At 66.2% G+C, this 379,718-nt stretch carries 355 protein-coding genes, 2 tRNA genes and 5 pseudogenes; 168 read left to right on the top strand and 194 right to left on the bottom strand.

Features of this window, described 5'->3' with window-relative positions:
- Positions 1-113: 113 nt before the first annotated feature.
- From treS to AWC12_RS14195, 5 genes are all read left to right on the top strand, one after another.
- Positions 114-2,348: a maltose alpha-D-glucosyltransferase gene (gene treS / locus AWC12_RS14175; protein WP_412098579.1), complete on the top strand. Its 2,235-nt coding sequence runs from the start codon at positions 114-116 to the stop codon at positions 2,346-2,348.
- 88 nt (positions 2,349-2,436) lie between these two features.
- Positions 2,437-3,690, top strand: a complete 1,254-nt coding sequence (locus AWC12_RS14180) for a L,D-transpeptidase (RefSeq protein WP_085175074.1) — start codon at positions 2,437-2,439, stop codon at positions 3,688-3,690.
- A gap of 13 nt (positions 3,691-3,703) precedes the next feature.
- Positions 3,704-4,081, top strand: coding sequence for a BlaI/MecI/CopY family transcriptional regulator (locus tag AWC12_RS14185; protein ID WP_024446718.1), 378 nt, complete (start codon positions 3,704-3,706; stop codon positions 4,079-4,081).
- Positions 4,078-4,995, top strand: a complete 918-nt coding sequence (locus AWC12_RS14190) for a M56 family metallopeptidase (RefSeq protein WP_085175075.1) — start codon at positions 4,078-4,080, stop codon at positions 4,993-4,995. Before AWC12_RS14185 ends, AWC12_RS14190 begins: the two co-directional genes overlap by 4 nt.
- A gap of 403 nt (positions 4,996-5,398) precedes the next feature.
- Positions 5,399-7,456: a glycoside hydrolase family 183 protein gene (locus tag AWC12_RS14195; protein WP_085175078.1), complete on the top strand. Its 2,058-nt coding sequence runs from the start codon at positions 5,399-5,401 to the stop codon at positions 7,454-7,456.
- Here AWC12_RS14195 and AWC12_RS14200 read toward each other — a convergent pair.
- On the bottom strand, positions 7,453-8,334 hold the full coding sequence (locus tag AWC12_RS14200; protein WP_085175080.1) for a DKNYY domain-containing protein: 882 nt from the start codon (positions 8,332-8,334) through the stop codon (positions 7,453-7,455). The genes AWC12_RS14195 and AWC12_RS14200 overlap by 4 nt on opposite strands.
- Positions 8,335-8,350: 16 nt before the next feature.
- Positions 8,351-9,016, bottom strand: coding sequence for a M15 family metallopeptidase (locus tag AWC12_RS14205; protein WP_085175082.1), 666 nt, complete (start codon positions 9,014-9,016; stop codon positions 8,351-8,353).
- A 62-nt stretch (positions 9,017-9,078) separates the two neighbouring features.
- Between AWC12_RS14205 and AWC12_RS14210 the strand changes: the two genes are divergently transcribed.
- From AWC12_RS14210 to AWC12_RS14235, 6 genes are all read left to right on the top strand, one after another.
- Positions 9,079-10,200 (top strand): XdhC family protein, encoded by a 1,122-nt coding sequence (locus AWC12_RS14210; RefSeq protein ID WP_085175084.1) that lies wholly within the window; start codon positions 9,079-9,081, stop codon positions 10,198-10,200.
- 86 nt (positions 10,201-10,286) lie between these two features.
- Positions 10,287-12,638 carry a xanthine dehydrogenase family protein molybdopterin-binding subunit gene (locus AWC12_RS14215; RefSeq protein ID WP_085175086.1) on the top strand — a complete coding sequence of 784 codons (2,352 nt, stop codon included), beginning with the start codon at positions 10,287-10,289 and terminating at the stop codon, positions 12,636-12,638.
- A gap of 2 nt (positions 12,639-12,640) precedes the next feature.
- A complete protein-coding gene (locus AWC12_RS14220; RefSeq protein ID WP_085175088.1) occupies positions 12,641-13,330 on the top strand; it encodes an SRPBCC family protein in 690 nt (229 codons plus the stop codon).
- The gene (locus tag AWC12_RS14225; RefSeq protein ID WP_085175090.1) at positions 13,327-14,220 is read left to right on the top strand and encodes an FAD binding domain-containing protein; all 894 of its coding nucleotides are present in this window, start codon (positions 13,327-13,329) and stop codon (positions 14,218-14,220) included. The genes AWC12_RS14220 and AWC12_RS14225 overlap by 4 nt, the downstream gene beginning before the upstream one ends.
- Positions 14,213-14,686 (top strand): (2Fe-2S)-binding protein, encoded by a 474-nt coding sequence (locus AWC12_RS14230; protein ID WP_085175092.1) that lies wholly within the window; start codon positions 14,213-14,215, stop codon positions 14,684-14,686. Before AWC12_RS14225 ends, AWC12_RS14230 begins: the two co-directional genes overlap by 8 nt.
- 98 nt (positions 14,687-14,784) lie before the next feature.
- Positions 14,785-15,675: an NAD(P)-dependent oxidoreductase gene (locus AWC12_RS14235; protein ID WP_085175425.1), complete on the top strand. Its 891-nt coding sequence runs from the start codon at positions 14,785-14,787 to the stop codon at positions 15,673-15,675.
- A 66-nt stretch (positions 15,676-15,741) separates the two neighbouring features.
- Here the strand turns inward: AWC12_RS14235 and AWC12_RS14240 are convergent, their stop codons facing one another.
- Together AWC12_RS14240 and AWC12_RS14245 are read right to left on the bottom strand one after the other, a co-directional pair.
- On the bottom strand, positions 15,742-16,584 hold the full coding sequence (locus tag AWC12_RS14240) for an SDR family oxidoreductase (RefSeq protein WP_085175094.1): 843 nt from the start codon (positions 16,582-16,584) through the stop codon (positions 15,742-15,744).
- Between the two features lie 48 nt (positions 16,585-16,632).
- Entirely contained in the window at positions 16,633-17,529 is an 897-nt protein-coding gene (locus AWC12_RS14245) for an enoyl-CoA hydratase (RefSeq protein ID WP_420087719.1), read from the bottom strand.
- Between the two features lie 91 nt (positions 17,530-17,620).
- On the opposite strand from AWC12_RS14245, the gene AWC12_RS31100 reads away from it, so the two are divergent.
- Entirely contained in the window at positions 17,621-17,788 is a 168-nt protein-coding gene (locus AWC12_RS31100; RefSeq protein ID WP_162834984.1) for a hypothetical protein, read from the top strand.
- Positions 17,788-19,302, top strand: a complete 1,515-nt coding sequence (locus AWC12_RS14250; RefSeq protein WP_085175097.1) for an alpha,alpha-trehalose-phosphate synthase (UDP-forming) — start codon at positions 17,788-17,790, stop codon at positions 19,300-19,302. Before AWC12_RS31100 ends, AWC12_RS14250 begins: the two co-directional genes overlap by 1 nt.
- On the opposite strand, the gene AWC12_RS14255 is transcribed toward AWC12_RS14250, so the two are convergent.
- From AWC12_RS14255 to AWC12_RS14310, 12 genes are all read right to left on the bottom strand, one after another.
- Positions 19,289-19,783, bottom strand: a complete 495-nt coding sequence (locus tag AWC12_RS14255; protein ID WP_024446732.1) for a nuclear transport factor 2 family protein — start codon at positions 19,781-19,783, stop codon at positions 19,289-19,291. The two genes, AWC12_RS14250 and AWC12_RS14255, sit on opposite strands and share 14 nt — an antisense overlap.
- Positions 19,783-20,481, bottom strand: coding sequence for an Rv1363c family protein (locus tag AWC12_RS14260; protein WP_085175099.1), 699 nt, complete (start codon positions 20,479-20,481; stop codon positions 19,783-19,785). Before AWC12_RS14260 ends, AWC12_RS14255 begins: the two co-directional genes overlap by 1 nt.
- 17 nt (positions 20,482-20,498) lie before the next feature.
- On the bottom strand, positions 20,499-22,214 hold the full coding sequence (locus AWC12_RS14265) for an MCE family protein (RefSeq protein WP_085175101.1): 1,716 nt from the start codon (positions 22,212-22,214) through the stop codon (positions 20,499-20,501).
- Entirely contained in the window at positions 22,214-23,389 is a 1,176-nt protein-coding gene (locus AWC12_RS14270) for an MCE family protein (protein WP_085175103.1), read from the bottom strand. Before AWC12_RS14270 ends, AWC12_RS14265 begins: the two co-directional genes overlap by 1 nt.
- The gene (locus AWC12_RS14275; RefSeq protein ID WP_085175105.1) at positions 23,386-24,786 is read right to left on the bottom strand and encodes an MCE family protein; all 1,401 of its coding nucleotides are present in this window, start codon (positions 24,784-24,786) and stop codon (positions 23,386-23,388) included. Before AWC12_RS14275 ends, AWC12_RS14270 begins: the two co-directional genes overlap by 4 nt.
- A complete protein-coding gene (locus AWC12_RS14280; RefSeq protein ID WP_085175107.1) occupies positions 24,783-25,841 on the bottom strand; it encodes an MCE family protein in 1,059 nt (352 codons plus the stop codon). Before AWC12_RS14280 ends, AWC12_RS14275 begins: the two co-directional genes overlap by 4 nt.
- Entirely contained in the window at positions 25,834-26,862 is a 1,029-nt protein-coding gene (locus AWC12_RS14285) for an MCE family protein (RefSeq protein ID WP_085175109.1), read from the bottom strand. The genes AWC12_RS14280 and AWC12_RS14285 overlap by 8 nt, the downstream gene beginning before the upstream one ends.
- Positions 26,863-26,893: 31 nt before the next feature.
- Positions 26,894-28,096 carry an MCE family protein gene (locus AWC12_RS14290; protein WP_085175111.1) on the bottom strand — a complete coding sequence of 401 codons (1,203 nt, stop codon included), beginning with the start codon at positions 28,094-28,096 and terminating at the stop codon, positions 26,894-26,896.
- 12 nt (positions 28,097-28,108) lie between these two features.
- On the bottom strand, positions 28,109-28,951 hold the full coding sequence (locus AWC12_RS14295; protein WP_085175113.1) for an MlaE family ABC transporter permease: 843 nt from the start codon (positions 28,949-28,951) through the stop codon (positions 28,109-28,111).
- Positions 28,948-29,712 carry an MlaE family ABC transporter permease gene (locus tag AWC12_RS14300; RefSeq protein WP_085175427.1) on the bottom strand — a complete coding sequence of 255 codons (765 nt, stop codon included), beginning with the start codon at positions 29,710-29,712 and terminating at the stop codon, positions 28,948-28,950. The genes AWC12_RS14295 and AWC12_RS14300 overlap by 4 nt, the downstream gene beginning before the upstream one ends.
- Positions 29,713-29,976: 264 nt before the next feature.
- On the bottom strand, positions 29,977-30,885 hold the full coding sequence (locus AWC12_RS14305) for a 3-oxoacyl-ACP reductase (protein ID WP_165762810.1): 909 nt from the start codon (positions 30,883-30,885) through the stop codon (positions 29,977-29,979).
- 13 nt (positions 30,886-30,898) lie between these two features.
- Complete coding sequence (locus tag AWC12_RS14310) at positions 30,899-31,090, bottom strand: ferredoxin (protein WP_024446742.1); 192 nt, start codon at positions 31,088-31,090, stop codon at positions 30,899-30,901.
- 161 nt (positions 31,091-31,251) lie between these two features.
- Between AWC12_RS14310 and AWC12_RS14315 the strand changes: the two genes are divergently transcribed.
- The 7 genes from AWC12_RS14315 to lpqN all read left to right on the top strand — a co-directional run bounded on the left by AWC12_RS14315 (position 31,252) and on the right by lpqN (position 40,281).
- The gene (locus AWC12_RS14315; RefSeq protein ID WP_024446743.1) at positions 31,252-32,433 is read left to right on the top strand and encodes an acyl-CoA dehydrogenase family protein; all 1,182 of its coding nucleotides are present in this window, start codon (positions 31,252-31,254) and stop codon (positions 32,431-32,433) included.
- A gap of 17 nt (positions 32,434-32,450) precedes the next feature.
- Complete coding sequence (locus tag AWC12_RS14320; protein WP_085175117.1) at positions 32,451-33,548, top strand: acyl-CoA dehydrogenase family protein; 1,098 nt, start codon at positions 32,451-32,453, stop codon at positions 33,546-33,548.
- Between the two features lie 8 nt (positions 33,549-33,556).
- Positions 33,557-35,068: a long-chain-fatty-acid--CoA ligase FadD17 gene (gene fadD17, locus AWC12_RS14325; protein WP_085175119.1), complete on the top strand. Its 1,512-nt coding sequence runs from the start codon at positions 33,557-33,559 to the stop codon at positions 35,066-35,068.
- 29 nt (positions 35,069-35,097) lie between these two features.
- On the top strand, positions 35,098-36,732 hold the full coding sequence (gene casI, locus AWC12_RS14330) for a steroid-22-oyl-CoA synthetase (protein WP_207576442.1): 1,635 nt from the start codon (positions 35,098-35,100) through the stop codon (positions 36,730-36,732).
- On the top strand, positions 36,725-38,308 hold the full coding sequence (locus AWC12_RS14335; protein ID WP_085175428.1) for an FAD-binding protein: 1,584 nt from the start codon (positions 36,725-36,727) through the stop codon (positions 38,306-38,308). Before casI ends, AWC12_RS14335 begins: the two co-directional genes overlap by 8 nt.
- Positions 38,305-39,453 (top strand): 3-ketosteroid-9-alpha-monooxygenase, oxygenase component, encoded by a 1,149-nt coding sequence (locus AWC12_RS14340; protein ID WP_085175123.1) that lies wholly within the window; start codon positions 38,305-38,307, stop codon positions 39,451-39,453. Before AWC12_RS14335 ends, AWC12_RS14340 begins: the two co-directional genes overlap by 4 nt.
- A gap of 84 nt (positions 39,454-39,537) precedes the next feature.
- Positions 39,538-40,281, top strand: coding sequence for an envelope biogenesis lipoprotein LpqN (gene lpqN, locus AWC12_RS14345; RefSeq protein WP_085175125.1), 744 nt, complete (start codon positions 39,538-39,540; stop codon positions 40,279-40,281).
- 14 nt (positions 40,282-40,295) lie between these two features.
- On the opposite strand, the gene AWC12_RS14350 is transcribed toward lpqN, so the two are convergent.
- Genes AWC12_RS14350 through AWC12_RS14360 form a run of 3 tightly spaced genes read right to left on the bottom strand, consistent with a single transcriptional unit; the run spans position 40,296 to position 44,646 of the window.
- Positions 40,296-41,852 (bottom strand): acetolactate synthase large subunit, encoded by a 1,557-nt coding sequence (locus AWC12_RS14350; RefSeq protein ID WP_024446750.1) that lies wholly within the window; start codon positions 41,850-41,852, stop codon positions 40,296-40,298.
- Between the two features lie 20 nt (positions 41,853-41,872).
- Positions 41,873-42,994: an NAD(P)H-dependent flavin oxidoreductase gene (locus AWC12_RS14355; protein WP_024446751.1), complete on the bottom strand. Its 1,122-nt coding sequence runs from the start codon at positions 42,992-42,994 to the stop codon at positions 41,873-41,875.
- 2 nt (positions 42,995-42,996) lie between these two features.
- Positions 42,997-44,646, bottom strand: a complete 1,650-nt coding sequence (locus tag AWC12_RS14360; protein WP_024446752.1) for a medium/long-chain-fatty-acid--CoA/3-oxocholest-4-en-26-oate--CoA ligase — start codon at positions 44,644-44,646, stop codon at positions 42,997-42,999.
- A 68-nt stretch (positions 44,647-44,714) separates the two neighbouring features.
- Between AWC12_RS14360 and AWC12_RS14365 the strand changes: the two genes are divergently transcribed.
- A complete protein-coding gene (locus AWC12_RS14365; protein ID WP_085175430.1) occupies positions 44,715-45,515 on the top strand; it encodes a crotonase/enoyl-CoA hydratase family protein in 801 nt (266 codons plus the stop codon).
- Positions 45,516-45,592: 77 nt separating this feature from the next.
- Here the strand turns inward: AWC12_RS14365 and AWC12_RS14370 are convergent, their stop codons facing one another.
- A complete protein-coding gene (locus AWC12_RS14370) occupies positions 45,593-46,141 on the bottom strand; it encodes an FMN-dependent NADH-azoreductase (protein ID WP_234814009.1) in 549 nt (182 codons plus the stop codon).
- Between the two features lie 131 nt (positions 46,142-46,272).
- On the opposite strand from AWC12_RS14370, the gene AWC12_RS14375 reads away from it, so the two are divergent.
- Positions 46,273-46,755, top strand: coding sequence for a MarR family winged helix-turn-helix transcriptional regulator (locus tag AWC12_RS14375; protein WP_024446755.1), 483 nt, complete (start codon positions 46,273-46,275; stop codon positions 46,753-46,755).
- A gap of 87 nt (positions 46,756-46,842) precedes the next feature.
- Here AWC12_RS14375 and AWC12_RS14380 read toward each other — a convergent pair whose 3' ends face one another.
- The 3 genes from AWC12_RS14380 to AWC12_RS14390 form a co-directional block, all read right to left on the bottom strand.
- Positions 46,843-48,066 carry a cytochrome P450 gene (locus AWC12_RS14380; RefSeq protein ID WP_024446756.1) on the bottom strand — a complete coding sequence of 408 codons (1,224 nt, stop codon included), beginning with the start codon at positions 48,064-48,066 and terminating at the stop codon, positions 46,843-46,845.
- A complete protein-coding gene (locus tag AWC12_RS14385) occupies positions 48,063-48,752 on the bottom strand; it encodes an acetoacetate decarboxylase family protein (RefSeq protein WP_051226702.1) in 690 nt (229 codons plus the stop codon). Before AWC12_RS14385 ends, AWC12_RS14380 begins: the two co-directional genes overlap by 4 nt.
- A gap of 113 nt (positions 48,753-48,865) precedes the next feature.
- The gene (locus tag AWC12_RS14390; protein ID WP_085175128.1) at positions 48,866-49,897 is read right to left on the bottom strand and encodes an LLM class F420-dependent oxidoreductase; all 1,032 of its coding nucleotides are present in this window, start codon (positions 49,895-49,897) and stop codon (positions 48,866-48,868) included.
- Positions 49,898-49,967: 70 nt separating this feature from the next.
- On the opposite strand from AWC12_RS14390, the gene AWC12_RS14395 reads away from it, so the two are divergent.
- The 3 genes from AWC12_RS14395 to AWC12_RS14405 are packed head-to-tail and all read left to right on the top strand — an operon-like array spanning position 49,968 to position 53,255.
- Positions 49,968-50,960, top strand: a complete 993-nt coding sequence (locus tag AWC12_RS14395) for a Zn-ribbon domain-containing OB-fold protein (protein WP_207576437.1) — start codon at positions 49,968-49,970, stop codon at positions 50,958-50,960.
- Between the two features lie 49 nt (positions 50,961-51,009).
- Positions 51,010-52,065 carry a thiolase family protein gene (locus tag AWC12_RS14400; protein ID WP_085175130.1) on the top strand — a complete coding sequence of 352 codons (1,056 nt, stop codon included), beginning with the start codon at positions 51,010-51,012 and terminating at the stop codon, positions 52,063-52,065.
- Between the two features lie 2 nt (positions 52,066-52,067).
- On the top strand, positions 52,068-53,255 hold the full coding sequence (locus AWC12_RS14405) for a thiolase family protein (protein WP_024446761.1): 1,188 nt from the start codon (positions 52,068-52,070) through the stop codon (positions 53,253-53,255).
- 72 nt (positions 53,256-53,327) lie between these two features.
- Here AWC12_RS14405 and AWC12_RS14410 read toward each other — a convergent pair whose 3' ends face one another.
- Together AWC12_RS14410 and AWC12_RS14415 are read right to left on the bottom strand one after the other, a co-directional pair.
- Positions 53,328-53,927 (bottom strand): TetR/AcrR family transcriptional regulator, encoded by a 600-nt coding sequence (locus tag AWC12_RS14410; protein ID WP_024446762.1) that lies wholly within the window; start codon positions 53,925-53,927, stop codon positions 53,328-53,330.
- A 4-nt stretch (positions 53,928-53,931) separates the two neighbouring features.
- Positions 53,932-55,155 carry an MFS transporter gene (locus tag AWC12_RS14415; RefSeq protein WP_024446763.1) on the bottom strand — a complete coding sequence of 408 codons (1,224 nt, stop codon included), beginning with the start codon at positions 55,153-55,155 and terminating at the stop codon, positions 53,932-53,934.
- Between the two features lie 179 nt (positions 55,156-55,334).
- Between AWC12_RS14415 and AWC12_RS14420 the strand changes: the two genes are divergently transcribed.
- Both AWC12_RS14420 and AWC12_RS14425 read left to right on the top strand, forming a co-directional pair.
- On the top strand, positions 55,335-56,516 hold the full coding sequence (locus tag AWC12_RS14420; RefSeq protein ID WP_085175132.1) for a 3-ketosteroid-9-alpha-monooxygenase, oxygenase component: 1,182 nt from the start codon (positions 55,335-55,337) through the stop codon (positions 56,514-56,516).
- A 92-nt stretch (positions 56,517-56,608) separates the two neighbouring features.
- On the top strand, positions 56,609-57,067 hold the full coding sequence (locus tag AWC12_RS14425; protein ID WP_024446765.1) for a hypothetical protein: 459 nt from the start codon (positions 56,609-56,611) through the stop codon (positions 57,065-57,067).
- Positions 57,068-57,108: 41 nt separating this feature from the next.
- Here AWC12_RS14425 and AWC12_RS14430 read toward each other — a convergent pair whose 3' ends face one another.
- Genes AWC12_RS14430 through AWC12_RS14440 form a run of 3 tightly spaced genes read right to left on the bottom strand, consistent with a single transcriptional unit; the run spans position 57,109 to position 60,174 of the window.
- On the bottom strand, positions 57,109-58,254 hold the full coding sequence (locus tag AWC12_RS14430) for a sulfotransferase family protein (RefSeq protein ID WP_024446766.1): 1,146 nt from the start codon (positions 58,252-58,254) through the stop codon (positions 57,109-57,111).
- Positions 58,254-59,045: an SDR family oxidoreductase gene (locus AWC12_RS14435; protein WP_024446767.1), complete on the bottom strand. Its 792-nt coding sequence runs from the start codon at positions 59,043-59,045 to the stop codon at positions 58,254-58,256. Before AWC12_RS14435 ends, AWC12_RS14430 begins: the two co-directional genes overlap by 1 nt.
- 1 nt (position 59,046) lies before the next feature.
- Positions 59,047-60,174, bottom strand: a complete 1,128-nt coding sequence (locus AWC12_RS14440) for a hypothetical protein (protein ID WP_085175134.1) — start codon at positions 60,172-60,174, stop codon at positions 59,047-59,049.
- 89 nt (positions 60,175-60,263) lie between these two features.
- On the opposite strand from AWC12_RS14440, the gene AWC12_RS14445 reads away from it, so the two are divergent.
- On the top strand, positions 60,264-61,166 hold the full coding sequence (locus tag AWC12_RS14445; RefSeq protein WP_024446769.1) for an IclR family transcriptional regulator: 903 nt from the start codon (positions 60,264-60,266) through the stop codon (positions 61,164-61,166).
- Positions 61,167-61,176: 10 nt separating this feature from the next.
- On the opposite strand, the gene AWC12_RS14450 is transcribed toward AWC12_RS14445, so the two are convergent.
- The 5 genes from AWC12_RS14450 to AWC12_RS14470 form a co-directional block, all read right to left on the bottom strand.
- Positions 61,177-63,267, bottom strand: a complete 2,091-nt coding sequence (locus AWC12_RS14450) for a RecQ family ATP-dependent DNA helicase (RefSeq protein WP_085175434.1) — start codon at positions 63,265-63,267, stop codon at positions 61,177-61,179.
- Positions 63,268-63,303: 36 nt separating this feature from the next.
- Positions 63,304-63,975, bottom strand: a complete 672-nt coding sequence (gene trhA / locus AWC12_RS14455) for a PAQR family membrane homeostasis protein TrhA (protein WP_110808640.1) — start codon at positions 63,973-63,975, stop codon at positions 63,304-63,306.
- A gap of 135 nt (positions 63,976-64,110) precedes the next feature.
- Positions 64,111-65,166, bottom strand: a complete 1,056-nt coding sequence (gene dmpG / locus AWC12_RS14460; RefSeq protein ID WP_085175138.1) for a 4-hydroxy-2-oxovalerate aldolase — start codon at positions 65,164-65,166, stop codon at positions 64,111-64,113.
- On the bottom strand, positions 65,163-66,113 hold the full coding sequence (locus AWC12_RS14465) for an acetaldehyde dehydrogenase (acetylating) (protein ID WP_024446773.1): 951 nt from the start codon (positions 66,111-66,113) through the stop codon (positions 65,163-65,165). Before AWC12_RS14465 ends, dmpG begins: the two co-directional genes overlap by 4 nt.
- A gap of 10 nt (positions 66,114-66,123) precedes the next feature.
- Positions 66,124-66,909 (bottom strand): 2-keto-4-pentenoate hydratase, encoded by a 786-nt coding sequence (locus AWC12_RS14470; RefSeq protein ID WP_024446774.1) that lies wholly within the window; start codon positions 66,907-66,909, stop codon positions 66,124-66,126.
- Positions 66,910-66,980: 71 nt separating this feature from the next.
- Here AWC12_RS14470 and kstD point away from each other — a divergent pair, with 71 nt between their 5' ends.
- Both kstD and AWC12_RS14480 read left to right on the top strand, forming a co-directional pair.
- Entirely contained in the window at positions 66,981-68,663 is a 1,683-nt protein-coding gene (kstD, locus tag AWC12_RS14475; protein WP_024446775.1) for a 3-oxosteroid 1-dehydrogenase, read from the top strand.
- Between the two features lie 2 nt (positions 68,664-68,665).
- Positions 68,666-69,526: an enoyl-CoA hydratase ChsH3 gene (locus AWC12_RS14480; protein ID WP_024446776.1), complete on the top strand. Its 861-nt coding sequence runs from the start codon at positions 68,666-68,668 to the stop codon at positions 69,524-69,526.
- Positions 69,527-69,532: 6 nt separating this feature from the next.
- Here the strand turns inward: AWC12_RS14480 and AWC12_RS14485 are convergent, their stop codons facing one another.
- Together AWC12_RS14485 and AWC12_RS14490 are read right to left on the bottom strand one after the other, a co-directional pair.
- A complete protein-coding gene (locus AWC12_RS14485; protein ID WP_024446777.1) occupies positions 69,533-70,018 on the bottom strand; it encodes a hypothetical protein in 486 nt (161 codons plus the stop codon).
- 121 nt (positions 70,019-70,139) lie between these two features.
- The gene (locus AWC12_RS14490) at positions 70,140-71,531 is read right to left on the bottom strand and encodes a hypothetical protein (protein WP_024446778.1); all 1,392 of its coding nucleotides are present in this window, start codon (positions 71,529-71,531) and stop codon (positions 70,140-70,142) included.
- Positions 71,532-72,265: 734 nt separating this feature from the next.
- Between AWC12_RS14490 and AWC12_RS14495 the strand changes: the two genes are divergently transcribed.
- The gene (locus tag AWC12_RS14495) at positions 72,266-73,177 is read left to right on the top strand and encodes an MPT63 family protein (RefSeq protein WP_024446779.1); all 912 of its coding nucleotides are present in this window, start codon (positions 72,266-72,268) and stop codon (positions 73,175-73,177) included.
- Positions 73,178-73,231: 54 nt separating this feature from the next.
- Here the strand turns inward: AWC12_RS14495 and AWC12_RS14500 are convergent, their stop codons facing one another.
- From AWC12_RS14500 to AWC12_RS14530, 7 genes are all read right to left on the bottom strand, one after another.
- Positions 73,232-73,939: a hypothetical protein gene (locus AWC12_RS14500; protein WP_024446780.1), complete on the bottom strand. Its 708-nt coding sequence runs from the start codon at positions 73,937-73,939 to the stop codon at positions 73,232-73,234.
- Positions 73,940-74,012: 73 nt separating this feature from the next.
- A complete protein-coding gene (locus tag AWC12_RS14505) occupies positions 74,013-75,179 on the bottom strand; it encodes a 17-hydroxy-3-oxo-4-pregnene-20-carboxyl-CoA lyase (protein ID WP_024446781.1) in 1,167 nt (388 codons plus the stop codon).
- Entirely contained in the window at positions 75,176-75,589 is a 414-nt protein-coding gene (locus tag AWC12_RS14510; RefSeq protein WP_036465096.1) for a MaoC family dehydratase, read from the bottom strand. The genes AWC12_RS14505 and AWC12_RS14510 overlap by 4 nt, the downstream gene beginning before the upstream one ends.
- Positions 75,586-76,539, bottom strand: coding sequence for a bifunctional MaoC family dehydratase N-terminal/OB-fold nucleic acid binding domain-containing protein (locus AWC12_RS14515; protein ID WP_085175140.1), 954 nt, complete (start codon positions 76,537-76,539; stop codon positions 75,586-75,588). Before AWC12_RS14515 ends, AWC12_RS14510 begins: the two co-directional genes overlap by 4 nt.
- Positions 76,536-77,699, bottom strand: coding sequence for an acyl-CoA dehydrogenase FadE29 (gene fadE29 / locus AWC12_RS14520; protein ID WP_024446784.1), 1,164 nt, complete (start codon positions 77,697-77,699; stop codon positions 76,536-76,538). Before fadE29 ends, AWC12_RS14515 begins: the two co-directional genes overlap by 4 nt.
- Before the next feature lie 29 nt (positions 77,700-77,728).
- Positions 77,729-78,730: an acyl-CoA dehydrogenase family protein gene (locus AWC12_RS14525; protein ID WP_024446785.1), complete on the bottom strand. Its 1,002-nt coding sequence runs from the start codon at positions 78,728-78,730 to the stop codon at positions 77,729-77,731.
- Positions 78,731-78,756: 26 nt separating this feature from the next.
- The gene (locus AWC12_RS14530; RefSeq protein ID WP_024446786.1) at positions 78,757-80,019 is read right to left on the bottom strand and encodes a cytochrome P450; all 1,263 of its coding nucleotides are present in this window, start codon (positions 80,017-80,019) and stop codon (positions 78,757-78,759) included.
- Positions 80,020-80,140: 121 nt separating this feature from the next.
- Here AWC12_RS14530 and AWC12_RS14535 point away from each other — a divergent pair, with 121 nt between their 5' ends.
- The 4 genes from AWC12_RS14535 (at position 80,141) to AWC12_RS14550 (ending at position 83,042) form a co-directional block, all read left to right on the top strand.
- On the top strand, positions 80,141-81,304 hold the full coding sequence (locus AWC12_RS14535) for a steroid 3-ketoacyl-CoA thiolase (RefSeq protein WP_024446787.1): 1,164 nt from the start codon (positions 80,141-80,143) through the stop codon (positions 81,302-81,304).
- Positions 81,304-81,690, top strand: a complete 387-nt coding sequence (locus tag AWC12_RS14540) for a DUF8021 domain-containing protein (protein WP_024446788.1) — start codon at positions 81,304-81,306, stop codon at positions 81,688-81,690. The genes AWC12_RS14535 and AWC12_RS14540 overlap by 1 nt, the downstream gene beginning before the upstream one ends.
- 8 nt (positions 81,691-81,698) lie before the next feature.
- Positions 81,699-82,208 carry a nitroreductase family deazaflavin-dependent oxidoreductase gene (locus AWC12_RS14545; protein ID WP_024446789.1) on the top strand — a complete coding sequence of 170 codons (510 nt, stop codon included), beginning with the start codon at positions 81,699-81,701 and terminating at the stop codon, positions 82,206-82,208.
- Between the two features lie 138 nt (positions 82,209-82,346).
- Positions 82,347-83,042 (top strand): GAF domain-containing protein, encoded by a 696-nt coding sequence (locus tag AWC12_RS14550; RefSeq protein ID WP_024446790.1) that lies wholly within the window; start codon positions 82,347-82,349, stop codon positions 83,040-83,042.
- Positions 83,043-83,051: 9 nt separating this feature from the next.
- Here the strand turns inward: AWC12_RS14550 and AWC12_RS14555 are convergent, their stop codons facing one another.
- Both AWC12_RS14555 and AWC12_RS14560 read right to left on the bottom strand, forming a co-directional pair.
- Positions 83,052-83,957 carry an SDR family oxidoreductase gene (locus AWC12_RS14555; RefSeq protein WP_085175141.1) on the bottom strand — a complete coding sequence of 302 codons (906 nt, stop codon included), beginning with the start codon at positions 83,955-83,957 and terminating at the stop codon, positions 83,052-83,054.
- 12 nt (positions 83,958-83,969) lie between these two features.
- On the bottom strand, positions 83,970-84,758 hold the full coding sequence (locus AWC12_RS14560) for an SDR family oxidoreductase (RefSeq protein WP_085175143.1): 789 nt from the start codon (positions 84,756-84,758) through the stop codon (positions 83,970-83,972).
- Between the two features lie 52 nt (positions 84,759-84,810).
- Here AWC12_RS14560 and echA20 point away from each other — a divergent pair, with 52 nt between their 5' ends.
- The 7 genes from echA20 to AWC12_RS14595 are packed head-to-tail and all read left to right on the top strand — an operon-like array spanning position 84,811 to position 90,889.
- The gene (gene echA20, locus AWC12_RS14565; protein ID WP_024446793.1) at positions 84,811-85,566 is read left to right on the top strand and encodes a (7aS)-7a-methyl-1,5-dioxo-2,3,5,6,7,7a-hexahydro-1H-indene-carboxyl-CoA hydrolase; all 756 of its coding nucleotides are present in this window, start codon (positions 84,811-84,813) and stop codon (positions 85,564-85,566) included.
- Between the two features lie 34 nt (positions 85,567-85,600).
- Complete coding sequence (ipdA, locus tag AWC12_RS14570; protein ID WP_085175145.1) at positions 85,601-86,476, top strand: cholesterol ring-cleaving hydrolase subunit IpdA; 876 nt, start codon at positions 85,601-85,603, stop codon at positions 86,474-86,476.
- The gene (ipdB, locus tag AWC12_RS14575; RefSeq protein WP_085175146.1) at positions 86,473-87,222 is read left to right on the top strand and encodes a cholesterol ring-cleaving hydrolase subunit IpdB; all 750 of its coding nucleotides are present in this window, start codon (positions 86,473-86,475) and stop codon (positions 87,220-87,222) included. The genes ipdA and ipdB overlap by 4 nt, the downstream gene beginning before the upstream one ends.
- Positions 87,219-88,292, top strand: a complete 1,074-nt coding sequence (gene ipdC / locus AWC12_RS14580; RefSeq protein ID WP_085175148.1) for a (3aS,4S,5R,7aS)-5-hydroxy-7a-methyl-1-oxo-octahydro-1H-indene-4-carboxyl-CoA dehydrogenase — start codon at positions 87,219-87,221, stop codon at positions 88,290-88,292. Before ipdB ends, ipdC begins: the two co-directional genes overlap by 4 nt.
- 43 nt (positions 88,293-88,335) lie before the next feature.
- Positions 88,336-88,986, top strand: coding sequence for a SatD family protein (locus AWC12_RS14585; protein WP_051226686.1), 651 nt, complete (start codon positions 88,336-88,338; stop codon positions 88,984-88,986).
- Positions 88,983-89,723, top strand: a complete 741-nt coding sequence (locus AWC12_RS14590; protein ID WP_024446798.1) for a hypothetical protein — start codon at positions 88,983-88,985, stop codon at positions 89,721-89,723. Before AWC12_RS14585 ends, AWC12_RS14590 begins: the two co-directional genes overlap by 4 nt.
- 50 nt (positions 89,724-89,773) lie before the next feature.
- Positions 89,774-90,889, top strand: coding sequence for an NDMA-dependent alcohol dehydrogenase (locus AWC12_RS14595; protein ID WP_024446799.1), 1,116 nt, complete (start codon positions 89,774-89,776; stop codon positions 90,887-90,889).
- An 80-nt stretch (positions 90,890-90,969) separates the two neighbouring features.
- Here the strand turns inward: AWC12_RS14595 and AWC12_RS14600 are convergent.
- The 7 genes and pseudogenes from AWC12_RS14600 to AWC12_RS14630 all read right to left on the bottom strand — a co-directional run.
- Positions 90,970-91,320 (bottom strand): annotated as a pseudogene (locus tag AWC12_RS14600) (phytanoyl-CoA dioxygenase family protein); the annotation flags it as partial.
- Between the two features lie 458 nt (positions 91,321-91,778).
- Positions 91,779-92,936, bottom strand: a complete 1,158-nt coding sequence (gene fadA6 / locus AWC12_RS14605; RefSeq protein ID WP_085175150.1) for a steroid 3-ketoacyl-CoA thiolase FadA6 — start codon at positions 92,934-92,936, stop codon at positions 91,779-91,781.
- Positions 92,936-93,532 (bottom strand): TetR family transcriptional regulator KstR2, encoded by a 597-nt coding sequence (kstR2, locus tag AWC12_RS14610; protein WP_024446802.1) that lies wholly within the window; start codon positions 93,530-93,532, stop codon positions 92,936-92,938. Before kstR2 ends, fadA6 begins: the two co-directional genes overlap by 1 nt.
- A 27-nt stretch (positions 93,533-93,559) precedes the next feature.
- A complete protein-coding gene (locus AWC12_RS14615; RefSeq protein ID WP_085175152.1) occupies positions 93,560-94,660 on the bottom strand; it encodes an NAD-dependent epimerase/dehydratase family protein in 1,101 nt (366 codons plus the stop codon).
- Entirely contained in the window at positions 94,660-95,745 is a 1,086-nt protein-coding gene (locus AWC12_RS14620; protein ID WP_085175154.1) for a Gfo/Idh/MocA family protein, read from the bottom strand. Before AWC12_RS14620 ends, AWC12_RS14615 begins: the two co-directional genes overlap by 1 nt.
- A gap of 91 nt (positions 95,746-95,836) precedes the next feature.
- Positions 95,837-97,375 (bottom strand): lipopolysaccharide biosynthesis protein, encoded by a 1,539-nt coding sequence (locus tag AWC12_RS14625; protein ID WP_085175156.1) that lies wholly within the window; start codon positions 97,373-97,375, stop codon positions 95,837-95,839.
- A gap of 149 nt (positions 97,376-97,524) precedes the next feature.
- On the bottom strand, positions 97,525-98,448 hold the full coding sequence (locus AWC12_RS14630) for a glycosyltransferase family 2 protein (RefSeq protein ID WP_085175158.1): 924 nt from the start codon (positions 98,446-98,448) through the stop codon (positions 97,525-97,527).
- Between the two features lie 134 nt (positions 98,449-98,582).
- Between AWC12_RS14630 and AWC12_RS14635 the strand changes: the two genes are divergently transcribed.
- From AWC12_RS14635 to AWC12_RS14645, 3 genes are all read left to right on the top strand, one after another.
- On the top strand, positions 98,583-99,866 hold the full coding sequence (locus AWC12_RS14635) for an O-antigen ligase family protein (protein WP_085175160.1): 1,284 nt from the start codon (positions 98,583-98,585) through the stop codon (positions 99,864-99,866).
- Positions 99,863-100,912, top strand: a complete 1,050-nt coding sequence (locus tag AWC12_RS14640; protein WP_133057337.1) for a glycoside hydrolase family 6 protein — start codon at positions 99,863-99,865, stop codon at positions 100,910-100,912. The genes AWC12_RS14635 and AWC12_RS14640 overlap by 4 nt, the downstream gene beginning before the upstream one ends.
- 67 nt (positions 100,913-100,979) lie before the next feature.
- Positions 100,980-101,849, top strand: a complete 870-nt coding sequence (locus AWC12_RS14645) for a DUF6492 family protein (RefSeq protein ID WP_085175164.1) — start codon at positions 100,980-100,982, stop codon at positions 101,847-101,849.
- Positions 101,850-101,864: 15 nt separating this feature from the next.
- On the opposite strand, the gene AWC12_RS14650 is transcribed toward AWC12_RS14645, so the two are convergent.
- The 3 genes from AWC12_RS14650 to AWC12_RS14660 form a co-directional block, all read right to left on the bottom strand.
- Positions 101,865-102,713 (bottom strand): glycosyltransferase family 2 protein, encoded by an 849-nt coding sequence (locus AWC12_RS14650; RefSeq protein WP_024446810.1) that lies wholly within the window; start codon positions 102,711-102,713, stop codon positions 101,865-101,867.
- 12 nt (positions 102,714-102,725) lie between these two features.
- Positions 102,726-103,493 (bottom strand): WecB/TagA/CpsF family glycosyltransferase, encoded by a 768-nt coding sequence (locus AWC12_RS14655; RefSeq protein ID WP_024446811.1) that lies wholly within the window; start codon positions 103,491-103,493, stop codon positions 102,726-102,728.
- Positions 103,494-103,560: 67 nt separating this feature from the next.
- On the bottom strand, positions 103,561-104,916 hold the full coding sequence (locus AWC12_RS14660) for a tyrosine-protein kinase domain-containing protein (protein ID WP_081660018.1): 1,356 nt from the start codon (positions 104,914-104,916) through the stop codon (positions 103,561-103,563).
- 625 nt (positions 104,917-105,541) lie between these two features.
- On the opposite strand from AWC12_RS14660, the gene AWC12_RS14665 reads away from it, so the two are divergent.
- The 4 genes from AWC12_RS14665 (at position 105,542) to AWC12_RS14680 (ending at position 111,433) form a co-directional block, all read left to right on the top strand.
- Complete coding sequence (locus tag AWC12_RS14665) at positions 105,542-107,545, top strand: cellulose biosynthesis cyclic di-GMP-binding regulatory protein BcsB (RefSeq protein ID WP_234814010.1); 2,004 nt, start codon at positions 105,542-105,544, stop codon at positions 107,543-107,545.
- A gap of 64 nt (positions 107,546-107,609) precedes the next feature.
- Positions 107,610-108,554 carry an aldo/keto reductase gene (locus AWC12_RS14670; protein WP_085175438.1) on the top strand — a complete coding sequence of 315 codons (945 nt, stop codon included), beginning with the start codon at positions 107,610-107,612 and terminating at the stop codon, positions 108,552-108,554.
- Positions 108,538-110,241 (top strand): FAD-dependent oxidoreductase, encoded by a 1,704-nt coding sequence (locus AWC12_RS14675; RefSeq protein ID WP_024446815.1) that lies wholly within the window; start codon positions 108,538-108,540, stop codon positions 110,239-110,241. The genes AWC12_RS14670 and AWC12_RS14675 overlap by 17 nt, the downstream gene beginning before the upstream one ends.
- 220 nt (positions 110,242-110,461) lie before the next feature.
- Entirely contained in the window at positions 110,462-111,433 is a 972-nt protein-coding gene (locus AWC12_RS14680) for an NAD-dependent epimerase/dehydratase family protein (protein ID WP_024446816.1), read from the top strand.
- 11 nt (positions 111,434-111,444) lie between these two features.
- Here the strand turns inward: AWC12_RS14680 and AWC12_RS14685 are convergent, their stop codons facing one another.
- The 5 genes from AWC12_RS14685 to ipdE1 all read right to left on the bottom strand — a co-directional run bounded on the left by AWC12_RS14685 (position 111,445) and on the right by ipdE1 (position 116,759).
- Positions 111,445-112,998, bottom strand: coding sequence for a DUF4153 domain-containing protein (locus tag AWC12_RS14685; RefSeq protein WP_234814011.1), 1,554 nt, complete (start codon positions 112,996-112,998; stop codon positions 111,445-111,447).
- Positions 112,995-114,026, bottom strand: a complete 1,032-nt coding sequence (locus tag AWC12_RS14690; RefSeq protein ID WP_085175168.1) for a HAMP domain-containing sensor histidine kinase — start codon at positions 114,024-114,026, stop codon at positions 112,995-112,997. Before AWC12_RS14690 ends, AWC12_RS14685 begins: the two co-directional genes overlap by 4 nt.
- Complete coding sequence (locus AWC12_RS14695) at positions 114,023-114,712, bottom strand: response regulator transcription factor (RefSeq protein WP_085175170.1); 690 nt, start codon at positions 114,710-114,712, stop codon at positions 114,023-114,025. The genes AWC12_RS14690 and AWC12_RS14695 overlap by 4 nt, the downstream gene beginning before the upstream one ends.
- A gap of 72 nt (positions 114,713-114,784) precedes the next feature.
- The gene (gene ipdF, locus AWC12_RS14700; protein ID WP_085175172.1) at positions 114,785-115,576 is read right to left on the bottom strand and encodes a (5R,7aS)-5-hydroxy-7a-methyl-1-oxo-2,3,5,6,7,7a-hexahydro-1H-indene-carboxyl-CoA reductase; all 792 of its coding nucleotides are present in this window, start codon (positions 115,574-115,576) and stop codon (positions 114,785-114,787) included.
- A gap of 34 nt (positions 115,577-115,610) precedes the next feature.
- Positions 115,611-116,759 carry an acyl-CoA dehydrogenase IpdE1 gene (ipdE1, locus tag AWC12_RS14705; RefSeq protein ID WP_085175174.1) on the bottom strand — a complete coding sequence of 383 codons (1,149 nt, stop codon included), beginning with the start codon at positions 116,757-116,759 and terminating at the stop codon, positions 115,611-115,613.
- A 59-nt stretch (positions 116,760-116,818) separates the two neighbouring features.
- Between ipdE1 and fadD3 the strand changes: the two genes are divergently transcribed.
- From fadD3 to AWC12_RS14740, 7 genes are all read left to right on the top strand, one after another.
- Entirely contained in the window at positions 116,819-118,366 is a 1,548-nt protein-coding gene (gene fadD3 / locus AWC12_RS14710; RefSeq protein ID WP_085175176.1) for a 3-((3aS,4S,7aS)-7a-methyl-1,5-dioxo-octahydro-1H-inden-4-yl)propanoate--CoA ligase FadD3, read from the top strand.
- Complete coding sequence (locus AWC12_RS14715; protein WP_085175178.1) at positions 118,367-119,491, top strand: acyl-CoA dehydrogenase family protein; 1,125 nt, start codon at positions 118,367-118,369, stop codon at positions 119,489-119,491.
- Positions 119,492-119,497: 6 nt separating this feature from the next.
- Positions 119,498-120,454 (top strand): acyl-CoA dehydrogenase family protein, encoded by a 957-nt coding sequence (locus tag AWC12_RS14720; RefSeq protein WP_085175180.1) that lies wholly within the window; start codon positions 119,498-119,500, stop codon positions 120,452-120,454.
- Positions 120,451-121,392, top strand: coding sequence for an acyl-CoA dehydrogenase IpdE2 (ipdE2, locus tag AWC12_RS14725; protein ID WP_085175182.1), 942 nt, complete (start codon positions 120,451-120,453; stop codon positions 121,390-121,392). Before AWC12_RS14720 ends, ipdE2 begins: the two co-directional genes overlap by 4 nt.
- A 9-nt stretch (positions 121,393-121,401) precedes the next feature.
- A complete protein-coding gene (locus tag AWC12_RS14730; RefSeq protein WP_085175183.1) occupies positions 121,402-122,556 on the top strand; it encodes a pyridoxal phosphate-dependent aminotransferase in 1,155 nt (384 codons plus the stop codon).
- A gap of 13 nt (positions 122,557-122,569) precedes the next feature.
- Entirely contained in the window at positions 122,570-123,736 is a 1,167-nt protein-coding gene (locus AWC12_RS14735) for an MFS transporter (protein WP_085175185.1), read from the top strand.
- A gap of 101 nt (positions 123,737-123,837) precedes the next feature.
- Positions 123,838-125,121: an HNH endonuclease gene (locus AWC12_RS14740; RefSeq protein WP_085175186.1), complete on the top strand. Its 1,284-nt coding sequence runs from the start codon at positions 123,838-123,840 to the stop codon at positions 125,119-125,121.
- A 26-nt stretch (positions 125,122-125,147) separates the two neighbouring features.
- On the opposite strand, the gene AWC12_RS14745 is transcribed toward AWC12_RS14740, so the two are convergent.
- From AWC12_RS14745 to xylA, 4 genes are all read right to left on the bottom strand, one after another.
- The gene (locus tag AWC12_RS14745) at positions 125,148-126,407 is read right to left on the bottom strand and encodes a sugar ABC transporter permease (RefSeq protein ID WP_085175188.1); all 1,260 of its coding nucleotides are present in this window, start codon (positions 126,405-126,407) and stop codon (positions 125,148-125,150) included.
- Between the two features lie 11 nt (positions 126,408-126,418).
- A complete protein-coding gene (locus tag AWC12_RS14750) occupies positions 126,419-127,222 on the bottom strand; it encodes an ATP-binding cassette domain-containing protein (RefSeq protein WP_085175190.1) in 804 nt (267 codons plus the stop codon).
- Positions 127,223-127,228: 6 nt separating this feature from the next.
- Positions 127,229-128,302: a sugar ABC transporter substrate-binding protein gene (locus AWC12_RS14755; RefSeq protein WP_085175192.1), complete on the bottom strand. Its 1,074-nt coding sequence runs from the start codon at positions 128,300-128,302 to the stop codon at positions 127,229-127,231.
- 106 nt (positions 128,303-128,408) lie between these two features.
- Positions 128,409-129,632, bottom strand: a complete 1,224-nt coding sequence (xylA, locus tag AWC12_RS14760; protein ID WP_085175194.1) for a xylose isomerase — start codon at positions 129,630-129,632, stop codon at positions 128,409-128,411.
- Between the two features lie 131 nt (positions 129,633-129,763).
- Here xylA and AWC12_RS14765 point away from each other — a divergent pair, with 131 nt between their 5' ends.
- Complete coding sequence (locus tag AWC12_RS14765) at positions 129,764-130,963, top strand: ROK family transcriptional regulator (RefSeq protein ID WP_051226709.1); 1,200 nt, start codon at positions 129,764-129,766, stop codon at positions 130,961-130,963.
- 2 nt (positions 130,964-130,965) lie between these two features.
- Positions 130,966-132,360 carry a xylulokinase gene (gene xylB, locus AWC12_RS14770; protein ID WP_024446834.1) on the top strand — a complete coding sequence of 465 codons (1,395 nt, stop codon included), beginning with the start codon at positions 130,966-130,968 and terminating at the stop codon, positions 132,358-132,360.
- Position 132,361: 1 nt separating this feature from the next.
- On the opposite strand, the gene AWC12_RS14775 is transcribed toward xylB, so the two are convergent.
- The 3 genes from AWC12_RS14775 to AWC12_RS14785 are packed head-to-tail and all read right to left on the bottom strand — an operon-like array spanning position 132,362 to position 136,385.
- A complete protein-coding gene (locus tag AWC12_RS14775; protein ID WP_085175196.1) occupies positions 132,362-134,275 on the bottom strand; it encodes an acetoacetate--CoA ligase in 1,914 nt (637 codons plus the stop codon).
- Positions 134,260-135,006, bottom strand: a complete 747-nt coding sequence (locus AWC12_RS14780) for a 3-hydroxybutyrate dehydrogenase (protein WP_024446836.1) — start codon at positions 135,004-135,006, stop codon at positions 134,260-134,262. The genes AWC12_RS14775 and AWC12_RS14780 overlap by 16 nt, the downstream gene beginning before the upstream one ends.
- Positions 135,003-136,385, bottom strand: coding sequence for an MFS transporter (locus AWC12_RS14785; RefSeq protein WP_085175198.1), 1,383 nt, complete (start codon positions 136,383-136,385; stop codon positions 135,003-135,005). The genes AWC12_RS14780 and AWC12_RS14785 overlap by 4 nt, the downstream gene beginning before the upstream one ends.
- Positions 136,386-136,453: 68 nt before the next feature.
- Here AWC12_RS14785 and AWC12_RS14790 point away from each other — a divergent pair, with 68 nt between their 5' ends.
- Complete coding sequence (locus AWC12_RS14790) at positions 136,454-137,404, top strand: LysR family transcriptional regulator (RefSeq protein ID WP_234814032.1); 951 nt, start codon at positions 136,454-136,456, stop codon at positions 137,402-137,404.
- A gap of 9 nt (positions 137,405-137,413) precedes the next feature.
- Positions 137,414-138,178: an alpha/beta fold hydrolase gene (locus AWC12_RS14795; protein WP_085175202.1), complete on the top strand. Its 765-nt coding sequence runs from the start codon at positions 137,414-137,416 to the stop codon at positions 138,176-138,178.
- 54 nt (positions 138,179-138,232) lie between these two features.
- On the opposite strand, the gene AWC12_RS14800 is transcribed toward AWC12_RS14795, so the two are convergent.
- Entirely contained in the window at positions 138,233-138,784 is a 552-nt protein-coding gene (locus tag AWC12_RS14800; RefSeq protein WP_024446840.1) for a TetR/AcrR family transcriptional regulator, read from the bottom strand.
- 43 nt (positions 138,785-138,827) lie between these two features.
- Between AWC12_RS14800 and AWC12_RS14805 the strand changes: the two genes are divergently transcribed.
- Complete coding sequence (locus AWC12_RS14805; protein WP_085175203.1) at positions 138,828-139,298, top strand: hypothetical protein; 471 nt, start codon at positions 138,828-138,830, stop codon at positions 139,296-139,298.
- Here AWC12_RS14805 and hsaB read toward each other — a convergent pair.
- The 4 genes from hsaB to hsaA are packed head-to-tail and all read right to left on the bottom strand — an operon-like array spanning position 139,295 to position 142,854.
- On the bottom strand, positions 139,295-139,861 hold the full coding sequence (gene hsaB, locus AWC12_RS14810) for a 3-hydroxy-9,10-secoandrosta-1,3,5(10)-triene-9,17-dione monooxygenase reductase subunit (RefSeq protein ID WP_024446842.1): 567 nt from the start codon (positions 139,859-139,861) through the stop codon (positions 139,295-139,297). The genes AWC12_RS14805 and hsaB overlap by 4 nt on opposite strands.
- 2 nt (positions 139,862-139,863) lie before the next feature.
- On the bottom strand, positions 139,864-140,763 hold the full coding sequence (gene hsaC, locus AWC12_RS14815; RefSeq protein ID WP_085175205.1) for an iron-dependent extradiol dioxygenase HsaC: 900 nt from the start codon (positions 140,761-140,763) through the stop codon (positions 139,864-139,866).
- Between the two features lie 13 nt (positions 140,764-140,776).
- On the bottom strand, positions 140,777-141,670 hold the full coding sequence (gene hsaD, locus AWC12_RS14820; protein WP_024446844.1) for a 4,5:9,10-diseco-3-hydroxy-5,9,17-trioxoandrosta-1(10),2-diene-4-oate hydrolase: 894 nt from the start codon (positions 141,668-141,670) through the stop codon (positions 140,777-140,779).
- A complete protein-coding gene (hsaA, locus tag AWC12_RS14825) occupies positions 141,670-142,854 on the bottom strand; it encodes a 3-hydroxy-9,10-secoandrosta-1,3,5(10)-triene-9,17-dione monooxygenase oxygenase subunit (protein WP_024446845.1) in 1,185 nt (394 codons plus the stop codon). Before hsaA ends, hsaD begins: the two co-directional genes overlap by 1 nt.
- Before the next feature lie 161 nt (positions 142,855-143,015).
- On the opposite strand from hsaA, the gene AWC12_RS14830 reads away from it, so the two are divergent.
- On the top strand, positions 143,016-144,095 hold the full coding sequence (locus AWC12_RS14830; RefSeq protein WP_085175207.1) for a ferredoxin--NADP reductase: 1,080 nt from the start codon (positions 143,016-143,018) through the stop codon (positions 144,093-144,095).
- A 22-nt stretch (positions 144,096-144,117) separates the two neighbouring features.
- Positions 144,118-144,699 carry a hypothetical protein gene (locus AWC12_RS14835; protein ID WP_024446847.1) on the top strand — a complete coding sequence of 194 codons (582 nt, stop codon included), beginning with the start codon at positions 144,118-144,120 and terminating at the stop codon, positions 144,697-144,699.
- On the opposite strand, the gene AWC12_RS14840 is transcribed toward AWC12_RS14835, so the two are convergent.
- Entirely contained in the window at positions 144,696-146,846 is a 2,151-nt protein-coding gene (locus AWC12_RS14840) for an acyl-CoA dehydrogenase family protein (RefSeq protein WP_085175209.1), read from the bottom strand. The genes AWC12_RS14835 and AWC12_RS14840 overlap by 4 nt on opposite strands.
- Positions 146,847-147,042: 196 nt before the next feature.
- Between AWC12_RS14840 and kstR the strand changes: the two genes are divergently transcribed.
- Genes kstR through AWC12_RS14855 form a run of 3 tightly spaced genes read left to right on the top strand, consistent with a single transcriptional unit; the run spans position 147,043 to position 149,157 of the window.
- Positions 147,043-147,729, top strand: coding sequence for a cholesterol catabolism transcriptional regulator KstR (gene kstR, locus AWC12_RS14845; RefSeq protein ID WP_024446849.1), 687 nt, complete (start codon positions 147,043-147,045; stop codon positions 147,727-147,729).
- A gap of 3 nt (positions 147,730-147,732) precedes the next feature.
- The gene (gene otsB / locus AWC12_RS14850; protein WP_085175211.1) at positions 147,733-148,491 is read left to right on the top strand and encodes a trehalose-phosphatase; all 759 of its coding nucleotides are present in this window, start codon (positions 147,733-147,735) and stop codon (positions 148,489-148,491) included.
- 48 nt (positions 148,492-148,539) lie between these two features.
- Positions 148,540-149,157, top strand: a complete 618-nt coding sequence (locus AWC12_RS14855) for a class I SAM-dependent methyltransferase (protein WP_085175213.1) — start codon at positions 148,540-148,542, stop codon at positions 149,155-149,157.
- On the opposite strand, the gene AWC12_RS14860 is transcribed toward AWC12_RS14855, so the two are convergent.
- From AWC12_RS14860 to AWC12_RS14875, 4 genes are read right to left on the bottom strand one after another with little or no spacing between them, the layout of a single operon-like run.
- Positions 149,154-150,254 carry an Rv3575c family transcriptional regulator gene (locus AWC12_RS14860; RefSeq protein WP_085175215.1) on the bottom strand — a complete coding sequence of 367 codons (1,101 nt, stop codon included), beginning with the start codon at positions 150,252-150,254 and terminating at the stop codon, positions 149,154-149,156. The two genes, AWC12_RS14855 and AWC12_RS14860, sit on opposite strands and share 4 nt — an antisense overlap.
- Before the next feature lie 38 nt (positions 150,255-150,292).
- Entirely contained in the window at positions 150,293-151,165 is an 873-nt protein-coding gene (locus AWC12_RS14865; protein ID WP_085175217.1) for a metal ABC transporter permease, read from the bottom strand.
- Positions 151,162-151,974, bottom strand: a complete 813-nt coding sequence (locus AWC12_RS14870; protein ID WP_085175219.1) for a metal ABC transporter ATP-binding protein — start codon at positions 151,972-151,974, stop codon at positions 151,162-151,164. Before AWC12_RS14870 ends, AWC12_RS14865 begins: the two co-directional genes overlap by 4 nt.
- Positions 151,961-152,947 (bottom strand): metal ABC transporter solute-binding protein, Zn/Mn family, encoded by a 987-nt coding sequence (locus AWC12_RS14875; protein WP_085175221.1) that lies wholly within the window; start codon positions 152,945-152,947, stop codon positions 151,961-151,963. Before AWC12_RS14875 ends, AWC12_RS14870 begins: the two co-directional genes overlap by 14 nt.
- A gap of 139 nt (positions 152,948-153,086) precedes the next feature.
- Here AWC12_RS14875 and AWC12_RS14880 point away from each other — a divergent pair, with 139 nt between their 5' ends.
- Positions 153,087-154,199 carry a GGDEF domain-containing protein gene (locus tag AWC12_RS14880; RefSeq protein WP_085175440.1) on the top strand — a complete coding sequence of 371 codons (1,113 nt, stop codon included), beginning with the start codon at positions 153,087-153,089 and terminating at the stop codon, positions 154,197-154,199.
- Positions 154,200-154,203: 4 nt separating this feature from the next.
- Here the strand turns inward: AWC12_RS14880 and AWC12_RS14885 are convergent, their stop codons facing one another.
- The 4 genes from AWC12_RS14885 to aztB are packed head-to-tail and all read right to left on the bottom strand — an operon-like array spanning position 154,204 to position 159,209.
- On the bottom strand, positions 154,204-155,049 hold the full coding sequence (locus AWC12_RS14885) for a sulfurtransferase (RefSeq protein ID WP_085175223.1): 846 nt from the start codon (positions 155,047-155,049) through the stop codon (positions 154,204-154,206).
- Positions 155,050-155,071: 22 nt separating this feature from the next.
- Positions 155,072-156,274, bottom strand: a complete 1,203-nt coding sequence (gene aztD / locus AWC12_RS14890; RefSeq protein ID WP_085175225.1) for a zinc metallochaperone AztD — start codon at positions 156,272-156,274, stop codon at positions 155,072-155,074.
- Between the two features lie 38 nt (positions 156,275-156,312).
- Positions 156,313-157,221, bottom strand: a complete 909-nt coding sequence (aztC, locus tag AWC12_RS14895) for a zinc ABC transporter substrate-binding protein AztC (protein ID WP_085175227.1) — start codon at positions 157,219-157,221, stop codon at positions 156,313-156,315.
- On the bottom strand, positions 157,218-159,209 hold the full coding sequence (gene aztB / locus AWC12_RS14900; RefSeq protein WP_085175229.1) for a zinc ABC transporter permease AztB: 1,992 nt from the start codon (positions 159,207-159,209) through the stop codon (positions 157,218-157,220). Before aztB ends, aztC begins: the two co-directional genes overlap by 4 nt.
- Before the next feature lie 41 nt (positions 159,210-159,250).
- Here aztB and aztA point away from each other — a divergent pair, with 41 nt between their 5' ends.
- Both aztA and AWC12_RS14910 read left to right on the top strand, forming a co-directional pair.
- Entirely contained in the window at positions 159,251-159,880 is a 630-nt protein-coding gene (aztA, locus tag AWC12_RS14905; RefSeq protein ID WP_234814012.1) for a zinc ABC transporter ATP-binding protein AztA, read from the top strand.
- Between the two features lie 18 nt (positions 159,881-159,898).
- Positions 159,899-160,657, top strand: a complete 759-nt coding sequence (locus tag AWC12_RS14910; protein ID WP_085175233.1) for a LamB/YcsF family protein — start codon at positions 159,899-159,901, stop codon at positions 160,655-160,657.
- Here AWC12_RS14910 and AWC12_RS14915 read toward each other — a convergent pair.
- Complete coding sequence (locus AWC12_RS14915) at positions 160,650-160,994, bottom strand: ArsR/SmtB family transcription factor (RefSeq protein ID WP_085175235.1); 345 nt, start codon at positions 160,992-160,994, stop codon at positions 160,650-160,652. The two genes, AWC12_RS14910 and AWC12_RS14915, sit on opposite strands and share 8 nt — an antisense overlap.
- A 102-nt stretch (positions 160,995-161,096) precedes the next feature.
- Here AWC12_RS14915 and AWC12_RS14920 point away from each other — a divergent pair, with 102 nt between their 5' ends.
- A complete protein-coding gene (locus AWC12_RS14920) occupies positions 161,097-162,305 on the top strand; it encodes an MFS transporter (protein ID WP_085175237.1) in 1,209 nt (402 codons plus the stop codon).
- Here AWC12_RS14920 and AWC12_RS14925 read toward each other — a convergent pair.
- Both AWC12_RS14925 and AWC12_RS14930 read right to left on the bottom strand, forming a co-directional pair.
- Complete coding sequence (locus tag AWC12_RS14925) at positions 162,267-164,408, bottom strand: heavy metal translocating P-type ATPase (RefSeq protein WP_085175442.1); 2,142 nt, start codon at positions 164,406-164,408, stop codon at positions 162,267-162,269. The genes AWC12_RS14920 and AWC12_RS14925 overlap by 39 nt on opposite strands.
- A 44-nt stretch (positions 164,409-164,452) precedes the next feature.
- Positions 164,453-164,737 (bottom strand): DUF1490 family protein, encoded by a 285-nt coding sequence (locus AWC12_RS14930; protein WP_024446866.1) that lies wholly within the window; start codon positions 164,735-164,737, stop codon positions 164,453-164,455.
- A 65-nt stretch (positions 164,738-164,802) separates the two neighbouring features.
- On the opposite strand from AWC12_RS14930, the gene AWC12_RS14935 reads away from it, so the two are divergent.
- Together AWC12_RS14935 and AWC12_RS14940 are read left to right on the top strand one after the other, a co-directional pair.
- The gene (locus AWC12_RS14935) at positions 164,803-165,801 is read left to right on the top strand and encodes a permease (RefSeq protein WP_085175239.1); all 999 of its coding nucleotides are present in this window, start codon (positions 164,803-164,805) and stop codon (positions 165,799-165,801) included.
- Positions 165,798-166,511, top strand: coding sequence for a TIGR03943 family putative permease subunit (locus AWC12_RS14940; RefSeq protein ID WP_085175241.1), 714 nt, complete (start codon positions 165,798-165,800; stop codon positions 166,509-166,511). Before AWC12_RS14935 ends, AWC12_RS14940 begins: the two co-directional genes overlap by 4 nt.
- Here the strand turns inward: AWC12_RS14940 and AWC12_RS14945 are convergent.
- Positions 166,505-166,768 carry a type B 50S ribosomal protein L31 gene (locus AWC12_RS14945; protein ID WP_085175444.1) on the bottom strand — a complete coding sequence of 88 codons (264 nt, stop codon included), beginning with the start codon at positions 166,766-166,768 and terminating at the stop codon, positions 166,505-166,507. The two genes, AWC12_RS14940 and AWC12_RS14945, sit on opposite strands and share 7 nt — an antisense overlap.
- Positions 166,769-166,883: 115 nt before the next feature.
- Here AWC12_RS14945 and AWC12_RS14950 point away from each other — a divergent pair, with 115 nt between their 5' ends.
- Together AWC12_RS14950 and AWC12_RS14955 are read left to right on the top strand one after the other, a co-directional pair.
- Positions 166,884-167,798 carry an MBL fold metallo-hydrolase gene (locus AWC12_RS14950; RefSeq protein ID WP_085175243.1) on the top strand — a complete coding sequence of 305 codons (915 nt, stop codon included), beginning with the start codon at positions 166,884-166,886 and terminating at the stop codon, positions 167,796-167,798.
- Complete coding sequence (locus AWC12_RS14955) at positions 167,789-169,027, top strand: SLC13 family permease (protein WP_024446871.1); 1,239 nt, start codon at positions 167,789-167,791, stop codon at positions 169,025-169,027. Before AWC12_RS14950 ends, AWC12_RS14955 begins: the two co-directional genes overlap by 10 nt.
- Here AWC12_RS14955 and rlmB read toward each other — a convergent pair.
- The 4 genes from rlmB to carD form a co-directional block, all read right to left on the bottom strand.
- The gene (gene rlmB / locus AWC12_RS14960) at positions 169,024-169,965 is read right to left on the bottom strand and encodes a 23S rRNA (guanosine(2251)-2'-O)-methyltransferase RlmB (RefSeq protein WP_024446872.1); all 942 of its coding nucleotides are present in this window, start codon (positions 169,963-169,965) and stop codon (positions 169,024-169,026) included. The two genes, AWC12_RS14955 and rlmB, sit on opposite strands and share 4 nt — an antisense overlap.
- On the bottom strand, positions 169,966-171,357 hold the full coding sequence (gene cysS, locus AWC12_RS14965) for a cysteine--tRNA ligase (protein WP_024446873.1): 1,392 nt from the start codon (positions 171,355-171,357) through the stop codon (positions 169,966-169,968).
- 69 nt (positions 171,358-171,426) lie between these two features.
- The gene (ispF, locus tag AWC12_RS14970; RefSeq protein ID WP_085175245.1) at positions 171,427-171,897 is read right to left on the bottom strand and encodes a 2-C-methyl-D-erythritol 2,4-cyclodiphosphate synthase; all 471 of its coding nucleotides are present in this window, start codon (positions 171,895-171,897) and stop codon (positions 171,427-171,429) included.
- Between the two features lie 8 nt (positions 171,898-171,905).
- Positions 171,906-172,394, bottom strand: a complete 489-nt coding sequence (gene carD / locus AWC12_RS14975; RefSeq protein ID WP_003930663.1) for an RNA polymerase-binding transcription factor CarD — start codon at positions 172,392-172,394, stop codon at positions 171,906-171,908.
- 271 nt (positions 172,395-172,665) lie between these two features.
- Between carD and AWC12_RS14980 the strand changes: the two genes are divergently transcribed.
- From AWC12_RS14980 to disA, 3 genes are read left to right on the top strand one after another with little or no spacing between them, the layout of a single operon-like run.
- Positions 172,666-173,262 carry a copper chaperone PCu(A)C domain-containing protein gene (locus tag AWC12_RS14980; RefSeq protein WP_024446875.1) on the top strand — a complete coding sequence of 199 codons (597 nt, stop codon included), beginning with the start codon at positions 172,666-172,668 and terminating at the stop codon, positions 173,260-173,262.
- 55 nt (positions 173,263-173,317) lie between these two features.
- Positions 173,318-174,715: a DNA repair protein RadA gene (gene radA / locus AWC12_RS14985; protein WP_024446876.1), complete on the top strand. Its 1,398-nt coding sequence runs from the start codon at positions 173,318-173,320 to the stop codon at positions 174,713-174,715.
- Positions 174,716-174,725: 10 nt separating this feature from the next.
- Positions 174,726-175,847, top strand: a complete 1,122-nt coding sequence (gene disA / locus AWC12_RS14990) for a DNA integrity scanning diadenylate cyclase DisA (RefSeq protein ID WP_024446877.1) — start codon at positions 174,726-174,728, stop codon at positions 175,845-175,847.
- A 1-nt stretch (position 175,848) separates the two neighbouring features.
- Here the strand turns inward: disA and AWC12_RS14995 are convergent, their stop codons facing one another.
- Positions 175,849-176,616, bottom strand: a complete 768-nt coding sequence (locus tag AWC12_RS14995; RefSeq protein WP_200864997.1) for a hypothetical protein — start codon at positions 176,614-176,616, stop codon at positions 175,849-175,851.
- Between the two features lie 56 nt (positions 176,617-176,672).
- Positions 176,673-177,293: a carbonic anhydrase gene (locus AWC12_RS15000; protein WP_024446879.1), complete on the bottom strand. Its 621-nt coding sequence runs from the start codon at positions 177,291-177,293 to the stop codon at positions 176,673-176,675.
- Between AWC12_RS15000 and AWC12_RS15005 the strand changes: the two genes are divergently transcribed.
- Positions 177,292-178,191: an iron-sulfur binding domain-containing protein gene (locus tag AWC12_RS15005; RefSeq protein WP_024446880.1), complete on the top strand. Its 900-nt coding sequence runs from the start codon at positions 177,292-177,294 to the stop codon at positions 178,189-178,191. The two genes, AWC12_RS15000 and AWC12_RS15005, sit on opposite strands and share 2 nt — an antisense overlap.
- A gap of 3 nt (positions 178,192-178,194) precedes the next feature.
- Here the strand turns inward: AWC12_RS15005 and AWC12_RS15010 are convergent, their stop codons facing one another.
- Positions 178,195-179,175 (bottom strand): GlxA family transcriptional regulator, encoded by a 981-nt coding sequence (locus tag AWC12_RS15010; protein ID WP_024446881.1) that lies wholly within the window; start codon positions 179,173-179,175, stop codon positions 178,195-178,197.
- A 72-nt stretch (positions 179,176-179,247) separates the two neighbouring features.
- Between AWC12_RS15010 and AWC12_RS15015 the strand changes: the two genes are divergently transcribed.
- Positions 179,248-179,499 (top strand): hypothetical protein, encoded by a 252-nt coding sequence (locus tag AWC12_RS15015; protein ID WP_085175247.1) that lies wholly within the window; start codon positions 179,248-179,250, stop codon positions 179,497-179,499.
- Here the strand turns inward: AWC12_RS15015 and AWC12_RS15020 are convergent.
- Positions 179,473-180,249: an alpha/beta fold hydrolase gene (locus tag AWC12_RS15020; protein ID WP_085175249.1), complete on the bottom strand. Its 777-nt coding sequence runs from the start codon at positions 180,247-180,249 to the stop codon at positions 179,473-179,475. The genes AWC12_RS15015 and AWC12_RS15020 overlap by 27 nt on opposite strands.
- A 39-nt stretch (positions 180,250-180,288) precedes the next feature.
- Here AWC12_RS15020 and mhuD point away from each other — a divergent pair, with 39 nt between their 5' ends.
- Both mhuD and AWC12_RS15030 read left to right on the top strand, forming a co-directional pair.
- A complete protein-coding gene (gene mhuD / locus AWC12_RS15025) occupies positions 180,289-180,618 on the top strand; it encodes a mycobilin-forming heme oxygenase MhuD (RefSeq protein ID WP_085175251.1) in 330 nt (109 codons plus the stop codon).
- Positions 180,587-181,957 (top strand): serine hydrolase, encoded by a 1,371-nt coding sequence (locus tag AWC12_RS15030; protein WP_420087720.1) that lies wholly within the window; start codon positions 180,587-180,589, stop codon positions 181,955-181,957. The genes mhuD and AWC12_RS15030 overlap by 32 nt, the downstream gene beginning before the upstream one ends.
- Here the strand turns inward: AWC12_RS15030 and AWC12_RS15035 are convergent.
- The 4 genes from AWC12_RS15035 to AWC12_RS15050 form a co-directional block, all read right to left on the bottom strand.
- Entirely contained in the window at positions 181,947-182,504 is a 558-nt protein-coding gene (locus AWC12_RS15035; RefSeq protein ID WP_085175253.1) for a histidine phosphatase family protein, read from the bottom strand. The genes AWC12_RS15030 and AWC12_RS15035 overlap by 11 nt on opposite strands.
- Positions 182,505-182,510: 6 nt before the next feature.
- On the bottom strand, positions 182,511-183,311 hold the full coding sequence (locus AWC12_RS15040; RefSeq protein ID WP_085175254.1) for a CbtA family protein: 801 nt from the start codon (positions 183,309-183,311) through the stop codon (positions 182,511-182,513).
- 27 nt (positions 183,312-183,338) lie between these two features.
- A complete protein-coding gene (locus tag AWC12_RS15045; RefSeq protein WP_085175256.1) occupies positions 183,339-183,554 on the bottom strand; it encodes a CbtB domain-containing protein in 216 nt (71 codons plus the stop codon).
- A 161-nt stretch (positions 183,555-183,715) separates the two neighbouring features.
- Complete coding sequence (locus AWC12_RS15050; RefSeq protein WP_133057338.1) at positions 183,716-187,120, bottom strand: Ig-like domain-containing protein; 3,405 nt, start codon at positions 187,118-187,120, stop codon at positions 183,716-183,718.
- 242 nt (positions 187,121-187,362) lie between these two features.
- On the opposite strand from AWC12_RS15050, the gene AWC12_RS15055 reads away from it, so the two are divergent.
- On the top strand, positions 187,363-187,995 hold the full coding sequence (locus AWC12_RS15055; protein ID WP_085175260.1) for a TetR family transcriptional regulator: 633 nt from the start codon (positions 187,363-187,365) through the stop codon (positions 187,993-187,995).
- A gap of 19 nt (positions 187,996-188,014) precedes the next feature.
- On the opposite strand, the gene clpC1 is transcribed toward AWC12_RS15055, so the two are convergent.
- The 3 genes from clpC1 to lysS all read right to left on the bottom strand — a co-directional run bounded on the left by clpC1 (position 188,015) and on the right by lysS (position 192,829).
- Positions 188,015-190,564, bottom strand: a complete 2,550-nt coding sequence (gene clpC1, locus AWC12_RS15060; RefSeq protein WP_085175262.1) for an ATP-dependent protease ATP-binding subunit ClpC — start codon at positions 190,562-190,564, stop codon at positions 188,015-188,017.
- Positions 190,565-190,863: 299 nt separating this feature from the next.
- Complete coding sequence (lsr2, locus tag AWC12_RS15065; protein WP_024446892.1) at positions 190,864-191,205, bottom strand: histone-like nucleoid-structuring protein Lsr2; 342 nt, start codon at positions 191,203-191,205, stop codon at positions 190,864-190,866.
- Between the two features lie 106 nt (positions 191,206-191,311).
- Positions 191,312-192,829 (bottom strand): lysine--tRNA ligase, encoded by a 1,518-nt coding sequence (gene lysS, locus AWC12_RS15070; RefSeq protein ID WP_085175263.1) that lies wholly within the window; start codon positions 192,827-192,829, stop codon positions 191,312-191,314.
- A 29-nt stretch (positions 192,830-192,858) separates the two neighbouring features.
- Between lysS and AWC12_RS15075 the strand changes: the two genes are divergently transcribed.
- Positions 192,859-194,115: an alanine racemase gene (locus AWC12_RS15075; protein WP_051226714.1), complete on the top strand. Its 1,257-nt coding sequence runs from the start codon at positions 192,859-192,861 to the stop codon at positions 194,113-194,115.
- Between the two features lie 3 nt (positions 194,116-194,118).
- Here the strand turns inward: AWC12_RS15075 and AWC12_RS15080 are convergent, their stop codons facing one another.
- The 10 genes from AWC12_RS15080 to ftsH all read right to left on the bottom strand — a co-directional run bounded on the left by AWC12_RS15080 (position 194,119) and on the right by ftsH (position 203,486).
- Entirely contained in the window at positions 194,119-194,934 is an 816-nt protein-coding gene (locus AWC12_RS15080) for a type III pantothenate kinase (protein ID WP_085175265.1), read from the bottom strand.
- A gap of 4 nt (positions 194,935-194,938) precedes the next feature.
- Positions 194,939-195,883, bottom strand: a complete 945-nt coding sequence (gene panC / locus AWC12_RS15085) for a pantoate--beta-alanine ligase (protein ID WP_024446896.1) — start codon at positions 195,881-195,883, stop codon at positions 194,939-194,941.
- Positions 195,883-196,827: a Rossmann-like and DUF2520 domain-containing protein gene (locus tag AWC12_RS15090; RefSeq protein ID WP_024446897.1), complete on the bottom strand. Its 945-nt coding sequence runs from the start codon at positions 196,825-196,827 to the stop codon at positions 195,883-195,885. The genes panC and AWC12_RS15090 overlap by 1 nt, the downstream gene beginning before the upstream one ends.
- A gap of 76 nt (positions 196,828-196,903) precedes the next feature.
- The gene (locus AWC12_RS15095) at positions 196,904-198,142 is read right to left on the bottom strand and encodes a DUF6779 domain-containing protein (protein WP_024446898.1); all 1,239 of its coding nucleotides are present in this window, start codon (positions 198,140-198,142) and stop codon (positions 196,904-196,906) included.
- A gap of 77 nt (positions 198,143-198,219) precedes the next feature.
- A complete protein-coding gene (locus AWC12_RS15100; RefSeq protein ID WP_085175267.1) occupies positions 198,220-198,696 on the bottom strand; it encodes a DUF3180 domain-containing protein in 477 nt (158 codons plus the stop codon).
- Entirely contained in the window at positions 198,696-199,223 is a 528-nt protein-coding gene (folK, locus tag AWC12_RS15105) for a 2-amino-4-hydroxy-6-hydroxymethyldihydropteridine diphosphokinase (RefSeq protein ID WP_024446900.1), read from the bottom strand. Before folK ends, AWC12_RS15100 begins: the two co-directional genes overlap by 1 nt.
- Positions 199,224-199,242: 19 nt before the next feature.
- Complete coding sequence (gene folB / locus AWC12_RS15110) at positions 199,243-199,623, bottom strand: dihydroneopterin aldolase (protein WP_024446901.1); 381 nt, start codon at positions 199,621-199,623, stop codon at positions 199,243-199,245.
- A complete protein-coding gene (folP, locus tag AWC12_RS15115; protein WP_024446902.1) occupies positions 199,616-200,422 on the bottom strand; it encodes a dihydropteroate synthase in 807 nt (268 codons plus the stop codon). The genes folB and folP overlap by 8 nt, the downstream gene beginning before the upstream one ends.
- 44 nt (positions 200,423-200,466) lie before the next feature.
- Positions 200,467-201,075, bottom strand: coding sequence for a GTP cyclohydrolase I FolE (folE, locus tag AWC12_RS15120; protein WP_024446903.1), 609 nt, complete (start codon positions 201,073-201,075; stop codon positions 200,467-200,469).
- A 32-nt stretch (positions 201,076-201,107) separates the two neighbouring features.
- Complete coding sequence (gene ftsH / locus AWC12_RS15125; RefSeq protein ID WP_085175269.1) at positions 201,108-203,486, bottom strand: ATP-dependent zinc metalloprotease FtsH; 2,379 nt, start codon at positions 203,484-203,486, stop codon at positions 201,108-201,110.
- 180 nt (positions 203,487-203,666) lie between these two features.
- Here ftsH and AWC12_RS15130 point away from each other — a divergent pair, with 180 nt between their 5' ends.
- Entirely contained in the window at positions 203,667-204,617 is a 951-nt protein-coding gene (locus AWC12_RS15130; RefSeq protein ID WP_234814014.1) for an alpha/beta fold hydrolase, read from the top strand.
- Between the two features lie 25 nt (positions 204,618-204,642).
- Positions 204,643-205,383, top strand: a complete 741-nt coding sequence (locus tag AWC12_RS15135; protein ID WP_024446906.1) for an SIMPL domain-containing protein — start codon at positions 204,643-204,645, stop codon at positions 205,381-205,383.
- On the opposite strand, the gene AWC12_RS15140 is transcribed toward AWC12_RS15135, so the two are convergent.
- The 5 genes from AWC12_RS15140 to dacB are packed head-to-tail and all read right to left on the bottom strand — an operon-like array spanning position 205,380 to position 211,646.
- Positions 205,380-207,611 carry a molybdopterin-dependent oxidoreductase gene (locus AWC12_RS15140; RefSeq protein WP_085175450.1) on the bottom strand — a complete coding sequence of 744 codons (2,232 nt, stop codon included), beginning with the start codon at positions 207,609-207,611 and terminating at the stop codon, positions 205,380-205,382. The two genes, AWC12_RS15135 and AWC12_RS15140, sit on opposite strands and share 4 nt — an antisense overlap.
- 22 nt (positions 207,612-207,633) lie before the next feature.
- Positions 207,634-208,215, bottom strand: a complete 582-nt coding sequence (hpt, locus tag AWC12_RS15145; RefSeq protein WP_036465081.1) for a hypoxanthine phosphoribosyltransferase — start codon at positions 208,213-208,215, stop codon at positions 207,634-207,636.
- A 28-nt stretch (positions 208,216-208,243) separates the two neighbouring features.
- Positions 208,244-209,200, bottom strand: a complete 957-nt coding sequence (gene tilS / locus AWC12_RS15150; RefSeq protein ID WP_024446909.1) for a tRNA lysidine(34) synthetase TilS — start codon at positions 209,198-209,200, stop codon at positions 208,244-208,246.
- Entirely contained in the window at positions 209,179-210,285 is a 1,107-nt protein-coding gene (locus AWC12_RS15155) for an Rv3626c family coenzyme F420 biosynthesis-associated protein (protein WP_024446910.1), read from the bottom strand. Before AWC12_RS15155 ends, tilS begins: the two co-directional genes overlap by 22 nt.
- On the bottom strand, positions 210,276-211,646 hold the full coding sequence (gene dacB, locus AWC12_RS15160) for a D-alanyl-D-alanine carboxypeptidase/D-alanyl-D-alanine endopeptidase (protein ID WP_024446911.1): 1,371 nt from the start codon (positions 211,644-211,646) through the stop codon (positions 210,276-210,278). The genes AWC12_RS15155 and dacB overlap by 10 nt, the downstream gene beginning before the upstream one ends.
- Positions 211,647-211,768: 122 nt before the next feature.
- Between dacB and AWC12_RS15165 the strand changes: the two genes are divergently transcribed.
- Together AWC12_RS15165 and AWC12_RS15170 are read left to right on the top strand one after the other, a co-directional pair.
- A complete protein-coding gene (locus tag AWC12_RS15165) occupies positions 211,769-212,254 on the top strand; it encodes an inorganic diphosphatase (RefSeq protein ID WP_024446912.1) in 486 nt (161 codons plus the stop codon).
- 76 nt (positions 212,255-212,330) lie between these two features.
- On the top strand, positions 212,331-212,852 hold the full coding sequence (locus AWC12_RS15170; protein WP_024446913.1) for a 2-oxo-4-hydroxy-4-carboxy-5-ureidoimidazoline decarboxylase: 522 nt from the start codon (positions 212,331-212,333) through the stop codon (positions 212,850-212,852).
- Positions 212,853-212,860: 8 nt separating this feature from the next.
- On the opposite strand, the gene AWC12_RS15175 is transcribed toward AWC12_RS15170, so the two are convergent.
- Both AWC12_RS15175 and AWC12_RS15180 read right to left on the bottom strand, forming a co-directional pair.
- Positions 212,861-213,274, bottom strand: a complete 414-nt coding sequence (locus tag AWC12_RS15175; protein WP_024446914.1) for a hypothetical protein — start codon at positions 213,272-213,274, stop codon at positions 212,861-212,863.
- Between the two features lie 67 nt (positions 213,275-213,341).
- Positions 213,342-214,370: a TerC family protein gene (locus AWC12_RS15180; RefSeq protein WP_024446915.1), complete on the bottom strand. Its 1,029-nt coding sequence runs from the start codon at positions 214,368-214,370 to the stop codon at positions 213,342-213,344.
- 220 nt (positions 214,371-214,590) lie between these two features.
- Between AWC12_RS15180 and AWC12_RS15185 the strand changes: the two genes are divergently transcribed.
- The 7 genes from AWC12_RS15185 (at position 214,591) to AWC12_RS30595 (ending at position 225,176) form a co-directional block, all read left to right on the top strand.
- Positions 214,591-218,550 carry a Pls/PosA family non-ribosomal peptide synthetase gene (locus AWC12_RS15185; RefSeq protein ID WP_085175271.1) on the top strand — a complete coding sequence of 1,320 codons (3,960 nt, stop codon included), beginning with the start codon at positions 214,591-214,593 and terminating at the stop codon, positions 218,548-218,550.
- Positions 218,547-219,893: a M1 family metallopeptidase gene (locus tag AWC12_RS15190; protein ID WP_085175272.1), complete on the top strand. Its 1,347-nt coding sequence runs from the start codon at positions 218,547-218,549 to the stop codon at positions 219,891-219,893. The genes AWC12_RS15185 and AWC12_RS15190 overlap by 4 nt, the downstream gene beginning before the upstream one ends.
- On the top strand, positions 219,848-221,161 hold the full coding sequence (locus AWC12_RS15195; protein WP_234814015.1) for a polysaccharide biosynthesis protein: 1,314 nt from the start codon (positions 219,848-219,850) through the stop codon (positions 221,159-221,161). The genes AWC12_RS15190 and AWC12_RS15195 overlap by 46 nt, the downstream gene beginning before the upstream one ends.
- Before the next feature lie 9 nt (positions 221,162-221,170).
- Positions 221,171-222,142 carry a UDP-glucose 4-epimerase GalE gene (gene galE / locus AWC12_RS15200; protein WP_024446919.1) on the top strand — a complete coding sequence of 324 codons (972 nt, stop codon included), beginning with the start codon at positions 221,171-221,173 and terminating at the stop codon, positions 222,140-222,142.
- A 4-nt stretch (positions 222,143-222,146) separates the two neighbouring features.
- Positions 222,147-223,913, top strand: a complete 1,767-nt coding sequence (locus tag AWC12_RS15205) for a hypothetical protein (RefSeq protein ID WP_085175274.1) — start codon at positions 222,147-222,149, stop codon at positions 223,911-223,913.
- A 69-nt stretch (positions 223,914-223,982) separates the two neighbouring features.
- Positions 223,983-224,453 (top strand): CAP domain-containing protein, encoded by a 471-nt coding sequence (locus AWC12_RS15210; protein WP_036465082.1) that lies wholly within the window; start codon positions 223,983-223,985, stop codon positions 224,451-224,453.
- Between the two features lie 222 nt (positions 224,454-224,675).
- The gene (locus AWC12_RS30595; protein ID WP_024446922.1) at positions 224,676-225,176 is read left to right on the top strand and encodes a hypothetical protein; all 501 of its coding nucleotides are present in this window, start codon (positions 224,676-224,678) and stop codon (positions 225,174-225,176) included.
- A gap of 136 nt (positions 225,177-225,312) precedes the next feature.
- Here AWC12_RS30595 and AWC12_RS15220 read toward each other — a convergent pair whose 3' ends face one another.
- From AWC12_RS15220 to AWC12_RS15230, 3 genes are all read right to left on the bottom strand, one after another.
- Positions 225,313-226,143: a L,D-transpeptidase gene (locus tag AWC12_RS15220; protein ID WP_085175276.1), complete on the bottom strand. Its 831-nt coding sequence runs from the start codon at positions 226,141-226,143 to the stop codon at positions 225,313-225,315.
- A gap of 322 nt (positions 226,144-226,465) precedes the next feature.
- Positions 226,466-226,538 (bottom strand) — tRNA-Thr (locus AWC12_RS15225).
- Between the two features lie 97 nt (positions 226,539-226,635).
- Entirely contained in the window at positions 226,636-227,850 is a 1,215-nt protein-coding gene (locus tag AWC12_RS15230; RefSeq protein ID WP_085175278.1) for a DNA polymerase III subunit delta', read from the bottom strand.
- Between the two features lie 82 nt (positions 227,851-227,932).
- On the opposite strand from AWC12_RS15230, the gene AWC12_RS15235 reads away from it, so the two are divergent.
- Complete coding sequence (locus tag AWC12_RS15235) at positions 227,933-229,543, top strand: adenylate/guanylate cyclase domain-containing protein (RefSeq protein ID WP_024446926.1); 1,611 nt, start codon at positions 227,933-227,935, stop codon at positions 229,541-229,543.
- Here the strand turns inward: AWC12_RS15235 and topA are convergent.
- From topA to AWC12_RS15250, 3 genes are all read right to left on the bottom strand, one after another.
- A complete protein-coding gene (gene topA, locus AWC12_RS15240) occupies positions 229,540-232,359 on the bottom strand; it encodes a type I DNA topoisomerase (protein ID WP_085175280.1) in 2,820 nt (939 codons plus the stop codon). The genes AWC12_RS15235 and topA overlap by 4 nt on opposite strands.
- Positions 232,360-232,494: 135 nt before the next feature.
- Entirely contained in the window at positions 232,495-233,073 is a 579-nt protein-coding gene (locus AWC12_RS15245) for a hypothetical protein (RefSeq protein ID WP_085175281.1), read from the bottom strand.
- 131 nt (positions 233,074-233,204) lie between these two features.
- The gene (locus AWC12_RS15250; protein WP_006243848.1) at positions 233,205-233,408 is read right to left on the bottom strand and encodes a cold-shock protein; all 204 of its coding nucleotides are present in this window, start codon (positions 233,406-233,408) and stop codon (positions 233,205-233,207) included.
- A gap of 310 nt (positions 233,409-233,718) precedes the next feature.
- On the opposite strand from AWC12_RS15250, the gene AWC12_RS15255 reads away from it, so the two are divergent.
- Positions 233,719-236,070: a DNA 3'-5' helicase SftH gene (locus tag AWC12_RS15255; RefSeq protein ID WP_085175283.1), complete on the top strand. Its 2,352-nt coding sequence runs from the start codon at positions 233,719-233,721 to the stop codon at positions 236,068-236,070.
- 9 nt (positions 236,071-236,079) lie between these two features.
- Positions 236,080-237,150: a PAS domain-containing protein gene (locus AWC12_RS15260; protein ID WP_024446930.1), complete on the top strand. Its 1,071-nt coding sequence runs from the start codon at positions 236,080-236,082 to the stop codon at positions 237,148-237,150.
- A gap of 18 nt (positions 237,151-237,168) precedes the next feature.
- Here AWC12_RS15260 and AWC12_RS15265 read toward each other — a convergent pair whose 3' ends face one another.
- The 8 genes from AWC12_RS15265 to ssd all read right to left on the bottom strand — a co-directional run bounded on the left by AWC12_RS15265 (position 237,169) and on the right by ssd (position 242,939).
- Complete coding sequence (locus tag AWC12_RS15265; protein ID WP_085175285.1) at positions 237,169-238,365, bottom strand: serine/threonine-protein kinase; 1,197 nt, start codon at positions 238,363-238,365, stop codon at positions 237,169-237,171.
- A gap of 66 nt (positions 238,366-238,431) precedes the next feature.
- Positions 238,432-238,731: an Rv3654c family TadE-like protein gene (locus AWC12_RS15270; RefSeq protein WP_024446932.1), complete on the bottom strand. Its 300-nt coding sequence runs from the start codon at positions 238,729-238,731 to the stop codon at positions 238,432-238,434.
- A gap of 31 nt (positions 238,732-238,762) precedes the next feature.
- A complete protein-coding gene (locus tag AWC12_RS15275) occupies positions 238,763-239,077 on the bottom strand; it encodes a TadE family type IV pilus minor pilin (RefSeq protein WP_200865000.1) in 315 nt (104 codons plus the stop codon).
- Between the two features lie 14 nt (positions 239,078-239,091).
- A complete protein-coding gene (locus AWC12_RS15280; RefSeq protein WP_412093744.1) occupies positions 239,092-239,292 on the bottom strand; it encodes a DUF4244 domain-containing protein in 201 nt (66 codons plus the stop codon).
- Positions 239,293-239,315: 23 nt separating this feature from the next.
- The gene (locus tag AWC12_RS15285; RefSeq protein WP_024446935.1) at positions 239,316-239,888 is read right to left on the bottom strand and encodes a type II secretion system F family protein; all 573 of its coding nucleotides are present in this window, start codon (positions 239,886-239,888) and stop codon (positions 239,316-239,318) included.
- The gene (locus AWC12_RS15290; RefSeq protein WP_024446936.1) at positions 239,885-240,673 is read right to left on the bottom strand and encodes a type II secretion system F family protein; all 789 of its coding nucleotides are present in this window, start codon (positions 240,671-240,673) and stop codon (positions 239,885-239,887) included. The genes AWC12_RS15285 and AWC12_RS15290 overlap by 4 nt, the downstream gene beginning before the upstream one ends.
- Positions 240,670-241,848 carry a TadA family conjugal transfer-associated ATPase gene (locus AWC12_RS15295; protein WP_024446937.1) on the bottom strand — a complete coding sequence of 393 codons (1,179 nt, stop codon included), beginning with the start codon at positions 241,846-241,848 and terminating at the stop codon, positions 240,670-240,672. Before AWC12_RS15295 ends, AWC12_RS15290 begins: the two co-directional genes overlap by 4 nt.
- Positions 241,845-242,939, bottom strand: coding sequence for a septum site-determining protein Ssd (gene ssd, locus AWC12_RS15300; RefSeq protein WP_024446938.1), 1,095 nt, complete (start codon positions 242,937-242,939; stop codon positions 241,845-241,847). The genes AWC12_RS15295 and ssd overlap by 4 nt, the downstream gene beginning before the upstream one ends.
- A gap of 439 nt (positions 242,940-243,378) precedes the next feature.
- Here ssd and AWC12_RS15305 point away from each other — a divergent pair, with 439 nt between their 5' ends.
- Positions 243,379-244,236, top strand: coding sequence for an HAD-IB family hydrolase (locus AWC12_RS15305; protein WP_024446939.1), 858 nt, complete (start codon positions 243,379-243,381; stop codon positions 244,234-244,236).
- Positions 244,237-244,673: 437 nt separating this feature from the next.
- Here AWC12_RS15305 and AWC12_RS15315 read toward each other — a convergent pair whose 3' ends face one another.
- Positions 244,674-245,438: a Fic family protein gene (locus tag AWC12_RS15315; protein ID WP_024446940.1), complete on the bottom strand. Its 765-nt coding sequence runs from the start codon at positions 245,436-245,438 to the stop codon at positions 244,674-244,676.
- A 120-nt stretch (positions 245,439-245,558) separates the two neighbouring features.
- On the opposite strand from AWC12_RS15315, the gene acs reads away from it, so the two are divergent.
- A complete protein-coding gene (gene acs, locus AWC12_RS15320; protein WP_085175287.1) occupies positions 245,559-247,520 on the top strand; it encodes an acetate--CoA ligase in 1,962 nt (653 codons plus the stop codon).
- Positions 247,521-247,621: 101 nt separating this feature from the next.
- Positions 247,622-247,882 (top strand): LapA family protein, encoded by a 261-nt coding sequence (locus AWC12_RS15325; protein WP_024446942.1) that lies wholly within the window; start codon positions 247,622-247,624, stop codon positions 247,880-247,882.
- Position 247,883: 1 nt separating this feature from the next.
- On the opposite strand, the gene AWC12_RS15330 is transcribed toward AWC12_RS15325, so the two are convergent.
- Positions 247,884-248,597 carry a S1 family peptidase gene (locus AWC12_RS15330; protein ID WP_085175289.1) on the bottom strand — a complete coding sequence of 238 codons (714 nt, stop codon included), beginning with the start codon at positions 248,595-248,597 and terminating at the stop codon, positions 247,884-247,886.
- Between the two features lie 107 nt (positions 248,598-248,704).
- Here AWC12_RS15330 and AWC12_RS15335 point away from each other — a divergent pair, with 107 nt between their 5' ends.
- Together AWC12_RS15335 and AWC12_RS15340 are read left to right on the top strand one after the other, a co-directional pair.
- A complete protein-coding gene (locus tag AWC12_RS15335; protein WP_110808643.1) occupies positions 248,705-249,253 on the top strand; it encodes a phage holin family protein in 549 nt (182 codons plus the stop codon).
- Positions 249,253-250,221, top strand: coding sequence for an alpha/beta fold hydrolase (locus AWC12_RS15340; RefSeq protein WP_085175291.1), 969 nt, complete (start codon positions 249,253-249,255; stop codon positions 250,219-250,221). The genes AWC12_RS15335 and AWC12_RS15340 overlap by 1 nt, the downstream gene beginning before the upstream one ends.
- On the opposite strand, the gene marP is transcribed toward AWC12_RS15340, so the two are convergent.
- The 4 genes from marP to nth are packed head-to-tail and all read right to left on the bottom strand — an operon-like array spanning position 250,222 to position 253,641.
- On the bottom strand, positions 250,222-251,415 hold the full coding sequence (gene marP, locus AWC12_RS15345; RefSeq protein ID WP_024446946.1) for an acid resistance serine protease MarP: 1,194 nt from the start codon (positions 251,413-251,415) through the stop codon (positions 250,222-250,224).
- A complete protein-coding gene (locus tag AWC12_RS15350; RefSeq protein WP_024446947.1) occupies positions 251,412-252,194 on the bottom strand; it encodes an NUDIX hydrolase in 783 nt (260 codons plus the stop codon). The genes marP and AWC12_RS15350 overlap by 4 nt, the downstream gene beginning before the upstream one ends.
- Entirely contained in the window at positions 252,191-252,838 is a 648-nt protein-coding gene (locus tag AWC12_RS15355; RefSeq protein WP_085175293.1) for a TlpA disulfide reductase family protein, read from the bottom strand. Before AWC12_RS15355 ends, AWC12_RS15350 begins: the two co-directional genes overlap by 4 nt.
- Before the next feature lie 5 nt (positions 252,839-252,843).
- A complete protein-coding gene (gene nth / locus AWC12_RS15360; protein WP_036465083.1) occupies positions 252,844-253,641 on the bottom strand; it encodes an endonuclease III in 798 nt (265 codons plus the stop codon).
- A 105-nt stretch (positions 253,642-253,746) separates the two neighbouring features.
- Between nth and AWC12_RS15365 the strand changes: the two genes are divergently transcribed.
- Both AWC12_RS15365 and crp read left to right on the top strand, forming a co-directional pair.
- Positions 253,747-254,043, top strand: a complete 297-nt coding sequence (locus AWC12_RS15365) for a hypothetical protein (RefSeq protein WP_024446950.1) — start codon at positions 253,747-253,749, stop codon at positions 254,041-254,043.
- A 125-nt stretch (positions 254,044-254,168) separates the two neighbouring features.
- Entirely contained in the window at positions 254,169-254,843 is a 675-nt protein-coding gene (gene crp, locus AWC12_RS15370; protein ID WP_003931718.1) for a cAMP-activated global transcriptional regulator CRP, read from the top strand.
- Between the two features lie 16 nt (positions 254,844-254,859).
- On the opposite strand, the gene AWC12_RS15375 is transcribed toward crp, so the two are convergent.
- Genes AWC12_RS15375 through AWC12_RS30600 form a run of 3 tightly spaced genes read right to left on the bottom strand, consistent with a single transcriptional unit; the run spans position 254,860 to position 256,280 of the window.
- Entirely contained in the window at positions 254,860-255,654 is a 795-nt protein-coding gene (locus AWC12_RS15375) for an MBL fold metallo-hydrolase (protein WP_085175295.1), read from the bottom strand.
- Positions 255,655-255,663: 9 nt separating this feature from the next.
- Entirely contained in the window at positions 255,664-256,122 is a 459-nt protein-coding gene (locus AWC12_RS15380; RefSeq protein ID WP_085175297.1) for a RidA family protein, read from the bottom strand.
- On the bottom strand, positions 256,119-256,280 hold the full coding sequence (locus tag AWC12_RS30600) for a Sp36 family protein (RefSeq protein ID WP_110808660.1): 162 nt from the start codon (positions 256,278-256,280) through the stop codon (positions 256,119-256,121). Before AWC12_RS30600 ends, AWC12_RS15380 begins: the two co-directional genes overlap by 4 nt.
- Positions 256,281-256,354: 74 nt before the next feature.
- Between AWC12_RS30600 and bagA the strand changes: the two genes are divergently transcribed.
- Both bagA and bagB read left to right on the top strand, forming a co-directional pair.
- Complete coding sequence (bagA, locus tag AWC12_RS15385) at positions 256,355-257,398, top strand: ATPase BagA (RefSeq protein WP_085175299.1); 1,044 nt, start codon at positions 256,355-256,357, stop codon at positions 257,396-257,398.
- A 13-nt stretch (positions 257,399-257,411) separates the two neighbouring features.
- On the top strand, positions 257,412-258,539 hold the full coding sequence (gene bagB, locus AWC12_RS15390; protein WP_085175301.1) for an ATPase BagB: 1,128 nt from the start codon (positions 257,412-257,414) through the stop codon (positions 258,537-258,539).
- 127 nt (positions 258,540-258,666) lie between these two features.
- Here the strand turns inward: bagB and AWC12_RS15395 are convergent, their stop codons facing one another.
- Complete coding sequence (locus AWC12_RS15395) at positions 258,667-259,023, bottom strand: WhiB family transcriptional regulator (protein ID WP_085175303.1); 357 nt, start codon at positions 259,021-259,023, stop codon at positions 258,667-258,669.
- A gap of 298 nt (positions 259,024-259,321) precedes the next feature.
- Here AWC12_RS15395 and ponA2 point away from each other — a divergent pair, with 298 nt between their 5' ends.
- The 4 genes from ponA2 to AWC12_RS15420 all read left to right on the top strand — a co-directional run bounded on the left by ponA2 (position 259,322) and on the right by AWC12_RS15420 (position 264,206).
- Positions 259,322-261,784, top strand: a complete 2,463-nt coding sequence (ponA2, locus tag AWC12_RS15400) for a transglycosylase/D,D-transpeptidase PonA2 (RefSeq protein WP_024446956.1) — start codon at positions 259,322-259,324, stop codon at positions 261,782-261,784.
- A 46-nt stretch (positions 261,785-261,830) separates the two neighbouring features.
- A complete protein-coding gene (locus AWC12_RS15405; RefSeq protein WP_024446957.1) occupies positions 261,831-262,793 on the top strand; it encodes a metallophosphoesterase in 963 nt (320 codons plus the stop codon).
- Positions 262,790-263,890, top strand: a complete 1,101-nt coding sequence (gene cds1, locus AWC12_RS15410; RefSeq protein ID WP_085175305.1) for an L-cysteine desulfhydrase Cds1 — start codon at positions 262,790-262,792, stop codon at positions 263,888-263,890. Before AWC12_RS15405 ends, cds1 begins: the two co-directional genes overlap by 4 nt.
- Positions 263,891-264,132: 242 nt before the next feature.
- A tRNA-Pro gene (locus AWC12_RS15420) sits at positions 264,133-264,206 on the top strand.
- A 95-nt stretch (positions 264,207-264,301) separates the two neighbouring features.
- Here AWC12_RS15420 and AWC12_RS32080 read toward each other — a convergent pair.
- The 3 genes and pseudogenes from AWC12_RS32080 to AWC12_RS31905 all read right to left on the bottom strand — a co-directional run.
- Positions 264,302-264,430: pseudogene (locus AWC12_RS32080) on the bottom strand (site-specific integrase); the annotation flags it as partial.
- A 17-nt stretch (positions 264,431-264,447) separates the two neighbouring features.
- Positions 264,448-264,699 carry a type 1 glutamine amidotransferase family protein gene (locus AWC12_RS15430; protein ID WP_234814018.1) on the bottom strand — a complete coding sequence of 84 codons (252 nt, stop codon included), beginning with the start codon at positions 264,697-264,699 and terminating at the stop codon, positions 264,448-264,450.
- A gap of 160 nt (positions 264,700-264,859) precedes the next feature.
- Positions 264,860-264,988 (bottom strand): hypothetical protein, encoded by a 129-nt coding sequence (locus AWC12_RS31905; RefSeq protein WP_272937886.1) that lies wholly within the window; start codon positions 264,986-264,988, stop codon positions 264,860-264,862.
- A 411-nt stretch (positions 264,989-265,399) separates the two neighbouring features.
- Here AWC12_RS31905 and AWC12_RS15435 point away from each other — a divergent pair, with 411 nt between their 5' ends.
- The 5 genes from AWC12_RS15435 (at position 265,400) to AWC12_RS15460 (ending at position 269,443) form a co-directional block, all read left to right on the top strand.
- A complete protein-coding gene (locus AWC12_RS15435; protein ID WP_085175309.1) occupies positions 265,400-266,533 on the top strand; it encodes a radical SAM protein in 1,134 nt (377 codons plus the stop codon).
- Positions 266,524-266,769 carry a hypothetical protein gene (locus AWC12_RS15440; protein ID WP_133057339.1) on the top strand — a complete coding sequence of 82 codons (246 nt, stop codon included), beginning with the start codon at positions 266,524-266,526 and terminating at the stop codon, positions 266,767-266,769. Before AWC12_RS15435 ends, AWC12_RS15440 begins: the two co-directional genes overlap by 10 nt.
- A gap of 496 nt (positions 266,770-267,265) precedes the next feature.
- On the top strand, positions 267,266-267,427 hold the full coding sequence (locus AWC12_RS15450) for a hypothetical protein (protein WP_234814020.1): 162 nt from the start codon (positions 267,266-267,268) through the stop codon (positions 267,425-267,427).
- Between the two features lie 415 nt (positions 267,428-267,842).
- A complete protein-coding gene (locus AWC12_RS15455) occupies positions 267,843-268,829 on the top strand; it encodes an alpha/beta hydrolase (protein WP_234814021.1) in 987 nt (328 codons plus the stop codon).
- Positions 268,830-268,966: 137 nt separating this feature from the next.
- The gene (locus AWC12_RS15460) at positions 268,967-269,443 is read left to right on the top strand and encodes a hypothetical protein (RefSeq protein ID WP_110808645.1); all 477 of its coding nucleotides are present in this window, start codon (positions 268,967-268,969) and stop codon (positions 269,441-269,443) included.
- A 220-nt stretch (positions 269,444-269,663) separates the two neighbouring features.
- On the opposite strand, the gene AWC12_RS15465 is transcribed toward AWC12_RS15460, so the two are convergent.
- The 6 genes and pseudogenes from AWC12_RS15465 to AWC12_RS15495 all read right to left on the bottom strand — a co-directional run bounded on the left by AWC12_RS15465 (position 269,664) and on the right by AWC12_RS15495 (position 276,583).
- The gene (locus AWC12_RS15465) at positions 269,664-271,607 is read right to left on the bottom strand and encodes a hypothetical protein (protein ID WP_234814022.1); all 1,944 of its coding nucleotides are present in this window, start codon (positions 271,605-271,607) and stop codon (positions 269,664-269,666) included.
- A 398-nt stretch (positions 271,608-272,005) separates the two neighbouring features.
- A complete protein-coding gene (locus AWC12_RS15470) occupies positions 272,006-272,863 on the bottom strand; it encodes a hypothetical protein (protein ID WP_133057340.1) in 858 nt (285 codons plus the stop codon).
- A 114-nt stretch (positions 272,864-272,977) separates the two neighbouring features.
- On the bottom strand, positions 272,978-273,670 hold the full coding sequence (locus AWC12_RS15475) for a hypothetical protein (protein WP_133057341.1): 693 nt from the start codon (positions 273,668-273,670) through the stop codon (positions 272,978-272,980).
- A gap of 886 nt (positions 273,671-274,556) precedes the next feature.
- Positions 274,557-274,843 (bottom strand): annotated as a pseudogene (locus AWC12_RS15485) (acyl carrier protein).
- A 213-nt stretch (positions 274,844-275,056) separates the two neighbouring features.
- A complete protein-coding gene (locus AWC12_RS15490; RefSeq protein ID WP_085175322.1) occupies positions 275,057-276,181 on the bottom strand; it encodes a hypothetical protein in 1,125 nt (374 codons plus the stop codon).
- 9 nt (positions 276,182-276,190) lie between these two features.
- Entirely contained in the window at positions 276,191-276,583 is a 393-nt protein-coding gene (locus AWC12_RS15495) for an ASCH domain-containing protein (protein ID WP_133057342.1), read from the bottom strand.
- 44 nt (positions 276,584-276,627) lie between these two features.
- On the opposite strand from AWC12_RS15495, the gene AWC12_RS30835 reads away from it, so the two are divergent.
- The 4 genes from AWC12_RS30835 (at position 276,628) to AWC12_RS15515 (ending at position 280,781) form a co-directional block, all read left to right on the top strand.
- Positions 276,628-277,005: a hypothetical protein gene (locus AWC12_RS30835; RefSeq protein ID WP_133057343.1), complete on the top strand. Its 378-nt coding sequence runs from the start codon at positions 276,628-276,630 to the stop codon at positions 277,003-277,005.
- 929 nt (positions 277,006-277,934) lie between these two features.
- A complete protein-coding gene (locus tag AWC12_RS31360) occupies positions 277,935-278,495 on the top strand; it encodes a hypothetical protein (RefSeq protein WP_207576438.1) in 561 nt (186 codons plus the stop codon).
- A 307-nt stretch (positions 278,496-278,802) separates the two neighbouring features.
- Positions 278,803-280,041 (top strand): hypothetical protein, encoded by a 1,239-nt coding sequence (locus AWC12_RS15510; protein ID WP_085175328.1) that lies wholly within the window; start codon positions 278,803-278,805, stop codon positions 280,039-280,041.
- A gap of 98 nt (positions 280,042-280,139) precedes the next feature.
- On the top strand, positions 280,140-280,781 hold the full coding sequence (locus AWC12_RS15515) for a hypothetical protein (RefSeq protein WP_234814024.1): 642 nt from the start codon (positions 280,140-280,142) through the stop codon (positions 280,779-280,781).
- On the opposite strand, the gene AWC12_RS15520 is transcribed toward AWC12_RS15515, so the two are convergent.
- Positions 280,768-281,520 carry an ESX secretion-associated protein EspG gene (locus AWC12_RS15520; RefSeq protein WP_085175452.1) on the bottom strand — a complete coding sequence of 251 codons (753 nt, stop codon included), beginning with the start codon at positions 281,518-281,520 and terminating at the stop codon, positions 280,768-280,770. The two genes, AWC12_RS15515 and AWC12_RS15520, sit on opposite strands and share 14 nt — an antisense overlap.
- 59 nt (positions 281,521-281,579) lie before the next feature.
- On the opposite strand from AWC12_RS15520, the gene AWC12_RS15525 reads away from it, so the two are divergent.
- Positions 281,580-282,074: an SRPBCC family protein gene (locus tag AWC12_RS15525; protein ID WP_085175332.1), complete on the top strand. Its 495-nt coding sequence runs from the start codon at positions 281,580-281,582 to the stop codon at positions 282,072-282,074.
- Between the two features lie 10 nt (positions 282,075-282,084).
- Here the strand turns inward: AWC12_RS15525 and AWC12_RS15530 are convergent, their stop codons facing one another.
- Both AWC12_RS15530 and AWC12_RS15535 read right to left on the bottom strand, forming a co-directional pair.
- A complete protein-coding gene (locus tag AWC12_RS15530; RefSeq protein ID WP_110808646.1) occupies positions 282,085-283,635 on the bottom strand; it encodes an FAD-dependent oxidoreductase in 1,551 nt (516 codons plus the stop codon).
- Positions 283,628-284,401 carry a carotenoid biosynthesis protein gene (locus AWC12_RS15535; RefSeq protein ID WP_234814025.1) on the bottom strand — a complete coding sequence of 258 codons (774 nt, stop codon included), beginning with the start codon at positions 284,399-284,401 and terminating at the stop codon, positions 283,628-283,630. Before AWC12_RS15535 ends, AWC12_RS15530 begins: the two co-directional genes overlap by 8 nt.
- Positions 284,402-284,485: 84 nt before the next feature.
- Here AWC12_RS15535 and AWC12_RS15540 point away from each other — a divergent pair, with 84 nt between their 5' ends.
- The gene (locus AWC12_RS15540) at positions 284,486-285,604 is read left to right on the top strand and encodes a glycosyltransferase family 2 protein (RefSeq protein ID WP_085175334.1); all 1,119 of its coding nucleotides are present in this window, start codon (positions 284,486-284,488) and stop codon (positions 285,602-285,604) included.
- Positions 285,601-287,103: a phytoene desaturase family protein gene (locus AWC12_RS15545; protein ID WP_085175336.1), complete on the top strand. Its 1,503-nt coding sequence runs from the start codon at positions 285,601-285,603 to the stop codon at positions 287,101-287,103. The genes AWC12_RS15540 and AWC12_RS15545 overlap by 4 nt, the downstream gene beginning before the upstream one ends.
- Here AWC12_RS15545 and AWC12_RS15550 read toward each other — a convergent pair.
- Positions 287,054-287,737 (bottom strand): CDP-alcohol phosphatidyltransferase family protein, encoded by a 684-nt coding sequence (locus AWC12_RS15550; RefSeq protein WP_085175338.1) that lies wholly within the window; start codon positions 287,735-287,737, stop codon positions 287,054-287,056. The two genes, AWC12_RS15545 and AWC12_RS15550, sit on opposite strands and share 50 nt — an antisense overlap.
- A 24-nt stretch (positions 287,738-287,761) precedes the next feature.
- Between AWC12_RS15550 and AWC12_RS15555 the strand changes: the two genes are divergently transcribed.
- The 4 genes from AWC12_RS15555 to AWC12_RS15570 all read left to right on the top strand — a co-directional run bounded on the left by AWC12_RS15555 (position 287,762) and on the right by AWC12_RS15570 (position 292,182).
- On the top strand, positions 287,762-288,565 hold the full coding sequence (locus tag AWC12_RS15555; RefSeq protein WP_051226696.1) for a YhjD/YihY/BrkB family envelope integrity protein: 804 nt from the start codon (positions 287,762-287,764) through the stop codon (positions 288,563-288,565).
- Positions 288,566-288,632: 67 nt separating this feature from the next.
- Entirely contained in the window at positions 288,633-290,276 is a 1,644-nt protein-coding gene (locus AWC12_RS15560; RefSeq protein ID WP_024446970.1) for an HsdM family class I SAM-dependent methyltransferase, read from the top strand.
- Entirely contained in the window at positions 290,266-291,261 is a 996-nt protein-coding gene (locus tag AWC12_RS15565; protein WP_085175340.1) for a hypothetical protein, read from the top strand. Before AWC12_RS15560 ends, AWC12_RS15565 begins: the two co-directional genes overlap by 11 nt.
- Before the next feature lie 12 nt (positions 291,262-291,273).
- Complete coding sequence (locus AWC12_RS15570) at positions 291,274-292,182, top strand: phosphatase PAP2 family protein (protein ID WP_024446972.1); 909 nt, start codon at positions 291,274-291,276, stop codon at positions 292,180-292,182.
- Position 292,183: 1 nt separating this feature from the next.
- Here the strand turns inward: AWC12_RS15570 and AWC12_RS31910 are convergent, their stop codons facing one another.
- Entirely contained in the window at positions 292,184-292,312 is a 129-nt protein-coding gene (locus AWC12_RS31910) for a hypothetical protein (RefSeq protein ID WP_272937887.1), read from the bottom strand.
- A gap of 11 nt (positions 292,313-292,323) precedes the next feature.
- Positions 292,324-293,310, bottom strand: coding sequence for an LLM class F420-dependent oxidoreductase (locus tag AWC12_RS15575; RefSeq protein ID WP_085175342.1), 987 nt, complete (start codon positions 293,308-293,310; stop codon positions 292,324-292,326).
- A gap of 129 nt (positions 293,311-293,439) precedes the next feature.
- Here AWC12_RS15575 and AWC12_RS15580 point away from each other — a divergent pair, with 129 nt between their 5' ends.
- From AWC12_RS15580 to AWC12_RS15600, 5 genes are read left to right on the top strand one after another with little or no spacing between them, the layout of a single operon-like run.
- Positions 293,440-294,687 (top strand): hypothetical protein, encoded by a 1,248-nt coding sequence (locus AWC12_RS15580; RefSeq protein WP_085175458.1) that lies wholly within the window; start codon positions 293,440-293,442, stop codon positions 294,685-294,687.
- 1 nt (position 294,688) lies between these two features.
- A complete protein-coding gene (locus tag AWC12_RS15585) occupies positions 294,689-295,342 on the top strand; it encodes a DUF4129 domain-containing protein (RefSeq protein WP_024446975.1) in 654 nt (217 codons plus the stop codon).
- On the top strand, positions 295,339-296,490 hold the full coding sequence (locus AWC12_RS15590; protein ID WP_024446976.1) for a DUF4350 domain-containing protein: 1,152 nt from the start codon (positions 295,339-295,341) through the stop codon (positions 296,488-296,490). Before AWC12_RS15585 ends, AWC12_RS15590 begins: the two co-directional genes overlap by 4 nt.
- Positions 296,491-296,528: 38 nt before the next feature.
- On the top strand, positions 296,529-297,449 hold the full coding sequence (locus AWC12_RS15595) for an AAA family ATPase (protein WP_412093745.1): 921 nt from the start codon (positions 296,529-296,531) through the stop codon (positions 297,447-297,449).
- The gene (locus tag AWC12_RS15600) at positions 297,449-298,771 is read left to right on the top strand and encodes a DUF58 domain-containing protein (RefSeq protein ID WP_024446978.1); all 1,323 of its coding nucleotides are present in this window, start codon (positions 297,449-297,451) and stop codon (positions 298,769-298,771) included. Before AWC12_RS15595 ends, AWC12_RS15600 begins: the two co-directional genes overlap by 1 nt.
- Before the next feature lie 99 nt (positions 298,772-298,870).
- On the opposite strand, the gene AWC12_RS15605 is transcribed toward AWC12_RS15600, so the two are convergent.
- Positions 298,871-299,863: a stage II sporulation protein M gene (locus tag AWC12_RS15605; RefSeq protein WP_024446979.1), complete on the bottom strand. Its 993-nt coding sequence runs from the start codon at positions 299,861-299,863 to the stop codon at positions 298,871-298,873.
- A 28-nt stretch (positions 299,864-299,891) separates the two neighbouring features.
- Here AWC12_RS15605 and AWC12_RS15610 point away from each other — a divergent pair, with 28 nt between their 5' ends.
- A complete protein-coding gene (locus AWC12_RS15610; RefSeq protein ID WP_024446980.1) occupies positions 299,892-300,752 on the top strand; it encodes an RDD family protein in 861 nt (286 codons plus the stop codon).
- A 21-nt stretch (positions 300,753-300,773) separates the two neighbouring features.
- Here AWC12_RS15610 and AWC12_RS15615 read toward each other — a convergent pair whose 3' ends face one another.
- Entirely contained in the window at positions 300,774-302,153 is a 1,380-nt protein-coding gene (locus tag AWC12_RS15615; protein WP_024446981.1) for a carotenoid oxygenase family protein, read from the bottom strand.
- Positions 302,154-302,276: 123 nt separating this feature from the next.
- On the opposite strand from AWC12_RS15615, the gene AWC12_RS15620 reads away from it, so the two are divergent.
- The 4 genes from AWC12_RS15620 (at position 302,277) to AWC12_RS15635 (ending at position 306,293) form a co-directional block, all read left to right on the top strand.
- Positions 302,277-302,804 (top strand): PadR family transcriptional regulator, encoded by a 528-nt coding sequence (locus AWC12_RS15620; protein ID WP_024446982.1) that lies wholly within the window; start codon positions 302,277-302,279, stop codon positions 302,802-302,804.
- 95 nt (positions 302,805-302,899) lie between these two features.
- On the top strand, positions 302,900-303,610 hold the full coding sequence (locus AWC12_RS15625; protein ID WP_024446983.1) for a PadR family transcriptional regulator: 711 nt from the start codon (positions 302,900-302,902) through the stop codon (positions 303,608-303,610).
- Positions 303,611-303,706: 96 nt separating this feature from the next.
- Positions 303,707-304,588, top strand: coding sequence for an oxidoreductase (locus tag AWC12_RS15630; RefSeq protein WP_024446984.1), 882 nt, complete (start codon positions 303,707-303,709; stop codon positions 304,586-304,588).
- A gap of 103 nt (positions 304,589-304,691) precedes the next feature.
- Positions 304,692-306,293: a peptide chain release factor 3 gene (locus AWC12_RS15635; RefSeq protein ID WP_024446985.1), complete on the top strand. Its 1,602-nt coding sequence runs from the start codon at positions 304,692-304,694 to the stop codon at positions 306,291-306,293.
- A 5-nt stretch (positions 306,294-306,298) separates the two neighbouring features.
- Here the strand turns inward: AWC12_RS15635 and AWC12_RS15640 are convergent, their stop codons facing one another.
- The 4 genes from AWC12_RS15640 to glpK form a co-directional block, all read right to left on the bottom strand.
- A complete protein-coding gene (locus AWC12_RS15640) occupies positions 306,299-306,787 on the bottom strand; it encodes a DUF4411 family protein (protein WP_024446986.1) in 489 nt (162 codons plus the stop codon).
- Positions 306,787-307,944 (bottom strand): ImmA/IrrE family metallo-endopeptidase, encoded by a 1,158-nt coding sequence (locus tag AWC12_RS15645; RefSeq protein ID WP_024446987.1) that lies wholly within the window; start codon positions 307,942-307,944, stop codon positions 306,787-306,789. Before AWC12_RS15645 ends, AWC12_RS15640 begins: the two co-directional genes overlap by 1 nt.
- Positions 307,945-308,091: 147 nt before the next feature.
- Positions 308,092-308,736, bottom strand: coding sequence for a hypothetical protein (locus AWC12_RS15650; protein WP_085175344.1), 645 nt, complete (start codon positions 308,734-308,736; stop codon positions 308,092-308,094).
- Positions 308,737-309,055: 319 nt separating this feature from the next.
- A complete protein-coding gene (gene glpK, locus AWC12_RS15655) occupies positions 309,056-310,564 on the bottom strand; it encodes a glycerol kinase GlpK (RefSeq protein ID WP_024446989.1) in 1,509 nt (502 codons plus the stop codon).
- A 93-nt stretch (positions 310,565-310,657) separates the two neighbouring features.
- Here glpK and AWC12_RS15660 point away from each other — a divergent pair, with 93 nt between their 5' ends.
- The 4 genes and pseudogenes from AWC12_RS15660 to AWC12_RS15670 form a co-directional block, all read left to right on the top strand.
- Complete coding sequence (locus tag AWC12_RS15660) at positions 310,658-311,017, top strand: hypothetical protein (RefSeq protein ID WP_024446990.1); 360 nt, start codon at positions 310,658-310,660, stop codon at positions 311,015-311,017.
- Between the two features lie 40 nt (positions 311,018-311,057).
- On the top strand, positions 311,058-311,792 hold the full coding sequence (locus AWC12_RS15665; protein ID WP_024446991.1) for a class I SAM-dependent methyltransferase: 735 nt from the start codon (positions 311,058-311,060) through the stop codon (positions 311,790-311,792).
- A 584-nt stretch (positions 311,793-312,376) separates the two neighbouring features.
- Positions 312,377-313,918 carry a protein kinase domain-containing protein gene (locus AWC12_RS31640; protein WP_234814026.1) on the top strand — a complete coding sequence of 514 codons (1,542 nt, stop codon included), beginning with the start codon at positions 312,377-312,379 and terminating at the stop codon, positions 313,916-313,918.
- Positions 313,819-316,518: pseudogene (locus tag AWC12_RS15670) on the top strand (ATP-binding protein); the annotation flags it as partial. The gene AWC12_RS31640 and the pseudogene AWC12_RS15670, both read left to right, overlap by 100 nt.
- On the opposite strand, the gene AWC12_RS15675 reads toward AWC12_RS15670, so the two are convergent.
- A complete protein-coding gene (locus AWC12_RS15675; RefSeq protein ID WP_085175346.1) occupies positions 316,515-317,747 on the bottom strand; it encodes a zinc metalloprotease in 1,233 nt (410 codons plus the stop codon). The pseudogene AWC12_RS15670 and the gene AWC12_RS15675 overlap by 4 nt on opposite strands.
- 389 nt (positions 317,748-318,136) lie before the next feature.
- Positions 318,137-319,276 (bottom strand): BTAD domain-containing putative transcriptional regulator, encoded by a 1,140-nt coding sequence (locus AWC12_RS15680; protein WP_085175460.1) that lies wholly within the window; start codon positions 319,274-319,276, stop codon positions 318,137-318,139.
- Between the two features lie 1,656 nt (positions 319,277-320,932).
- Between AWC12_RS15680 and AWC12_RS15685 the strand changes: the two genes are divergently transcribed.
- Together AWC12_RS15685 and AWC12_RS15690 are read left to right on the top strand one after the other, a co-directional pair.
- Positions 320,933-322,411, top strand: a complete 1,479-nt coding sequence (locus AWC12_RS15685) for a glutamate-cysteine ligase family protein (protein WP_085175348.1) — start codon at positions 320,933-320,935, stop codon at positions 322,409-322,411.
- Between the two features lie 23 nt (positions 322,412-322,434).
- Positions 322,435-323,109: an SAM-dependent methyltransferase gene (locus tag AWC12_RS15690; protein WP_085175350.1), complete on the top strand. Its 675-nt coding sequence runs from the start codon at positions 322,435-322,437 to the stop codon at positions 323,107-323,109.
- A 4-nt stretch (positions 323,110-323,113) separates the two neighbouring features.
- On the opposite strand, the gene mftD is transcribed toward AWC12_RS15690, so the two are convergent.
- Positions 323,114-324,277, bottom strand: a complete 1,164-nt coding sequence (gene mftD / locus AWC12_RS15695; protein WP_036465117.1) for a pre-mycofactocin synthase MftD — start codon at positions 324,275-324,277, stop codon at positions 323,114-323,116.
- A gap of 151 nt (positions 324,278-324,428) precedes the next feature.
- Here mftD and mftM point away from each other — a divergent pair, with 151 nt between their 5' ends.
- Positions 324,429-325,304 (top strand): mycofactocin oligosaccharide methyltransferase MftM, encoded by an 876-nt coding sequence (gene mftM, locus AWC12_RS15700; RefSeq protein WP_110808647.1) that lies wholly within the window; start codon positions 324,429-324,431, stop codon positions 325,302-325,304.
- Positions 325,305-325,492: 188 nt separating this feature from the next.
- Here the strand turns inward: mftM and AWC12_RS15705 are convergent, their stop codons facing one another.
- From AWC12_RS15705 to mdo, 6 genes are all read right to left on the bottom strand, one after another.
- Positions 325,493-326,131, bottom strand: coding sequence for a MadR family response regulator transcription factor (locus AWC12_RS15705; RefSeq protein WP_085175354.1), 639 nt, complete (start codon positions 326,129-326,131; stop codon positions 325,493-325,495).
- Complete coding sequence (locus AWC12_RS15710) at positions 326,128-327,447, bottom strand: MadS family sensor histidine kinase (protein WP_085175462.1); 1,320 nt, start codon at positions 327,445-327,447, stop codon at positions 326,128-326,130. Before AWC12_RS15710 ends, AWC12_RS15705 begins: the two co-directional genes overlap by 4 nt.
- A gap of 17 nt (positions 327,448-327,464) precedes the next feature.
- The gene (locus AWC12_RS15715; RefSeq protein WP_234814036.1) at positions 327,465-328,652 is read right to left on the bottom strand and encodes an iron-containing alcohol dehydrogenase; all 1,188 of its coding nucleotides are present in this window, start codon (positions 328,650-328,652) and stop codon (positions 327,465-327,467) included.
- Between the two features lie 134 nt (positions 328,653-328,786).
- A complete protein-coding gene (locus AWC12_RS15720; protein WP_085175358.1) occupies positions 328,787-330,307 on the bottom strand; it encodes a VWA domain-containing protein in 1,521 nt (506 codons plus the stop codon).
- A 2-nt stretch (positions 330,308-330,309) separates the two neighbouring features.
- Positions 330,310-331,446 (bottom strand): AAA family ATPase, encoded by a 1,137-nt coding sequence (locus AWC12_RS15725; RefSeq protein WP_036465089.1) that lies wholly within the window; start codon positions 331,444-331,446, stop codon positions 330,310-330,312.
- A gap of 2 nt (positions 331,447-331,448) precedes the next feature.
- Positions 331,449-332,741 (bottom strand): NDMA-dependent methanol dehydrogenase, encoded by a 1,293-nt coding sequence (mdo, locus tag AWC12_RS15730; RefSeq protein ID WP_024447001.1) that lies wholly within the window; start codon positions 332,739-332,741, stop codon positions 331,449-331,451.
- Between the two features lie 373 nt (positions 332,742-333,114).
- On the opposite strand from mdo, the gene AWC12_RS15735 reads away from it, so the two are divergent.
- From AWC12_RS15735 to AWC12_RS15745, 3 genes are all read left to right on the top strand, one after another.
- Positions 333,115-333,687, top strand: a complete 573-nt coding sequence (locus AWC12_RS15735; protein WP_036465120.1) for a TetR/AcrR family transcriptional regulator — start codon at positions 333,115-333,117, stop codon at positions 333,685-333,687.
- 99 nt (positions 333,688-333,786) lie between these two features.
- Positions 333,787-334,980, top strand: coding sequence for a cytochrome P450 (locus AWC12_RS15740; RefSeq protein WP_200865002.1), 1,194 nt, complete (start codon positions 333,787-333,789; stop codon positions 334,978-334,980).
- A 129-nt stretch (positions 334,981-335,109) separates the two neighbouring features.
- Positions 335,110-336,357 (top strand): sensor domain-containing phosphodiesterase, encoded by a 1,248-nt coding sequence (locus AWC12_RS15745; protein WP_272937888.1) that lies wholly within the window; start codon positions 335,110-335,112, stop codon positions 336,355-336,357.
- Here the strand turns inward: AWC12_RS15745 and egtE are convergent.
- From egtE to mrf, 8 genes are all read right to left on the bottom strand, one after another.
- Positions 336,347-337,426, bottom strand: a complete 1,080-nt coding sequence (gene egtE, locus AWC12_RS15750) for an ergothioneine biosynthesis PLP-dependent enzyme EgtE (RefSeq protein ID WP_085175362.1) — start codon at positions 337,424-337,426, stop codon at positions 336,347-336,349. The two genes, AWC12_RS15745 and egtE, sit on opposite strands and share 11 nt — an antisense overlap.
- A gap of 13 nt (positions 337,427-337,439) precedes the next feature.
- Complete coding sequence (gene egtD, locus AWC12_RS15755; protein WP_024447164.1) at positions 337,440-338,402, bottom strand: L-histidine N(alpha)-methyltransferase; 963 nt, start codon at positions 338,400-338,402, stop codon at positions 337,440-337,442.
- Between the two features lie 2 nt (positions 338,403-338,404).
- Positions 338,405-339,094, bottom strand: coding sequence for an ergothioneine biosynthesis protein EgtC (egtC, locus tag AWC12_RS15760; protein ID WP_085175363.1), 690 nt, complete (start codon positions 339,092-339,094; stop codon positions 338,405-338,407).
- On the bottom strand, positions 339,087-340,376 hold the full coding sequence (gene egtB, locus AWC12_RS15765; protein ID WP_085175365.1) for an ergothioneine biosynthesis protein EgtB: 1,290 nt from the start codon (positions 340,374-340,376) through the stop codon (positions 339,087-339,089). The genes egtC and egtB overlap by 8 nt, the downstream gene beginning before the upstream one ends.
- Positions 340,373-341,647, bottom strand: a complete 1,275-nt coding sequence (gene egtA, locus AWC12_RS15770) for an ergothioneine biosynthesis glutamate--cysteine ligase EgtA (protein ID WP_085175366.1) — start codon at positions 341,645-341,647, stop codon at positions 340,373-340,375. The genes egtB and egtA overlap by 4 nt, the downstream gene beginning before the upstream one ends.
- Before the next feature lie 113 nt (positions 341,648-341,760).
- Positions 341,761-342,378, bottom strand: coding sequence for a sensor domain-containing protein (locus AWC12_RS15775; protein WP_420087722.1), 618 nt, complete (start codon positions 342,376-342,378; stop codon positions 341,761-341,763).
- A 20-nt stretch (positions 342,379-342,398) separates the two neighbouring features.
- On the bottom strand, positions 342,399-342,830 hold the full coding sequence (locus tag AWC12_RS15780; protein WP_024447169.1) for an organic hydroperoxide resistance protein: 432 nt from the start codon (positions 342,828-342,830) through the stop codon (positions 342,399-342,401).
- An 8-nt stretch (positions 342,831-342,838) separates the two neighbouring features.
- Positions 342,839-343,951 carry a ribosome hibernation factor-recruiting GTPase MRF gene (gene mrf, locus AWC12_RS15785; RefSeq protein ID WP_085175368.1) on the bottom strand — a complete coding sequence of 371 codons (1,113 nt, stop codon included), beginning with the start codon at positions 343,949-343,951 and terminating at the stop codon, positions 342,839-342,841.
- 104 nt (positions 343,952-344,055) lie between these two features.
- On the opposite strand from mrf, the gene rpmB reads away from it, so the two are divergent.
- From rpmB to rpsR, 4 genes are read left to right on the top strand one after another with little or no spacing between them, the layout of a single operon-like run.
- On the top strand, positions 344,056-344,292 hold the full coding sequence (gene rpmB / locus AWC12_RS15790) for a 50S ribosomal protein L28 (RefSeq protein ID WP_024447171.1): 237 nt from the start codon (positions 344,056-344,058) through the stop codon (positions 344,290-344,292).
- Positions 344,292-344,456: a 50S ribosomal protein L33 gene (rpmG, locus tag AWC12_RS15795; protein ID WP_024447172.1), complete on the top strand. Its 165-nt coding sequence runs from the start codon at positions 344,292-344,294 to the stop codon at positions 344,454-344,456. The genes rpmB and rpmG overlap by 1 nt, the downstream gene beginning before the upstream one ends.
- Positions 344,456-344,761 carry a 30S ribosomal protein S14 gene (gene rpsN / locus AWC12_RS15800; RefSeq protein WP_024447173.1) on the top strand — a complete coding sequence of 102 codons (306 nt, stop codon included), beginning with the start codon at positions 344,456-344,458 and terminating at the stop codon, positions 344,759-344,761. Before rpmG ends, rpsN begins: the two co-directional genes overlap by 1 nt.
- Positions 344,758-344,997, top strand: a complete 240-nt coding sequence (rpsR, locus tag AWC12_RS15805) for a 30S ribosomal protein S18 (RefSeq protein ID WP_024447174.1) — start codon at positions 344,758-344,760, stop codon at positions 344,995-344,997. The genes rpsN and rpsR overlap by 4 nt, the downstream gene beginning before the upstream one ends.
- A 79-nt stretch (positions 344,998-345,076) precedes the next feature.
- Here the strand turns inward: rpsR and AWC12_RS15810 are convergent, their stop codons facing one another.
- Together AWC12_RS15810 and AWC12_RS15815 are read right to left on the bottom strand one after the other, a co-directional pair.
- Positions 345,077-346,522 (bottom strand): catalase, encoded by a 1,446-nt coding sequence (locus AWC12_RS15810; RefSeq protein WP_024447175.1) that lies wholly within the window; start codon positions 346,520-346,522, stop codon positions 345,077-345,079.
- A 94-nt stretch (positions 346,523-346,616) separates the two neighbouring features.
- Positions 346,617-347,057: a hypothetical protein gene (locus AWC12_RS15815; protein ID WP_024447176.1), complete on the bottom strand. Its 441-nt coding sequence runs from the start codon at positions 347,055-347,057 to the stop codon at positions 346,617-346,619.
- 134 nt (positions 347,058-347,191) lie between these two features.
- Here AWC12_RS15815 and AWC12_RS15820 point away from each other — a divergent pair, with 134 nt between their 5' ends.
- Positions 347,192-348,016: an SDR family oxidoreductase gene (locus AWC12_RS15820; RefSeq protein ID WP_024447177.1), complete on the top strand. Its 825-nt coding sequence runs from the start codon at positions 347,192-347,194 to the stop codon at positions 348,014-348,016.
- 45 nt (positions 348,017-348,061) lie between these two features.
- On the opposite strand, the gene AWC12_RS15825 is transcribed toward AWC12_RS15820, so the two are convergent.
- The 3 genes from AWC12_RS15825 to AWC12_RS15835 are packed head-to-tail and all read right to left on the bottom strand — an operon-like array spanning position 348,062 to position 351,476.
- Positions 348,062-349,171 (bottom strand): DUF4185 domain-containing protein, encoded by a 1,110-nt coding sequence (locus tag AWC12_RS15825; RefSeq protein ID WP_085175370.1) that lies wholly within the window; start codon positions 349,169-349,171, stop codon positions 348,062-348,064.
- A 1-nt stretch (position 349,172) separates the two neighbouring features.
- Positions 349,173-350,207 carry an aspartate-semialdehyde dehydrogenase gene (locus AWC12_RS15830; protein WP_085175372.1) on the bottom strand — a complete coding sequence of 345 codons (1,035 nt, stop codon included), beginning with the start codon at positions 350,205-350,207 and terminating at the stop codon, positions 349,173-349,175.
- A 3-nt stretch (positions 350,208-350,210) separates the two neighbouring features.
- Positions 350,211-351,476 carry an aspartate kinase gene (locus tag AWC12_RS15835; protein WP_085175374.1) on the bottom strand — a complete coding sequence of 422 codons (1,266 nt, stop codon included), beginning with the start codon at positions 351,474-351,476 and terminating at the stop codon, positions 350,211-350,213.
- 95 nt (positions 351,477-351,571) lie between these two features.
- Here AWC12_RS15835 and AWC12_RS15840 point away from each other — a divergent pair, with 95 nt between their 5' ends.
- Together AWC12_RS15840 and AWC12_RS15845 are read left to right on the top strand one after the other, a co-directional pair.
- A complete protein-coding gene (locus tag AWC12_RS15840) occupies positions 351,572-352,174 on the top strand; it encodes a nitroreductase family protein (protein WP_085175376.1) in 603 nt (200 codons plus the stop codon).
- Between the two features lie 60 nt (positions 352,175-352,234).
- Entirely contained in the window at positions 352,235-353,095 is an 861-nt protein-coding gene (locus AWC12_RS15845; protein ID WP_085175378.1) for a type IV toxin-antitoxin system AbiEi family antitoxin, read from the top strand.
- A gap of 88 nt (positions 353,096-353,183) precedes the next feature.
- Here the strand turns inward: AWC12_RS15845 and AWC12_RS15850 are convergent, their stop codons facing one another.
- On the bottom strand, positions 353,184-354,167 hold the full coding sequence (locus AWC12_RS15850; protein WP_085175380.1) for a bile salt hydrolase: 984 nt from the start codon (positions 354,165-354,167) through the stop codon (positions 353,184-353,186).
- Between the two features lie 164 nt (positions 354,168-354,331).
- Between AWC12_RS15850 and AWC12_RS15855 the strand changes: the two genes are divergently transcribed.
- The 9 genes from AWC12_RS15855 to AWC12_RS15895 all read left to right on the top strand — a co-directional run bounded on the left by AWC12_RS15855 (position 354,332) and on the right by AWC12_RS15895 (position 364,318).
- A complete protein-coding gene (locus AWC12_RS15855) occupies positions 354,332-355,591 on the top strand; it encodes an ammonium transporter (RefSeq protein WP_085175382.1) in 1,260 nt (419 codons plus the stop codon).
- 107 nt (positions 355,592-355,698) lie between these two features.
- Positions 355,699-357,015: a type III glutamate--ammonia ligase gene (gene glnT, locus AWC12_RS15860; RefSeq protein WP_085175384.1), complete on the top strand. Its 1,317-nt coding sequence runs from the start codon at positions 355,699-355,701 to the stop codon at positions 357,013-357,015.
- 33 nt (positions 357,016-357,048) lie between these two features.
- Positions 357,049-357,957: a class II glutamine amidotransferase domain-containing protein gene (locus AWC12_RS15865; protein WP_024447186.1), complete on the top strand. Its 909-nt coding sequence runs from the start codon at positions 357,049-357,051 to the stop codon at positions 357,955-357,957.
- The gene (locus AWC12_RS15870; RefSeq protein ID WP_085175386.1) at positions 357,945-358,661 is read left to right on the top strand and encodes a protein glxC; all 717 of its coding nucleotides are present in this window, start codon (positions 357,945-357,947) and stop codon (positions 358,659-358,661) included. The genes AWC12_RS15865 and AWC12_RS15870 overlap by 13 nt, the downstream gene beginning before the upstream one ends.
- Positions 358,661-360,025 (top strand): FMN-binding glutamate synthase family protein, encoded by a 1,365-nt coding sequence (locus AWC12_RS15875; protein WP_085175387.1) that lies wholly within the window; start codon positions 358,661-358,663, stop codon positions 360,023-360,025. Before AWC12_RS15870 ends, AWC12_RS15875 begins: the two co-directional genes overlap by 1 nt.
- On the top strand, positions 360,022-361,227 hold the full coding sequence (locus tag AWC12_RS15880; protein ID WP_085175466.1) for an NAD(P)/FAD-dependent oxidoreductase: 1,206 nt from the start codon (positions 360,022-360,024) through the stop codon (positions 361,225-361,227). The genes AWC12_RS15875 and AWC12_RS15880 overlap by 4 nt, the downstream gene beginning before the upstream one ends.
- A gap of 11 nt (positions 361,228-361,238) precedes the next feature.
- Positions 361,239-361,889, top strand: coding sequence for a helix-turn-helix domain-containing protein (locus AWC12_RS15885; protein ID WP_024447190.1), 651 nt, complete (start codon positions 361,239-361,241; stop codon positions 361,887-361,889).
- Positions 361,890-362,049: 160 nt separating this feature from the next.
- Positions 362,050-363,870: a 2-isopropylmalate synthase gene (leuA, locus tag AWC12_RS15890; protein ID WP_024447191.1), complete on the top strand. Its 1,821-nt coding sequence runs from the start codon at positions 362,050-362,052 to the stop codon at positions 363,868-363,870.
- Positions 363,871-363,931: 61 nt separating this feature from the next.
- Positions 363,932-364,318: an SHOCT domain-containing protein gene (locus AWC12_RS15895; protein ID WP_085175389.1), complete on the top strand. Its 387-nt coding sequence runs from the start codon at positions 363,932-363,934 to the stop codon at positions 364,316-364,318.
- 5 nt (positions 364,319-364,323) lie between these two features.
- Here the strand turns inward: AWC12_RS15895 and AWC12_RS15900 are convergent, their stop codons facing one another.
- On the bottom strand, positions 364,324-365,325 hold the full coding sequence (locus AWC12_RS15900) for a DEDDh family exonuclease (protein WP_024447193.1): 1,002 nt from the start codon (positions 365,323-365,325) through the stop codon (positions 364,324-364,326).
- A 78-nt stretch (positions 365,326-365,403) separates the two neighbouring features.
- On the opposite strand from AWC12_RS15900, the gene AWC12_RS15905 reads away from it, so the two are divergent.
- Positions 365,404-366,660 carry a Mur ligase family protein gene (locus AWC12_RS15905; RefSeq protein WP_085175391.1) on the top strand — a complete coding sequence of 419 codons (1,257 nt, stop codon included), beginning with the start codon at positions 365,404-365,406 and terminating at the stop codon, positions 366,658-366,660.
- Positions 366,657-367,373: a type 1 glutamine amidotransferase gene (locus tag AWC12_RS15910; RefSeq protein WP_085175393.1), complete on the top strand. Its 717-nt coding sequence runs from the start codon at positions 366,657-366,659 to the stop codon at positions 367,371-367,373. The genes AWC12_RS15905 and AWC12_RS15910 overlap by 4 nt, the downstream gene beginning before the upstream one ends.
- A 132-nt stretch (positions 367,374-367,505) precedes the next feature.
- Here the strand turns inward: AWC12_RS15910 and AWC12_RS15915 are convergent, their stop codons facing one another.
- Together AWC12_RS15915 and AWC12_RS15920 are read right to left on the bottom strand one after the other, a co-directional pair.
- Positions 367,506-368,159: a response regulator transcription factor gene (locus AWC12_RS15915; protein ID WP_024447196.1), complete on the bottom strand. Its 654-nt coding sequence runs from the start codon at positions 368,157-368,159 to the stop codon at positions 367,506-367,508.
- Positions 368,144-369,367, bottom strand: coding sequence for a sensor histidine kinase (locus tag AWC12_RS15920; protein WP_085175468.1), 1,224 nt, complete (start codon positions 369,365-369,367; stop codon positions 368,144-368,146). Before AWC12_RS15920 ends, AWC12_RS15915 begins: the two co-directional genes overlap by 16 nt.
- Positions 369,368-369,500: 133 nt before the next feature.
- Between AWC12_RS15920 and AWC12_RS15925 the strand changes: the two genes are divergently transcribed.
- Complete coding sequence (locus AWC12_RS15925; protein ID WP_085175395.1) at positions 369,501-370,817, top strand: cytochrome P450; 1,317 nt, start codon at positions 369,501-369,503, stop codon at positions 370,815-370,817.
- Here AWC12_RS15925 and AWC12_RS15930 read toward each other — a convergent pair.
- The 3 genes from AWC12_RS15930 to AWC12_RS15940 form a co-directional block, all read right to left on the bottom strand.
- Positions 370,777-371,664, bottom strand: a complete 888-nt coding sequence (locus AWC12_RS15930) for a type IV toxin-antitoxin system AbiEi family antitoxin (protein WP_085175397.1) — start codon at positions 371,662-371,664, stop codon at positions 370,777-370,779. The two genes, AWC12_RS15925 and AWC12_RS15930, sit on opposite strands and share 41 nt — an antisense overlap.
- A 118-nt stretch (positions 371,665-371,782) precedes the next feature.
- A complete protein-coding gene (gene recR, locus AWC12_RS15935) occupies positions 371,783-372,394 on the bottom strand; it encodes a recombination mediator RecR (RefSeq protein ID WP_024447200.1) in 612 nt (203 codons plus the stop codon).
- Between the two features lies 1 nt (position 372,395).
- Entirely contained in the window at positions 372,396-372,728 is a 333-nt protein-coding gene (locus AWC12_RS15940) for a YbaB/EbfC family nucleoid-associated protein (protein WP_024447201.1), read from the bottom strand.
- Between the two features lie 116 nt (positions 372,729-372,844).
- Between AWC12_RS15940 and AWC12_RS15945 the strand changes: the two genes are divergently transcribed.
- On the top strand, positions 372,845-373,579 hold the full coding sequence (locus AWC12_RS15945) for an Rv3717 family N-acetylmuramoyl-L-alanine amidase (RefSeq protein ID WP_024447202.1): 735 nt from the start codon (positions 372,845-372,847) through the stop codon (positions 373,577-373,579).
- Here AWC12_RS15945 and AWC12_RS15950 read toward each other — a convergent pair.
- Positions 373,576-374,034 (bottom strand): SRPBCC family protein, encoded by a 459-nt coding sequence (locus AWC12_RS15950; protein WP_085175399.1) that lies wholly within the window; start codon positions 374,032-374,034, stop codon positions 373,576-373,578. The two genes, AWC12_RS15945 and AWC12_RS15950, sit on opposite strands and share 4 nt — an antisense overlap.
- Before the next feature lie 93 nt (positions 374,035-374,127).
- On the opposite strand from AWC12_RS15950, the gene AWC12_RS15955 reads away from it, so the two are divergent.
- Both AWC12_RS15955 and AWC12_RS15960 read left to right on the top strand, forming a co-directional pair.
- Positions 374,128-375,507, top strand: coding sequence for an FAD-binding oxidoreductase (locus tag AWC12_RS15955; RefSeq protein WP_085175401.1), 1,380 nt, complete (start codon positions 374,128-374,130; stop codon positions 375,505-375,507).
- Positions 375,504-376,826: a class I SAM-dependent methyltransferase gene (locus tag AWC12_RS15960; RefSeq protein WP_085175403.1), complete on the top strand. Its 1,323-nt coding sequence runs from the start codon at positions 375,504-375,506 to the stop codon at positions 376,824-376,826. Before AWC12_RS15955 ends, AWC12_RS15960 begins: the two co-directional genes overlap by 4 nt.
- A gap of 4 nt (positions 376,827-376,830) precedes the next feature.
- On the opposite strand, the gene AWC12_RS15965 is transcribed toward AWC12_RS15960, so the two are convergent.
- From AWC12_RS15965 to AWC12_RS15975, 3 genes and pseudogenes are all read right to left on the bottom strand, one after another.
- Positions 376,831-378,603, bottom strand: coding sequence for a peroxidase family protein (locus AWC12_RS15965; protein ID WP_085175405.1), 1,773 nt, complete (start codon positions 378,601-378,603; stop codon positions 376,831-376,833).
- Positions 378,572-378,973, bottom strand: coding sequence for a hypothetical protein (locus AWC12_RS15970; RefSeq protein ID WP_024447207.1), 402 nt, complete (start codon positions 378,971-378,973; stop codon positions 378,572-378,574). Before AWC12_RS15970 ends, AWC12_RS15965 begins: the two co-directional genes overlap by 32 nt.
- Before the next feature lie 60 nt (positions 378,974-379,033).
- Positions 379,034-379,718 (bottom strand): annotated as a pseudogene (locus AWC12_RS15975) (DNA polymerase III subunit gamma/tau); the annotation flags it as partial.

Genomic DNA, 379,718 nt, shown 5'->3' on the forward strand with positions numbered 1-379,718 from the left:
CGCTCTAGCTGCGTTTCCTGTCGTCCAGTTTCAACACCGCCCGGACGCGGCAATACTTGAAGGCAGTCGATACGAACCCCAACCTCGCGAAGGGCGGAATTTTGTCTCAAGCCGTGGAGTCGGACCCTGAAGATCAGGGCAACGAGGCTCCCGAGATCAATTTCGACGAACACCTCCACCCGGCCCGACCTCGATCGCTGCGGTTTCGGCCGCGTGTGCGTACCCCGTTCACCAGGCGCTCGCTGGCCCGCGACGGTTCACCCACCGGCGACAATCCAGCGTATGTGTCCTGGCTGATCAGCCAGTCGATGCTCGCCGATGCCAACGAGATCAGCCAACAGTTCTCCGGTCAGGGCTCGATGTGGCAAAACCCGTACGCAACACCGAGCGCCCGCGGCGCGGTCGAGACCGCCGCGGTGTGGTTTACGGCCTATCCGCTGTCGTTGATCACCCGGTCCAACGAGTCATTCCTCAAGGCCATGGCCGACGCCGACATGTGGAAGGCATTCGCCGAGATCGGCATCGAGGCCGTGCACACCGGACCGGTCAAGCGCGCCGGCGGCATCTCGGGCTGGGAGCTGACCCCGAGCGTGGACGGCCACTTCGACCGCATCAGCACCGAGATCGATCCGGCCTTCGGCACCGAGGACGATTTCCGGCAGATGTGCGGCACGGCCAACTGGTACGGCGGCACGATCATCGACGACATCGTGCCCGGCCACACCGGCAAAGGTGCCGACTTCCGGCTCGCGGAGATGAAGTACGCCGACTATCCCGGCATCTATCACATGGTCGAGATCGACCCCCGCGACTGGGAGCACCTCCCGGACGTGCCCTCCGGCGCGGACTCGGTGAACATCGACGCCGCCACCGAGGAATGGCTCGACAAGGCCGGCTACATCATCGGCAAGCTGCAGCGCGTCATCTTCTACGCCGAAGGCATCAAGGAGACCAACTGGAGCGTGACCCGCCCCGTTGTTGGGATCGACGGTGTGGAGCGGCGGTGGGTGTACCTGCACTACTTCAAGGACGGACAGCCGTCGATCAACTGGCTGGACCCGTCTTTCGCCGGGATGCGCCTGGTCATCGGCGACGCCCTTCATTCGCTGACCGACCTGGGCACCGGTGGCCTGCGCCTGGACGCCAACGGGTTCCTCGGCGCCGAGAAGACCGCGGCCGAAGACAGCACCGCATGGTCGGAGGGCCACCCGCTGTCGGAAGCCGCGAATCACCTCATCGCCAGCATGGTGAGAAAGGTTGGCGGCTTCACCTTCCAGGAGCTCAACCTCACGATCGACGACATCCGTCAGATCGGTGAAGCGGGCGCGGACCTGTCCTACGACTTCATCACCCGTCCTGCGGTCCAGCATGCACTGGCGACCGCCGACACCGAGTTCTTGCGGATGACCTTGCGGACCACGCTGGAGCTCGGCGTCGACCCGGCCTCCCTGGTGCACGCGCTGCAGAATCACGACGAGCTGACCTATGAGCTCGTGCACTGGTCCACCGGCCATCGCGACGACATCTACACCTACAAGGGCGAAGAGGTCACCGGTGAACAGCTCGGGGAGATCGTCCGCACCGAGCTACGCGAGAAGCTGTCCGGTGAAAATGCCCCGTACAACTTGGTTTTCACCACCAATGGCATCGCGTGCACTTCGGCGACGATCATCGCCGCCGTCCTCGGCATCACCGATCTGGACGACATCGTCAACGCCGAACAGATCGACCGGATCCGCCGGGCGCACCTGTTGCTGGCGATGTTCAACGCGCTCCAACCCGGCGTCTTCGCGCTCTCGGGTTGGGATGTCTGCGGGATGCTGACGCTGCCGTCGTCTGAGATCCCGGAATTGCTTCGTGGGGGGGACACTCGCTGGATCCACCGCGCTGCGCATGACCTGATGGGCGTCAACCCCGAGGCGACGCAGTCACCCGCCGGAATGCCCAGGGGTAGAAGCCTTTACGGTTCCATCCCCGATCAACTGGCTGACGACACGAGCTTCTTGCGACAGTTGCAGGCGATCTTGAAGGTCCGCTCCCACTATGGAATCGCCACCAGCCGCCAGATCGACATCCCAGAGGTGTCGCAGCGCGGCATGCTGGTCCTCGTGCACCAGCTCGACGCGGTGAACCAATACCAGCTGACAGTGCTGAACTTCGCCAACGAAGACGTCACGGGCACAGTCAGGTCCGAAAAGCTGCCGCCGGGAAGCGAAGTGTCCGACATGTTTTCGGGTAAGGCGCTGGCCACTGTAGACGACCTGCACAGCTTCAGCGTCGAGCTGTCCGCTCACCACGGACTGTCACTTCTGGTCGAAGCCCCGGTGGACGAGCCCTCGCAGGACTGACCAGCAAGCAGCGCGAGCGCGCGGCCTCGCGAGTCATCTACTATGTAGATACGTAGATCGCGCCTCGACGATTCAGCTGGGAGAAGCCGTGACGACCCCCCGCCGCAGCCGGCTGGCAATCCTCTTCGGTGTCGTGTCGGTCAGCCTGCTCGTAGCCACACAGAGTGGTTCGCCCGCCAAAGAGCAAAAGGCGGCGACCATCGCCGCGTCCGCGGAATCCGTTGCCGCGCCGCCAGAACCTGCGAGGCTGACGATTCGCACCGAAGGCGACGAGCACGGCGTCAGTCCTGTCGGTTCCGTCCGGGTGACAGCGGCCTCCGGAACACTCACCGACGTCCGTATGACCAACGAACTCGGCAGGCAGGTGAGGGGATCAATGGGTCCCGACGGGAGGGAGTGGACGCCCGCCGAACCTCTCGGCTACGGCCGCACCTACACGTTGCACGCGACCGGTGTCGGCACGGATTCGACAGTGGCGAGCGAGATTTCTCGCTTCAGCACCGTGACGCCGACCAACCAGACCCGAGTGTCGCTGTACGGGACCTCGGGCGCCGAACTCGCAGACGGGGCGACCTACGGCGTCGGCATGGTGGTCGTCGCACGCTTCGACCAGGACATCCCCGACCGGGCGGCGGCCGAGCGGCAGCTGAAGGTCACCACGACACCTCAAGTAGAGGGGTCCTGGTACTGGGTCAACGACCGCAAGGCGCACTGGCGCCCGCGCGAGTATTACCCACCGGGCACTCAGGTCACCGTCGATGCCGGCATCTACGGCGCTGATCTGGGCGACGGCCTCTACGGCCGGGAGGACAACCGGGTCAGCTTCCGCATCGGCGACTCCCGCGTGGCGATCGCCGACGATGCCACCAAGCAGGTCCGCGTCTACCTCAACGGCGAGCTGATCCGCACGATGCCGACGTCGATGGGCCGGGGCGGCACAGAAACGGTGAACGGCAAGACGATCGCGTTCTGGACCCAGCCGGGCACCTATACGGTGATGGAGAAAGAGAAGTCGGTGGTCATGGACTCGTCCACCTACGGCCTGCCGGTCGGCGCGAGCTCCGGCTATCGGCTCACCGTCGCCAACGCCGTGCGCATCAGCCCAGACGGCATCTACCTGCACGAGCTCGCATCCACGGTGTGGGCGCAGGGCAACACCAACGTTTCGGCCGGGTGTCTGAACCTGAGCCCCGAACACGCGAAGTGGTATTTCGACTTCGCGCAGCCCGGCGATGTCGTCGAGGTCCGCAACACCGGCGGAGAACCGCTGCAGCAGTGGCAGAACGGCGACTGGTCGCTCACCTGGGATCAATGGACTCAGGGCAGCGCGCTGCGCAGTTAGTTAAGGTCAGACGGTGCAGCAGCGAGGTTTCGGCGACTTGGAGGCCGTGGTCATGGACCGCCTGTGGTCCAGCGATCACGAGGTCACCGTGCGCGAACTCTTCGAAGAGCTGACCGCAGAACGCGAAATCGCTTACACGACGGTGATGTCCACCATGGACAACCTGTACCGCAAAGGCTGGCTTGAGCGCAGGCGCGTCGGGAAGGCGTACAGCTACTGGCCGACGATGACGCGCGAGGAGCGGTCGGCGAACCTGATGCGCGACGCGTTCCATTCCGGCGGCGACGCCGACCTCGTCCTCAACTTCTTCCTCGAGCAGATGGACGACGACGAATCCGATCGTCTGCGCGCAGCGTTACGCAGGGTGTCGCGACGCTCCCCCGCCTCATGATCGCCGCGATCTGCCTGCTGGCCTACGCCGCGGCACTGGCCTGGCTGGCTCCGCCCCTGCTGTCGCGCGTCACCTGCGGCGGGCGCAGCCCGAAACTTGCGGTGACCGTGTGGCTGACGGCGATCGCGGTGGCAGTCTCGGCGTGGATCGCGGGAACCATCGGCATCCTGCGGGAATTGGTCGGATCTCACTCCGTCGACCCGATGCGCTACTGCACCGAGGCGATCCTGGCCCTTCACGATCTCGGATGGGGTGGCGACATCGCGCTCGGCGCAGCAGGTTTCGCGGCCGTTGCAGCTTCGCTCGTGACCGTCAAGAGGATCGCGGCGACGCTGCAACGGTTTTGGCGCCGCAGCCAGAGCCATGCGCATGAAGCACGCCTCATCGGCGCCCCGACCGGGCGGCCCGGCGTAATTCTCGTGCACACCGACCACGCGGCCGCCTACTGCGTCGCGGGCAAGCCCGACGCGATCGTCGTCACCAGCAGCGCAGTGCAGCGGCTGACCGAACCCGAACTCGCGGCCGTCCTGGCTCACGAGCAAGCCCATCTGAACGGTCGTCATCCTCAGCTGATGATGCTGCTGCGCGCGTTGGCGACCTCGCTTCCTCGGCTTCCACTGTTCGCGTCGGCGGTGACCGAGGTGGGGCGCCTCGTGGAGATGAACGCCGACGACGTCTCCGCGCGCCGGCACGGCCGCGATGCTCTGCTTACCGGACTGGTGACGCTCGCAGGCCCGCTGCCGGACGGCGGGACGGCGCTGGCCGCCGCGGGTACCGCCGTTCTGGCGCGCGCAGAGCGGCTCGCAGCACCTGCCATGCGACGCGCACTACTGGGTGAACGGCTCGTCTTGATGACGGCGCACGCCACCCTGGTGGCGGCACCCTTGCTGATCGCGTTCGTCTGTCATCACTGAGGCCGCGCCCCTGCCGTCGCAAACTAAGCTGTCAAGGCCTCCCGCCGATCGCGAGGTGGCCCCATGTCGCAGGAGAGGCCTTCGCCGGGAGCCCGAACCCGAGGTGTGTCCCCATCGTGTGCAACGTCCAGTAGTCCGGACGCCGTTCGCCGCCGGATAACCCGACACGAGCATTGCCCAGCAGATCGGGACTGCCGGTAATGCACTGGCGAGCCCGCGTCGATGAGCGTCAATCTGTTTGCTGCACGCCGTTGCCGCGCTGGACACAGTGCCGAATCTGCATGGTCACGGTAACGAAACGAAAGCTGTCGCGATTTAACCTTTTGCTCGCTGCCCACTCCCCGATGCGTTTCAATAGACCGGGACGGGCGGGGGCCGATACGAGCTGGATTGAAGGGGTTTCATGGGTACCGCAGCGTACGTCGGCCGGATCGGCGGACTAGCCGTCGCGTTGGGCGTCGGATCAGCAGTATTTGCAGGCCACGGCGTGGCGTGGGCCGACGACACCGATTCGTCGGCGTCGTCGAGCTCATCATCAGCAACCTCGCAGAGCGATTCCACCGACGACGAGAAGCGCACCACCAAGGCGGACAGAGCTGCGGCCGCCGAGGCCGATTCCGATTCCGATGAGACCGACACCGACACCGACACCGACCACGCGGTCGAGGACGGCGACGACACCGGAGACGACACGGGCGAGGATGCCGCCGACGTCGACGCAACCGACCCGCAGGACGAGAGCGAGTCCGAGAACGGCTCCGATTCGGCGATTGAGCACGAGCCGGAGCCCGGTGCCGAGACCGAAGCGGCGCACGACCCCGATGTGCAGCCGGAAACCAAGCCGGTCGTCGCGGAGATCGACGATCCCGTGAAGGTCAAGACCACGAAGGCGACCGCCAAGGCCGACGACCCGGGCGTTCCCCCGCAGGACACCGAGAAGATCACGGTGACAACCGAAGCATCCGCGCCGTCAGCACCGAGCACGACAACGGCGTCCACGGCCCTGACGTCCGGGCAGGACGACGAGGCGACCGACACCGCGACGAAGCCGAGTCTCATCACGGCGATCGTCAACGTCGTCACCAGCATGCTCGACTGGGCGCACGAAAAGGCCGACCCGCAGCCCGGTGACGGTCCGCAACCGCCGTTCCTGTGGGCTCTGATGTCGTTCGCTCGCCGTGAGCTCGACAACCTCTTCGCAGCACGCACCACGAACGCCCCGCGCAGCGCAGCCGTCGCGCCGACGAGCCTCGCGCTGTCCGATTCAGCGACCGCCGCGGTGACCACCGCAGCCATCTCGCCCTGGATCAACTCGCAAGTCAGCCCGTCGACGAAGTTCATCGATTGGTTGACGGGCCCGTGGGCGAACATCCCGGGCCGATTCAATATCTACGGCACCGACCTCGGCATCATGTGGGACAACGGCATGGTCGACGATCCAGCGACCCCGAACATCGACGAGCGCCAGATTCTGATCGCCGTCGGTGACAGTTTCGGCCTCCCGGGCATGCAGGGCAGGCACATCTACAACACGCTGTTCCGCAGCAACGATCACGATCTCTCCGATGGGATAACCATCAGGAACGGAGAGTGGTTCAACGGCAACATGTTCGGCGGCGCACCGCTGGACGGCCCCACCCAGGCCCGCCCCATCATCAACCGGCCCTCGTGGCTGCCGGGATCGGTGACCCTCATTCCGACCGCGGGCGTCTCAGTCGTGACACCCGACGATCCGCTCGCCAAGTTCGGGGTCACCCAGTACGTCAGCTTCATGTCGGTGAGCAGGTGGGGTCAGTCCGGACGGTGGACCACCAACTACTCGGCGATCGCGTACTCCTACGACAACGGCGAGAACTTCAAGGTCGCGCCTGAAAGCGTGCGCTACAACTCGTTCCTGAGCGGCAATCGCAACTTCCAGCAGTCGGCCTTCGTCAAGGGCGACGATGGCTACGTCTACGTCTACGGCACCCCCAACGGACGTCAGGGCGCGGCCTACCTGGCCCGCGTCACCGAGGACAACATCCTCGACGTCTCGAAGTACGAGTACTACAAGAAGGCATCGAAGGGCTGGTTCGGCAGCAGCACCCCGGCCCGCTGGGTCAAGGGCAGCCCGTCCTCGGCCTCGGCCATCATCGGTAAGTCCGGCGGGTTATTCGGATTCACCAAGCCCGGCTATACCGTCAGCGAAATGTCGGTCCAGTACAACGAATACCTGAAGAAGTACGTCGTGCTGTACGGCGATCAGGCCAACCGCATCGTCATGCGCACGTCGGACACCCCTGAGGGACTGTGGTCGGATGCGACGGTGCTGATGAACCAGCAGACGGGCGGAATCTACGCCCCGATGTTGCACCCGTGGTCACCGTCGACCGAGGGGGTGGGTTCGAAGCTGTACTGGAACCTGTCGCTCTGGTCGGAGTACAACATCATGCTGATGGAGACCGACCTCTCAAAGCTCTAGTCCCCGAACGAGATCGTCGTCTCCGAGCAACCGGTCGCCATGCGTCCTGGCGGGAACGTCGCGGGGTCGGCTCCTCGGATGACGGTCTGCCGGTAGTACGCGCGGGTGCGGTCGGCGGCGCATTCGAAGTTCGCGTTGAGCACCTCGAAGGTCGCGGGGTCGGCATCCGGGATCGGCTTGCCCATCCAGTAGGCCCGCCTCTTGTCGGCGGCATACGGACCTTCGAGGGGACCGAAGGTGGCGGCCTCGGCGCCGGGGATCTGTGCGTCGAAGTAGAACACCGTCGCGTCGTCTCGGGAGTGTGCGCCCTCCAGTACCCGGAATGTTGCGGGCGAAGCGCCCGCGATCACGCGGCCGTTGACGAACACCTCTTCGCTGTCCCTGGCGAACAGATAGCGGTCCTCGTCGATGATGATCACGAAATTCGCTGCGTCACGGGATAATACGGAGCCGTCGGCCCAGTACACGTTGACGCTGTCCCGGGACAGGCCGCTGCCGAGGAACGCGAAGTTCGCAGGATCCTCACTGATCGCCTGATCGTGCTGATACACATGGCCCCGGTCCTTGGAGAATCCTTGACGATCCAACAGCTCGAACGAGCCGGCGTCGGCCCCGTCGAGCGGATGCCCGTTGATGTACACCCGTGCGCGATCGCGGGCATACGTGCGGTCGAACACCTGGAGCGTCGAGGAATCCGCGCCATCTACGCGAAAAGCGTTGCCAGGAAACGCATTCAGATAGTACACCGTGCCGTTTCGGACATGGTATCCTGCTGCGTCCACAAGCGAGCTCGGTTCGTCGTCGCTGCTGCATCCCGCCAACAGCGCAAGCATCGCTGCAAAGACCGAAGCAACGGCCGTTGCGAGGAGTCTGCGCATAGGACCATCGAAGCATCTAGTCGACAGGGACATCGAGAATCGGACGATCCACCGCCGCGCCCGGACCGTCGAAGTGCCACCACTCGCCGTCGTAGACGGTGAAACCACCGGCGGTCATGGCATTCCGAAGTCGGGCCCGGTTCGACTGCGCGACCGCGCTCACTCCGTCGGCGGCGTAAGCGAGGCTAAGTTCGGTGAAGTCGTCGAAGCCGGTGCCCATGTCCACCAGACCATCGGCACCCGCGAGCGTGACATCCACCGATCGTCCCGCGACGTGGCTACGGGCGAACTCCCCGGGGCGCGCAACCCACGCCGGGTTGGGCACCGCTTCGAACATCCGCACCTGCACCGCATGCGGCCGGTAGCAGTCCCAGAAGACGAGCCGTTCTCCGCCCGCGCGCAACAAATTCGCCGCCGTCTCCAGGCCCGGCGCCAGCGACTCGTGCACCATGCACCGGGCACCGGCCGGATACAGCGGCACCCCGACGAAGTTATCCGCCGTCGCGTACCGCAGGTCGATCACCGCGTCGGGGACGACGCTGCGCACATCCACGAATCCCGCCGCCAGGGCCGCGTCGGACACCGGCGGCACCGGCGCCGCCGCCCCGGTTGCAGACGGTCCCGCCGCGGCGACAACGGCCAGGGCGCCAATGATCAAGTAACGCAGCGCGAAAACGCTCATCCTGAGAACTGTAGAGGTCCTCGGCCCCCGGACCGTGACTTCTGCGGGCATACACTGCGGTCGTGCGCGACGTCCTGGATGAGTTGCTGCGGGTCTGGCAGGCCGGCGGCACCGCCGGGCTGTCCACCGTGGTGCGCACGATGAAATCCGCTCCCCGTCCTCCCGGCGCGGCGATGGTGGTGTCCCCGGACGGCACCGTCGCCGGTTCGGTGTCAGGCGGGTGCGTCGAGGGCGCGGTCTACGAGACGGCCAACGAGGTCGTCGCCAGCGGGACTCCCGAGCTGCAGCGCTACGGCGTCACCGATGACGACGCGTTCGCCGTAGGCCTGACCTGTGGCGGCATCATCGACATCTTCACCGAACCGGTGTCGCGCAATACCTTTCCGGAGTTGCAGAACGTCGCCGAGGACATCGCCGCGCACCGCCCGGTCGCGATCGCCACGGTCATCGAGCATCCCGACCCGAGCCGCATCGGCAAGCGGTTGATCGTCGGCAGGCAATCACGACATGGCTCGGTGGGTTCTCCGCGTGCCGACGACGCCGTGGGCGACGACGCACGCGGACTTCTGCTCGCGGGCACGTCGGCCGTGCTGACCTACGGACCCGACGGCCAGCGCCAGGAAGCCGGGATGGAGGTCTTTGTCTCAAGCCAAGCTCCGCGGCCACGCATGCTGGTGTTCGGCGCCATCGACTTCGCATCAGCACTTGCGCGGCAGGCAGCGTTCCTGGGCTACCGGGTGACCGTCTGCGATGCCCGGCCGGTCTTTGCCACCGCCGCGCGCTTTCCCGACGCCGAAGAGGTCGTCGTCGAGTGGCCGAACCGCTATCTGGCCAATCAGGTCGAGGAAGGCGCCATCGACTCGCGCACCGCGATCTGCGTGCTAACCCACGACCCGAAATTCGATGTGCCCGTCCTGGAGGTCGCCTTGCGCCTATCCGAGGTGGGCTACATCGGGGTGATGGGTTCGCGACGCACCCACGACGACCGGATGAGGCGGCTACGGGAAGCAGGCCTGACCGACGACGAGATGGCCCGGCTGGCAAGCCCGATCGGCCTGGATCTGGGGGCCAGGACGCCCGAGGAGACGGCCGTGTCCATCGCCGCGGAGATCATCGCGCGCCGCTGGGACGGAAGCGGGCGGCCTCTCACCGAGACCGTAGGGCGGATCCACCACGAGGCGTGAGGCCCGCTGGTGAGACAAAGCCTATGGAAATGTCGCTCTCGAATGCGATAACGTCACTCTTCGAAGCCTGAGGAGTGTGATCGCACGTGCCCGACACCGTGGTTGAAGCCGCCGACGCCGTCACGACCCGCTACGCCGGCCAACGCGTCCCCCGAGTGGAAGACAGCCGCTTACTCACAGGTCACGGCCGGTTCGTCGACGACATCACCCGTCCGGGAATGCTGCACGCGTGCTTCGTGCGCAGTCCGTTCGCTCGCGCCACCGTCAAGGGGATCGACGCGTCGGCAGCACTCGCCCTCCCGGGCGTGCACGCGGTGTTCACTGCCTCCGATCTCAACCCCGACGTACGCGAGGCCTGGCATGCGGTCGCCGGTAAGGACGTCCCCGACACTCCGCGCCCGCCGCTGGCCGAAGGCGAGGTCAAGTTCGTGGGCGACCCCGTCGCCCTGGTCGTCGCCGACAGTCGCTACGTTGCCGAGGACGCCGTCGACCTCGTCGAAGTCGACTACGAACCGCTTCCCGCCATCGCCGACTTCCGCCAAGCCATCGGCGGCGCGGACGTCGGCGCTCCCGTCGTGCATGAGGCCTACCCCGACAACGTCGCGGGCGGAATGGGCGGTATGCCGCCCGACGAGGAACTTTTCGCCACCGCCCCGTACGTCGTCGAGGAACGCATCTATCAGCAGATGTATGTCCCGGTGCCGATGGAGACACGCGGGATGGTCGTCGAGTGGACGCCGACGACATCGGAGCTGACGGTATGGGCGTCCACCCAGACGCCGCACGAGTTGCGGGCCTTCGCCGCACGGCTGCTCGGCATCCCGGCCCAGGGCGTCCGGGTCATCATGCGCGACACCGGTGGGGCGTTCGGTCAAAAGGTGGTGCCCATGCGGGAGGACATATGCATCCTGCTGGCGGCGCGCAAGGTTCCCGGCCCGCTCAAGTGGATCGAGGATCGCCGCGAGAACCTGATGTCGGCCGGACAATCCCGCCACGTCGACGGCAAGGTTCGGATGGCGTTCGACTCCGACGGCAAGATCCTGGCCGCCGACATCGACTTCCTCCAGGACGTCGGCTCCTACCCAACTCCGTACCCCGTGCTCACCACCGCGGCCATCGGCATGTTCTTCCCCGGCCCCTACCGCGTGCCCAAGGCCAGCTTCAACTACAAGACCGTCTTCTCCAACACCCCCGGTCTGCATGCTTATCGCGGTCCGTGGCAGTACGAAACCCTGACCAGGGAAATGCTTCTCGACTGCGCCGCCCGCAAGATCGGCATGGATCCCGTCGAGCTGCGACGCATCAACATCCTGCGGGGCGACGAGATGCCGTTCTTCAACCCGAACGGCATGCCGTACGACAACTGCGCTCCCGCAGACACTTTCGAGCAGGCAGTGAAGATCCTCGACCACGAGGGCTTCCGCAAGGAGCAGGCCGAGGCGCTGGCCGAGGGCCGCTACATCGGCCTCGGTTTCTCGGCCTACATCGAGCCCACCGGCGCGGCGACAGGCAATCTCGCCACCGAGGGCGCGACCGTCCGGATGGAGTCGACCGGCAAGATCAATGTGTACGTCAACGGCGGCTCGGCCGGGAACAGCATCGAGACCACGGTCGTGCAGCTCACCGCGGATGCGTTGGGCGCCAACATCGACGACGTGTCGACCATTCAGGGTGACACCGCGGTCACCCCGTACGGTGCGGGCACGCAGGGCAGCCGCAGCGGGCCGATGACCGCGGGTGCCGTCAACGAGGCAGGGTCGATCCTGCGCAAGCAGATCCTCACCATCGCCGCGCAGCTCCTCGGCGTCGAGGCCGACGACATCGAGCTGGCCGATTCGCGCGCCACCGTCCGCAGCGACCCGGACCGCAGCGTCAGCTTCGCCGACGTCGCCTACCGGTCCTACTACGACCCCGGGCAGCTCGCCGGTGTCAACCCGACGCTGGAGGCTACCGCCCGGTTCAACTCACAGGCGATGATCCACTGGGCCAACGCAACCCACGTCTGCACGTGCGAAGTCGACATCGAGACCGGCCACGTGACACTGACCCGATACATCGTCAGCGAGGATGTCGGCCCGATGATCAACCCGAACGTCGTGGAGGGCCAGGTCGCCGGCGGCACCGTCCAGGGCATCGGCGGCGCGATACTGGAGAAACTCTCCTACGACGAGGCGGGAAACCCGGTGGCATCGACATTCGTCGACTACCTGCTGCCGACCGCCACCGAGGTGCCGCCCATCGAGTTCGGCCACGTCGAGATCCCCGGGCCCGGCGTCGGCGGATACAAGGGCGCAGGCGAGGGCGGAGCGATCGGCTCACCGCCCGCAGTGATCAACGCGATCAACGACGCCCTGGCTCCCCTCGGCGTCACACTGACCCAATTGCCGGCCACGCCGGCGACAATCGTCGAGCTCATCGAAGCCGGAAAGGACCACTGACCGTGGAACTGAACAACGAATTCCGGGTCGCGGTGCCCACCGCGAAAGTCTGGGATGTCTTCACCGACGTCGAGCGGGTGGCGCCCTGCCTGCCGGGAGCCTCCCTGCTGTCTGTCGAGGGCGACACCTTCAACGGGGCGGTCAAGGTCAAGGTCGGCCCGATCACGGTGTCCTATAAGGGAGTTGCCACCTACAAGGAGAAGGACGCTGCTGAACAGCGGATCGTGCTGCGGGCCGAGGGCAAGGAGACCCGCGGCAACGGCACCGCGGCGGCGACCGTGACCGCACAGCTCACCGACGAAGGGGGCTCAACCCACGTCGACATCACGACCGACCTGGCGATCTCCGGCAAGGCTGCCCAGTTCGGGCGCGGGGTGCTGGCCGACGTCTCGGGCAATCTCATCGCGCAGTTCGCCCGGAGCCTGGAAGCAGAGCTGCTCGGCGGCACGCCACCGGCAACCACCCAGGCGCCGACCACCGAAACAGCCACCGCCGCAGCCCAACCGGCCGCGGATTCCGTCGACCTCGTGAAGGTCGTCGCCCTGCCGCTGGCCAAGCGGTTCGCCCCGGCGATCGCCGCGGCGGCTGCGGCGGGGGTGATCGGCTTCCTGATCGGCAGAAGGCGACGCAAAACGCCCGCTGCCATGCTCGCCGACGATCTCCAGGCCGTCCTCGCCCGGCTGTTGTCATGAAGGCCGCGCCGTTCGCCTACCACCGCCCCGAGTCCGTCGCGGACGCGGTAGCGCTGCTCCGCGAGTATGGAGACGAGGCGAAGATCCTCGCCGGCGGCCAGAGCCTGGTTCCCATGCTGGCGATGCGATTGACGCATTTCGAAAACCTGATCGACATCTCCCGAATCGAGGAGGTGCGCAACATCGAACTCCGTGACGGTGCCGTGTGGATCGGTGCGGGCACGCCTCACGCGTTCGTCGGAATGGACGACGAAGTCGCCGAATCGGTTCCGCTGCTGACGCTGTCCACCCCGCACATCGGCCACTTCCAGATCCGCACGAGGGGCACGCTCGGTGGGGCCATCGCACACGCCGACCCAGCAGCCGAATACGCCGCTGTCGCAGTCGCTCTCGACGCGGAGATCGAAGCGACGTCCGCACGCGGGACCCGCAGAATCCCCGCCGCGGACTTCTTCACAGGGCTGTGGGAGACATCCCTTGCGGCCGACGAGGTCCTCACGGCCGTCGCCTTTCCCGTGTGGTCGGGACGGTGCGGCTTCTCGGTGCACGAGTTCGCGAGCCGTCACGGTGATTTCGCGATCGCGGGAGCGACGCTGGGGGTGGAACTCGACGATGACGACACGGTGCTCCGCTGCGGGATCGGATTGCTCGGCATGGGGTCCACGCCCGTGCGCGGCACGCCGGCCGAGTCCGCGATCGTGGGCAGGCCCGTCGGTGACATCTCGGCCGAGGAGCTCGGCAAGCTGGCGGTCTCGGAACTCGAAGACGTCCCCGCCGACCTGCAGGGGTCGGCGGCCTACCGATCGAAAGTCTGCGCCACGATGGTCGCGCGGGCATGGACCGAGGCAACCACCGCGGCTGTCGAAACGAGGGAGGCAATCCATGCATGAGATCCCCGTCGAGGTCTCGGTCAACGGCCGGCGGCACTCGGCTACCGTCGAGCCGCGGCTCACGCTGGCCGACTACCTGCGGGAGAAGTGCGGCCTTACCGGCACTCATCTGGGGTGTGAGCACGGCGCATGCGGCGCCTGCACCGTGTTGCTCGACGGTCAGGCGGTGCGTTCGTGCCTGGTCTTCGCTGTCCAGGTCGACGGTCAGGAGGTCACCACCGTCGAGGGGATCGCCGACGACAACGGTGGACTCTCCCCCGTCCAGGCCGCGATGCGGGAATGCCATGGCCTCCAATGTGGTTTCTGCACACCGGGATTCGTCACCAGCATCACCGCGCTCCTGCGGGAGAATCCCACACCGACCGACGAGGAGATCCGCGAGGGCCTGTCCGGCAACTTCTGCCGATGCACCGGCTACCAGGGCATCGTGAACGCAGTGAAGCGCGCGGCCGAAATGACAAGCTGACTCTCGCCGGCGCCGAGTGTGCGCCAGTGGCGCGAAACTGGCCTCCTGGCCGCCGTCACCGCACGCTCGCCGCTCCACCATGAGGCATCGTGGACGTCATGCGAATCGGGTTCATCGGCCTCGGCAATATGGGTTCCGGCATGGCCGCCAATCTGCTTTCCGCCGGCCACGACGTCGGCGTGTTCAACCGGTCCCCCGGCAAGGCGGCCGCGCTCACCGAGCGGGGGGCCATCGCTGCGCCGACGATCGCCGCGGTCTGCGACGCCGAGGTCGTCGTGACCATGCTCGCCGACGACACTGCCGTCGAAGCGGTGACATTCGGTGCGGGGGGAATCATCGAATCCCTGGCAGCCGGCGCCGTCCACGTATCGGCCAGCACGATCAGCGTCGCGCTGGCCGAACGCCTCACCGCGGCACATGCCGACGCCGCCCAGGCATTCGTCTCCGCGCCTGTATTCGGTAGGCCGGAAGCCGCAGCCGCAGCCAAACTGTTCGTCGTCGCAGCCGGACCTGCCGATCAGATCACGTCCCTGCAACCGGTGTTCGAGGCCCTCGGTCAGCGCACGTTCGCGGTGTCCGACGAACCCAAGATCGCCAATCTGGTGAAGCTGTCAGGCAACTTCCTGATTGCGTCGGTGATCGAATCACTCGGCGAGGCAATGGCGCTGGTCGGCAAGGCCGGCATGGACAAGCAGGCCTTCCTGGAATTGCTGACGTCCACGCTGTTCGACGCGCCCGCTTACCAGGTCTACGGCGGCCTACTTGCCGACGAACAGTTCGAGCCCGCCGGTTTTGCGGCACACCTCGGATTGAAGGACGCCCGGCTCATGCTCGCGGCCGGCGAGCAGCTCGAGGTGCCCCTCCCGATCGCCAGCCTGATTCGCGATCGGTTCCTGACGCTGCTTGCCGGGGGTGGCCGCGACCTCGACTGGGCTGCGCTCGGCGCAGTCGCGACGTGGGAGGCCGGCGGTCCAAAGCCCGGCACCTAATCCGCCGAAACTGCATTCCGCGTTGAGTTTCCGCACGAATCGCCGCGCGGAATGCAGTTTCGGCAGCTATTTCGCGACGACGCCGCGCAGTCCGTCGGCGCCGAACAGCGGCTCGAGCATCTGAGACAGGTCGGGTCCGCGCCGCAGGCCGTGCCCGCCGTCGACGTTGATGACTTGACCGGTGATGAAGCTTGCTGCGTCACTGAGGAGGAACACCGCGAGGTTGGCGATGTCTTCGACCTCGCCGACGCGCGGCAGCGGAGTGCACGAGGCGTAGTCCTCGCTCAGCGCGGGGGTGTCGATGATCGGCGCCACCATGTCGGTCTTGGTCAGTCCCGGGCGGATGCCGTTGACCCGCACCCAGGACGGGCCCAACTCGTCGGCAGCGACCATCATCAGGTGATCCAACGCAGCCTTGCTCGGCCCGTACGCGCCGAACCAGCGGTGGGTGTTGCTCGACGCGATCGAGGAAATGCCGATGAACGATCCGCCGCCGCCTCGCACCATCTCGCGCGCGGAGTGCTTGAGCACATACATGGTGCCGTTGATGTTGAGGTCGACCGTGTTGCGCCATGCGGCGGAGTCGATCTGGGTCAGTGGGCCGATCGTCTCCGAGCCGCCTGCGCTGTGTACGACGCCGTCGAGCTTGCCGTGCCAAGCCGTCGCGGCCTCGACGAGGCGCATCGCCTGATCCTCGTCGGTCACGTCGGCGGGCTCGTAGATGACATCGCCCGCACCCTCACCGGCAGCGGCTTTGATCTCCTCGGCGGCGGCCGCGAGCTTGTCGGCATTGCGGCCCGCCAGCACCGCATTGCCTCCGGACGCGACGACCGCGGCGGCGACACCTTTCCCGATCCCACTGCCACCGCCGGTGATCAGATAGGTGCGATCAGCCAACGACAGCAGCATGGGTACTCCTCGATAGCCCGACTAACTAGAACAGGTTCCAGTTATACGTCACGGTTCGTCGCGGCGGGAGAGCTTTGGTGCGCCCAATGTGCGCCAATCCGGCACGTTCGGCGGCAGGCCCACGGGGTAGCGGTTCTCGTTGTGGGCGGCCCAGTGGGCGTGTCCGAGCTCGTGGATGTGGAACGCGTGCCGCAGCGCCTCGGTGAACCCCATCGCGTCACTGGCCGCGTTCACCGAATCCTTGACCAGAAGCGCCGCCATCGTCGGGCGCTCGGCGATCCTGCGCGCGAACTCCAGCGTCTTGTCCTCCAGCTCGGCGCGCGGGAAGACCTTCGACACCATGCCGAGCCGATAGGCCTCGTCGACGTCGAGTGCGTCGCCGGTGAGTAGCAGCTCCTTGGCCTTGCGGGCCCCGAACTCCCAGGGATGGGCGTAGTACTCGACACCCGGCATGCCCATCCGCACCGCGACGACGTCGCTGAATCTGGCGTCGTCGGACGCGACGATCAGGTCGCAGGCCCAGATCAGCATCAGTGCCGCCGAGATGGCGTTGCCCTGGACTTGGGCGATGGTGATCTTGCGCAGGTCGCGCCACCGGCTCGTGTTGTTGAAGAAGTAATGCCACTCCTGCAGGTACGTCCGCTCGGCCACGGCGTCCCTGGTGGCGCCGTTGAACGTGAAGGTCGGATGCTGGTTCGGTCCCGGCGCCCGCTCGGCCAGCGCCTGCTCGGACCCGAGATCGTGGCCCGCCGAGAAATTCTTGCCTCGCGCAGCCAGGATGACCACCCGCACCTCGTCGTCAGCCTCTGCCCGTCCGAACGCCTCGTCGAGCTGCACCAGCAGCGTTCGCGACTGCGCATTCTGCGCGTCCGGCCGATTCAGCCAGATCCGCGCGATGCGGCCTTCGTCGAGCGTCTCGTACGTCACCTGATCCTGGTCAGCCACACGTTGCACACTACGGCGAAAGTGTCACGCCCCCGAACAGGGGCCCTGCACCGACCTGGGAGTTGGCTACAGAGTTGGCTAAGGTTGCTCTATGCCCGCCAAACCTGACCCAGCTGAGATCGGTGACGTCGAACCGATCGCCGACGTCACCGAGCGACAGGCCCGCCGCGTCGTCGCCGCCTACGCCAACGACGCCGACGAGTGCCGCGTGTTCCTGTCGATGCTCGGCATCGGACCTGCGAAGCTCGCCGACGCGTAATGGCATCCGAGAGCGGTCCCGAGGTCCGCTCCGGGCAGTCTGCTCCGCCTTCGGCTTCGGCCGACTTCGTGGTTGTCGCCAACCGGCTACCCATCGACCGGGTGAAACTGCCCGACGGCACCACCGAGTGGAAGCGCAGCCCCGGCGGTCTCGTCACCGCTTTGGAGCCGCTGCTGCGACGCAGGCACGGCGCATGGATCGGGTGGCCCGGCGTTCCCGAGGAAGCCGACGATCCCGACGCCTCTGACGAGCCCATCGAGCAGGACGGGATGACGCTCGTACCGGTGCGCCTGTCGACCAAGGACGTCGCCGAGTACTACGAGGGCTTTTCCAACGCCACACTGTGGCCGCTCTATCACGATGTCATCGTCAAGCCGATCTACCACCGAGAGTGGTGGGATCGCTACGTCGACGTCAACCGTCGCTTCGCCGAGGCCACCGCGCAGACAGCCGCCGAGGGCGCCACCGTGTGGGTGCAGGACTATCAGCTGCAACTGGTCCCCAAGATGCTGCGGATGCTGCGGCCCGACCTGACCATCGGCTTCTTCCTGCACATCCCGTTCCCCCCGGTCGAGCTGTTCATGCAGATGCCGTGGCGCACCGAGATCACCGAAGGCCTCCTCGGCGCCGACCTGGTCGGTTTCCACCTGCCCGGTGGTGCGCAGAACTTCCTGATCCTGTCGCGCAGACTCGTCGGCGCGACCACATCCCGCGGCAACGTCGGTGTCCGGTCGCGGTTCGGCGAGGTGCAGTTCGGCTTCCGCACCGTCAAGGTTGGCGCGTTCCCGATCTCCATCGACTCCGACGAACTCGACCAGCAGGCCCGTAGCCGGGCAATTCGCCAGCGCGCCAAAGAGATCCGGGCCGAGCTTGGCAACCCGCGCAAGATCCTGCTCGGCGTCGACCGCCTCGACTACACCAAAGGCATCGACGTACGGCTGCGTGCGTTCTCCGAACTCCTCGAGGAAGGCCGCATCGACCCCAACGACACCGTTCTCGTTCAGCTGGCCACCCCGAGCCGGGAACGTGTCGAGAGCTATATCGCCATGCGCGAGGACATCGAGCGTCAGGTGGGCCACGTCAACGGCGAATTCGGCGAGGTCGGCCATCCAGTCTTGCACTACCTGCACCGGCCCATCCCGCGAGAGGACCTCGTCGCCTTCTTCGTCGCGGCCGACGTCATGCTCGTGACTCCGTTGCGCGACGGCATGAACCTGGTGGCCAAGGAGTACGTGGCCTGCCGCAGCGACCTGGGCGGCGCCCTGGTACTCAGCGAATTCACCGGGGCCGCAGCGGAATTGCGACAGGCATATCTGACAAATCCCCACCACCTCGAAGGTGTGAAGGATGCCATCGAGGCGGCACTCAACCAGTCACCGGAAGACGGCAGGCGACGGATGCGCGCGATGCGCCGCCAAGTGCTGGCCCATGACGTGGACCGTTGGGCCCGCTCATTTCTCGACGCGTTGGCCAACAAACCCCAGCAGCCTGAACCCGATCTCAGATCGGAGTGATGTAGCTGATCAGCCACTTGCCGTCGACCTTCTCATAGTCGACACGCAGGCGGCTGCCGTCATAGACGGGCTGGCCGTCCTTCTCCGTGACCGTCCGGTTCATGTACACCATCACCGAAGCCGTGGTGCGGTGCGCGTCCATCACTCCGGCACCCACCACGTTGGCCTGGCTGATCAGCTGGCGTTGTCGGGCTTGCGGGATGATGTCCTTGGTCGCGCGCTCCCGGAACTCCTGGCGGTAGGCCGGCGTGAGCAGCGGATAGACGTCGGTGAGGCTGCCCTCGACGGTCTGGTAGTCATAGCCGAACACCCGGGGGATCTGCTCGACAGCCAACGGCGGAAGCTCAGCGCGGGCCGACTGCTCTCCGCGTAGCTGGACCCCGTCCCAGTACAGCCAACCGCCGACCGCACCGCCACCGACGAACGCCACCGACAGCAGCACGATCACCGCACCCACCAGACGGGCGGCACGCTTGCTCATCAGTTGCCCCCGTCAGGGTATTTGAGGTCGTATCCGGTCATGTGGCCGTTGTCGTCCTCGTGCACGATGACCCGCAGCCGGTAGGGCTGCGACGGCTTGTTGGTGCCGTCCATGTCGGTGACCGTCACCCGCACCGACACCAGCACGGCGGCGTTGTTGGTGACGTCGTCGATCGACTCCAGGGCGGCGCCGTTGATGACGGCTTCGGAGCTCGCGTTGGTATCGCGGAAGATCGCCTTCAGGTTGTCGACGTTGTTGTCCTGGCTGAGCATGTCGCGCAACGGACCGCTGGTGCTGTCGACGAATCGATCCACGCTCTGGTCGATGTCGTTCTGGGTGTACGAGAACATGTTCACGACCAACTGCGAGGCGGTGTCCACGAACTGCTGATCGCGCGCCAGCTGCGCCCGCGCGTCGGACTGGTTGGACAGCATCCAGACGATCCCGCCTGCGAGCAGACCGCCGAGCAGCACGAGGACTAGCGCAGCGGCCAGCGCCACCGGCCCCCTATTGGCCGGCCTGCGCGGCGGCGGGGCCACCGGCGTCATCGATAGCGGTTTGGCCGGCCGGGACACCGCGACCGTCACCTCGACTGCGGATGATGCCGGGGCCGACTCGGGCATGCCTGCCGGTCCCGCTGCCCGCGACGCCCGTCGCCGCACCGGGCGGCCTGCATCGCGGGGTGCCTCTTCTGTCACTGCTGTCCTACGCCTGCCTATGCCTGCTTGGGCGACAACATCAGGTCGACCCAATTTTCTGCGGGCGCCAGTTTGTCAGTTCCCGGGGCGTACACGCCAGTTCCGCCCGCCGGGTCGACGAAGACGCCGTTCTGGTCGTAGCTCGCGCTGGCCTGGGGCACCGCTTCTGCGGGCAGCAGCGGACCCGCCGGCGCCGGCGGTGCGGCGGGTGGGGCGACCGGCGGTGCGGCAGGGGGCGCGCCCGGCGCGGGCGGCGGCGGCGCCAACGGCGGCCGGCCATACGGCGGCACCACCTGATCCGGCGGCGAGAAGTACGGCCACGGAGCCGGTATCTGGCCGGGCTCGTTCGGCGGGTACGGCAGCGGGAACGGCGCGTGCGGCGCCGGTCCCGGCCCTGGCGCCACCCCTGGTGGCAGCTGCACCGACGGCGGTCCCGGGTCGGGGTCGACCTGGGGCGGGATGTTCGGGAACTTGTTGGGCGGCAGGATGTTCCGGCCGTCGGTGATCGGCGTGCCGTACGGGACGGGCGGGCCGCGCCACGGATTGCTTCCGATGGGGACGTACCCTTTCGGATCACGGCACAGCTGGATGGTCGGCGCGCGCTTGCCGGGGAACTCCTGGCACGGATAGTTGCGCGCACCGCGCACCACGCTCGGATCGTTTTGGGCCACTTTGCAATACATGTCGGTGGGTAGTTCACGCAGCGTCGTGTCCGCGGGTGAGCGGATCTGGCTGGGCGGGATGAAGCCGACCGAGCACGGCGGCGGATCGCCGAGGTCGACCTTGAAGTCCAGTTTGCCGCCCTCGTCCGTGGGCACACCGCCGGCGACGGTATTGAGTGCGGCGAGCAGAGCCGGGAACAGCACGAGAGCGTGCTCCAGCGATTTGTTGTAGATGACGCCGATGCGTCCGAAGTTCGCGAGATTGGCGGCCAGCACCGGGAATGTCGGCCGGATGCCCGCGAAGGTGGTGTTGGCGGCTTCGGTCGCTCCCGGAACCGTCTGCAATGTCTCGCGCAGCTGCGGGTCGGCATTGACGACCTCACCGGTCAACCGTGCGAGTCCGTCTGCCAGCGAACGGATGTCGTCGCCGCTGCGGATCTGCGCTTCCAGGAACGGGCCCGCCTGGTCGATCAGCTGCGTCGTCTGGCCGTAATTCGCGTTGGCCTCGTCGATCAACAGCCGCGACGACTGGATCAGGCGTGCGAGCTCCGGGCCGGATCCGTTGAAGGCCTTGAAGCTCTCTCTGAGCAGGTCTTGCAGTCGGCTGTCCCCGACGCTGCTGACCAACGCGTCGGCCTGCTGGAGCAGGCCGTAAATGTCCTGCCCGATCGCGGTGCGATCCATGCCGATGTTGGAGCCGTCGCTCAGGGTGGCCTGGGCCGCGTCATCCGGCGGGACGAGGTCGATGTATTGCTCACCGACCGCCGAGACGCTCTTGACGGTGGCGGTCACGTTGTCCGGCACCGGCGTGCCGCTCTGGAGCCGCATGTGCGCGACGACGCCGTGGTCGCTCAGGCCCACCGACTCGACACGCCCGACCGTGACTCCGCGGTAGGTGACGTTGGCGTTCTCGTACAGCCCGCCGCCTGCCGAGAAGTCCGCGGTGATGTTGTACGAGCCGATGCCCACGGCCTCGGGGAGGCGCAGGTAGAAGATCGAGATGGGTCCGACCGTCAGCACGGTGACGACGGCGAAGATCATCAACTGGATCCTGGAGAGGCGATCGATCATCAGGGCGCCCCCTCATGCTGCGTCGCGGTGCCCGGCGGGATCTTGAACGGATCTGCCGCCTGACCGGACAGGTTCGACGTGGCACCGACGAGGAAGTCGGGGGTGTTGATGATCTCGTTCATCCGCTTCATGTTGGGATCGAATCCGAGCGACGTCGTCAGGACCGTCTCCCCCAGCCGCCGCAGCGTGAGGTCGAAGGTCACGAACACGTTCAGGTAGTCGCCGCGCACCGCCCTGCGCAGGTACTTGTAATGGAACGGAAACGTCGGCAGGAACTCCAGGCTCTTGATGAAGTAGTCGGCGTTGTCGTTGAGCGCCTTGATGATCGGGTACAGATCTTTGAGGTCGGCCGCGAAGTCGGTCTTGGTCTCCTGCAGCATCCGCGATCCCACGGTGGCGAAGCTGCGCAGCGCGGCGAAGGCGTCGACGAGGTTGGCGCGGTTACGGTTCAGCACGTCGAGCGCGGCAGGCAGCGTGTCCAGCGTGCGGCCGAGGCTGTCCTTGCTCCGGGCCAAGATCCCGGCGAACCGGTCGAGCCCCTCAGCTGCCGCGATGATGTCGTTGGTCTGGCGGTCCAGGGAACTGGTCAGCTCGGCCAGCCGCGGGATCAGCTCGCCGAACGTGCCCTCACGGCCCACCACCGCGTTGTAGGCCTCCTCGGTGATGTCCTGCACCGCACCGAGATTGCCCTTGTTGACGACGACACCCAGCGAGGACAGCACTTCCTCGGTACTCGGATACCTGGCGGTGTTCTCCTCGGGGATCTCCGAGCCCTCCACGAGGCGGCCGACGGGGTTGTCGACCGGCTCGGCGAGCTCGATGTGCTGCGAGCCCAGCAGTGACGTCTGCGCCACCCTGGCGATGGAATTGGACGGCAGGTCGACATTGCTGTCAAGGGACAGTTTCACCGCGGCGAAGAACGGGCCGTCTTCGCGCTGCACCGCTTCGATGCCCGACACGCTGCCCACGGTGACGTCGTCGACCATGACCGGCGAATTCTGCGGCAGCGTGGTGACATTGGGCAGCTGCACGGTGATCGTGTACGAACCCGCGCCGTGGCCCGCCGTTCCCGGCATGTCCAGCGAGTTGAGACCGCCGAACTGGCAACCCGCCAGCAGTACCGACAGCGAGCCGAATGCCACAGCTTTCCGCAAAACCGGTGCTTTCCGCATCATCCGCCCGCACCTCCGGGTGCCGGTGCAGGGCCCGAGACCACGCCTGGCGCAACGGTTTCCGGTCCGCCGACGTGCGAGGTGGCCCCCTGCGGCGTCGCCGCACCCGGTGTGGCTTCAGGCGCCGGGGGCACCAGCAGCGATGCCAGGTCGGCATCCGGCGGGATGACGGGCGGCGTGACGCCGGGCGCGTTCTGCCATTGCAGGTACGGCACCGGTGTCTCGGCCTTCGCCTCGGTCGCGGGAGTGTCGTAGATGACCTGCCCCTTGTACGCGGTGATGCTGTTGATCGGGTGGAACAGCAGCGGCGGGTAGTTCATCGCGATGCGCTTGAACACCGGACCCATGCGCTGCCTGCAGATCTCGGCGCGCTTGTAGTTGTCGGGTGAGGCACCGACATCGAAGGTGCCGCCGCAGATGAACTGCACGGGGTTGCCGAAGTTCGGCAGTGACAGCAGTCCGCCGACCGTGCCCTGCGCGGGGTTGTAGATGTTGTAGAAGTTCGACAGACCGTTCGGCGTGACGTGCAGAACCTGCTCGATGTCATCGCTGTGGTCGGTCAGGATCTGCGTGAAGTCCGCCAGTCTCGACACCTGGCCGATCAGCGCCTCGTTGTTCTCGTTCAATAGTCCGCGGACGTCGCCGAGCGCCTGGTTCAGCGTGCCCAGCGTGTCGTCCAGATTGTTCGTGCTGTCGGCGAGCACCTGGGACACCGACGCGACGTGGTTGGTGAACTGCACGATCTGCTCGTTGCTGTTCGACAGCGCATCGACGAGGACCTGCAGATTGCGGATCGTGCCGAACAGGTCGACATGCGAATCCCCCAGGCGCCCTGCGGTTTGCGACAGCTCACGCACGGCCTGGCGGAACGTGTCGCCGTTCCCGTCGAAGGTGTCGGCCGCCTGGTTGACGAATTGGGTGAGCGGCCCCTGCACCGAGCCCTGCTGCGGCCCGAGCTGAGCGCTCAGCTGTGTCAGTTGATCCTTGACCTCGTCCCACTCGACGGGCACCGCGGTCCGGTCGGGACCGATCTCGGCGCCGTCGGCCATCACCGCTCCCCCGGTGTAGGCGGGAGTCAGCTGAATGAACCTGGCGGCCACCAGGTTCGGTGCGATGATGAGCGCCTGCGCGTTCTCGGGCACCTTGACGCCGTCATCGATGGACATCGTGATCTTGACGTCGCCGGCGCGCGGCTCGATCGAATCGATGCTTCCGACCGGGACGCCGATGATGCGGACCTCGTCGCCGGAGTACAGGCCCACGGCAGACTCGAAGTACGCGACGAGCTTGTTGCCGGTGCGCGACGGCCACACGAGGTAGGCGCCGATGGCGAGCACGGCCACCAGCACCACGGCCACCACGGCCCGCAGTGTGCGGTTCTGCGAAATGTTGTGGCTCATGGCGACTTCGGCCTGATGATCATGCGCTCGGAGATGAACCCGCGCAGGTAGTCGGCAAGGCTGTCGGGCAGCTTGCCCGGTTGGAAGTACGAGTCGAGCAGGACCTCGGCGAGCGACGCCGGCGGCAGGCCGTACAGGTTGATGTTGAAGCCCGAACCGGAACCGACGACCTCACCGAGCGCCGTCGCGTACGGGGGCAGACGCTTCAGCGCCTCGCCGATGTGTTCGCGCCGTTCGAGCAGGTTGTCCATCACCAGGTTCAGCTTCTCCAGCGCAGGCCCGAACTCTACCTTGTTGTCCGCGACGAATCCCGAAAGCTGCTCGGACACTTCGTCGATGCCCGCAATCAGGTTGCTCAGCGCCTGACGCCGTTCGTCCAGCGCAGCGAACAGCAGATTGCCGTCGACGATCAGCTGGTTGACCTGACCGGCCCGCTGGGCGAGCAGGTCCGACACCCGCTTGGCATGACCGAGCAACTGCTCCAGGGCCTCGTCGCGCTTGTTGAGGCTGCGGGAGAGGTCGGTGACGCCCTGCAGCGCACTGCGCAGATGCGGCGTCGCGTCGCGCAGCGAATCCGTCAACGTCTGCAGGGCCTGCTCGAAACGCGGCTTGTCGAGCTCGCTCGCGTTCTGGCCCAGATCTTGCAGCGCCGTGTTCAGGGTGTACGGGGTCGTGGTGCGTCCCAGTGGGATCGACGTCTCCGATCCGGCGCCCTTCGGCGTGACGGCCAGCGACTTCTCGCCCAGCACGGTGTCGGTTTTGATCGCCACCAGGGACTGGTCGCCGACGCGCACATCCCGGTCGACGGTGAACGTCACCTTGGCGGCGTCCCCCGCGAGCGCCACACCGGTGACCTTGCCGACCTTGATACCGGACACGTTGACGTCGTTGCCGGGCGTGATACCACCCGCGTCGGTGAAGAACGCCTCGAAGTTCTCGCCCTGCGGCATGAACGGCAGGTTGGCGTAGCCGAACGACACCAGCACCAGGCACGTGACCAGCACGATGCCGAAAATTCCTGTGCGGAGCGGATTTCCCTCGTCGGGCCTAGCCATCCTCAGAACACCTCCCCTTCGACGGATCGGGCGGTCCACCGAACGGGATCAGGATGTCGCTGCCCGCCGGTCCATTGATCTTCATGCGGATGGAGCAGTAGTAGATGTTGAAGAAGGCTCCGTAGGCACCGAGCGCGTTGAGGCGCAGGTAGTTCTCGGCCAGCGGCTCGATGACCTTGTTGACGTCGTCCTTGCGCTCGTCGAGACGCTGCGCGAGTGGGCGCGCGTTCTCGATGACACCCTGCAGCGGTCTGCGCGACTCCTGCAGCATCTCGGTGAGGTCGACCTCCGCCTGAGCCAGCGGTCCGATGGCTCCCGCAATGGGGTCGCGCCCTTCGGCCAGCCCGGTCAACAGCTTCTGCAGCCGATCCACGCTGGCGTCGAATTCGGCGCCTTTCTCGTCGACGGTGCCGAGCACGGTGTTGAGGTTGGTGATCACGTCGCCGATCAGCTGGTCTCGGGCGGCCAGGTTCTGTGTGAAGGCGCTGGTGCTGGAGAGCATGCTCGACAGCGCTCCGCCCTGGCCTTGGAGCAATTCGATGACCGCACTGCTGATCTCGTTGACCTTGTTCCCGTCGAGGCCTTTGAGGACGGGCCGCAAACCGCCCAGCAGGGCGTCCAGGTCGAGCGCCGGTTCGGTGTTGGTGATCGTGCCGCCCCGCGGAAGCTTGACCAGATCACCTGGCCCCGAGGTGATCTCGAGGTACCGGTCGCCGACCAGGTTCTCGTAGCGCACGACCGCCTTGGTCGAGGTGTAGAGCTGGTACTTCTCGTTCACGGTGAAGGCGACGTCGACGGTGTTGTCGGGGTTGAGGGAGATGTCCTCGACGGTGCCGACGGGCACACCCGCGATGCGGACGTCTTGGCCGCCTTTCAGGCGGGACGCGTCGGAGAAGGTCGCGTGATACCTCTGGTCGGCACCGAATCGGAATTCACCGAAGATCACGACGAGCATGCCCGCCACCAACAGCATGACGACGGTGAAAACCGAGACGTTGACGAGGGTACGGCGGTGATTCATCAGCGCACTCTCTTCTTCGCGCGGGCGCTCATCAGAAGTCGTCCCTCTCCGCGTAGGCGCCGTTGAACAGGAACTGCAGCGTCGACGGTGCGTCGAACTGCAACTCGGTGTTCGGCTGATAGGGAACGTAGGCGTTGTCGGTCACGAGGAACGGCGTCCGATACCAGCTGCCGCCGTACTGCTTGCTCGGAACATCGGGTAGGCCACGGCAATTCGGTCCGCCGGAGGCGTTCACGATGGGCAGGCTCTCCGGATACGTGTAGGCGGGCGCGCCGGGAATGAAGCTCGACGAGACGAACAGGCCCGGACGGGTGCCGCCGATCATGGGGGCGAAGCGGTCGATCGCGTTGGCCGTGCCCTTGAGCACACAGCCGATGACCGGGGAGTACTCGCCGGCGACCTTCAACGGTGCGCGCAGCCGCTGGATGGCGGCGATGTAGTTGTCGGCGGCGGGCTCCAGTGTCGCGGTGCCGTTGTTGGCGAGGCCGGTTGCGGCCAGCAGCGTCGCGTTGAGGTTGTCCTCTTCGTCGACGATGGTCTGCGAGATCTGCGGTGCGTTCTCGAGGATCCGGACGAGATCGGGCGCGGCGTCGCCGTAGATGTTGGCGACCTCGGCGGCTTGCCGCAGGTCCTCCTGCAACGTCGGGAGCTTCGGGTTCAGCTGCGCCAGATAGGTGCTGAGGCCCGACATCAACTCGCCGACGTCGTCGCCGTTGCCCCGCAGGCCCTCGCCCAGCGCGGACAGGGTCGCGTTGAGGTTGATGGGGTCGATCTTCTGCAGCACGTCGGTCAGCGTCTGGAACAGCGTGTTGACCTCGAGCTGGACGTCCTCGGCCTTGACCTCGGTGCCGGGCTCCAGCGGCGTCGGCTTCGGATCCTCCGGGGGAAGGAACTCGACAGCTTTGGCGCCGAAGATCGTGGTGCCTGCGATCCGCACCGGTGCGTTGGACGGGATGTAGCGCAGCTCGCCGCTGCGGATGGCCAGCGTCAGCTTCGCCTGGTTGCCTGCGTACTCGATCGACTGGACCTCGCCGACCTGGATCCCGCGGTACTTGACCTTCGCCTTGTCCTCCATGACCAGACCGGCCCGTGGGGACAACACCGTCACCGTGTCGGTCGACGTGAACGCCGCGGTGTAGGACAGGTAGGTGAAGACCGCGGCGATCAGCACCAGCGCAGCGAGGATCGCCGCAGCGATTCTCACGTGGCTGCGCTTGGCGTCAACGTCGGCCATGGGTTTCCCGCCTTATCCGGAGAGGTTGAAGTTGCCGGACGCGCCGTAGACGGCGAGAGAGATGAACAGCACGATCGTCACGACCACGATCAGGGATGTGCGCACCGCCTGACCGACGGCGATGCCGACGCCGACGGGGCCGCCCGAGGCGTTGTAGCCGTAATAGGTGTGCACCAGCATCACCGCGATCGACATCACGATGGCCTGCAGAAACGACCACAGCAGGTCGCTCGGGATCAGGAACGTGTTGAAGTAGTGGTCGTACAGACCGGCGGACTGCCCGTTGATGTAGACCGTCGTGAATCGTGCGGCGAAGAACGCCGCCAGCACCGACAGCGCGTACAGCGGGACGATCGCGATCAGCCCGGCCATGAGCCGGGTGGACACGAGGTACGACACCGAGTGCACCGCCATCGATTCGACGGCGTCGATCTCCTCGGCGACACGCATCGCGCCCAGCTGCGCCGTGGCGCCGGCGCCGATGGTCGCCGCGAGTGCGATGCCCGCGATGACCGGGGCCACGATGCGGACGTTGAGGAACGCAGAGAGGAAGCCGGTGAGCGCCTCGATGCCGATGTTGCCCAGCGACGAATAGCCCTGCACGGCGATGACGCCACCGGAGGCCAGAGTCATGAACGCGGCGACGCCGACGGTGCCGCCGATCATCACCAATGCGCCGGTGCCCATGGTCATCTCGGCGATGAGCCGGATCGTCTCCTTGCGGTACCTGGTGATCGCGTTGGGGATGTAGCGGATCGATTCGCCGTAGAACAGCGCCTGTTCGCCGACTCCGTCGACGATCCGCGGCACGCCGCGGAAGAGGCGCCGGAAGCGGACTGTGGCGTCGTAGCTCATCTGACCAACACCCGGACGCCGATGGCCGTCATGATCACGTTGATCACGAACAGGCAGATGAACGCGTAGACGACGGTCTCGTTCACGGCGTTGCCGACGCCTTTGGGTCCGCCCTTGACGGTCAGTCCGCGGTAGCAGCCCACCAAACCGGCGACGACCCCGAACATCAGCGCCTTCACCTCGGCGAGCAGCAGCTCGCCGAGCCCGGTCAGCACGGTCAGTCCGTTGATGAACGCGCCGGGATTGACGCCCTGCAGGAACACCGAGAAGACGTAGCCGCCGGACAGACCGATTAGGCAGACGAGTCCGTTGAGCAGGAGCGCGACGAACGTCGACGCCAGAACGCGCGGCACGACGAGACGTTGGATGGGATCGATGCCGAGCACCCGCATCGCGTCGATCTCCTCGCGGATGGTGCGCGCGCCGAGGTCGGCGCAGATCGCGGTCGCGCCGGCGCCGGCGACGACGAGCACCGTGACGACCGGGCCCAGCTGGGTGATCGTTCCGAACGCGGTTCCCGCGCCGGAGAGGTCGGCCGCGCCGATCTCCCTCAGCAGGATGTTCAACGTGAAGGCCACCAGAACCGTGAACGGGATCGCGACGAGCAGGGTCGGCACCAGCGAGACGCGGGCGATCATCCAGGTTTGCTCCAGGAACTCCCGGAACTGGAAGGGGCGACGGAAGGTCTTGACGAAAGTCTCGAGGGACATTTCGACGAACCCGCCTACGGCCCGCGCAGGCGCCGCAAGCGTTTCGATCAACCTCGGCTCCATTCTCGGGGCGGGAAAACATGTCCGAACGTGCCTGTGGCGAATTACTTCGCCCCAGCGGTCCGCACCAGGGTCCCACCCCCGCGTTAAGCAGTGCTCTTAGTGAGCCGGATCATACTAACTAGAACGTGTTCGCAGTGTCAAAGAACGGCTGAAACGCATCAAATTCTTATATTCGCGCTGCTCAAAGCCACTGTGACATGGATCATTCTAGAACGTGTTCTACCCATATGCCGAGCCCGACAACCTAGACTGTCAGTCTGGGTCGCCCAGTCCCATGGCCGCCGAGAAACTCTTTTCGGGGTCGCGGTCAGCAAAGTAGTTCTTCAGCTCGCCCGACAGCGCTGAGGGATCCCAGACGTCGCCGTCCGCGCTGAACTGCCGCTCCGCCGTCGGAGCCGCAATCAGGGTCACCGTCGGACCATAAACGATGAAGAGCTGTCCGTTGACCCCTTCGGCAGCAGGGGAAGCTAAGAATCGGACCAGGTTCACGACATGCTCGGGTGACAGGGGGTCTATCGCGCCGTCGGCGAGCTCCGGCGCGTCGCCGAACACCCCGGCCGTCATGGCCGTGCGGGCCCGTGGCGCGATGGCGTTCGCCCGCACTCCGAAGCGACCCAGGGCCCGGGCCGCCGACAGCGTCAGCGCCGTGATGCCGGCCTTGGCCGCACCGTAGTTGGGCTGTCCGACCGGACCGGACAGCCCGGCTTCGGACGACGTGTTGATGATCCGTCCGTAGATCTGCCCGTCCCCGGCCTTGGCCTTCGCGCGCCAGTAGGTCGCGGCGTTGCGGGTCAGCAGGAAGTGGCCGCGCAGATGCACCGCGATCACGGCGTCCCACTCCTCATCGCTCATGTTGAACAGGATGCGATCGCGGGTGATGCCTGCGTTGTTGACGACGATCCCCAGTCCACCGAGCCCGTCGGCGGTCTCGACCAATTCGTCGGCCGTCGAGCGCTCGCTGATGTCGCCGGCCACGGCAACGCCCTTGGCGCCCGCCGAGGAAATCTCGTCGAGGACGTCGGACTTGTCGAGCGCCGCGGCGATGTCGTTGACCACCACGGCGGCGCCCGCCTTCGCGAGCCCGATGGCTTCGGCGCGGCCGAGCCCGGCCGCGGCTCCGGTGACGACGGCGACGTGGCCGGACAGATCTGTATCAGTCAACTTATTAATACCTCTAGTCGTGTCGGATCAGGGCGGCCCGCGGGCACTCGGCGATCGCCTGTTCGGCCACCGCTTCCTCTTCTGCGGGCACGGGATCGGCCTTGACGACGGCGTAGTCGTCGTCATCGAGGTCGAACAGGTCGGGGGCTATTCCGACACACACGGCGTTGCCTTCGCAACGGTCACGATCCACTTCCACTCGCATGAGTCTCTCCTGTCGGTCCTTGGCTGTTGGTCCGATCTTGCCGGGCGCCCAGTGTCGCAGCACCCTGGACCCCAAGACTAGAACGTGTTACAACCGGGGAGGAACCGAGGGCTGGACACAGGCACCCGGAACAAGGCTTGCAGACAAGTGAGGACGACGCGATGCGTATCGGCTACACGCCTGAACAGGAGGAGTTGCGTCGCGAACTGCGTGCGTACTTCACCAAGCTCATGACCCCCGAGAGGGCCGAAGCGCTGGCCGCCAGCGACGGCGAGATGGGGCGCGGCAACGTCTACCGCGAGACCGTCGCGCAGATGGGTAAGGACGGGTGGCTGACCCTGAACTGGCCCAGGGAGTACGGCGGCCAGGAGCGCACGCCGATGGAGAGTCTGATCTTCAACGACGAGGCCGCCATCGCCAACGTTCCGGTGCCGTTCCTGACCATCAACAGCGTCGCGCCGACGATCATGCACTTCGGCACCGAGGAGCAGAAGCAGTTCTTCCTCCCCAAGATCGCGGCGGGCGAACTGCATTTCTCGATCGGCTACTCCGAGCCCGGCGCAGGCACCGACCTGGCGGCGCTACGCACCACCGCCGTACACGACGGCGACGACTACGTGATCAACGGCCAGAAGATGTGGACCAGCCTCATCGCCTACGCCGACTACGTCTGGCTCGCGGTACGCACCAATCCTGAGGCCAAGAAGCACCGCGGCATCTCGATGCTGATCGTGCCGACAACGGCCGAGGGCTTCTCCTGGACGCCGGTGCACACCATGGCCGGCGTCGACACCAGCGCCACCTACTACCAGGACGTGCGCGTGCCGAAGACGGCACTGGTCGGCGAGGAGAACGGCGGCTGGAAGCTGGTCACCAACCAGCTCAACCACGAACGCGTCGCCCTGGTGTCGGCGCAGCCGATCTTCCTCGCGCTCAATGCTGTTCGCGAGTGGGCGCAGAACACCAAGGACGCCCACGGCAACCGTTTGATCGACTCCGAGTGGGTGCAGCTGAACCTGGCCCGGGTGCACGCCAAGGCCGAGGTGCTCAAGCTCATCAACTGGGAGCTCGCCTCTGCCGATGACGTCGCACCGTCGCCGGCCGACGCATCGGCGGCCAAGGTGTTCGGCACCGAACTGGCCACCGAGGCGTACCGGCTGTTGATGGAGGTGCTCGGCACCGCCGCCACGTTGCGGACGAACTCGCCCGGGGCGCTGTTGCGCGGCCGCATCGAACGTATGCACCGGTCGTGCCTGATCCTGACGTTCGGCGGTGGCACCAACGAGATTCAGCGCGACATCATCGGCATGGTCGCGCTCGGCCTGCCCCGAGTGAACCGATAGGAACGGGAAGTCAAGCGATGGATTTCAAGACGACCGAAGCCAGTGAAGACCTGGGCGGCCTCGTGCGCACGATCACAGAATCGGTGTGCACGCCGGAGCGCCAGCGCGAACTCGACGGCCTCGACGAGCGCTTCGACAAGACTCTGTGGCAGAAGCTCATCGACGCCGACATCCTGTCGACAACCTCTCCTGAATCGTTGGGCGGCGGCGGTTTCGGAGTGCTGGAGGAGGTCGCCGTGCTGGTGGCCCTCGGCCGCCAGCTCGCCGCGGTCCCCTACCTCGAATCGGTGGTGCTCGGTGCAGGGGCGCTGGCCAAGTTCGGCTCCGAAGCGCTGCAGCAGGAATGGGGCGCACCCGCCATCAAGGGCGACAAGATCATCGCGATCGCCCTCGACGGCGAGATGGGCGAGGGGCCCGTCCGCGCCCAGGGCAGTGGCGACAGCTTCACCTTGACCGGCGCCAGAACCCAGGTGGCCTTCGCGGTGAGCGCCGACGCATTCCTGGTTCCGGCCGAAACCGACTCCGGTCTCGCGGTGTTCCTGGTGGCGGCGAACGACGCCGGTGTGAAGGTCACCGCACTCGACACGACCGGGCACGGCAGCGTTGGCGCCATCGAACTGCAGGGAGTCAGCGTGGGCGCGGACCGCCGGGTCGGCGGTACCGAGGTCTACGACTGGCTGGTAACGCGAAATGCGCTGGCCCGCAGTGCCTATCAGCTCGGCGTGCTGGAGCGGGCGCTCGAGCTGACCGCAGCCTACGCGCGCGAGCGTGAACAGTTCGACCGCCCGATCGGAAGCTTCCAGGCGGTGTCGTCGCGACTCGCCGACGGGTACATCGACATCAAGGGCCTGCGCCTGACGTTGACCCAGGCGGCATGGCGTCTCTCCGAGGACCTGCCGGCGGACGTCGACGTTGCCAGTGCCGCGTTCTGGGCCGCCGAAGCGGGACACCGTGTCGCGCACACCACGGTGCACGTCCATGGCGGGGTCGGCATCGACACCGACCATCCGGTGCACCGGTACTTCCTGGCCGCCAAGCAGACCGAGTTCGCGCTCGGCGGGGCGACGGGGCAGCTGCTGCGTATCGGCCGCGAGCTGGCCGACACCCCAGCCTGACGAAAACGGTGGCGACCGTCTCGTCGTTGCTTTCGGCCCTCACCGAGGTCGACGACCGAGGTGTGTACTGGGTGGACCCTGACACCGACGCCACGTCGTTCGTCAGCTGGCGCAACCATATTCGCGAAGGGGCTGCGCTGGCCGCCGCCCTGAGAGCCCGTCTCGATCCGGACCGCCCGCCGCACGTCGGTGTGCTGCTGGGAAACACTCCGTTCTTCGGCACGGTTCTGGTGGCGGCGGCGCTGTCGGGAATCGTGCCGGTCGGGTTGAATCCGATCCGGCGCGGCGACGCGCTGTTGCGCGACATCGCCCACGCCGATTGCCAGCTCGTGCTGGCCGATCGGGAGAACTCGCAGGACGCGATCGCCTCGATCGACGCCGAATCACCGGACTTCCGTGCCGAACTCGCGGCACAGGCAGACGTCTCCGTCGAGTTCCGGACCGCCGATCCCGACGATCTGTTCATGCTCATCTTCACCTCCGGGACGAGCGGTGACCCGAAGGCGGTGCGGTGCACCCACGAGAAGGTGGCGTTTCCGGGAGTGATGCTCGCGGAGCGGTTCGGACTTGGTCCCTCGGACACGTGCTATCTGTCGATGCCACTGTTTCATTCGAATGCGATCATGGCCGGCTGGGCGCCCGGGGTTGCCGCCGGTGCGTCAATCGCGCTGCGCCGCAAATTTTCCGCCTCACAGTTCATTCCGGACACCCGCCGCTTCGGCGCGACGTACGCCAACTACGTCGGCAAGCCGTTGTCCTACATCCTGGCTACGCCGGAACGCCCCGATGACGCCGACAACCCGTTGCGGGTGGCCTACGGAAATGAGGGCGCGCCACGAGATCTGCGTCGATTCTCGGAACGCTTCGGGGTGCAGGTCGTCGACGGATTCGGCTCCAGTGAGGGCGGGGTGTCCATCGCCAGGACGCCAGAAACTCCGGAAGGCGCCCTCGGCCCACTGGTGGGCGGGGTGACGATTCTCGACGTCGACACCGGCGCCGAATGCCCCCCGGGTGTGATCGGCGAATTGGTCAACACCGAAGGGCCCGGGCAGTTCCGGGGCTACTACCGGGATCCCGAGGCCGAAGAGGATCGGATGCGTGGCGGCGTCTACCACAGCGGCGATCTGGCCTACCGGGACGAGTTCGGTTTCGCGTACTTCGCGGGCAGGCTCGGTGACTGGATGCGCGTGGACGGCGAGAACCTGGGCACCGCGCCGATCGAGCGCATCCTGATGCGCTTCCCCGGTGTGACGGAGGCCGTGGTGTATCCGATCCCGGATCCCGCCGTCGGCGACCAGGTGATGGCCGCGCTCGTCCTGCCACCCGACACCGCCTTCGATGCGGACGCCTTCACCCAATTCCTGAGTGCGCAAGACGATCTCGGCCCGAAGCAGTGGCCGAAGTATGTTCGTACCTCCACGGAGTTGCCCCGCACCGAGACGTTCAAGGTTCTCAAACGCCAGCTGTCGGCCGAAGCCACCGACTGCATCGACCCGGTCCACAAGATCGCCAGGCCGTGAGCGACGCGCGCCGCGACGATGTCGCCAGGATGCTGCTCGACCGCGTCTGCGATGCGCACCTGGGCTTGCGCACCCGCGAGCACGAATGGACGTGGGATGAAGTCGTCGGCGAATCGGCCGCGCGGGCCTCGCTGGCAACAGAACTGCACGACAGGCAACTGGGGCCGCTCCATATCGGCGTTCTTCTCGACAACGTCCCGGATTTCGTGTTCTGGCTCGGCGGCGCCGCGCTGGCCGCCGCGACGATCGTCGGGCTCAACCCCACCCGCGGCGCGGCGGATCTGACCGCTGACATCCGGCACGCCGACTGTCAGCTGATCGTGACGGACACCGCCGGTGCGCAACGGCTGACCGATCTCGACCATGGCGTGTCCCCAGACCGGATGCTCGTCGTGGACGACCCGGCGTATCAGAGCAGGATCGACGACCACCGCGGCAGGCCCGCAGCTGCGTCCGCAGCCGACGCGAGTTCGCTTTTCCTGCTTCTCTTCACGTCGGGAACCACGGGAACGTCGAAGGCCGTCAGGTGCAGCCAGGGCCGCCTGGCCCGGATCGCGTACGCGGCCACCGACAAGTTCGGCCACCACCGCGGAGACGTCGACTACTGCTGTATGCCGCTGTTCCACGGCAACGCGCTGATGGCGCTGTGGGCGCCTGCCCTCGCCAACGGCGCGACCATCTGTCTGACACCGAGCTTCTCGGCGTCTCGATTCCTTTCTGATGTCCGATATTTCGGCGCCACGTTCTTCACCTACGTCGGCAAGGCGCTGGCGTACCTGATGGCGACACCCGAGCGACCCGACGATTCCGACAACACGCTCACGCGCGGGTTCGGCACCGAAGCTTCGCCGGAGGACCAGGCCGAGTTCCGCCGCCGCTTCGGCGCCGAACTCTTCGAGGGGTACGGCTCAAGCGAAGGCGGCGCCGTCGCGACACCTGATCCGGCAGCGCCGCCGACTGCCCTCGGCAGACCGGCACATGACGGCGTGTCTGTCGTCGATCCCGAGACCATGCAGCCCTGCCCCACGGCGGTTCTCGACCCTCAGGGCAGAGTCCTCAACGCCGACGAGGCGATCGGCGAGATCGTCGATCGCCGGGGCGCCAGAGATTTCGAGGGTTACTACCGCAACGACTCGGCCGACGCCGAGCGGCTGCGCAATGGCTGGTACTGGTCAGGCGATCTAGGCTATATCGACGGGGCAGGTTTCCTGTACTTCGCCGGGCGCCGAGGCGACTGGATCCGCGTCGACGGCGAGAACATCTCAGCGCTGACGGTCGAGCGGGTGCTGCGCCGCCACGCGGCTGTCATCACAGCCGGCGTGTACGGCGTTCCCGATCCGCGATCGGGGGATCAGGTGATGGCGGCCGTCGAGGTCGCCGATCCCGACGCTTTCGACGTCAACGCGCTGGCTGACTTCCTCACCGACCAGGAAGACCTCGGCTCCAAGGGGTTTCCGCGACTCCTGCGTGTCTCGGCGAACCTACCTGCCACCGGGTCGAACAAGGTTCTCAAACGGGAACTTCAGGTCCAGCGCTGGCACACCGACGACGCGGTGTACCGCTGGGCGGGCCGGGGCAGGCCCGTTTACCGCCGGATGACCGACGATGACCGCGCGGCGCTGGATGCCGAGTTCGGCGCTCACGGAAGGGAACACCATGTCTGACCGGGATGAGCGCTTGCGCGAAGACCATCCACTCTGGGATGAGACCACTGATGTCCTCGTTGCGGGCTCCGGAGCAGGTGGGGTGACGGGGGCCTACACCGCGGCCCGCGAAGGACTCGATGTGATCCTGGTGGAGGCCACCGACAAGTTCGGCGGCACCACCGCGTACTCGGGCGGTGGCGGAATGTGGTTCCCGTGCAACCCCGTCCTGCAGCGGGCCGGCGCCGACGACACCATCGACGACGCGCTCGAGTATTACACCGCCGTCGTGGGAGACCGTACGCCGCGGACGCTCCAGGAAACGTACGTCCGAACCGGAGCCCGGCTGATCGAATATCTGGAATCCGACGAGCTTTTGAAGTTTTCCCTGCTGCCGTGGCCTGACTACTTCGGGAAGGCGCCCAAGGCGCGTGCCGACGGCATGCGCCATATCGCCGCCAAGCCACTGAAGGTGGCCGCCGCTCCGGAACTCCGCGAATTGGTCCGTGGCCCATTGGACGCCGACCGGCTCGGCACACCGCAGCCCGACGATTACTTCGTCGGCGGTCGTGCCCTGATCGCGCGGTTCCTCACCGCCGCGGCGCGACATCCGCACTCGTCGGCACGCCTGAACACCGTGCTGACGGAACTCGTGGTTGAAAACGGCACAGTCAGCGGCGCCGTCGTCCAATCCGACGGACAGCGCACTCGGATCCGAGCACGGCGCGGAGTTCTGCTGGCCGCTGGCGGTTTCGAGCACAACGACGAGATGCGTGCACGCTACGGCGTGCCAGGAAGTTCCCGGGACACCATGGGCCCGTGGGGAAACAGAGGGTTGGCCCATCTGGCCGGAATCGCGGCCGGCGCCGACACCGACCTGATGGACCAGGCGTGGTGGTCGCCCGGTTTGACCCACCCCGACGGCACGTCGGCCTTCGCGCTGTGGTTCACCGGCGGCATCTTCGTCGACGACCACGGCAGGCGATTCGTCAACGAATCGGCTGCCTACGATCGCATCGGCCGTGCCGTTCTGGCGGCGATGGACGAGGGCAAAGTCAGTTTGCCGTTCTGGATGATCTACGACGACAGCGACGGAGTTGTGCCTCCGGTCAAGGCGACGAACGTCTCCATGGTCGAGCCCGAGAAGTACGTCGCGGCAGGGCTCTGGCGCACGGCGGACACGCTCGAAGAGCTCGCCGTCGAGATCGGGGTGCCGGCAGACAATCTGGTGGACACGGTGGCGCGGTTCAACGAATTCGTGCGACGAGGCGTGGACGAGGATTTCGGCCGCGGTGACGAAGCCTACGACCGGGCATTCTCCGGAGGCGCCCCGCCGTTGTACGCCATCGAGAAAGGTCCGTTCCACGCCGCCGCGTTCGGGGTTTCCGACCTCGGCACCAAAGGCGGATTGCGCACCGATACCGCAGCGCGGGTGCTCGATGCCGCGGACAATGTGATTCCGGGACTGTACGCAGCAGGCAACACGATGGCCGCACCCAGCGGCACCGCCTACCCGGGCGGCGGCAACCCGATCGGCACCAGCATGGTTTTCAGCCACTTGGCCGTGCTGAGCATGAAGGAGCGCGAACAGACATGACCGACATCCGTCTCATCGACACCGGCAAGGCCATGACGCGGTTCGCCCGCGGGTGGCACTGCCTCGGGCTGGCGGAGTCGTTCCGCGACGGTCAGCCCCACGGCATCAACGCTTTCGGCACGATGCTCGTGGTGTTCGCCGACTCCCGTGGCGACATCAAGGTCCTCGACGGCTACTGCCGTCACATGGGTGGAAACCTGGCGCAGGGCACCGTCAAAGGCGACGAGGTGGCCTGCCCGTTCCACGATTGGCGGTGGGGTGGCGACGGACGATGCACACTCGTCCCGTATGCGAAACGGACGCCGCGGCTGGCTCGCACCCGCGCCTGGCAGACGACCGAGGTGAACGGGCAACTGCTCGTGTGGCACGACCCCGAGGGTTCTCCCGCTCCGACCGAGCTGATCCCGCCCACCATCGAGGGGTACGACGACGGCAAGTGGTCTCCGTGGCAGTGGAGTTCGATCCTCATCGAGGGTGCGCACTGCCGTGAGATCGTCGACAACAACGTCGACATGGCGCACTTCTTCTACATCCACCACGCGTACCCGACGTACTTCAAGAACGTCATCGAAGGGCACACAGCCAGCCAGTTCATGGAGTCCAAGCCGAGACCCGACTTCACCCCGAATCCCGAAAAGCTCTGGGAGGGAACGTATCTACGCTCGGAGGCAACCTATTTCGGCCCGGCGTACATGATCAACTGGCTGCACAACGACCTCGCGCCCGGATTCACCGTCGAAGTGGCGCTGATCAATTGCCATTACCCCGTCACCCACAACTCGTTCATGCTGCAGTGGGGTGTGGCGGTGCAGGAGATGCCGGGACTGCCTGCGGACAAGGCAGGCAAGCTGGCCGCCGCAATGAATCGCTCGTTCGGCGAGGGGTTCCTCGAAGATGTCGAGATCTGGAAGAACAAGTCCCCGATCGAGAACCCGCTCCTCACCGAGGAAGACGGCCCCGTCTACCAGCACCGGCGCTGGTACGAGCAGTTCTACGTCGACGCAGCCGACGTCAGAGCAGACATGACGGACCGCTACGAGCAGGAAGTCGACACCACGCACGCGTACGACCTCTGGCAGCAGGAGGTCGAAGAGAACATGGCGGCGCGACAGAACGAGAAGACTGCAGAAATTGGTGCGACGTGAGTACATCTACTCACTGAGCAAACCGTTGATCATGATTTACGCTTCGCTGGACATGACGAAACGTCATACGACAGGAGTTCAGCTATGAAGCTCACGGTTGTCACCCGCTCTGCCGCAATCGCCACGGCGGTCGCACTCATCGCGACCGGCTGCGGCGGTTCGGATTCGGGGTCCAGCGAGACCAGTTCCTCTGAATCCGAAACCACCACGTCGACGACGGAGACCTCGGAGACCACGTCGACGAGCGCCGCGGCACCGACGACCGGGCGGATCGCGCCTCGCCAGGAGGCGCCCGCTGGTCCGGCGCCGACGATCGCCGACTACATCAAGGACAACGGCATCCAGGAATCGGCGGTCAAGCGGGGAGATCCGGGTGCTCCGATCATCGACCTACCCATCCCTGAGGGCTGGGCGGACGCCGGAGCGGACACTCCCGAGTGGGCGTTCGGCGCGATCGTCTACACCGGGCCCGAGGCGGCCGAGTACACGCCGAGCATCGTCGCGATCGTCTCCAAGCTGGTGGGCGACGTCGACCCGCAGGCCGTGCTGGACGCGGCGCCCGGGGAGGCGACCAACCTGCCCGGCTGGACACCGATGAGCGACGGCAAAGTCACCACGCTGGGCGAGTATCCGGCGTTCCAGCTCGGTGGCACCTGGGTTCAGGACGGTGTCACCAAGATCGCCGCGCAGAAGACGGTGGTGATCCCGGGCAGCGACGGCTCCTGGTATGTATTGCAGCTCAACGCCGATGGTCTGGAGAACCAGATCGACCTTGTGGGCCCGGCCACGCTGGCCATCGACGAGGAAACGGTCATCACGCCGCAGTAACTCGGCCGACGCGGTCAGCCGGCCAGCGGCGGCACCACGGCCTCGATCAGATGCGGACCGGGCTCGGTGAAGGCGGCGGTCAGCGCCGCCGCCAGCTCCTCGGCCGTGGTGACACGACGGCCGGGCACACCCATCCCCTCGGCGATCTTGACGAAGTCGAGGGCGGGACGGCCGAGGTCCATCAATTGCAGGGCTTTCGGGCCAGGGCTCGCCGCGTTCGCCGCTTCGACGCGCTGCAACTCGATCCGCAGGATGTCGTAGACGCCGTTGCTGAAGATCACGGTCGTGACGTCGAGGTTCTCGCGCGCCTGCGTCCACAGCGCCGACACGGTGTACATCGCCGACCCGTCCGCCTGCAGGGACAGCACGGGTCGGCCGGGCGCGGCGATGGCGGCACCGATCGCGGCGGGCATCCCGTAACCGATCGCGCCGCCGGTCAGCGTCAGCACATCGTGTGCGGGGGCACCCGCCGTCGCCGCGGCGATGCCGATCCCTGCCGTGTTCGATTCGTCGACCACGATGGCGTTCTCGGGTAGCAACGCACCGACCACCGCGGCAGCCGAAAAGGACGTCAGGTCCCCCGACTGCAACGGCGGCCGAGTAGCCGGGGCCACCGCGGCGACGCTTCCGGGCGCGAGTTCGTCGGCGACGCGCTGCAGTGCGGCCGCCGCACCGCAGTGCTTGGCGAGCACGTGCACGTCGCAGTTCTCGGGCACGAGATCGCTGGCTCGTCCCGGGTAGGCAAAGAACGACACCGGGGACGCCGCGCCCGCGAGGACGAGATGCTCGGCGCCGGCGAGCTGCTCCTCGGCGGCTTCCGCGAAATAGGCAAGCCGTTCCACGGCCGGCACGCCGGCCCCGCGCTGCAGCCGCGTCGGGAAGGTTTCGCAGAGCACCTTTGCACCGGTCGCTTCGGCGATGCGAACCGCCGCGGACAAGCCGGGAATCCGCGTCGCGTCTCCCCCGATCAACAGGACCGTCGGTGAACCGGAGGTCAACGCGGTCACGGCGTCGCGCACCGCGTCATCATCGACGACGGGCAGGTGAGAGTCCTGCGGATCAGGTTCGATGAGCTCGGCGTCGCTCCATGAGACGTCGGCGGGCAGGATCAGCGTCGACACGACGCCGGTGCGGCTGGCGGTCACCGCGTCGGTGGCATCGATCGCGATTTCTGCTGTGTCCAGCGTGCGACGCACCCACCCGGACACGGTGCGGGCGAGCGCGTCGATGTCGGATTCCAGTGGGGCGTCGTATTTCTTGTGATACGTCGCGTGGTCGCCGACGACCACGACCATCGGCACATGGGCCCGCCGGGCATTGTGCAGGTTGGCCAGGCCGTTACCCAGTCCTGGGCCCAGGTGCAGCAGCACTATGGCGGGTTTGTCGGCCATGCGCGCGAAACCATCGGCCGCGCCGGTGGCCACCCCTTCGAAGAGGGTCAGCACACCTCGCATCTGCGGGACTGTGTCCAGCGCCGCGACGAAATGCATCTCCGACGTGCCGGGGTTGGCGAAGCACACGTCGACTCCGTTGCCGACGAGGGTGGTGAGAAGAGAGTGGGCGCCGTTCACATCTGCTGTTATACGCCCGCTCAGTTGTCGCGAATAGCGTCCAGACGCTTCGAAGCTTCCTCGAATCCGCTCACCAACTCGGCGATGATGTCGGCTACGGGCCGGATCTCGTTCATTCGGCCGACGATCTGACCGACCGGCATCGCGACGGTGGTGGGATCCGCTGACTCGCTCATCCGCTGATGGGCCTCGCTGACGAGGATGTTCTGCAGCGGCATCGGCAGCGGCTCGGGGGCCCCTTCGGCGTCCCACGCGTCGGTCCACCGGCTCTTGAGCAGGCGCGCCGGCTTTCCGGTGTAGATGCGCCTCCGGACTGTATCCGCCGAGGTGGCCGTCAGCATGGCTTCCTGGATCACGGAGCGGCCAGACTCCAGACGCACGCCGAGGTCGTACTCGGCCGAGGTCAGGAAGGCTGAGCCCATCCAAACTCCTTGCGCGCCAAGGGCAAGTGCCGCGGCAACCTGACGCCCCGTGCCGATACCACCTGCGGCGAGCACCGGGGCTCTACCGTCGATGGCGTCCACGATCTCCGGCCACAAGACCATGGAGCCGATCTCGCCGGTGTGCCCACCGGCCTCGTGGCCCTGTGCGACGACGATGTCCACGCCGTTCTCAACATGGCGCAGAGCATGTTTCGGCGAGCCGGCCAGCGCCGCCACCGGCACGCCCGCCTCGTGCACCTGGTCGATGACGTCCTTGGGCGGCGAACCGAGTGCGTTGGCGATCAGCTTGATCGGGTGCTTGAGCGCGACCTCGACATGGCTGCGAGCCACCGAATGCAGCCATCCCAGAACACCTTCCGAGCGTTCCTCATCCTCGGGTAGCGGCGGCACCCCGAGGTCGGCGAGCGTCTTGGCGACGAACTCGCGGTGCTCGTTCGGGATGAGCTTGTTGATGTCGACCGACGTACCTTCGGTCGGAACCTTGGCCGGCATGACGATGTCGACGCCGTAGGGCTTGCCGTCGGTGTTCGCGTCCATCCACTGCAGGACGTTCTCGAGGTCGTCGGCGTCGTTGAACCGCACGCAGCCGAGTACGCCGAGTCCACCGGCCTTGCTGACCGCTGCGGCGACCTTCTCCGACGGGGTGAAGACGAATATCGGGTACTCGATGCCGAAGCGTTCGCAGAGTTCAGTTCTCATGATTATTTGACCGCCACATGCTTCTCGTGAACGTCGTCGGCGGGACGTTCCTCGGTGGTGTCCTTGGCCCAGCGGTAATCCGGCTTGCCCGCGGGCGACCGCTTGACCTCGTCGACAAGCCACAGGCTGCGCGGCACTTTGTATCCCGCGATTTCGCGGCGCACGAACGCGTCGAGCTCGGCCAGCGTGGGACGCGTTCCCTCCCGGGCCTGCACCACGGCGGCGACGTGCTGGCCGAACCGGGGATCGGGCACACCGACGACCAGGGCGTCGAAGACATCGGGATGGCCCTTGAGCGCAGCCTCGACCTCTTCTGGGTAGATCTTCTCGCCACCGGAGTTGATGGACACCGAGCCGCGGCCCAGCATCGTCACGGTGCCGTCGGCTTCGACCTCGGCGAAGTCGCCGGGAATCGCGTACCGCACACCGTGATAGGTGCGGAACGTCTCGGCCGTCTTCTTCTCGTCCTTGAAGTAGCCGACCGGGATGTGCCCGCACTTGGCGATGATGCCGCGCTTGCCCGAACCGGGCTCGACCTCGTTGCCGTTCTCGTCGAGCACCTTCGTGTTCTTGTCGATGGTGACGCGCGGGCCGCCGGTGTGCGACTGGCCTTTCGCCACGACGCTGGTGCCGCCGAAGCCCGTCTCCGACGAGCCGATCGAGTCGGTGATGATGCGGTTGGGCAGCAGCTCGAGGAACTTCTCCTTGAGGCTGGTCGAGAACAGCGCCGCGGTGCTGGCGAGCAGGAACAGCGAGTCCAATTCATAGGTGTTGCCGGCATCCTGATGCGCGAGCAGCGCGTCCAGCAGCGGCCGCGCCATCGCGTCGCCGGTGAAGAACAGCAGGTTGACCTTGTGCTCGTGGATCGTCCGCCACACCGCGTCGGCGTCGAATTCCGGTGTGAGCACCGTGGTGTGGCCGGAGAAGATCGACATCCAGGTGCACGACTGGGTGGCGCCGTGGATCATCGGCGGAATCGGGTAGCGCACCATCGGCGGGTTGGCTGCAGCCTGCTTCGACAGATCGTATTCGTCGGCGATGGGCTCGCCCGTCGCGAAGTCGGTGCCGCCGAACAGAACTCGGTAGATGTCCTCGTGGCGCCACATGACACCCTTCGGGAAACCGGTGGTCCCGCCGGTGTAGAGCAGGTAGATGTCGTCTTCGCTGCGCGGGCCGAAGTCACGCTCCGGCGAGCCCTGCTCGAGCGCGGAGTAGAACTCGACGCCGCCGTAGCGCTGATAATCGTCGTCGGAACCGTCCTCGACGACGAGGATCGTCGTGACGTTCGGGGTCTCGGGCAGCACGTTGGCCACCCGGTCGGCGTAGCGGCGCTCGTGGATCAGCGCAACCATGTCCGAGTTGTCGAACAGGTACTTAAGCTCGCCCTCGACATACCGGAAGTTGACGTTGACCAGGATCGCGCCGGCCTTGATGATGCCGAGCATCCCGATGACGATCTCGATGCGGTTGCGGCAGTACAGGCCGACCTTGTCGTCCTTCTTGACGCCTTGGTCGATGAGGTAGTGCGCCAACCGGTTGGCCTTCTCCTCCAACTGGGCGTAGGTCAGCTGTTCGTCGCCCGAGATGAGGGCGACGCGGTCAGGCACGGCGTCGATGGCGTGCTCGGCAAGATCGGCGATGTTCAGGGCCACGGCTCTAAATTAGAACGTGTTACATTTCGTGACAAGTCGCTGTCTTCGACGAGGAAAGGCGCATGCCCGTGACTGAGCCGCACAAAGGTCCCGACGCACTGGTTGAGCAGCGCGGACACACATTGATCGTGACGCTGAACCGGCCGGAGGCGCGCAACGCTCTGTCAGGCGAGATGCTCTCGATCATGGTCGACGCCTGGAACCGGGTCGACGACGACCCGGAGATCCGGACGTGCATCTTGACCGGGGCGGGCGGCTACTTCTGCGCGGGCATGGACCTCAAAGCGGCATCGAAGAAGCCGCCGGGCGACTCGTTCAAGGACGGCAGCTACGACCCGTCGAAGATCGAGGGCCTGCTGAAAGGCCGCCGGCTGAAGAAACCGCTGATCGCTGCCGTTGAAGGCCCCGCGATCGCGGGCGGTACCGAGATCCTGCAGGGCACCGACATCCGCGTCGCCGGTGAGAGCGCGAAGTTCGGCATCTCCGAGGCGAAGTGGAGCCTCTACCCCATGGGGGGTTCCGCGGTGCGACTCCCGCGCCAGATCCCGTACACCATCGCATGCGACCTGCTGCTGACCGGACGCCACATCACCGCGGCCGAGGCCAAGGAATACGGGCTCATCGGCTACGTCGTTCCGGACGGCACCGCGCTGGAGAAGGCGCTGGAGATCGCCGAGGTGATCAACAACAACGGCCCGCTCGCCGTGCAGGCCATCCTGAAGACCATTCGTGAGGCCGAGGGCATGCACGAGGAAGAAGCCTTCAAGCCCGACACCGCCAACGGAATCCCGGTGTTCCTGAGCGAGGACGCCAAGGAGGGCCCGCGCGCCTTCAAGGAGAAGCGGCCTCCGAACTTCCAGATGAAGTGAGCCCGCTGCGCCGAAACTGCATTCCACGCGCTCGACCGGCCGGCGGGGCCGCGCGGAATGCAGTTTCGCCGGACTCGCTACGCCGCGCTCTCCCCTGCACTCCAGAGCCGATCGATCTCGGCTTGCCCGTCCGCCAGGCTCTGTGCTGCAAGCGGTCTGAGTTCGGCCATCGCCGGATTCGTCTCCGCCATGGTCAGTTCGACAACGACGAAGCGCGGCTGCAGCCCGGTCAGTGACAGCCCGTGGGTCAGCCAGGTGTGCGCGTGATCCCACCCTTCGCGCGGAGTGCCCGGCCCGTAGCCGCCACCGCGAGTCTCGATGGCGATCAGTTCCGTGCCGCCGAGAAGCCCCTTGCCAGACTCGGCGTCGATCGACAGCCCCGGCGCAACGATGTGGTCGACCCAGGCCTTGACGGTGCTCGGCGGGCCGAAGTTGTACAGCGGCAATCCGAGGACGATGACGTCGGCGGCCTTGATCTCATCGACGAGCTCGGCGCTGAGGGTCGCCGAATTCTGCGGATCCAGGTGCGGCAGAGGAACAGCGGCGAGATCGCGATAGGTGACCGTCCCATCCGGATGGGCTGCGCGCCAACGGCCCACGGCCCGAGCCGTGAGATTGCGGCTCACAGACCGATCCCCTTGCACCGACGAGTCGATGTGCAGCAAATGTGTCATTGCCTGCCTTTCCATAAGTAGTTAGTGCTATACAAACTATCTATACAGCGCAGGGCTTCGTCAAATTCCCGTAGGCTTGCGCAATGAGCACGCGTCCCCGACAGGAGTTGCTGCTCGGACCCTTGCTGGACCTGATCCTTCGGAGGCTTCGAGGGGCCGCCGAAATCGAGGTCGCCAAAGTCGGCCTGCGGACGCGTCACATCATTGCGCTGACACTGCTCCGGGATTTCGGCGAGCAGGGCCAGGCCGGTCTGGCCGACTCGCTCGGCATCGACCCGACAAACGTCGTCGCGTTACTCAACGAGCTCGAATCCATCGGTTTGGTGGAACGTCGACGCTCACCGCTTGATCGACGGCGACACACTGTGATGCTCACCGAGGCAGGCAGCGCCCGCCTCACCGAAGCAGAATGTGCGCTGGCCGCTCTCGAGCACCGCATGTTCGCGGGTTTACGGAACGAGGAGTTGACCAGCCTGCACGACCTGCTTCAACGAGCAGCAGCGGTCACGGCGGGTGGCGCCGAGTCCACGATCCCGAGCTGCGTCGCCGACGACGGAACCTGTTGATATCGAGCGTGCGTTCAGGTCGAGCGTGGTTCCTGTGCACGGAAAACGGCCGAAACCCGTACACAGGGCCCACGGTGGGACGAGCGGTCAGCCCAGCACCTTTGCCGACGGTGTGAACACCACGGGCATCGACTCCAAACCGCTGACGAAGTTGGCCGGCCGCAGCGGCAGCATGTTCTCATCTGCCAACCGCAGGTCGGGCAGACGCTGCAGGATCTTGCCGAGCATGATCTTCAGCTCCAGGCGTGCCAGCTGGTTGCCAAGGCAAAAGTGTGTGCCGAAGCCGAAAGCAACGTGGCTGTTGGGGTTACGGTCGATGCGGAAATTCTCCGGATCGCCGAACAATGCTTCGTCGAAGTTGGCGGATTCGAACATCAGCATGATCTTCTCGCCCGACTTCAGCGATGTGCCGTGAAATTCGGTGTCGGCCGTGAGCGTCCGGCACATGTTCTTCACCGGGGACGTCCAGCGCAGCATCTCTTCGATTGCGCCAGGCAGCAGTTCATCAGGATTCGCCACCAACCGCTTCCACTGATCCTGGTGCCGCAGCAGCTGTTCCGTGCCACCCGACAGGGTGTGACGGGTGGTCTCGTCCCCGCCTATCAGGATCAGCAGCGTTTCGAAAACGATCTCGTCGTCGCTCATCCTCTGACCTTCGACCTCGGCGTTGACGAGAATCGAGAACAGATCGTCGCGGGGGTTCGCGCGCCGGTCGGCGATCACCTCCATCGTGAACGCGGTGTACGCGGCGAAGGTCTCCATGAGCTTCTGGATGACTGTCTCGTCAACGGTCGACGACAACCCACACACCAGGTCGTCGGACCACTTCAGCAGCATTTCGCGTTCTTCGGGCAGCACGCCGAGCATGTCCCCGATCACGGCCATCGGCAGCGGAGCGGCGATGTCGCGGACGAAGTCGCACTCGCCGCGCTCACACACGGCGTCGATCAGTGTGTCGCAAAGCTTTTCGATCGACGGCACCTTGTCCATCACGCGCTTGCGGGTGAAGCCCGAGTTCACCAGCTTGCGCCGGAGGATGTGCGCCGGATCGTCCATGTCGATCATGTACGGCATACCCGGCTGATCCGGGCGGATACCGCCTGTGCTGGAGAACAATTCGGGGTTGCGCTCGGCGTCGAGCACCGCCTGGTAGGTCGTCGCGGCGGCCAGGCCGTTGCGATCCCGGAACACGGGCTGGTTCGCCCGCATCCACGCATACGCCTTCCGCGCCGCGGGACCGTCGGCGTAAAAGTTGCCGTCGGCCAGGTCGACATCCAGGTCGACGGTGTGGCCGGAAAGGGTCGAGGTCATCGGTTTCCCACAATCTTCGAATCGGCGAATGTCATGTCGACGTTGGCTGCTGAACTCGACACCAGCGCACGCTTGGGCAAGCCTAGGGCGGAAAGCTCTGCGGCGTAGGGATGTTCGCCCAATCGAAGTTGGACACCGCCGGGCCGATAGCGCACGCCGGAAAGCACCATCTCCCCCGCCGTCTCGCGGGTGACGCCGTCGAGATGCGAGTACGTCGAATGCACCTGTCTACGACCACTGAGCGGGGGCACGGGTAGCCCAGGAGCAAACTCCATGCTCAGGACGTGCTGGCCGCCGATGCTCACGTCGAAGCCGAACCGGCGCCCCGCTCGAACAGTGAAGTCGGCCATCACCTTCGGGTATCCCCAGATGGTCCGGCCGGCCTCAAGGGTGAACGACTGGTCGACGGGCAGGTGATGCACGAACGCGCCTGCCGACTGCAGCGCTTTGAAGCCACTTGCGTTCGATCCGGGCGGGTTGACCATCACGTTGGTGCCGTACTCGTAGTACTGACCGAGATCGGTGTCCTCGTAGCGCATCAACATCAACACCACGAGCGCCCGCCGGCCGCCCCTGCCGAACCGGCACACCTGCAGTCCGGAGTAATCGATCATCTGCTGGGCAGCGTCGGCGTCGACGACGAACATCGCGGTGTGCTGATGCGCGGTGCGCACCCGCACCGGCATCGTCAGGACGGTGCCCTGGATGGTGTGCTGGGATGGCGAAGACACAGTGCTGTCGGTCACACCGCCAATCTAGAACGTCACTAGACAGTAGGCAACAAAGTGTCTAGTCGGGGTCAGACCAGCGCGGCCAGATCGCGGATCTGCTCGGACGATCGCGCCCCGACGACCATCATCGTGACACCCGAGGCCTCCCACGCCTTGATCTGCTCCTGCACGTAGGCGAGGTCGCCGACGATCGCCGAGTCGTCGACCAGTTCGTCGGGTATTGCCTTGGCCGCCTCGTCTTTGCGATCGCTGCGGAACAATTTGGTCACGTCGTCGACGACCTCGGCGTACCCCATGCGGCGGTACACGTCGGCGTGGAAGTTCGTGTCCTCAGCACCCATTCCGCCCATGTAGAGCGCAAGGTGCGGCTTCATCAACTCCATGATCGCGGGACGGTCGTCGGTGACGACGACCTGCGCCGTCGCGCAGATCTCGAACGTCTCCCGTGTGCGGCGTGCACCCGGACGTGCGAACCCCTCGTCGAGCCACTCGTTGTACATGCCCGCGATGCGGGGCGAGTAGAAGATCGGCAGCCAGCCGTCGCAGATCTCGGCGGCCAGCGCGACGTTCTTGGGTCCCTCAGCGCCGAGCATCACGGGGATGTCGGCACGCAGCGGATGGGTGATGGGCTTCAAGTTCTTGCCCAGCCCGGTGGTTCCTTCGCCGCTCAGCGGCAGCGGATAGTGGGGCCCTTCGCTGTGCACCGGAGCTTCGCGCGCCCAGACCTGCCGCAGGATGTCGATGTACTCGCGGGTGCGAGCGAGCGGCTTCGGGAACTTCGCGCCGTACCAGCCCTCGACGACCTGAGGGCCGGACACGCCGAGGCCGAGGATATGCCGTCCGCCGGACAGGTGGTCGAGGGTCAGTGCGGCCATCGCGCACGCCGTGGGCGTGCGGGCGGACAGTTGGATGACAGACGTTCCCAACCGCATCCGCGTCGTCTCCCGGCCCCACCACGCCAGCGGGGTGTACGCATCCGAGCCCCACGCTTCGGCGGTGAACACGGTGTCGAAGCCCGCCTCTTCTGCCGTGGCGACCAGTTCTGCGTGGTTGGTCGGCGGCTGCGCGCCCCAGTATCCGAGCTGCAAACCCAACTTCATGCCACTCGTCCTTCCGGGCCACCAGGGCCGCTTCTTGAAACCATTCTTAGAACCTGTTCTACTCGATGCCGTGACCACCAGCCAAAGCAGCCCGGTGCAGATCGATACGCATGAGCCGCCGCTTTCCGCTCCGCTGAAGCTCGCATTCGACTACACCCGTTCAGTAGGACCGCTCCTCGGTAAGTTCTTCACAGCGCTCCGTGAGCGGCGAATCGTCGGAGTCCGCGGTTCCGACGGAAGGGTCCACGTACCGCCGCCGGAGTTCGACCCCGTCACCTGGGAGCGATTGACCGAGATCGTACCGGTGGCCAGCGTCGGCACCGTGATGTCGTGGACGTGGCAGCCGGAGCCGCTGGAGGGTCAGCCGTTGGCCCGGCCCTTCGCGTGGGCGCTGATCCTGCTCGACGGGGCCGACACGCCGCTGCTGCACGCGGTCGATGCAGGCGGTTCTGACGCGATCACCACCGGAACCCGTGTCCACGCACACTGGGTGGACGAACCCGTCGGCGCCATCACCGACATCGCGTACTTCGCCCTCGGCGACGACGCCGAGGATGTCCCACCGCCACCGGAAGGCCTCGATCCGGTGACCATGCTGGTTGTCCCGACCTCGATCGAAATCCAGCACACCGCTTCGCTTCCCGAGAGCACCTTCTTGCGAGCACTGCAGCAGGGCAAGCTGCTCGGCGCACGCACAGGCGAGGACGGCAAGGTGTATTTCCCGCCGAAGGAAGCCAACCCGGCCACTGGCCTAGAGCTCGACAACTACGTCGAACTGCCCGACAAGGGCACGGTGACGACGTTCGCCATCATCAACATCCCGTTCGCGGGACAGCGCATCAAGCCGCCCTACGTCGCGGCCTACGTGCTGCTCGACGGTGCCGACATCCCGTTCCTGCACCTGGTCACCGAGATCGACCCGAGCGAGGTGCGGATGGGCATGCGAGTGCAGGCGGTGTGGAAGCCCAAGGAGGAGTGGGGACTTGGCATCGACAACATCGACTACTTCAAGCCCACGGGCGAACCCGACGCCGAGTACGACACCTACAAGCACCACCTGTAAAGGGATTTGACACTCATGACCCACCAGCGAGAAGCGGAGCCGATCGCGCATGTCTGATGTTGCAGTAGTGGGCTTCGCGCACGCACCCCACGTCCGTCGCACCAACGGCACCACCAATGGCGTCGAGATGCTGATGCCGTGTTTCCACCAGCTGTATGCCGAACTCGGCCTGAAGCAGACCGATATCGGCTTCTGGTGCTCGGGGTCCTCCGATTACCTTGCGGGCCGGGCATTCTCCTTCATCTCGGCCATCGACTCCATCGGCGCCGTACCGCCGATCAACGAGTCACACGTCGAGATGGACGCCGCCTGGGCGCTGTACGAGGCCTACATCAAAATTCTGACCGGCGAGGTCGAGACGGCTCTGGTGTACGGCTTCGGCAAGTCGTCGGCGGGCACGCTGCGCCGGGTGCTGGCATTGCAGACCGATCCGTACACCGTGGCCCCGCTGTGGCCCGACTCGGTGAGCATGGCGGGTTTGCAGGCCCGCTTCGGGCTCGATTCTGGCAAGTGGACCGTCGAGCAGATGGCGCAGGTGGCGCTGGACGCGCAGGCCGCGTCCCCGCGAGTGGACCGTTTGGAATCCGGCAGCAGCGTCGCAGAGCTACTCGAGCAGCCGTACTTCGCAGAGCCGTTGCGCCGACACGACATCGCACCGATCACCGACGGTGCATCGGCGATCGTGCTGGCAGCCGGGGACCGCGCTCGCGAGCTGCGGGAACGCCCGGCGTGGATCTCGGGGATCGAACATCGCATCGAGACGCCGGTTTTGGGCGCTCGCGATCTGACCACCTCCCCGTCCACTGCAGCTTCGGCGGCGGCGGCGACCGGTGGCGACGTGTCGTCGATCGAGATCGCGGAGCTCTATGCGCCGTTCAGCCATCAGCAGCTGATCCTCAAAGAGGCGATCGGGCTCACCGACAGCACGACGATCAACCCGTCCGGTGGTGCGCTGGCCGCCAATCCGATGTTCTCGGCGGGTCTGGAGCGGATCGGCTTCGCCGCGCAGCACATCTTCGAGGGCAACGCATCTCGAGTGCTGGCCCACGCGACGAGCGGGCCTGCGCTGCAACAGAATCTGGTCGCTGTCCTGGAGGGTAAGTAGCCATGGCTCCTAAAACGGGCAAGAAGCTCGCAGCCGTTCTCGGTACCGGCCAGACCAAGTACGTGGCCAAGCGGACCGACGTCTCGATGAACGGTCTGGTCCGCGAGGCCATCGACCGCGCACTCGACGATGCCGGCGTCACGTTTGCCGATATCGACGCCGTCGTGGTCGGCAAGGCTCCGGACTTCTTCGAGGGCGTCATGATGCCCGAGTTGTTCATGGCCGACGCCACCGGTGCGTCCGGCAAGCCGCTGATCCGCGTGCACACCGCGGGCTCGGTGGGCGGTTCGACGGCGGTCGTGGCCGCCAGCCTGGTGCAGTCCGGTAAGTACCGGCGCGTGCTCACGATGGCCTGGGAGAAGCAGTCGGAGTCCAACGCCATGTGGGCGTTGAGCATTCCGGTGCCGTTCACCAAGCCGGTGGGCGCCGGAGCCGGTGGGTACTTCGCGCCCCATGTGCGCGCCTATATCCGGCGGTCGGGCGCTCCGGTTCACATCGGCGCGATGGTGGCGGTCAAGGACCGTCTCAACGCGGTGAAGAATCCGCTGGCTCATCTGCATCAGCCCGACATCACGCTGGAGAAGGTGATGTCCTCGCCGATGCTGTGGGATCCGATCCGCTACGACGAAACCTGCCCGTCCTCCGATGGGGCGGCAGCACTGGTCATCGGCGACGAAGAAGCCGCCGATGCGCGTGTCGCAGAAGGACATCCGGTCGCATGGGTGCACGCCACGGCGTTGCGCACCGAACCGTTGGCCTACGCGGGACGCGACCAGGTCAACCCTCAGGCGAGCCGCGACGCCGCTGCCGCGCTGTGGAAGGCAGCGGGGATCACGAGCCCGATCGACGAGATCGACGTGGCCGAGGTCTACGTGCCGTTCTCCTGGTATGAGCCGATGTGGCTGGAGAGCCTGGGATTTGCGCCAGAGGGCGAGGGATGGAAGCTCACCGAGGCCGGTGAGACGGCCATGACCGGACGTATTCCGTTCAACCCGTCCGGCGGGGTGCTGTCGTCGAACCCGATCGGCGCGTCGGGCATGATCCGATTCGCCGAGTCGGCGATCCAGGTGATGGGCAAGGGCGGCGATCATCAGGTCCCCGGCGCCCGCAAGGCTCTCGGCCATGCGTACGGCGGTGGCGCACAGTACTACTCGATGTGGGTGGTCGGGGCCGACAAGCCCGCGTCGTAGCCGCCACTTCGCCGAAACTGCATTCCACGCGACGTCTTCGGAGAATCGGCCGCGCGGAATGCAGTTTCGCGCCTAGGCCTGGCGCAGGCAGCCCTCCCACACCGTCAGTACCAGCCGGTCGATCGACTCGTCGTCGAGGGCCGGCATGCCGAACATCAGCCGGTAGTAGGGCGGTGACACGAGCGCGTCGACGGCGACCTCGACGTCGGTGCCAGCCGGCAGTTCGCCAGTGCCAACGGCATCGCGCACGATGGCGGCGATGGCGCCTCGGCGCGGTGTGATCCACTGCTCGAACAAGGCGTGCTCGATCGCGGGATCGGAGGCCGATGCCGCAATCACGTTGCGTAGCAAGGGTCCGACCTCGGGGTCGGCGAGCAGGCCGAACAGCGCCTTGACGTGATGGGTGATCGCGTCGACGGAGCTGCTTCCGGGTGGCCGCGTGACGGAGTTTCGCACCCTCTCGTAGAGCCCCTCGAGGACGATGGAGGCCGCCGACGGCCACCACTTGTAGATCGTCGTGCGGCTGACTTCGGCGCGTTTGGCGATGGCGTCCACTGTCGCGGCCACGGACCCGCCCTGCAGGGCCAGTTCGGCGGCAGCGGTCAGCACGGCATTGCGCACTGTTTCACTGCGAGGACGGCCGCGGCGAGGTGCATGCTGCTGGTCGTCCACTCGCTCAGCTTATTGCGGGCACCCGCCGTGAACCGGCCGCCGCGACGATCAGACTGAGGATCGCCGCGACGATGCCGAATCCGAACATCATCGGGTAGCTGACCCATTGCGACAGGAACGCCATGGCCGCGGGCACACCGAATCCGAGGTAGCAGAGGCTGTAGAACACTGCCGTCATTCCGGCCAGGTCGTCGGGTCCCGCGATGCGTTGAATCTCCTGCAGGCCCGCCAGCAGCGCCATTCCGTAACCGGCGCCGAGCACTGCCGCGGCCAACACGGCCGTCGGCACCGTCACTGCGGACGCAGCCCACACCGCGAAGGCCATGCCCGACACCACGAGTGCCAGTGCGACGACGATGCCGGCACGACCCGAGACGAGGGTGCGCCCGAAGTGCTGGACGCCGAATCCGACGCCCAGCGCGACGGCGCACAGCAGGGCGGAGAAGGCTATCGGCGCCGAGGAGACATGGTCGCTCATCAGCGCGGGAAGGACGGCGTACGCGGACGCGCCCGCACCGAAAACCCATGGGGCGACGGGCACGACGACGGCAAGGAATCGGCGATGTGACGCGCCGGGGATCGAGAGATCCCTCCACCATGGCTCTCCTGCCGAGTGACGTGCTCGCGTCTCCGGTGCCGCGACGAGCAGCGCGGCGGCACCGAGCGCCATCGCGATGTTGAGTGCATACGGCAGGACCGACGGCGCCGGCCCCCACTCCGCGAGCACGCCCGCGACGCCCGCGCCGAGTCCGAACCCAGCGGTCAGGCTCATCGCGGCGCGGCGCGCACCCGCGCCGCTGTGCTCCCACGGCGGGCTCGACAACTCCTTGATCCAGCTCCCCCCGACGGCCATCGCGAGCCCGAGCGCGAGCCCGCTGAACACGCGGCCGGCGGCGAGCACGGCGGCCGACTGGGCCCCCGTGGCGAGAATCAGGGATCCGATCGCGGCCAATACCGGGGCGGGCAGCATCAGCGGTCGGCGCCCGAAGCGATCCGACAACGGACCACCGATGAGCAGCGCGGGAACGATACCCAGGACGTAGGCGAACAGCAGGAGGTCGACCGTCACGGCGGAAAAGCCACCGTGCACGCGATACATGACCAACAGCGGTGTGAACTCATTGCCGCCCCACGCGACCGCGAACGTCGCTGCGGCGACGGCCAGCCAGCGCTTGGCACTGCCCGCGGAGACCCCGCTGGGCGCCGGTCGCGTCGTCGTCGCGGTCACCTCGCCCGCCTTTCATTAGTGGACACTGTGTTCACTATATATGCGCCGGCGAGTGGGTATGTACATCGAGGGAGTGCCAAAAGACACATTTTCTGCTGGTGAGCAGCGATCGGATTGCCCGGAGGAGCGCAAAACTGTAACGTGTTCTAGTTAGAGACCTAGAGTTTGGGAGGCCACAGGTGAGCACGGAAACCACTGGGGCAACCGCTGGCATTCGCGAGATCGACACGGGCGCCCTGCCTGACCGCTTCGCCAGGGGTTGGCACTGCCTGGGGCCGGTCAAGGACTACCTCGACGGCAAGCCGCACGGTATCGAGATCTTCGGCACGATGCTCGTCGTCTTCGCCGATTCGCAGGGTGAGCTGAAGGTCCTGGATGGCTATTGCCGCCACATGGGCGGCAATCTCGCTCAGGGTGAGATAAAGGGTGACGAAGTCGCCTGCCCGTTCCACGACTGGCGCTGGGGCGGCGACGGCAAATGCAAACTTGTCCCCTACGCCAAGCGCACCCCGCGGCTGGCCCGCACCCGCGCCTGGCACACCGACGTGCGTGGCGGTCTGCTCTTCGTCTGGCACGACCACGAGGGCAACCCGCCACAGGAGGAAGTCCGCATCCCGGAGATTCCGGAATGGTCCAGCGGGGAGTGGACCGACTGGAAGTGGAACTCGATGCTCATCGAGGGCTCCAACTGCCGCGAGATCATCGACAACGTCACCGACATGGCGCACTTCTTCTACATCCACTTCGGCTTGCCGACGTATTTCAAGAATGTCTTCGAAGGACACATCGCCAGCCAGTACCTGCACAACGTGGGCCGGCCGGATGTCAACGACATGGGCACCGCCTACGGCGATGCGTCGCTTGATTCGGAGGCCAGCTACTTCGGGCCATCGTTCATGATCAACTGGCTGCACAACAAGTACGGCGACTTCAAGGCCGAGTCGATCCTGATCAACTGCCACTACCCGGTGACCCAGGATTCGTTCGTGTTGCAGTGGGGCGTCATCGTCGAGAAGCCCAAAGGTCTCGATGACCAGACCACCGAGAAGCTGGCCAGTGCCTTCACCGACGGTGTCAGCAAGGGCTTCCTGCAGGATGTCGAAATCTGGAAGCACAAGACCCGCATCGACAATCCGTTGCTCGTGGAGGAAGACGGCGCGGTGTACCAGATGCGCCGCTGGTACCAGCAGTTCTATGTCGACATCGCCGACGTGACACCGGACATGACGGATCGCTTTGAGATGGAGGTCGACACCACGATCGCCAACGAGAAGTGGGCCGTCGAAGTTGAGGAGAATCTGCGCGAGAGGGAGAACCTCAAGGCGCGCGAAGCCGAGAAAGCGGAATCGCCGGCGACATGACTTCAGCGAGAAGCGGAGCGGATCGCGCATGACTTCAGCGAGAAGCGGAGCGGATCGCGCATGACTTCAGCGAGAAGCGGAGCGGATCGCGCATGAAAGACGCCCCGGATGTGGACCGCCTCGCCAAGTCGATGCTCCAGCTACACGGGCATGACGAAGACGAGCACGACCACGGCCGGCCGTCGGAGGGCAGGACGTCCGGATCATGGCGCAAAGCACCTGATTTCGCGTCCGATCCGAACCGGGCTGCGGCGGTGCGAGAAAGCACCGACCGCGACCGCCAGCGCTATCTCACCTCGGGTCTGGCTTCCGTCGACTGCCGCTTCTGCCACGTCACCGTGCAGGTCAAGAAACTCGGACCCGCGCACACCTCGGTGCAGTGGACTGCCGACGCCACCAGACGCTGCGCGCACTTCTCCGAAATCCGGGATGCCGGCGGCGATCCCGCACGTTCGCGGTCCTGCCCTCGCCTTGCCGACAGCATCCGGCATGCCGTCGCCGAGGGCTGCCTGGAGGAGTACTCAAGTGCTCCGTCACCCGGCGACGGCTGAGAGTGCTGGCGACGCCGACCGTGGTCCACGACGGCGCGCCGTCATAGATTCCTGAAGCGCTCCTTGACCTGCTCGTCGGTAAGGCCGTAGTCGGCCAGCGAGTAGGTATGCTTCGGCGCCCGGGGCCCTTTCTTGCTCTCCTCGTGGGTGTTGCGCACCGACTCGCGGGCTTCGTCGGTGTACTCGATGCCGAAGGCTCGGTAGATGTCCTCGACAGCGCCGACGGGGTCCTTGATCAACTTGAAATAGTCGAGATCGTAGAACTGCGCCGGATCGTGCTTGGCCCGTTCGGTGTTGAAGAGTTCCAGTCCACGCGACCATGTTTCCATCGAATCGGCGCCGATCACGTCACCGGTGAACGTGTTCGACCAACCCTCGGTGGTGTGCTGCGCGAGCGAACACATCGACGCCATGATCGTCTCGGCCGGACGGTGACACTGCACCACCAGCGCGTCTGGGTACGTCGCGAACAATGCGTCGAGCGCGAACAAATGGCTCGGATTCTTGAGGACCCAACGCTTTTCGCGATCGTTGAGTCCGATGAGCTGCAGGTTGCGACGGTGCCGCTGATACGACTTCGTCCAGTCCTGACGCGCCAGCCACTGCGCGTAGGTCGGCACATGCGCCAGCGTCTCGTAGGACACCGAGTGCAGTGACTGCCGCAGCAGCTGCCAGCATTCCTCCACCTCGTCGGCGGTCATGAAGTGCAGACCCGTGTAGTCCGGGTTCTCTTCGTGCGCCTTGGTGAACTGTGCGTCGATCTGCTGAAACACCGGGTTCTGCGACCATGTTTCGCGCGGGGGTCGAGGCTGCGGAAACTCGGCCAACCAGAGTTCGAGGCCCTGATGCCGGGGGTCCCCCGCCAACAACCGGTGCACGGCAGTGGTACCGGTGCGGGGCAGCCCCGTCACGAAGATCGGTCGTTCGATGGGCACGTCGGCGTGCTCGGGGTACTGCTTGAACGCCGCCTCCGAAACAAGCCGGGCGACAAGAGCATTACGGATGAAGAATCGATGCATCTTGCTGCCGAGTTCGGTGAGGTCGGCCTCGCGCTGGAAGGCTTCCAGCAGGACAGCCAGCGCCTCACGGTAGTTGTCGTCGTCGGAACCGAAATCATCAAGGCCGCACGCTTTGACAGCCGACGCGTGCAGGTCCTCGACGGTACCTACGTTGGTCCGTCCGCTCATCAGGCTTTGTACTCCCCGCAGTTCACATCGAGCGCCTGGCCGGTGATGCCGCTGGACAGATCGCTGGCCATGAACAGGATCGCCGATGCGACCTCGTCCTCGGTGGGCAGTCTCTTGAGATCCGATGCCGCCGCGGTGGCCTTGTAGATCTCTTCGACGGTGGTGCCGTACTTTCCGGCCTGGTGTTTGAAGTAGGACTCCAACGTGCCACCCCAGATGTATCCGGGCAGAATCGAATTCACCCTGATGCCCTGATCACCGAGTTCGGTGGCCAGTGTCTGCGACATCGCCAGCAGCGCCGACTTCGCCATCTTGTATGCGCCGTACTTGGCCTGGGAATGGCGCACGACCATCGAGTTCACGTTGACGACAGAACCTTTCGACTCAGCCAGGGCCGGAGTGAAAGCCTGCACCATGCGCAGGGCGCCGAAGACCGTCAGCTCGATCGCGTCGCGCATGTGCTCGAAGGTGGTGTTGGCGAACGGCTTCATCGACGGAACGCGAAAGGCATTGTTGATGAGGACGTCGACTTTTCCGTAGGCCTTGAGCGATTCATCGACGAGATTGTTCACCTGCGTCTCGTCGGTGATGTCAGTGCCCACCGACACGGCACGTCTGCCCAGATCGGTGATGTGTTTGGCGACGTCGTCGAGACGTTCGACGGTGCGCGCCGCGAGCACCAGGTCAGCACCGGCCTCGGCGCAACGCCGGGCGAGCGTGGTACCCAATGCGGGTCCGACCCCGCTGATGACGACGACCTTGCCGTCGAGAAGACCTTCGGAACCCGCCACGCTATCCCACCATTCTTTCGCCGATCTGCTTCTGACGCAGCGCGATCCGCGCGCGCCAGTCTTCTTCGGAGATCTTGTTCATTTCGTAGTACGGCAACGCGGCGCTGACCTTGTCGACGTCAACCAGCTCCACCGTGGGTCCGTCTGCGGCCGTCATCTCGCGAGACACCCGCTGCCAACGGAACTGCAGGAAACCCTTGCGGTGCCCCAGGGTTTCCACCCAGTTGGTCACGCCGGGGTTCTGGTCGGAGACGACGATGCGGATCTTCCCGTCCGGGTCCGCTTGAGCTTGAGTGCCGTTCAGTGACGTCTGATGGTTGATGTAATCGAGCGAGATGTACCACAGGCTACCGAGCTGGAATCCGAGATAGGGGGCGTCGCTGACTGGCAGCGTGATGACCAACGCCTGATCCTCGGTGAGATCGAATTGACCGGCCGACGAGTACTGCGTCGCAAGGCCGCCCGGGGTAAGCCTGGGCGGCACCATCTGGTTGGGCGGGCTGTCGTTGTAGAACCACTGCGGGAACTGCAGCCACGTCTTCACTCGCTGGACGAGTTGCTTACCGGCGACGGCATAGCGCTTCTCGATGAGTTCCTTGGTCAGAGGTGGCGGCGCGGTGCCCGCGGTGTCGGTGCGGCAGATCGCGAACGAGCCACGCTTGGCCGACCAGTCGTTGTAGACCTCGCGTATCACGAGTTGAGACGGCGTGGCCGGCGTGAAGCGCCACTCGAACGTGCCGTCGTCGGCGATGCCGAGTTTGCGGTCGTCGAATGCGGTCTCACTGTCGGGCACGACTTCGTCGGTGTACTCGCCGCCGAGAAGCTGAAAGCTGACGTCGGTGGTGGTGCCGCGAGTACCGGTCACGACATATTCGTAGCCCGCCTGTACGCGAGTGCCGAAGTACATGGTGTCCGGGTTGTCGAGCCCCATCTTGGTGAACGGCCCGGTACCACTGTGCAGGAACGGGTGGTCGCGGTCGTAGTCGAATGCCACGTGTGTACACGCGGCGATACAACCGGCCAGGTACTGGAGGCCCTCCAGCAGGTCTGCCTCGGTTTCGATGAACGGGGCGGTGGCGACCAGATTCTCGGCCTCGGCGATGGCGTCGGCCAGCGGCTTCGCAAACACAGCATCGAAACTAGAACGTGTTCTATCCAGAGTCAATATATCGACCGACATGTTTCATATTTGGAACAGACTGAGGCTACATTGCAGAGATGGTCTCCCCCATCCAGCCCACGCGCGCCTCGCCGCCGACCGATCGCGTGGTCCGCATCCTGGATTTTCTGGCCAGCCGGCCATCCGAGCGCTTCGGGGTGTCCGACCTCGCGCGCCGCATCGGGCTGAGCAAGCCGACCTGTCTCGGCATCGTCACGTCACTCGCCGAGGCGGGGTATCTCGTCCGCGACCCGGTTGACAAGACGTATCGACTCGGACCGTCACTGATCACGTTGGGGCACAAGGCGCAGGAGTCGTTGCGTGTCAGCCCCGCCGCACGCGAACAATTGCGTCGACTCTCAGCGCGGTTCGACGCCACCGCGGCACTGTCGGCGGTGGTCGACGACCGCATCACGCTGCTCGACCTGGTCGCGCCCGCCGGCGCCGAGCCGGGGGTGGAGGTGGGGCAGAGCTACCCGTTCGCGCCACCTGTGGGCCTCATGTTCGTGCTGTGGGACGACGAGGCAGAACGCACTTGGCTTGAGATGCAACCCACTCTGCCGTTGCGAATGGACATGGAACGGCTCAGTCGGGTGACTGCACTCTGCCGCGCCGATGGCTACCTCGTCGAACGGTTGACACCCGGTGGCCGGCGGTTGTACTCGCTGATGGCAGGCATGCCGACCACCCTGCCCGGCGAGCTGCGCGCCCTGCTGGGCGAGCTGGTATCGGATATCGGCGAACGCGTGTATCTGCGTGACGAGAGTCCGGGCCGCAAGCGCATCGACATCAGCGTGATCTCCGCTCCCGTCTTCGACCACTATCGGCGCCAGGTGATGGTCGCCTCGATGCATATCGGAAAAGCGTTGACCGACAACGAGATCACTGTGCGGGCACGCGCCGTCGTCGAGACGGCCGACGCAGTCACCGCACACCTGGGCGGCGAGAAACCCGTCTTCTAACTCGCCATCGTCACGACGTACTGGCCAGCGCGAATGGCAGCACCTGCTGGGCACCCGCGGCTCGCACCAGCCGCGCGGCCATCGTCAGCGTCCACCCGCTGTCAGCCAGGTCGTCGACGAGCAGCACGGGTCCACCGGCCGCCCCGATCACGGCGGCATCGGGCGCGGCGAACGAGCGGTCGAGCGCCGCGACCCGATATGCCGAGTTCGCAGCCGTCACCGGCCGCCGATCCGACGCGTATCGCAGCACCCCCAGGTCGGTGAGCCGACCGAGCTCCGCGAGCCTGCGGGCCAGCGAGGTGATCAACACCGGGTGGCTGACCGAGTCCACCGCCATGACAGCCGTCGGCCGCGTCTCCCAATCCCATGACGCAAGAACGTTCACCGCGGCCTTGACGACGTCGTCGGACACTTCCGCATCGTCGGCATCCAGCACGGCGCGTAGCCGAGCACCCCATCCGAGGTCGGTGAGCCGGCCGATGACGCGTCCCGGCTGCGGCCCGTCGGTGATCTTCCCGCTGAGCTCGAGGCCGAGCTTGCCCAGACCCGTCGGCCACTGTTTGCGCGGCGCGAGCGTGACGCCGGGCCTCATCAACCGGTGCCGGGATTCTTCGGCCACCGCTGCGTCGACGTCAGCGGAATACCTCGTGCCGGAGCAGTTGTCACACCTGCCGCACCGTTCGTCGTCGCCGAGTTCCGGGTCGTCGAGCTGCCTACGCAGGAACGCCATCCGGCATGCGGTGGTGGACTGATAGTCCAGCATCGCTTGTTGTTCACGCCTGCGGGCCTCGTCGAGCGTGCGATAGCGCTCCTCGTCGTACCCCCACGGTTGCCCGGTGGCGATCCAACCACCCTTGACGCGGCGGACCGCCCCGTCGACGTCGAGCACCTTCAGCACCATTTCCAGACGTGACCGATTGAGGTCGACGAGCGGCTCCAGAGCGGCTGTCGACTGCGGACGCTGCGCATCCAGGGCTTGAATAACATTGCGCACCATGGCTTCTGACGGGAACGCCACCGACGCGAAGTACCGCCAGACATCCTGATCCTCATGACCGGGGAGCAGCACCACCTCAGCGCTGGGCGTCGAGCGGCCCGCACGCCCGACCTGCTGGTAGTACGCGATGGGCGACGAGGGCGCCCCCAAGTGGACGACGAAGCCCAGATCGGGCTTGTCGAACCCCATGCCGAGAGCGGACGTCGCGATGAGTGCCTTGACCCGGTTGGCGAGCAGATCGGCCTCCAACTGCTCGCGTTCTGCCGCCTCGGTGGCGCCCGTGTAGGACGCGACCTTGTGACCCTGCTCGGCCAGCAACGCCGCCACATCGTTGGCCTGCGCCACCGTGAGGGTGTAGACGATCCCAGAACCGGGAAGCGAATCCAGATGTGCGACAAGCCATGACGCGCGTTGGGCCGGGCTGCCCGCCTTCACGACGGACAGCCGCAGCGACTCGCGGTCCAGCCCCCCACGCAGTACGAGGGTGTCCGTGTCACCACCGACACCGAGTTGCGCGGCGACGTCGGCGACCACGCGGTCGTTGGCCGTCGCGGTGGTGGCGAGCACTGGAACGTCGGCACCGAGATCGGCGATCAGGGTTCGGATCCTGCGGTAGTCGGGCCGGAAATCGTGGCCCCAGTCCGATACGCAGTGCGCTTCGTCGACGACGACCAGGCCGGCGTCGTCGGCCAATGCCGGCAGTACCTCGTCGCGGAAGTCCGGGTTGTTCAACCGTTCCGGGCTGACCAGCAGCACGTCGAGCTCACCGCGTCGGACCCGGTTGTGGATTTCGGCCCAGTCCGCCACGTTGCTCGAGTTGATCGTCGCCGCGTGTACCCCCGCGCGATCTGCTGCCGCGACCTGGTTTCGCATCAGAGCCAGCAACGGCGAGACGATGACCGTCGGCCCGTGCCCCGCGGCGCGAAGGAGCTTGGCGGAGATGAAGTACACGGCCGACTTGCCCCACCCCGTGCGCTGCACGACGAGAGCCCGGCGCCGGTGCACAACTAGCGCCTCGATGGCCGTCCACTGGTCATCGCGCAGAACGGCGTCCGGGCCCGCCAAATGTTCGAGGATCGCCTGTGCGTCAGCGCGCGTCGCCACCATGGCACCATCGTGCCCGTCGCAGACCCGATGCCCCTAGTGGACGACGAGCCAGATTGCGATGAAATGGCACACCGCGGCGGCCGCGGTGAACGCATGGAAGAACTCGTGGTGGCCGAACGTGGTGGGCCATGGGTTGGGCCATCGGGCGCCGTAGAGAATCGCTCCGACGTTATACAGCACACCTCCGGCGATCAGCAGCGCCACAACGGTGATGCCCGCCCCGTCGAGCAGGGCCCCGGCGAACCAGATCGCGGTGTATCCGAGCAGCAGGTACAGCGGCACCCCCACCCACCGGGGTGCCGACGGCCAGAACATCTTGAGCGCGACACCGGCCGCAGCCCCCGACCACACGATGGTCAGAACGTCGCCGCCGATTGCGGGTGGCAGTGCCAGCACGGCCAGCGGTGTGTAGCAGGCAGCGATGAAGACGAAAATGGCTGAGTGGTCGAGGCGCATCATCCACTTCTCAGCGGCGGCCGAATCCCAGCTGACGCGGTGATAGGTCGCGCTGACGGTGAACATCACGACGACCGCCAGGGCGTAGACCGAGGCCGCCCACCACGCATGCGGTGAACCCACCAGCCAGGCGCTCTGGATCAGCGCCGATCCTGCGAACACGGCGATGACGGCCACCACGAGATGGATCCATCCGCGGACGCGGGGGGTGGAGATCAGATCGACGGTGCCGACCGCTGGGCCGGGCACTACAGGCGGATCGCTGTCGGTCAGGGAGTCTCCGATGCTTTCAGCGAGCCGTGCGGGGCGACGGCTGCTCCCCGCAGATCGCGGCGGCGCCTCCAGACCCTAGCGCGTTCACCGCGCGCGAGCGTGGCATCGGCGCTAGGACGCGGAGGCGGCTTCCTGTTCGCGTTTGATTTCCAGGGCGATGTCGATGAGTTGGTCTTCCTGGCCGCCGATGAGCTTGCGTTGTCCGGCGCGGTGCAGCAGCTTGTGCGCGGGCACCCCGTAGCGTTCGGACTGGCGGATGGCGTGCTTGAGGAAGCTGGAGTACACCCCCGAGTAGCCCATGATCAGCGCGTTGCGGTCCAGCAGACATTCGGCCGGCATCGCGGGGGCGACGACCTCTTCGGCGGCATCGGCGATGTCGAAGAAGTCGATCCCGGTCTTGACGCCGATCTTGTCGAACACCCCGATCAGCGCCTCGACCGGCGCGTTACCCGCCCCGGCACCGAAGCGGCGACACGACCCGTCGATCTGCTTGGCACCGGCGCGCACCGCCTCAATCGAATTGGCCACCCCCAGGCCGAGGTTCTCATGACCATGGAATCCCACCTGGGCGTCGTCGCCGAGCTCGGCCACCAGGGCCGACACGCGATCGGCCACTCCTTCGAGGACCAACGCGCCCGCCGAATCGACGACATAGACGCACTGGCAGCCCGCATCGGCCATGATGCGGGCCTGGGCGGCCAGCTTCTCCGGGGAGATGGTGTGGCTCATCATCAAAAAGCCCACCGTCTCCAACCCGAGCTCGCGGGCCAGCCCGAAATGCTGAATCGACACATCGGCCTCGGTGCAATGCGTGGCGATACGGCAGATCGACCCGCCGTTGTTCTGGGCCTCTTTGATGTCTTCCTTGGTGCCCACCCCGGGCAGCATCAGGAACGCGATCTTGGACTCTTTGGCCGTCTCGGCGGCCAGCTTGATCAGCTCCTGCTCCGGGGTCTTGGAAAACCCGTAGTTGAAACTCGACCCGCCCAGCCCGTCACCATGGGTGACCTCGATAACCGGCACCCCGGCGGCATCCAACGCCGCAACGATCGCCCCGACCTCGTCCTTGGTGAACTGATGCCGCTTGTGATGGCTACCGTCGCGCAACGACGTGTCGGTCATCCGCACGTCCCACATCGGATTGAAATAGATCTGGTCGGTACTCATGAGTGGCCTCCTGAAATAGTCTGCTCTTCGCGCAAGCGCTCATCGCCAGTGGCAGCGAGCCTGTCTTTGGCGATCTCTTCGCCCACCTTGGTGGCCGCGGCGGTCATGATGTCCAGATTCCCAGCGTACGGCGGCAGGTAGTCCCCGGCACCCTCCACCTCGATGAACGTGGTGACGAGATGGTTGCCGCCGTTGACCACCGACGGCTCGTCGAACTGCGGCTCGTTGAGCAACCGGTAACCGGGCACGTAGGTCTGCACCTCGGCCACCACATCCTTGATCGACGCCGTGATCGCCGCGTGGTCAGCATCCTCGGGGATCGCGCAGAAGATGGTGTCGCGCATGATCATCGGTGGATCAGCCGGATTCAAGATGATGATCGCCTTACCCCGCGCCGCGCCGCCGATATCGCGCACACCGGCACTGGTGGTCTTGGTGAACTCGTCGATGTTGGCCCGCGTGCCCGGCCCCGCCGACGCCGAGGACACCGACGCCACGATCTCGGCATAGGGCACCCCCACCACACGGCTCACCGCGTAGACGATCGGGATCGTCGCCTGCCCACCACAGGTCACCATGTTCACATTCGGCGCATCCAGATGCTCCCGCAGATTCGCCGGCGGGATCACCCCCGGCCCCACCGCGGCCGGGGTCAGATCGATCGCCCGAATACCGGCTTCGGCATACCGCGGTGCGGCATCGCGATGCACATAGGCACTGGTGGCCTCGAACACCAGATCCGGTTTCTCCGACTGCCCCAACAACCAGTCCACACCCTCATGGCTGGTCTCCAACCCCAGCGTGCGGGCCCGCGCCAAACCTTCGCTCTCGGGGTCGATGCCGATCATCCAGCGCGGCTCGAGCCAGTCCGAACGCAACAACTTGTACAGCAGATCGGTGCTGATATTGCCCGACCCCACGATCGCGACCGATGCTTTATTAGCCATAGAGAGGCTCCTATTCGAAATCCAGTCGTACTGAACCTAACCCGGCGAAGTCGGCAACGAAATGGCTGCCCGGGGGTGCATCTATCGCACGGGTGCACGACCCCGGCAACACAATGTCACCAGCGCGCAGCCGGACGCCGAAACTCTCCACCTTGCGGGCCAGCCACGCCACCGCGGTCACCGGATTACCCAACACCGCATCGCTGCGACCCTCCGCAACGACCTCGCCGTTGTTGGTGAGCACCGCGTCGATGTTCTTGATATCAATATCTTTCGGCGACACCCGCGCCTCACCCAGCACCCAGCCCGCCGACGACGCGTTATCGGCGATCGTGTCGCACAACTTGATCTGCCAATTGGTAATACGGGTGTCGATCAGCTCGATCGCCGGCGCGAACGCCGCCGTCGCAGCCAGCACATCATCCTCGGTACACCCCGCCCCCGGCAGGTCATCAGACAGGATGAAACCGACTTCGACCTCCACTCGCGGGTACAGATAACGACCCGACGGCACCGGCCGATCCTCGAACACCTGCATCTCCTCCAACAGATGCCCGTAATCGGGTTCGTCGACGTTCATCATCTTCTGCATCGCCTCCGACGACAGGCCCACCTTGTGCCCGATCACCCGAGCCCCCTCAGCAACCCGGCGACGAATATTGATCAACTGAATCTCATAGGCATCAACCACATCGATATCAGGATGACCATCAGTCAACGGCGCGATCGGCACCCGGCTGCGCTCAGCCTCAGCCAAATCCGCGGCCAACTTCTCACGCACCTCAACGGGCAACATTTGTGAAGTCCCCTCGTTTCGTCGACCGGCACAGTTGTTAGTCGGCCGGGCAATTCTATAACGTGTTCTACATGACGCAGCAGGAGTATGACGTCGTCGTGGTGGGCAGCGGGGCTGCCGGTATGGTCGCCGCCCTCACCGCGGCCCACCAGGGCCTCTCGACAGTAGTCGTTGAGAAGGCGCCGCACTATGGCGGTTCGACGGCCCGTTCCGGTGGCGGTGTGTGGATCCCGAACAACGAGGTGCTCCAGCGCGACGGGGTCAAAGACACTCCGGAGGCGGCGCGCACGTACCTGCACGCGATCATCGGCGACGTGGTGCCCGCCGAGAAGATCGACACGTATCTGGAACGCGGCCCGGAGATGCTGTCGTTCGTGTTGAAGCACTCCCCGCTCAAGCTGTGCTGGGTGCCCAACTACTCCGACTACTACCCGGAGACGCCGGGCGGCAAGCCCTCCGGCCGTTCAGTGGAGCCGAAGCCGTTCAACGCCCGCAAACTCGGCCCCGACGAGAAGGGCCTCGAGCCGCCGTACGGCAAGGTGCCGCTGAACATGGTGGTGATGCAGCAGGACTACGTGCGTCTCAACCAACTCAAGCGCCATCCGCGAGGCCTTCTCCGCAGCGTCAAGGTCGGTGTGCGGTCAGTGTGGGCGAACGCCACCCGAAAGAACCTGGTGGGCATGGGCCGAGCGCTTATAGCGCCGCTGCGCATCGGTCTGCAGAAGGCCGGCGTTCCGGTCCTGCTGAACACCGCGCTGACTGATCTTTATGTCGAGGACGGCGCGGTGAAGGGCATCTATGTCCGCGACATGACGGGCCCGGAAAGCGCAGAGCCGCAGCTGATCCGGGCTCGCCGGGGTGTCATCCTGGGCAGCGGAGGTTTTGAGCACAACGAGCAGATGCGGGTGAAGTATCAGCGCGCCCCCATCACCACCGAATGGACCGTCGGCGCGGTGGCCAACACCGGCGATGGCATTCTGGCCGCCGAAAAGCTCGGTGCCGCATTAGATGTCATGGAGGATGCGTGGTGGGGCCCGACGGTCCCGCTGATAGACGCCCCATGGTTCGCGCTGTCTGAGCGTAACTCCCCCGGCTCGATCATCGTCAACATGGCGGGCAAGCGGTTCATGAACGAGTCCATGCCCTATGTGGAGGCATGCCATCACATGTACGGCGGCAAGTACGGCCAGGGTCCCGGCCCCGGGGAGAACATCCCGGCGTGGCTGGTGTTCGACCAGCAGTATCGCGACCGCTATATTTTCGCAGGATTGCAACCGGGCCAACGCATTCCGAAGAAGTGGATGGAGTCCGGCGTCATCGTCAAGGCAGACACTCTGGATGAGTTGGCCAAAAAGACCGGCCTCCCCGTCGACGAGTTCAAGGCGACGGTCGAGCGGTTCAACGGTTTCGCGCGCTCCGGGGTCGACGAGGATTTCAGGCGTGGTGAAAGCGCGTACGACCGCTACTACGGCGACCCCACCAACAAGCCGAACCCAAATCTCGGCGAGATTGCCACCGGTCCGTTCTATGCCGCCAAGATGGTGCCTGGCGATCTGGGAACCAAGGGCGGCATTGTCACCGACATCAAGGGCCGCGCGCTGCGCGATGACGGCTCGGTCATCGACGGGTTGTATGCGGCGGGTAATGCGAGCGCCCCGGTGATGGGTCACACCTACCCGGGACCGGGCGGAACCATCGGGCCCGCGATGACCTTCGGGTATCTGGCGGCGCTTCACCTGGCAGGGAAGGAATAGGCGTGCCCATCAATCTCGACGAGGCCATCGGCGCGGAGCTGCCTCCCGTCGAATTCTCCTGGAGCAGTAGCGATGTCCAGCTCTATCACCTGGGCCTCGGGGCCGGTGCCGACCCGATGGACAAAGCAGAGCTGCGTTACCTGACCGACGGCACGCCGCAGGTATTGCCCACTTTCGGCAATGTGGCGCAGAGCTTTCACATGACCGAGCCGCCCGCGGTGAGGTTCCCCGGCATCGACATCGAACTCAGCAAGGTGCTGCACGCGAGCGAGGCCGTCACGGTTCCCGGTCCGATCCCGGCGGCGGGCACAGGTATCGCGGTCACCCGGTTCACCGAAATCTGGGACAAGGGCAAGGCGGCGGTCATCTGGTCGGAGACCGAGGTCAAGGACCCCGAAGGCACTTTACTGTGGACCCAGAAACGGTCGATCTTCGCCCGCGGTGAGGGCGGGTTCGGCGGCGACCGTGGGCCGTCAGGGTCCTCGGCAGCACCGGATCGCGCCCCCGACCTCGAGCTGTCGGTACCCACCTCACCGCAGCAGGCATTGCTGTACCGGATGTGCGGAGACCGCAACCCCTTGCACTCGGACCCGGACTTCGCCGCGGCCGCGGGCTTCCCGCGCCCCATCCTGCACGGGCTGTGCACCTACGGCATGACCTGTAAAGCGTTGGTGGACAACCTGCTCGACGGGGACGTCAGCGGGCTGAAGTCCTACGGGGCGAGGATGGCCGGCGTCGTCTTCCCCGGCGAAACGCTGAAGGTCAGCGTGTGGAAAGAGGACGGGACGTATTCGGCGACCGTGACCGCTCCGGAGCGCGACGACGCGGTCGCGCTGGCGGGTGTGGAGTTCGTGCCCGCCTGACGCGGGCTACTTGCAGAGCTCGGTGATCTTGTTGGACGTCGCCTGCGCGTCGTTCATCCGATTGATCTGATTGGGGTCGTCGCCGGGGGCACCTGCGAGCTGACCCATGCCGATGTACTCCAGGTTGTTGGCGAAAGATCGCACAGCGTCGGACAGATCGGTCGGCACTTCGCCGTCCAACCGCGACAGCAGGAACTGTCCGCCACCCAGAGTCGCGAGCCGCGCATTGGCCGCAACCGCCTGGGTCGCCACCGGGTCGGGGCCGAGATTGGCATTGGTCTGCAGTGAGACCGCATTTCGCACGAGGGTGAACGCGGAGCAGACGCGCGTCTTCGGGTCGGTCGATTGATCAGCTGTCGCCGCCGAGGTTTCGCTGGTGGGCGACGGGGCGCTGACCAAAGCGAAGATCGCGACGCCGAGGGCCGCGAGTGCGACCACCAGGGCGGCGATGACGAGCGGGCTGGTACGGGGAGAAGCTGCGGATTCCGGCACGGGCGCGATCATACCGGCAAAGCACTCGCGAAAACTCTCTCCCGCCAAAGCTTTTGATGATTGATAACGAAAGGCGGGTTCACCGGCCTTGCCGGTGAACCCGCCTTCGTACCACTAACTCCTAGTCGGAGGCGTCCGCGTCAGAGTCGGAATCCGACGGCGATCCGTCGTTGCCGTCGTCGCCGTCCCGGCCGATGACGCCCTTGGATCCACCCGAACCACCGCTGCCGCCCGTGGCCGTTCCGGTGCCGCCGGGCTCGACAGCGCCATCGCCGCCGTCGCCGCCGTCGCCACCGTTGCCGATGATTCCGGCGTCGCCGCCGGCGCCACCGTTACCGCCCTTGCCGTTGCCGCTGCCCGCAGGGTCACCTTCCTCGTCGGGAACGCCGCCGGTGCCGTCGCCGCCCTTGCCGCCGGAGCCGCCGTTGCCGCTGCCGGAGGACTCGCCGCCGGTACCACCCTTGCCGCCGGTGGCATTGCCGTCGAGGCTCTCGGCGAGGCCGCCTTCGCCGCCCTTGCCGCCGTTGCCGTTGAACGTCTCGCCACCGGCGCCGCCGTCGCCACCCTTGGCATCGGCATCCCCGTAGCCGAGGCCGGAGCCGCCCCAGCCACCCTCAGCGCCATCGCCGACGCCGTCATTGCCACCGCCGGTGCCGCCGTTGCCGCCGGTGCCGACCTCGCCGTCTTCTTCGGCGATGCCGTCGCCGCCGTCGCCACCGACGCCGGCGTCGCCGTAGGTCGAGTCGCCGCCGTTGCCGCCGCGGCCACCGCCGGCGCTGCCGTTGACCGACTCTGCGTCACCGCCTCGGCCACCCGAGCCTGCCTGCCCGAAGTGGCTGCCGCCGCCGTTGCCACCGCGGCCACCGAACGCGTTGTTGTCGTCGTCCTCGTCCACGTCCTCGGTCTCGGGGTCGTCGGTGAAATTGCTGTCGTTGAAGTCATCGCCGCCGCGGCCGCCGTTGCCGCCGTTGCCGAACAGCGATCCCTCTCCGCCGTTGCCACCCGCTTCGGCTTCCGACACCAGCTCGCCGTCCTCGTCGTACACGGCATCGGCGCCGTCGGCTCCGGCACCACCGTTGCCGAACCAGAAGCCGGCGTTGCCACCGTCGCCGCCGTTGGCACCGTTGCCGCCGTTGCCCCAGAGCAGGCCGCCGTCGCCGCCGTTGCAGGCATCGCCCTCGCAGTCTTCGGCCGCGTCGATGCCGTTGCCGATCAGCCAGCCACCGGGGCCGATGATGGGCCGAAATGCCGGATTGGCGTTGTCCGTATCGAAGATGAGCGCCGTGCTGCGGGCTTCTTTGCGATCGCTGCCGCCGTTGAGCGACAGGAACAGCAGTTCCTCTTCGTTGGAAACGAGCTGCACCTGAATTTCGGTCGGTGCCTGCGCATCGTCGATCAGCGTCAGCGCACCGACACCTGCGAATGCCGCCCCCGCGACACCCGCCGTGATACCGGCGCCCAGATACGTGCGGATTGCCGCCGAGCGATCGCTCTTCTTGGCGTGCCTTGCCATTGTCTTGCCCCCTGGAAAGGTAGTTGCATCGGGTGAAGTCGCCCGAGCATCTACGCCAGGCAACGCGTAGACAGTCTTACCAGAGCGGAGCCCAGATTGTCGGGTTTTGCTGGCCCCTATTTCAAGGGTTCACCTACTTGCCGTGTTCTGCTCGCCGTCGAGAACGCCCAATGCGACGCGATCGGTTCCTAGGCAACTGCTCAGCTCCCGACTCTTCGCATCGTCCTTCACAATGGCCACAGGTCAACTGCGGAAACCGGTGTGGCGACACGCACAACGCACGAAACCGCATCCCGCTCCGATCGAGGAGCTCTCGCGGGTTCTCGACGGGATCCGCCGGTCGAAACAGCAGCGTTGAACGACATTTTGTTGCGTTTGCTACGGAATCAGGCGGTTTCTGCATCATCAGGGTCGCGCCGGCAACGTCCGAACCACGCTAAAAAATGGCGTTCGATGCCAAGAGCTGGCCAGACTGGCTTGGCGCGAATGGCTCAGCAACTCTGCAGAGTCTGATTCCAACCGCAGGAAACACAATCTGACCGCCGGGGCGATCGCCCCGCCGACGGCGCACGGAAACCATGCTCAGGGAAGCATCGTCTGACCTGGCATGACGAGGAAAGCGCAGGTCGACACCACCAGCAGGTCAGATACGCCCCCGACGCCGGTTAACTGACCTGTTAGGTTGCTCGGGGGGAAACCTCGCTGATCGCTGAACGAAACCAGGAGGAGAACGCGTGAAATTCAAGCCCGTATCGGCAGCTCTCACCACCGTGGCGGCAGCCGCAGTCGCCCTTGCTGGCGCATCCATCGCCTCGGCCGAGACCGAGACACAGTGGCTCGGACAGCCTGGCGAGCTCGTCAACGGCACCGTGGTCCAGCACTGGACGGTCAGTCATCTGAAGCCCAGCTCCGACGTCATCCCTTACCGTCCGATCGGCACTCTGTGGGAAGCCACCGCCAGCGACGAGGCGATCTCGGGCGACGTGACCCCGATCATCTCGAACCTCAATGCTCGCGCGAAGAACGGCGACACCTACCGCGTGCTCTTCGGCGTCGCGACGGCGCAGGGCGTCAACCCGTCGACGCTGGCGCAGGGCCAGAAGACCTCGGGCAAGATCTACTTCGACGTCACGGGCGAGGCGCCCGACAGCGTCTTCTACAGCAACGGAGAGGGCGAACAGCTGCTCTGGCTGCAGGCCCCGCCCGCACCGGCTGCCACGGGGTCCGGCGGCAGCGGGTCGTCGTACAACACCGGAACGTCGCCGTCGTCCTCGGGTTCGTCCGAGACCACCACTAGCGAGACACCGACGCCCGCACCAGCGTCGGCGACACCGACCACGATGCCCGCCACCCCGACCGCAATGCCCGCCGGTAGCGCGGGCACGCCACTGCCGGAAGGCAGCTCGGGTACACCGTTGCCGGCGGGCAGTGCCGGCACGCCACTGCCGGAAGGCAGCTCGGGCACCCCGCTCCCTGAGGGCGCCGCTGCGGCGGAAGCTTCGCCGGCTCCGGTCCCCGCAGCTGTGGCACCTGTCCCGCAGGGCAGCTCCGGAACCCCGTTGCCTCAGGACGCGCCCCCGGCGCAGCCTGCGCCGGCTGCAGGTGCTCCCACCACCACCGTCGTGGTGCCGGCACCGCCTGCCTGAGAGAAACCGACGAATCCGGGCCGCCTAGCTGCAAGCCAGGCGGCCCGGTTCATGTCAGGAGTGCGAACTCCACCACGTGTAGAGCTGAACCATGTTCGGCCCCTGCGGGCCCGACTGGACCTCGCTGACCATCAGATTGGCGTCGGTCGTCCACGCGACCGTCGGCTTGCTCTGCTGGAAACCGCACACCAGGGTGCCCGCCTCCAACTCGGGTGCGGCATTGCGGCGCCAGGGTCCGGGTGACTGGATGTTGCCGGGGCAGTTGACCACCGACGTCTCGCCGATGACGGCGTCGAAAAGTGCCTTGAGGGATTCATCGTCACCCGCGAGTGTGAAAGTCGCCGCCAACGGGCCTCCCGGATCGGCGTTCTTGTCGCAACTGACCTGCGCGAGGGCACCTTTCACCGGCACCACGGCCTCGCAGGAACCTTCGGGATAGCCGGCTGGCAGCATTCCCAACAGCCGCGTCTGCGCCTCCTGCTGCGATTCGGCCTGGGTCGTGCTTGCGGTGGCTGCCTCCGAGTCGTCCCCGGTGTCCGACGACGGCCAGAACACCCACGCAAGGATTCCGAGGACGACCACACCCACACCAGCGGCGACCGACAACATGACGGGCCTTCGATCCCTATGCACCGGGCGGGGATTCACCGCCATCGGGGCGTCGTAGCGAGGCTCCCACCGGCTGGTCTGCGGCTGACGCACCTCGCCGACATCCAGGGGCCCGGTGTCCTCGTCATCCGGATGCGGTTGGCGGGAGCTCATGTGGGCAAGGGTAGTTGGCCGGTTGCCGCGGTTGTGCGAGGCACACCTCACACAAGTGGGCGCCGCCGAAGGCTCATCCCAGGATCAAGCCGGACGTCGGCACCCCGGTGCCCGCAGTGACCAGCACATGCTCGACGTTCGACACCTGGTTGACCGACGTTCCGCGCAGCTGGCGTACACCCTCGGCGATGCCGTTCATGCCGTGGATATAGGCCTCGCCGAGCTGTCCGCCGTGCGTGTTGATCGGCAACTTACCGCCGAGTTCGATCGCCCCGCCCGCGATGAAGTCTTTCGCCTCGCCCTTGCCGCAGAACCCGAGCTCCTCGAGCTGGATCAACGTGTACGGGGTGAAGTGGTCGTAGAGGATCGCCGTCTGGATGTCGGCGGGCGACAGACCGCTCTGCTGCCACAGCTGGTTTCCGACCAAACCCATCTCGGGCAGGCCGAGTTCCTCGCGGTAATAGGAGTACATCGTGAACTGGTCGGCCCCGGCGCCCTGCGCCGCAGCCTCGATGGTCGCAGGCCTGTGCTTCAGATCTCTGGCCCGCTCAGGTGTGGTGACCACGATCGCCACACCGCCGTCGGTCTCCTGGCAGCAATCCAAAAGGCGAAGCGGTTCGGCGATCCACCGTGAATTCTGGTGATCCTCGATGGTGATCGGTTTGCCGTAGAAGTGCGCTTTCGGATTGTTCGCCGCGTGCTTGCGGTCCGCGACCGATACCGCACCGAAATCGGCACTGGTCGCGCCATATTCGTGCATGTAGCGTTTGGCGATCATCGCCACCGAGGCGGCAGGCGTGCTCAAGCCGTGGGGGTAGGACCAGCTGTATTCGACCCCGCGGGAGTCGGCGTTCACCGTGAGACCCGTCATGACCTGGCCGAAGCGAAACTCGGATCGCTCGTTGAAGGCGCGGTAGGCGACGACGACCTCGGCCACGCCGGTCGCGACCGCGAGGGCGGCCTGTTGCACCGTCGCCGCTGCCGCACCGCCGCCGTAGCCGATCTGGCTGAAGAACGTGAGGTCACCGATTCCGGTGGCACGTGCGACAGCGGTCTCGAGGTTCGAGTCCATCGTGAAGGTGACGAGCCCGTCTACATCGGCAGGCTTCAGGCCCGCGTCGTCGAGCGCGTCGAGGACGGCCTCGGCGGCCAGTCGAAGCTCGCTGCGGCCGGAGTTCTTCGAGAAGTCGGTGGCGCCGATCCCGACGATCGCCGACTTGCCGGATAGCCCGGATGTCATGCGTTGCCTCCGAAAGTGATTGTGGCCGTGGCGATGACGTGGTCACCGAGGCTGTTGCTACCCGTCACCTTGAGCGTCACTAGCCCATCCTCGATTGCCGTCACCTCACCGGAGAACGTCACGGTGTCATAGGCGTACCAGGGCACCCCCAGTCGCAACCCGATCGTCTTGATGACGGCGGTCGGGCCTGCCCAGTCGGTGATGTAGCGCTGCACCAGGCCGGTGTCGGTGAGGATGTTGACGAAGATGTCCTTGGAGCCCTTGGCCTGTGCCTTGTCCCGGTCGTGGTGGACGTCCTGGTAATCGCGGGTGGCGATCGCCGTCGACACGATGAAGGTCGGATCGCCGTAGAGCTTCAGCTCGGGCAGTTTCGTGCCCACCTCGTACGACGGTGCTGCCGTGGCGCTCATGCTCGCGGCTCCCATGCGTACAGCGTCCATGCCGGGCTGATCTCACTGTCAGGGAAGTCGATATAGGTTGCGCGCACAGGCATTCCGATCTGAACCGCGTCCGGCTCCACGCCGCGGAGTTCGCCGAGCATCCGCACGCCCTCGTCGAGCTCCACCAACGCGATGACGAACGGCAGCGTGCGGCCGGGCACCTTGGGTGCATGGTGAACGACGTAGCTGAACACCGTGCCGTCGCCGCTGGCGACGACGTAATCGGTCGGTTCGTCCTTGGCGGCCCAGACCGCGGGAACCGGCGGGTGCTGCAAGGACCCGTCCGGGCGCCTCTGGATACGCAATTCGTGAGCGTTGACGCCGTCCCAGAAGAACTTCGTGTCCCGCGACGATGCAGGCCGCATCAGCTTGTCGGGATCGAGATCCTCGGGCACCGCGGTCTTGGCTTCGCCACGCGGCATGAACTTCATGATGCGCCACTTCATCTCGGCGACCAGCTCGTCGTCGGCGGTGGTCCACGTGATGAGCTGGTTGATGAAATAGCCCTCGCCGAGCGCGGTCTGCTTGGGCCCCACCACGTCGGTGATCTCAGCGTGGATGGCGAGCTCCTCGCCCGGCTGCAGGTAGCGGTGATACGTCTGCTCGCAGTTGGTCGCCACCACGCCGACATAGCCGGCGTCGTCGAACAGCGCCATCATCTTCGACAACGGGTCGTCATCGGAGCGCCCCTCGCCCAGGCCGCCCATCGTCCACACCTGGATCATCGCCGGCGGGGCGACGATACCGGGATGACCGGCCGCCTTCGCGGCCTCGGCGTCGACGTAGATGGGGTTCCTGTCGCCGATCGCATCCACCCAGTGGTGAATCATCGGCTGGTTGACCGGATCTCGGCCGTGCCGCGGCTCGCTCTTTCCCTCAGCCTTGATCTTGTCGATACTCGCCTGCAGGTCTGCGCTCATCTGTTCACTCTCGGGACCTTGAGACCCGACGCCGCGATCTGCTCGCGCATCACTTCGTTCACGCCGCCGCCGAACGTGATGACCAGGTTGCGTTTGGTCATCTTGTCCAGCCAGTCGAGGATCTCTCCGGTCTCGGGGTCGGCGGGGTTGCCGAACCTGCCGACGATCTCCTCGGCCAGCCGGCCCACCTCTTGAATACGCTCGGTGGAAAAGACTTTCGTCGCAGCGGCGTCGGCGACAGCGATGGTCTCCCCCGATGCGGCCACCTGCCAGTTGAGCAGCTCGTTCACCCGCCAGATGGCCTTGATCTGGCCGAGCAGCCGCTTCACGTCGTCGTGCTCCATCGGCGTCACACCGTCTGAACCCGGCTTCGACGCCCAGGCGTGGACCTGGTCGTAGATGCCCGCGACACGACCGGCGGGGCCGAGCCCGACGCGCTCGTGGTTGAGCTGGGTGGTGATGAGCTTCCAGCCGCCGTTCTCCTCACCGACGAGCATGTCGGCGGGCACCCGCACGTCGTTGTAGTACGACGCATTGGTGTGATGGGCCCCGTCGGACAGGATGATCGGTGTCCACGAGTAGCCGGGATCCTTGGTGTCCACGATCAGGATCGAAATGCCCTTGTGCTTGGCGGCTTCGGGATCTGTGCGGCACGCCAGCCAGATGTAATCGGCATCATGGGCGCCGGTGGTCCACATCTTCTGACCGTTGACAACATATTCGTCGCCATGCCGGACCGCTGTCGTGCGCAGCGACGCGAGGTCGGTGCCCGCCTCCGGCTCGGAGTACCCGATCGCGAAATGGATGTCGCCGGACAGGATTCCCGGCAGAAACTTCTTCTTCTGCTCCTCGGTGCCGTACACCTGCAGGGTCGGCCCCACGGTCTGCAGCGTCACCAGTGGCAGCGGCACGTCGGCGCGGTTGGCTTCGTTGACGAAGATCTGCTGCTCCACCGGCCCGAACCCGAGGCCGCCGTACTCCTTGGGCCAGCCGACACCCAGCTTGCCGTCCGATCCCATGCGCTTGATCACCGCGCGATAGGCCTCGTTGTGCCGGTTGGACTCCATCGCCGCCGCCTCGTCGGGCGTGATCAGCGTCGAAAAGTACTGTCGCAGTTCAGCTTGCAGAGCCCGCTGCTCGGGGGTCAATTCGATGTACATGTCATCTCCCGTCGCTTCGCCCGCTCCATTTACACACCCACCAGATCTAGACGATGTGTAGGACCGCCGAGGACCCTCGTCAGGTCTTTGATCGACGAGTAGTAACGGTCCATCGGGTATGTGATGTCCATGCCCATCCCGCCGTGGAGGTGGTGGCACAGCCGCATCGCCGGGGCCGCCTGCGAGGTCAGCCAGTATCCGAGGACAGCCAGATCGTCTTCGGCGTCGAGCCCTTCCGACAACAGCCACACCACCGACGTCGACAGCAGCGAGATGGTGCGGGATGCGATGTAGACGTCGGAGAGCTGTGCAGCGACAGTCTGGAACGTCGACAGCGGCCTGCCGAACTGCTCTCGAGTGGCGACGTAATCCGCGGTCAGGCGCAGTGCCCCGGCGACGAGGCCCGACGCGAATGCACCGATCGTCGCGAGCGCGAGCTGATTGACCCGGTGCACCGTCGCATCCTTGAGGACGTCTTCGTCACCGACCGCGACATCGGCGAACGTCACGACGTACTCGTCGGATCCGTTGGCCGCCGGGGTCTTGGCGACGGTCACCCCGTCGGCCTTCGCTGACACGACCGCGACACCGGTATCGGTGGTCACCACGAGCCAATCTGCTTGCGCGGCATAGCCGACCGCGATCTTCGTACCGCTGAGCTTGCCGCCGGTCAACGAAACGGACGGTCGTTCGGGGAGCTGTGCACCGGGCTCGTTGAGCGCGAGCGTCACGATCGAGCCGTTGCCCACACCGGCGAGGAACCGATCTTGCTGCTCAGCTGTGGCGAGGTCGAGCAGTACCGCGGTGGCACCGAGGGTGACGAGCGCGGGACTGACGGTGCCATGTCTGCCGATCTCGGTCAGCGCGGTGGCGATCTCGGCGAGGCCGACGCCGTCGCCGCCGAGGCGTTCCGGCACAGCCAATGCCGCGACGCCCCCGGAAACCAAAGCTTCCCAGCTATTTTCACGATCGAGCACCGAGGTCACCACATCGGCGACGGCCTGCTGCCCCTCATCTGGACTGAAATCCACCGACTCCTCCTTGAGCCTTCGCCAGTCTAGTGCTGGACGGGGCAGCCGCTACCGGTGTAGTCGACCTGCCAGTGTTTGATGCCGTTGAGCCATCCCGACTTCAGCCGTTCGGGGTCGCCGATCGGCTTGAGATCGGGCATGTTGTCGGCGACGGCGTTGAAGATGAGGTTGATCGTCATCTTGGCCAGGTTGGCCCCGATGCAGTAGTGCGCGCCCGTGCCGCCGAATCCGACGTGCGGGTTGGGGGTGCGCATGATGTTGAAGGAGTGCGGGTCGTCGAAGACCTCTTCGTCGAAGTTCGCTGAGCGGTACGACATCACGACCCGCTCACCCTTTTTGATCTTCACGCCGCTGAGCTCGGTGTCCTCCAGCGCGGTGCGCTGGAACGCCGACACAGGAGTTGCCCAACGGACGATCTCGTCGGCAGCAGTCTCGGGGCGCTCCTTCTTGTACAGCTCCCACTGCTCCGGGTTCTGCGAGAACGCGATCATGCCGTGGGTGATCGAGTTGCGCGTGGTCTCGTTGCCCGCGACGGCGAGCATGACGACGAAGAAGCCGAACTCGTCGTCGGAGAGCTTCTCACCCTCGATGTCGGCCTCGATCAGCTTGGTGACGATGTCCTCGGTGGGGTTCTTCGCGCGCTCCTCGGCCATTTTCATCGCGTAGGTGATCAGCTCGAACGAGGACATCGCCGGGTCGACGTCGGCGTATTCGGGGTCTTCCCCCGCGGTCATCTCATTGGACCAGCGGAACAGCTTGTCGCGATCGTCCTGAGGTACACCGAGCAATTCCGCGATGGCCTGCAGTGGAAGCTCGCACGACACCTGCTCGACGAAGTCGCCGGAGCCCTCGGCCCTGGCGGTCTCGGCGATCTTCTGGGCACGCGCTCGCAGTTCGTCTTCGAGTCGTCCGACGGCGCGCGGCGTGAAACCGCGGGAAATGATCTTGCGCAGGCGGGTGTGCTGCGGGGCGTCCATGTTCAGCAGGACCGCCTTCTGCAGATCGATCGCGGAACGCTCCATCCCCTGTGGCCACACCGGGATCGCTCCGTCGGGTGAGCTGCCGAAGACGTCGTTGCGCTTGGACACCTCCTTGACATCGGCGTGCTTGGTGATCAACCAATAGCCTTTGTCGCCGAAACCTCCCGTGCCGCCCGGCACGTCGACCCAGTGGATAGGCTCGGACTTGCGCAGTTCGGCAAGTTCCTCGACGGGCAAGCGCTCGAGGTTCAAGGTCGCGTCGAGGAAATCGAAGTCGGGTGCAACGGGGCACGTGTTGGGGCCAGGCATATAAAAGCTCTCCTCAATTGCAACGTGTTCTAGTGCCAGTAAAACATGGCTTCTCCGCAGATCAAAGGTGCGGGGGCATCGCAGCTTGTCAGGCTTATGAAACGTGTTCTAGCCTGACGGAATGGGTACCCCTGTCATCGTCGAAGCCACCCGCAGCCCCATCGGCAAGCGCAACGGCTGGCTGTCCGGTCTACACGCCACCGAGCTCCTCGGAGCGACCCAGAAGGCGCTCGTCGACAAGGCCGGCATCGATGCCGGCATCATCGAGCAGGTCATCGGGGGCTGCGTCACACAGTTCGGCGAGCAGTCCAACAACATCACCCGCGTCGGCTGGCTGGTCGCCGGCCTGCCCGAGCATGTAGGCGCGACGACGATCGACTGCCAGTGCGGCAGCGGGCAGCAGGCCAACGGCCTGATCGCCGGCCTGATCGCCACCGGTGCGATCGACGTCGGCATCGCCTGCGGCGTCGAGGCGATGAGCCGCGTCGGGCTCGGCGCCAACGCCGGCCCCGACCGCAGCATCATCCGGCCGTCGTCGTGGGACATCGACCTGCCCGACCAGTTCACCGCGGCGGAACGAATCGCCAAGAGGCGCGGCATCAGCCGTGAAGACATCGACCAGTTCGGCTTCGAGTCCCAGCTCAAGGCGAAGCAGGCGTGGGCCGAGGGGCGCTTCGACCGGGAGATCAGCGGCATCGAGGCCCCGGTTCTCGACGAGAACAAACAACCCACCAGCGAACGCCACATCGTGAGCAAGGACCAGGGTCTGCGCGACACCACACTTGAGGGGTTGGCCTCTCTGAAGCCCGTCATGGAAGGCGGAATCCACACCGCGGGCACATCGTCACAGATTTCCGACGGGGCGGCCGCCGTGCTGTGGATGGATGAAGACAAGGCAAAGGCTCTGGGGCTCACGCCGCGCGCCCGTATCGTCAGCCAGGCGCTTGTCGGCGCCGAACCGTACTACCACCTCGACGGTCCGGTGCAGTCGACGGCGAAGGTGCTGGAGAAGGCCGGCATGAAGATCGGTGACATCGACATCACCGAGATCAACGAGGCGTTCGCATCGGTCGTGCTGTCCTGGGCCCGCGTGCACGAGCCCGACATGGCCACGGTCAACGTCAATGGCGGCGCGATCGCACTTGGCCACCCGGTCGGCAGCACCGGCAGCAGGCTGATCACGACCGCACTGCACGAGCTGGAGCGCACCGACAAGACGACCGCGCTGATCACGATGTGCGCCGGCGGTGCGCTCTCAACTGGCACCATCATCGAGCGGATCTAGTGGCCGTCCCGGAAGCCGAACGAATTGCGGCGGCGCAGGCCTACATCAGCGCGCTGGCCAGCCATCAGGCCGACGACGTGCCATTCGCGCCGGGGTGCACGCGCGTCGAGGTCGGCCTGAAGACCGGTTTCTCCGGAGATCACTTGCGCCGCAGCCTGAACAATGGGCTGCAATATCGCGTAATCAAGGCCGTGACGACGCCGGAGTTCACCGTCGAGGGAGACACGGTGCGAGCACGGTTCGAGCTGTCGACCAAACCGAAGCTGGCGGGCCGCAGTGTTGGCGCCCGCATCGACGAGACATTCTTGATCCCGGCCGACGACCCCTCCGGACGAGCACAGATCCACCACATCAACGCGTCCATCCGTCCGTTTCTGGCCCGTTAGGATCCCCCATGGCCGAGAGCCCGAAACCCCCGAAACCATTGAGCCCCAAGCAAGTCGAAGGCCTCAACTCCAATGCTGTCGGTACCGGCATCAAGTGGATGTCCCGGTTCAACACGTGGGTCTACAAGGCCACCGGCGGACGGCTGGGAGCGAAGTGGCGCGGCGGGTCGAACCGCTTCTCGGCGCCGCCGCCGGTGGGGATCCTGACCACAATCGGCCGCAAGTCCGGCGAGCCCCGTGACAGTCCCCTGCTGTTCCTGCGTGAGGGTGACCGCATCGTCCTGGTCGCCTCGCAGGGCGGACGTGCGACGAACCCCATGTGGTATCTCAACATTCAGGCCAATCCTGCGGTCACGTTCCAGTACAAGAGCGAGAAGCTGAACCTCCTCGCCCGGGACGCCACCGACGCCGAGCGTGACCAGTACTGGCCCAAGCTTGATGCGATCTACCCCGACTTCGCGAACTACCGGTCCTACACCGACCGCAAGATTCCCATCTTGATCTGCGACCCGGCCTAGCGAGTACACGTCGGGCGTGCCAAGCGTCATATCCGGAGCTCGTTTGCTGACGGCAGCGAATGATCAGCAGGTCCAGAGCGCACGGCATCATTCTCAACATTCGAGCGGCAATGGCCGAGCTGGATCTATCGTTAGCGAGTGATCTCGCTACCCGGCTTCAACGCCTGGCTCAACAACATGGTGGAAGAGCAGGCGGCGAAGGCTGAACAGACTCCGGATGAGTACGTCGCCCAGGCGGTCGCTACCCAACTGATGGCCGACGTCACGCGCCACAAGGAAGATCACCGAGAGTTGCTGGCGCACCTGTCCGACGCCGACATCAAGGTTGCCGAGCAGTCCGCGGGACCGCAGTCGGTGGTTGCAGATCCCGAACGGCTGCAGGCGCTGTATGCCACAGGCCTGCTCGATGCACCGCGGGAGAAGATCTACGACCACATCGCAGACATGGCCGCGAGTGCCCTGGCGGCACCCGGTGCGGCCATCTCGTTGGTAGACCTCGACCGCCAGTTCTTCGTCAGCATGCACGGCTCGCCTGCGGAGGCGCCGGAAGAACGGCAGACGTCGATCGACCGTTCGGTGTGTCAGTACGCGGTCGCGTCAGGGCAGCCGCTGGTGATTCCCGACGCCCGGGAAGATCCGGTGCTCAAGTACAACCCCGCGGTCACCGACGGCACGGTCGTGGCCTATCTCGGTATCCCGTTGATCAACAGCGGTAACCATGCCATCGGGACGCTCTGCGTGTGGGACACCAGTCCCCGTCAGTGGACTTCGGGACACGTGATGACGCTGCGCGATCTGGCGCAACTGGCGACCGACCGCATGTTCAACAGATAAGGCCGGAAATCATGCCCCGTAGACGGGCACCGGGGTCCGCGACTTGGCGAGCAGGTCGGCGACGACGGGACCGAGTTCGGCGGGGTCCCATTTGGCGCCCTTGTCGATTTCCGGCCCGTGCGCCCAACCTTCGGCCACCCGGATCTTGCCACCCTCGACCTCGAACATCGTGCCGGTGACGTCGCGGGACTCGACAGAGCCCAGCCACACCACCAGGGGTGAGATGTTCTCAGGCGCCATCGCGTCGAAATCCTTGTCCTGCGTTGCCATCATGTCGGCGAAGACGGTTTCGGTCATCCGCGTGCGGGCCGACGGCGCGATCGCATTGACACTCACGCCGTACCGTCCCATCTCGGCCGCGGCGACAAGAGTCAGCGCGGCGATGCCCGCTTTGGCGGCGCTGTAGTTGGCCTGCCCGACGCTGCCCTGCAGGCCCGCGCCGGAACTCGTGTTGATGATGCGCGCATCGACCGTCTCGCCGGCCTTGGACTTCGCCCGCCAGTACGCGGCGGCGTGCTTCATCGTGGCGAAATGGCCTTTGAGGTGCACCGCGGTGACGGCGTCGAATTCTTCTTCGCTGGTGTTGGCGAACATCCGGTCGCGCACGATCCCGGCGTTGTTGACCAATACGTCCAACGTGCCAAAGCTTTGAACGGCGGTCTGGATGAGGCCTTCGGCCTGGGCCCAGTCGGCGACGTTGGCACCGCTGGTCACGGCTTCGCCTCCGGCGGCGGTGATCTCGTCGACGACAGACTGGGCTGCGCTACCACCGCCGGCGGGCGATCCGTCGAGGCCGACGCCGATGTCGTTGACGACGACCCGTGCCCCCTCCGCGGCGAACGCCAGGGCGTGCGCCCTTCCGATTCCGCCACCGGCACCCGTCACGATGACCACGCGGCCGTCGAGCAATCCCATGTCTTTCTCTCCTTATTTGATGTCTGCGGTCGTGGTCGACAGGTAGTGCGGCGGCTCCCCGCCGCCATGCACCTCCAGTGAGGCTCCGCTGATGTAGGAGGCCGCGGGAGAGGCGAGAAATGCTGTCGCCCAACCGATGTCCTCGGGTTTGGCCAGCCTGCCGAGCGGCACGTTCTTCGATATCGCGGCGATGGAGTCGGCGTCGCCGTAGAAGAGTTCGGATTGTTCGGTCTCGACCATGCCGACGACGACGGAGTTGACTCGGACCTTCGGCGCCCACTCCACGGCCAGCGTCGAGGTCATGCTCTCCATGCCTGCCTTCGCCGCCCCATAGGCGACGGTGCCCGGGGTGGGACGCCGTCCGCTCACGCTGGTGATGTTGATGATGGACCCGCCCGTTTCCTGGGTCTGCATCATTGCGTTGGCATGTTGTGAAATCGACAGCGCGCCAAGAAGATTGAGTTCAACAATTCTGGTGCTGAATTTGGCCGAGGCGTCGGCGGCGAGCACGTAGGGCGAACCGCCTGCGTTGTTCACGACGACGTCGAGGCGTCCGTGGTCGGCGACGATTCCATCGATCAGCGCCTTGACGGCGGCGTCGTCACGGATATCGCAGGGACGGAACTCGTAGGGCGATCCCTCGACCGGCCGGCGCGCGCACGTCACCACGGTGGCGCCCTGAGCCGCAAAGACTCGGCTGATCCCGGCACCCACACCGCGCACCCCTCCGGTGACGAGGACGAGGCGCCCGGTCAGGCCCAGGGAGATGCCCGCAGCGGCACTGTCGACGGCGTCAGTCACTGTGCTAGCGTACCAAGCAAGTGCTTGCTTAGGTAGCGACCCAGGAGTTTGCATGCCAATCACCACAAAGTCCGTGGAACCGGGCATCGTCTCGGTCACGGTCGACTATCCGCCGGTCAACGCCATCCCATCGCGCGGCTGGTTCGAATTGGCCGACGCCATCACCGCGGCAGGACGCGACCAGAGCACCCACGTCGTGATCCTTCGCGCCGAAGGCCGCGGGTTCAATGCGGGCGTCGACATCAAGGAGATGCAGAAGACCGAGGGCTTCACCGCCCTCATCGACGCCAACCGCGGATGCTTCGAGGCCTTCCGCGCGGTCTACGAGTGCGCCGTGCCGGTGGTCGCCGCCGTCAACGGGTTCTGTGTCGGCGGCGGCATCGGTCTCGTCGGCAATGCCGACGTGATCGTCGCGTCCGACGACGCCAAGTTCGGGCTCCCCGAGGTCGAACGCGGCGCGCTCGGCGCTGCGACCCACCTGTCCCGCCTGGTGCCCCAACACATGATGCGCCGACTGTTCTTCACCGCGGCCACCGTCAGCGCCGAGACGCTGCACCACTTCGGTTCGGTGCACGAGGTGGTGCCGCGCGCCGATCTCGACGAATCCGCACTGCGCGTGGCCCGCGACATCGCCTCCAAGGACACCCGCGTGATCCGTGCCGCCAAGGAAGCGCTGAACTTCATCGACATCCAGCCGGTCAATGCGAGATACCGCATGGAGCAGGGTTTTACGTTCGAACTGAACCTGGCGGGCGTCTCCGACGAACATCGCGACGCATTCGCCGGGACTGACAAGGGATCGAAATGATTCGGCGGGCACGAGCGAAGCGAGCGGGGGATTGATGGGAGACAAGAGAACCACTCTCGACGAGGCGATTGCATCCGTCGAAAGCGGGATGACAATCGGGATCGGCGGGTGGGGTTCGCGCCGTAAGCCGATGGCGTTCATCCGCGCGCTGCTGCGCACCGACGTCACCGACCTGACCGTCGTGACCTACGGCGGCCCCGACCTCGGGCTGCTCTGCTCGGCAGGCAAGGTCAAGCGGGTCTACTACGGATTCGTCTCGCTGGACTCCCCGCCCTTCTACGACCCGTGGTTCGCCAAGGCCCGCACGTCGGGCTCGATCGAGTCACGCGAAATGGACGAGGGCATGTTGCGCTGCGGTCTCCAGGCCGCCGCCCAGCGGTTGCCGTTCTTGCCGATCCGTGCCGGGCTCGGCAGTGACGTCCGCGCCTTCTGGGGAGATGAGCTCAAGACCGTGCGATCCCCCTACGGAGACGAGGAACTGATCGCCATGCCCGCGCTGAACCTGGACGTGGCGCTCGTGCACATGAACCTCGGCGATCAACGCGGCAACGCGGCTTACACCGGAATCGACCCGTATTTCGACGACCTCTTCCTGATGTCCGCCGAGAAGCGCCTGCTGTCGGTCGAGAAGGTGGTCTCGACCGAAGAGCTGGTGAAATCCGTTCCACCGCAAGCACTGCTGATCAATCGCATGATGGTCGACACCGTCGTCGAGGCACCCAACGGCGCTCACTTCACCACCGCCGAGCCCGACTACCGTCGCGACGAGAAGTTCCAGCGGCACTACGCCGAGGCCGCCGGTTCGGACGAGACGTGGGCCGAGTTCGTCACGACCTACCTGTCGGGCAGCGAGGCCGACTACCAGGCAGCTGTCCGTAAGTTCAAGAACGACCTGGAGGCGTCCAAGTGATCTCCACCACCCGCGCCGAGGTGTGCGCCGTTGCTTGCGCCGAATTGTTCCGTGACGCAGGCGAAATCATGGTCAGCCCGATGACGACAATCGTTTCGATCGGCGCGAGGCTGGCACGACTGACCTTCTCCCCCGACATCGTGCTTTCCGACGGCGAGGCTCGCCTGATCGCCGACACACCAGCCATCGGGGCACCGGCCGCGATCGAGGGCTGGATGCCGTTCGGCCGCGTATTCGAAACGCTGGCATGGGGCAGGCGCCATGTGGTGATGGGAGCCAACCAGATCGACCGCTACGGCAACCAGAACCTGTCCGCGTTCGGCCCGCTTCAGCACCCGACGCGCCAGATGTTCGGGGTGCGCGGTGCTCCGGGAAACACCATCAACCACGCGACCAGCTACTGGGTGGGCAATCATTCGAAGCGGGTGTTCGGCGAGTCGGTCGACATCGTGTCCGGCATCGGTTGGGACAAGGTCGATCCGGACAATCCCGCGTATCGCTTCGTCAACGTGTACCGGGTGGTCACCAATCTCGGCGTCTTCGACTTCAACGGACCCGACCACCAGATGCGAGCGGTGTCCCTGCACCCCGGCGTGGAGGTCGAGCAGGTCGCCGAGAACACGTCGTTCGAGGTGCACGACCTCGGCGAAGCCCAGACGACCCGACTGCCCTCGGCCGAAGAGCAGCGGCTGCTGCGTGAGGTGATCGATCCGAAATCGTTGCGGGACAAGGAAGTGCGGGCGTGACTTCGCTGAAGACCCCGCTGACCGAACTGGTCGGCATCGAGCATCCCGTCGTGCAGACCGGCATGGGCTGGGTGGCGGGCGCCCGACTCGTCGCCGCGACGTCGAATGCGGGCGGCCTCGGCATCCTGGCCTCGGCGACGATGACCCTCGAGGAACTGACGACAGCGGTGGCCAAGGTGAAAGCCGCCACCGACAAGCCATTCGGCATCAACATCCGTGCCGACGCCGGCGACGCAGGGGAACGCGTCGACCTCCTGATCCGCGAAGGAGTCAAAGTCGCCTCCTTCGCTCTGGCTCCCAAACCGGACCTCATCGCCAGGCTCAAAGACGCCGGCGTGGTGGTCATTCCGTCGGTGGGCCTGGCCAAGCACGCCAAGAAGGTCGCCGGCTGGGGCGCTGACGCCGTCATCGTGCAGGGCGGCGAGGGCGGCGGCCATACGGGTCCGATCGCGACCACACTGCTGCTGCCGTCGGTGCTCGACGCCGTCGCCGACACCGGCATGCCGGTGGTCGCCGCAGGTGGTTTCTTCGACGGCCGGGGGTTGGCGGCGGCACTGTCCTACGGCGCCGCGGGTGTCGCGATGGGTACGCGCTTCCTGCTCACGAAGGACTCGACGGTGCCGGATGCGGTCAAGCAGAGATACCTGCAGGCCGCGCTGGACGGCACCGTCGTCTCGACGAAGGTCGACGGCATGCCGCACCGCGTGCTGCGCACGGGATTGGTGGAGAAGCTCGAGAGCGGATCGCCGATCCGCGGCCTGTCCGCCGCGGTGCTCAACGCACAGAAGTTCAAAAAGATGTCCGGCATGACATGGAAATCGATGGTCACCGACGGCCTGGCCATGCGCCACGGTAAGGACCTGACGTGGTCTCAGGTCGTGATGGCGGCCAACACCCCGATGCTGCTCAAGGCGGGCCTCGTCGAAGGCAACACCGAGGCCGGCGTGCTGGCGTCGGGGCAGGTGGCCGGCATCATCGACGACCTGCCGTCGTGCGCCGAACTGGTGCCATCCATCGTCGCCGAAGCCGTCGAGCAGCTGCGGAAAGCGACCCGACACATCGCAGAATGAAGGTAATAGCTTCATTATCGATTAATGAAGCTATTATCTTCATATGGCTCAGATTAAGGTCGACGCTTCATCACCTGTCGCGACATTGATCGGTGACGTTGTGGGTTCGCGCGAGTTCCCCGACCGCCGCAAGCTTCATCGCCGCGTGGCCGCGGCCCTGGCCGCCGTCGCAGACGACGCTGTCGACGCTCCCCGCCTGACGGTCGGCGACGAGTTTCAGGGCACCTATCCCACGGTTGGGCGCGCGATCGACGCCGCGCTGACCCTTCGCTTGAGCCTGGCACCCGATATCGACATCCGTTTCGGGATCGGCTGGGGCGACGTTGCCAAACTCGACGACGCGTCCGGCATTCAGGACGGTCCGGGCTGGTGGGCAGCACGAGAGGCCATCGAGTGGACGGCAGCGACCCAGCAACATTCAGGGTCATCCTTGGTGCGCACCGCATTTCGCAACAGAACTGGCGCCGGGACGCAGCCACATGCCGTCAACGCCGCGCTGATGTGTCGGGACCATTTGCTTGGATCGCTGGATGAGAGGTCGCTACGCATCCTGACGGGGCTGCGGGCGGGGCAGTCGAAGAAGGAGTTGGCCATGACGGAGGGCATCAGCGCATCGGCCGTGTCCCAGCGCGCGAACCGCACCGGTGTGGACCTCATACTTCTTGCGGCGCAGGAACTCCGGGAGGTGCCGTGAGCGTCCTCGCCGTGCTTCTGATCGCCCTCGGCATCGCCGACATCTGTTCGAAGATGACGCGACGGCGCTGGCCGACCCTGGTCGCCGGACCTGTCACCGTGGTCGCGTGCGCAGCACTCGCGGGGCTGTGGCACCTGGGCGACATCGCGCTGCTGATCTGGTCCGCAGCGGTGTCGGTGACGTGGGTGCACCTGGGCGCAAAATCCGAGCGTACCGGCGCCCACCACGGCAGAGCGCTGACCGTGTTCGGTGTCGGGCTCGCCGTGCCGCTGGTCCTTGCCGGTTGGACGTCACCGGTCGGCGGCATCGTCAGGCCGTGGCTGGGGTGGGTCGACCTGGTCCCCGGTCTCGATCCGGATCGCGCCGCGATGATTCTCGGGGTGCTTCTGCTCCAGCTCGTCACGGCCAATCAGTTGGTACGCCTGATCCTCGGTGCAGTGGGGGCGGTCCGCCCGGCCGGCCAGCCGCAGCCTTCCGACAGGCTCAAGGGCGGCAGGCTCCTGGGTCCCATGGAGCGTCTGCTGATCGTCGGGCTGGGGCTCGGCGGCCAACTCGGCGCCGCGTCGGCGGTGATCGCCGCCAAGGGAATCATTCGTTTCCCGGAGCTCAACGCGCAGCGCAAAGACGCAGACGATCCCGCGGCGTCCGGCATCGACGAGGTCACCGAGTACTTCCTGGTGGGCAGTTTCGCGAGCTGGCTGGTCGCCATGGCGGGGTTGGTCCTCTCGGCGAACTGATCCGGTCGTTACGGCCACGGCGGGTCCTCGAGATTCATAAACTCGGCCCGGTGAAGACCAACGCCGCCATTCTGTGGGAGTACGGGTCCAACTGGACCGTCGAAGAAATCGACCTTGACCCACCGGGTGACGGCGAGGTGCTGGTCTCGTGGGAGGCCACCGGCCTGTGCCACTCCGATGAGCACATCCGCACCGGTGATCTTCCCGCTCCGCTCCCCCTGATCGGCGGGCACGAGGGGGCGGGGATCGTCCGGGAGGTCGGCGCCGGCGTTGTCGGGCTCGCCCCCGGGGACCACGTCGTCGCGTCGTTCCTGCCGGCATGCGGTCGCTGCCGGTTCTGCTCGACGGGCCACCAGAACCTGTGCGATCTCGGCGCCATGATCATGGCGGGCACCCAGCTCGACGGCACCTACCGACGTCATCACGCCAACGGCCAGGACATCGGTGTGATGGCACTCGTCGGCACCTTCTCGCAGTACGGAACCGTGCCCGAGGCGTCGATCGTGAAGATCGACGACGACATCCCGTTGTCGCGCGCCTGCCTGCTGGGCTGCGGTGTCACCACCGGCTGGGGTTCGGCGGTCAACACCGCCGACGTGCAGCCCGGTGACACCGTCGTGGTGATCGGGTTCGGCGGCATCGGCAGCGGCGCAGTGCAGGGCGCGAGGCTGGCAGGAGCCGAGAAGATCGTCGTTGTCGAGCCTGTAGAACAGAAGCGGGAGAAGGCGATTCAGCTCGGAGCGACCCACTTCGTCACGTCATTGCCCGAGGCGACCGCGTTGGTGGCCGAGCTGACCCGAGGTGTGATGGCGGATTCGGCGATCCTGACTGTCGGCCTGCTGGAGGGCTCGATGCTGGAGGACGCCGCCAACATCATCCGCAAAGGTGGAGCGGTCGTGATGACGGCGCTTTCGACGATGGCCGACAGCTCGCCCACGCTCGGAATGATGATGTTCACGCTGTTCCAGAAGCGGCTACTGGGAAGCCTTTACGGCGAGGCCAACCCGCGCGCCGACATCCCCCGGCTGCTGTCGCTGTACCGTGAGGGCAAGCTCTTGCTCGACGAGACGGTCACCCACGAGTACAAGCTCGCCGAGGTCAACGAGGGCTACGAGGATATGCGCGAGGGCCGCAACATCCGCGGCGTCATCCTGCACGACCACTGAGGCCAGCGAAACTGCATTCCGTGCGCTGATTTTCGCGTAGAGCCCGCACGGAATGCAGTTTCGGGCGCGGGCGGCTCACGCTAGGCGTAGGCGGCCGCGTCGAACGAGCGAATCGTCCGCGCCGCCAGATACTCCGGGCGTGGCGCTTGAGCGCGATAGGGATCGACCAATCGGTTCTCGACCGAGTTGAACACCAGGAAGATGTTCGATCGAGGGAACGGGGTGATGTTCGATCCCGACCCGTGCATGATGTTGCAGTCGAACCACAACGCTGTTCCTGCCGGCCCGGTGACCTGATCGATACCGTAGAGCGCCGCGGCGTCGGTGAGCGTTTCGCGGCTCGGCACCCCAGCTTCCTGCCGCACGAGCGACGACGTGTAATTGTCCGGCGGCGTTTCTCCGACGCAAGGGTAGGTAACCGGTGACGAGCCCACACAGATCGCCGTCACGATCCGCGACCACGGTGGTGTCAGCAAAGTCGGCCGCCATCAGCAGGTAGGTGTAGGTGGAATTGAGGTCCAGGACCTCAGTGTCGGCCACCAGATGACGCATGGCTATGGCATCACCGCCCTCCGGAGGGCGAAGAAAGCGCTCCCACGAATTACGTTGGACCATTGAATCTTTGGATGACAAAGTCCAACCAGCACGCGTTTCAGCGTCCGTTTTTGCCATGCGGACGTTCACTTCTCAGTCACCACCGAACAGAGTCTCGAATCCAATTAGTTGCGTCGTCGGTGGGTCGAACGTATTTGGGCAAAGTATTTCGCGCAAGTAACGCCTACGGCTGAGGCACCGCCATCTTCCAGCGGCGCGGTCGCGTGAACAGGGAAGACGCCGGGCAGACAGCCCCGGCTTTCGTTACCCGATCGTTATGGTTGGGCGTCGGCGATCAGAGCCTTTCGATGATCGTGACGTTGGCGGTGCCGCCGCCCTCACACATCGTCTGCAGCCCGTAGCGGCCGCCCGTGCGCTCCAGCGTGTTCAACATGGTCGCGAAAAGCTTTGCGCCCGTTGCACCGAGGGGATGCCCGAGCGCGATCGCCCCGCCGTTGGGATTGACCTTCTCGGGGTCGGCCTTGGTCTCCTTGAGCCATGCCTGAACCACCGGCGCGAAAGCCTCGTTGATCTCGACAGTTTCGATGTCGTCGATCGAAAGCCCGGTCTTGTCGAGGGCGTAGCGCGTCGCGGGGATCGGGCCGGTCAGCATGAAGACCGGATCGGCGCCGCGCGCACTGATGTGGTGGATGCGGGCTCGCGGCTTCAAATTGTGTGTCTTGACGGCGTTTTCGGACGCAAGCAGCACCGCACTCGCCCCGTCGGAGATCTGGCTGGCCATCGCCGCGGTCAGTCGGCCGCCGTCGACGAGCGTTTTGAGACCGGCCATCTTCTCCAACGACGTGTCGCGGGGGCCCTCGTCAATCGCGAAGCCGTCCACCTCGATGATCTCGTTTTCGAAGTGTCCTGCGCGGATCGCCGCCTGCGCACGCTGGTGGCTGGTCAGCGCGAACTGCTCCATGTCCTCGCGGGAGATGTTCCACTTCTCTGCGATCAGCTCGGCGCCCCGGAACTGGGAGATCTCCTGGTCGCCGTAACGGTGCAGCCAGCTCTTGGATTCGTTTGTCGGCGAGGTGAATCCGAATTGCTCGGCCACGGTCATCGCCGAGCTGATCGGGATCTGGCTCATGTTCTGCATGCCGCCGGCGACGATGAGGTCGGCGGTGCCCGACATGATGGCTTGCGCGCCGAACGAGATGGCCTGCTGACTCGAGCCGCACTGGCGGTCGACGGTGACGCCGGGGACCTCTTCGGGGTAGCCCGCGGCAAGCCATGACAGCCGCGCGATGTTGCCGGCCTGCGGGCCGATCGCGTCGACGCAGCCGGCGATCACGTCGTCGACGGCGCCGGGGTCGACGTCGTTGCGCGCGAACAGCCCCCGCCATCCGGCGGCGCCGAGATCGACGGGGTGCACACCGGCCAACGAGCCGTTGCGCTTTCCGATGGCGGTGCGGACAGCATCGATGACGTACGCCGCTGGTGTTGTGGCCATCAGAGGACTCCTTCGTTTGTTATGCCACCGAGAACGATGGCGAGGTATTGCCGTCCGACCTCTTCGGCCGTCAGTGGGCCGCCGGGTTGGTACCAGCGCACCGACACCCAGGTGGTGTCACGGATGAATCGATAGACGAGGTCGACGTCGAGGTCGGGCCGGAACTTCCCCTCGGCGACGCCCTGCTTGAGGACCTCGATCCACATCTTGCGCTGCTCGCGATTGCGGTCTTCGAGGAATCCGAACTGCGTCAGCGGTTTGAGCCTCTTGGCCTCGTCCTGGTAGATCACGACCTGTGCGTGCCGGTGTTCGATGGCCTCGAAGGAGACCATGAACAATCCTTTGACGCGCTCGAGCGGGTCCGTCGTGCTCTCGACGGTCTCGCGGTAGCGGGTGAACACCCAGTCGAGGAAGTCCTTGAGGACTTCTTCGACCATCTGTTCCTTGGACTTGAAATGGTGATACAGGCTTCCGGAGAGAATCCCCGCCGAATCCGCGATGTCGCGAACCGTGGTGGCGCGCAGGCCGCGGTCGGCGAACATTGTCGCTGCGAGCTGCAGCAACTCGTCGCGCCGACTGGGAAGCGCCTTGTCCACTGGGTCAGGATAGCAACCAAGCGCTTGCTAGGTAAGCCGGGGGTTTTCTCTAGGCGGCTCGAAGCCCGCGTAGCGAAGCCACCGGCCACTGGCGGCCATCAACTCGGCGAACGGCTGCAATTGCACATCGGGATAGTGGTCGATGAATTTTGTCGAAGGCACTTTCTTCACCGTCCCCTGAAGCCACCAAGAAGACTTGCTGACGGCCGGTTCGGGGTCGATGCGTTGCACCTCTGAGATCGGGGGCGAGAACCGATCCCTCAACTCCTGCTTGATCCGCCCCTTGGTATCTCCGCTCATTCGGCGTTTCGCGGCGCGGGCCGGCGCGATGTTGGTGATCTTCTTCTGGAATCGCTGCAGACGGCTTTCGCTGAATGCCGAATCGTCGAGCATTCGAATAGTGGAGGGATCGACGCCGACTTCGCGCGCAATGGCGTGGTAGTACTCGGCCCAGGTGAGCGTCTCGCGGTCGGCGATGTTGTAGATGCCGGAGCGGGCTGGTGGGGACTCCGCCAACGCAGCGAGGTGCTGGATGAGGTTATCCACATGGATGAGGTTGCAAATCCCCCGGCCGCCGTTGAACAGGTAGGCGGTGCCGTCGACCAACGCCTTCGCCGGATCGACCAGCCAGCCCGACCCCGGACCCCAGACCAGACCGGGTCGCAGCATGACAACCTTCAGTGGCCCGTTCCAATGGGATCGCAACCACGCTTCGGCGGCCCTCTTCCCGTGGGCGTAGTCCATCCAATGCGGGCTGTCCGCCACGGCGTCATCGCTCACATCCGCAGCGTCCGCCCTTCCGAAGACCTCGGCGGAACTCATGTGTACGAACAGGGGAACCTCGGCCTGCTGACACGCGGTGTGAATGGATTCGACGTCGCCGACGATGCGCTCGTCGTTCCCCAGTGTCAGGTTCACGACCATTCCGCAGCCCTTCAACAGCGGAACCAGAGACGCTGGATCCCCGGCGTCACCGAGCACGGTGCACGCGCCGAACCGTGCCAATCGCCCCTGGCTTCGCCGCGATCGGACGATGGGCACGACGGGCACGTTCCCGAGAAGTGCGGCACGCTCAACGAGGCGCGCGCCAACGAAGCCTCCCGCTCCGATTACTGCGATGGGCTTCATCACGAATGGTCGGCCTTCCAGTGCTTGGCGCGCGCTGCTCTTTGTTCGTCTTCCGGCAGCCACGGACAATCCAGCGGCTCGGCGTTGTCGTAGGCCGCGTCGATGGCGGCTTGCACACTCGCGGCCTGCGAGCCTGTCACGGGCAAAGGTTCGCCGTAGACAATGCTCCTGAGCATGGCGACCACCTCGGCATCAAAACAAGGACGGAGATTGCCGGGCCGTATCCGCTTGCCACCCGTTGGCGTGAGGTCGGTGGGCCAGGATGTCTTCGTTGGCACCAACGTCCAGCCGTGTGGGGTTTTGCGGCGGTAGGAGCGGAGGTCGTTGCCATCGAGCATCAACTCACCCGAGGCGCCCCGAATCCACAGCCCGTTGTTCAGTGGATACTCCCAGCTCACTTGCATGATGCCGCGGGCACGCGGAAACTCAAGCGTCAACAGCGAATTTGTCTCGACACCGCCGACAAGGCTGTCGTCGAATGATCGGCTGACCACTGGATCGCCGAAAATCCAGGTCAAGTGGTCGAGCATGTGAACACCGATATCCAGCAGCGCGCCGCCGCCGGCTGTGTCGCGGCGGAAGGCCGCGTCCGTTGCCGCCGGCCAGCCGTAGGTGTGCCCTTCGCGATACGTGAACTCAAGGTCGTCTCCGAGGTCGCCGTTCGCGACAAGCTGCGCGACATCGGCAAAGTTCGAATAGAACCGTCTGGGATATGCCACGCCCAGCAGCCGATCGACCTTCAACGCAGCGGCGTTCATCCGGTCCGCGTCGGCGCGCGTCGTCGTCATTGGCTTCTCACACAGCACGTGGCAACCGTTTTCGAACGCAGCACATGCGTGGTCGGCGTGCAAACCGGGCGGCGAGGCGATGATGGCGAGGTCATAGGAGTTGCGTTGAAACGCCTCAGTGCAGTCCGTGTACGAACGCGACTCTTTGAACTGGCCCGCGACCCGGCGCCCGCGCGACTGGTCGGGATCGACGACTCCCAGGACCCTGATGGCTCTGGCCTTCTCCAGTCGACGCAGCGGGGGCCGGTAGTGCTCCTGGACCACCGCTCCTGCGCCGATCAAGAGGACTCTGATCATTCGACAGCCTCTCTGCGCCGAGCCCGGCCCACCGGTTCATTCTCGCGTCAAGCCTAGTACTTGCGGACATGCTAAATGGTCAATCTTGCCGTCAATCCTGTTCTGCGCGCCCCGATGTGGGGGGTGCCAGCAGGCGCATGATGCGCAAAGCCAGAGGCCTGAACCGACCGGGTGTATGGGAAACGAGCCGGCTCGGCAGCCCCGGGTCCACCAGTGGGATCACCCGTAGCAAGCGCACCACGGTTAGATACGTCAGTACGGCAGCGGGTGCGGCGATCACCAGCGATACTGCGCCACCGATGTTTAGGACGATTGCGTACGCGACCGCGCCTTGCGCCGCAGCGGCAAGCCCTATCGCCCCCAAAGCGCGAGAGGGCATAGAGAAGCCCAGTTGAATTGCTGCACAGATAATCTCGATGAGAATGACCAGTACCTGGATTATTGCTCGCGACCAGGCGGCGCCCATCAGCCCGTATTGCGGTATCAACAGAAACCCCAGCCCGATCACACCGACCAGGCCGACAGCGTTGGAAATCCAGAGGATGCTGTTCTTTCCCTTGCTCAGGATCAAGGAGAGGTTGGCTCCGCCGAGACTGTTGATCGCTATGGCTATCAACAAGATCGACGCGACAGCGGCGGCATCGGCGAAATCGCGACCGAAGATCAGCGGCACCAGCACAGGCGTAATCGCCGCCAGCCCGAGGCAGAACGGCAACATCACCATCGCGATGAACGCCGTCATCGTTCGATACAGGCTCTTCATATCGTCGTGAGCGCCCCGGCCGCTCTGCTCACTGAATCGGGGCAACAGAGCCGACAGCAGAAGCGGCGGCAATTGCGCGGCCATTTCGGCCACGGTGAGCGCCACGGCGAACAAACCGACCGTGCCGATGTCGGTGTAGTGCTCGAGAAAGACAATCTGTGTTCGGCCGAACAGGAGATTGCCGATCACGCCGATCGTCCAGCTCATCATTGCGAAACCGAAAATCTCTCGTTGCAATGACCGATCAACTTTGGGTTTGAGTCGCAACATCGGCAACAACCTGCTTGCGGGCAGCACGGTGGCCGCGATGTACCCGGCCAGTGCACCGGGGATGCCGAACAACCAGGCGCCGAGAACGGTCGTAACAACCCGCATCAGAGCGGAGACCGTCGAGATTCGGGCAAGTGTGTCGAATCGCTGCTCGCCTCTGAGATTGAAAAGATACAAATCGCCCATACGCCAGCAGATGAACCACACCAACGCGACCACGATCACGAAGACCACAGAATGTGGCGAGCCCGCCGAAAGCGCACCTGTCCCGGGTCCATTCAGATAAGCGAACAGCACCACTGCGACAACCACCGCGGCTGCCAGCGACACCCGCACGATAGCCCCTACCAGGCCGTCGACTTGATCGCTCTTGCCAGCGGCGCGCAGGTTCGGAATGAACCGCTGCTGCACGACGTCGCTGCCCATGTTCGCCACCGCCACAGAGATCGTCACGCACCACACGACGTAGGCGACGACACCGAAGTCGTCAGGCCCAAGTAGCCGCGCCGCGATCGCACTACCGACGAATCCGGAGAACGTGATGGCTGCGCCGGAAATGAAGCCGAGTAGCGTATTGCGGGCAAAGTTCGGCGCCATCAACCTTCTTCCTTCAACGAAGCGGTCACCACTTGGCGTTCTTGATTCGTCGACGTTGCCGCCGACGTCCCCTTCAATTCATCCCCGGGTCCGACAAAGATATCGCCGTGGCGGGTATGACACTTGAATGATGGGCAGATTCGTGACGACTAACTGCGGTTCTGCGACTTGCCGATTCGCGTATAGCCTTCAACTTGATAATTGAAGAGCCCGGCGAATTGTCCGCACGCGTAAAAAAGACTGAAGTACGGCCGTGCCTGGACTCCACGGCGAGTGATCAACCCGAACCCCAGTAACAGGATTCCGTATACAGCGCTGCGAACCCCCCGCGCCAAAGCAACGAACAAGTCCGAATCTCGGTGCTTACGCAACACTCGGGTCTCGTTGGCGCCCTCACGCATCGCCCGGCGACGTACCCACCCCAACGACTGCCTGTCCGCCGGCACCTCTTCCGACACCTCCGCTTCGGCGCAGAAAAGCATGGTAGCGCCCGACTTTCGGAGTCGGTGGAACAGATCGGTGTCCTCGCCCCCCGTCATCGAGAACGCCGGATCGAACCGGGGCGAACCAGCCCGAACCCAAGCATCCCGAACCAGCAAGGTGTTGTTCGTCGGTGCGTAGCGCAGATGATCACCGGTCGCCTGGGGCCGACCCTTGAAGAAACCCCCGCGTTGCACCCAGTCCGGTGCGGGCACAAGGAAGACGCTGCTGACAGGACCGACCACGACGTCGGCGTGCGTCTGCGCGGCATATGTCGTGAGGGTGGTCAGCCACGTGGCGGACACCCATTCATCGTCATCGACGAAGATGATGCCGCTGTAGCGATCGCTGAAGTGGTCGAGCGCGCGGTTGCGAGCGGCCGAGATGCCAGGCTCGGGTTCAACGACGTATATGGGGCCGAGGGCGTGGTCGACCGCGACCGAACGCGCCGATCCCTCGGCGTCATTGTCGACGACAAGGATGTCGACTTCCAGGCTCGCCGATGAGATGGCCGCTTCCAGACTGTCGAGCAAACGCCGCAGTCCGGTTGGACGCAGGTATGTAGCGATAGCGATCAGATAACGTCCAGCCACATCACAAGTGTCGCATCGGCCGCATGTGAATTGGTGTGCGTTGCGGCTTCCGGAGCTCTCCGATCGGTACCATCCACACGGACCCGTATGCCGCCATCTGGGCGGCTCGCTCGGGCGTCGCGAGTGGAGGGCGGATGCAGAGGGGCCGGCTGTTCATCTCGTGTGACGCCGCAGCCGTGCTGCTGATTGCCCTCCTATGGAGCCGGGCGGTCGGCGCACGGATCGCGTTGTCGCTGACCGCAGACAAGGTGTTCGTGCCAGTAGGCCAGGAACCGATCTGGCCGGCTGCGGCCAGCGCGATTTCGAGCCTGTCCTTTCTCTTGGCCGTAGGCCTCAGCACGCTCATCGTCGTATTCCGCATCAACGAAATCACTCGACCCGGCCTGTGGCGCCTCCTTGTGCTACTGGCGCCCTGGCTGGTGATCCTGACTCGTACCGTGTACGAGGGCTCACCGAGTCCTGAGAGCGTCCTCTATCTGGTTGTGATACTCGCTCTGGCAGCGCTGCGGCCCAGCCCTCGGGTGCTTGGCGCGCTCGGCGCACTGGTGGTGCTGACGGCGATCGCCGCGATTGCGTTCGGCTTTCTGCAGCCCGATGCTGGTCGTGTTCGTGAGGCCGACGGGACTGTGCGCGAGCGCCTGGACAAGGCTGTGTTTCCCTCGCTGGGGCTGCTACAGGGCATGTTCACCGCGGAAAATATTCTCGGCCTTTATCTTTCGATTGGTATCGCCGCGGTGATCATGCTCCCACGTTGGCGGCTGCGGATTCCCGGGCTGATCATCGTGGGATTCGCCATCTGCTGGTCATCCAGTCGCATCGCCATGGCCGCCGCGGCGGGCATGCTGATGGTGGGTGCCTTGACGTGGGCCTGCAGAAGGTATGGCTACGACCGTGCAGCATCGGTGGTGGCACGCCTGATCGTGATGGGGGCGATGGCTGTGATGTGTGTGCTGCCGTTGACGGGATGGCTGACGTCCGGCGGATGGGATGACGATGCACTGACCGGCCGTGGTGTGATCTGGAATGGCTCACTGACCGAATGGTCCTCACAAGCTCCGGTTCTCGGCCTCGGCAGGGACTGGTTCGCCCAAGTCGCAGAGACCGACACGTCGCCGTTGAGCCCGGGGGCGTTCTCTGGTCACAATCAATTCGTCCAGTGGCTTGCCACAGGCGGGGTCGTCCTCGCGGCCGTCGCAGTGACGTCGTTACTCGTTCAGGCGTTTGCGACAACGACGCCGAAAAGCCGCCACCTGTCTACCGCAGCAATGCTGATGACGGGGATTCTCGTCTGCGGTTGGCTCGAGGTCCCGTTGGGCTTCATTGACAACGCGGCGTTCTGGTCCGTCACGGTTGTCCCGCTTGCAGTGTTGTTCTTATCGCGTCCCAGCGATTCGCAGGACGAGGTACGTGCGCCGTGAGCAGGAGGGACTCTGCTTCGGCGCCGTCGCGGTGGAAACGGTTACTGCGGCGGGAACGGGCCTTCATCCTCGCGACGGCGGTGTTGATGGCAATCGTCGCCGCGCTGGTGACGATCGGCGCGGTCACACATTCGGGGGAACCGCCGGACGTCCTCGGCTCGGGGACGGTCGCCGGGAGCACACCCGTCGACACCCCGTTGTATTCCGATCCTGATCTATTGGCGGTCGAGGCGGCGCGGGTAGACCCCCGTTTGGATCCGATAGCGCAGACGCCGCAAGCGAAGTGGTTCAGCGACTGGTCCACGTCCGCGACCGTTCTGGATGATGTGGGCGATTACCTCGCCGCCGCGGACGCAGCGAAGGCTGTACCGACGATCGTCCTCTACCGGATTCCTGCGCTGGACTGCGGGTCGGCCGTGCCGCGCGAAGAGCGGGTGTACACGGGTGCGCGCACCGAGCAGGAGTACAAGGACTGGGTGGACGGCGCCGCGGCGGCACTGATGGGGCACGACAACGCGATGGTCATCCTCGAACCCGATGCGCTGCCGCACCTGGGCGAGTGCGAGCAGGGCGACCGTGCGGGCATGCTGCGGTACGCGGTCGACACGCTGTCGACGACGGGCGCTCGGGTCTATATCGATGCGGGTCATGGGAACTGGTTGAGCGCAGCGGAAGTGGCGAACCGGCTCAAGGGAGTGGATGTCGGCAAGGTGGCGGGGTTCAGCCTCAACGTTGCGAACTACAACACAACGGGGAGCGAGGTCCGGTACGCCGAGCGGGTTCGGTCGGCACTCAGCAAGCTCGGGGTGCCCGACGCGCACTACGTGATAGACATCAGCCGAAACGGTGCGGGTCCTCAACAGAACTACTGCAACGCGCCGGGTGCACGATTGGGAAAGAAGCCGCAGCTGTTCCAGGGCGCCGCGCTCGACGGTTTGCTTTGGGTGAAAAACCCGGGAGAGACCGACGGAATGTGTCAGGGCGGTCCGAAAATTGGATTTTGGGTGGAAGGCGCGCTTCGTCTGCTCGGACTGGAAGGATCCTAGGCGGAGTTGCCAGATCCGGCGTAAAACAGTTCGGCCCAAAATCTTCCGCAGCACCTATACTTTGCCGATGGCCACCCCGTCCGAGAATCTCCTTTCCTATGCGTTGGTCACGCCGAGCTTTCGCCTGGATGTGGACCGCTGCGCACTGCTGGTCGAGAGCGTCGAACGTTGGGCCGCACCTTACTTGCGGCACTATCTGGTCATCGATCGGCGCGATGTGCCGATGTTCAAACATTTCGAGTCGGACCGAACTCAGATTCTGATTGTCGAGGACATCGTCCCTCGCTGGCTGGTACGGATTCCTGGTGTTCGTCGATTCTGGTTCAGTTTTCGCACGCGGCCGGTCAAGAACTGGATCCTGCAGCAGATCGTCAAGTTGTCCATTCCCGACGTGGTCGGCGACGATGTCTTGATCTACACCGATTCGGACGTCTTCTACGTTGCGCCCTATGACCCCCGCGCGTACGAGCGTGACGGCAAGGTGCCGTTATTCGTCGAAACCGGCCAGCGCGGCTTGATTGAGAACAATGATCACTGGCACTCCGTAGCTGCGCGTCTGCTCGGGCTGACGCCGGAGGCGGACTACGACACCAACTACATCGGCAACGCGATCTGCTGGCGGCGCGACAATGTGTTGAAGATGAACCGGCTTCTGGAAAGTGTCGCCAACAAATCGTGGGAGCGTGCTGTGGCGCCCTTGAGTGGATTCTCCGAGTACATCCTCTACGGCATGTATGCCAACCGGGTGCTGGGCGAAGCTTCCGGACATTGGAACGACGACAAGATCCGAACCCTCAACCATTGGACACCTGCCCCCCTGGATATGGCTGGGTTGCAGGAGCTCAAATCTCGGCTATCGCCTGAGTACCATTCGGTCATGGTGTCGGCGAAATCACGAACTCCGGTCGCCGATATTCGGAAGGTGTTCTTGCAGTAGGCACCTCGGGCCTGTTCAGATCTTGTAGGCCTCTCTCCAGAAGCCCACCGGATTGCGGAATGCTCGTGCGAGCTTTTCCCGCTGCATGCGCGCGTGTTCCTTCTTCAATTCTGGCGCAAATGGGCCGGGACCGGCGGTGAGATAACCCCAAAGCAGCGCGAGTGAGCCGATCACGTAGGGACGGCGGGCGACATAGCGGGCGCAATGGATCAGGAAGTACACAAAGTCGTAGCCGATCCACCGACTCGTCCGACCATTGCGGTAGCGCCCCTGGATCTCTCCCGCGCTGGCACCAATTGCCCGCGTCAGCTCAAAGTGTGCGCCGGTGTCGACCCGCGTCTGGAGACCGGCTAGACGCGCCGCGATCTCGTCGATCGCATCGAAGCCGTGCGCCGACGGTATCGACTCCGTCGCCCGGTAGGCATCGATCGTGTAAAGCTTGACCGCACCTGGCACATGAAATTTCTGCTCAGCCATGCCTTTTGTGGCAATGACGCCGCCTGCGATACCTACCGGTCCGCTTGCGAGTTCCACGATCCGTTCGAGATAGTCGGGAGCCAGTCTCGCATCGGCGTCCAGCTTCATCACATGCGTGTACGGCTTCTTCTCCAAGTGCGCATCGACGCCGAACCGCCATGCCGCGAATTCCGATCCGACGATCAGTCCACCGTCGTTCACCCTCGACATCACTGTAGCCACCTTGTCGGTGTCGACTTCTGCGATGCGTCCGGCGGTGCCGTCGGTACTGCCGTCGTCGACGATGACCCAGTCGAAGTCTTTGAAGCGTTGCGCTCGAATTGTGTCGACGAGCCCCGAAACGTTGTCGATCTCGTTGAACATCGGCGTGACGATGAGCAGAGTCATATGAGTTCTCTCCTAATGTCCCGGACTGGCGTGAGACTGCCGAACAACCCTGAGAAAGGGAACTACGTCGCCGACATACCGCTTCAGCAGTCGGGCCGGATCGGTCAGGATACGGTGAAACCACTCGATTCCGAGGCGCTGCATCCACACCGGTGCGCGGCGCGCCGCCTGGCCGGCGATGAAGTCGATGGACGCGCCGACACCCATCAGCACGGCGGTCACTCCGTCAGCATCCAGCAGGCGTATGGCGACCCGTTCTTGTAAGGGAGAGCCGACACCGATCAACACGACATCCGCTTCGAACGCGGCAACTCGCTGTGCGAGAGCACGGAGGTTGTCGGCTGAACCGAGCCATCCCACAGGCGCTTGTTCCGACTCGACGAGCCAACCATTGCCGCGGAACACCGCCGATGCCGATTCAAGCGAGGCAGGCGTCGAGCCACCGACGAGGAAGACGCGATGTCCCTCGCCGGACATATGCGCGAGCGTGTGGGTGATGCCGCTCCCGGTGGCGCGGGTCGATATCCCGGCTCCCAGGCTTTTCGCCAGACGAACTACCGGCCAGCCGTCGGGGAGAATCAGGCACGCCCGCTCGTAGATCGAGGCGAACTCCGCTGAGGATTGCAATCGCGCAACATGATTCATGTTCGGCGTGACAACGAGGTGGGCTTCGCCCGATGTCAGCGGAGCGGTGCGCGTCAAGATCGCGTCGATCACCTGCGCCTCGCTCAGGGTCGAGACGTCGAAGCGTGCATATCGGGTGACAATCGGTCGAGACATTCCCAAGCGTTCCCCAGTCCGTCTCCGCTAGCAGGCGTCGGTCGTGTGCGGACGGCCGGCGATTGCTTCAATTCTCGTCATCTCGGCCCTTTTCATCGGCCGGTGCCGGCTGCTCAGGCTGGCGAACTCGTGACAGCACGACGCCCAGGGTGTGCGCTCCGGCTTGCCGCAGCGATGCGGTGACGCGGCGCAAGTCCGCGCGCCGCGTCCGCCCTGCCTCCGCGACGACAACTACGTTGGCGATGTTGCGCGTGAATCGCAAAGCCTCGCTCGGGTTTATGATCGGCGGACCGTCGACAATGACGACATCGAAACTGTCGGCCAAATTTCTTGTCATCTCGCCGAACTTCTCGCCGGCGAGCATCTCCCCCACATCGATGGTGTTCCCACCGTAAGGAATAACGGTGAACCCCGCCCAATTTCGATCAAGCACAGATTCGTCGAGTTCCGCACGGCCAGAGACCAAGTCGGTGACCCCCGGCGCCTGCTCGATGCCGACCTGAGCGGCCAGACGACGTCCTCGGGCGTCCACATCAACGAAGACCACCCTGTTCCCGGCCTCCACTAGAGCTCCCGCGACGTTGGCGGCCACCGTCGTCTTGCCCACACCGGCCCCCGGCGAGGTGAAGAGCACCAATTTGGGTGTCGCATCGATCGCATGCAGAACGTCGATGGCGATTCGGCGGAGTACTGCGCGTACGTCACGTGGCTGCTGCGCGAACTGCAGACGACCGCCGGCCTTGGCGTCGGAGAGCTTCGGGATACCACCCAGATACGCGGCACCCGATGCGGTGACGTCCCTGCGCCGCCTGACCCGGGTATCGAAAGTCTCCACGAGTACCGCGGCGAAGATGGCACAGATGAACGCCAATCCGGCTGCAACGACCAGATTCAGCTTGATGTTCGGAGACGATGGGGACTCGGGCACGTCGGCGGGCTGCAGAATCGTCACTTTGATGGGCGACTCGGCGACCGTGCTGGCACCCTCGAGACTCGCTACAGCCCAGGGCATCTCGTTGGCAATACGATTGGCGGTGGAGGCGGCCTCTCCTGCCGTCGGCGCCGACACCTCCAGGTCGATCACGGTCGTTCCCGCCGGAATCGTGACTTCGGTCTGCTCGACCAAATCGGCCACCGTCACGTCCAGACCCAGCGAGTCGATGACGGGTTGCATGACCTGATTGGTCGTCACCAATTCTGCATAAGTTTTCAATCGGCTAGTGAGATACAGGTCCGAGATTTGACGGGTCGTCATCTCCGTGTCTGGGGACAGGTTGGACGTGAACACGATCCGAACGGTGGTGGTGTAGACCGTCGGGAGTAGGAGTCCCGCGGCGGCGAGCACTGCGCCGACCACGATGAACACGGACACCAGTACAGGCCAGCGGAGCGCCAGCATTCGGCCGTAGCTACGAAGGTCCATATCCCACCAGACTTGTCGGCACCGCCAGACGCGAAGCCTGCTCGTTGGCGGTGGCCTGCTCCCTGGCCTGACAATAGCTTGGCAAATCCGCGCCTGAGGTGCGGGTTACGCGAGTGTCATGTGCGGAATTCACCGCGAATATTGATCGCATCGTGATCATGGTTCGGATGGGCGCAGCACGAAATCGAACACCCCAGCCCCCCTGGTCGAGAACATTTCAGTGGCGAACCTCGACGATCACCCCTGCGATACCTGGCGGATCAACAGTGCGTTGGGAGGTCGCCCAGAAGGTAACCGCGCATGGCGACGACGGTAGCACCTCGACTTCGCTGGCGAACGCAAAAAGCGTGTTTCGTCAATGTCTTGACGGCCTGCACCCCCATGATCGGTAACGAGTGAATTTCGAGGTTCGGACATGGCGCAAGCAAACTGTTTTGCCCCAGTTGCCCTGCTAGGGTACTAACCCGGCCTCTCTGTCGGGACTGCGCAGACTCGTTGATGTTGAACTGAGCGAATTCGATCAGTGCGATTCGACGTCCAATGCGCAGCAACTCCCGGTCGTGGGCCCGCAACAAATTGGTCGTTCGCGTTTTCAGGCGTAGAACTTCACACCGGGGGAATGGTTATGAGTCGCAGCGTCGTGGCCCGGGTGCTTGCCTCAGTGATGTTGCTCATCGCGCCGATCGCGCTTGCCGGCGCAGTCGCAGGATCTGCTTCTGCGCAACCTGACGACGGCGGCGAACCGGCAGGGCTCTCGGTACCGTGGGCCACCCTCGGCCTCCAGTCAACGGTGAATTTATACGGTGACGGCGAAAGTACTTTTTCTGTGGAGGTGCCTGCAGGGCTGACGGCGACGCGGTTGCGGGGGATGATTCACACACCCCTGAATTTCACGACCGGTTATGTCGAGATCAACGATGCCGAAGGCAACTTCGTTGCGTCCATCGAGGTGCCGCCCGTCGCGCCCGGCCTGGTTATGGCGCCGTTCGACGTCGACATAACGTCAGCAGTTGTCAGAGGCTCGTCTATGGGACTGACTTTCGCCATCCGCGCCCGCGACGACGGTGATCGGGTCTGCGACCCGCTTCCGCGACTCGAGCTCAGCAACCTGGAGACAGTATTCGTCGGAGCGCAGCTTCCCGTTACCACGGTTGCGAACTTCTTCGCTCCGGTACTGGAGAGAATCACGATCTACGTGGCAACCGATGCCACTTCCGCCGAACAACAGGCGGTGTTGACGTTGTCATCGGCGCTGGCGAGGCTATACGCCTCCAAGCCGTTGGCGATCGGAGTCGTCAGCCAGCCGCGCGGCACGGCACCGCCGCCAGCCGCCGGGCTCGATCGTGCAATTCTCGTCGAGACCGGTGATGCCGGTCTGTCGGTGGAAAACGCCGCAGCGCCAAATGCATACCTGCGCATCTCGGGCGACGACGAAGGGCTTTCAGAGCAGGTATCGCTGATCGCCAGTCAGCTGCAGCCGCTGGCACAAGCCGGCAAGGCTCGTGTCGACCAGGCAGGATCCCCTGCCGCCGCAACCCCCGACACGATGACGTTCAAGGAGCTGAATGTCGGCTCGGAAAAGACGGACGTACTCGGGACCAACGGTCTCCAGGTCGGTATCCAGCGGACATCGCTAGGGCCCCGGTTCAACAACATCAAGGTGAATCTGCTCGCCGATTACACGCCGATACCCGAACGCGACGCGGCGTCCATCGTCATTCGCGCTGAAGGCCTTGTTGTCTATCGCGCCCCACTGGATGAATCTGGACATCTGGACGCTACCTTCGAGCTGAACAGTACAGAGCTTCAACAACAGTGGATTGACCTTGAATTCGCGCTCACGTACACGCCGGAACAGGCGTGTGGGCCGTTGGTTGCGCCGATCACGTTCCAGATCGATCCACGATCGACGTTGACCATGCAACGCGGAGGCCCTCCACTCGGCGGTTTCGGCGCATTCCCTTCGGAATTCAGTCCCGACTTCTTGGTAGCGTTCGACGGAAGCGGCCCGAATCAGCTCGACTACGCCGCGCGGGCCGTGGCCTCGATGGCGCGCCTCAACAAGGCCGAAATCACGCCACAGGTCGTCGACCTCGCGACTGCCGCCGACGCCACGTCGGGAGCGCTGATCGTGGCCAACGCGGACTCGCTCAAACAGACATCGCTGAGTCCACCTGTCAGCGGTGACGGCTCGATCGTCAACTTCGCTCTGCCTTCCGAGCTGAAGGTCGATCTCGACGGCGGGCTGGGATCCATTCAGGCTTTTGCCGATCCGCAGCGCAATCGCTCCGTCGTGCTCGTGACAACAACCTCAGACTGGTCACTGGTCGCTCCCCTCTTCAGCTATATCGATGGGTCGACCGGTGACTGGTCGCAGTTGACGGGTGACGTACTCGCCGCGGGCGCAGCGGGCACCCCCACCAACGTCGCGATCAGAACCGCGGACAGCGTCTTCGAGCCGGCACTCACAGCAGCGTCGGGTCCGGCGCGGCACACCAGCTACGTGGTGGCCGGCGTGGTCGCAGCTCTTATCGTCGTGGTTTGGATCGCTTACCTGGTCATTCGTCGGCGCAGAAATCGGTCGACCGATGAGCTCGCCGGTAACCGCAGTACGACCGATTCACACTGATGTCGACGTACCTCGCCGCGACGGAGCTGAAGTGCTAGCGCAGATCACGCTGCCCGGGCCGCGTCTGAGTGTGAGCGCCGTCGGTTTCGGTTGTGGCGGTTTGATGCAGTCTCCGTCACGCAAAGAGCGGATGGCCGTTCTCGGCAGTGCGATCGACAGTGGGATGACCCATTTCGACACCGCAAGGATGTATGGGCTGGGAATGGCGGAGGCCGAGTTGGGCGCCTTCTTACGCATGCGCACCGTCGACCGCTCCTCCGTCACCATCGCGACGAAGTTCGGCATCGATGTCGGCGGCATCGTCCAAGGGCTTGCTCGTTTTCAGGCACCTGCACGGGCACTGCTTCGGAAGGTTCCCGCGTTACGGGCCGCCGTCAAGGGCCGCCAGAAGCCAACTGTCGATACTACCCGTGTCTACGACGCCGCAACGGCGTCTCGCAGCCTCGACCAAAGTTTGACCGCGCTAGGCGTCGATTACGTCGACATCCTGTTTGTGCACGGCCCCCAGCCATCCGACATCGTGGCAGCCGATGAGCTTCGCCAGTTCTTCGAAAGCGCCCACGAGAAGGGCAAAATCCGCGCCTGGGGGGTGTCCCAGGACGAGGGCCTCGACATGAATTTCGCGGAGCTCTTCGCACCCGTTGGCGTCGACCAGCTTCGCAGCGACCTGCTTCATCCACCACCGCGGTCGGCCGATATCACCTTCGGTGTCCTGGATCGACCGCACAGAATGCTCTCTGCCGCATTGAAAGCCGATTCCCGGTTGACAGCCCGTTGGCGCGATGCTCTCCAACTTGACCCTCTGGCACCCGGTGTACTGGCGAAGCTCATTCTCGGCTCAGCAGCCGGTGCAACGGAATCCCGCGCAATTTTGTATAGCACCACCAAACCGGAGCGGATCGGTGAAGCTGCGCAAGCCGTCTCGTCTCCGTATGACGCGCAGACGTTGGCACAATTCCGCGGGCTCGCTGAGGAATTTCGAAGGGAGCGGCGTGATCCGGCGGTCTGAGGAGTTCACGACAGGTACAACGATCAAGACTGACGTCGTGGTCGTCGGCGCCGGACCGATCGGCATCGCCACCGCGCTGGAGCTCGCGAAATCTGGTGTCCAGGTGGCGCTCATCGAAAGTGGTCTTGAGCGGACAGACCAAGCAGCGCAGGATCTTTCGACGTTCGATTCGCGACAGGACGATTACTTTCACACTCGCAGCGACCTGGCACTTCGGCGGGCGCTGGGAGGTGCCTCGGCCCTGTGGGGCGGACGTTGTGTCGCATATGACCGGATCGACTTCGAGGACCGGCCCCTTACCGCGCAGTCTCCTTGGCCGATCAGTTATGAAGATGTCGAGCCCTATCTTCAGCGAGCATGCGATTGGGCGCAGTGCGGCCGGGCTCTCTTCAACGCGCGGGATGTCCCGGAGATTGCGCAACAAGACATGGTTGCCGGGCTGTCCGATGGCAGCGTGCGCACCAGTGACCTCGAGCGCTGGGCCCTGCCGACGCGTTTCGGACGCGAATACCGGACCGCTTTGAAAGAGGCCCGGTCGCTGTCGTTGTGGACGGGTCTGACGTGCACAGAGATTGTGACCGACGACAGTGGCGGCGCTGTCGACCACCTCGTCATCAAGTCACTCGACGGCCGGGAAGGAAAGGTGGTCGCAACCGATTACGTCATCGCGACCGGCGGCATCGAAGCGACACGGCTGCTGCTGGCGTCGGACAGGCATCATCCTGCGGGTCTGGGCAATGCCGGCGGACATCTCGGGCGTTGGTACATGACCCACGTGGAGGGGCGGTTCGCTCGCGTTAAGTTCAATACCGACAGGGTGATTCACCAGCACGAACGCGATGATGACGGGGTCTACGTGCGTCGTCGGTTCACCCTTGATCCGCAGATACAGCGCGATCTGAACATGCCCAACGTCGCGGTTTGGTTGGTCAATCCACCGATCAGCGACCCGGCACACGGGAGTGGAATCCTGTCAGCGGTATACCTGACGTTGATTTCGCCGGTCGGCCGATTACTGCTCGCGGAGGCCATCCGTGAGACGCACACCAGGATCGACGGCCCACCGAGGATCAAGGCGCATCTCCGCAACGTCGTGCGTGATCTCCTGCCGTCGATCTGGTTCGCGGTCTCCTTTTCCTACGCCCGTCTCATCCGCAAAGGCCGTAAAGCGCCCGGCTTTTTCGTCAAGAGCCCCGAGAACCGGTACATGCTCCACTACCACGGCGAGCAACTTCCCCACTGGGAAAGTCGAATCGAACTCACCGAAGAGCGCGACGCGCTGGGGATGCGCAAGGTTCGCACCCACTTGCACTTCTCGGACGCCGATTATGACTATGCCTTCAAGGCAGTCGAGCTCATCGATACCCATTTGCGCGACAACGGCGCCGGCAACGTGGAATGGTTGACCGACGACGCCAGGTCCTCGATACGAACGTTCATGCACGGGTGGGCGGGGTTCCATCAGAGCGGGACGACGCGGATGTCCGCGCACGCAGACGGGGGCGTCGTGGATCGCGACCTTCAGGTCCACGGTGTGCGGGGCCTCTACGTCGCAAGCACCTCGGTGCTGCCCACGTCGAGTCAGGCCAATCCCACCCTCATGGGGATCGCGCTTGGGGTCCGGTTGGCTGACCACCTTTCCGGTGCTCGAAGTGCCCGCGGAGCCCGCGATTCCCAGACTGCCTGACAGCCCGGCGGGCACGCGATCCGGGCCGCGCAATGCCGCGCAGTGATACGCTCCGTTCGCATTGGGGGTCGGATTTTCGGGGGCTGTTGAGCGCGCTCGGCACGTCCGTGAAAATCAAACTCAGCCAGTAGCTTTCGACGCCAACTCGATGTGGAGGCGAGATATTCATGCCAGTGACTGACAGCCGATCTGTGGCCGTGCAGAATGGGTTGGTGTAGCGATGACCGCTGCGGATGCCGTTCTCGTCACGGGTAGTGCGGGTTTCATCGGCAGCGCGTTGGTGAAGCACCTGCGCGAGGCCGGTCGTCCCGTCGTGGGCCTAGACCGTGCCGCGGAGCCGGCCTCCGATTCGCTGCGTGTCGACCTGACATCTGTCACAGCCGATGATCTGCCCAACCCCTGCCCGCCGACGATCGTCCACCTCGCCGCTCTGTCCAAGGAGCCGGGCTTCCCGTGGCGGGACTACTTCGCCAATAACGCCGAGGCCACCCGTCGCCTCTGCCGAGCCGCCGACGAGGCGGGTGTGAACAACATCGTCTTCACCAGTTCGATGATGGCCTTCGCCTCGGGGCCTTGGCGGCGTTCCGAAACTGACTTCGGCGATGCCGATACCGCATATGGAGCCAGCAAGCTGCAGGCCGAAGAGATCCTGCGTACCTGGCACGCGGAAAAGCCCGGTCGTCGAATCCGCATCGTGCGGCCCGGCGTCGTCTTCGGGCCCGGGGATCAGGGCAACATGCGGCGCCTCATTCATGGCCTGAGCCGGAAGCGCTTCGGCTACATCGGCCGGCAGGACACGGTGAAGAGCTGCATTTACCTCAAGGACGTCCTGCGCCTGTTGACACTGCTCATCGACGACCGTGGACCGCACGACACCTATCATGCCGTCTACCCGGAGCCGACGACGATTCGTGATCATGTCGATGCAATCAACCAGGCGTGGGGCTGGGATTGGCAGCCTCCGACCGTTCCGTATCGGTTTGCCTTGGCGGCGGCCACGCCCTTCGCGGTAGTCGACCCGCCAGGTACTCGATTCGGCGTGCATCCGAGGCGCATCCAGAAGTTGCATCTCGATACGAACATCAGCGCAGCCCGGCTGGCCGATATCGGATTTGCCAGTGAGTACTCGCTGACCGAAGCTTTCGCCGACTGGCGACGGGAATGTGGTGGGGGGCTCCCCCCGGGCGCGTGAGGTAAGCCGCGTCAGCGGGTGTCCGACCAGTATTGAGAACAGTCGGTCTCCGTGTGCGGGGCCTGTAGTGACGCGCGCCAGCGGGACAGATTGAACTCGTACCAGGGGTCAGGCGCCTCCGTCCGGTAACCCGCGCACGCCCGCACGGGCTCGGGCAGCCGCGCCAGCGCCGGCTCGATGTCCGGGGACAGCCGCAGGAGGTAGGCGGTGTCCAGCAGGCCGGTCTGCTCGTACCGATCGATGTTGCGGTCGGCGATGAGCCGCTCGGGATTCGTCGCGGCAAGCCCGAGTATTGCCACCGCGCCCGCCAGCAGAATCGTCCGCGGCAGCCACCCCGCAGCCATCCGGATCCCGGCGACCGCGATGAACACGAACACCGCACCGAGCCACAACTCGATCGTGATCACCATGAGCCGCTCGGTGCTGAAGCCGTAGGCCTGCTGATACACCCACATCCGATGGATCGCCGAGACCACGACCACGACTGATGTGACGCACAGCGTGCCGACGAGGAGCCGGACCAGCCGGCGATCCTGTGCTGTGTCACGTCCCGAGACGCGGATGACGGCGGACAGGACGAGCAGGGTCAGTGCAGATACCCACAGCAGCTGCCAGAAACCCTGCCTGGCGTACTCGGCATAGGTGAGTCCCTCGGTCTCCAGGACATGCGTGTGGCCGCCGAACAGCACGGTCGCCTGCACGGCCACAAAGCCGATGAACAGCAGGTCGAGTACCGCCAGCGGTACCGCCCATTCCCAGTTCGGCACTGGCCGCATCCTCGGCGGCGCCATGGCGTCGAGCCTCGGCGGCATCCGAATCAGGTAACCGGCGAACAGCACGAAGCACACCACGATCACGAACACGACTGTGCGGGCGAAGAACTCGTCCCCTCGCCAGGCGGGAATGAGGTGGTCCACCAACTGGGCGAAAGCGGGATCTGCCGAGACGAACAGCGCTCCGAACACCAGCGTGAGGACCACGGTGACGGCTGCGACGACCGCGATCCGCGCGGCGCTCGCCCCTCCTGCCCACCGCAATCCGTCTTCTGGGAGTGCGCGGCGCGCCCACCCGGCAACCCGGGCGGGGAGGAACCACGGGACGAACGGTCCGCTCAGGACCGCGGTCCATGTCCGGCCGCCGGCGAGCGTGCCCCAGCCGACCAGCCACGCCGTCATGATGCACAGCACACCCAGCCATTCCGCGGCCAGCAGCCCGGGCACTGCGAGCAGCATTAGAGTCAGGACGATCCCGGGCCACTCACCACGACTCGGGCGGCGTTGCGCCGTCAGGTACGCGACACCGAACACCATCAGACCCACCACCACATAGCCGATGCTCAGCGTCCCGACCCGCCAGATCGCCGAGCCGACCACGCCGACGACGAGCGCACACAGGACGAGCGCACGCGGCGCGGCCGTCTGGGGTGGGTTCGGCCAGAGTCGGTGCGGCCATATCGACCATCCAACCTCGCCATAGCGCGGCAGCATCGGACCGAACGCCGGCGGCGATGGGGGCGGCAGATAGCCGCGCGGATGCGAATACGTTGCGGGCGCCGGCCGATTCACCGTGTCTCCTCTTTCGTCGCGGGCGTGGGGATCGTGACCCCGATGCGGCATCCGGACCTGGCCTCCATCACCTCGATTGTGCCGCCGTGCAATTCGACCGCCCAGCGGGCGATCGCCAATCCGAGGCCCGTGCCGCCCGCTGACGTGGCGCCGCGGGTGAATCTCTGGAACACCCGCTCACGTTCTGCTGGCGGGATGCCCGGCCCCTCGTCGCACACCTCCAATCGGAGCCCGGATGACGTTGCCTGCCTGGCGAATACTGTCACTCGGGCACCTGCCGGACTGTGCCGGATCGCGTTGTCGACGAGATTGACCACCACCTGCCGCAGTCGAGCTTGATCGCCGACGGCCACCAGGCCCGGCGGCTCGACCCGGACTGCCACCTGCACTCCCTCACTAGGGACGGTAACGTGCCAGATGGCCTCATCGAGGAAGTCACCAACACAGAAAGCGCTGTGCTGCAGCGAGATCGCACCACCTTCGAGCCTGGAGAGATCTAGTAGGTTCGTCACCAGCTCGCTGAGCCGCTCAGTCTGTGCCAGCGCCATCCGCATGGTCTTCTCGTCCGGTTCCGCGATCCCGTCGACGACGTTCTCCAGTAAGGCATGCAAAGCGGTTATCGGCGTGCGTAATTCGTGGGACACGTTGGCGATCAGACCGCGCCGGTACTCGTCGGCGGCACCGAGGTCGGTGGCCATCTGGTTGTAGGCCGTCGCGAGTTGTCCGACCTCGTCGCGGGAGGTGGCTCGCACGCGCACGCTGTAGTCGCCGCGCGCCATGGCCCGCGCGGCCGCGGTCATCTGGCGCAGCGGCGACGTCATCCCGTGCGCGAGGAAGTAGGTGAACGTCAACGACGTGGCCAGCGCGGCAAGCAGGGCATAGCGGAACTGCCAGCTCGCTCCGATCCAGAACGTGAACGAAGCCAGAAGTATGGCGGTGCCCACGAGCAGACCCATTTTCATCTTGAACGAGCCGAACGGGTCGAGCGGCCGAGGCAGCCGATCCCAGATGTCGCTGAGCCTGGTCATTTCGACGGCGAGCCGTCCGTCGGGCGGGGCAGCTCCAGTGCATACCCGACACCGTGCACAGTGCGGATGAGTGCGGAGCCCAGCTTGCGGCGCAACGCCTTCACGTGGGTGTCGACGGTACGGCTCTCCACCCCCGAACCCCACCCCCACACGTGTTCGAGAAGGGCGTCGCGGGAGACCGCGGTGCGCGGCCGTCCCGCCAGGAACACCAGCAGGTCGAATTCTGTTCTCGTCAGATGTATTTCGTCATCGCCGCGATGCACCCTTCGGGCCTGCAGGTCTACCCGATTGTCTCCGACCCACAGGGCCCCAGCAGTCGCGGCGCGTTCCACGCGGCGCAACAACACCCGGACGCGGGCGACGAGTTCGCGCATGCTGAAGGGCTTGGTGAGGTAGTCGTCGGCGCCGACGCCGAGGCCGATCAGCATGTCGGTTTCGTCGCTGCGCGCGGTCAGCATCAACACCGGGATCGGGTGCACCGCCTGAATACGACGGCACACTTCGAGACCGTCGAACCCGGGCAGCATCACGTCGAGCACCACCAGATCCGGCGGGGCGGTCGTGGCCGCCTCGACCGCCGACGGTCCGTCCACCGCAGTGTCGACCTGAAAGTCCTCGGCGCGCAGCCGGGTGACGACCGCAGCCAGGATGGTCGGCTCGTCCTCGACCACCAGGATTCGCTTCACACATCAGACTGTAGGGGCCGGATATGGGCCTTTCGGGCAGCGATTGTGAAGAAAGTGTGGAGATCTGTGCGGTCAGGCTCGCTGGCTCGAGACCGAGATGACCTCACCGGTGAGGTAGCTGGAGTAGTCGCTGGCAAGGAACGCGATGGTCGCCGCGACCTCCCACGGCTCGGCGGCTCGGCCGAAGGCCTCGCCTTCGGGGAGCCGGTCCAGCAATTCGGAACTGCTGGTCTTCTCCAGGAATTTGTGCCGCGCGATGCTCGGCGAGACCGCGTTGATCCGCACCCCGTACTCGACGGCTTCGATTGCGCTGCAGCGCGTCAGGGCCATGACGCCGGCCTTCGCGGCCGCGTAGTGGGACTGCGAGTGCTGGGCGCGCCAGCCCAGGACGCTCGCATTGTTGACGATGACGCCGCCGTGCGGGGCGTCACGGAAGTAGCGCAACGCGGCACGGGTTGCGCGCATCACCGACGTCAGTGTCACGTTGAGGACGCGGTCCCACTCGTCGTCGGTCATATCGATCACGGGCGTCTGGCCACCGAGCCCGGCGTTGTTGACCAGCACGTCCAGTCGCCCGGCTTTGCGTACCGCTTCGGTGATCAGCGCATCGACGGCTTCTGTCGACGTCACATCGCAGACCACCGCGTCGACCTTGCCCAGCCCGAGCGCGGCCAGCTCGTCGCGCGTCTCCCCGAGCCTTCGCTCGTGATAGTCGGACACCACGACGTCGGCGCCCTCGACGAGAGCACGACGTGCCGTCGTCGACCCGATACCGGTGCCCGCCGCGGCCGTCACAAGGACGACCTTGCCCTTCAGCAGGCCGTGGCCGTCAATCTCCTTGGGAGCCATAGAAAGATCCGTCATGGTTGTCTCCTCTTCGCGCAAGCGCTCATCGGTACTAGCCCTTCGCCTCTCTGGGCAGACCGAGTACACGCTCGGCGATGATGTTGCGTTGGATCTCGTTGGATCCGCCATAGATCGTGTCGGAGCGAGAGAACAGGTAGAGCCGCTGCCACTCGCTGAACTCGCCGTCTGGAAGTGTCAGGCCCGCTGCGCCTTCGACATCCATCGCGATCTCCCCGAGCTCGCGATGCCAGTTCGCCCACAACAGCTTCGACACGTTGTCTTGCCCCGGCTGTTCTACATCCATGGTCGCCAGCGCGTAGGAACGCATGGCCTTCAGGCCTGCCCAGGACCGGACGAGCCGTTCGCGGATCAGCGGGTCGTCGGCGGCACCTGTCTTCTTCGCCAGCTCGACGAGATTGGAATGCTCACGCGCGTAACGGATCTGCTGCCCGAGCGTCGAGACGCCGCGCTCGAAGGTCAGCGTCCCCATCGCGACGCGCCAGCCGTCGCCGGGCTCACCGACCACGAGATCGGCGTCGGTGCGGGCGTTGTCGAAGAACACCTCGTTGAATTCGGAGTCGCCGGTCAGCTGGATGATCGGGCGCACCTCGACACCGGGCTGATCGAGCGGCACCAACAGATACGACAGCCCGGCGTGGCGTTTGGAGCCCTTCTCGGTCCGGGCCACCACGAAGCACCACTGGGCCCAATGTGCGAGCGAGGTCCACACCTTCTGACCATTGATGAGCCAGTGGTCGCCGTCCAGCGTCGCGGTGGTCGACACGTTGGCGAGGTCACTGCCCGCGCCCGGCTCTGAATATCCCTGCGACCACAACTCGGTGACATCGAGAATCTTGGGGAGGAAGCGCTTCTTCTGTTCTTCGGTTCCGAACGCGATGAGCGTCGGCCCGAGCAGTTCCTCACCGAGGTGGTTGACCTTGTCGGGGGCGTTCGCCTTTGCGTACTCCTCGTAGAAGGCGACGCGGTGGGCTACCGACAGTCCTCGACCGCCGTGTTCCTCCGGCCACCCGAGGCAGGTCAGCCCTGCGGCCGCCAGATGCCGGTTCCATGCGAGGCGTTCTTCGAAGGCTTCATGTTCTCGGCCGGGGCCGCCCAAACCCTTCAGCGCGGCGTAGTCGCCGACCAGATTCTCGGCGAGCCAGTCGCGGACCTCAGCCCTGAACTCCTGGACCTCTATCACCCCTGTAGGGTAGCCTACCAAGCACTTGCTTGGGTACCCGGATTGTTACAGGAGCTTCGATGATGACCGCCCCGAGGACCACGCCCGCGGTTCTCGAGCGGATCGCGCGCGAGCTCCCCGAGCACCCCGCTGTGGTGACGACGGCCGGCGGCGCCGCCAATCCCGCTCTGGCACGCACGCTCACTTTCGCCGAACTGCGGGCGGAGGTCCGGCAGGCCGCCGCGGCGATGATCGACCTCGGCATCGGACCAGGCGACCGCGTCGCGATCTGGTCGCCGAACACGTGGCACTGGGTCGTCGCGTCGCTGGCCACCCACCACGCCGGCGCGGTGCTCGTCCCGCTCAACACCCGCTACACCGCCAGCGAGGCCGAAGACATCCTGTCGCGCACGTCCGCGCCACTTCTTATCGCATCCGGCGAGTTCCTCGGCGCCGACAAGGCCGCCGGCGTCGACCGCGATTCCCTACCCGCACTGCGTCATATCGTCCGTATCCCGATCGAGAAAGCAGACGGGACGTGGGACGACTTCATGGCGCGCGGGACGGATCTCGCGGCGGTCGACATCCGCACGTCAGCAGTCGACTCCGACGACGTCTCCGACATTCTGTTCACGTCTGGCACCACCGGACGCAGCAAGGGTGTGCGGTGCGCACACCGCCAGTCGCTTGACGCGTCCGCGGCGTGGGCGGCCTGTGGCGAGGTGACCAGCACCGACCGCTACCTGTGCATCAACCCGTTCTTCCACAACTTCGGCTACAAGGCCGGCATCCTGGCCTGCCTGCAGACCGGCGCGACGCTGTTTCCCGAGTTGACGTTCGATCCGGAGAAAACGATGCGTGCCGTGCAAGAGCACGGAATCACCGTCCTGCCCGGCCCGCCGACGATTTACCAGACGCTGCTCGACCACCCGAAGCGCGCCGAGTTCGACCTGAGCTCTCTGCGATTCGCCGTCACCGGTGCGGCAACCATCCCGGTGGTGCTGATCGAACGGATGCAGAGCGAACTCGACATCGACGTCGTGCTCACGGCGTACGGACTGACCGAGGCTGCCGGGTTCGGCACGATGTGCCGTGCCGACGACGACGCCGTCACCGTGGCGACGACATCGGGCCGCCCGATCGCGGATTTCGAACTGCGCATAGGTGATTCCGGAGAAGTGCTGCTGCGCGGACCGAACGTAATGCTCGGCTACCTCGACGATGACGACGCCACCGCCGCGGCAATAGATGCCGACGGCTGGCTACACACCGGCGACATCGGCGAGCTCGACGCTGCAGGAAACCTGAAAATCACCGACCGCCTCAAGGACATGTACATCTGCGGCGGGTTCAACGTGTATCCGGCCGAAATCGAGCAAGTCCTCGCGCGCCTCGACGGTGTCGCGGAGACGGCGGTGATCGGCGTGCCCGACGAAAGGCTCGGTGAGGTCGGCAAGGCCTTCGTGGTCGTCAAGCCCGGCTCCTCCCTGGACGAGAAGGCCGTGATCGCCCACACCAAAGAGCATCTGGCGAACTTCAAGATCCCGCGCTCGGTGGTATTCCTCGACGTGCTGCCCCGCAACCCTGGAGGCAAAGTGGTCAAACCACAACTGCGAGAGATGATGTAAATGGACCTGACTTTCGACGACGCGACGACTGAATTCCGTGCCGAGGTTCGCGACTTCCTGGCCTCGAACAAGGACTCCTTTCCCACCGAGTCCTACGACACCGCAGAAGGTTTCGAGCAACACCGCCGCTGGGACAAGGTGCTCTTTGACGCCGGGCTGTCGGTGATCACCTGGCCCGAGAAGTACGGCGGCCGCGATGCGACCCTTCTGCAGTGGGTGGTCTTCGAAGAGGAATACTTCCGCGCGGGGGCTCCCGGCCGGGCAAGCGCCAACGGCACCTCCATGCTGGCGCCGACCCTGTTCGCGCACGGCACACAGGAGCAGCTGGATCGCATCCTGCCGAAAATGGCCAGCGGCGAGGAGATCTGGGCGCAGGCCTGGTCGGAACCGGAATCCGGCAGCGACCTGGCGTCGCTTCGTTCCTCCGCAACCAAGACCGACGGCGGCTGGTTGCTCAACGGGCAGAAGATCTGGAGCTCACGGGCCGTCTTCGGTGAGCGCGCGTTCGGCCTGTTCCGTTCCGACCCGGAGGCACAGCGCCACAAAGGCCTGACCTACTTCATGTTCGACCTCAAAGCCGACGGCGTCACCGTCCGCTCGATCGCCCAACTCGGCGGCGACACCGGCTTCGGCGAGATCTTCCTCGACGACGTGTTCGTTCCCGACGAGGACGTCATCGGCGCCGCGAACGACGGATGGCGTGCGGCGATGAGCACCTCGAGCAACGAGCGCGGCATGTCGTTGCGCAGCCCGGCCCGCTTCCTTGCCCCGGCGGAACGCCTTGTCGCACAGTGGAAAGACAACCCTGACCCAGCTTTCACCGACCGGGTGGCCGACGCCTGGATCAAGGCACAGGCCTACCGCTTGCACACCTTCGGCACCGTGACGCGGATCTCGAACGGCGGTGAGCTGGGCGCGGAATCGTCGATCACCAAGGTGTTCTGGTCCGACCTGGATGTCGCGCTGCACCAGACAGCGCTCGACCTTCGCGGCGCGGACGGAGAGTTGGTCGATTCCGTGGCCGACGGCCTGCTCTTCGCCCTCGGCGGGCCGATCTATGCCGGCACCAACGAGATTCAGCGCAACATCATCGCCGAGCGGCTGCTGGGCCTGCCTCGAAAGTAGACGAACGTGAACTTTGAGATCGACGAACAGCAGCGGGACTTCGCTGCGAGCATCGACGCTGCGCTGGGCGCTGCCGATCTGCCCGCGGCCGTTCGCGCGTGGGCCGCCGGCGACACGGCGCCAGGACGCAAGGTATGGGCACAGCTGACGGACCTCGGGGTGACCGCTCTGCTGGTACCCGAGAAGTTCGACGGGATTGAGGCCCACCCGGTGGACCTGGTCGTGGCGCTCGAGCGCCTCGGCAAGTGGAACGTGCCCGGGCCCGTCACCGAGTCCATCGCGGTGGCGCCGGTGCTGCTCGGCGACGACGAGCGGTTGGGCGGGTTAGCGTCAGGTGAGCTGATCGCTACCGTGGCCGCGCCTCCCCTGGTCCCTCGCGCTGTCGACGCAGATGCGGCAGGGCTCATTCTGCTCGCCGAAGGTGATTCCATCAGCGACGCGACGGCGGGCCAGGAACACGAGTCCGTGGACCCCGCACGAAAACTGTTCGAGGTCAGCGCATCCGGTGAGTCCCGCACCGCCGACGTGGTACGTGCGTTGGAATTCGGTGCGCTGGCGACGGCCGCGCAGCTGATCGGCGCCGCGCAGGCGATGCTGGACGGATCGGTGGAGTACGCCAAGCAGCGCAGCCAGTTCGGCACCGTCATCGGGACCTATCAGGCCATCAAGCACAAGTTGGCCGATGTTCTGATCGCGATCGAGCTCGCACGACCGCTGGTCTACGGGGCTGCTCTGTCGCTGGCTGACGGATCACCGGATGCCGCCCGCGATGTCAGCGCAGCGAAGGTCGCCGCGGCCGACGCCGCGCTGCTGGCCGCGCGGTCGTCGTTGCAGACGCACGGTGCGATCGGCTATACGCAAGAACACGATCTGTCGCTGTTGTTGCTCCGGGTACAAGCGTTGCGACCTGCGTGGGGAGACCCGACATGGCACCGCAGGCGAGTGTTGGAGGCACTGTCGTGAGCGAAGAACGGGACCTGTTGCGCGACACGGTCGCCGCACTGGTCGAGAAGCACGCCTCTCCCGAGGCGGTGCGCGCGGCGGCCGCATCGGAGCGCGGGTACGACGAAAAGTTGTGGGCCATGCTGTGCGAGCAGGTCGGTGCCGCGGCGCTGGTTGTTCCGGAGGATCTCGGTGGCGCCGGCGGCGAGCTGGGCGACGCCGCCGCAGTTCTCGAAGAGCTCGGCAAGGCGCTGGTGCCCACACCCCTGCTCGGCACGACGCTGGCGGAGCTCGCGCTGCTGTCGGTTGACCAGCCGGACGCCGAACTGCTCGGCGGGCTCGCCGAGGGTACGTCGATCGGCACCGTGGTATTCGACGCCGGGAATGTGCTGAACGGAAACATCGCCGACGTGGTCATCGGCACAGACGGCGAAACCCTCAGTCGCTGGAACTCTTTCGACGTGAAGCCTCTGGCCGCGATGGACATCACCAGGCCGCTGGCCGCGGTGGAGGCGACCGAGACAGAGCCGTTGGGGGCGGATCCGGGCCTCGCGGACGTCGCGGCAATCCTGTTGGCAGCCGAGCAGATCGGTGCGGCGTCGAAGTGTCTCGACCTCACCGTGCAGTACACGAAGGACCGGGTGCAATTCGGTCGGCCCATCGGCAGCTTCCAGGCCCTCAAGCACCGGATGGCCGATCTGTACGTCGCCGTGCAGTCGGCCAAGTCCGTCGTGGACGAAGCAGTCGCCGATCCGTCCCCGACGTCGGCGGCGCTGGCACGGTTGGCGGCCAGCGAGGCGTTCTCGAAGATCGCCGCCGAGGCCGTGCAGATGCACGGCGGCATCGCGATCACCTGGGAGAGCGACATCCAGCTGTACTTCAAGCGAGCACACGGTAGCGCTCAGCTCCTCGGGGCTCCGCGCGAGCAGCTGCGTCGGCTCGAATCCGAGGTGTTCTAGCCTGGCGGGATGAACGTCTCGCTGCGCGCAGGAATCCCCCCGTTCTATGTGATGGACGTGTGGCTCGCCGCGGCCGAACGCCAACGCACCCACGGCGACCTGGTCAACCTGTCCGCCGGGCAGCCGAGCGCGGGCGCCCCGTCGGCGGTGCGTGACGCGGCCGTCGCAGCGCTGAATCGCAATCAGCTCGGCTACACGGTCGCGCTGGGCATCCCCGAGTTGCGTGCAGCCATCGCCGAGTCCTACCACGCGCGCCACGGGCTGTCCGTCGATGCAGACGATGTGGTTGTCACGACGGGGTCGTCGGGAGGCTTCCTGCTGGCCTTCCTGGCGTGCTTCGACGTCGGGGACCGTGTCGCGATCGCCCGCCCTGGCTACCCCTGCTACCGCAACATCCTGTCCGCGCTCGGATGCGAGGTAGTCGAGCTGCCGTGCGGTCCGGAGACGCGATTCCAGCCGACGCTGGACATGCTGACCCAGCTCGACCCTCCGGTGTCCGGCGTGATCGTCGCGAGCCCGGCCAATCCGACGGGTACCGTGATCCCGCCCGAGGAACTGGCAGCCATCGCATCGTGGTGCGAGTCGTCGGGTGTGCGGCTGATCAGCGATGAGGTCTATCACGGTCTGGTCTATCCCGGCGCGCCGGCAACCAGCAGCGCCTGGGAGACGTCACGAGAATCCCTTGTGGTCAATAGTTTTTCGAAGTACTTCGCGATGACGGGGTGGCGGCTGGGCTGGCTGCTGGTGCCGCAGGAGCTGAAGCGGGCGGTCGACTGCCTGACCGGGAACTTCACGATCTGCCCGCCCGTGCTGCCCCAGCTCGCCGCTGTGGCGGCGTTCACCCAGGAGTCCATCGCCGAGGCGGAGGCACTGCTCGACGGCTATGCCACCAACCGGTCTCTAGTACTGGACGGGCTGCGGGCGATCGGCATCGACCGGCTCGCGCCCACCGACGGTGCGTTCTACGTGTACGCCGACGTCTCTCACCTGACCACAGATTCGCTGTCGTTCTGCTCGAAGCTGTTGAACGACACAGGGGTTGCGATTGCGCCCGGGGTCGACTTCGACACGGTACGCGGTGGCGCCCACGTGCGCTTGTCGTTCGCGGGTCCGTCCTCCGACATCGACGAGGCGCTGCGCAGAATCGGAGCCTGGCTGCGTTGATGAACGGCACCGCGTGAGCGCGGCGGCTCAGCGGGCGCCGCTGCTGGCGGCGGGCTTTACGACGGCGTTCGGCGCCCACGCCGTCGCCGGGACGCTCGGCACCACGACGACAGGGACGGCGGCGTCGCTGCTGACCCTCGGCGCGCTGCTGGCGATCTACGACGGCGCCGAGGTGATTCTCAAACCCGTCTTCGGGACACTGGCCGACCGGATCGGGGCGCGCACCGTCTTGATCGCCGGGTTGGTGATCTTCGCTGTGGCGTCTGCGTCGTACGCCATCGCCGATGACCCCGCCTGGCTGTGGGCGGGCCGATTCGGGCAGGGTGTCGGGGCGGCCGCATTCTCGCCTGCCGCATCGGCTCTCGTCGCGCTGTTGACCCCGGCTTCGGCGCAGGGGAGGGCGTTTGGCACGTACGGGTCGTACAAGTCCGTCGGATATACGCTCGGCCCACTGTTGGGTGGTGTGATTGTGGCGTTAGGCGGGCTTCGGTCCCTGTTCGCGGTCATGGCAGCGTTGGCGATCGTCGTGGCGGTGTGGGCGGCGGTCTCCGTTCCGTCGGTCCGCCCGCAACCCCGCGAACGCCAGACACTGGTCGACACGATACGGCGATTCTCCGAGTCCTCCTTCGTCACACCGACGCTCGCGTTGGCCGCCACCACCGCGGCTCTGTCTGTCGGCGTCGGATTCCTTCCGGTTCTGGGTACGCAGGCCGGCCTGTCCCCCGTCGTCACCGGTGCCATCGTGTCGGTCCTTGCGCTGACGACGGCCATCGCGCAACCCGTGGCCGGCCGCGCGCTCGATGCGGACAGAATTACCGTGACGGGAGGAATCACGGTCGGAATCGTCCTCACGGCAGCGGGTTTGGCGCTCGCGTTGTTACCGGGCCTGGTCGGTTTGGTGTCCGCCGCGATCGTCATCGGCGCCGGCTGCGGGCTCATCACACCACTGGCCTTCACGATGCTGGCGAGATCGACGCCCCAGGACCGGCTGGGACAAACGATGGGCGCGGCCGAGATCGGGCGTGAATGCGGCGATGCCGCAGGCCCGCTCGCGGTCGCGTCGATAGCCGCCGTCACCAGTGTGCCGTTCGGATTCGCCGGATTGGCGGTCATCGTGGTGCTGGCTGGCGTGATGACGGCGGGCGTCAACCGAGCCCGCGGGCGTACCGAACGTGCATGACCGGGGTGCCGCCGATCGTGTCGCGAGGATCTGCACGACGAAAGTGGGTCACGGAAGAAGATTGCGCGAATTTGTCGGACCGTCGGCGTAGCATAGGCATCATGTTCGAAAGTTTGTTCGATATCGATCCCGATGCGTCGGAGGCGCACCTGCGGGATGTTGTCGAGCGCTGCGAGGAACTGAAGTCGAAAGCTGCTGCCGCTCAGGCGCGCGCGACGGCGTTGTGGGCGGCCAGACGCGCTGCCGCCGAAGCCGCCTCAGGGATACCGGCAAGGCGACGCGGCAAGGGGTTGGCTTCGGAGATCGCGCTGGCGCGTCGCGATGCCCCCGCCTGCGGCAACACCCACTTGGGCATGGCCAAGGCACTGGTCAACGAAATGCCCTGCACCATGGCGGCTTTGGAACGAGGGCAGCTGTCGGAGTACCGCGCGTTGCTGATTGTGCGGGAGTCAGCATGTCTGTCGATCGAGGATCGCCGCACATTGGATGCCGAACTCGCGGAAGAAGCCAACGGATTCGAGGGCTGGGGCAATCGGCGAGTGGCGGCCGAAGCGAAGAGAATCACCGCGCGCCTCGATGCGGCGGCTGTGGTGGAACGTAACAATAAGGCCGTCAAAGACCGTTGCGTGACCACCCGGCCAGCCCCCAACGGCATGGTCTACCTGACGTTCCTGATGCCGCTCACGCTAGGGATCGGCATGTATGCCGCCCTCAAGCGCGAAGCCGACATCTGCGGCGACGGTCGCTCTCGAGGGCAGATCATGACCGATACCGCGTATGAGCGTGTAACAGGAAGGCCTGCTGCAGAACCTGTTTCGGTGTCACTCAACCTGGTGATGGCTGACACCACGCTCGCCGGCGACGACACGGAACCGGCGTGGCTCGATGGCTACGGACCCATCCCGGCGGGATTCGCCTGCAAGCTGACCGGTGACGCCGTCACTGACGCGAATGCCAAGGCCACACTGCGGCGGTTGTACCGCCACCCGAAGTCGGGGCAGCTGGTGGCCATGGAGTCGCGGTCGCGGATCTTCCCGAAGGGACTGGCCCATTTCATCGGGATCCGGGACCGCACGTGCCGAACCCCGTACTGCGACGCCCCGATCCGTCACCACGACCATGCCACTCCCGACCGCGAAGGCGGAAAGACCAACGCGCTGAATGGGCTCGGCGCGTGCGAAGCGTGCAACTACGCCAAGGAGGCCCCGGGCTGGGAGGTTGTCACCAGCCAGCGCGATGGAGAACACAGAGCCGAGTACACGACGCCGACCGGGGCGACCTATCGGTCCATGGCACCATCGCTGCCCGGGATTCCGGTACGTCAGAAAATCAGCCTCGCCGAAGGCCGAATCAGCATCGACCTCGTCACGTTCAGAGCAGCGTGAGACGGACGAATGTCGTTGCAGCGCAGCTATGCGAGGCCGGTCGAGGAGCGTCGGCGGCGGGAGATCGCGTCGACGCTGGCCGCAAGCAGGAGCACTCCTCCGGTTACCAGGAAGTTGATGTAGGACGACTGGTTCAGCAGGCCAAGGCCATTGGCGATGGTGGCGACGACCACACCGCCGATCACCGCATCAAGGGCACGGCCCTTGCCGCCGAACAGGCTGGTGCCACCGATGACGGCAGCGCCGACCGCATACAGCAGAACGTTACCCGCGCCGGAAGACGCCGACACCTTGCCGGCATACGACGCCGCGATGATTCCGCTGAGCGCTGCGAGAGAAGAACAGACGACGAAGACCGAGATGCGGATTCGGTCCACGTTGATCCCAGCGCGTCGCGCGGCTTCGGCATTTCCGCCGACCGCGTAGATGTGCCTGCCGTACGACGTTCGTTTGAGCACCACCGTCAGCACGATCAGCAGCACCAGGATCAGCGGCAGGACATAGGGAATGCCGCTGATCTCCGCTCTGGCGTTGACGCTCCGATTGACGCTGAGGATGTAGGTCACGCCCAGCACCACCGCCGCGACGGCGGCCACTCGCACGACGACGACACCCAGCGGCGAGTTCGCCAGGTTCAGTGCCTTCTTGCGCCGGTAGTTATAGAACTCCAGAGCGGCGAAGCCCAGGACGACGACGAGTGCGAGCGCCCAACCGACCGTGACGGGCAGGTTGCTGATCGTCAGACCGCGGATGACGGGATCGTCCACACGCACCGAACCGCCCTCACCGATGAGCTTCAGCGTCACGCCTTGCAGGCCGAGGAAGAACGCCAAAGTCACGACGAACGAAGGGATTCCGAGCTTCGCCCGCAACAGGCCGATCACCAGGCCGATCACGGCACCGATCGCGGTCCCCGCGAGAATCGCCGCCCACCATGGCCAGTCGAGATTGACGACGGTCAGCGCCATGACACAGGCGGAGACACCGCCGGCGACACCCGCCGACAGGTCGATGTCACCGAGCAGCAGGACGAACACCAGTCCCATCGCCAGCACGCAGATCGAGCCGGCCTGAGTGATCAGGTTGGCCAGATTCAGCGCCGACAGGAAGCGGTCGTTGGCCAGGCCGAACACGACGAAGAGCACGATGAGGCCCAGAACCGCCGGCAGCGAACCCATGTCACCGCCGCGCACCCGCTGGAGATAGCCGCGCACCGCGTCGCCGAATGTCTGATCGATGCGAGTGTCCTCGGCGAAGTCCGCGTCGGCCAGTGTTTCGGAAGTCATCTGTCCTCTGCTCACATCGACTCCGCGGCCTGCGCGGGCGCAAGACCCAGACCTCCGGAGCGCCCTGCGGTGATCAGTTCCACCACCTGGCCGTGCGTGACGTCCGACGCCTTGACGTCGGCGGCCACCCGGCCGAGGTACAGCGCGCAGATCCGGTCTGCCACTTCGAAAACGTCGTTCATGTTGTGCGAGATCAACACCACCCCGAGCCCTTGCGCGGCAAGTCTGCGAACCAGGTCGATCACCTGCCGCGTCTGCGCGACACCGAGCGCCGCCGTCGGCTCGTCGAGCAGAACCACCTTGGAGTTCCACAGCACCGACTTCGCGATCGCCACGGTCTGCCGCTGCCCGCCGGACAGACTCGACACCGGCTGCCGCACCGATTTCACCGTCCGCACCGACAACGACGTCAGCGCGTCGCGGGCCATCGTCTCCATCCGGGCCTCGTCGAGCATTCCCCGGCTCGTGAGTTCACGCCCCAGGAACATGTTTTCGACGATGTCGAGGTTGTCGCACAGCGCCAGATCCTGATAGACCACCTCGACCCCGAGCGCCGACACGTCGTTGGGGCTGCGCACCGTCACCGGCTTGCCCTCGAACAGGTAGGTGCCGGTGTCGATGGGATGAATCCCCGCGATCGCCTTGACCAGAGTCGACTTGCCCGCGCCGTTGTCCCCGACCAAAGCCGTGACTTGGCCGGGATAGACGCTGAAGTCGACGTCGTGCAGGACGTGGACCACACCGAAACTCTTGTTGACGCCCTGCAACTCAAGAATGGGACGAACTCGAGGTTCCGGAGCGACAGATCCGGTCATCGGCGGTCAGGCTCCCGCAGCTGTGCACATCGCCGCGAACTGACCCGCGCACACCTCTTCCTTGGACTGCCCGCCATCGTCGAAGACGATGCCGATGTTGTCCTTGGTGACCGACTTCGGCGTCAACAGCACCGACGGCACATCGCGGCCGCCCGTGTCATCCCGCGAGGTGCTCGTCGTCTTGGGCTCCTCGCCATTGGCCAACGCGATCGCCACCTCGGCAAGCGCATTGGCCTCTTCGGTAGCCGACTTGTAGACGGTCATGCACTGCGTGCCCGCAAGGATGTTCTGCAGGCCTTCCACAGTGGCGTCCTGGCCGGTGACCGGTACCTGGCCTGCGCGCTTGTTCTTCTCCAGGATCGAGATCACCGAACCCGCGAGGCCGTCGTTGGCGGCGTACACCCCGTCGACCCGTCCGTCGGCAGCCGTGTAGAGCTGCTCGAAGATCGTCACGGCCTTGTCGTTGTCCCAATCGGGCACCGCCTGCTCACCGACGATGGTGATGGACGGTGTCTTGTCGACCACCGAGTGTGCACCCGCACTGAACAGCGTCGCGTTGTTGTCGGTCGGAGATCCGTTGAGGAACACCACATTTGCGGGTCTGCCGCCGAGGCAGTCGACCAGTCCCTGCCCCTGGAGTTCGCCGACGACGTTGTTGTCGAACGAGACGTACACATCCGCGGACCCACCGAGGGTAAGGCGGTCGTAGTCAATGGTCTTCACGCCTTGGGCGGCGGCCTTCTCCTGGATCGAGGCGCCGCTGTCAGAGTCGAGGTTGACGATGGCGAGCACCGTGACACCGTCGGCGATCATGCCGTCGGCGATGGTGGCCATCGTGTCGGCTGATCCTTCGGCGTTCTGGATCGTGTACTCCACGCCGGCTTGCTTGAACGCGGCCTCCAACGCGGGCCGGTCCTTGGTCTCCCATCGGACCGACGACTTCGTGTCCGGCAGGATCACACCGACCTTGCCGCCGCCTCCGCCCTCGGCAGACTGCGAATCGGTATTGGAGCCGCACGCAGTCAGCGCCATGCTGATTCCCACGACGGCGGTGACGAGCAGGGTGCTGGTTCGCTTCACAGAATTCCTCCGAACACGTCGTGACACATTTTGTTGCCTGGTTTCACATATAGCGTGAGCTGGATCACGCTGTGTCTGCTTTGACCGATTGCCGGGGCAGGACGGTTCACCGTGCGCCCAACAGATGCTCGATGGCCAACTGATTCAGAGTGACGAAGCCGCAACCCTTTCCGCCGAAGTACGCGCCGGTGTCGAAGTCCTCGTACGCCGTGCGGTCAGCGATCAGATCGGCATAGGACTCCCCGTCGTTCAGCGTGGGGGTACGCAGTTCGGCGACCTTGGCCGCGGCCATCGCCTCCTGCACGGCGGGGTCGGCCCGGAACGCGGCCGCGCGCCGGCGCAGCAACAGGTACATCCGCATGTTGGCTGCCGCCGACGCCCACACGCCGCTGACGTCCTCGGTACGGCTGGGTTTGTAGTCGAAGTGCCGCGGCCCGTCGTAGGCGGGCCCACCGTCCGGTCCGCCGTTCTCGAGTAGATCGACCAGAGCGAACGCGTTGGCCAAGTCGCCGTGGCCGAACACGAGATCCTGGTCGAACTTGATGCCTCGCTGCCCGTTGAGGTCGATGTGGAACAGCTTGCCGCTGTAGAGCGCCTGCGCGATGCCGTGCACGAAGTTCAGTCCGGCCATCTGCTCGTGGCCGGTCTCGGGATTGACGCCGACCATCTCGGGGTGGGCCAGGGTATCGATGAATGCCAGCGCGTGTCCGACGGTCGGCAGCAGGATGTCACCCCGCGGTTCGTTCGGCTTCGGTTCGATCGCAAACCTCAATCCGCTGCCCTGGTCGATCACGTACTGGCACAACAGGTCCAGCGCTTCGCGATAGCGGTCCAGCGCCGCGCGGACATCCTTGGCGGAGTCGTATTCGCTCCCTTCGCGACCGCCCCACATGACGAATGTCTGCGCGCCCAGTTCTGCAGCAAGGTCGAGGTTGCGCAGCACCTTACGTAGCGCGTAACGGCGCACCGAGCGGTCATTGCTGGTAAACCCGCCGTCTTTGAAGACAGGCTGGGTGAACAGGTTGGTCGTCACCATCGGCACGACGAGGCCGGCCGCGCTGAGCGCAGAGCTGAAGCGGTCGATCGCCTGCCTGCGCTCGGCGTCGGAGCTGCCGAACGCGAACAGATCGTCGTCGTGGAACGTCACGCCGTACGCGCCCAGTTCAGCGAGCCGCTCGACCGCATCCACCGCATCCACCGCAGGCCGCGTGGCCACCCCGAACGGATCGACGCCGGGCCAGCCGACCGTCCAGAGTCCGAACGAGAATTTGTCGGACAGACGCGGTGTCAGATCGTCCGCTGCGGTGGCAGCGGAGTCCAGGACGGTCATCGGGTACTCCCTCGGGAATCATGGCTGCCGGAAATGGGCGCCACGGGCGGAGAAATATGCTTTTGTTCTCTGTGCGAACATAAAATGTGGCCTGCGACACTGTCAAGGCCGAATCAAAGGACGGGAGGCCGGTGAAACCGACCGAAGAGCGCCCGGACGCGCGCCGAGCGCCGGGCCGCACAACGGGGGTCGGCACCAGCACCGACGACGTCCGGCGGCGCAACCTGTCCAGCGTCTTGACGCTGGTCCACCGCCATCGCGCACTCAGCCGCGCCGACCTCACCCGACACACCGGCCTGTCACGTTCCACCACAAAAGATCTCGTCGAAGAGCTCGTCGAGCGGGGTCTGGTCGAGGAATCACCGGCGCCGTCGGTGTCGCAAGTCGGGCGGCCCAGCCCCATCGTGCGTCCCAGCAACCGGGTGCTCGCCATCGCCGTTACACCCGAGGTAGACGCGGTGACCGTGGGCGTCGTCTCGCTCGGCGGCGCAGTGCTCGACGTCATCCGACAGCCGACCGATCGAATTCCCACACCCGCGGAGATGGTTACCATCGCCGCCGCCGCTATCGCCGACATCGGCCGAACCCTGAGCGACGAACAGCTGGTGACGGCCGTCGGCGTCGCGGTCCCCGGTCTTGTGCATGCACCCGAGTCCATGGTGCAGCTCGCCCCGAATCTCGACTGGCATGACGTCAAGATCGGCGAGATGCTCAGCACTGCAACGGGATTACCTGTGTACGCGGCCAACGACGCCAACGCCGGGGCGATCGCCGAGCACCTGTTCGGCAAACACCAGAACGCCGAGCACATGATCTACGTCAACGGCGGGCCCAGCGGTATCGGTGCCGGCTTCGTCGTCGCGGGCGGGCTGCTCGACGGCGTCGCGGGCTATGCGGGCGAACTCGGCCACACCTACGTCGGCGGCGTCGAACAGTGCCACTGCGGCAGCATCGGGTGCTTGGAGACCGAGGTCACCCAGGCGCCTCTGGCACGTCTGCTTGCCGACCTGGACGGCGACACGAATGCCGATCCGCCCGCGCACACTCACGCAGAGCGCGACGTCTTGAACCGGCAGGCAAAGTCTTTGGCGATCGCTCTGGGCAATGCGATCAACATGCTCAACCCCCGCCTGATCGTGCTCGGCGGATTCCTGCGCGTCTTCCCGGCCTTCGCCGCGGCGGCCCTGCACGAAGAGCTCACCCGGCGCAGCATGGGCGCACCGCGCGACCTCGTCCGCGTCGTGCCCGCCACCCTCGGCGCGGACACCTTGGTCATCGGCGCGGCCGAACTGGCCTTCGCGCCCGTACTCCTCGATCCAGGAAGGTATTAGAAATGGCACTCGTGGCGGGTATCGATTCATCGACCCAGTCGTGCAAGGTCCAGATCTGCGATGCGGACACCGGCAAGGTGGTGCGCTCGGCAAGCTCCCCGCATCCGGACGGCACGGAGGTCGACCCCCGGCATTGGTGGGACGCCCTGCAGCGCAGCGTCGAATCGGCCGGCGGACTCGACGATGTGTCCGCCGTGTCGGTGGGCGCGCAGCAGCACGGCATGGTATGCCTCGACTCCGCAGGCCACGTCGTCCGAGAGGCATTGCTGTGGAACGATACTCGATCAGGTGAGGCTGCCGAGCAGCTGGTCGGGGAACTCGGCGGTCCCGCCGAGTGGGCGCGTCGCACCGGCGTCGTTCCCGTCGCAGCGGTGACCGCCACCAAACTGCGCTGGCTCGCTGACCACGAACCGGAGCATGCGGACGCGACCGCCGCGGTCTGCCTCCCCCACGACTGGCTGACATGGCGCCTGCGGGGTTCCGCCGACATCGCCGACCTCTGCACCGACCGCAGCGACGCCAGCGGCACCGGCTACTTCGCGGCCGAAAGCAGCAGCTACCAGGACGATCTGCTCGAACTCGCATTCCGCGGTCGCAGTCCCGCACTGCCGCGCGTGCTCGGACCGAACGAATCGGCAGGCGAGACGCCGCACGGCGCCGTGCTGGGGCCCGGAGCGGGCGACAACGCAGCCGCGGCCCTCGGATTATCCGCCGGGCGCGGCGACTGTGTCGTGTCGCTGGGAACGTCGGGAGTGGTCAGCGCCGTGGGCGATGCGGCGTCGCACGATCCGGAGGGCATCGTCGCCGGTTTCGCCGATGCCACCGGACGCCAGTTGCCGTTGGTGTGCACGCTCAACGGGGCGCCCGTCCTCGCCGCGGTCGCAGCGATGCTGCAGGTGGGCTTCGACGAGTTCGACAAGCTGGCGCTGTCCGCCGCGGCGGGCGCGGACGGCCTTGTCCTGGTGCCCTACTTCGAGGGCGAGAGATCGCCCAATCTGCCGCGTGCAGCCGGCGCGCTCCACGGCGTGACCACGCGGAACCTCAACTCCGCCAACATCGCCCGCGCGGCGGTCGAGGGCCTGTTGAGCTCGATGGCCTACTGCATCGACAAGATCAATGAGCAGGGTGTCGAGGCCGATCGAATTATTCTCATCGGCGGCGGGGCGCGCTCGGAGGCCGTGAAGCGAATCGCCCCCGCGGTCTTCGGCCGAGCCGTGGATGTGCCCCCACCCGCCGAGTACGTCGCCCTCGGCGCGGCGCGACAGGCCGCCTGGGTGCTCTCCGGCGATGCATCGCCCCCGCAGTGGTCGACGGACTCGGCCGTCCGCTACGAGGCCGACGCGACCCCCCAGGTACTGGAGCAATACCACGCCGCCGCGGATCTGACGCTGCGCTGAGTCAGATGCGTCGCTGCGCGACGTACCAGTCCAGCAGCGCCGGATCGTCGACAGCGCTGCGTTCGACCACCTTGGCTGGGTCCCCGCCCTGGAAGAGCTTCTTCACGGGAACCTCCAGCTTCTTGCCGGTGCGGGTATGGGGAATTCCTGGGGCGACGATGATCTCGTCCGGAACGTGACGGGGCGACACTTCGGTGCGCACGGCATCGTCGATCTTCTCGCTCAGCGCGTCGGTGAGTTCGACGCCCTCGGCAAGCACGACGAACAGCGGCATCCAGTAGCCGCCGTCGGGCTGCTCCGCGCCTATCACCAGCGCCTCGACCACCTCGGGCAGGCTCTCAACGGCCTGATAGATGTCGGCGCTGCCCATCCGGATGCCGTGCCGATTGAGAGTCGAATCCGAACGGCCGTGCACGATGACACTGCCGTGGTCGGTGAGGGTGATCCAGTCGCCGTGGCGCCAGACGCCAGGGAACATCTCGAAATAGGCTTCTCGATAACGGCTTCCATCGTCATCGCGCCAGAAGCCAACGGGCATAGACGGCATCGGTCGGGTGATGACCAGTTCGCCCACCTCGCCGCGCACGGGGTGGCCCGATTCGTCCCATGCGTCGAGGGCCACACCCAGGAACGGGGCGGACAATTCGCCGGGCCATACCGGCACCGTACGCACTCCGCCCATGAACGCCGACACCACATCGGTGCCTCCGCTGATAGACGCGACCTGAACTCCGACATGGTCGGCCAGCCACTCCGACGTCGTCGCCGGCAGCGACGACCCGGTGATCCCGACGGTGCGCAGCGCCGAAAGGTCATGCTTCTCCGCCGGTTCCGCACCGGCCTTCATACATCCGAGAACATACCCGGGACTTGTGCCCAGAACTGTGGCGCGCACCCGGGCGGCGATTTCCCACAACGCATCCGGGCGACCCGCCGACGGGCTGCCGTCGTAGCACACGATGGTCGCTCCGACCAGCAGCCCGGCGATCTGGAAATTCCACATCATCCAGCTGGGGCTGGTGAACCAGAAGAAGGTATCGGCGCGGCCGATATCGGACTGCAACGCAACGGCTTTGAGATGTTCGACCACCACACCTCCGTGACCGTGCACAATGCCCTTGGGCAAGCCGGTGGTCCCCGACGAGAACAGGATCCACAGTGGGTGGTCGAACGGCACCGCGGCACCGCGCAACGTATCGTCGCTGCTGTCGGCGAGATCGTCGGCGGTGAATGTCGCGGCCAGCGTCGGCAGTCCGTCACGGAGCGTGGCCACGTCGTCGCGCTTGTCGCGGTACTTCCCGCCGAACACGTAACCGTCAGCTGCCACAAGTACTTTCGGTTCCAGCTGGCCGAGACGGTCCAGCGCGGCTCTGGCCGAGTAGTCCTGGCCGCACGCACTCCACACCGCGCCGAGGCTGGCCGTCGCGAGGAACGCGATGACCGCCTCGGGGTTATTCGGCAGATAGCCCGCGACGCGGTCTCCGGGCTGGACACCCGCGGCTCGCAGCTTGTCCGCGAACGCCGCCGAGCGGCCGAGCAGCTCAGCCCATGAGACCTGACGGTCGGGCGCGTCCTCACTGACGTAGAGGATCGCCGGGCGGTCGGTGCGCGCATGGCGCGCGACCTGGTCGACGTAGTTCAAGGTCGCTCCGGGAAACCAGCGGGCTCCCGGCATTTCGGCGTCTTCGAGGACGCGCCCGGGACGCTGCCCCAGCTCGAAGTAGTCCCAGAGCGCCGCCCAGAACCCTTCGATGTCGTCCACGGACCACTGCCAGAGGGCGTGGTAGTCCGGGAACTGCGTGCCGGTGCGCCGCGCGACGAAGCGGGCGAAGTCGGTGACGATAGCGCTGTCGACGTCCTGCTCGGTGGGGGTCCACTGCGGTGTGGCCGCCACTGCCGTCATCGGGCGCTCCATCCGCCGTCCATGGTGTACGACGCACCCGTGACCATGCCGGCAGCGGGCGACGCGAGCCAGGCGACCAACGAGCCCACCTCATCCGGCTCGACGAGTCGCTTCACCGCGCTCTCCTTGAGCAGGATGTCCGACACCACCTGATCTTCGCCGATGTTGTGTGTTCTGGCCTGGTCGGCGATCTGCTTGGTCACCAGCGGGGTGCGGACATAGCCGGGATTGATGCAATTGCTGGTCACCCCGTGCGGTCCTCCCTCGAGCGCGGTGACCTTCGACAGCCCCTCCATCGCGTGCTTGGCGGTAACGTAGGCGACCTTGAAGGGGGACGCGCGCAGACCGTGGATCGACGAGATGTTGATGACCCGGCCGAACTCATTGCGGTACATATGCGGAAGCGCGGCCCGAATCAACAGGAACGGCGCCTCGACCATCAACGCCAGCATGGACCGAAACTTCTCCGGCGGGAACTGGGCGATCTCACTGATGCTCTGAACGCCGGCATTGTTGACCAGGATGTCGGTTTCCAACGACAGCGATTCCAACGCCTCGACATCGAGAAGGTCCAGCGTCCAGGAAGTTCCGCCGATTTCCTGAGCCACGGTTTTCGCGCCGACGTCATCGATGTCGGCGACGGTGACCGTAGCGCCGGCGGCCGCCAGCGACCGTGCGCAGGCCGCACCGATTCCGCTGGCACCGCCGGTCACCAGTGCGGTGCGCCCGTTCAGATCGGTCATACGGCGCGCGCCTTGCTCTCGGATCGCGCGACGTCCTCGGCGTCGGCGACGTCGAGCGTCTTGAGATCCAGCCCGTTGGTCTCCCGGGCCACCACCACCGACACCAGCGTGATGGCACACGCGATCGCCAGATAGATCGCGATGGGAACCGGCGAGTCGTAGATGTCCAGCAGCTTGACCGCGATGAGCGGTGCCAGCGACCCGGCGACAATCGATGTCACCTGATAACCAAGGGACACACCCGAATACCGCATCCGGGTCGGGAACATCTCGGCCATGATGGCCGGCTGCGGCGCGTACATGAAGGCGTGGATGACCAGGCCGAGAGTGACCGCCGCGGTGATGATCACGTAGTTGTTGCTGTTCATCATCGGGAAGGCGAAGAAGCCCCACGTCGCGCCGAGGACGGCCCCGACGGTGTACACGGGTCGACGGCCGAAGCGGTCCGACAGGTGGCCGACCAGTGGCACGACCGCGAAGTGCACGATGTGCGCGACGAGCAGGTACCGCAGGATCGAGTTGGTGTCGGTGCCCACCTGCACCTTCAAATACGTGATCGTGAAGGTGACGACCAGGTAGTACATGATGTTCTCGCCGAAGCGCAGACCCATGGCGGTGAACACGCCACGCGGATAACGCTTCAGCACCTCGATGACGCTGTACGACGACGCCTTGATCCGCTCCGCTTCCTGTTGTGCCGCAACGAAGATCGGGGCGTCGGTGACCTTGGTGCGAATGTAGTAGCCGATCAGCACCACCACGGCCGAAAGCCAGAAGGCCACCCGCCAGCCCCAGGACAGGAACGCATCGTCGGAGAGGGTTCCGGTCAGGATCAGCAACACGACGGTGGCGAGCAGGTTGCCCATCGGCACGCCGGCCTGCGGCCAGCTGGCCCAGAACCCGCGCTGCCTGTCGGGGCTGTGCTCGGCGACGAGCAACACCGCGCCGCCCCACTCACCTCCGACGGCGAAGCCTTGAATGAAGCGCAGCGTCACCAGCAATCCCGGCGCCCAGTAGCCGATCTGCCCGAACGTCGGCAGACAGCCCATCAGGAAGGTGGCCACGCCGACCAGCAGCAAGCTGAACTGCAGCAGCTTCTTGCGGCCGTACTTGTCACCGAAGTGCCCGAACACCACGCCGCCGACCGGGCGCGCGACGAATCCGACCGCGTAGGTGGCGAAAGCCAGGAAGATCGCGTTGAGCTCGCTGGTGGTCTCGGAGAAGAACACCTTGTTGAACACCAGCGTGGCCGCGGTGCCGTAGAGGAAGAACTCGTACCACTCGACGACCGTGCCCGCCATGGAGGCGGCGACGACGCGTTTGAGACCTTTCGAGATCGAGCCCGGTCCGTCGGACCGAGACTCTTGTTGCGTGCTCATCGCCGCATCCCTCCTTGTGATGACCGCCACAGATGTAGTGAGTATTCATGCAGCTACCCACCGCAGCAATGGCCAAAACTGCACCGTGTATCTGCAAAAATGCAGACATGGTGTCTCCCGTGCGACGGCCCAGCGCCGATGACCTTCTGGTGCTGCTGTCGGTGGGCCGGACAGGGAAATACACCGCCGCGGCCGACGAACTCGGGCTCAACCACACGACGATCAGCCGCCGTATCGCCGCGCTCGAGGCGGCCGTGGGCGGACGCGTTCTCGCCCGCGTGGCGGGCGGCTGGGAGCTCACCGAGCTCGGCCGCGAAGCGCTGGCCGCCGCCGAGGCCGTCGAGTCCGCGGTCCGATCACTGACCAGCGATGCCGCCGGGCACCGCACGCTGGAAGGCGTCGTCCGGATCTCGGCGACCGACGGTTTCTCCGCCTATATCGCCGCGCCTGCGGCTGCGGCGGTGCAGCGCGAGCATCCCAAGGTGGCGGTGGAGATCGTCGCCGCGACGCGTCGCGCGACCCAGCAACGATCGGGCCTCGACATCGAGGTGGTCGTCGGCGAGCCGAAGGTGCATCGTGCCGAGGCGCTGCGCCTGGGTGACTATTGCCTCGGCCTCTACGCCTCGCAGAGCTACCTCGCCGAGCGCGGTTCCCCCACCGATGTCGCCGATCTGCAGCGGTTTCCGCTCGTCTACTTCATCGACTCGATGCTGCAGGTCGACGACCTGGATCTGGCCGCCAGCTTCGCCCCGGCGATGCGCGAGTCCGTGACGTCGACGAACGTCTTCGTCCACGTCGAGGCGACCAGGGCGTCGGCGGGCATCGGACTGCTGCCCTGCTTCATGGCCGACCGGCACAACGACCTTGCCCGTGTCCTGCCCGCCGAGGTATCGATCCGGCTGACGTACTGGCTCGTCACCCGCGCCGAGACCCTCCGCAGGCCCGAAGTGGCCGCCGTCGTCGGCGCGATTCGAGATCGGGTCGCCGATCAGCAGGATGTGCTGCTGGGTCGGCATTAGCGTTGTGCCATGCCATTTCTGGACACAGACAAAGGACGCGCCTACTACCGTCACTGGGCCGCAGACGATCCCACCGCCGCTGTCGTCTTCCTGCACGGCTTCGGCGAACACACCGGCGTCTATCACCGCTACGGCTTCGCGCTGAACGCGGCCGGCATCGACCTGTGGGCAGTCGACCAATTCGGGCACGGGCTCAGCCCCGGCGACCGAGGCGACTTCGGCACCATCGAGGACAGCTCAGCACTGGCCGATCAACTCACCGAGCTGGCTGCTCAGCGCGGCGTCCCGCTGATCGCCCAGGGCCATTCCTTTGGCTCGATCGTGACCCTCTTCCGGCTGCTCGACGATCCCGAGCGATACCTGGCCGGCGTCGTCTCGGGCGCGCCGCTGGCACCGATATCCGAACTGCTCGACACGGACACGTCCTTCGACCTGGACCCCGACTGGCTGTCTGCGGACCCGTTCTACATCGACGCGATGATCAACGATCCGCTGGCGTTCGTCGACGCCGACGGCACGGCTCTGGCCCGTGAACTCGACCGCGCCTGGGACCGGTTCGGCGCGGAACTGCCGTCACTGGCGGTGCCGACGCTGGCGGTGCACGGCGTCATCGATCCGATCGCCCCGATCGGCGCGGTGGCCGCCTATGCAGACCAGATCGGCCCGCTGCAGTTGGCGGCGTTCGACGGTCTGCGACACGACATCCTGAACGAGACCGAGCATCGTGCTGTGGCAGCCACAGTCACCGACTTCATCACAGGTCAGCTGGGCTGACAGCGAGTTATCCACAGCAGTTGTGCACAGTGGGGATGAATCACACCCGTGTGATTAGGAGCCGAGCAGCAGACGCGCGGCATCCTCCACGACGCGACGGCGAGTGCTGCGCGGATGGTCCGCGGCGATCAGGTGGTCTCCGATGACGAGGGAGAACGCGAGCAGAGCCCGCGCCTCGACATCGGTCTCGTTGCCGGACATCGTTGCGATCAGTTCCCGCAGATAATCCATTCTGCGGTTGTCGACCCGGCGCAGCCGCGCGGCAACGACGTCGTCGCGGCGCGCCCAATCCCGCACGGCGAGATCCAGCGGAAGCAACTCCGGCGAGAACGTCAGCATGCCGGCTTTGCGGACCTTGCTCTGCGCGTCGCCGCCCTCTGTTTCGACACGTCGTCGAACGTCGTCGATGCTGCGCCGCTCCCAGGTGTCGAGCATTGCGTCGACCAGTTCACCCCGGCTCCCGAACTGCCGGTAGAAGCCGCCCCGGGTGACTTCGAGCCGCTTCGCGAGCACTTCGACCCGAACGGCGTCGGGACCGTCCTGCGCCAACACGGCGAGCCCCGCATCGATCCACGCCTCTCTGGGCGTACGCACTGGCGGTGGCATGACATCCATCCTACGATAGATACAGTACTGTTCTGTATCTATCATGGGAGACGAGTCGATGACCGTGGACCGCATCGAACCGGACGACGCGCTTCTGGCGTGCACGACGCTCGAGGTCATCGATCACATCGATGTCCATCTCCTGCGCACCGATGCTCGGCGCAGCCCGCAGCAGTGGGCCAGGGAGATCCTCGAAAACGTCTCGGCGACGCGGGCGCTCAGTCTGCGCGCCGGATGGACACTGCTCGGCATCAAGCTCCAGTACGGTGACCGCGATGCCGTCGCCGGCTGGTCGGTAGCCCACGACGACGCCGAATACATTCGGCTGCAAAGTGATTCGTTCACCGGACTGACAGGCGAGTTGGTCACACGGGTAACCGGCGAAGGTGTCGTGTTCGCCACGTTCGTGCGCGTGGACGGCGCCGTGGCGCGATTCCTGTGGGACCGAGCGCTCGCAGCGCACCTCATGATCGTCGCGACGCTGCTCGCCGAGGCCGGGGAGCGCGCGAGCTAAAGCCAGGTGTCGTCGGTGGTCGCGGTGAGGAAGGCTTCGAGGTCGTTGCGCCAGTCGGCAGGTGTGTTCTTCTCGGGCTCGATGCCGGTGTACTGGCCCTGATAGAACAGCAGCGGTCGCGGCTTCTTCTTCGGGACGTCCGAGAGCGAGTGCACGGCACCGAACACCACGAAGTGGTCACCGCCGTCGATCACCGAATGCACCGAGCAGTCGATGTGCGCTAACGACCCGTCGATGATCGGGGAGCCGAGCTTCGAAGGGCTCCAGTCGATTCCGGCGAACTTGTCCGGCTCCCGGGATCCGAAGCGGGCCGACACGTGCTGCTGGTTCTCGTGCAGGATGTTGACGCAGAAATTGCCACTCGCCTCGATGGCCGCCCAGGACCGCGAAACCTTGGTCGGGCAGAACAGCACCAGCGGCGGCTCCAGCGACAGCGCAGCGAACGACTGGCACGCGAACCCAACAGGGGCACCGTCGTGCACGGTGGTGATCACGGTGATGCCGGTACAGAACTGCCCCAGCACATTCCGGAACGTGCGCGGGTCGATCGGAGGATTCGACACGTCTACTTGAAGCCGACGCTGAAGTCGTGCCCCCACAGCGAGACGGCCGTGCTCTCGCGGGCCACCCAGTCCTTGTCGTCGACTTCGAGCCCCTCGCAACCGAACTCGATGTCAAAGCCGCCGGGCGTCTTCATGTAGAAGGACAACATCTTGTCGTTGACGTGCCTACCGAGTGTGGCCGACATCTTCACCTTGCGGCGCAGCGCGCGGTCCAGGCACAGACCCACGTCGTCGGCTTCGCCGACCTCGACCATGAGATGCACGATGCCACTGGGGGTTTCGCCGGGCATGAACGCAAGGCTGTGATGGCGGGGATTCACGCCGAGGAAGCGCAGCCACGCCGGCGCGCCGTCGGCGGGACGGCCCACCAGTTGCGGAGGCAGCTTCATCGAGTCGCGCAGGAAGAATCCGAGAACGTCGCGGTAGAAGTGCAGCGTCTCGGCGTCGTCGCGGGTCGTCAGCACCACGTGACCGAGGCCCTGCTCTTCGGTGACGAACTTGTGGCCGTACGGGCTCACGACGCGACGGTGCTCCAGCGCGACGCCGTGGAACACTTCGAGCGTATTGCCCGACGGGTCGTCGAAGATGATCATCTCGTCGACGCGCCGGTCGGCGAGCTGAGTGGCGGTCGCCTCCTTGTAGGGCGTTCCCTCCATGTCCAGCCGAGAACGGATGTCCTGCAGCTGTGCGGCATTCGCGGTCTCCCAGCCGGATTCGAGCAGGCGGTCATGCTCACCGGGAACGATGATCAGCCGCGCGGGGAACTCGTCCATCCGCAGATACAGCGCGCCCTCTGTCGAGCCGCTTCCCTCGACCATGCCGAGAACCTTGAGCCCGTACTCGCGCCAGGCACCGACATCGGTGGCCTCGATACGCAGATATCCCAAAGACTTGATCGTCACGATCTGTCCCCCCTTACGTCTTGAGGAAATCGATGGTGAGCTTGTTGAATTCGTCGAACTTCTCCAGCTGCGCCCAGTGACCGCACTGCCCGAAGACGTGCAACTGCACCCGCGGAATCTGCTTGAGCGCCACCAGCGCACCGTCGAGCGGATTCACCCGGTCCTCGCGACCCCAGATCAGCAGTACCCGCTGGCGCAGCTTGTACACGTCGCGCCACATCATGCCGAGCTCGAAGTCCGCGCCGGCGAACGACTTTCCCATCGCCTTGGTCGCGGCCAACGACTCGGGGGTGCTGGCGATCTGGAACCGCTCCTCGACCAACTCCGGGGTGATCATGTTCTGGTCGTAGACCATGATGCGCAGGAACTTCTCGATGTTCTCCCGCGTCGGGTCAGCGGCGAACCTGCCGAGCAGCTTGACACCCTCGGTCGGGTCCGGCGCGAACAGGTTGACGCTCAACCCACCCGGCCCCATCAGGACCAGTTTGCCCGCGCGCTTGCCGTTGTCGAGCGCGAACCGGACCGCGGTGCCGCCACCGAGTGAATTGCCCACCAGGTCGGCACTTTCGATGCCGAGGTGGTCGAACAGGTTGAGCAGCGCGGTCGCGCTGTACCGGTTGTACTGCTCGTGCTCGGTATGCTTGTCCGAGTGTCCGTAACCGGGCTGATCGACGGCCAGCACGTGAAACTGCTGGGCCAGCACCGGGATGTTGCGCCCGAAATTCGACCAGCTCGACGCCCCCGGCCCACCACCGTGCAACAGCACCACGGTGCGCGCGGCAGGGTCGCCGGCCTCGTGATAGTGCAGGCGCATGGCCGGACCCTTGCCGCGGACATCGGCAAATCGCGAGGTGGACTCGAACGTGATCTCCTGCTGCTGAGCCGCTTCGGCGGCGAAGGACGTCACTAGACCATCGTGTCCTGAGGCGGGAGGCCGAACGCGTCGTTGCCGAAGATCAGGTACGCGCGCTCGGGTTCGTTGGCAGCATGCACCCGACCGGCGTGTGCGTCGCGCCAGAACCGTTGCACCGGCTGATCGAGCTGCAGCGCCGTGGCACCCGAGGCCTCGAACAAGAGGTCTATCGAGGCGATCGCGCGCGCGGTGGCGCGGACCTGGTCGCGACGAGCGGCCGCACGCAGCGAGAACGGGATCTCCTGACCGGACTGCAGCAGCCGGTATTCCTCCCCGACATTGCCGATCAGCTGGCGCCAGCCGGCGTCGATGTCGCTGGCGGCCTCGGCGATCCGGATCTTCGCGAATGGATCTTCCTTGGACTTCTCGCCGGCGAAGGCGGCGCGCACGCGCTTGCCCTGATGTTCGACGTGGGCGTCGTACGCGCCGTAGGCCATCCCCATGATCGGGGCGCTGATCGTCGTGGGATGCATGGTGCCCCAGGGCATCTTGTAGACGGGGGCGGTGTTGGTCTGGTAGCCGCCGGCGGTGCCGTCGTTCATAGCCTTGTACGACAGGAACCGGTGGCGGGGGACGAACACGTCCTTCACCACGACGGTGTTGCTGCCGGTGGCCTTGAGGCCGACGACGTTCCACACGTCGTCGATGCGGTAATCGCTGCGCGGGATCAGGAAGCTGCCGAAGTCGACCGGACGGCCGTCCTTGATCACCGGCCCGCCGAGAAACGCCCAGGTTGCGTGGTCACAGCCCGAGGACCACTGCCAGGCGCCGCTGACGAGGTAGCCGCCGTCGACCACCGTGCCCGCGCCCATCGGGGCATAGGAGGACGACACTCGCACCGTGGGATCTTCACCCCACACGTCTTCCTGGGCCTGCTGGTCGAACAGCGCCAGATGCCAGTTGTGCACGCCGATGATCGAGGACACCCAGCCCGTCGACCCGCACGCACTCGCGATGCGCCGAACGGCTTCGTAGAACAGGGTGGGATCGCACTGGAGACCACCCCATTGCTCGGGCTGCAGGAGCTTGAAGAACCCGACCTCGTCGAGTTCGTCCACCGTCTCGTCCGGAAGGCGCCGCAGTTCCTCAGCTGCCGCGGCGCGCTTGGCGATGCGCGGCAGAAGATCGTCGATACCGGCTAGAACCGACTGCGCGTCGCGCTGTTCAATGGTTGTCACTGGTGTGCCTCCCGGGGCGTGCGAGCTGACGTATCAAAGATTAGAACACGTTACGATTTGTGTCGAGTAGCGCCGCCCTGTGCATGCTGGACCTGCGCACATGCATTTCTGTAACCTGTTCTAATTATGACCGACCTGAGCGTGGAGAGAGGGCCCCTCTTGTGACGGACGTTGCCGCCGACGAGCCGCTGGGCAGCCATGTCCTCGAACTCGAGATCGCCCACGTCATCGACGAGACGACGGATTCGCGTTCGCTGGTGTTCAAGTCTCCCGCCGACGCGCCGGTTCCACCGGAGAAGCTTCGCTATTCGCCGGGTCAGTTCCTCACACTGCGCGTGCCCAGCGACCGCACCGGGTCGGTGGCCCGCTGCTACTCGCTGTGCAGTTCGCCGTTCACCGGCGATCCGCTGACCGTCACGGTGAAGCGCACCGCCGACGGTTACGCATCGAACTGGCTGTGCGACAACGCGCATGCAGGCATGCGGATGCACGTCCTGGCTCCGTCGGGCACATTCGTCCCCAAAACGCTCGACACCGATTTTCTGCTGCTCGCGGGGGGCAGCGGCATCACGCCGATGCTCGCGATCCTGAAGTCTGCGCTGTCGGAGGGCACCGGCAAGGTCACGCTGATCTACGCCAACCGCGACGAGAAGTCCGTCATCTTCGCCGAGACGCTGCGCGATCTGGCCGCCAAATATCCCGATCGGCTCACCGCGATCCACTGGCTGGAAACCGTCCAGGGTCTGCCCAATGTGCAGGCGCTGTCGGAACTGTTCGCGCCCTACAGCGGGCGCGAGGCGTTCATCTGCGGCCCCGGGCCGTTCATGGCCGCTGCCGAGGAGGCACTCAAGGTCGCCGGGACACCGGCCGAGAAAGTCCACATCGAGGTCTTCAAGTCGCTTGAGTCCGATCCGTTCGCTCGCGTGACGATCGCCGCCGACGATCCGGACGACAGCGACGAGGGTCCGGCCACCGTCGTCGTGACACTCGACGGCACCACCCACGAGGTGACCTGGCCACGCAAGGCGAAGCTGCTCGACGTGCTGCTGGACAAGGGCCTCGACGCACCGTTCTCCTGCCGCGAAGGGCACTGCGGCGCGTGCGCCGTGCTCAAGAAGTCCGGCGAGATCGAGATGGACGTCAACGACGTTCTGGAGCAGCAGGACCTCGACGAGGGACTCATCCTGGCCTGCCAGGCGCACCCGAAAACCGATTCGGTCGAAGTCACCTTCGACGAGTAGCGAGGGGATTACCTTCATCACGATGAACCGGCTTGCAGGAATGGCGGCGCTTGCCCTGGCGGCGACGGCGGCGCTCGGCAGCGCACCGACGTCAGGCGCTGCGTCCAACACGGGCGTGTCCTCGATCCCCGTCGACCCGGCCACCCAGATCCAGATGCACATCACCGCCAATTGCGTCGCGGCCGAGGCCAAGTGCTACTTCAACACCTCGGCCAACCTGCTGGGCCCCGGCGGCCCCACCGGGTTTCCCGGCGACACATGGGCCCGGCAGACGGTGACGCTGCGGAGCTCCGACCGCGACGTCTATCAGGAAGCCTGGTACAGCGCGCCGGCGGGCGTACCTCGAGAACTCAAGGGCGCCAACCACAACAACGTCCTGTCGAAGCTCTACAAGGGCCTTCGCGACGTCGAGATCTCGGTGACGACGTTCGGCGGCGGACCGATCCAGCGCTTCACGACCGACGGCGACTCCAAACCGCTGGACTGGGCGACCGGCCAGCCCGCCACCGGCGCCGACTTCATCGCGTGCTCACAGATCCAGGTGGTCTACAGCGGAGTCAACCTGACCACCCCGACCGCCTGCGCCCAGACGACGTTCGGCTAGCGAGGCAGGCCGAGCAGCCGCTCGCCGGCCATCGTCAAAAGGATCTGCTCGGTCCCGCCCGCGATGGTCAGGCAGCGCGTGTTGAGGAAGTCGTGCACCAGCTTGTCCACCACGACTCCCGCACCTTCGGACAGATCCATCCGGAACTCCGCCAGGGCCTGCCGGTAGCGGACGCCGATCAGCTTCCGGGCGCTGGCCTGAGGTCCGGGGTCCTGGCCGTCGACGGCGAGCTGGGCGATGCGCTGGTCGAGAAGCGAGCCGACCTGCGCCGTGACGATCAGCTGGCCGAGCTGATCTTGTTGCGCACCATCGAGATCCAACTCTGAGACGACGCGCAGCAGCTCCTCCATCGGATTTCCCAGCGCCGTGCCCTGGGCCATCGCGACGCGCTCGTTGGCCAGCGTGGTGCGCGCCAGCCGCCACCCGTCGTTGACCTGTCCGACCACCATCTCGTCGGGGACGAAGACGTCGTCGAAGAACACCTCGTTGAACAGTTCGTCGCCGGTGATCTCGCGCAGCGGCCGGATCACGATGCCCGGGCTCTTCATGTCGACGAGGAAGTACGTGATGCCCTTATGCTTTGGAGCGTTTTGGTCCGTCCGGGCCAGGCACACCCCCCAGTGCGCCTTCTGCGCCGCCGAGGTCCACACCTTCTGCCCGGTGAGCTTCCAGCCGGAATCATCCTCCGCACGAACGGCTTTCATCCGCAGCGCCGCCAGATCCGAGCCCGCGCCCGGCTCGCTGAACAGCTGGCACCACGTCAGCTCGCCGCGCAGCGTCGCAGGCACGAACTGCTCGACCTGCTCGGGGCTGCCGTGTTCGAGAATCGTCGGCACGGCCCACCACCCGATCACCAGATCCGGCCGCACCACACCCGCAGTCGCCAACTCCTGATCGATGAGCAACTGCTCGGCCGGACCTGCGGCGCGCCCGTACGGCTTGGGCCAGTGCGGCGCGAGCAGTCCCGTGTCGGCGAAGGCGAACTGCCGCCTGTCTTCCGGCGCGGCAGCGATCTCGGCCACCTTCGAAGCGATTTCGGGTCGTAGATCGGCGACCGAGTCCAGATCGATGTGCAGGTCCCTGCGTACCCCCTGCAGCGTCAGGTCCGCCACCCGGCGCAGCCACCGCGACCGGCCGCCGAGGAACTGCGCAATGCCGTAAGCCCGGCGCAGGTACAGGTGCGCGTCGTGTTCCCAGGTGATGCCGATTCCGCCGAGCACCTGGATGCAGTCCTTGGCGTTGGCCTTGGCGGCCTCGATGCCCACCGACGCCGCCAGCGCCGCCGCGATCGACAACTGCGCGGCATCGGTTGCCGCATCGTCTTCGCCGGCAGCGCGCGCCGCGTCCGCCGCGGCCACCGAAGCCTGCTCGGAGCGCAGCAGCATCTCGGCGCACATGTGCTTGATGGCCTGGAAGCTGCCGATCGGCTTGCCGAACTGCTCGCGGACCTTCGCGTACTCCGTCGCGGTGTTCAGCAGCCAGCGGGCCAGACCCGCGGCCTCCGCGGCCAGCAGCGTCGCCGCGAGATCGACGACGCGCTGAGCGGGCACGTCCAGTTCCTGGGCGGGCGCATCCTCGAGGACTACACGCGCGAGGGGCCGGGAGAAGTCGGTCGCCTGCAGGGGTTCGATCGTGACCCCCGGCGCGGCGCCGTCCACCAGCAGCCACGTCTGTCCGGCGGGCAGCAGCAGCACTCCGGTGGAGTCTGCGCCGAGCACGAAGGCCGCGTCTCCGGACGCCTTGCCGGCGGCGTAGGCGAGGTCGGCGTCCAGCGTCAGCCCTGCGGTGCGCTCCCCCGTTGCGAGGGCCTCGAGAAGCTCGGTCTGTGAATCCGGCAACACCAGGGTGGCCAGCGCCGTCGTTGCCACCGGTCCGGGAACCAGCGCGGCAGCCGCCTCGTCGACCATCGCCGCCAGGTCGGCCACCGTGCCGTCGGCGCCGCCGTGCTCCTCGGTCAGCGCCACGCCGAAGATCCCTAGTTCGGCCAGCCTGCCGTACGGGGCGCGCCAGGCGTCGGCGTCACCGTGTTCGACATCGCGTGCGGCTTCGACGGCCGCGGACGCAGCGGCCCAGGTCCGCACCAGTTCGCGGGCGGCGGACTGTTCATCGGTGGCGACCGCCGAGGTGTGGGAAAGGCCAGTGGACACCGGGACTCCTAGCGTTTGGGCGAGAAGACGGTGCTTCCCACTAGAACGTGTTCTAATAGTGCCAGCGTTCGAGCGTCAAGTCGAACGCCATTACAGCAGGACACGTCGGTGTCGCGTGGGCACGGAGGTGGGAAATTCGTGATGGGCATGCGTATCGTTTTCTCAGAGATCGCATCACTAAGGAGCCACTCACCGCATGTCTGGGACGTCCGAGTTGTCTGAGATATCCGCGGGTAAGTCACCGTCTGACTCCCGCCCACGTCAGGTCATGAACGTGGCGGTGCTGGCCGAGTCCGAGCTGGGTTCCGAAGCTCAGCGTGAGCGCCGTAAGCGCATCCTCGATGCCACGCTGGCGATCGCGTCGAAGGGCGGCTACGAAGCGGTCCAGATGCGGGCCGTGGCCGAACGCGCCGACGTCGCCGTGGGCACGCTGTACCGATACTTCCCGTCGAAGGTCCACCTGCTTGTGTCCGCGCTGGGGCGGGAGTTCGAGCGCATTGACGCCAAGACCGACCGCGCGGCACTGGCCGCAGGCGCGACGGCCTATCAGCGCCTCAACATCATGGTCGGCAAGCTGAACCGGGCGATGCAACGCAATCCGCTGTTGACCGAGGCGATGACGCGGGCCTTCGTTTTCGCCGACGCGTCCGCGGCCGGCGAGGTCGACCACGTGGGCAAGCTGATGGACTCGATGTTCGCCCGGGCGATGAGCGACGGCGAGCCGACCGAGGACCAGTACCACATCGCGCGCGTCATCTCGGATGTGTGGCTGTCGAATCTGCTGGCCTGGCTGACCCGGCGCGCCTCGGCGACTGACGTCGCCAAGAGGCTGGACCTGGCCGTGCGGCTGCTCATCGGAGATGGCGACCAGCCTAAGATCTAGGCCGTGAGCCTGCCGCCGGAGTTGCTGGACGCGCTCGACTCGGCGGCGACAACGCCCCGACTGCTGGTCACCTCCGATTTCGACGGCACCCTGGCGCCGATCGTCGGCAATCCCGCCGACGCCCGCCCACTGCCCGTGGCGGCAGCTGCGCTGATCGAGTTGGCCGGATTGCCCGCAACGTCGGCCGCCCTGATCTCCGGCCGCGCACTCCAGACGCTGCGCGAGCTGTCATCGATGCCCACGGCGGTCCATCTGGTCGGCAGCCACGGCGCCGAGTTCGAGGCCGGGTTCGCCCACCAGATCGACACCGTGCTGCTGCAGACCATCACCGACGCGCTGACGGCAATCGCGGCGGACAAGCCCGGCGTGGCGGTCGAGACGAAGCCGGCCAGCGTCGCGTTGCACGTGCGCAACGCATCCCCCGCCGACGGTGATGCAGCGCTGGCCGCCGCCTGGGACGCCGCGACCCACTGGGACGCGCATGTGACGACAGGCAAGGCCGTGCTCGAGTTCGCAGTCGTCACCACCGACAAGGGTGAGGCCATCGACATTCTGCGCGGCGAGAAGGACGCGACGGTCGTGGTGTTCTTCGGCGACGACGTCACCGACGAAAAGGCCTTTGCCCGGCTCGGCGAATTCGACATCGGGGTCAAGGTGGGGCCGGGCGATACGGCGGCCAGCTACCGGATCGACTCCCCCGACGATGTCGCGGCCGCGCTGCGGTATCTCGCAGACCGGCGAGCCGAACGCCCACTTGCCTGATCGGCAATAGTATTTGCAATCTCCCCGGGACCGAATCACATTGGGAACATGACTGATTCAACTTTGGGTGCCGAGTGGGATGAGCGCTATGCCTCTTGGGCCGATCAGATCCCCGACGACTCACCCAGTGCCGTGATGGTCGAGGTCGCCGAGAAGCTCACGCCCGGAACAGCTTTTGACGTCGGCTGCGGTATCGGCGCCAACGCCATTTGGCTCGCGACGCACGGCTGGACCACTACCGCGCTGGACGTCTCCCAGGTCGCACTGGACCGGGCCGCCGCTCGCGCCGCATCATCCGGTGCGAGAGTCCGGTGGGTGTGCAGCCGTCTGGAGGACTTCGAAGTGCCGCCGAACGGCTTCGATCTTGTCACAGCGCACTATCCCGCGCTTCTGCACTCGCCGGACCATGACGCTGAGCGCGCACTGCTCGCGGCCGTCGCTCCCGGCGGCACACTGCTGGTCGTGTACCACGCCGATGTCGACGTCGAGAAGGCGAAGTCTTACGGCTTCGACCCTGCCGACTACCTCAGTCACGACGACGTTGTCGGCGCCCTCGGGGACGAGTGGGATGTCGCCGTCGAAGGTCGGCGTCCCCGCGACGTGCCCGCCGGCCTCGACGGTCAGCACACCCACGACGACGTCATCGTGGCGCGCAGGAACCGCTAGGCCGGCGGACCCGAGGTCCGGCCGCGGACCACTTCGGTGTCAAGGATCTCGATGACGGGCAGACCGGTCCGAGGTGGGCTGTGCAGGATTTCCCCCGCGCGACGCCCCTTCTCGACGCTCGGCTGGATCACCGTGGTCAGTCCGCGCTGACGCGCCTCGGGCACACCGTCGAATCCCGTCACGGTGATCTGCCCGGGCACGTAGATGCCTTTCGCGCGTAGATGGTCCATGGCCGACAGAGCGAGCACGTCGGCCGTGCACATCAGCGCTGTGATCCGCGGATTGGCCTCCAGTGCGACGTCGGCGCCTGCACCGCCCGACGCCGGCAGGTGCTCATAGCTCTCGACGACGGTGAGCGATTCCGGATCCATACCCGCGGCGGTCATCGCATCGTAGACACCGCGGATCCGTTCGCTCTGAACGTGGAAGTGCGGCGTCCGGACGCGATCAGGGTCGGCCAGCGCGGGACCGGGACCACCGTGCGGCCAGTCGCGCCCCAACCGCATGGTGAGCAACCCGATCTCGCGGTGACCGAGCTCGATGACGTGCTCGGCGAGGCGGCGCATCGCGGCCCGGTCGTCGATGCCGACGCGGGATGCACCGGGAACACCCTTGGGCTGATCGACCACCACCACGGGGAGGTGACGTTGCAGTACGGCCGGGAGATAGGGGTCGTCGTCGGAGGCGGAGTACACGACGAAACCGTCCACGCCAGCGGCCAGCACGGCCGCCGATCCGTCGGCGACGCTGCGGTTGGGCCCTACGGCGACCAGCAGCAGACCCTGCCCGACCATTTCACACGACTCGGCAAGCCCCGCAACGAAATCGAGGGCGGCGGGGTCACTGAACGAGTAGTTCAGCGGCTCGGTGATCACCAGGCCGACCGCCCCGGCTTTGCGGGTGCGCAGCGACCGTGCGACGGGATCCGGCCCGGGGTACCCGAGTTGCTTGGCAGTGGACAGCACCCGTTCGCGCAACTCCGCCGACAGCTGGTCGGGGCGGTTGTACGCATTGCTGACAGTGGTGCGTGAAACCTTGAGCTCAGCGGCGAGCGAGGCCAGGGTCGCACGCCGCCTCGGCGTCGGACTCCTGGACATGCTCTCTGAGGTTAGTGGATGGCGTCTGCCCAGACGCGTTATGCACCTACGCGCGCCGCAAACCGCGTGCTCGGCCGCGGTGCCCGACAACCCGCCCACACCAGCAGCCACACCGCACACGCGATCGTGACGATGACGAAGCTCGGCGGCATGTTGAACATCGCCGACAAGACCAGACCCGCCCACACCGACACCAGGCCGATCACCGCCGACACGGCCATGGCCAGGATCGGCCGCGCCGTCAACATCAGCGCCGTGGCCGCCGGGGTCACGACGAGTGCGAACAGCAGCAGCGTGCCCACCGCTTGGACCGCCATCGTCACCGTCAGGCCGAGCAGGACCATGAACGCGATCGACAACGCCCGCACCGGAACACCCTTGGCCTCGGCCACCTTGACGTTCACCGAGGTGAAGAGCAAGGGGCGGAAGATAAAAGCGACACCGGCGGCCGTCAGCAGCAGCAGCGCGAAGAAGGACAGCAGCTGCTGGGAGCTGATGGCCAGCAGATTGCCGAACAGCACGTTGGTCAGCGTCGACGAATTGCGGGTGGCCAGCGAATTGAAGAGCAACCCGAGGCCGGTCGCGAATGCGAGCACGGTGCCCGTGGCGACCTCGCGATCCGACGTCCGCTTCCCCAACGCACCGATCACCAGCGCCCCGCCGATGCAAAAGGCGCCGAGCCCCGCCGCGGCGGGCAGTCCGATCAGCACGGCACCCGTCGCCCCCGGAAGACCGATGTGAGCCAGTGCGTGGGCCGCGAATGCCGAGTGCCGCACCACGATGAAGTACCCCATCAGGCCGGCGGCCAGCGCCACGATCGTGCCGCCCATCCAGGCGTTGCGCATGAAGGAAGAGCCGAGAATGTGCAGCCAGTTGTCCTGATAGCCGAGTGCGACGACCGTCTCGGTCACCCTCCGCTCCGCATATAGAGCTCACCCTGCAGCGTGTGGGCGACCTGGATCTTGGTCCCGTACATATGGGTGAGCAGACTCGAGTCGACCACCTGGTCGAGCGCGGCGTGGTGGGCGTGTCCGTCCAGGAGATAGATCGCGCTGTCGAGCACGGCGAGCATCGGGTTGAGGTCGTGCAGGACGACGAGGATGGTCACCCCCAGCTCCCGCTTGAGGCGGGCAAGTACCGCGACGATCTCGTGTTGGCTGCGCAGGTCCAGCGACGCGAGCGGTTCGTCGAGGATCAGCATGCGGGGGCGCGACACCAGAGCGCTTGCCAGAGCGATCCGCTGCCGCTGCCCACCGGAGAGGTCCGAAAGCCGACGATCGGCGAGGTCTGCCGCGTCCACCCAGCCCAGCGCTTCGTCGACCCGGCTCCTATCGGCGGCCGTCGTCCGGGAGAATCCCCAGCGCCGCCCGGTCAGGCCAAGCAGCACGGCATCGCGTGCGCGAATGGCCTCGTTGGCGTTGGCATCGTAATTCTGTGGCACGTAGCCGATTTCGTCGTTGACGGTGCCCGGACGACTGCCGTGGACCCTGACCGAACCCGACGAGACGGGGAGCAGCCCGAGGATCACCTGCAGCAGGGTGGTCTTGCCGGAGCCGTTGGGGCCGATGATGGCGACGAAACGGCCGGATTCGACGCGGAAGCTCGACTCCGACCACACTGTCCGCCCTGCGCGTTCGACGCTGACGTTGTCGAATTCAAGCGCGGCGTCGAACTCACGCGCGGCGTCGAACTCAAGCGCGGCTGGCTCAGGTGATGACATCGAAGGCCTTGGCAAGTGCGTCGAGTTGCGCCACCTGCCAATCCTGGAACGTTTTCGCCTCGGGGGGCAAGGTTTCGGTGACGTCGACAATCGGAATGCCCGCCTGCTCGGCCGCCGAGCGGATCTGCTCGGGCACCGAGCCCTCGGTCTGGGTGTTGTAGATCAGCACGTCGACGCCTCGGTTGGACAAGAGATTGAGGAAGGCGTCGAGGTCGGCCGGTGACGGTTCGCTCTCGTTGGCGGCGGCGACCTGGTAACCCTCGGGAGTCCGGTTGGTCAATCCGAGCGCGGCAGCCATGTCGTCGAACACGCTCTCGCTTGCCGCGTACGACTTTCCCGCTGCGCCGTTCTTGATCGCGGCGATCGTGTCGTCGTAGGGCTTCATCGATGCTGTGAAGTCGGAGCGACGCTGCGCGAAATAGCTTGCGCCGTCGGCAGAGAGCTTGCTGAGTTCAGCGGTCACCGCATCGCTGACACCGTTGACCGCAGTCGGGTTGTACCACACGTGCGGATTTGCTTCTCCGTGCTCGTGGCCGTGCTCCCCCTCGTGGTCGTGGCCTGCCTCTTCGTGTCCGTCATGTCCCTCGGGCGCTTCGTGGCCGCTGAGTTCGACGGCGTTGATCACGGCCGCATCGGGGGCCGACGTCTCGGCCAGCTTCGCGGCCCACTCGTCGTAATGTCCGCCGTTGAGAACCACGAGCTGGGCGCCTTCGAAGGCGACGGCGTCCGACGGCGCGGGCTCGTAGTCGTGCGGATCGACGGACGAACTGGCCAACACGGTCGTGACGTTGGCGCAGGCGCCACCGAGCTGAGAGACGATGCTGCCCCACTGGTCGACGCTGACCACGACGTTGACCGGTTCGGTCGGGCAGTCGCCTTGCGCGCCGCCGGACGCGCTGTTGTCGGTACCGCTGCAGGCAGCGAGTGCGAGCGGCAGACATGCGGCCAGGGCCGCGGCCAGCGGACGCACCATTCGAGAGGAGCAGATCACCCCGCAACGATAACCGTTTTCATTAGTAATCGCACACCGCGGACTTCTGTCATCGCAGCGATTCCCGCTCACGCCGCGGCACCGGGCCACTACCGTGACGGCTCAGGGGGTGGGCCGCGACATGAGTTCGACGCATTCGGGCCGGCGCACGGTTACCGATGTCGCAGGGCGCTGGTGGCGGCAAGCCGATCAATTCGATTGGCTCAGCGGCTATCTGCACGCCCGAGGGCTGGCGAAGCCAACCCGCCGCCTGATGGCCGTGGTGTCCGGCGCATTGATCTTCATGGCCCTCGGAGTCCTCGGGACGCTGGACACCGCTCCCGTTCTGACGCTGACGGTCAGCACCGCGGCGGCCGTCGCGGGCATCGGGTACGCCTCGCTGTGGCTGCGGCGGTGGCCGACGAAACGTCAATCGTTGGCGATGGGTGTCGTCGGGTCCGCTTTGATCGTCGTGGGCTCGGTCATGCAGACGGATCCGGTGATCGCGCTGATGGGCTGCACGGGGTTGGTGGTGACCGGCGGCTACCTGGCGTTCTTCCATGACACGCGAGCCGTCCTGTTCAATCTCGCCATGGCCACCGCCGCGGCCGGGTTCTGCGCCTGGCGGGTGCTGGTGGCCCATGACAGCACCATCGCCGCCGTCGCCGGGTTCTGGCTGATCGTCGAACTCAACCTCGTAGTGCCGCTGGCGATACAGACCGTGGTGCGCACCATGGGGGCTGACGTCGTGCGCTCCGACCACGATGCCCTGACCGGTCTGCTGAACCGTCGCGCCTTCTACGAACGGGCGACCGTGCTGCTGACGTCGCCGTCGGCCGACCTTCAGCTACTTGTCGTCATGATCGATCTGGACAGATTCAAGCACCTCAACGACACCTACGGGCACCTCGCCGGTGACGAAGCGCTGGCCGCGGTGGGCTGGGCGCTTCGCCAGGCCAGCCCGAGTTCGGCCATCATCGGTCGGGCCGGCGGCGAGGAGTTCCTGGTCATCGCCACACTGCCCGCGGCCGAGGCCGACCTTCTCCCCGCGACGCTCTGTGCCGCGATCGCCGCACTGCCCCATCCGGTGACAGCCAGCGTCGGCGCGGCGATCACGCAGTGGAGTTCCGTGCCCGATGCCGGCGCGGCGATCGAGAGCCTCATCGCGACGGCCGATGCCGCGATGTATCAGGCCAAACGCGACGGCGGGAACAAGGCTCTGGTGCAGCGGGCCGCATCACGATTCCGAACCTGACCCGCTACGGTCCGGTGGCGATTTCACGAGAAGGATCGCTGCTCCACTGCGACCACGAGCCGGGGAACAATTTCGCCTCGACGCCGGCCTCGCGCAGTGCCGCGATGGTCACCGCGGCCGTCACACCCGAGCCGCAGTAGACACCGACCTCGCCGCCTCCGGCTCCGCGTTCCCCGAAGAAGTGCGTCAGGTCGGCCTCGGACAGGAACGTCCCATCGGCCGACAGGGCTGCGGTGCTGGGAGCGTTGCGCGCCCCCGGGATGTGTCCAGCCACCGGATCGACGGGTTCGGTCTCACCTCGGAAGCGTTCGGGTGCACGCGCGTCGAGCAGCACTCCCCCGAATCCCGTGACCTCGTCGGCGGTCAGGGTCGGCAGCGCACCGTGGTATAGGTCGAGGAATCGAACGGTTGCATCGCCGGGCTCCTTTGTGACTGAACCGGTTTCAAGATCACCTCCGGACGCCGTCCAGGCGGACAGGCCGCCGTCGAGAATCCGCACATCTGCGATTCCGGCCGCGGTGAGCACCCACCAGGCGCGTGCGGATCCGGCACGGTTCCAGTCGTCGTAGACGACGACCGGGACGCCTTCCCTGAGGCCCCAGCGCCGCGCCGATTCCTGCAGGGCTGCGCCCGAGGGCAGCGGATGCCTGCCGCGGCCGGGCACGCTGTGATCGGACAGCTCCTCGTCGAGCGAGACATATACCGCACCGGGCACGTGTCCTCGGGAGTGCGCCTCGCGTCCGTCGGGCTCAGCCAGTTCCCAACGGACGTCGAGGACACTCACGGGCTGACCGGAGGCGATCAGATCCGCCAGTTCTGTTGCGGTGACGAGAATGTCAGAACGGGTCATCGCCCCATGGTGCCACCGACGATCAGTGCTCGTGACCCACGGCACCGCTGAGCTCGTTGGGCGTCTGATCCAGGGTCACCGACTCGGTGATGGTTCCCGCCTCCAGGTCGACGAGATGGATCTGCTTGGTGGCGGGATCGGACACGTACACCGCGTCCTCACGGGTGAAGATCGCGGGGCGCGGCTCCTGCCAGTCGTCGGGCTCCGTCCAGACACCGGTGACCTCTATCGTTTTCACCTGCGCTCCGGTGACCGGATCGAAGACATGGAGCTCGCCGTCTGTTCCGAGAACCAGTGCCTCGGCCTGTGGGCCTCGTGCCAGCGACCGGAAGGTGTAGCTGACCGACGGCGGCAACGCGACGATGCGCATCTGGTCGGTCGTCGTATCGATCAGCGCGACCTGCTCGGGCCGTTCCAGTTCGGCGTCCGGGTCGATTTTCATGTCGCCGAGTGCGACCGGTGAATCGTCGTGCCCCTTTGTCGTTCCGATCCGACCGTATGGAGTGGGGCTCGCGATCTTGGTGAACTTCCCATTCGCGTACTCCAATGCCCCGTTCTCGCAACCCAAGACCACCACCTCGTCGGCCACGACGGTCTCGCCGTGCAGCCCTGGGCAGTCCTCGCTGCGCGCGATCTCGCGGTCGCCCTGCAAAGCTACTGCGCCGGTGCGCGTTTCGGAATCGCCGAGGCTGTGGACGAGAGTGCCGTCGGACAGGATCACCGCGACGCCGTGATGCGCCTGCGGAGTCGTGAAGTTCTCCGTCTGCGGCATGCCGCCGCCTTCGAGGGCGTGTGGGTCGAACGCGGTGATCTCTCCTGAGCCGTCGGCGAACAGTACCGTGTGCTCCCCGTGGACCACGACGTGGCCTGCCTCGTCCGCGGGGAACGTGTCCTCGGTCAGTTGCCCTCCCGCGGCGTCGAGGATCCGGAACCCCTCGTTTGTCGTCACGAGCACGTGGCCTTCATCGCCGGCGGGGTTGACCCGCAGGAACCCGTCCAATGGGATGTCCTGCTTGACCTCAAGGGTTTCGCCGTCGAGGACATAGAGCCCGCCGTCGTAGGTGACTGCCAGCGGCTCGGGAATGGGAGTCTGCGCCCCAGCGGCCGACGTGGATGCCGTGCTGCCGGCGCCGTCGGCGTTGTCGCTGCCCGACGAGCAGGCGGTCAGGGCCACCGCCGCGCACGACATCGCTCCTATGCGGTGAAGCCACCGTTGTTGGGACATGTTCGCTCCTTTCCGAGCGGATAGGGAATGGCCTTCGGCTATCGCAGGCCGGCAACGATGGCGTCGGTGTTGGCGCGCATCATGTCGAGGCAGGTGGCGCCGGGTGTACCTGGCGGGCTGAGGGATTCGCTGTAGAGGGAGACGATCTCGACGTCGACGCCTGCCTCGTCGGCGAGCACCCGGGCCAGCTTCTCGGGCTGCGAGGAGTCGACGAAGATGGCCGGCACGCGCGCCGACTCGATTGCGTCGACCAGCGATCGGAGATCTGCGGCGCTCGGTGCCGCGAGCGTGGTGCCGCTGGGGACGACAGCGCCGATCACCGTGAAGCCGAAACGGTCTGCGAGATAACCCAGCACGTGGTGGTTGGTCACCAGCTTGCGCCGGTCGGCGGGAATGCTGCTGAAACCGTCGTGCATTGCGGTGTCGAGTTCGCGCAGCTGGGCCCGGTAGGACTCGGCGTTGCGCGAGACCGCGTCCCCGTCGATGCCCGCGACCTCGCGGACTGCCTCCTCGATGGCCTCTACCGCTGCGATCATGCGTTGGGGATCGGTCCAGAAGTGCGGGTCGGGACCTCCCGCGTCGTCGCCCGTGACGTACCGGATGGGATCGATGCGGTCGCCCACAGCCAGCGTCGGAACACCCTCGGCTGCAGCGCTTTCGACGTTGCGCAAGACGTTCTCCTCCAGCCCGAGGCCGTTGTAGACGATCAGTCCGGCACTGCCCATCGCCGCTGCATCCTGCGCGGAGACGCCGAAGGAGTGTGGATCGGCGTTGGGCTGCATCAGGACCCGGACGGCCGCCGTATCGCCGACGACATTGCGGACGACGTCGCCGAGGATGTTCGTCGTGACGACGATCTCGCCGGCACGCGCTGTTGCTCCTGCGCCGCACGCGGTGACGAGCGCACCAGCGATGGCGATGATGCAGGCCAGCGTCCGCCTGGTCACCGGCCCGCCTCGACCATCAAACCGGGGGTGACCTCAGTGCGCAGGGTTCGCGCCACCCGCAGGCCGTCGGCGTAGTCGATCTCGTACACCTCCCGGGTGCCTGCGTTGTTCACATAGGCGCGGTCGGAGTCGATCTCGATGACCGGCTGCGGATCTTCGGCGGGAACGGCGTTCGCGAACAACGGGACTCGGGCCTTCTCGACCCGCGACTGTACGTCGAAGGAGCCGAGTGTCCCGTCGCGGTGCAACACAAGAACGGTGCCGTCGCCCGCGGTGTTCGTCGTCACGGCATCAGGAACCGGTATCAACGTCCACGAGCGCTGCCTACTATCGAGCACCCAGACGGTGCCCGCCGAGAGCCCGGCGAAGACGTCAGCGCGGTCGCGGTGATCCATGCGCGTGGGCCGTTGTGCCGGGGCATCGGCGGGAAATGGTGCCTGCGTCGCCGCGAGATCACCGTCGCCGCCGGTGATCCTCATCGCGCCATCCGCGCACCCGAACACGACGGCGCGCCGCGTCGCCATCGCCCACGTCGGGCTCGGACATCTGCCGGCGATGTCCTTAGTGCCGGTGTCGTCGAGGACCTGCACCCTGCCCGAGTCGGTGACCACGACCACGCGAGCGCCGTAGGGCACTGCCGCTGCGACGTCCGACCCCACCGCCAGGCCGGCGGGCGCCTCGACCTTTTTCTCACCGAGGGCGTCCCTGTCGATCAGTTGCGTTGTGCCCATTGCCGTCCGGACGGCGGCCGTCGAATTGCTCGCGTTGACGCTTACGGCCGGGGCCTCGAGTGTCGCGACTTCCGACGGTGCGGTCGCGAAGTAGTGGTAGTGGTCGCCGTGGTCGAAAGTCCATGCGCCGGCGTCGACGACCGTGGTGCGCCCGCCGGTCTGTAGGTACGCGAATCGGCCGTCGCCGGCCACACCCGCCACGGGCCCGTACGACCCGATGGGCGTCTCGGCCTCGTCGACGGCGTCGTACACCGAGGTCTTGCCAGTTCCGGGGTCGACGAGCACGAGCTTCGTTGAAGCACCGTCGAGTTCGCGCGCCCCTTCGACGACGGCTACGCCGTCGCTGGTCACCGAATGTTGTTGCTGCGGCGATGGTCCCGCGCCGTCGGCACAGGCCGCGACGACGCACGCCGAGGCCGCCACCGCCGAAATCTTCCCCCACTTCGTGCGCATCGCCGAGAGCAGCGACGACGCGAAGAACAACAGCACCGCGACTCCGGCGATCGTCGCGCCGCCCGCGGTCCCGGCGTACCAGGAGATCAGGAGACCCGCGTAGACCGCCAACGCCCCGACCATCGACGAGAGCAGCATGATTCTCGGAATGGAACGGACCCACAGGAGCGCTGCAGCAGGGGGCGCGATGAGCAGACCTAGCACCAGCAGGGTTCCGACCACGTGGAACGAGGCCACCATGGCCACGGCCATGAGCACGATCAGCACCGGGATCGCCACTCGCGGACGCAGTCCCAGCGTTGCCGCCTTTCGGGGGTCGAAGGTCACGGCGACGAAGGCGCGGTGCCCCGCCGCGGCCGCAACCGCGGTCAGCATCAGTGCCGCACCCAACACCATCAGATCCGTTGTGCGCACCGCGAACACGTCACCGAAGAGAAAGCCGGTCAGGTCGACGGCGAAGCTCCGTGATCGCGACACCACGATCACTCCGAGGGCGAGCATCCCCACCAGCAGCAGTCCGATGCTCGTGTCTGACGACAGCTTCGACGAGCGACCGATCGCGGCGACTCCCAGCGCCATCAGCAGGGCCGCGATCAGGCCGCCGACCATCAGGCTGATGCCGAGCAGCGCAGCCACCGCGACGCCGGGCAGCATGCCGTGCGTCATAGCTTCTCCGAGGAAAACATTGCCGCGCAACAGCACCCAGCATCCGACCAGCGAGCACAGGCACGCGGCAAGCACACCGGCGATGAGCGCATGCCAGACCATGTCGGACTGGAAGGGCTCGATCAGCCAGTGGGTCATGCCGTAAACTTCTAGCAGTAATGACAATCATTTTCAATAAGGTGACCTCCGTCACCGCACCGATACGCCTTTGCGGTGTCGACTTCAGCCACCCCGGGGCGACGGTGTTCCGCGGGCTGACCCTGACGATCACGCCGAATGCCGTCACGGCCGTGGTGGGTTCCAACGGCTGCGGCAAGTCGACATTGCTGGGACTCCTGGCGGGCGTGCTCTCGCCGGACGCGGGAAAGGTGGAGACCGAAGCGGGCGAGGTCGCGTTCGCCGTCCAGCGCAGCGCGGTCACCGACGCCTTCCCCCTCACCACCTTCGACGCGGTGATGATGGGGCGCTGGCGGCGCCTCGGACTGCTGCGCCGACCTAAGGCTGTCGATAGGGCGATCGTCGAGCACTGGCTGACCGAGCTCGGCCTCGCGGATCTGCGGAACCGCACGCTCGGCGAACTGTCCGGCGGCCAACGGCAACGCGTCCTTCTCGCACAGGCTTTCGCGCAGCAGGCGCCGCTGGTGCTGCTCGACGAGCCGACCACGGGCCTGGATTCGGGATCAGCGGCCGTCGTGGTCGAGCATCTGCGCCACCTCGCCGGCGCGGGGACCACCGTCGTGGCCGCAACCCATGACGCCGCGATGATCTCCGCCGCCGATCACCGCGTCGACCTCGACACGGCGCGATAGCGCACTAGCCTGGGGACCATGACCGCGGTCGACCTGAACGCCGATCTAGGTGAGGGCTTCGGGGTGTGGACCCTCGGCGACGACGACGCGATGCTCGACATCGTCACGTCCGCCAACGTCGCCTGCGGATTCCACGCCGGCGATCCGGCCACCCTTGCGCGAGTATGCCGGGCCGCGGCGCACCGCGGGGTCAAGATCGGTGCGCAGGTCAGCTACCGCGACCTCGCCGGATTCGGGCGGCGGTTCATCGACGCCAGCCCCGAGGACCTGACTGCCGACGTCATGTACCAGATCGGCGCGCTCTGCGCACTGGCCGAGGCCGCCGGCTCGGCGGTGTCATATGTGAAACCCCATGGTGCCCTGTATAACTCGATCGTCACCCACCGTCAGCAGGCACACGCCGTCGCCGAAGCCATACACGCCGTGGACCCCGCGCTGCCCGTGCTCGGGCTAGCCGGGTCGGTGTTCTTCGCCGCCGCCGACGACCTCGGGCTGCGCACCGTGCCCGAGGCGTTCGCCGACCGCTCCTACCGCGCCGACGGCCAACTGGTGTCCCGGCGCGAACGCAACGCCGTCCTGCACGACCCCGACCAGATCGCCGACCGTGTCATCTCGATGGTCACCAAGGGGCGGGTCGACGCCGTGGACGGCTCGACGATTCCGATCACCGTCGAGTCGGTGTGCGTACACGGGGATTCGCCGGGCGCGGTGCACATCGCGACCGCGGTACGCGACAGGCTGATCGCCGAGGGCGTGGCGCTGTCGCCCTTCAGCTGACGCCCGCCTCCCAATTGGCGCTACGCACCACACTGTCGAGCAGGCCTGGGATGGCCGCATCGACCTGCTCGCGACGCAGCTTCTGGTAGGCGAGGCCGTCGACGACGAGACGCTCGGTGACGCCGGCCTCTCGGAGGATCTTGAAATGGTGCGTCGCGGTCGACTTGTTGATGCCGTCGTAAAGCGCACCGCACTGCAGCGGGGCGCCCGCGTTGTACAGGCGCCGCACGATCTCGAGCCGGACGGGGTCGTGGATCGCGGCCAGCACCTGCTGAACGGCAGCGACCGGGTGCGTCGGGTAGGCCGCCTGGTCCGTGACCAGCGCTTGGTCGGTCATGGGAATAAGCCTCGCAATACTCGGTTTGATCTACGTCGAACCGAGCGTACGCTCAGACGGGTTCGATATCGGTCAAACCGCACTTCCGGAGGTGACACCCAGATGGTGGTGTTCGAGCGCTCGATCGCAGAGACGCAGCGGTGGGCCTACCCGCTGCTGCTCGTCCTCAGCGGCGTCGCGCTCGGGGTGTCGGGCCTTCCGGCTCCGCTGTACGGCATCTATGAAACGAACTGGCACCTGTCGCCGCTGGCCACCACGGTCGTGTTCGCGGTCTACGCGGTGGCGGCGCTGGCCGCCGTGCTGGTGTCCGGCAAGATCTCCGACGTCGTCGGCCGCAAGCCTGTGCTGGTCGGTGCGTTGATCGCGCTCCTCGTCGGCCTTGGGGTTTTCCTGGTCGCCGACAGCATCGGCATGCTGCTGCTGGCACGCACCATTCACGGCGCCGCCGTCGGCTCCATCGTCGTTGCCGGCGCGGCCGCACTGCTGGACCTGCGGCCCGATCACGGCGTGCGCGCCGGGCAGCTCAGCGGCGTGGCCTTCAACATCGGCATGACGGTCGCTATCCTGGGCTCCGCCCTGCTGGCGCAGTACGCACCTCACCCTCTGCGCACGCCCTACGCCGTCGTCGCCGTCATCTGCCTGATCGTCGGTGTCGGGCTGCTCGCACTTCGCGAGCCACACACCGCACGAACCCGCGGCCCGATCCGGATCGCCAAACCCGCCGTCCCATCCGAGATCCGCGGCGACTTCTGGTTCTCGGCGCTCGGCGCGATGGCGTCCTGGTCCGTGCTCGGCGTGCTGCTGTCGCTGTATCCGTCGCTGGCGGCCCGGCAGACCCACATCGACAACCTGGTTTTCGGCGGCGCCGTCGTGGGCACCACGGCGTTCGCGGCCGCCCTGGCACAGCTGGCCGCCACCCGCATCCCCGCCAGGTACGCCGCCATCATCGGCGACGCGGGCATGGCGGCGTCGCTGCTGCTGACCATCCCCGTGCTGCTGACCCATCAGTGGCAGCTGGTGTTCGTCGCCGCGGCCCTGCTCGGCGCGACGTTCGGGCTCGGCTTCGGCGGTTCCCTGCGCCACCTGTCCGATGTGGTTCCCGCAGGCAGGCGCGGCGAGACGATGTCCGCGTTCTACCTCCTGGCGTATTCGGCCATGGCCGTGCCGACGCTGATCGCAGGTTGGGCCGCGACGCAGTGGGATCTGGCAGCGGTCTTCCCGTGGTTCGCAGGCACCGTCGCCGTCGCGTGCCTCGGCGCGGCGGTGGCCGGCCTACGCAGTACCAGGGCCGTCCGCGCCGCTGCGCTCTGAACCCTTCGCGATCTGGTAGCGGATCAGCCGGGAGCTGTTGGCCACCACCGCAACCGACGAGGCGTTGTGCAGCACCGCGGCCAGTACCGGCGACAGCGCTCCACCTGCGCCGATCAGCAAACCGACCGCGTTCACCGCGATCGACATGGCGTAGTTCTGCCGAATCACATCGACTGCACGGCCGCCCAGATCGCGGACGTCGAGCAGACGGCGCAGGTCGTCGCCGGCCAGAGCCACGTCGGCGGTCTCCACCGCGACATCGGTGCCGCCGAGTCCCATTGCGATCCCGATGTCAGCCTCGGCGAGCGCGGGTGCATCATTGATTCCGTCGCCGACCATCGCCACGGTGAAGCCGTCATCGCGCAGGGTGCGCACCGCATCAAGTTTGTCGTCGGGCAGCACCTGCGCGCGCCACTCCGTGATACCCAGCTGCGCCGCGACGGAGGCGGCCGCGTCGGGGTGATCGCCGGTCAACATGACAATGCGGCGTACCCCGTTGGCGCGCAGGCGATTCAGCACGTCGGCAGCCTCCGGACGTATCTCGTCGCGGAGGCTGATCAAGCCGACCAGCTTGCCGTCGACCGCAAGCAGCAGGGGTGTCTCCGACTGCTTGCGCAACCTTTCCACCCAGCCGGTCGCCTTCTTCGTGACCCGGACGCTCTCCTGTTCCAGCAGCGACTGGCTGCCCAGCAACAACGTGCGGCCGTCCGCGCGCGTCCGCATACCGAGTCCCACGAGCACCTCGCACTCCTCGTGCGGTGGGATCGCGATGTGACGCTCCCGAGTTGACTGGATCACGGCTTCGGCCAACGGATGCCGCGAGTGGATCTCCGAGCTCGCCGCGTAGGCAAGCACCTGTTCGGGCTCCCAGTCCTTGTGGAAGGCAACCAGATTGGTGACTACGGGGCGGCCGACTGTGAGCGTTCCGGTCTTGTCGAAGACCACCGCGTCCACCCGGCCCGCCTGCTCAAGGTGCGACCCGCCCTTGATGAGGATGCCGCGGCGGGCGCCGTTGCCGATTGCCGCGCTGATCGCCGTGGGAGTGGACAGGCCGACCGCGCACGGGCAGGCGACGAGAAGCATCGTCATCGCGCGCCGGACATCACGGGTGGCGATCAGCGTCGCTGCCGACAGCAGGAACGATGCGGGCACGAAACGACGCGAGAAGCTCTCTCCCACTGTCTGGATCGGCGCGCGGTGCAGTTGTGCCTCCTCGACCCGCGAGATGATCCGCCCGATGGTGGTCTCTTTTCCCACCGCCGCAGCGCGGACGACGAGTCGGCCACGGACCACCACCGAGCCGGCGAACACCCGCGCACCGGTGGTCACCGCGACGGGCAGGTTCTCCCCGGTGATCGCCGACTGGTCGACGATCGCATCGCCGTCGATGACCACCCCGTCGACCGGCAACGCCACCTGATCGTGGATGACGATCTCGTCACCGATACGCAATTCGTCGGTGGCAACCTCGACCTCGGTACCGTCCGCGAGTCGCACCCATGCGGTGTCCTGGTTGCCCTGCAGCAGGTTGGCGATCGCGCGCCGGGTTCGCCGCAGCGTCAGATCCTGCAGATACTCACCGATGTTGAGCAGCCACAGCACCGTCAGTGCCACGACGTTCTCGCGCAGTACCAGGCTGGCAATGGTCGCAGCGCTGACCAATACGTCGGTGCCGGGCGAGCGACCGCCGCGCAGGGTGCGCAGCGCGCCGCGGAGGAACGGATAACCCGTGAAGACGGTGACGCCCGTGGCGGCGAGACGGCTCGTCGGCCCGAGAAGGGGCGGCCGCGCGAACACATAGCGGCGCACGCCGAGCGCCACCAGCGCTGCCCCGCCGACCGCCATCCGCAGTACGTCGGCGTTGGTGATGTCAGCTGAGTGCGGGACACGCTTGGCTACCAGGTGGCGCGCGACCAGCGCCGCCGATTCGATGGCTGCCGCCACCTCGGCACGGTCACAGCGCTTCGGTGAGTACCACACCACCACCGACGCCGTACGGGGATATGCGTGAACGGCACGTACGCCCGGCACCTGTTCGACGGCGTCCTCGATGGCGACCGCGCGTGCGGAGTCGTTGCGAAACCACGGCGCCTGCAGGCGCATCCGGCCCGCAGCATCCGAGACGACCGTGAGGGCCACCACGGCCGTCAGTGGTCGTGCACGTGCGCGGTGTCAGCGACGGCAGGAGGCGGGCTTTCCTCACCGATGCGTTCGCGGGCCTCGGCGACCACGTCGGCGACCTTGAGGCGAGCTGATTCCGCGCTCTCTTCCGCTTTGCGGACGCCCCGCAGCGCCCAGGCCGTGGCGGTGACGGATGCCTCCCGGATCGGCGCTTTCGCGACCGCCTTGCGGACACCCTGGTATGCGGCCACTCCCACGGCCCCCGTCACCACTGTCGACGCCGCTTTGGCCAGAAACACATGCAGAACCATCACTTCACCCTAATCGTCATCGAGCGTGCCTGTCGTGATTCGGCTTCCGCGAGCAAACTGGCACAATGGCCGCCGTGACAGTCGGGACAGCGTCGACGCGACGGCGCGTCGGCTCGATGCACATCCTCGTCGTCGCGGTTGTCGGACTCGCACTCGTCGGCGGAACCGTGCGCACGTTCGTCGCCGGGACCCCCGATGTCGCCACCGCGGCCACAGTTTTCTGTGGAATCTTCGTGCAGGCGTTGCCTTTTCTCGCCCTCGGCGTCCTCATCAGCGGGACAGTCGCGGCTTTCGTGACACCGGATCGCCTGGCGCGATGGGTGCCGAAGCGACCCAGCGCCGCCATTCTGGCCGCTGGGGTCGGCGGCGCGGCGTTACCCGGATGCGAGTGCGGCTCGGTGCCGGTAGCCCGGCGCCTGTTCGGCGAAGGCACCGTCGGCGCGGCGGCCTTGACGTTCATGCTCGCCGCGCCTGCGATCAACCCCGTCGTGCTGGTCGCCACCGCCGTCGCATTCCCGGGCGAACCTGCGATGGTGGCAGCGCGGTGCGCGGCATCACTGATCACCGCAATCGTGATGGGAGCATTGTGGTTTCGCTTCGGCCAACCGCGATGGATCACCAGGCAGTTGCCCCAGGAACACACCCAGGACGGCCCGCGGTGGACGGTGTTCTCCGAAGCTGCGCGCCACGATTTCCTGCAGGCCGCTGCATATCTGGTGATCGGCGCCGCGGCCGCCGCGGCGTTGCACGTACTCGTCCCGGCCTGGGTCTTCGAGCATCTGGCGGGCCAGTTGCTACTCGGCATCCTCGTGATGGCGCTGCTTGCGGTGATCCTGGCATTGTGTTCGGAAGCCGACGCGTTCGTCGCTGCAAGCCTGTCGATGCTGCCTCTGCTGCCGAGGCTGGTGTTCCTGGTGGTGGGCCCGGCGGTCGACATCAAGCTCTTCGCGATGCAGGCGGGCATGTTCGGGCGGGCCTTCGCAGTTCGATTCGCACCTGTCACCTTCGTCGTCGCAACGCTGACAGCCACCTGCGTCGGACTTCTGTTGGTGGGCAACCGATGAGCCGCGAGACCGAAAACGCCTTGCTGCTGCTCGTCGGCGTCAGCACCGCAATCGTCACGCTCAGCGGCGCCTACACGCGTTACGTCAAACCCGCTCTGCAGCCGTGGCTCCTCGCCTCGGCTGCGCTGCTGATCGTGCTCGCGCTGGCGGCGATCGTGCGCGACGTCCGGCGCGGTCCACAAGCGGACGTCCACGACGGGCACTCTCACAGCTCCGGAGCCTTGTGGCTGCTGATCGTGCCGGTCGCCCTGCTGGCCTTTGTGGTTCCACCCGCAATCGGGCCGCAGACCGCGCGGCCCGCGGTGGCCGAGGTGTCGACCGATGTGCTCCGCAGGCCGTTCCCGCCGCTGCCCGACGAGCACGCACCGGAAATCTCACTGCCGGATCTGCTCATCCGCGTCGCCCAGGACTCCGCAGGCACGCTCGACAACCGGCTGGTCAGCGTGCGCGGCTTCACGATCAACGACGGCGGCCGAACGGATCTCGGGCGGGTGGTCATCCTGTGTTGCGCCGCCGACGCCCAACTTGCGCGCATCGCGATGACCGGACCGGCCGTGGCGGCGGTGTCACGGATCCCGGAGGGTTCCTGGGTACGCGTCGAGGGCAAAGTTCCTGCTGGGCAGGTTGATTCGTCTCGAAGCAGCATTCCGTGGATCGAGATCACGGCCGCGGAGCAGATCGAGGCACCGGAGAACACGTACAGCTACTGACCGCCGCGCACACCGTACCGGCGATTGAATTTCTCGACCTGCCCTGCGGCGTCGACTATTCGCTTATTGCCGGTCCAGAACGGATGCGAATCCGACGAGACCTCGACAACGATGAGCGGGAGGGTCCGGGGCCCGTCCGGCGTCTGCCATTCCACGGTGCGGTCGCTGTTGATCGTCGAACGGGTCAGGAACATGGTCCCGGTGTTCGCGTCCTGGAACACGGCCGGGTGATAGTCGGGATGGATCCCTGGCTTCAACGTCCGTACCCTCCTGTTGAAAATCATTTTCAATCAATGCGCAGCCTACTAGTGAGAACGGTTTTCAGAAAGTGGCCGCTGCGGCCTCCCCAGGTCCGCTGCCTAGGGTGGCGTCATGCGCCTGAAGCCTGGGCGCCCTGACCTCAGGGCCTACGCGAAGTACTTCGACCTGCCGCCCGCGGCACCGTCCTCACCGGTGACGGTGACGTGGGCGGGCGTGACGACCCTGCTGGTCGACGACGGCGCCTCGGCGGTGATGACCGACGGGTTCTTCTCGCGTCCGGGTCTTCTGACCGTCGCGGCCCGGCCGCTGACGCCGTCGCGGCCACGTATCGACGCGGCACTGGCCCGCCTCGGCGTTCGACGACTCGATGCCGTCACACCGGTGCACACCCATTTCGACCATGCCATGGATTCCGCCGAGGTGGCGCGACGCACCGGCGCCCGGCTGATCGGCGGGACATCGGCGGCCAACATCGGTCGCGGCCACGGTCTGGACCGGATCGACGTCGTCACCCCCGGCGAGGCCGTCAGCGCGGGCGCCTTCGACATCACACTCATCGAGGGCAGCCACTGCCCACCCGACCGCTTCCCCGGCAAGATCACCCGACCCGTCAGCCCGCCGGCGCGGGCGTCGGCCTACCGCTGCGGGGAAGCGTGGTCGACGCTGGTACACCATCGCCCGACCGGCAGCCAGATGCTCATCGTCGGCAGCGCGGGATTCGTCCCCGGCGCGCTGACCGGGCAGCGCGCCGATGTCGTCTATCTCGGCGTCGGTCAGCTCGGACTGCAACCCGAGACGTACCTGGTCGACTATTGGACGCAGACCGTGCGCACCGTCGGCGCGCGACGGGTGGTGCTCATCCACTGGGACGACTTCTTCCGCCCGCTCGACAAGCCGCTGCGCGCGCTGCCGTTCGCCGGAGACGATCTCGACGCCTCGATGCGGGTGCTCACGCGGCTCGCCTCCGATGACGGTGTCGCTGTGCACATGCCGACGCTGTGGCAGCCGGCGGATCCATGGAGCTGACCCTCTCGGTCGCCTCGCTCATCGCGGTCCTCGCGTTCGCTCTGTTCCGGCCTCACCGCTGGCCCGAGGCAATCGTTGCGATTCCCGCCGCAGGTCTGGTCATCGCGGCGGGTGCGGTCTCCTGGGAGGACGCCGCTGCCGAGGTGTCGGAGCTGGCGCCCGTGGTGGGATTCCTGGCGGCCGTACTCGTCCTTGCGCGGTTGTGCGACGACGTCGGCCTGTTTCATTCGGCGGGTGCGATGATGGCACGGGCGACGTCGGGTGGCCAAAACCGTTTGCTTGCATCGGTATTCGCGATCTCAGCCGCTGTCACCGCGATCCTCAGTCTCGACGCCACAGTGGTCCTGCTGACCCCGGTGGTGCTCGCGACCGCACGCGCGCTGGCCGTTCCAGCCCGTCCACACGCCTATGCCACGGCACATCTTGCCAACAGCGCGTCGCTGCTGCTGCCGGTGTCAAACCTGACCAACCTGCTCGCGTTCAGCGCGGCGGGGCTGTCCTTCCTGCACTTCACCGCAGCGATGTCGTTGCCCTGGGTGGCCGCCGTTCTCGTCGAATTCGCGCTGCTTCGTTGGCTTTTCCGGAAAGACCTCGCAGTTGAACCACGCCCGGCGCCCACCGAGCCGCTCGAAGTCCCGCTGTTCGCGCTTGTCGTCGTCGGCCTGACCCTGGTCGGATTCGGCGTGACCTCGCTGCTGGGCTTCTCACCGGCATGGGCTGCGCTGGCCGGCGCACTCGTCCTCGGCGCCCGCGCGCTCGCCACGCGGCGAACCACAGTCACCAAGATGGTGGCCGCGCTCGACATCCCTTTCCTGGCCTTCGTGCTGTGCCTGGGCGTCGTGGTCGTCGCCGTCATGAACAACGGACTCGAGGCCGCCATGCATCGCGTCATCCCCGACGGCCAAACCCTGCCGGCGTTGCTCGGCATCGCCGCGGTTGCCGCGGTGCTGTGCAACGTCGTCAACAACCTGCCCGCGGTGCTCGTGCTGCTACCGCTCGTGGCCCCAGCCGGACCTGCCGCCGTGCTCGCGGTGCTGATCGGTGTCAACGTCGGCCCCAACCTGACCTATGTCGGATCGCTGGCGAACCTGTTGTGGCGCAGCGTTGTCCGTCGCGACATCAAGGCCGGCTTTGGCGAGTTCAGCCTGATCGGCCTGGTGACCACCCCTGCGGTGCTGGTTGGCGCCGTCCTGGCCCTGTGGGCGTGGATCCAGATGTTCGGGCTCTAGCCGCGACGCTGCCTGGCGACCTCGGCCAGCACTACACCGGCGGCCACAGACGCATTGAGGGACTCGGTGGGCCCCGCCATCGGGATCGACACGATGCGGTCGCAGTTCTCGCGGACCAACCGCGACAGACCCTTGCCCTCCGAGCCGACCACGATGACGATCGGTCCGTCCGCCTCGATCTGATCGATCGTGGTGTCCCCTCCGGCGTCGAGGCCGACGATCTGCAGGCCCGCATCGGCCCACTGTTTCAGTGTGCGGTTGAGGTTGGTGGCCCGCGCCACCCGAAGCCGCGCCGCTGCTCCCGCGCTGGTGCGCCAGGCGACCGCGCTCACCGATGCGGAACGTCGCTGCGGAATGACGACGCCGTGGCCGCCGAAGGCCGCCACCGAACGGACGATCGCACCGAGGTTGCGCGGGTCGGAGATGTTGTCGAGCGCAACCAGAAGTGGCTGTGCACCATCCCTTTTGGCGTCGCGCAACAGATCGTCGGGGTGCGCATAGTCGTACGGCGGCACCTGCAGGGCGACGCCCTGGTGCATGCCGTTGGAGGCGATCCTGTCCAGATCGTGGCGGGGTACCTCCAGGATCGAGATCCCCTTGTCGGCGGCGATCTGCACCGACTCGGTGAGCCGCTCGTCGTTGTCGGCACCGAGCGCGACGTACAGCGCGGTGGCAGGCACACCCGCACGCAGGCATTCGACCACCGGGTTGCGGCCGAGCACGATCTCGGTCTCGTCGGTCTTCTTGTGTCTGCCCTGGGCCGACCGGGCGGCCTTGGCCGCCCTTTTGCCAGCCGGATGATGGGGACGGTCCTTGGCGGCCGGCGTCGCGCCCTTGCCTTCCAGACCGCGGCGACGCACACCGCCGGAACCCACTGTGGGCCCCTTCTTCGTTCCCGCTTTGCGCACCGCACCGCGGCGCTGAGAATTGCCCGCCATCTACTTGTCCGCCCCGTCCAGGAGTGACCACTGGGGACCGTCGGATGTGTCGGTCACCTCGATACCCGCCTCCTTGAGGCGATCTCGGATGGCGTCGGCTTCGGCCCAGTCGCGCCGCGCCCTGGCCTCCTCGCGGCGACGAACCTCGGCGTGCACCAGCACGTCCACTGCAGCCAATGCCGCCGACGTCTCGTCGCGCGATTCCCATCGCTCGTCGAGCGGATCGGCGCCCAGGATGCCCATCATGGCGCGGATCGACATGGCGTGGGTGAGCGCGGCGTCGTGGTCGCCTGCGTCCAGCGCCCTGTTTCCTTCCGCGCGTGCGGCGTGAACCTCGGCGAGCGCCGTCGGAACCGCCAGATCGTCGTCGAGAGCAGCACCGAACTTCGGCGTCCACTCGCCGGGAACCACCGCCCCGACCCGGTTCCGTACCCGGTGCAGGAAATCCTCGATACCCGTGTACGCCTTGGCCGCATCCTGAAGCGCCGTCTCGGAGAACTCCAGCATCGACCGGTAGTGCGCACTACCCAGGTAGTAGCGCAGCTCGGCAGCCCGAACCCGTTGCAGCACAGCAGGAATCGCTAGCACATTGCCGAGCGACTTGCTCATCTTCTCGCCACCCATGGTGACCCAGCCGTTGTGGAGCCAGAAGCGGGCGAAGCCGTCCCCGACCGCTTCGGCCTGCGCGATCTCGTTCTCGTGGTGCGGGAACACCAGATCCATTCCGCCGGCATGGATGTCGAATTCCGCACCAAGGTATTCCTGGCACATCGCCACGCATTCGGTGTGCCAGCCGGGACGGCCGCGGCCCCAGGGCGTCGGCCAGGACGGCTCACCCGGTTTGGCCGCCTTCCACAGCGTGAAGTCGCGTTGGTCGCGCTTACCCGTCGCCACGCCCTCGCCCTGATGGACGTCGTCGATCCGGTGTCCCGAGAGCTTTCCATAGTCGGGAAGCGACGACACGTTGAAGTACACGTCGCCATCCCCGGCATAGGCGTGCCCGCGGTCGATGAGCCGATCGATCAGCTCGACCATCTGGGTGATGTGCCCGGTGGCGCGCGGTTCTGCTGACGGCGGAAGCACCCCCAGCGCGTCGTAGGCAGCTGTGAACGCACGCTCGTAGGTGGCGGCCCACTCCCACCACGGCCTGCCCGCGTCAGCGGCCTTGTTGAGAATCTTGTCGTCGATGTCGGTGACGTTGCGGATGAACGCCACGTCGAAGCCCTTGGCCGTCAGCCAGCGGCGCAGCACGTCGAAGGCGACGCCGCTTCGCACGTGGCCGATATGGGGCAGACCCTGCACCGTCGCGCCGCACAGGTAGATCGAGACGTGGCCGGGCCGCAGTGGCGCGAAATCGCGCACACCGCCAGACAGGGTGTCATAGAGCCGCATGACAGCTGCGGGGCGTTCGGTCACGACGGGCCAGCTTACCGGCCTTTTCGTGCTGCACCGTCATCGGTGCTAACCGGCGATGACGAGGGCCGTCGCGATCGCCGCAAGTCCCTCACCCCGACCTGTCAGACCGAGACCGTCGGTGGTGGTGGCCGCGACCGACACCGGAGCGTCCAGCAATTCGGAAAGCAGCTTCTGGGCCTCGGCTCGTCGCGGACCGACTTTCGGGCGATTGCCGATGACCTGCACAGCCCCGTTTCCGACGCGCAGCCCGCGCTCGGTCAGTAGGGAGTGGACGTGGCGGAGCATGTCCGCCCCGCTGACACCCCGCCACTGCGGCAGACCGGTGCCGAAGACCTCACCGACATCGCCCATGCCCGCTGCCGAGAGCAGCGCATCGCAGAGGGCATGGGCCGCGACGTCGCCGTCCGAGTGGCCCGCGCAGCCGTCTGCGCCGTCGAACAACAGGCACAGCAGCCAGCACGGGCGACCGGACTCAATGGGATGGACGTCGGTACCAAGACCGACGCGAATGTTCATTACCGCCTTCAGGAGGCGGCGGCCAGAACCTCGTCCAGGATCGTCGAGGCCTTGGCGTCATCGGTGTTCTCGGCGAGTGCGAGCTCGCCGACGAGGATCTGACGGGCCTTGGCCAGCATGCGCTTCTCGCCTGCCGACAGCCCGCGCTCCTGATCACGACGCCACAGATCGCGAACCACCTCGGCAACCTTGTTCACGTCACCGGAGGCCAGCTTCTCCAGATTTGCCTTGTACCGACGCGACCAGTTGGTCGGCTCCTCGGTATGCGGGGCGCGGAGAACCTGAAAAACCTTGTCCAGACCTTCTTGTCCGACGACATCGCGCACGCCCACATATTCGGCATTGTCTGCGGGAACACGAACGGTGAGATCTCCCTGCGAAACCTTCAGGACGAGATATTCCTTCTGCTCGCCTTTGATGGTCCGGGTTTCGATCGCCTCGATCAACGCAGCACCGTGGTGAGGATAAACAACGGTGTCTCCGACCTTAAAAATCATCAGTTTCGAGCCCCTTTCACCCCTCAATGTTAACACGGCCCGCAATTGGGGGCGGAACAACAATGCAGGTCAGGGGCACAGTCGGTGAACACTAGGGGTTGACAGGCCAGCGAATCCGTGCATCGCGGCCGGCCGATTTCGCCGCCGCGCGGCCACTGCTGCCCCTCGGCTACCGCGGGCTTTCCTCACCTACTACTCTGCATAGTCGAACCGCTGGGCCGCCTGGACCCGGCATGCCACGCCGCCCCGTCGGCCGAGCAGGAGGTCCCCAGTGAACCCCTTCAAACGGCGCTCCTCGGCCGCTCAGGCATGTAGGGCCATGGCTACGTGCGGACTGGCCGTCTCTCTGGTGCTGAGCGGGTGTGGCGCGGGTCAGGTCTCCCAGACCGCGACCCAGGAACCGGCCGTCAACGGTACGAGTGGCAAAGCCGGCCCCATCGCGTTGCGCAACGTCCACATCCGCGCCGAGCAGACGACCGACTACGTCGAGCCGGGCTCCGAAGCCGAACTGATTTTCGTGGCAGCGAACACGTCCGCCGACGTTCCCGACAGGCTGGTCTCGGTCACCTCCGATATCGGCTCGGTGACGCTGAGCGGTGGACGCGACCTGCCTGTCAACGGTTCCCTCATGGTGGGCGCGCCCGACGGCCAGGCCGCGATGCTGGAGGCCGTCGAACCCGCCGACGCCGCCGAGGCCACCATCGAGCTGAGCAAGCCGATCACCAACGGGCTCACCTATGACTTCACCTTCACCTTCGAGAAGGCCGGCGAGACCACGGTCCCGGTCCCGCTCTCGGCAGGAGAGGCGCCGCGACGTGAGGCGGCCGGCAATTCCGAGGGCTCCGGCGGCCACTCCGGCGGCCACTAGGCGACACGGCCGCTGACAGCGTGGTTCTGTCGGTGCGTCCGGTTACCGTCAGCGCGTGGCCCGGACAAATTCGAAAGTACGTTCGCAATACCGTTGCTCCGAGTGCCATCACGTCACTCCGAAATGGGTGGGCCGCTGCCCTGACTGCGGCACCTGGGGCACCGTCAACGAAGTCGCACTGACCGCAGTAGGCGGTTCGGCGACGCGGCGGGCCGTCGCACCTGCTTCGCCTGCCGTGCCGATCAGTTCGATCGACCCGGGTAAAACCCGCCATTTTCATACCGGCATCAGCGAGTTGGACCGCGTCCTCGGCGGCGGCCTGGTCCCGGGATCGGTCACGCTGCTGGCCGGTGACCCCGGCGTCGGGAAGTCGACGCTGCTGCTCGAGGTGGCGCACCGGTGGGCGTCCACCGGCCGGAGGGCGCTGTATCTGTCCGGCGAGGAGTCCGCCGGCCAGATCAGGCTTCGTGCCGAACGCACCGGATGCACCCACGACGAGGTGTATCTGGCCGCCGAATCCGATCTGCAGACCGCCCTCGGCCACATCGACGCGGTTGCGCCCAGCCTTGTGGTCGTCGACTCGGTGCAGACCATGTCGACCACCGAGGCCGACGGGGTGACCGGCGGTGTCACCCAGGTGCGCGCAGTCACCACCGCACTGACGATGACGGCCAAGACGACCGGCGTCGCGATGCTGCTCGTCGGTCACGTCACCAAGGACGGCGCCATCGCCGGCCCGCGCTCGCTGGAGCACCTCGTCGACGTCGTGCTGCACTTCGAGGGCGACCGGGCATCGGCACTTCGCATGGTCCGCGGAATCAAGAACCGTTTCGGCGCCGCCGACGAGGTCGGTTGTTTCCTGTTGCACGACAACGGAATCGAATGTGTGTCCGACCCGTCTGGCTTGTTCCTCGACCAACGCCCCAAGCCCGTGTCCGGTACCGCGGTGACCGTCACCCTCGACGGCAAGCGCCCGATGATCGGCGAGGTGCAGGCGCTGATCGGTTCGCCCGCCAGCGGCAGCCCGCGCCGCGCGGTCAGCGGCATCGACTCCTCACGCGCCGCGATGATCACCGCTGTTCTGGAGAAACGGGCCAGGCTGCCGGTCGGCGCGAACGACATCTACCTGTCGACCGTCGGCGGCATGCGGTTGACCGATTCGTCGTCGGATCTCGCCGTGGCGCTGGCGATCGCGTCAGCATTCACCGACCTGGCGTTGCCCACCACCGCGATCGCCATCGGCGAGGTCGGGCTCGCCGGCGACCTGCGGCGGGTCACCGGCATGGACAAGAGGCTTTCCGAGGCGGCGCGGCTCGGCTTCACCTACGCCGTCGTACCGTCCGGGGTCTCGGGCGCGCCGCGCGGGCTGCAGGTGCTGCCCGCCGACAACATCGGCTCGGCATTGCAGGTGTTACGGCGGATCAGCCAGAATGACGCGAGCCAGGGACGGTGAGGATTGTGGGGTGGCTGTGAAGTCGTCGACGGGCAGAAGCTCGCGCACGGTCGTGCCGCTGACGCGTCCCACCCTGCGCGAGACGATCGCGCGGCTCGCGCCGGGCACGCCGCTGCGCGACGGCCTCGAGCGCATCCTGCGCGGCCGGACCGGCGCGCTGATCCTGATCGGTTACGACGACAGCGTCGAGACCATCTGCGACGGCGGATTCTCCCTCGACGTCCGCTATGCGCCGACCCGCCTGCGTGAGCTGTCCAAGATGGACGGCGCCGTCGTGCTCTCCACGGACGGCAGCCGCATTCTGCGCGCCAACGTCCAACTTGTGCCCGATCCGTCGATACCCACCGAGGAATCCGGGACCCGGCACCGCTCGGCCGAGAGAACGGCGATCCAGACCGGCTATCCGGTGATCTCGGTCAGCCATTCGATGAGCATCGTGACCGTGTACGTGGCCGGTGAACGCCACGTCATCCCCGACTCCGCGGCGATCCTGTCGCGGGCAAACCAGACCATCGACACGCTGGAGCGGTACAAGACGCGCCTCGACGAAGTCAGCAGGCAGCTCTCGACCGCCGAGATCGAGGACTTCGTCACGCTTCGCGATGTGATGACAGTCGTCCAGCGCCTCGAGATGGTGCGCCGCATCAGCCTCGAAATCGATTCGGACGTGGTCGAACTCGGCACCGACGGGCGGCAGCTCAAACTGCAGCTCGACGAACTCGTCGGCGACAACGAGACGGACCGCGAGCTCATCGTGCGGGACTACCACGCCAACCCCGACCCGCCGACCTCGGCGCAGGTGAGCGCGACGCTGGAAGAGCTCGACAGCCTCTCGGACAACGAGCTGCTCGACTTCACCACGCTGGCAAGGGTTTTCGGTTATCCGTCAACTGCCGAGGCTCAGGACTCGGCGATGAGTTCCCGCGGCTACCGCGCGATGTCCGGCATTCCTCGGCTGCAGTTCGCCCACGTCGATCTGCTGGTCCGCAACTTCGGCTCACTGCAGGGTCTGCTCGCGGCCAGCGCCAGCGACCTGCAATCGGTCGAAGGCATCGGCTCGATGTGGGCGCGCCACATCAGAGAGGGCCTGTCGCAGCTGGCCGAGTCGACGATCGCCGACCGGCTCGCCTGACCTATCCGACGGGTGCGGGAACCGGAGCCGGCGCCGGTCCAGGCGGCGGAGCCTGCGCGGGCTGGGCGAGGATGAACGGCACCGGCGCGGATCTCAGATTCCCGAGCTGGACGACCAGGTTGTAGGTGCCCGGCCCGATCGGCTGCCGCGGCAGCGGGCAGTTCGGCGCCGAACCCATCCCCGTCCAGGTCACTTCGGTGGTCACCTGCTCGCCCGGCTGGAACGTCTTGATCAGCGTCTCGTTCGACGGAGCGCAATCGAGGTTCGACCAGAGCCGCTGGTTGTCGAGGGTGTACACGTAGGCGGCAAGCACCGCGGCACCGACGTCGCGCTGGCAGGCGACCAGACCGATGTTGGTCACGACCATGGTGAACTTGGGCTGGTCACCGACGATGAACTGCGGCTGGTTGGTGATGCCCTTGACCGCAAGCGTCGAGTCGGGGCAGTCGTCACCCTCTTTGAGAATCGGCGGCGGCACCACCGCGGCCGTCGGGGTCGGCGTTGGCGGTGGTGCCTGTTGTGCCGGCGGCTGGATCGGGGACTTGATTTCGGGGTTCTCGCCGGGAAGCGGCGTCGGCGCAGCGGCCTGACCGGTCTGCGCCGTGGACTCGCTGGCGGTGGGCTGCTCGGTGCTGCTGGTGTTCAGCACGACCACCGTGACGACGGCGACCACGATCGCGATGACCAGCGCCGCGACGCCGAGCGCAAGCGCCCTGCGTCGCCAGTAGATTTGCCTGGGCAGCGGCCCATGCGGTTCCAGATCCAGCACAACATCACGGTAAGGGCACGTCACGCCGCCCTGTTCGACGTTGCCCGGCGTGTCGCCTAGCTTTCGCCGATGTCACCGATATGGTCGCGCAGCACCACCTGTCCGTCGGCCAGCTGGTACGTCACTCCGACGATCGCGAGCCGGTTCGCGGCCACCGCGTCGGCCACCGCGGTCGAACGCTCGAGTAGCTGCTTGCCGGTCTCGGTCACGTGCCGTGCTTCGAACTCGTCAACCCGCGTCAGTCCTTCGCGGCGACCCGCGAGGATCGACGGCGTCACGCGCTCCACCACGTCGCGGATGTAGCCACCCGGGACATCGCCGGTGTCGATGGCCGCCAGTGTTGCACCGACGGCGCCGCAGCTGTCGTGGCCGAGCACGACGATCAGGGGCACGCTGAGAACGTTCACCGCGTACTCGATGGAACCGAGCACGGCGCCGTCGAGCACATGCCCCGCGGTACGGATGACGAACATGTCGCCCAGGCCCTGATCGAAGATGATCTCGGCGGCCACTCGGCTGTCGGAACAACCGAACACGATCGCGGTCGGATTCTGGGCCCCGGCGAGGCTGGCTCGGTGCGCGGCACTCTGGCTAGGGTGCTCGACCTTCCCCGCGACGAAGCGCTCGTTACCCTCCTTGAGTGCTTTCCAGGCTGTCAATGGACTCGTGTTCGGCATGGCGGTCATTCTGCCCCAGGCGGTCCCGGTGATCGATGCGAGTACGTTGATTGATTGGTATGTGCGCGCTCAGCGCGACCTGCCGTGGCGAAGACCGGGCGTGTCGGCGTGGCAGATTCTCGTCAGCGAATTCATGCTGCAGCAGACGCCCGTCGCCCGGGTGGAGCCGATCTGGCTGGCGTGGATCGCCCGCTGGCCCACCCCGTCTGCGACCGCCGACGCCGGAGCCGCCGATGTGTTGAGGGCCTGGGGCAAGCTCGGTTACCCGCGACGCGCCAAACGGCTGCACGAGTGTGCCACCGTGATCGCGACCGAGCACGGCGATGTGGTCCCTGACGACGTGGACACCCTGCTGAGCCTGCCCGGCATCGGCACCTACACCGCCCGCGCCGTCGCCTGCTTCGCCTATGGCAAACGGGTGCCGGTGGTAGACACAAATGTGCGGCGAGTGGTGGCACGCGCGGTCCACGGCCTGCCCGACGCGGGGTCGCCGTCGACGCGCGACCTCGCCGACGTCGAAGCGTTGCTCCCCGACGACGAGACGGCACCGCAGTTCTCGGTGGCGTTGATGGAGTTGGGTGCGACGGTGTGCACGGCCCGCAGCCCGCGGTGCGGCGTGTGCCCGCTGGAGCACTGTGGTTGGCGGGCACGGGGGTTCCCGGCGGGAACGGCGCCGGCCAAGCGAGTTCAGAAGTATGCGGGCACGGATCGTCAGGTCCGCGGCCGGCTCTTGGATGTGTTGCGCGGCAAGGACTCTCCGGTCACGCGCGCCGAACTGGACGTGGCGTGGACCGTCGACACCGCGCAGCGGGACCGGGCCCTGGACTCGCTTCTCGTCGACGGATTGGTGGAGCAGACCGCCGACGGACGGTTCGCCCTGTGCGGCGAAGCCGACTGAGGATCAGGCGATGACCGCGACGTCCTGGTCGGCCGCGTTGAAGCGCCGTCGGTAATCCGACGGCGTCACGCCGACGATCCGGCGGAAGTGGTGGCGCAGCAGGGTCGCGGTTCCGAACCCGGACCGCTCGGCGATCTGGTCTATGTCGAGCGTGGACTCCTCAAGCATGCGGCGCGCGTACAGCACCCGCTGATCGGTGACCCACTGCATCGGGGTGCGGCCCGTCTCCTCCACGAACCGACGCGCAAAAGTTCGGCCCGACATGTGGGCTCGGCGCGCCAGCGTCGTGACGGTGTGCGGCTTGTCGAGGTTGGCCAGGATCCAGTCGAGGTGCGGCGCGAACCGCTCCGAGCACTTCACCGGGATAGGCTGGTCGATGTACTGCCGCTGACCACCGTCGCGCTGCGGCGGCACCACCATGCGGCGGGCGATCTTGTTCGTGATCTCGCTGCCCAACTCGCGACGCACCAGATGCAGGCACGCATCGATACCCGCGGCGGTGCCCGCGCTGGTGATCAGGTTTCCGTCGTCGACGAACAACACGTTGCGGTCGACCTTGGCCGTCGGGAACATCTCGGCCAGCGCGTCGGCGTGCATCCAGTGCGTCGTACACGGCCGACCGTCCAACAGGCCCGCCGCACCCGCGACGAAAGCGCCCGAGCAGACGGTCAGGATCGTCGACCCGGCTTCCGCAGCCCGCCGCACCGCGTCCAGCGCCTCGGGCAGATAGGTGCCCCCCTGGCTTGCGATCGCGGGGATGGCGACCAGGTCGGCGCCGATCAGGTCGTCGAGCCCGTGGTCGGGCACGATCGTCGCGCCGACCGACGTCCGTAACGGTCGGCCCGGCTCGGGTCCGCACACCTTGAAGTCGAAGTTCGGGACGCCCTCGGCCGAGCGGTCGATACCGAACACCTCGCAGACGACGCCGAACTCGAAGACCGCGAGGCCGTCGAGAACCAGCACCGACACCGTCTTTATCGCCATGGCAGTATCTTATCGACGGCTGTCGCTTCTGCCACTGTTGGCGGTAAGTTGTTCAAGCGGAGCATTACTGCCATGAGTACTGCCCTGGCCTTTCTGATCCTGATCGCACCGTTCGCCCTAGCCGCGCTGCTGGCTTGGGCAGCCAACCGTTCCGGCTCCCTGCGCCTGCATGCCGACCAGTTCCGGTGGGCCGCACCGATGGCAGGCCGACTGTTCGAAGACCGCGATTCCTACCGGATCCAGCACGACGTCGACGCCATCCGCACCCGGTTCGAAGAGCACCCCAGCTGGCCCGTCTCAAGCGCGTCGGGTGAACGTCGATAAGAACGCCTCGACGGCCTCCCGGTATTTCATTGGGGCGTCATCGTGGATGAGATGACCCGCGCCGGGCACGTGCACATACGTCGCCCGGCTCGCCATCTCGGACATCGCCACCATCTGTCCCTGCGGGGCCACCGACCCCTCCGCCTCCAACAGCAGCGTCGGCACCGACACCGCGCGCCACTGCTCCCAATAGTCCCGTCGCCCCCATTCCGCCGCGATCTCGATCCACGTCTCGGGATGACCGTGTAACCGCCAACCCGACTCCGTCCGGTCGAACGCCTCAAGGAAGTACTGCCCCGCTACGGGTCCGAACTCCGCGAAAACCTGCTCCGCGGTATCGAACTCGACGGGCAGCGCGTGCACCCACGGCTCCCACGGGCCCGTCGTCCTGCCTCGGAAGTCAGGCGCCATGTCCTCGACCACCACGGCCGCGACCAGCTCGGGCCGCTCTGCAGCCAGGCACCAGGAGTGCAGCGCGCCCATCGAATGGCCGACCAGCACCGCCGGCTCACCCGAGCTCGCCACCGCCTCCTGCACGGCTGCGCCGAGGTCGGCGACGAACCGCTCCGTCGATATCGGATACGGGTCGGGCACGTCCCGGCCGCGGTGCCACGGGGCGTCGTAGGTGAAGGCGCGGCCGTGCTGCGTCAGCCACGGCAGCTGACGCGGCCATGTGCTTCCCCGGCCCATCAACCCGTGGACGAGCACCAGCGGACGGCCCTCGCCGCCGCGGCACGTCAGCAGATCCATTGGGTCATCATGCCGACCCCGCGCGGTAGCCTGAAGCCCATGTCCGCCAAGAACCCTGTGGTGAAGATCAACGCCATCGAGGTACCGCCCGACGCAGGTCCGGAGCTGGAGAAGCGGTTCGCCCACCGCGCGCACGCCGTCGACAACCAGCCGGGATTCCTCGGGTTCCAGCTTCTGCGTCCCATCAAAGGCGAGACCCGCTACTTCGTCGTGACCCAGTGGGAATCCGAAGACGCTTTCCAGGCGTGGGCGTCCGGGCCTGCCATCGAGGCACACGCCGGTGAGCGCAAGAACCCCGTGTCCACAGGCGCGTCGCTACTCGAGTTCGAGGTCGTTCTTGACGTCGCAGGGACCGAAGAAGGGGCGTGACGCGGGCCGGGCCCGGCGCCGAGCGATCACCTGTGCGGTCGCGCTCGTCTCTGTCGCGGCCCTGGCCTGCGGTTGTGCCGGCCCCCGGCCGGCGCCGGCCGATGCGGCGTACGGCGTGCCGATCCAGATCAACACTCCTCAGGGTCTGCGAGCCAAGCAGACCATGGACATGCTCAACAGCGACTGGCCGATCGGCGAGGCCAACGTCCGCACCATGGCGGTCCCCGATCTCGTCGAACACGTCGGAGTGACGCTCGACCGGATCTGGTGGGACCGCCCGTTCGCCGTGACCGACGTCGAGGTGGGTGCCGGATACGTCACGATGGACGTGGTCAACTCCTACCGCGTGGCGCAGACCATCCGCCTGCGTACCGACGAAGCGGGCATGATCGACCGGTTCACCGTCGATCTCGTCAAACCCGAGATCGACGAGTGGAGCGATATCGACGAGCAGCTGACCTCCTCGGGTGCGCGGTACTCGTACCAGGTGGCCAAGGTCGACAACGGCCGGTGCGAGAAGATCGCGGGATCCAACACCGATGAGTCGCTGCCGTTGGCGTCCATCTTCAAGCTGTACGTGCTGCTTGCGGTCGCCGATGCGGTGAAGGCCAACACGCTGGAGTGGTCCGACACGCTGACTATCACCGAAGAAGCCAAGGCCGTCGGCTCGTCGGGGTTCGACGAGCTCGAGCCCGGGGCGACCGTGACAGTGCGCGACGCCGCGCAGCAGATGATCTCGGCCAGCGACAACATGGCGACCGACCTGCTGATCAACCGACTCGGACCCGGCGCGATCGAGCGCGCACTGGTCGCGGCCGGGCACCACGATCCCGCGAGCATGACGCCGTTCCCGACGATGCACGAGCTGTTCTCGGTCGGCTGGGGCACACCCGATCTGCGCGAGCAGTGGAAGACCGGCTCTCCGGCGGTGCGCGCGCAGCTGCTTGCGCAGACGAATACCCGCCCCTACGAGCCGGATCCGAAACGCACGCACATGCCCGCGTCCGAATACGGCGCCGAGTGGTACGGCAGTGCGGCCGACATCTGCCGGCTACACGCCGCGCTGCAGCGGGGCGCCGTGGGCGAGGCCGCACCGGTGAAAGACATCCTGTCGTTCCTGCCCGGCATCGACCTCGATCGCGCCGAATGGCCGTACATCGGGGCGAAGGCGGGCAACTTGCCCGGCGACATGACGTTCAGCTGGTACGCAGTCGACAAGACCGGCCAGCCCTGGGTGGTGAGCCTGCAGTCGAATTGGCCGGAGTTCCGCAGCCAAACCGCAGCGGCCTGGCTGATGTCGATCGCGCGGCAGACGTTCGACCTGATCCCTAGGGGTTAGACCGGAGGGTCCACGCGTGGCCGCGGAAGTGCATCACCGTACGGCCCACCGGCGCAATGTCGATGCGCCAGAACGATTTCGGCGGTGCGTCCAGCGTGACCAGAACGGCCGCGCGTACAACCGCCGGGTGCGTGACGGCCACGATGCGGGAGTGTTCTGCGCGGCCTGCGGTGAGCGAGTCCATCCACCGGCCGACGCGCGCGACCAATTCGACGACGGACTCACCGCCGTGCGGCGCGCGTGTGGGGTCGGTGAGCCAGATCGTCATGTCGGTCGGCGGCACCCGGGCGAGGAAATCTCCGCGCCACCGGCCACAGTCGAGGTCGGCAAGCCCGGCCTCGATGGCCGGAGTCAGGCCGAGCAGCTCCGCAGTCTGCTGGGTGCGCGACTCCGGGCCGCAGACCGCGTGATCGCCGGCCTCGACGTCCACTGCCTGGATCTGCCTGCGGCCCAGGTCGTTGACAGGCTCGTCGGTGGGGAATCGTCCGGCTGCCATCGCATCGGTCATGGCGTGCGACACGAAGGTCAGCCGGACGACCTCACTCATTCAGAGTCACCGTGCGACGGGCTGCTTTCGTTCGCTGAGCAGGCGCGACACCAGGGCGGCGAACACCACGCCGATGGTCGCGTAGATCACGACCTGTGTCCCGAACGAGTACAGGCGGAAGTCGTAGAGCAGGTCCGCCGGGAAACCCTCGTAGACGATGACGCCTGCGTCGTCGACCAACGGGCCGGGGGTCTCGTCGATCGTCGGCAGGACCAGCATCACGACGGCGATCGCGACGACGTAGGCCGCCCCCGCGGCCAGCGTCGCGTTCCAGGCGCCCAGCTTCGGCGCCCACCGCCTGCCCAGCACGACGGCGCCGACCAGGATGGCCACCGACAGCACCACCATGGCGAGGTACAACAACGTCCGCTGACGGATGGTCTCGTCCAGGCTCAGCGCCGGCGGGCTGGCCGGATACTTCAGCGCGGGCACGACGTAGAGGCTCAACAGCATGCCACCCGCAACGTAGAGCGACGTCAGGCGGGCCGAGATGTTGCCGACCCTGCCGTAGGTCACGGCGAACGCGACGGCGAACAATGCGCCGATGGCCAGACTGAACAGCAGCACGCCGAGCCCCATGCCGATGTTCATCTGCACAGCGCGAGTGAACCCTCCGCCGTCCTCGCCGTGGCTGTGGCCTGCGACTCCTGCCGCCGTCTCCATCGCCTCGTGTGCCGCGGCGATGCCGTCCTCATAGCCGATGGCCAGTTCGATCTGCGGTTCGACGAAGATCCGCGCGAAGATGAAGGCGAGTACGCCTGCGGCGGCGCCGGCCAGCAGGCCGCGCCCGATGATCTGCTTCTCCATGTTCTGTTGTCCCTGTCTGCCGGTAACTCAGTGGCAGGGGAAGCCGAGAAGGTGTCGGGCGTCGTGTACGAACTCGTGAATATAGGTGTTGCTGCCGAAGACCGACGTCGCACCCTGATCCATGCCGATGAAGTAGAGCACCGCGAGCGCGAAGAACGCGGTCAACGAAAGCCAGAGGGCGGCCTTGGTTCCCGAGAAGTCGATGGCCCCTGCGTGTCTCTTGCTCGCCTCAGGAGAAGTCATGTGTGGTTCCTTTCCGGGATTTCGCGTCCCGACCAGAGGTGCGACGGACACCGGGTCTGACTCTCACAGTGGCGCGACCGTTCTGGAATCCCACCAGATTCCGAAGCCCGTCGATTACTCGAGCATCTTAAGCAGCACATGTCACTTTCGGACACCCCGCGTCACGCCTCATTCGAGTTCGGGTCGACGTCGACGATCCAGGCGCCGTCGCTGGTGCCCTGATACACCGTCCCGATGCGCGAATCCACCAGCAGACCGCCCGCAACCGTCCCGCCGGGCAATGCGTCGGTGAACCTCACAGTGCCGTCCTGGAGGAGCGTCGACACTCGGGTTTTGATGCCGTCGGGCTCGAAGCTCTGGGTGGTCAGGTAGGCCGCACCGGTACGTGGGTTGATGAGAATGGGCCCGACCGGAACACCGACGGGGCCCGCATCACCGTCGTCGGGACCGACGTAGCTGACCGCCGAGCCGTCGGCACTGATCACGGCGACCGTTTTCACCGGTTGCTCCGGGAAGCCACGCTCGATCACCAGGTAGGCCTGGCCGGTGACGGTATTCGGCGCGATCACATAGCGACCCTGGCCGGCGCCGGCAGCGAAGATTCCCGAGGCGTTGCGTAACTGCAGGGTGCCGCGAGCGCCGTCGCGGCTGATCACGGTGACGCGGCCCGGGCTCTCGGTGGTGGCGCCGAAATCGATGACCTCCTGATACACGACGCCGGTCACGGGGTTGATCACCGGCGGATTGGTCGGGAAACCGGCGAGGTCGTAGGACATGCCCGGGATGCCGTCGCCGCAAAATGTTGTCAGAGTGGCGGTTCCATCGACGAAGGTGCCGGTGCGGGTGGTGACGTAGGTGGTGCCGTCGGAGGGGTCGACGACGGGCTCGCCGACCAGCCGGCCGGTCAGCGTGTGGACCGTTCCACTGCTGTCGACGACGCTGATGGAGGTGACGTCTCCGACCGCGGAGGTCACGAAAACGCTGCTGCCGGAAGGGTTGACGATGATCGGTCCGGTGACCCCATCGGGGAGCAACTCGGTACGTGCCGCCCGGTCGGCAATGGTCACGACTGAGCGGGACTGCGAACCAGGCGCCGCGACGACGAGATGCACAGCGCCGCTGCGGGGGTTGACCGCGAGATTGCCCTCGACAAACCCTGGCCCCTCGAACACCTGGTTCACCGTGGCGTCGGTCGCGACCCGCAACACGGTGACCACCGGCGGCGAGCCCGGCGCGGGTAGGGCGCTGACCGGAACGTAGGCCGCCCCGCTCGCAGTGTCGACGACGACGTCGCCCACCACCGAGCCGTTGTATCGAAGCAGCTCGACACCGTTGCCGTCGGGGTCGATACCGGTCAGCACGGTCGCTCTCGCCGCCCCCTGCCGGATCTGCGAGAGCTGGTAGGTGATGCCGGTAACCGGGTTGACCACCGCATCGCGGATCGGCTGGCCGTCGACGGTATGGGTGATGATCGTCCCGTCACCGCGGATCACGGTCAGGTTCGTGGTGGGCTGAAAGGTGGCGCTGTCGAGTCCCTGGGTGACCAGCACACGCTGCCCGGTGATCGAGTTGACGGCGAGGCCGCCGTGCGGTGTGCCCGGGATCGTTCTGGTGACCAGGAAGGTGCCGTCGGCGGCGAAGACATCCAGTCGGGTGCTGCCGAGGTCTGCGGCAGAAACGGCGGGCCGCACCAGGAACGCCGCTCCGGTACGACCGTCGAAGTCGATCGTCGTCGCAGGCGCGCCGAGAAAGGTGTCGCTGATGGTGCGGCCGTCGGCGGTCAATCGGGTGACACTGGTGAATGTGGCGCCGGTCGAATCGCTGCTTGTGGTGACCAGGAACGCGACCCCGGACACCGGATTGATCGCAATCGGGGACGCATTCTGGATCTGGACCCGCTCACTTCGGATCAATCCGTCGGGACCCGCCGAGATGATCGTCGCGTAGGTCGGCGACAGTCCGTTCTGGGCATTGTCGCGATCGACGAAAATCTCCGCGGCATAGACACGGCCGGTCTTCGGATCGAGCGCGAAGGGCCGTTCGAAACGGTAGAAGCTTCCGCCCTGGGCTTGACCGAGATTCACCGGCACCTGGTAAACGAGGGCGTTATCGGTGGCATCGATAGGCACGGAGATGCTGACGACCACCGGCGCATTGACGCCGTCGGACACGGTGACGGTGAAGGTGTCGGTCGTGGCGCCGCCCGCGTACGCGGCGGCCGCCCGCGCGATAGGAGCCGGGGTATAGGTGACGGTGCCGTCGGGTGCCAGAGTGGCAGTGCCCCGGGTCGGACCACCGCTGACCGTGGCGGTGACGCCGGGCCGTCCGATCTCGGTGCCGGTGATCCGTCCGGTGACTGCGCCGGTCTTGGCGTCGACGGTGGCGACGGTGAAGGACGGATCGAGGTCGAGCTGCGGCACGGTGATGGTGACCGCGGTGACGGTGGTGTGCCCCCGAGCCGGGGCGAGGAAGCCGAACAGGCCGTCGGGCCCGCTGTCGGTGACGGCGACGACGAAGGTGTCCGCGCCGGCGAAGCCCGCGGCGGGGGTGTAGGTGTACGCGCCGGTGCTCGCGTCAACGGTCAGCGTGCCGTGCGCCGGATCTCGGAGCACCTCGAAGGTGATCTCATCGCCGTCCGCGTCGAATCCTCCGAGGTTGCCGGTAATGAGCCCGGTCGCGGGATCCGACGAGGTCGGGGTCGGCTTGAGCTTCGGCGGCGAATTGAAGAACTGGCGCCGCGCGAATGCGAGCACCATCCACACCCCGGTCGCCGGCGGAGGGGCTCCCGGTACGCCGAACAGTCCGGGCAGGACCGCGAAGGGCGCCACCGCCAGGGCGACCAGTCCGGTGGCCGCGCTGATGAACGCTCCCGGAAGCCCGGCAAGGACGGCGGCCGGAGTGGGCGGCGCGACCGCCACCGGGCGAGTGGTCACCGGGGTGATGATCGGGGTGGCGGGCTCGGCGGCCTCGGCGGCAGCGGTGATTGCGTTCTCCGACGCTGTGGCCGCCCTCCATCCGGCCGACTCTGCGGGCGAGTCGGTAGGAGCGGTGGCGGTGGCGGCGCTGCGCAGCGACGCAGGTGTGGTGGAGGTTTGCGAGCCGTCGCCGCCGTTGTCAACTGTGTGTGTCAGCGCGTCGGCGCTGTCCGCGGCCTCGGTTTCATCCCCAGCCGGGCGTACCGGGTCGGTCTCAGTGTCGATGACGGGCGCAGTTTCATCGGCGGGCTCATCGGTCGTTACCGGCGTCGAGTCGATCTCGTCGGTGGTGGACGATTCCTCGTCGTTCCCGGCGGCGTCAGAATCCTCATCGGCTGCAGCGTCGTCGCCATCGACAGCGGCGTCACCATCGGCAGCGTCGTCGGGAGCGGTGTCGAGCTGGTCGCTCTCGGCGGTCTCGTCCGCAGTCTTCGCCGCCCCCTCCGAGTCCGACGTTGTCGCCGATGTACCTGCATCGGAGGTGTCGGACGTGTCGGCCCAGACTACTGCGGGTGTCGTTGCTGCGGCTGCACCGACGCCCAACGCGACCGCCAGCGCACCCACTCGACCGACAAACCGTCCGTCACCCATGACTGTCCTTTGCTCGGATCCAGGCCACAGGCTGTGAACAGTGCGCTCACCTGATTGATGTTTCCCCCACGGCGGGTTGAACGTACCGCAAGTGAAAGGTTTTCACTAGTGTTGCGCCGGTTCGTCACACAAAGACTTTTCGTTTGCTATCGGTCATCGCCCGGCGTCTGGTCCGCATGGGGGCCGCGCACGTGCCGATGGCGATGCCGTCGCCCCGGTGATTCACCTGGGACAGTGGGAGCGTGACACGTGGTCGATCGCCTCTGCGCAGGGACCTGATCGTCGACGCCGCGATCACGCTGATCGATGAACACGGGTTGGAACGGTTCAGCATGCCCAAGCTGGCTGCTGTGCTGTCCGTGCGCACCTCCGCGCTCTACAGGCATTTCGCTGATCGCGAGGCTCTGCTGGCCGCAATTGCGCGTGAGGTATCCGCCGGCGACGACCCGCCGGCGGCCGTATCCGCGGGCGCCGAATGGACGGAGTTCTTCGTGGCACAGGCGATGCAGTTGCGGCGACGCATCCTGCGTCACCCGGCCTGCGCGCCGCTCATCATTCAATTCATGCCCAAGGAGGGCGTGTTCGATCAGTACGAGGTGCTGTGCCAATTCCTTGCAGCCGCCGGCGTGCCGGCCGGGTACCACGTCCGCATCGTCGATGCGCTGACCGCACTCACCATTGGAGCGGCCGTACTTGCCGAAAGTGCAGCCGACTACACACCAGAAGGACGCGGACCAACACCCGATGCTGAGAAGCATCCGGCGCTGACCCGCGCCCTGACGGCAATCGGTGACGCCACCGCCGACGATCTGTTCGCCGGTTTCGTGCGCACCTACCTCCAAACGATCCTGGTCGAAATGGCCACCGAGGACTGATACCGAGAAACGCTGAGCGTTATTCGGCTGCAGACGCTCCTGCGGCACCGGCCTGCGCCAGATCCGGTTCGGCATCCGCGGCGGACTCGGAGCGCTTCGGCCCACCCGTGAAGGTGAACACCGCGTCCTCGCCCTGGCCTTCGCCGTCCCAGTTCTCGACGTCGACGGTGACGAGCTGGCCCGGTCCGACCTCGTCGAAGAGGATCTTCTCCGACAGCTGGTCCTCGATCTCGCGCTGAATGGTCCGGCGCAGCGGCCGGGCACCCAGAACAGGATCGAAACCGCGCTTGGCCAGCAGCGCCTTCGCCCTGTCCGTCAGCTCCATCGTCATGTCCTTGGCAGCGAGCTGCTTGGACACCCGGCCGATCATCAGGTCGACCATCTTGATGATCTCGTCCTGTGTCAGCTGGTGGAACACGATGATGTCGTCGATGCGGTTGAGAAACTCCGGACGGAAGTGCTTCTTCAGTTCGTCGTGAACCTTCTGCTTCATCCGCTCGTAGTTGTTCTCGCCGCCACCCTGGGTGAAGCCCAGTCCGACCGCCTTGCTGATATCGCTCGTACCGAGGTTCGAGGTGAAGATCAGCACGGTGTTCTTGAAGTCGACCGTCCGGCCCTGACCGTCGGTCAGACGCCCGTCTTCGAGAACCTGCAGGAGGCTGTTGTAGATCTCCTGGTGGGCCTTCTCGATCTCGTCGAACAGAACCACCGAGAACGGCTTGCGACGCACCTTCTCGGTGAGCTGGCCGCCCTCTTCGTAGCCGACGTACCCCGGAGGGGCACCGAACAGCCGCGATGCGGTGAAGCGGTCGTGGAACTCGCCCATGTCGATCTGGATGAGAGCGTCGTCGTCGCCGAACAGGAAGTTCGCCAGCGCCTTGGACAGCTCGGTCTTACCGACGCCGGACGGGCCGGCGAAGATGAACGAGCCCGACGGGCGCTTGGGATCCTTCAGGCCGGCGCGCGTGCGGCGGATCGCCTTGGAGACTGCCTTGACGGCGTCCTCCTGGCCGATGATCCGCTTGTGCAGCTCGTCTTCCATGCGCAGCAGACGGGTGGTCTCCTCCTCGGTGAGCTTGAACACCGGGATACCGGTCCAGTTCCCGAGCACCTCCGCGATCTGCTCGTCGTCGACCTCGGCCACGACATCGAGATCGCCTGAGCGCCACTGCTTTTCACGCTCAGCCCGCTGTGCGACGAGTTGCTTCTCCTTGTCGCGCAGGCTTGCTGCCTTCTCGAAGTCCTGCGCATCGATCGCGGACTCCTTCTCCCGGCGCGCGTCGGCGATCTTCTCGTCGAACTCGCGCAGGTCCGGCGGAGCCGTCATCCGGCGGATACGCATGCGTGCGCCCGCCTCGTCGATCAGGTCGATCGCCTTGTCCGGCAGGAACCGGTCGTTGATGTAGCGGTCGGCCAGGGTGGCCGCCGCGACCATCGCGGAGTCGGTGATCGAGACGCGGTGGTGCGCCTCGTAGCGGTCCCGCAGACCCTTGAGGATCTCGATGGTGTGCTCGACGGTCGGCTCGCCCACCTGGACCGGCTGGAAGCGGCGCTCCAGCGCGGCGTCCTTCTCGATGTACTTGCGGTACTCGTCGAGGGTGGTGGCACCGATCGTCTGCAGCTCACCGCGCGCCAGCTTCGGCTTGAGGATGCTCGCGGCGTCGATCGCGCCCTCGGCAGCGCCCGCACCGACCAGCGTGTGCAGCTCGTCGATGAACAGGATGATGTCGCCGCGGGTGTTGATCTCCTTGAGCACCTTCTTGAGGCGTTCCTCGAAGTCACCGCGGTAGCGGCTGCCCGCGACCAACGAGCCGAGGTCGAGGGTGTAGAGCTGCTTGTCCTTCAGCGTCTCCGGAACCTCGCCGTGAACGATTGCCTGGGCCAGTCCCTCGACGACGGCGGTCTTGCCGACGCCGGGCTCGCCGATCAGCACCGGGTTGTTCTTGGTGCGGCGGCTGAGCACCTGCATGACCCGCTCGATTTCCTTCTCCCGGCCGATGACCGGGTCGAGCTTGCCTTCCATCGCGGCGGCAGTCAGGTTGCGGCCGAACTGGTCGAGCACGAGCGAGGTGGAGGGGTTGCCCGCCTCACCGCCGCGGCCTCCCGTACCGGCTTCGGCGGTTTCCTTGCCCTGGTAACCGCTCAGCAGCTGAATGACCTGCTGGCGCACCCGGGTCAGTTCGGCGCCGAGCTTGACGAGCACCTGGGCGGCAACGCCCTCACCCTCGCGAATGAGCCCGAGCAGGATGTGCTCGGTGCCGATGTAGTTGTGGCCGAGCTGCAGCGCCTCGCGGAGGCTCAGTTCGAGCACCTTCTTGGCCCGCGGGGTGAAGGGGATGTGCCCGGACGGCGCCTGCTGGCCCTGCCCGATGATCTCCTCGACCTGGCTGCGCACGCCCTCAAGCGAAATGCCCAGCGATTCGAGTGACTTGGCGGCTACGCCCTCACCCTCGTGAATGAGTCCCAGCAGGATGTGCTCGGTGCCGATGTAGTTGTGGTTGAGCATCCGGGCCTCTTCTTGAGCCAGGACGACAACCCGACGTGCACGGTCGGTGAATCTTTCGAACATCCGTGGTTACCTGCTCTCCATCGCATAGTGGAGGTGCCTGCACTGCTGCCGTTGCGATCCAGCCGTGATCCAGTGCTGTGCACCTACGCCGTCCACTCTAATGGGCGACGGCATCGGGCGCCCCGCCTGTCGCTCCCAATCGGGTGACAACACGAGCGGCAGATGGAAACCACCCCACGCTGCCAGGAGTAACGAGAGGCGGCTGCAAATCGTTTCCCGGGTCACCGGCAAAAAGGTTCGCCTCTAGCGAACGCGAATGAGATTTCGGAAAACGCCGGATGCTGGCGTTTTACCGAGGCCTAGGTGGCCTCGTGGAAAGCGTCAATTACGTCGGCAGGAATTCGGCCGCGAGTTGACACATTGTGTCCGTTTCTGCGAGCCCATTCCCGGATTGCCGCGCTCTGCTCGCGGTCGATCGCCGCGCGACCCCGACCCGTACCAACGGAACGTCCACGCCTGCGGCCACCGACGCGGCGACCAGCGTCCACCCATTGCTTCAAATCATTTCGAAGCTTTGCAGCGTTCTTTGCAGAGAGGTCGATCTCATAGCTCACACCGTCGAGACCAAATTCCACAGTCTCGTCAGCGGCACCTTCACCGTCGAAATCATCGACCAAGGTGACGGTAACTTTTTTTGCCATTACCCCACTGCCCTTCCCAGATACCAGATGCGCGGAATGCCCCACATCTCGGGCACCAATCTGCCATAAATGGCCGAACCATTCAACAAGGCTCGATTCGCAGAGTTCAGTTGCCGTGTCGGCGAACAATCGGGAACAAAACCGTCTCCCTAATCGACAACCCCGTCAGCGCCATCAACAACCGATCGATTCCCATTCCAGTCCCGGTGGTCGGCGGCATACCGTATTCCAGTGCGGCGAGAAAATCCTCGTCAAGGGCCATTGCCTCATCGTCGCCTGCAGCAGCGGCGCGCGCCTGGGCCTCAAACCTTTCCCGCTGAATGATGGGATCGATCAACTCCGAGTAGCCGGTCGCCAACTCGAAGTTACGGACATAAAGATCCCATTTTTCCGTGACGCCCTCGATGCTTCGGTGCGGACGGGTCAGGGGCGTGGTCTCCACCGGGAAGTCACGCACGAACGTCGGAGCGTACAACTTGTCACCGACCGTGAATTCCCATAGTTCTTCGATCAATTTTCCATGCCCATACCCGCGATCGCGCGCAATCTCGACCCCGAGCTCGTCGGCGATACGCCAAAGTCGTTCAGCGGGGGTCTGCGGCGTGATCTCTTCACCGAGAGCCTCAGACAATGACGGATACATGGAAATGGACTGCCATTCCCCGTCGAGGTCGTACACGCTGCCGTCGGGCAGCGGAACTTGGCGGGTTCCGATCGCCTCGTCGGCAACCTCTTGAATAAGTTCACGGGTCACCAGGGCGGAATCGTCATAGGTGCCGTAGGCCTGATAAGTCTCCAGCATCGCGAATTCCGGAGAATGCGTGGAGTCCGCTCCTTCGTTTCTGAAGTTTCGATTCAGTTCGAAGACCTTGTCGAATCCCCCGACCACACAGCGCTTCAGGAACAACTCGGGAGCGATGCGCAGGTAGAGGTCGGCATCGAGGGCGTTGGAGTGCGTCACGAACGGGCGCGCAGCGGCCCCGCCTGCCAGAGTCTGCAACATCGGCGTCTCGACCTCGAGAAAGCCGCGCCGTTCCAGGGCCGAACGCACCGCCCGCACTACTGCCACGCGCTGGCGCGCGATCGCACGGGCTTCCGGCCGCACGATGAGGTCCACATACCGCTGGCGGACCCGCGATTCCTCGCTCATCTCCTTGTGGGCGACCGGGAGCGGACGAAGCGCCTTGGACGCGATCTGCCACGAATCGGCCAGTACCGAGAGTTCCCCGCGGCGCGAACTGATCACCTCGCCGTGCACGAACACGATGTCACCAAGATCGACATCGGCCTTCCACGAATCCAGTGACTCCTGGCCCACCTGATCGAGGCTGATCATCACCTGAAGCTGCGCGCCCTCGCCCTCCTGAAGCGTCGCAAAGCACAGCTTCCCCGAGTTGCGCGCGAAGATCACCCGGCCCGCGACGCCGACAAGATGACCGGTCTTGGTGTCCGCGGCCAGGTCGGGATACGCGACACGCAACTCCGCGAGGGTGTGGGTGCGGTCGACCTTCACCGGGTAGGGGTCACGTCCCTCGGCAAGCAGCTTCTCGCGTTTGGCCTGACGGATCCGGAACTGCTCGGGGATATCGCCGAGAGAATCGTCAGGAGAATCTGGGGGCGTCACGACGAGCCAGCTTAAATGAACACGTGACCATGTCCGGCATCGCTCCGAGCGAGGGCGGCTTCGACGAACGCAAGGTCGCCGCGCTCGCCGAAGAGCCACTGGACTGGAGCCACAAGGGGATTCCGCCGTCCTGGCGGGGACGCAGTGTGACCGAGATCGCCGAGCAGGCGCCGAACCTGTTCGACGCAGGGGTCACCGGTCCGCTCTGCGTCCTGCGGGCTGAGGCCCTCGCGCACAACCTGCAGACCATGGCCGGCTGGTGCCGGGCCCGGGGCGTCGAACTGGCACCGCACGGCAAGACGCATATGTCGCCGCAGCTGGCCGCCCGCCAGCTGTCTGCGGGCGCAACGGCGGTCACTGTCGCGACCGTGAGTCAGGCCATGGTGTTCCGGGAGTTCGGGTTCCGCGCCCTGGTGCTGGCCAACGAACTCGTCGACACTGCCGGGCTGCGCTGGTTGTCAGCCGAGCTGGATCGCGACCCCGAAATGCGGTTCGTGTGCTGGGTGGACTCGGTGCGCGGGGTGGAGTTGATGACGACGGCGCTGGCCGGCGCGCAGCGCCCCGTCGACGTGTGCGTCGAAGTGGGGTTGCCCGGCGGGCGGACCGGGTGCCGCTCGGCCCCCGAAGCCGACGATGTTGCGCGGGCGGCGGTGGCGTCACCGCGACTACGACTGGTCGGCGTGGCCGGATACGAAGCGGCACTGGGTCAGTCGCTCGACGATAACTTCGTCGGCGCGGTGGCCGACCATCTCGCTGATGTGCGCGCCACCGTCGTCCGGCTTTCCCCCCTGTTCGAGACCGACACCGTCTTCGTCAGCGCCGGCGGCAGCACCTACTTCGATGACGTGACCGAGGCTCTGACCGGCTGGCCCGACGGTCTGACTGCGCGCACGGTGCTGCGCAGCGGCTGCTACCTCACCCATGACCACGGCCTGTACGCGCAGACGTCTCCGCTGACCCGGGGCGGCGGTGACGCACTTCGGCCGGCGCTGGAGGTGCACGGGCAGGTGGTGTCGCGACCCGAACCCGATCTGGCGATCGTCACGATGGGCCGCCGCGACGTGTCCTTCGACCAGGGACTGCCGATTCCGCTGGGTCTGGGTCGCAGCGTCGTCACCAAGCTCAACGACCAGCACGCCTACGTTCACCTCGACGCTGCGGCGGAGGTCGGCGATTGGGTGCGATTCGGAATCTCGCACCCCTGCACCACTTTCGACAAATGGCGGGCGATTCCGGTGCTGGACGACGGCGACCGCGTGGTCGACGTGGTCTGGACCTATTTCTAGCTTCTAGCGCGGCTGTTTGAGCTTGCCGTTCTTGTTGTCGCGGTTGCGCTCGAACACCAGCCGCAGCCCGTCGAGGGTCAGATGCTGGTCGTAGTGCTCGACGGTGCGCAAATCGTCGAGCACCATCGGCGCACCGTGGCCGGTGGCCACGACGTTCACATCGCTGCCGCCGAAACCGTCGACATCGTCGCGGATCCGGTTCACCAAACCGTCGACCAGACCGGCGAAGCCGAACACGGCACCGGCCTGCATGCACTCGACGGTGTTCTTGCCGACGACCGACCGGGGCCGGGTCAGCTCGACGCGACGCAGCGCGGCCGACCGTGCCGCCGCGGCATCGGAGGACACCTGCACGCCGGGTGCGATCGCACCTCCGAGGAACTCGCCCTTGGCGGAGACGACGTCCACACAGATCGACGATCCGAAGTCGACGACGATCGCTGCGGTAGCGAATTTGTGATACGCGGCAAGGCAATTCACGATGCGGTCGGCCCCGACCTCCTTCGGATTGTCGACGAGCAGCGGTATCCCGGTGCGCACTCCTGGCTCGATGAGCACGTGCGGTACCGACGGCCAGTACTGCTCCAGCATCACCCGCACTTCGTGCAGCACCGACGGCACCGTCGAAAGGCCCGCGGCCCCGGTCAGCCTCTCGGCGTCGTCGCCGATGAGCCCGTCGATAGTCAGTGCGAGCTCGTCGGCCGTCACCTCGGACTCGGTACGAATCCTCCAGTGGTGCACTACTTTTGCGTGGTTGCCCGATCCAGAGATCAGACCGACGACGGTGTGGGTGTTGCGGACGTCTATCGCGAGCAGCACGACGTCAATTCCTCCAGGGCAATTCGTGACTGTCGCCGAGCGGGGCCCGCGGGTGGCCGTCGATGCCCGTGCTGGCTCCGATGTCGATCGCGATGTTGTCGATGAGACGGGTCCGTCCGAGTCTGGCGGCGATCAGCATCCGGGCCGCACCCTCGGCGGGGGCGGGACCGAGCAGCGGGTCGCGCAGCTCGAGGTAATCGAGTTCGAGCGCGGGAACCTCCTCGAGGACGGCCCGGGCCGCGTCCAAGGCGCCCGCAGCCCCGGTCGACGCGGCATACATCCCGGCGAGCAGCGCCGCCGACAACGCCCCCGCCTGCTCGCGCTGGACCGGATCGAGATAGCGGTTGCGCGACGACATCGCCAGTCCGTCTGCTTCGCGCACGATCGGCACACCCTGAATCTGGATGTCGAGGTTCAGGTCGGACACCATCTGACGGATTACGGCCAGCTGCTGGTAGTCCTTTTCTCCGAAGTAGGCGCGGTCAGGGTTGACGATGTTGAAAAGCTTCAGGACGACAGTCAGCATTCCGGCAAAATGCGTTGGCCGCGAAGCGCCTTCGAGCTCAGAGCCGATGGGGCCGGGATGGACGGTGGTGCGCCTGCCATCGGGGTACATGTCGTTCGCGGTCGGGGTGAACGCGATCTCCACCCCTTCGGCGCTCAGCAGTGCGAGATCCTCGTCGAGGGTGCGCGGGTAGGCGTCGAGGTCCTCGCCGGGACCGAACTGCAGCGGGTTGACGAAGATCGAGACCACCACCACCGCGCCCGGCGTCTTCTTCGCTGCTCTGACCAGCGTCAGATGGCCTTCGTGCAGAGCTCCCATGGTCGGCACCAGCACAATGCGTCTGCCCGTCGTGCGCAGGGCGCGGGTGACATCGGAGACGGCACGCGGCCGCTGATAGACATTGATTTGTCCCGCAATGAATTTCGGTGTATCGCGATTGCTCATCACTGTCCTGCTTCCGTCAGCGCGTCGAACACGGCCTCCGGGGCGTGCGCACGTTGGGCCGTCCGCCACGAATTCGCCCGGTATGCCTGTGCCAGATCAGGATTCACTTCGTACATCGCCTGCAGGTGACCGGACACCGCCGCGGCGTCACCGCGTGCGACGGGACCGGTGAGCGCCGGCTGGCCGCGCTGCAGCGCATTCTCCAGCGCGGCCCGCGCCAACGGGCCGATGATCCGCTCGGCGATGCCGCCGGGGGCGTCGCCGACGGTTTCCTGCCCGAGCAGCTCCTGCCCCCACAGCGCCGCGCGCAGCGCGTCGACAGCATCGAGCACCACCGTGACCAAGTGGTTGCTGGAGTGTGCCAGCGCCGCGTGATACAGCGTGCGAGCGTCCTCGCGCACCCGAAACGGTTCGCCCCCGATCTCCAGCACCAGCGACTGCGCGATGGCATAACCGATCTCATCGCCTGCGGTGATGCCGAAGCAGGTGCCCCGCAGGCGGTCGACGTCCTCGTCGGTGCCCGCGAACGTCATCGCCGGATGGATGGCCAGGGTGATGCATCCTTTCTCGGCCAGCGGCGCCAGCACGCCGATGCCGTTGGCCCCCGAGGTGTGCACCACGATCGTGTTCGGCCGCACCGCGCCCGTCGCGGCCAGGCCTCCCACGACAGTGGCGAGTTCGGCGTCGGGGACGGCGAGCAACAACAGTTCAGACCGGCCCGCCACCTGGTCAATCGGCAGGATCGGGGTGTCGGGGAGCCACCGCTGGGCCCGCGCACGTGAAGCGTGCGACACCGCGCTGCAGCCGGCGACGACGTGTTCGGCGCGCTCCAGCGCCACCCCGAGCGCGGTGCCGACGCGGCCCGCGGAGATCACACCGATCGTCAGACGGGCCGGGCGGAGTCCGTCGTGGGGGATGTTCCCTCCCGCGGAGGGCTGCAGCATCGCAGTCGACCTCGCTGTTTCTCTGGCTTCGTTCCGGTCCGCTCCACGGGTACCGGACGGTCGCCAAGAGCCTAGCTCAATCGCCTCGGCGTCTCCGCCGACCGCCGCCCGACGGGGTGGCCTGCAGCCGCGCCAGCAGTTCGGCGACGGATTGGCCGCCGGTGTGGGCGCCTCCCTCGGTTTCGGGCTCCGTGGGTTCCTGCTGAGGTTGCTGCTCTGGTCCGGAGTAATGCTTTCCGCGCGGCGGTTCGGGCTGCGGTTCGGCGGCGGCGGGTGGTGTCGGCGGTGTCGGCGGTGTCGGCGGGCCCTGCTCGGGGGCGCGGCGTCTGCCGACATATTCGCCCAAGGCGCCGTTGCCCGGGGCAACCCAGTTGCTGCCCGGCTCGCCGGCCGGAATCCACTGTCCCTCAGCGGGAGCCGGCTGCCACTGCGATGCCGCGGGTGCCGGTTCCTGGCGACGTGGTTGCGGAGGCGTCGTCGGCGGCGGAGGTGGTGGCAGCCAGGGGAACTGCGGTTCGGCCTGGGGAGCCGACGGCTGGGGCTGCTGTGGCTGAGGCTGTTCTGGCGGCGGCTGTTGTGGCGGCGTGGGGGTCGGTGATGCCTGCGCAGGAGTGGGTGGCCACTGCGGTTGCGCGGTTTCTTCGGACCGACGGCGGCGTCGCCCGGCCTGCTCACCGGCCCGGCGATGCGCACCGCCTGCGTCGGCGGGCTGCGTCGCCCACTCGCTTTCCGGGGGATGCGGCTCTGCCGGGACGTCGATGATTGGACTCTCGTCCGTCTCGGGCGCATGGTCCTCGACGTTGTTGTCGCGGTCCTCGGTGTCGAGGCGGCTGCTGCTGACCCGGCCGGCCGTGCGCTCGGTCTCGATCGCCGGCCGGTGCGACAGGTCCGCGTCGAACAGGTACTCCAGATTCGCGCGCAGGGCGGCGAGTTCGGCCCGCAGCGCGGCCACCTCGTCTGCGGACTGCGCGCGAATCTCCGAGGCCAACTCCCGGCGCAGGTGCGACTCGACCGACAGCTCGTATTCGCGGCGTGCCGAGATCTCTCGTTCCAGCTGCAGGTCGTATACCAGCTTCAGGTCGCGCACCTTCGCCTGATCGCTGTCACTCTGTCTGCGGTAGATGACCGAGACGAACGCCGCGATGACGGCCGCCCACAACGCGACGATCACGGCAAGTTTGAGCAACTCGACTCGGTTGGTGAATACCAGGGCCGAACTGGCAACGATGGCGAGCACCAGCAACGCTGTCATGAGTATCCAACCCGGCCTTCGGCCACCGCGCCTGAGGCGGCCGCCGCGGGTCGGATCGATCATGGGGCGACTGTACCCGCCACAGGTCATCTAGCGTGTCGACCTCTGCGGCGATTCGGCCTCATCGCGCCGATTTCGCCTCAGCCCGGGGCCGGGTCGGCGTTCTGCGACGGATCGTCGGGCGAGGTGCAGCAATGCTGCAACCACATCGCCGCGACGACCAGCGCCAGAGCGCACAGCGCGGCAACCACCGCACCGGAGGTGTCCTCAGCTGCGACTCGCAGCGTGCTGCGGCGCGGCAGCAGGTAGGCGAGCACAGCCAGCCACCAGCCCAGCACGACGCTGCCCATCCATGCCGACGCCTTCGCGATCACCACCGTCCGCGCCACCGCCAGTGGGTGCAATCGCCCGGCCCTCACTCCGATCTGACCGTCGCGAATCTTGGTCCGCACGTAAAAAGCCCAACCGGCTATCGCGACCGCGACACCCAGCAGCGAGATCCCGGTCCACACCGTGATCGGCGGGAATACGCGGTAGACGACGTACATCAAAAGATAACCGGCGACTGCTGCGGCAGCGACGGCCGCGGCCAGGTCGCGCTTGCGGGTGAGACCCATCAGCCGCGACCCGTGAGGCGCAGCTGCAGGCCGGTCCGGCGCACCCCGGCCCTCTCCCCCGCATCGACGGCGTCCAGACATGCGGCCACCGGACGGGCGCGTCCTTCGACCGTCACCGTCGCATCGGGATCGACGGCCAGCCACGGAATCAACACGAACGCGCGCACGTGCGCGTACGGGTGGGGCAGCGTGAGGTCCGGGTCGCCGAGCAGCACCTCCCCGTCGGTGCCGATGCACGAAACGAGGTCCACGTCCAGGGTGCGCGGGCCCCAGTGCCGCTCCCTGACCCGCCCCGCCGCATCCTCGAACTCATGGGCGCGGCGCAGCCATCCGTAGCCGTCGAGCACCGGATCGTCGGCGATCACAACGGCATTCAGAAACGGGTCCTGCTCGACGACGCCCCAGGCGTCGGTCTCGTAGACCGGCGACACCGCGACGGCCCCGGCGCCGAGTCCGTCGAGCACCGACTGCAGATGTGCCATCCGGTCGCCCATGTTGGAACCGATGGACAACACAACTTTCGTCATCTGGCGTTCTCCGACCGCGTCACACGGCACCCCGGCCGCCACGCCGCGACCGCCGCGCCACCACGGCAACGTCGTTGAACTGCAGAGGGATCGGGGCCGACGGCTTGTGCACGACGACCTCGACGGCATGAGCCCGCTCGTCGCGCATCACGTCGTCGGCGATCTCGCCGGCCACGGCCTCGATCAGCTGACGCGGCGGCCCGGCCACGATCTCGGCGGCCCGCTGCGCCAGCACGCCGTAATCCAGGGTGTCGGCGAGATCGTCACTGGCGGCCGCCACGGCCAGATCGATCCACACCGTGATGTCCACTATGAAATCCTGGCCGTCCCGGCGCTCATGGTCGAAGACGCCGTGATTGCCACGAACCGTCAACCCTCGCAACTCAATTCGATCAGCCATCGGATCCTGCCTGCCATGCCGCCACCACTGCCAGCGCGTCGACCGACGCGCGCACATCGTGCACCCGGACACCCCAGGCGTGATTCCAGGCCGCCAGCGCCGAGACCACCGCGGTGGCCGTCTCCCGGCCGGACGGCGGGCGGGGTTCACCGTCGGGCCCGGCGAGCAGCGCACCGAGGAATCGTTTACGGGACGCGCCGACGAGCACAGGGATGCCCGTGGCGACGAACTCGGGGAGAGCGTGCAGCAGCGCCCAATTGTGTTGCGCCGTCTTGGCGAATCCGAGACCGGGATCGATGATCAGCTTCGCCGGCTCGACGCCCGCGGCGACCGCCGCGTCCACCCCGGCCATGAGCTCGTCGCGAACTTCGCCCACCACATCGGCGTACGGCGGCACCTCGTGGGGATGGACGCTGCCGACCGAACGCCAGTGCATCAGGATCCACGGCGCGCCGGAGTCGGCCACCACCCGCACCATGTCCGGGTCCGCCCTGCCTCCGGACACGTCGTTGACGATGTGCGCGCCGTTCTCCAGCGCCGCGCGTGCCACAGCCGCGTGCATCGTGTCGATGCTGATCGTAATCCCCTGCTGGGCCAACTCCTTGACCACCGGAAGGATGCGGGATATCTCGACGCCGGGATCGATGCGGGTCGCACCGGGACGCGTCGACTCGCCGCCGACGTCGACGATCGCCGCGCCTTGGGCCACCAGCTCGACACCGTGCGCAATGGCCCGGTCGCGGTCCAGGAAGAGGCCGCCGTCGGAGAACGAGTCATCGGTGACGTTGACGACGCCCATGACCTGCACGGCACTGGTCCCGTCGGTTCGCTCGCCCCGAAAAGTCACTTCCGAAGGATCAGGTCCAAGGCTTCGGCGCGAGATGCCTTGTCGGTCTTGAATTGTCCGCGCACGGCCGACGTCGTGGTACGCGCACCGGGCTTGCGGATACCGCGCATGGCCATACACAGGTGCTCGGCCTCGATCACGACGATGGCGCCGCGGGGGTCGAGCTTGCGCATCAGCGCGTCAGCGATCTGACTGGTCAACCGCTCCTGAACCTGCGGCCGCTTTGCGTAGAGGTCGACCACGCGGGCGAGCTTCGACAGTCCGGTCACCCGGCCGTCCGCGCCGGGGATGTAGCCGACATGGGCGACACCGTGGAACGACACGAGGTGATGCTCGCACGTCGAGTACATCGGAATGTCCCTGACCAACACCATCTCGTCGTGCTGCTCATCGAACGTGGTGTTGAGCACGTCGTCGGGATCGGTGTACAGCCCGGCGAACATCTCCCGGTAGGCGCGCGCCACCCGGGCCGGAGTGTCGACCAGACCGTGCCGGTCCGGGTCCTCCCCGACCGCGATGAGCAGCTCGCGCACCGCGGCCTCAGCACGGGCCTGATCGAAATCCGGGGTGGTGAGCGTGGCCGAGTTGTTGTGCGACCGCGTCATCGAAATCTCCGTTCAGGTGTGTCGGCCGGTCGTCAATCCTGGCCGGAGGGGCTGGTGCGCCCGTTCTCCCTGCCGCCCTCGTGACCGGGGTCCTCTTTCTGGCCGGGTGCGGGTGCACCGCCGTGCGGAGCATGTTGCCCCGGCTGCGGGTAGGGCTGATACGGGGGGTAGCCCTGATAGGGCGTGCCATGTGGACCGTGCCCCTGCCAACCGCCCTGCGGCGGTGGCGGCGGATACCAATAGCCTTGCGGTTGTTGTTGATTGGGGCCACCCTGGTGCGGACCGCCGGGAGGAGGTGGCCAGCCGGGCGCATGCCAGCCCGCGGGGGCGCCGTAGTCGGGCTGGGTCGGCCCGGAGTTCGGCGCTCCGTTGGAGCCGGGGGCGGCGTGAGAACCGTTGCCGCCGTTCTTGTGCGCCCGCTCGGCCGCCGCTTTGGACGCCTGCGCGATGGCCGTCTTGAATGCAGGCTCCGGGACCGGCTTCGGCCACGGCTCGCCGCGTTCGATGGCCAGCTCGCCCGGCGTCTTGATCGGCGGCTTGTCCGACGGCACACGTCCGCCGAAGTCGTCGAACATCGTCAGGCGCGGGCGCTTTTTGACCTCGCCGAAGATCGCCTCGAGCTCGACGCGGTGCAGCGTCTCCTTCTCCAGCAGCTCGCCGGCCAAAGTGTCCAGGACATCGCGGTACTCGGTGAGGATCTCCCACGCCTCGGTGTGGGCAGCCTCGATGAGCTTGCGGACCTCGTCGTCGATGATCTGGGCGACCTCGTGGCTGTAGTCGGCCTGAGTGCCCATCGTGCGGCCGAGGAACGGGTCGCCGTGCTCGGTGCCGTAGCGGACGGCACCGAGCTTGGAGCTCATGCCGTACTCGGTGACCATCGCGCGGGCGATCTTGGTGGCCTGCTCGATGTCGGAGACCGCGCCCGTCGTCGGCTCGCGGAAGACGAGCTCCTCGGCGGCACGTCCGCCCATCGCGAACACCAGGCGCGCGATCATCTCCGAGCGGGTCATCAGGCCCTTGTCGTCCTCGGGCACCGCGACGGCGTGCCCGCCGGTGCGGCCGCGCGCGAGGATCGTCACCTTGTAGATCGGTTCGATGTCAGGCATCGCCCACGCGGCGAGGGTGTGTCCACCCTCGTGGTAGGCGGTGATCTTCTTCTCCTGCTCGCTGATGATGCGGCCCTTGCGGCGCGGCCCGCCGACCACGCGGTCGACCGCCTCCTCCAGCGCGGGCCCCGTGATGATCGTGCCGTTCTCACGAGCGGTGAGCAGTGCCGCCTCGTTGATGACGTTGGCCAGGTCGGCGCCGGACATGCCGACGGTGCGCTTGGCCAGACCGTCGAGGTCGGCGTCGTCGGCGATCGGCTTACCGGCCGAATGGACTTTCAGCACGGCGCGGCGGCCGGCCAGGTCGGGGCTCGACACCGGAATCTGGCGATCGAAGCGGCCGGGCCGCAGCAGGGCGGGGTCGAGGATGTCGGGCCGGTTGGTGGCCGCGATCAGGATGACGCCCTGGCGGTCGCCGAATCCGTCCATCTCCACGAGCAGCTGGTTGAGCGTCTGCTCACGTTCGTCGTGGCCGCCGCCGAGGCCGGCGCCACGCTGACGCCCGACCGCGTCGATCTCGTCGACGAAGATGATGCAGGGGCTGTTCTGCTTGGCCTGCTCGAACAGGTCTCGCACGCGGGATGCGCCGACGCCGACGAACATCTCGACGAAGTCCGAACCCGAGATCGTGAAGAACGGAACCCCCGCCTCACCGGCCACTGCGCGGGCCAGCAGCGTCTTACCGGTGCCGGGAGGACCGTAGAGCAGCACGCCCTTCGGGATCTTGGCGCCCAGCGCCTGATAGCGGCTCGGGTTCTGCAGGAAGTCCTTGATCTCGTAGAGCTCCTCGACCGCCTCGTCGACACCGGCGACGTCGGCGAACGTGGTCTTCGGCATGTCCTTGGAGAGCTGTTTGGCGCGCGACTTGCCGAAACCGAACCCCATCCGCCCGCCGGACTGCATGCGGGAGAACATCACGAAAAGGCCGACCAGCAGGAGCAGCGGCAACATGTAGATCAGCAGCGTGCCGAGGATGCTGCTCTGGTTGACCACGGTGTTGGTCTTGGCGTTCTTGGCCTGCAGCGCCTCGAACAGCGTCACCCCGTATCCCGTCGGGTACTTGGTGATGATCTTGTTGCTGTTCTCGGTGTCGCCGTTGCCGTTCTTCAGCTCGAGACGCAGTTGCTGCTCACGGTCGTCGATCTGCGCGCTGTTGACGTTGTCGCTGTTGATCTGCGCCATCGCGACCGAAGTATCGACGGGCTTGTACCCGCGGGTGTCGTCGCTGAAATAGAAGAAAGACCAACCCAGCAGCAGCACGACGGCGATCACCGTGAGTGTGCGGATCACATTCTTACGATTCATATGAGTGTGTGGCCGGCGGTCGTCTCGCCGGCCCAATCCTTCCAATACGCGCAGCTGGAATAGTCAAGGCTACCGCTAGACCAACGTCTGGCAGTTCCCGGCGGTTGGGCTGCTCGGGCCCAGTGTGCATCCAGGGCGCGAATTCGGCTCTATTGGCGATCTGTACGCACACTGGAGGACATGACGACCCGGATGGTTCAGCGCAGAGTCGAGACCAACGGCGTGACCCTGCGGGTGACCGAGGCCGGGGAGCCGGGGGCGCCCGTCGTGGTGCTCTGCCACGGCTTTCCCGAGCTCGCGTTCACGTGGCGACACCAGGTGCGGGCGCTGGCCGATGCGGGCTACCACGTGCTGGCTCCGGACCAGCGCGGCTACGGCGGCTCCGACAAACCCGCCGCCGTCAAGGCCTACAACGTCGCCGAGCTGACGGCCGACGTGGTCGGGCTGCTCGACGACGTCGGTGCCGAAACGGCGGCGCTGATCGGTCACGATTTCGGGGCCGTGGTGGCATGGGGTGCGCCGCTGCTCGAACCCGAGCGCTTCACGGCGATCGCAGGGCTGAGTCTCCCACCGGTGCCGAGACCGAGGGTGCCCACGACGCAGGCGTTCCGCCGCGTCTTCGCAGACCGGTTCATGTACATCCTCTATTTCCAGGAACAGGGTCCCGCCGATGCCGAGCTCGACCGCGACCCCGCGACGACATTCCGACGGCTGTTCGCGCTGACGACCGCGGGCCAGGAGATGGTGGGCGAGGCCGGGCCCGAGGGCTTCCTGGATCGCATCCCGGAACCGGGCGCAATCCCCGACTGGATCAGCCAGGAAGACTTCGACGTCTACGTCGACGAGTTCACCCGCGGCGGCTTCACCGCACCGCTGAACTGGTACCGCTGCTTCGACCTGAACTGGGAACTGACCGCGGACACACCCGCTCCCACGATCACCGTGCCGTCGCTGTTCATCGGCGGCAGCGAGGACGCGACGCTTGCCTACACTCCGCGGGACCGCGCCCACGAGGTCGTCTCGGGCGACTATCGCGAGGTGATGATCGACGGTGCGGGCCACTGGCTGACCGAGGAAAGCCCGGACGAGGTGTCGCGCGTGCTGCTGGACTTCCTCACACCTCTGCGGTGACACCCCTCGCGCTAGGGTGCCAGGCATGCCCCTCGCAGCGCGCGCGAAGACAGTCAGGAATGCCCTCACCGCCTTCGCCGCGGCAGGGCTGGCCGCGGCCGCGCTGACCGCATGCGACGCGCAAAGCGGGTCGACCCAGCAGCCGAGTTCGGACAGCCGCCAGGTCACGGTGGTCGGATCCGGCGAAGTGCAGGGCACACCGGACACGCTCACGATCAACGCGTCGATGGAGTTCCTCGAGGCCGACGCCACGGCGGCGATGAATCAGACCAACCAGCGCCAGCAGGCGGTGATCGACGGGCTCGTCGGCCTCGGCATCGACCGCAAGGACATCGCCACCACAGCCGCCGATCTCGCCCCGCAGTACGGCTCGGACAACATTGCTATCGCGGCCTACCGGGCGACCAATTCCGTCAACGTCACGATCCGCGATCTGAACAAGGCATCGGATGCGATCGGCCTGATCGTCAGCACCGGCGGCAACGCCACGCGCATCAACTCCATCGCCTACTCCATCGAGGACGACTCACAACTGGTGCGCGACGCCAGGGCCCGGGCGTTCGAGGATGCCAAAGACCGTGCGGCGCAGTACGCGGAGCTTTCCCAGCTGAGCCTCGGCAAGGTCATCTCGATCTCCGAATCAGGCGGCGCGCCGCCACCCGTGCCACTGCCGATGCAGTCGCCACGCATGGAGGCCGCGGTGCCCATGGAGCCGGGCCAGCAGACCGTCGGCTTCTCGGTGACGGTGGTCTGGGAACTGACCTAGGCCGCAGGACCGACCGCTGGGCCCACCAGAACGGGGATTCCGTTGAGCACCGCGGTGCCCGACAGCGGGTCCAGCACCGAACCGTCGTTGAGCTGGTTGGCGTTCACCCCCGGCCGGCTGGCGGCCAGCGACTGCCCGGTGCCTGCACGGCTGTGTCCCCAGCCGTGCGGCAGCGACAACACACCGCGGCGGATGTCCTCGGTGAGCTCGACAGGCACCACCAACTCGCCGCCGGCACCCTTGACGATCGCGGTGTCGGTGACCCCGAGCTCGGCGGCATCGGCCGGGTGGATCCGCAGCGTGCACCGGTTACTCCCGCCCGCCAGTGCAGGCAGATTGTGCATCCAGCTGTTGTTCGACCGCAGGTGCCTTCGGCCGATCAACACATACCCGTCACGAGGCTGATCGAGCTTCGAACGAAGCCGCGCGGTATCCGAAACACATTGCGACGGTGCGAGTTCCACCTTTCCTGACGGGGTTCGCAGCACGTCGGGCAGCCTTGGCTGTAGCGGGCCGAGGTCGATGCCGTGGGGCGCGGCTTTGAGCCGCGCCAGCGTCAGTCCGTCGGGCCTGACACCGAACGCGTCACCGTATGCCCCGAGGCGCAGCATCATGTCGAGGCGCCGCTCGTAACCGGGACCGGCGGGCAGCATCGCCGTCAGCTCGTCGACGCCGCGGCCCGCCACCGGGGAAGCCTCGTCGGCCGTCTCCTTGGCCAGGGTGGTCGCGATGACCTGTTCGTCGACGAGCGCCGGGTCGGCGTCGTAGCCGATTCCATACAGCACCAACGCAATTCGAGACAATATCTCGGCCTCGTCGGGCCTGCCGTCCAAAGGCAAGGCGGGCGGCGAATAGCGCGCGTTGTTGCGCACCGCGAGACCGTTGAGCGCGAAGTCGAAGTGCGGGCTGCGCGACGGCGGTGGCGGCGGCAGGATGACGTCGGCGTGTCGGGTCGTCTCGTTGAGGTACGGGTCGACGCTCACCATGAACTCGACGCGCTCGAGCGCGCGGTCCAGCCGGTCGCCGTCCGGGGCGGACAGCACCGGGTTGCCCGCGATGGTGATCATCGCCTTGATCTGTCCTTCGCCGGGCGTCTCGATTTCCTCGGGCAGCGCGGCAACGGGCAACTCGGACAACACTTCCGGATGCCCGGAGACGCGACTGCGCCAGCGCCCGGTGCGGAATCCGCGGCCCGGACGGTGCCCGCGGGGGCCCGCAGCGACCGGCGACAGCGGGAACATCGCTCCGCCCGGCCGGTCCAGGTTGCCGGTCAGGACGTTGACGACATCGACCAGCCAACTGCCGAGGGTGCCGAACTCGACCGTGCAGGTCCCCATCCGTCCGTATACCGCCGCGCTGGGGGCGGCAGCCAGTTCGCGTGCCAGCGTAGTGATCTCGTCGGCGTCGACGCCGCAGTACCCGGCGACCGCCTCAGGTGCGAAATCCGTTGCGAGAGCGCGAACCTCGTCGACGCCGGTGACGTAGTCGGCGACCGAACCCAAGTTCACCAGGTTCTCGGCGAACAGCACGTGCACGACCGCCAGAAGCAGCGCCGCGTCCGTGCCCGGCCGTGGTGCAAGGTGACGATCGGCCAGCTCGGCGGTGCGGGTGCGAGCCGGATCGATGACCACAAGCCGTCCGCCACGCTTGCGCAGCCTGCGCAGCTTGCCCGGGAAATCCGCGGCGGTGGCCAGGCTTCCGTTGGACACCAGCGGGTTTGCCCCGATGATGACGAGGTAGTCGGTGCGGTCCAGATCGGGCACCAGGAAGGCGGCCGGGCTGCCGAACATCAGCCCCAGCGACACATGCTTGGGCATCTGGTCCAGCGTGCTCGCCGAGAACACCTGGCGCGTGCCGAGGCCTCGGATTATCAGCGGCGGATACAGCGCTCCCGCGACGGTGTGGGCGTTCGGGTTGCCGAGGTACACCCCGACCGAGGCGCCGCCGTGATCGCGAACAGCGGCGCCCAGGCCGTCGGCCATGGCGGCGAACGCCTCGTCCCACGTCGCCTCGGTCAGCACTCCATCGCGACGTATCAATGGCGACCGCAGCCTGTCGGGGTCGTTGTCGAGCTCGCCGAAACTCGCCCCCTTGGGGCAGATGAACCCGGCGGAGAAGACGTCGTCACGGTCACCGCGCGCACCGGTCACGCGCCCGTCCTCGATGGTCAGCGTGAGGCCGCAGGTGGCCTCGCAGAAAGGGCAGATGCGTAAAGCCGTTTCGCTCACGCCCTCGATCATGCGCTGCCGGCTACTCCAGGTAAACCTTCGGGTCGAGCGTGCCGATGAAGGGCAGGTCCCGATACCGCTCCGCGTAGTCGAGTCCGTAGCCGACGACGAACTCGTTCGGGATGTCGAACCCGACGTATTCGATGTCGACGTCCGCCCGCACCGCTTCGAGCTTGCGCAGCAGCGTGCACACCTTCAACGAGCGTGGGCGCCGCGTCGCGAGGTTGCGCAGCAGCCAGGACAGGGTCAGACCGGAGTCGACGATGTCCTCGACGATCAGCACGTCGCGGTCGTTGATGTCGCGGTCGAGGTCCTTCAGGATGCGCACCACGCCGGACGACGACGTCGACGAGCCGTAGGAGCTGACCGCCATGAACTCCAGTTGCGTGGGCAGCGGGATCGCCCTGGCGAGGTCGGTGACGAACATGACCGCACCCTTGAGCACCGTGACCAGCAGCAGGTCCTGCCCTGATCCACCGTCCCGGTAGTCGGCGGCGATGAGCTCTGCGAGTTCGGCCGTCTTGGCGTGGATCTGCTCTTCGGACAGCAACACCGACTTGATGTCCCCGGGATATAAGTCCGCAGTCGGCGCAGGCACGTGCACAGCCTAACGGCAGAAGTGACCGCCGACGTCAGACGGGTTGGCGGTACAGCGTCAACACGCCGTTGCTGCGTCCGGCGAACAACCGCTCGCGCGGCCACCCACCGGGAACCGCCACGCCTCCCTGGCCGCGCCAACGGGTCACGAGCTCGTCGACGGCGCGGATGTGTTTGTCCGTCAGCCCGCAGGCCCCACCGGCGAGCAACCAGCCTCGGATGACCCGGCGCCTGATCGCGTCGGGCAACGAAGCGAGTGCATCGGTGCTCGGATCGCCGTCGAGGCCGGCCAGGATCTCAGCGGCGATGCCGTCGAGCGCTTCGGTGTCCTCCCGCAGCGCGGTCGCGGTGCGGGCCAGGGCCTCGGCCACCCCTCCGCCGAGAACGCCCTCAAGAAGCGGCAGCACCTCACTGCGCAACCTGGCCCTGGTGAAACGCGCATCGGCGTTGTGCGGGTCGTGCCAGGGCGTGAGTCCCAACTCGGCGCACGCACGATGCGTGACGGCGCGCCGAACGCCCAGCAGCGGCCTGCACCACGGCGGGTCGTAGGGCCGCATGCCCGCGATCGACCGGGCACCCGACCCGCGGCCCAAACCGAGCAGCACCGTCTCGGCCTGATCGTCGAGGGTGTGGCCCAGCAAGACCGGGGCTCCCCTTCTGGCGCTGTCGAGGGCGCGGTAGCGGGCACTGCGGGCCGCCGCCTCCGGACCTCCCTCGGTGCCGACGTCGACGCAGAGGGTCTCGGCCGCAACGCATCCCACGGCCAGCGCCTGCTCCTTCGCGGTGGACGCCACCTCGTGCGATCCCGGCTGGAGCCCGTGGTCGACGATCAGTGCCGTCGTGGGTAGCAGTGCCGCCGCTGCGGCGGCGAGCGCCAGCGAGTCGGGGCCACCGGAGAGCGCCACGCACCACCGGTGCTCACCGGCGGTGTAGTCACTGGCGAAGGCGGTCAGAGCCGAACGCAGCTCGGCTACAGCACCCGGTCGATCCATCGCTGCGGCTCGTCGATTTCCGTTGGCAGGGGCAGGGTTCCGGCGTCGGTCCAGATCGCGTTGAACCGTTGCATGCCGACCCTGGCCACCACGTCGTCGACGAACGCCTTGCCCTTGGTGTACTGGTTCATCTTCGCTTCCACCCCGAGCAGCGCGCGCAACAACCGCTGCAGCGGAGGCTGTTTACGTTGCCTGCGCTGATCGAAGCGCTGCCTGATCGTCGCCACCGACGGCACCACCGCGGGGCCGACAGCGTCCATCACGTGCTCGGCGTGGCCCTCCAGCAGGGTGCCGAGCACGAGCAGCTGGTCTAGCGCTTTGCGTTGCGGCTCCGACTGCACCGCACGCAACAGCCCGATCACTCCGGTCGAACCAAGCTCGGGCTCACCGTTTTTCACGACGATCTGACGGTCGCGCATGTAGTCGGCCAGCCGGCCCACCATCTTGGTGACGTCGTCGCCGGCATCGTCGGTCAGGACCGCGAGCGCACTCGACATGTGCTCGGCAAGCCACGGATTGGCGCGGAACTGCACACGGTGGGTGACCTCGTGCAGGCACACCCACATCCGGAAATCCTTGGGGACGACCCGCAATTGGCGCTCCACCGCGATCACGTTGGGGTACACCAGGAGCAGCTCGCCACCGCTGGCTGAGAACGGGTCGTACTGACCCAGAATTCCCGACGACACGAACGCCAGCACCGCACCCGTCTGGACACCTGCGACCCGGCCCGTGAGCATCCGGGGCTTGGCGCCCTCACCCGTCACATCCCCGTGACCGCCGCCGGTCATTGCCCGCATCGACTGCGCGGCGGCGTGAATCCACTGGGGCCGGTTGACGATTCGCGCCTCCGGGACCTCGCCACCCTCAATCAGCCCGGTGACCTCGCGCACCGGCAATTCGGAGGCACGCGCGGATTCGGCGAGCTGCTCGATGACCTGGGTGCGCGTGTAGTCGGTGGTCTGCGGCTCGGGACGGGCCAGCTTCCCACCCAACCCGGCGGCCAGATTCCAGTCGACCGCATTGCCGACGTTGAAGCGGGCCTTATTTGTTCGAGGAGCTGGGCTGGTTGGAGTCATCGGCATCCGCATGATCGAAGGGTGGCGGCGAACGCGTCGAGCGAGGTCCGCCCGGTCGGCCCCGCATCGTTGGACAGCAGGGCAAAGGTCAGCACGCGGCCGCTCTCGTCGGTGACGATGCCCGCGAGGGTGTTGGTTCCGGTTAGCGAACCCGTCTTCGCGCGCAGATAACCCAGCGCGGCCCGACCGGCGTCGGTGTCGTGATAGCGGTTGGACATCGTGCCGCTGCCGCCGGCGATCGCGAGCAGATCGACCATCGGCCGCAGCGCCGGTGTCGAGTCCCCCGCCGCGGCCTGGATGACCCCGTCCAGGGTCGCCGCAGTCAGGCGGTCGTCGACCGACAGGCCGCTGGAATCAAGCAGCCGAGCCCCTGCGGTGTCGATGCCCGCCTCGTCAAGGCTGTCGAGCACGGCTTGCGCAGCACCGGCGAAGCTCTGCGGCTGACCGCGGGCCTCGGCGACCTCGCGGCCGATCGATTCGGCCATCACGTTGTCGCTGCTGTGCATCATCTGGCGCAGCCGCTCCATCAGCGGTGGCGACTGCACCGACGCGATCTCGTCACCGTCGGTGCTCCTGGTCACGACGCTCACCTTGGCGGGGTCGACCCGCAGCGCCGTGGCCAACGCGCGGCCCGCGTCCAGCGCAGGAGTCCGGGAGCGACGCGACTCCACGCTGACGGGCTGGGTGCGCCCGCCGTCGAGCATGATCGCCTCCATCGGCGCGATGTCGCCGCCGTCGATGTCGAGGGGGTCCCAGCCGGGCGCCATCGTCGGCCCGCTGTAGGCACTCACGTCGACCTGAACCGACCTGACGTCGACCCCGCTGCGGCGGATCTGATCGGCCAGGTCCGAGATGCGCGCCGCATCCCGGTACCAGGTGTCCTCGTCGCGCGGCGCCGCCGACAGCGTCTGATCCCCACCGCCCACCAGCACGACGACACCCGGCGACGTCGCCACCACCCGCGTCGTCAACCGGGCATCCCGGTCCAGCGTCAGTAGTGCTGCCGCCGCGGTCAGCACCTTGTTCGTCGACGCGGGCTGCATCGGCACCGTCGCGCCCTGCGCCCACAACTCCTCACCGGTGACCGCGTCGGTGATACGCCCGGTGAACTTGCCCAGGTTGGGGTCGGCGGCCGCCATGCGCAGCGCCGCGGCGAGGCCACCTGGCGTGGGCATGTCGGCGGAGTCGGAGACGGGTACGACGCCGGGATCAGCTGTGGCGGGTGCCGGGGCGGGTTCGACGGCGACCTGCTCGCTCGGTTGGCGCGCCGCCACGAGTGCGGCCGCGGCGACCACGACAACGACCAGGAGCAGCACCGACACCCCGACGATCCAGTACGTGGATCGGCGCCACCGTGTGGGCCGCATAGCTCTCCTGATCCTGCCCGGCTCGCCGGGACCACCCCAGCCGCCTCTTTAGTGCAGGGTATCCCTCGTTTAGTGTTGACCCGCCTCGTCAGCAGACCAGCACACACCTAGGAGTCACGGCCGTGCAGTTCGATGTCCTCATCGAGATCCCGAAGGGTTCGCGCAACAAGTACGAAGTGGACCACGAGACCGGAAAGGTCAAGCTGGACCGCTACCTGTTCACGGCGTTCGGCTATCCCACGGACTACGGCTACATCGAAGACACCCTCGGCGAGGACGGCGATCCGCTGGACGCGCTCGTGCTGCTGCCCGAGCCCGTGTTCCCGGGCTGCATCCTCGAGGCCCGTCCGGTCGGGATGTTCCGGATGACCGACGAGAAGGGCGGCGACGACAAGGTGCTGTGCGTCCTCGCCGATCCGCGCTGGGACCACATCCAGGACATCGGCGATGTGTCGGACTTCGAACTCGACGCGATCAAGCACTTCTTCGTGCACTACAAGGACCTCGAGCCCGGCAAGTTCGTCAAGGCCGCCGACTGGGTGGGCCGCGAGGAGGCCGAGGCCGAGATCAACCGGTCCATCGAGCGGTTCAAGACCGAGGGGCACTAGCCCCTTCGCGCGAATAATTTGCGTGGTCGTAACACGGCGTAACGTCCGTGCCGCTTGACGATCCGATCATGACGGTGTGTTGCTGCATCAGGGAATCGGACTGGACGCGTTCAACGCGCTGCCGATGCGCCGCGCCGTGCACGCCGTCTACGAATGCTGCTACAGCGTGCCGCTCGCCGCAGACCTGGCCCGCGCCCGCCCCTTCGACTGCCACGACCGGCTGTTCCGGTTCGCCGACACCCTGCTCTTCGGGCTCGCCGAGGAGTCCATCGACTCGATCCTGCAGGCCTACCCCGATGTCGGCCGGCGGCCCGGTAGCGAGAAGTCGCAGGCCGAACAGTGCGCAATCATCGACGAGCGACCCGAGGTCATGGCGGAGCTGGCCACGGCGTCAAAGAACTACCTCGACCATTTCGGGTTCGGCTTCGTGATGTTCATCGACGGCTACGGCGCCGACGACGTGCTGGCCACCATGCGCGACCGCTTGCACAACGACGTCGAGACCGAACGCAAGATCGTGCGCAACGAGTTGGCGCGGATCAACAGGACGCGTCTAGAGCGCATGCTCGGCCCCGAGGGCGGCTACGACAACTGGTGAGCCGGGCGTCAGGACGCGCGCGGCTGCTCCCGCACATCGAGCCTGCCGAGGACGTCGCGTCCCACCGAGCCCACGTCCTGGCGCGGTGACGCGGGGATCAGCGTCACACCGTCGGCGACCTGCGCCGACACGATGTCGGCGATGAGACCGGCCAGGCCGTCGACCGTCCCCGCGTAATGCACAGTCGCCGCATCCACGTCTTCCAGGGGGCCGAGAACCTGCTGTGCCGCTCGGAAGTCACCGGCGACGGCGACCGTGACGTCGAGAATCACGGCCACATCGTCGGCGCCGGCACGGATCCGGGACCGCACCCGCCTCGCCTGCTGCAGGTCCGGCGCGGCGACGCGGACGATCTGCTGGTCACCGCCGGTGAGCTCACTCACCCCGTCGGGGTCTCGCTCATCTGCCACGAAAAGTCGCACCCGGCCACGCTAGCCAGGCGGCCGGGTGCGACGCACTCGTTGCAATCAGCAGGAGCGCAAAGAGCGATCAGCGAGTGTGGTCGGTCTGCGGATCCGCGGGAGCTTCTTCGTCGGGTGACGTGCTGTTGTTGCGGACGTCGTGCACGCGCGTCTTGTAGAGGCTCGCAACCGTCGTGATCAGCAGCGTGACGATGATCACGCCGAGGGACGCCAGTGTCGGAATCTCGGGGACCGGCACGTGCTCACCACCGTTGATGAACGGCAGCTCGTTCTCGTGCAGCGCGTGCAACAGCAGCTTCACGCCGATGAACCCGAGGATGAAAGCGAGGCCCTGCGACAGGTACACCAGCCGCTTGAGCAGGTCGCCGAGCAGGAAGTACAGCTGGCGCAGACCCATCAGCGCGAACACGTTCGCCGTGAACACCAGGTACGGCTCCTGGGTCAGGCCGTAGATCGCGGGGATCGAGTCCAGCGCGAACAGCAGGTCGGTGGTGCCCAGCGCGACGATCACGAGGAACATCGGCGTCATCAGCCGCTGGCCGTTCTCTTTCACCCACAGTTTCAGGCCGTCCCATTGATCGGTGAACCTGAACCGCTTCTGCGCGAACTTGACCACGGCGTTGTCGCCGTCGTCGTCATGGTCGGTGTCTCTGACCAGCTTGATCGCGGTGTACACCAGGAATGCGCCGAAAAGATAGAACACCCAGGAGAACTGGTTGATCGCGACCGCGCCCAGCGCGATGAAGATGCCGCGGAAGATCAGCGCCAGGATGATGCCGACGAGCAGCGCCTGCTGCTGGTAGATCCGCGGCACCTTGAAGCTGGCCATGATGATCAAGAAGATGAACAGGTTGTCCACCGACAGGCTGTACTCGGTGAGCCAACCTGCGAAGAACTCCACCCCGTACTGGTGGCCGTGGAACACCCAGGTCCAGATGCCGAACGCGATCGCGAGCCCGACATAGATCGTCAGGGCTGTTCCGGTTTCGCGCCGGGATGGCTCATGGGGCCTGCGCCCGATGACGAGGACATCAAAAAGCAGGATGCCGATCGTCACGGCGAGGGTGATGCCCCACTCAAGACCACTTACGTTCATCAAACCTCCGGTCGTTTCACACGCCGGAGGTCTCTTCCACCACCACCACCCGGCGGTAGGCCCGCAGCACCGGTCATCCGATGACGGACGACGTGATGACGACACTGCGGCGAAGGAATACTCCCCTCCAAGCGGCTCATTGTGCCAGCAGGCTGCCCGACACGCGAAACGAGCAGCCCGACGGCAGCAGGTGACCCCGGACGCTTAGTAGTTTGTACCCGTGACAGCGCCGGATCCAACCCCCGAGATCCCCAGTCAATATCTGCTGTCCGCGTACGCGTCGGCGCCCCGCACGTTGATCGACATCCTCAACGAGACGGCCCGCCGTTACCCCGACGCGCCCGCGATCGACGACGGCACCGTGCAGCTCACCTATGCCGAGCTCATGTCCGATGTCGAGGAGAGCGTGGCGTGGCTCGGCGCCCGCGGGATCGGCCGCGGCGACCGCATCGGAATCCGGATGCCGTCGGGCAGCTACGCGCTCTACGTCGCGATCCTGGCCACCCTGGCTGCGGGCGCGGCGTATGTCCCCGTCGACGCCGACGATCCCCAGGAGCGGGCCGATCTGGTTTTCACCGAGGCATCCGTTGTGGCGATCATCACCGAGAAGGGTCTGGTGCGCGGGCCCGGGTCGTCCCGCGGCTGGCGCGCTGCGTCACCGCTGAGCCGAGACGACGCGTGGATCATCTTCACCTCCGGGTCGACGGGAACCCCGAAGGGAGTCGCCGTCACCCATCGCAACGCGGCCGCGTTCGTCGACGCTGAGGCGAAGATGTTCCTGCAGAACAACCCGCTGGGCCCGGGCGACCGGGTGCTGGCCGGGCTGTCGGTGGCGTTCGACGCGTCGTGTGAGGAGATGTGGCTGGCGTGGCGTCACGGTGCGTGCCTCGTCCCGGCGCCGCGGTCGCTGGTGCGCAGCGGTATGGACCTCGGCCCGTGGCTGGTGTCGCGCGACATCACGGTGGTCTCGACGGTGCCGACGCTGGCGTCGCTGTGGCCCGCCGAGGCCCTGGAAGCGGTGCGGCTGCTGATCTTCGGCGGCGAGGCCTGCCCTCCCGAGCTTGCCGAGCGGCTCGCGGCGGGCCCCGACTCCACAGGCCGCGAGGTCTGGAACACCTATGGCCCCACCGAGGCGACGGTCGTCGCGTGCGCGGCGCGGCTCGATGGCAAAAGCGCGGTCAGCATCGGCCTGCCGCTGCCCGGTTGGGATCTCGCTGTCGTGGACAAGCAGGGCGAGCCGGTCGCCGTCGGCGAGGTCGGTGAGCTCGTCATCGGCGGGGTAGGCCTGGCGCGCTACCTCGACCCGGAAAAGGATGCGGAAAAGTACGCCCCTCTCCCGTATCCGAGCCCACTGGCGCTGTGGAGCCGCGCCTACCGCAGCGGCGATCTGGTGCGGCTGGAGATGGACGGCCTCTACTTCGTGGGGCGCGCCGACGACCAGGTGAAGGTCGGTGGCCGCCGTATCGAGCTCGGCGAGGTCGACACCGCGCTGGTGAACCTGCCCGGCGTCAGCGGCGGAGCGGCCGCGGTGCGCAAAACGGCAAGCGGCACACCACTTCTGGTGGGCTACATCGCCGTGACCCCGGGACTTGAAGGCAGCTTCGACGTGCATGACGCGCGCACTCAACTGTCGGAGTCGCTGCCCGCAGCACTTGTCCCGCGCCTGGTCGTCGTCGACGAACTGCCCACGCGCACATCGGGCAAGGTGGACCGTGACGCGCTGCCGTGGCCGGTGGGCGGCGCCGAGAACGACGACGATGGCGCCGACCTGGGGCAGGGCACGCTCGGCTGGCTGGCCGGGCTGTGGCGTGAGGTTCTCGCGGCGCCGGTCGACGGACCCGAGGCCGATTTCCACGCCCTCGGTGGCGGATCGCTGTCGGCAGCGCAGCTCATCGCAGCCCTGCGGCAGCGCTATCCACAGGTGACCGTCGCCGACCTGTACGACCACCCGCGCCTGGGCTCGCTCGCCGGCTATCTCGACGAACTCGACCCGCCGCCCGCGGTGGAGACGCGCGTCGTCAAGCCGGTGTCGCGGCTGACGCAGGCGGTGCAGGTGGCGCTGACAGTGCCGCTGGCCATGCTGACCGGAATGCAGTGGGTGGTGTGGCTGGCGATCGCCAACAATGTCGCCGCCGAACTCTCGCTGGTCGACTGGGCGCGCCCGATCGGCTGGTGGTGGGTGCTCGCCGGTTTCCTGGTGTTCGTGACCCCGCCGGGACGGATGGGCATCGCGGTGTTCGGCGCCCGCATCCTTGTCGGCAACCTGCAGCCCGGGACGTACCGGCGCGGCGGCTCGGTGCACCTGCGAGTGTGGCTGGCCGAACGTCTCGCCGAGGCCAGCGGCGCCGAGAACATGGCCGGCGCCCCGTGGCTCGTCTACTACGCGCGCCTGCTCGGCAACAAGGTGGGCAGCGGTGTCGACCTGCACTCGGCACCTCCGGTGACCGGCATGCTGACGCTGGGCCACCGCTGCTCCATCGAACCCGAGGTCGACCTGACCGGGCACTGGATCGACGGCGACCTGTTCCATGTCGGCCCGATCACCGTCGGCAACGACGCCACCGTCGGCGCACGCACCACACTGCTGCCCGGGGCGGTGGTCGGCAAGAACGCCGACGTGGCCCCTGGGTCCGGCGTGGTCGGAAAAGTGAAGAACGGGCAGTACTGGAAGGGCTCACCCGCAATCAAGTCCGGCAAGGCCAAACACCCGTGGCCCGATCACCGCCCGCCCCGCGCCCCGGTGTGGGTCGCGATGTACGGCATCACCTCGATGCTGCTCGGCGCTCTTCCGCTGGCCGCACTCGCTGCGGGCCTGGCGGTCGTCGGGTGGGGTGTGCGCGGCACCACGACCGTTGTCGAAGCGATCGTGCCCGCGCTGGTGTGGGTCGTGCCCGCCACGATGGCCGCGGTCGCGGTGTACGCGGTGCTGACTTTTCTCGGCGTGCGGGTGCTGTCGCTGGGCCTGCGGGAGGGCTACCACCCGGTGCGCAGCCGCTCGGGCTGGCAGCTGTGGGCCACCGAGCGCCTGATGGACGGTGCGCGCAACTATCTGTTCCCCATCTATGCCGGCCTGCTCACGCCGTGGTGGCTGCGCCTGCTCGGCGCGAAAGTCGGTAAGGGCACCGAGATCTCGACGGCGTTGCTGATCCCGAAATTCACCGTCGTCGACGACGGCGCGTTCCTGGCCGACGACACCATGGTGGCGTCATACGAGCTGGGCGGCGGCTGGATCCACGTCGCGCGGGCGACGGTCGGCAAGCGCGCGTTCCTCGGCAACTCCGGTATCACCCAGCCCGGACGCCGGGTGCCCGACGACGGCCTCGTCGCCGTCCTGTCGGCCACGCCGCACAAGGCGAAGGCCGGCTCGTCGTGGCTGGGCAGCCCACCGGTCCGGTTGCGCCGCAAGCCGACCGCCGCCGACGCGTTACGCACGTTCCACCCGTCCCCGCGTCTGAAAGCGCTGCGTGCCACCGTCGAGACGTTCCGCTTCGTGCCTGTCGTCGTGACGTTCGCGATCGGGGTGGCGGTGCTGTTCGCCATCCAGTCGCTGGCCGTGACACACGGCTGGATCTGGGCGACCCTGGCGACCGGATTGATCCTGCTGGCCGCGGGCGCGGTGGCCGGTGGTATCGCCGTCATCGCCAAATGGCTTCTCGTGGGCCGCATCACCGCGATCGAACATCCGCTGTGGTCGTCGTTCGTGTGGCGCAACGAGGTGTCGGACACTTTCGTCGAGACTGTCGCCGCGCCGTGGTTCGCCCGCGCCGCATCGGGTACGCCGGTGATGAACCTGTGGCTGAGGGCCTTGGGCGCGAAGATCGGACGCGGTGTGTGGTGTGAGACCTACTGGCTTCCCGAAGCCGACCTGGTGACGCTCGAGAGGGGCGCCACCGTCAATCGCGGCTGCGTGGTGCAGACGCACCTGTTCCACGACCGGATCATGCGGATGGACACCGTGGTCCTGGAGGAAGGCGCGACACTGGGCCCGCACTGCGTGGCGCTGCCCGCGGCTCGGATCGGCGCAGCCGCCACCGTCGGGCCCGCATCGCTGGTGATGCGCGGCGACGAGGTACCGCCCTCGACACGGTGGCAGGGCAACCCGATCGCGCCGTGGACTCCGCCTCGCAAGAAGCGGGGCAGCGCAAGTGATCCCAAGCCCAAGAAGCCCGCGGCCGCGTGACGGTACGCAAGCGGGCCGCTAAGAAGAGCACACCACCCGTCATCGACCCGTATCTGCCCAACGCGGGGAACTTCGGCTACCGGGTTTCGCGCTACGAGCTCGAGCTCGAGTACAAGGTGGCGATCAACCGCCTCGCCGGGTCCGCGACGATCACGGCGGTGACGTTGGCCGAACTCACCACGTTCAGCCTGGACCTGTCCCGCGCCTTGTCGGTGACCAAGGTAACCGTCAACGGCACACGGCCCGCCCAGTTCCGCGCGGCGATGGGGAAACTCCACATCACCCTGACCGAACGGCTTCCCGCGGGTGCCGCGATGACGATCGCGATCCGCTACGGCGGAAACCCGCGCCCGATCCGATCCCTGTGGGGTGAGGTCGGTTTCGAGGAACTCACCGAGGGGGCGCTCGTCGCGGGCCAGCCCAACGGTGCGTCCTCGTGGTTCCCGTGCGACGACCACCCCAGCGCGAAGGCCAGCTTCCGTGTCCAGATCGCCACGGAGAGCCCGTATTTCGCCCTGGCCAACGGCAAGCTGCTGGCCAAGCGGCCTCGTGCAGGCATGACGACCTGGGTCTACGAACAGGCGGAGCCCACCTCGACGTATCTGATGACCCTGCAGGTCGGGGTGTACGACAGGCACCGGATGGCCAAGAACGGCGTCGAGATCTTCGCGGTGCTGCCTGCCCGGCTGCGCACCGCTTTCGACCACGACTTCGGGCGCCAGCCGCAGATGATGAAGCTCTTCATGGAGTTGTTCGGGCCGTATCCGCTGGCCACCGGGTACACCGTGGTCGTCACAGACGATGATCTAGAGATTCCTCTTGAGGCACAGGGTATTTCGATATTCGGCGCCAACCATTGCGACGGCAAGCGCGGCTCGGAGCGTCTCATCGCCCACGAGCTGGCCCACCAGTGGTTCGGCAACTCCGTCACCGTGCAGCGCTGGCGTCACATCTGGTTGCACGAAGGCTTCGCCTGCTACGCCGAGTGGCTGTGGTCTGAGCACTGCGGTGAACGCACCGCCGACGAATGGGCGCGCCACTACCACCACCGGCTCAAGAATTCGGCGCAGAACCTCGTTCTCGCCGACCCGGGTCCGCGCGACATGTTCGACGACCGCGTCTACAAGCGCGGGGCCCTCACCCTCCACACGCTGCGCAGGCGCATCGGCGACACGAACTTCTTTGCCCTACTGCAGGATTGGACTGCCCGCTACCATCACAGCAGTGTCGTCACCGACGACTTCATCGGTCTGGCCAAGCAGTACTCCGACGATTCGCTGCGCTCCCTGTGGGCGGCATGGCTGTACTCGACACGGGTCCCGCCACTGGACAGCGGGTCGTGACCGACGCGACTGCGGGGCCCTCGGGCGCGGTGAGCCGGGGCAGCGTGGTCCGGGTCGGAGCGGCGACGGCGATCTCGGCGCTGTGTGGATATGCCGTGCTCTACCTGGCGGCCCGCGACCTCGAGCCGGCAGGATTCTCGGTGTTCGGTGTGTTCTGGGGCGCGTTCGGGCTGGCCAGCGGCGCCGCCTTCGGGCTGCTGCAGGAGACCACGCGCGAAGTGCGTTCCCCGTCGACCGATCCCGCCGGCAGACGCACCCACCCCTTGCGTGTCGCCGCGGCGGTCGGACTTGCGGCCGCCGCCGTCATCGCGGTGACGTCCCCGTTGTGGTCGCCGCACGTGTTCACCGAGGCCCGCGCGCTCAGCGTGGTGCTGCTGTGCGCCGGACTGGCCGGTTTCTGCCTGCACACCACGCTGTTGGGCGCGCTGGCCGGGATGAACCGATGGGGCGAATACGGCGCGCTGATGGTCACCGACGCCTTGCTCCGGGTCGCCGTCGCCATGGCGAGCTTCGTTGTCGGCTGGGGGCTCGGCGGCTATCTGTGGGCGACCGTGGCCGGCGCCTTCGGCTGGGTGCTGATGGTCGTCATCTCCCCCGCGACCCGCGCCGCGGCCGTGGTGCGGACGTCCAGCGGGACGGTGACATTCCTGCGCGGCACAGGACATTCGATTGCCGCCGCGGGCGCCAGCGCGATCCTGGTGATGGGCTTCCCCGTCCTGCTCAAGGCCACCTCCGATGACCTCGGCGCCGCGGGCGGCGTGGTGATCCTCGCGGTGACGTTGACACGGGCACCGCTGCTGGTCCCGCTGACCGCTATGCAGGGCAACCTGATCGCACATTTCGTCGACCAGCGCGACCACCGCCTCAAGGCTCTCATCGCACCGTCGGCCCTCGTCGTGGCGGTCGGCGCGGCGGGTGTTGTGCTCGCGGCGGCGTTCGGACCGTGGCTGCTGCGCGAGGCGTTTGGGGCACAGTATGTCGCCGACGGCGCGCTGCTGGGCTGGCTGACGGCCGCCGCGGTGGTCATCGCGCTGCTGACGCTGACCGGCGCGGCCACCGTCGCCGCGGCACTGCACCGGGCCTACGCCTCGGGATGGGTCATCGCTACCGTGGCCTCGACGCTGCTGTTGCTGCTGCCGCTGGACCTGGAGATGCGCACGGTCGTGGCGCTGCTCTGCGGACCGCTGGCAGGCATCGTCGTGCACCTGGCCGCGCTTGCCGGGCACCGCCGCAACACGGCACCCACCTATGCTGCCATCGATGACTGAGGAGACGACATGAGCTGGCTGGTGACCGGCGGAGCCGGCTACATCGGTTCACACGTGGTCCGCGCGATGCTCGACGCCGACCTGGACGTGGTGGTGATCGACGACCTGTCCACCGGCTTCGAGAGCTTCGTCCCGGACGCCGCGACGTTCGTCAAGGGCACCCTGCTCGATGCGGCTCTGGTCGAGGACACCCTCCAGGGTGTGAGCGGTGTCATTCACATCGCCGGCTACAAGTACGCCGGTGAATCCGTGAAGCGGCCGTTGCACACCTACGAGCAGAACGTGTCGGCGACCGTCATCCTGCTGCAGGCGATGGAAAAGCGGGGCGTCGACAAGATCGTCTTCTCGTCGAGCGCTGCGACATTCGGCACGCCCGACGTCGCGATCGTCGACGAGTCGACGCCGACGATGCCGGAGTCGCCGTACGGCGAGACGAAGCTGATCGGCGAATGGCTGCTCCGCGATGCCGGCCGGGCGACGGGGCTGCGGCACACGAGCCTGCGGTACTTCAACGTGGTCGGCTCCGGATCCGACGACCTGTTCGATGCCAGCCCGCACAACCTGTTCCCGAGGGTTTTCGACATGCTGTTCCGCGGGGAGACGCCGCGCATCAACGGGGACGACTACCCGACGCCGGACGGCACCTGCGTGCGCGACTACATCCACGTGACCGACCTCGCGCTGGCCCATGTCGCTGCAGCGCGCCGGCTCGCCGAAGGGTTGGACGTCGAACCGGTCTACAACCTCGGCAGCGGCGAGGGCACGTCGGTGCGCGAGATCATGGCCGCGATGCGAAAGGCCACCGGCATCGACTTCGAGCCGGAGGTCGTCGCGCGGCGGCCCGGCGATCTGGCCCGCATCGTCGCGGCCGGCGATCTCGCGGCGCGCGACCTGGACTGGAGCAACCGGCATACCCTCGACGAGATGGTGACTTCCGCGTGGCGAGCACGCCAGCATGCCGGGGACGCATATCCCCGCTAGTCCCATGAGATCTGCCGTCGCCCGTATCGCCGTGGCGCTCATAGCGCTGCACCTGGTGATCCGGGCGGTGCTGGCGTTCGGTGGCTACTTCTACTGGGACGACCTCATACTCGTCGGCCGGGCGGGTACCCAAAGCCTGCTGTCGCCGCAGTATCTGTTCGACGATCACGACGGGCACGTGATGCCCGGTGCGTTCCTGGTCGCCGGCGCCATCACCAGGCTCGCGCCGCTGGACTGGATCGGGCCGGCCCTGAGCCTCGTAGTGTTGGCGCTGCTGGCATCGCTGGCACTGCTTCGCGCGCTGTACGTGCTCCTGGGTTGGCGGCCGGTCCTGCTGATTCCGCTGACGTTCGCCCTGTTCACCCCGCTGGCCGTGCCCGGCTATGCGTGGTGGGCGGCGGGGCTGAACTCGCTGCCGATGTTGGCGGCGATGGCGTGGGTCTGTGCTGACGCAGTCCTGTTGGTGCGCACCGGCAATCAGCGCTATGCGCTCTCGGGTGCTCTGGTGTACCTCGGTGGGCTGCTGTTCTTCGAGAAGTCGGCGATCATCCCGTTCGTCGCGTTCGCCGTCGTCGCGCTGCACGGGTATGTCACCGAGGACGCCGCCCTGCGTGAGGTGTGGCGGCGCGGCGCACGACTGTGGGTGTCGGCACTGGTGCTGACGGCGTCCTGGGTCGGCGTGTACCTGTTGGTCGTCGATCAGCAGCGCTGGAGCTTCGACCTCGGAATGACGTGGGAACTGTTGCGCCGCTCCTTCACCCACGGAATTGTGCCCGGCCTCGTGGGAGGTCCGTGGGACTGGCAGCGCTGGGCGCCGGCGTCGCCGTGGGCGACGCCGCCGGTGGCTGTCATGGTGGTCGGCTGGCTGGGGTTGGCGCTTGTGGTGGCGGTGACGTTGGCGCGCAAGCGCCGACTCGGCCCGGTGTGGTTGGCTGCGCTCGGGTATGCGGTCGCGTGCCAGGTACCCATCTATTTGATGCGTTCCTCGCAGTACACCGCGTTGGAACTGGCGCAGACGCTGCGGTATCTGCCCGACCTGGTCGTGGTGCTGGCGTTGTTGGCAGCGGTCGGGCTGTGTGCACCCAACCGGGATTCGGCATGGCTGGACGCCTCAGCGCGGCGGACGGCCGTATCAGTGCTGCTGGCAACAGCTTTCGTGGCGAGCAGCCTCTACTCCACCGCGACGTTCTTGACGAGCTGGCGGGACAACCCTGCCAAGCCGTACCTGCAGAACGCGCGGGCGGGCCTGGCGCAGGCACACGCCACCTCTCAGGACCCGATGCTGGACCAGGAGGTGGACCCTCTGGTCTTGCAGCGGGTGGCTTGGCCGGAGAACCTCGCCTCCCACATGTTCGCTCTTCTCCGCGACCGTCCCGAATTCGCCCCGGCGACAACAGATCTTCGCATGTTGGACGTCGCAGGAAATCTGGTGGACGCACAGGTGACGTGGGTGCGCAGCATCCGTCAGGGCCCCGACGCGCAGTGCGGCTATCTCGTGCAACCCGACTTTCCGGTACAGATGCCGCTCGACGGGCCGCTGCTACCCGCCGACTGGACCGTCGAGCTCAACTACCTGGGCAACAGCGACGGGTCGATGACGCTGTCGCTGTCAGAGGGCGAGCAGGTCAAGGTCCCGGTGCGCCCCGGCCTCAACCGCGTGTACGTCCGGCTGCCAGGAGCCGGCGACGCGATCACCGTGGACGCCGTCACCGCCGCGCTGTCGGTGTGCGTCGCCGCCGGACCCGTCGGATTCGTCGCGCCCGTCAGCTGATCCGGGCGACGCCAGGGGCCTCTATCTCGATTGTGTAACGGAAGTCGGCGGCAACGCGACGTAGAGATAATGAAGGCGAAGCTCGTCGGTGCGGTCGCGATCAGCGCGGCCGTCATCACGACCCTCGGCACGACCGCCGACTTCTCCGCGCAGGCCGACGTGGCGACCGGGCTGTATGCCGGCGTCAACCAGCTTCGTCAATCCTGCGGGGCGGTTCGTCAGGATCCGCGATTGACCGCGGCGGCGCAGCGGCATGCCAACGACATGCTGACGAACAGCAACTTCAGTCACGTCGGTTCGGACGGCTCGTCACCGAGTGCACGGATGGCGGCTGCGGGCTTCAGCCAGGCCTCCTCCACAGGGGAGATCGTCTTCTGGGCCACCGGCTCCGCTGCCACCGCGGATGCCGCGCTGGCCTTCTGGATGGGCAGTCCGGGACACCGGGCGATCATCCTGAACTGTGCATTCGCCGCAGCCGGTTTCGCGACGGCGTCCAACGGCACCATGATGACTGCCGTCGGCGATTTCGCGTCGCCATAGCACCGGCGACGGTCACCGTCCCTGTTCTTGCGAAACGCGCACGCGCGAGTCTCGAAATCATCTCATTCTCAACCGATTCCGATACAGACCGGTATCAAACCGGATCGCACGTATCTGTTCGGAAACGACACATTCCGCGCCACCACGAATGCCGATAAATTTACGCAGTCGTTCTGATGACGGCCTTGGAATGTGTGATTGTCAGTGAAGGAGTGGTAGTTGATGGCGGTCTTTGATCGACTCAGCATCAGAGTGGCCGCCGTCGGCGCCGGCCTGTGCAGCGTCGCGTTGGCGTTCAGCCCCGGCGTCGCGCAAGCCGGCGGAGGCGAATGCTTCTACAGCTCTGCCGGTACGGATCCGGCAGCAGCGGCGGCGTGCGCGCCGATGTCGGAGATGGCCGGCGTTCCGATGGCCCTGCCCGGGCCGGTGCCACCACCCCTGGCACCGCCGCCGGTCGTGCCGCCCGTCGTGCCACCGTTGGCGCCGCCACCGGTCGTGCCGCCCGTCGTGCCACCGTTGGCGCCGCCGCCCGTGGTTCCGCCGGTGGTTCCACCGCTGGCGCCGCCACCGGTCATTCCGCCGGTGCCTGTGGCGGGAGCCGCAGCGGGCGGACTCCCGCTGACCACGATGGGCGGCCTTGCGGGCAAGGGCGACCTGACCGGCCCCGCGCCCAGTGGCGCCCCGGTCCCCGGTCAGCCGACCGCTCCGGGCCCCGCTCGGTAGCCGAGATCGTCTTTGACGGCCCGTCCCCCTGGGGCGGGCCGTCATTGGCGTCTCGGGCACCTGATGTTCGTTAGTGCCCGAACGCCAGAAACGCCCGTCTCAATGACGGGCGTTTCTCATCGATCGTGGCCGAATCCTACCGGGGTACCGCCTGCGGCACCTCAACGCTGTTCTCGCGCACGATAATCGGATCACCGACGTTGACGGTGTTGAAATACCATTCGGCATCTTCGGTGCTGAGCCCGACGCATCCGTGACTGCCGTTCTCATAGCCCATCTGGTTGACAGCCCACGGAGCCGAATGCACGAAGAGGCCGCGCTGGGTGAACCGGACGGCGTACTCCACATCCAGTAGATAGCCGTCGGGAGCATCGACAGGTATGCCCACGCTGCTGGAATCCATTGTCACGTCACGCTCTTTGGCCAAAACGGAGTAGACCCCGACCGGGGTGGGGTACTCCGGTCGGCCCATGGACGCCGGGAACACCCCATGTTGTCCCCAGAAGGGCCGATGGTGCGGCGCCGGCAGCTCAGAAGGGGGCTTCCCGTCGATCGTCACGGTGAACGTGTGGTCGGAGAGGTTGGCGACGCCGACAACGGCGGGACCGACGTCGAATTTCCTGGTGGGCAGGTCACCCAGGGTGAGCTTGACGGTGCTGTGCGCGGGCCAGAACGAGTTCGGAACCCAGTGCGCCACATTGCCTTCGACCCATTCGAAGGTGCCGGTCATCGGCGGCTCAGACTTGACGCGCATGGCCTGCTCGGCGGCGCGCCGATCGACCACCACGTTGTCGAAGGTGATGACCAGAGGATGCGCCACTCCGACGACCGCGCCCTCCGCAGGGAGCATCGACGCAATGTCGAGTTGCGGTGTCCAACTTGCCACTTCGCGAATTTCGGCCGGAGCGACAACCACGGTCGAAGCCACGATGCCCACCACGAAGGCACTCCGCACAGCCACGCGCATGGCACTCCGTATCGTTCGAGGTTGCAGCGCCATCGGAAACTGATGGTCGAAAACCAACGATAGTGCGCGAAAGTTGTTTCCAATCCTTCGATTCGATCAAAGGTTCATCACGCTTCGGCATCGCCGCACCGACCCTGTTCGGGCTGAATCCGAAAGCGGGAAGACCTTATTGACGTACATACCGCGCTGAGCGCAGTGGATTCCTCCGCCGTCCGGCCACCGATCGGGAGCCCGAAGGCGTCGCGAACGTGCGGTGAGGGCGGGAAACCGCCGATTTGCCCGCCGTCGGCGCACGCTCGGCGGACGAGCTGGATTGTTTCGGAGCCGCCTGGGGGAATCGAACCCCCGACCTATTCATTACGAGTGAATCGCTCTACCGACTGAGCTAAGGCGGCGTGCTGGCCGATGGGCGCTTGCGCGAAGTGCCAAGCACCCGTGACCAGCGTGGTGAGTCTACGGTAGGTCCCCGCACCACCCAAAACGATCCCCCGGTCAGCTTCGCAGCGCCTGCCCAACCGTCCCGACCATCGCGTCGACCGCGAACTTCGGCTTGACGTTGACCGCCAGCGCTTCGCGACACTCCAGCACCGCTTCGATACAGCGCAAAAGCGCCTCGGGCGAGGCATGGGCCGCCATCGCGGCCACCTTCTCCGCCATGTCGGGGTGGTTGGGCGACACGTTTCCGGCACCTGAGGACACCAGCAGCGCGTCCCGGAAATACGTCGCCAGGTCGATCAGCGCACGATCCAGCGCATCCCTCGACGCTCTGGTCTGCCGTGACTTCTGTCTCTTCTCCAGGTCCTTGAGAGCTCCCGCAGCGCCGCGCATCGTGCCGGCGGTGCCCTTGCCCGTCCCGCCCGCGCCCAGAGCCGTCCGCAACTCCTCGGCCTCGGTCTCGTTGCGGTCTCCGGTGAGGGCTCTCGCCTCGGCCTCCGCGGTGGCCACCAGCTCCTCGGCAGCGGCGTACGCCCGCGACGGGGTCGCGGCGTCGCGCGCCAGACCCAATGCCCGAAGCCGCCGCTCACGAGCCTGCTCGTCGGTCGCCAGCCTGCGCGCGCGCCCGACATGGCCGCCACTGACCGAGGCAGCCCACACCGCGTCCTTCTCGGGCAGCCCATCGGAGTCGATCAGGACCCGCGCGATGGCGTCCACGGGCGGGGTGACCAGGGCGACGTGGCGGCAGCGCGACCGCAGCGTGATCGCGATGTCCTCGGGGTCGACCGACGGCGCGCACAACAGGAACACCGTCGACGGCGGCGGCTCCTCGACCACTTTGAGCAGCGCGTTGGCCGCGCCCTCGGTCAGTCGGTCGGCGTCCTCGATCACGACGATCTGCCAGCGGCCGGTGCCCGGCCTGCGCGACGCTATCTGCACGATGGTGCGCATCGCATCGACGCCGATGGACAGGCCCTCGGGGATGATGCGCCGGACGTCGGCATGCGTGCCCGCCATCGCCGTTGTGCAGGCCCGACACTCCCCGCAGCCCGGTGTTCCCTCGGAGGTGCACTGCAGCGCCGCGGCGAAGCACAGGGCCGCCACGGAACGCCCTGAACCCGGCGGACCGGTGATGAGCCACGCATGCGTCATGGTCCCGGTCCCAGTGCCAGGGTCGCTGTGAGCGGAATCACCCCGCGCCGCGCGTGCCGCGGCCACCAACTCCGTCTCGACTGCGTCCTGACCCACCAGACGCGAGAAAACACCGGCCATCGCCGATAACAGTAATGCTGCGAACCGACACGTCCGTCCCAGACGCCACTTCCGGGCCAGCTCGGCCCGATACGGTAAACCAATGGCCGCCGAAGCGATCGAGATCGGACGAATCAGCGCATTCGTCCGATGGGTCGCGCGCACCCCGTGGCCGGTGTTCACCCTCGGCATGCTTCAGGCCGACATCATCGGTGCCCTGCTGGTGCTCGGTTTCCTGCGTTTCGGGCTACCCCCCGAGGACCGCATCCAGCTCCAGGATCTGCCCGCATTCAACCTGGCGATCTTCCTCGGTTACCTCTTCGTCTCGTTCACCGTCGCGTCCTATTTCACGCTGCGCATGCTCATCCCGGTGATGCGCTGGCAGCGGCGCGACATGCTGCTCGGTGACCGCGACCCCGCCGACACCGAGGTCGCGCGCATCCGTGCGCTGAAGATGCCCTTCTACCGCTCGCTGATCAGCGCGACGAACTGGCTGCTGGGCTCGGTGGTGTTCATCGTCGCCAGCTGGCCGGTGGCCAGCAAGTCCGCGCCCGTCGTCGCGGTCGCCACCGGCCTGGGCGCCACCGCGACCGCGATCATCGGATATCTGCAGTCCGAGCGGGTCCTGCGACCGGTGGCGGTTGCGGCGCTGCGCGGCGGTGTGCCGGAGAACTTCCGGGCACCCGGTGTCATCCTGCGCCAGGTGCTGACCTGGGTGCTCTCGACCGGCGTCCCGCTGGTGGCGATCCTGCTGGCCTTGGTGGCCAGCAAGTTCGACGTCCTGACCGCGCCCGCGGACCGGGTGATCACCACGATCCTGCTGCTGGCGATCGTCGCGCTGGTGATCGGGCTGTCCAGCACGGTGCTGGTGGCCATGTCGATCGCCGACCCGCTGCGCCAGCTGCGCTGGGCCCTCGGCGAGGTGCAGCGCGGCAACTACAACGCGCACATGCAGATCTACGACGCCAGCGAACTCGGGCTGCTGCAGGCCGGGTTCAACGACATGGTGCGCGACCTCGCCGAACGACAACGTCTGCGGGACCTGTTCGGCCGGTACGTGGGCGAAGACGTCGCCCGCCGAGCGCTGGAGCGCGGCACCGAGCTCGGCGGCCAAGAACGCGACGTGGCGGTGCTGTTCGTCGACCTGGTCGGTTCCACGCATCTGGCCGCGACGATTCCGGCCGCCGAGGTCGTCAACCTGCTCAACGAGTTCTTCCGCGTCGTCGTCGACACCGTCAACCGGCACGGCGGGTTCGTCAACAAATTCCAGGGTGACGCAGCACTGGCCATCTTCGGCGCCCCGATCGAACACCCCGATGCGTCCGGGGCCGCGCTGGCCGCCTCACGGGAGTTGCACGACGAGTTGATCGAGGTGCTGGGCGAAACCGAGTTCGGCATCGGGGTGTCGGCGGGCCGAGCGATCGCCGGCCACATCGGTGCACAGGCCCGCTTCGAGTACACCGTGATCGGCGACCCGGTCAACGAAGCCGCCCGGCTCACCGAGCTGGCCAAGTTGGAGCCCGGCCACGTGCTGGCGTCCTCGATCGCGGTGTCACAGGCACTGGACGCCGAGGCACTGTGCTGGGACGTCGGCGAGATCGTCGAATTGCGTGGCCGGACGGCGCCGACCCAACTGGCGCGACCGGTCAACCTGTTCACGCCGGGCAGTGTCGACAGCCAGGTCGCCGACGACGTGTCCAGCAGGAGCAGTTAAGCCTTCTTGGCGGCTTTCTTCGCCACCTTCTTGGCGGGCGTCTTCTTGGCGGCTTTCTTGGTCGCCTTCTTCTTCACCGGTCCGCGCGCACGGCGATCGGCCAACAACTCCGATGCGCGCGCATCGGTGATCGACAGCACGTCGTCGCCCTTGCGCAGGCTGGCGTTGGTCTCGCCGTCGGTGACATAGGGCCCGAACCGGCCGTCCTTGATCACCATCGGCTTCTCCGAGACGGGGTCGACGCCGAGCTCGCGCAACGGTGGTGTCGCCGCACCCTGCCTGCCGCGCCGTTTCGGCTCCGCGTAGATCTTCAGAGCCTCGTCGAGGGTGATGTCGAACATCTGCTCCTCGGTGGCCAGCGACCGAGAATCGGTGCCGCGCTTGAGGTATGGGCCGTAGCGGCCGTTCTGCGCGGTGATCTCCTCACCGTTGGCCGGGTCGACGCCGACGACCCGGGGCAGCGACAGCAACCGCAGCGCGTCCTCGAGCGTCACCGTCTCCAAGTCCATCGACCTCAGCAGCGAACCGGTCCGCGGCTTGGGACCGGTCGGCTTCTTGCCCTTCTTGGCGCCGCTACCCGCAGTGCCATCGTCGGGGTTCCCCGACGCAGGTTCGGGCAGCACCTCGGTGACGTAGGGGCCGTACCGTCCGTCCTTGGCGACGATCTCATGCCCGGTCTCCGGGTCGACCCCGAGCGAGCGGCCCTCCTGCGGTGTGGCGAACAGCTTTTCGGCCAGCTCGAGGGTCAGCTCGTCGGGCGTCAGCTCGTCTTTGAGGTTGGCGCGCTGCGGTTTGAGCTCACCGGGATTGTCCGGGTCGGCGACCATGCGCTCGAGGTAGGCGCCGTTGCGCCCCACGCGGACGTTGATCGCGCGACCTTCGGCGTCGTCGAAGAGCTTGATGGAGTTGACTTCTCGCGCGTCGATCTCTTCGAGGTTGCCGCCGACGAGCTTCTTCAGCCCGCCCGCGCGGGCGATCGATCCGTCGACGCCGTGCTCGCCGCCGAAGTAGAAGTTGTTGAGCCAGTTGGTCCTTCGCTCATGCCCGGAGGCGATCTCGTCGAGCTCGTCTTCCATCGCGGCGGTGAAGTCGTAGTCGACCAGACGGCTGAAATGCTGCTCCAGCAAACCGATCACGGCGAATGCCACCCACGACGGGACCAGCGCGCTGCCCTTCTTGTGGACGTAACCGCGGTCCTGGATGGTCTTGATGATCGAGCTGTACGTCGACGGCCTGCCGATGCCCAGGTCCTCGAGCGCCTTGATAAGCGAGGCCTCGGTGTAGCGCGCGGGCGGCGACGTGGTGTGACCGTCGGCGGTCAGATCCTTGGCGTCGACGCGCTGGCCCTGCGTCAAGTTCGGCAGTCGGCTCTCGGCGTCGTCCGATTCGCCACCGGCCAGATCGTCGATGCTCTCGACATATGCCTTCAGGAAGCCGGGGAAGGTGATGGTGCGACCGCTGGCGTTGAACACGACCTGCTCGCCGGACACTGCGTTGCCGCCGATGCGCAAGCTCAGCGTGGTGCCGCGCGCGTCGGCCATCTGCGAAGCGACGGTGCGCTGCCAGATCAGCTCGTAGAGCCGGAATTCGTCGGTGTCGAGCTGGCTGTGCAGCTGCCCCGGCGTCTGGAACACGTCACCGGCGGGACGAATGGCCTCGTGGGCCTCCTGCGCGTTCTTCACCTTGCGGGTGTACTGGCGCGCCGTCGGGTGCACGTATTCCTCGCCGTAGAGCTGGCGGGCCTGGTTGCGTGCGGCGTCAATCGCCGACTGCGACAGCGTGGTCGAGTCGGTACGCATGTAGGTGATGTAGCCGTTCTCGTACAGCCGCTGCGCGATGCTCATCGTGCGCTCGGAGGAGAATCGCAGCTTGCGGCCCGCCTCCTGCTGCAGCGTCGAGGTCATGAACGGCGCATACGGCTTGCGGGTGTACGGCTTCTGCTCGACAGACGTGACGGCCAACTGGGCGCCGCGCAGGCCACCGGCCAGCGCGTTGGCGGCGGTCTCGTCGAGCACCAGCACTTCGTCGGGCTTCTTCACCGCACCGAGGGAGTCGAAGTCACGGCCGGTGGCCACGCGACGTCCGTCGACTGTATTGAGCTTGGCGACGAAGGTCGGGGGGCTGGCCTGCGCGTCCGACACGCTGGCATCCAGCTCGGCGGTGACGTCCCAGTACCCGGCGCTGCGGAACGCCATTCGCTCGCGTTCGCGCTGAACGATGATGCGGGTGGCCACCGACTGGACGCGGCCGGCCGACAGCTTGGGCGCGACCTTCTTCCACAGCACGGGGCTGACCTCGTAGCCGTACAGCCGGTCGAGGATGCGGCGGGTCTCCTGGGCATCGACCAGGTCGTTGTCGAGGTCGCGGGGGTCCGCGGCGGCGGCCCGGATCGCGGGCTCGGTGATCTCGTGGAACACCATCCGCTTGACCGGGATGCGGGGCTTGAGCGTCTCGAGGAGGTGCCAGGCAATGGCCTCGCCCTCGCGGTCACCGTCGGTGGCGAGGTAGAGCTCGTCGACGTTCTTGAGCTTGTCTTTCAGGTCCGCGACGGTGCTCTTCTTGTCGGGACTGATGATGTAGAGCGGTTCGAAGTCGGCGTCGACGTTGACCCCCAGGCGGGCCCACGGTTCCGATTTGTACTTGGCCGGCACGTCAGCAGCGGCCCGCGGCAGGTCGCGGATGTGCCCCCGAGACGATTCGACGATGTAATTGGACCCGAGGTAACCAGCGATTTTGCGCGCCTTGGTAGGCGACTCGACTATGACGAGTCGTCGCACTGACCCGTTTCTGCCGCTGCCGCGGTCCCCGTCAGCCACTGTTCGAAAAGCTCCACTTCTTCTGCTGCCTGCGGATTGCATTTACTCATGCGACCCGCTCCGGCAACTGACAATTTCGCACCCCGGGCTTGCCGACGCAAACCGTCGCCCCCCTGCCGAGGTGCCGCGGCCGGGCTAGATCCGCGGCCACTGCGACAACGCCTCGGCGACCGCGGGAGGTTCCCCCACGTTCTCTACCAGGCGCGATAGACGTCGTCGTCCACTGATTCGCAGCGCCGGATGCGACCCTCTGGTACCGATGAGAGTCGGCGCGATTCCGACTCTCATCATCGCTGACGCCAGCGCAGAATGCGTGTCGGGCGCATGCGGATCCAGTCCGAGCAAGTAGCGATCGGCCTCCGGAGTGCCTGACGCCAGCGTCCAGGCCCGCAATTCCCGCGGCCCGGGCAGCCACTGCGGCGGGACGGTCTTGACCGCTCCACGCGTCCACTCAGCGGCAATTCCGGCCAGTCGGGAGTCCGCAGCGGTGCGCACCAGCGGGTTGTTCTCGTCGGTGCGGGCGATCTCAGGCTCTAATCCCGCATCGGCGATCATCTCGGCCAGCGCCTCGGCGCGCCACAGGTGCTCGACCACGACCGACAGCCGCGCAGCACCGCTGACGAGCACAACCTGCCCCGGCCCGGCCAGCAGGCCCGTCAGATCGGCGATCGCCGGGGGCACCGACTCCGCAGAAAAGAAGGACAGCTGGCTCACAACGACGAGATTAGGCCAGCGACCCCCGGCAGACGTGTTGCCCGGCCGCAGGCCTGGTCCCACAAGAGATCACCCCCGCGTCATCCGAGTGGACGGCGCGGGGGTGATGTGAGGTCTTTGGTGTGTTCTGCTCAGACGGCGCGAACGCCGGTGGCCTGCGGGCCCTTGGGGCTCTGGCCGACCTCGAACTCGACCTTCTGGTTCTCTTCCAGGGTGCGGAAGCCGGAACCCTGGATCTCCGTGTAGTGGACAAAAACGTCAGCGGAGCCGTCCTCGGGGGCGATGAAGCCGAAGCCCTTCTCCGCGTTGAACCACTTCACAGTTCCCTGTGGCATCTTTCGTACTTTCCTTCTCTATATTCACCGGGTGCGGTCCGCCGCTTCTCGGCAGTCCGGGCCGGTTCCGACCGCCATACCTTCGTGGAGTGCTCGGAACTCGACCCGACCTACAACCCTCGCAGGAACCGCGATCGCAACGTCGTTCCTGCGAGTGCTTTTACACGAACACAGAAGCTGCGACCGCGATCAGTCAACCACGTTCATGGCTGTGGCGACAGTCTCGCGGTCATCACATGGTGAACAATTCACGTACAACAAGTTCTGGGCCGGGTTTTGGGCGGCCCGAGTACGTAACCGGAAGGGTCCGATGACAGATCCGGTGCCGGATTTCGGTCGCGAGTTGCTCGCATGTGCGGTCGAGGGCACCCCCGCCGACGAGCAGCCGCTCCGCCATGTCGCGGACCTGGCGCCGAGGCGGGCGAGGACGCACGCGTGGCCGGCCTGGGCAGACCCAGATGTGGTGCGGGCGTTCCATGATCGAGGCGTCGAGTCGCTGTGGTCCCATCAACTGGCCGCGGCGGAACTCGTCCGCGATGGACGCCATGTGGTGTTGAGCACGGGTACCGCGTCAGGCAAGTCGTTGGCCTACCAGCTACCCATATTGACGGGATTGAAGGACAACCCTCGGTCGCGGGTGCTCTACCTATCCCCCACCAAGGCACTCGGCCACGACCAATTGCGCGCCGCCGCAGCGTTGACGGCCGCGATCCCCGGTCTGAACGACGTGGCACCGACGGCCTACGACGGAGACAGCCCCTCAGAGGTGCGCCGTTTCGCGCGGGAGCGGTCACGGTGGATCTTCTCGAACCCGGACATGATTCATGTGTCCCTGCTGCGCAACCACGCGCGCTGGGCGGTGTTCCTTCGTCACCTCCAGTATGTTGTCGTCGACGAATGTCATTACTACCGAGGCATTTTCGGCTCGAATGTGGCCATGGTGCTACGTCGGCTGTTGCGGTTGTGCGCGCGCTATTCGCCAACCGAGAGCATGCCGACCGTCATCTTCGCCAGCGCTACGACGTCACAGCCCGCGGCGACCGCGTCGGAGCTGATCGGGCAGACGGTGGCGGAGGTGACCGAAGACGGTTCACCTCAGGGTGCCCGCACCGTCGCATTGTGGGAGCCCGCCCTGCTCCCCGACCTGTTGGGCGAGAACGGCGCTCCGGTGCGGCGTTCCGCCGGCGCCGAAGCCGCCAGGGTGATGGCCGACCTGATGGCCGAAGGCGCACGCACGTTGACATTCGTGCGATCCCGTCGGGGAGCCGAACTCGCAGCGCTGGGCGCCAGGACCCGGTTGGCCGACACCGCACCCGAATTGGCAGAGCAGGTCGCGTCGTACCGAGCGGGATATCTCGCCGAGGACCGCCGCGAGCTCGAGCACGCACTCGCCGACGGCAGGCTGCGCGGGATGGCTACCACCAACGCGCTGGAACTCGGAGTCGACATCGCGGGCCTCGATGCCGTTGTGCTGGCCGGCTTTCCGGGAACTGTCGCGTCGTTCTGGCAGCAGGCCGGCCGTGCGGGCCGCCGCGGCCAAGGAGCGCTCATCGTCTTGATCGCCCGCGATGATCCGCTCGACACCTACCTGGTGCACCACCCGGCGGCGCTGCTGGACAAACCGATCGAGCGGGTGGTGATCGATCCCGCGAATCCGTACGTGCTGGGCCCTCAGCTGCTTTGCGCGGCAACCGAATTGCCGCTGACCGACGCCGAGGTGCGGATGTGGGATGCCGAGGCGGTGGCCGCGACGCTCGTCGATGACGGGCTGCTGCGCCGTCGTCCGAGCGGATACTTTCCCGCCCCTGGCCTGGACCCGCACCCCGCTGTCGACATTCGCGGCTCCGGCGGCGGGCAGATCGCGATCCTGGAAGCGGGCACGGGACGAATGCTCGGCAGCGCGGGAGCGGGTCAGGCCCCGGCGTCGGTGCACCCTGGCGCCGTCTATCTACATCAGGGGGAGAGTTATGTCGTCGATTCCCTGGATTTCGAGGACGGGATCGCCTTCGTGCACGCCGAGGATCCCGGTTACACGACATTCGCACGGGAGATCACCGGCATCACGGTCACCGGAGCAGGGGAACGCACCGAACACGGGCCCGTCACCGTCGGCCTGGTGCCCGTGTGTGTCAGCAACACCGTGACCGGATACTTGCGCCGCCGCCTCGATGGTGAAGTGATCGACTTCGTCGAACTGGAGATGCCGACACGCAACCTGGAGACCATGGCGGTGATGTGCACCATGACTCCGGAAGTGCTGCAGGACAACGGAATTGATCCGCTAAGAGTGCCGGGGTCGTTGCACGCGGCCGAGCACGCAGCCATCGGACTACTGCCGCTGATGGCCAGTTGCGACCGCGGCGACATCGGCGGGGGGTCGACGGCGGTGGGCCCGGTGGACGGCTTGCCGACGATCTTCGTCTACGACGGCTACCCCGGCGGCGCCGGCTTCGCCGCCCGCGGGTTCCGCACGCTGAGCCAGTGGTGGAACGCGACCGCGTCAGCTATCGAGGCATGCGAATGCCCGGCGGGCTGCCCGTCGTGTGTTCAGTCCCCGAAATGCGGCAACGGCAACGACCCGCTCGACAAGGCCGGAGCCGTTCGCGTGTTGCGCCTGGTCACGGGCGCCCTGGCGGCGAAAGGTGACAATGGCCGTCGGTAGGATCTGCCCATGACCCACGACTGGATGCTCGTGGAAACACTGGGCACTGTGCCTGTCGTCGTCGCACATGGTGCCCACACCAAAGACCTGATTCCGATCGGCACCTTCCTGCGCCGCAGCCCCCATCTGATGGCCATTCAGACCGCCATCGGCGAAACGGTGCGCAGTGCGACCGGCCTGAGCAGCATCACACCCAAGAACGACCGGGTGATCCGAACCGAAGTGGTCCAGATGTCGGACGGCCGCATCCACGGCGTACAGATGTGGCTGGGAGCGCCCGACGAAGCGCCGCCCGAGCGCCCCCTGGTGGGCTCGCTGATGTGGGACCTGACCGCGGGCACCGCGACCGACACCGTCGAATCCCTTCAGGTGGGCGGATGGGACCCGGCCAAACAGATGACCCACGGGCGCGCCTTCGCCGACGACCTGCCGCGCCGCGAACTGAAGCGCAACGAAGCCGAAGTCATCAGCATGGTGATCAATCCCGAAGCGGGAGTGACCATTTGCGATACGTGGGATGTGATCGACTACCGCGGTGAACCGATCACCGTTGGGTTCGTCGCGCGATCGGTGCCCGAAACCCAGGACGACGGCAGCGAACGGCTCATCTGCCGCGCGATGAACTGGCGCACCGTCCGCGAAGGCCCAGGCATCCAGCACGACCTGCTGGCGCAGCGCATCCTCGACGGTCTCGCGCAGCCGGGCGTGCACCGAGCACTGGTGGACCCGAAGAACTGGACGCTGCTGAAGTGGCTGGACGATCCGGTGCCGTTCTTTGACTGGCGCGCCGGCATGGTCCGCGAGCAGGCCGTCCATCCGCAAGATCGACAGACGATGAAGAAGATGGCCGCCGACTTCGATACGGGCGCCGCCAGCGGAGTACTGCGGATGGTCGGCCATCACGGAGGCTGGACCCCGGTGCACGTGACGGTCAATCGGGTGGAGCTCGGCAGGGGCATTCACGCCGGCCTGGCGTCGCTGCGAATGCCGACGACCGCCGAACTCACCGCCGCGGGAATCGAGGAGCACCCCGACTCGGAAGCGCCGCGCCCCGGCAACGACCCACTGCGCAGAAGCTAGACGCCGAACGCCGAAGTCTCAGGGTTTCGGCTTCTTCCCGTTGCCGTTGCCGCGTCCGTTGCCGGGCTTGTCCGGTTTCACCGGTTCCTCAAGCACGGGTGCCGGTACGGGCTGGGTGACCGGAACCATCGGGGGAGCCGTCGGCGGAGTGCTGGTCGGCCGCGGGGGCGGCACGACGGTACTGGTGCTGACGCTTTCCTGAGGGGCGGTCGATGTGAACGGGTCGAATGCCAGGGCGAGTGCGGCGACGGCGAAGGCCGCCAGGGCCGCCACGGCAAGCAGGTACTTGCGCCTGCGGCTTTGCGGTCGGGCGGGCGGAGCCACGAAGTGTGTTGTCGGATCGGGCAGCGGTTGGGCGAGTACGCGCGTCGCCGGTCTCGGCAGCCCCGCGGCCGCCGTCAGGGCCGTCATGTCACCGGCCAGTGCGGCGCGCATCTGGGCGGCACTGCCGAAGCGTGCGCGCGGATCTCGGTTCATCGCGCGGTCGATGACGGCGGCCAGCACGGGATCGACCCCGGTCTGCGAACTCAGAGGCGGCGGTGGCGAATCCATGATCGCGCGCGCGAGCGCGACAGGGTTGTCCTGCGGGAAGGCGCGATGGCCGAGGAGCGCCTCGTACCCCATCAAACCCACGGCGTAGAGATCATCCGAGACCGATGCGGGCGCGCCGGCGACCCGCTCCGGGCTCATGTAACACATCGTGCCGATGACCTGCCCCGTCGCGGTCAGCGCAGCTCCGGCGCTCTTGGCGATACCGAAATCGGCGACCTTCACCGAGCGCCCGTCGGCGGTGAGGAGGACGTTGCCGGGCTTGATGTCGCGATGCAGCACGCCCGCGCCGTGCGCGACGCTCAGCGCTGCCAGCACCTCATCGAGCATGGAGCGAACCTGCTCCGCGGGCATCGGCCCGCGGGCGATGACATCGGCGAGGGTGCGGCCCGGCAGACGCTCCATCACGATGAACGGTGTACCGCCGTCTGTGCCGAAGTCATGGATGGCGACGATGTTGGGGTGCGACAGTGGCGCAGCCGAGCGTGCCTCGACTTCGAACCGTCGTCGCGCGTCGGGGTCGGCCTTGAAGCTGGGATGTAGCAGCTTGACGGCGACAGGACGGTCGAGTCGCGTGTCCCAGCCGTCGCGAACCTCAGCCATCCCGCCGATGCCGAGCTGGCCGCGGAGTTCGTAGCGGCCGACAAGCGTTTCGGGGCCCGTCATGCGGGCTGCGTATCCCGCCTTGCGCGGGCGTAAACCCCGCACCGCCAGGCTCTGAATCCGTCTCGACTACGCCGGTCCGGCGCGGGCGAGCGCGCGGGCATGGACGGCCCCGAAAAGCCGCAGAGAGACCGGGGCATCGACCGTCACGGTCAGATCGAGATCGTCGACGGAGCATCCCACGGCGGTCGTCGCCATCCTTTGCGCCACCGTCGACGCCTTTGCGCACGCAGGTCCAACACCGGCGGGTACAGCCGCCGCGCCGGCGAGCGCAGCGAGATCGGCGGCGGCCTGGGCCCGATGACGTGCCACCACCGTCGCGCCGATCTGCGCTCCGCCGACGGTGACGGCCAGCAGCACCGCGCACATCGCCGCCGCGACCAGGCTTGCCGAGCCCCGCTCATCGACCACTCTCCTCGGCGGCGGCAACGCTCTCGGCACTGATCGACACCATCGGCAGCAGCGCCGATGTCGTGGTGACCCTCGCGACGACGAAATCGCCGTCGCTTCGCACATCGATGACCGCGGCGGGCGGTGCGATGCCCTGTGCGGTGCGTGTCGCCGATGCAGCATCACCTCTCGCGGCCAGCCGCGCGGCCTCGCGCGCCGCATCGATGCACCGCACCTGCATGCTGATCGCGGTGAGTCCGGCCAGACACACAGCCAGGACGGCCACCAGCGCCACCACGGCGAATGCCGCTTCTGCAGTGGCGATTCCGGCATCGTCGCTCAGACGTTCGTGCTCAGAGCCCGGTTGATGATGTTGGTCAGCGCGGTGACGATCGAATCGCCCGTGACAACCGTATAGAGGATGGCCCCGAACGCGGCCGCCGCGATGGTGCCGATGGCGTACTCGACAGTCGACATCCCGTCGTCGTCGACCGCGAGCACGATCAACCGTGTCCGCAGATCCTGAAGCCGTTGTCTCACCACTGTTTCTCCTTTGCATTCCGTCACAACACTCCTGTTTGCAGAACTTCGCCCGCGAGTCCTGCGACCACGGGCACGATGCCCAGACACAGGAACGCCGGGAGGTAACAGAGCCCGAGCGGGCCGGCCATCAATACCGAGGCCCGCTCGGCTCTCGCGCTCGCCGCATCGGACGCCTCGCCGCGCAGTTGAACGGCCAGATCCTCAACGCCGCCGGCAAGCGCGCTACCGGAGGCCGCCGACCGCCTGGCCATCCGCAGGAAGGCGTTCAGATGACCCTCCGCCACGGTCGCCGGATTCGCCCAGGCATGCGCAGGCTCGGCGCCGAGCGCGAGAAGGTCGGCGGCGCGCTGCAGAAGAGTCGCCATCTGCGTGGGCGCCGATGCCGCTACAGCGGCTGCGGCCGTCGAGACCGCCATGCCGGATCGCAGGCACGCCGCCAGCACATCGAGGCTTGCGGCGACAGCAAGGGGATCCTCGTCCGGTTCGCGTCTCTGCTCGTCGCCCGCGATGCCCAGGCCGCGTCGCACCCTGGTGAGCGACACCGGAGGCAGTGCGAGAACCGCCGCGGCGAGAAGCACCGCTGACCAGATCACGACAGCACCCGCGACGTGATCCGGTCCGACCACAGCAGGCCGCAGCAGACGAACAGCATGCCCACCACCAACAGCCATCCACCGACCCCGCCGGACAGGAGAAAGGTGACCGGCTCTGCTCCGATGGCGTGGCCGAGGAGCACCCCCAGCAGCGGAAGGCCGGCCAGAATGGCGGCCGTGGCCCGCGCACCGGCCAATCCCGCCTCGACGCGGCCACGGAACCGCTCCCGTTCGGCGATATCCCGTTGCGCGGCCTGCAGCAGGGTCGCGATCGCCAGACCGTGCGTCTGTGCGAGCTGCCAGCACACCGCGAGTCGATCCCAGTGTCCGGGCGAGGGCGACGACCGGCCCTCGGTGCGCAGCCCCGCCGCGACATCGGCGCCCAAGACGGCGCGTGCCGCGACCGCTCCCAGCGAGGCGGCCATCCGGCCATCTGTCTCCTGGGCGGCAGCGTCAATGGCAGCCACCGGGTGGGCACCGACACGCAGTTCACCGACCAGGACGTCGAGCGCCCCCTGCAGTGCAATCCCTTCGCCGGCACGTCGGCGTCGCCGCGCGGCGATGCGGCGCCGGACAAGCAGCGTGCCGAGCAGCAATCCCAGCGCCACCGCGACCATCGGCGTCGAGGCCAGCGACACGGTCACGCATGCCGCTGCCGCGCAGGCCGGCGCTGGCAGTGCCTTGCGTCGCCTTCCGACCGAGACCAACTCTCGGGCGCGCCAGCGTGCGTCGGCGGGCAGGAGCAAAGCAGCCAGCGCCAAGGCCAGCGCCGCCGCCGCCGTCACGGCAGCCCCCGGGTGCGGACCATGTCGCGCAGCGCGTCGGCTCCGGACCCGAAGCCGCGTTCGCAGTGCCAGCAGGAGACGACCTCGACGCGGCCGTCTGCTGCGCGACGCAGCAGCCCCACCTCGCTGAGCCGGCGGCGCCCCGAACGGTCTCTGGCCACATGGAGCACCACCTGAATCGCGGCCGCCAGTTGGCTGTGCAACGCTGCCCGGTCCAGTCCGCCGAGTGCGGCCAGCGCCTCGAACCGCGCAGGCACCTCTGCGGGACTGTTGGCGTGCACAGTGCCCGAACCGCCGTCGTGGCCGGTGTTCAATGCGGTCAACAGGTCGACGACTTCGGCGCCGCGAACCTCGCCGACGACGATCCGGTCGGGCCGCATCCGCAACGCCTGCTTGACCAGATCGCGAACCGTGACTTCCCCTGCACCTTCGACATTTGCGTTACGCGCCACCAGCTTGACCAGATGCGGATGGTCGGGCTCGAGTTCGGCGGCGTCCTCGACACAGACGATGCGTTCCTGTTCAGGCACTGCCGCCAAAAGCGCGGCCAGCAGTGTCGTCTTTCCCGCTCCCGTTCCGCCGGAGACCACGAATGCCAGCCGCGCGCCGATCACGTCCTTCAACAGCGCTGCTGCATCGTCGTCGATGGTGCCCGCGCCGATCAGCGCCTCCAGGTTCTGGTTCGCAGGTCGCAGAACGCGCAGCGACAAACACGTCCCGGCTGCCGCGATCGGGGGCAGCACCGCATGCAAGCGAACCGTCAGCGCGCCGCTCGGATCGCCGGCGCTCAGACCGGATAGATGACCGTCCACCCAGGGCTGAGCTTCGTCGAGGCGGCGGCCAGCGCTCAACGCCAACCGCTGCGCCAGCCTGCGGACAGCCGCCTCATCAGCAAATCGCACCGACGCCCGCCGCAGGCCCATGCCGTCGTCGATCCAGACCGAGTCGGGTGCGGTCACCAGGACGTCTGTCGTCCCCGGGGCCGACAGCAACGGCTCGAGAACGCCCGCCCCGACCAGTTCTGTCTGCAGCTCACGCATGCTGGTCAGAACTTCCGCATCACCGAGCACACCGCCGGACTCGGCTCTGATGGCTGCGGCGACGACGCTCGGGCGTAGCGGGACAGCCTGTGCAGCGAGACGCTCCCGGACGCGCTCGATCAACGGCGCACTCATGCGGCCACCATGACGCTCTGCAAGTGCGGGTTTTGGCAAAGAACCGACAGCACCTCGCGCGCGGCCCTGCCCAGAGGGGACCTGGGCCGGACCTGCAAACCACCGCGTTCCAAGGCCGCTTCAATTCCGGGCTGCGGCCGCATGGCGGCAAGGACCGGTAGACCGACGATCCGCGCGACATCAACGGGCCGCAGGCCACCGGGCGCTGGGCCGCGCACCACCACGCCGGTGTTCGGATTGGCCGCCGTGACCCACTGAGCGGTCGCCGACGCGGCGGCGCAAGAGCGCACATCCGCCGTAGTGACCAACACCACAAGATCGGCAGATGCCACCGCGATCTCGCTGGCGGCGCTCGGGCGCCGAGCCACATCGCACACGACGGTCACGCCGCCGCGGCTGCCCGCGTCGATCACCGCGCCCAGCGGTGCGACGTCGATGTCGTTGCTGGATCCGTCGCCAGACAACACGCGGCTTCCCGACAGCACGGTGACCCCATGCCGCTTCGGGAGTGCGTCGCGAAGCGCCGAATAGCTCACCCGGCCAGCTGCCAGCGAAAGATCGGGCCAGCGGAGTCCGGGCTGGGTCTCGCTGCCCAGCACCAGGTCGAGACCGCCGCCCCACGGATCGCCGTCGACGAGAAGAGATTCCGTGGCCGCCTGGGCGACCGCGGTTGCGAGAACCGACGCCCCGCCACCGCCACGACCCGCGATGACCGCGACAACAGGACCGCGGGCGTCCGCTTCACTGCCGGTCTCGCTGGCATCCGCGAGCACCGCCATCAGTTCGCGATCATCCGTCGGCAACGTCACGATCTGTTGCGCGCCGATGGCGACGGCGGCTTCCCAATCCGCAGGCGCGGGCGGAACTGTGCTGATCAGAAGGACGCGAGCGCGTCGGGGCAACCCGCGGGCGGCACATCGGCGCGCAGCGGCCGAGTCGACGAGCACCGCCGCGGCGCTCATCCACACGCGCCGGTTCGACGGATCGCTCGTCCGCACTATCCGCAGGCCGGCGGCCGCCACCACCCGGTCGATGTCGGCGATGAGAACCTCGTCATCGACGAGAGAAAGGATCCCGTCCGTGGCGTTCATGGGTCCAAGCCTGCGGCGGAATAGCACGGCCCGAAAGGGTCATAGCAAGGATCTGTGGATCAACTCGGATGTGTGGACAGTTCGCGATGCGACGTAGGACAGAATGCGAAAGCGGCGGTGAAAACGCCGTTCCGCAACAAATTGACGCCGCGTGATCTATCCGCTTGACGAAAAGACCCCACAAAAGGGACGACCCCCGCCAGGGGGGGAGGAGGCGGAGGTCGTCGTGTATCAGCCCCGGGGGGTCGGGCTGATGCACACCCGGCATAAGCCGAGTAGAGCCCACTATACACACGCCCGACAGGGCCAGCGCAAGTATCGAAATGGCAACGACTTCGGTGTGGCGCGCGAAAGATTACAGATGCAGACACGTGTCGTGAACTGCCAATTTGTACGATCGGAAGCGATCTGTCACGCGACCCACATCTATGCTGACCGTGTGACCTCACCCGATCCGGCGGATGAGAGTAGCCAGGCGCTCGACGCGTCCCCCTCATCGGACCGCCCCGTTCGCACCGCCGCGTTCTTCGATCTCGACAAAACAGTCATTGCGAAATCGAGCACTTTGGCTTTCAGCAAACCATTCTTCAGCCAGGGACTCATCAACCGGCGCGCCGTTCTGAAGTCGACCTATGCGCAATTCCTGTTCCTTATGTCGGGCGCCGACCACGAGCAGATGGACCGGATGCGGTCCTACCTGACGAACATGTGCGCAGGCTGGGATGTCGAGCAGGTCAAGGCTGTCGTCGGCGAGACGTTGCACGATATCGTCGACCCCCTCGTGTTCGCTGAGGCCGCCGAGCTCATCGCCGACCACAAGCTGTGCGGCCGCGATGTTGTCGTGGTGTCGGCATCCGGCGAGGAGATTGTGGGGCCGATCGCGCGGGCGTTGGGTGCCACCCATGCGATGGCGACACGCATGGTCGTCGAAGATGGCAAGTACACCGGCGATATCGCCTTCTACTGCTTTGGTGAGGGCAAGGTCGAAGCGATCCGCGCGCTGGCCGAACGTGAGGGTTACGCGCTCGAGCATTGCTATGCCTACTCGGACTCGATCACCGACCTGCCGATGCTCGAATCCGTGGGCCATCCGACCGTCGTCAACCCGGACCGCACGCTGCGCAAGGAAGCCGTGTCCCGCGACTGGCCGATCCGCACCTTCTCCAAGCCGGTGTCCCTACGCGACCGGGTGCCGACACCGTCGGGGGCCGCCGTCGCGACCACGGCGGCGGTCGGCCTGAGCGCGCTTGCGGCCGGCGCCCTGACCTACTCGCTGCTGCGCCGATTCGCTTTCTGATGTCGGGCTACACGCAGGTAGCTGGAGCGCTCTTGTAACGATCGGGGCTCGCGACCCAATTGCCCCTTGATGTGACTCCGGTCACGGAGTACAAAGGAAGCACGGAAGCCGGGTGAGGCCAAGGTCGAGCCGGAAGAGAAGGCTCGATCTCCCGACCTCGGCTCCTAGCACGGGTCCCGGAACCCACGCGGAGCACATACCGCGATATAGGTAAGAGTGTTGCGGGCCTGCGTAATTGCGAAGATCGGACGACCTCGACGGTCCTTTGGGTGGGGCTGCGGTCGAAGCGGAGCGCAAGGACGCCGAGGCCACCCACGCAACCCGATACGCACGCTTGGTAACCGGAGCCCCGCGCTAGCGGGCGGTGAGCCGATGGGGTCGCAAGACCATTCGGAGCACCGCCCGCTTCATGTTGCTGGGGCGGGTGGGCAGAAGGTCTAGGACTGCGACGCCGCAGCGATCGACAGGGCTTCCCGCGCGCCGGCGTGCAGCGCCTCGTTACTGAGAAGCAACCATGCCGTGAGGCCGTCCGGGGTACCGGATGCGAATCCGCGTGCCGCAGCTCGATAGTCGTTCGAGCGCTTCATCCAGTGCATCTCTGGCACGCCGAGTCCGTGCGGGTCCAGTCCGCTGGCGATCGTGACCAGTCGCGAGACCGCGCGGGCCACCACACCGTCGGCACTGCCAAAGGGTTCCAACGTCAGCAGTTCGCCGTGGGCCACCGCCGCGAGCACCGTCGCAGGCACCTTTGTGCCACCGGTCGCGATGTCGGCCAACAATTCCAGCCGGCGACCCGCTCCTTCCCGGGGCCGACCCAACCTGTCGTCGGAGACGAGGTCCGCCGCGGCGAGCGAGTGCAGCCGGGCGATCGCCTGCAACGGCGCGCGTCGCCACACACCGATCAGTGCACCCTCGCCACCCTCCAGCGCCTCGGCGACACGCAGCGCGCCGGCGAGCACCGGGTCGCTCCGGTCGTGAGGTGCGGAACCGCCAGAGTCCCCCCCTTCTGGCGAGAACTGCAGCGGCCCGCCGTCCAGTACCGACGACGCGCGGGCGGCCCGCAGCGAGGCTTCGGCGGCGGTCTTCGGCCAGCCGCGCAGATTGGTGCGATGCCGGTGGGCTCTGCCGAGCGCCTCACGCGCTTCCTCGCCCGCGTCGGCGACGCCGGGCAGCTCGGTCAGCGGAGCCAGCGGGTCGGTCACGCCCCAGAAGATACCGTTGGACCGGCGAGCCTCGACGTTCGTCGCGCCGCAGATGCCGCCTGCAGCCCCGGCTGTGAGTTGCCAACGTCGATGCAACGTTGGGTGACTACCCTCACAGTCATGACCGAGACGCACGTGGACGCCCAAATGTCCTACCCTCCGGCTCCCGAATTCACCGAGAACGCTAACGCCACAGCCGACCTCTACGACGAGGCCGAGGCTGACCGGCTCGGCTTCTGGGCCAAGCAGGCCAACCGGCTCAGCTGGGACACGCCCTTCACCGAGGTGCTCGACTGGTCGGACGCGCCGGTCGCCAAGTGGTTCGTCGGCGGCAAGCTCAATGTCGCCTACAACTGCGTCGACCGCCACGTCGAGGCAGGCAATGGCGACCGGGTTGCGATCCACTGGGAGGGCGAACCCGTCGATCACTCGCGCAGCATCACCTACGCCGAACTCAAAGACGAGGTCTGCCAGGCTGCCAACGCGCTGACCGAGCTCGGCCTGAAGTCCGGGGACCGCGTCGCGATCTACATGCCGATGGTCCCCGAGGCGATCATCGCGATGCTCGCGTGTGCGCGCCTGGGCGCCATGCACTCGGTCGTGTTCGCTGGCTTCTCGGCGTCCGCGCTGAAGGCTCGCATCGACGATGCGCAGGCCAAGCTGGTGATCACCACCGACGGCCAGTACCGCCGCGGCAAGGCCGTGTCCCTCAAGGAAGGTGTCGACGAAGCCATCGGAGGGCTCGGCGACAAGAGCCCCGTCGAGCACGTACTCGTGGTGCGCCGCACCGGGATCGACACACCGTGGACCGAGGGCCGGGACCTCTGGTGGGACGAGGTAGTGCCGAAGGCTTCGACGGACCACACCCCGGAGGCCTTCGACTCCGAGCATCCGCTGTTCCTGCTCTACACCTCGGGCACCACCGGCAAGCCCAAGGGCATCATGCACACCTCGGGCGGCTATCTGACCCAGGCGTCCTACACCCATTTCAACGTCTTCGACGTCAAGCCCGAGACCGATGTGTATTGGTGCACAGCAGATATCGGCTGGGTGACCGGCCACAGCTACATCGTGTACGGGCCGTTGTCCAACGGCGTCACGCAGGTCGTCTACGAGGGAACCCCGGCCTCGCCGAATGAGCACCGCCACTACCAGGTGATCGAAAAATACGGTGTCACAATCTATTACACCGCTCCCACACTGGTTCGCACGTTCATGAAGTGGGGTCGCCAGATTCCCGCCGAGCATGACCTGTCGTCCCTGCGGCTTCTCGGTTCGGTTGGTGAGCCGATCAACCCCGAGGCGTGGCGCTGGTACCGGATGGCGTTCGGCGGGGACAAGACCCCCATCGTCGACACCTGGTGGCAGACCGAGACGGGCGCGATCATGATCTCGCCACTACCCGGCGTGACTGAGTGCAAGCCCGGGTCGGCAATGCGGGCGCTGCCGGGGATCTCGGCCAAGATCGTCGACGACGACGGCAACGAGCTCGAGCCGCAACCCGACCTCGGAGAACATGTCACCGGCTACCTGGTCCTCGACAAGCCGTGGCCGGCGATGCTGCGCGGCATCTGGGGCGACGAGGAGCGCTACCGGGAGACCTACTGGTCGCGGTTCGCCGAGCAGGGCTGGTACTTCGCCGGCGACGGTGCCCGGTACGGCAAGGACGGCGAGATCTGGGTGCTGGGCCGCATCGACGATGTCATGAACATCTCGGGGCACCGCATCTCGACGGCCGAGGTCGAATCGGCGCTCGTCGGGCACTCCGGAGTGGCCGAGGCAGCGGTGGTCGGTGCGACCGACGAGCACACCGGTCAGGCGATCTGCGCGTTCGTGATCCTGAAGTCGAGTGCACACGGCGGTGAGAAGAACATGGTCGACGAACTCCGCGCCGAGGTGGCCCGCGAGATCTCCCCGATCGCCAAGCCCCGCGAGATCCACGTCGTGCCCGAACTGCCGAAGACGCGCAGCGGCAAGATCATGCGTCGGCTGCTGCGCGACGTCGCCGAGGGCCGCGAACTCGGCGACACCTCCACGCTGGTGGATCCGAGCGTCTTCGAGGCGATCCGCGCCAGCAAGTAAGCGCCGGGCGTAGGTGCGGTACATCACGCCGCACCGGCGTTCGGTTTCGCTCCGGGGATCCGTCTTCATGACAGACACACAATCCCGAAAGGAGCGATCACATGAGCGCACTCACCAACTCCGACCGCAAACCGGCCCGTCGTTCGGGCGGAGCCGTCAAGGCGACCCTGGTTCTCGCACTGATCCTCACCGTCGCCCTGGCGGTCTTCGCGTTGCAGAACACCGTCCACACCACCATCAACTTCGTGGGCTGGAACTTCGATGTGGCCCAAGGTGTTGCGCTGTTGGGCGCGGCAGGCGTGGGTGCTGTGATCGCGCTGGTGGTCAGTGCCGCGATCCGGCTGCGCCGTGCTGTCCGGTGATCTAGGAGCCGATCGGCCGGAACCCGGTGCCCGGTCGTCCCTTGGCGGCGATGTCGGCCAACTGCGTGTTGATCGACATCGTCACAGCGGGCGTGTGCAGCGGGATGAACTTGACGACGCAGGTCGGCAGGTCCTCGGAGAACGCTCCGTGGATCATGCCGACGAGCCGGTTGTTGACCGTGACGGGCGCGCCCGAGTCGCCGGGGCCTCCGCAGACCTGGTTGACGATCGTGCCGGGTTCCTGCCCGGGTCCCCAGGTGACGCCGCAGGAGTAGCCGGTGGTGCGTCCGAGCTTGCAGGCGACGTCGCCGAACGCCGGGTCGGGGCCCAGGCCGTCGATGCGGAAGCCGTTGACCTCGTTGACGGGCGTGACCTTGGCGGGGTCGAACCTGATAACCGCGTAGTCGAGGATGTCGTTGCCCGCCACCATCTTGCCCACCAGGCCGGCGTTCTCGAGACCCTCCGCGGCGACGACGGCGCCGGGGCCGCCGCAGTGCGCGGAGGTGAATCCGATCAGGTCGCCCTTGCTGTCGGTGCCGATGGCGGTCAGCGTGCACAGCGTTTCGCCGTCGACCACCAGTCCCGACCCGCCGCCGAGCGGGATCGGCGGCTGTGCGTTCGCGGGTGCGGCGGCGAACGTGGCCGCAGCGCCCAGGCAGGCGACCGCGCTCACGAGCACGGCACGAACCGTCAGCCGGAGGCTGTGGGTTCTCACGAAGTCACTCCCAAATATTCGAAACAGTGAGCGCCCGACCCGCCCAGCAAGGAACCTAGGCAGTCTATCGTCGGCCGGAATCGTTTAGGGCGACGCCACATGGCAACATGAACGCGACCGAGGAACCACAGGCGGGAAGGAAGCTTGTCGTGAGCGACCGCAGGAACGGCGTGCCCAACACCGTGACGTCGATACCGCTGGTGGATCCCCACGCACCGAAGCCCGATCCGTCGATCGGCGATTTGGTCAAGGATGCGACAGCGCAGGTGTCGACGCTGGTGCGCGCCGAGGTGGAACTGGCCAAGGCGGAGATCACCCGGGATGTGAAGAAAGGCCTCACCGGCAGCGTCTTCTTCATCGCGGCGCTGGTGGTGCTTTTCTACTCGACGTTCTTCTTCTTTTTCTTTCTCGCCGAGCTGCTCGACAACTGGCTGTGGAAATGGGCCGCGTATCTGATCGTGTTCGGCATCATGGTGGTCCTCACCGGCGTGCTCGCGCTGTTCGGGTACCTGAAGGTGCGCCGCATCCGCGGTCCGCAGAAGACGATCGAGTCGGTCAGGGAACTGCCCGAGGCGTTGACGCCGGGCCCTGACAAGAAAGCCGTGACCGCGACGGACGGTCAGCCTGCACCGCAAAAAGACCCGTCAGGCTGGTAATGGGCCGACCCGATCCGTCGGTTGTGCGCATCGGCGGACCGTGGCGACATCTGGATGTACACGCCAACGGGATTCGGTTCCACGTCGTCGAAGCCGAACGCGCCGACGGCGTTGACGACACAGTCGACCCGTCGAGGCCACTGACCGATCGCCCGCTGGTCATCCTGTTACACGGCTTCGGGTCGTTCTGGTGGTCTTGGCGGCATCAACTGCGAGCTCTGTCCGGCGCCCGTGTGGTCGCCGTCGACCTGCGCGGCTACGGCGGCAGCGACAAGCCGCCCCGCGGCTACGACGGATGGACGCTGGCCGGTGACACCGCAGGCTTGGTGCGGGCGCTCGGCCACAGCTCCGCCACGCTCGTCGGCCACGCCGACGGAGGTTTGGTCTGCTGGGCCACCTCGGTGCTGCATCCCCGAGTCGTGCGCGCGATCGCCGTCGTGAGTTCGCCCCATCCGAGCGCGTTGCGGACGTCGACGCTGCGCCGGCGTGATCAGGGCAGGGCCCTGCTGCCGTGGATGCTGCGCTACCAGATGCCGATGTGGCCCGAACACGCGCTGACCCGCAACGACGGCGCCGAATTGGAACGTCTGGTGCGGAGCCGCGCGAGCGCCAGGTGGCAGGCCGGTGAGGATTTCGCGGAGACCATCGCTCATCTGCGCCGGGCCATTCAGATTCCGTCGGCGGCGCACTGTGCGCTGGAATATCAGCGCTGGGCGGTACGCAGTCAGGTACGCAGTGAGGGTAGACGGTTCATGCGGTCGATGAGGGGGCCGCTGGCGGTGCCGATCCTCCATCTGCGCGGCGACGCCGACCCCTACGTGCTTGCCGACCCGGTGTATCGGACCCAACGCTTCGCGCCGCACGGGCGCTACGTCTCGATCGACGGCGCCGGACATTTCGGCCACGAAGAGGCGCCCGCGGAGGTCAACGAACAGCTGTCTCGATTCCTCGCCCAGGTGTACGGCTGATCAGCTGGCGCTGATGCATGTACCGGTGGCCACCCGCGCGACGTTGCCGACCTTGGCCATCTGCGCGGCCACCTCCTGGGAGGTGAGCACGAACCCGGTGTCCACGTCGTCGACTGCCGCCCCGAAGACCACGCCGAGCACCTTGCCCTGCCGGTTGATCATCGGACCGCCCGAATTACCTTGACGCACAGTGCCTCTGATCGTGTACACCTCGCGGGTGACGGTCGTGCTGCGGTAGATGTCGGGACCGTTGAGCTCGATGACCTCACGGACCCGCGCCGGCGTCGCGGTGAAGTCGCCGCCACCGGGGTAGCCCATGACGATGCCGTCGGTGCCGCTTGGCGCGAGCTCGTCGACGAACTGCAGCGGGGCGGACGGTAGGTTGGGAACATCGAGGATCGAGATGTCGGCGTCGGGGTCATACGACACGACGCCCGCGTCGTAGGTCTGACCGTCGACCTCGACGGTCACACTGTCGGATCCGGCGACCACGTGCGCATTCGACATGACCCGATTGGGCGCGACGACGAACCCGGTGCCTTCCAGCACCTTCTGGCAGCTCTGCGCCACGCCGCGCACCTTGACCACGCTCGGCTGGGTGGTGCCCACGACAGCCGACGCCGCCAGCGTCGGGTCGGGCGCGTCGACCGCGGCGACGGGCGTCGGGCCGAACGGTTTGAGAACGTCGTGCAGCCCCGCGGTCTCCCACAGCGACGACAGCCGATTGGGCACCGACCGCAGCCAGCTGGGTGCCACCGAGTCGACTTCGGCGATCACTCGGGAACCTTGGACGGCGGCAGCCAGATTGGGCTGGGGCGAGGACACCAGCGCTGTGCCCAGCAGCCAGGCCGCGGTCAGCACGAGGACCAATTGCAAGGCCACCCCGACGACCGAGTCGGCGATACGCAGACCAGGGTTGCGGATCGCTCCGCGCACCGCCCTGCCGAGGACCACGCCCGCGATTTCGCCGATCACGACGAGCACCAGGATCAGGAAAAGCGTCACGAAGAGTTTCGTGCGCGGCCCGTTGAGGTGGCTGACCACATGCGGGGCGAGAAGGATTCCGGCAGCGGCGCCGAGCACCACCCCGACGAGGGCGAGCAGCGACCCGGGCGCCCCGGACCGCCAACCCGAGATGGCGGCGAGGAGCGCGATGGCGAGGATGGCTATGTCGAGCCACTGTGACGAGTTCATCGTTGCGCATCACCGTAGCTGCCCTCGGCGTCGAGTAACGCCATTGCATCGCTCAGTTCGTACAGTTTGTCGTTTTCCCACGGCACCGCCCAGCCCGCGACGTCGAGCATCGCCGCGATCACCTGGCCGGTGAAACCCCACACCAGCATCTCGTTGAGCAGGAACGCCGGCCCGGCCGAGCGCCGGGTGTTCTCGCTGCGGTACACCATGATCCGGTTTTCCGGGTTGACGAACGCGCGCACCGGGACCCGGGCGACGTGCGCCGTCTCGTGCTCGTCGACCACGGCCACCGGGCCGGGATCGGGCGAGTACGCGAGCACAGGCACCACGTGGAATCCCGACGGCGGGATGAACATCTTCTCCAGGGTCGCGAGCGGCCGCAGCCGGCTCGCCTCGATGCCGGTCTCCTCCGTGGCCTCCCGCAGCGCGGTGTGCACGGGGCTCTCATCCTCGGGGTCCGCCGCGCCTCCGGGAAAGGCGGCCTGCCCGGCGTGATGCCGCAGCGTCGACGCCCGGACGGTGACCAGCAGGTCCGCATCGTCGGGCAGGGTCCCGCGCTCGCCGTGATCCGGCCCGGAGAACAGTACGAGCACAGCGGCATCACGTCGGGCGCCGGTCACCGCGGCGGTGGTGTTGGCCGCGGTCAACGCGGCGAGCACCTCGGCGGGGACGCGGCGACGGTAGGCGGCCTTGACGGCTCCGGGCCGGTCGACCAGCGGTGCGAGCCAGGGCGGCGCTGCGGACGCGGTCAGCTCACCCTCGCGGCAATCCCAGCTCACGCCACTCCAATCTTCCCGTCGACCGCCGCGGCGATCTCGTCGGCAGTCGCGAACGACCGGGGCAGGATCTCAGCAACGCTACCGTCGGCGCGCAGCACCACCGTCGCAGGCATCACGTTGGGCACCTTCAGCGCAGCGGCGATGGCGCGGCGTCCGTCCTGCACCGTCGGCAGGTGCACGCCCAGCTCGGCCATCCTGAGCAAAGCAGCCGTCTCGTTCTCGTCCTGATGCACCGTCAGCACGAGCACCTCGGGCCCGACCCGTCGCTGATACTCGGCCATCGCCGGGAGTTCGTCGGCGCACGGTCCGCACCAGTAGGCCCAGAGGTTCAGCACCACGGGGCGGCCGGCGAGGGCTCCGGCGACGTCGAACCGCGACCCGTCGCCAACGCATTCGAGCTCGATGCCGCGCAACGCCTCCGGACCCGGCCCGCCGCCGGGCGCCGGGCATGGTTGCAGTCGCGCCTCGGCCCGCGGGCCCGCGAGAGCCTCTGCGGTGTCGGCATCGCGGCGGTCACGCGCGGAAATGGAATCCTGGCGCTTCGATGGCGCGGCCGTCTGGTCCCCGAGTTCCGAATACAGCGCGACACCGAGCGCGATGAGAATCACCAACGCCACGATGCTCCAGCGGGCCGACGCTCTCACGGGCTCTAGAGCCCGGCCAGCGCCAGCAGATGCTCGGTCTCGGGTCCTTTGACCAGCGGTGCCGCGATCAGCGGGTCGGTGGGCCCTGCGCCGTAGGACGGGCAGTCCTTGGCGAGCACACAGACGCCGCAGGCGGGTTTGCGTGCGTGGCACACGCGCCGCCCATGAAAGATGACCCGATGACTCAGTAGCGTCCACTCGCTGCGCTCGATGAGGTCGCCGACGATGTGTTCGACCTTGACCGGATCCTCTTCGGACGTCCACCGCCAGCGCCGGACGAGCCTGCCGAAGTGGGTGTCGACGGTGATGCCGGGGATGTCGAAGGCATTACCGAGGATGACGTTGGCGGTCTTGCGGCCGATGCCGGGAAGCGTGACGAGCTCGTCGAGCGTGCGGGGCACCTCTCCGTCGAATCGTTCTTCGAGCGCCTGCCCCAGCCCGATGAGCGAATTCGCCTTGTTGCGGTAGAACCCGGTGGGGCGGATCAGCTCCTCGAGTTCGGTGCGGTCGGCGGTGGCGTAGTCCTGTGCGGTGCGGTATTTGGCGAACAACGCCGGTGTCGTCATGTTCACCCGCACGTCCGTGCATTGGGCCGACAGGATGGTCGCCACCGCCAGCTCGAGCGGGGTGGTGAAGTCCAGCTCGCAGTACACATGCGGAAACGCTTGTGCCAGAGTCCGGTTCATTCGGCGGGCGCGACGGACGAGGCCCAGGGGGGTCTCTTTGTCCCACTTGGCAGCAGACGCCCGGCGTGGTGCTTTGGCCACTGCCCGGCCCCCGGCCGACGACTCACTCACGGTCACCTCGCCAGCCTACTGAGGAGTTCCGACACTCCCGGCCGTGGATCGGTCCTTAACGTGGACTTTTCGTGATCCCAACGAGATCTTGGCCGTGTTTACTTCGTCCTTGTGTCGTGGTTGCTCGTCGCGCTCATCCCGGGTCTGTTGATGTTGGCGACCCTCGGGCTCGAGCGCGTCGAGTCGGGCCTGCGCCGCGACACGATCACCCCGGCCGACGTCGACATACTCGCTCGCACCGGGATCGATCACGCGCAGCTCAGCACTCACCGACGTGTCGATGTACGCCAGACACCGGCGCGGGACTTCATCCAGCCGATCTCGGCACCGGGTTTGCCGACACACGACTATCTCCAGCACCTCGCCAATACGGAGTTTCGGCAGACCCGGCATGCCAATCGTGTGTAGCGTGGGCTGGTCACGCTAGGGGTGTCATCGTCGGCAACGTCTGCGACGGCGTACCTCTAAACTGACTTGGCGATCTTTCGAGGTCGTCATTTGTCTGACAACCGAACGCTTTTAAGAGGGGCAACGTGGACGAGATCCTGGCAAGGGCCGGAATCTTCCAGGGTGTGGAACCCAGCGCCGTATCCGCGCTGACGAAGCAGCTGCAACCCGTCGACTTTCCCCGTGGACACACCGTGTTCGCCGAGGGCGAGCCCGGCGACCGCCTGTACATCATCATCTCGGGCAAGGTGAAGATCGGCCGGCGTTCGCCGGACGGTCGGGAAAACCTTCTGACGATCATGGGTCCGTCCGACATGTTCGGCGAGCTGTCGATCTTCGACCCCGGCCCGCGGACGTCGAGCGCCACCACCATCACCGAGGTGCGCGCCGTATCCATGGACCGTGAGGCGCTGCGGGCGTGGATCGCCGACCGCCCCGAGATCGCTGAGCAGTTGCTGCGCGTGCTGGCCCGTCGCCTTCGCCGCACCAACAACAACCTCGCGGACCTGATCTTCACCGACGTGCCCGGCCGCGTCGCCAAGCAGCTGCTGCAACTCGCGCAGCGCTTCGGCACTCAGGAGGGCGGTGCGCTGCGCGTGACGCACGACCTGACGCAGGAGGAGATCGCTCAGCTCGTCGGAGCGTCGCGAGAGACCGTCAACAAGGCGCTCGCCGATTTCGCCCACCGCGGCTGGATCCGCCTGGAGGGCAAGAGCGTCCTGATCTCCGACTCCGAACGCCTGGCGCGCCGCGCACGCTAGCAATTCCGGCGGGGGGTCAGCGCCGCAGATAGTCGAGTTGGGCCTGCACCGACCATTCGGCTGCGTCCCAAAGCTTTTCGTCGACATCGGTGTAGACGTGCTCGACAACCTGTCGCGCGCTCGCGTCCTCGCCGAGGTGCCGCAGGGCTCGCCGCACCTGCTCGAGGCGTTCCTCGCGATGGGCGAGATAGCTGTCGGCGACGGCCACCATGTCGTCGAGTTCGGGGCCGTGGCCCGGCAGCACCGTGCGGTGGCCGAGCCCGCGTAGCCGGACCAACGATTCGAGATAGTCGCCGAGGTCGCCGTCTTCTCTGTCGATGACGGTCGTACCGCGACCGAGGATGGTGTCGGCGGTCAACACGGCACCATTCCCGTCGCCCCGAACATCGTCGACCAGGAAGGAGACCGAGTCTGCGGTGTGCCCGGGGGTGGCCATCACGGTGATGGTCAGGCCCACCGCGTCGATCACTTCCCCGTCGGTCAGCGGTCCGCCGAGTCCTCGCTGGAACCCGCTGCCCACCGAGCGGACGACCGCCCCGGTCAGGTCGACGATCCGGTCGATTCCGCCCGTATGGTCCGCGTGCCGGTGACTGATCAAAACAAGTGGGATCGGGCCGAGCGCGGCGAGACGCTCGATGTGTTCGTCCTTGTCGTCGGGTCCGGGGTCGATGACGATCATTTCGTCGGTACCCGGACCGCGCAGCACCCAGGTGTTCGTGCCTTCCAACGTGAGCAGCCCCGGGTTCTCGCACAGCAGCACCGACGCGGTGTCGGTCACCGGCCGCAGCAGTCCGTACGCGGGGTGCTCCACTGGGTCGTCCTAGCCGATCTCCGCGATGACTTCGACCTCCACCGGCGCATTGCGCGGTAACTCCGAGACCCCGACCGCCGAGCGAGCATGCGCGCCCGCGTCCCCGAAGATTTCTCCGAACAGCTCCGACGCACCGTTGATGACGCCGGGCTGCCCGTCGAAGCCGGGGGCGGAGGCCACGAAGCCCACGACCTTGACCACCTTGACCACCGCGTCGATGCCGACGAGCGCGTCGATCGCCGCCAACGCGTTGAGTGCACACTGGCGCGCCAGCGCCTTGGCATCTTCTTGCGGCACGTCGGCGCCGACCTTGCCGGTCGCGAGCAGGTTGCCGTTGTGGATCGGCAGCTGGCCGGCGGTGTAGACGAGGTTCCCGGTGCGCACTGCGGGCACGTAGGCCGCCAGCGGCGCCACCACCTGCGGCAGTTCGATGCCCAGTTCGGTCAGTCGGGCCGACCAGTGACTCATTTGGCTCGCTTCAAATATGCGACGTGCTGCTCGCCGGTCGGGCCAGGCAGGACCGAGACGAGTTCCCAGCCGTCCTCGCCCCACTGGTCGAGGATCTGCTTGGTCGCGTGGGTCAGCAGCGGAACGGTGGCGTATTCCCATTTGGTCGCTTCGCTCACGCTGCCCACCTCGTCTGTTCGCTCATGCGGCTGAGCTTATCCGGCCGCCGAGCCGCTATGGCTAGCATGCTGGGGTGGCTACCACTTCTCCTGGGACAACGGACGGTCCCAAACCGGTCGGCTGGCCGTCGCGCCTGACCAAAGCGCGCCTGCATTTCGTCAGCGGCAAGGGCGGCACCGGCAAATCGACCATCGCCGCGGCGCTCGCGCTCGCGCTGGCCGCGGGCGGCCGCCGCGTCCTGTTGGTGGAAGTTGAAGGGCGCCAAGGTATTGCGCAACTCTTCGATGTTCCGCCGCTGCCCTACGAAGAGGTCAAGATCGCGACCGCCGAACGCGGCGGCCAGGTCAACGCGCTGGCGATCGACACCGAAGCCGCGTTCCTCGAGTACCTCGACATGTTCTACAACCTGGATCTGGCCGGCCGCGCGATGCGCCGTATCGGCGCGGTCGAGTTCGCGACGACGATCGCGCCCGGCCTTCGGGACGTGCTGCTGACCGGCAAGATCAAAGAGATCGTCACCCGCACCGACAAGGAGCAGCCACGGGGTAAGGGGTCGAAGTACGACGCGGTGGTCGTCGATTCGCCGCCGACCGGCCGCATCGCACGCTTCCTCGACGTGACGAAGGCGGTGTCCGATCTCGCCAAGGGCGGTCCGGTGCACTCTCAGGCCGAGGGCGTTGTCAAACTGCTGCACTCCGACCTGACGGCCATTCACCTGGTGACGCTGCTGGAGGCACTGCCGGTCCAGGAGACGCTGGAGGCGATCACTGAACTGCGGGAAATGGGCCTGCCGATCGGCAGCGTCATCGTCAACCGCAACATCCCGACCTATCTGGCGCCGGACGATCTGGCCAAAGCTGCCGAGGGAGTCGTCGACGCGGACGCGGTGCAAGCCGGCCTGCAAGCCGCGGGAATCACGTTGTCGGAGGCCGACTTCGCAGGTCTGCTCACCGAGACGATTCAGCACGCGACTCGGATCGCAGCGCGCGCCGAAAGCGCGCAGCAGCTGGCCGATCTCGACGTGGCGCGGCTCGATCTGCCCGCGATCGCCGACGGTGTGGACCTCGGAAGCCTGTACGAACTAGCCGAAGAGCTCGCCCATCAGGGCGTGCGGTGACTGGAGAGAAACGATGAGCACGACCCCGGCAGCCCTCGACATGGCTTCGATCCTGCGCGACACCTCCAACCGCGTCGTGGTGTGCTGCGGCGCGGGCGGTGTGGGCAAGACGACGACCGCTGCCGCAATGGCGTTGCGGGCGGCCGAATATGGGCGCACCGTCGTCGTGCTGACCATCGATCCGGCCAAACGGCTCGCGCAGGCGTTGGGCATCCGCAGTCTCGGGAACACGCCTCAGCGGGTGCCGCTGGCACCCGAGGTCACCGGTGAGCTGCACGCGATGATGCTCGACATGCGCCGCACGTTCGACGAGATGGTGGTGCAGTACTCCGGGCCGGGTACCGCCGACGCCATTCTGGACAACCAGTTCTACCAAACGGTCGCCACCTCTCTTGCCGGCACGCAGGAGTACATGGCCATGGAGAAGCTGGGACAGCTTCTGGCAGAAGACAAATGGGACTTGGTGGTCGTCGACACCCCGCCGTCGCGCAACGCGCTGGACTTCCTGGATGCGCCGAAGCGGTTGGGCAGCTTCATGGACAGCCGGCTGTGGCGGATCCTGTTGGCGCCGGGACGAGGAATCGGCCGATTGGTGACGGGTGCGATGGGCTTGGCGATGAAGGGGATGTCGACCATCCTCGGCTCGCAAATGCTTTCGGACGCAGCAGCTTTCGTGCAATCCCTGGACGCGACATTCGGCGGCTTCCGCGAGAAGGCCGACCGCACCTATGAGCTTCTCAAGCGGCGCGGCACCCAGTTCGTCGTGGTGTCGGCACCCGAGCCCGACGCGCTGCGCGAGGCGTCGTTCTTCGTCGACCGTCTCGCAGGCGAGCACATGCCGCTGGCAGGGTTGATCCTCAACCGCACGCATCCGACGTTGTGTGAGCTTCATGCCGACAAGGCAGAGGAGGCGGCCGAGGAGCTGGAGAAGTCTCAGCCGGACTCGGTGGCAGCCGCCGCATTGCGCATCCACGCGGCGCGCGCCTCGACGGCCAAACGGGAAGTCCGTCTGCTGTCCCGGTTCACCGGCGCAAATCCGGCGGTCGCCATCGTCGGCGTCCCATCATTGCCGTTCGACGTGTCCGACCTCGAAGCGCTGCGGGCTATCGCGGATCAGATCTGCGTCCAAAAGTCGGCCTAGGAAGCGCCGGACGCCGCGCCCAGGCAAGCGCGGCGTCCGTCGATCCAGGTTTGTGGTGTCTGACAGATGAGCCAACCCGCGAATCAGGCAATCGCGGCTTAATTGCTGCCAAACCCCGCCGGACTAATTAGCCAGCAGTGCGGTGTTTGCGCTGAGCGGCAAAAAAGTCAGCCCAGGAAACAACCTCGGGGTGCTGCTTGAGGAGTGCGCGACGTTGACGCTCGGTCATGCCTCCCCACACACCGAACTCCACGCGATTGTCCAGGGCGTCGGCACCGCATTCCGCGATCACCGGGCAGTGCCGGCAGATCACCGCGGCTTTGCGCTGCGCGGCCCCTCGGACGAACAGCTCGTCCGGATCGGTCTGGCGACACCGAGCCTGCGAAACCCAAGCAATACGGGCTTCTGCCTCTTTACCCTGCACAATAAGCTGGGCAGATGGATTCAAGGTGGTGTTACGAGCCGCGGGCTTGATAGTTGACACCAGCGATCCCCTTATCGTTCTGGCCGCGCCCCGACAACGCAGACGACTGTTTACCCTCGCGTCGATCGCTAGTGCGATCTACGCCACATTGCGAGTACTGGGTGTGACCTGCATCGCACTGTGCGCTCAATTTAGGTGGTCACGGGCGTTCTGCGCAATACATTCGTGACCACTTTTTTGGGACGACCGTGCCGTCAAATGTGTACAGTGCCGAACTTCGGCGTTTGACATGCCCTGACATGAGAGATCCGAGCTGCTCGATAGAGGCTCTGCCGATACTCGTCGCTAGTCTGTACGCATGCCGGAGCACCCCCCGACACGCCCGCCGCGCGCGGTGACGGTCATCAAGCTCGCCTGGTGCGTCCTGCTCGCCAGCGTCGTCGTCGCCGGCCTGATGTTTCCCGTCGTCGGTGGGTTCGGCCTGGTGTCCAACCGCGCCTCCGATGTCGTTGCCAACGGTTCCGCGCAGTTGGTGGAGGGCGAGGTGCCTCAGGTCTCCACGATGACCGACGCCAAGGGCAACATCATCGCCTGGCTCTACACCCAGCGACGCTTCGAAGTTCCCAGCGATCAAATCGCCAACACGATGAAGCTGGCGATCGTCTCCATCGAGGACAAAAGGTTTGCCGACCACAACGGCGTCGACTGGCAGGGCACTCTGACGGGCCTGTCCGGGTATCTGTCGGGCAACCTCGACACCCGCGGCGGCTCGACCATCGAGCAGCAGTACGTGAAGAACTATCAGCTGCTGGTGATCGCCCAGACCGACGCCGAGAAGCGCGCCGCGATCGAGACCACGCCCGCGCGCAAGCTGCGCGAGATCCGCATGGCGTTGACGCTGGACAAGACGTTCACCAAGCCCGAGATCCTGACGCGCTACCTCAATCTGGTGTCCTTCGGTAACAACGCGTTCGGCGTACAGGACGCCGCCCAGACATACTTCGGGATCAACGCCTCGGAGCTGAACTGGCAGCAGGCGGCACTGCTGGCCGGCATGGTGCAGTCGACGAGCACGCTGAACCCCTATACCAATCCTGATGGCGCGCTGGCCCGTCGCAACGTCGTGCTCGACACCATGATCGAGAACCTGCCCGAGTACGCCGAGGAGCTGCGCGCGGCTCGTCAGCAGCCGCTCGGCATCCTGCCGCAGCCCAAGGAGCTACCCAGGGGCTGCATCGCCGCGGGTGACCGTGCGTTCTTCTGCGACTACGTGCTGGACTACCTCGCCAGGGCGGGCATCAGCAAGGACCAGGTGGCCAAGGGCGGCTACCTGATCAAGACGACGTTGGAGCCCGACGTCCAGGCGTCGGTCAAGAACGCGATCACCCAGTTCGCCAGCCCCGATTTGCCCGGTGTCGCGAGCGTGATGAGCGTGATCAAACCCGGCAAGGAATCGCATCCGGTTCTCGCGATGGCGAGCAACCGCACCTACGGCCTCAATCTCGATGCCGGCGAGACGATGCAGCCGCAGCCGTTCTCCCTGGTGGGCAACGGTGCGGGGTCGGTGTTCAAGATCTTCACCACCGCCGCAGCCATGGAGATGGGGATGGGCATCAACGCCCAGCTGGACTCCCCGTCGCGTTTCGAAGCGAAAGGCTTGGGAAGCGGCGGTGCGCGGGGCTGCCCGCCGGCCACCTGGTGTGTGCAGAACGCCGGCAACTACCGGGGCACGATGAGCGTCACCGACGCGTTGGCGACCTCACCGAACACGGCGTTCGCGAAGCTGATCGCTCAGGTAGGTGTGCAGCGGACCGTCGACATGGCGGTGCGCCTGGGCCTGCGGTCCTACGCGTTGCCCGGTACGGCCCGTGACTACGACCCCGAGAGCAACGAGAGCCTGGCCGATTTCGTGAAGCGTCAGAACATCGGCTCGTTCACCCTGGGCCCGATCGAGGTGAATGCCCTGGAACTGTCGAACGTGGCGGCGACGCTTGCCTCGGGCGGCACGTGGTGCCCGCCGAATCCGATCGCCGAGCTCTATGACCGATACGGCGAGCCGGTGTCGGTGACGACCGAGACGTGCGAGCAGGTGGTTCCCGAGGGCCTCGCCAACACCCTGGCCAACGCGATGAGCAAGGACGACACGGGAGCGGGTACCGCGGCAGGCGCTGCCGGGTCGGTCGGCTGGAGCCTGCCGATGTCGGGCAAGACGGGCACCACCGAGGCCAACCGCTCGTCGGCCTTCCTGGGTTTCACCAACCAGTACGCGGCCGCGAGCTACATCTACGACGACTCGCCCGCGCCGACGGAGCTGTGCTCGTTCCCTCTGCGACAGTGCGGTTCGGGAAACCTGTTCGGCGGCAACGAGCCGGCCAGGACGTGGTTCACCGCGATGCAGCCGATCGCAACGGCGTTCGGTGATGTGGCACTGCCTCCGACCGATCCTCGGTACGTGGAGGGAGCACCGGGCTCGCGGGTGCCGAGTGTCGCAGGCTTGAGCCAGGACACCGCCCGGCAGCGGCTACGTGAGGCAGGTTTCCAGGTCGCCGACCAGGCGACGCCGGTCAACAGCGCGTCGTCCTACGGCACGGTGGTCGGTACGTCGCCGAGTGGCCAGACGGTGCCCGGCTCGATTGTCACGATCCAGATCTCAAACGGCATCGCGCCGGCACCTCCTCCGCCGCCGCCTGGGGCTCCGCCGGGAGGCCCTCCGCCGCCGGTGGGGCAGACGGTCATTCAGATCCCTGGCCTGCCACCGATCACGGTGCCCGTGCTGGGACCGCCGCCGCCACCCGCGCCGCCGCCACCGCCGCCGGGCTGACCCCGACAGACTGTCCCTCACAGGCTCTGGCAGTAGTCTGGCGTTCATGTCTGCTTCAGCCGGTGACATTCTGAAGACCACGGCCGTCGCCTCCATCGGCACCCTGGTCGCGGGCATCGCATATGGATCGCTGATCGAACGCAATGCCTTCGTCATGCGGGAGGCGACGATGCCGGTGCTCTCGCCGGGCTCCTCGCCGCTGAAGGTGCTGCACATCAGCGACATCCACATGCGGCCCGGGCAGCGTCGCAAGCAGGCATGGCTGCGCGACCTGGCCCGCTGGGAGCCCGATCTCGTCGTGAACACCGGCGACAACCTGTCCCACCCCAAGGCCGTTCCTTCGGTGGTGCAGGCGCTCGGTGACCTGTTGGCGGTCCCCGGCGTCTTCGTCTTCGGCAGCAACGACTACTTCGCGCCGAAGCTGAAGAACCCCGCGAACTATCTGACGAAGCCGACCCGCCGGATCCACGGCGAGCCGCTGCCCTGGCAGGACCTGCGGGCGGCGTTCACCGAGCGGGGCTGGCTGGACATGACTCATACGCGTCGCGAATTCGAGGTGGCCGGCCTGCACATCGCTGCCGCCGGCGTCGACGATCCGCACCTGACCCGCGACCGTTACGACACCATCGCCGGCCCGGCGAGCCCGGCTGCGAACCTGACGCTCGGGTTGACGCACTCCCCCGAACCTCGGGTTCTCGATCGCTTCGCCGCCGACGGCTACCAGCTGGTGATGGCCGGCCACACCCACGGCGGCCAGCTGTGCCTGCCGTTCTACGGCGCGATCGTCACCAACTGCGAACTCGACCGGTCCCGCGTCAAGGGTCCGTCGCGGTGGGGTGCCCGCACCCAGCTACATGTGTCCGCGGGTATCGGCACGTCGCCGTACGCACCGCTGCGCTTCTGCTGCCGTCCCGAGGCGACGTTGCTGACATTGGTCGCCGCGCCGACCGGCGGTTCCGACACCGGCTCACGAGCCGGCCAGCAGCACCCGACCGTATCGGCGCGGTGAGCCCGCCTGTCCTTTGTCGCCGCCAGTCGCGGGCGTGGGTGGACAATGCGGTCCGGCTGATCGAGGCCGACGCGCGCCGCAGCGCCGATACCCACCTGCTCCGCTATCCGCTGCCGTCGAGCTGGTCGGGTGATGTCGATGTCGCGCTCTACCTCAAGGACGAGACGACCCACATCACCGGCAGTCTGAAGCACCGGCTGGCGCGCTCGCTGTTCCTCTATGCGCTGTGCAACGGATGGATCGGTGAGGACACCACTGTCATCGAGGCGTCGTCGGGTTCGACGGCCGTGTCGGAGGCGTACTTCGCGGCGATGCTCGGGTTGCCGTTCATCGCGGTGATGCCGGCCTCGACGAGCGCGTCGAAGATCGCACTGATCGAATCACAGGGCGGCCGTTGCCATTTCGTCTCAGAGTCAGCTCAGGTCTATGCCGAGGCGCAGCGACTGGCAGACGAGACCGGCGGACATTACCTCGATCAGTTCACCAACGCCGAGCGGGCCACGGACTGGCGCGGCAACAACAACATCGCGGAGTCGATCTTCGAGCAGCTCGGCGAAGAGACCCACCCGGTGCCGGAATGGATCGTGGTGGGGGCGGGCACGGGCGGGACGAGCGCGACAATCGGCCGCTACATCCGCTATCGGCGCTACCCGACGCGCCTGTGCGTGGTGGATCCCGAGAACTCCGCGTTCTTCCCGTCCTACGAGCGCGACGATCCCGCCTATGTGACGGGAAAGTCGTCGCGGATCGAGGGAATCGGCCGTCCCCGTGTCGAGCCGTCGTTCCTGCCGGGTGTGGTGGATCGGATGGTGTCGGTTCCCGACAACGCATCTGTCGCCGCTGCCCACCACGTCAGCCGGGTGCTGGGTCGGCGCGTGGGCCCGTCGACGGGAACCAACATCTGTGGCGCGTTCAGTGTGTTGGCGGAGATGGTCGAACAGAGGTGCAGCGGGTCAGTGGTGACGCTGCTCGCCGACAGTGGCGACCGCTACGCAGACACCTACTTCTGCGAGGAATGGCTGAGCAGCCACGGCATCGAACCGTCGGAGTCAGCCGGATCGCTGGCCGAGTTCGAGCGCTCCGGCCGCTGGCCCTGATCCTTGGGGCGCCGCGTCAGCGGTACATCGGACGTGAGGAACAGCCACAGTGCTGCCAGCGCGAAGAAGCCCAGGTAGATCGATGCGCCCAACCCAGTCATGTCACGCCCCGTTCCGGTCGATGTTGTTTCTCAGTGTGCATAACGCCACCGACACCTCTGTTCCTTCCCACGGCGTGTCGTAAACCCGACGGCCGTTTGGCTTCGACGGTGTGCGGTGCGATACGCTGTCGTGGCTTCACTCGGGGTGTGGCGCAGCTTGGTAGCGTGCTTCGTTCGGGACGAAGAGGTCGTGGGTTCGAATCCCGCCACCCCGACTCGTGTTGGTGCAGGTAGGGGGCCCTGACTGGTTAGCCAGTGCGGGGCCTTCTCTCGTTCCAGTCCGCAGTTGGTCCGCAGCGGGTTCCAGAGACTTGGTTCGAGCATCGTCCAGAGCCGCTGAAACCAGCTCTAGATCATCGGGGAATAGGTCGGCATACGTGTGCACCGCCGAAGCGTGCCCCAACATCGTCTGCACCGCCTTGACGTTGGCGCCCGCAGATGGGAGGTGATGTCCTCCTATGTCGGCATTGGGAACAAGGCCAGGTGCGATGGCGTAAAGCCGCTGGCTTGCGTGGCCTCGGTGAGGTAGTGCAGTACCGCCTTGTCATCGCCCATCGCGTTGGCCAACAGGCAGATTCGTGGCGATCGGCCCGTCACCCCCGATCGATCTACTGCGAAATCTGTCAGCGCGGTGAAGGCGAATCGGGTCCGGCGACCCGAGGCGATACCGCCGCTGGTCGCCAGAATGGTCGGCGCATCCGCAGGCATAAAGCGACCGTATGCCCCCGCCTTCAATGCCAGCAACCAAGTTTGATGGCCTTGTTGTCCCCGTTGAAGTCACCACCCCAGGGTTCACGCCAATGATGGTGTCAACGCTTGACATCGTCGTTGAGAGTCTCGATGGATTTGGGTGTCCGCACGCCCCGATTTAGGCGGTGAGGCCGACTTTATAGCGGGCGAAATCGCAGGCGATGGCTTTAAGTTCGTCGACGCCGAGATAGCCGGGCGTGGTGGGCGTGCATGTGATGCGAGGATCGCTCGCCCGGGTGTGTGCCATGGCGGCATCCTCGGAAGTGATTGTGGCCGTGCCAGTTTGGACGCCGATCCCGTCAATGGCCGTGAGCAGGCGCCGCGCGGTGGTGTGGGGTCGGTGGCGCGGAACTTAACTGGTGCCGTGGGCGACCAGTTCGACAAGGAAGGTCAAACACGGTATTGATCGCGTGGGCGTGGGCAGGCAGCGACGGACCACGCCAGCTTATCGAGGCCGCGCCGATCCAAAACACCGCCGCGTGCTTTCCTCGCGTCGGCACGGCTGGGATGGGAGCCGACTTTTCGAATTGTTTGTTCTGTCAGCACAGTGCGCGTGTACATTAGCTCATCATTCGCAGAAGGAGGCTGCGGTGCAGAGCTTCGCCCTCTCGGCGGTCTGCTCGCACGCTACTTCCGTAGGGGGCTGGGACAAGTAACAATGAGCAGTGCCGTAATTTACAGAACGAACTCCTGCAATCTACGGTGTATTCATTGTTCCGTCGGTCCAGATCTCTCAAGCAGAAGAGCAGGACTTTCGCTAAGCCAATTTAAGACCAGCCTAGACAACCTAGCAAGAAATGGCACCACCCGGGTGACCATACTGGGCGGAGAGCCTCTTTCAGACCCTCTGCTGTATCCAATTTTGGAGCACGCCGGCGCAGTTGGAATCGCGGTCACTTACAACACTAACTTGACCCTGAAAACGATTGACTTTGCGAAGCTAGCTTCCTACTCCGCATTCTCTGGATTCATCGTAAGTATCGATGGTGGTCGAGCGGATATTCACGACAAGGTAAGGGGCCGAGTCGGTGCGTTCAGTAGAACGCTGAATAACATTTCCCTCTACAATCAGGCCCGAGCTCAATCAACAACGCGCCCCGAATTGGAGGTCAACTTCGTACTCTCTGGAGTGAATGCATGTTCGATCGGCGATCTATTCCGCCTCTGCGAAGACAATCTGGTTGACGTTCTCGGCGTGACCCCCGTGCACTTTACGGGTTTCGCATCTGATAATCGTGAAGACTTGGACGCCGACCTGTTTGGGCGTCGCCTTGCCATTGAACAGGTGATTCTTTACAAATATTTCTCCAGGAGGATGCGCATTCGTATCGACACCCCGCCTCGTGTCGTTCGATACATGAAAGAACGGTACGGCTTGACGATCGAACGTTCAAAACCGGCATGCCCTGGCACAGGCGTTTACTCTTACGTCGACCTCAAAGGCAATCATTTGCCATGCCCAGCCATGGCATACGAAAACGGGCCGAAATCGCTGTTCGAGCACCGCGCCCCTTCGGCCGATATTACCACCGAGAATTACAGCATTCGCGAAAACTTACTGCTAAGCGCATTCGATCAACAGCGGTCAACACATAACCTATTACAGCGCATGGAGCCGTGCCGGAGCTGCGAGTTCAACCGGGAATGCTTCCCATGCGTTGCCGACTTGATGCGTGGCGCCGAAGACGGGACGACAGAGACATGTCGGATTTTCTCGTCAGCCAATCTTTCTTCACCATTAGCGCCTAAACCAACGTCAGTAAGTATAAATAAGGAGGCATCATGCAGTTAGACGAGGCGAAGAGAAAATTGACAGAACTTCCTGTTTTGGTGGAGTTTATCGCCAATCCTCGGCAGTGGGTCATCGATGCAGGGCTCAACCCCGACGATGACGCGGTCGGGCCCGAACTTGAAAAGATTCTCAAAGACGCACTTGCGAGACTCGCCGAAAGTGTGCCAGCTGTTGACGCGCTGACAGGCACCGCTCAGGAAGTCATCAAGGGAGTTGGTGTGAGTTGCTGCAACTAGCAAGCGCAGGTTATTCGTCTGCGGACGACGACGTCGTACTCACCTTCCCTGACTTAGCGCGTTCGAGTCGTCGCGGCTGAAGGCGCCTATGACTGTCTCATTTCTAGAAAAGCAAGACAGCGCCCAGCCCCCCCGCTGCGTTACCCCAGGTCGAGGGGTCTCATTTCTTGTCTCCCACCGCGTGCCTCGAATTTTCACTTTCGGCGCAGGATGTGACAGCCGTCGTCGGAGTGGCGACAATCTTGGGTCATGCCCGCGTCAGCACTATTGGCCACGACCTTGATGCGCAAGTGACCGGCCTGGCGGCCGCCGGCATCACTGACCATCGAATCTATGAGTCGCCGAAAAGTCTTCATGCGGCTGGCCCGGTGTTGGTTGAGAGACGGTTCACCCATTTAGCGTTAAGCATGAACAATCAGATCAGCATTCGTTCGATGAACCGCCGATGCAACGCTCGTTCCCGTGCATGGGCCCGTCGGGCCTGAGGAGAACAACCATGACCGCCCGGGATCGTGGCAGCGCACGCCTGGCCAAATTGCTGGCTGACCCGCAACGCGCAGCTCGCGTAGCCGCCATCCGCGGGCAGATGGATCAGCCCAACCCCGATTCGCCAGGTCTCGACGACGATGACAACGGCCGTCAGACGGCCGATAAGTGATCCCGCGAGCGGTCGTCGCGCGCAAAGCCCTGACAGATGCGTGGAGCAGTCGGACCAGCCGACCCGCCGCATCATGACGGTCGATGATCTGCGCGGTTCCGCCGACGCTGCCAACAACGTTAACGATCCCGGCGCTTAAAACGCCGCGTGGCGGCGGCGCTAGCAGACAAGCGCGCCTGACCGCGATTCTGGCCGAGGCTGCCCGAGCCGACCAGGAACTCGCCAGCGCAATTGCCATGGCCACCGGTGCCGAGCCAATTCCAGAGGGGCCGCACTCGAACGATCCTGCAGTACAGGACATGCTGAATAATCCGCCCGAGGATCCGCAGCGATTTCATAACGGATGGGAGAAGTTGAGCCAGGAGCAGAAGGACTGGCTGTATGAGCAGGACCACGCCATCGGCAACACCCGGGCATGCCCTTCGAAGACAAAGACCATTACAACCGGATGCACCTCGGCGAACTTCAGTCCGCCAATCAAGCCGAGCTCGATCGCCTGGCCAAAGAACATCCCGGCTGGACCGACGGCCAGCCTGATACGCCAAACCCCAGCTCGCCCGGCTTCCACGAGTGGAAAACACAGTGGGACAATGCAAACAAGACGCGACAGGGATACGAGCAGGTACAGCGGGCTCTGGAATCACCTGACGGTTTGCAGCGCTACCTCGGCGTCATTGATGACCAAGGCCACGCGGCGGTGTCGATAAACAATCCTGACACAGCCACCAGGAACGGCACGTTCGTTCCTGGTACCGGGCAAGACCTGAGCCGACTGGAATTCAGCACGTCGAAATCGGAAGCAATGCTGCAGGCAACGCTCGAAGCCGACCGCAACCTCAAGGTTGAGGATGTTTCGATGACGACCTGGATGGGCTACGACCGTCCGATGAGTATCCTGACCGATGCTCCGTCGCCCAGCTTCGCGCATGATGGCGCCGCGGCGCTGGACGACTTCCAAGCCGGGATGCGCGCCTCACATGACCTGGCCGCCGGCCCGTCCGTCAACACAGTGATCGGTCACAGTTACGGCTCGACGCTGGTGGGTGCCGCTGGACTGGACGGTCATCTCGACGCCAATAACGTTGTGGCCGTGGGGAGTCCCGGCATTCTTGCCGACCACGCGACCGACCTCAGTCTCGCCCCTGGTGCAAACGTGTTCGCGTCGCGGGCCGAGAATGACCTCATCGGCGTTGCCACGTACGCGACCCTCGGGCCAGACCCTATGGGAGCGGGCTTCGGCGCGATTCCGTTCGAGGCGGCACCTGGGGCGGCAGGGCCTTTTGGCACACCCACGATCGACGCCCACAGCAGCTATTGGTCTCCCAGCAATCCTGCGCTTCTCAACATGGGGCGCATCATTGCCGGCAGGACCGATGTCACCCCACCCACATTCACACCATGACTGGACAGGATCGCATCATTCGCGTCATCACGACGGCCACTGTGGCAGCGCTCCTGCTTGCTGCATGTTTGACGTCCGAGCCTGAATCACTCGGTCCGCCGGTGCCGACAGGTTCCACTGAAATACCCGGAGGGCCAATGGAACCAACACCTATCGTCCCGTCGCCCGTCGTCCCGGAGAGCCAGCGACAAGCGCAGGACACGATCAATCGCTACCTGTCCGACACAGTCAACGCCATGCCCAAGGGGACCACGTTGGACGGAACCCGCTACATCGTCGGAGACGGCACCTCCTTCTGCGAAGACAACCCCAGCGGAGACGATCCGCCGGTCAGGGTGACCGACTGGCGCGACGTCGAACCGCCGGAGGGAACGGACTTCGCCGCGCTCATTGATCAGACAGGCGCACTGTGGAAAAGCTGGGGGTGGCAGGTTCTTGAGCGGGACGGGTTCGACAACCGGTTCGGTTACGCGCCTGACGGATACGTGCTTCAGATCAGTGCGCGTCCGGATCCGACCCAGCCTCCATCATTGATCGCCTCGTTGCCGTGTTTTCCCGAGAGTCGGCGTGACAGTGGCGTCCGCAAGATTCGGGTGATTAGCCAAACTCCATGACCAACCCAAACCTGTAGCAGAGAGCCGGCTATCTACATCATTTTCAGATTCGTTATCGATAAGTCGATTTTGGGGTGTTCAGAACTGTTACCCACGTGCGTTTGGGCGCGCTAGGTTTCGGCGTGGGCACCATTAGTTATCTGTAAAGGTGTCAACGACGCTGGTGCGTGCGCCGGCGATGCTGCGATCGCACGCTCCGCGTGTATCTTGGCCATGATGATTATTGCTTGTCGAGAAGCTTCATCACCCTACGGCTGTTGCGCATTATATGGTCACTGACGGGCAATATCGGTATTCCATAGCTGAGCAGGTACAACTGCAGCGAAGCAACACCTTTGGACGCGGCAGTGCGCCATTTCGCGATTAATTCCATCATGTTGGGATTCATTCCGCCCTTCGCCCCAATGTCAGCCATCCCCTCGAGCAACTGAAGGTCTGACAGCGGAACGATCCCGGGGGCGTACACCTGCGGCTGAAGATGCTTGAACGCATTAATACTTCGGAGATTGATATCAAACTGAGCCAGCAGTCCAGTGACGACGCCGGCGTCGGGCACGATGACGAGCGGAGCGTACATCGTCTTGTTGTCGACCTTTTCGTTCTCCCAGCCGCCGTGCTTCTGGACGAGGTCGATGGTGGAGAGTAGTTGCCTGTACTTGCCGCTGTCGGTGTCCATGAAGATCTTCTCGACGTCGGCGCTGTATTCTTCCCAACTCGCAAGGCCTTGCGCCGCATCCGCTTTCACCGCGTGGTTGGTGGCGTCAATCACGATGCAATGGTCTTTACCGAACAGCATCCAGTCACAGACCGACGGCGCTTCGCCCTTCTTCTGCGTCCACGCGACCTGCATATCGTGTTCGTCGACGATCGCCCGCAGATGGGGGCACTTGCCGTGGATGCGATGGAGAATCCCGCTGACGAATTGTTCGAACGCGTCATTCATCGCAGTCTTGAACCGATTGCGCAGCGCTGCTGGGAAACTGGCCCACGCTTCGAAGTAGAGCTGTGCACCGCATAGCCGGTCGAGGGCCCATTGATGGCGGATAACGACGAATGTGTTGTCGTCGACGGCCAGGAAAGGGTACTGCGTGAGGGTGTAGCGCTGATGACTGATTGGCCCAGCGTTGCGATCCTCCTGCAGCTTGGCCTTGAAGTCCTCCAGTCGCGGCGCCATGTTCGCGAAAAGGTAGTCGATCGCGGACTCCGACGCGCCGTCGGCCACTAGTTCATCGCGGGTGAACCGGACCTGATGGCTCTTGGTGCTGCGCTTGATGATCCGGCGTCCGAGACGCATGACGTCGAGTAGTTCGACACCGGTGGCGATCTTAAAGGCCTCCGCGGGCGTCGCCCCCAGGCCGGTCGTCGTCGACCTCGATGCCCACTCCGTGAACCATAAGTCGAAGGAGTTCGAAAGCACGATCTCCAATCTCAGCGGCGCGTTGAAGAGCGCCGACGCGACTTCCTCCTGCATGAGCGGCTTGGCGTACTCGTGCAGCTCTTCAGCGCCCATCTTCGGCAGCTTGCGCTGAAGCATCGCAATCTCGGCGGCGGTGGGCACGTCGCCTGAGAACTCGGAGTTCAGGTTCTGTTCCGTCGTGATCGACAGCAGCATGTGCGTCAGAATGTTGCGGTCGATGACCGGTGCGGCCTCGGCTGCTGTGGCGTATTCGATGACCTCGCGTATAAGCTGCGCGGTCGCACGGGGCGAGATAAGCATGTCGTTGTAAATGACGATCCTGTTGAGGGCCTTCTCGCAAACGCCCCCGGTGCCGCCGCCAGCGAGGAAATCGCCCTCAACGTCGCGTACGCCCAGACTTGTCGTGTAGGCGACGTCCCACTGCGCCTGCAGTCGGGCAACAGTTTCCAGAGCGTCGTAAAGGTCGATGCTGGCAAGTAATTCGCGTCGCTCATCGTCTGTCAGCGGGTTCAATCCAAGCAGTCCGCAGACGATCAGCTGCGGCTGCGACGTCAAGTAGGACATAGTGTGTGACATCAAGTCATCTGTCACCGGATTTCCGGGCGGCGGCATCCACGGCGGCGGCCGATTTCCGGGCGCAGGGGGCACCCGGCCCGAGGCGAACAGAGGGTTGGGCTTGGGCGTGCCCCTGCCGCCGCGCGGACCCCGGTAGCGAGACTTACCCGACATGAGCGTCGGCCCATTCATCGAGCAACTCGTTGATCTGTCAGCTCGACGGTTCGCCGCTCTGTTCGCGGATCGACTTGCAAACAGCGACGAGCAACCTCAACTCGGCGTCGATACTGTCACGAGTGTGCATGTAGTCAAGGCTAAGGAAGCGCGCTGACAACCAGCTAGCAGATTTTCGTCGGCAGTTCGAAGAAGTCCAGGCCCGGTGGCATCGCCGAAGTGCCGGAAGGAGTTGCGGCGCGTCCGTGGCACCGTCGGCTACATGTGCACCATGACACCGTACTGGCCGCGAGGCTTTGGACATGACACTGACGTTTCGATCGGCTCGAACTTCGGAGTTAGCCCGCTTCACTACTCATAAGCCGTGCGCCTACGCGTCCATCGCGTACTGCGCAGAGCACTACGGCGCCGTGGCCCTACATCAGCCGTTGCGTCATCCGGCCCCGGCCTTGGTCATCGATCTGCAGACTCATCCGACCGCCGGTGAGCGTGGCGAGGTTCTGCAAAGTGTCAGCGACGGTCGCGTCAAGGGCCGTGGCGATGACCGCAATGGCGCGACGCGCCACATCGGTAGTGCGGGCGGTGAGGCCATCACTGGCGACGTGCCGACGCGCTATAGCCGACACACGAATTCCGTTGGGGTTGCCCGCGTAATCATAGGTGTTTTCTGCGAACCCTGATTGAGCATCAACTCCGCGGACCGCCTCGTGCTCTTTGCGCCAGCGATGGGCGTTCTCTCCGCGGATGTCCATCACCGCCGACCACTCGGCCGACGTCCGCAACTGCTCCAACCGGTCCACCGCCGGCTGATGAATCGCCGGCAGGTTTGACCGGAGCGAAACCAGCGTATCTTCGCGCAGCGACAACCAGGCGCCCGCGTCGTTGGTGACAAACGGCTGGTAGGTAGCGCCCAACTTCTTCAAACCCCGTATACCCCCAAGCGCGTCGCGAACCATAGGGTCGGTCCGCGCAACACGAACGACTAAGTTCACCAGTCGATGCCCGATGCTGACCGCGGTGTCGCACACGGTGTCGGCGAGGAATCGCTGTGCGAGCGCCATGCCAGGCCGCTGGCGCTCGTGCTCTATCAGTTTCGCGTGCCAGACCACTTCGACCATGGTTGCTGCGCAGATCATCAGCGATTCCGCCATCGACCCTGCCAGTGCGCAGGTCTCGCGCCACTGGCTGGTGCGTAAGTCAGCGAACGGATCGGGCTCGAAGTCACTGCGGCTGTACTCCCACACGCGGTCACAGACGCCATGCACGGCATCCAAGCCGAGGTCCGCCAGTTCGGGCCGAAGATCGACATCGCCACCGTGGGCGCCGATGTGGAACAGTTTCAGCCAGGCGGTGTCAGGCGAAGCGCTCATGCTGCACCCCCTCCCAGATCAAAGCTCGCCCAAATCGGTTGGCCGGAAGTTCCTTGTTGGCCGACTCGAAACCGGTGTCACGTTCAGAGAATTGGGCGCGATCTGACCGTGAAATTTCGCAGCTCGGGGATTGCGCGGCACCGAATAGTCCTCGTCAGGCGGCACCGCGGACACGGCGTTGATGATTGGGTGTCCAACCTCAGGCCACGCGAATGCCATCATCTTGTAGCTGCTCTTCGGAGAGCCAGCCCGCGAGAAGGTGATCCCGCAGGGACGGTAGATCTGTGCCGCTGGTGGCAACTCAAAGCTGATAAGAAACTCAAAACTAGCGATCTGCACGTAACCACCAAGGATCTCGCTACCCACACTCGCAGGCCGAAGACGTATGGCTTTCGGTACCGACGGAAGATCGTGATCGCGATCAAGCAAAACGTAGAGCCCCCACGCCTGGGGCCACGGAGCTCCCCGCCAGAGAATTTCGGCCAACTGCTCGGTCGTCACACCGTGTCGGAAACGATAGGCAGTCCTTCCGTCCACTTCGAGGGCGCCGGCCTCGACCGCGCCCCAGAGCACTTTGAGCATCCACAATTCGAAGTAGGGACCACTCACCATGGTGAAACCACGCGGAAAGCTGTCCCGATCGTCGTTGCCGAGGTACCTGAAGACGTCAAGGTGATCTTCTACGGAGTAGCGGAAGAATTCGGCGGCCATCTTGTCCAACGGTGACAGGGCGTTGTTGTGGCGGCGGCACAGCATCTTGCGGGAGAGCCGATCTGCTTACGCCGTTCGGTCTTGCTCTGCCATGCGGCACCTTCGACTACGACGACCTTCCCGTCAGCTGAGATTGCGTTCAGAACGTCGTCGGTGATGAAGTGCTCGCGTGTCAATTCTCCGTCACAGTCCTTGCTCGCACGGGCATAGCAGCCCGGGTTCGCGTAGCCCGTGCGTGGACCGGTAAGCAGTGGCGGAGGCGGTACGGCAATCCACGATCCATCCGCCGCGCGGTGGCACCGAATAGCCTGACACCGAGACCCGCAGGGGCAATCGTCCTCGGGCGGCGGTCCGTACCACTGACTGACACGCACGTCGGGGTCTCGGACGACCCGTTCGCCAAGTTGCCGGATTGCCTGTTGAAGGCCATCGCTCACGTCCCGACGATAGCTGTGAACGAGGCCAAGGTTCCACATGTCCACTTGGGGCGCCGGCTTCTTGGGTTGTCATCGCTGCTGGTAGCGAGGTCCCATACTGCTATCACGTTGTGAGGTCGAATAAGTGCTGAGGGTCGAATTCGGCGCCAGGCTATCTACTCGCGAGCAGTCGCTGGATCAAAAAGCAGCGCAACGTGCAGACCGCCGCGACGTTCCGCCCGACCTGCCCGAGTACGGCACCGGACGCTGGCTGATCTGCGAAGCGGCGGATTGGCTCCCCGAGTACCAAGCGCTCCTGACCGACGCCCTAAACACAGGCCGGGCGCTGGGCGGACAGCTGCTTGACTTTGGCTGTCGATCGGGGCGTCGTTTGTTCGTAGATCTCGTCGACGGTCAGTCTTTGACGTCTGTCGCTGTTCGTGAATGCTGACGTCCCTCGCGACGGCGTCTCATTCGGCTCGTTTGTCGAACTCGGCGCGGATCGCTTCCGCGGCTTCGCGGTTGTCTTCGGCGAGCTGTTGGAGGTATGCGATGACGTCGCCGACGGTGCGCAGGCCTGCGAGGTCTTCGTCGGGGATCTTCACGCCATATTTGTCCTGGGTCTGGACGCGATCTCGACCATTGATAGCTAGTCGATATCCAGGTCGTCGACGAAGGACAATTCGATGGTGACTTCCGCTGGTTCGATGCCCCGATCAGAGCCAGACGCGCCTCGCGAGGACTGCGAGGGAGATATCGGGCGCTCGTCTTGGCCATTAATGAGACCGTTGAAGTAGCAGAGACAGAACGGCAGCTAGCGAGATTGCCGTCGCCCTCAAAATTGCGGCGGTGGCAGCGGTTACATGGGTACCGCAGCAGCTCGCCGACAACGCCGGCCAGAACGTCGGCGTCCACCCTGACCGTCGATCCCCCGCGGTTGCCAACCCCGCCGACTCACGAAAGGTTGTGATCAGGGGCCCGGTCGCCGCCCGAGCAGCAGCCGCTCGCACCACCGGACCCACATGCGGGGTTTTTCGAAGCGGTTCATAGCGAAACCGACCAGCCAGCGACCTACGGCGATAATGCCGGCGAGGCTGGCCAGGCCGAGGAACGACACCATGAACTTCCCCGCGGTGCGGACGTGGTCGGCGGTGACAACCGGAATCCAGCCCGAGCGCACCACGGCTGCAGCGAGCAGCACCCCGATGAACGACCAGAACAAGATCTTCGCCTTGTTCAGATGGCGATCGTAGGTGGCGAAGACCCGGAACGGGTTGTCTGATGATACGTCCGGGTCGCTGCGCCAGTAGTACACCAGCTGCACGTTCGCCGGGTGCATGTAGGCGACGCGTTGCAAATAGGTGCTCCACGCACGGGTCTCCAGGATCCGCATGTTTCGCGGCTGCGGGCTAGCCGTCAGGAGCTGGTATTGGTCGGGCAGCATGGCGAAGAAGTTCACCACTTCGATCGGCACGATTCGGGGACGAAGCGTCACTTCCCTTGCGCGATTTCGACTTTCGCGTACATCGGCGATCCGGAAGTCCAGGATCACTCCCCCGAAGGGACTCCTCGGGGTCAGGAGCGGCCTGTTGGCGAACACTCGCAGTCGGAACCGCACGTACACCTCCGACCCCGGTGCGAGCGGGGATGCCAGCGGAACCCGGTAGTGCGAGGAGCGGTGAAGTTCGTCCGGTTGCTCAATCGCGGTCATGTTCGTGGTGTCGACGTGGCGTAGGTGGAACTCGTCGCCCGACTTCAGCTTCAGGGAATGGTCCGGACTGGTCCCTGAGACGGTGACGGGTTCACCAAAGATGAGCTCCGCCGTCTCGGGGTGAAGCAGCGTGTCATGCAAGTCCAGACAACCCCTGAACTGGTCCCACTTGTTCCCGTCTTCAACCTTAAACGGAAGAAGAAGTTCGACAGCTTCGACCGGCTCGGAACCAGTCGCCGAGATCGCCAGGCCCAGGTCGAAGTATAGGAGCCGTCGACCGGGCGCAAAGGATCGGAGCACCCACACGTTGATGTGGCATCGGGTGATCGTGAATGTGGCGTTGGCGTCGGCATCGGTTGGCTTTAAGACGGCGAAGTACCCCACGGCGGCCCTTTATCGCGATGGGATGTAGACGTAACACTGCGGCGCCACGTTCACCCCGAGCGAGTCCAACGACACCGGATGATCTAGACGCCTTGGTTGAGCGATCTCGATCGCGGTGGGGCGGCGTGCGCCGCGCAAATACGACTCGACGAAACCGCGCTCACCATCATCCGGCTCCAGCGCGCGCAGATCGCCGTCACCGATGTCGACGAGACCGTCGACGCGAAAGTGTCCGGTTACCGCCCGAACCGGCGTCGGCTCATAGATGAACACCTTGAGACCGGGACTGAACCGAGGACGTTGACGCCGGAACTCGAACCGCTTATCGCCTCGATAGATTCGGTCAGCGTGCGGGGCCCGAATCGACATCACAGCGCTCAACGCAGCTCCGTCGGCAGGCATGCCATCACGTACTCACTGCGTTCCGGGCCGTACCGGTCCGGCTCATGGGCCACGGTCAGGAAACCGACCGGGGCGAAGGCGCGGTGCACACTATCGTGGTGGTGTTCGGCCACCGTGACATGAACCTGCTGAACTCCCTCGTGCACCCAGCGGTCGTGCAGGTTCCGAATGAACGTTCCGCCGACACCACAGTTGCGGAACTCGTCGGCGATCAGGAAGGTGCTCAGTTTGAGCCGGCCGAATCCCTTCGGCGTCTCAATGGCCACTCCCGCTACCGCCTCATGAACTTCGACGAGAGTGCAGCGAGCCCTGCCCGCCAACGCATCGTCCAGTCGACGCTCAAGCCACGCGCCACCGTTTGGGTACAGCTCCGGCAGAACAGCCAACAATTTCTGTACACATGGCAGATCCTCGTGCTGTAGATCACGTGTCGTGGGTCGCTCCATCCGAGCCGGAAGGCTCCGAGATGGATGAATAAGCACCACCAGCGCCCTCCCTTTTCACGTGCGGTAACAGAAGCCCTCGACATCAGAGTAATTGTGCCCGCCGACGGAAACCTGGTATTCCCTGCTCAGCGTGTCCAAGCGGCGGCTAGGCGTGCGACTGGCCCGCGGTTCGCAAACCTGGGGCTCGATGGGCTCGATCCTGCCAGTACTAATCGCGTGCCCCCTCGTGAACCATTGCCTCGACGTGCGACGCGCACCCCACACCCGACACGCCACTTCGGGCTCAAGTCACACACGTACCATGCAACAGCTTCTCTCCAAGGTCACTTAAGCTCTATTGCCGCAGAGTCCGACGGTTCCGAGCCGATCGTTCTGACGATGTGCGGAGCAAGCCCGGAAGAAGCAGAGCGGCCGACTGGTTTGCATCGACACCGGTGGACGAGGGTAGTCCGCAGCCGGTCCGCAGCAGACCAATCGCCACGCACACGTTCCCAACGCTTCAAGCGGCCCTAACCTGGGATTTCAAACGCCACCCACGTAACCAGCTCAATCAAACGCGCTGGTCTCGTCATTCGGGACGAAGAGGTCGTGGGTTCGAATCCCGCCACCCCGACTCGTGTGAATCAGAAGAGGCCCTGATCCGATTTCCGGTTTCGGGGCCTTCTTTCATTCCGACCGCAGGGGGTTCCCGGGAGGTTGGGATTCCTTGGCGGGGCCGATGGTGAGGCGGCGGATCGGCTCGACAGTGGGGCCGTTGATAAGGACGCCCCACGTGGTCTGCCGCTCTGTAGATCTGCCGACTTCAGAACCGCCAAAAGTACAGGGAAACACCTGATTCAATCCTGGTTCGCAGACTTTAACGTCGCCCTGAGTCGCGCCGCGAGGGCGCGTGTTCAGGAGGAAGCATGAACATCGAGCTTGCCGCGGCCATGGCGGTACCAACCGTGGCACTTGCTTTGACCATGGGCGCAGGCAGCGCCCCGGCGTCAGCCCAACCCTACGGCCCGGACACCTGCATCTCGGGTTTCGTGTGGCGCGAAGCCCGCGGCGGCGACAATGTATGCGTCACGCCGGACATCCGCGACGCGGTCGCCCAACAGAACGCCAACCCGGGCGCCCACAAGGACCCCAGCGCCGGGTCCGGACCACAGGGCTGCGCTTCGGGCTTCGTCTGGCGCGAGGCCTTCGACGGCGACACCATCTGCGTGACGCCTGCATTCAGGCAACAGATGTTCGACGCCAACGCCGCTGCCTCCAGCCGCAAGGCCGTCAACCAGGCGCCCGCACCCGCGCAGCAACCCGATCCGGATCCAGGTGGGCCGCCCCCACAACCCGGGTATGGAGCCCCAGGCGGTGGTGAGACTCCTTGGGAGGACATTGACAACAAAGACGCGTGCAGTCCGGATCCGATGGCCCCGTCGGCCGAGTACAACACGGATCTCTGCATGGTGCCGCACGAAGGCTAAGACCGGTGGTGCTCGAGCCGGCAGGGGCTGGCTTCCTTCGGTGACACGCGGATTCGGATCGCGATGGTGAACCGACGTTCAGTCGGTTGACCGAATTGGTGCCCGGAACCTCCCGTGGGCTCGCCTAGTGTTCTTGATGACCCGTCGAACCTGCGAGCTGAATGGAACTTGCCGACCAGTGCTGCCCTCCCGTTCCCGGTTGGAGAGCTGGAATCCGGACTCCCTGACATACACCGGGAGAGCAGTCAGAGATCAAGGCCAGGCCGTCGCGGATTCAGTGTCGACGTTGAGCAGGAACATTTCGACGATGCCCGAGACCAGAGCCTGGTCGGGCGACGCACACGACGCCGCGACGAGGATGTTCGAGCGCGCGAGCAACCAGACCAAGAGCTTCTCGACCTATACATCCGCGATCAGCGACGCCCTCATCGCAGGCGCCGGAACGATCGGCCGGGCCCGAACGGCGTTGTTGGACAAGGCCGATCAGATCGACATGACGGGCCAGTTGTACGTCAACGATCAGTGGGTGGTGTTGATCACGGGCGCCAAGATGACTCTCGAAGAGGCGGCGGAGCTGGAAAGGCGGGCGCAGGCAGAGCAGGGCATCGTCAACCGACTGCTGGTGGCGGTGGGCGCTGCCGACGATGCGACGGCCGACAGTCTCACCGCCGCCGCGAACCCGCATGGATTCGAAATGCCCCGCGCTTCCGACGATCCGTTCAGCATCCCGACGCCCGGCTCGCAGAGACCGATCGACGAGGTCCCCAACCCGTCGAATGCAATGGGCATGACCCAACAGGCCATCATCCGGGATACAGATATGGCCCAGACCGTTCGCGACACCAAGACCGAGACGAAGTACGACCCCGAGACCGGCGACGAGATCTCCACAACCACAACGATTTACAAGCAAGACGGCAGCAAGCACGTCACCACCGTCAACGCCCGACCGACGTTCCCTGATCGAGGACCGACCACCACCGAAATTCACTACGACAAGGACGGCAACGAGATCTCGGAAACCAGCTCGTTCACGTTTAATGACCTAGGGGACCATGGGATGAGAAACGCGCATGTCACCACGGTCACGTTTCCCAATCAAACCGTCACCACGCTCGTCGAGTACCCCGGTGGTGGGAAGAGCGCCACCGTCCAGGTACCGGGTCGACCTCCGGCCGATGTGCCACTGGAGCTCTTCAACAAGCCAATCCTGACGTCGGCCGAAACCGCATTAACCGGGCTGGAGTCTGCCCGCGGCCTCCCAATGCTGTCGCAGGAAGCCGCCGAGCGGGTCCAGATCGGAGCCAAGTACGGCGGTCCTGCACTGGGCATCGGTTCGGCGTTGTGGGACGTGGCAACCGCGGAAACGGGATTCACAAGATGCGTGGCCGCAGCGGAGGGGGTCACATCCTTCACGACGGGCACGCTCGCCGGTTTGGCGGCGTCGGAAGCGGGGCCTGGGACCGCCATTCTGGTCGGAATCGCCGCCTCCGAAGGAGGTACGGCGCTCGGTAATTGGATTGGAAACACCTTTTGTCCTCGATGAGAAGTCCTGCACGACCTATCGTGCTCGCCATTGCGTTGGCGGGAATCGGCGCCTTCACCAGCTATTGGTCAGTGGTGTGGGCAGTCCGCGGCAGCTACGTGACCGCACTGATCATGCTGGCTGTGACCGTTTGGGGCTTCGGCTTCGCGGCGTACTTCACCAGCACTGCCCTAGGGGTAGGGAAGCCACGAATCGAAAGCGGCACTTCGGGCACTCTGCTTCGCCCTCCGAGGTTCGTCGACACGGTAACCATTGCGCCAGTAGCAGCGATGACATCGGCCGGTGTACTTCATCTCGTCTTCGCCCCACTCGGCATGGTGGACTATGTGACGAGAGGCATTGCGCGGGCCGTTCCTCTTGCCTGCATTTTCCTTGTGCTGTTTGGTGTACCGACGCTATACCGGATGGTCAAACACAAGGGCGGCGGACACCTGCGGGTCGACACGGCCGGCTACGAAGTGTGGAACAGCCACTGGAACTCGTTCAGGCGCGGCTCGTGGGATGAACTCGACGACATCGCGGATCACAAACGCAAGGGGCGGAAGCCTTTCAACGAGCTGATCGTCTTCGCTCCAACAAATGGACCCGAAGCCGTTTTGTACTCCGACGCCCTCACCGATAACAGTGACGCACTGCGCGAATGGGTGCGGTTCTATTGGCAGCACCCGGAATACCGCGGCGAGCTACTCGACGAACGAGCCGTGCACCGCCTCGACGAGCAGGCGTTCACCACCGAGTGACGTCGGCGATCATGCCGTTGACGTACGCCGTCAGCGTCTCCACGTCGACAGGTTCGGCGTTCTCGGCATCACCCGAATCGAAGACGTAGTCGCCGTCGTCGCGGATCTGGACCCACTGCAGGACCGAGACGTCCGAACCACCACGCACCTGCACCGTTCCCGTCGCCACCACGTCTCGGATGCCGACACGCGGGACCGTCACGTCGGACGGTGGCGGCGCAAGGAAGTCGAGATCGGACTCATGGGACGCGTCTGGACTCGATTCCCCGCTGGCCGTCACCGCGATGCGCGGGTGCGCACCGGCGCCGACCAGCCCGACCGATTCGACGATGGCGGGACCCATCATCTCCGGCGACACCGCATAGAGGTCGACGATGTCCACACCACGGTCGCTGCCCTGCACCGCGACGAACGCGGACTCACCCGACCGTAGACCATGCATACGCAGATCCGGCGTGTCCTCGGCGGAAAGGCGCACCCGGCACTCCACGCAAAAATCTGACCGCACAAGGGTTTCCACCCATGCCCGAACCCCGTGCAACTCATCCTTCAAGCGCTCGTCGATCGGGCGCACGTTCCTGGTGGCAAGCCACACCGACCCGACCGGTCGGCTACGACCGAGGGGAAACGGCAACGAATCAAAGCTGTACAGCGCGCAGGCCGCCTCCAGATCGACCACCGCGACGGTGCCCGTCAGTTCGGACCAAATCGACTCCGGGAGGCTCGGCCTTGCAGTCACACGAACATTCTCCCGTGCGGCGCCGATGAGTTCTGACACCAGAACCGGTCTGCCCGCTCATGACGGACGACACCGTGGCCGCGCGCATCACCATTAACGCGTCGGCCGAGACTGTTTTCGAAGTGCTGACCGATCCGGCAACGCACGCCGCGATCGACGGCACCGGCTGGGTGCAGCAGCCGGCCGACACCGACCGTCTGACCGCGGTCGGGCAGATCTTCAGGATGGGCATGTACCACGACGGCCACCCGAACAAGCAGTACGAGATGGCCAATCGCATCGAAGTTTTCGACCCGCCCACGGCCATTGCGTGGATGCCGGGAGCCCAACCCCGCCACATTCCCGGTCGCGACCCCGCCGAGGGCGACGCCGTCGAGTATGGCGGGTGGATCTGGCGATACGATCTGAAACCCGACGGCGCAGACCGAACCATTGTCACGCTCACCTATGACTGGTCACGCGTGCAGAACCGTGATATCGACTTTCCGCCGTTCCGGCCCGAGCACCTGGACAACTCGCTGAAGCATCTCGCGAAGCTCGCCGCGCGCTTTTAGGCGGCGCGCCTTAGCGCTTGCGGCGCGGAATGTCCGGCACGCCGGCGAGCAGGCCCCGCTGCGGGATCCCGTCGATCGGCTCGGCGGCGACCCCCAGTTCGGCGAGCACGTCGTTGGCCGCCAGCACCCCCGACATCGAGGAGCGCTCCATCAGGCCGGACAGGTACGGCAGTTCGACAAAGTCTCCGGCAACCCGCAGGCCTCGGGCATCGGTGCGCACACGGGGCCGCGACCCGGACGAGCCCGGCGGGAACGCCGGAGCCGTCGCCTCCAGCCGGTTGTGGCTGTGCAGCACCTGCGCCTCGGAGGTCTCCGGCCACAGCACCGCCAGTTCGCGGCGCAGCGCAGCCGCCGCATCGTCGGCGTCGTTCAATGAACAGGAGTACGAATGCAATTCGATGATCGATCCGCCTGTGGATTCGGCCCACCGCCTGCTGGGTTCCTCGAGCCTGGAGTAGATCGCGATGGAATCCAGGTTCGGCTGGCCCGTCACCGCACTGAATACTGCCCTGTCCGCAGCGACGTCGCGGTCCAGCCACAACCTGCTGACCGCGAACGGCGGCGCCACTGTGAGGGATTCGCAGAGGCCGGCCAGCTGAGGGGCGATCGACGTCAACTCCGAGGCCGCTGCCAGCGACCGCAGCGCACCCGGATCGAGCGCCAGGATGAGGTGCCTGGTCGACAGCGCCTCCCCACTCTCGACCTCGACGCGCCATCCGTGACGTTCGGGTGCGACGCCCGTCGCCGTAACACCCCGCCGGACATCGGCTCCGTGCCGAATCAGATACTCGTGCAACGGGTTCCATATCGCTGTCGCGTAGTCGGTGTTGGGCACGTCGAAGCCGATGCCCTCCGGGTTGCCCAGGAAGTAGTAGTGGAACATCGCCACCAACTCGGCCGCCGACAAAGCGTTCTGGTTGCAGAAGAACGACCGGGCGAACGCCTCGAACAGCATGCTGCGGGTGCGCTCGGTCATGCCGAGCCGGTCCAGGAAGGCCGCCGCGTCGACGTCGTCGAGATCGGCGATCGTCGTGGCGCGGTCGTAGGCCAGCAGGGCCCGCCCCGCCTCGGGGTCGGCGCGCAGCATCTCGCTGCGGGTCAGGCTCTTCGACCGCAGCACCAGCGCCAGCAGGTTCAGCGGCGGCGCGGCGGGCAGGCCGGAAAGATCTTCGGCGGGCCAGGTCGCCGAGATCACCGGGTAATTCGGCACCGGGTCGAGGAAGGTCAGGTCCGGGTCGGCTCGACGCAGAATCGCAAGCCATGTGTAGTAGTGGCGGAAGAAGGCGTGGAAGCCGTGCTCGATGATTTGCGTGCTGCCGTCGGGCAGCGATTCCGGCCAGGCGCCGAGCCGCCCACCGAGATGGCCCGCGGCTTCGAGGAGGGTCACGCGCACGCCGCGCTCGGCGAGCACCACGGCCGCGGAGACCCCGGCGATACCGCCACCGACGACCACTGCCTCGGTCCCCGGCGGAACATCGCGGGCAAGCGTGGGATCCGGCGTCACCAGACGGACGCGCCGCATGCGCAGCGGCGCCGCGCGCCGCTTCAACGGGTCAGCCACGACGCCGCCACAGTGTCACCGCGAAGGGGATCGCTACCGCACCCATGATCACCCCGCCGGTCACCGCCGAGCCCGGCAGACCGAAGAACACCGCATGCGCCATGACTGACGAAAAGTACACCCACAGGTACAGCGTCGCTGCGGGGCCCGACGGTCCGTCTCCGCGACGCAGTGTCGCGTTCAACAGGCCAAGCACCACCAACGACACCAGCAGCCACCCGGCGTAATTGGTCAGCGGCACCCCGGGAATCAAGGGCAGCCCCGGATCGGGGTCGAACCAGAACCAGTGCCCCGCGGCCACCATCTGCGGATCCAGGAACAGGTCCCACGCCGTCAGCGCGAACGCGCCGATCAACACCACGGCAACACCGCGCCGCACGAGCGTGCGAGCCACCACCAGCGCCGGCCACGCCATCATGACCCACGCCAACGGAACGACCAGCGGAACTCCGAGCAGTTCTGGCCCGAGCGTGCCGGTGTAGGCGTAGCCGCCGAACGGAAAGCCGGTCGCGACCCCGACTGCCTCGGCGAACAACCCGCCACCGCCGGCGATTGCGATCAGCAGCACCGCGCCGCTTCGGCCGTGTAGGCGCGCCACGTCGGCCACCGATGCCATGAAGAAGACGATCACGCTCGTCACCGTCACCGAGGTACGCCAAGGCTCGGGCATCAGCGGATACATGATCTGCACCGCGATGGCCGCGGCCACCAGCGACCAGCTGACGCGCGACGCGCCGAATCGAACTACTGGGGCGACCACAGCCACGCGTGGACCTCCGGAATCGATGATGGACAGCGACGATGTCGTACCTGCGATGGGCGCAGCGGCCGGGCTCCGTAGAGTTTGCAGATGCCTGGTGCTCGTCTGCCTGAAACGCTGCGGATCCTAACCGTGGCGGGGTCTGTGCTGGCCTGCGTCGGTACCACCCACCAGATTCTGAACCAGCGCCTGCTGCGACGCCCGCCGGTCGATCCGCCGCCGGTGGACACCGCTGTGTCGGTGCTGATCCCGGCGCGCGACGAGGCACACCGAATCGCGCCGACGATCCGGTCGGTGCTCGCCCAGCGTGGCCTGAACGACGTCGAGGTGGTGGTTCTTGATGACAACTCCATTGACGGTACCGCCAATGTCGTCGAATCGACTGCGGCGGGCGATCCGCGGCTGCGGATCCTGACCGGCACCGCGCCGCCCCCCGGTTTCCTGGGCAAGCCGCACGCGTGCGCGCAGCTGGCGGCGGCCGCGCGCGGCGAGATCCTCGTGTTTGTCGACGCCGACGTGACCCTGGCTCCCGACGCGGTGGCGGCGGCCGTGGCCGTTCTGCGGGGGCCGGAACGGTTCGATCTGGTGTGCCCGTGGCCCCGTCAGGTCGCCGTCGGTGTACTCGGCCGGCTGATTCAGCCGCTGCTGGCGTGGTCGTGGCTGACCACGCTTCCGCTGCGGGTAGCCGAACGGTCCCCGCGCCTGTCGATGGCCGTGGCCAACGGGCAGTTCCTCGTCGTCGACGCCGATGCGCTCGCGCGTGCTGGCGGGTGGGAATCGGTGTCGGGGTTGGTGCTCGACGACATCGGGCTGGCGCGCGCCGTGCGGTCCGCCGGCGGCCGTACCGGGCTGGCGGACGGGTCACGCCTGGCGTCGTGCCACATGTACCTGGACGGGCGCGAACTCTATGACGGGTACCGCAAGTCGCTATGGGCGGCGTTCGGCTCCCCTGCGGGTGCGGCGGCCGTCGGTGCGGCGTTGCTTCTCGTCTACGTCGTCCCCGCCGTCGGCGCGGTGCGCGGCCACCGGGTCGGGGTGGTCGGCTACGCCGCTGCGGCCATCGGGCGGGCGTTCGCGGCGCGGTGGTCGGGCCGGCCGTGGGACGCGGTCGCCCATCCCGTCTCCGTCGTCGCGCTGGTGGGGCTGCTGGCCGCGTCCTGGGTCGGACGGGTGCGGGGCACCCTGCACTGGAAGGGCCGCGCGCTGTGAGCGCGGTGGTGGTCATCGGCGCCGGCCTGGGCGGGTTGGCGGCCGCGGCACGACTCGCCGCGGCCGGTCATCGGGTGACCGTCTTCGAGGGTTCCGCCGAGGTCGGCGGCAAGTTGGGGCTGTGGGAACGCGACGGGTTCCGGTTCGACACCGGTCCGTCGCTGCTGACCATTCCCGCAGTGCTGGAGCAGTTGTTCACCGACACGGGCGGGCCGGGGGGCCTTGCGCTGGAGCCGGTGGAACCCGCGTTTTCGTACTTCTTCGCCGACGGGACCGAGCTGACGGTGCCGCACGACCCCGCGCGGATCCCGGAGGCGTTCGACGAGGCTTTCGGCGCCGGTGCCGGAGACGCGTGGCGGCGGCTGCACGCCCGGTCGCGGCGGCTGTGGGAGCTGGTCGGTGAACCTGTGCTGCGCCGTCCGGTGTCGCTTCCGGCGCTGGCCCGGATGAGTGTGCGGCCGGCCGATCTGCGTGCGGTCGCGCCGTGGCAGACGATCGACGGGCTCGGCAGGAGCCTGCTGCCGGATGCGCGAATGCGGATGTGGCTCAACCGGTATGCCACCTATTCGGGTTCCGACGCGCGCCGCACCCCGTCGGTGCTGGCGGTCACGTCGTTCGTCGAGCAGGAATTCGGCGCCTGGTATGTGGCCGGGGGTTTGCGCCGGATCATCGAAGCGGTCGCAGCCCGCTGTGACGAGCTCGGTGTGGTCATCCACACTGGAAGCCGGGTCGAGGGGGTGCTGACGGACGGCGGCCGAGCCCGAGGGGTGCGGGTGGGTGGCCGCGAAATTCCCGCCGACGTGGTGGTGTGCAATGCCGACGCCAGCGAGTTGTACGACGGCCTTTTCCCGTCCCGCGTTGCGGCGCGTGCCCGGCGTCGGGTCCGCCGCACGCCGCGATCGATGGCTGGTTTCGTGCTGTTGCTGGGGCTGTCGGGCCGCTCGGAGGGCACCGCGCACCGCGTGTACTTCCCGGCCGACTACGCCGCCGAATTCGATGCGATCTTCGGGCGGAGGCCGCACCCGGTGGCCGACCCGACCGTGTATGTGCACGCACCCGACGATCCTGCGCTGCGTCCCGACGACGACCACGAAGGCTGGTTCGTCATGGTCAACGCCCCGACGCACGACCCGAACCGGGGAGTCGACTGGGACGCACCCGGGCTGCGTGAGAGCTACACCCGGCGGGTCCTGGACGTCCTCGCCGCCCGCGGCGTCGATGTCGCCGACCGTATCCGCTTCGTCGAGGCGGTGACGCCCGCGGACCTGCAGCGCCGCACCGGCGCCCCGGGCGGCGCCATCTACGGCACCGCGTCGCACGGCCCGCGCGCGGCGCTGCGCCGTCCTGCCAACCGGGGGGCGATCCCCGGGCTCTACCTGGTCGGTGGGTCTGCCCATCCCGGTGGTGGCATCCCGCTGGTCCTGATGTCGGCCGAGATCGTCGCCGGACTCATCGGTCCGGCGGGAACGCCGCAGGAATCGTCCGCTGGACACCGATGACCAGTTGCACCATGCCGACGATCCCGACCACAGTCCACGTGACGGCCAGCGCTGTGGCCCAGTCCCACCCCATCGGGGGTATACCGGTCGGGAATGTCGCCGCGCCGATCGCGGCCGCGGCCACGACAATCAGCCGCGTAGGCCGTTCGGCGACGGTGACGGCACCGACGCCCGGCATCCCGACCGACTGTGCCCGAGCTCGGAGGTACTCCATCACGAACAGCAGCGCCAGCGACGCCAGCACCCATGGCAGAGGCGCACCGAGTGCCAGCAGCGCCGCACCCAGGGCGAGATCGCCGAGACGGTCGGCCACCGCGTCGACGACCGCGCCGAGGGGGCGCGCGCGACCCGTGCACAGCGCGACGGCGCCGTCGAGGCCGTCGAAGAAGCCCGAGGCGACCACGAGCACAGCCGTCAGCACCGGCCACCCAGCTACCGCCGCCGCCCACGCCCCGACCAGTGCCAGCAGCCCCAGAAGCGACAAGACGTCTGGCGGGATACGCAGCACCGGCCCCCTGGTGAGCGCCCAGATCATCCGCAGCCAACCGCGCACCAGCAGAGACGGCTGCACTCCGCTGTGCAGCGAGGACCAGTGCGCGTTGTCGGCGGTCCCGTCGGCCGGCCCGTCCGTCATCACTCCAGCCTGCCAGGCACGCCGATGAATCGGGTGCGCAAACTCGCCTCCGATATCGGGCGGACTTTCCCGGTCAGCGATCTCACGCTGTGGGCGGCCGGCGCGACCTACTTCGGGGTGATCGGGCTCGTGCCGCTGGCGCTGGTGTCGCTGTGGGCGGTCGGCCGGCTGGTCGGCGAGGACGCCGTCGTCGCGGCCATGGATGCCGGGATCGCCGGATTGCCCGCCGGGCACGGCACGCCGGAGGCGTTGCGCACCCTGACGTCGGTGGCGCTGGCGATGTCGTGGCCGCAGGCGCTGGTGGTGTTGTTCCCGGCCAGCCTGTACGGCGAGGGTCTTCGGCGGGCATTTGTCCAGATGACGGCCGCCAAGGACAAACTGACCGGCTGGCGCGGGCGGGCCGGGCTGCTCGGCGTTGCGGCGGTCGCCCCGTTCCTGGTGCTCGCGGTGTTGGCGTCGTCGTCCTATGTGGGCCCGCTGTATGCGGCGGGCGGGTGGTCGATGGTGTGGGGCGTGGTGGTCGCATTCCACATCGTGTGGATCGCGGTGTCGACAGCGCTGCTGGGGGTGTTCGGTCTCATCGGGCCGGGACGGTTGCGGCTGCGTCCCGTGGTGATCGGCGCGTTCAGCACGGGAGCCATCGTCGCCGGGTTCCTTCAGGGATTCCTGCTGTTTCTGGCCATTCCGATTCCGTGGTCGGCGCCGTTCGGCGGCCTGCCCATTGTCGGCGCGGTGACGGCGCTGGCGCTGTGGCTGTTCGTGATGCACATCCTGGTGCTGTGCGGATTCCGCGTCACCGTGGTGCTCGACGAACTGATGCGCACGTAGCGGCACACCACCCCGATGGTCGGCGGGTCAGCGGTGGTCTGTCGGTGGCCTGCGGCACGATATCGGCATGCTTCCGGGTGACACGGCTTCGCTGCGCAAGGCGCGCGGCGCGTTCTTCACCCCCGCCCCGGTCGCCCGCTTCCTCGCCGGCTGGGCGGTGCGGCATCCGGGTCACGCGGTTCTCGAACCGTCCTGCGGCGAGGCGGTGTTCCTGCACGAGATCGGCCGCCGCGGCGAGCACGAGGGCCCGCTCGTCGGAGTCGAGATCCACGAAGAATCCGCGACCGCCGCCGAGCGCAGTCTGCGGGCCAGCGGTCTCGACGTCACGATTCATGCGCGGGACTTCTTCTTGCACAACGAGTTCGGCACCTACGACGCGGTGGTCGGCAATCCGCCCTACGTCCGCTACCAGGATTTCGCGGGCGAATCCCGCGCCCGGGCACGACAGGCGGCACTGCGCGCCGGGGTCAGCCTGTCCAACCTGGCGTCGTCGTGGGCGGCGTTCACCGTGCATTCGGCGCTTCATCTCAAGCCAGGCGGCCGGTTGGGGCTCGTGCTGCCTGCCGAACTGCTCAGCGTCAACTACGCGTCAGGCGTCCGGCAGTTCCTGATGGACCACTTCCATTCGGTGGGCCTCGTGCTGTTCGACGAGCGAGTGTTCCCCGGGGTGCTCGAAGAGGTCGTGCTCCTGCTTGCCGACGGATTCCACCCCGGCGGGGGCAGCGGGGCCACACACATGCAGTTGTCCCAGGTTCGGGATGCCGAGGCGCTCGACCGCGAAACCTCCAAGCGGAGCTGGACGCCTCCGGCCAACGGGGCCAAGTGGTCGGCCGGGCTGATGTCGGCCGCGGGTCTGTCCGCGTTCGACGCCATCGTCGGCAGCGCCGCGTTCACCTCTCTCGAGACGTGGGGTGATACGACACTGGGAATGGTGACCGGCAGCAACCGGTTCTTCACCCTCTCCCCCGCCAAGGTCGAGACGCTCGGGTTGGCCGAGTCCGACGTGATCGCGTTGTCGCCACCGGGTTCGCGTCATCTGCGCGGCCTCGGGCTGACCGCACAGGCGCTGCATGCCCTCGGGGAAGCCGGCCGCTCGACGTACCTGTTCCGGCCCGCGACACAACCCTCGAAGGCAGGTTGGCACTACATCCGCTCCGGCGAGGATCTCGATGTGCACTCCGCGTACAAGTGCCGCGTCCGAAACCCTTGGTGGCGTGTGCCGTACCTGCGTCCCGCCGATCTGTTCCTCACCTACATGAACGCCGACACCCCGCGGCTGACGAGCAACCGCGCCCGCGCTCATCACCTCAACTCGGTGCATGGTGTGTACCTGCGTGACGAGTTGCGCCGCGACGGCATGAACCTGCTGCCTCTGGCGTCGTTGAACTCGGTGACCCTGCTCGGCGCCGAGACGGTGGGACGTGCCTACGGTGGGGGCATGCTGAAAATCGAGCCGCGGGAAGCCGACGTGTTGCCGGTGCCGTCACCAGATCTCGTGCGCGGCAATGCTGCGCAGCTGCGCAGCGCCCGGCCCGCGGTGGCCAGTCTGTTGAGCGAGGGCCGCCTGCTCGAGGCCGTGGCCGTGGTCGACGAGGCGCTGCTGATCGGCACGTCGAGCCTGAACCGGCGAGCGCTCGGGGCCATCCGCCGGGATCACGCCGGCCTCACCGCACGCCGTGTCGCCCGGGGAAAAGTCAACGGTGGCAGGTAAACCGAGCTCGAAGTCGCTCGCCTGGCCGCTCTTCGACGCGATCGTGGACCGGTCGGCATTCAAGGACGTCAACCCGTGGACCACCGAGGGCACGTTCTCGCCCGACTACGACGCGTTGCGCAAGCTGCTCGCGGTGCCGATCCTGCTGGGTGCCGAAAGCCGTTCGGGTGTACCGGCCCTCGCGCTGGATGTGTGGGTCGCCTACGAATTGCGGCGAGCCGGTCTCGATCCCGACGCGGTGTGGCCGCGGGCGGAGGCGCCACGCGTGGTCGACCGCGATGTGCTGAACTTCGTCAGATCGATCCCGAAGTCGGCGCGCAACGAGCTCATGGAGCGGCTCCGCGCCGGGGGCGGTATCGGCGCGGCCTCGGCGAACATCGCGGGCAAGAACTACTTCAAACAGGTCGACGTGATCATGTCGTCATGGCAGACGGGCCCCGAGTTGCTCATCTCGACCAAGCGCATGGACTCCTCGTTCGGCAAGAATGCCGCCAACCGCGTGGAGGAGTCCTACGGCGATGCCAAGAACCTCGCGCTGCGCCACCCTCTTGCCGCGCTGGGCTTCATGTACTCACTGCGCTCGACGGCGTACACCGAGGAGCGCAGGCAGTTCGACTGGATCGTCGACCTTCTCATCAAGCTGGGCAGGGAGGATGACGCCTACGACGCGTGCGCCCTCGTGGTACCCGAATGGATGGGTGACGGACCGATCGACGAACCACCGCCTGCCGACGACGCCGTCATCGAGCCTTACCTCTTCGACATCGAGGAGGATCTCGGAGATGCGCATATCGACAGTCCGCCCGCCGTCGATGTGACGGCGCAACTCGCCGCCCTCCCGGACGTCACACTGCGCACCGACCTGGTCCCTGACGAGCTGACCCCCGCCCGATTCTTCGCGCGGATGCTGACCATCGTGCTCGACAACTCCAACATCACCCAGCACGAAGAGGCGCGCCTGCGGCGCAGCCAGGCCGTCGGCTAAGGTTTGCCACTCGTGCGCTCCGACATCGACGAAACCCACCGGCGGCTTGCCCGTGCGCAGCGCCGGTGGACGGTGATCGCGATCTGCGCATCGCTGTTCCTCATCGCGGTGTACGTGCTGGCCGTGCGCACCACCACGGGTCAGGCCGTCGAGAACGCTGCCCTCAACGGTGCCGAACAGGTCGGAGAGCGCGCGTTCCTCGCGGCGAGCACAGCGCTGAGCACCATCACCTATTCGTCGCTGGCGCTGGCGACTGTGCTGGTCGGCGCGGTCGGGCTAATGAGACGTCAGGTTCATCTGGCAGTCGCGGCGATGGCGGTGATCCTCGGCAGTCAGGCCGCCACACAGATCCTCAAATATGTTGTGCTGCAACGGCCCGAGCTGCTGGCAACCAACGAGTACCTGGAGAACACCCTGCCCAGCGGCCACACGACCGCTGCGATGTCGGTGCTCTTCGCGACGCTGATCGTGATGCCCTATCGCTTCCGCGGAGTGGCGATGTTCGCGGCGCTCACCTGGGCAGTCGGCATCGGCGCCTACACCGTCATCGCGCGTTGGCACCGGCTCTCAGACGTCCTGGCCGCCGATGCGGTGACGCTCGTGGTGGCTTGTGGCGCAGCGCATTTCCTTGCCCGGACGGGTCGCATCCGAGCTGTCGTGTCCCCTGGCGCGGCCCGGTTCACACTGCGGACGGTGTTCGTCGCGTTGGTCGTCTTCGTCGGAACCGTCAGCCTCGCGCTGGGCGCGGTGTCTCTGCTCGCCGCCCTGTCCGAGGACATCGACGAAGCCGTGGAATGGGAGTTGTTCCTCAGCGCCCAATGGTTGGCCGCGGCGGGGTCAATCTTTGCAGCGCTGCTGTTCTGGTGGACGTGGCACCGTCTGGAGACCAAACGGCGCCGCGACCCCGTCGTTGCGCGATAAGTCAGGCGGTCGGTTCGTCGGCGTCCTTGTCGACGTCCGGGGTGTCTTTCTCGGGATCTTTCTCGGTGTCGACGGAGGTCGACGCGGTGGATCCTTCTTCGTCGTCGTAGATTCCCTTGCCACGGGTCATGAATGAGCCTCTCAGTGTGACGCGGAGCGGAGCTTGTCGAGCAGCGGCGCTGCTGCCTCTTTCAGGAAAGCGTCTTGGGTGTCCCCGCCGACCTGCACGAGGGCGATATCGGTGAACCCGGCTTCCCAGTATTCACGGACCGACTCGACGATCGCGTCGAGGTCGGGACCGCACGGGATCGATTCGGCGACGTCCTCCTTGCGGACGAACTGCGTCGCGCCGTCGAAGCCGGCGGTCGTCGGCAGGTCTGCGTTGACGGCCCATCCGCCGGCGAACCAGCGGAATTCGTCGTGGGCGCGCTCGATCGCCGCGTCGCGGTCGGGGTCCCAGCTGATCGGGATCTGGCCGATGACGCGAACGTCGCCGGGCAGGCCGGTACCCTTGCGAGTCTCGTGCCACGAGTCGACGAGATCCTTGTCGGGCTGCACGGCGATCAGATGGTCGGCCAGCGGCGCGAACATCTCGACGGAGCGGTCACCCGATACCGCCGCGGCGATCGGCAGCGGCACGTCGGGAACATCCCACAGCCGCGCGGAGTCGACCTCGAAGTACTCGCCCTTCCAGTCGACCATCTCGCCGGTCTGCAGCTCCCGGATGATCTGGATCGCCTCCTTAAGCATGCCCTGGCGCCGCGCGACGGTGGGCCATCCCTTGCCGACGACGTGCTCGTTGAGGTTCTCCCCGCTGCCCAGGCCCAGCGTGAAACGGCCGTCGGCCAGGATCTGCAGGGTCGCCGCCTTCTGCGCGACGATCGCCGGGTGATAGCGCACCGTCGGACAGGTGACGTACGTCATCAACTCGACGCGTTCGGTCGCGTGCGCGACAGCGCCCAGCACCGACCATGCGTACGGTGCGTGGCCCTGCGACGACAGCCACGGGAAGTAGTGGTCACTGGAGACCTCGAAGTCGAAGCCCACCTGTTCCGCCGATACCGCATAGCTGACAAGGTCTTTCGGTCCGCTCTGCTCAGTCATCAGGGTGTAGCCGAATCGAGTCATGCGCGTCGTGTACCCGGGGTGGCCGAAGCAAAACGACGTTCTGCACTGGATCGCCTGCAACGAGCTGTGGGAGCGCGTCCCCGCCGGCTGACGTTGTCAATTTCGCCGGTGATCGACAGGATGGTGCCCATGACCTACGACGTCGGCGGTTATGGGCCGGCGGGGCCACCACCCCCGAGCACGGCACCTCAGGGATATCCGCCGCCCGGTTTTGGTCCGCCTCCTGGCTACGGTCCTCCTCCCGGCTACGGTCCACCCCCCGGCTACGGTCCACCGCCGGGTTACGGTCCTCCTCCCGGCTACGGTCCTCCTCCCGGCTACGGTCCGCCGCCCGGCTGGCAGGCGCCGGGATACCCACCCGGTCACGGGGCCGCAGGGTACCCCCCGCCCAATGGGCAGCCGCCAGTGATCAAGCCCGGCGTCGTCCCGCTTCGACCGCTGACGCTTTCCGACATGTTCAACGGTGCCGTGGCCTACGTGCGCGCCAATCCCAAAGCCACACTGGGTCTGACGACGATCGTGGTCGTCATCGCACAGCTCATCACGCTGGTGCTGTCCCTTTTCCCGCTCGCTTTCACCAGCGACATCGCAAGCACCCTCGACGGCGAGGCCTCTGCCGAGTTGATCATCGGCTGGGTGGCGTCGGCACTCGCGGGCGCTCTCGCCACAGCGCTGTCGATGACCATCCTGAGCGGATTGCTGACCGTGGTCATCGGCCGTTCGGTGTTCGGATCGGGTATCACGATCGGCGAGGCGTGGCAGCGGCTCAAGCCCCGCGTGTGGGCGCTCATCGGGTTTTCGCTGCTCAAGACCCTCGCGTTCGTGCTGTGGTTCGCCCTGGCAGGCGGACTCATCGTGCTGGCAGTGTCGACAGTGGGCGGAGTGGCAGCCTTCGTAATCGCCGTGCCGCTGGTGCTGATCACCAGCTTGGCGGCGATCTGGGTATCGGTCATGCTGACCTTCTCGCCGGTCATCATCGTGCTGGAGCGCCGCGACATCATGACGTCGATCACCCGTTCGTTCTCGCTCATCAAGGGTGATTTCTGGCGGGTTTTCGGCATCTGGTTGCTCGCCTACATCGTCGCGCAGTTCGTCGCGGGTGCGGTGTCGATCCCATTCAGCATCGGCAGCCAGGTAGCACTGACGGTGTCGGCGACCACGGCGTCGTTCATGCTGTCGCTCGTGCTGGCCTCCGTCGGCGGCGCGATCGGCCAGATCATCACGGGGCCTTTCACGGCCGGGGTCGCGGTGCTCCAGTACACCGACCGTCGCATCCGTGCCGAGGCATTCGACCTTGTGCTGCAGACGGGCGCCTCCGCAGGCCCGTACGCGCCGGCCAGCTCGACCGATGACCTCTGGCTGACCGGCCCGCGTTGACGTGTCGACGATAGACATCGGCCGGGACGCCGCGCACGACGCCGCGCAGGCCGAGCTCGGGAAATCCATCTACCCGAAACCGTCGGCGCTGGAACTGATCAGCGACTGGCTGGAGGAGGTGCTGTACCGCCTCACCGCAGGAGCGTCAAACTTCCCCGGTGGATGGCTCACCGTATCGGTCCTCGTGATTCTTGTTGCCGTTGCCATTGTCGTCGCGGTCCGCATCGCGCGGCGTGCCATGCGTAGCAGTCGAAACGACGCACCCGCGCTGTTCGACGACCACACGCTGAGCGCCGCCGAGCATCGGGCGACGGCCGAACGCTATGCGGCGTCCGGCGATTGGGGTCCCGCCATCCGTCACCGCCTGCGTGCCGTCGCGCGTCAGCTGGAGGAAAACGGTGTCCTCGATCCCATACCCGGGCGCACCGCCACCGAGCTCGCGCGCACCGCCGGCCGTGCGCTGCCCAGCCTGGCAGGCGAACTACGCACCGCTGCAGACATTTTCAACGACGTCACCTACGGTGAACAGCCCGCGACCGAACCGCAATACCGGATGATCGCCGAGCTGGACGGCAGGCTGGGCAAGCAGACGGCGGCGCCCCTCGACGGTGCGGGCGATGCGATCGCCTCTCAGCCGTGGGCCGAGTTGCGATGAGCGTCAGCACGTCGACGGCGGTGGGGACGACGATCTCGCAGCGGTGGCGCGGGGCGCGATCGGTGCTGCTGGCATTGGCCGCCATCGTCGCTGTCGCCGCGCTGACGACGTGGCTGACCGCACCGCGGCCTGGCGGCAGACTCGACCCGGCGTCGACCTCACCCGAAGGCGTCCACGCGCTGATGGCCTTGCTGCGCGACCACGGCGTCACCGTCATCGAAGCCGACACGATTGCCGACGTCGAGCGCGAGGCACGCGGCGACACCCTGCTCGTCGCAGCACAGACCTTTCACCTCTTCGACGACGAACTGCTGCAACGTCTTTCCGAGCTTCCCGGTGACCGCCTTCTGATCGCGCCCATTGGCAGGACACGCGAAGCACTCGCGCCTGAGCTGGAGCGCGTGGACACCACCGAATACACCGGCCTGTCACCCGACTGCGATCTACGCGAGGCAAACCAGGCGGGCACAGTGCAATTCGGGGTCGCCGACACCTTCGAGGCGAAGGGCTCCGTACCGGTCACCCGCTGCTATGGCGGTGCGCTGACGCGATACATCGACAACGGACGCACCGTCACCGTCGTGGGTAGCGACGAGTTCGTGGTGAACTCCGGCCTGCTCGACGAGGGGAATGCGGCCCTGGCCATGAACCTGGCCGGCAGCCGACCCCGGATGATCTGGTACGCCCCGCAGCGCAGCGAGGGTGGCGCTTCCTCAGGATCGGCAGAGTTCACCGATCTGATTCCCACCCAGGTGTATTGGATGGTTCTGCAGCTGGCGGTGGGAGTGGCTCTGCTGGCGTGGTGGCGCGGCAGGCGGGTCGGGCCGCTGGTTGCCGAGCAGCTGCCGGTGGTCGTGCGCGCGTCGGAGACCGTCGAGGGTCGCGGCCGGCTGTACCGTTCCCTGCGCGCGAGGGATATCGCCGCCGAGTCACTACGCACGGCGACGCGGCAACGCATGCTGCCCCGTCTCGGTCTCCATCCGGCGGCCTCTGAGTCCGAGGTGGTCCAAGCCGTCGCCGATCGCAGTGGCCTGGATCCGCAGACCGTCGGCCATACCCTGTACGGGCAACCACCGGCGACCGACGCCGATCTGGTGAATCTCGCCCGCGCACTCGACGACATCGAAAGGCAGGTCGCACAGTCGTGACAGAGCCCACCCACCACGAGGCTGCCCGCAACGCACTGATGGCCCTCCGAGCAGAGATCGCCAAAGTGGTCGTCGGCCAGGACGCCGTGGTGAGCGGTCTGGTGATCGCGCTGCTGTGCCGCGGGCACGTGCTGCTCGAAGGCGTTCCAGGCGTGGCGAAGACACTGCTGGTGCGCACGCTGGCGTCGGCGTTGCAGCTGGAGTTCAAGCGGGTCCAGTTCACTCCGGACCTGATGCCCGGCGACGTCACCGGGTCTCTGGTCTACGACGCCCGCACTGCCGAATTCGAGTTCAGGGCGGGTCCGGTGTTCACCAACCTGATGCTGGCCGACGAGATCAACCGCACTCCACCCAAGACGCAGGCCGCGTTGCTGGAGGCAATGGAAGAACGGCAGGTCAGCGTGGACGGCGAGCCGCGCCCGTTGCCCGACCCGTTCATCGTCGCCGCGACACAGAACCCGATCGAGTACGAAGGCACCTATCAGCTTCCCGAGGCGCAGCTGGACAGGTTCCTGCTCAAACTCACTGTGCCTCTGCCACCGCGTGATCAAGAGATTGCGATCCTGACAAGGCATGCGCGCGGATTCGATCCGCGAGACCTGTCGTTCATCAAGCCGGTCGCCGGACCTTCGGAGCTGGCCGCGGGCCGCGAAGCCGTCCGTCAAGTGCTCGTCGCGGACGAGGTCCTCGGCTACATCGTCGACATCGTCGGCGCGACAAGGCATTCCCCATCACTGCAACTCGGTGTGTCCCCGCGCGGCGCGACGGCACTACTGGCCACGGCCCGGTCCTGGGCGTGGCTTTCGGGACGTGGCTATGTGACCCCCGACGACGTCAAGGCGATGGCCCGGCCGACGCTGCGGCACCGCGTGGCGTTGCGGCCGGAGGCCGAGTTGGAGGGGGCCAGTGCCGACGGAGTGATCGAGGGCATCCTGTCGTCGGTGCCCGTGCCACGCTAGTGGTTCTCACTGGCCGCGCCGGGCTGATCGCACTGTTGTGCGCGCTTCCCGTGGCGCTCTCCCCCAGTCCCGCACTCACTTTCGCCGTGCTTGCGGTTCTTCTTGCCGCCGCCGTGATCCTGGACGTGGCATTGGCGGGCAGCCCGCGTTCACTGCGGTTGACCCGAGGCGGGCCGACGTCGGCCCGGCTGGGGCAGCCGGTGAGCGTAGCGCTGACGGTGGACAACGCCGGGCGCGGCCGATTTCGCGGCGTCGTCCGCGACGCCTGGGCGCCGAGCGCCCGCGCCCAACCTCGGACCCACGCGGTCGATATCGCTGCCGGACAGCGGGTTCAACTCGATACCACGCTGCAACCGGTACGCCGCGGCGATCAGAACTCCGCGCTCGTGACCGCGCGATCGATCGGCCCGCTCGGGCTCGCCGGGCGTCAGGGCTCGCACCGCATCCCGTGGCAGGTCCGCATCCTGCCGCCGTTCCTGTCCCGCAAGCATCTTCCGTCACGGCTGGCGCGGCTGCGTGAGCTGGAAGGGATGACGCCGGTGCTCATTCGCGGGCAGGGCACCGAATTCGATTCGCTGCGTGAGTATGTCGTCGGTGACGACGTCCGTTCCATCGACTGGCGCGCGACGGCCCGCCGCGCCGACGTGGTGGTCCGGACCTGGCGTCCGGAGAGGGATCGGCGGGTCCTGATCGTGCTGGACACGGGGCGGACGTCGGCAGGTCGGGTGGGGGTCGATCCAACTGCCCAGGATCCGGGCGGCTGGCCCCGGCTCGACTGGTCGATGGACGCCGCGCTGCTGTTGGCGGCGTTGGCTGCCCGGGCAGGCGACCATGTGGACTTCCTGGCCCACGACCGGGAAACGCGCGCGGCCGTGGTCAATGCGTCGCGCACCGAGCTGCTGGCCCATCTGGTGGCAGCGATGGCGCCGCTGGAACCGGCACTGGTCGAGTCGGATGCCAGGGCGATGGTGGCCGCGGTGCAGCGTCGCGTGCGACGGCAGGCGCTCGTGGTGATCCTCACCGATCTCAATGCCTCGGCGATCGACGAGGGCTTGCTCAGCGTGCTGCCGCAGCTGACCGCCAAGCATCGGGTGATTGTGGCGAGCGTCGCCGACCCGCGCGTGGACAAGCTTGCGGCCGGCCGCGCCGATGCCGTCGAGGTGTACGACGCCGCCGCGGCGGAACGCTCTCGCAACGACCGCCGGGCGGTCGCATCGCTGCTGCGCAGAATGGGTGTCGACGTCGTCGATGCTCCGCCGGAGGAGTTGGCACCAGACCTCGCCGATCACTACCTGGCGATGAAAGCAGCCGGCCGCCTGTAGCCGCCATTCCTGCACGAGCGCCGCATGTAACCTCGTGAGACGGCCACGACGGTAGTCCCGGCGGCTCGTTCACTACCGTGGTGGCGGTCTCGCGAAGTGTCAGGCGGTCGGGACCACGTCCGGGGCGTTCTCGATGTCGCCCGTCTCCCCGGCCCGCACCGCCTTGCGGCCGAAGTACACCACATATCCGACGAACGCCGAGAAAGCTGCGATGCCGATCAGCACGCGCACGAACGTCGGCAGCGGCGACGGCGTCACGAAACCCTCGATCGCACCGCACACCAGCAATACCACCACGAGCCCGATTGCCACCGAGATCACCGCACGTCCCTGCTCGGCCAGTACCTGGCCGCGCGGGCGGTCTCCCGGCGAGATCACCGACCAGCCCAGCCGCATCCCGACGCCGGCGGCGACGAACACCGCCGTCAGCTCCAGCAGTCCGTGCGGGGTTATCAGCCCGAGGAAGACGTCACCGCGACCCGCCTCGAACATCAGGCCTGCGTTCACGCCGAGGTTGGCGGCGTTCTGAAAAAGGATGTACGGGATGGGGATTCCGAGAAGCACAGCCATGGCGATGCATTGTGCGGTCACCCACGCGTTGTTCACCCAGACCTGCAACGCGAACGAGGCCGCGGGATGCTCGCTGTAGTAGTTGGCGAATTCGTGGTTGACGATCTGCTCGATCTCACTCGGCGTCCCGATCGACGCCTGCACCTCGGGGCTATGCGCGATCCACACCGCGATCACCGCGGCGACGACGTAGAACGCCACTCCCGACGCCACGATCCACCGCCGGGACCGGTACACCACCACGGGGAACGACACCGTCCAGAAGCGCACGAACTCCCGCCACAGTGGCGCGTGGGCGCCGGTCACGACCGCGCGCGCCCTCGCCACCAGACCGGACAGCTTGCCTACCAGAACCGCGTCGGTGGACGAGGACCGCACGATCGACAGATGGGTCGACACCCGCTGGTACAGATCGACCAGTTCATCGACCTCCGCCCCGGTGAGATGCCGCTTGTTCTTCACGAGTTGTTCGAGGCGGTCCCAGGTCGGGCGGTTCGCCAGGACAAACGCATCGACATCCACTCCCGAGACTTTAGTAGCGTGGCTGGTTATGGTCGGCCAGCAACAACCCGTGGTGACCGGTGACGCCGTCGTTCTGGAGATCCAGATCGCCCAACTGCCGGTCCGAGCGGCCTCGGCGCTGATCGACGTCGCCGTCGTCATGCTCGTTTACGTCATCGGCACGATTCTGTGGGCCGTGACGCTGACGGACATGGACCCGGCGTTCTCCGCGGCCGTCCTGATCATCTTCACGGTGGTCGCCCTCGTCGGCTATCCCACTGTGTTCGAGACGGCCACCCGAGGTAAGACGCTGGGCAAGATGGCGTTGGGGTTGCGGGTGGTGTCGGAAGACGGCAGCCCCGAGCGCTTCCGACAGGCCTTGTTCCGTGCGCTGGCGGGCGTGATCGAACTCTGGATGCTGACGGGCGGTCCGGCGGTGCTGTGCAGCCTGCTCTCGCCGACAGGCAAGCGCATCGGGGACATCTTCGCGGGTACCGTAGTCATCAGCGAGCGCGCACCCAAACAGGCCCCGCCCCCGGTTATGCCGCCCCAGCTGGCATGGTGGGCGTCGACGTTGCAGCTGTCCGGACTCAGCCCGTCGCAGGCCGATATTGCCCGCCAATTCCTGGCTCGAGCAACGCAATTGGATCCGCAGGTGCGTGACCAAATGGCGTACCGGATCACCATGGACATGGTCGCCCAGATCTCGCCGCCTCCCCCGCCGGGGACCCCGCCCGCGATGGTCCTCGCGGCCGTCCTCGCCGAGAGGCACCGCCGGGAGCTGAGCCGTCTGCAGCAGGCCGCAGCTGCGCCGGGGCCGCCGGCTCCGCAGTGGTTACCACCCCCGCCGCGACCGCAGCCTCCCGCGGCACCCGCACCAAGTGACGACGGGTTCGCCCCGCCGTCCTGACCCTCGAGCGGCCCTACCGGGTCAGCCCCAGTGACTACCGGCGATCCAGTTCCCGTGAAATCCGTACGGAACCCGTTGTGGGAGCTTGATTCTGGCGACTGGTGGGCCTGCGAAGTCGGACGCATCGATGATGACGAGGTCGCTGCCGTTGCGGCCGGGGTCGTAGACGTATCCCAGGTACCAGCCGCTGCTCTCGTCGGCGGGGCCAGAGGTCGACGGCACGAACACAGCCTCGCCGGGTCCGCCGTCGTTGCCGAAGCGGTGTTCCTCGGCCGCGCCGGTCGTGAGGTCGTGCCGAACCAGGCTGGAGTTACCGACAGACACTGCGTAGCGCGCGGGAAGCGTCGCGAGACGGTCGTCGATCCTGGGGAACTCGACGACACGGTCGTCGAGTTGGCTCTCGCTCACCGTGCCGTTCTGCAAGTCGATCTTCCACGTCCACATCACCCCGTCGGCCTCGAATCCACCGTTGTCACGCCATAATTCGGGATAGCGCACCGCCTGCACCGTGATCGTACGTTCATTGTCGTAGGCGTTCGCGACGTGGAAGACGTAGCACGGGTCGATCTCGAACCAGCGCACTTCACCGTGCGGGTCGTCGCGGCGAAGCACGCCCAGCCGCGCGCCGTAGCCGTCATCCCAGCGGTATGGCATGTCTCCTTTACCGCTCATCGCAATGTCCGCGTTGAACACGATCGGCAGATCCATGAAGACCACGTAGTTCGCGGTGAGCGCGAAGTCGTGCATCATCGTCAGCGCGGGGACGTCGAGCGGACGTTCAATCACCAACTCGCCGTTGGCATCCGCGCGGTGGTAGGTGACATGCGGGGCGAAGAGATTCCCGTACCCGAAGAAGTGCAACTCGCCGGTGGTCGGGCAGATCTTTGGATGCGCGGTCATCGAGTCGACGAGTTTGCCGCCGAAGTCGTAGGCGCCCAACGTTTCCAGATCGCTGGTGATCTCATACGGCAGTGACGATTCGACCAGAGCCAGCGTTTTGCCGGCGTGGTTGACGATGTGGGTGTTGGCGACACTGGCCCGCAGGTTGCGCGTGCCGTCCTCGTTGTAGAGCGGGAACGGGTCGACGAAGCTGTCCGTGCGCACCCACCGATTGCGATACCACGCCGCGCGCCCGTTCTCGATGCGCACGCCGTGAACCATGCCGTCGCCGGCGAACCAGTGTCCGGTCGCCTCGCGCGGATTCGGTCCGTTGCGCAGGTACCAGCCGTCGAGCTCGGCCGGAATGTTGCCCTCGACGGGCAGGTCGAAGGCCGTGAGTTCGTCGGAGACGGGCGCGTAGTTGCCGACCTGGAAGAAGTTCCCGGTGCCGAACAACTCCGACGAGCTCTCGCGCGAGTCACTTGCCGGCGATTCCGTAGCGGCGGACGTGGTCTCCGTCATGGGCTGGCCTCTCCTGAAGTGGTGCCTCCACAGTGACACCCCACTAGTGACATGTCAATAGTGGAATGTCACTGATCCGCGTCGATAGTCCAGTTCTGGAATGTCGAGCCGTACGATGCCGCCATGAGCCTTCGGATCGCAGCGCTCGGCCTGCTGGCCGAGGGCCCGGCCAGCGGGTACGACCTGCTCAAGCACTTCGAGAAGTCGATGGCAAACGTGTGGCCGGCAACCCAGAGTCAGCTCTACTCCGAGCTCAACAAGCTGTCCGCCGGCGGGTTGATCGAGGTCATCGCTATCGGACCGAGGGGCCGCAAGGAGTACCGGATCACCGAGACCGGCCGCGCCGAGCTGGTGCGCTGGGTGATCAGCCCGCAGGACGATCCCCCGTTCCGAAGCGCAGCGCTGCTGAGGGTCTTCCTGCTGGGGTTGATCCCGACCGAACAGGCCCGCTCGCATCTGCAACACATGGCCGAGCACTCCGACGAGGAGATCCGACGACTCTCCGACCTACGCGAGTCCCTGACATGCGGGAGCGAAGTCGACGCCTCTGACGAGGGGTTTTTTGGCCTGGCAGCGCTTGACTACGGATTGCGACTCAACGCGATGCAGGCGCAGTGGGCGCGTGCGGTCATCGACCAGCTTCGGACCTGACGCGAAGTAGGCCGTTGCATCGCGATAGTTTCCGATATATCGTCTACGTATCGGAAGCGCAGAGAGTGCTTCCTGTCGAACGAAGGACACAAGACATGAACACCCCTATGAACACCCCTGGTCCGTTCGGAAGCAGCCCCTTCGAGGGCCGCGGTTTCGGTTTCGGGTTCAGCCCCGAGGACCGCAAGACACTTCACGAGCAGCGCAGGCAGGCCCGCCGCGAGTTCCGCGATCACGTCCGCGAACATCGTGGCGACGCCGGCTTCGGACGGGGCTTAGGCCCCGGCTTCGGCTTCGGTCCCGGAAACTTCGGTCCCGGCTTCGGATTCGGCCCCGGCGGCCGACGCGGCGGACCCCGGGGCGGTGGACGCGGCAGGCGCGGCGACGTGCGCGCCGCGATCCTCAAGCTGCTGACCGACCGACCGATGCACGGCTACGAGATGATTCAGGAGATCAACGAGCGTAGCCAGCAGCTCTGGAAGCCCAGCCCCGGCTCGGTCTACCCAACGCTGCAATTGCTGGTCGACGAAGGCCTGCTCGTCTCCACCGAGGCCGAGGGCAGCAAGAAGCTCTTCGAGCTCACCGACGAAGGCCGCGCCGCCGCCGAGAAGATCGAGACGGCACCGTGGGATGAGATCGCCTCTGATGCCGACCCGGGCGCACTCGGCCTGCGCAATGCGGTCGGCCAGCTGATGGGCGCCGTCGCGCAGTCCGCGCACGCAGCCACGCCCGAGCAGCAGCAGCGCATCGTCGACATCGTGAACAACGCCCGCCGCGAGATCTACTCGATCCTGGGCGAGAACTGACCGAACACGTTGGGAGGGAGTGACGCTCTCCCCTTCCGGGCGGTTTCTTTCGGCCACAGCGGAAGAAACCGCCCCGATCCCGTGTAAGGAGGAAGCATGGACAGCTACTCCCTCGGCTCACACACAGTCGGACGCGTCGGCTTCGGCGCCATGCAACTCCCGGGTCCGGGCGTCTTCGGGCCTCCCCGCGATCACGACCAGGCGATCGCCGTGCTCAAGCGCGTCATTGAGCTCGGCATCGACCACATCGACACCGCACAGTTCTACGGCCCGAACGTCGCCAACGAACTGATCCGCGAGGCGCTGCACCCCTACCCCGCCGACCTCACCCTGGTCAGCAAGGTCGGCGGCAAGCGCGACGACCAGGGCAACTGGCTCGGTGCCCAGCAACCTGACGAGCTGCGCCGCGGCATCGAGGAGAACCTCAAGACTCTCGACGTCGACAAGTTGGCCGCCGTCAACCTGCGTGTGTTCGGGGGCAACGACGACCCCAGTGCACCGGCCGAGGTCGACCGGGAGTTGTTCGACGCCCAGCTGACGGCGATGATCGCCGCCCGCGACGAGGGGCTCATCGACGGCATCGGGCTGAGCAGCATCGGCATCGACCACCTGCGAATTGCGTTGGAGCGCACCGAGATCGTCTGCGTGCAGAACGCCTACAACCTCGTCGACCGGACGTCACAGCCCGTCCTGGAACTGTGCACCGAACGCGACATCGCATTCGTTCCGTTCTTTCCGCTGGGTTCTGGCTTCATGCCCGACAACCCGGTTCTCAACCACCCGGCGGTCGTGCGCGAGGCAGAGAAGCTCGGCCGCACCCCGGCGCAGATTGCGCTGGCCTGGACCCTGTCGGTCGCACCGAATGTGCTGCTGATTCCGGGCACCTCGTCGGTGGGCCATCTGGAGGAGAACACCGCGGTCCGCGACATCGAGCTCGACGAGGAGACCAAGCGAGAGCTCGACGCCGCGGCCGCGTAGACCGTGATTTCGGTGTCGCTCGTCACGCTGACGTTGACGGACGGCACCCAAGTCGCGCGCGATTATCGGTTTGGCGGTCACCGCCAATAAAATCGCCTGCACAATGAGCAATCCCACCGCCGTTTCCACCGAGGCGCGCCGACGCAGAACCTTCGCCGTCATCAGCCACCCCGACGCCGGCAAGTCCACGCTGACCGAGGCGCTGGTCCTGCATGCCAAGGCCATCACCGAGGCGGGCGCCATTCACGGCAAGTCCGGCAGGCGCTCTACGGTGTCGGACTGGATGGAGATGGAGAAGGCGCGCGGCATCTCGATCACGTCGACGGCGCTGCAGTTCCCGTACACGACGAACGCCGGCGACATCTGCGTCATCAACCTGCTCGACACCCCGGGTCACGCGGACTTCTCCGAAGACACCTACCGGGTGCTGACCGCCGTCGACTCGGCGGTGATGCTCATCGACGCCGCGAAGGGCCTCGAGCCGCAGACGCTGAAGCTCTTCCAGGTCTGCCGGCATCGCCGGATCCCGATCATCACGGTCATCAACAAGTGGGACCGTCCCGGCCGCCACGCGCTGGAGTTGATGGACGAGATCCAGGCGGAGATCGGCCTGCGACCGACACCGCTGACGTGGCCGGTGGGCATCGCGGGTGACTTCAAGGGTGTGCTCGATCGTCGCACCGGCAAGTTCATCCGCTTCACCCGTACCGCCGGTGGCGCAACCGCCGCTCCCGAGGAACACATCGACCCGTCCCGAGCCCACGACGTCGCGGGCGACGACTGGGACACCGCGGTCGAGGAGTCCGAGTTGCTCGAAGCTGACGGCGCCGACTTCGATCCCGAAACGTTCCTCGACTGCACCTCGACGCCGGTGCTGTTCACCTCCGCCGCACTCAATTTCGGCGTGAACCAGCTTCTTGACGTCCTGGCACAACTCGCGCCACCGCCGGCCGGGCAACGTGACGTCGACGGCAACCTCCGCGAGGCCGACGCACCGTTCAGCGCGTTCGTGTTCAAGGTGCAGGCGGGCATGGACTCGGCCCACCGCGATCGCATCGCCTATGCCCGGGTGTGCTCGGGCACCTTCGAGCGGGGGGATGTGCTCACGCACGCCTCGACCGGTAAGCCGTTCGTCACCAAGTACGCGCAGTCGGTATTCGGCCGGGAGCGTTCGACCCTGGACACCGCGTGGCCGGGTGACGTCATCGGCCTGGCCAATGCTGCAGCGCTGCGGCCGGGCGACACCCTCTATCAAGATGTCGCGGTGAAATACCCTCCGATTCCGAGCTTTTCGCCCGAGCACTTCTCGGTCGCGCGGGGCACCGACCCGAGCAAGCACAAGCAGTTCCGCAAGGGCATCGACCAGCTCGACCAAGAGGGTGTGGTCCAGGTACTGAAGTCCGACCGCCGCGGCGACCAGGCTCCGGTCCTCGCCGCAGTCGGGCCGATGCAGTTCGAGGTGGCCAGTCACCGGATGACAGCCGAGTTCAGCGCGCCGATCTCACTGGAGCCGCTGCCCTACACCGTGGCCCGCATCTGCGACCCCGAGGACGCCGAGCTATTGGCGAAACTGGCGTCGGTGGAGGTCTTCACCAGGACCGACGGCGTCATGCTCGCGGTGTTCTCGACGAAGTGGCGACTGGAGAACGTGGTACGGGAGAACCCGGACGTGAAGTTGCGGTCGCTGGTCGCGGCGGGCCAGTAATTGGGTTAGGTGCTTAGTACTAGCTTCGCTCCAGTGCGCCGCATCATCTCGAACGGGTTCATGTATGTGGCGCCGATTGCCGCGCAGGCATCGGGAATCTTCACACGCTTTCGCGAGTTCGGTTCCGGGAGTTCGTGAGTGACCAGGACATGGTTGTGCCCACGCGCGTGGGCTACCAGTTGATAGTCGGCCTGGTTGCCGGTGAAAGCCGCAAGTGCGGCCGGCGTGAACGGGCGAGACACCGCCCACGCGGTCAGCGCCGGGAAATGTGACGTAGTGGCCTGATCGATGGGCTGGAAGAAGGAGCTGTTCGCTCTTGCCCAGTCCGCCAGTTCGTCGTTGCCGCTGACCAACTCCTTGTGGACGGTCTCGATGCTGCCCACCTCTCCGGCAGCATGGGCACCTTCAAGCCACGCCCAGAATCCGGGGGCGATGTCAAAGGCGTAGTAGCGATTCTTCGCCTCGATGAGAACGTTCGCGTCAACCAGGTACATCAACCGACCCCGATCTCGTCAGCCAGGCGGGCGAAGGTCTCATGCTTCCTGGTCCCGAGCAGGTTGAAGGCATCCCGAAAGCTTGTATCGCCTTGGTAGGTGCTGGTGACGACCGCGCGAGCGAACTGGCGGCTCAGGCGCAGCGGCTGGGTGTTGTAGTAGTTTCCGCCAGAGTTCTCTCCGCGTCGGCGCTTGGCCAGCTCGACGACGGCGTCTCTCTCCGCTTCATATCGCGACCGGTAGTCGTCCCACTCGAGGAAGTGCGCATCGAATAGGCGCTTAAGGATTACCAACGTGCTCACCCGATACCGGCGAGCCAGGCGTGTCAACTCCTGGGTTGTCGACTCACCCTGATAGTCGCGACGAAGTGCCGCCAGGGGAACCAGGACCTCGGCTGCGACCTGGTTGCACCACAGCTCCTCGGACACCCCGTCGCGGACGACCATGGCGGCGTCGGACAGGGCGCTGCCGCCGAGCCAAACATGACCGAGCTCGTGGATCAGGGTGAAAATCTGCGCAGCCTTGGTGTCGGCGCCATTGACGAAGATCAGCGGAGCGACCGGATCAGAGAGCGCGAAACCGCGAAACTCCTCCGGGTCCAGGGCCCGGTGTGTGTCCCCGCCGACGATGCCGTTCACCATAACGAGCACACCAATGGCCTCGATGCGGTCTATCAACTGCCTCAGCGCATCGTCGGAGTTGGTAAACACGGCGCGCTCAGTCAGGTCGAAGTCGATGGCCTCGCGGATCGCCCGCGCTGCGTCGGCCAGTGGGGTGTCGGTGGTCGCGGAGCCCACGAACTCCAACCGGGGAGCGCCGTGGTCGAGGGCGTAGTCGCGATACCACTCCTGTCGGTTCTGGCATATATAGATCGTGTCCAGCAAGTCGACGGACGGGCGGGGCACCGTCGTGTTGCCGACCGTGCGCATGTCCGGGATGGGCACCGACTCGTTCGGCGGCTCAGACAGGAACAACAAACCAAACGGGGTATGAGTCGCCTGCGCGAAGCTCTCCAACTGCTTGAGGGTCGGCTGACGCTCACCGCTAATCCACTCGTCGAGCTTCGGGGCGCGGCGTTGTGTGGTCTCGTCGTCCCAACCCGCACGCTCCACGGCCCACCGCAGGATGCTCGGGGCGACACTGACGCGTACTACCACAGTGCCCGCCACCTCCTTCCGTGCACGGTGTCAGTGTGCCGCAGCCAGCACAGCGGGGCGCTTCGGCCCCGCCGATGAACATGAACCGAGGTGACCGACGTCGATCCGAACTCATCAACCTCGCAACAGGCCGTGGTCATGTCGGGATTACGACACCAGCGGTAGCGCCGCCTCGATGATCGCTTTACCGGCCTCTGTGCCGGCAGCCGTCGCTATCGCGGTCATCGCCGTAGTGGCCAATGTCTTGAATCGGCCCGGCGACGGGGAGGCGGCGTTCGACTCACCACGGATCGCGGATACCAGATCCTCGGCGTGGGCACGGACCTCCGCGTCGGTCACCGTGGGCAGTGCCTGCTCGATCTCGTCGGCGAGATTGCGGGCTTGCTTGATCGCCCGCTCTACATTAACGGTCTGAATGGCGCCGTGACTGTTGACGGCGATAGCGACACCGCTGCTGCCTTCTATGTGCAGGTACGGACTCTGCACCTCGGCGATACCGGGTAGGTCACGCACCGACTTGCCCGACGCGGCGTACTTCTCCCCGTAGGGCGTCAAGTGTGGCCGGAGAACGATCCTCTGCATCGTGCCAGTCCCGTCGACGTAACCCTCCTGAATCAGCCATTGCAGTGCGGCGCTCAATTCCTCCCGCGTGACCTCAGTGTCAGACCAGGAAGCCACCTCCATGAAGGCCGCCGGCTTCGCCTCGGCGATGGCAGTTCCTTCGATTCGTAGCTCGTACAGCCAAGCGAGAACTCCGTCCCGCAGGCTCCACAGACGCTCGGCCCTGTTCAACTCAGACCTCCTCCGGGTAGCTCACGGGCCAGCGTATGTGCAGGGTCCGACAGCAGAGGCTGGGTCGCCATTCGCTGACGAGTGTCGTCACGTCGATAGACGTTTCTGGAAACTCTCCTACCGGTATTGGGCCGTCGCCGATTGATCGCACTCTTTTCCGCGGAGGCTTAGTTCCCAGCGGAGTGACAGGACTCGGTGTGGATTCTTGATCACTGGACATTGCTCGTCATGTATGCGCCGGACGCCGCGTGCCTGACATCGCATCCTGGCAGATGTACCCGTCCGCGTAGGACGAAGACTCTTCGACAACCGCGGCTGATCAGTCGACGTCGACCCAATCTAGGGTTCGATCAACGGCTTTGCGCCAACCGGCGTATCCGGACTCACGCTGGTCGTCGGACCACTGCGGTGCCCACCGCTTGTCCTCCTGACAGTTCGCGCGCAGATCGTTGGTGCCATCCCAGAATCCGACGGCCAATCCGGCGGCATAGGCGGCGCCCAGCGCTGTCGTCTCGGAGACCACGGGCTTGACGACGTCGACGCCGAGCACGTCGGCCTGGATCTGCATGCACAGGTCGTTGGCGGTGATGCCGCCGTCGACCTTCAGAACCTCAAGGTGCACATCGGAATCGGCTTCCATGGCGTCGACGACGTCGCGGCTCTGGTAGCAGATCGCCTCCAGTGTCGCGCGGGCCACGTGGGCGTTGGTGTTGAAGCGGGACAACCCGACGATGGCGCCGCGCGCATCCGAACGCCAGTACGGGGCGAACAGGCCGGAGAACGCGGGCACGAAGTAGACGCCGCCGTTGTCCTCGACCTGACGGGCCAGCGCCTCGCTCTGGGATGCCCCGCTGATGATACCCAGCTGATCGCGCAGCCACTGCACCGCCGAGCCGGTGACGGCGATCGAACCCTCAAGCGCGTAAACGGGTTTGGCGTCATTGAACTGATAGCAGACGGTGGTCAGCAGACCGTTCTGCGATCGCACGATGTCTTCACCGGTGTTCATCAGAAGGAAATTGCCTGTGCCATAGGTGTTCTTGGCTTCCCCGGCGTCGAGGCACACCTGCCCGACCATCGCTGCCTGTTGATCGCCGAGGATGCCCGTGATCGGCAACTCACCGTCGACCACCGCCGTCACCCCGAACGGCTCCGTGGTTGACGACGGTCGGATCTCGGGAAGCATCTGGCGCGGCACGCCGAAGAAGCCGAGCAGTTCGTCGTCCCAGTCCAGGGTTTCCAGGTTCATCAGCATGGTCCGGCTGGCGTTCGTGACGTCGGTGGCGTGCACCCCGCCGTGGTGGCCGCCGGTCAGATTCCACAGCACCCACGTGTCCGTCGTCCCGAACAGGGCGTCGCCCTTCTCGGCGGCTTCACGCAAACCGTCGACGTTCTCCAGCAGCCACTGCAGTTTGCCGCCTGAAAAGTAGGTGGCCGGCGGCAAGCCTGCCTTCTGCCGGATGACCTCGCCGCGGCCGTCTCGATCCAGTGCCGATGCGATCCGATCGGTGCGGGTGTCCTGCCAGACGATCGCGTTGTAGTACGGCCTTCCGGTGCGGCGATTCCAGACCAGCGACGTCTCCCGCTGGTTGGTGATGCCGAGCGCCGCGAGATCGCCGGTCGAGAGGTTGGTTCTGTTCATCGCCGTCGCGAGCACCGATGCGGTGCGCTCCCAGATCTCGACGGGGTTGTGCTCGACCCAGCCCGCTTTCGGCAGGATCTGTTCGTGTTCGAGTTGGTGACGTCCGACTTCGGCGCCGTTGTGGTCGAAGATCATGCACCGCGTGCTGGTGGTGCCCTGGTCGATTGCAGCGACGAAGTCGGCCATGTGTCCATGATGGACTACGAGCCTGCGCTGATCTCCCGAACGCCTCGCCGCCCCGCCGGGTCGCGCTAGAGTGCGCAGAGGCGCGACGGAAAGGTGCCGCTCATCGAAACTCGACCCCGACGCTGCGGGCTTGCCGGCCTTGCCGCAGCATTCGCGGCCGCGCCGGTCCTGCTCAGCGGAGCCGCCCACGCCCAGCCGGCTCCCCCGCCCGTGGATCCCCGGATCGGGTGCGAATCACCCGAGTTCGGCGGCGTCTTCGTTCCCGTCACGGCGACGTATGCCGAATGCCAGTACATCGTCACGGGCAGTTTCTACTACGACAGTTACGACAACGGCGTCTACACCGGCACTCTGGTGTACCGGGATGGGGCGAAGGTTCCGACGGAACGCCCGCAGATGCCCGAAACGTTCACGGCGCCCGGCGGCGTTCCGCTTCTCCTACCGTTCGGATGATGCCCTGAAGACCGCACCGCTGACGGCGGGCCTCGCGGACATGCCGCGTGGCGGGCCGAATGCGTCGTGCCTGGATCGGCTGCTCGAGACCGACCGCCTGGAGTACCTGGACCGCGACTCCGACGGAGACGACAATCTCGAAGCGATGAAGCGCAGCGTCGTGCGCGCGCTGGACTGGACCGGCGAGGTGTTCGGCAATCACGAGCGATTCGCGAAGATTGCGCTGGATGAGGTCGCTGACGTCCCCGACCCCAAGATCCTGGAACTCGGTGCCGGGCACGGCGCGCTGTCGCGCAAGCTGCTGGACTGGCATCCGAGCGCGCACGTCACGGTCACCGACATCGAACCGGCCTCGGTGGCGGCGATGGCGGCCACCGATCTCGGATCGCATCCCCGCGCTGAGGTCCGGGAATTGGACGCGACAGACCTGGACGCGGCCGACGGTGAGTTCGCGCTGGCCGTGTTCGCTCTGTCGTTTCATCACCTTGCACCCGACGCCGCGGTCCAGGTGATCGCCGAAGGCACCCGCGCTGCCGACACACTGCTCATCATCGATTTGCCGCGTCCGCCGGCGCCGTTGCACCTGCTGCGGCTGGCCTCGATGCTCCCGCTGGCGCCGGTGATCCCGTTCGTGCACGACGGCGTGATCAGCTCGTTGCGCGCCTACAGTCCGTCGGCGCTGCGGGTACTGGCCGCGCACGCCGGACCGTCCATCGACATCGAATTGCGGGGCGGGTTGTTCAGTCCGCAAGTGGCCGTGCTGCGGCGCCGCTAGTTGCGCGTCGGTCTTCGGCGTTTAGAAACCTCCAAGCACTCAGCCGGATCTTCTTCCTACAGGCAGCAATCTACGCAGCCTCTTCAGGAAGGAAGAACATGAAGTTCGAGAAGACCGACAAGGGATCCATCGCCGTCGTCGGGATCGCCACGCGGGCCCTCTGCTGAGCGTCGAAAGAATCGTAATAACAGCATGATTCGTCATATGGATCGTCGACTGGCACGTGCCCGAAAAGCCCGCGGTTGACATGCAAAGCAGGTGACCCAAATGTTCACACAAATGAGCCGCCGGTTGACCCGAGGTAGACGTAACCGCGGGTAAACACCGCCTACCCGATCGCAGCTCTCAGGCGGTGCGTACTGACATTCAAGGAGGTGAGGAATGACTCGCAAGATCAATCGTCGATTGACGCGGCGCAGAATCATCCGAAACTGAGCCTTTCGGCACCTTCCCCCGACCGCACATGATTCGCTGACGGCCGGCCGTCAATAAAGTTCATGAGGGATGTCTGAACTGGTAGTGCACCTAAGGAGCGGAGTCTAATGTAGACAGATTGACGATTGCTGTTCTTGCACGGGGGGACCATGGAAGGAACGCCTTTCGGGCGCTACCAATTGGTGGATCTGCTAGGTCGCGGCGGCATGGGGGAAGTGTGGCGCGCGTACGACACGGCGACAGATCGTGTCGTCGCCCTGAAAGTGCTCCCTGCCCAGTGGGCTCAAGACGATCTCTACCTGCAGCGATTCCGTCGCGAGGCACACGCTGCAGCCCGCCTGACTGAACCGCACGTCGTTCCCATCCACAACTACGGCGAGATCGAGGGCCGCCTCTACGTCGATATGCGTCTCATCGACGGCAGCGATCTGCACTCGCTCCTGTCCGGCGGCCCGCTGTTGCCCGCCCGTGCCGTCGCGATCATCGAGCAAGTAGCGATGGCACTCGACGCCGCGCACCACGAGGGCCTCGTCCACCGTGACGTGAAGCCGTCCAACATCCTGGTGGCCCGCTACGACTTCGCCTACCTGATCGATTTCGGCATCGCCCGTGCGTCTCAGCAGACTGCCCTGACCAATTCGGGCCATCTCGTGGGCACCGTCCAATACATGGCGCCGGAACGGTTCCGCGAGGGCGCCTGCGACGTTCGCTCGGACGTGTACTCCTTAACCTGCGTCCTGGCGCAGTGCCTCACCGCAACAGCACCGTTCGCCGGCCAGAGCGTCGAGCAGCAGATGATGGCGCACCTCACGGCTCCTCCACCGCAGCCTTCGCAGATCAACCCCGGCGTGCCCGCAGGGTTCGATGCCGTGATCGCCAAGGGGATGGCCAAGAATCCCGACGACCGCTATCAGACGGTTATCGAGCTCGCCGAGGCCGCAGCCAGAGCCCTCGGCGGGACCGCAGCCTCCACGGCAGGCCTGTCGGCGACGATGGCCGGGGGGCTCGACGACAGCGAGTTCGCGGCGACGATGCTGGGGGACGGTCCGCTCGACACCGCGGCGCCTGACACATTGGATCCCGGAGGTGTCGGCAGTTCGATCGACAACCTGCTCGATCGAGCGGTCGCGGCGATCAACCGCGGCGATCGCGACGTTGCCTCAGCGCTCGCCGACCAGGTGCTCGCAGTCGACCATCGCAACGCCGAAGCCGAGGACCTGCTCCGCGCACCCACCACGGGTGGCGAAATCCGACGATTGACCCTCGTCTCGGCCGACCTCGTCGACGGCGCGGACATGGCAATGCGCATGGATCCGGAAACCCACCGACTTCTCGTCGGCCGGTTCCGCGACCTTGTCCGCCAGACCGCCGACCAGTACGAGGGCCACGTCAGCGGAACCAAAGGCGATGGACTGCTCGTCGTATTCGGCTACCCCAACGCGCACGAGGACGACGTCTACCGTGCCGTCCAGGCGGGCCTTGACATCTCCCGCGACGTCGAGCGCCTCGGCGAACAGGCCCGTCGTCGGTTCAACGGACCATCGAGGTCCGGATCGGCGTGCATCGCGGGCCGGTCTATCTCGACGACAATCAAGACGACGTCTATGGATTGGCCGTCACACTGGCCGCGCGGGTTTCGGCCCTTGCACCCGCCGGCGGTGTCGCCGTCTCGCATTCCGTGGAACCGTTGATCCGCAACGCGTTTGACCTCGAGAGCCTCCCCTCCGAGGCGATGGTCGGCACCGACGAAGTCATCAATCCCTTCCGCGTTCTGGGTGAACGGGCCTACGCGGCAGCGACACCGATGGGCCCGCTGGTGGGCCGCGACCGTGAGTTCGCCAGACTCCAGAAGAGCTGGGAAAGAGCCCGCGCGGGAACATTAACCACCCCGGCGATCGTTTTCCGAGGCGAGGCGGGCATCGGCAAGAGCCGCCTTGCCGCTGCAGCTTCGGAACTGGTGCAGCAGGACGGAGGGACGGTCCTCGAGTTGGTCGGCTCCCCCGTGCATACGGACGTCGGACTGTATCCCGCGCGACTGCTCCTGGAGCGGCGCGCAGGCATCACGCGAGTGACGGATCCTGCTCGCCGGCTTCAGCTCCTCGAAGCCGAGGTGAGGACCCAGGGGTTGAACGCCGACTCCGAAATTCCGCTGCTGGCACCCATTCTCGGGTTGGACGCATCACTGGGCTACCGAACCCCGCAGGCGGAGGGCCGCAAGCTTCAGGAGCTGATTGCCACAGCGCTGCGGGAATACCTGCTGGCCGCCCTAGGCAAAGGGCCGGGACTGCTGCTCGCCGAGGACGCGCACTGGTTCGACCCGTCCACTTTGGACGTTCTGAGTTCGCTTTTGACGATGACCGACGGCCGCCTGCTCGCAGTGATCACAGGCCGTGACGGGAACTGGCTGCCCGACAACTGGCCCGCCAAGGTGTTCAATCTCGCTCCGCTGACCGACCAACAGACCGATGAGCTCGTGCTTGCCCTGGATCCGAGGATCGCGCCCGAACAGTGCGCGGCTGTCAGGCAGCGCTGCGGTGGCGTCCCGTTCTACATCGAGCAGGTGGTCAACGGACTCAGCTCCTCCGGCGACACCGATGGGCCCACCGTCCCCGATTCTCTCTACGAGCCGCTGTTCGCCCGACTTCTCGCTGTCCCGGACGTCGTGCCCGTCGTCGAAGCAGCTGCAGTCATCGGCCGCCACGTAGATCGTGGGCTGCTGGTGGCCGTCTCCGGGCTCAGCGAAGACAAGGTCGACGACGTCATCGACGAGCTCGAAGACGCGAAGGTGTTCGAACCGCATGGACCAGACGCGTGGAAGTTCCGGCACGAGCTGCTCCGTGAAGTCGCCGCCGAATTGGCGCCGCCGAGCGTACGGCGTGCGCTGCACGGCAAGACGGCTGACGTCCTGATGGAAGTCGCTGCCGGAGAACCAGACTGGCGGCTTGTAGCCAGTCACTACGAGCACGCCGAGCGCCACGCCGATGCCGCGACGTCCTACCGGCGGGCATCTGCAGATGCGCGCCGGCGCGGCGCCCTCGAAGAGGCTCGCACCTACCTCAGACATTCGTTGACACAGGTGGCACTGTGCCCACCGGGTCGAGACAGGGATCGCCTGGAGATCGAGCCGAGGCTGGAACACTGCTTCCTCACGTCGACGGCCGAGGGATATCAAAGCCCGTCGGTGACTGAAGATTTGGAACGATGCCTGCAACTCGTCGGGTCTGACCTGCACGACGATCAAGTCTTCGGGACGTTACTCTCCGTCAGCAGCTACTACATCAACAAGTCCGACCTGCGCCGCGCCCGCCAACTGTCGGAAGTCATGCTCGCCAAACCGGACGAACAGAGGCAGCAGTGGAGCCCTGCGATTGCCTGCGTTCTCGGAATGGCCGCCTTCATGCGCGGCGAATTCACCGAGGCTCGCAAGCATTTCGAAGAAGCCAGCCGCGGTTTCGACGACCAGGGCCAGAACAGCATGCAGGAACTCTGGTTTATCCCTTGGGATATTGTCGCGCTGGCATTCGAGCACCTTTCCATCTATCACCTGCTGCACGGCGATGTCACCGAAGCCGAATCCAACATGGCGAAGGCAGTCAGCCGAGGAGATGAACTCGCCTTCCCATGGGGGCCCTACAACCAGGCCTACGCCAGTCACATCGAGATCTGGTTGCGCTGCGAAGCAGGACAGCTCGACCGCGCCGAGAAGCTCGTCACCAACATGGTCGAGCACGCCGAGCGTTACGGTATCGATTTCTGGCAGGCGCTCGGAGCGACCCTGGGGTTGGGTATCGTCCATGGTCAGATTTTGCTGAACGCCGATAGTGTTGAGGAAGAACAGATCTCATCGCAAGTCGAACAGCTCACCCAGTCCACCGATCTGTGGCGGTCCCTCGGGCTGTATGCCTACCAGACGCAGTACGACTGTGTCATCGGTCGACTCCTGATCGCTTCCGGCCGGTTGGAAGAGGCACGGGAGCGGATCAACACAGCGTTGCAGATCGCCGAGGACACCGGGATGCATTTCTATGACGCCGAACTTCTGCGCGCGCGGGCCAAGACGTACCTCGATCCGGACACGCGAGCTGCCGATCTCGAGGCCGCCATGGAGGTAGCCCGCCGCCAAGACGCTCCGCTGTTTGAACTTCGTTCAGCGCTCGATGATTACGACCTCCGCGGCGGAGATTCACTTCCGGCACTTCGCGAAGCGCTCGCCAAGCTTCCAGCCGATTGCGCGCTTCCAGAAGCGGTTCGGGCCCGGGATGCTCTCACTGTCGGGCAGCTCGGCGCTTAGGATTGCTCGGCCTCGGTCGCAGGCGCTTTTGAGGTGAGCTCCAGCGCGAGCCCGATTCCGGAGAACAGTGCCGCCATGGCCACCGGAACGACGATATAGAGGCCGAGCAGGATCTCGATGACGTTGCCCCCGAAGAGCGAAGAGACCAGGTCTCCTGCGGCCAGCCACCACGCCCAGGTGCCGCCCACGAGCAGAACGACGCCGCCGATGATGCTGAAGGCTCCGTAACCCGCCAGCCACGCGGGCTCGTCGCTGTCGGTGACACCACGCAGTCTGCGGCTCAACGCTTCCCGGGAGCGTGGTGAAAGGTCGGGTTCGTCGAGGTAGTCCGAGAGCGCGATATGGCCGTCCACTTCCAGGATCGGCATACCGTTCTCGAAGATCCCGATGAGTTGGGTGATCGCCAGACGCCAGCAGACGCTGACCAACAAAACCGATCCGGCGACAGTATGCGACATGATGAGCAGCACCGACATGGTCACGAGGTCCACGGCCAGTCCAGCGAGTGCGTTGACGACGCGGGCGCGCTTCGGCAGGGTGATCCCGTCCGAGCAGTCGACATAGAAACACATTGCGCCCCAATAGAATCCGCATCCAGCCGAGCGTGGGGTGCGTCCGTAGTGAACCAGCGCCACCGCGTGACCCAGTTCGTGGAGTCCCGACAGGGCGAACCCCAACAACATTCCCAGCGTTGCGTCCACCCACGGCTCGTTACTGACCTGCGGACCGTCCGGGCGGCCCATGACCAGGCACGCCAGTCCCGCAATGACGATCGCCGTCAGCGCGAACCGGCCCGTCCACGATTCGATTACCGGCATAACTACGCGGTGGACTCGGCGCGCGATGCCGTCAATGCCGGTGAATTCGATCCCCGAGCGGCTGAAGGTCATGCGCTTGGCGGGGGTGATGTCGATGACCATCGACGGTTGTTCAGAGATCACGCGTTCCGCGACGAGCGCATCGACAAGCTCGCGGTCGGCAGCGGTGCCACCGAGTCCCACCCTCAGCTCGTCAAGCCTCGCAGCATCGCGGACGAGCGCCGGAATATCGGAAGCTCGGTCGTGCGCGATCAGCAGCGGCGACCCGCCCGGGGTGCAGACGATCAAACCGCGCTTGCTCACCCGCCAGCTGACGCCGTCGACGAACCGGAGAGCGTTGTCAGACTCGTCGATTTCGGCGGGCCGCGGCAAGGGTGCCTGCGCAATGGTGTCGGTTGGATCTCCGGACATCGTCGCCCTGCTTTCGAAGTCGTGTGTCTGTCGTCGGTGTGCTCATACGGTCTGCGGTAGGGCTTGGAGCTTTCTAAAGGGCCTTGACATCACCCCGGGTGCGCCGCAGAGAAGCGGACGCACCCGGGGGATGGTTGGAACGGCACTCGAATCTCCCCCAAGATTCTCGTGCGTTCCGAGACAGGGCCGCCCCACGTGAGTCGTCATCGCTACTGTCCCCTCAGCAGCAGCGAATCGTGGACCGTGAGGCGGCAGGACCTAGGGCCAGCGACTGCCGCGTCGACCTCTCGTCAGCCGGCGTTCGATCCGTCGGATCATGTCTTCCCACCTCCTTGCGCCCTCACTGACCGAAGGGTCGCGGGGTGCGCTTGGAAGTTTCTAGGAGGCGGCTACCCGCCGGAGGAACGGTCTATCTCGAAAGTGAGCGCGGTGTCGCCGATCATGATCCGGTCACCGTCGGCCAATGCGGCGTTTCCCTGAACCTTTATGCCTTGCAGCAATATTCCGTTGGCGGAACCCGCATCGTTGATGACGTGACCGGAGCCGGTATAGAGGATGACGGCGTGGTAGCGACTAGCTCTTGGATCGGTCATCACGATGTCGTTTCCGCTGTGTCGACCGATTCTCGTGACCGGACCGGCGACCGGGTAGACGGTGCCGGCATCGGTCCGTAGCGCTGCGCCGGATGACGGCGTGAAGGCCAGGTGGTGTGCCGTCGCGATCAAGGTGTCGGCGGCGGTCGTCTTGGCCGAGCGCTCGACGTTCAATGGCTGCTGTTGCAGGATCGCCTCGTGGAGGTCACGGACACTGGGGTCCGGGTCAATCCCAAGCTCGTCAGCCAGCAGTGATTTCAGGCGGCGAAATGCCTCCAGCGCGTCTGACTGGCGTTGGGTGACGTAGTAAGCGGTCATCAACTGTGCCCAGAGCGGCTCACGGAACGGGTGCGTCGCCACGAGCTCTTCGAGATCGCTGATCACGGACTCGGCACGTCCGCAGGCGATCTCGGCTTGGGCGTGCACGGTGTGCACCGAGACTTTGTCCTCGGTCAGCGCGACGGCAAGCGGTTCGACGAACCCGAAGTCGCGAAGATCCTCGAGGAACTCACCGCGCCACTCGGAGAGCGCGGCTTCGAAGTGGACGCTCGCATCCTCGAATCGGCCCACTGCCGCAGCTTCGAGACCCTCGCTCCGGCGCTGGTTGAACCGGCCGACGTCGACGTTGGCGTCTGCGACGACCAGCCGGTAGCCCGGCGCGGCCTTCTGCAAGATGTCGCGGCCGTCGGCGCCGCCGGTACGGAATAGGCGGCGCAGGTTGGAGATGTAGGCGTGCAGGCTGGCGCGCGACTCCGACGGCGGCTCCTCGCCCCAGACGGCGCTGACGAGCGAGTCCGTAGCCACTACTCGGTTGCGGTTGACCAACAGCGCGGCGAGCACGGCACGTTGCTTGGGCGTCCCTGCAGGAACGGGTGAATCGCCGACCGACATCTGCAGCGGTCCCAGCACGATGAACGCCGGTCCCGGTGTCGTCATCCCGATGAGCCCCCTTCGCAGAAATCCCATGCTGACCATAACCGGCCGATGACCAGCGAAGAGGCAGGACACCGGCACCGTCTTGAGGGCTCCAAGAAACCGCCAAGAACGCGCCGCGACAGTGTCTCCATGAATCACGAGAACCGAGAAGTAAACACCCTTCGCCAGCTGCAACGCCGGTTGACGCGCGGCAGGCGCAACAGCCGATAACGGACGACCGCGGAACAGAAGGAGGTGAGCACATGATCCACCACATGCAGAGGCGACTGACCCGCGGACGGCGCAGTCGAAGCTGACGATCGAGTCTCGAGACAGCTGAGGGGAGGTGATCACATGGTTCGACAACTGCAACGCCGACTCGCTCGCGGGCGACGCAATGCGCGCTAAGACAGAATCTCACAACACCTTTGAAGGAAGTGACAAATTGCTAAGGCACATGAATCGGCGATTGGCTCGAGGGCGACGAAGCAGGGGTTAACACCTCACGCGTGAATCGAAAGGAGGATCGGATGATCCGATGCATGGGACGCCGGCTAGCCCGCGGAAGGCGCGGCCGAAGCTGACCAACGAATGCAGATAGAACGGATCAGGAAACTGATCCAGCACTTGCGATGGCGATCGAACCGAGACCAGCGTCACCGGAGTTGAGCGCAACGCCAGCCGAAAGCCCAGGTTGCACCTCAGACAAAGGCCATCATCCACAACACGATTGGAGTCTTGGGAAGCCAGCTGGTGCTCGGTCGGCTGCACAGCGGCTGATCTAGACGGACATCGAAATACTGCAGAGGACAACATGATTCTCAAGATAAAGCGGCGCCTCACCCGCGCGCGACGCCACCGGGGGTGATCTCAATGCTCCGGCTCATGCAGCGTCGGCTCGCACGCGCGCGACGCCACAGAAGCTAGCGACAGCTGCGCCCATCCCGAACACGCCGACTCGACTTCAGCAGTCGACTTCATCAGAAGGAAGTAGATGCTTCGACATTTGCACCGACGGCTCGCCCGCGGACGACGCACCAGCCGCTGACCCCGGCACGAACACGAATCTGAAAAGGAAAGCCTCAATTGATGCGGCAAATGCAACGAAGGTTAACCCGCGCCCGACGCAGCAAGATGTAGCAGTCGTCTTCGAATGGAGCCGACTCATGAGTCGAGATCTGGACCGAAGCACCTCACGACATCTCTGCCAATGCTCGGACCTCGTGCGACGCCCACAGCCACGGCGGACCCCGAGATTGGTCAGAACTAACCAACGGAGAAATCTGTGATCTTGAATCTGCATCGCCGGCTGATGCGCGCCCGGCGACATCGGCTATGACCGCATACCCGCTTCGCTGTACGCGCAGACGGCTCAGTTGCGAACATCGCGACAGTGGAACATCTCCCGGCTCGAACCCAGAAAGGAGAGTGACCTTCCGATGATCCGACAAATTCACAGACGACTGACCCGCGGCTTCCGCCGCGGTTGAACACCGCATCCAGACTACGATCTAACAGAGGGGCGACATCAATGATTCACCTCATCCAACGCCGGCTGACGCGCGCCCGGCGCCATAAGGCCTGACAGGGAAGTTTTAAGGTCAGGTTCCACGAGTCGGCCCGACCACATCTTCCGATCACCGGCTTATCAGCTGAACCTTCACTAGGCTCGGTCCCGTGGGCGAAGAACTGAAGCAGGCCGAGTTCAGTCGCGCGCACCGACGCGAGTACCGCCGCAAAGTGCAGCTGTGTCTCGACGTGTTCGAGACGATGCTGGCCCAGTCCAGCTTCGATTTCGAGAAGCCGCTGACCGGCATGGAGATCGAGTGCAATCTGGTCGACTCCGCATATCAGCCGGCGATGAACAACTCCGAGGTGCTGGAGGCGATCGCCGACCCGGCGTATCAGACCGAGCTTGGCGCCTACAACATCGAGTTCAACGTCCCGCCTCGGCGCTTGCCGGGGCGGGCCGCTCTCGACCTCGAAGACGAAGTCCGCGCGAGTCTTAACGCCGCCGAGACGAAGGCCAACACCGACGGTTCGCACATCGTGATGATCGGGATCCTGCCGACCCTGATGCCCGAGCACCTGTCGGGCAGTTGGATGAGCGAGTCGGTCCGCTACCAGGCGCTCAACGATTCGATCTTCACCGCCCGCGGTGAGGACATCATGATCGACATCGCCGGGCCTGAACGGCTGAGCCTGCAGGCTGCCTCCATTGCCCCTGAATCAGCCTGCACCAGTATGCAATTGCATTTGCAGGTGTCCCCGGCCGACTTCGCCAACAACTGGAACGCCGCCCAGGTGATCGCCGGTCCGCAGCTGGCCCTCGGCGCCAATTCGCCGTACTTCTTCGGCCACCACCTGTGGGCCGAGACGCGCATCGAGCTGTTCGCGCAAGCCACCGATACCCGCCCCGACGAACTGAAGACGCAGGGCGTCCGTCCCCGCGTGTGGTTCGGGGAGCGCTGGATCACCTCGATCTTCGACCTGTTCGAGGAGAACGTGCGGTATTTCCCGTCGCTGCTGCCCGAACTCTCCGAGGAGGACCCCGTCGCTGTCCTCGCAGAGGGTCGCACCCCGGAGTTGTCGGAGCTGCGCCTGCACAACGGCACCATCTACCGCTGGAATCGTCCCGTGTACGACATCGTCAACGGGCGGCCCCATCTGAGGGTGGAGAACCGCGTGCTGCCCGCCGGCCCGACGGTCGTCGACATGATGGCGAACTCCGCCTTCTACTACGGGGTGCTCCGGGCATTGTCCGAGGAAGACCGCCCGCTGTGGACCAAGATGAGTTTCGCTGCGGCAGAAGCCAACTTCGTCGCTGCTGCCCGTCACGGGATGGATGCCAGACTGTACTGGCCCGGCCTCGGTGAGGTCACGCCCGACGAGCTCGTCCTGCGGCAGCTCCTGCTGCTGGCCGAGGACGGGCTGCGCCGTTGGGAGGTCTCCGCCGAAGTCCGGGACCGCTACCTCGGGGTGATCGAGGGACGCGCCAAGACGGGCCGCAACGGCGCGGCCTGGCAATCCGCCACGGTCACCGCACTGCAAGGTCGCGGGATGAGCCGGCCCGAGGCCCTGGCCGAGATGCTGCGGCTGTACTGCGAGCGGATGCACGCCAACGAGCCCGTGCACACCTGGGACCTGCCCGCCTGAGTCCCGCGGGTACCTTGGCGTCCATGGCCGAGGTGATGGACTGGGACAACGTGTATCGCGGCGAGAGTGAGTTCGAGGGACCGCCGCCGTGGAGCATCGGCGAGCCGCAGCCCGAACTCGCCGCCCTGTGGCGGGACGGCAAGTTCCGTAGCGAGGTGCTCGACGCCGGATGCGGGCACGCCGAGCTGTCACTGGCCCTGGCCGCCGACGGCTACAAGGTGACCGGCATCGACATCAGCCCGACGGCGATCGCGGCGGCCACCGAGGCCGCCGCCGAGCGCGGTCTGTCGGAGCGCGCGTCCTTCGTCGCCGCCGACATCACCTCGTTCACCGGATTCGACGGCCGGTTCTCGACCATCGTGGACAGCACGCTCTTCCACTCCATACCCGTCGAGTCACGCGACGGGTACCTGCAGTCGGTGCACCGGGCCGCCGCGCCCGGGGCGGGATTCTTCGTGCTCGTCTTCGCCAAGGGCGCGTTCCCGCCCGAAATGGAGCAGGGCCCCAACGAGGTCTCGGAAATCGAACTCCGCGAAACGGTTTCGACGTACTGGACCATCGATGACATCCGTCCCGCGCTCATCCACACGAACGTGCCGAAGATTCCCGGCATGCCGCCCCCACCGCTGGACATGCTCGACGACACCGGCCGGATGCGGATGCAGGCGTTCCTGCTAAGTGCTCACAAGGCGTCCTAGCGCCTCACACTCCGAGGTCGCGGCGGAATCCCGACGGGATCACCAGATCCTCGGGACGTAGTTCCTGGATCGACGACAGACCGAGTCCCAACAGCGCGGAATCGATTCCGCCACGCAGGATGTCGAGGACGTTCTCGACACCGGCCTGCCCGCCTGCGGCCAGACCCCACAGATATGCGCGGCCGATCATCACCGCGCGGGCGCCGAGCGCGACCGCCTTGACGACGTCGCTGCCCCTGCGGATGCCGCCGTCGAGGACGATCTCGACCTGGTCGCCGACGGCTTCGGCAATCGCGGGCAGCGCGCGGATCGGCGCCGGGGTGCCGTCCAGGTTGTTGCCACCATGGTTGGACACCGACACCGCGGTCACGCCGGCATCGACGGCCCGCTTCGCATCGTCGACGCGCATCACGCCCTTGAGCATGAACGGCCCACCCCACTGCTCACGTAGCCACGCGATGTCCTCCCACGTCGGCAGCGGCGTCTGCATCCACTCGCCGTACGCACCGAAGAACGTCGGTGCCTGCCCGCCATCGGAGAGGTTGGGAGCCGTCAAGTCCGGCACGCGGCCTGTCCTGGCGAACTCGAGAAGCCAACGCGGCCTGCGGATCCCCTCGGGAGCGAACCGCACCATCGCCTTGAGGTCCATCTTCTCTGGAATCGAAGGGCTGCCCCAGTCGCGCCCGTTGGAGAAGGACCAGTCGGTCGTGATGATGAGGCCGACCGCGCCGGCGGCACGGGCACGCTCCATTCGCGCGAGCAGCTTGTCGCGTCCGCCGGTCCAATACATCTGGAAGAACGTCTGCGGATTGGCCGCGGCGACCTCTTCGATAGGCTTGCTGGCGAACGACGACAGTCCGATCGGGACGCCGCGGGCCGCGGCCGCGCGCGCCACCGCGACCTCGCCGTCGGGGTGGACGGCCTGGACGCCGGTAGGTGAGATCAGCACGGGCATCGAGAGGGGCTGTCCCATCACGGTTGTCGCCATGTCACGCTTGCTGGAAAGCCCCGCGACGTGCGGCGCGAAGCCGAGCTCTCCGAACGCCGACAGGTTGTCGCCGACGGTGATGCCCTTCTCCGATCCGGCGACCAGGGCCTTGTAGACGCTGGGGGGGAGGCGCTTTTGCGCGCGACGCTGTGCTTCGGCGACGGTCTCGAACCAGGACATGCTCGTCTCCTTCATTCACCGACGACGTTAAGACGCCAGGCGCCGGAACGGACTCGCCGAATGGGCAGTTTCCCACCCATCCGGACGGGTCGCATATCACACCCAATCGGGGCGCGCATCGGACCCGTGCACAGCAATAGCGTTGTCGGACATGGCGACAGCTGTTCTCAATCCTCTTGCGCCGGCACCGCACGGCACATGGAGCGGTCACGGTGTCCGGGTGACCCGCAGACAGGGCCTGCATCGCCGGCACAGCGGTCTCCACACCGTCTGCACGCCACGCTTCTGCGCGCAGCGCCAGGGCGGTCACTTGAGCGTCGAGCACAACCTGACACCCGACGAACTGTGCGATGAGCTGGCGGTGATGCTCGCTGAACAACTCGTCGACACCGGCGCCGTGCGTGGGCAATCGGAGTTCGAACTGGTCTTCACCGGCATCGTGCGGTCCACCGTTCACGGCGGCCTGCCCGCGTGGCTGCGGTTCTATCGCAACTCGCTGGACAAACTCGAACACGGCACCACCCCGTTCGCCGCGATCCACACCTGGGCCGCCGGGCAGGTCCAGGGCCATCGAATGATCGATCTCGGTTCCTGCTTCGGGTTCTTCCCGCTGAGGATGGCGCGGCGTGGGATCGACGTATTGGCAACTGATCTCAGCGATCCGGTGATGCACTTGCTCAAGCAGATCAGCTCACACCTGCGGCGGCCGTTGACCACGATGGCGTGTGACGCGGCCGCGGTGCCGCTCCCCGACCGCAGCGCCGACACCGTGACGGCCTTGCACCTCATCGAGCATCTGCCGACGGACTCGATCACCGCAGTTCTCGACGAAGCGGTCCGGCTGGCGCGCCGCCGGGTGGTGGTGGCCGTGCCGTTCGAGGACTCGCCACGGGAGTGCTACGGCCACATCCAACGCTTCGACCTGACGACGCTGCGGCGGATGGCCGATGACATGGCCGAGCGTCATCGCGGAATATCCGTACGCGCCTATGAATTTCACGGCGGCTGGCTGATCCTCGACCGCTGACTCGCACCGCGAGCGCGCGCGTCTGCACAGCAACACGCCGCACATCGCGGCGGTGAGCGCGCGGTCATCCCTGACGAGCGGCGCCGAAATGTACGCGCGCACCGGCGTGTCGGCGTGCAGACGCGCGCGCTCGCGGTGTAAGAGCAACGGTGCAAGGGCTGCGGTGCAAGGGCCGACGGCGAGACCTGCTAGATAAGGCCGCGCTTGCTGGCCGCGTACACCGCCTCGGCCCGTCGGCTCACCTCAAGCTTGCGCATGATGTTGCTGACGTGGAACTTGGCCGTGGTCGCCGAGATGTAGAGCTTCTCGCCGATCTTGTTGTTGGACAACCCCGCTGCGAGCAGCCGCAGCACCTCGACCTCGCGGTCGGTCAGCTGCTGGCGCGGTTCGGCGCGGCCCGACAGCGACCGCACCACCGCGGCTGCGCTGCGCGAGTCGAACGCGCTGTCGCCCGCCGAGATCGCGCGGATGGCGCGCACCAGTTCGGTGGTGTCGACGTCCTTGACCACGTATCCGCGCGCACCGGCGTGCACGGCCCGGACCACCAGATCCTCGTCCAGGAACGTCGTCAGGATTAGCAGGCCCAGCTTCGGATAAGCGTCGGACAGCTTGGCGCACAAGGTCAATCCTTCGAACTCCGACCCCGCCGAGAGCTTGAGATCCAGCAGCACGACGTCGGGATCGGTGGCGCGCACGATCGTCTCGGCTTCGCTTTCCGATGCCGCCTCGCCGACGACGACGAGGTCGTCGGCGCGTTCAAGCACCGATCGCAGGCCCTGACGCAGGATCGCGTGGTCGTCGACGAGGACCAGCCTGATGGGTTTCATGTGCTCACACCTTCTGGCCGTGGAATGCGAGCCACCACACGCACCCCTCCGATGCGGGAGCGGTAGACGTCGAACGTTCCGCCGTGTTCACGGGCGCGCGCCTGCATGTTGGCCAGCCCGCGATGATGCCCGTCGACGTCGGCGGCTTCGGCCAGTCGCAGCATCAAACGAAGCTTGGCCGGGTCGCCCGTGCCGTCGTCGGAGATGGACAGGGTGACCGCATCATCACGGTATGACAGCCGCACCACAGCGCGAGTTGCGTTGCCGTGCATCGCTGTGTTGAATAGCGCCTCGCCCGCGATGCGCAACAGCGCATGCTCGATGTCGCTGGCGAGCTCCGCGGCGCCTCCCTCGACGCGCAGCGACACCCGCAGGTCTTCGGGCATGTGCACCGTCGCCAGCTGGTCGAGCATCTCCGCGAGGCTCGACCGGCACGCGTCGCCCGGCTGGTTCAGCGCGTAGATCGCCGAGCGCAGCTGCTCGGTGGCCGAGCGCGTCAGATCCTTGGCCAGATCGAGCCGGCCCACCAGCTCGCCTGCCCCGTCCTGATTGCCGATCTCGCTGCGGCACACCTCGATCTGCATTCCCGCCGACAGCACCGTCTGCGCCACGCTGTCATGGAGCTCGCGGGCGATGCGATGCCGCTCGGAGTTGAGCACCTGATGCCGCTGCGCGGCCCCGAGCTCACGCTGGGTCGCCAGCAACTCCGCGTTTCGCGCCTCCGAATGCGCCAGTAGCGAAACCGATTTGGTGAACAACGCCGAATTCTGCAGGGCCACCGCGGTCTGGCTCGCGAGAATCCGCATCACCACGCCGTCGGTGTCGTCGAGGCTGCGGCGCGGGGGCGTCCACGCGGCGAAGGCACCGATCACCTCGCCGTCGAGTTCGATCGGCACGTGGGCATGCTGCCTCTCGATCACGGGCTGCCGGAATTGCGCCAGCTGCCCACGCAGGATGTCGTTCAGTCGGTTCAGTACGACATCGGGCAGCGACTGGCCGGGATCCTCGGCCCCGGAAAGCCCTTCGAACGCATAGGCCACGCCGGCGGAGTCCAAGATGAGGTGGCGCACGCTGGCCTCGGGCAGCGCTCCGTCGGCCAGCGCCAGCAGTACCCAGTCCGCGTCGAGGTTCGCCCGTGCCGCCTCGGCCACCGCGCGTACCAGATTCTCCGGGCCGTCGATCGTCTGCACCAGCGCGCGCGAGATGGTGTCCAACGCGGCGACGACGCGGTCCAATCGTTGTGCGGTGACGCGTAATTCGGGGTAGAAGCGCCCCTTTCCGGTCCGCAGGCCGGTGAGTCTGGCCAGGTCCGGCATTCTGGCGTCGGCCGCGGTCACATCGCCGCCTGAAACAATGCCCGCATCTGGGCTTCGTCGGCCTCCCGCGGGTTGGTGCTCATACATGCGTCCTGCAGCGCGGTTTTCGCGAGCCGCGACAGATCGTCCTCGTGCACACCGAGTTCGGCGAGACCGCGCGGCACCCCGACATCGCGGGCCAGCGTGTCGATGCGCTCAGCCAGCGCGAGGGCCGCTTCAGCGGCGGGCGCACCGGGATCGGCGACGCCGAGGCAGAGGGCGATCTCGCGGTACGGCTCCGGATCGGCTTCGGCGTTGAACCGGATCACGTGCGGCAGCAGCACGCCGTTGATGACGCCGTGGGGCAGGTCGAGCAGTCCGCCGACCTGATGGCTCATCGCATGCGCGGCGCCCAGGATCGCGTTGGTGAAGGCCAATCCGGCCTCGAGCGCGGCCTGTGCCATCAGGACACGGGCGGGCATCTCGTGGGGACGCTCGATGGTCGCCACCAGGTTGTCGGTCACCATCTGCACGGCCCGCAGTGCGTGGTGGTCGGTGAGCTGGTTGTGTCCCAAGGACACGAACGCCTCGATGCCATGGGTGAGCGCGTCGAGTCCGGTGGCGGCGCTGAGCCATTGCGGCATCGTCGTCAACAGCCGCGGATCGATGACGGTGATGTCGGGGACCAGGGCCCGTCCCAGGATCGTGATCTTGGTGTTGCGGACGGTGTCGGTGACGATGCAGAACTGCGAGACGTCGGCTCCGGTGCCGGATGTCGACGGCACGACCACCAAAGGGGGAATCGGCATCTGTGCCTTGTCGACACCCTCGTAGTCGAGGATGTCGCCGCCGTTAGAAGCCAGAATCGCCACCCCTTTGGCGGCGTCGATCACCGAACCGCCTCCGACCGCGACGATGACGTCGCACCCGTGCTCGGCGTACGTCTGGAAGCCCGCCGCGATCTCGTGGTCCTTCGGGTTCGGCGTCAGATCGCTCCAGACCCGACCCTGCACGCCCTGGTCGGCCAGATGTGTGAGCATCTCGTCCGACCAGCCCGCCTCGATGAGGCCGGGGTCGGTGACGAGCATGGGGCGCAGCGCGCCCAGCCGGATGGCCGCGTGCGCGGCCTCGACCATCGAGTCGATGCCGAAGACGATCTCGGGTGCGTGGAACTTCAGGAGGCGTGACGGTGTCGTCGCGCATCCGCGGTCGTGATCGGGATGCAGCGCCGCGTATCGCGCCTTCGCCGCCCTCGCGCCGGTGTCCGCCGTTGTCACTGCCTCGCCTCGCCCCGTCCGCTCCGGGCGCACCGACTGTGACCCGGACAACACTGTCCGGTCCAGCGTACGACCCCGTCGCGTCACCTCCCAACCGCTTCGGCCGCGAAGTCGTGCGCCGCTGTATCCAGTCCCGTCAGGTCTCTGACCACCCGGACGCGGTCGCAGAACTCCGCGTAGGACGGCAGGTCGCAGCTGCCCAGGCCCCACGAGAATCGCGGCTCCGGCGTCAGCCACACCGTCTCGCGGGCGCGCCGAGTGATCTCCTCGAACGCCGCCAGGTTCGCGTCCTTGGCGTTGTTGCGGCCGTCTCCCAGCACGAGCACCGTCGTGCGGCGGGTGACGGCAGACGAATGTTCGGCGAGGAACTCGCCGAACACGCTGCCGTAGTCGGAGTTCGCTGCCACATCGATCACATCGCCGCCGAAGATGAGGCCGAGAGCTTTCTCGCTGGAATGGTCGCGAAACAGCTCGGTGGTCTCGGCGACGTCGGCGACGAACACGAACGACCGCACCTGGGTGAACAGATCCTGCAGCCCGTGCACGAGGTTCAGCGTGAACCGCGATGTGGCCCGCACCGAGAGGCTGACGTCGGCCAGCACTACGAGGCGGGGACGGTCCTCGCTGCGCCGCACCGTGACCGGCTTGAACGGCACGCCGTCGAAACGCATGTTGCGGCGCATCGTCTGCCCGGGATCCACCCGGCCGGCGGCCGCGGTGCGGCGACGGTGGGTCAGTGCGCCGTGCAGGGTGCGGGCCAGCCTGCGTAGCGAGTCCTCGAGTTCGGCGCGCTCATGCTCCCCGATGCGGTCGACGCGGGCTTCCCGCCGTTCGCGCGATTCGACGATCGTGTTCTCCAACGCGAGTAACGCTTCCAGGTGGCGCTTCAGCGCCTGCGGCAGGTTCTCCAGCACGCCCGCCAGCCGCTTGCGCAGCGCGGCGGCATCGAATTCATCGCCCGCGGAGCACACTTCGTCTTCCAACCATCCCAGCAGGGCATCCTGCTCGGCGATCGTGAGCTCGGCGTCTACGGATGTGCCCGCCGACGTCGCAAGCTCACCTGCCGATCCCGCACCTGCCAATCGGTCGGTGGCCAACTGAACCCGGTAGGAATCGTCGGCGCCGTCGCGGGCGTCTTTGGAGAAGGTGATCTCGTCGGTCAGCGCGGCGAGGTCGATCTTGTTGGCCTCCTGGTGCAGGTTGTAGCGCTGCGCCAGATCCTCCTGCTTGAAATAGTCACGAATGCTCGACGGCTTCCCGTGCTCGTGGCCGGGTTCCGGTGTCTCACTTGGCTCTTCGGAAAGGGTGAAGGATTCGAGCTCCCCCGAGTCGACGAGGTCGTCGTGGGTGTGCGTGTGCCCGTGGCCGTCGTCGTCACCTCCCACCCGGACCAGGGAGAAGAACGCGTCGAAGATCTCATTGAAGACGGGTTCGTCGCGCTGATCTTTGACCAGGGCCACGCGCAGAGCGGTGCGCAGCACGGTGCGGGAGGACAAGACACCGGGCTGCCCGGCGCACCGCATCGCGTCGAGCGCCTCAGGGACCGAGACGCGCACCCCGCCGAGACGGAGCAGGCGGACGAACCGGTGCAGGGTCGCCTCCATGGCTACAGTGCCCTGCGCCGGCCCAGTGTCGCGGTGGCCGACTCCTGCCCGGCCTTCTTCGGCGTCCCGTAGTACCCGTCGGTGAAGCGTCCCGGCTTGTCCTTCGCCGCCCGCACCGCCGGTCCGTCGTCTTGATCGTGATCGTGGTGGTCATGGTGGTCATGGCTGTGCCCATGCCCATGTGTGTGACCATGGCCGTGCGAATGCCCAAGCGAAGAGGGCACTTTCGCGTTCGGATCGATCAGGCGTGGCAGCGCATCGAGTGCCTTGCGGACATCCTTGTCGTACTTGACCACCACCGAGACGGTGTCCGAGAGTATCCGGGCGTTGAGTTCGTCGACACCCAGCACCGCCAGGGTGCGTGCCCAGTCGATGGTCTCCGAGATGCTGGGCGCCTTGCGGAGTTCGAGTTCGCGCAGCCCGCGGACGATATCGACGAGCTCGCCGGCCAGGGCGTCGGAGAGTCCGGTGTTCTTCGACCGGACGATCTCCAACTCGCGTTCTGCTGCGGGGTAGTCCAGGAACAGGTGCAGACACCTGCGCTTGAGCGCAGCCGCCAGGTCGCGGGTGTTGTTCGACGTCAGGATGACGTAGGGCGCATGCTTGGCAATGAATGTCCCGATCTCGGGAACCGAAACCTGGTATTCGCCAAGCAGTTCCAACAGCACCGCCTCCAATGCCTCGTCCGCGCGGTCGATCTCGTCGACGAGCAGAACCACCGGCTCCTCGGAGCGCACCGCCTCCAACAGCGGCCTCGGTGCGAGGAATCGGTCGGAGAAGAACACGCTTTCCTGGGCGCCGATCCGCTCGACCGCCTCCCCCAGATCCGGGGCGTCCGCGACGATCTGGCCGATCTTCTCGCGCAGGATCTGGGTATAGAGCAGCTGCTTGCCGTAGTCCCATTCGTAGAGCGCCTTGGTCTCGTCCTGACCTTCGTAGCACTGCAGCCGCAGGAGCCGCCGGCCGGTCGCCGCAGCGAGAGCCTTCGCCAGTTCGGTCTTTCCGACGCCGGCCGGACCCTCGATCAGGAGGGGCTTGTCCAGCCGGGTCTGCAGGAACACCGTGGTGGCGAGACGCTCGTCGGCCAGGTAGCCCTCCCCGGCGAGCGCCTCGCGCACCTCGTCAACAGATGAGTACATGGTCAGGGCAGCAGCTCGTCGAGGCTGCCGTTCATGCAGTGCTCGACCACCGGTCGCACCGTGTCGAAGGTGCATTCCTTGGCGTTGCCCGGCGTGCAGGCGTCACCGAGCACATGGTTGGTGATGCGATCCACGTCGGCCTTGTCACCCTTGATCACCTTGGCGTTCTCGTAGAACTTCGTCGGGCCCTGGCCCAGCCGGTTCTTCGAGTAGCTGTCCTGCTTGACGTCGACGAAGCGTTCGATGATGTTGACGTCGCGCAGCAGTCGAATAGCCGCGGCCAGCGCGGCATCGGCGGCCTGGACATCGGTCATGCCGTAGGTGTCCACACCCATCGCCTGCGCGATGTCGGCAAACCGCTTGTAGGCCACCGGCATGTTGAACGCCCACACCCGGGGCAGGGCAATGGCGTTGTTCAGGCCGTGGTGGGTGTCGTAGAACGCTGACACGGCATGCGAGATCGAGTGGATGATGCCGAGACCACCGGAGTTGAAGGCCTGGGCGGCGATGTACTGCGCGTACATCATGCCTTCGCGGCCTTTGAGATCTGTTCCGTTCCACGTGGCTTCGCGCAGATTCTCGGCGGTCAGCTTGATGGCGCGGATCGCGTTGCCCAGCGATGGTTCGAAGTTCAGTCGTGAGACGTAAGGTTCCGAAGCATGCGCGAGAACGTCGAAGCCGCACTGCGCCGTGTAGTCGACCGGGCATTCGTAGTAGAGCACCGGATCGTCGACGGCCAGCGTGGCGACCGAGGCGTCGTCGAAGGCGACGTACTTGTGCGGGTTGTCGGGGTCGGTCGTGGTGTCGGTGATGACGTAGGCCCATGACGTCTCCGACCCGGTGCCCGCCGTCGTCGAGATCGCGATGTGTGGCGGGTTCTTCGGATTCTCGCTCTTGTTGAATCCCTCGAAATCGTTGACGTTGCGGCCGTCGTGGGCGATAGAGATGCGGGCGCCCTTACAGGCGTCGTGGGTGGAGCCGCCACCGATGGAGATGAAGCTGTCGCACTCGTTTTCCTGGTAGAGCTTCACCGAGTCCATCACGTTGTAGTCCTTGGGATTGGACTCCACCTGGTCGTAGACGACGACCTCGAGACCGTGCCATTTCAACGATTCGGCCATGTTGTGCACGATGTCGGTGCCGCGCAGACCCGAGCTCATCAGCAGGGTTCGTTTGAACCCCATCTTGAGTGCCTCGGGGCCGACCATCTCGTGGGCGCCCGGACCCATCATGGCTCGGGGGAATGGGTGAAACTCCTTGATGGGGAAGGGCTTGAGGAGATCTTCGACCTTCATGGCTGGTCCTCTCGAGGCTCGCTGTCCGATGCAGCACGGGTATCGGACACCAAGCTAGGCACGCGGGTGTGAGCCACGGAACAGCTCGAGGGCAAGACCGAATCGTCGGGCAGCACAAGTGCACTCGACCGGGCAGGGCGCTACCTACCTGGTTGGAGGGGTACCCGTATGCGCAGCGCGATCGTCGACATCATCAGGAAGTGGGCGATCCTCGGACTCGTCCTTGGCAGCCGTCATCCCGGCACATCCCTCCCACTCGTGGTGGGGGGATGACCACAAGTGCGTCACCTCGCACCCGACTCTTGACCCACGTGGATCCCGATGCTTGTATTTGAACAACGTTCGAAACCGAACGATGTTCGAAAGGCTCGCGATGCCCAGAACCCGCAGGACGGTGTCTGTGCTTCCCTACGGCGCGCTGGACCGTGAACACCTGGTCAAGCATTTGCTTGAGCTGGCCCGCAGGGTCGGGGTGGAGAACGTGACGATGCGGGCGCTGGCAGCCGAGGCGGGTACGTCGGCGTCGTCGGTGTACTACCACGTCAAAGACAAGGCGGCACTGCTCGATCTGCTCGCCGAGTCAGTGCTCGGCGGCATCGCCATCCCGACCGACGGTGACTGGGAGCAGCGCATCGCCGAACTCCACACCAACGCGTGGCGGGCCATGGTCGAAGTCCCCGGGATCGCCGCCCTGCTGCAGCAGCGCTCGCTGGCCGGCCTGGCAGGAACCATGGACCACGCCGCGAAGACCATCATGGCCGAGTCCGGTTGGCCTGCCGAGGATCTCGACGCCGCCCACGTCGTCCTGTACATCCATCTGCTGGGCTCGGTGCAGCTCGAACACCATTTACATGGCGCGGGCTCCGACGAGGCCCACGCCAGATTCGATCAGGGCCTGCGCATCATCCTCGCGGGTTTGCGCACCTGCCGTCCGTCCACCCCGTGACACCCGTCGCTTCGCTCGCCCCGACAACTTCACCCCGTCGCTTCGCTCGCCCCGACAACTTCACCCCGTCGCTTCGCTCGCCCCGACAAGGAGATCGCCATGTCCTATCCGCTGCACTCACCGGCGTTCTACTCAGGTGATCCATTTCCGGCCTACCGGGAGCTGCGCGCCACCGACCCCGTCCACTGGAACGACGAGCACGGCTTCTGGGGGCTGCTCAAATATGAGGACGTTCGGTACGTCTCGACCAATCCCGCTCTGTTCTCGTCGGCACGGGGAATCACCGTTCCAGATCCGGCGATCGAGAACCCGGTGATGGAAGGCAGCCTGATCTTCACCGATCCGCCCCGGCACCGACAGCTGCGCAAGCTGATCAATTCGGGATTCACCCGCCGCCAGGTCGCCGTCCTCGAGCCGAAACTGCGCACTTTCGCGCGGTCGGCGCTCGACGCGATCAACCCGACAGCGGGCATCGAGTTCGCCGAACAGATTGCGGCGCCGCTGCCCACCCGGATGATCGCGGAGCTGCTGGGCGCGCCCGACCAGGACTGGGAACAGTTCCGCCGATGGTCGGATGCGGCAGTGGGAATGGATGACCCCGAGATCGAGCTCGACACGTTCGCCGCGATGGGTGAGCTTTACCAATACTTCGAAGGCTTGATCGCGCTGCGCCGCACCGGTGCGCTCAACGATGCCGACGATCTGCTGTCCGTGCTGGTGGCCGCCGAGGTGGACGGCGTGCGCCTCAGCGATCAGGACCTCCTGCAGTTCTGTCTGCTACTCCTGATCGCAGGGAACGAGACAACGCGCAACCTGATCGCGCTGGGAACGCTGGCGCTCATCGAACACCCCGATCAGCTGCAGCTGTTGCGTGAGCACCGCGAATTGATCCCGTCGGCGGTCGAAGAACTGCTCAGATTCACCTCACCGGTTGCGAACATGACCCGCTGCGCCACCCGCGACGTCGAAATCCGAGGACGGCTGATCCGGGAAGGGCAGTACGTCACGATGCTGTACGGATCGGCCAACCGTGACGAAGCGGTGTTCGGCCCCACCTCCGAGCACCTCGACATCACCCGCAACCCGAACCCGCATCTGGCCTTCGGATGCGGGGAGCACTCGTGTCTGGGGGCTCAACTGGCGCGGCTGGAAGCCTGCGTACTGTTCGAGGAACTGCTGGGGCGCTTCGAGCACATCGAGCTCGACGGTGACGTCGTGCGAATGCAGGCCACGATGGTGCCGGGAGTGCGCCAGATGCCCGTGACGCTGCAGCAGGCCCGGCTGCCCGCCTGAGCGCGGTCATCGACACGTCGGCAAACACTGAACTTCCTCGGGTGTTGGGTACACAATGGTGAAACCGTCAACCAACTGCTACGAGACGAGTCCGACATTCAGTCCTTCAGCGCTCTGTCGACGACGCAGCTGGATGCCGCTGTGTCGGGGCGCGGTCTGGTACCCGCCTTCCAGCCCGTGGTGACACTCCCGGATGAAGTGGTCGTCGGTTACGAGGCGTTGGCGCGCTGGCCGTCCCTGAACTCTCCCCCGCCGGCGGACGTGTTCGCTCATGCCGCGGCGACGGACCGACTGGACCAACTCGACCACGCGTGTATCAGCTCCGCGGCGCGCGCCGCACTCGACGTCCCCTCGACTGCAGGCATGCTGCTGCTGGTCAACTGCGAGCCGACTACTGCGGGCATCGACGTGCCCGCGGGTACCGCGCTGTCAGAAGCGGTCAGCAACTTCAGCTTGATGTTCGAACTGACCGAGCGGGGACTGTTGCGCGATCCCCCGGCGCTGCTCCGAAAGGTGGCTGCACTGCGCTCCCTGGGGGGCATGATCGCACTCGACGACATCGGTGCGCATCCGGACTCGCTGGCGTTGCTCGACATCATCTCCCCCGACGTGATGAAGATCGATCTGAGACTCGTTCAGCGGCAACCCAATCAGCTGCAGGCGCGGACCATCGCCGCCGTCATCGCCCATCACGAACGCACGGGCGCGACCATCTTGGCCGAGGGCATCGAGACCGACGAGCATCTGGAGCAGGCGCTCGCCTACGGTGCCACCCTGGGGCAGGGCTATCGGTTCGGCCGCCCCGGCGCTCTGGGCGCGGTGGATCGCAGCTCCGGCGTTCCGCAGCTGCCGCCGTCGACCGGTCAGCCCGAAACATCCCTGACGCCCTTTGAACTGGCGATTACGCACAGCGGTGCACGCACGATGCGCAAGCGAACCTTGATCGAACTGTCGCGCCACCTCGAGCGTTTGGCATCAGCGGCCGAAAGTCCGCCGATCGTGCTCTTCACCCTCCAACAGCACGGCAACTATCGCGGCCAGACGCGGAAGAACTTCACCGCGCTCGCGAAGAGGTCGCCGCTCGTCGTCGCCTTCGCCGTGAACGCCGTAGACGAACTCGACTCGGCCCTGCGATGGGTCGACATCGGCGTGGACGACCCGATGACGCTGGAATGGGACATGGTGGTGATCGGTCCCGATACCGCCGCAGCCCTGATCGCTCGCGAGCTGGAACCACCCGGAAGCGCTGCCCAGGAAAACGATCGTCGCTTCGAAACCGTCATCACGTTCGATCGAGCTCGGGTCGCGGAGCTGGCGCGCAATCTGCTTAATCGGTGCCCGGCAATTCCGTCGACCGACGGCGCACTCAGCGCGTGACGGCTGTCAGGGCCTTGGCAACGGCGGCGAGGTCGTCGTCGGTGACGTCGACATGCGGGGAGATCCGCAGCGCGGGATGATGCATCTGGCGCGGCGCACGCTGGATCCCGACATATGTGGCCACAATGCCGTGCTCGGCGATCAGGCGCTCCCGCACCTGTGCGCCGTCGACGCCATCGGGTGGCTGCAGGGTCGTGATCGCGCTCGGCTCGTCGACGTGTTCGATCACCCGCCAACCGGGTACCTCGGCGAGCGCCGTGCGGGCGGCCGCACCGACCTCTCGCAGCCGAGCCTGCACCGCGCTGGGGCCTGCGGCGACGTGCTCGCCCAGCGCGACCGAAAATCCGACCTGCAGGCCGACATTCGTCTCCGCATGGCCGAGCCGTTCCCGCGTCGAATCTGTCAGCAAACCGGGACGAGTGGCCAGGAAGCCAACCCCCCGCGGCCCCGCGGTCCATTTGCGTGACGACGAGTAGACGGCGTCGGCGCCGATGTCAGCCATACTCAAATGCGCGAAACCCTGCGCTGCATCGACGAACATCGGAATGCCGTGCCCGTGGCACGCGCTGGCCATCGCATGGACCGGCTGCACGATTCCGCTGTGGCTGCCCAACACCGTGAAATGCACCAGCGCAGGCGGATGGTGAGCCAGTGCAGCCCCGACCGCGTTGACGTCGAGGCGACCGAACTCATCGACCGGCAGCAGCCGGATGTCAAAACCGTGCCGGGCCATGATGGCCAGGTTGGGGCCGTACTCGCCTTGTAGGCACGCGACCGTCCGCTCCCCCGTCCAGTCCCCGAGCAGGATGTCGAGCGCATGATTGGATCCGGTGGTGAAGGAGACGCCGGCATCGGGCATCCCGAGCAGGGCGCGGATGGCGGCGCGGCCGGCGTCGAGTACCGGTGCCGCGGCCTGCGCGGCGACGTAGCCGCCGACCTCGGCCTCGTGACGGGCGTGCTGGGAAGCGGCCTCGATGGCGGCGAAGCTCTGGCGCGAGCAGGCCGCGCTGTCCACGTGCACTCCGGCGGCGGGCGGGCGCGCGGCGCGCCAGGTCTCGGCGAGCGTCATGACACCGATTCCATCACTTCACCGCAAGGGAAAGTCCGAAATCGCCGGCGTCGTCGGTCCACCAGTGGGTCCGGCGCAAACCCGCGGCGGCCAGTTCGGCCTCCACTCCTTCGGGCCGGAATTTGCACGACACCTCGGTCAGCATCTGCTCGCCGTCGGTGAAGTCGATGTCGAGATCCAGTGCCGCGATGTGGACTCGCTGCGCACGAGTCGAGCGCAACCACATCTCGATGCGCTCCTCGTCGGCGTTCCACACCGCGACGTGGTCGAACTGCTCGACGTCGAAGTCGGCGCCGAGCTCGCGGTTGACCACCGTGAGGACGTTGCGGTTGAAACGCGCGGTTACGCCCGCGCTGTCGTCGTAGGCGCGCACCAGCCGAGCCGGGTCTTTGACCAGATCCGTGCCGAGCAGCAGCGCGTCGCCCGGCTGCATCATCTCCGACACCGATGCCAGGAACTCGGCCCGGGGCCCGGGTGTCAGGTTGCCGATCGTCGAGCCCAGAAACGCGACGAGGCGCCGGCCGATCCGCGGGATCTTGCCGAGGTGTTCCTCGAAATCTCCGCACACGGCCTCGATCTCGACACCGGGGTACTCGTTCTGGATCGCGGCGCCGGCTGCCCGCAGCACGCTGGAGTCGACGTCGAACGGGATGAACCGGCGCAGCGATCCACCGTCGCGCAGCGCGTCGAGCAGCATGCGCGTCTTCTCCGACGTCCCGCTGCCCAGCTCGACGAGCGTGTCGGCGTTCGACGCATCGGCGATCTCCGTGGCCCTCGCCTTGAGGATCTGCGCCTCCGTGCGCGTCGGGTAGTACTCAGGCAGGCGGGTGATCTGATCGAACAGATCGCTGCCTGCTGCGTCGTAGAACCACTTGGGCGGCAGAGTTTTCGGGCTTTGCGATAGTCCGTGCCGGACGTCGCGACGCAGCGCCTCCTCGGCGGCGTCGGCAGCCAGATAGTTTTCCAGTGCGAACATCGTCACGATCCTCTCAGCGGTGTCAGGTGCACGCGCGAATTTTCGACCTCGACAAGGTGCCTGTCCGGGATCTCCTGCCACCCGGGGTCGTCGTCGTAAGGTTCGCTGGCGAGGACCACCCCGTCGTCGCGGCGGAGGACGGACAACGTGTCGCCCCAGGTGGTGGCCAGAAGCCGGGAACCGTTGCCCGCCACAATGTTCAGCCGCGCGTTCGGGTCGTCGGCGGCGACGCCGGTGATCGTGTCCGCGAGCGCCTCCATGTCGCGGTCGAAGATCAACGCCGCCAGCAGCGCGCTGTCGTTGGTCGATTCGGTGTGCCGCGCGGCGGGCAGCACCGCGCGATCAACGATTCCGTTGTGGGACAGCAGCCAGGTGCCGTCGCTGAACGGTGCCGACGCTGATGCCTCGATCGGCATGCCGACCGTGGCCGACCGGACCGCGGCGACCACGCAGCCACTCGACAGCGCGGGCGCGACGGAGGCGAACGACGCGTCACCCCACAGGGGTGCGGCGCTGCGCCACCGCCGAGGTACGCCACCGTCGAAAAAGCCGACGCCCCAACCGTCGGCATTCATCAGGCCGTGCTTCTGGCGGCGCGGGGCATACGACTGCACCAGCAGTCCCGACGACGGCTCGAGCACCAGCGATGCCACCGAGACGGGCTCGCCGAGCCACGCCAGATGTCTACACATCCCAGGCCAGACGGACGCCGGAGAAGATCTGCCTACGGATCGGATGGTCCCAGTTGCGGAAGCTGGGACGCAGAATGCCCGAGGCAACCGCCCAGGACCATCCGCGCAGCACCCGGTACTCGGCGGAGGTGGTGCCTTCGAAGAAGGGTTCGGAGTACTGCTTGTAGACCATCGCAGTGAAGCCGGGCCACGGCCGCAGCGGTGATGTCGTCCATTCCCACACATCGCCGAGCATCTGCTCCGCCCCGTAGGCGGAGGCTCCGCCCGGGTAGGCGCCGACCGGCGCCGGCCGCAGTGCTTCACCGCCCAGGTTGGCCAGCTCGGCGTTGGGTTGTGTTGTGCCCCAGGGATATCGGCGCCGGCTGTGTGATTCGGGGTCCCACGCGCACGCTTTCTCCCACTCGATCTCCGTGGGCAGGCGGGCCCCCGCCCAGGCTGCGAACGCCTCAGCCTCGTAGTAAGTGACGTGCTGGACCGGTTCGTCGGCGGGGATCTCCTCGACATGACCGAACCTGGTCCGGGTGCCGTCGGGATTCCAGAACAGCGGGGCGGTCAGGCCGGCCTGCTGCCGATGCGTCCACCCGGCGTGCGACCACCAGCGCGGCTCCCGGTATCCGCCGTCGGCGATGAATTGCTGCCACTCGCCGTTGGTCACCGGCACACGTCCGATACGGAAGGCGGGGACGTCGACGGTGTGCGCGGGGCGTTCATTGTCCAAGGAGAACGGCTCGGTGGCGGCGTCCACCCCGAGCGTGAACTCTCCTGCCGGAACCAGGACCGATGTGCCCGCCAGCCCGGACCTACCGCGCGGCAGAGGCCTTCCACGGTCGAGCAGAGGCGCTCCGGTGCGCAGGCTCAGCGCCTGCAGCATCGTCTCGTCGTGCTGATTTTCGTGGCTGGTCACGAGTGCGAAGGTGAAGGCGTCGGGGTGGTTGTCGGGCAGCGCCTCGAGCTTGTCCAGCGCCCGGCCCCGGACGGTCGCGCAGTAGTTGCGCGCGTCGGTCGGCGGCAGCAGCGGCAGGTCGACCCGGGCGGCGCGGGAGTGGACGAACGCGTCGTAGAGCTGGTCGACCTGCGGGGTGAGCAGACCAGGCCGGTCGGGATCGCCGCCCCGCAGCAGCCAGAGTTCTTCCTGCTGGCCGATGTGCGCGAGGTCCCACACGAGCGGGCTCATCAGCGGGTCGTACTGGCGGCGCAGTTCCGCGTCGTCGAAATCGACGAGCCGCAGCGTGCGATCCCTGGCTTTGGTCAGTTCACCGGCGAGCGTCTCGCGCGTCGTCACAACTCTCCTCGCGCCAATTGATTGACCGCACCGGCGATCCCGTATTTCACTGCCCGGTCGGCGAAGTCGTCGGCCGGGCTGCGTCCCTGCTCCACCGAACGCATCAGCAGCGACATGGATTCCTCAAGTTCGGCAGGCGCTCGTTCGGCTGCGGCCTCGACGCACCGGGTGGCGGCAGCGTGCAGCCGCCGGTCCTCCAGTCCGAGCTGGGCGGCACGGTCCCATGCCGTGGCCACCGATTCGGTCGCTGCGGCGGCGATGTCGGCGGCGGCGGGGTCGTCGAGGAGGGTGGCGAGCACGCCGACGACCGCCGGCCAGAGCGCGTCCGGCACGCTGTCGAGATAGCGGATTTCGAGGAAACCGCGCGGCCGCACGGGCGGGAACAGCGTGGTCAGGTGGTATTCGAGGTCGGCGATCGTCGGGCGACGGTCACCGAGGCGCACCCGACCGTCGGCCCAGTCCGCGAACGGCACCCACTGCGAGACGGGTGTCGGGTCCGGTTGGTGCACGAGCATCACCGGTGCCCTCAGCGCGTAGCGCGCCCAGTCGCTTCCGGGGTCGTCGCCGTCGTCGCCGAGGATCGGTCCGGAACGTGCCGAGTCCAAACGGCTCCAGATCAGTTGTCGCGTGGAGCGCCATCCGGTGAAGCCGCCGCCGAGGAGAGGCGAGTTGGCAGCGATCGCGATCATGGTTGGGCCCAGCGCATGCGCGAGCCGCACCCGATCTGCCCATCCTGAGCGCGGTCCCGCCTCGAGGTTGACCTGGACCGACGCTGTCGACGTCATCATCGCGGCGCCGGCGTCACCGGTCCCGCTGTCGCGGAAGAACTGCTCCATCGACGAGTACCGCGCGCCGGGATTCACCCGACCGGCGGGCCGCAACGGATCGGCGCCGAGGAGCACCAGCCCGAGTCCGTTCTGGGCGAACGCGGCCCGGAGCACGCCGCGGTCCGACGCCATCGCCGACACCGCGCCGGCTGTGTCGGCCATCGGCGGACCGGACAGTTCGACGGCGCCGCCGGGCTCCACCGTGACGAGGCTCCCGCCGGGCAACGGCGGGAGCTCTGCGATCCTGGCCGTGAGTTCGTCCCAGCCGGGTCGGCGGTACGGATCGGCCATGTCGTAGCAGTGCGCCTCGATCTCAAGACCGACGGGCCCTACCGGACCGTCTTTCAAGCACGACTCAACGATGTGCTGCGCGGCTGCTTCCGCGCTGGTCAAAGCCCCCTTGCACTGGTCGACGGCATCATCGGACGCCACGGTGCGGGCCATCAGCCACCCCCTCCGGGTGTGGAACGATCGCTCTCGTCTGTACCCATCTTCCAGAGCCGACCGACAAAGTCCCCAGTTTTAATCAGTGACTTACCGGTGACATTCGCCAGGGACTATTGCCCCAGTGTGTTCTGCATCGCCTGGGCCAGCACATTGACCGCGGGACCGCCGTTGCCGGATTGGCACACTTTCGCCTGCAGCAGAACATTTTCCCGCAGCCGCGTGGTGACGAAGCAGCGCCGGTCGGTGCCGGCTTCCTGCTTGACCCAGTTCGCGTCCGTGGCCGAGGTCGGCCCGCCGGTGAAGGTCCACACCTGGGTGGTGAAGTTGTCCAGGTGCATCGCGGTGGTCTGACCGCTGCAGCCGACCGTCCAATCGACGAGCCGGTAGAACGCCCGGTTGGCCGCGTCGGCGGTGGCGAATACCCCCACCGTCTGCTTGACCAAATGCGTCATGTCGGTCGGCGATTCCTGGGCGACGGCGCCGCTGAACGATGCCAGATCCGGGTCGTTGTAGACCTCGGGCAGTCCGATGTCCGCCCAGTTGTTGCACGCGGGATTGTCGACGTAGAACGCCTGGAACGGATTCGTGAATGTCGTCTCGAATCCCAATCGCGCCCCGACGATGTTGCCGACGGAGCCCTTGTTCAGCACGGCGTAGTTGACCACGCCCGGATCGGACGGACGGGCTGCCGCAGGTGCGGCGAGCGCGAGTGCCGCGCCCACCGCCAATCCTGATGCGACGAACCGAATCACAAGACCTTGGCCTTCAGCGTCACGTCGATGTTGCCGCGAGTGGCCTTCGAGTACGGGCACACGCCATGCGCCTTTTCCATGAGGTCGTCGGCGACGTCCTGGTCGAGGCCCGGGAGATAGCCGATCAACTGCGCGGTCAGACCGAAGCCGCCGTCAACGTCTTTTCCGATACCGATCTGGGCGGTGATGCCGCTGGCCTCGTCGAGGTTCACCTTCTCGTTCTTGGCGACGAGCCGCAGCGCGCCGAGGAAGCAGGCGGCGTATCCCGCCGAGAACAGCAGCTCGGGGTTGACACCCTCACCGCTGCCGCCCATCTCCTTCGGCGGACGGGTGTCGAGGTCGATTTTGCCGTCGGTGGACTTGACGTGGCCGTCGCGGCCACCACCGGTCGCAGTGGACTCTGCGGTGTAGACGACTTCGATGCTCATTCACCCGATCATGCCAGCCGCGCCTCGTCGGCATTCCAGTCTCCGAAGGGGTCGTCGTAGCGGCCCCACTCCTCGGGACGCCGCATCTCGACCTCGGTGAGCAGTGCGCTCTGCAGAGCCGCCAGGATCTCGGCGGGGTCGGCGCCGCACGTCAGCACCGTCATCGAGGTATGCCGATCACCGTGCCGGTAGTCCCAGATCAAATCGGCCATCGCGCGCCGCTCCGGTCCGACGTAGGCGACTTCACGGGAGGACATGGCGGCCAACCACTTCCCCGCACGCGTGACCCGCAGTCCGCCGCCGGCCGACTCCAGCCACATCGCTTGGTCCGGCTGGCTGGCGACCCACAGCCGACCCCTGCTGCGCACGACACCGTCGAGCAGAGAGTCGACCGCGGCATGCAGCCGCTGCGGGTGGAAGGGTCGGTGAGCCTGGAACTCGAAGAGGCGTACCGGACCGGCAGGTTCCAGTGGCGGTTGACCCGCCAACAGGGAGCCGTGCAGATCGTCGCTGCGGCCCCGACGAGCGTCGGACTCCAGGTTGGCCAACGCCAGCTCGAGCCGTTCGGTCCCGACCGTGACGCGCGCCCGGGGCGCGAGCCGACGCGCCACGGCGAGGGTGTCGGGATGCGGACGGGTGAGGACGAGGACGTCGGCGAATTCGACCTGAGCGACGGCCACCTGCGCCACCGTGCGGCCGTCGTCGAGCTCGTCCTCCCCAAGCGCGTCCGGAAGCCACGACGACGTGTCGACGGCGGTGACCACCGCGGCGATGGACACGTCCCGCGACGCCGGTGAGTGGCCGATGGCGAAGCAGACGGGTTCGGGCTCCATCCACGGGCTCAACCGCACCGCGATGCGGTCGACGTCGGGCCTGCGGTGCAGCCGGCGGAGGTGCTCCAGCAGATCGTTGCGCACCGTGCACGACATGCAGCAGTTGGTGAGCTCGAGGATCGCGTCGGCGCTGACCGCGATCCCCCGCTGCATGATCGTCGTCTTGCGATGCACGACGTGCCCGTCGAAGTGGTGTTCGACCAGGGCCGTCCCCTGCCCGCCGACAAGCACACCCGCAATGTCCTCGACGTCTCCCCGACCGGTCACGACGACAACTGGGGTGCGCATCAAGCCTCCTCTAATGGAAATGATTTTCAATAATCAGACGTTGACGCTACAGTCTTCGAGCGAGGTTGTCGAAAATCATTTTCAATAAGGTCAAGGAGGGCTTCATGTCCGCGCACTGCCAAGTCACCGGCCGCGCGCCGAGCTTCGGCAACACGGTGTCGCATTCGCACCGCCGAACCCGTCGCCGCTGGAACCCCAACATTCAGCGCAAGACCTACTACCTGCCGTCCGAGGGCAGGCGCGTCACGCTTCGCGTCAGCGCCAAGGGAATCAAGGTCATCGACCGCGACGGAATCGAATCCGTGGTGGCGCGTCTACGCCGAGGAGGACAGAAAATCTGATGGCGCGCAACGAGATCCGGCCATTGGTGAAACTAAAGTCCACCGCCGGTACCGGTTACACCTACATCACCCGCAAGAACCGGCGCAACGATCCGGATCGGATCGTATTGCGCAAGTACGACCCTGTCGTGCGCAAGCATGTCGACTTCCGTGAGGAGCGCTGATGGCGAAGAAATCCAAGATCGCCCAGAACGAACGGCGCCGCGAGATCGTCGCCCGCTACGCCGATCGCAGGGCCGAGCTGAAACGCATCATCAAATCCCCGTCGTCGTCACCCGAGGTCCGTGCCGCCGCCCAGTCGGAGTTGAATCGCCAACCGCGCGATGCGAGTCCGGTCCGCGTACGCAACCGCGATTCGATCGACGGACGGCCGCGCGGGCATCTGCGCAAGTTCGGCCTGTCGCGCGTCCGCGTGCGTGAACTCGCCCACGACGGTCATCTCCCCGGCGTTCGGAAGTCCAGCTGGTGAAACGCAGATCTCCGGACAAGGCCGCACCCAAGAAGCGCCGAAATCTGCTCAAACAGCTGGGGATTGAGCGTGTCGACTACAAAGACACCTCGACGTTGCGTCAGTTCATCTCCGAACGCGGCAAGATCCGGTCGCGGACGGTGACCGGGTTGACCGTCCAGCAGCAGCGCCAGGTCACCATCGCGATCAAGAACGCGCGAGAGATGGCGCTGCTGCCGTATCCCGGACAGGGCTGACGGTCGCGCCGAATGCACCCTTGATGACGAAGAATCGACGTTCTGCGTCATTTTCTGTGCACTCGGTGCAGCCGAACGGCTAGCCGCCTGCGCGGACGCCCTCCTCCACCTTCTTGCCCAGGTCGGGGTCGACGTTCTTCCAGTACTCGAACACTCGCGAAAGCACGGGCTCCTTCACCCCGTCGAGCACATGCCCGATGATGTTGTTGGCCAAGCGGTCCCGCGCCTCGTCGTCGAGAACCTCGCGAACAAGCGTGCCCGCCTGACTCCAGTCGTCGTCGTCCTGGCGCAGCGCGTACGCGGATCGGACCATGTCCCCGTCAGAGGCCCAGTGGACCTCGGAGGCACGTCGGGGGTCGGCTTCCGGTCCGCCCATCGAATTCGGCGTATACACCGGATCGGTCGCGTTGCGGATGCGCATCGCACCGTCCTTCGAGTACGCATTGACTTCGACGTGGGGCTCGTTGACCGGGATCTGCTTGTAGTTCACACCGAGTCGGTGCCGGTGGGCGTCGGCGTAGGAGAAGCCGCGGGCCAACAGCATCTTGTCGGGGCTCAGCCCGGTGCCCGGAACGATGTTGTTGGGCTCGAACGCGGCCTGCTCCATCTGGGTGTGATAGTCGACGACGTTGCGGTTGAGCGTCATCTTGCCGACCTCGTGCAGCGGATAGTCGCTGTGCGGCCACACCTTCGTCAGGTCGAACGGGTTGTAGCGGTAGGTCTTTGCGTCTTCGAACGGCATGATCTGCACGTGCAGCGTCCAGCTCGGGAAGTTGCCGTCCTCGATTGCTGTGAACAGATCACGCTGGTGGTAGTCACCGTCTTCACCCGCGAGCTTGTCACCCTCATCCTGGGTCAGGAAGTCGATGCCCTGGTCGGTCTTGAAATGGTACTTCACCCAGAACAGCTCGTCCTTGTCGTTGAGCCAGCTGTAGGTGTGGCTGGAGTAGCCGTTCATGTGGCGCCAGGTCTTCGGAATGCCGCGGTCGCCCATCAACCATGTGACCTGATGCGCGGACTCCGGCGACAGGGTCCAGAAGTCCCACTGCATGTGGTGATCGCGGAGGTTGTTGGCCGCCATCCGCTTCTGGCTGCGGATGAAGTTCTGGAACTTCATCGGATCGCGGATGAAGAACACGGGCGTGTTGTTGCCGACCATGTCGAAGTTGCCCTCGGACGTGTAGAACTTCAGCGAGAAGCCACGGGGGTCGCGCCACGTGTCTGGGCTACCGCGCTCTCCGGCCACCGTCGAGAAGCGGGCCACCATCTCGGTCTTGGCACCGGGCTGCAGGAACGCCGCCTTCGTGTAGGCGCTGAGGTCGTGGGTCACCTCGAACTGACCGAAGGCGCCGCCCCCCTTCGCGTGGGGCTGACGCTCCGGAATGCGTTCGCGGTTGAAGTTGGCCATCTGCTCGATCAGGTAATGGTCCTGGAGCAGGATCGGGCCGTCGGATCCGACGGTCAGGGAGTGTTCGACGCTCGGGATGGGAGCGCCCGCGTCGGTGGTGGCGTACTTCTCAGACATGTTTCTCCTCGGGGATGGGCGGCTTCCGGGCTGGGCCGTCGATCTCGAGGGCCGGGTACCCGAAAAATCCCGAATAATCCCGAAAGCGAAACGGTCAGGGCCGAGGCTGCGTCGTCGGCGCCTGCGCAGGGGGGCCGGGCGGCCTCGGGACGTCGATCATCGGTCCGGGACCGAACGGGCCCGCGAAGCCGGGGCCGCGCTCGAAGCCGCCGGGGGGACCCATCGGGAACATGGCAGGACCTGGACGCACGACCATCTCGGTACCGCGGAAATGGTCCCGAGGTCCGTCACCGACGTGCTTGCCGACGATGAAGCCGGTGCCGAAGATGACGGCGACCGTGAAGACCGACCCGGCGACGATGCCGACCCAGGCGGCCACCTTGTTCAGCCGGCTCGGCGGCTGCGGGACGTAGATCGTCTGGGGCGCCACCGGCGGCGGAGGGGGAGCCGCCGCCGGTGGCGCGGTCAGCACAGGCCCCGTCGGTGGTTCGACCTGCTCGGATTGCTCGGGCTGTTCGGGTCTGATGTCACTCATGCGGTGATCCTCCGCTCCGATCCACAGCGCCGATTAGGCGTCAGCTGTGAATGAGCTATGAGCTGGGCCCCGAATTCGCGACGACACGAGTAGTTTCCTGATTCGAGCAGTGCGGCGCATGAGGGGTTGACGCTATGCCGATTCACAACAAGGTGGTGGCGGTAACCGGCGGCGGGCGGGGCATCGGGCGCTCCATCGCAGTGCTTCTCAGCGAGTTGGGGGCGCACGTCGCAATCGGGGACCTGGACGCCGAAGCGGCCGCCGAGACGGGATCTACGTTGGGATTGAAGATTGCCACCGCGCTCGACGTGACCGATGAGCAATCGTTCAGGATGTTTCTGGACAGTACTGAGGCGACGCTGGGCCCTGTAGACGTTCTGGTCAACAACGCCGGCATCATCTCGGTCGGTCCGTTTGTCGAGGAACCGGACGCCGTCACACGTCGCGTTCTCGAGGTCAATGCGTACGGGGTGATGCTCGGGAGCAAGTTGGCGCTCGCACGCATGCGCAATAGAGGCAGCGGGCACATCATCAACATCGCCTCGACCAGCTCCCTGATTGCCGTGCCAGGAGTTGCGACCTACTCGGCGACAAAGCACGCCGTCCTCGGTTTCACCGACGCGCTCCGGCTCGAGAATCGTCGCAGCGGGGTCCACTTCTCGGTCGTGCTCCCGGCTTTGACCAATACCGAGATGATTTCCGGTGTCGGCAAGGTGCGTGGGATCAAAAACATCGACCCGATCGACGTCGCCCGCGCCGTCGCCCGGTTGATCGAAAAGCCGCGGCCCCGGACCATCGTGCCGCGCTCGATGGGAGCCATCGCACTACCGGGTCGAAAGTTGTTGCCGCGGTGGGCCTACGAGTCGATCGAACGAATGCTCGGAGGCGAACGAGTGTTTCAGGATGATGTAAACGAGGAACGGCGGACGGATTACACGAGACGCATCCAAGGTAGCTAGCTCGACTCCGGCGGGCAGCTCTGGCTCAATCGGGCGAGCATGCGCTCACCAGGGCTTTATCGGGTTCACCGCGTACTGGATCACGCGGTACGGTGTTCCGCCGCGCGGCATGGTGTTCCACTGGCTGACGAACACCCGCACCGCATCCGGCGCCGACCCGGGGGAAATGTAGCCGCCGTAGGGCTGAGCGAGCCGGTTGTCATACGGCGGGGGAAGGTCCTCAACCCGCTCAGGCCAGGGCGCCGCGACGACGACGGTGGTCATCGGCGCGGTGCCGAGCTGCGTCGGGTCGTTGGCGACGCGGATCTCCATGTTGCCGGTGGTCGCGTTGAAGTAGGACAGCATTGTCATACCGTCGATCTGCCGCACGCTCATCTCACCCACCTTGTCGGGCCACAGCGGCGCGGGCTCACCACCCCATGTCGTTCCCGTCCAGCCCTGCCACGCGGACCTGTCGGTGAAGGTCTGCGGCGTCGCCCGGTAGAGCACTGCCGGCCCGCTGCGGTCGAAGTTGTTGGCCACGATGTACACCCAGCCGCGCTCCGAATCGGCCGTCGGAATCGGGTCGTAGTAGCCGCTGATCTGCGTCTGCCTGCCGCCGGCATAGGCCGCATCCCGTTCGGAATCCGGTACAGTCTCCCAATTACCTTTGCCTGCTTCCGCTTTCACCAGTCGCGACGTCTGCGGGCGCAGATCTTTGGTCGTGGTCACCATCATCCAGTTCTCGCGGTTGATCTCGATGATGCCCGCGGGCAGCTGCGATTGGCCGGGCGGTGTCGGATCGGCCAGCAGTGGGGTGTCGACACCGGTCACCCCGTCGTAGCGCACCCCGCCCGCGTCTTCGAGCGAGTCGCCCACCACGTGCAATGCGATCGGTGAGTACCACCCGCCGAACCCGACGGCCTGTCCGGCGAAGCTGTCGCCGCACACCTGCAGGGTGCCGCTCGGGAACTCCATGAACTCGCACAGATCAGTGGCGCCGATACCGTAATCAGCTGTCGCGGTGCCCGTCCCGGCGGCCGCCGCCAGCCGCAGTACCTGCCCCGGCATCAGCGGCGGCAGCGTCACCGGCGTCGCATGCGCCGGTATCGCCGAAACTGCATTCCACGCGCAAAAGATCGCAAAAAGACCGCGTGGAATGCAGTTTCGGCGCAAACTAGCCCTGCGCGGCCAGGAGTTCGGCGATCTGAATCGTGTTGAGCGCCGCGCCTTTACGCAGGTTGTCACCTGAGACGAACAGCGCAAGTCCGCGACCGTCCGGTACGCCGGGGTCCTGCCGGATGCGGCCGACGAGGGAGTCGTCGGCACCGGCGGCGGCCAGCGGCGTGGGCACGTCGGTCAGCGTCACCCCGGGCGCGCCGCCGAGGATCTCCGTGGCCCGAGCCACCGAAAGCGGCTGGGAGAACTCCGCGTTGATCGACAGCGAGTGCCCGGTGAACACCGGGACGCGCACGCAGGTGCCGGAGACCAGCAGCTCGGGGATGCCGAGGATCTTGCGGCTCTCGTTGCGCAGCTTCTGGTCCTCGTCGGTCTCGCCGGAGCCGTCCTCGACCAGTGAACCAGCCAGGGGGACGATGTTGAAGGCGATCGGCGCGACGTACTTGTTCGGCGCCGGGTAATCCAGGGCTGAGCCGTCGTGCACCAGCTGCTCGACCCCGTCGATGACGGCGCGGGCCTGCGTGGCGAGTTCCTCGACGCCGGCCAGGCCACTGCCCGAAACCGCTTGGTAGCTCGACACGATCAGCCTCGTCAGACCGGCTTCGTCGTGCAGCGGCTTGAGCACCGGCATCGCGGCCATCGTCGTGCAGTTGGGGTTGGCGATGATGCCTTTCGGCCTGTTGCCGGCGTCGCGCTCGAAGTTCACCTCGGACACCACCAGGGGAACGTCGGGGTCCTTGCGCCACGCCGAGGAGTTGTCCACGACGACGGCTCCCGCGGCGGCGAAGCGTGGCGCCTGCACCCGCGACATCGTCGCACCCGCGGAGAACAGCGCAATGTCCAAACCGGACGGATCAGCCGTCTCAGAGTCCTCGACCTCGATCTCCTGACCGCGGAACTCGAGCTTCTTACCCGCCGAGCGGGCCGAGGCGAAGAACCGCACCTCAGTGGCCGGGAAGTCGCGCTCCACCAGCAGATTTCGCATCACCTGGCCGACCTGACCGGTCGCCCCTACGACACCAATGCTTACCATTTTCTACCGCCCCGTTCCCGCGTAGACGACAGCTTCCTCGTCGCCGCCGAGCCCGAAGGCTTCGTGCAGCGCCGCCACGGCGCGGTCGAGCTCAGTGTCTTTGATGAGTACCGAGATCCGGATCTCCGAGGTCGAGATGAGGTCGATGTTGATGCCCGCGTTGGCGAGAGCCTCGCAGAAGGTCGCCGTCACACCGGGGTGCGAGCGCATACCGGCACCGATCAGCGAGACCTTGCCGATGTGATCGTCGTAAAGCACACGGGTGAAACCGATCTCGTCCTGCAGCGACGTCAGCTTCTCCACCGCGACCGGGCCGCTCTCGCGCGAGCACGTGAAGGTGATGTCGGTCTTACCGTCCTCGACCTTTGAGATGTTCTGCAGCACCATGTCGATGTTCACATCGACGTCGGCGCACGCGCGGAACACCTGGGCGGCGTACCCGGGAACGTCGGGCAGGCCGACAACCGTCACCTTCGCCTCTCCGCGGTCGTGGGCAACTCCGGTCAGGATGGCGTCTTCCATAGGGATGTCCTCGATCGATCCTTTGACGACGGTGCCGGGCCTGTCGGAGTACGACGACCGGACGTGGATGGGCAGGTTGTAGCGGCGTGCGTACTCGACGCAGCGCAGCATCAGCACCTTGGCGCCCGCGGCGGCCATCTCGAGCATCTCCTCGAAGGAGACGTTGTCGAGCTTCTGGGCGTTCGGCACGATCCGTGGGTCGGCGGTGAAGATTCCGTCGACGTCGGTGTAGATCTCGCACACGTCGGCGTCGAGAGCGGCGGCCACAGCGACGGCGGTCGTGTCGGAGCCGCCGCGGCCGAGCGTGGTGACGTCCTTGGTGTCCTGGCTGACGCCCTGGAAGCCCGCCACGAGGACGATCTGGCCCTCGTCGAGCGCCGCGCGCAGGCGGGTGGGGGTGACGTCGATGATCTTGGCGTTGCCGTGGGTGCCAGTGGTGACGACGCCTGCCTGCGATCCCGTGAACGACCGCGCCTGGGCGCCGAGCGATTCGATGGCCATCGCGACGAGCGCGTTGGAGATGCGTTCGCCGGCGGTCAGCAGCATGTCGAGTTCACGGACGGGCGGGGCCGGCGACACCTGCTTGGCCAGGTCCAACAGCTCATCGGTGGTATCGCCCATCGCCGAGACGACCACGACGACGTCGTTGCCCGCCTTCTTCGTCTCGACGATGCGCTCGGCCACACGACGGATCCGCTCGGCGTCCGCCACCGAGGATCCGCCGTACTTCTGTACGACGAGCGCCACTTGCTCAAGCCTTTCGAATCGGGGGAATCCCGATCAAGGATAAGGGCTGCGCGCACGCGATTTTTCCCGCCGGTCGCGTCGGTAACGTGCACCACATGCCCGATCGGCTCGCCGATACCTCGGTCCCCATCCATCCCCCGATCGCCTGCCGCTGGAGTCCGCGGGCTTTCGATGCCGCCGCGGATGTGCCCAGAGAAGACGTGATCGCACTGTTGGAGGCCGCCCGCTGGGCGCCGACGTGGGGTCATCGCCAACCGGTGCGGTTCATCGTGGGACTCCGCGGGGACGACACGTTCCAGGCCCTGTCCGAGCTGCTCAGAAGGGGTAACAGCTACGCGAGGGCGGCCGGCGCCCTCATCCTGCTGTGCGCAGACGAGGGCGAGGACGACCGGACGAAGCTGTACTCCACGGTCGACGCGGGCTCGGCGATGGCGAACCTGCTCATCGAGGCCGTGTCGCGCGGGCTGATCGCACATCCGATGGCAGGCTTCGACGTCCCTGGAGCCTCCCGCGCATTCGACCTCGCGGACACCCTGCATCCGGTGGTCATGATCGCCGTTGGACGGCTCGCCGAGCATGCCACCCAGGAGATCGCCGAGCGAGATGCGAGACCACGCGAGCGGCTGCCGTTGTCAGAGGTGGTGCTCAACTGGGATTCAACTGCCGCGAATGCACGGTTTCTGAGCGAATTCGGCTGATTCTCGTCAGAAGCCGTGCATTCGCGGAACCGTTCGGCCTTCCAACGCGCCTAACGTTATGTGCGCGAACTCGTCGTTGCCTCGGAGGCACTGTCCGCCGGAGAGTTGACCCGTCACGACCTTCGGCGCCGGTTCGTCAAGGTGCACCACAACGTCTACGCACCGGCCGGGCTGACGCTGACTGCCCGAGATCGAGCCTTTGCGGCGTGGCTGTGGTCGCGACGATCAGCCACGCTGGCGGGGCTGTCGGCCGCGGCGATGCACGGCGCGCGGTGGATTCCGTCCGACGCTCCTGCTGAACTCACACGCGTCCGCTGCGGGAACGCCGACGGCATCGTGATCCACCAGGAGACGCTTCTCGACGACGAGGTGTGCCTGGTACAGAGCGTCGACTGCACGACGGCGGCGCGCACCGCATTCGACCTCGGCCGGCGAATCGCGGGAGACGAAGCGATCATCCGAATCGACGCACTCCTCAATGCAACCCGCTGCCCGACCACGGAAATCAGCAGGGTCACCGCGCGTCACCCCGGCGCGCGGGGAATCCGTCGTTTGAGGGACGTCCTGGAGTTGGTCGACGGAGGGGCGGAGTCACCCCAGGAAACGCGCGTGCGCTTGTTGCTCGTCAGGAGTGGGGCGCCCAGGCCCGAGACCCAAATCCCGATCAGAAACGCAGCGGGCAGGGTCGTCCGGCGCATCGACATGGGTTGGCCCGTATACAGCGTCGGAGTCGAGTACGACGGCGAACAGCACTGGACCGACCCGGCCAATCACGCGGACGACATCGCCCGTCTGGAGTTTCTGGCAGAGCGCGGATGGACCATCGTCCGCGTCAGCGCGCACCACCTGCGACGCGAGCCCCGCGACATCTGGCGGCGCGTGGACCGCGCACTGCGTCAGCGCGGGTGGCCCGGCCCCTGATCCCCGGCCACCGAGTGCACGCCTTCTGACGAAAAACTGCCGGAATTCGTCAGAAACCGTGTATTCGCGCCACAGCCCCGCTGCCCGCCTACGCCACGCCCAGGAACGTGAACGGCTCCGCCTCTTTGAACTGCGCGCTCGTCTCGCCGGTGTAGACGGTCTTCTGCCCCTCCCCCAGCTCGAGGCGCAGGGTCGGCGCCCCTTCGCTGAGGTCGAGGTTCTTCAGATCGACCCAGAAGGTGCTCGGCGACAAGGCCGATTCGAAGAAGTAGCGCAGCGCCGTGTGGTCGATGGCGGTGCGCCACCGCGTCGACGAGATGTTCGGCGCCTCGGGCGTGGTGATTCCGTAGGGAACCGACGCGTTCCTCACCACACCGAGCGCGACGGCGACAGCCTCCAGCGGGTCGGCGGTCTTGGGAACCGCATCGATGTAGAACGAGGCGCGGACGAACCGGTCGGCGGCGCGGTTGGTGCCCGGCAGCATCACCGTCCCGCCGATCTCCTTCCAGTACTCCGAGATGGCCAGCTGCTTGTCGAAGATCGGCGAGTTCGTCATCACCTGAAATTCGCGGCCGTGATGGATTACCTGCTCGCCGTCGATGTACTCGACGATGGCGCTGTCGCCACTGGCATCCGACAACGCCAGATGCAGGGTGGCCAGGCGCTGCTGGCCGGGCACCTCGATGGTCATGATGTGCAACGGTGTCGCCGTCAGTGCAGCAACCGCCTCAGCCACCGTCGCATAGTTGTCGAGGATGTACTGCGCCCACAGCGACAGTGACAGCGCCGAATGCGTGCCCTCACCCGAGGGGTACTGCGACTCCGCGAGCCACAACAGGTTGGCCGCAAGTCCCGCTTCGTTCAGGCCGTCGGTTGTCGAGATGTCGTAGCCGCTGGCCACCACACTGCCGTACTTCGAGGTCCATTCCAGCGAGCCCGGCCCCGCGCTGCCGGTGCGCTCCACGCCTCGCGGGAGCGCCCACAGATTGGTTCCGATCTCGACTTCCCAGTCCATCGACCGTCCGGTGACGATCCGCTCACCGGTTCCCAGGTAGACCACTCGTGTGCACACGCGATCAACGTAGCGCTGTCGGCCCGATGAAGGTCGTTACTCGCCGGAAACGCAACGCGACCACCGTCGTAACAGACACGTCGGTAACTGTCCGGTGAACGGCTCGTCTGGCAGCCGCACATTTCCGAAGAAGGACTGGTTCGAATGGATTCGAAATGGATGTAGTGGACACCGGCACCACGGCTTTCATGCTGTGTTGCATCATCGGGCTGACCCTGATGATTCCCGGACTCGCGCTGTTCTATGGCGGCATGGTCTCGGTGAAGAGCTCGACCAACATGATGATGATGACCTTCGGCGCCGTGGCCGTCGTCGGCGTCATCTGGGTCCTCTTCGGATTCTCGATGGTGTTCGGCACCTCCTATGGCGGCTACCTCGGTAGCCTCACGGAGTTCGCAGGCATGAAGGATCTGCTGGAGTCACAGACCACGATCTCCGGGCTGCCGATCAGCCTCTTCTCCATCTTCCAGGCCCTGTTCGCCGCGATCACAGTCGCGCTGATCTCGGGTGCGGTCGCCGACCGGATGAAGTTCGGTGCGTGGATGGGCTTCGCGACGCTGTGGGCCGTCCTCGTCTATTTCCCGGTTGCCCACTGGGTTTTCGCGTTCGACGGGGTCGTCACCGAGGACTCGGTCGGCGGATGGATCGCCAACAAGCTGAAAGCGATCGACTTCGCCGGTGGCACCGCGGTCCACATCAACGCGGGCGCGGCGGCCCTCGCGGTGGCCATAGTGCTGGGCAAGTCGAAGAACTGGGGACAGCTGCGCAAGCCACACAACGTGCCGCTGACCCTGCTGGGCGCCGGCCTGCTGTGGGCGGGTTGGTATGCGTTCAACGGCGGTTCCGCTCTGGCCGCGGGCAATTCGGCCGCGATCGTCATGGTGACGACGTTCGTCGCGACATGCGCCTCGACCCTGGCCTGGATTGCTGTCGAGAAGTTCAAGGACGGCCACGTCACCGGTGTCGGTGCGGCATCCGGGGCCATCACCGGCCTCGTGGCCATCACTCCGGCCTGCGGTGCCGTCACGCCGGTCGGCGCGATCATCCTCGGTGCCATCGCGGGCGCGATCTGCGTGTACGCCGTGGGCCTCAAAGACCGCTTCGGGTATGACGACTCGCTCGACGTCGTCGGGGTGCACCTGGTGGGCGGTGTCGTCGGCACGCTGCTGATCGGCTTCTTGGCCAGCGATTCGATGCCCAACGCCACCAATGGCCTGTTCTACGGCGGTGGCGTGGAGCAGCTCTGGAAGCAGGCGGTTGCCGCTGGCGCAGTCATGGCGTACTCGTTCGCCGTCGCGTTCCTGATCGCTTTCGCGCTCAAAAAGACTGTGGGCATTCGCATCTCGCCTGACGATGAGGAGAAGGGCATCGACGCGGCGTTCCATCGCGAGGCCTCGTACGAATTGCAGCCCGCGTCGGCTTAAGGCGCACGACGGCCGGTGCGGGCCCGTGGGCTCGCACCGGCCGTTTTCGTTGTGCACCGTGTTTCCTTTAGTGATACTTTGATTCCCAACAAGAGACAAGGACTCCGATGGCCCCCACGCTCCAGGACCTCACGGCGGACGCCGGAACCAGGTTCGTCCTCGCATTGTTCGTCGACCTCCGCGGCAAACCCTGCGCCAAGCTTGTGCCCGTCGAAGCAGTCGACCTGCTCGCGACCGAGGGCGTCGGTTTCGCCGGCTACGCGGTCGGCGCCATGGGCCAAGAGCCCAAAGATCCCGATCTGATGGCCATCCCCGACCCGGCGTCGTTCACACCTGTCCCCTTCATCAAGGACGGACTGGCGATCGTGCACTGCGATCCCCACGTCAACGGCCAACCGTGGCCCTACGCCCCGCGCGTGATCCTCAAGTCACTGATCCAGCGCTGCGCGGACGCCGGATTCGAACCGTGGGTCGGTGCCGAGGTCGAGTACTTCCTGTTGCGTCGCAACGACAATGGCTCTGTCTCGGTCGCCGACACCGCCGACACCGCATCCCAGCCCTGCTATGACGCTCGCGGCGTCACCCGCATGTACGACCACCTCACCACCGTGTCAACCGCGATGAACAAGCTCGGTTGGTCCAACTACGCCAATGACCACGAAGACGGCAACGGACAGTTCGAGCAGAACTTCAAGTTCGCCGACGCACTCACGACCGCGGACCGGGTCATCACTCTGCGCTATCTGCTTTCGATGATCGCCGCCGAACGAGGGATGATCGCCACCTTCATGCCGAAGCCCTTCGGCGACAAAACAGGCAGTGGGCTGCACCTGCATCTGTCACTCACCAGCGGCGGAACCCCCGTCTTCCCGGCAGGAGGGGAAGGCCTTGATGACCGGGGCCTCGGGCTGTCCGACACCGCCTACGGGTTCATCGGCGGAATCCTCGAACACGCCTGCGCACTGCAGGCGGTGGTCGCACCAACCGTCAACTCCTACAAAAGAACCGGAGCGGTCAGCACGTCCTCTGGGGCGTCATGGGCTCCGCGGTTGCCAACCTACGGCGGCAACGACCGCACGCATTACATTCGGGTCCCGGACTCCGATCGGATCGAGATGCGCGGTGGCGACGGATCTGCCAACCCCTATCTGGCGATCGCGGCCGCCCTCGGCGCGGGTATCGACGGCATCAAGCGGAGCACCGATCCGGGGGCAGTCGGATCGGGCCTGAGCACACGCGCGTTGCCGCCCACCCTGTTGCACGCCGTCGACGAGTTCGAGACCGACCCGGTCGTCACCGGTGTCCTCGACGCCGCGGGTGCCGGCGTCGCCACCTACTTCGCCACCCTCAAACGCGAGGAATTCTTCGCCTATCACAGCTCGGTCAGCTCGTGGGAGCTGGACAGCTACCTCACCGCCTTCTAGGACGACGTCGCTTCACAGGAAAGAGGTCAAGTCATGTGCGGGATCATCGGGCTGCACCTACGGACACCCGAGCTCTATCCCCGACTCGGGCAGTTGCTGACCGGAATGCTGTGCGAGATGGGCGATCGCGGCGGCGATTCGGCAGGTGTCGCCGTCTACGGTGACCCGAACTGGTCGCCGCCGGGCCACGGCTGCGTGTCGATCGCCGATCTCGGCACGGAGTCGACCGAGGACACCACCCAGGTTGCCGCATCCGTTGGCGCAGCCCTGGGCGGCGACGTCGCCGGTTCCGCCGTCGGAGTCAGCCACGTCCTGTCGGCCGCGGTGGATTCCGAGGTGCTGCTGTCCGCAGTCCGCGCCGCCTATCCTGACGCGCTCATCGCAGGATTCGGTTCTGACATGGCAGTTCTCAAAGGTGTCGGCCATCCTCGTGTACTCACCCACGGATGGGGTCTGGCGAACGCCCAGGGGTGGCAGGGCGTCGGGCATACCCGGATGGCCACCGAATCGGCCGTGACCCCCGCGGGCTGTCACCCGTACGCTGTGGGGCCCGGACAGTGCATGGTGCACAACGGCTCGTTCGCCAACCACGCGACGATCCGTCGCGAGCTGCGGGCAGCCGGTGTGGTTTTCGACAGCGAGAACGACACCGAGGTGGGCGCGCGATTCATTGCCGAACAGCTCTCGCGGGGCCGCGATGTCGAAAGCGCATTGAAAGAGCTGTGTGCCACATTTGATGGCTTCTACACGCTCCTGGTGTCCAACCGCGATTCGTTCGCCGTGGTGCGTGATGCGATCGCATGCAAGCCCGCCGTGATCGCCGAGACGGACGAATGGGTCGCCATGGGCAGCGAATACCGCGCCCTGGCAGCACTTCCCGGCGTCGAGAAGGCCAAGATCTGGGAGCCCGAGCCCGAGGTGGTGTACGCATGGCAGCGATAGATTTCTCCTCGCGCGAGCGCTCGTCGGCGATAGTCTTCGACCTGCGCTCATCCCCGCTTCGCGAGGTCAACACCGCGTTGCACGCCCCGGATCTGGCCGGCGAGGTCATCATCGAGAACCCCGCGGGGGCACACAACGTCGCCGTCGGCCTCAACGCACCGGCGACGGTCACCGTCGACGGGCACGTCGGCTACTACGCCGCAGGCATGAACCAGCAGGCCGATGTCGTCATCAACGGCAACGCAGGGACCGGTGTCGCCGAGAACATGATGAGCGGTTCGGTCTGGGTGAAAGGCGATGCCTCGCAATCCGCGGGTGCCACCGCGCACGGTGGCCTGCTCGTCGTCGAGGGCAATGCCGCTGCGCGCTGCGGCATCTCGATGAAAGGGGTGGACATCGTCGTCGGCGGCAACGTCGGCCACATGAGCGCCTTCATGGCGCAGGCCGGTCGGCTTGTCATCCGTGGCGACGCAGGGGAAGCGCTCGGCGACTCCATCTACGAGGCCCGCATCTACGTTCGTGGAGAGGTGGCGTCGCTGGGCGCGGATTGCATCGCGAAACCGATGCGGGAAGAGCACCACCAGGAACTCGGACAGCTGTTGAAAGCGGCGGGGTTCGAGGGCGACGACACCGCTGCCTACACGCGATACGGATCCGCACGAAGCCTGTACAACTTCCACGTCGACAATGCGAGCAGCTACTGATGAGCCAAACGAGTGACGAGCGGGCCCGTCTTGGCCTACGCGAATCCGCGACCTTCGACCGCGCCACCATCGCCGCGATCCAGCGAGCGGCCGAAACCGGCATCTACGACATCCGCGGCTGGGGCGCCAAACGTCCGCTACCCCACTTCGACGACCTGCTCTTCCTCGGCGCATCGATGTCCCGCTATCCGCTCGAGGGATACCGCGAGCGGTGCGCCACCGATGTCGTGCTCGGCGACCGGTTCGCCAAACACCCTCTGCACCTGGATATCCCGGTCACGATCGCCGGCATGAGCTTCGGGGCGCTGTCCGGCCCCGCCAAGGAAGCCCTGGGGCGCGGAGCCAGCGAGGTCGGCACCTCGACGACGACCGGTGACGGCGGCATGACGCCCGAAGAGCGCGGCCAGAGCAAGTATCTCGTCTACCAGTACTTGCCGTCGAGGTACGGAATGAACCCCGACGACCTGCGCAAGGCCGACGCCATCGAGGTGGTTCTCGGTCAAGGCGCCAAACCCGGCGGTGGTGGAATGCTGTTGGGGCAGAAGATCTCCGAGCGTGTCGCCGGGATGCGCACGCTACCCGAGGGGATCGACCAGCGCTCGGCGTGCCGTCACCCGGACTGGACCGGCCCCGACGACCTGACCATCAAGATCAACGAGCTGCGCGAGATCACCGACTGGGAGAAGCCGATCTACGTCAAGGTCGGCGCCACGCGCACGTACTACGACGTCAAACTCGCAGTGCACGCAGGCGCAGACGTCGTCGTCGTCGACGGCATGCAGGGCGGTACTGCCGCGACCCAGGACGTGTTCATCGAGCATGTCGGGATTCCCACCCTTGCCGCGATTCCGCAAGCGGTGCAAGCGCTGCAAGAACTGGGCGTCCATAGGACCGGGGCGAGCGGAGCGACGGGAAGAAAAGGAGTCCAGTTGATCGTGTCCGGCGGAATCCGCAACGGCGCCGACGTCGCGAAGGCGCTGGCGCTGGGCGCGGATGCCGTCGCGATCGGTACCGCGGCGCTGATCGCTCTCGGCGACAATCACCCGCGCTACGCCGCGGAGTACGAAAAGCTCGGCAGTGCAGCAGGTTTCTACGATGACTACCAGGACGGACGAGATCCCGCGGGGATCAGCACGCAGGATCCGGAGCTCGCAGCGCGGTTCGACCCGATTGCCGGAGGACGGCGGCTGGCCAATTTCCTGCGCGTCCTGACGATGGAGGCACAGACCATCGCTCGCGCGTGCGGCAAGTCCCACGTGTGCCACCTCGAGCCCGACGACCTTGTCGCGGTGAGCATCGAAGCGGCCGCGATGGCCAAGGTTCCCCTTGCCGGGACGGACTGGATCCCCGGGCAGAAGTGGTGAACGAGACCGCGGACGTCGTCATCGTCGGCGGCGGCATCGAAGGGTCGGCTGCGGCGTGGGCGTTGAGTCGACGCGGCATTACCGATGCCGTTGTGCTGGAGCGCAATACTGTCGGCTCCGGCATGACCGGAAAGTCCAGCGGGATCGTGCGCTGCCACTACGGCGTCAGCTCCCTGGCGGCCATGGCGGCCGAGGGCCTCAAGATCTTCGAGGCCCCTCAAGAATTTCTGGGAGATCACGCACTCGACATCGGCTTCCGCCAGACCGGCTACGTCGTCGGCGTCGGCGAGCAGAACGTCGAGGCGCTGCGAAAAAGCCTTGCCGCGCAACAGTCCGTCGGCGTCGAAACCGAGGAGATCGACAAGGCCGACGTCGCCGAACTGTGGCCGTTCGCCGATCTCACGCCGTTCGCGGCGTTCGGCTGGGAGGCCCGCGGGGGCTACGGCGACGCCTACCAGACCGCGCAGGCGTTCTCGGCGTCCGCGCGGTCTGCCGGAGTGCGAATCCGTCAGGGCGCTACTGTCACCGGACTGCTCGTCGACGCCGACCGAGTCACCGGAGTGCGGCTGGCTGACGGGTCGGAGATCTCGGCGGGCACCGTCGTCGTCGCGACCGGTGTATGGACGAGACCGTTTCTGCAGCCGTACGGCGTCGACGTGCCGATCAGGGTCATCCGCGAACAGATCGTGATGATCGACCCGGGCGTCGACGTCGGAAAGGTGCCCGTCTTCTCCGACCTGGTGTCGCTGCAGTACGTGCGACCCGAAGTCCGCGGCGAGATCCTGTTCGGCAACAGCGACCTGCCCGGCTACGCCGACATCGACCCGACCGACCCCGACAGCTACCTCAACCGCGCCACCGACGACTTCATCGACCTCACCGTCGACAAGGTCGGCACCCGCTTCCCCGGCTTGTTCGACGCCTCGATCTCGAGCAGCTACGCCGGCTGCTACGACGTCACGCCCGACTGGAACCCGATCATCTCGCAGGCGCCGATGGACGGACTCGTCATCGCCGCGGGGTTCAGCGGACACGGTTTCAAGATCGCCCCCGCCGTCGGCACGCTCGTCGCCGACATCGTCATCGACGGCCGCAGCAGCGACCCCCGCATCCCCGCGTCGGACTTCCGGTTCTCCCGCTTCGCCGAGAACGACCCGCTCAAGACGCCCTACCCATACGTCGGGGCCGGACAGATGCGCTAGACAGGTGCACTGTGGCCTCTCCTGACGATCTGCTGCGCAACACCTCCGGAACCGCGCGGGACCGCGACCCCGCAGCGCCGGTCGAAGAGCTCGAGATCGAGTCGGCGATCGGTCGCAACGTGCGGTTGCTTCGGCAACAGCAAGGTCTGACCGTCGCCGAGACGGCGGCCCGCATCGGCATCTCGAAGGCGATGATGAGCAAGATCGAGAACGCGCAGACCTCGTGCAGCCTGTCGACGCTCGCGCTACTGGCCAAGGGCTTCGACGTTCCCGTGACCAGCCTGTTCCGCGGCGCCGATGTGGAACGTCCGGCAGCCTTCGTCAAAGCGGGAACCGGCGCCGCCATCGTGCGGGAAGGCACGCGCGAAGGCCACGAATACCAGGTGCTCGGATCGCTGCGCGGCGAGCACAAGCGGCTGGAATGCCTGCACGTCACGCTGTCGGAGAAGAGCCAGACCTATCCGCTGTTCCAGCACCCCGGCACCGAGTTCATCTACATGCTCGAAGGCGTCATGGACTACAGCCACAGCCGCTCGGTGTACCGGTTGCACCCCGGCGACTCACTGCAGATGGACGGCGAGGGCGCCCACGGTCCCGTCGACCTCGTCGAGCTGCCCATCCGCTTCCTGTCGGTGATCGCCTTCCCCGACTCCCAGGTCTGACAGGTTTTGACGCTCGCAGCGGCAGGAGTATGGTGAGCTCCGTGCAGCGGGTGCTCCTTCTCGGACGCCGCGACGGGGTCTGATCCAGACTGGCCTCCCGTCGCGGGTGTTTCGCGATGCGCCGGTCTGAAGTCCCCTAGAGACCCAACCGGAGCACACCATGACTGACAATTTCAATCCCTCCACCGATGCCTTCAGCTCGGTACGCACCATCTCTACCCCCGCGGGCGACCCGCATCCCGGTCAACCTGCCTGGAACACGCAGCGCGGCTCGCAGATGCCGGTGGCTCGCTACCGCAGTTTCGACGAAGAAGTGGAGCCCATCCGGCTGCCCGACCGGACCTGGCCCGAGAAGATCATCACGACGGCCCCCGCGTGGTGCGCGGTCGACCTGCGCGACGGCAACCAGGCGCTGATCGACCCGATGAGCCCGCAACGCAAGCGCCGCATGTTCGACCTGCTGGTCCGGATGGGCTACAAGGAGATCGAGGTCGGCTTCCCCTCTGCTTCGCAGACTGACTTCGATTTCGTCCGCGAGATCATCGAGCAGGGTGCGATCCCCGAGGACGTCACGATCCAGGTGTTGACCCAGTGCCGGCCCGAGCTGATCGAGCGCACGTTCCTGGCGTGCGAAGGCGCACCCCGTGCGATCGTGCACTTCTACAACTCCACCTCGATCCTGCAGCGCCGCGTGGTGTTCCGTGCCGACCGCGACGCGGTGAAGAAGATCGCCACCGACGGCGCCCGCATGTGCGTCGAGGAGGCCAAGAAGTACCCGGACACCCTGTGGCGCTACGAATATTCGCCCGAGTCCTACACCGGCACCGAACTGGAGTACGCCGTCGAGGTGTGCAACGCGGTGGCAGACATCGTGGCGCCCACCCCGGAGTGGCCGCTGATCGTCAATCTGCCCGCCACCGTCGAGATGGCCACGCCCAACGTGTACGCCGACTCGATCGAGTGGATGAACCGGCACCTGACGCCACGCGACTCGATCATCCTGAGCCTGCACCCGCACAACGATCGCGGAACCGCGGTCGCCGCAGCCGAATTGGGCTATGCGGCGGGTGCGGACCGTATCGAGGGCTGCCTGTTCGGCAACGGCGAACGCACCGGAAACGTCTGCCTGGTGACGCTGGGCATGAACCTGTTCTCCCGCGGCGTCGACCCGCAGATCGACTTCTCCAACATCGACGAGATCCGTCGCACCGTCGAGTACTGCAACCAACTGGGCGTGCACGAACGTCACCCCTACGGTGGCGATCTGGTCTACACCGCGTTCTCCGGCAGCCACCAGGACGCCATCAACAAGGGCCTGGACGCGATGAAAGTGTCTGCCGACGAACAGGATTCAGATGTCGACGACATCCTGTGGCAGGTGCCCTATCTGCCGATCGACCCCAAGGACGTCGGCCGCACCTACGAAGCGGTCATCCGCGTCAACTCCCAGTCGGGCAAGGGCGGCGTCGCCTACATCATGAAAGCCGACCACGGCCTGGCGCTGCCGCGTCGGCTGCAGATCGAGTTCTCTCAAGCCATCCAGCGGATCACCGATGGCGAAGGCGGTGAGGTTTCGCCGAAGGAGATGTGGGACGCGTTCTACGAGGAGTACCTGGCGCCGATCAGCCCGCTGGAGCGGATCCGCCAGAAGGTCGACGCGGCGGAGGTCGACGGCGGCACCGACACCATCACCGCCGTGGTGAAGGTCAACGGCGAGGAGCGCGAGATCGTCGGCGCGGGCAACGGCCCGCTGGCGGCCTTCGTCGACGCGATCGGCGCCGTCGGCTTCGACGTCAACGTGCTGGACTACTCCGAGCACGCGATGTCGGCGGGCGAAGAAGCCCAGGCCGCGGCCTACGTAGAGGCCGAGATCGGCGGCAGGACCGTGTGGGGTGTGGGCATCGCGACCTCGATCACGACAGCCTCGCTGCGTGCGGTGGTCTCTGCGGTGAACCGGGCCGCACGTCAGGGTGGCCTCTAGTCCGCTGTTCGAGGACTTTGGACTCTGATCCCGCCCCGCGGTGGTTGCTTGACTGACGGTCATGTGGGATTCGTTCTGGGACTACTTCTGGTCGATGATCGTCATCTTCGCGTTCATCGCATACCTGATCATCTTGTTCAACATCCTGGCCGACCTCTTCTGGCGAGACCACAAGACGTCGGGGTTGGTGAAGGCGGTCTGGGTCATCTTTCTGATCGTGCTGCCGTACCTGACGGCGCTGATCTACCTTGTCGCCCGCGGCAAAGGGATGGCGGAGAGGGCACGTGAGCAGGCGCTCCAGGCGAAACGCGAGACCGACGACTACATCCGGCAGGCGGCAGGCCGCAATCCGGCCCAGGAGATCGCCGATGCCAAGGCGTTGCTGGACGCCGGCACCATCAGCGACGCCGAATACCAGACCCTCAAAACGAAGGCCCTCGCCGGCTGACGTCGTCAGAACAGCGTGAACTGATCCCCGGCCGGGGACTTCTCGGTGAACGCCTCGATGGCCGACCCGCCGATGACGGAGTCGATGTGCTGCATGAACGCAGCACTGGTGAGCATCGGGACACCGAGCTCCCGGGCCTGGTAGCCCTTGCCCTGCTCGGGTGCGTCGGCGTCGCACACGACGAGCGAGGTGTTCATGTCGACGGCATCCGTGAACGCCAGCCCGGCGTGCAGGATGCGCTCGACCATCTCTTCGTGGGTGTGGCTGACCTCGGCTGACAGCGCGACCCGCATGCCCTGGACCAGTGGGCGACCCTCTACGAAGGTTCCCGGGTTGGCGTACGGGCACGGCAGACGGGCGGCCGTCGCCTTCAGCGGCAGCAGTTCGTCGTGTGTGACGCGACCGTTGGGCCACCGACGTCGCGTCACGGGGTGCACAGGCAGCCACTTGCGCCGCTCCTGCGCGACCACCAGGACCGGTTTGAGGATCTGAGCCAGCACCATCGCGTCGTCGAGTGCGTCGTGCGGCTTCATCTGCGTGACGCCGTGATGGGCGGCCAGCGTCTCCAAGCGCAGATTGTCCAAGCCGAGGTCGAGGCGCCGCGCCAATTCGACGGTGCACATGACGGTGTCGACGGGTAGCTCCGCCGACACCATTTCGGCCTCGGCAGCCAGGAATGAGTAGTCGAAACCGACGTTATGAGCGACGAGAGTGCGGCCCTCCAACACGTCGCACAGATCGTCCACGACGTCACCGAACGTCGGCTGGCCCGCGAGCATCTCCGAAGTGAGCCCGTGTACGTGGGTGGGCCCGGGATCGACACCCGGGTCGAGCAGGCTGTACAGGCTCTTCTCGACATTGCCGTCGTCGCTGAGCGCCAGTGCGGCGATGCTGACAACGCGCGCCTGACCGGGCCGGAAACCGGAGGTCTCGACGTCGACGACGGCCCAGCCCGCGCCGTCGGTGCCGGCGGGCCGACCCCAGCGACGTTCGGCGGTTGAGCTCATGAACCGAGGATGGCACGCACCGCTGACATGCCTTGCTCCATCTCACCGCGTGTCGGCCGCTCTTCTAAACTGCCGGGCATGGTCACCGTCGGAGGGCAGGAGCGCAGCGACCGGGAAATCTCGGTGCGTGGACGAGTCGCGCTCGCCGCCGGCGCCGGCGCACGCTGGGCGTCCCGCGTCACCGGCCGAGGAGCCGGCGCGATGATCGGCGGCCTGGTGGCCATGACGCTCGACAAGTCGATCCTCGGCCAGCTGGGCCGCGGGCGGCGCTCCGTCGTCATCACCGGCACCAACGGCAAGTCGACGACGACCCGGATGACGGCGGCCGCGCTGGCCACGGTCGGCCCGGTCGCGACCAACGCCGAGGGCGCCAACATGGATGCCGGCCTAGTGGCGGCGCTGGCCGCCAAGCCCGACGCGACGCTTGCCGCCCTCGAGGTCGACGAGATGCACGTTCCGCATGTCTTGGATGCGGTACCAGCTGCGGTGACGATCTTGCTGAACCTGTCCCGCGACCAACTCGACCGCGTGGGCGAGATCAACCACATCGAACGCACGCTGCGCGCCGGGCTGGCCCGGCATCCGTCGACCGTTGTCATCGCCAATTGCGACGACGTGCTGATGACCTCGGCGGCCTATGACAGCCCGCACGTGGTGTGGGTGGCCGCGGGCGGTAGCTGGGCCAGCGACTCGGTGAGTTGCCCGCGCTCCGGCGAGGTCATCGTCCGCGACGGCAAGCACTGGTATTCGACCGGCATGGATTTCAAGCGACCCAACCCCGACTGGTGGTTCGACGACACCCACATCTACGGACCGGACGGGCTGGCCCTGCCGATGACGCTCACGTTGCCCGGAACCGTCAACCGCGGCAATGCGACGCAGGCGGTGGCCGCCGCGGTGACACTGGGCGCCGACCCTGTCGCGGCGGTGGCCGCGGTTTCAGCGGTCGACGAGGTCGCCGGCCGCTACCGCACCGTCCGGGTGGGCAACCACACCGTGCGAGTGCTCCTGGCGAAGAATCCGGCCGGATGGCAAGAGGCGCTGTCGATGGTGGACCGCGACGCGGCGGGTGTAGTGATCGCTGTCAACGGCCAAGTGCCCGACGGCGAAGACCTGTCGTGGTTGTGGGACGTGCGGTTCGAACACTTCGATACGGTCGCGGTGGTGGCCGCCGGTGAACGCGGCACCGACCTCGCGGTGCGGCTCGGCTACGCCGGCGTCGAACACACCCTGGTACACGACACGTTGAATGCCATCGCTTCGTGCCCGCCGGGCCACGTCGAGGTGCTGGCCAATTACACGGCGTTCCTGCAGTTGAACAGGCGGCTGCCATGACCGAGTCGGCGGTGCGGATCGGACTGGTGCTGCCCGACGTGATGGGCACCTACGGAGACAGCGGCAACGCCGTGGTGTTGCGACAGCGGTTGCGGCTGAGGGAAATTGATGCAGAAATTGTCGAGATTGCCCTCGACGATCCGGTGCCTGCGGAGCTCGATCTGTACACACTCGGCGGCGCCGAGGATTACGCACAGCGACTGGCCACCAAACATTTGATCCGCTATCCCGGTCTGCAGCAGGCGGTTTCGCGAGGTGCACCGGTGCTCGCGATCTGCGCGGCGATCCAGGTGCTTGGTCACTGGTATGAGACCTCGGCCGGTGAGCGCGTCGACGGGGTCGGAATTCTCGACGTGACGACGTCGCCGCAGCCGGAGCGCACGATCGGCGAGGTCGCCTCCACACCGCTGGTCGAAGGCCTCACCGAACCGCTGACCGGTTTCGAGAATCACCGCGGCGGAACAATTCTCGGTCCCCTGGCGCAACCGCTGGCGGCGGTGACGAAAGGGGCGGGAAACCGGGCGGGTGACGGTATCGACGGCGCTGTACAGGGCAGCATCGTCGCGACCTATCTGCACGGCTGCTGCCTGGCCCGCAATCCGCAACTAGCCGACTACCTACTCAGCAAGGTAGTGGGCCCCCTTGCGCCGCTGGAACTTCCCGAAGTCACGCAACTCCGCAAGGAACGACTGGCGGCCCCGCGGCGGGTCTAGCGCTCATCCCGCCCGTCTCTTCTTCGCGCAAGCGCTCACCCGTCCGTCTCTTCTTCGCGCAAGCGCTCACCCGTCCGTCTCTTCTTCGCGCAAGCGCTCATCCCGCCCGTCTCTTCTTCGCGCAAGCGCTCATCAGCGCGCGACGATTCCGTTCCGGTACGCGTACACGATCGCCGCGGCGCGATCACGCAACCGCAGCTTGAGGAAAATCCGGCCGATGTGGCTCTTGACGGTGACACCGGAAATTACGAGCTCGTCGGCGATCTCGGCGTTGGAGCGTCCCTTGGCCACCAGCCGCAGCACGTCGAGTTCTCTCGGCGTCAGGTCCTCGAAAGCCTCTGGGTTCGGCTCCTCGGCCGTCGCGCGGTAGACATCGAGGACCCGCGCCGTCACCGACGGATCGAGGAAGCCATCGCCCCGGGCCACCGCGTGCACCGCGCGGATGAGCTCCTCGGCCGGCGAGTCCTTCAACACGAAACCGGCCGCGCCCGCACGCAATACACCCGACAGCAGCTCCTCGTCGTTGAACGTGGTCAGAGCCAGAACTGGCGGGCCACCGGCTTCGGTGAGCAGGCGCGTCGCCTCGATCCCATTGACGCGCTTCATCCGGAGATCCATCACGACGACGTCCGGCGAATGCTCGGCGACCGCCGCGGCCACCTCGTCCCCGTCGGCGCACTCACCGACCACGGCGATGCCGTCCTTGCGCCGCAGGATTCTGCGCAGTCCCGACCGAACCAACTCCTGGTCGTCGACCAGGAGGGTGGTGATCATGCCGTCGGCCATGCACCCCAGCTCCTAATCGGGCAGGAGTCGTCGTCGAGCGGGATCGTCACCTGCACCACCCAGACGTCGTCATTGGGTCCCGCCGTGATGGTGCCGTCGAGCAGATCGACGCGCTGGCGCATGCCTCGCATGCCCCGCCCGTCCACACGCTGCGCGGTGACCGGCACCGGAAGCCTGTTCGTGACAGTGAGCATCGCCGCCCCGTTCGACACCCTCAGCATCATCTCCGACTCTGCGTCGGGTGCGTGCTTGGCGATGTTGGCGAGCGACTCCTGCGCGATTCGATACAGCGCAAGGCCGGCCGCCGCGGAGACCCTGTCCTGCGGGCCGCTCGCCTCGAATCGCACCGCCAGACCGGCGCGGACGAAATCGCCGACGAGCGCGGGGATGTCACCAACGCCCGGTTCGGGGGCGACTTTGCCGACAGTGTCGTCGAGTAGTCCGACAGTTCGTCGGATATCGGCCATGGCCTGACGACCCAATCGTTCAGCCTGTTCGAGCGCTTCGAGCGCCTCGTCGACATCGCGATCCTCCTGCAGCCCGCGCCGTGCACCGGTCACGTGAAGAAGGGTGACGGAAAGAGAGTGCGCGATCACGTCGTGAACTTCGCGGGCGATGCGCCGGCGCTCATCGGATGCGGCGTGTTCGGCCAGCTTCTGCTGCGCGTCCCGTTGCTCTATGAGCAGTTGCTGCTGGATACGCATCAGATAGCCGACAAGCCAACCGATCCCGATGAAACTCAGGTACAGCCACGGTGTCTCCACGCGGCCGGTCCAGACCGCGGCTCCGAGGATCGCCGCCGCAGTACCGGCGGCCAACATTCCGCCTCGTATCGAGGTCATCCCGCCGATAACCCCGGTGACGAGCCCGAGCAGCACCGGGGCGAAGTCTCCCTCGATCGGTCCCGACATGCCGAATATCCAGATCGAGATGGCCAGCATCCAGGCCAATCCCAAAGCGAACGCTTCGAGCGCAGGAGTGACGGTCATGTCGATGGCGAAGAAAACGATGTAGGGCGAGTACGCGACGACGAGGCCGATCACGGCGATCCACCATTGCGACTCTGGGCGCTGCAGCAAAGCGACCGCCGACACGATGAGCATCGTGACGTCGATGCTCACGACGATCGGCCAGGAGAACCCGCCCGGCATCATCTCGCCCTTGCGGCGCAGATACCGCCGGAAATGGCGCTTCACCACGGCCAGCATCACGCCAGTTTAGGGGTGCGGCGGCGGCACCGGCATCAGCCTCAGGTAGGCATCGGTTCTCCTACCTTGGTAGGAGACACAGATCGGCCCGCGGCACGACGATCCTAGGGCTCGATCTCCGTAGCGTCGGGGCATGGCTACCACCTCGCGAGCAGGCATCTGGCTGCGCTGGGCGTCGGTGCACGGCGTACCACGGGTTTTTCTCTCCACTCGCGCGTGGCGCGGCGAACCGCTGGCGCGTCTCATTCTCGGCAAGGGTGACCGGCTGGCGCTCATCGAGGAGATCCGCGCCGCCGGGCCGCTGCTGCGCACACCGGTGGTCTGGGCCAGCGCCGACTACCAGGTATGTCGGACAGTGCTGCGCGACAACGACTTCGGCGTGGCCGATCCCAATGAGACCGGGCTTCCCGACTCGCTACTCGGGCTCGTCCGCCGAGCCGACCCGGCGCTGCCCAACCCTGTCGAACCGCCCGCGATGCTGATGACCGATCCGCCGCAGCACACCGAGTACCGGCGCTTGGTAGCGCGCAGCTTCGCGCCAAAGTCCATTGCGGCGCTGGACACCCGAATCGGCGAGCTCACCGCAGAGTTGCTCGACGACTTGGGTCGGCGGGCCGAGGTCGACCTGATCGCCGACTATGCGGCGCAGCTGCCCGCGGCGGTGATCTCGGAGATGCTGGGGATACCGACCTCGGAGCGCGCGCGCATCCTGGGGTGGGGCACCACCGTGGCCGCGCTCCTGGATATCGGCATCGCGTGGCGGCCGTTCAGAGCCGCGATCGACGACCTTCTCGACGTCGACAGCTATCTGGGCGAGCACTTCGGGCGGCTTCGTCTGCAGGATGGCGACGAGACACCGTTGCGCAAGCTAGCGCTCGACGGCAGTCTGTCGGGCCGCGAATTGACCTCCAACGCGGCGCTTCTCATCGGAGCAGGTATCGAGACGACGGTGAATCTGATCGGCAACGGCATCGCCGCTCTCCTCGAGCACCCCGATCAGCTGGCTCTGCTACGCCAGGACCCCGAGCTGTGGCCGTCTGCTGTCGAGGAGATCCTGCGCTACGACAGCCCGGTGCAGATGACCGCGCGAACGGCGCTCTGCGACAAAAAGATCGCGGGGGTGGGAATCCCCAAGGGCGCGGTGGTCGTGTTGCTGATGGGCGGTGCTAACCGGGACCCGAACGTGTTCGACCGTCCCGACGTCTTCGACATCACGCGGCCGAACGCACGCGACCACCTCGCGTTCGCGACCGGTATCCACGTGTGTTTGGGCGCGGCGCTGGCACGCATCGAAGGCGCAACGGCGTTGCGGGAGTTGTTCGTCCGGTATCCCGATCTGCAGCTGCGGGCACCGGCAGAACCACGAGGCCTGGTGAATTTGCACGGATACCGGCGATTGCCCGCGGTCCTCACGCCGCGCGTGCCCGTGCGAACCTCTGGACCTCGCTGATCTCGAGGTGGCACCCGCGGCTGGCCAAGGCCTTTTCGGCTCGTGCCAACCAGTCTTGTGGCCGGTCTTCGGCAATGACTCGGATGACGATCCAACCCAGTTGCTGCAGCATCCGCAGCCGCGCAATGTCCTTGACGTACTGCTGCCGATCCTTGCGGTGATGGTCGCCGTCGTACTCGACAGCGACCCCGTACTCTGACCACCCCATGTCCAAGAACGCGACAGGCCGGGATCCGTCGAAGACGGGGATCTGCGTCTCAGGACGGGGAAATCCGCAGTCCAGCAACCACAGTCGGAGCATGCTCTCCCGCGGTGACGCCGCTCCCCCGTCGACGAGCGGAAGCAACTCGCGCAGTTGAATGACACCACGGGCATGCGGGTGCCGATCGGCGAGATCGAGCACGTCAGCGATGTCGTAGTGCTGATTCCACATCAACGCGTCCAGTCGCGCCAGCGCATCGAACCTGTCGAGGTGGCGCCCTAGGTCGAAAGCGGTCCGTTCACGAGTCGTGACCGGGAGGCCCGACCGGCGGGTGGCCTCGTCGGGCGCCACACGTTCCGTTCGCAGCACCAGGCCCTCTTGTGGTCGACCCTTCACTCCGGTGATTTCTATCGGAGTAGTCGGGTCCACCCACGGCGCTCCGTGAAGGGCCGCGGCCGCCGACCCGGCGACCACACCCTTTCGCCCGGTGGCCAGCCATGCTCCGATCGCGCGCTCGCGCAAGGTGATCTCGACGTCCTTGCGGACGAACACGCCACGGTAAAGCTTCGTGTAGTCGCGTGCCAGCTCGTGACGTGTCGCAACACCTGCCCTGACGGCTTCCCCACCGAGAATTACGTTGGCCATGGCGTCATCGTGCCAACGCCCACCGACAAGCGTCGAAATCCACCTTTTGCAGCGGTTTTACGAGTAACTCGCTGCAAAAAGTGGATTTGGGTGTGAAACGTCACCGACAAGTGCCGGCCTAGGCCATCGCGCGGCGGCCCGCCAGTGCGCGCCCCAGCGTCAACTCGTCGGCGAACTCCAGATCCCCGCCCATCGGGAGCCCCGACGCGATGCGCGTGACAGTCAGCCCCGGGATGTCGCGCAGCATCCTCACCAGGTACGTGGCGGTCGCCTCACCCTCGGTGTTGGGGTCGGTCGCGATGATGATCTCGGCGACGTCGACGCCGTCGACCCGTTCCCCGATCCTGTTGAGCAGCTCGCGAATTCGCAGTTGGTCGGGGCCAATACCCGACAGCGGGTCCAGCGCTCCACCCAGCACGTGATAGCGCCCACGGAACTCACGGGTCCGCTCCACCGCCTGGACATCCTTGGGTTCCTCGACCACACAGATCAGCGATGCGTCGCGGCGCGGGTCACCGCAGATCCGGCAGCGCTCCGCGTCGCTGACGTTGCCGCACACCGCGCAGAACGTGACGCCGTCGCGCACCCGGTTCAGCACGGCGGTCAGCCGGTCGATGTCGGGCGGCTCGACCGACAGCAGATGGAACGCGATCCGCTGGGCACTCTTGGGCCCGATACCCGGCAGCTTGCCGAGCTCGTCGATCAGATCCTGAACTGGTCCTTCGAACAAGTCACATACCCGGCAGGCCCAGGCCGCCCATACCGCCGGCCAGCGGTCCCAGCTTGTCGTGAGCGAGGATGGTGACCTGCTTGGCGGCGTCGGCGATCGCGCCGACGATGAGATCCTGCAACGTCTCGACGTCCGACGGATCGACGACCTTCGGGTCGATCGCGACGCCGACGACCTCGCCGCTGCCCTTCATCGTGACCTGTACGAGGCCACCGCCGGCCTGGCCGTGCACTTCGGCGTTGGCCAGGGCTTCCTGGGCTTCCATCAGCTGCTGCTGCACCTGCTGCGCCTGGGCGAGCAGGGCTGACATGTCGGGCTGGCCACCAGGTTGCATGAGGAATCCTCTACGTATTGATTGCAGTGCGGTATCGACTTGGTTGCGCTCGCCCTTCAAGCGGCACTTCGGGCTTTCAGCGTAGTCGGCGCTCGGGCTACCGTGGCGCCGTGCCTATGCCAGCCAGCCTGCGTGTCGGGGCCGCTGCGGTGGCCGCAGTGCTCGTCGCCGCGATCCCTGCCTTCCCCGCGCAGGCCGCCCCGTCCAACATCGCGGGCAAGATCGTGTTTCTCGATCCGGGCCATCAGGGCTCGATGGAAGGGCTGAGCCGTCAGGTCCCGACCGGCCGCGGCGGCACCAAGGACTGCCAGGCAAGCGGCACCTCGACCGAGGACGGCCTCGCCGAGCACACCTTCGCCTGGGACACCACGCTGCGCATCCGTCAGGCGCTGACGGCACTGGGGGTTCGCACCGCGATGTCGCGGGGCGATGACACCGGGCCTGGGCCGTGCGTCGACGAGCGCGCCGCCATGGCCAACTCGATCAGGCCCAACGCCGTCGTCTCGATTCACGCCGACGGCGGCCCGCCGACGGGGCGGGGCTTCCACGTGCTGTACTCGTCGCCCCCGCTCAACGCGGCCCAGGCCGGGCCGTCGGTGCAGTTCGCCCGCATCATGCGCGATCAGCTGGCCGGGTCGGGTATCCCGCCGGCGACGTACATCGGCACCTCCGGGCTCAACCCGCGACAGGACATCGCCGGTCTCAACCTGGCGCAGTACCCCTCGATCCTCGTCGAGCTGGGCAACATGAAGAGCCCCGTCGATTCCGCGCTGATGAAGACCCCCGAGGGCAGGCAGAAGTACGCCGACGCCGTCGTGCGCGGCATCGTGGCATTCCTGCAGCAGGGCTAGGTGTTCTCGACGCCGAGAGTGCCCTCGACCTCCCGCTTGAGATTCCCGAGCACCTCGGCCTGAATCTTGCGCAGCCCGATCGGTGCGAACGTCTTCTCGAAGAAGCCGCCGATGCCGCCGGCACCCTGCCAGGACGTCTTCACCGTGACCGACGACCCTGGCCCTGCCGGTGCGACGGTCCAGTTGGTCACCATCGACGAGTTGGCGTCCTTCTCGATAACGGTGTGCCCTGCGACGTCGACAGTGGCCTTGACGTTGCGGGAGCGCGACTTGGTGGCCTGCAGCTTCCACTCCGCGACGGTGCCGGCACCCTGTCCGCCCTCGAGCACGCGGTAGCCGCTGTAGTGCTCGGAGAGGATCTTCGGGCGCATGGCCTCGTAGTCGGCGACGGCTGCCTGCACCGTCGCCGGATCGGCGTCGATCAGAACCGTGCTGGACGCGCTGACCTGTCCCATCAGTGCAAACTCCTTGTTCAAGTGGGGGCACAGAAAGCTGTGAGCAGTGACGTTGCGGTCGCATCCACTGCTACCGGGGACTAGCGTATATCCGTGTCTGTTGCCTCGACCGACGCACGGGCCGCTCACGCCGACGGCGTGCAGCGCCTGTTGGCGAGTTATCGCGCGATCCCCGCCGATGCCGCCGTCCGCCTGGCCAAGCCCACGTCCAATCTGTTTCGCGCCCGCGCGAAGACCAGGACCAAAGGCCTCGACACCTCGGGGCTGACCGACGTCATCGCCGTCGACCCGGCGGCGCGCACCGCCGATGTCGCCGGCATGTGCACGTACGAGGATCTCGTCGCCGCGACCCTGCCCTACGGACTTTCGCCGCTCGTGGTGCCGCAGCTCAAAACCATCACCCTCGGCGGCGCCGTCACTGGCCTCGGAATCGAGTCGGCGTCGTTCCGCAACGGACTGCCCCACGAGTCCGTGCTGGAGATGGATATCCTTACCGGCACCGGCGATATCGTTCGTGCGTCGGAGGACGAGAATCTTGACCTCTTCCGGGCATTTCCGAATTCCTATGGCACGCTTGGCTATTCGGTACGTCTGAAGATCGAGTTGGAAGCGGTCAAACCGTTCGTGTCGCTGCGCCACCTGCGCTTCCATTCGGTGCCCGACCTGATCGACGCCATGGACAGGATCATCGAGACCGGCGGACTGCACGGCGACCGCGTCGACTACCTCGACGGGGTGGTGTTCAGCGCCGACGAGAGCTACCTGTGCGTCGGAACCCAGACCGGCACACCCGGCCCTGTCAGCGACTACACCGGCAGCGACGTCTATTACCGCTCCATCCAGCACAGCGACGGCGAGAAGCACGACCGGCTCACCATCCACGACTATCTCTGGCGCTGGGACACCGACTGGTTCTGGTGCTCAAGGGCATTCGGGGCGCAGAATCCCCGGATCCGGCGGTGGTGGCCGAGACGGTACCGGCGCAGCAGCTTCTACTGGAAGCTCATCGGCTACGACCAGCGGTTCGACATCGCCGATCGCATCGAGATGCGCAACGGCCGCCCCCCGCGCGAGCGCGTCGTCCAGGACGTCGAGGTTCCGATCGAGCGGACGGTCGAGTTCCTGCGCTGGTTTCTCGACACCGTGCCGATCGAGCCGATCTGGCTGTGTCCGCTGCGCCTCCGCGACGACCGCAGCTGGTCGCTCTACCCGATCCGGCCGAACCACACCTACGTCAACGTCGGCTTCTGGTCATCGGTCCCGGTCGGTCCCGAGGACGGGTACACCAACAAGATGATCGAGCGGAAAGTCAGCGAGCTCGATGGGCACAAATCCCTGTACTCCGATGCCTATTACTCCGAAGAGGAGTTTGATGCTCTTTACGGCGGGGAGATCTACCGGACCGTGAAGAAGACCTATGACCCGGATTCGCGTTTCCTGGACCTCTATGCAAAGGCGGTGCGAAGGCAGTGACCACTTTTAGGGAGCGCGCGAGCGGTCCGTCACACGATTCGGACCGCCGGCTCACGTTGGCCGAGGTTCTGGAGATCTTCGCCAGTGGTCGTTTGCCGCTGAAGTTCACGGCGTACGACGGGAGCAGCACCGGACCCGATGACGCGCCACTCGGCCTGGAACTGCTGACCCCACGCGGAACGACTTACTTGGCAACGGCTCCCGGTGATCTCGGCTTGGCGCGGGCCTACGTGTCGGGTGATCTGGAGATGTTCGGCGTACACCCGGGTGATCCGTACCACCTGCTCAGCGCGCTGGTCGAGAAGCTGAACTTCAAGCGACCACCGGCTCGCGTGCTCGCCCATATCGTTCGCTCGATCGGCATCGAGCACCTCATGCCCATCGCACCGCCCCCGCAGGAGGCGCTGCCGAGATGGCGACGCATCGCAGAAGGCCTGCGACACAGCAAGACTCGCGACGCTGACGCCATCCACCACCACTACGACGTATCGAATACCTTCTACGAGTGGGTGCTCGGACCGTCGATGACCTATACGTGTGCGTGCTATCCGCACGCCGACGCCACCCTGGAGGAGGCGCAGGAGAACAAGTACCGGTTGGTGTTCGAGAAGCTGCGACTGGCGCCCGGCGACAGGTTGCTCGACATCGGCTGCGGCTGGGGCGGAATGGTGCGCTACGCCGCACGGCATGGCGTCAAGGCCATCGGGGTGACGCTGTCGAAGGAGCAGGCGGAGTGGGCGCAGGCCGCCATCGTGCGAGAGGGTCTCGCCGATCTGGCCGAAGTTCGCCACAGCGACTACCGCGATGTGCGTGAATCGCAGTTCGACGCAGTGTCTTCCATCGGCCTCACCGAGCACATCGGGGTGGCGAACTACCCCTCGTACTTCCGGTTCATCAAGTCCAAGCTCCGCAGCGGAGGACTGATGCTCAACCACTGCATCACCCGTCACGACAACAAGACCGGGCCCGCCGCAGGGGGATTCATCGACCGGTACGTCTTCCCCGACGGAGAACTCACCGGTTCGGGACGGATCATCACCGAAATCCAGGACATCGGGCTGGAAGTCGTCCACGAGGAGAACCTGCGCCATCACTACGCGATGACGCTGCGTGACTGGTGCCGTAACCTCGTCGAACACTGGGACGAAGCCGTCGCCGAAGTCGGCTTGGCCACCGCGAAGGTGTGGGGCCTCTACATGGCTGGCTCTCGAGTCGGCTTCGAGCAGAACTCCATTCAGCTGCATCAGGTGCTCGCAGTTAAGCTCGACGAGCGTGGCCGTGACGGTGGACTTCCGTTGCGGCCGTGGTGGAACGCCTGAGGGCTCACCGCAGCGGTTTCCAGCGCAGAAAGACGTTGCCCTGTCCGCGCAGCGCGGGCGCGAGCTCAGGGTGGTGGCGGATCAACACTGACGCCATGTCGTTGTCGTCGACCCAGGCCATGCCCTCGGGGGTGTAGATCCGCGGGGTGAAGTCGACGCTGTAGAACCGGTCGCTCTTGAGCCTGCGCGTCGCCATCAGCACGAAGATGCGAAATGCCGTCTCGCCGAAAGCGAATCCGCGGGGAAGGCGCTCCCCGTACATGCCGACCACGGTGTCGACCGCGTCGATGTCGCCGTAGATGTGGCGCAGCTTCTCGGCTGTCTCCAGGCTTCCTCGGCTGATCTCGTCGAAGCTGCGCGCCCGCGGCAGCCGCAGACTCTCCCGGAAGTCGTTGTAGCGCGGCACTCCGCGCTCCCGTGACCGCAGTACATCGACTGCGTTGAGGTCGATGGCCAGGGTGTCCAACCGGTCGAACCGCTGCATGAAACGCGGGCTGTTGTGCAGCGCAAGCGCTCCGGCCTCACCGATACCGAAGGTATACATCGCATTGCCCTGGCCGATCTTCTCCAGAGCACCCCGCGACTGGGCACTACGGATGTCGTCGAACGCGCACGACAGGGACGGGGCGCCGTCGAGCGTGACGAACCCGAAGTCGTCCGGCAACAGTGGATGCATGCGGTACACGGTCACGAACTCCTCGGTGACCGAATACGGCGCCGCGTGATGATCGGTCGCCGACCCGGGGATGCCGCTGATGAAATCGCTGGAACTCAGCCGGCCCGCAAGTCTTTTGACACGCTCCCCTGCGGCGCCGAACCAGTTCCCGCGCATGCCCTGCTCCAGCGCCGGATGTCCGAGCAACGCCGGGGTCCATTCCAGCGTGTGGATCTTGGTGATGAGCGCGGTGGTGACGAGGCGGGCCTTCTCGAAGAGTTGATCATCGGACCACCGTGGATACGCGGCGGCGAGCTTGTCGCAGATGGCGTTGTGTTCGTTCATGAACAGCGTGGTGAGCAGTTCCAGACCGAGCCACCATCCCTCGTTGGTCAGGAAAGGATCCTTCGGTGTGGGATTCGTGGCGATGAACCCGTCGTCGTCGATGGTCAGCTTGCCGCTCTCACCGGTGCGCACCGCCTGCTGTGCGGCGACCGTACTGCCGTAGATCTGCGAGCCGTCCCACCAGTGACTGTCGACGTTGAGGTAGGTCTTGGACGCGGTGTCGCCCGACGCGGTCGGGTCGTCGGGCGTCGCCGGGACGCGGACCGGGTCGGTCGGCCATTCGTAGCCTGCGGGCCGGGGGACCTCGATCATCCGGTCGGTGGTGGTGCCGTGACTGAACCAGTCGTGCACCTCGAACTGCAGCCACGCCGCGGCGAGCACATTCACCTGCCCGGCACCTTTGAAGGTTTCACGCCGCAGGAGTTCGTTGCTGATCGTCAGCGGGTTCGGGTCGAACAGCCGGGGCGGCTGCTCGGCGGGCGCCGATGCGGGCGGCAGGTTGCGCCCGAAACGTGTGCCCGCCATGCCCATCGACGGCGCCGACAGGTCGTTGTAGGAGCCGTCGACGGTGCGCACCGTCAGGTACTCCTGAGGTTCTCGCGCGGGCGCTGCCTGTGGCGACCCGTCGTAGGTGTCGTACAGATTGTCCTCGCGGAGCCGATTGCGGATCCCGACCAGCGACAGCAGGCCGAGCGTCGGCGGCAGGTTGTCCCAGCCCCAGCGGCGATCGAGAAACTCGGCGAGCTTAATGAACAGCTGTGCGCCGCGGTTCGACATGTCGCCCTCCTCTCCAGGCGATGACCGCCAGACCGGTGTTGACCGCGGAGATGGCGACAGCGGTGAGGCCCTGCTTGCGGGGCAGATCGTTGCGGACGGTGGTGACGGTCGCCGACGCCGTGTCGGCGGCGTGGATCAGTACGGCCAGCTTCTCAGCTCGTCGTAGCTCGTCGCCCGTCAGCAGCAGCAGGTCCAGACCGATGAGCACGGTGCGGATGCCGAACATGCGGAACGGATAGGTTCCCGAGCGATCCGTCGCGGTGTCGACGCCGAGCCGGCCGAGAAGTTTCTCCGGGATCAGCAGGCCCGCGGCCCCGTTGAGGATCCGGATCGTCGCGAGCACCTTGCGCGCAATGTCGGGGAGCACCATGGGGTGATCATCGCGTCTTGGCGCGCCGCGCGCCTGCGTAGTCGAATACCTGTTTCCCGGCTAACCGTCGATGCGGCGTGCCCCCAGCTCGTTCTGCAGCAATTCCAAAGCCACCTCTTCCGGGTCCCGCCGAGGTGCGGCGGGATCGACATTGCTCGCCTCGGCCAGCATGTCCTCTTCGTCGTCCTCGGGCGGTGGCGGCGGGGTCTCCGGCGGGGGGATGCGCTCGACGCGGGGCCGCTGAGGCGCGGCCCGCTGGGGCGGTGCGGCACGTTGCGGCGGCGTGGCAGATACAGGTGCCGCCGGCGCTTCGCCCCCGATGTCGCACCGGATCTTCCAGTCCACTCCGAGCGCATCCTTGAGCGCTTCCCGGATGACGTCGGCATTGCGTTGCTCGACGAGGCGCTTGGCCAGCGGCGCCGATTCGTGGCTCAGCACGAGGGTGTCGCCCTCGACCGCCCGCACGATGGCCCCTGCGAGCATTACCTCGGTGGTGCGGCTGCGCTCGCGGACCTTCTCACGCACCGTCGTCCACATGGTGCGCACCGCGGCCGCATTCGGCTGACCGGCGGCGGCAGGAGTCGCCGGCGGAGCTTCCACGGCCGGCGCGGACGGTTGACGAAGCGGCGGCGGTTCCGGGACCGGTTCAGGCTCAACGTCTTTCGGCGCGGCGGGTTCAGGTGCCGGCTCAGGCTCCGGCTCCGCCGGGGCGGGCTTGGGCGCCGGGGCGGGCGTGGGTGCGGGT

This window comes from Mycolicibacterium iranicum, from assembly GCF_002101705.1.
GTDB lineage: Bacteria > Actinomycetota > Actinomycetes > Mycobacteriales > Mycobacteriaceae > Mycobacterium > Mycobacterium iranicum.

Excerpts from the sequence above, each read along its gene's own strand:
- AWC12_RS14190 (WP_085175075.1), top strand. The coding sequence starts at position 4,078 with ATGATCGCCGCGATCTGCCTGCTGGCCTACGCCGCGGCACTGGCCTGG.
- AWC12_RS14195 (WP_085175078.1), top strand. The coding sequence starts at position 5,399 with ATGGGTACCGCAGCGTACGTCGGCCGGATCGGCGGACTAGCCGTCGCG.
- AWC12_RS14200 (WP_085175080.1), bottom strand. The coding sequence starts at position 8,334 with ATGCGCAGACTCCTCGCAACGGCCGTTGCTTCGGTCTTTGCAGCGATG.
- AWC12_RS14205 (WP_085175082.1), bottom strand. The coding sequence starts at position 9,016 with ATGAGCGTTTTCGCGCTGCGTTACTTGATCATTGGCGCCCTGGCCGTT.
- AWC12_RS14225 (WP_085175090.1), top strand. The coding sequence starts at position 13,327 with ATGAAGGCCGCGCCGTTCGCCTACCACCGCCCCGAGTCCGTCGCGGAC.
- AWC12_RS14230 (WP_085175092.1), top strand. The coding sequence starts at position 14,213 with ATGCATGAGATCCCCGTCGAGGTCTCGGTCAACGGCCGGCGGCACTCG.
- AWC12_RS14235 (WP_085175425.1), top strand. The coding sequence starts at position 14,785 with ATGCGAATCGGGTTCATCGGCCTCGGCAATATGGGTTCCGGCATGGCC.
- AWC12_RS14240 (WP_085175094.1), bottom strand. The coding sequence starts at position 16,584 with ATGCTGCTGTCGTTGGCTGATCGCACCTATCTGATCACCGGCGGTGGC.
- AWC12_RS31100 (WP_162834984.1), top strand. The coding sequence starts at position 17,621 with ATGCCCGCCAAACCTGACCCAGCTGAGATCGGTGACGTCGAACCGATC.
- AWC12_RS14250 (WP_085175097.1), top strand. The coding sequence starts at position 17,788 with ATGGCATCCGAGAGCGGTCCCGAGGTCCGCTCCGGGCAGTCTGCTCCG.
- AWC12_RS14255 (WP_024446732.1), bottom strand. The coding sequence starts at position 19,783 with ATGAGCAAGCGTGCCGCCCGTCTGGTGGGTGCGGTGATCGTGCTGCTG.
- AWC12_RS14265 (WP_085175101.1), bottom strand. The coding sequence starts at position 22,214 with ATGATCGATCGCCTCTCCAGGATCCAGTTGATGATCTTCGCCGTCGTC.
- AWC12_RS14270 (WP_085175103.1), bottom strand. The coding sequence starts at position 23,389 with ATGATGCGGAAAGCACCGGTTTTGCGGAAAGCTGTGGCATTCGGCTCG.
- AWC12_RS14275 (WP_085175105.1), bottom strand. The coding sequence starts at position 24,786 with ATGAGCCACAACATTTCGCAGAACCGCACACTGCGGGCCGTGGTGGCC.
- AWC12_RS14280 (WP_085175107.1), bottom strand. The coding sequence starts at position 25,841 with ATGGCTAGGCCCGACGAGGGAAATCCGCTCCGCACAGGAATTTTCGGC.
- AWC12_RS14285 (WP_085175109.1), bottom strand. The coding sequence starts at position 26,862 with ATGAATCACCGCCGTACCCTCGTCAACGTCTCGGTTTTCACCGTCGTC.
- AWC12_RS14290 (WP_085175111.1), bottom strand. The coding sequence starts at position 28,096 with ATGGCCGACGTTGACGCCAAGCGCAGCCACGTGAGAATCGCTGCGGCG.
- AWC12_RS14295 (WP_085175113.1), bottom strand. The coding sequence starts at position 28,951 with ATGAGCTACGACGCCACAGTCCGCTTCCGGCGCCTCTTCCGCGGCGTG.
- AWC12_RS14310 (WP_024446742.1), bottom strand. The coding sequence starts at position 31,090 with ATGCGAGTGGAAGTGGATCGTGACCGTTGCGAAGGCAACGCCGTGTGT.
- AWC12_RS14315 (WP_024446743.1), top strand. The coding sequence starts at position 31,252 with ATGCGTATCGGCTACACGCCTGAACAGGAGGAGTTGCGTCGCGAACTG.
- AWC12_RS14320 (WP_085175117.1), top strand. The coding sequence starts at position 32,451 with ATGGATTTCAAGACGACCGAAGCCAGTGAAGACCTGGGCGGCCTCGTG.
- casI (WP_207576442.1), top strand. The coding sequence starts at position 35,098 with ATGCTGCTCGACCGCGTCTGCGATGCGCACCTGGGCTTGCGCACCCGC.
- AWC12_RS14335 (WP_085175428.1), top strand. The coding sequence starts at position 36,725 with ATGTCTGACCGGGATGAGCGCTTGCGCGAAGACCATCCACTCTGGGAT.
- AWC12_RS14340 (WP_085175123.1), top strand. The coding sequence starts at position 38,305 with ATGACCGACATCCGTCTCATCGACACCGGCAAGGCCATGACGCGGTTC.
- lpqN (WP_085175125.1), top strand. The coding sequence starts at position 39,538 with ATGAAGCTCACGGTTGTCACCCGCTCTGCCGCAATCGCCACGGCGGTC.
- AWC12_RS14355 (WP_024446751.1), bottom strand. The coding sequence starts at position 42,994 with ATGAGAACTGAACTCTGCGAACGCTTCGGCATCGAGTACCCGATATTC.
- AWC12_RS14375 (WP_024446755.1), top strand. The coding sequence starts at position 46,273 with ATGAGCACGCGTCCCCGACAGGAGTTGCTGCTCGGACCCTTGCTGGAC.
- AWC12_RS14380 (WP_024446756.1), bottom strand. The coding sequence starts at position 48,066 with ATGACCTCGACCCTTTCCGGCCACACCGTCGACCTGGATGTCGACCTG.
- AWC12_RS14385 (WP_051226702.1), bottom strand. The coding sequence starts at position 48,752 with ATGCCGGTGCGGGTGCGCACCGCGCATCAGCACACCGCGATGTTCGTC.
- AWC12_RS14390 (WP_085175128.1), bottom strand. The coding sequence starts at position 49,897 with ATGAAGTTGGGTTTGCAGCTCGGATACTGGGGCGCGCAGCCGCCGACC.
- AWC12_RS14400 (WP_085175130.1), top strand. The coding sequence starts at position 51,010 with ATGTCTGATGTTGCAGTAGTGGGCTTCGCGCACGCACCCCACGTCCGT.
- AWC12_RS14405 (WP_024446761.1), top strand. The coding sequence starts at position 52,068 with ATGGCTCCTAAAACGGGCAAGAAGCTCGCAGCCGTTCTCGGTACCGGC.
- AWC12_RS14425 (WP_024446765.1), top strand. The coding sequence starts at position 56,609 with ATGAAAGACGCCCCGGATGTGGACCGCCTCGCCAAGTCGATGCTCCAG.
- AWC12_RS14430 (WP_024446766.1), bottom strand. The coding sequence starts at position 58,254 with ATGAGCGGACGGACCAACGTAGGTACCGTCGAGGACCTGCACGCGTCG.
- AWC12_RS14445 (WP_024446769.1), top strand. The coding sequence starts at position 60,264 with ATGGTCTCCCCCATCCAGCCCACGCGCGCCTCGCCGCCGACCGATCGC.
- dmpG (WP_085175138.1), bottom strand. The coding sequence starts at position 65,166 with ATGAGTACCGACCAGATCTATTTCAATCCGATGTGGGACGTGCGGATG.
- AWC12_RS14465 (WP_024446773.1), bottom strand. The coding sequence starts at position 66,113 with ATGGCTAATAAAGCATCGGTCGCGATCGTGGGGTCGGGCAATATCAGC.
- AWC12_RS14470 (WP_024446774.1), bottom strand. The coding sequence starts at position 66,909 with ATGTTGCCCGTTGAGGTGCGTGAGAAGTTGGCCGCGGATTTGGCTGAG.
- kstD (WP_024446775.1), top strand. The coding sequence starts at position 66,981 with ATGACGCAGCAGGAGTATGACGTCGTCGTGGTGGGCAGCGGGGCTGCC.
- AWC12_RS14490 (WP_024446778.1), bottom strand. The coding sequence starts at position 71,531 with ATGGCAAGGCACGCCAAGAAGAGCGATCGCTCGGCGGCAATCCGCACG.
- AWC12_RS14500 (WP_024446780.1), bottom strand. The coding sequence starts at position 73,939 with ATGAGCTCCCGCCAACCGCATCCGGATGACGAGGACACCGGGCCCCTG.
- AWC12_RS14505 (WP_024446781.1), bottom strand. The coding sequence starts at position 75,179 with ATGACATCCGGGCTATCCGGCAAGTCGGCGATCGTCGGGATCGGCGCC.
- AWC12_RS14510 (WP_036465096.1), bottom strand. The coding sequence starts at position 75,589 with ATGAGCGCCACGGCAGCACCGTCGTACGAGGTGGGCACGAAACTGCCC.
- AWC12_RS14515 (WP_085175140.1), bottom strand. The coding sequence starts at position 76,539 with ATGAGCGCAGACCTGCAGGCGAGTATCGACAAGATCAAGGCTGAGGGA.
- fadE29 (WP_024446784.1), bottom strand. The coding sequence starts at position 77,699 with ATGTACATCGAATTGACCCCCGAGCAGCGGGCTCTGCAAGCTGAACTG.
- AWC12_RS14530 (WP_024446786.1), bottom strand. The coding sequence starts at position 80,019 with ATGCCTGGCCCCAACACGTGCCCCGTTGCACCCGACTTCGATTTCCTC.
- AWC12_RS14535 (WP_024446787.1), top strand. The coding sequence starts at position 80,141 with ATGGGTACCCCTGTCATCGTCGAAGCCACCCGCAGCCCCATCGGCAAG.
- AWC12_RS14545 (WP_024446789.1), top strand. The coding sequence starts at position 81,699 with ATGGCCGAGAGCCCGAAACCCCCGAAACCATTGAGCCCCAAGCAAGTC.
- AWC12_RS14555 (WP_085175141.1), bottom strand. The coding sequence starts at position 83,957 with ATGGGATTGCTCGACGGCCGCGTGGTCATCGTGACGGGTGCCGGTGGC.
- echA20 (WP_024446793.1), top strand. The coding sequence starts at position 84,811 with ATGCCAATCACCACAAAGTCCGTGGAACCGGGCATCGTCTCGGTCACG.
- ipdA (WP_085175145.1), top strand. The coding sequence starts at position 85,601 with ATGGGAGACAAGAGAACCACTCTCGACGAGGCGATTGCATCCGTCGAA.
- AWC12_RS14585 (WP_051226686.1), top strand. The coding sequence starts at position 88,336 with ATGGCTCAGATTAAGGTCGACGCTTCATCACCTGTCGCGACATTGATC.
- fadA6 (WP_085175150.1), bottom strand. The coding sequence starts at position 92,936 with ATGGCCACAACACCAGCGGCGTACGTCATCGATGCTGTCCGCACCGCC.
- AWC12_RS14615 (WP_085175152.1), bottom strand. The coding sequence starts at position 94,660 with ATGAAGCCCATCGCAGTAATCGGAGCGGGAGGCTTCGTTGGCGCGCGC.
- AWC12_RS14620 (WP_085175154.1), bottom strand. The coding sequence starts at position 95,745 with ATGATCAGAGTCCTCTTGATCGGCGCAGGAGCGGTGGTCCAGGAGCAC.
- AWC12_RS14625 (WP_085175156.1), bottom strand. The coding sequence starts at position 97,375 with ATGGCGCCGAACTTTGCCCGCAATACGCTACTCGGCTTCATTTCCGGC.
- AWC12_RS14635 (WP_085175160.1), top strand. The coding sequence starts at position 98,583 with ATGCAGAGGGGCCGGCTGTTCATCTCGTGTGACGCCGCAGCCGTGCTG.
- AWC12_RS14645 (WP_085175164.1), top strand. The coding sequence starts at position 100,980 with ATGGCCACCCCGTCCGAGAATCTCCTTTCCTATGCGTTGGTCACGCCG.
- AWC12_RS14650 (WP_024446810.1), bottom strand. The coding sequence starts at position 102,713 with ATGACTCTGCTCATCGTCACGCCGATGTTCAACGAGATCGACAACGTT.
- AWC12_RS14655 (WP_024446811.1), bottom strand. The coding sequence starts at position 103,493 with ATGTCTCGACCGATTGTCACCCGATATGCACGCTTCGACGTCTCGACC.
- AWC12_RS14660 (WP_081660018.1), bottom strand. The coding sequence starts at position 104,916 with ATGGACCTTCGTAGCTACGGCCGAATGCTGGCGCTCCGCTGGCCTGTA.
- AWC12_RS14665 (WP_234814010.1), top strand. The coding sequence starts at position 105,542 with ATGAGTCGCAGCGTCGTGGCCCGGGTGCTTGCCTCAGTGATGTTGCTC.
- AWC12_RS14680 (WP_024446816.1), top strand. The coding sequence starts at position 110,462 with ATGACCGCTGCGGATGCCGTTCTCGTCACGGGTAGTGCGGGTTTCATC.
- AWC12_RS14690 (WP_085175168.1), bottom strand. The coding sequence starts at position 114,026 with ATGACCAGGCTCAGCGACATCTGGGATCGGCTGCCTCGGCCGCTCGAC.
- ipdF (WP_085175172.1), bottom strand. The coding sequence starts at position 115,576 with ATGACGGATCTTTCTATGGCTCCCAAGGAGATTGACGGCCACGGCCTG.
- fadD3 (WP_085175176.1), top strand. The coding sequence starts at position 116,819 with ATGATGACCGCCCCGAGGACCACGCCCGCGGTTCTCGAGCGGATCGCG.
- AWC12_RS14715 (WP_085175178.1), top strand. The coding sequence starts at position 118,367 with ATGGACCTGACTTTCGACGACGCGACGACTGAATTCCGTGCCGAGGTT.
- AWC12_RS14730 (WP_085175183.1), top strand. The coding sequence starts at position 121,402 with ATGAACGTCTCGCTGCGCGCAGGAATCCCCCCGTTCTATGTGATGGAC.
- AWC12_RS14740 (WP_085175186.1), top strand. The coding sequence starts at position 123,838 with ATGTTCGAAAGTTTGTTCGATATCGATCCCGATGCGTCGGAGGCGCAC.
- AWC12_RS14745 (WP_085175188.1), bottom strand. The coding sequence starts at position 126,407 with ATGACTTCCGAAACACTGGCCGACGCGGACTTCGCCGAGGACACTCGC.
- AWC12_RS14750 (WP_085175190.1), bottom strand. The coding sequence starts at position 127,222 with ATGACCGGATCTGTCGCTCCGGAACCTCGAGTTCGTCCCATTCTTGAG.
- xylA (WP_085175194.1), bottom strand. The coding sequence starts at position 129,632 with ATGACCGTCCTGGACTCCGCTGCCACCGCAGCGGACGATCTGACACCG.
- xylB (WP_024446834.1), top strand. The coding sequence starts at position 130,966 with ATGGCACTCGTGGCGGGTATCGATTCATCGACCCAGTCGTGCAAGGTC.
- AWC12_RS14775 (WP_085175196.1), bottom strand. The coding sequence starts at position 134,275 with ATGGAGCGCCCGATGACGGCAGTGGCGGCCACACCGCAGTGGACCCCC.
- AWC12_RS14780 (WP_024446836.1), bottom strand. The coding sequence starts at position 135,006 with ATGACCGATCTGAACGGGCGCACCGCACTGGTGACCGGCGGTGCCAGC.
- AWC12_RS14785 (WP_085175198.1), bottom strand. The coding sequence starts at position 136,385 with ATGAGCACGCAACAAGAGTCTCGGTCCGACGGACCGGGCTCGATCTCG.
- AWC12_RS14790 (WP_234814032.1), top strand. The coding sequence starts at position 136,454 with ATGGCCAAAACTGCACCGTGTATCTGCAAAAATGCAGACATGGTGTCT.
- AWC12_RS14795 (WP_085175202.1), top strand. The coding sequence starts at position 137,414 with ATGCCATTTCTGGACACAGACAAAGGACGCGCCTACTACCGTCACTGG.
- AWC12_RS14800 (WP_024446840.1), bottom strand. The coding sequence starts at position 138,784 with ATGCCACCGCCAGTGCGTACGCCCAGAGAGGCGTGGATCGATGCGGGG.
- AWC12_RS14805 (WP_085175203.1), top strand. The coding sequence starts at position 138,828 with ATGGGAGACGAGTCGATGACCGTGGACCGCATCGAACCGGACGACGCG.
- AWC12_RS14835 (WP_024446847.1), top strand. The coding sequence starts at position 144,118 with ATGAACCGGCTTGCAGGAATGGCGGCGCTTGCCCTGGCGGCGACGGCG.
- kstR (WP_024446849.1), top strand. The coding sequence starts at position 147,043 with ATGTCTGGGACGTCCGAGTTGTCTGAGATATCCGCGGGTAAGTCACCG.
- AWC12_RS14855 (WP_085175213.1), top strand. The coding sequence starts at position 148,540 with ATGACTGATTCAACTTTGGGTGCCGAGTGGGATGAGCGCTATGCCTCT.
- AWC12_RS14860 (WP_085175215.1), bottom strand. The coding sequence starts at position 150,254 with ATGTCCAGGAGTCCGACGCCGAGGCGGCGTGCGACCCTGGCCTCGCTC.
- AWC12_RS14870 (WP_085175219.1), bottom strand. The coding sequence starts at position 151,974 with ATGTCATCACCTGAGCCAGCCGCGCTTGAGTTCGACGCCGCGCGTGAG.
- AWC12_RS14875 (WP_085175221.1), bottom strand. The coding sequence starts at position 152,947 with ATGGTGCGTCCGCTGGCCGCGGCCCTGGCCGCATGTCTGCCGCTCGCA.
- AWC12_RS14880 (WP_085175440.1), top strand. The coding sequence starts at position 153,087 with ATGAGTTCGACGCATTCGGGCCGGCGCACGGTTACCGATGTCGCAGGG.
- AWC12_RS14885 (WP_085175223.1), bottom strand. The coding sequence starts at position 155,049 with ATGACCCGTTCTGACATTCTCGTCACCGCAACAGAACTGGCGGATCTG.
- aztD (WP_085175225.1), bottom strand. The coding sequence starts at position 156,274 with ATGTCCCAACAACGGTGGCTTCACCGCATAGGAGCGATGTCGTGCGCG.
- aztB (WP_085175229.1), bottom strand. The coding sequence starts at position 159,209 with ATGACCCACTGGCTGATCGAGCCCTTCCAGTCCGACATGGTCTGGCAT.
- AWC12_RS14910 (WP_085175233.1), top strand. The coding sequence starts at position 159,899 with ATGACCGCGGTCGACCTGAACGCCGATCTAGGTGAGGGCTTCGGGGTG.
- AWC12_RS14915 (WP_085175235.1), bottom strand. The coding sequence starts at position 160,994 with ATGACCGACCAAGCGCTGGTCACGGACCAGGCGGCCTACCCGACGCAC.
- AWC12_RS14920 (WP_085175237.1), top strand. The coding sequence starts at position 161,097 with ATGGTGGTGTTCGAGCGCTCGATCGCAGAGACGCAGCGGTGGGCCTAC.
- AWC12_RS14925 (WP_085175442.1), bottom strand. The coding sequence starts at position 164,408 with ATGCGCCTGCAGGCGCCGTGGTTTCGCAACGACTCCGCACGCGCGGTC.
- AWC12_RS14930 (WP_024446866.1), bottom strand. The coding sequence starts at position 164,737 with ATGGTTCTGCATGTGTTTCTGGCCAAAGCGGCGTCGACAGTGGTGACG.
- AWC12_RS14935 (WP_085175239.1), top strand. The coding sequence starts at position 164,803 with ATGGCCGCCGTGACAGTCGGGACAGCGTCGACGCGACGGCGCGTCGGC.
- AWC12_RS14940 (WP_085175241.1), top strand. The coding sequence starts at position 165,798 with ATGAGCCGCGAGACCGAAAACGCCTTGCTGCTGCTCGTCGGCGTCAGC.
- AWC12_RS14950 (WP_085175243.1), top strand. The coding sequence starts at position 166,884 with ATGCGCCTGAAGCCTGGGCGCCCTGACCTCAGGGCCTACGCGAAGTAC.
- AWC12_RS14955 (WP_024446871.1), top strand. The coding sequence starts at position 167,789 with ATGGAGCTGACCCTCTCGGTCGCCTCGCTCATCGCGGTCCTCGCGTTC.
- rlmB (WP_024446872.1), bottom strand. The coding sequence starts at position 169,965 with ATGGCGGGCAATTCTCAGCGCCGCGGTGCGGTGCGCAAAGCGGGAACG.
- cysS (WP_024446873.1), bottom strand. The coding sequence starts at position 171,357 with ATGCGGCTCTATGACACCCTGTCTGGCGGTGTGCGCGATTTCGCGCCA.
- ispF (WP_085175245.1), bottom strand. The coding sequence starts at position 171,897 with ATGAACATTCGCGTCGGTCTTGGTACCGACGTCCATCCCATTGAGTCC.
- carD (WP_003930663.1), bottom strand. The coding sequence starts at position 172,394 with ATGATTTTTAAGGTCGGAGACACCGTTGTTTATCCTCACCACGGTGCT.
- AWC12_RS15005 (WP_024446880.1), top strand. The coding sequence starts at position 177,292 with ATGGCGGTCATTCTGCCCCAGGCGGTCCCGGTGATCGATGCGAGTACG.
- AWC12_RS15000 (WP_024446879.1), bottom strand. The coding sequence starts at position 177,293 with ATGCCGAACACGAGTCCATTGACAGCCTGGAAAGCACTCAAGGAGGGT.
- AWC12_RS15010 (WP_024446881.1), bottom strand. The coding sequence starts at position 179,175 with ATGGCGATAAAGACGGTGTCGGTGCTGGTTCTCGACGGCCTCGCGGTC.
- AWC12_RS15015 (WP_085175247.1), top strand. The coding sequence starts at position 179,248 with ATGAGTACTGCCCTGGCCTTTCTGATCCTGATCGCACCGTTCGCCCTA.
- AWC12_RS15020 (WP_085175249.1), bottom strand. The coding sequence starts at position 180,249 with ATGGATCTGCTGACGTGCCGCGGCGGCGAGGGCCGTCCGCTGGTGCTC.
- mhuD (WP_085175251.1), top strand. The coding sequence starts at position 180,289 with ATGTCCGCCAAGAACCCTGTGGTGAAGATCAACGCCATCGAGGTACCG.
- AWC12_RS15035 (WP_085175253.1), bottom strand. The coding sequence starts at position 182,504 with ATGAGTGAGGTCGTCCGGCTGACCTTCGTGTCGCACGCCATGACCGAT.
- AWC12_RS15040 (WP_085175254.1), bottom strand. The coding sequence starts at position 183,311 with ATGGAGAAGCAGATCATCGGGCGCGGCCTGCTGGCCGGCGCCGCCGCA.
- AWC12_RS15045 (WP_085175256.1), bottom strand. The coding sequence starts at position 183,554 with ATGACTTCTCCTGAGGCGAGCAAGAGACACGCAGGGGCCATCGACTTC.
- AWC12_RS15050 (WP_133057338.1), bottom strand. The coding sequence starts at position 187,120 with ATGGGTGACGGACGGTTTGTCGGTCGAGTGGGTGCGCTGGCGGTCGCG.
- clpC1 (WP_085175262.1), bottom strand. The coding sequence starts at position 190,564 with ATGTTCGAAAGATTCACCGACCGTGCACGTCGGGTTGTCGTCCTGGCT.
- lsr2 (WP_024446892.1), bottom strand. The coding sequence starts at position 191,205 with ATGGCAAAAAAAGTTACCGTCACCTTGGTCGATGATTTCGACGGTGAA.
- AWC12_RS15075 (WP_051226714.1), top strand. The coding sequence starts at position 192,859 with ATGTCCGGCATCGCTCCGAGCGAGGGCGGCTTCGACGAACGCAAGGTC.
- panC (WP_024446896.1), bottom strand. The coding sequence starts at position 195,883 with ATGAGCAATCGCGATACACCGAAATTCATTGCGGGACAAATCAATGTC.
- AWC12_RS15090 (WP_024446897.1), bottom strand. The coding sequence starts at position 196,827 with ATGCTGCAGCCCTCCGCGGGAGGGAACATCCCCCACGACGGACTCCGC.
- AWC12_RS15095 (WP_024446898.1), bottom strand. The coding sequence starts at position 198,142 with ATGATCGATCCGACCCGCGGCGGCCGCCTCAGGCGCGGTGGCCGAAGG.
- AWC12_RS15100 (WP_085175267.1), bottom strand. The coding sequence starts at position 198,696 with ATGGGTCTCACCCGCAAGCGCGACCTGGCCGCGGCCGTCGCTGCCGCA.
- folK (WP_024446900.1), bottom strand. The coding sequence starts at position 199,223 with ATGACGAAAGTTGTGTTGTCCATCGGTTCCAACATGGGCGACCGGATG.
- folB (WP_024446901.1), bottom strand. The coding sequence starts at position 199,623 with ATGGCTGATCGAATTGAGTTGCGAGGGTTGACGGTTCGTGGCAATCAC.
- folP (WP_024446902.1), bottom strand. The coding sequence starts at position 200,422 with ATGGGCGTCGTCAACGTCACCGATGACTCGTTCTCCGACGGCGGCCTC.
- folE (WP_024446903.1), bottom strand. The coding sequence starts at position 201,075 with ATGACGCGGTCGCACAACAACTCGGCCACGCTCACCACCCCGGATTTC.
- ftsH (WP_085175269.1), bottom strand. The coding sequence starts at position 203,486 with ATGAATCGTAAGAATGTGATCCGCACACTCACGGTGATCGCCGTCGTG.
- AWC12_RS15130 (WP_234814014.1), top strand. The coding sequence starts at position 203,667 with ATGACGACCCGGATGGTTCAGCGCAGAGTCGAGACCAACGGCGTGACC.
- AWC12_RS15135 (WP_024446906.1), top strand. The coding sequence starts at position 204,643 with ATGCCCCTCGCAGCGCGCGCGAAGACAGTCAGGAATGCCCTCACCGCC.
- tilS (WP_024446909.1), bottom strand. The coding sequence starts at position 209,200 with ATGGATCGACCGGGTGCTGTAGCCGAGCTGCGTTCGGCTCTGACCGCC.
- AWC12_RS15155 (WP_024446910.1), bottom strand. The coding sequence starts at position 210,285 with ATGCCGATGACTCCAACCAGCCCAGCTCCTCGAACAAATAAGGCCCGC.
- dacB (WP_024446911.1), bottom strand. The coding sequence starts at position 211,646 with ATGCGGCCCACACGGTGGCGCCGATCCACGTACTGGATCGTCGGGGTG.
- AWC12_RS15180 (WP_024446915.1), bottom strand. The coding sequence starts at position 214,370 with ATGAACGTAAGTGGTCTTGAGTGGGGCATCACCCTCGCCGTGACGATC.
- AWC12_RS15195 (WP_234814015.1), top strand. The coding sequence starts at position 219,848 with ATGGCTGTACTCGACACGGGTCCCGCCACTGGACAGCGGGTCGTGACC.
- galE (WP_024446919.1), top strand. The coding sequence starts at position 221,171 with ATGAGCTGGCTGGTGACCGGCGGAGCCGGCTACATCGGTTCACACGTG.
- AWC12_RS15205 (WP_085175274.1), top strand. The coding sequence starts at position 222,147 with ATGAGATCTGCCGTCGCCCGTATCGCCGTGGCGCTCATAGCGCTGCAC.
- AWC12_RS15210 (WP_036465082.1), top strand. The coding sequence starts at position 223,983 with ATGAAGGCGAAGCTCGTCGGTGCGGTCGCGATCAGCGCGGCCGTCATC.
- AWC12_RS30595 (WP_024446922.1), top strand. The coding sequence starts at position 224,676 with ATGGCGGTCTTTGATCGACTCAGCATCAGAGTGGCCGCCGTCGGCGCC.
- AWC12_RS15220 (WP_085175276.1), bottom strand. The coding sequence starts at position 226,143 with ATGCGCGTGGCTGTGCGGAGTGCCTTCGTGGTGGGCATCGTGGCTTCG.
- AWC12_RS15230 (WP_085175278.1), bottom strand. The coding sequence starts at position 227,850 with ATGGCCGGTGTTTTCTCGCGTCTGGTGGGTCAGGACGCAGTCGAGACG.
- AWC12_RS15235 (WP_024446926.1), top strand. The coding sequence starts at position 227,933 with ATGGCCGCCGAAGCGATCGAGATCGGACGAATCAGCGCATTCGTCCGA.
- AWC12_RS15250 (WP_006243848.1), bottom strand. The coding sequence starts at position 233,408 with ATGCCACAGGGAACTGTGAAGTGGTTCAACGCGGAGAAGGGCTTCGGC.
- AWC12_RS15255 (WP_085175283.1), top strand. The coding sequence starts at position 233,719 with ATGACAGATCCGGTGCCGGATTTCGGTCGCGAGTTGCTCGCATGTGCG.
- AWC12_RS15260 (WP_024446930.1), top strand. The coding sequence starts at position 236,080 with ATGACCCACGACTGGATGCTCGTGGAAACACTGGGCACTGTGCCTGTC.
- AWC12_RS15265 (WP_085175285.1), bottom strand. The coding sequence starts at position 238,365 with ATGACGGGCCCCGAAACGCTTGTCGGCCGCTACGAACTCCGCGGCCAG.
- AWC12_RS15270 (WP_024446932.1), bottom strand. The coding sequence starts at position 238,731 with ATGTGCGCGGTGCTGCTGGCCGTCACCGTCGGCGGAGCGCAGATCGGC.
- AWC12_RS15295 (WP_024446937.1), bottom strand. The coding sequence starts at position 241,848 with ATGAGTGCGCCGTTGATCGAGCGCGTCCGGGAGCGTCTCGCTGCACAG.
- ssd (WP_024446938.1), bottom strand. The coding sequence starts at position 242,939 with ATGAACGCCACGGACGGGATCCTTTCTCTCGTCGATGACGAGGTTCTC.
- acs (WP_085175287.1), top strand. The coding sequence starts at position 245,559 with ATGACCGAGACGCACGTGGACGCCCAAATGTCCTACCCTCCGGCTCCC.
- AWC12_RS15325 (WP_024446942.1), top strand. The coding sequence starts at position 247,622 with ATGAGCGCACTCACCAACTCCGACCGCAAACCGGCCCGTCGTTCGGGC.
- AWC12_RS15335 (WP_110808643.1), top strand. The coding sequence starts at position 248,705 with ATGAACGCGACCGAGGAACCACAGGCGGGAAGGAAGCTTGTCGTGAGC.
- AWC12_RS15340 (WP_085175291.1), top strand. The coding sequence starts at position 249,253 with ATGGGCCGACCCGATCCGTCGGTTGTGCGCATCGGCGGACCGTGGCGA.
- marP (WP_024446946.1), bottom strand. The coding sequence starts at position 251,415 with ATGAACTCGTCACAGTGGCTCGACATAGCCATCCTCGCCATCGCGCTC.
- AWC12_RS15380 (WP_085175297.1), bottom strand. The coding sequence starts at position 256,122 with ATGAGTCACTGGTCGGCCCGACTGACCGAACTGGGCATCGAACTGCCG.
- bagB (WP_085175301.1), top strand. The coding sequence starts at position 257,412 with ATGAGCACGACCCCGGCAGCCCTCGACATGGCTTCGATCCTGCGCGAC.
- ponA2 (WP_024446956.1), top strand. The coding sequence starts at position 259,322 with ATGCCGGAGCACCCCCCGACACGCCCGCCGCGCGCGGTGACGGTCATC.
- AWC12_RS15405 (WP_024446957.1), top strand. The coding sequence starts at position 261,831 with ATGTCTGCTTCAGCCGGTGACATTCTGAAGACCACGGCCGTCGCCTCC.
- AWC12_RS15430 (WP_234814018.1), bottom strand. The coding sequence starts at position 264,699 with ATGCCTGCGGATGCGCCGACCATTCTGGCGACCAGCGGCGGTATCGCC.
- AWC12_RS31905 (WP_272937886.1), bottom strand. The coding sequence starts at position 264,988 with ATGGCACACACCCGGGCGAGCGATCCTCGCATCACATGCACGCCCACC.
- AWC12_RS15435 (WP_085175309.1), top strand. The coding sequence starts at position 265,400 with ATGAGCAGTGCCGTAATTTACAGAACGAACTCCTGCAATCTACGGTGT.
- AWC12_RS15440 (WP_133057339.1), top strand. The coding sequence starts at position 266,524 with ATGCAGTTAGACGAGGCGAAGAGAAAATTGACAGAACTTCCTGTTTTG.
- AWC12_RS15450 (WP_234814020.1), top strand. The coding sequence starts at position 267,266 with ATGACCGCCCGGGATCGTGGCAGCGCACGCCTGGCCAAATTGCTGGCT.
- AWC12_RS15455 (WP_234814021.1), top strand. The coding sequence starts at position 267,843 with ATGCCCTTCGAAGACAAAGACCATTACAACCGGATGCACCTCGGCGAA.
- AWC12_RS15460 (WP_110808645.1), top strand. The coding sequence starts at position 268,967 with ATGGAACCAACACCTATCGTCCCGTCGCCCGTCGTCCCGGAGAGCCAG.
- AWC12_RS15465 (WP_234814022.1), bottom strand. The coding sequence starts at position 271,607 with ATGAATGGGCCGACGCTCATGTCGGGTAAGTCTCGCTACCGGGGTCCG.
- AWC12_RS15475 (WP_133057341.1), bottom strand. The coding sequence starts at position 273,670 with ATGGCCGCCGAATTCTTCCGCTACTCCGTAGAAGATCACCTTGACGTC.
- AWC12_RS15495 (WP_133057342.1), bottom strand. The coding sequence starts at position 276,583 with ATGCCTGCCGACGGAGCTGCGTTGAGCGCTGTGATGTCGATTCGGGCC.
- AWC12_RS30835 (WP_133057343.1), top strand. The coding sequence starts at position 276,628 with ATGGGCCACGGTCAGGAAACCGACCGGGGCGAAGGCGCGGTGCACACT.
- AWC12_RS31360 (WP_207576438.1), top strand. The coding sequence starts at position 277,935 with ATGAACATCGAGCTTGCCGCGGCCATGGCGGTACCAACCGTGGCACTT.
- AWC12_RS15510 (WP_085175328.1), top strand. The coding sequence starts at position 278,803 with ATGCCCGAGACCAGAGCCTGGTCGGGCGACGCACACGACGCCGCGACG.
- AWC12_RS15525 (WP_085175332.1), top strand. The coding sequence starts at position 281,580 with ATGACGGACGACACCGTGGCCGCGCGCATCACCATTAACGCGTCGGCC.
- AWC12_RS15540 (WP_085175334.1), top strand. The coding sequence starts at position 284,486 with ATGCCTGGTGCTCGTCTGCCTGAAACGCTGCGGATCCTAACCGTGGCG.
- AWC12_RS15550 (WP_085175338.1), bottom strand. The coding sequence starts at position 287,737 with ATGACGGACGGGCCGGCCGACGGGACCGCCGACAACGCGCACTGGTCC.
- AWC12_RS15555 (WP_051226696.1), top strand. The coding sequence starts at position 287,762 with ATGAATCGGGTGCGCAAACTCGCCTCCGATATCGGGCGGACTTTCCCG.
- AWC12_RS15560 (WP_024446970.1), top strand. The coding sequence starts at position 288,633 with ATGCTTCCGGGTGACACGGCTTCGCTGCGCAAGGCGCGCGGCGCGTTC.
- AWC12_RS31910 (WP_272937887.1), bottom strand. The coding sequence starts at position 292,312 with ATGACCCGTGGCAAGGGAATCTACGACGACGAAGAAGGATCCACCGCG.
- AWC12_RS15575 (WP_085175342.1), bottom strand. The coding sequence starts at position 293,310 with ATGACTCGATTCGGCTACACCCTGATGACTGAGCAGAGCGGACCGAAA.
- AWC12_RS15580 (WP_085175458.1), top strand. The coding sequence starts at position 293,440 with ATGACCTACGACGTCGGCGGTTATGGGCCGGCGGGGCCACCACCCCCG.
- AWC12_RS15590 (WP_024446976.1), top strand. The coding sequence starts at position 295,339 with ATGAGCGTCAGCACGTCGACGGCGGTGGGGACGACGATCTCGCAGCGG.
- AWC12_RS15595 (WP_412093745.1), top strand. The coding sequence starts at position 296,529 with ATGGCCCTCCGAGCAGAGATCGCCAAAGTGGTCGTCGGCCAGGACGCC.
- AWC12_RS15610 (WP_024446980.1), top strand. The coding sequence starts at position 299,892 with ATGGTCGGCCAGCAACAACCCGTGGTGACCGGTGACGCCGTCGTTCTG.
- AWC12_RS15615 (WP_024446981.1), bottom strand. The coding sequence starts at position 302,153 with ATGACGGAGACCACGTCCGCCGCTACGGAATCGCCGGCAAGTGACTCG.
- AWC12_RS15620 (WP_024446982.1), top strand. The coding sequence starts at position 302,277 with ATGAGCCTTCGGATCGCAGCGCTCGGCCTGCTGGCCGAGGGCCCGGCC.
- AWC12_RS15625 (WP_024446983.1), top strand. The coding sequence starts at position 302,900 with ATGAACACCCCTATGAACACCCCTGGTCCGTTCGGAAGCAGCCCCTTC.
- AWC12_RS15630 (WP_024446984.1), top strand. The coding sequence starts at position 303,707 with ATGGACAGCTACTCCCTCGGCTCACACACAGTCGGACGCGTCGGCTTC.
- AWC12_RS15635 (WP_024446985.1), top strand. The coding sequence starts at position 304,692 with ATGAGCAATCCCACCGCCGTTTCCACCGAGGCGCGCCGACGCAGAACC.
- AWC12_RS15640 (WP_024446986.1), bottom strand. The coding sequence starts at position 306,787 with ATGTACCTGGTTGACGCGAACGTTCTCATCGAGGCGAAGAATCGCTAC.
- glpK (WP_024446989.1), bottom strand. The coding sequence starts at position 310,564 with ATGGCCGACTTCGTCGCTGCAATCGACCAGGGCACCACCAGCACGCGG.
- AWC12_RS15665 (WP_024446991.1), top strand. The coding sequence starts at position 311,058 with ATGCCGCGTGGCGGGCCGAATGCGTCGTGCCTGGATCGGCTGCTCGAG.
- AWC12_RS31640 (WP_234814026.1), top strand. The coding sequence starts at position 312,377 with ATGGAAGGAACGCCTTTCGGGCGCTACCAATTGGTGGATCTGCTAGGT.
- AWC12_RS15675 (WP_085175346.1), bottom strand. The coding sequence starts at position 317,747 with ATGTCCGGAGATCCAACCGACACCATTGCGCAGGCACCCTTGCCGCGG.
- AWC12_RS15680 (WP_085175460.1), bottom strand. The coding sequence starts at position 319,276 with ATGACGACACCGGGACCGGCGTTCATCGTGCTGGGACCGCTGCAGATG.
- AWC12_RS15690 (WP_085175350.1), top strand. The coding sequence starts at position 322,435 with ATGGCCGAGGTGATGGACTGGGACAACGTGTATCGCGGCGAGAGTGAG.
- mftD (WP_036465117.1), bottom strand. The coding sequence starts at position 324,277 with ATGTCCTGGTTCGAGACCGTCGCCGAAGCACAGCGTCGCGCGCAAAAG.
- mftM (WP_110808647.1), top strand. The coding sequence starts at position 324,429 with ATGGCGACAGCTGTTCTCAATCCTCTTGCGCCGGCACCGCACGGCACA.
- AWC12_RS15705 (WP_085175354.1), bottom strand. The coding sequence starts at position 326,131 with ATGAAACCCATCAGGCTGGTCCTCGTCGACGACCACGCGATCCTGCGT.
- AWC12_RS15710 (WP_085175462.1), bottom strand. The coding sequence starts at position 327,447 with ATGCCGGACCTGGCCAGACTCACCGGCCTGCGGACCGGAAAGGGGCGC.
- AWC12_RS15720 (WP_085175358.1), bottom strand. The coding sequence starts at position 330,307 with ATGGAGGCGACCCTGCACCGGTTCGTCCGCCTGCTCCGTCTCGGCGGG.
- AWC12_RS15725 (WP_036465089.1), bottom strand. The coding sequence starts at position 331,446 with ATGTACTCATCTGTTGACGAGGTGCGCGAGGCGCTCGCCGGGGAGGGC.
- mdo (WP_024447001.1), bottom strand. The coding sequence starts at position 332,741 with ATGAAGGTCGAAGATCTCCTCAAGCCCTTCCCCATCAAGGAGTTTCAC.
- AWC12_RS15735 (WP_036465120.1), top strand. The coding sequence starts at position 333,115 with ATGCCCAGAACCCGCAGGACGGTGTCTGTGCTTCCCTACGGCGCGCTG.
- AWC12_RS15740 (WP_200865002.1), top strand. The coding sequence starts at position 333,787 with ATGTCCTATCCGCTGCACTCACCGGCGTTCTACTCAGGTGATCCATTT.
- egtE (WP_085175362.1), bottom strand. The coding sequence starts at position 337,426 with ATGACGCTCGCCGAGACCTGGCGCGCCGCGCGCCCGCCCGCCGCCGGA.
- egtD (WP_024447164.1), bottom strand. The coding sequence starts at position 338,402 with ATGTTCGCACTGGAAAACTATCTGGCTGCCGACGCCGCCGAGGAGGCG.
- egtC (WP_085175363.1), bottom strand. The coding sequence starts at position 339,094 with ATGTGTAGACATCTGGCGTGGCTCGGCGAGCCCGTCTCGGTGGCATCG.
- egtA (WP_085175366.1), bottom strand. The coding sequence starts at position 341,647 with ATGGCCCGCACCGTGGCGTCCGATGATGCCGTCGACCAGTGCAAGGGG.
- AWC12_RS15780 (WP_024447169.1), bottom strand. The coding sequence starts at position 342,830 with ATGAGCATCGAAGTCGTCTACACCGCAGAGTCCACTGCGACCGGTGGT.
- mrf (WP_085175368.1), bottom strand. The coding sequence starts at position 343,951 with ATGCGCACCCCAGTTGTCGTCGTGACCGGTCGGGGAGACGTCGAGGAC.
- rpmB (WP_024447171.1), top strand. The coding sequence starts at position 344,056 with ATGTCCGCGCACTGCCAAGTCACCGGCCGCGCGCCGAGCTTCGGCAAC.
- rpmG (WP_024447172.1), top strand. The coding sequence starts at position 344,292 with ATGGCGCGCAACGAGATCCGGCCATTGGTGAAACTAAAGTCCACCGCC.
- rpsN (WP_024447173.1), top strand. The coding sequence starts at position 344,456 with ATGGCGAAGAAATCCAAGATCGCCCAGAACGAACGGCGCCGCGAGATC.
- AWC12_RS15810 (WP_024447175.1), bottom strand. The coding sequence starts at position 346,522 with ATGTCTGAGAAGTACGCCACCACCGACGCGGGCGCTCCCATCCCGAGC.
- AWC12_RS15815 (WP_024447176.1), bottom strand. The coding sequence starts at position 347,057 with ATGAGTGACATCAGACCCGAACAGCCCGAGCAATCCGAGCAGGTCGAA.
- AWC12_RS15820 (WP_024447177.1), top strand. The coding sequence starts at position 347,192 with ATGCCGATTCACAACAAGGTGGTGGCGGTAACCGGCGGCGGGCGGGGC.
- AWC12_RS15830 (WP_085175372.1), bottom strand. The coding sequence starts at position 350,207 with ATGGTAAGCATTGGTGTCGTAGGGGCGACCGGTCAGGTCGGCCAGGTG.
- AWC12_RS15840 (WP_085175376.1), top strand. The coding sequence starts at position 351,572 with ATGCCCGATCGGCTCGCCGATACCTCGGTCCCCATCCATCCCCCGATC.
- glnT (WP_085175384.1), top strand. The coding sequence starts at position 355,699 with ATGGCCCCCACGCTCCAGGACCTCACGGCGGACGCCGGAACCAGGTTC.
- AWC12_RS15865 (WP_024447186.1), top strand. The coding sequence starts at position 357,049 with ATGTGCGGGATCATCGGGCTGCACCTACGGACACCCGAGCTCTATCCC.
- AWC12_RS15870 (WP_085175386.1), top strand. The coding sequence starts at position 357,945 with ATGGCAGCGATAGATTTCTCCTCGCGCGAGCGCTCGTCGGCGATAGTC.
- AWC12_RS15875 (WP_085175387.1), top strand. The coding sequence starts at position 358,661 with ATGAGCCAAACGAGTGACGAGCGGGCCCGTCTTGGCCTACGCGAATCC.
- leuA (WP_024447191.1), top strand. The coding sequence starts at position 362,050 with ATGACTGACAATTTCAATCCCTCCACCGATGCCTTCAGCTCGGTACGC.
- AWC12_RS15895 (WP_085175389.1), top strand. The coding sequence starts at position 363,932 with ATGTGGGATTCGTTCTGGGACTACTTCTGGTCGATGATCGTCATCTTC.
- AWC12_RS15900 (WP_024447193.1), bottom strand. The coding sequence starts at position 365,325 with ATGAGCTCAACCGCCGAACGTCGCTGGGGTCGGCCCGCCGGCACCGAC.
- AWC12_RS15905 (WP_085175391.1), top strand. The coding sequence starts at position 365,404 with ATGGTCACCGTCGGAGGGCAGGAGCGCAGCGACCGGGAAATCTCGGTG.
- AWC12_RS15910 (WP_085175393.1), top strand. The coding sequence starts at position 366,657 with ATGACCGAGTCGGCGGTGCGGATCGGACTGGTGCTGCCCGACGTGATG.
- AWC12_RS15915 (WP_024447196.1), bottom strand. The coding sequence starts at position 368,159 with ATGGCCGACGGCATGATCACCACCCTCCTGGTCGACGACCAGGAGTTG.
- AWC12_RS15920 (WP_085175468.1), bottom strand. The coding sequence starts at position 369,367 with ATGCTGGCCGTGGTGAAGCGCCATTTCCGGCGGTATCTGCGCCGCAAG.
- AWC12_RS15925 (WP_085175395.1), top strand. The coding sequence starts at position 369,501 with ATGGCTACCACCTCGCGAGCAGGCATCTGGCTGCGCTGGGCGTCGGTG.
- AWC12_RS15930 (WP_085175397.1), bottom strand. The coding sequence starts at position 371,664 with ATGGCCAACGTAATTCTCGGTGGGGAAGCCGTCAGGGCAGGTGTTGCG.
- AWC12_RS15940 (WP_024447201.1), bottom strand. The coding sequence starts at position 372,728 with ATGCAACCTGGTGGCCAGCCCGACATGTCAGCCCTGCTCGCCCAGGCG.
- AWC12_RS15945 (WP_024447202.1), top strand. The coding sequence starts at position 372,845 with ATGCCAGCCAGCCTGCGTGTCGGGGCCGCTGCGGTGGCCGCAGTGCTC.
- AWC12_RS15950 (WP_085175399.1), bottom strand. The coding sequence starts at position 374,034 with ATGGGACAGGTCAGCGCGTCCAGCACGGTTCTGATCGACGCCGATCCG.
- AWC12_RS15965 (WP_085175405.1), bottom strand. The coding sequence starts at position 378,603 with ATGTCGAACCGCGGCGCACAGCTGTTCATTAAGCTCGCCGAGTTTCTC.
- AWC12_RS15970 (WP_024447207.1), bottom strand. The coding sequence starts at position 378,973 with ATGGTGCTCCCCGACATTGCGCGCAAGGTGCTCGCGACGATCCGGATC.